This window comes from Streptomyces sp. NPDC048612, assembly GCF_043199295.1.
Taxonomy (GTDB): domain Bacteria; phylum Actinomycetota; class Actinomycetes; order Streptomycetales; family Streptomycetaceae; genus Streptomyces.
Map to the genome: position 1 here is coordinate 115343 of NZ_JBICVV010000003.1, position 344689 is coordinate 460031.

290 protein-coding genes, 4 pseudogenes and 2 riboswitches (1 of these 296 only partly in view) are annotated in these 344689 nt (G+C 72.5%); of the genes and pseudogenes, 168 read left to right on the forward strand and 126 right to left on the reverse strand.

The window, feature by feature from the left end; translation table 11 throughout:
* Nucleotides 1-10335: the 5' portion of a type I polyketide synthase gene (locus ACGFN2_RS06655; protein ID WP_393358057.1), read on the reverse strand. The gene continues 2460 nt to the left of window position 1, outside the view; 10335 of the gene's 12795 nt are visible here — the first part of the coding sequence; it begins with the start codon at nt 10333-10335; its stop codon lies beyond the left edge, outside the window.
* A 360-nt stretch (nt 10336-10695) separates the two neighbouring features.
* Here ACGFN2_RS06655 and ACGFN2_RS06660 point away from each other — a divergent pair, with 360 nt between their 5' ends.
* The 4 genes from ACGFN2_RS06660 (at nt 10696) to ACGFN2_RS06675 (ending at nt 20961) form a co-directional block, all read left to right on the forward strand.
* Complete coding sequence (locus ACGFN2_RS06660; RefSeq protein WP_393358059.1) at nt 10696-12108, forward strand: NDP-hexose 2,3-dehydratase family protein; 1413 nt, start codon at nt 10696-10698, stop codon at nt 12106-12108.
* Between the two features lie 1262 nt (nt 12109-13370).
* Nucleotides 13371-16190, forward strand: a complete 2820-nt coding sequence (locus ACGFN2_RS06665) for an AAA family ATPase (protein ID WP_393358061.1) — start codon at nt 13371-13373, stop codon at nt 16188-16190.
* Nucleotides 16191-16583: 393 nt separating this feature from the next.
* The gene (locus tag ACGFN2_RS06670) at nt 16584-17381 is read left to right on the forward strand and encodes a LuxR C-terminal-related transcriptional regulator (protein WP_393358063.1); all 798 of its coding nucleotides are present in this window, start codon (nt 16584-16586) and stop codon (nt 17379-17381) included.
* Nucleotides 17382-18081: 700 nt separating this feature from the next.
* Nucleotides 18082-20961 (forward strand): ATP-binding protein, encoded by a 2880-nt coding sequence (locus tag ACGFN2_RS06675; protein ID WP_393358065.1) that lies wholly within the window; start codon nt 18082-18084, stop codon nt 20959-20961.
* A 101-nt stretch (nt 20962-21062) separates the two neighbouring features.
* Here ACGFN2_RS06675 and ACGFN2_RS06680 read toward each other — a convergent pair whose 3' ends face one another.
* Complete coding sequence (locus ACGFN2_RS06680) at nt 21063-21773, reverse strand: 4'-phosphopantetheinyl transferase (RefSeq protein ID WP_393358067.1); 711 nt, start codon at nt 21771-21773, stop codon at nt 21063-21065.
* 308 nt (nt 21774-22081) lie between these two features.
* Between ACGFN2_RS06680 and ACGFN2_RS06685 the strand changes: the two genes are divergently transcribed.
* From ACGFN2_RS06685 to ACGFN2_RS06700, 4 genes are all read left to right on the forward strand, one after another.
* Nucleotides 22082-22300: a DUF5988 family protein gene (locus ACGFN2_RS06685; RefSeq protein WP_362611890.1), complete on the forward strand. Its 219-nt coding sequence runs from the start codon at nt 22082-22084 to the stop codon at nt 22298-22300.
* 336 nt (nt 22301-22636) lie between these two features.
* A complete protein-coding gene (locus ACGFN2_RS06690; protein WP_393358069.1) occupies nt 22637-23584 on the forward strand; it encodes an ABC transporter ATP-binding protein in 948 nt (315 codons plus the stop codon).
* Nucleotides 23581-24396: an ABC transporter permease gene (locus tag ACGFN2_RS06695; RefSeq protein WP_393358071.1), complete on the forward strand. Its 816-nt coding sequence runs from the start codon at nt 23581-23583 to the stop codon at nt 24394-24396. The genes ACGFN2_RS06690 and ACGFN2_RS06695 overlap by 4 nt, the downstream gene beginning before the upstream one ends.
* 230 nt (nt 24397-24626) lie before the next feature.
* On the forward strand, nt 24627-25892 hold the full coding sequence (locus tag ACGFN2_RS06700) for an alpha/beta hydrolase family protein (RefSeq protein WP_393358073.1): 1266 nt from the start codon (nt 24627-24629) through the stop codon (nt 25890-25892).
* A gap of 206 nt (nt 25893-26098) precedes the next feature.
* Here the strand turns inward: ACGFN2_RS06700 and ACGFN2_RS06705 are convergent, their stop codons facing one another.
* Entirely contained in the window at nt 26099-26362 is a 264-nt protein-coding gene (locus tag ACGFN2_RS06705; RefSeq protein ID WP_362611913.1) for a hypothetical protein, read from the reverse strand.
* 591 nt (nt 26363-26953) lie between these two features.
* On the opposite strand from ACGFN2_RS06705, the gene ACGFN2_RS06710 reads away from it, so the two are divergent.
* Complete coding sequence (locus ACGFN2_RS06710) at nt 26954-28069, forward strand: hypothetical protein (protein WP_362611899.1); 1116 nt, start codon at nt 26954-26956, stop codon at nt 28067-28069.
* A gap of 47 nt (nt 28070-28116) precedes the next feature.
* Here ACGFN2_RS06710 and ACGFN2_RS06715 read toward each other — a convergent pair whose 3' ends face one another.
* Complete coding sequence (locus ACGFN2_RS06715) at nt 28117-28425, reverse strand: hypothetical protein (protein WP_393358075.1); 309 nt, start codon at nt 28423-28425, stop codon at nt 28117-28119.
* A gap of 342 nt (nt 28426-28767) precedes the next feature.
* On the opposite strand from ACGFN2_RS06715, the gene ACGFN2_RS06720 reads away from it, so the two are divergent.
* Nucleotides 28768-29187 carry a hypothetical protein gene (locus tag ACGFN2_RS06720; RefSeq protein ID WP_362611903.1) on the forward strand — a complete coding sequence of 140 codons (420 nt, stop codon included), beginning with the start codon at nt 28768-28770 and terminating at the stop codon, nt 29185-29187.
* A gap of 150 nt (nt 29188-29337) precedes the next feature.
* Here the strand turns inward: ACGFN2_RS06720 and ACGFN2_RS06725 are convergent, their stop codons facing one another.
* From ACGFN2_RS06725 to ACGFN2_RS06735, 3 genes are all read right to left on the reverse strand, one after another.
* Nucleotides 29338-30438: a PP2C family protein-serine/threonine phosphatase gene (locus tag ACGFN2_RS06725; RefSeq protein WP_393358077.1), complete on the reverse strand. Its 1101-nt coding sequence runs from the start codon at nt 30436-30438 to the stop codon at nt 29338-29340.
* A 154-nt stretch (nt 30439-30592) separates the two neighbouring features.
* Entirely contained in the window at nt 30593-31843 is a 1251-nt protein-coding gene (locus ACGFN2_RS06730) for an MFS transporter (RefSeq protein WP_393358079.1), read from the reverse strand.
* Nucleotides 31834-32334 carry a MarR family winged helix-turn-helix transcriptional regulator gene (locus tag ACGFN2_RS06735; protein ID WP_393358081.1) on the reverse strand — a complete coding sequence of 167 codons (501 nt, stop codon included), beginning with the start codon at nt 32332-32334 and terminating at the stop codon, nt 31834-31836. Before ACGFN2_RS06735 ends, ACGFN2_RS06730 begins: the two co-directional genes overlap by 10 nt.
* Before the next feature lie 217 nt (nt 32335-32551).
* On the opposite strand from ACGFN2_RS06735, the gene ACGFN2_RS06740 reads away from it, so the two are divergent.
* The 4 genes from ACGFN2_RS06740 to ACGFN2_RS06755 all read left to right on the forward strand — a co-directional run bounded on the left by ACGFN2_RS06740 (nt 32552) and on the right by ACGFN2_RS06755 (nt 36244).
* Nucleotides 32552-34642 (forward strand): SpoIIE family protein phosphatase, encoded by a 2091-nt coding sequence (locus tag ACGFN2_RS06740; RefSeq protein WP_362611911.1) that lies wholly within the window; start codon nt 32552-32554, stop codon nt 34640-34642.
* 473 nt (nt 34643-35115) lie between these two features.
* The gene (locus tag ACGFN2_RS06745; protein ID WP_393358083.1) at nt 35116-35421 is read left to right on the forward strand and encodes a hypothetical protein; all 306 of its coding nucleotides are present in this window, start codon (nt 35116-35118) and stop codon (nt 35419-35421) included.
* Between the two features lie 131 nt (nt 35422-35552).
* On the forward strand, nt 35553-35837 hold the full coding sequence (locus tag ACGFN2_RS06750; protein ID WP_362612520.1) for a hypothetical protein: 285 nt from the start codon (nt 35553-35555) through the stop codon (nt 35835-35837).
* A gap of 113 nt (nt 35838-35950) precedes the next feature.
* Complete coding sequence (locus tag ACGFN2_RS06755; RefSeq protein ID WP_362612518.1) at nt 35951-36244, forward strand: hypothetical protein; 294 nt, start codon at nt 35951-35953, stop codon at nt 36242-36244.
* A 47-nt stretch (nt 36245-36291) separates the two neighbouring features.
* On the opposite strand, the gene ACGFN2_RS06760 is transcribed toward ACGFN2_RS06755, so the two are convergent.
* Nucleotides 36292-38376 carry a SpoIIE family protein phosphatase gene (locus ACGFN2_RS06760; protein WP_393358086.1) on the reverse strand — a complete coding sequence of 695 codons (2085 nt, stop codon included), beginning with the start codon at nt 38374-38376 and terminating at the stop codon, nt 36292-36294.
* Between the two features lie 515 nt (nt 38377-38891).
* Here ACGFN2_RS06760 and ACGFN2_RS06765 point away from each other — a divergent pair.
* Nucleotides 38892-39662 carry a GNAT family N-acetyltransferase gene (locus ACGFN2_RS06765; protein WP_362612517.1) on the forward strand — a complete coding sequence of 257 codons (771 nt, stop codon included), beginning with the start codon at nt 38892-38894 and terminating at the stop codon, nt 39660-39662.
* Between the two features lie 45 nt (nt 39663-39707).
* Here the strand turns inward: ACGFN2_RS06765 and ACGFN2_RS06770 are convergent, their stop codons facing one another.
* Nucleotides 39708-41774 carry a SpoIIE family protein phosphatase gene (locus tag ACGFN2_RS06770; RefSeq protein WP_393358088.1) on the reverse strand — a complete coding sequence of 689 codons (2067 nt, stop codon included), beginning with the start codon at nt 41772-41774 and terminating at the stop codon, nt 39708-39710.
* 277 nt (nt 41775-42051) lie between these two features.
* Between ACGFN2_RS06770 and ACGFN2_RS06775 the strand changes: the two genes are divergently transcribed.
* Nucleotides 42052-43608, forward strand: coding sequence for a GMC family oxidoreductase (locus ACGFN2_RS06775; protein WP_393358090.1), 1557 nt, complete (start codon nt 42052-42054; stop codon nt 43606-43608).
* A 117-nt stretch (nt 43609-43725) separates the two neighbouring features.
* Here ACGFN2_RS06775 and ACGFN2_RS06780 read toward each other — a convergent pair whose 3' ends face one another.
* The 3 genes from ACGFN2_RS06780 to ACGFN2_RS06790 form a co-directional block, all read right to left on the reverse strand.
* The gene (locus ACGFN2_RS06780; RefSeq protein ID WP_393358092.1) at nt 43726-45645 is read right to left on the reverse strand and encodes a hypothetical protein; all 1920 of its coding nucleotides are present in this window, start codon (nt 45643-45645) and stop codon (nt 43726-43728) included.
* Between the two features lie 283 nt (nt 45646-45928).
* Nucleotides 45929-46663: a class I SAM-dependent methyltransferase gene (locus ACGFN2_RS06785; RefSeq protein WP_393358094.1), complete on the reverse strand. Its 735-nt coding sequence runs from the start codon at nt 46661-46663 to the stop codon at nt 45929-45931.
* A gap of 128 nt (nt 46664-46791) precedes the next feature.
* Nucleotides 46792-47583, reverse strand: a complete 792-nt coding sequence (locus ACGFN2_RS06790; protein ID WP_393358096.1) for a PhzF family phenazine biosynthesis protein — start codon at nt 47581-47583, stop codon at nt 46792-46794.
* Between the two features lie 228 nt (nt 47584-47811).
* Between ACGFN2_RS06790 and ACGFN2_RS06795 the strand changes: the two genes are divergently transcribed.
* From ACGFN2_RS06795 to ACGFN2_RS06810, 4 genes are all read left to right on the forward strand, one after another.
* Nucleotides 47812-48564, forward strand: coding sequence for a PE-PGRS family protein (locus tag ACGFN2_RS06795; protein ID WP_393358098.1), 753 nt, complete (start codon nt 47812-47814; stop codon nt 48562-48564).
* Between the two features lie 247 nt (nt 48565-48811).
* Complete coding sequence (locus ACGFN2_RS06800) at nt 48812-49444, forward strand: sigma-70 family RNA polymerase sigma factor (protein ID WP_393358100.1); 633 nt, start codon at nt 48812-48814, stop codon at nt 49442-49444.
* 230 nt (nt 49445-49674) lie between these two features.
* The gene (locus ACGFN2_RS06805; RefSeq protein WP_362612499.1) at nt 49675-49995 is read left to right on the forward strand and encodes a GYD domain-containing protein; all 321 of its coding nucleotides are present in this window, start codon (nt 49675-49677) and stop codon (nt 49993-49995) included.
* An 11-nt stretch (nt 49996-50006) separates the two neighbouring features.
* On the forward strand, nt 50007-51251 hold the full coding sequence (locus ACGFN2_RS06810) for a PP2C family protein-serine/threonine phosphatase (protein WP_393358102.1): 1245 nt from the start codon (nt 50007-50009) through the stop codon (nt 51249-51251).
* 74 nt (nt 51252-51325) lie between these two features.
* On the opposite strand, the gene ACGFN2_RS06815 is transcribed toward ACGFN2_RS06810, so the two are convergent.
* The 4 genes from ACGFN2_RS06815 to ACGFN2_RS06830 form a co-directional block, all read right to left on the reverse strand.
* Nucleotides 51326-51949, reverse strand: coding sequence for a CBS domain-containing protein (locus tag ACGFN2_RS06815; protein WP_393358104.1), 624 nt, complete (start codon nt 51947-51949; stop codon nt 51326-51328).
* Nucleotides 51950-52022: 73 nt separating this feature from the next.
* The gene (locus ACGFN2_RS06820; RefSeq protein WP_362612492.1) at nt 52023-52919 is read right to left on the reverse strand and encodes a universal stress protein; all 897 of its coding nucleotides are present in this window, start codon (nt 52917-52919) and stop codon (nt 52023-52025) included.
* A gap of 92 nt (nt 52920-53011) precedes the next feature.
* A complete protein-coding gene (locus tag ACGFN2_RS06825) occupies nt 53012-53719 on the reverse strand; it encodes a response regulator (RefSeq protein ID WP_393358106.1) in 708 nt (235 codons plus the stop codon).
* Between the two features lie 161 nt (nt 53720-53880).
* On the reverse strand, nt 53881-54564 hold the full coding sequence (locus ACGFN2_RS06830; protein ID WP_362612487.1) for a CBS domain-containing protein: 684 nt from the start codon (nt 54562-54564) through the stop codon (nt 53881-53883).
* Between the two features lie 842 nt (nt 54565-55406).
* On the opposite strand from ACGFN2_RS06830, the gene ACGFN2_RS06835 reads away from it, so the two are divergent.
* Both ACGFN2_RS06835 and ACGFN2_RS06840 read left to right on the forward strand, forming a co-directional pair.
* On the forward strand, nt 55407-56906 hold the full coding sequence (locus tag ACGFN2_RS06835) for a DEAD/DEAH box helicase (RefSeq protein WP_393358108.1): 1500 nt from the start codon (nt 55407-55409) through the stop codon (nt 56904-56906).
* A gap of 119 nt (nt 56907-57025) precedes the next feature.
* Nucleotides 57026-57340 (forward strand): SCO5918 family protein, encoded by a 315-nt coding sequence (locus ACGFN2_RS06840; RefSeq protein WP_362612482.1) that lies wholly within the window; start codon nt 57026-57028, stop codon nt 57338-57340.
* Between the two features lie 77 nt (nt 57341-57417).
* Here the strand turns inward: ACGFN2_RS06840 and ACGFN2_RS06845 are convergent, their stop codons facing one another.
* The gene (locus tag ACGFN2_RS06845; protein ID WP_362612480.1) at nt 57418-58152 is read right to left on the reverse strand and encodes an SDR family oxidoreductase; all 735 of its coding nucleotides are present in this window, start codon (nt 58150-58152) and stop codon (nt 57418-57420) included.
* A 499-nt stretch (nt 58153-58651) separates the two neighbouring features.
* Here ACGFN2_RS06845 and ACGFN2_RS06850 point away from each other — a divergent pair, with 499 nt between their 5' ends.
* The 15 genes from ACGFN2_RS06850 to ACGFN2_RS06920 all read left to right on the forward strand — a co-directional run bounded on the left by ACGFN2_RS06850 (nt 58652) and on the right by ACGFN2_RS06920 (nt 72022).
* Complete coding sequence (locus tag ACGFN2_RS06850) at nt 58652-59860, forward strand: cytochrome P450 (RefSeq protein WP_393358111.1); 1209 nt, start codon at nt 58652-58654, stop codon at nt 59858-59860.
* A 275-nt stretch (nt 59861-60135) separates the two neighbouring features.
* A complete protein-coding gene (locus ACGFN2_RS06855) occupies nt 60136-61197 on the forward strand; it encodes a type III polyketide synthase (RefSeq protein WP_362612475.1) in 1062 nt (353 codons plus the stop codon).
* Nucleotides 61198-61583: 386 nt separating this feature from the next.
* Complete coding sequence (dnaK, locus tag ACGFN2_RS06860) at nt 61584-63476, forward strand: molecular chaperone DnaK (protein ID WP_393358114.1); 1893 nt, start codon at nt 61584-61586, stop codon at nt 63474-63476.
* Entirely contained in the window at nt 63473-64105 is a 633-nt protein-coding gene (gene grpE / locus ACGFN2_RS06865) for a nucleotide exchange factor GrpE (protein ID WP_362615046.1), read from the forward strand. The genes dnaK and grpE overlap by 4 nt, the downstream gene beginning before the upstream one ends.
* 283 nt (nt 64106-64388) lie before the next feature.
* Nucleotides 64389-64697: a gas vesicle protein gene (locus ACGFN2_RS06870; RefSeq protein WP_362615047.1), complete on the forward strand. Its 309-nt coding sequence runs from the start codon at nt 64389-64391 to the stop codon at nt 64695-64697.
* An 80-nt stretch (nt 64698-64777) separates the two neighbouring features.
* Complete coding sequence (locus ACGFN2_RS06875; protein WP_362615050.1) at nt 64778-65218, forward strand: gas vesicle structural protein GvpA; 441 nt, start codon at nt 64778-64780, stop codon at nt 65216-65218.
* Between the two features lie 3 nt (nt 65219-65221).
* Nucleotides 65222-65932: a GvpL/GvpF family gas vesicle protein gene (locus ACGFN2_RS06880; RefSeq protein ID WP_362615053.1), complete on the forward strand. Its 711-nt coding sequence runs from the start codon at nt 65222-65224 to the stop codon at nt 65930-65932.
* Between the two features lie 52 nt (nt 65933-65984).
* Complete coding sequence (locus tag ACGFN2_RS06885) at nt 65985-66242, forward strand: gas vesicle protein GvpG (RefSeq protein ID WP_393358117.1); 258 nt, start codon at nt 65985-65987, stop codon at nt 66240-66242.
* Between the two features lie 29 nt (nt 66243-66271).
* A complete protein-coding gene (locus ACGFN2_RS06890) occupies nt 66272-66904 on the forward strand; it encodes a hypothetical protein (protein WP_393358119.1) in 633 nt (210 codons plus the stop codon).
* Complete coding sequence (locus ACGFN2_RS06895) at nt 66897-68105, forward strand: SRPBCC family protein (protein WP_393358121.1); 1209 nt, start codon at nt 66897-66899, stop codon at nt 68103-68105. Before ACGFN2_RS06890 ends, ACGFN2_RS06895 begins: the two co-directional genes overlap by 8 nt.
* 30 nt (nt 68106-68135) lie before the next feature.
* On the forward strand, nt 68136-68561 hold the full coding sequence (locus ACGFN2_RS06900) for a gas vesicle protein (RefSeq protein WP_393358123.1): 426 nt from the start codon (nt 68136-68138) through the stop codon (nt 68559-68561).
* Complete coding sequence (locus ACGFN2_RS06905; protein ID WP_393358125.1) at nt 68558-69469, forward strand: GvpL/GvpF family gas vesicle protein; 912 nt, start codon at nt 68558-68560, stop codon at nt 69467-69469. The genes ACGFN2_RS06900 and ACGFN2_RS06905 overlap by 4 nt, the downstream gene beginning before the upstream one ends.
* Nucleotides 69459-69698, forward strand: a complete 240-nt coding sequence (locus ACGFN2_RS06910) for a gas vesicle protein (RefSeq protein ID WP_393358127.1) — start codon at nt 69459-69461, stop codon at nt 69696-69698. Before ACGFN2_RS06905 ends, ACGFN2_RS06910 begins: the two co-directional genes overlap by 11 nt.
* 10 nt (nt 69699-69708) lie before the next feature.
* Nucleotides 69709-70134 carry a gas vesicle protein K gene (locus tag ACGFN2_RS06915; RefSeq protein ID WP_393358129.1) on the forward strand — a complete coding sequence of 142 codons (426 nt, stop codon included), beginning with the start codon at nt 69709-69711 and terminating at the stop codon, nt 70132-70134.
* Between the two features lie 184 nt (nt 70135-70318).
* The gene (locus ACGFN2_RS06920) at nt 70319-72022 is read left to right on the forward strand and encodes a cholesterol oxidase substrate-binding domain-containing protein (RefSeq protein ID WP_362610148.1); all 1704 of its coding nucleotides are present in this window, start codon (nt 70319-70321) and stop codon (nt 72020-72022) included.
* 114 nt (nt 72023-72136) lie between these two features.
* On the opposite strand, the gene ACGFN2_RS06925 is transcribed toward ACGFN2_RS06920, so the two are convergent.
* Together ACGFN2_RS06925 and ACGFN2_RS06930 are read right to left on the reverse strand one after the other, a co-directional pair.
* On the reverse strand, nt 72137-73252 hold the full coding sequence (locus ACGFN2_RS06925; RefSeq protein WP_393358131.1) for a CapA family protein: 1116 nt from the start codon (nt 73250-73252) through the stop codon (nt 72137-72139).
* Nucleotides 73253-73400: 148 nt separating this feature from the next.
* Entirely contained in the window at nt 73401-74405 is a 1005-nt protein-coding gene (locus ACGFN2_RS06930; RefSeq protein ID WP_393358133.1) for a DMT family transporter, read from the reverse strand.
* Nucleotides 74406-74487: 82 nt separating this feature from the next.
* Between ACGFN2_RS06930 and ACGFN2_RS06935 the strand changes: the two genes are divergently transcribed.
* Both ACGFN2_RS06935 and ACGFN2_RS06940 read left to right on the forward strand, forming a co-directional pair.
* Nucleotides 74488-75339 (forward strand): LysR family transcriptional regulator, encoded by an 852-nt coding sequence (locus tag ACGFN2_RS06935; RefSeq protein ID WP_362610142.1) that lies wholly within the window; start codon nt 74488-74490, stop codon nt 75337-75339.
* Between the two features lie 49 nt (nt 75340-75388).
* The gene (locus ACGFN2_RS06940; RefSeq protein WP_393358135.1) at nt 75389-76159 is read left to right on the forward strand and encodes a (2Fe-2S)-binding protein; all 771 of its coding nucleotides are present in this window, start codon (nt 75389-75391) and stop codon (nt 76157-76159) included.
* A gap of 40 nt (nt 76160-76199) precedes the next feature.
* Here ACGFN2_RS06940 and ACGFN2_RS06945 read toward each other — a convergent pair whose 3' ends face one another.
* The gene (locus tag ACGFN2_RS06945) at nt 76200-78164 is read right to left on the reverse strand and encodes an amino acid transporter (RefSeq protein WP_362610137.1); all 1965 of its coding nucleotides are present in this window, start codon (nt 78162-78164) and stop codon (nt 76200-76202) included.
* 139 nt (nt 78165-78303) lie between these two features.
* Complete coding sequence (locus ACGFN2_RS06950; protein WP_362610134.1) at nt 78304-79080, reverse strand: GNAT family N-acetyltransferase; 777 nt, start codon at nt 79078-79080, stop codon at nt 78304-78306.
* Nucleotides 79081-79404: 324 nt separating this feature from the next.
* Here ACGFN2_RS06950 and ACGFN2_RS06955 point away from each other — a divergent pair, with 324 nt between their 5' ends.
* The 3 genes from ACGFN2_RS06955 to ACGFN2_RS06965 all read left to right on the forward strand — a co-directional run bounded on the left by ACGFN2_RS06955 (nt 79405) and on the right by ACGFN2_RS06965 (nt 83937).
* Nucleotides 79405-81588, forward strand: coding sequence for a SpoIIE family protein phosphatase (locus tag ACGFN2_RS06955; RefSeq protein WP_393358138.1), 2184 nt, complete (start codon nt 79405-79407; stop codon nt 81586-81588).
* Nucleotides 81589-81694: 106 nt separating this feature from the next.
* Nucleotides 81695-82873 (forward strand): MalY/PatB family protein, encoded by a 1179-nt coding sequence (locus tag ACGFN2_RS06960; RefSeq protein WP_393358140.1) that lies wholly within the window; start codon nt 81695-81697, stop codon nt 82871-82873.
* A gap of 245 nt (nt 82874-83118) precedes the next feature.
* Nucleotides 83119-83937, forward strand: coding sequence for an IclR family transcriptional regulator (locus ACGFN2_RS06965; RefSeq protein ID WP_393358142.1), 819 nt, complete (start codon nt 83119-83121; stop codon nt 83935-83937).
* Here the strand turns inward: ACGFN2_RS06965 and ACGFN2_RS06970 are convergent.
* Nucleotides 83916-84791 (reverse strand): fumarylacetoacetate hydrolase family protein, encoded by an 876-nt coding sequence (locus ACGFN2_RS06970; protein WP_362610124.1) that lies wholly within the window; start codon nt 84789-84791, stop codon nt 83916-83918. The genes ACGFN2_RS06965 and ACGFN2_RS06970 overlap by 22 nt on opposite strands.
* Nucleotides 84792-85271: 480 nt before the next feature.
* Between ACGFN2_RS06970 and ACGFN2_RS06975 the strand changes: the two genes are divergently transcribed.
* Complete coding sequence (locus tag ACGFN2_RS06975) at nt 85272-86546, forward strand: VWA domain-containing protein (protein WP_362610122.1); 1275 nt, start codon at nt 85272-85274, stop codon at nt 86544-86546.
* Nucleotides 86546-87373 carry a hypothetical protein gene (locus ACGFN2_RS06980; RefSeq protein ID WP_393358144.1) on the forward strand — a complete coding sequence of 276 codons (828 nt, stop codon included), beginning with the start codon at nt 86546-86548 and terminating at the stop codon, nt 87371-87373. Before ACGFN2_RS06975 ends, ACGFN2_RS06980 begins: the two co-directional genes overlap by 1 nt.
* 104 nt (nt 87374-87477) lie before the next feature.
* Here ACGFN2_RS06980 and ACGFN2_RS06985 read toward each other — a convergent pair whose 3' ends face one another.
* From ACGFN2_RS06985 to ACGFN2_RS06995, 3 genes are all read right to left on the reverse strand, one after another.
* On the reverse strand, nt 87478-88812 hold the full coding sequence (locus ACGFN2_RS06985) for a DUF5685 family protein (RefSeq protein ID WP_393358146.1): 1335 nt from the start codon (nt 88810-88812) through the stop codon (nt 87478-87480).
* Nucleotides 88813-89163: 351 nt separating this feature from the next.
* Complete coding sequence (locus ACGFN2_RS06990) at nt 89164-90507, reverse strand: PP2C family protein-serine/threonine phosphatase (RefSeq protein WP_393358148.1); 1344 nt, start codon at nt 90505-90507, stop codon at nt 89164-89166.
* A gap of 99 nt (nt 90508-90606) precedes the next feature.
* Nucleotides 90607-91440 (reverse strand): undecaprenyl-diphosphate phosphatase, encoded by an 834-nt coding sequence (locus ACGFN2_RS06995; protein ID WP_362610113.1) that lies wholly within the window; start codon nt 91438-91440, stop codon nt 90607-90609.
* Nucleotides 91441-91692: 252 nt separating this feature from the next.
* Here ACGFN2_RS06995 and ACGFN2_RS07000 point away from each other — a divergent pair, with 252 nt between their 5' ends.
* The 4 genes from ACGFN2_RS07000 to ACGFN2_RS07015 all read left to right on the forward strand — a co-directional run bounded on the left by ACGFN2_RS07000 (nt 91693) and on the right by ACGFN2_RS07015 (nt 97599).
* The gene (locus ACGFN2_RS07000; RefSeq protein WP_393358151.1) at nt 91693-91878 is read left to right on the forward strand and encodes a hypothetical protein; all 186 of its coding nucleotides are present in this window, start codon (nt 91693-91695) and stop codon (nt 91876-91878) included.
* Complete coding sequence (locus ACGFN2_RS07005; RefSeq protein WP_393358153.1) at nt 91875-93089, forward strand: acyltransferase family protein; 1215 nt, start codon at nt 91875-91877, stop codon at nt 93087-93089. The genes ACGFN2_RS07000 and ACGFN2_RS07005 overlap by 4 nt, the downstream gene beginning before the upstream one ends.
* A 220-nt stretch (nt 93090-93309) precedes the next feature.
* Nucleotides 93310-94941, forward strand: a complete 1632-nt coding sequence (locus ACGFN2_RS07010; RefSeq protein WP_393358155.1) for a helix-turn-helix domain-containing protein — start codon at nt 93310-93312, stop codon at nt 94939-94941.
* Between the two features lie 180 nt (nt 94942-95121).
* Entirely contained in the window at nt 95122-97599 is a 2478-nt protein-coding gene (locus tag ACGFN2_RS07015; protein WP_393358157.1) for a SpoIIE family protein phosphatase, read from the forward strand.
* Nucleotides 97600-97696: 97 nt separating this feature from the next.
* Here ACGFN2_RS07015 and ACGFN2_RS07020 read toward each other — a convergent pair whose 3' ends face one another.
* A complete protein-coding gene (locus ACGFN2_RS07020) occupies nt 97697-99196 on the reverse strand; it encodes an NAD-binding protein (protein WP_393358159.1) in 1500 nt (499 codons plus the stop codon).
* Between the two features lie 656 nt (nt 99197-99852).
* Here ACGFN2_RS07020 and ACGFN2_RS07025 point away from each other — a divergent pair.
* From ACGFN2_RS07025 to ppk2, 18 genes are all read left to right on the forward strand, one after another.
* On the forward strand, nt 99853-101328 hold the full coding sequence (locus ACGFN2_RS07025; protein ID WP_393358161.1) for an amino acid permease: 1476 nt from the start codon (nt 99853-99855) through the stop codon (nt 101326-101328).
* Between the two features lie 127 nt (nt 101329-101455).
* Nucleotides 101456-102430: a hypothetical protein gene (locus ACGFN2_RS07030; protein ID WP_362610102.1), complete on the forward strand. Its 975-nt coding sequence runs from the start codon at nt 101456-101458 to the stop codon at nt 102428-102430.
* 176 nt (nt 102431-102606) lie between these two features.
* Nucleotides 102607-103047, forward strand: a complete 441-nt coding sequence (locus ACGFN2_RS07035; RefSeq protein ID WP_393358163.1) for a hypothetical protein — start codon at nt 102607-102609, stop codon at nt 103045-103047.
* 104 nt (nt 103048-103151) lie between these two features.
* Nucleotides 103152-103385 carry a hypothetical protein gene (locus ACGFN2_RS07040; RefSeq protein ID WP_362610098.1) on the forward strand — a complete coding sequence of 78 codons (234 nt, stop codon included), beginning with the start codon at nt 103152-103154 and terminating at the stop codon, nt 103383-103385.
* Between the two features lie 113 nt (nt 103386-103498).
* Entirely contained in the window at nt 103499-104527 is a 1029-nt protein-coding gene (locus ACGFN2_RS07045) for a zinc-dependent alcohol dehydrogenase family protein (RefSeq protein WP_393358165.1), read from the forward strand.
* 189 nt (nt 104528-104716) lie between these two features.
* Nucleotides 104717-106381 (forward strand): FAD-dependent oxidoreductase, encoded by a 1665-nt coding sequence (locus tag ACGFN2_RS07050; RefSeq protein WP_393358167.1) that lies wholly within the window; start codon nt 104717-104719, stop codon nt 106379-106381.
* 74 nt (nt 106382-106455) lie between these two features.
* The gene (locus ACGFN2_RS07055) at nt 106456-106836 is read left to right on the forward strand and encodes a CU044_2847 family protein (RefSeq protein ID WP_393358169.1); all 381 of its coding nucleotides are present in this window, start codon (nt 106456-106458) and stop codon (nt 106834-106836) included.
* Nucleotides 106836-108974: a trypsin-like peptidase domain-containing protein gene (locus ACGFN2_RS07060; protein ID WP_393358171.1), complete on the forward strand. Its 2139-nt coding sequence runs from the start codon at nt 106836-106838 to the stop codon at nt 108972-108974. Before ACGFN2_RS07055 ends, ACGFN2_RS07060 begins: the two co-directional genes overlap by 1 nt.
* Nucleotides 108971-109924 carry a MoxR family ATPase gene (locus tag ACGFN2_RS07065; RefSeq protein ID WP_362610089.1) on the forward strand — a complete coding sequence of 318 codons (954 nt, stop codon included), beginning with the start codon at nt 108971-108973 and terminating at the stop codon, nt 109922-109924. The genes ACGFN2_RS07060 and ACGFN2_RS07065 overlap by 4 nt, the downstream gene beginning before the upstream one ends.
* A gap of 3 nt (nt 109925-109927) precedes the next feature.
* Nucleotides 109928-113344 (forward strand): SAV_2336 N-terminal domain-related protein, encoded by a 3417-nt coding sequence (locus ACGFN2_RS07070; protein ID WP_362610086.1) that lies wholly within the window; start codon nt 109928-109930, stop codon nt 113342-113344.
* Between the two features lie 129 nt (nt 113345-113473).
* Nucleotides 113474-116008 carry a SpoIIE family protein phosphatase gene (locus tag ACGFN2_RS07075; protein ID WP_393358174.1) on the forward strand — a complete coding sequence of 845 codons (2535 nt, stop codon included), beginning with the start codon at nt 113474-113476 and terminating at the stop codon, nt 116006-116008.
* Between the two features lies 1 nt (nt 116009).
* A complete protein-coding gene (locus ACGFN2_RS07080) occupies nt 116010-117107 on the forward strand; it encodes a substrate-binding domain-containing protein (RefSeq protein ID WP_362609255.1) in 1098 nt (365 codons plus the stop codon).
* A gap of 11 nt (nt 117108-117118) precedes the next feature.
* Nucleotides 117119-117928 (forward strand): ATP-binding cassette domain-containing protein, encoded by an 810-nt coding sequence (locus ACGFN2_RS07085; RefSeq protein ID WP_362609257.1) that lies wholly within the window; start codon nt 117119-117121, stop codon nt 117926-117928.
* Nucleotides 117925-119193 (forward strand): sugar ABC transporter permease, encoded by a 1269-nt coding sequence (locus tag ACGFN2_RS07090; protein ID WP_393358176.1) that lies wholly within the window; start codon nt 117925-117927, stop codon nt 119191-119193. Before ACGFN2_RS07085 ends, ACGFN2_RS07090 begins: the two co-directional genes overlap by 4 nt.
* Before the next feature lie 158 nt (nt 119194-119351).
* Complete coding sequence (locus ACGFN2_RS07095; protein WP_362609260.1) at nt 119352-120227, forward strand: universal stress protein; 876 nt, start codon at nt 119352-119354, stop codon at nt 120225-120227.
* A 188-nt stretch (nt 120228-120415) separates the two neighbouring features.
* A complete protein-coding gene (locus ACGFN2_RS07100) occupies nt 120416-120715 on the forward strand; it encodes a dsRBD fold-containing protein (protein WP_362609262.1) in 300 nt (99 codons plus the stop codon).
* 62 nt (nt 120716-120777) lie between these two features.
* The gene (locus ACGFN2_RS07105) at nt 120778-122124 is read left to right on the forward strand and encodes a nicotinate phosphoribosyltransferase (RefSeq protein WP_362609264.1); all 1347 of its coding nucleotides are present in this window, start codon (nt 120778-120780) and stop codon (nt 122122-122124) included.
* Nucleotides 122125-122166: 42 nt separating this feature from the next.
* Nucleotides 122167-122988, forward strand: a complete 822-nt coding sequence (gene ppk2 / locus ACGFN2_RS07110; protein WP_362609267.1) for a polyphosphate kinase 2 — start codon at nt 122167-122169, stop codon at nt 122986-122988.
* Nucleotides 122989-123006: 18 nt separating this feature from the next.
* On the opposite strand, the gene ACGFN2_RS07115 is transcribed toward ppk2, so the two are convergent.
* On the reverse strand, nt 123007-123882 hold the full coding sequence (locus ACGFN2_RS07115) for a universal stress protein (RefSeq protein ID WP_393358179.1): 876 nt from the start codon (nt 123880-123882) through the stop codon (nt 123007-123009).
* Nucleotides 123883-124102: 220 nt separating this feature from the next.
* On the opposite strand from ACGFN2_RS07115, the gene ACGFN2_RS07120 reads away from it, so the two are divergent.
* Nucleotides 124103-125827 (forward strand): GAF domain-containing protein, encoded by a 1725-nt coding sequence (locus tag ACGFN2_RS07120; protein ID WP_362609273.1) that lies wholly within the window; start codon nt 124103-124105, stop codon nt 125825-125827.
* Between the two features lie 8 nt (nt 125828-125835).
* On the opposite strand, the gene ACGFN2_RS07125 is transcribed toward ACGFN2_RS07120, so the two are convergent.
* Nucleotides 125836-126540, reverse strand: a complete 705-nt coding sequence (locus ACGFN2_RS07125; RefSeq protein WP_362609275.1) for a response regulator transcription factor — start codon at nt 126538-126540, stop codon at nt 125836-125838.
* Between the two features lie 199 nt (nt 126541-126739).
* On the opposite strand from ACGFN2_RS07125, the gene ACGFN2_RS07130 reads away from it, so the two are divergent.
* The 4 genes from ACGFN2_RS07130 (at nt 126740) to ACGFN2_RS07145 (ending at nt 131102) form a co-directional block, all read left to right on the forward strand.
* A complete protein-coding gene (locus ACGFN2_RS07130) occupies nt 126740-127315 on the forward strand; it encodes a hypothetical protein (protein WP_362609277.1) in 576 nt (191 codons plus the stop codon).
* Nucleotides 127316-127409: 94 nt separating this feature from the next.
* A complete protein-coding gene (locus ACGFN2_RS07135) occupies nt 127410-128174 on the forward strand; it encodes an HAD family hydrolase (RefSeq protein WP_393358182.1) in 765 nt (254 codons plus the stop codon).
* Nucleotides 128171-130573 carry a glycoside hydrolase family 65 protein gene (locus ACGFN2_RS07140; RefSeq protein ID WP_393358184.1) on the forward strand — a complete coding sequence of 801 codons (2403 nt, stop codon included), beginning with the start codon at nt 128171-128173 and terminating at the stop codon, nt 130571-130573. The genes ACGFN2_RS07135 and ACGFN2_RS07140 overlap by 4 nt, the downstream gene beginning before the upstream one ends.
* Before the next feature lie 115 nt (nt 130574-130688).
* Nucleotides 130689-131102, forward strand: a complete 414-nt coding sequence (locus ACGFN2_RS07145; RefSeq protein WP_362609282.1) for an STAS domain-containing protein — start codon at nt 130689-130691, stop codon at nt 131100-131102.
* Here the strand turns inward: ACGFN2_RS07145 and ACGFN2_RS07150 are convergent.
* Nucleotides 131074-133389: a collagenase gene (locus tag ACGFN2_RS07150; protein WP_393358571.1), complete on the reverse strand. Its 2316-nt coding sequence runs from the start codon at nt 133387-133389 to the stop codon at nt 131074-131076. The genes ACGFN2_RS07145 and ACGFN2_RS07150 overlap by 29 nt on opposite strands.
* A 172-nt stretch (nt 133390-133561) precedes the next feature.
* On the opposite strand from ACGFN2_RS07150, the gene ACGFN2_RS07155 reads away from it, so the two are divergent.
* The 4 genes from ACGFN2_RS07155 (at nt 133562) to ACGFN2_RS07170 (ending at nt 137929) form a co-directional block, all read left to right on the forward strand.
* Nucleotides 133562-134965: an aminopeptidase P family protein gene (locus tag ACGFN2_RS07155; RefSeq protein ID WP_393358186.1), complete on the forward strand. Its 1404-nt coding sequence runs from the start codon at nt 133562-133564 to the stop codon at nt 134963-134965.
* 16 nt (nt 134966-134981) lie between these two features.
* Nucleotides 134982-135536, forward strand: a complete 555-nt coding sequence (locus ACGFN2_RS07160) for a hypothetical protein (protein ID WP_393358188.1) — start codon at nt 134982-134984, stop codon at nt 135534-135536.
* Nucleotides 135537-135589: 53 nt separating this feature from the next.
* Complete coding sequence (locus ACGFN2_RS07165; protein WP_393358190.1) at nt 135590-136381, forward strand: uracil-DNA glycosylase; 792 nt, start codon at nt 135590-135592, stop codon at nt 136379-136381.
* A gap of 117 nt (nt 136382-136498) precedes the next feature.
* On the forward strand, nt 136499-137929 hold the full coding sequence (locus ACGFN2_RS07170) for an MFS transporter (RefSeq protein ID WP_393358192.1): 1431 nt from the start codon (nt 136499-136501) through the stop codon (nt 137927-137929).
* Between the two features lie 73 nt (nt 137930-138002).
* Here the strand turns inward: ACGFN2_RS07170 and ACGFN2_RS07175 are convergent, their stop codons facing one another.
* Together ACGFN2_RS07175 and ACGFN2_RS07180 are read right to left on the reverse strand one after the other, a co-directional pair.
* Complete coding sequence (locus ACGFN2_RS07175; RefSeq protein ID WP_362609292.1) at nt 138003-138920, reverse strand: SDR family oxidoreductase; 918 nt, start codon at nt 138918-138920, stop codon at nt 138003-138005.
* A 1-nt stretch (nt 138921) separates the two neighbouring features.
* Nucleotides 138922-139749 carry an SDR family oxidoreductase gene (locus ACGFN2_RS07180; RefSeq protein WP_393358195.1) on the reverse strand — a complete coding sequence of 276 codons (828 nt, stop codon included), beginning with the start codon at nt 139747-139749 and terminating at the stop codon, nt 138922-138924.
* An 82-nt stretch (nt 139750-139831) separates the two neighbouring features.
* Here ACGFN2_RS07180 and ACGFN2_RS07185 point away from each other — a divergent pair, with 82 nt between their 5' ends.
* The 4 genes from ACGFN2_RS07185 to ACGFN2_RS07200 are packed head-to-tail and all read left to right on the forward strand — an operon-like array spanning nt 139832 to nt 143258.
* On the forward strand, nt 139832-140605 hold the full coding sequence (locus ACGFN2_RS07185; RefSeq protein ID WP_393358197.1) for an enoyl-CoA hydratase family protein: 774 nt from the start codon (nt 139832-139834) through the stop codon (nt 140603-140605).
* A 3-nt stretch (nt 140606-140608) separates the two neighbouring features.
* Nucleotides 140609-141448: a CoA transferase subunit A gene (locus ACGFN2_RS07190; RefSeq protein WP_393358199.1), complete on the forward strand. Its 840-nt coding sequence runs from the start codon at nt 140609-140611 to the stop codon at nt 141446-141448.
* The gene (locus ACGFN2_RS07195; protein ID WP_393358201.1) at nt 141445-142188 is read left to right on the forward strand and encodes a CoA-transferase subunit beta; all 744 of its coding nucleotides are present in this window, start codon (nt 141445-141447) and stop codon (nt 142186-142188) included. Before ACGFN2_RS07190 ends, ACGFN2_RS07195 begins: the two co-directional genes overlap by 4 nt.
* Before the next feature lie 14 nt (nt 142189-142202).
* Nucleotides 142203-143258, forward strand: coding sequence for a nitronate monooxygenase (locus ACGFN2_RS07200; protein ID WP_362609358.1), 1056 nt, complete (start codon nt 142203-142205; stop codon nt 143256-143258).
* Nucleotides 143259-143324: 66 nt separating this feature from the next.
* Here ACGFN2_RS07200 and ACGFN2_RS07205 read toward each other — a convergent pair whose 3' ends face one another.
* A complete protein-coding gene (locus ACGFN2_RS07205; protein ID WP_362609300.1) occupies nt 143325-144482 on the reverse strand; it encodes an acetyl-CoA C-acetyltransferase in 1158 nt (385 codons plus the stop codon).
* A gap of 139 nt (nt 144483-144621) precedes the next feature.
* A complete protein-coding gene (locus tag ACGFN2_RS07210) occupies nt 144622-145404 on the reverse strand; it encodes an SDR family oxidoreductase (RefSeq protein ID WP_393358203.1) in 783 nt (260 codons plus the stop codon).
* A gap of 156 nt (nt 145405-145560) precedes the next feature.
* Between ACGFN2_RS07210 and ACGFN2_RS07215 the strand changes: the two genes are divergently transcribed.
* Together ACGFN2_RS07215 and ACGFN2_RS07220 are read left to right on the forward strand one after the other, a co-directional pair.
* Nucleotides 145561-146733, forward strand: coding sequence for an acyl-CoA dehydrogenase family protein (locus tag ACGFN2_RS07215; RefSeq protein ID WP_362609305.1), 1173 nt, complete (start codon nt 145561-145563; stop codon nt 146731-146733).
* The gene (locus ACGFN2_RS07220) at nt 146733-147716 is read left to right on the forward strand and encodes an acyl-CoA dehydrogenase family protein (protein ID WP_393358574.1); all 984 of its coding nucleotides are present in this window, start codon (nt 146733-146735) and stop codon (nt 147714-147716) included. The genes ACGFN2_RS07215 and ACGFN2_RS07220 overlap by 1 nt, the downstream gene beginning before the upstream one ends.
* Before the next feature lie 16 nt (nt 147717-147732).
* Here ACGFN2_RS07220 and ACGFN2_RS07225 read toward each other — a convergent pair whose 3' ends face one another.
* Nucleotides 147733-148353 (reverse strand): PadR family transcriptional regulator, encoded by a 621-nt coding sequence (locus ACGFN2_RS07225; RefSeq protein WP_393358205.1) that lies wholly within the window; start codon nt 148351-148353, stop codon nt 147733-147735.
* 227 nt (nt 148354-148580) lie between these two features.
* Between ACGFN2_RS07225 and ACGFN2_RS07230 the strand changes: the two genes are divergently transcribed.
* The 3 genes from ACGFN2_RS07230 to ACGFN2_RS07240 all read left to right on the forward strand — a co-directional run bounded on the left by ACGFN2_RS07230 (nt 148581) and on the right by ACGFN2_RS07240 (nt 154031).
* On the forward strand, nt 148581-150791 hold the full coding sequence (locus ACGFN2_RS07230) for an FUSC family protein (RefSeq protein ID WP_393358207.1): 2211 nt from the start codon (nt 148581-148583) through the stop codon (nt 150789-150791).
* A 187-nt stretch (nt 150792-150978) separates the two neighbouring features.
* Nucleotides 150979-153525 (forward strand): ATP-dependent Clp protease ATP-binding subunit, encoded by a 2547-nt coding sequence (locus ACGFN2_RS07235; protein ID WP_393358209.1) that lies wholly within the window; start codon nt 150979-150981, stop codon nt 153523-153525.
* A gap of 8 nt (nt 153526-153533) precedes the next feature.
* The gene (locus ACGFN2_RS07240) at nt 153534-154031 is read left to right on the forward strand and encodes a DUF6328 family protein (protein ID WP_362609314.1); all 498 of its coding nucleotides are present in this window, start codon (nt 153534-153536) and stop codon (nt 154029-154031) included.
* 117 nt (nt 154032-154148) lie between these two features.
* Here the strand turns inward: ACGFN2_RS07240 and ACGFN2_RS07245 are convergent, their stop codons facing one another.
* Complete coding sequence (locus tag ACGFN2_RS07245) at nt 154149-155168, reverse strand: hypothetical protein (protein ID WP_393358211.1); 1020 nt, start codon at nt 155166-155168, stop codon at nt 154149-154151.
* Nucleotides 155169-155532: 364 nt separating this feature from the next.
* On the opposite strand from ACGFN2_RS07245, the gene ACGFN2_RS07250 reads away from it, so the two are divergent.
* A complete protein-coding gene (locus ACGFN2_RS07250) occupies nt 155533-155724 on the forward strand; it encodes a DUF6381 family protein (protein ID WP_362609320.1) in 192 nt (63 codons plus the stop codon).
* A gap of 134 nt (nt 155725-155858) precedes the next feature.
* Here the strand turns inward: ACGFN2_RS07250 and ACGFN2_RS07255 are convergent, their stop codons facing one another.
* Nucleotides 155859-156710, reverse strand: coding sequence for a caspase family protein (locus ACGFN2_RS07255; protein WP_393358214.1), 852 nt, complete (start codon nt 156708-156710; stop codon nt 155859-155861).
* Nucleotides 156711-156903: 193 nt separating this feature from the next.
* Here ACGFN2_RS07255 and ACGFN2_RS07260 point away from each other — a divergent pair, with 193 nt between their 5' ends.
* The 6 genes from ACGFN2_RS07260 to ACGFN2_RS07285 are packed head-to-tail and all read left to right on the forward strand — an operon-like array spanning nt 156904 to nt 165097.
* Nucleotides 156904-157800 carry a DNA/RNA non-specific endonuclease gene (locus ACGFN2_RS07260; protein ID WP_393358216.1) on the forward strand — a complete coding sequence of 299 codons (897 nt, stop codon included), beginning with the start codon at nt 156904-156906 and terminating at the stop codon, nt 157798-157800.
* A 17-nt stretch (nt 157801-157817) separates the two neighbouring features.
* Entirely contained in the window at nt 157818-158753 is a 936-nt protein-coding gene (locus ACGFN2_RS07265) for an alpha/beta fold hydrolase (RefSeq protein WP_393358218.1), read from the forward strand.
* An 8-nt stretch (nt 158754-158761) separates the two neighbouring features.
* Nucleotides 158762-159889 carry a hypothetical protein gene (locus ACGFN2_RS07270; RefSeq protein WP_393358220.1) on the forward strand — a complete coding sequence of 376 codons (1128 nt, stop codon included), beginning with the start codon at nt 158762-158764 and terminating at the stop codon, nt 159887-159889.
* Between the two features lie 10 nt (nt 159890-159899).
* The gene (locus ACGFN2_RS07275) at nt 159900-162884 is read left to right on the forward strand and encodes an ATP-binding protein (RefSeq protein ID WP_393358222.1); all 2985 of its coding nucleotides are present in this window, start codon (nt 159900-159902) and stop codon (nt 162882-162884) included.
* Nucleotides 162881-164023 (forward strand): trypsin-like peptidase domain-containing protein, encoded by a 1143-nt coding sequence (locus ACGFN2_RS07280; protein WP_393358224.1) that lies wholly within the window; start codon nt 162881-162883, stop codon nt 164021-164023. The genes ACGFN2_RS07275 and ACGFN2_RS07280 overlap by 4 nt, the downstream gene beginning before the upstream one ends.
* A 9-nt stretch (nt 164024-164032) precedes the next feature.
* On the forward strand, nt 164033-165097 hold the full coding sequence (locus ACGFN2_RS07285; RefSeq protein ID WP_393358226.1) for a trypsin-like serine peptidase: 1065 nt from the start codon (nt 164033-164035) through the stop codon (nt 165095-165097).
* 39 nt (nt 165098-165136) lie between these two features.
* On the opposite strand, the gene ACGFN2_RS07290 is transcribed toward ACGFN2_RS07285, so the two are convergent.
* From ACGFN2_RS07290 to ACGFN2_RS07300, 3 genes are read right to left on the reverse strand one after another with little or no spacing between them, the layout of a single operon-like run.
* Nucleotides 165137-166177, reverse strand: a complete 1041-nt coding sequence (locus ACGFN2_RS07290; protein ID WP_393358228.1) for an ABC transporter substrate-binding protein — start codon at nt 166175-166177, stop codon at nt 165137-165139.
* 43 nt (nt 166178-166220) lie between these two features.
* Nucleotides 166221-167093 carry an ABC transporter permease gene (locus tag ACGFN2_RS07295; RefSeq protein WP_393358230.1) on the reverse strand — a complete coding sequence of 291 codons (873 nt, stop codon included), beginning with the start codon at nt 167091-167093 and terminating at the stop codon, nt 166221-166223.
* On the reverse strand, nt 167083-167898 hold the full coding sequence (locus ACGFN2_RS07300; protein WP_362609343.1) for an ABC transporter ATP-binding protein: 816 nt from the start codon (nt 167896-167898) through the stop codon (nt 167083-167085). The genes ACGFN2_RS07295 and ACGFN2_RS07300 overlap by 11 nt, the downstream gene beginning before the upstream one ends.
* A gap of 224 nt (nt 167899-168122) precedes the next feature.
* Here ACGFN2_RS07300 and ACGFN2_RS07305 point away from each other — a divergent pair, with 224 nt between their 5' ends.
* From ACGFN2_RS07305 to ACGFN2_RS07340, 8 genes are all read left to right on the forward strand, one after another.
* Nucleotides 168123-169799 (forward strand): ATP-binding protein, encoded by a 1677-nt coding sequence (locus ACGFN2_RS07305; protein ID WP_393358232.1) that lies wholly within the window; start codon nt 168123-168125, stop codon nt 169797-169799.
* Between the two features lie 70 nt (nt 169800-169869).
* Nucleotides 169870-170562 carry a response regulator gene (locus ACGFN2_RS07310; protein WP_362609346.1) on the forward strand — a complete coding sequence of 231 codons (693 nt, stop codon included), beginning with the start codon at nt 169870-169872 and terminating at the stop codon, nt 170560-170562.
* Between the two features lie 109 nt (nt 170563-170671).
* Entirely contained in the window at nt 170672-171277 is a 606-nt protein-coding gene (locus ACGFN2_RS07315; RefSeq protein WP_393358234.1) for a GNAT family N-acetyltransferase, read from the forward strand.
* Nucleotides 171278-171446: 169 nt separating this feature from the next.
* Nucleotides 171447-172184, forward strand: coding sequence for a FadR/GntR family transcriptional regulator (locus ACGFN2_RS07320; protein WP_362612322.1), 738 nt, complete (start codon nt 171447-171449; stop codon nt 172182-172184).
* Nucleotides 172181-173764 carry an amino acid permease gene (locus tag ACGFN2_RS07325; RefSeq protein WP_393358236.1) on the forward strand — a complete coding sequence of 528 codons (1584 nt, stop codon included), beginning with the start codon at nt 172181-172183 and terminating at the stop codon, nt 173762-173764. The genes ACGFN2_RS07320 and ACGFN2_RS07325 overlap by 4 nt, the downstream gene beginning before the upstream one ends.
* Nucleotides 173761-174780 (forward strand): asparaginase, encoded by a 1020-nt coding sequence (locus ACGFN2_RS07330; RefSeq protein WP_362612324.1) that lies wholly within the window; start codon nt 173761-173763, stop codon nt 174778-174780. Before ACGFN2_RS07325 ends, ACGFN2_RS07330 begins: the two co-directional genes overlap by 4 nt.
* A 92-nt stretch (nt 174781-174872) precedes the next feature.
* A complete protein-coding gene (gene aspA, locus ACGFN2_RS07335; protein WP_362612326.1) occupies nt 174873-176297 on the forward strand; it encodes an aspartate ammonia-lyase in 1425 nt (474 codons plus the stop codon).
* Nucleotides 176298-176661: 364 nt separating this feature from the next.
* Nucleotides 176662-177456 carry a carbon-nitrogen hydrolase family protein gene (locus ACGFN2_RS07340; RefSeq protein ID WP_362612328.1) on the forward strand — a complete coding sequence of 265 codons (795 nt, stop codon included), beginning with the start codon at nt 176662-176664 and terminating at the stop codon, nt 177454-177456.
* Between the two features lie 150 nt (nt 177457-177606).
* On the opposite strand, the gene ACGFN2_RS07345 is transcribed toward ACGFN2_RS07340, so the two are convergent.
* Entirely contained in the window at nt 177607-177987 is a 381-nt protein-coding gene (locus ACGFN2_RS07345) for a metalloregulator ArsR/SmtB family transcription factor (RefSeq protein WP_362612331.1), read from the reverse strand.
* Between the two features lie 95 nt (nt 177988-178082).
* Between ACGFN2_RS07345 and ACGFN2_RS07350 the strand changes: the two genes are divergently transcribed.
* Entirely contained in the window at nt 178083-180059 is a 1977-nt protein-coding gene (locus ACGFN2_RS07350; RefSeq protein WP_393358239.1) for a heavy metal translocating P-type ATPase, read from the forward strand.
* A 42-nt stretch (nt 180060-180101) separates the two neighbouring features.
* On the opposite strand, the gene ACGFN2_RS07355 is transcribed toward ACGFN2_RS07350, so the two are convergent.
* The 3 genes from ACGFN2_RS07355 to ACGFN2_RS07365 are packed head-to-tail and all read right to left on the reverse strand — an operon-like array spanning nt 180102 to nt 183072.
* Entirely contained in the window at nt 180102-180740 is a 639-nt protein-coding gene (locus ACGFN2_RS07355; RefSeq protein ID WP_393358241.1) for a lactate utilization protein C, read from the reverse strand.
* Nucleotides 180737-182308, reverse strand: a complete 1572-nt coding sequence (locus ACGFN2_RS07360; protein ID WP_362612339.1) for a LutB/LldF family L-lactate oxidation iron-sulfur protein — start codon at nt 182306-182308, stop codon at nt 180737-180739. Before ACGFN2_RS07360 ends, ACGFN2_RS07355 begins: the two co-directional genes overlap by 4 nt.
* Nucleotides 182305-183072, reverse strand: coding sequence for a (Fe-S)-binding protein (locus ACGFN2_RS07365; RefSeq protein ID WP_362612342.1), 768 nt, complete (start codon nt 183070-183072; stop codon nt 182305-182307). Before ACGFN2_RS07365 ends, ACGFN2_RS07360 begins: the two co-directional genes overlap by 4 nt.
* 205 nt (nt 183073-183277) lie before the next feature.
* Between ACGFN2_RS07365 and ACGFN2_RS07370 the strand changes: the two genes are divergently transcribed.
* Nucleotides 183278-184951 carry an L-lactate permease gene (locus ACGFN2_RS07370; RefSeq protein WP_393358243.1) on the forward strand — a complete coding sequence of 558 codons (1674 nt, stop codon included), beginning with the start codon at nt 183278-183280 and terminating at the stop codon, nt 184949-184951.
* 48 nt (nt 184952-184999) lie between these two features.
* Here the strand turns inward: ACGFN2_RS07370 and ACGFN2_RS07375 are convergent, their stop codons facing one another.
* From ACGFN2_RS07375 to sigK, 3 genes are all read right to left on the reverse strand, one after another.
* On the reverse strand, nt 185000-185746 hold the full coding sequence (locus ACGFN2_RS07375) for an FCD domain-containing protein (protein ID WP_362612347.1): 747 nt from the start codon (nt 185744-185746) through the stop codon (nt 185000-185002).
* Between the two features lie 138 nt (nt 185747-185884).
* Nucleotides 185885-186175, reverse strand: a complete 291-nt coding sequence (locus ACGFN2_RS07380) for a zf-HC2 domain-containing protein (protein WP_393358245.1) — start codon at nt 186173-186175, stop codon at nt 185885-185887.
* On the reverse strand, nt 186175-186768 hold the full coding sequence (gene sigK / locus ACGFN2_RS07385) for an ECF RNA polymerase sigma factor SigK (protein WP_362612379.1): 594 nt from the start codon (nt 186766-186768) through the stop codon (nt 186175-186177). Before sigK ends, ACGFN2_RS07380 begins: the two co-directional genes overlap by 1 nt.
* Before the next feature lie 456 nt (nt 186769-187224).
* On the opposite strand from sigK, the gene ACGFN2_RS07390 reads away from it, so the two are divergent.
* From ACGFN2_RS07390 to sbnA (ACGFN2_RS07405), 4 genes are read left to right on the forward strand one after another with little or no spacing between them, the layout of a single operon-like run.
* Nucleotides 187225-189789: a Pls/PosA family non-ribosomal peptide synthetase gene (locus tag ACGFN2_RS07390; RefSeq protein ID WP_393358247.1), complete on the forward strand. Its 2565-nt coding sequence runs from the start codon at nt 187225-187227 to the stop codon at nt 189787-189789.
* 6 nt (nt 189790-189795) lie between these two features.
* Nucleotides 189796-193320, forward strand: coding sequence for an amino acid adenylation domain-containing protein (locus ACGFN2_RS07395; protein WP_393358249.1), 3525 nt, complete (start codon nt 189796-189798; stop codon nt 193318-193320).
* Nucleotides 193317-194387 carry a 2,3-diaminopropionate biosynthesis protein SbnB gene (gene sbnB / locus ACGFN2_RS07400; RefSeq protein ID WP_362612357.1) on the forward strand — a complete coding sequence of 357 codons (1071 nt, stop codon included), beginning with the start codon at nt 193317-193319 and terminating at the stop codon, nt 194385-194387. The genes ACGFN2_RS07395 and sbnB (ACGFN2_RS07400) overlap by 4 nt, the downstream gene beginning before the upstream one ends.
* A 54-nt stretch (nt 194388-194441) precedes the next feature.
* Nucleotides 194442-195500, forward strand: a complete 1059-nt coding sequence (gene sbnA, locus ACGFN2_RS07405) for a 2,3-diaminopropionate biosynthesis protein SbnA (protein WP_362612360.1) — start codon at nt 194442-194444, stop codon at nt 195498-195500.
* Nucleotides 195501-195546: 46 nt separating this feature from the next.
* Here the strand turns inward: sbnA (ACGFN2_RS07405) and ACGFN2_RS07410 are convergent, their stop codons facing one another.
* The 5 genes from ACGFN2_RS07410 to ACGFN2_RS07430 all read right to left on the reverse strand — a co-directional run bounded on the left by ACGFN2_RS07410 (nt 195547) and on the right by ACGFN2_RS07430 (nt 202245).
* Nucleotides 195547-196092, reverse strand: coding sequence for a hypothetical protein (locus ACGFN2_RS07410; RefSeq protein ID WP_393358251.1), 546 nt, complete (start codon nt 196090-196092; stop codon nt 195547-195549).
* Between the two features lie 67 nt (nt 196093-196159).
* A complete protein-coding gene (locus ACGFN2_RS07415; protein WP_393358253.1) occupies nt 196160-197335 on the reverse strand; it encodes an aromatic ring-hydroxylating dioxygenase subunit alpha in 1176 nt (391 codons plus the stop codon).
* A gap of 11 nt (nt 197336-197346) precedes the next feature.
* Nucleotides 197347-198507: an N-methyl-L-tryptophan oxidase gene (solA, locus tag ACGFN2_RS07420; RefSeq protein WP_362612367.1), complete on the reverse strand. Its 1161-nt coding sequence runs from the start codon at nt 198505-198507 to the stop codon at nt 197347-197349.
* Nucleotides 198508-198575: 68 nt separating this feature from the next.
* On the reverse strand, nt 198576-201110 hold the full coding sequence (locus ACGFN2_RS07425; protein WP_393358256.1) for an FAD-dependent oxidoreductase: 2535 nt from the start codon (nt 201108-201110) through the stop codon (nt 198576-198578).
* A gap of 49 nt (nt 201111-201159) precedes the next feature.
* Nucleotides 201160-202245, reverse strand: coding sequence for an S-(hydroxymethyl)mycothiol dehydrogenase (locus ACGFN2_RS07430; RefSeq protein WP_393358258.1), 1086 nt, complete (start codon nt 202243-202245; stop codon nt 201160-201162).
* Nucleotides 202246-202566: 321 nt separating this feature from the next.
* On the opposite strand from ACGFN2_RS07430, the gene ACGFN2_RS07435 reads away from it, so the two are divergent.
* The 3 genes from ACGFN2_RS07435 (at nt 202567) to ACGFN2_RS07445 (ending at nt 205320) form a co-directional block, all read left to right on the forward strand.
* The gene (locus ACGFN2_RS07435; protein WP_362612742.1) at nt 202567-202890 is read left to right on the forward strand and encodes a bifunctional 3-phenylpropionate/cinnamic acid dioxygenase ferredoxin subunit; all 324 of its coding nucleotides are present in this window, start codon (nt 202567-202569) and stop codon (nt 202888-202890) included.
* The gene (locus ACGFN2_RS07440; protein ID WP_393358260.1) at nt 202887-204059 is read left to right on the forward strand and encodes an NAD(P)/FAD-dependent oxidoreductase; all 1173 of its coding nucleotides are present in this window, start codon (nt 202887-202889) and stop codon (nt 204057-204059) included. Before ACGFN2_RS07435 ends, ACGFN2_RS07440 begins: the two co-directional genes overlap by 4 nt.
* A 139-nt stretch (nt 204060-204198) precedes the next feature.
* Nucleotides 204199-205320 (forward strand): NADH:flavin oxidoreductase, encoded by a 1122-nt coding sequence (locus ACGFN2_RS07445; RefSeq protein WP_393358262.1) that lies wholly within the window; start codon nt 204199-204201, stop codon nt 205318-205320.
* A 14-nt stretch (nt 205321-205334) separates the two neighbouring features.
* Here the strand turns inward: ACGFN2_RS07445 and ACGFN2_RS07450 are convergent, their stop codons facing one another.
* Entirely contained in the window at nt 205335-206189 is an 855-nt protein-coding gene (locus tag ACGFN2_RS07450) for a tetrahydrofolate dehydrogenase/cyclohydrolase catalytic domain-containing protein (protein WP_362612737.1), read from the reverse strand.
* Nucleotides 206190-206210: 21 nt separating this feature from the next.
* Nucleotides 206211-206299, reverse strand: a riboswitch (ZMP/ZTP riboswitch).
* A 112-nt stretch (nt 206300-206411) separates the two neighbouring features.
* Nucleotides 206412-207374: a hypothetical protein gene (locus ACGFN2_RS07455; RefSeq protein WP_393358264.1), complete on the reverse strand. Its 963-nt coding sequence runs from the start codon at nt 207372-207374 to the stop codon at nt 206412-206414.
* Nucleotides 207375-207536: 162 nt separating this feature from the next.
* Between ACGFN2_RS07455 and ACGFN2_RS07460 the strand changes: the two genes are divergently transcribed.
* Complete coding sequence (locus tag ACGFN2_RS07460) at nt 207537-207857, forward strand: hypothetical protein (RefSeq protein WP_393358266.1); 321 nt, start codon at nt 207537-207539, stop codon at nt 207855-207857.
* Nucleotides 207858-208041: 184 nt separating this feature from the next.
* Here the strand turns inward: ACGFN2_RS07460 and ACGFN2_RS07465 are convergent, their stop codons facing one another.
* The 7 genes from ACGFN2_RS07465 to ACGFN2_RS07495 all read right to left on the reverse strand — a co-directional run bounded on the left by ACGFN2_RS07465 (nt 208042) and on the right by ACGFN2_RS07495 (nt 215917).
* On the reverse strand, nt 208042-209337 hold the full coding sequence (locus tag ACGFN2_RS07465) for a benzoate/H(+) symporter BenE family transporter (protein ID WP_362612730.1): 1296 nt from the start codon (nt 209335-209337) through the stop codon (nt 208042-208044).
* Nucleotides 209334-210536: a trans-sulfuration enzyme family protein gene (locus ACGFN2_RS07470; RefSeq protein WP_393358268.1), complete on the reverse strand. Its 1203-nt coding sequence runs from the start codon at nt 210534-210536 to the stop codon at nt 209334-209336. Before ACGFN2_RS07470 ends, ACGFN2_RS07465 begins: the two co-directional genes overlap by 4 nt.
* On the reverse strand, nt 210533-212383 hold the full coding sequence (locus tag ACGFN2_RS07475) for an FAD/NAD(P)-binding protein (RefSeq protein WP_393358270.1): 1851 nt from the start codon (nt 212381-212383) through the stop codon (nt 210533-210535). The genes ACGFN2_RS07470 and ACGFN2_RS07475 overlap by 4 nt, the downstream gene beginning before the upstream one ends.
* Nucleotides 212380-213381: a 2,3-diaminopropionate biosynthesis protein SbnB gene (gene sbnB, locus ACGFN2_RS07480; RefSeq protein WP_393358272.1), complete on the reverse strand. Its 1002-nt coding sequence runs from the start codon at nt 213379-213381 to the stop codon at nt 212380-212382. The genes ACGFN2_RS07475 and sbnB (ACGFN2_RS07480) overlap by 4 nt, the downstream gene beginning before the upstream one ends.
* Nucleotides 213382-213397: 16 nt before the next feature.
* Nucleotides 213398-214345, reverse strand: a complete 948-nt coding sequence (gene sbnA, locus ACGFN2_RS07485) for a 2,3-diaminopropionate biosynthesis protein SbnA (protein ID WP_362612745.1) — start codon at nt 214343-214345, stop codon at nt 213398-213400.
* Nucleotides 214346-214749: 404 nt separating this feature from the next.
* Nucleotides 214750-215145 (reverse strand): hypothetical protein, encoded by a 396-nt coding sequence (locus ACGFN2_RS07490; RefSeq protein WP_393358274.1) that lies wholly within the window; start codon nt 215143-215145, stop codon nt 214750-214752.
* 145 nt (nt 215146-215290) lie between these two features.
* A complete protein-coding gene (locus tag ACGFN2_RS07495; protein WP_362612717.1) occupies nt 215291-215917 on the reverse strand; it encodes a TetR family transcriptional regulator in 627 nt (208 codons plus the stop codon).
* Nucleotides 215918-216030: 113 nt separating this feature from the next.
* Here ACGFN2_RS07495 and ACGFN2_RS07500 point away from each other — a divergent pair, with 113 nt between their 5' ends.
* From ACGFN2_RS07500 to ACGFN2_RS07515, 4 genes are all read left to right on the forward strand, one after another.
* A complete protein-coding gene (locus ACGFN2_RS07500; protein ID WP_362612714.1) occupies nt 216031-217221 on the forward strand; it encodes a cytochrome P450 in 1191 nt (396 codons plus the stop codon).
* A 4-nt stretch (nt 217222-217225) separates the two neighbouring features.
* Nucleotides 217226-217441 (forward strand): ferredoxin, encoded by a 216-nt coding sequence (locus ACGFN2_RS07505; protein ID WP_362612711.1) that lies wholly within the window; start codon nt 217226-217228, stop codon nt 217439-217441.
* A gap of 217 nt (nt 217442-217658) precedes the next feature.
* A complete protein-coding gene (locus tag ACGFN2_RS07510) occupies nt 217659-217955 on the forward strand; it encodes a hypothetical protein (protein WP_393358277.1) in 297 nt (98 codons plus the stop codon).
* A gap of 200 nt (nt 217956-218155) precedes the next feature.
* Entirely contained in the window at nt 218156-218908 is a 753-nt protein-coding gene (locus ACGFN2_RS07515; protein WP_362612705.1) for a PE-PGRS family protein, read from the forward strand.
* A gap of 207 nt (nt 218909-219115) precedes the next feature.
* Here ACGFN2_RS07515 and ACGFN2_RS07520 read toward each other — a convergent pair whose 3' ends face one another.
* Nucleotides 219116-219406 carry a zf-HC2 domain-containing protein gene (locus ACGFN2_RS07520; RefSeq protein WP_393358279.1) on the reverse strand — a complete coding sequence of 97 codons (291 nt, stop codon included), beginning with the start codon at nt 219404-219406 and terminating at the stop codon, nt 219116-219118.
* A 49-nt stretch (nt 219407-219455) separates the two neighbouring features.
* Here ACGFN2_RS07520 and ACGFN2_RS07525 point away from each other — a divergent pair, with 49 nt between their 5' ends.
* Complete coding sequence (locus tag ACGFN2_RS07525) at nt 219456-220049, forward strand: sigma-70 family RNA polymerase sigma factor (RefSeq protein WP_393358281.1); 594 nt, start codon at nt 219456-219458, stop codon at nt 220047-220049.
* A gap of 80 nt (nt 220050-220129) precedes the next feature.
* Here ACGFN2_RS07525 and ACGFN2_RS07530 read toward each other — a convergent pair whose 3' ends face one another.
* From ACGFN2_RS07530 to ACGFN2_RS07540, 3 genes are read right to left on the reverse strand one after another with little or no spacing between them, the layout of a single operon-like run.
* Nucleotides 220130-220603 carry a copper chaperone PCu(A)C gene (locus ACGFN2_RS07530; protein ID WP_393358283.1) on the reverse strand — a complete coding sequence of 158 codons (474 nt, stop codon included), beginning with the start codon at nt 220601-220603 and terminating at the stop codon, nt 220130-220132.
* Entirely contained in the window at nt 220600-222975 is a 2376-nt protein-coding gene (locus ACGFN2_RS07535; protein ID WP_393358285.1) for a heavy metal translocating P-type ATPase, read from the reverse strand. Before ACGFN2_RS07535 ends, ACGFN2_RS07530 begins: the two co-directional genes overlap by 4 nt.
* Complete coding sequence (locus tag ACGFN2_RS07540) at nt 222972-223253, reverse strand: hypothetical protein (protein WP_362612694.1); 282 nt, start codon at nt 223251-223253, stop codon at nt 222972-222974. The genes ACGFN2_RS07535 and ACGFN2_RS07540 overlap by 4 nt, the downstream gene beginning before the upstream one ends.
* Nucleotides 223254-223519: 266 nt before the next feature.
* Between ACGFN2_RS07540 and ACGFN2_RS07545 the strand changes: the two genes are divergently transcribed.
* The 4 genes from ACGFN2_RS07545 (at nt 223520) to ACGFN2_RS07560 (ending at nt 228466) form a co-directional block, all read left to right on the forward strand.
* On the forward strand, nt 223520-224788 hold the full coding sequence (locus ACGFN2_RS07545; protein ID WP_393358287.1) for a cytochrome P450: 1269 nt from the start codon (nt 223520-223522) through the stop codon (nt 224786-224788).
* Nucleotides 224785-225741 carry an L-tyrosine/L-tryptophan isonitrile synthase family protein gene (locus ACGFN2_RS07550; protein WP_393358576.1) on the forward strand — a complete coding sequence of 319 codons (957 nt, stop codon included), beginning with the start codon at nt 224785-224787 and terminating at the stop codon, nt 225739-225741. The genes ACGFN2_RS07545 and ACGFN2_RS07550 overlap by 4 nt, the downstream gene beginning before the upstream one ends.
* A 226-nt stretch (nt 225742-225967) precedes the next feature.
* Complete coding sequence (locus ACGFN2_RS07555; RefSeq protein ID WP_393358289.1) at nt 225968-227212, forward strand: MFS transporter; 1245 nt, start codon at nt 225968-225970, stop codon at nt 227210-227212.
* A gap of 525 nt (nt 227213-227737) precedes the next feature.
* Complete coding sequence (locus tag ACGFN2_RS07560; RefSeq protein ID WP_362611410.1) at nt 227738-228466, forward strand: helix-turn-helix transcriptional regulator; 729 nt, start codon at nt 227738-227740, stop codon at nt 228464-228466.
* A gap of 42 nt (nt 228467-228508) precedes the next feature.
* Here ACGFN2_RS07560 and ACGFN2_RS07565 read toward each other — a convergent pair whose 3' ends face one another.
* The 4 genes from ACGFN2_RS07565 to ACGFN2_RS07580 form a co-directional block, all read right to left on the reverse strand.
* Nucleotides 228509-229474, reverse strand: a complete 966-nt coding sequence (locus tag ACGFN2_RS07565; RefSeq protein WP_393358291.1) for a phytoene/squalene synthase family protein — start codon at nt 229472-229474, stop codon at nt 228509-228511.
* A 169-nt stretch (nt 229475-229643) separates the two neighbouring features.
* Nucleotides 229644-230972 carry an NAD(P)/FAD-dependent oxidoreductase gene (locus ACGFN2_RS07570; RefSeq protein ID WP_393358295.1) on the reverse strand — a complete coding sequence of 443 codons (1329 nt, stop codon included), beginning with the start codon at nt 230970-230972 and terminating at the stop codon, nt 229644-229646.
* A gap of 103 nt (nt 230973-231075) precedes the next feature.
* Nucleotides 231076-232365: an MAB_1171c family putative transporter gene (locus ACGFN2_RS07575; protein ID WP_393358297.1), complete on the reverse strand. Its 1290-nt coding sequence runs from the start codon at nt 232363-232365 to the stop codon at nt 231076-231078.
* Nucleotides 232358-232975, reverse strand: a complete 618-nt coding sequence (locus ACGFN2_RS07580) for a hypothetical protein (RefSeq protein WP_393358299.1) — start codon at nt 232973-232975, stop codon at nt 232358-232360. The genes ACGFN2_RS07575 and ACGFN2_RS07580 overlap by 8 nt, the downstream gene beginning before the upstream one ends.
* A gap of 1129 nt (nt 232976-234104) precedes the next feature.
* Here ACGFN2_RS07580 and ACGFN2_RS07585 point away from each other — a divergent pair.
* Both ACGFN2_RS07585 and ACGFN2_RS07590 read left to right on the forward strand, forming a co-directional pair.
* The gene (locus ACGFN2_RS07585; RefSeq protein ID WP_393358301.1) at nt 234105-234848 is read left to right on the forward strand and encodes an XRE family transcriptional regulator; all 744 of its coding nucleotides are present in this window, start codon (nt 234105-234107) and stop codon (nt 234846-234848) included.
* A gap of 39 nt (nt 234849-234887) precedes the next feature.
* Nucleotides 234888-235696 (forward strand): IS5 family transposase gene (locus ACGFN2_RS07590; protein ID WP_393358578.1). Its coding sequence is split into 2 segments (ribosomal slippage): nt 234888-235235 and nt 235238-235696, totalling 807 coding nucleotides; the frame shifts between segments, so codons are not numbered across the junction.
* A 9-nt stretch (nt 235697-235705) separates the two neighbouring features.
* On the opposite strand, the pseudogene ACGFN2_RS07595 reads toward ACGFN2_RS07590, so the two are convergent.
* From ACGFN2_RS07595 to ACGFN2_RS07620, 6 genes and pseudogenes are all read right to left on the reverse strand, one after another.
* Nucleotides 235706-235848 (reverse strand): annotated as a pseudogene (locus tag ACGFN2_RS07595) (IS5/IS1182 family transposase); the annotation flags it as partial.
* 525 nt (nt 235849-236373) lie between these two features.
* Nucleotides 236374-236832 carry a cyclic nucleotide-binding domain-containing protein gene (locus ACGFN2_RS07600; protein ID WP_362611420.1) on the reverse strand — a complete coding sequence of 153 codons (459 nt, stop codon included), beginning with the start codon at nt 236830-236832 and terminating at the stop codon, nt 236374-236376.
* 99 nt (nt 236833-236931) lie between these two features.
* Complete coding sequence (locus ACGFN2_RS07605; protein WP_362611421.1) at nt 236932-239820, reverse strand: NHLP bacteriocin export ABC transporter permease/ATPase subunit; 2889 nt, start codon at nt 239818-239820, stop codon at nt 236932-236934.
* 1 nt (nt 239821) lies between these two features.
* The gene (locus ACGFN2_RS07610; protein WP_362611424.1) at nt 239822-242107 is read right to left on the reverse strand and encodes an NHLP family bacteriocin export ABC transporter peptidase/permease/ATPase subunit; all 2286 of its coding nucleotides are present in this window, start codon (nt 242105-242107) and stop codon (nt 239822-239824) included.
* Complete coding sequence (locus ACGFN2_RS07615) at nt 242104-242913, reverse strand: HlyD family efflux transporter periplasmic adaptor subunit (RefSeq protein WP_362611426.1); 810 nt, start codon at nt 242911-242913, stop codon at nt 242104-242106. Before ACGFN2_RS07615 ends, ACGFN2_RS07610 begins: the two co-directional genes overlap by 4 nt.
* Before the next feature lie 177 nt (nt 242914-243090).
* Nucleotides 243091-243318 carry a type A2 lantipeptide gene (locus tag ACGFN2_RS07620; RefSeq protein ID WP_362611429.1) on the reverse strand — a complete coding sequence of 76 codons (228 nt, stop codon included), beginning with the start codon at nt 243316-243318 and terminating at the stop codon, nt 243091-243093.
* Nucleotides 243319-244085: 767 nt separating this feature from the next.
* On the opposite strand from ACGFN2_RS07620, the gene ACGFN2_RS07625 reads away from it, so the two are divergent.
* Nucleotides 244086-245135, forward strand: coding sequence for a PHP domain-containing protein (locus tag ACGFN2_RS07625; RefSeq protein ID WP_393358305.1), 1050 nt, complete (start codon nt 244086-244088; stop codon nt 245133-245135).
* A gap of 43 nt (nt 245136-245178) precedes the next feature.
* Entirely contained in the window at nt 245179-245847 is a 669-nt protein-coding gene (locus ACGFN2_RS07630; RefSeq protein WP_393358307.1) for a formylglycine-generating enzyme family protein, read from the forward strand.
* 30 nt (nt 245848-245877) lie between these two features.
* Here the strand turns inward: ACGFN2_RS07630 and ACGFN2_RS07635 are convergent, their stop codons facing one another.
* The 4 genes from ACGFN2_RS07635 to tdh all read right to left on the reverse strand — a co-directional run bounded on the left by ACGFN2_RS07635 (nt 245878) and on the right by tdh (nt 250652).
* Nucleotides 245878-247242 carry a chloride channel protein gene (locus ACGFN2_RS07635; RefSeq protein WP_393358309.1) on the reverse strand — a complete coding sequence of 455 codons (1365 nt, stop codon included), beginning with the start codon at nt 247240-247242 and terminating at the stop codon, nt 245878-245880.
* Between the two features lie 138 nt (nt 247243-247380).
* Nucleotides 247381-248289 (reverse strand): LysR family transcriptional regulator, encoded by a 909-nt coding sequence (locus ACGFN2_RS07640; protein ID WP_362611436.1) that lies wholly within the window; start codon nt 248287-248289, stop codon nt 247381-247383.
* 35 nt (nt 248290-248324) lie between these two features.
* Nucleotides 248325-249524, reverse strand: a complete 1200-nt coding sequence (locus ACGFN2_RS07645) for a glycine C-acetyltransferase (protein ID WP_393358311.1) — start codon at nt 249522-249524, stop codon at nt 248325-248327.
* Nucleotides 249525-249623: 99 nt separating this feature from the next.
* Nucleotides 249624-250652 (reverse strand): L-threonine 3-dehydrogenase, encoded by a 1029-nt coding sequence (gene tdh / locus ACGFN2_RS07650; protein WP_393358313.1) that lies wholly within the window; start codon nt 250650-250652, stop codon nt 249624-249626.
* A 466-nt stretch (nt 250653-251118) separates the two neighbouring features.
* Here tdh and ACGFN2_RS07655 point away from each other — a divergent pair, with 466 nt between their 5' ends.
* The gene (locus tag ACGFN2_RS07655; protein ID WP_393358315.1) at nt 251119-252690 is read left to right on the forward strand and encodes a S1 family peptidase; all 1572 of its coding nucleotides are present in this window, start codon (nt 251119-251121) and stop codon (nt 252688-252690) included.
* 159 nt (nt 252691-252849) lie between these two features.
* Nucleotides 252850-255639 (forward strand): hypothetical protein, encoded by a 2790-nt coding sequence (locus ACGFN2_RS07660; RefSeq protein ID WP_393358317.1) that lies wholly within the window; start codon nt 252850-252852, stop codon nt 255637-255639.
* A gap of 36 nt (nt 255640-255675) precedes the next feature.
* Here the strand turns inward: ACGFN2_RS07660 and ACGFN2_RS07665 are convergent, their stop codons facing one another.
* Nucleotides 255676-256455, reverse strand: coding sequence for a VOC family protein (locus ACGFN2_RS07665; protein WP_362611446.1), 780 nt, complete (start codon nt 256453-256455; stop codon nt 255676-255678).
* A gap of 152 nt (nt 256456-256607) precedes the next feature.
* Here ACGFN2_RS07665 and ACGFN2_RS07670 point away from each other — a divergent pair, with 152 nt between their 5' ends.
* From ACGFN2_RS07670 to ACGFN2_RS07680, 3 genes are all read left to right on the forward strand, one after another.
* The gene (locus ACGFN2_RS07670) at nt 256608-259019 is read left to right on the forward strand and encodes a SpoIIE family protein phosphatase (protein ID WP_393358319.1); all 2412 of its coding nucleotides are present in this window, start codon (nt 256608-256610) and stop codon (nt 259017-259019) included.
* A gap of 147 nt (nt 259020-259166) precedes the next feature.
* On the forward strand, nt 259167-259358 hold the full coding sequence (locus ACGFN2_RS07675) for a hypothetical protein (protein WP_018091729.1): 192 nt from the start codon (nt 259167-259169) through the stop codon (nt 259356-259358).
* 487 nt (nt 259359-259845) lie between these two features.
* Nucleotides 259846-260352 (forward strand): DinB family protein, encoded by a 507-nt coding sequence (locus ACGFN2_RS07680; protein ID WP_362611451.1) that lies wholly within the window; start codon nt 259846-259848, stop codon nt 260350-260352.
* Between the two features lie 79 nt (nt 260353-260431).
* Here the strand turns inward: ACGFN2_RS07680 and ACGFN2_RS07685 are convergent, their stop codons facing one another.
* The 3 genes from ACGFN2_RS07685 to ACGFN2_RS07695 all read right to left on the reverse strand — a co-directional run bounded on the left by ACGFN2_RS07685 (nt 260432) and on the right by ACGFN2_RS07695 (nt 264074).
* Entirely contained in the window at nt 260432-261316 is an 885-nt protein-coding gene (locus ACGFN2_RS07685) for a GNAT family N-acetyltransferase (RefSeq protein WP_362611453.1), read from the reverse strand.
* 140 nt (nt 261317-261456) lie between these two features.
* A complete protein-coding gene (locus ACGFN2_RS07690) occupies nt 261457-262908 on the reverse strand; it encodes an amino acid permease (protein WP_362611463.1) in 1452 nt (483 codons plus the stop codon).
* A gap of 209 nt (nt 262909-263117) precedes the next feature.
* Nucleotides 263118-264074, reverse strand: a complete 957-nt coding sequence (locus tag ACGFN2_RS07695; protein ID WP_393358322.1) for a hypothetical protein — start codon at nt 264072-264074, stop codon at nt 263118-263120.
* A 971-nt stretch (nt 264075-265045) separates the two neighbouring features.
* On the opposite strand from ACGFN2_RS07695, the gene ACGFN2_RS07700 reads away from it, so the two are divergent.
* Complete coding sequence (locus tag ACGFN2_RS07700; RefSeq protein ID WP_393358324.1) at nt 265046-265573, forward strand: winged helix-turn-helix domain-containing protein; 528 nt, start codon at nt 265046-265048, stop codon at nt 265571-265573.
* Between the two features lie 108 nt (nt 265574-265681).
* Here the strand turns inward: ACGFN2_RS07700 and ACGFN2_RS07705 are convergent, their stop codons facing one another.
* Nucleotides 265682-267388, reverse strand: coding sequence for a hydrogenase maturation protein (locus ACGFN2_RS07705; RefSeq protein ID WP_393358326.1), 1707 nt, complete (start codon nt 267386-267388; stop codon nt 265682-265684).
* 381 nt (nt 267389-267769) lie between these two features.
* On the opposite strand from ACGFN2_RS07705, the gene ACGFN2_RS07710 reads away from it, so the two are divergent.
* The 8 genes from ACGFN2_RS07710 (at nt 267770) to ACGFN2_RS07745 (ending at nt 274645) form a co-directional block, all read left to right on the forward strand.
* The gene (locus ACGFN2_RS07710; protein ID WP_362612527.1) at nt 267770-267925 is read left to right on the forward strand and encodes a hypothetical protein; all 156 of its coding nucleotides are present in this window, start codon (nt 267770-267772) and stop codon (nt 267923-267925) included.
* A gap of 118 nt (nt 267926-268043) precedes the next feature.
* Nucleotides 268044-269282 carry a hypothetical protein gene (locus tag ACGFN2_RS07715; protein WP_393358328.1) on the forward strand — a complete coding sequence of 413 codons (1239 nt, stop codon included), beginning with the start codon at nt 268044-268046 and terminating at the stop codon, nt 269280-269282.
* Between the two features lie 52 nt (nt 269283-269334).
* A complete protein-coding gene (locus tag ACGFN2_RS07720; RefSeq protein ID WP_362612531.1) occupies nt 269335-269850 on the forward strand; it encodes a hypothetical protein in 516 nt (171 codons plus the stop codon).
* 30 nt (nt 269851-269880) lie between these two features.
* The gene (locus tag ACGFN2_RS07725) at nt 269881-271185 is read left to right on the forward strand and encodes an MFS transporter (protein ID WP_393358330.1); all 1305 of its coding nucleotides are present in this window, start codon (nt 269881-269883) and stop codon (nt 271183-271185) included.
* A 121-nt stretch (nt 271186-271306) separates the two neighbouring features.
* Nucleotides 271307-271753 (forward strand): hypothetical protein, encoded by a 447-nt coding sequence (locus tag ACGFN2_RS07730; protein ID WP_362612534.1) that lies wholly within the window; start codon nt 271307-271309, stop codon nt 271751-271753.
* 93 nt (nt 271754-271846) lie between these two features.
* Nucleotides 271847-272449 (forward strand): carbonic anhydrase, encoded by a 603-nt coding sequence (locus tag ACGFN2_RS07735; protein ID WP_362612537.1) that lies wholly within the window; start codon nt 271847-271849, stop codon nt 272447-272449.
* A 17-nt stretch (nt 272450-272466) separates the two neighbouring features.
* Nucleotides 272467-273921: a SulP family inorganic anion transporter gene (locus tag ACGFN2_RS07740; RefSeq protein WP_362612539.1), complete on the forward strand. Its 1455-nt coding sequence runs from the start codon at nt 272467-272469 to the stop codon at nt 273919-273921.
* 277 nt (nt 273922-274198) lie between these two features.
* Nucleotides 274199-274645: a nitroreductase family deazaflavin-dependent oxidoreductase gene (locus ACGFN2_RS07745; RefSeq protein ID WP_393358333.1), complete on the forward strand. Its 447-nt coding sequence runs from the start codon at nt 274199-274201 to the stop codon at nt 274643-274645.
* 16 nt (nt 274646-274661) lie between these two features.
* On the opposite strand, the gene ACGFN2_RS07750 is transcribed toward ACGFN2_RS07745, so the two are convergent.
* The 3 genes from ACGFN2_RS07750 to ACGFN2_RS07760 form a co-directional block, all read right to left on the reverse strand.
* A complete protein-coding gene (locus ACGFN2_RS07750) occupies nt 274662-276635 on the reverse strand; it encodes an ABC transporter permease (RefSeq protein ID WP_393358335.1) in 1974 nt (657 codons plus the stop codon).
* A 90-nt stretch (nt 276636-276725) separates the two neighbouring features.
* Nucleotides 276726-277523 carry a molybdate ABC transporter substrate-binding protein gene (gene modA / locus ACGFN2_RS07755; RefSeq protein WP_393358337.1) on the reverse strand — a complete coding sequence of 266 codons (798 nt, stop codon included), beginning with the start codon at nt 277521-277523 and terminating at the stop codon, nt 276726-276728.
* Between the two features lie 149 nt (nt 277524-277672).
* Nucleotides 277673-278068 carry a molybdopterin-binding protein gene (locus ACGFN2_RS07760; protein WP_042152434.1) on the reverse strand — a complete coding sequence of 132 codons (396 nt, stop codon included), beginning with the start codon at nt 278066-278068 and terminating at the stop codon, nt 277673-277675.
* Nucleotides 278069-278391: 323 nt separating this feature from the next.
* On the opposite strand from ACGFN2_RS07760, the gene ACGFN2_RS07765 reads away from it, so the two are divergent.
* Complete coding sequence (locus ACGFN2_RS07765; RefSeq protein WP_362612549.1) at nt 278392-278811, forward strand: TOBE domain-containing protein; 420 nt, start codon at nt 278392-278394, stop codon at nt 278809-278811.
* A 29-nt stretch (nt 278812-278840) separates the two neighbouring features.
* Here the strand turns inward: ACGFN2_RS07765 and ACGFN2_RS07770 are convergent.
* Nucleotides 278841-279011 (reverse strand): annotated as a pseudogene (locus tag ACGFN2_RS07770) (molybdopterin-dependent oxidoreductase); the annotation flags it as partial.
* Between the two features lie 140 nt (nt 279012-279151).
* Here ACGFN2_RS07770 and ACGFN2_RS07775 point away from each other — a divergent pair.
* A complete protein-coding gene (locus ACGFN2_RS07775) occupies nt 279152-280006 on the forward strand; it encodes a helix-turn-helix domain-containing protein (protein WP_362612552.1) in 855 nt (284 codons plus the stop codon).
* Between the two features lie 45 nt (nt 280007-280051).
* Here ACGFN2_RS07775 and ACGFN2_RS07780 read toward each other — a convergent pair whose 3' ends face one another.
* Nucleotides 280052-280459, reverse strand: a complete 408-nt coding sequence (locus ACGFN2_RS07780) for a TOBE domain-containing protein (RefSeq protein ID WP_362612555.1) — start codon at nt 280457-280459, stop codon at nt 280052-280054.
* 388 nt (nt 280460-280847) lie between these two features.
* On the opposite strand from ACGFN2_RS07780, the gene ACGFN2_RS07785 reads away from it, so the two are divergent.
* The 5 genes from ACGFN2_RS07785 to ACGFN2_RS07805 are packed head-to-tail and all read left to right on the forward strand — an operon-like array spanning nt 280848 to nt 284689.
* Nucleotides 280848-281033, forward strand: coding sequence for a hypothetical protein (locus ACGFN2_RS07785; protein ID WP_018091704.1), 186 nt, complete (start codon nt 280848-280850; stop codon nt 281031-281033).
* A 17-nt stretch (nt 281034-281050) separates the two neighbouring features.
* Entirely contained in the window at nt 281051-281752 is a 702-nt protein-coding gene (locus tag ACGFN2_RS07790; protein ID WP_393358340.1) for a hypothetical protein, read from the forward strand.
* A complete protein-coding gene (locus ACGFN2_RS07795; RefSeq protein ID WP_393358342.1) occupies nt 281749-282732 on the forward strand; it encodes a DUF6895 family protein in 984 nt (327 codons plus the stop codon). Before ACGFN2_RS07790 ends, ACGFN2_RS07795 begins: the two co-directional genes overlap by 4 nt.
* Nucleotides 282729-283652, forward strand: coding sequence for a DUF6895 family protein (locus ACGFN2_RS07800; RefSeq protein ID WP_362612563.1), 924 nt, complete (start codon nt 282729-282731; stop codon nt 283650-283652). Before ACGFN2_RS07795 ends, ACGFN2_RS07800 begins: the two co-directional genes overlap by 4 nt.
* Complete coding sequence (locus ACGFN2_RS07805; protein WP_393358344.1) at nt 283649-284689, forward strand: serine hydrolase domain-containing protein; 1041 nt, start codon at nt 283649-283651, stop codon at nt 284687-284689. Before ACGFN2_RS07800 ends, ACGFN2_RS07805 begins: the two co-directional genes overlap by 4 nt.
* Before the next feature lie 20 nt (nt 284690-284709).
* Here ACGFN2_RS07805 and ACGFN2_RS07810 read toward each other — a convergent pair whose 3' ends face one another.
* Both ACGFN2_RS07810 and ACGFN2_RS07815 read right to left on the reverse strand, forming a co-directional pair.
* Nucleotides 284710-286743, reverse strand: a complete 2034-nt coding sequence (locus ACGFN2_RS07810) for an NB-ARC domain-containing protein (protein ID WP_362612568.1) — start codon at nt 286741-286743, stop codon at nt 284710-284712.
* A 99-nt stretch (nt 286744-286842) separates the two neighbouring features.
* Nucleotides 286843-288669 carry an alkyl sulfatase dimerization domain-containing protein gene (locus ACGFN2_RS07815; RefSeq protein ID WP_362612571.1) on the reverse strand — a complete coding sequence of 609 codons (1827 nt, stop codon included), beginning with the start codon at nt 288667-288669 and terminating at the stop codon, nt 286843-286845.
* Nucleotides 288670-289189: 520 nt separating this feature from the next.
* Between ACGFN2_RS07815 and ACGFN2_RS07820 the strand changes: the two genes are divergently transcribed.
* A complete protein-coding gene (locus ACGFN2_RS07820) occupies nt 289190-289369 on the forward strand; it encodes a hypothetical protein (RefSeq protein ID WP_362612573.1) in 180 nt (59 codons plus the stop codon).
* A gap of 114 nt (nt 289370-289483) precedes the next feature.
* Here ACGFN2_RS07820 and ACGFN2_RS07825 read toward each other — a convergent pair whose 3' ends face one another.
* Nucleotides 289484-289924, reverse strand: a complete 441-nt coding sequence (locus tag ACGFN2_RS07825; RefSeq protein ID WP_362612576.1) for an SPW repeat protein — start codon at nt 289922-289924, stop codon at nt 289484-289486.
* A 134-nt stretch (nt 289925-290058) separates the two neighbouring features.
* Nucleotides 290059-290631: a histidine phosphatase family protein gene (locus ACGFN2_RS07830; RefSeq protein ID WP_393358347.1), complete on the reverse strand. Its 573-nt coding sequence runs from the start codon at nt 290629-290631 to the stop codon at nt 290059-290061.
* 158 nt (nt 290632-290789) lie between these two features.
* A riboswitch (cobalamin riboswitch) is annotated at nt 290790-290874 on the forward strand.
* Nucleotides 290875-290938: 64 nt separating this feature from the next.
* Here ACGFN2_RS07830 and ACGFN2_RS07835 point away from each other — a divergent pair.
* Together ACGFN2_RS07835 and ACGFN2_RS07840 are read left to right on the forward strand one after the other, a co-directional pair.
* Nucleotides 290939-291157: a CbtB-domain containing protein gene (locus ACGFN2_RS07835; protein WP_085923396.1), complete on the forward strand. Its 219-nt coding sequence runs from the start codon at nt 290939-290941 to the stop codon at nt 291155-291157.
* Between the two features lie 15 nt (nt 291158-291172).
* A complete protein-coding gene (locus tag ACGFN2_RS07840) occupies nt 291173-291925 on the forward strand; it encodes a CbtA family protein (protein ID WP_393358350.1) in 753 nt (250 codons plus the stop codon).
* A gap of 88 nt (nt 291926-292013) precedes the next feature.
* Here ACGFN2_RS07840 and ribA read toward each other — a convergent pair whose 3' ends face one another.
* Nucleotides 292014-292697 carry a GTP cyclohydrolase II gene (gene ribA / locus ACGFN2_RS07845; RefSeq protein WP_362614055.1) on the reverse strand — a complete coding sequence of 228 codons (684 nt, stop codon included), beginning with the start codon at nt 292695-292697 and terminating at the stop codon, nt 292014-292016.
* A gap of 139 nt (nt 292698-292836) precedes the next feature.
* Here ribA and ACGFN2_RS07850 point away from each other — a divergent pair, with 139 nt between their 5' ends.
* The gene (locus tag ACGFN2_RS07850) at nt 292837-293592 is read left to right on the forward strand and encodes a creatininase family protein (RefSeq protein WP_393358352.1); all 756 of its coding nucleotides are present in this window, start codon (nt 292837-292839) and stop codon (nt 293590-293592) included.
* On the forward strand, nt 293585-294427 hold the full coding sequence (locus ACGFN2_RS07855; protein ID WP_362614050.1) for a RibD family protein: 843 nt from the start codon (nt 293585-293587) through the stop codon (nt 294425-294427). The genes ACGFN2_RS07850 and ACGFN2_RS07855 overlap by 8 nt, the downstream gene beginning before the upstream one ends.
* Here the strand turns inward: ACGFN2_RS07855 and ACGFN2_RS07860 are convergent.
* The 5 genes from ACGFN2_RS07860 to ACGFN2_RS07880 all read right to left on the reverse strand — a co-directional run bounded on the left by ACGFN2_RS07860 (nt 294424) and on the right by ACGFN2_RS07880 (nt 298971).
* Nucleotides 294424-295524: a lysylphosphatidylglycerol synthase transmembrane domain-containing protein gene (locus ACGFN2_RS07860; protein WP_393358354.1), complete on the reverse strand. Its 1101-nt coding sequence runs from the start codon at nt 295522-295524 to the stop codon at nt 294424-294426. The two genes, ACGFN2_RS07855 and ACGFN2_RS07860, sit on opposite strands and share 4 nt — an antisense overlap.
* Nucleotides 295524-296399 (reverse strand): class I SAM-dependent methyltransferase, encoded by an 876-nt coding sequence (locus ACGFN2_RS07865; RefSeq protein ID WP_362614043.1) that lies wholly within the window; start codon nt 296397-296399, stop codon nt 295524-295526. Before ACGFN2_RS07865 ends, ACGFN2_RS07860 begins: the two co-directional genes overlap by 1 nt.
* Complete coding sequence (locus ACGFN2_RS07870) at nt 296396-297514, reverse strand: glycosyltransferase family 4 protein (protein ID WP_393358356.1); 1119 nt, start codon at nt 297512-297514, stop codon at nt 296396-296398. Before ACGFN2_RS07870 ends, ACGFN2_RS07865 begins: the two co-directional genes overlap by 4 nt.
* Complete coding sequence (locus ACGFN2_RS07875) at nt 297511-297909, reverse strand: 6-carboxytetrahydropterin synthase (protein ID WP_362614039.1); 399 nt, start codon at nt 297907-297909, stop codon at nt 297511-297513. The genes ACGFN2_RS07870 and ACGFN2_RS07875 overlap by 4 nt, the downstream gene beginning before the upstream one ends.
* 75 nt (nt 297910-297984) lie before the next feature.
* On the reverse strand, nt 297985-298971 hold the full coding sequence (locus tag ACGFN2_RS07880; RefSeq protein ID WP_362614036.1) for a zinc-binding alcohol dehydrogenase: 987 nt from the start codon (nt 298969-298971) through the stop codon (nt 297985-297987).
* Nucleotides 298972-299080: 109 nt separating this feature from the next.
* Here ACGFN2_RS07880 and ACGFN2_RS07885 point away from each other — a divergent pair, with 109 nt between their 5' ends.
* Nucleotides 299081-299881: a CDP-alcohol phosphatidyltransferase family protein gene (locus ACGFN2_RS07885; protein ID WP_393358581.1), complete on the forward strand. Its 801-nt coding sequence runs from the start codon at nt 299081-299083 to the stop codon at nt 299879-299881.
* Here the strand turns inward: ACGFN2_RS07885 and ACGFN2_RS07890 are convergent.
* Complete coding sequence (locus ACGFN2_RS07890) at nt 299850-300245, reverse strand: DUF6126 family protein (RefSeq protein WP_393358359.1); 396 nt, start codon at nt 300243-300245, stop codon at nt 299850-299852. The genes ACGFN2_RS07885 and ACGFN2_RS07890 overlap by 32 nt on opposite strands.
* Before the next feature lie 77 nt (nt 300246-300322).
* Nucleotides 300323-300721: a metalloregulator ArsR/SmtB family transcription factor gene (locus ACGFN2_RS07895; RefSeq protein ID WP_362614028.1), complete on the reverse strand. Its 399-nt coding sequence runs from the start codon at nt 300719-300721 to the stop codon at nt 300323-300325.
* A gap of 435 nt (nt 300722-301156) precedes the next feature.
* Between ACGFN2_RS07895 and ACGFN2_RS07900 the strand changes: the two genes are divergently transcribed.
* Nucleotides 301157-301531 (forward strand): VOC family protein, encoded by a 375-nt coding sequence (locus ACGFN2_RS07900; RefSeq protein ID WP_393358361.1) that lies wholly within the window; start codon nt 301157-301159, stop codon nt 301529-301531.
* 24 nt (nt 301532-301555) lie between these two features.
* On the opposite strand, the gene ACGFN2_RS07905 is transcribed toward ACGFN2_RS07900, so the two are convergent.
* Both ACGFN2_RS07905 and ACGFN2_RS07910 read right to left on the reverse strand, forming a co-directional pair.
* Nucleotides 301556-302416: a siderophore-interacting protein gene (locus ACGFN2_RS07905; protein ID WP_393358363.1), complete on the reverse strand. Its 861-nt coding sequence runs from the start codon at nt 302414-302416 to the stop codon at nt 301556-301558.
* Between the two features lie 32 nt (nt 302417-302448).
* Nucleotides 302449-302907: pseudogene (locus tag ACGFN2_RS07910) on the reverse strand (excinuclease ABC subunit UvrA); the annotation flags it as partial.
* Between the two features lie 81 nt (nt 302908-302988).
* On the opposite strand from ACGFN2_RS07910, the gene ACGFN2_RS07915 reads away from it, so the two are divergent.
* From ACGFN2_RS07915 to ACGFN2_RS07925, 3 genes are all read left to right on the forward strand, one after another.
* Nucleotides 302989-303789 (forward strand): TetR/AcrR family transcriptional regulator, encoded by an 801-nt coding sequence (locus tag ACGFN2_RS07915; protein ID WP_393358365.1) that lies wholly within the window; start codon nt 302989-302991, stop codon nt 303787-303789.
* Between the two features lie 493 nt (nt 303790-304282).
* Nucleotides 304283-305386, forward strand: coding sequence for a right-handed parallel beta-helix repeat-containing protein (locus tag ACGFN2_RS07920; protein ID WP_362614018.1), 1104 nt, complete (start codon nt 304283-304285; stop codon nt 305384-305386).
* Nucleotides 305387-305393: 7 nt separating this feature from the next.
* Nucleotides 305394-306422, forward strand: a complete 1029-nt coding sequence (locus ACGFN2_RS07925; RefSeq protein ID WP_393358367.1) for a methyltransferase — start codon at nt 305394-305396, stop codon at nt 306420-306422.
* Between the two features lie 113 nt (nt 306423-306535).
* Here ACGFN2_RS07925 and ACGFN2_RS07930 read toward each other — a convergent pair whose 3' ends face one another.
* The 7 genes from ACGFN2_RS07930 to ACGFN2_RS07960 all read right to left on the reverse strand — a co-directional run bounded on the left by ACGFN2_RS07930 (nt 306536) and on the right by ACGFN2_RS07960 (nt 311815).
* Nucleotides 306536-306868, reverse strand: a complete 333-nt coding sequence (locus ACGFN2_RS07930; protein WP_362612746.1) for a TcmI family type II polyketide cyclase — start codon at nt 306866-306868, stop codon at nt 306536-306538.
* A 53-nt stretch (nt 306869-306921) separates the two neighbouring features.
* A complete protein-coding gene (locus ACGFN2_RS07935; RefSeq protein ID WP_362612747.1) occupies nt 306922-307395 on the reverse strand; it encodes an SRPBCC family protein in 474 nt (157 codons plus the stop codon).
* Nucleotide 307396: 1 nt separating this feature from the next.
* On the reverse strand, nt 307397-307666 hold the full coding sequence (locus ACGFN2_RS07940; protein WP_362612749.1) for an acyl carrier protein: 270 nt from the start codon (nt 307664-307666) through the stop codon (nt 307397-307399).
* Nucleotides 307667-307681: 15 nt separating this feature from the next.
* On the reverse strand, nt 307682-308932 hold the full coding sequence (locus ACGFN2_RS07945) for a ketosynthase chain-length factor (RefSeq protein ID WP_393358370.1): 1251 nt from the start codon (nt 308930-308932) through the stop codon (nt 307682-307684).
* A complete protein-coding gene (locus ACGFN2_RS07950; protein WP_362612754.1) occupies nt 308929-310197 on the reverse strand; it encodes a beta-ketoacyl-[acyl-carrier-protein] synthase family protein in 1269 nt (422 codons plus the stop codon). The genes ACGFN2_RS07945 and ACGFN2_RS07950 overlap by 4 nt, the downstream gene beginning before the upstream one ends.
* On the reverse strand, nt 310194-310628 hold the full coding sequence (locus tag ACGFN2_RS07955; protein ID WP_362612756.1) for a cupin domain-containing protein: 435 nt from the start codon (nt 310626-310628) through the stop codon (nt 310194-310196). Before ACGFN2_RS07955 ends, ACGFN2_RS07950 begins: the two co-directional genes overlap by 4 nt.
* 68 nt (nt 310629-310696) lie before the next feature.
* Entirely contained in the window at nt 310697-311815 is a 1119-nt protein-coding gene (locus tag ACGFN2_RS07960) for a SchA/CurD-like domain-containing protein (protein ID WP_393358373.1), read from the reverse strand.
* Between the two features lie 250 nt (nt 311816-312065).
* Here ACGFN2_RS07960 and ACGFN2_RS07965 point away from each other — a divergent pair, with 250 nt between their 5' ends.
* A complete protein-coding gene (locus tag ACGFN2_RS07965; RefSeq protein ID WP_393358583.1) occupies nt 312066-313700 on the forward strand; it encodes an FAD-dependent oxidoreductase in 1635 nt (544 codons plus the stop codon).
* 471 nt (nt 313701-314171) lie between these two features.
* Nucleotides 314172-314660, forward strand: a complete 489-nt coding sequence (locus ACGFN2_RS07970) for a glutathione peroxidase (RefSeq protein ID WP_393358585.1) — start codon at nt 314172-314174, stop codon at nt 314658-314660.
* A 49-nt stretch (nt 314661-314709) separates the two neighbouring features.
* Here ACGFN2_RS07970 and ACGFN2_RS07975 read toward each other — a convergent pair whose 3' ends face one another.
* On the reverse strand, nt 314710-315126 hold the full coding sequence (locus ACGFN2_RS07975; RefSeq protein WP_393358375.1) for an STAS domain-containing protein: 417 nt from the start codon (nt 315124-315126) through the stop codon (nt 314710-314712).
* Between the two features lie 581 nt (nt 315127-315707).
* Between ACGFN2_RS07975 and ACGFN2_RS07980 the strand changes: the two genes are divergently transcribed.
* The 4 genes from ACGFN2_RS07980 to lnt all read left to right on the forward strand — a co-directional run bounded on the left by ACGFN2_RS07980 (nt 315708) and on the right by lnt (nt 321451).
* Complete coding sequence (locus ACGFN2_RS07980; protein WP_393358377.1) at nt 315708-317114, forward strand: GAF domain-containing protein; 1407 nt, start codon at nt 315708-315710, stop codon at nt 317112-317114.
* Between the two features lie 162 nt (nt 317115-317276).
* Nucleotides 317277-319217, forward strand: a complete 1941-nt coding sequence (locus ACGFN2_RS07985) for an ABC transporter ATP-binding protein (protein WP_393358587.1) — start codon at nt 317277-317279, stop codon at nt 319215-319217.
* Between the two features lie 60 nt (nt 319218-319277).
* Nucleotides 319278-319796, forward strand: a complete 519-nt coding sequence (locus tag ACGFN2_RS07990) for a nuclear transport factor 2 family protein (RefSeq protein ID WP_362612764.1) — start codon at nt 319278-319280, stop codon at nt 319794-319796.
* Nucleotides 319797-319918: 122 nt separating this feature from the next.
* Complete coding sequence (lnt, locus tag ACGFN2_RS07995; protein WP_393358380.1) at nt 319919-321451, forward strand: apolipoprotein N-acyltransferase; 1533 nt, start codon at nt 319919-319921, stop codon at nt 321449-321451.
* On the opposite strand, the gene ACGFN2_RS08000 is transcribed toward lnt, so the two are convergent.
* On the reverse strand, nt 321420-322328 hold the full coding sequence (locus tag ACGFN2_RS08000; RefSeq protein WP_362612766.1) for a Gfo/Idh/MocA family oxidoreductase: 909 nt from the start codon (nt 322326-322328) through the stop codon (nt 321420-321422). The two genes, lnt and ACGFN2_RS08000, sit on opposite strands and share 32 nt — an antisense overlap.
* On the reverse strand, nt 322325-323599 hold the full coding sequence (locus tag ACGFN2_RS08005; protein ID WP_393358382.1) for an FAD-dependent monooxygenase: 1275 nt from the start codon (nt 323597-323599) through the stop codon (nt 322325-322327). The genes ACGFN2_RS08000 and ACGFN2_RS08005 overlap by 4 nt, the downstream gene beginning before the upstream one ends.
* A gap of 86 nt (nt 323600-323685) precedes the next feature.
* On the opposite strand from ACGFN2_RS08005, the gene ACGFN2_RS08010 reads away from it, so the two are divergent.
* Nucleotides 323686-324309, forward strand: coding sequence for a TetR/AcrR family transcriptional regulator (locus ACGFN2_RS08010; protein ID WP_393358384.1), 624 nt, complete (start codon nt 323686-323688; stop codon nt 324307-324309).
* On the opposite strand, the gene ACGFN2_RS08015 is transcribed toward ACGFN2_RS08010, so the two are convergent.
* The 9 genes from ACGFN2_RS08015 to ACGFN2_RS08055 all read right to left on the reverse strand — a co-directional run bounded on the left by ACGFN2_RS08015 (nt 324306) and on the right by ACGFN2_RS08055 (nt 330883).
* The gene (locus ACGFN2_RS08015; RefSeq protein ID WP_393358386.1) at nt 324306-324842 is read right to left on the reverse strand and encodes a hypothetical protein; all 537 of its coding nucleotides are present in this window, start codon (nt 324840-324842) and stop codon (nt 324306-324308) included. The genes ACGFN2_RS08010 and ACGFN2_RS08015 overlap by 4 nt on opposite strands.
* A gap of 124 nt (nt 324843-324966) precedes the next feature.
* Nucleotides 324967-325635 (reverse strand): uracil-DNA glycosylase, encoded by a 669-nt coding sequence (locus ACGFN2_RS08020; protein WP_393358589.1) that lies wholly within the window; start codon nt 325633-325635, stop codon nt 324967-324969.
* Between the two features lie 399 nt (nt 325636-326034).
* A complete protein-coding gene (locus ACGFN2_RS08025) occupies nt 326035-326805 on the reverse strand; it encodes an SDR family oxidoreductase (protein ID WP_362612774.1) in 771 nt (256 codons plus the stop codon).
* 29 nt (nt 326806-326834) lie between these two features.
* Complete coding sequence (gene fabG / locus ACGFN2_RS08030) at nt 326835-327596, reverse strand: 3-oxoacyl-ACP reductase FabG (protein WP_362612777.1); 762 nt, start codon at nt 327594-327596, stop codon at nt 326835-326837.
* A gap of 249 nt (nt 327597-327845) precedes the next feature.
* Nucleotides 327846-328241: a DUF3037 domain-containing protein gene (locus ACGFN2_RS08035; RefSeq protein ID WP_393358389.1), complete on the reverse strand. Its 396-nt coding sequence runs from the start codon at nt 328239-328241 to the stop codon at nt 327846-327848.
* The gene (locus ACGFN2_RS08040) at nt 328238-329062 is read right to left on the reverse strand and encodes a HipA family kinase (RefSeq protein ID WP_393358391.1); all 825 of its coding nucleotides are present in this window, start codon (nt 329060-329062) and stop codon (nt 328238-328240) included. Before ACGFN2_RS08040 ends, ACGFN2_RS08035 begins: the two co-directional genes overlap by 4 nt.
* Before the next feature lie 92 nt (nt 329063-329154).
* Nucleotides 329155-329670, reverse strand: coding sequence for a DedA family protein (locus tag ACGFN2_RS08045; protein WP_393358393.1), 516 nt, complete (start codon nt 329668-329670; stop codon nt 329155-329157).
* Nucleotides 329671-329674: 4 nt separating this feature from the next.
* Complete coding sequence (locus tag ACGFN2_RS08050) at nt 329675-330403, reverse strand: class I SAM-dependent methyltransferase (protein ID WP_393358395.1); 729 nt, start codon at nt 330401-330403, stop codon at nt 329675-329677.
* A 222-nt stretch (nt 330404-330625) separates the two neighbouring features.
* Nucleotides 330626-330883 (reverse strand): hypothetical protein, encoded by a 258-nt coding sequence (locus ACGFN2_RS08055; protein WP_362613947.1) that lies wholly within the window; start codon nt 330881-330883, stop codon nt 330626-330628.
* A 156-nt stretch (nt 330884-331039) separates the two neighbouring features.
* On the opposite strand from ACGFN2_RS08055, the gene ACGFN2_RS08060 reads away from it, so the two are divergent.
* Complete coding sequence (locus ACGFN2_RS08060) at nt 331040-331783, forward strand: SOS response-associated peptidase (protein WP_393358397.1); 744 nt, start codon at nt 331040-331042, stop codon at nt 331781-331783.
* Nucleotides 331784-331861: 78 nt separating this feature from the next.
* Here ACGFN2_RS08060 and ACGFN2_RS08065 read toward each other — a convergent pair whose 3' ends face one another.
* Complete coding sequence (locus ACGFN2_RS08065) at nt 331862-332644, reverse strand: aminotransferase class IV family protein (protein WP_393358399.1); 783 nt, start codon at nt 332642-332644, stop codon at nt 331862-331864.
* A gap of 614 nt (nt 332645-333258) precedes the next feature.
* Between ACGFN2_RS08065 and ACGFN2_RS08070 the strand changes: the two genes are divergently transcribed.
* The 6 genes and pseudogenes from ACGFN2_RS08070 to metC all read left to right on the forward strand — a co-directional run bounded on the left by ACGFN2_RS08070 (nt 333259) and on the right by metC (nt 339821).
* Entirely contained in the window at nt 333259-334548 is a 1290-nt protein-coding gene (locus ACGFN2_RS08070) for an ATP-grasp domain-containing protein (RefSeq protein WP_393358401.1), read from the forward strand.
* 120 nt (nt 334549-334668) lie between these two features.
* A complete protein-coding gene (locus tag ACGFN2_RS08075) occupies nt 334669-335937 on the forward strand; it encodes a radical SAM protein (protein ID WP_393358403.1) in 1269 nt (422 codons plus the stop codon).
* 14 nt (nt 335938-335951) lie between these two features.
* Nucleotides 335952-337163, forward strand: a complete 1212-nt coding sequence (locus ACGFN2_RS08080) for an acetyl-CoA carboxylase biotin carboxylase subunit family protein (RefSeq protein ID WP_393358405.1) — start codon at nt 335952-335954, stop codon at nt 337161-337163.
* Between the two features lie 29 nt (nt 337164-337192).
* A pseudogene (locus tag ACGFN2_RS08085) lies at nt 337193-337381 on the forward strand (sulfurtransferase); the annotation flags it as partial.
* Nucleotides 337378-338634, forward strand: coding sequence for an MFS transporter (locus tag ACGFN2_RS08090; protein WP_393358407.1), 1257 nt, complete (start codon nt 337378-337380; stop codon nt 338632-338634). The pseudogene ACGFN2_RS08085 and the gene ACGFN2_RS08090, both read left to right, overlap by 4 nt.
* Nucleotides 338631-339821 (forward strand): cystathionine beta-lyase, encoded by a 1191-nt coding sequence (gene metC, locus ACGFN2_RS08095; protein WP_393358409.1) that lies wholly within the window; start codon nt 338631-338633, stop codon nt 339819-339821. The genes ACGFN2_RS08090 and metC overlap by 4 nt, the downstream gene beginning before the upstream one ends.
* Nucleotides 339822-339919: 98 nt before the next feature.
* Here metC and ACGFN2_RS08100 read toward each other — a convergent pair whose 3' ends face one another.
* The 4 genes from ACGFN2_RS08100 to ACGFN2_RS08115 all read right to left on the reverse strand — a co-directional run bounded on the left by ACGFN2_RS08100 (nt 339920) and on the right by ACGFN2_RS08115 (nt 343689).
* The gene (locus ACGFN2_RS08100; RefSeq protein WP_393358411.1) at nt 339920-340591 is read right to left on the reverse strand and encodes an RDD family protein; all 672 of its coding nucleotides are present in this window, start codon (nt 340589-340591) and stop codon (nt 339920-339922) included.
* A 164-nt stretch (nt 340592-340755) separates the two neighbouring features.
* A complete protein-coding gene (locus ACGFN2_RS08105) occupies nt 340756-341478 on the reverse strand; it encodes a DUF6333 family protein (protein WP_362613971.1) in 723 nt (240 codons plus the stop codon).
* An 81-nt stretch (nt 341479-341559) separates the two neighbouring features.
* On the reverse strand, nt 341560-342081 hold the full coding sequence (locus tag ACGFN2_RS08110; protein ID WP_393358413.1) for a GNAT family N-acetyltransferase: 522 nt from the start codon (nt 342079-342081) through the stop codon (nt 341560-341562).
* A gap of 186 nt (nt 342082-342267) precedes the next feature.
* Nucleotides 342268-343689: a helix-turn-helix domain-containing protein gene (locus tag ACGFN2_RS08115; protein ID WP_393358415.1), complete on the reverse strand. Its 1422-nt coding sequence runs from the start codon at nt 343687-343689 to the stop codon at nt 342268-342270.
* A 196-nt stretch (nt 343690-343885) separates the two neighbouring features.
* On the opposite strand from ACGFN2_RS08115, the gene ACGFN2_RS08120 reads away from it, so the two are divergent.
* Nucleotides 343886-344557: a DUF4232 domain-containing protein gene (locus ACGFN2_RS08120; protein WP_393358417.1), complete on the forward strand. Its 672-nt coding sequence runs from the start codon at nt 343886-343888 to the stop codon at nt 344555-344557.
* Nucleotides 344558-344689 lie beyond the last annotated feature (132 nt).

Consider the following 344689-nt stretch of genomic DNA (forward strand, 5'->3'; position numbering starts at 1 on the left):
GAGTACGGGGTGCGGGCTGACCTCCACGAACGTGCGGTGACCGGCCTCGATGAGGGCTTCGACGGCGGGCGCGAACTCCACGGTCCGCCGCAGGTTGGTGAACCAGTACCCGGCATCCATCTCCGCTGTCTCCAGCCACTCCCCCGTCACCGTGGAGAACAGCGGCACGGCCGGCTTCCGGGGTGCGACCGGCGCCAGAACCTTGAGCAACTCCTCGCGGATCGACTCCACATGAGCCGAGTGCGAGGCGTAATCCACCTCGATCCGACGCGCCCGGATCTCGCGCTCCCGGCAGCCCTCCATCAGCTCGTCCAACGCATCCGCATCACCGGAGACCACGACCGACGACGGACCGTTGACCGCCGCGACAGAAACACGGCCGCCCCACGGCTCGATCAACTCCGCGACCTCGGACGAGGACAGGGCCACCGACACCATCCCGCCACGACCCGACAGCGCACGGATCGCCCTACTCCGCAGCGCCACCACCCGCGCGCCGTCCTCCAGGGTCAACGCCCCGGCGACGCAAGCCGCCGCGATCTCCCCCTGGCTGTGACCGACCACAGCCGCAGGCTCCACACCATGAGCCCGCCAGACCTCGGCCAACGACACCATCACCGCCCACAACACCGGCTGGACCACATCGACCCGGTCCAGGCCCGGCGCGCCCTCCGCCCCACGCAACACACCACTCAACGACCAGTCCGTGAACGGCTCCAACGCCGCACCGCACTCCGCCAGACGCTCAGCGAACACCGGCGAGGAATCCAACAACTCCACCGCCATCCCCACCCACTGCGACCCCTGCCCCGGGAACACGAACACCGTCCTGCCCGGATCGCCCGTCCCCTCACTCGGGCTCAACTGCCGCATCTTGGCAGCCAGTTCATCGACATCCGACCCCACCACCACCGCCCGGTGCTCGAACGACGACCGCGACGCCACCAACGACCAGCCCACATCAACCGGCGACCAGCCGGCACCCGCCACCCGCGACACCAACCGCTCCGCCTGCCCCACCAACGCATCAGCAGAACGCCCTGACACCACCCACGGCACGACCACGCCATCGGAGGCCGAAGACGAAGGCAAGGCCGAAGCCGACTCCCCTTCCCGTTCCTGCTCGGGCTGCTCCGCCTGCTCGACGATCACATGTGCATTGGTCCCGCTGATCCCGAAGGCGGAGATGCCGGCGCGGCGCGGACGGTCGTCCTCCACCGTCCACGGCCGGGCCTCGGTCAGCAGCTCCACCGCGCCCGACGACCACTCCACGTGCGGCGACGGCTCGTCCACATGCAAGGTCGCCGGCAATTCGGCATGCCGCACGGCGAACACCGTCTTCATGACACCGGCCATCCCGGAAGCGGTCTGGGTGTGCCCGATGTTCGACTTGACCGAGCCGAGCCACAGCGGCCGGTCCGCCTCCCGGTCCTGCCCGTAAGTGGCCAGCAACGCCTGCGCCTCGATCGGATCACCCAGCGACGTACCGGTGCCGTGCGCCTCCACCACGTCCACCTCACCGGCCGACAGACCGGCATCGGCCAGCGCGGCCCGGATCACCCGCTGCTGCGAAGGCCCGTTCGGCGCGGTCAGGCCGTTCGACGCACCGTCCTGGTTGATCGCGGTTCCGCGGACGACCGCCAGCACCGGGTGCCCGTTACGGCGGGCATCCGACAGGCGTTCCACCAGCAGCACGCCGACGCCCTCGGAGAGCGCGAAGCCGTCGGCCGCCGCCGAGAACGGCTTGCACCGGCCGTCCCGCGCCAGCCCCCGCTGACGGCTGAAACCGATGAACGGCCCGGGGTCAGCCATGACCATGGCGGCTCCCGCGACGGCGAGCGAGCACTCCCCCGAGCGGAGTGCTCGCACGGCCATGTGCAGGGCGACCAGTGACGACGAGCATGCCGTGTCGACCGTTACGGCCGGGCCTTCCAGTCCCAGGGTGTAGGCGACCCGGCCGGATGCCACGCTGGTGGCCGCCCCGGTCGCGAGATATCCCTCGATCTGCCCGGGGTCCGCCGCGCGGAGGCGGTTCCCGTACTCCTGGTCGGTGACGCCCATATAGACACCGGTCCCGCTGCCCCGCAGGGACTTGGGGTCGATGCCCGCACGCTCGAAGACCTCCCAGGAGGTCTCCAGGAGGAGCCGCTGCTGCGGGTCCATCGCCAGGGCCTCGCGCGGCGAGATTCCGAAGAACTCGGCGTCGAAGTCACCGGCGTCGCGCAGGAATCCGGATTCCCGGACGTAGCTGCTGCCCGGCTGGTCGGCATCGGGGTCGTAGAGGCCCGCCAGGTCCCATCCGCGGTCGGTGGGGAAGGCGGACATCGCATCGGTGCCCTCCCGCACCAGCCGCCACAGGTCCTCGGGAGACTGGACGCCCCCCGGGTAGCGGCAGGCCATGGACACGATGGCGATCGGGTCGGCCTCTGCGGGGACGGGCGCGGGCACGGCCAGGGGCGCGGGCGCCGCAGACGGCTTCGCGGCGGATTCCTCCTCGCCGAGGATCTCCGTGCCGACGTAGCCTGCGAGCGCGGCCGGGCTGGGGTGGTCGAACACGACCGTCCGTGGCAGTCGCAGCCCGGTGGCACGACTCAGGCGGTTACGCAGTTCGACGGCGGTCAGGGAGTCAAAACCCAGCTCCTTGAAGGGGCGTTCGGAGTCCACGGGGGCCGACTTGTCGTGACCGAGCACGGAGGCCGTCTGTTCGCGGACGAGATCCAGGAGTGCGGCGGTGCCGTGTCGGGCATCGAGTCCGGCGAGCCGCTCGGCGAGCAGCGACCGTGCGGACCCGCGCACCGTGCCGTCACTGCCGTCGTCTCCGCTCCCGTCCCCGTGCCCGTCTTCGCCTCGGCCCTCGTTCTCGCTCTCGTCCGTCGCGAGTTGGGGGATCTCCGTGAACAGTCGGCTCGGCCGTACCGAGGTGAAGACGCTGCTGAAGCGCCGCCAGTCCACCTCGGCGACCGCGATCGAGGTGTCGCCGTGGTCGAGCGCCTGCCGGAGCGCGGTGAGCGCGGTGTCCGGGTCGATGACGGGCACTCCGCGGCGCCGCAGTACCTCGTGGTTCGAGTCGGCGATCATGCCGCCGCCGGCCCAGGGGCCCCAGGCGACCGACAGCACCGGCAGCCCGTCGGCCCTGCCCTGTTCGGCATGGGCGTCGAGGAGAGCGTTGGCCGCCGCGTATGCGCCGTGGTCGGCCACTCCCCAGGTGCCGGAGATGGACGAGAAGTAGACGACGGCGTCGAGTTGTGCGGGGTCGAGTACGGAGGACAGATGGCCGGCGCCCGCGACCTTGCCGACGAGCGCCGCCGCGAGGTCCTCCGGCCCGGCTCCGGCCAGCGGGCCGAGGGCGCTGACACCGGCGGCGTGCACCACGGCCCGCACGGGTTCCCCGTCCTGCTCGATCTGCCGCACCAGGTCCGCCACCATCTGCCGATCGCCGATGTCGCAGCCCGCCACAGTGACCCGAACACCCTGGTCACGGAGCTCGGAGCACAGCGCGGCCACACCGGGGGAAGCGGCGCCACGACGGCCGGTGAGGACGAGATGTTCCGCGCCCTGGGCGGCGAGCCAACGGGCGATATGGGCGCCCAGCGCTCCGGTGCCGCCGGTGACGAGGACGGTGCCGCGCGGCCGCCAGGAGCGCCGCGGTGTCACACCGGCGACCGGTGCGGGAATCAGCCGCCTCCCGAACAGGGCGGCCCCGCGGACAGCGAGCTGGTCCTCGTCGTCACCGGCCGCCAGTACCCGCGCCATCAACGCCGCCGACCGGCCGTCCGCCGCCGGCTGGCCACCGGCCTGGGCGGCGGGCATGTCGATCAGCCCACCCCAGCGCTCCGGGTGCTCCAGCGCGGCGACCCGGCCGAGCCCCCAGACCCCGGCCTGGTCGGGATTCACCGGCGCACCGTCCTCACCGGTGGAGCCCGCGGTGGAGCCACCGGTAGCGACCGCACCTCGGGTGACGCACCACAGCGGGGCGCCGATCCCGGCGTCTCCGAGCGCCTGGAGCAGTGCGAGGGTGAGCGACAGACCGGTGGGAACAGAGGGGTGGGTCGGGTCCGGCCGCTCCTCCAGGGCCAGCAGTGACAGCACTCCGGCATACGGAACGGACTCGGCGCGCAGCAGCTCCACCAGCTCGGCGCAGCCGTCCACCGTCAGTGAGTGGATGCGTGCGCCCGCTTCCTCCAACGCCTCCCGGGCACCCTGCACCAGCGCGTCGTCCTCGTACCCGGCCGGAACCACCACGAGCCAGCTGCCGTCGAGCTGCCCGGCGGCCGGCTCGGTGAGCGGCCGCCACACCACGCGATAGCGCCACCCGTCCGCCGTCTCACGCTGCCGTCGGCTCCGGTGCCACGACGACAGCGCCGGAAGCACCTCGTTCAGGGACTCGACGCCGGGCAGCCCGAGCGTGCCCACCAGCGCTTCCGCGTCCTGGTCCCCGACTGCCGCCCAGAACGCCTCTTCCTCAGGGGATGCAGCCACAGTCGGCGCATCCGGCTCCAGCCAGAAGCGCTGCCGCTGGAACGCATACGTCGGCAGCTCCACCCGATGCGGGCGCCGGTCGGCGAACACGGGGGACCAGTCGACGTCGACACCGTTCGCATACAGCTCACCGAGGGAGGTGTAGAGCCGGGCGAGGCCTCCGTCGTCCCGGCGTAGCGTGCCCGTCACCACCGCATCCGCGCCCGCGTCCTCGACGGTTTCCTGAAGCGGCACGGTGAGCACGGGATGCGGGCTGACCTCCACGAACGTACGGTGACCGGCCGCGACAAGAGCCTCAACGGCAGGCGCGAACTCCACGGTCCGCCGCAGGTTCGCATACCAGTAACCGGCGTCCATCTCCGCTGTCTCCAGCCACTCCCCCGTCACCGTGGAGAACAGCGGCACGGCCGGCTTCCGGGGTGCGACCGGCGCCAGAACGTCCAGCAACTCCTCACGTATCGACTCCACATGAGCCGAATGCGAGGCGTAATCCACCTCGATCCGACGCGCCCGGACCTCGCGCTCCCGGCAGCCCTCCATCAGCTCGTCCAACGCATCCGCATCACCGGAGACCACCACCGACGACGGACCATTGACCGCCGCAACCGAAACACGGCCGCCCCACGGCTCGATCAGCTCCGCGACCTCGGACGAGGACAGGGCCACCGACACCATCCCGCCACGACCCGACAGCGCACGGATCGCCCTACTCCGCAGCGCCACCACCCGCGCACCGTCCTCCAAGGTCAACGCCCCGGCGACGCAAGCCGCCGCGATCTCCCCCTGGCTGTGACCGACCACCGCCGCAGGCTCCACACCATGAGCCCGCCACACCTCCGCCAACGACACCATCACCGCCCACAACACCGGCTGGACCACATCCACCCGATCCAGACCCGGCGCGCCCTCCACCCCACGCAACACACCACTCAACGACCAATCAACAAACGGCTCCAACGCCGCCCCACACTCCGCCAACCGACCCGCAAACACCGGCGAGGAATCCAACAACTCCACCGCCATCCCCACCCACTGCGACCCCTGCCCCGGGAACACGAACACCGCTCCTGGACCGGGGGCAGCGGGTACGGAGCCGGTGGCGGTGTGGGGGCCGGTGTCCCCCTCGGCCACGGCGTGCAGGGCCGCGAGCAGCGCAGCAGGGGCATCGCCGATGAGCACAGCACGCTGTTCCATTGCCGCGCGGGTCGTGAGCAGGGAGTGCGCCACGTCGTACGGTGCGGCGTCGGGGAGGGCGTCGAGATGGGTGGCGAGCGCGGCCGCCTGTGCGCGCAGTGCATTCGGGGTGCGGCCGTGTACGACCCATGGCACAACCGGACGACCGGCGGCGCCGTCGCCCGCTTCGTCACCGCCCTGCTCCGCGCTGCCACTTTGCTCCGCAGCGCTGCCCTGCTCAGCGTTGGCGCCCTGCACCGCGTCGTCGTCCGGCCCGTGCGGGGCTTCCGGCGGACGCTGTTCCACGATCACGTGCGCATTGGTGCCGCTGATGCCGAACGACGAGACTCCGGCCCGGCGCACCTGCCCGTTCTCCTCCCACGGCTGCGCCGCGGTGAGCAGCCGTACCGTGCCTGCCGACCAGTCCACATGCGGGGACGGTGCATCGAGGTGCAGGGTTTCCGGCAGGAGGCGGTGGTGCAGCGCGAGCACCATCTTGATGACTCCCGCGACCCCGGCAGCGGCCTGGGTGTGCCCCATGTTGGACTTGAGCGAGCCGAGCCACAGCGGCCGGTCCTCATCGCGGCCCTCGCCGTACGTGGCGAGGAGGGCCTGGGCCTCGATGGGGTCGCCGAGCGTCGTCCCGGTACCGTGCGCCTCGACCGCGTCGACCTCGGACGGCTGCAGCCCGGCAGCGGCGAGCGCGGCCCGGATGACGCGCTCCTGCGAGGGCCCGTTGGGGGCGCTGAGGCCGTTCGAGGCGCCGTCCTGATTGGTGGCGCTGCCGCGTATCACGGCCAGCACCGGGTGACCGTTGCGCCGGGCGTCCGACAGGCGTTCCAGCAGCAGGATTCCGGCGCCCTCGCCCCAGGCCGTGCCGTCGGCGGCAGCGGCGAAGGGCTTGCACCGTCCGTCCGGCGCGAGTCCCCGCTGCCGGCTGAACTCCACGAACATTCCCGGCCGGGACATCACCGTCGCCCCGCCGGCGAGCGCGAGGGTGCACTCTCCGCCGCGCAGCGCCTGCGCCGCCAGATGCAGCGCCACCAGCGATGACGAGCACGCCGTGTCCACGCTGATGGCCGGTCCCTCAAGACCGAGCGTGTAGGCGATGCGTCCGGAGGCGACGCTCGTGGTCGTTCCGGTCAGGACATGCCCCTCGACCTGGTGGTTCGCCTGATGGAGACGGGGGCCGTACTCCTGCGCCATGGCGCCGACGAACACGCCCGTGCGACTGCCGCGGATTCCCGCCGGGTCGATACCTGCCCGTTCCAGCGCCTCCCAGGAGGTCTCCAGGAGAAGCCGCTGCTGCGGGTCCATCGCCAGGGCCTCGCGCGGCGAGATCCCGAAGAACCCGGCGTCGAAGGACGCGGCATCCAGGAACCCGCCCTCGCGTACGTAACTGGTGCCCGAACGTTCGGGGTCCGGGTCGTACAGGCCGTCGGTGTTCCAGCCCCGGTCGGTGGGAAACGGCGACACCACGTCCACGCGGTCCCGCAGCACCTGCCAGAGATCTTCGGGCGACCGCACGCCACCGGGGTAGCGGCAGGCCATCGCGACGACGGCGATCGGCTCGTCGGGGTCGATGGCCGGGCGGTGCGCTGGTTCCAGGGCGCTGCCGCCGTCCAGGAACTCCGCGTCGATATGGCGGGCCAGCCGGGCGGGAGAGGGATGGTTGTACAGCGCCGTGGGCGGCAGCCGTACCGTGAGCGCCCGGTTCAGCCGATTGCGCAGCTCCACCGAGGTGACGGAGTCGAAGCCCAGATCCTTGAAGGTCCGGCCCGCGTTGATCGCGGAGGGCTCCCGATGGCCGAGCACCGCGGCAGCGTTCTCCCGTACGACATCGAGCGTCGGCCGGCCCGCAGCGGGACCGGCGGGCGTGGCATCGGCGACAGTGGCGTCGGCGGGCCGGGCCGGCTCAGGGGAAGCGGTGCGACCGGGACGCTCGGCGGCGGTGTGCTCCACCCAGTGCCGCTCGCGCTGGAACGCGTAGGTGGGCAGATCCACGAGCTGGGGACCATGGGCGGCGAAGGCCGGGGACCAGTCGACGTCCACCCCGTTCACATACAGCTCGCCCAATGAGAGGTAGAACCGGGCGAGCCCGCCCTCGCCACGGCGCAGCGTGCCCACCACCACCGCCTCGGGAGCCGCGTCCTCCACCCTCTCCTGCACCGGCATCGTCAGCACCGGATGCGGGCTGACCTCCACGAACGTGCGGTGACCGGCTGCGGCGAGGGCTTCGACGGCAGGCGCGAACTCCACGGTCCGCCGCACATTCGCATACCAATACCCGGCATCCATCGCCGCCGTGTCCAGCCACTCCCCCGTCACCGTGGAGAACAACGGCACGGAAGACTCCCGCGGCGTGAGGGGCGCCAGGGCCTCCCTCAGCGTCTCCTCGATGGACTCCACATGCGCCGAGTGCGAGGCGTAGTCCACCTCGACCCGTCGCGCGCGCACCCCACGCTCCCGGCACTCCGCCACCAACCGGTCCAGAACATCACCATCACCGGACACCACCACCGACGACGGACCGTTGACGGCCGCAACCGAGACCCGACCGTTCCATGTCTTGATCAACTCCTCCGTCTCGGGCCGGGGCAACGCCACCGACACCATCCCGCCACGCCCCGACAGCGCACGGATCGCCTTGCTCCGCAGCGCCACCACCCGAGCGCCGTCGTCCAGACTCAACGCTCCGGCGACACAAGCCGCCGCGATCTCCCCCTGGCTGTGACCGACCACCGCCGCAGGCTCCACACCATGAGCCCGCCACACCTCCGCCAACGACACCATCACCGCCCACAACACCGGCTGCACCACATCCACCCGATCCAGACCCGGCGCGCCCTCCACCCCACGCAACACACCACTCAACGACCAGTCCGTGAACGGCTCCAACGCCGCCCCACACTCCGCCAACCGCTCAGCGAACACCGGCGACGAGTCCAACAACTCCACCGCCATCCCCACCCACTGCGACCCCTGCCCCGGGAACACGAACACCGTCCCGCCAGCGCGGTCGGACACCTCGCCGAATGTCACCGCGGCATCGGGATGTCCCTCCGCCACCGCGCGCACCCCGGAGGTCAATTCGCCGGTCTCGGCCCCGACGATGACCGCCCGGTGCTCGAACGAGGACCGCGACGCCACCAGCGACCAACCCACATCAACCGGCGACCATCCGGCACCCACCACCCGCGACACCAACCGCTCCGCCTGCCCCGCCAACGCACCCGCGGAACGCCCCGACACCACCCACGGCACCACCACACCCGCACCCGCACCGGGGCGCACGGCCGCCGGCGCAGCAGCACCCTCCTCCTCGGCCGACTCCGTCCCATCAGGCCGGTCGGGCTGCTCGGACTGCTCGGCCCGCCCCACGATCAGGTGCGCGTTCGTCCCGCCCATGCCGAACGAGGAGACGCCCGCGACGAGTTGGCGTCCCCGCTGCGCCGTCCATGGACAAGACTCCGTCTGCACCCGCAGGTTCAGGGCGTCGAGCGGAATGTCGGGGTGGGGTGTGCTGAAGTTCAGGCTCGGCACGAGGTGCCCGTGCTCCACGCAGAGCACCGCCTTCAGCAGCCCTGCGATTCCCGCGGCCCCTTCCAGGTGGCCGATGTTCGACTTGACCGAACCCACCGGCAGCGGGGTGCTCCGCCGCGGGTCGGTGCCGAGGGCGGCGCCGAGAGCCGCCGCCTCGATGGGGTCGCCGACCCTGGTGCCGGTGCCGTGCAGCTCCACATAGCCGATATCGCCGGGGTGGACACCGGCACGTTCGCAGGCCAGGCGCAGCACCTCTTCCTGCGCGGCGGCATCCGGGGTGGTGAGTCCGGGCCCGCCGCCGTCGTTGTTGACCGCTCCGCCACGGATCACACAGTGGACATGGTCGCCGTCCGCCAGTGCCCTGGCCAGCGGCTTGAGGACGACCAGGCCGCCTCCCTCGCCGCGTACGAACCCATCGGCGCGGGCGTCGAAGGTGTGGCAGAGGCCGCTCGGGCTGAGTGCGCCGAGGCGGGACATCGCGATGGTGCTCTCGGGGGCGAGGTTGAGGTGCACCCCGCCGGCCAGGGCGGTGTGGCAGTCTCCGCGACGCAGACTGTCGCATGCGGCCTGGACCGCGACGAGCGACGAGGACTGAGCGGTGTCCAGCGTCATGCTGGGGCCGCGCAGGCCGAGGTGGTAGGAGAGGCGGTTGGCGATGAGTCCGCGGTTGAGGCCGGTCGGGGTGTGGTGGTCGAGTGCCGCGGTGCCCTGCTGGTGGACGAGTACGGCGTAGTCCTCGACGGTGGCTCCGATGTACACCCCGGTCCGGTGGCCGTGGAGCCGTTCGGGGCGGATGCGGGCGTTCTCCAGGGCCTCCCAGCCGAGTTCGAGGGCGAGTCGCTGTTGCGGGTCCATCGACCGCGCCTCGCGCGGTGAGACGCCGAAGAAGGTGGCGTCGAAGGCGGCGACTTCGTCGAGGAAGCCGCCCCGGGCCGGCTCGGACACCCCTGACCGCTCCAGGAGTTCGGCGGTCCAGCGGTCGGCCGGCGCCTCGGTGACGGCGCTTCTGCCGTCGCGGAGGAGTTCCCAGAGAGTGTCGGGGTCGGCTGCCCCGGGCAGGCGGCAGGAAAGGCCGATGACCGCGATCGGCTCGCCGGGTGGCGAGGGAATCGTGGAGCCCGCGGATTCCGACCCGTTCATCAATCGCACTCCCTACGCGAAGCGGCACCGGCTTGCGCTCACCGTTCCACAGCGGCGGGCTCCGAAAGGTGGGCCGAAGGTCACCTCTAGGGGAACTCCTAGGCGCGGCGGAGGCTCCTTCCGTACGGCCCTGAGCAGGGCTTCCGCAGCGGTGCGCACCCGCTTGCCGCAAGCCTTCGGCGGCGGGCCCCGGTACCCGTTTCGCGGGCGCCTGGGTGCCTTGGCCACCTTCCCGCCCCTCCCGGCCATCGGGGACAGGACGCAGAGGACTAGGCAAATGCCAGAACTCTCCCGTGCAGGCTGTGAGGGGAGAGGGCGGCCGTCCGGCGCCGCACACACATCGGCAGGGAGGGTGCAGCAATGCATGTGGACAGCGCAGTGGGGCCGTTGTGGTCATCCGGCCCCGCACTGTCTGCCCGGCGGGCGGCGGGACTGTCCGGCCGGCTGGCCGCCTCCGCGCTCGCCATCGAGGGCGGGGTGATGAGCAACGAGGCGTTTCACGCGTGGTTCGAGGAGCGGCAGCGTACCCATGCGCTGGAGGTCAGCCGGATACCCTTCGAGGAACTGCGGGGCTGGAACTTCGCTCCCAGAAGCGGGAACCTGCGGCATGACAGCGGGCGCTTCTTCTCCGTCGAGGGCATCCGGGTCCGCTCCGACTACGGGCCGGTCCGGGAGTGGTGCCAGCCGATCATCCACCAGCCGGAGATCGGTGTGCTGGGCATCGCGGTCCGCGAGATCAACGGGGTGCTGCACTGTCTGATGCAGGCCAAGCCGGAGCCGGGGAACATCAACGGGGTGCAGCTCTCCCCCACGGTGCAGGCCACCAAGAGCAACTACACGCGGGTGCACGGTGGTTCCGCCGTGCCGTACATCGACTGCTTCATCGACCCCGATCCGAGCCGGGTGCTGGCCGATGTGCTCCAGTCCGAGCAGGGGTCGTGGTTCTTCCGCAAGCGCAACCGCAACATGGTGGTCGAGGTCGGGCCCGAGGTCGAGGCGGGCGAGGATTTCTGCTGGGTCACGCTGGGCCAGCTCGGCGTGCTGCTGCGCCATCCCGATCTGCTGAACATGGATGCCCGTACGGTGCTGTCCTGCATCCCCGACTGGCGTGCGGGTACGGCGCAGGCTCACTCCGGCCTGCACTCCGATACGGAGATCCGCAGCTGGGTCACGACGCGACGGGCCCGGCACGAGATCGCCACCGAGCCGCTGCCGCTGCGCGAGGCAGCGGGCTGGCGCCGCTCGGACGAGGCGATCTCGCATGAGAGCGGGCTCTTCTTCAGCATCGTCGCCGTCGATGTCAGCTCGCACCGGCGCGAGGTCCCGGCCTGGTCACAGCCGCTGCTCGAACCGCACGGGCTGGGGATCGCCGCGCTGCTGGTGAAGCGGATCGGCGGGGTGCCGCACGCGCTGCTGAGCGCACGGGTCGAGCCGGGGTTCCTCGACGTGGTGGAGCTGGGGCCGACGGTGCAGTGCACTCCGGAGAGCTATGCCCATCTTCCGGCCGCGGACCGTCCCCGGTATCTCGATGCCGTGCTGGAGCGCGGTCCGGAGCGGACACTGTTCGATGCCGTGCTGTCGGAGGAGGGCGGCCGCTTCCGCCATGCCCGCAGCCGCTACCTGATCATCGAGGTGGACGAGGGCTTTCCGACGGAGGCACCCGAGGACTTCCGATGGGTGACGCTCTGTCAGATGGATGAGCTGCTGAAGTACAGCCACCACCTGAATGTGCAGGCCAGGACCCTGGTCGCGGGGATGAGGACGCTCCCGTAGCCGGGCTGGACATGTGCGTCACCGGCGTTCCGGACCGCCCCGGAGCGCCGGTGCCGTAGGCGTTTCCGCGTCCCGGGGGCGGGTGCTTTGTGCCGCGCTGCCCACCCGACCCGGTCCGGCCGGCCGGACGACGGCGCCCCGCAGGGCGCTCAGTACGGCGGGCTCCCCGGCATGGGCGCCCCGGGAGAATGCCCCTGCTGTTCCCCTGCCCAGGGTTCCGTTCCGCTGTCCAGGTCGGCCATGCCTCGCATCCTGTGGTCGTCGCACGTGAGGCGTCAACGGCCAGAGGTCACTTCTGTGTATTTCCCTAGAAGAGTGGCCGAACTCGCCCGCCGCCAGGGCATGGAACCGGCCACGACCTGCGCCGATGCGATCCGTGACGTTCGGCGCCGCAGATCGGGCCGTTGGTCCGGTTGACACCCCTCACCTGGGGTTCCACGATTCCTCGTGAACTTGTCAGACAGCCGAACAGGCATGACTGAGGGGTTCAGATCCGGCTGCCCGTGCACCCCATGAGGCGGCCGGACCGCCGCGCCTCACCCCGGCCACAAGCCACGGGCCCCGGCGGAGGAGAAGCCTCATATTCTCCTCAAGAACCTCGCAGTACGCCTGAGATGCGTGCGTAACATTGGCCATACCGTCACCACTGGGCAGCGCCCGCGAATTCCCGCTTTGCCGTCACCGTGCGATCCACGGTGTCTGCGCCGCTCGGAGCCGCACCGAACCCGAACTCCTGCGAAATATTTCATGACGGATACCTGTCACAGTCGAATCTCTTTCCCCGGGGCCGTTACCGCCGAGTATTTCCTTGCGGCCCTTCAGAGATCGGTGAGGACGCCCTTCGATTGCGGCCCCAGCACCTCACGCAACGCCCCCGAGCGGGTTTCACAGAACGATGTGGCAACCTTGAACACGGAGAACGACGAAATTCCCGTGCATCACACTGCCGTTGGAAGGTGAACGCCGACAGGAAGCACCAGAGACCAGCTCGCTGCAATACACGCCGGGCGCTCGGCGTAAGCGGCAGAAACCCGGCAGGCTGCCTCGACCGCACTGCCCCGCCGGTTTTTTGCGCTTCCTGCCCCTCCGCCGGTGCCACCCACGGCGGCATGTCCGTAGCAGTACGCACCCTGTGCGCCGAACACCGACGGCGGTGCGGTCGGGAAATACCCGGTACCCCGCCCGCTTGTCCGCGCAGAGTGCGACACCCTCGGCACACGCCGCTGCAAAAACAGCTCGCGGTCTGAAGGGACCTGAACCTGATGTTGCTGGACCGCGAGGTGGAACTCGACCTGGCAGCCACCGTCCTCGGAAGCGGGCGAGGCGCCCTGGTACTGGTCACCGGTCCGTTGGGGGTCGGCAAATCAGCACTCCTCGACGGCATCGGCGCCCTCCGCGCGGCGCGGGGAGCCCTGCACCTGCGGGTGAACGCGGCGCCGATGGAGCGGGACTTCCCCCTGGGTGCGGCCCGCCAGCTCCTGGAACCGGCGCTACGGCACGCTTCGCCCGAGGAGATGGCGCGGTGGACCGCGGGGAGCGCGAGTGATCTGCGCAGCGAACTCGAGGCCTGCCGACCCGCCGGTGCTGTACCGGCGCAGCCCGTTCTGGACAGCCTCACCGCGCTCGTCGAGAACATGGCCCGCGACCAGCCCGTTCTGCTGCTCGTCGACGACCTGCAGTGGGCGGACCCGGCCACCCTCCAGTGGCTGCGACACCTGGGCGGGCGGCTCGCCGGCCTGCCGGTGCTGCTGGTGTGCGCCGTCCGCGAGGGCGACGACCTTGCCGGGCATCCGGCGGTCCAGGGGGTCATCGGACAAGCCACGCACATCCTGCGCCCGGGCAACCTCGCCTGGAAGGACACTCACGCGCTGATCCGCCGGTACTACGGCGAAGCGCCGGACGGGGTGTTCGCCGCGGCCTGCCAGCGGGCCACCGGCGGCAATCCCCTGATCCTCCACTGTCTGCTGGCGGATTCCGCGCACCGGGACCTCCAGCCCGTCGCGGACAACGCGGAGGCCGCCGCCGCACTCCGGCCCGCCGCGCTGCAACAGCGGCTGCTGCTGCGCCTGGACGCGCAGGCGGAGCAGGTCAGGAGGGTTGCCCGGGCCATGGCCGTGCTCGGGGACGACACGACACCGGAGCTGCTGAGCAAGCTGGCCGAGGTGGACGCCACCGGGCGGGACCACGCCCTGCGGAAGCTGACAGCTCTCGGTCTGACGAACGGCGAGCAGCCTCCCCGGTATGTGCACGCCCTCGTGCAGGAGGCGGTGGCGGAGGGCATCCCCCCGGAGGAACGGACCGCCATGCACGCGCTGGCGGCCGAGCTGCTGCACCGGTCCGGCCGGCCTGCCGAGCAGGTGGCGAGGCATCTGATGGCCCTCACCGCACCGACCTACGCATGGGCCACCGACGTGCTGCGCGCGGCGGCCGGCGCCGCGCAGGGCAGGGGCGCACCCGAGGTCGCCGCACGCTATCTGCGGCGGGCCCTGATGGGCGGTTCACCGGACGAGGAAAGAGCGGAACTGCTGATCGACCTGGCCACGTCGGAACGCAGCTTCGCCCCGTACACGGCCGTGCGGCACATCGCCCAGGCCGTCCTGCTGTGCGACGGCCCCGTACGGCGCGCGCGGGCCGTGGTGCGGCTGGCGCCCAGCGCGTTCTCCTCGACGCTGCTGCCCGTCCAGGAGCTGCTGCAGGAGGCGGCGGACGCGCTGGGGCCCGTGGACCGGCTGCACGGACCGGAACGGGAGCTGGCGCTGCGTGTGGAGGCCCGCATCCGGCAGTCGACGCTGTCCGATCCGGTGAAGCTGGCCGACTCCGTGGCCCGTCTCGTCGGTCTGGGCCCCGAGCCGAAGACCGGCACCGTGGCCGAGCGGGAGCTGCTCGCCCCGCTGATCGGTGCCGCGACGTTCGCCAACGCGCTGCCCGCCCATGAGGTGGCACAGCTCGCGAAGCGTGTCCTGGAGAGCGAGCCGGCCCTGCCCGCGCATGTGCACACCACCATGCCGCTGGTGGTGGCCGGCCTCGTGGCCGCGGACGCCGTCGAGGAGCTGAGTTCCTGGCTCGACGCGGTCCGGCAGAACGCGGTGGGGCGGCAGACGCGCGTGGAGCAGGCGCTGATCGGCACCGAGCAGGCACTCGTCTCGCTGGCCCGTGGCCGTCTGACGGTGGCCAAGAAGCAGGCGCTCGCCGCCTTCGAACTGGCCGGGTCGAAGCACGAGGAGGTCTTCACCCTGTCCTCGATGACCCTCGCCACGTGCGCGATCCTCACCGGGGACGACCAGCTCGCCGACCGGCTGCTCGCCGTCAAGTACCGGGCGGAGGACGATCCGTATGTGTGGTCGGGACTGGCCATGCTGAAGGGGCAGAGCGCGGCGCGGAGGGGCGATCCGGAAGCGGCGCTGGGCTACTTCCTCGACGCCGGACGGCGTCTTGAGCAGTGCGGGTGGCACAACCCGGCGCTGCTCCCCTGGGCCTCGGCCGCCGCGTTTCTGCACCTCTACCTCGGCGAGCGCGAGCAGGCCAGGGAGCTGAGCGCGCTGGAGGTGAAATGGGCCCGTGCCTGGGGGGCGCCGGGGCCGCTCGGCCGGGCACTGCGCGTGTACAGCCACATGGTCGAGGGTCCGGGCAGCACCGACGTGCTCAGAGAGGCCGTGGAGGTACTGCAGCTGTCCGCCAACCGCTTCGAGCTGTGCCAGGCCCTGCTGGACCTCGGTGAGCGCCTCGGCCCGGCCGACACCCATGGCCGCGCGGCGCTGCGCCGGGCCCACGCGGAGGCAGTCGCGTGCGACACCCCCTGGCTGGCCCGGCGAGCGGAGGAACTGCTGGCCGAGGCGCCGCCGGACCCGGAGGCCACCCGCGGTCAACTGACCCCCGCGGAGCGGAAGGTCGCCGAGCTGGCCGCCTCGGGGATGACGAACCAGAAGATCGCCAACGAGCTGAACATCACGTGCCGTGCCGTGGAAAAGCATCTGACGAATTGCTACCGCAAGATGTCAATTCCCGGGCGAGTGCATCTCTCCGAGGCATTGCGAGAACTCGACCGGCAGCCCAACTCGCCTGCTGCGGTGGCGCCCTACTGACCTCCGCGCCCTCGTCTTTGCCGTAGGGGCCGGCGTCGCCTGGCGGCGCCGGCCTCTCTCAACAATCGCACCATGACAAAGAGTTATTGCTACCGCACCGTATTGATACCGAACCACCGCACCGGGACACCACAGTGTTTTGCTATTTGCCACATGTCGCGTTGACTCCCGGGATGCGGTCTTCCTAGGGTTCTGATCAGCGGAATACCAATGCAAGAAAGGCACTTCGCTCCGTGGACCGATGGAGCGAGGACGACCAATGCCTCATTCGACGGTCGGATTTCCCGGTGCGTCGACCGCAGAAAGACGGTAGCTCCCTTGACATCCCAGCAATACGCCGACCCGATGCCGACGGCGGCGCCCCTCCCCCCGCAGACCCCCCACACCCCGCGTGTGTCCGACCAGCCCGCCCTCGGGGCGGGACGGCGCCCGCTCGACCACCAACAGGCCTGCATGGCGAGCCTCGACGAATCGCTCGCGATCATGGCCGCCGACGCGGAGTTCTTCCGGCTGTTCGGCCAGGACTCAGCCGACGCCTGCGGACGCAGCCTCTACTCCCTTCTGCACCCCAGCGCCCCCGGGCTGCTGAACCGGCACTTCGCCCGCCTGGCCGAGGGGCAGCGCGCCCGGTTCGTGGAACGGATGGTGGGAATACGGGGCGAGGAAGTGCCGTTCTCGGGCGAACTGACCGGCATAGCGGTACGGAGCGAGTCGGAACAGGCTCCGTCGTTCGTCGTGGTGGTCCGGCCCGACGACGCCTCCGCCTCGCTCACCGGCCAGGAGGACGCGCCGGCCGGCCGCCGGCAGCTGCTCACCGAACTCGACGCGCAGATCCTCGAAGGCGTCGCCAGCGGCGCCTCCACGGTGCAGCTGGCCGCCCGTCTCTACCTCAGCAGGCAGGGTGTGGAGTACCACGTCGGTCTGATGCTGCGCCGACTCAAGGCGCCCAATCGAGCCGCGCTGGTCGCCCGTGCCCACTCCATGGGGATGCTCACCATCGGCAGTTGGCCGCCCCGGGTCCTCCCCGAGTTCGTGAAGGACGCCGACAGCCGGCGCAGCCGCAGCCGCCGTACGGACGCTCCCCGACGGCGCTCCGCGGCCGCCCGCCCCGAGGCCACGGCGGCTCGCACAGCGTCGCCCACCCCGGGCCCCCGGACCGTGCCGGGCATGCCGAACTCCCGGGCGTCGTAGGGCTGCAGAACGGCCGTCAGGACAACGGGCGTCCCCGATGGACAGCCCTTCTCGGCTCGTCCGGCACCGGCTCCGCGAGGAAGTTCCCCTTCTCCTCGCGGAGCCGGTGTTGCGTGCGTGGTGCTTGCTGCGTGGTGCGGCGACGGAGGTTTCCGGACACCCGGCTCATCCCCCATAGCTGCATGGCCACTTGATGAGGCGTCCGTCTACCGAGCCCCTCGCCGCTGCCGCACCGCCCGGCCCTGCCACATGGTGCACGGGTCTCACGTCCGGCCGGGGGACGGGATAGAGTCAACTCGGCTGGAAAGCGCCGTCGGCCGGCATGTGTCACCAGCGGCGCATGCTCCTGACACGAGACGTCCCGGAACAGGGACGGGCGCCTGGCGTGCTCCGGCACGGCGCCCGTACGGCCCCCGGGAAGATCTCTTCGCCAAAGCTTCGCCTCCCGGGTACCCCCGGAGGCCTCCGGTTCACTACATATAGGAGAAACTGGAGAAAGCGCCCCTACGGGGAGAGGGCAAGGAGACAGCAATGGACAGGCAGCATCCCCCTGCGCACGGGCGTCGCCGCGTGCCACGCGGGGCCTGCGCGGGAGCGGACCGGCCGTCGGCCGACGGCCGCCCGCATACTGTGTCCCTGCCCGCGGCGGACTGCCCGGAACGACCGTGCCGGGTGCAGGTGCGTGCAGAGGAGACTCCCGATGACCGACGGGATACACACCGACGCGTTCGAATGCCAGCGGGACCGGTTGACGCTCGTCAACCGCGAGGAGGAGATGGCCTCCCTCACCGCTCTCGTGCAGGACGCCCGCGCCGGATCAGGCGGTATCGCGCTCCTGGAGGGCGTCGTCGGGATCGGGAAGAGTCTGCTGCTGGAAAGGCTGGTGTCCGCGCTCCGCACCGACGGTCTGTCCGTGCTGACGGCCCGCTGCGACGCTCTGGAGCATGACTTCCCCTTCGGGGTCGTGCGCCAGCTCTTCGAACCGCTGCTGGCCACCCTCGACGAACCGCAGCTCACCCGGCTGCTGAGCGGCGGTGCCCGTACCGCGGCACAGGCGCTCAGCGGTGCGAAGCTGCCGGGCGACGCCCTGCTCCCCACCGAGGACATGTCGTACGCCGTGCTGCACGGGCTGTACTGGTTCACCTGCAACCTGGCGGCGGAGGCGCCGCTCGTGATCGTGGTCGACGACGCGCACTGCGCCGACATGGCGTCCCTGCGCTTCCTGACCCACCTCGCGCGCCGGATCGAGGGCCTTCCCCTCCTGCTGGTGCTGTCCCGGCGCACCGGCGACGAGGCCACGGACGCCGCACTCCTCGGTGACATCGCGGGCCAGCCGCTCTGCAAGGTGCTGCGACCCGGTCCGCTGACCCGCCGGGGGATCGGCCATCTGGTGCGGACCGTCTTCGGCCACGAGGCGGACGGCGCCTTCCACGAAGCCTGCCTGGCGCTCACCGGCGGCAACCCCCTGCTCGTGCACTCCCTGCTGAGCGTCCTGCGGCTCGGCGGCCGCCCGCCGACCGTCGACAACCTGCCGTACGTCACCGCGCACGACGGTGCCTTCTTCCACGACGCGGTCCGCTCCGTCCTGCAGCAACAGCCCGAGTCCGCCACGGCGGCGGCCCGCGCCCTGGCCGTGATGGGCGACGATGCGCTGCCGGAGGTGTGCGCACGGCTCGCCGGGCTGGATGACGCGACGCACCTGGCCGCCATGCGGGCACTGCGGTCCAACGGGCTGGTCTCGGAGGTCGACGACGGCCGGAGATGGTCCTTCAACCACGGGCTGATCAGGGAAGTCATCCTGGCGGACCTGCCACCCGAGCAGCTCACGGAGGCGCACCGGCACGCGGCCCGCCTGCTGCTGGACGCGGGGGCGCGCGCCGAACAGGTGGCCGGCCATCTGCTGAAGACCACCCGGCCGGCCACCGGGGACTGGGCGGTGACCGTGCTGCGGGAGGCCGCCCGGGAGGCTTCGTTCCGCGGCGCCCCGGCACTGGCGGTGGAGCTGCTGCGGCACTGTCTGCCCGGGGAGGTGCGGACGGCCGAGGACACCCCGGTCCTCGTGGAGCTGGGTCTGGCCGAGGCGGTCGTGGACCCGCAGGCGAGCGTCCGGCACCTGCAGGCGGCGCTGGTGCATGTGCACGAGCCGCCGCTCCGCTTCCGTCTGCTCAGTTCGCTGGCCAGCGGCCTGATCCGCAGCGGGCAGTCCCTCCAGGCGGTGCGGCTGCTCGCCGAGGAGGCGCCGACGGTCCACGACCCGGATCTGCGACGTCTTCTGGAGGGACAGCGGCTGATGGCGTCGGCCGAGGACCTGACGAGCTTCGCGGTGACCTTGCAGGAGTATCCGTTCGACATCAGCCGCCCCGGTAACACCCCCGGCGAGCGGGCCCTGATCGCCGCGGGGGCCGGCCTGTGCTCGGTGCGCGCGGACCGGGCGCAGGAGTCGGCCACCGCTGCCCGCCAGGTGTTGGAGAGCAGCGTGCCCGGTGTCGACTCGCCGTTCTTCCTGACGACGGCGGCGACGGCGCTGCTGTACGCGGGGCTGCCGGACGAGGCGGATGCCGCCTATCAGCGGGTCATCGGCGTCACCCGGCAGAGCCACCGGCTGCTGCTGTACGGCCTGTGCCTGGCGCTGCGAGCCGAGGCGCACTACCGGCTGGGGGCGCTGTCCGAGGCGCTGGCTGCCACCCGCTCGGCGCTGAACGTGGTGCCACCCCGCCACTGGGGCCGCACGCTGGCGCTGCCCGTCGCGACCCAGATCCATGCACTGATCGACTCCGGTGATCTCGCCGGCGCCGATGCGGCGGCCGCCCAGGCCTTCCCCTCGACGAGCCTGGACACCTGGCAGTGGAACGAGTTCCTGTGCGCGAGGGGGCGGCTGCGGCTCGCCCACCAGGACGCGAAGGGGGCGCTGGAGGACCTCCTGGAGTCCGGCAGACGGCAGCTCCAGTGGACACGGACGAGTCCTGCCGTGTCGTCCTGGTGGTTCTGGGCCGGCCGTGCCCACCTCGCCCTGGGCGCGCCGGCGGCTGCCCGGGAACTCGCGGAGGACGCCGTGGAACGAGCCCGGGCGGGGAAGCTGACCGATGCGCTGGGCGCCGGTCTGCGGCTCCTCGCGACGACGGAGAGCGGCGCCCGGAAGCTGGGCCTGCTGGAGGAGGCGCTGTCCGCCCTCGACGGCTCTCCAGCACGGCTCGAACGGGCCCGTACGCTGGTCGACTACGGCTCCACCCTCCATGCGTGCGGACGCACGGAAGCGGCGCGGGAGACACTGCGTCAAGGGCTCGATCTCGCGTATGCGCTCGGCGCGGCCCAGGTGCACGCCCAGGCCAATGACGCGTTGCTGGCCACCGGCGCCCGTCCCCGCAGGGTCACGTCGAGCGGTGTGGAGTCGCTGACCCCGAGCGAGGCCCAGGTGGCGCGGATGGCCGCGGCCGGTGGCACCAACCGGGAGATCGCCGAGGAGCTGTTCGTGACCCAGCGCACCGTCGAACAGCATCTGACCTCCGTGTACCGCAAGGTCGGGGTGTCCGGCCGGCGGGGCCTCGGCCGGTTCTTCGAGTCCGGAAGTCCCGCGAAGTGACGTCCCGGCCGTAGGGATTCTGTGCGGTGTGCCGCGGGGAGCGGTCTGCGGCGTCGTGCCCGGGCCGCTCGGTTCCACGCCGGCCCTGCCGTGGCTGCCGGTCACGGCGCTGCCGTTGCCGCGACACCGGCGCCGGACCCGTCCGCCCGCCCTGCGGCGGCGTGGACGACGACCGCGGTCATCACCAGGCCCGCCCGTACGGCCCAGCGTCCTGCGAAGCCGGTCAGTACCGCATCGCCGAGCCGCCATCCGGGCACCAGCAGCCGCGCGGTGAAGGTCCCGTCGTCCGGGTCGAAGGAGAGGAGTGCGTCCTCGAACTCCAGCGGACGCCCGGTCATCGGGAACCACGCCTTGTACACCGACTCCTTGGCGCTGAACAGCATCCGGTCCCAGGGCAACGGCGGTGCGCCGTGAGAGTTGCGCGGGAGCCCGGCGCGCTCCGCGGGCAGCGCCACGGCTTCCAGCACCCCGTCCGGCAGCGGCTCCGCCGGTTCGGCGTCGACGCCGAGGGCGAGCACCTCCGTGGACCGTGCGACGGCCGCGGCGGCGTACCCCTCACAGTGGGTGAGGGCGCCGACGAGCCCGGACGGCCAGCGCGGTTCCCCGCGGGGTCCCGGCAGGATCGGTACGGGCGGGAAGCCGAGCCGGGCCATCGCCCGGCGGGCACACCAGCGGCCCGCCGCAAACTCGCGTTGACGCTTGGCGACCGCGCGGGCGACAAGGGGCTCTTCGTCGGGCAGGAGCGCCGCAGCCGGCGGCTCGCCGAAGATCTCCGCCGCGGAGACCGTGTCCGGCAGTAACGCGTCGATCATCGCGGGGTCTCCTTTCCGTGCTGCGGTGAGGGCACGCCTGTCGGGGCGTCGGCGCGGAGCGGTGGCTCACGGCGCAGGGACCGACACTAGAACGCGCGCCCGGGCAGAACCACCGCAGCGGGTGACCGCATCTCAAGTACCGGGGAAACGACCAGACTTTCCCGCCCCGGAGGGCTGCTCCGCCCCGCCGATCGGGCTTCTTTAGGGATTTCCCGAGCGTTGTCCCTGCTCCAATGGCCCGCAGCGAATCGTCACCCCGAAAATCGGTCGCCACACAGTCGAGCGGGCGCGGAGAAGGGCAGTTGACCATGCTGATGAACGAAATGAACGCACTGCTTCGTGGAGGCTCCAGCACCTACGTCGCAGAAGAGGAACGGGTCCGCTATGTGCCCGACATGGCCTCCCCCCTCAAGCTGCTCTGCGGCAACCGCTATGAGCACTTCGAGCCGACGGCGGAACGCGTCCGGCAGGACGGTCACACACTCCGGGTGTTCGTCTGGACGGGCTGCACCTACGTGGCCGAATAGCTCCGCCGGCCGGTGCCCGTCTCACCGCCGGAACGTGCTGATCTGCGCCCGGCCCTCCGCGACCTGCGGAGGGCCGGGCCTTTGTCTTTCGATGGACTCCGGCCCGGGTACTCCTTGCGGGATGCCCCTCGCGACGGGCCGGCTCCGGGGTTGTGCGGCCTCTGGACGCGTAGCCGATTCGCGGTCCGTGTGCACCCCTCATTCTCAGGGACTACCCGGTTTCCACGCCTGCTACCAGCGAGCGAGGAAAGCGGACGCTTTCGGCTGACGCGGCGGCAACTCGACGCGGCCTAACGTGTTGTCCGTCCCGACAGGGATGCCACGAAAGGGATCAGCATGATTGCAGTAAAGGGATTGTCCAAGCGCTACGGCGATAAATTCGCCGTCGATAACCTGGATTTCACCGTAAAGCCGGGCCGCGTCACCGGATTTCTGGGGCCGAACGGGGCGGGGAAGTCCACCACGCTGCGGATGATCGTCGGTCTGGACCGGCCGACCTCGGGCTCCGCCACGGTCTGTGGACGCCCGTACCGCGACCTTCCCAGTCCCTTGCGCACCGTCGGTGCCTTGTTGGAGGCGCGGGCGGTGCACAGTGGCCGGACCGCGCGGGAGCACCTGCGCGGGCTCGCCGCGTCCAACCGCCTGCCGCGGCAGCGAGTTGACGAGGTCCTGGCGAGGGTCGGTCTGACCGATACCGCTCGTCGGCGGGTGGGCGCCTTCTCGCTCGGCATGGGCCAGCGCCTGGGTATCGCAGCGGCGCTGCTGGGAGACCCGGAGATCGTCATTCTCGACGAGCCGGTCAACGGCCTCGATCCCGAAGGCATCCAGTGGGTGCGGGAGCTCATGCGCGGTATGGCCGAAGAGGGCCGTACGGTGCTGGTCTCCTCCCACCTGATGAGCGAGATGCAGGACACCGCGGACCATCTGATCGTGATCGGTCGTGGCCGGCTGGCGGCCGACTGCTCGATGACGGAGTTCCTTGCCCGCAGCGCCCACAACGGCGTGGTGGTCCGTACGCCCCACGCCGTGGAGCTGGTGCCGTTGCTGCGGCGTGCGGGCGGCACCATCGACGACGGCTCGACGGGCCGGGGCGAGCCTCCGGGCGAGAACGCTCCCCTGGTGGTGAAGGGCCTCGATGCCCGGCGGATCGGGGAGCTGGCGGGCCGGCACGGCCTGTGGCTGCATGAACTGGCGCCCCAGCGGGTGTCTTTGCAGGAAGCCTTCATGGAACTCACCGCGGACGCAGTCGAATACCGGGCGACGGAAGAGGGACGAGCCGCGTGAAGACCGCAACGGGCACGATCGAGGCCACCCCAGCAGCAGCGCGGAGCGAGGGCCGGGCTGCGCGCATCCGCCTCATCGACGCGGCCGCCTTCGAATGGATCAAGGTCCGGTCCCTTCGGTCGACGTGGTGGACGTGGTTCGCCGCCGGCTTCGTCACGATCGGTATCGCTGTGGTCGGCGCCGGGAACGCGCAACCGGGCGAGCCCTCGGGGGCCGTGCTGGGAAAGCTGCTCGGCGGCATCCAGCTCGGGCAGATCGCTGTCTGCCTCTTCGGCGTACTCGCGGCCACCTCGGAGTACGGCACCGGCTCGATCCGCAGCACCTTCACGGCCGTCCCGCTGCGACCGCGGCTGTTGACGGCCAAGGCGCTGGTCGTGGGTGCGGTCTCCGTGATCGTGGGGACGGTCATCACCTTCGGCTGTGTCCTCGTGGGCTCGCTCGGCCTGGGCAGCGACGTCCCCTCGCCGTCCCTGGCCGACGGGTCGGTGCTGCGTGTGTGCCTGGGTGGCGGTGTCTATCTGGGATTCCTCGGCGTGTTCGCCCTCGCACTGGGCCTGGTCATGAGGGCCACCGCCGGTGGTATCACCGCTGCCACCAGCATCACCTTCGTACTGCCCAACATGATGATGTTCCTCGGTGAGACCGGCGAGACGGTCTCCAAGTGGTGGCCCACGGACGCGGGGGCCCAGATACTCCAGAAGGAGTCCGTCACGGGCAGCCTGGCGCCCTTCCCCGGGCTCGCCTACTTCGCGCTCATCACCGTCCTTGCCGTCGTCGGCACGATCGTCCTGACCAACCGGCGCGACGCCTGACAGCACGACGCCTCACCGGCACCTCACCGCGGGAACGGCCCTGCCCGGGCGTCGACGGGCAGGGCCAGCAGCGGCAGGCGAGGGCCGCCAGGATGCCCGCCCCGGCGCACCTCCGTCGGGCTCGCCCCGTGTGGTGAGGGCCCGTTGGCCTGACGGTAGGGACAGCCCCAGGGCGGATACGCCAGCTGACCGGGCTGGAAGCGAGAGTGGTCGTGCGTAGCGTCGGTGGCATGAATTCCGCATCCCCAGGCCGCAGTTCATGTTCCGTATTCCGTTGGCTGAGCACCGCGATGGCCCTGGCCGTCCTGGTCGGCCTGGCCGCTACGACGGTGACGGCCTGTTCCGCCCCGGCGGCGGCACCCCGCAGCGAACGCGGACAGCTGGTGTCCGCTCAGCAGGTCAACTCGCTGCCCGCGAAGAAGGATGTTGCTACGGCGTTGGGCACCACCGGATTCGACGCGCGTACGGTGCGGTTCGGGGTGGACGCCTACCGGTTGGTGTACCGCACCGTGGACCCCGAAGGCCGGCCGACCACCGCCAGCGGACTGCTGGTGCTGCCCCGCAGCCGCGAACACCGTTTACGGACGGTGTCGTTCGCCCATGGCACCGCCAGTTACCGGCACGACGTCCCGTCCTCCAGAGGCAGGGGCGGATTCGTGTCCTCGCCCGCCCTCATATACGCGTCCGCCGGATTCGCCGCTGTCGCCCCGGACTACCTCGGCCTCGGCACCGGTCCGGGACTCCACCCCTGGATGGATGTGCCGTCCGAGACGACCGCCTCGCTGGACATGCTGCGGGCGGCCCGTGCCTTCGTTCCGCGCAAGGGCCGGGCGCTGGGGCACGAAGTGCTGGTCACGGGGTTCTCCCAGGGCGCCTCGGCGGCGATGGGGCTCGCACGGTCGCTTCAGGCCGGCGACGACCGGTGGTTCCGCCTCAAGGCCGTCGCGCCGGTCAGCGGGGCCTACGACTTCCGGAACGCCGAGCTGCCGGCACTGCTCAACGGCTCTCTCGCCCCGAAGGAGAGCGTGCTGTACGCGGCGTATTTCCTCGTCGCATGGAACCGGCTGCACCCTGTGTACGACTCGCCGTCCGAGGTCTTCCGGGCACCGTACGACGACACGGTGGAGGCACTGTTCGACGGTTCGCACACCGGCCGGCAGCTCTTCGCCGGGACGCCGGACACCGTCAGCGCACTGCTCACCCCGCGCGGCTTCGACCTGCTGCGCCACCCGCCCGGCCGGCTGGCCGCGGCACTGCGGGTGGCCGACCGCACCTGCGCCTGGACACCACGCGTCCCGGTCCGGCTGTACATAGCCCGGGCGGACGAGCAGGCGGCCAGGGCCAACACCGACCACTGCAAGGCCGCGTTGCGGTCGCACGGCGTGAAAGCGGCGGTCGTCGATCTCGGTACCCCGGACTTCGAGGGCTCCAGGCACCTTGGCTCCAGCGTCGCGGGCACGGCGGCAATCGTCCGCTGGTTCAGACAGCTGCGCTGAGGGACGTCGGACGGCACGACCGGTGCTGCCACTGTGGCCCGCCCGGCCCGCCATATGAGCCGCGGACGGATGTGGCGGAGCCGAAGCACGGTGAGTGTCACCGGCTCCGGCGCTCCGCCCATCGTCCGGGCCGCCCAGCAGCCCCGATGGAGAGAAGCTGTGTCAGAACCCGTGCCCCGGGCCGTGGCGGAAGCCGCTTCGGCCGGTCACAGGCCGGTGACCTCCCCGGCCCTCTTCAGTGCGGAACCGAGCGTGCCCATCATGGAGTCGCGCCGCCTCTCGCGCGCCGCCCGGTCCGCGGGCGCCAGCCGCGCGGCGGCCTGCACGGCATAGGCGTCCGGGTCGCCGAAGGCATCCCGCGGGTGCTCTCCCGTCTCCGCGCAGTGCGCCGTGACCTCCTTGACCGCCTGGAGCATGACCGCCCGGTCCACCCCCGGCTGCATGACCATTCGTACCTGGAGCCGCGCCATCCACTTCTCGCGGTCCTTCTCCCGCGCCGCGTCCGTCGCCTGGTCCTTCTTCTTGTCCTTCTTCGCCACGTGCTCTCCCTGGTGATCAGCAGCCGTCCGTTCACGGAGGGGGACGCGGGGACATCGAAGGGGGTTGCGGCAGCGAGCAGTTGATGAGTTTCAGGTGACTGCCGGACGCCACAGGACGGACGTACGTACTCCGTGACGGCGGCGTCACCAGGGCTGCGCCGTTCCGGCGGTGAGGGGGGAGCCGATCCGTGCTCCGACTCCGATGAATTACGTTGATCATGCAGGGACCGGCGCCGGGGCCTTGCGCGCAGGATGGATCTGCCTGTCGGCAAGGGCAGTTCAGCGACCCCCGACCGGCCGGCGCGCCACAGACGGCGCCGGTGGGGAAACGGCCGGCAACGACGTCACCAGAATCGGAGAACAGCAATGCGGTACCAGCCGTCCGCGCAGCGTGACACGCGCGGTACGCCTTCCCTCGCGAGGCCGACCTCGCGTCGCCGGCTACTGGGGGTGTCCGGCGCGGCCCTCCTCACAGCGGCCTGCGACCCCCAGGGAGGCAGGCAGTCGGGTGGCGAGGGGAGTGTGCGGCCGGACGCGAAGGGCGGCGGCGCACCCACCGGCGAGGCGCCGAACGGCGCGCTCGGGGTGAACTTCAACGAGGACCCCTCCGACATGAACTTCCCCCAGGTGAGGGCCCTTTCGGCGAAGTGGGTGCGCGGCTTCGTCCCGATGACGGACGACCTCGACACACACGCTCCGGCCCAGCAGCGGTCCATCGCCAGACTGCTCGACGCGAGCGGGAACGGCTTCAGGACGGTCCTCTCACTGAAGTTCCCCTTCCTGACTCTCGGGCAGTCGCTTCCCAAGGCGGGCAGCAGGGAGATGGAAGCGCAACTGAAGCGTGTGGACCGGGTGCTGCACGCCGTCATGGGGAAGACGGACATCCTCACCCTCGGCAACGAGCCCTTCCTCGAAACCAAGAAGGACGAGCGCGATGCGCGCCTCAACGTGTTCTACGAGCACCTCGCCGAACACGTCATCGGCTACCGCAGGAAGCACTTCCCGCACGGCTGCCGGACCCGCCTGTACATGGGGGCGCTCAATCGCCTCGACGAGAAGGACGGGCGCACCCCGGCCACCGAGCGGTGGGTCGCCTTCGTCAACAGGAAGCCGGAGCTCGAGGGCCTCGACATCCATCCGCACGTCGACTCCCTGCAGGCGGCCGGCAAGTACGTCCAGTACGTCGTGTCCCGCCTGGCCAACGGCAAGAAGTTCCTCGCCACGGAGTTCTCCCTGGTGCAGCACTGGGAAGAGCACCTGGCCGACAAGATCCCGGCGGCCTACGCCGAGAAGTACGAGGTGCCCCCGGACACCCGCGTGTGGCAGGTGATCGGCAACGCGATCGAGAAGCCCTTCTCCCAGCAGAGGTGGGACGACTTCCTCGCGATGAGTCCGTGGTTCGCCTCCCACAAGGACTATCTGACGCGGCAGACGCAGATGTTCCGGGAGACCGGGAAGCTCGCGGTGGCCACCTACGGGGTGTCCCAGATCGCATCCATGCAGACGGGCTGGGGCGCTGACAAAAAGCCCTGGATACTCAACCCGCTGTATGCGAACCGCACGGTCCGGGAGGAAAACGGAAGGGTCGGGCGGACCAGCGTCTGGTTCGACTCGTTCCGTGCCCTGCAGGAGTCCTGAGCCACTCACCGGGGTGCGGAACGAGGCAGTCGCACGGCACGGGCTCCCTACTCCACCGCGTACAGCAGATTGTACTCGGCGCCATCCGCCCTGAAGCGCAGACTGCGCTCACCGGGCGTATCCGTGATCCACTGCTCCCCGAGCTTGCCGTCCCCGGCCGTTCCGCCGCCCTCCCCGAGGGAGACCGCGATCGTTCCCGTGAAGTCGCAGTCGTACTTGACGGTGTACATCCGGTCTCCCAGCACCGTCCCGTTCCATACGGTGCCACGATTCTGGACCATCAGCTTCGGCTCGTCGGAGCCGCTCCAGCCCTCAGTCGTGACGCACTTGAGCTTCTCCAGATAGAGCTTGGCCATACCGTCCCCTGTGCAGGATTCTTCTCGACACTGCACATCCTGCCGAGCCCCAATAAACGATCACTAAACGCACGGGCGGTGCGCCCGTGAGCGCGCCCGAGGGTCTTAGAACGGGCGATACGAACACCGTTCGCGCCCAGCCGGGAGTGGTGACGCCTTCTTGACCGTCATTTGCACCGTACGTGAGGATCTCCGCAGGTACTGACAGATGGTGAGAGGACGGACATGTCCTGAGAAGCCGGGGAGGCGGAGGAACTCAGGACAACCAGCCGGGCCCTCACACCGACACCACATGACCGGGCCGCGCACCGATGACGGCGGCCGAATCCGGGAGGGACGATCGTGGCAGGGCACTTCATCCTCAGCAGCATCACCAACTCCGACATCGCGCTGGCGGTACAGAAGGGCGCGAACTGGTCCGCTGTCCAGCACGCCGACATCGGCTGGAACACCGCATCACGCGACGTGCTGTCCAAAGCGCTGAACGGTCAGCCGATCGGCAACCGCGACGGGCTCCCGCCGCACCGCTATCTGGAGTCCAAGTTCAGCACCGGCCCCACGCTGGAGAAGTACCTGCGGGGCGCGGGCTGGGCAGACACGCTCATCCGGCCGGACAGCGCCGGTCTCGGCCTGCGCGAGCTGAGCCCCAAGGCCAGGGCCGCGTGGGACCGCGGTGACCGCACCGCGGCGCTGGTCGAGCAGTTCCTGCACGGCACCGCGACAGTCGAGGTGTACTACATCAGCGGGACCGAGATGAGCTGAGCGAGGTAGCCACCTCGGTCAGCTGACGGTCCAGGAATGCGGCGAGGTCGCAGTTGCCGGACTATGGATCTGTCCCAAATAAGCGGTGGGCGGACGGAGTTGGCGCTGTGGTGACGGGCCGTCCGCCTTGCGCGGGCGCGCCCGTCCCGCTCAGGCGGTGTGTGAGGCGTGGCGCCGGGTGACGGCGAGGATGGCCATGTCGTCCACGTGGGCGCCCTCGGTCCAGTGGCCGACGTCCTTGGTCAGGGTGTCCACCAGGGTCTCGGGGTCCGTGAACGACCGGCCCAGGCGGGCCGAGGATGCCGGGTCGTAGAACGTGCCCCGCTTGTCCCGTGCCTCGGTGACCCCGTCCGTGACCAGCAGCAGTGAGGCGCCCCGGGGCAGCCGCACCACATCGACCGGTGCGGCCGCCTCCGGGGTGATATCGCCCAGCCCCACACCGAGGGGCAGCTGCGGGGCGGTCGGGTCGAGTCGTAGGGGCTGCGCGTCGTGCACCAGGTACGGGGGCGGGTGCCCGCGGTTGACGAGGCTCAGCCGTTCGCCGTCGGCGGAGACCTCGGCCAGCACGGCGGTGGTGAAGCCCTCGCTGGAGATCACCGGCCCGCTCCGGGCGGCCGCCCTGGCCAGCGCCTCGTCCAGCCGCTGCCCCAGCGCGGTCAGGGTGGGGGCGTATTCGGCCTCCTGACGGAAGGCGCCGAGTGCGACGGACACGGCGGCGACGGCCTTGAGGCCCTTGCCCCGCACATCACCGATGATCATCCGCACCCCGAAGGGTGTCTCCTGCACCGCGTAGAAGTCGCCGCCGATCCGCGCCTCGGCCTGCGCCGCGGTGTACCCGGCGGCCACGGCCAGTGGTCCGGCCTCCCGCGGCGGGTCCGGGAGCACCGCCCGCTGGACCGCCTCCGCGACGTCCCTGGCCAGCGCCAGATCGCGGCCCTGCCGCACGATGAGCCGGTTCACCCCGAGCGCGAGCACACCGATCAGGCCGACTACGGCCAGATCGACGAGCAGCGGCGTCGCCGGGCGTCCGCGTTCGAGGTCCAGGGCCACCGAGGCCACACAGGTGACACACACGACGGCGAGTGCGGAGCGAAAGGTGAGGGTGGCTCCGGCGACGAGCGGTGCGGCGGCCAGCAGCGGCAGACCTAGGTACGGCTCGGGTGCGAAGAGGTTCAGCAGGACGCCGGCCAGCAGGGCCAGCGCCGCGAGTATCCAGGGCACCTTCGCCGGCGTGGGTTGCAGGCCATTCACAGTGCATCTCCTGCTGCCGGGCCGCGCTCGCGACGCGGAGGGACCGGAGGCCACCGCACGGTACCGGGTGTGCCGGTCCATTGGCTTCACATATACGCCTCACGGGCTGGATGCGCGCGTTACGGCGGCGCCGCACCCGTCCTCGCGGCGGCGCTTAGCCGGACTCGGCCCCTCGCGCGGCCAGCGCGGAGAACCAGCGCAGCCCCGGTGTGGTCGCGCCGACCAGCGCCACGGCGCCGATGCACAGCAGGCCGCCGCTGACCAGGGCCGCCGTGCCAGAGGTGGCGTCCGCGACGAGGCCGCCGCGCATGTTGCCGAGGTCCGGTCCGGCCTGGCCGACGATCTGTTCGGCGGCGCTGACCCGGCCGAGCAGGGCGTCGGGGGTGTGCAGCTGCACGAGGGTGCTCCGGGAGACGACGGAGACGGTGTCGGCGGCGCCCGCCACGGCCAGGAAGGCCAGCCCGGTCCAGGGGTCGGCCGCCAGGCCGAACAGGGCGAGGGCCGTGCCCCAGGTGGCCGCGCCGCCGAGCATCACGAGACCGGGGCGGGCGAGGCGGGTGAAGCTCCCGGCGAAGAGGGAGGCGAGGACCCCGCCGACCGCGACGGCGGTCAGGAAGAGTCCGAGGGTACGGGGGTCGTTGCCGAAGCGTTCCGCGTTGACCTGCGGAAACAGGCTGATCGGCATGGAGAGCACGGTGGTGGCCAGGTCCGTGAGGAGCGCTCCGCGGATGACGGGGGTGCGGACCAGGAAGGCCAGGCCGTCCGCCACGCCGCGCAGACCGGGGCGGGCGGGCTCGTCGCCGGGGGCCATCCGCGGCAGACCGCATGCCCCGTACAGCGCGGCGGCGAAAGTGAGCGCGTCGATCAGGTAGCAGCCGCCGACACCCAGTCCGCCCACGATCAGCCCGCCCAGTGCCGGGCCCGTCAGCATGGCGCCCTGGAAGGAGATCCGGTTCAACGCCAGCCCGGCGGCGAGCTGTTGCTCCGGCAGCAGACGAGGAAGGAAGGTGCGGGCGGCCGGCCCGCCGCCGGCCGCGAAGCAGGACTGCGCCGCGACCAGCGACAGCACCCCCGCGGTCGGAAGGTGCCCGAAGAGGCCCTGGAGGGCGAGCAGCGCCACACAGACGGCCTGGCCGATGGTGGTGATCAGGTAGACGGTCCGCCGGTCCACCCGGTCGACGAGCGAACCGGCGAAGAGTCCGAGCGCGAGGAGGGGGACGGCCTGGGCCAGGCCGACGGCACCGGTCCAGACGGTGCTGTGGGTCGTCTGCCAGACCTGGAACATCACGGCGACCAGGGTCATCTGACCGCCGAGCCGGGAGAGCGTCTGACCGAGCCACAGCCGCCGGAACGGCGCCGATCGCCGCAACGGGGTCAGATCGAGCAGCGCGTGCCTCACTCCCATGCCGGGTCCTCGGCCAGCCGCTCGGCGATCCGGTCGTGGAAGCTCTTGCGCGCGAGGGCCTGTTCGACGTCGGCGACGGCCCGGCTCAGCGGATAGGGCACCTCGGCCTCGATCTCGGCGAGCGCCGCCTCGGTGGCGCGCCACTCCGCGGCCAGCCGTCCGACGAGGCCACGGGCCCGGTCCGTGAGCGTCACCTTCTTGCTGCGCGCGTCGTCGCCCGCCACGGTCTCCACCCAGCCGGCCGCCCGCATCGCGGCGACCTTCTGGCTGAGCGCGGAGTGGGTCCGGCCGACCGACTCGGCCAGCTCGGTGATGGTCATCGGCCCGCGGGCGTGCAGCCGGAGCAGTTCCCTGACGTAGCTCGGCTTGAGCCCGGCGATCCGGTGCTCGGCGTAGACCCGGGCGATGTCCGCGTCCATCGACGCCTGCAGCAGCCACAGCGGCCGCCAGAGGCTCTGGTCGGTGGGGTCGGGGGTGGGTTCGTCGGCCATGCGCGGATCGTAACAGTGCTTATGTAAGTGCTGTCAGATTATTTTCGGCCCAGCGGAGACCGGGCCCCGGCGGGACGGAGTGTGCGGGCGGCCGGTCCGGGTGGACCATGGAAGCCGAAGCACTCACCAGCGAAGGGGAGGCCACAGCCAGCGAGGTGGACGGGCCACGGACCGGAGCGAGGGGCCACCGGGGCCGTCGGGTGGAAGGAGTGCCCGGGTGAGCGCAGCCGACGGGCGTCCGGCCGGTGCCGGTCAGCCGAAGGGCAGGCGGCCACAGCCGAGCGGGCTGATGGACCTCCTCGGGGTGGCCGCGGTCCTGCTGGACGCCGAGGGCCGGATCGTGCTGTGGAGCCCGCAGGCCGAGGACCTGTACGGCTACACCTCCGAGGAGGCGCTCGGTCGGCATGCGGCGCCCCTGCTCGTGCACCAGGAGCACTGGGACCTGGTCATCGGGAAGTTCACCGGGGTCATGGAGACCGGCCGGAGCTGGAGCGGCACCTTCCCCGTCCGGCACAAGGACGGCACCGTGCGGCTGGTGGAGCTGCGCAACATGCGGCTGATGGACGACCACGGCGACTTCTACGCCCTCGGGCTCGCGACCGACTCCTCGACGCTCCGCGAGGTGGAGCGGGACGTCGCCCTGTCCACCCGGCTGATCTCCCAGTCCCCCATCGGGCTGGCGATGCTCGACACGGAACTGCGCTATGTGGCCGTCAATCCCGCGCTGGAGCGGATGCACGGCATCCCCGCGAAGGAGCATCTCGGGCGGCACTACCGCGAGATCATGACCGCCACCAAGTTCGAGGTGCCCGAGGCCGCGATGCGGCAGGTCCTCAAGACCGGGGTCCCCATGGTCGACCAGGCCACGGTCGTCGGCCGTACCCCCGCCGACCCGGGCCAGGAGCACGCCTGGTCGATCTCGCTGTACCGGCTGGAGGACCCGCACGGGCGGGTGCTGGGGGTGGCCGACCTGGTGGTGGACGTCACCGACCGGTACCAGGCAGCCAGGGAGGCCGCCGAGGCCCGGCAGCGGCTGGCCCTGATCGCCGACGGCTCCGCCCGGATCGGCACGACCCTGGAGGTGGAACAGACCGCGCGGGAGCTGGCCGAGGTCACCGTTCCCGAACTCGCCGACGTGGTGACGGTCGATGTGCTCGACTCCGTCCTGGACGAGCACCGCCCCGCCCGCGACGACGGCCGGGCGCTCTTCCGCGCGCTCGCGGTGAAGGCCGCCTACCCCACCGAAGCCGTCCAGGCCGCCGATCCGCCGGGCCATATCGCCGCGTACGAGACCGACCGCGTGGCCACCCAGTGCGTGCGCACCGGCCGTCCGATCCTCGTCCCGCACGCCGATGACCACGATCTGGCGCGCATCGCCCGTGACGACCACGCCGCCCGCCTGCTGGCCCGCGCCGGGGTGCACTCGTATCTGGTGGCCCCGCTCACCGCCCGCGGCCAGATCCTCGGCGTCCTGGGGCTCATCCGCACCGGCGACTCACCGCCCTTCGACGAGGACGACCTCGCGCTCGCGGTCGAGCTGGCCTCCCGCGCCGCCGTCTGCATCGACAACGCCCGCACGCACCAGAAGGTGCGCAACGCCGCCGAGACCCTGCAGCGCAGCCTGCTGCCCGACCATCCGCCGCACCGCCCCGGGCTCCGGCTCGCCTCCCGGTACCGGCCCGCGCAGGCCACCTACGAGATCGGCGGCGACTGGTACGACGTCCTCCCGCTCGACGGCGACAAGACCGCGCTGGTCGTGGGTGATGTGATGGGCAGCGGGATCGACGCCGCCGCGACCATGGGCCGGCTGCGCACCGCGACCTGCGCCTTCGCCGACCTCGATCTCGACCCCGCTCAGGTCCTCCAGCACCTCGACAAGATCACCTCGGATCTGGAGCACTACATCGCCACCTGTGTCTACGCGAGCTACGACCCGCACCGCGCGGTGTTCCACATCGCCACCGCAGGCCATCTGCCCCCCGCCCTCGTCCGCCGCGGCAAGCACCCCGAGTTCCTCGACCTGCCCACCGGCACACCGCTCGGCGTGGGCGGCGTCCCCTTCGAGACCACCACCTTCCGCCTCGACCCCGGCGACCAGCTGGTCCTGTACACCGACGGGCTGGTGGAGACCCGCCACCACTCCCTCGACGAACGTCTGGACACCCTGCTCCGCCTGCTGAACCCGCCCGACGGCTCCCTGGAGGAGACCTGCGACCGGCTCCTGCGCGAACTGCGCCGCCCCGACGACCCGGACGATGTCGCCCTGCTGATCGCCGGCACCGAGCCGTTCACCCCCGACAAGGACTGAGGAACGATGCGCCGGCGCGGGACGGCCTCCGCGAGATGACCGAAATGGCGGTACCAAAACGACGGTACTGAAATGGCGGGGCCGGAACGGCGGGTCATAATCGACCATCCGCGAGCAAATTCCGACGTGAATTGATTACGCCAGGAATTGCCGCTTCGTTGCCTGGGATTTCCCCTTCCCCGCGACGGGGGCTTGTGTCCCTTTCTGGTGAATTCCGTGCGGATCGGCGCCCGGGGCCCTTCCCCTCCGGCGACACCGGACGGGCAGGCGATCATGCTCATGCCCGTCTCTCGCGGGGCAGCCGGCACCCGGCAGTGTGCTCGCGCCACCCATAAAGCTTAATCAGCCACCCGAATTCGGGGATTTCAAGTGGTGCGCCGTGACAATGCAACTGGCTGCGTGTCATATCACTACTGCGCCGCAGAAGGGCGACAGGGTGTCGCCCTTCCCAGCAGGCCGAAAGGAACATGTCCATGCGCACTGCCCGTACTCTGTTCGCCTCAGCCGTTCTCACCGCCATGTTCGCGGTCGCCGGTCCCACCGCGACCGCCGCGTCCGCGGTCGAGAACCACACCACGGACCACACCGCGTCGAGCAGTTCCGCCCACGACCACGACAGGTGCAAGCACGGACACAAGCGGGACCATCACAAGAAGGACCACCGCAGGAAGCACCACAAGAAGAACCACCACAAGCGCGATCACCACAGGTGGGACCACCACCGCCCGAGCGGTGGCGTGCACACCGGCGGCGGGGGCCTGATGGACTTCCTGCGCTAGGACGGGAACCGGCCGGTACCCGGCCCGGGTGCCGGCCGGTTCCTGTTGCCCTGTGGGGCGGGTTTGCTCTTCGGGAACCCGCCCCACAGCGGCGATTCGCCGTGGCGGGCAACGGCTGATAGGGAGGTGGCATGAGCGAAATACCTCCGGTTCTGACCGTGACCGCCATCAGCACCATTGGTGCCGCCGATGTTCACGACGACAACGCGGACTCCTGGGTGGTGATCGAAACCGCCGAGCAGGGGCAGCTGTTGCTCAACCTGCCCGGCCCCCTGTACCGGGCCGCAGTCCAGGCCACCGAGCTTCCGGCCGACCAGGCCGGCCCCGGCCGCCTGGCACTCACCGAGGACGAAGTCACCGCCTACCGCGCCCATATCGCGTCCCTGGCCCGCGCCGACCAGGAACCGCGCGCCTAAGGGGCCGGACCGCTGAGCGGAACGGAGCCGGCCTGAAGCCCGGAGCCGGCGGCTCGCGGCAGGCCTCTCGTCCGGCCGGGTTTCAAGCGGCCGAAGGCGGCAACACGTTGCGCATGTCCTCACGCGCTCGTTACCGCAACAACGAAGCAGCGAAGGTCATCGTCGTTCTCGCGGATCTGACGGCGCTGATCCTCGGTCTGTGGATTCTGTTCGCCCTCCTCGACGCGAACCGCGCCAACGACCTGGTCACCTTTGTCCATGACGTGGCCGGCTGGCTGGCCGGGTGGTCGCACGACCTGTTCACCATGGACACCGACTGGCTGCGGACCGTGCTGAACTACGGGCTTCCCGCCGTCGTCTACGTGTGCGTCGGGCACGCGCTGGCCGCCCGTATCCGCCGCTTCTGAGACGGCCGCGCCCCGGCCCTGCCCCGCCCCGATCCGAGCGGCAGTCTCTAGGCGACCTGATCCTGGTCCCGGGCACGGGCGATGAGCACGGCCACGTCGTCAGGGTTGTCCGGATCACGCAGTGCGTCGAGAAGGCGGTCGCAGGTGTCCTCCAGTGAGCGGTCCGGGCGGTCGAGCAGGCGCAGCAGGAACGACAGCCGCTCGTCGATGGCGTCATGGCGGGTCTCCACCAGGCCGTCGGTGTAGAGGACCAGCTGGTCGCCGGGGCTCAGGCGGAAGGTGGCCTCCTCGAAGGGCACCCCGCCGACCCCGAGGGGGACACCGATGGGCAGGTCGAGCAGTGTCGGGGGCCGGCCGGTGCGCATCAGCACCGGTGGCAGGTGTCCGGCGACGGCGATGTGGCAGACCGCGTGCCGTGGGTCGTACACGGCGTAGGCGCAGGTGGCGTACTGCTCCAGACCGGCGGTGATCTTGTCGATGTGCTGGAGCACCTCGGTCGGCGGGATGTCGAGGTCGGCGAGGGTCGAGGTGGCGGTGCGCAGGCGTCCCATGGTGGTGGCGGCGCCGATTCCGCTGCCCATCACATCGCCCACGACGAGCGCGGTCTTGTCCGCGCGGAGGGGTACCACGTCGAACCAGTCGCCGCCGACCTCGCTGACCGTGCCGGCCGGCTGGTAGCGGGTGGCGATCTCCAGGCCCTTCCCGTGCGGCGGCCGGTCGGGGAGCAGGCTGCGCTGGAGGGTGACGGCGGTGTTGCGCTGGCTCTGGTAGAGGCGGGCGTTGTCGATGCACACCGCGGCGCGGTCGGCCAGTTCGGCGGCCAGCGCGAGGTCGTCCTCGTCGAACGGCAGTGGGTTGCGGGCACGGGTGAGACCCAGGGCGCCGAGTACCTCGCCGCGGGCGATCAGCGGCATCGTGAGGTAGGTGTGGATACCGGCGCGGGCCAGCAGGGCGGCGGCTTCGGGGTCGCGGGCGATACGTGCCAGGTCCCGCTCCCCGACGTGGGGGATCAGGAGCGGGCGGCCGGTGCGGACACACCGGGTGGCGAGCCGGTCGGGCCCGTAACTGGTGAGGTGGCCGGGCGGGTCGGCGGCACGGACCGCCTCCGTGGGGTAGGCCGCCTTGACCGCGAGGGCTCGGAAGAGCGCGTGGCGGGTGCCGGGTGTCTGGGGCTGGCGGCCTTCCAGGACGGAATCCAGGATGTCCACCGCCGCCACGTCGGCGAGGTCCGGGACGGCGACGTCGGCCAGCTCGCGGGCGGTCTGCTCCACCTCCAGCGTGGTGCCGATCCGGGCCGAACCGTCGGCGATCATGGCCAGGCGCCGCCGGGCGCGGGCCGCCTCGGTGGCCGCGCGGTGCCGGTCGGTGACGTCCACCGACAGGCCGGCCACCCCGAGCACCCGCCCGCCCGGGTCCTCCAGCCGGTAGTAGGAGACCGACCAGGCGTGATCGTTGTCGGGGTCGGCGGGGGTGCGGCCCACGGTGTGCTCGTCGACCAGTGGCGTTCCGGACGCCAGGACCTGCCGCAGGGCGGCCTCGATGGCGTCGGTGTCCAGGAACGGCAGCACCTCGCGTACCGACCGGCCCAGATGCTCCCGGACGGGGACACCGTTCATCCGCTCCAGCGCCGGGTTGACTGCCAGATAGCGCAGGTCGGTGTCCAGGACGGCCAGTCCGATCGGGGACTGCGAGACCAGCCGGGTGGACAGGGCCACGTCGCGCTCCACCTGGCGCAGGATCTCCTCGTCGGTGGCGATGCCCAGGGCGTAGAAGTCGCCCCGGTCGTCGAGCAGCCGCATGTTGCGGAACTCGACCAGCCGGGTGCCGCCGTCCTTGTGCCGGACGGGGAAGGCACCGGCCCAGCTCTCGCCCGTCGCCATGACCTCGGCGAACAGTCCGATCACCAGGTCCAGGTGCTGTTCGTGGACCAGCAGCCGCCCCGCGTACTGGCCCAGTGCCTCCCGCGCGGTGTAGCCGAAGAGCTTCTCGGCCTGCGGGCTCCACAGCACGATCCGTCCCTCGGCGTCGAGCAGCACCGCGGCGACGCTCAGCAGATCCAGCAGTCCGCTCCGCTGCGGCGTCCCGGAAGGCGGCTGATCGCCCGCCGGGCCGAAGGGGCCTGCTGTGGCCATTCCGGCACCTCCTCCGCCTGTGCGCGCGGCATACGGCCCCGCCGGCGGGCCGCGGGCCGTGTTCACCGCAGCTCACCGTGCTTCCATGTTCCCCGGATCGGGGAGGCCGCGCAGTCGCGCCGGGCGCCGGCCGGTGCACCGCTGCTGTGGGCACGGCACCCACCGGCCCGATCGTGATCAACACCACGCCTTCCCGGCGGGTCCCCCGACCCGCCGGGAAGGCGAGAACCTGCCTCCGGCGGCCGGTCCCCCGGGGCCGGGCGGTGGTGAACGGCGCTGGTCGGCGGGGCCATTCCCCGGTGGCCTCCGCCGCAATTTCCGGTACTCCCGCGGCGCTCGGGTTCCTGATTTGCCTCGGGCCAGGGGCGGTGTGCAACAGTGGGCCTCCCGGTCAGCCGGGCGCGCCGCTGCGCAGCCCCTGCCGGGACTCCCCCACACCCCAAACGGTCGGTTCCGGCTGCGCCCTGCGCGTGTCCGGACCGTCGCCCTCCCGTCACGTACTTCCCGAGAGAGCGATGCAGGCAACGACTCTTCCTCCCCGGACCGCAGACCTGTTCCGGCAGGGTCTGGAGCGCCAGGCCGGCTCCGCCCTGCTGCGTTTCGGCGCCGCGCGGCAGCGCCCGGCCGACCGGATCAGCTGGTCCGGCGACGGCGCCGCCGCCTGGCTCGACGACGCCCGCGGACATCTGTGGAGCGTCGGCGAACCGGTTGCCGCCGCCGGGCTCGTCCTCCGTGCGGCGCATGAATTCCCCGACCACGTGACGGAGTTCACCGGTCCCCTGGGTACGGACACGCTGGTCGGCCGTCACCTCGCGGTGAGCGAGGTCGTCGAGTGGGTCTTCCGGTGGACGCTGGAGGCACCGCCCGTCCAGCGGGCGGAGGAGCGGGTGATCATGCTGGACGAGTCGCACCACGGGGAGCTGCTCGCCTTCCTCAACGAGCACAGCCCCGCGCACTCGACCGGCCCCGGCTCGTCCGGCGTCAGCCTGTGGACCGGTATCCGCGGCGCCGACGGACAGCTGGTGGCCTGCGGTGCGCTGAGCAGTCTGCGCGACAGCGGGGCTCCGCTGATGGCCTCGGTCGCGACGGACGCGCGGCAGCGCGGCCAGGGGCTCGGTGCGGCGCTGACCTCGTGGCTGACCCGGTACGCCGTACGCCGGTACGGGTTCTGCACGCTGTGGCAGCTCGCCGACAACACCCCCGCCGAGCGGCTCTACAGCCGTCTCGGATACCGCAACGAGGACCCGTGCGTGTCCGCCCGGATCACCCCGCCGGGACGGGTTTGAGGCGGGGTCGTCCGACCGCCTGCGGCGCGTGACCGGGTCGCGCCGTCACAGCCGCAGGCGGTGTACCCGGGCGAGGAGCAGGACGGTGTCATCGGCCGGGGAGCGCGGTACCAGGCGGGCGAGGAGGTGGTCAGCGGCGGCTTCCAGGGAGTCGGGGAGACCGCTCAGTTCGGTGCGGAGCGCCGTCAGCCCCTCGTCGATGTCATGGCCGCGTGCCTCGATGAGCCCGTCGGTGTAGAGGACGAGGGTGGAATCGTCGGGCAGGCCGAGCTCCGTCGACCGGTAGGGGCAGCCGCCGACGCCGAGGGGGACCCCCAGTACCTCGTCGACGATCTCCGTCCGGCCGTCGGGGTAGCGGACCAGGGGCGGCGGGTGGCCGGCGCTGGCGATCCGGGTGTGGCCGGTGACCGGGTCGTAGCGGATGTAGAGGCAGGTGGCGAGTTCGATGCCCGCTTCCTGGGCGCAGAGGTCGAGTTCGGTGAGCAGCTCTTCCGGTTCCTGGTCGTGCCGGGCCAGTGCCTTGGCGGTGATGCGCAGCCGGCCCATCGCCGCGGCGGCCGAGACGCCGTGGCCCATGACGTCGCCGACGACCAGGGCGACCCGCTGGTCGGGCAGGGCGATCATGTCGTACCAGTCGCCGCCGACCTCGGTGACGTGACTGCCGGGCAGATAGCGGTGGGCGACGTGCAGCGAGGGGCAGGTGCCGAGGGAGCTGGGCAGCAGCGCCCGTTGGAAGGTGAGGGCGATGTTCCGCTCGCGGCTGTACAGCCGGGCGTTGTCCAGGCAGAGCGCGGCCCGGGAGGCCAGCTCGGCGGCCAGGCTGAGGTCCTGCTCGGTGAAGGCCTGTCTGGCGGCGGAGCGGCCGAAGATGGCGATGCCCTGCACCGTTCCGCGCGCGATGAGCGGGGCGAGGAGGAGGCAGGTCAGTCCGCTGCCGGCCAGTACCCTGGCGCGCGTCTCGTCCAGTACGGTCCGCAGCATGAACTCCTGGTTCACCGGCACCGCGATCGGACGGCCGGTCCGCAGCATCCGGTGGATGGCGGAGCCCGTCGGGTAGTGCACCCCCTCCACCCCGCTCACCAGCTCCGTCGCGGGCGGGGGCAGCACGGTGCCGTGTGCGAGGCGGCGGGTGATCACCGGTAGCTCCGGGTCGAACGTCTCCCGCTCGTCCAGCCACTCCACCAGCTCGACAACGGCCGCGTCGGCGAAGACCGGCAGGACGGCGTCGACCAGTTCCTGGGCGGTGACCTTCACGTCCAGGGTGGTGCCGATCCGGGCGGACGCCTGGTCGAGCAGGGCCAGCCGCTGACGGGTGGCGGTCGCCTCGACGATGGCCTGTTCCCGGTCGGTCACGTCCACCAGCAGTCCGCCGACTCCCGGGCGGGTGCCCCCGGCCCGGGAGAGCGGGAAGAAGCTCACCGACAGCACCTTGTCCCGGTCCGGATGGCCCCGGGTGCGCATGCCGACCCGCACCCCCGCGACGGGCCGGCCCTCCTCGGCGACGCCGCGCAGCATCCGCTCGTACTCGCCGCCATCCGCGGTGATCATGGTTTCGGTGATGCGCCGCCCCAGGTGTTCCTCGATGGGCAGCCCGTTGATGTCGGCGAGCCCCTGGTTGAGGTGGGCGTAGCGCAGTTCCTCGTCGAGCATGACCAGGCCGATGGGGCAGGTCTCGAAGAGCGCGTCGAGGAAGGCGAGATTGGTCTTCACCCGGTCCAGTTCGTCGCCACGGCTCGCCAGGGCCATGATCACCGTTCGTCCGGCGACGCCGGCCACCGGGAAGACCCGGAAGCCGCAGTCGAAGACCGCACCGTCGAGGTGCCGGGCGGGCAGCCGGCCGCGCCAGTAGCCCTCGGTCCGGCCGCGCTCGGCGAGGCGGGCGCAGTGGCCGGGGCCGTCGGCGGGGGCGGCGGGGAAGAGCAGGGCGCCGGGCTCTGCCAGGGTCTCCGCGGCCCGGTAGCCGAAGAGGTCCTGTGCACCGGGGCCCCAGTAGCAGATCCGGTCGTCGTCATCGAGGCCGAACACCGCGACGGCGACATGCTCCAGCAGCGACCCGGGCTCGGACCAGAGCGGACCGCGAGTCTGCCCGTCGCTCGGCCGATCTGCTGGCACCGGCTCGTCCTTCCACCGCACGGTGGCCCCGCCGCCCGGCGAAGGCCGGAACGGCTCTCTTCATTCTGCGCCCGTCCCTGAGGTGCGGACACTCGGCGTGGCGCCGGGGCGGGACGGGCGGCTCCGTGCGCCGCGGTTCGGGCCGGTGCGCGCGCCGCCGGGGCGGAGCGCGGCCGGTGCGCCCGGGCGGGGACATTGGCCGGATTCCCGGTGTGAGCGGCACCGCCGGTGCGGCTTGGGTGGAGGGGTCCGTACGAGCACGGCGTGAGGGGTAGGGGTGTACGACTACATCATCGTGGGGGCCGGGTCAGCCGGATGTGTGCTGGCGGCGCGGCTCACCGAGGACGAGCACACCCGGGTGCTGCTGGTCGAGGCCGGGCCGGTGGACGAGGCGCCGGAGATCCATGTTCCGGCCGCCTTCAGCAAGCTGTTCCAGACGAAGTACGACTGGAGCTACCTCAGCGACTGCGAACCGGGGCTGGACGGCCGGCGCCGGTTCCTGCCCCGGGGCCGGATGCTCGGCGGTTCGTCGTCGATGAACGCGATGATCTACATCCGCGGCAACCGCCGTGACTACGACGCCTGGGCCGCCGCCGGCGCGGAGCAGTGGGGCTGGGACGACGTGCTCCCCTATTTCCTGCGCGCCGAGGACTTCCGTGGGGAGAGTGCGCCGTGGCACGCGACCGGCGGGCCGCTGACCGTCAGCGAAGGGCGCTCCCGGCATCCGCTGATGGCGGCCTACGTGGCGGCCGCCCAGGAAGCGGGCCACCCCTATACCGCCGACTTCAACGGGCCGGAACAGGACGGCGTCGGCTACTACCACCTGACGCAGCGCGACGGTATGCGGTGCAGCACGGCCGTCGCCTATCTGCGGCCTGCCCTGGACCGGCCGAACCTTGAGGTGCTCACGGGCGCCCACTGCACCCGGGTGCTGTTCGACGGTGACCGCGCGACCGGGGTCGAGCTGGAACGGGGCGGTGAACTGCTGCAACGGCGCGCCGGGCGGGAGGTGGTGCTGTCGGCCGGAGCGTACAACTCCCCGCAGCTGCTGATGCTTTCCGGAATCGGCCCGGCCGGCGAACTGACCTCCCATGGCATCACCCCCCGGGTGGACCTCCCGGTCGGCGAGAACCTCCAGGACCATCCGCACCTCGGCCTCCTCTACCTGACCGACACCGAGACCCTGCTGACCGCCGCGACACCGGACAACGCGCGCCTGCTGGAGACCGAGGGCCGTGGCCCGCTCAGCTCCAACGTCGGTGAGGCCGGGGGGTTCCACCGCACGCGCGAGGGCCTGGACGCTCCCGACATCCAGGTGCACGCCACTCCGGTGATGTTCCACGAGGAGGGCATCAGCCCGGTCACCGACCATGCCTTCATGGTCGGTGCGGCCCTGCTGGCGCCCACCGGGCGGGGCAAGGTCTCGCTGCGGTCGGCGATGCCCAGCGCCAAGCCGCACATCCTGCACAACTACCTGGCCACGGAGGAGGATCAGGGCACGGCGGTACGGGCGCTTCGGCTGCTGCTGGACATCGCCGACCGGCCCAGCCTGCGCAAGCACCGGCGGGCCGACTTCCGGGTCCCCCGCTCCACGGACGACGCCGGGCTGCTGGAGTTCGCCCGGCGCGAGCTGCAGACGCTCTACCACCCCGCGAGCACCTGCGCGATCGGCCCGGTGGTGGACTCCCGGCTCAGGGTGCACGGTGTCAGCGGGCTGCGCGTGGTGGACGCCTCGGTGATGCCGACCGTGGTCCGGGGCAACACCAACGCGCCCACCATCATGATCGCGGAGAAGGCGGCGGACCTGCTCCGCGACCTCCCGGCACCGGCCTGACCGGCCGCGTCGGCCGTACGGGCGTCCCGAGGCGACGGCGACGCCACGCCTGGGGACGCCCGCCTTCCGGTTCCGTGCGCGGTGCCGGAAGGCAATGCCGGGGCTCCGGTGTCCGGTTCAGCTGATGCGGGCGGGGACGAGCAGACGTTCGCGGCCCAGGGCCGTGGCCGTGGTGTCGCCGTACAGGACGAGTTTGCCGCCGGGCCAGAGCGCGACGAGGTCGTCCTGGCGGGTGCCGCCGCCGAAGGCACCGGCGGTGACCGGACCGCTGTACCGCCAGGCCGACTTCGCGGGGCGGAGCCGGTGTTCGCCCTTGAAGCCCTTGGCGGCGAGGTTCTCGTAGACCGTCACCTCACCGTCGGACCAGCGGACGAACAGGTCCTGGTCGCCGGTGGCCCGGGCGAAGTTCCCCGCCACGCTGTCGCGGGCGTGTGACCAGGTCGTGTTCTTGCGCTTGGCGAGCCGCTTCTCGGCGTGCAGTCCCCGGCCGTCGACATTGGTGTAGAGGGTCATCTCGGCGTCGGACCAGCGGACCACGAGGTCGTCGCGGCGGGCGTTGCCGCCGCCGAACCGGCCGGCGCTGAGGCTCTCGGCGTGCTTCCAGGTGCCGTTGGGGCCCTTGAGCTGGATCGCGTTGCTGAGCTTGGTGGTTTCGCTGACGTCCTTGTAGAGGATCAGTCTGCCGTCGGCCCACCGGACGAGGAGATCATCGGTGCCGTTGCCGGTGAACTCCCCCGCGGTCATGGCCTTCGCCTGCTTCCAGGCCTTGTCCTTCACGAGCCGGATGTCCTTGCCCAGGCCGTAGGCGCGGTTGCCCGGGTAGAGGGAGACCTCGCCGTCGGACCAGCGCACGACCAGGTCGCCGGTGCCGGTGCGCACCGAGCCGGAGTGGAAGCGGCCGGTGACGGCGGTGGCGGCGTGCTGCCAGGTCGTGCCGTCGCCGAGGGGGTTGACGGTGTCGGGCGCGGCGTCCGTGACCGCCTGCCGGTAGAGACGGAGGACGTCGTCGTCGAACTGCGAGCTGTAGGAGATGTCCGCCCGGAGCCCGCCGGTCCGGTAACCGCCGATGGCGCCCACGAGCTTGCCGCGGCTGCCGTCGAAGCCCTCCAGGAACGGACCGCCGCTGACCCCCGTACGGAAGTCGTCGCAGGCGATCTCCATGAACCGGCCCTGGAACGCCCTGGTCGGCTGGGTGCACTGCAACGGGGTCTGCCGGCCACCGGGGTAGCCGGTGAGCGTCACCTCACGGCGGGCCAGCTTCGCGGCGGGCACCGCCGTGAGCGTGTTGCCGGGGCCGACGGCGTCCTCCAGGAGCTGCCCCTGGGAGTTCGGTCCGACGCGCAGGACGGCGAAGTCCACATCGTCGCTGGGCGAGGAGGACAGGTACCGCTCGTCGAGCCACATCTTGCCCGGCTGCATCGGGAAGAGGCCGTAGGGCCGCTCCCCCGGCTCCCCCGCCTGTGCGGTGCCGCCGCGGTAGCCGGGCACGAAGGCGACGTTGCGGTAGGGCTTGTCGCCCTTCAGGCAGTGGGCCGCGGTGAGCACCAGGCTCTTGGTCGGCGAGGTGACGGCGCTGGCGGTGCAGAACTGGTGGGGCGTCGGCGAACCGTCCTCGCTGCGGACCAGGAAGACCCCGACCGTGGCGACGCCCGCGGGAACCCGATGGCTCGGTGCGAACAGCGCGCTCCGGCCCGCCGCACCCGGGACCTCCGGAAGGTCCCGCCCCTGCTTCCCGGCCTGCGCCGCGTCCACGGGGACGGCGGTACGGATGCGCTCCGGCGTCCAGTAGCGCTCCAACTCCCGTGCCCTGCGGATCTCTTCAGGTGTCACGCCCTTGGAGGGCCGCACCGGGCCGTCGGACGGCGTTGCCGGGCCGGAGGTCGGTGTGACCGGGCCACGGGCAGGCGTTGTCGGGACGGCCGGCGGCGAGGCCGTCGTCGCGACGGGAGCATCCGGTGCGGCCATGGCCGGAACGGCGAGCGCGAACGAGGCGCAGACGCCGACGACGGCGGCGCGCACCAAGGGTATTCGTTTCATGAGCCTGTCCGTTGAAGGGTCGAAGCGACCGGGTGCAGCTGAGGGAACCGTGGGCGAGGGTGTCTTCCTGGCCCGGGTGGTTCGGTGGTGCCGGCGCGCTGGATGGCGGGATTCCTGGGTCAGCGGGGCACATCCTGGTCGCCGCTGGTCGGCGCCGTCTGAACCTGCTGTGCTGCCCTGAAGGAAGGCCGGATCGCGCGGCTTTCGCCGGAGCGCTTGCGACGGGGTAACAGAGGAGAAGCTGGAGGAAGGTATCACGAAACCGCGGGCAATATCGGACAGGCTATCGACGGCGGGCGAGGGTGACGATCTCGCGGCTCGTCGCGGTGACGGGCCCGCCGTCCCAGTCCCCGTACCGTGCCTCGACGGCGAAGCCCGCGTCGGCGAGGAACGCGTCGAGCCTCGCCTCGTCGAGGAAGCGCAGGCGCGTCCGGTCGACACGGAGCACGGTGCCGTCGGCCGTGGCTGTCGTGCCGGTGAAGGTGACCACGTCACCGATGACGGACTCGGTCTCGTGCCAGCAGCGCAGCGCCCGCCCGGCCGGGTCGACGACCTCGGTTGCCCGGGACGGGTTCCAGTCCTCCCAGGCACGCGCCTGCGGATGCCGGGTCTCGAACGCGAACCGGCCACCACCGCGCAGCGCGGTGTGCACGGCCGCCAGGGAGGCGCTCAACTCCGCGTCGGTGACCAGGCATTGGAAGGCATGGCTGGTCATCGTCGCCAGGTCGAACTCCGCGTGCCACCGCGCGGCCGCCGCGGTGCCCTCGACCCACTCGACATCGGCGCGGCGCCGGGCCCGGCCGAGTGCCGCACGGTCCGGGTCGAGGCCGACGAGGCGGCCGGGGTGGCCCTGTTCGCGCGCGCGGTGCAGCATCGCGCCCGTGCCGCACCCGACGTCCAGAACCGCACCCGCGGCCCTGACCAGCCCGTCGTAGAAGCCGTCGGCGGGCCACTGCTCGGGGTCCCACGGATTCAGCACGTCGTACAGCGCGGCGGCATCGGCGTCCGAGAACTCCATGGCGTCGTCACCCCCGTCCCCTCTGCCCGGTCCACCGGCCTCAGCACCCTGGGCTCCCGTCCCACCGCGCCGGCCCTGCGGGCCGGGTGCCGCGTCTCCTGGGATGCCCGCTTCCGCGGGGGTACGTCTCACGCGGTCAGTTCGCCGTCGAAGACGGTGACGGCTTGGCCGAGCAGGGTGACACGGTCGTTGCGTAGCTCGACGCCCACCCGGCCGCCTCGTGCGGACAGTTGGGCGCCGTTCAGTGCGGTGCGGCGCAGCCGGGAGGCCCAGTGGGGTGCGAGGACGCAGTGGGCGGCGCCGGTGACGGGGTCCTCGGGGATGCCGGCGGCGGGGGCGAAGACGCGGGAGACGAAGTCGTGGTCGGCGCCGGCCGGGGCGCTCGCGGTCACGATGACCGCTCGGCCGCTGAAGCCGGCCAGCGCGGCGATGTCCGGGTCCAGGTCACGCACCGTCGCCGCGTCCGCCAGCTCCACGAGGAGATCGTGCCGGGCACGGCCCGTCCACCGCGGCTCGGCGCCGAGAGCCGTGGCCAGATGAGGCGGTGTGGCGGTCGCGGTCGGCGCGTCCGCCGGGAAGTCCAGGGATATCGCGCCGTGGCGGTGGTGGCGGGCGGTCAGTACCCCGCTCAGGGTGTCGAAGTGCAGGGCCGCGCCGGGAGCGGCGCCCTGGGTGTGCAGCACATGGGCGGTGGCCAGCGTGGCATGACCGCACAGATCGACCTCCACGGTCGGCGTGAACCACCGCAGTCCATAGGTGGTTTCCGCCGTCCGGTGCACGAAAGCGGTCTCCGACAGGTTGAGTTCGGCGGCCACCCGCTGCATCCAGGCGGCGTCGGCCGGGCGGTCCAGGAGACACACCCCGGCGGGGTTCCCGGCGAACGGCCGGTCGGTGAAGGCATCGACGATGAAGGCACGCATGCGCCCGACGCTACTGGGTGCGGGCGTGGTTCGTCCCGGGGACGGGGACGCCGAGCGGTTGCCGGATTCGTGGTGGTGGCGGGTGTCCCGTACGTCTTTGGGCGGCGCGCCGGCCCTCGATGTGCCGTAGTCCGCCACCCCTTCCAGCAGTCGTTTTCGCTCCGGAAGTGAGCATCTTTTGAGCCTCATCTGTCTGACGGAGCAGGGGACGGGCAAGCTGTTCTCGCCATGGAAGCCGGATACGTACTCAGAGGATCGCGGGCCATCGCGTTCGCGGTGGTCTGTGTGCTGCTCACGGCTCTCGGGCATGTGCTGACCTCCGGGGCGGTGCTGCCCTGGAAGGTGCTGCTGGTCGCCGCGGCGGGGGCCGCGGGAGGTGCGTGGTGCTTCGCCGGCCGTGAGCGCGGTCCGCTGACGGTGGCGGCCCTGACCGTGGGCACCCAGGCGACGCTGCACTCCGGCTTCGCCCTCGGGCAGGCGCTCGACCACGCCGGGCACAGCAAGCTCTCCTGGACCACGCTGTGGTGGGAGTCGCTGCGGTGTGGCGGCGGAATGCCGCTGCACGGGGCGCGGGGCCCAAGTGGTCTGACGGGGGCGCTGGTTGACGGGTCGCCGGTGCGGGCGATGGCCGAGGGCGGGCACTTCGGCGGTCTGCCGGTGCCCGGCCAGATGGCCGGTATGGGACATGTTCCGCATCTGGGGGCGCCGGGTGGCGCCGGCGCGATGCTCGCGGCGCATCTGCTGATCGCGACCTTGAGCGTGTGGTGGATGTGGGGCGGCGAACGCGCGGTCTTCCGGCTGCTGCGGGCGGTGTCCCTGGCCCTCGTGCCGCGTCTCCGCCTCGTGCTGCGTCTGGCCCTGCCGACCCTCCCGCCGGACGCCGGGGAACCGGAGCGGACACCCCAACGCGCCGTACGGAGACTGTTCCTGGTCCATGTCGTCTCACGACGGGGTCCACCGCTGGAGCCGGCTGTCCTCTGACAGCAGAGCGCCCTCCGGGCAGCGGACGGACCGCGCGGGTACCTCGCGCCGTCCGCGCCCGGGCCGACCTCTCCGGCCCCTCCCGACGCCGTCGCGGTGGCCGGATTCAGCGAAGGACTCCCGATGACGATGACGCCTGCCCGGATACGGGTCCCACGGCTCTCACAGACATTCATGCCCGTACCGATGCCCCGGCCACTGCTTGTGCCGCTGCCCGTGGAAGGGTGCGACGGAGCGGAGGCCTCGTATGCGTGCTGCTGAGGACGCCCTGGTGACCCGGTGGGCGCTGGAGGGCCGGAGCGGCGACGAGGATGCCGTCGAGCGGTTCGTCCGGGCCACCCGGCGCGATGTGCTGCGCTATGTCACGCACCTGAGCGGTGACTTCCAGGCGGCGGACGACCTGGTCCAGGACACCTATCTGCGGGCCCTCCGCGGCCTCCCCTCCTTCGAGGGCCGGTCCTCGGCCCGTACCTGGCTGCTGACGATCGCCCGCCGCACGGTCGCCGACCGCATCCGCGCCAACCGGGCCAGGCCCCGGATCGCCGCGCTCGACGACTGGCAGACCATGGCGGAACAGGCACAGCCGGAGGTGCTGCCGGGCTTCGACGAGGGCGTCGTGCTCGCCGACCTGCTCGGTACGCTCGCGCCCGCCCGGCGCGAGGCGTTCGTGCTCACCCAGCTGCTGGGGCTGCCGTATGCGCAGGCCGCCTCGGTGGCCCGGTGCCCGGTGGGCACCGTCCGGTCCCGGGTGGCACGGGCCAGGGAGACGCTGATCGCGCTGCTGAACTCGGCCGAGGACGGCCCCGAACGGCGGGCGGACGGCGCGGAGCGCGAGGCGGCGCCGGCCCGGTTCGGCGCGACGTGGCAGGTGTCCGCTTAGACGGCCTCGCCCTGACGCCGGGGGCCGGGGTGCGGGGACGCTCCGCGCGAGCGGTCCCGCGCCCCGGCCGAGTTGACACCGGCCGCCGCCCCCGGCACGCGTCCCGGCCGCGCCACGGTCATCCGTTCGGCGGCTCCTCGGTGGCCGCCGCGTTCCGTGCGGGTGAGGGTGGCTCTGTGACCGCCGTGCCGCGGTCCGCTGTCGCGTGGGCTGACGTATGGGAGAGCCGGATGCCGAAGTACCTGGTTCAGGCCAGCTATACCGCCGAGGGCATGAAGGGGCTGCTCGCGGAGGGCGGCTCCGGGCGTAAGGCGGCCGTCGAGCAGGTGGTCGGCTCCTGTGGCGGCCGGCTCGAAACGCTGTACTTCGCCTATGGGGAAGACGACTTCTACTGCGTCGTCGAGTTCCCCGACCACCTGTCGATGGCGGCCATCGCCATGGCCGTCCGCGCCAGCGGCGCCCTGCACTCCAAGACGGTTCCGCTGCTGACGGTCGAGGAGATCGACGAGGCCGCCAGGAAGTCGGTCGCCTTCCGCCCGCCGGGCGCCTGACCCGCCTGCGCGTGAGCAGAGCGGAGCTCGATCATGCGGCGCTGTTCGCCGCGACGCCGAGCGCGTGCCTGGTCCTCGATCCGGAGCTGGTCATCGTGGACGTCAACGAGGCGTACCTCCAGGCGACCGGGCGGACCCACGACGAGCTGCTCGGGCAGTACGTCTTCGACGCCTTCCCGGACAACCCAGCGGACCCCGACGCCGAAGGGGTGCAGAACCTGCACCCCTCGCTCCGCCGTGTCCTGTCCACCGGGGAGCCGGACACGATGGCGGTGCAGCGGTACGACATCCCCGTGGCGGGCCGGCCGGGAGAGTTCGAGGAACGCTGGTGGTCCACCATCAACACCCCCGTCCCCGGGCCGGACGACGGGGTGGCGTGGATCATCCACCGGGTCGAGGACGTGACGGCGTTCGTCCACTCCCGCCGGGCCCGGCCGATGCCCGGCGGACGGCTGAGCGAACGGGAGGAGGCGATGGAGGCCGAGCTGTACGTCCGGGCCCGCGCGCTGCAGCACCTCAACGAGGAGCTGCGCCGGGCCCATGCCCGCGAACGCCAGGTCGCGGTCACCCTCCAGGAGGCCATGCTGCACTCCCCCGACCTCGCCGGGCACCGGGACATCGCGGTGCGCTACCTCCCCGCCATCGGCTCCCTGAACGTCTGCGGCGACTGGTACGACATCGTCGACCTCCCGGAGGACGGATTCGCGGTCGCGGTCGGCGATGTCGTCGGCCACGGGCTGGAGGCCGCCGCCGTCATGGGCATGCTCCGCAGCGCGCTCAGTGCCGCCGCCCGCTCCGTCGACGGTCCCGCGCAGGCGCTGAAGGTGCTCGGCCTGTACGCCCGCTCCGTCGACAAGGCGCTGGCCACCACCGCCGTACAGGTCCTGATCGACACCGCCGGCCGGCAGGTCACCTACAGCAGCGCCGGCCATGTGCCACCCGTCCTGCTACACGCCGACGGCACCCACGAACTCCTGGACCGGGCCACCGATCCGCCCCTGGGAGCCCATCCCGAGCAGGAGCCCCGTCCCCAGGCCCGGCGTCCGTATGAGCCGGGTGACACCCTCGTGCTCTACACCGACGGACTCGTCGAACGCCGCGACGAGGACATCGACCGCGGCCTCGCCCGGCTCACCGACGCCCTCACCCGCTACAGCCGGTTCAGCCCCGAACGCCTCGCCGACGCGCTGCTCAACCGCCTCGGCGTCAGCGCGGGCGCCCGCGACGACATCGCCCTCGTCGTCGTCCGCCTGTAGTTGCGGGCGGGCCGCGGCGGCGCTACGGGCCCGCCGGGCCGGGTCGGCGAGCCCGGCGGCCGGGCCCGTTCGTGTCACTCCGGTCCCTCCCGCCCAGGCTCGGCGGTGTCGTCCCGCAGACAGCTGAGCCGGTCGATCACCTCGACCACCCCGTCCACGCTCTCGCACAGCCGCACGGCGATGGGGAGCAGGCTCTTGCGCTCCAGGGAGCCGGTGAGGGTCACATGGCCGTCGGAGACGTCGACCGTGACCGCGGACGGGGACACCCCGAGAGTGCGCGTCAGTACCTCCTCCAGCACCTCCTCCTGGATGGCCCGGTCCCGGCGCAGGAACAACTGCACGAGGTCGCTGCGGCTGATCACACCGATCAGCCGCCCGGAGTCGTCGACGACGGGCAGCCGCTTGACCTTCTTCCGCTCCATCGTCCTGGCGGCCTCGACGACGCTCCACTCGGGGCGTGCCACCACGACGGGGCTGGTCATGAGCGCTTCGGCGGTGCTGGCCCCGAGCTTCGCGATCTGCCGGCGCAGCAGATCGGCCTCGGACACCACGCCCACCGGCTGGTCGTTCTCGTCGAGCACGGGGACGGCGGTGATGTCGTACTCGTCGAGCAGCCGGGCGATCTCCTTGAAGGAGGTGCCCCGTTGGACGACGACGACCTCGGGCGTCATCAGGTCTGCCACGCTGCGGTGCCTCATCTGACCAGTCCCTCCGGGTGTGCCGGGCCGCTCTCGTCGGCCCGATGTGCGGGGAGCGCGCCGCGGTCCGCGCTCAGTCGTGCGGAACCACGGCGACCGGACAGGTCACATGGTGCATGGCGGCGTGCGCGACCGGGCCGACGCGGGGCGCGAGCAGGGGACGGTGCAGCCGGCGGCCGACCACCAGGAGTTCGGCCCCGAAGACCGTCTGCACCAGGGCCCGGGTGGGGCTCTCCGGCAGCACGGTCTCCTGGACGAGCACCCCGGGGAACCGCTCGCGCCAGGGGCGCAGGGCGTCCCGCAGTTCGAGGTCCGCCTCCTTGGTGAGTTCCTTCGCGGCATCGGGGTCGATGCCCCACGGGGTGTACGCCTGGACGGGAAGCGGGCGCCCGTGGACGGCCTGCAGCGACAGGCCGCGGTGCGCCGCCGCGTCGAAGGCGAAGGCGAGCATCCGGTCGCAGGGGCCGTGGAGGCTGACGCCGACGACGACCCGCGGTTCGGGGGCGGGGGGTGTGCCGTCCGCGGCGGGGTGGCGTGGTGTCGTCGCCCGGTCCGGTGCCCGTACCAGGACGACCGGTCCCTCGGCCCGGCCCACGACGTCCAGGCTGATATCGCCGAGCACGTAGCTCTCCCAGGTCCCGAGGGCCCGCGAGCCGAGCACGACCATCAGCGAGGCGCCGGCCGCGCGCAGCAGCGCGGGTTCCGGCTCCTCCCCGACCAGGTCCTCGATGATCTGGAGGTGCGGGCGGCGTTCCCGTACCTCGTCCAGGGCCCGGCGCACGAGCCGGCGCGCGAGGGCGTTCTGGTCGCGTTCGGGCGGCGTGTCCGGCACCTCGGCGGCCAGCAGTATCCACGCGTGGAGCAGCCGCAGCACCGCATGGCGCCGGTCCGCCTCGTCAGCGGCCCACTGCGCGGCGGCCAGGCTCTCCGGCGAGCCGTCGAGCCCCACGGTGATGAGGTCCGGCTCCATGGCCGTCCTCCTTTCGGGGTCGGAGAGACGGTCCGGAGCGGCCCGTCACCCGGGCTCCGGGCCGTTCGGGGCCGCGCACCGCCGCTCCCGCCTCAGCTTCCGTGCGGGCCCGCACCCGCGCCGGGCGCCGAGGCGGCCTGGGTGGCGAGAACGGCCGCCTGGATGCGCCGCTCCACACCGAGTTTGGCCAGCAGGCGGGAGATGTGGTTCTTGACGGTCTTCTCGGAGAGATAGAGCCGCTTGCCTATCTGACGGTTCGTCAATCCGGCGCCGACCAGGCCGAGGATCTCCCGTTCCCGCGGGGACAGGCCGGAGAGCGCCGCCGCCTCGGGCGGCGCGTCGGAGTCGTCGCCCCGCAGGCTGCTCATCAGCCGTGACGTCGTGGCGGGATCGAGCATCGACCTGCCGGAGGCGACGGTGCGCACCGCGGCGACGAGATCGGCCCCCTTGATCTCCTTGAGCACATAACCGGCCGCACCGGCCATGATCGCGTCGAGCAGCGCCTCGTCGTCGTCGAACGAGGTGAGCATCAGACAGGCCAGTCCCGGCAGGTGTGAGCGCAGCTCCCGGCACACGGTGATGCCGTCACCGTCCGGCAGCCGCACGTCCAGCACCGCGACGTCCGGCCGCAGCGCCGGGCCGCGGGCGAGCGCCTGGGCCGCCGTGCCGGCGTCGCCGACCACCTCGATGCCGGACTCGGCGTCGAGCAGGTCCGCCACCCCGCGCCGGACGACCTCGTGATCGTCGAGCAGGAACACCCGGACCGGCCGGTCCGGGGAGAATGCCTCCGCGTCGCTCATGACGCCCCTCCGGCGGGTATGAGGTCCGTCTCACCCCATCCTGACGCCTCTCGCAGGGGCCTGCCAGGCCGAACGGGCGCCGCGGCGGCGGCACGGTGCCCGGCAGCCGTCGACCGCGTGCCCCCGGCGCTCCCGTCTCGCGCCCGTCCGGCGGGTGCCGGTCAGCCGTACGGGCCCGTCATCGGCGTCCGGGCCCGTGCGGCAGCCGGGGCGTTGACGTCGAATTCCACGTCCACGACCCCCTCGACCGCCCGCACCAGGCGGGCCGCCACCGGGATGAGCGAGGTGTCCCTGACCTGGCCGCTGAGCGTGACGACCCCGTCGGCGACCGTGACCCGCAGGTCCCGGACCGGCGCCGTGAACAGTTCACCCATGACGTACCTGACCTCCTCCGCGAGATCGTCGTCCGAGCGCAGGAAGACCTTCAGCAGGTCGGCGCGGCTGACGATGCCCTGGAGCATCCCTTGTCCGTCCACCACCGGCAGCCGTTTGACGGACCTGCGAGCCATGGTCCGGGCCGCCTGGGACAGCGTGGCATGGGGGCGCACGGTGAGCGCGGGACCGGTCATCAGCTCCCCCGCCGTCAGTGCGCCCGCGCGGCGCACGTCGTCGAGCCGTCGCCGCTGTTCCAGGCGGTCGGGTTCCGACTCCCTGAACTCCTCCTTGGGCAGCAGATCGGCCTCGGAGACCACGCCGATCACCCGGCCCTCCCCCGCCAGCACCGGCAGCGCGCTGACCTGCCACCGCTCCATGGTCTCGACGATCTCCTTGAACCGGGCCTCGCGGTCGACGGCGGCCACGGTCTGCGTCATCACATCGCTGACGAGGTGCGGAGTGTTCTGCATGATGCCTCCTCGGTACCCGGACCGGCGTCACCCGGCCCGTGTCACCTCCAGCCTGGAATGCTCCGGGCCGCGCCGCACAGGGCCGTCCGGCCCCTTCCCGCCGTCGGACAGGAGCCCCGCCTCCTGCGGCGGCCGCAGGGTGCGGGACGAGGCGCGGAGGCCCTCCTCGGCGGCGGGGCGCGGGTGCGGGCGGTGGCCGGGTCCCGGGAGCGCGCCGGGCAGCCGCCTGCGGTGGGCCCGGAGGCGGATATTCCGCGCCGCGACCACCGGAATTCCCGCCCCGGTAGCGGGGGTTTCCGCAGCCCCCAAGGGCGGAGCATCGGCCGCGTGGGGTTGCTCGTGCGTGCTAGTGTCGATCGGAGTTGCAGTTGTGGTTCCCAAAGACTTCTCGCACCCCGCCGCCTTTCAGGTCGGCGGGCGCTTTCTTGCAATTCCGGCTATCCGGACGGGGCAATCATCGCGGCGACACGGGGTCCGCGCAGCGCGGCCCCGGCTCTGCCCCCGAAGGAGATATGCCATGGCTACCGGCAGCATGAAGTGGTTCACCTCGGACGAGGGGCGCTGCTTCATCGAGCGGGACGGCGGCGCCGACGCCTCCGCCCAGCACCCGGACAGTGCCACTCAGGGCGTCTGACGCTGACGAGGACACCGCGGCCGGGGCGCGCACTGTGGGTGCGGGTCCTGGCTCGTTGCCCTGTGCGACGCCCGCTTTTCCCCGCGGCGGCGGTCGACTCCGCCCCGCTACGTTCCATCTGTTTTCTCCGGTCCGTTCTGCGATTCTCTTGTGCGCGGCTCACAGCTGCCGGGAATTCTTCGACGTACCGCATCGAGGAAGGTTCTCCATGAACCGCACATCCCGCCCGAACGACCGCTCCTCCCGTACCCGCTCCGCCGGTTCGGGCCGTGGCGGCCACCGCGCGCAGGGGTCCCAGCGCTCCGGCGGCAAGCGTCGTCGTCCCGCACCGCAGGGCGAGTTCGCCCTGCCGGTCACGGAGACGCCCGCGCTGCCGCCGGCCGAGAAGTTCGCCGAACTGGACATGCCGGCCGCGCTGTTGACGGCGCTGACCGCGGAAGGCGTGACCACCCCGTTCCCGATCCAGGCCGCCACGCTGCCGAACTCGCTGGCCGGCCGCGACGTTCTGGGCCGTGGCCGCACCGGCTCGGGCAAGACGCTCGCCTTCGGTCTGGCCCTGCTGGCCCGTACCGCCGGCCAGCGCGCCGAGCCGGGCAAGCCCCTGGCCCTGGTCCTGGTGCCCACCCGGGAGCTGGCGCAGCAGGTCACCGACGCGCTCACCCCGTACGCCCGTGCGCTGTCGCTGCGGCTGGCCACCGTCGTCGGCGGGATGTCGATCGGCCGCCAGGCCGGCGCGCTCCGCGGCGGGGCCGAGGTCGTCGTCGCGACCCCCGGACGGCTCAAGGACCTGATCGGCCGTGGTGACTGCCGTCTGAACCAGGTCGGCATCACGGTGCTGGACGAGGCCGACCAGATGGCCGACATGGGGTTCATGCCCCAGGTGACCGCGCTGCTCGACCAGGTGCGTCCCGAGGGGCAGCGGATGCTCTTCTCGGCCACCCTGGACCGCAACGTCGACCTGCTGGTCCGGCGCTATCTGACGGACCCGGTGGTCCACTCCGTCGACCCGTCGGCGGGTGCCGTCACCACGATGGAACACCACCTGCTGCACGTCCGTGACGCCGACAAGCACGCCACCACCACCGAGATCGCCGCCCGCGAGGGCCGGTCGATCATGTTCCTGGACACCAAGCGGGCGGTGGACAAGCTCACCAAGCACCTGCTGAACAGCGGGGTACGCGCCGCGGCCCTGCACGGCGGCAAGTCTCAGCCCCAGCGGACCCGGACCCTGGCCCAGTTCAAGACCGGGCAGGTCACCGTGCTGGTGGCCACCAATGTCGCCGCCCGTGGCATCCACGTCGACAATCTCGACCTCGTCGTCAATGTCGACCCGCCCACCGACCACAAGGACTACCTGCACCGCGGCGGCCGCACCGCCCGCGCCGGTGAGTCCGGCAGTGTCGTCACCCTCGTCCTGCCCAACCAGCGCCGCGAGATGGACCGGCTGATGGCCGATGCGGGGATCACCCCGCAGTCCACCCAGGTCCGCTCCGGGGAGGCCGAGCTGACCCGGATCACCGGCGCCCGGACCCCCTCCGGCGTTCCCGTCACCATCGCCGCGCCGCCCGCCGACACCCCCCAGCGCGGCGGCTCCGCCACCCGCAGCCGGCGCGGACGCTCCGGCCGGGCCCGCCGGTCCTCCGGAGCGCCCGGGGCCACGTCCGGGACGTCGCAGCGGCGGCGCCCCTCGGCCGGCAAGACCTCATAGAGGCCCCCAGAGGCCCCCAGAGACCTCACAGAAACGGAACTCGTCCGCCTCGCACCCCGCTCTTTCTTCGCTCTCCCGTCAGGCCGTTTACGGTTTCTCTTCGACCCTGTAGAGGCACTATGCGCTGCGTCATCGCCCGCTTCCCCTTCGACCTGATCAAGACCGAGGTGCAGGCCGCCATGAAGGGCGTCAAGCCCGAACCCATCACCGGTGACTCCGTGCTCATCGGCGGCCGTCACTACCCCGTCAAGCAGGTCGGCGAGGTCATCACCCGGCAGGACCGCCGCGACTTCACCGCCGGCGAGGTGACCCGGGCGCTGACCCGTCTGGGCTTCACCTGTAGTTCCCCGGCCCCGGTCGCCCGCACTCCGCTGGAGGAGGCGGCGGCCCTGCTGGACGCCCCGCCGGCGCCGGACGGTGACCCGGCGAGCTGAGACCGGGCACACCGGACAGCGCGGGCCGGGCCCCGACCACACCGGTCGGGGCCCGGCCCGCTGCCGTACGGCGCCCGTCAGCAGGTACGGGCCGCCGGTCGCACGACCACCTCGTTCACATCGACCTCCGGTGGCTGGTTGACCGCGAAGGCGATGGCATCGGCGATGGCGGCGGCCGGCAGGGCCACGGCGCGGTAGGCCGTCATGGCGTCGCGGGCCGCCGGGTCGGTGATGGTGTCCGCGAGTTCGGACTCGGTGACGCCCGGCGAGACCACGCTGACCCGGATGCCGTTCGCGGACTCCTGGCGCAGCCCGTCGGAGATCGCGCGGACCGCGAACTTGGTGGCGCAGTAGACCGCTGCGGTGGGCACCACCTCGTACGCGCCGATCGACGCGATGTTGACGACGTGTCCGGCGCCCTGGGCCCGCATCACGGGCAGTGCGGCGGCGATGCCGTGCAGCACCCCGCGCACGTTCACATCGAGCATCCGGTCCCACTCCTCCACCAGCAGCGACTCCAGCGGCGACAGCGGCATCACCCCCGCGTTGTTGACCAGCACGTCGATCCGTCCGTGTTCCGCTTCCGCGGCGTCGACGAAGGACCTCATGTCGTCGAGCGAGGTGACGTCCAGGCGCCGGAAGGACGCGGTGCCGCCGTGGTCGCGGAGCTCGCGGGACAGCTTCTCCAGCCGGTCGGTGCGGCGGGCGCCGAGGACGACGCGGTGTCCGTCGGCGGCCAGGCGGCGGGCGGCCGCCTCGCCGATGCCGCTGCTCGCGCCGGTGATCAGGATGACCTTCTGCTGCTCCGTCATGGCTGCTCCCTTGTTCGTTGCCATCACCGGTGAGCCTCCAGGGCGGCCCGCACCGCAACCAGGACGAGCCGTGCCGGGGTGCCGCACACCCAGGCACCTTCGTCCCGGCTCTTTTGCTGTCCCGGCAAGGAGGTTTGCCACCGTGCCCCGGCCCTTCCGGCCGAGGTGACACCGCACGGGCCGTAGCCGCCCTCCCGCGCCGGCGTCCCGGCACCGCGGGAGCCGTTCGCCGACCGTACGGAAGCCGGGCTCACCCTTATGGCGCAATACCCCGGGCACCCGCCCACGGCCGTAATTCACCGGAGAACAACGGAGCGCGGCACCCACCATTCCGCTGCGTGATCGAACGGTAAAGCCGCCCCCGCGCACCCGTGTTTACGATATCCGGGATGAATGGGCGCACTGCCGGCTGACGGCCGGTACGCACTGGTATCTGCGCCTCAATTCTGCCTTCACAGACGGTGAATCCACTCGTCATCTATGACTTCGGGAGTTCATTATGGAACCCGGCGCCACCGTGTGGAACTGCCCCTTCGACTACGCCGAGGCACTGGAATTCGATCCGACGCTCAAGCGTCTGCTGACCGAGGAACCGGTTGCCCGTATCAAGCTGCCCTATGGGGAGGGCGAGGCCTGGCTCGTGACCCGGTACGAGGATGTGCGCACGGTGACGACCGACCGGCGCTTCAGCCGCAGTGCCATCATCGGCCGGGACTTCCCGCGGATGACTCCCGAGCCGATCGTGCAGGACGAGGCCATCAATGTGATGGACCCGCCCGCCAGCAGCCGCCTGCGGAGCCTGGTCTCCAAGGCGTTCGCCCCGCGCCAGGTCGAGCGGATGCGGGCCCGTACCCAGCACGTCGTCGACGACCTGCTGGACCGGATGACCGCACAGGGCTCCCCCGCCGACCTGATGGAGAGCCTGGCGTCCCCGCTGCCGCTGACGACGATCTGCGAGGTCCTCGATATCCCCGAGGCCGACCGGGCGCAACTGCGCGGGCACGCACGGACGATGATGAACGTCACCGTGGAGAACCGGGACAGCGCCGTCCGCGCCAAGGCCGACATGCGCGCGTACTTCAAGACGCTGACCGCCAAGCGGCGCCAGCACCCGGGAGACGACCTGATCAGCGCGCTGGCGACGGCGCGCGACGGCGATGAACTCCTCAACGACCAGGAACTCACCGTCCTGGCCATGGTCCTGCTCATCACCGGCCAGGACACCACCACCTACGAGATCGGCAACCTCGCCTACACCCTGCTGACCCGGCCCGAGGACCTCGCGAGGGTACGGGCCCACCCGGAGATGCTGCCGCAGGCGATGGAGGAGCTGCTGCGGTTCATCCCCTTCCGCAAGGGCGTCGGTATCCCCCGCGTCGCCACCGAGGACGTGGAGCTGAGCGGGGTGACGATCCGGGCCGGGGACATCGTGCACGTCTCCTACCTGACCGCAAACCGGGACGGCCGGAAGTTCGACCGGCCCGACGAGCTGGACCTGGAGCGCGAGGACCGGCCCTCGCACATGACCTTCGGCTGGGGCGGCCACCACTGCCTGGGCGCCCCGCTCGCCTTCACGGAGCTGGAAGTCGCGCTCGGCTCCCTCCTGGAGCGCTTCCCCGGGCTCCGGCTGGCCCAGCCGGCCGAGGACGTGCGCTGGAACACGACCTCGATCTGGCGCTATCCGCTGGAGCTGCCGGTCGCCTGGTAATGCGGGCCGGGCGCCGCGCATGCAGAACTCACCTCACTGGCGTACGGTTACAAGTCGGAAAGAAGATCCACCTGTACGGGGAGAGTTCATTCTTCGACGGCTGGCCCGCGCACAGTTCTCTCCAGGGTCGCGCATTTCAGTCCGCCGATTCCACCGCGGTCAACGTTCCGGTTCTCCGGACGGGTTGACCGCGGCGGGAGGCACCGGACGACAGCGATCCGAAATGGAATCCGGGAATTCCCTGCCGGGCCACATGTCTGCAAGGAGCCCATCCCATGGCGGTTCTGTGCAAACCTGCAATCGCGGTCCCTGAATACGTCATCACCCAGGACGACACCCTCGAACTCGCGCGACGGCTGCACAAGGATCATTCGCAGCTGAGACTGGTGCTCCGCCTGATCGAGCACACCGGTGTCCGCAAGCGGCATCTGATCCAGCCGATCGACAAGGTGCTCAAGCACCCCGGGCTCGACTCCCGCAGCGCGGTCTACGAGGAGGAGTCCAAGGCCCGCGTCCCGGCCGTGGTGCGCAAGGCACTCGACCAGGCCGAACTGGAGCCGGACCAGATCGACTTGATCGTCTATGTCTCCTGCACCGGCTTCATGATGCCGTCCCTGACGGCATGGCTCATCAACACCCTCGGCTTCCGTTCGGAGACCCGGCAGATGCCGATCGCCCAGCTCGGCTGTGCCGCGGGCGGCGCCGCGATCAACCGGGCCCATGACTTCTGCACGGCGTACCCCGACTCCAACGTCCTCATCGTCGCGTGCGAGTTCTGCTCACTGTGCTACCAGCCGACGGATCTGGGTGTCGGATCGCTGCTGTCCAACGGGCTGTTCGGCGACGCGGTGGCCGCCGCCGTGGTCCGGGGAAGCGGCGGTACCGGCGTCCGCCTGGAGCGCAACAGCTCGTATCTGATCCCGCACACCGAGGACTGGATCTCCTACGCGATACGGGCCACCGGATTCCACTTCCAGTTGGACAAGCGCGTGCCCGGCACCATGGAGCCGCTCGCCCCGGCCTTGCGGGCCGTCGCGGAGCAGCACCAATGGGACGCGGGTGAACTGGACTTCTACATCGTCCACGCGGGCGGTCCGCGCATCCTGGACGACCTGTGCCGCTTCCTCGAAGTGCCCCCCGAGGCGTTCCGCTTCAGCCGGGCGACGCTGACCGAGTACGGCAACATCGCCAGCGGTGTGGTGCTGGACGCCCTGGCGAGGATGTTCGACGAGGAGTCGGCCGTCGAGGGCCAGCGCGGACTGCTGGCGGGCTTCGGTCCCGGCATCACCGCCGAGATGTCCCTCGGCACCTGGGCCGCGGCCCCCGTCGCGGCGTGAGCACGACCGCGCGGTGCGCCCGGCCGGTGATCCGCCGGGCGCACCGCGCCGGTGCCCGCGCAGCGCGTACCCCGGCGGATCACTCCGCTGGGGTAGCGGGCGGACCGGCGTGGGGGCGGCCGCACGGCAGAGGGCGGGGCCCGGCCGGCCCGGGAGGCGCCGAGGCACGGCCGGACGCCGGGAGCGGGATCACCGGCGGGCGGCGGGCGGGAGTGGCCCGGCAGCGGTTGGCGCATACCGGACTTTTGCCTTGAATAGGAATATCTTGACATGTGGGTCAGCGCGATTTATGCAGATGAATAGAGGCGGCTTGCTCCCCGTATCAGCAGGTGAGGAGGCCTACGCGGGGCCGTTCCGCGAGCGGGCCGCAAGGTGAGGAGAAGACCATGGCGCGTGCAGTGGGTATTGACCTTGGTACGACGAACTCGGTGGTCAGTGTGCTGGAGGGCGGCGAGCCCACGGTCATCACCAACGCCGAGGGCGCCCGGACGACCCCCTCGGTGGTCGGCTTCGCCAAGGGCGGCGATGTGCTGGTGGGCGAGATCGCCAAGCGGCAGGCCGTGACCAACGTCGACCGCACCGCGCGGTCGGTCAAGCGCCACATGGGCGAGTCGGACTGGCGCTTCCCGGAGCACGGCGACATCGACGGCAAGCAGTACACCGCCCAGGAGATCGCCGCGCGGGTGCTGCAGAAACTCAAGCGCGACGCCGAGGAGTATCTCGGCGAGGACGTCACGGATGCCGTGGTCACCGTTCCGGCGTACTTCAACGACGCCCAGCGCACCGCGACCAAGGAGGCCGGCGAGATCGCGGGCCTGAAGGTGCTGCGTATCGTCAACGAGCCGACCGCGGCGGCCCTGGCCTACGGCCTCGACAAGGAGCACGACCAGACCATCCTGGTCTTCGACCTCGGCGGCGGCACCTTCGACGTCTCGCTGCTGGAGATCGGTGACGGCGTCGTCGAGGTGAAGGCCACCAACGGCGACACCCACCTGGGCGGGGACGACTGGGACCAGCGGATCGTCGACCATCTGACCAAGCAGTTCAAGAACGCGTACGGCATCGACCTGTCCCAGGACAAGATGGCCACCCAGCGGCTCCGGGAGGCCGCCGAGAAGGCGAAGATCGAACTGTCGGCGGCGACCGAGACCACGATCAATCTGCCGTACCTGAGCGCGTCGGCCGACGGGCCGCTGCACCTGGACGAGAAGCTCACCCGCTCCCAGTTCGAGCAGCTCACCTCGGACCTGCTGGAACGCTGCAAGACGCCGTTCCACAACGCGATCAAGGACGCCGGGATCAAGGTCTCCGACATCGATCATGTGATCCTGGTCGGCGGCTCGACCCGGATGCCCGCGGTGACCGAGCTGGTCAAGGAGCTGACCGGCAAGGACCCGCACAAGGGCGTCAACCCGGACGAGGTCGTCGCCGTCGGCGCCGCCCTCCAGGCCGGTGTCCTCAAGGGTGAGGTCAAGGACGTCCTTCTGCTGGACGTCACCCCGCTGTCCCTCGGTATCGAGACCAAGGGCGGCATCATGACCAAGCTCCTGGAACGCAACACCACGATCCCGACCAAGCGGTCCGAGATCTTCACGACGGCCGAGGACAACCAGCCGTCCGTGCAGATCCAGGTCTACCAGGGCGAGCGCGAGATCGCGGCGTACAACAAGAAGCTCGGGATGTTCCAGCTGACCGGCCTGCCGCCGGCCCCGCGCGGCGTCCCGCAGATCGAGGTCTCCTTCGACATCGACGCCAACGGCATCATGCACGTCACGGCCAAGGACCTGGGCACCGGCAAGGAGCAGAAGATGACCGTCACCGGCGGCTCCTCGCTGCCGAAGGACGACATCGACCGGATGGTCCGCGACGCCGAGCACCACGCCGAGGAGGACCGCCGCAGGCGGGAGGCCGCCGAGACCCGTAACCAGGGCGAGCAACTCGTCTACCAGACCGAGAAGTTCCTCCAGGACAACGGGGACAAGCTCCCCGCCGAGGTCAAGACCGAGGTCGGGGAAGCGGCCACCGAGCTGAAGGAGAAGCTCAAGAACCAGTCCTCCGACGGCGACAACACCGCGGAGATCCGCACCGCCACCGAGAAGCTCGCGGCCGTCTCCCAGAAGATGGGCCAGGCCATGTACGCCGACACCCAGGGCGCCCAGACCACCCCGGGAGCCGAGGGCACGGCTGCCGGTGAGGGGACCGCTGCCGACGGCGGCGAGGACGAGGTCGTCGACGCGGAGATCGTCGACGACGACAAGCAGGAGGGCAGCGCACGATGAACCGCCCGACCAACGTCCACGGCCCCCACCCGCCGCTGGCCCTCGTCGGACACGGGCCGGCGGAGAACGCCCCGCCCGGCCCGCCGGAGGCCGCCGGCCACCCGGAGGAACGGACCGGCCAGGGCACCGGCAGGCCGTCCGGCCCCGACGAGTCCACCGGCCGGCCGACGTCGCCGGAGGCCGTGCTGCACGCCGAACTCCGGGAGCGCACAGCCGATCTGCAACGGCTGAAGGCCGAGTACGACAACTACCGCAAGCGGGTCCACCGCGACCGGCTGGCGGTCGGCGAGATCGCGGTGGCCAATGTGCTCAACCGGCTGCTGCCCGTGCTCGACTCGCTCGCCGAGGCCACCGTGCAGGGCGAGGTGACCGGTGGTTTCCAGCGTGTCGCCGAGTCACTGCACACCGAGCTCGCCACGCTGGGCCTGGAGACCTTCGGCGCGGTGGGCGACCCCTTCGACCCGCTGATCCACGAGGCCGTCACCTTCACGCCGACCGACCGGCTCGGGGAGCCCGTGTGCACCGAGGTGCTCCGCCAGGGCTACCGGGTCGGCGACAGTCTGCTGCGCCCCGCACAGGTGGCGGTCACGGGCGAACCACCCGCGGCCGGCATCACCACCGGTACCTGAATTACCTTTCCGCACCCCGGAATTGAGCTGCCCGTCCGGTTTTTCGCCTGCCTTCTTGCGCCCGCGTGCACCCAAGGGCTGCCCGTAGGTACGTTGACCTGTCCGATTGCTGACCGGTGAGCCCTGCGCCGCGGGGCGAGGCCGGACTTCCGCGTAAAGGAAATCGCCGAACCGTGTGCGCTTCTACGCATACGTTCGAGTCGCAGGGGCACCCGACTTCTACCGCCGCCAGCGGCCTCCGTACTGCGAACAGAAGTCCTACGACGCACTGACAGGCGGGATCATGGCGACCGAGGAAAACACGGAACGCGAGAAAGCGCACGGCGACGGACCGAAGCGGATCGCCGCCGCCACGGCAATACGCCACGCCTCCGGGCAACTTGCACAACTGCTGCAATGCGAGCCCGGCTCGGTGTCGGCGCTCAAGCCCACCGACGGCGGCTGGCAGGCGAACGTGGAAGTGGTGGAGATCGAAAGGGTGCCGGACACCGCGAGCGTGATGGCGTCCTACCGCGTCCACCTCGACGAACAGGGCCAACTCGTGGGATACGAACGGACCCGCCGCTACGGGCGGGGCCAGATCGACCGATAGGCCGTCCGGCACCCGGCCGCCCCCACGACCGCACACGGCGCCATGACCCGCTCCAGTGAACTGGGAAGGGACGATCGACCGTGACTGCCGTTCAGCAATCCAGCACAGCGACCAGCGGAAGTGGTTCGGGAAATCTCTATGACGTTCTCGAACTGATCCTCGACCGAGGGCTGGTGATCGACGCCTTTGTGCGGGTCTCCCTCGTCGGCATCGAAATCCTCAAGATCGATGTGCGTGTCGTCGTCGCGAGCGTGGACACCTATCTGCGTTTCGCCGAGGCGTGCAACCGACTCGATCTGGAATCCGGCCGCAAGGCACCCAGCCAGCTCACCGATCTGGTCGGGGAGGCGACCGAGAGCGGCGCCAAAGGAAAGTCAAAAGGGGCGCTGACCGGTGCCGTTGAGGCATTCAGCGAATCCCTGCAAAAGGGCCAGGAGGACTCCGCCGAAGAGGAAGAACGCCCGGCCCGCAAATCCTCCTCGACCGGAAACCGCCGTACCGCGCGCCGCCGGGAGGACTGAATCATGGGCACCTATCTCTACGCCATCACCGCGGCCGGCCACCCCTTACGGCTGTCCGGCCTCGGCGGGGTCGGCGACCCCGCGGCGCAGCTGCGCACCGTCAGCACCAAGGACCTGTGCGCGGTGGTCAGCGACGCACCGCCGGGGCTCCGGGCCAAGCGCCGTGATGTGGCGGCCCACCAGGGCGTCCAGGAAAGGCTGTTGGCCGACGGCGCCGTCCTGCCGATGCGCTTCGGTCTGGTCGGTGCCGATGACGCGGAGGTGACCGCCGCGCTGGAGCAGGACCGCGACAGCTATCTCCGGCGGCTCGCCGAGACCGACGGCTGCCGTGAGTACCACCTCAAGGTGGCGCGCGACGAGGACGATCTGCTGCGGGAGATCATGCGGGAGTCCGCCGAGGTCCGGCGGATGAACGACCACACCCGGCAGAACCCCGGCGCGCACGACAAGATGGCGCTCGGCGAGCTGATCGCGCAGGAGGTGCAGACCCGGCAGGAACAGGGCCGGTCGGACATCGTGGCCCGGCTCGGCCGGGCCGTGGTGCGCACCGCGGAATCCACGCCGACGAAGCAGCACTTCCTCACCGTCTCCTTCCTCGTCGAGAGGACGAACGCCGCGGCCTTCGCGGAGGCGGTCCATGCGGAAGCCGAACGGCTCGGCGACTCCTACACCTTCAGCCTGCACGGCCCGCTGCCGCCGTACAGCTTCGTCTGAGCGCGATGCGGCCGGCCGCCGATGCGCGGGACCGCAGAGGGGAGAACGGGCCATGGGCCTCCTCACACAGCTCCTGACCCTGCCGGTGGCCCCGGTGCGGGGCACGGTCTGGGTGCTGGACCACGTGCTGCTCACCGCCGAGCGCGAGTACTACGACCCGGCGCCGGTCCGGGAGGAACTGGCCGCGCTGGAACAGCAGTTGCTGGACGGCATCATCGGCCCCGACGAGTTCGACCGTCGCGAGGACGAGCTGCTGGACCTGCTGGAGTGGCGGGAAGCCCAGCAACGACGACTCCGTACCGACTCCTGATCAGGGGAGATTGAGGTGTACGACAGATGATGAGCAACGCCAAGATCGGGGTGGCCCTGGTCGGGGGCTACCTCCTGGGGCGCACGAAGAAGGCGAAGCTGGCCATCGGCCTGGGCATGTTCCTGGCCGGCCGGAAGCTGAACCTGGATGCGAGGCAGCTGGGCGCGCTGGTGGCCAACTCGCCGCTTCTGGGCCCCCTCAACGACCAGGTGCGCAAGGAGCTGGTGGACGCCACGAAGGCGGCGGCCGGCACCGCGCTCACCCAGCGGATGTCCGGCCTCGCCGACACCCTGCACGAGCGGACCGCGGCCCTCGACGAGGGCCGGGGCGCGACCGGTGACGACACCCGGGACACGACCGGCGGGGGCGGGCGGACCGGGGACGACGAGCACGACGAGGAGGAGACGGCGCCCGCGAAGCCCGCCAAGAAGTCGGGCGAGGGCGGGCGGTCCACCACCGCGCGGCGCTCCGCCACAAGCAGGTCCAGCACGTCGAGCACGTCAGGTGCAGCGAAAACATCGAAGGCATCGGGCAAGGGCGCTGCCGCCTCGTCCCGGGCGCGACCGGCCACCACCTCCGGGCGGAAGGCCGCCGCCGGAGCCCGTAAGAAGGCGTCGGGTGCCGCGCGCACGGCCGCCGACCGTGGAGGCAGCCATGGCTGAGTCCACTCTCCGCAAGGTGACACACGAGGTCACCAAGAGCCCGGCGGCCGAACACCTCAAGGAGGAGGTGCAGCAGTACCTCCAGGCGCGGGCACAGCACGCCGTCACCACGCTCGGCCACAAGCTGGGCGAGGGCGTCGGCCGGCTCGCCGAGCCTGGCCGGGGCACCGGGAACCTGGTGGGCAGCCTGAAGAAGGGCGGTGCGGCTCTCGCCTCGGGCGAGTCGCCGCAGCGGGCGGCGCTGAGCGCCGGCGCCGCCCATCTCAAGGACACCGTCAAGGACAAGGTCAAGGGACTGTTCGGCAAGGGCCGCAAGGGCGGCGGCGGGAAGTCCAAGAGCGTGACCATCGTCGAGGACATCGATGTGGGCGTGCCCGTACGCGAGGCGTACGACCAGTGGACGCAGTTCCAGGAGTTCAGCACCTTCGCCAAGGGCGTCGTCAGTGTCGACAGGTCCGATGACACCACCAGCAACTGGAAGGTGAAAGTCGCCAAGTCCACCCGCAGTTGGCGGGCCAATGTCACGGAGCAGGTGCCCGACGAGCGCATCACCTGGACCACCGAGGGCGCGAAGGGCACCGTCAAAGGTGTGGTGACCTTTCACCGCCTGACCGACAACCTGACGCGGGTGCTGCTGGTTCTGGAGTACTTCCCCAAGGGGCTGTTCGAGAAGACCGGCAACATCTGGCGCGCCCAGGGCCGCCGGGCCCGTCTGGACCTCAAGCTCTACCGCAAGTTCATCATGCTGCGCGGCGAGGCCACCGACGGCTGGCGGGGCGAGATCCGGGACGGCGAGGTCGTGGTCGAGCACGCCGAGGCCGTCGAGGCGGAGCAGGACGAGACGGACCAGGACGAGGCAGAGCGGGACGAGGCAGCGCATGCCGAGGCCGGTGCGGACGAGGAAGCCGACGACGAGGGTGCCGAGCCCGAAGACCTCGCCGACGAGGACGAGTTCGCGGCCGGGGACGGCGATGACGATCTCGACGAGGCCGTCGACGAGGAGGAAGACCTCGACGAGCCGCTCGACGACGAAGAGGACCTCGTGGACGACGAGGTGGCGTTCGTGGAGCCCGTCGACGAGGACGACGACCTCCCTCCGGACGAGGGCGACACCTACGACGAGGACGACGACGAGGACGAGGACGAGGACGAGCCGGCGCCGCCCTCCCGGCGCCGCCGCCGTACCGCCGCCGTCCGCTGACCCGCCCCGACCGCACAGACGAGGCTGATCATGTCCGATTCACTGGCCGCCCGTATGGGGCCGTCCTCCGGTCCGTCCCCCTACGGCGGGCAAGGCTCTTCCGCCAACCTGGCCGACATCCTGGAACGCGTCCTCGACAAGGGCGTGGTGATCGCGGGCGACATCCAGATCAATCTGCTCGACATCGAGCTGCTGACCATCAAACTCCGGCTGCTCGTCGCCTCCGTGGACAAGGCCAAGGAGATGGGCATCGACTGGTGGGAGCACGACCCCTCGCTCTCGTCCCGTGCCCGCCCGCCGCAGCAGGTGTCCGCCGGGCACCCGCCACAGGCCGGCCACGACGCCGTGGCCGAGGAGAACCAGCGGCTGCGTGCCGAACTCGCCGAGCTGCGGGCGGCGATCGGCGCGTCCCAGAAAACCGGCGGGCAGCGGACGGAGCAGGAGGAGGAGCAGTGAGGGGAGCAGTGCACGGCCACCAGGAGGGAGCAGCGGAGACCGCCGCATCGCCGCGGCAGCCGCTCCCCCGCCCCACCGGGCCGGTGGGTTCCGGCCGGCCCCGGAGTTCGTACGTCTACGCCATCGGCCGGGCGGACAGCGCTCTCGACGCGACGGCGCCCCGGCTCACCGGGCTGCGGTCCGGGCGCCTGCGGACGGTCACCGCCGGCCGCCTCACCGCGCTCGTCTCCTCCGTCCCGGCCAACGACTTCAGCACGGAGGGCATGAAGGCGCAGCTGGAGAACCTGACGGAGCTGGAGGAGATCGCACGCACCCACCACGCGGTCGTCGAGGGCGCCCACCGGGCCGGGACGGTGCTGCCGATGCGGCTGGCCACCGTGTATCTGGACGATGACCGGGTGCGGGCGGTGCTGCGGGCGCGCGGGGCGGAGTTCGCCGCGCTGCTCTCCCGGCTCGAAGGCCATGCCGAGCTGGGCGTGAAGGTGTACGCGGACCCGCATGCCCCGGCAGCGGACCCGCCTCCCGCCGCCGGGGGCCCGGACCCCGCCGCGTCCGCGGTCAGCCCCGGCCGGGCCTACTTGCAGCGGCGCCGGGCCCAGCGCCGGACGCAGCGCGATGCCTACCGTGCGGCGGGCGCCGTGGCCGAGGAGGTGCGCTCCCGGGCCACCGCGCTGGCCCGGGACCTGGTGGTCCATCGCCCGCAGCAGGGTGAGCTGGCGTCCGGCGCCGGGGAGAACATCGCCAATGAGGCCTATCTGGTGCCCGCGGACCGCATCCGGGAGTTCCACCGGGCGCTGGCGCGGCTGACCGACGGGGCCCCCGGCGTACGCGTCGAGGTCACCGGGCCGTGGGCCCCGTACTCCTTCGCGACGCCGCCCACGGGAGCCGGAGCGCGCGATGACGGGTGACCTGTACGAGGCCGCGGGTGCCGGGGGCGCCTACCCGGACGACTCCTCCGCCGAGGAGTCGCTCGCCGGGCGTCAGATCGCGCTCATCGACCTCTTGGACCGGCTGCTGAACGGGGGCGCGGTGCTCACCGGAGACGTGGTGCTGTCGATCGCCGATGTGGACCTGGTGCATATCAATCTGCGGGCCGTCATCCGCTCGATCACCGCCGACGGTCCGGCACCGTGGTGAAGGGATACCCATGACGCATGAACCGGCCGCCCCCGTGGAGCCGGCCTTCGCGGAGGTGGCGCGGGCCGCGGCCCGCGCCTTCGACCTGACGCCGACCCCGGCCGATGAGCCGGCGCAAGGACAGGGGCAGGAGCAGGGGCAGGGCAGCGCTCTCGCCCAACGGCTGCGGACCGATCCGGAGACGGTGGAACGCGATCTCATCAAGCTGGTGCTGACGATCGTGGAGCTGCTGCGGCAGCTCATGGAGCGGACCGCGGTGCACCGCGTCGACCAGGGAGACCTGAGCGAGGAACAGGAGGAACGGGTCGGGCTGACGCTGATGATTCTCCAGGACCGGATGACCGAACTCTGCGCGCGCTACGGGCTCACGATGCGGGACCTGAATCTCGATCTCGGTCCACTGGGCTCGCTGCTGCCCCGCCACGACGCCGGCTGATCCGCGAGGCCCGGCGGCAGTAGCGGGCTTTCACCGCCCGGCCGCCGCACGGGCATTGCAACTGACGAACCGTCACCCTACTCTTCCGGCACACCCCCACCGCACCGGGGCGCTCGTACGGTCTCACCCCTTCGACCCGTGCGCGGTGCAACGGGGCGGCGCGCCGCGTGCCGGAAGGACAGCCATGTCCGACGACAGCGCTCGCAGAACCTCCCTCACCCGCCGCGCGTTACTGACCGGGGCCGCCGCAGCGGGACTCGCGGCGGCGGCCGGGCTGCAACCCGCATACCGCATCCCCGCGGACAGCGCCGCGGCCACTCTCACCCCGCCACCCGACTTTCCCGCCGGCATTCCGCTCTCCCAGCAGGCCTTCCGGAACTGGTCCCTGGAGATCGTCGTCGAGGACGTCTGGACGGCGTCGGCCCGTACACCCGACGACGTGGTCGCCCTCGCCAACTGGGCCCATCAGCACGGCTACCGGCTGCGGGCCCGGGGCAAGGGCCACACCTGGTCGCCGCTGGTGGTGCCCGCCGGGGCCGACACCACCCGCACGGTCATCGTCGACACCACCTCCCATCTCACGGCGGTCAGTGTGCGCGGCGGCAATCCGGGGAGCGTCACCGCGCAGGCGGGGGCGACCCTCGACCGCATCCTCGCCCGCCTGGAGGAGGCGGGGCTGGGCCTCGCCACCACGACAGCGCCCGGTGACCTCACCATCGGCGGGGTGCTCGCCATCGGCGGCCATGGCACCGGGGTGCCCACCGCCACCGAGAACCCTCCCCCCGGCTCCGGATTCGGCACCCTGAGTTCGCTGGTCACCTCGCTCACCGCGGTGGTCTGGAGCGCGGCGGAAGGGCGCTATGTGCTCCGGACGTTCTCCCGCTCCGACCCGGACATCCGGGCCTTCCTCGTCCACCTGGGCCGCGCGTTCGTCACCGAGGTGACCATGACCGCGGCGGCCAACACCCGGATACGCTGCCAGAACTGGTACGACGTGAACGTGGGCACGGTCTTCGGCCCGCCCGGTACGGGCGGCCGCACGATCAGCTCCTACCTGGACCGCACCGGGCGCATCGAGGCGATCTGGTTCCCGTTCACCGATGTGCCGTGGCTCAAGGTGTGGAGCCTGGCACCCGCCAAGCCGCTGTTCGCCCGGCAGATCGACGGCCCGTACGCCTACACCTTCGCCAACCGGGTCACCGAGGAGATGTCCCGGCTGCTCGGGGAGATCGCCGCGGGCGGGGGCGACAAGACGCCCGCCTTCGCCAAGCTCGCCATGTCCATCGTCGGCTCCGGTCTGATCGTCACCGGTACCTGGGATGTCTGGGGCTGGTCGAAGAACACCCTGCTGTACGTCGAGCCCACGACGCTGCGGATCGTGGAGGCGGGGTGGGCGGTGCTGACCTCGCGGGCGAACGTACAGCGCGTGGTGAGTGACTTCTACTCGCGCTACCAGCAGGTGCTCTCGGCCCATCAGGCCCGCGGCTCCTATCCGGTGAACGGGCCGATCGAACTGCGTATCACCGGCACGGACCCGCTCGACGGCCCCCTGCTGTCCCCGGCGCGGGCACGTCCGGACCGGCCGGAGTGGGACACCGTGGTGTGGCTGGACTTCGCCACGTATCCCGGGACGCCGGGCGCCGCCCCGTTCTTCCGTGAACTGGAGCAGTGGATCTGGCAGACCTACACCGGCTCGTATGCGACCGTGCGTCCCGAGTGGTCCAAGGGCTGGGCCTATACGGACAGTGGCCCGTGGCAGGACTCCGCCACCCTGGGCGGCAGCGTCCCGGCCGCCTTCGAGGGCTGGCGCACCGCCCGGGACATCCTGAACTCCTATGACCCGGCGAGGGTGTTCTCCAATACGTTCCTCGACACCCTGCTGCCCTGACCTCCCCCGGGGACGCACGGAATACCGCGCGTCCCCTTCGGGCGTCACCCGGCACGTGTGTCACCACCGGTCGCCGGCACCGGTCGTCAGCACGGCGGACCGCGGGAGCCGGTGTCAGGGAGACGGCCGGAGGACGAGCGTCCCCTCCGGCTCGGTGGCGAGGCAGGGCCGGAAGCCGGCGGCGATCCGGTCGAGGAGGCCTTGGAGCCAGTGGGAGTCCTGGCGTGAGGCATGCCGCAGCCGCATGCGCCAGGCCTGCAGCGCAACGATCCGCACCTCGTGGAGCCGGCCGGTGTCCGGGGCCACCATGACGAGGAAGAGCAGCCGCAGGTCGTCCCGGTACGCCTCGTAGCCGGTGATGCCCTCGTAGTCATCGATGAAGTCGCCGCACCCGTGGATCACGAGCTTTCCCCGGTACGCCTCCAGGGCGCGGGGGTGGTGCGAGGAGTGGCCGTGGAAGACGTCCACTCCGCCCTCCAGGAGGGCATGGGCGAAGGCGGCCTCGTCACGGGACACGTGGTAGCCCCAGTTGGCGCCCCAGTGGACGGAGGCGACGGCGAGGTCCCCCGGCCGTTTCAGCTGTCGTACCCGCCTGGTGATCTCGCCCGCGGCGGCCGGTGAGGGCCCGGCCACGAAGTCGACCCCGGAGCGGCCCTCGCCCGCCGCCCAGGCCCGCGGGATGCCGCTGGAGGGCATCCCGAACGAGAAGACCAAGATCCGGCCGCCGTCCGCGACGGGGACGACCGCCGGACGTTGCGCCGCCTCCTGGTCCGCCCCCGCCCCCGCCGTGGGCAGCCCCGCGCCCGCCAGCACGTCCAGGGTGTCCGCAAGGCCCTGGCGGCCGAAGTCCAGGACGTGGTTGTTGGCCAGTACGCAGACGTCGGGGCGGGCGGCGGCCAGACAGGGCAGGTTCGCCGGGTTCATCCGGTAGTGGATCTCCTTCTCGGGGGCGAATCCGGGGTACCGCGTGATGCTGGTCTCCAGGTTCAGCACCCGGGCGGCGGGCGCCGCGTCGTCGAGCACCTCCAGCGCCTCGCCCCACGGCCAGGGGAAACCGGCCGGGCACGGGACGGGCCCGTTCCGCGCGGCCGCCAGCTCGACGTAGGCGCGGGCGTCCCGGAGGTATCCCTCCCGCAGCTCCGGATCTCCTGGGTGCGGCAGGATCTGGTCGACTCCGCGGCCGAGCATGACGTCGCCGCAGAGGAACAGTGTGAGCAAGTCGCTGCCCATTCCCCCAGGTTAGAGCCGGTGCCCCGAGGTTTCGCGGCGGACGGGCCACTGCCGCTCCCACGGCGCTGCGAAGCCCCGGCCCGGCGGCGCCGTTCCCGCCCCCCGCACGCTCTGAGCCGCGTCGGCACCGGCGTACGGGTGGGGTGGCTCAGCAGGCCTCGGCCCGCACCGGCTGGCCGGGCGGCGGCGCGGAGTCCGCCGCGGCCCCGGGGAGCGTCACCGGGGCGGGGGCGCCACCACGCAGCGGGGGCGGGGGCGCCGGGCGGGGACCGGCCAGGATGCTGACGGCGTTGGCGAGCACGATCGCGGCGACGGCCAGCCACTCGATCCCCCGCAGCGTCTGGTCCAGGACGACCAGGCCGACCAGCGCAGCGAGGACGGGGTTGACGCTCATGAAGATCCCGAAGAACCGTGCGGGGACCCGGCGCAGGGCGAGCAGGTCGGCGAGGAACGGCACGGCCGAGGAGAGGACGCCCGCGGCGGCCGCGTACCCCAGGGTGCGCACGGTCGGCGGGTGGTGGGCGAGCACGGTGATCCCGACGGGCAGGTAGAGCAGGGCGGAGACACCGGCGGCCGCTGCCGACCCCTCGACGCCGGGCAGCCGGGCGCCGACCAGGCGGTTGAGCAGGATGTAGGACGCCCAGCACACGGCGGCGACCAGGCCGAGGGCGAGGCCCGCGTAGTCGGTGGTCGGCTGGGGGCGGGTCAGGACCACGACCGCCGCCCCGGCGACCAGGGCGCACAGCAGGTCCACCAGGCGGCGGGAGGCGGCCAGGGCCACGGCCAGCGGACCGAGGAACTCCAGGGTCACCGCCAGCCCCAGGCCGATGCGGTCGATGGCCGTGTAGAGGGAGAGGTTCATGGTGGCGAACACCATCGCCAGGCACAGCACCGGCCACCACTGCCGCCAGGTGAAGGCGCGCAGCCGGGGCCGGCCCACCGCCAGCAGGACGAGCCCGGCCACCCACTGCCGTACGGCCACCACCCCGGCCGGTCCGATCTCCGGAAAGGCCAGCGCGCCCGTCGCGGCGCCCGTCTGGTTGGCGAGTCCGCTGCCGCACATCATCGCCACGCCCGCCGACCGGCCCGAGCCGGCCCTCGCTCCCCCACCGGCGGCCCCGGGCCGCGGCAGCCCCTGCGTGCTTCGTGTCATGCCCCGCAGCATCCGCCCCCGGGCGGCCCTCCCTAAAATGCATGCCCGTACTCATCAATGCGCTGTGGTTATGGATGTGGGGATGGAACTGCGACATCTGCGCTGCCTGGTGGCGATCGTCGATGCCGGTGGCTTCACCGACGCCGCGATCGATCTCGGGATCTCGCAGGCGGCGGTGTCCCGGACGCTCGGTTCGCTGGAGGACTCCCTCGGCGTACGGCTGTTGCACCGCACGAGCAGAAGCGTGCTGCCCACCACAGCGGGTGTTCAGGTGCTGGCGCGGGCCCGGAAGGTGCTGGCCGAGGCCGACACCCTCATCCGCGAGGCCACCACCGGCCACACCCGGCTGCGCATCGGCCACGCCTGGTCGGCCATGGGCCGGCACACCGCCGAGTACCAGCGCCGCTGGGCGGCCCGCCACCCCGGCATCGAGCTGCATCTGGTCCGCACCAACTCCGCCACGGGTGGTCTGGCGGAGGGGCTGTGCGACCTCGCCGTGGTTCGTACGGCCTTCGACGACGCGCGCTTCGCCGGCGCCGTCGTCGGCCGGGAACGCCGCTACTGCGCCATGGCCGCCGACGACCCGTGGGCCACCCGCCGCGCCATCCCCCTGGCCGACATCCGTACCCGCACCCTGCTCATCGACCGGCGCACCGGCACCACCACCGCCGATCTGTGGCCCCCCGAGGCGCGTCCGGTGGTCGAGTACACCCAGGACATCGACGACTGGCTCGCGGAGATCGCCACCGGCCGCAGCGTCGGCATCACCCCGGAGAGCACCGCCAACCAGTACCGGCGCGACGGCATCGTCTTCCGGCGGCTGCGGGACGCCGCGCCGGTCGCGGTGCGTCTCCTCTGGCGGCGCCATGATCCGCACCCGGCGACCGATGCCGCCGTCGCCCTGCTGACCGACCTCTACCAACAGCGCAAGTGACCGACCGCCCTCCCTGCCACCGCCCCTTCGAGGAATCGGACCGCATCACATGACGGAAGAACCCCCTGCCGCGTCGTCGCTCCGGCTGGCGGCTCTCGGGCCCTTCTGTGCCTTCGAGACACATGCCGAGGGGTCCGGACTCGGCGCGCCCTGGCACCCGTTGAGCGAGGTGGCGGAGGAAGGAAGCGGCGTGCTCCGCGAGCGGGTCGCCGCGGTGCGGGCCTCCCTCGCGGCCACCGGCGGCGGACCGCCCGAGGCCGTTGAACTCCGGGTGGCGGCCTCGGTGGCGCATCTCGGCCTGGTGGCCCGAGTGCTCTCCCCCTTCCTCGGCCTGGCCGCGCTGCACGGCCTGCCGTCCCGGCCGCTCGCGCTCGGCGACCTGCGGTGGGGTTCCGCCCTCGGCGGGGCGTTCCGGCTGTCACTGCCCCGGGAGGCGGTGACCCCGGCCGCCGCCGGTGACACCCGGCCGGTCAGCACCCTCGCCGACGACCTGCTGGACGGACCGCTCCGCGACCTGGTGGACGCCTTCGCCCCCTTCTCGGTGTCCCGGCACATCCTGTGGGGCAACGTGGCCTCGGCCGTGAACGGCGCGGTCACCGGCATCACCGCGGCGTCCCCGCCCCTGGCCCGGCCCGTACGCGCCGCGGCCCTGGCCTTCCTCCAACGGCCCCCACTGCGCGGCACGTACACCCTGCACCCCCGCAACGGCCACTTCACCCGCCGGAGTTGCTGCCTGATCTACCGGGCCGCACCGGGTGGCGCGGGCGCGCTGTGCGGCGACTGCGTCCTGCGCCACGGCCGGACGACGGCGCGCCCATAGGGTCTACGGCAGGCTCCGCGAGGGTACGCTCCGTCAGCCTTCAGCCCACGTGGACGCCGGGGCGGCGGGCGCGGTCCGGTTCGGCCTCGCGGAGGACTTCGCGGGTGACGGGGGCGACCTCGCCCTGGCCGAAGAGGAAGAAGCGGAGGAACTGGGCGAAGGGGCTGCCCTCGGTCCACTCGAAGTAGATGTGCGGCCGGGCTCCGGTCAGGTCCCGTGCGTGCAGCAGCAGCGCGGCGAGTGCGTTGGAGATGGTGGAGCTGTCCAGGCAGAGCACCCGGTAGCGGCCGTGCAGGACCTCGCCGCGGACCCGCAGTTCGCTCTCGAACTCCGACGGGTCGCCGACGGTGACCTCGACGAAGATGAAGTCGTCGTCGACCGGGAGGTCGTTGTCGGTGCGGATCTGTTCCAGTTTGTCGCGGTACTCGGCCAGGTCGCGCCGGTCGGGCTCGTTGGCGATGAAGCGGATCTTGCGGTGGGCGATGTCGCGGATGAACCGCTCGGCCATCTCGTCGAGCACGACGCTGGTGACGCGCAGTTCGAAGGCGCGGGCGAGGCGGGAGAGGAAGGACACCAGGATGATCCCGGCGATGAAGCAGGCACCGATCTTCACACCGTCGGGACGCTCGATGACGTTCGCGACGGTGGTGTAGAGGAACACCACGGAGATCACGGCGAATCCGATGGTCCAGCCGCGCTCACGGGCCCGCCGGGCGGCGATGGTCACGGCGATCGCGGCGGAGCTGATCAGGACCAGGACGCCGGTGGCGTAGGCGCCGCCCTGGGCGTCCACGTCGGCGTTGAAGATCCAGGTGACCAGGAAGGCGACCAGGGTGAAGACCAGCACCATCGGGCGCACCGCCCGCGCCCAGTGCGGCGCCATGCCGTAGCGCGGCAGGTACTGGGGCATCAGGTTGAGCAGGCCGGCCATGGCCGAGGCGCCGGCGAACCAGAGGATGGCGATGGTGGAGGCGTCGTAGACCGTGCCGAAGGCCGAGCCCAGGTACTCATGGGCCAGATAGGCCAGGGCGCGGCCGTTGGCCGGTCCGCCGGGCTGGAACGCCGGCTCCGGGATGAGCACGGTGGTGAGGAAGCTGGTGACGATGAGGAAGACGCTCATGATCACGGCGGAGGTGGTGAGCAGCTTCTTGGCGCCCCGGATGCGCCCGGTGGGGCGTTCCTCGGTGTCGCCGGGGTCGCCCTCGATGTGCGGCATCACCGCCACCCCGGTCTCGAACCCGGACAGGCCCAGCGCGAGCTTCGGGAAGACCAGCAGGGCCAGCCCGATCATGGCCAGGGGGCTGCCGTGCTCGGCGGTCAGGGCGTGCGACCAGTCGGGGACGACATGCGCCGCGGTCACCACGTGCCACACTCCGGCGACGACCACGGCCACGTTCAGGGCGAGGTAGAGCCCCACGAGGACGACCGCCACCCCGATCGCCTCCAGGAAGCCCTTGAGGAACACCGCACCGAGCAGCGCGATCAGCAGGAGGGTGATGACCATCTGGCCGTTGTGCAGGGCGCTGGTGAGGTGCGGGTTCTCGACCAGGTGGGTCGCGGCGTCGGCCGCCGACAGGGTGATGGTGATGAGGAAGTCGGTGGCGGCGAAGCCCAGCAGGGTCAGGACGAACAGCTTGCCCTGCCAGAACGACAGCAGCCGCTCCAGCATGGCGATCGAGCCCTGGCCGTGCGGGCTCTCCTTCGCCACCCGCCGGTAGACGGGCAGCGCTCCGGCGAGCGTCACGATGACCAGGACGATGGTGGCGATCGGTGACAGCAGCCCGGCCGCCAGGGCGGCGATGCCCGGCTGGTAGCCGAGGGTGGAGAAGTAGTCCACACCGGTCAGGCACATCACCCGCCACCACCGCTGTCCCCGGTGCGCGCTCACCGGCCCGGCGTGCGGCCCGTTCTGATGCCTGGCCATGTCGGCCAGGCCCTCCAGCATCCAGGCGCGCAGGCGCTGCCGTGCGGTGGCCCCGGAGGGAGGACCGGCAGTGGCGGCCATCGTGTGCTCCTGTCGTACCGCGGACAGCATCCCGTCGTCGACGGGACGGCCCGGTCAGCGTACGGAGTCCGGGCGCCGCCACCGCGTTGTCCGGTGGTGCGGCGCCGCGTGTCCCGGCGCCGCGGCGGCAGCCGGGTGATCAGAGGGTGAAGCCGGCGCGGCGCCGCGCCGGTTGTCCGGTGAGGTAGTGCACGTACTCGCGCTCCAGGCGGAAGCCGGCGGTCCAGGCGAGGAGCCGGCTGGGGCGGTGGTCGCGGGAGCAGCTCCAGCTGGGGGTGCGGCCGCGCGCGGCGACGTCCTGGCACAGGGCGGTCACACAGGCCAGCGCGAGGCGCCGGCGGCGGTGGGCGTGTCCGGTGTAGCAGGCGATGTCCTCGTAGGCGGTGCCGTGGAAGTACGTACAGGCGGCGGCGAGGATCTCGTCCTGCCGGACGGCCGCCCAGCCGCGTCCGGAGGCGGCGAGACCGGCCGGGCCGCCCCAGCTGGCGTGCAGCCATCCGGCGTCCGGACCGAGGGCGGCCAGCGCCGGGGCGTCCTCGGGCACTAGGCGGCGCAGGGTCACGCCGTCGGGCGGGCACGGCGCCGCCACCGGCACCCGGTGGACATAGAGCATCCGCTCCCACGGCACGAGCCGGTCGAAGGTGCGGCCCAGGACCGGCAGGAAGCGGGCGGGGGCCTGCACGTAGTGCGCGTCGAAGACGGTGAGGGCGTCCGGTGCCAGGGCGCCCGGGTCGCCGCGGAGCAGCACATGGCCGGCGCAGGCGACGGCGAGGGCGCGTGGCGTGTGCGCGCGGTCGGCCCACCAGCGGCCGGTTCCGGAGACCGGCACATGTTCGGCCAGTGCCGCCGTCCCCGGTCCTCCGGCGGCGAACCAGCGGGCGAGCGGCGGGAGTTGGTCCGGGGCGAGTTCGATCACTGCGGTTCCTTGGGGTGATCGCGGGCGGCCGCCCGCACGGAGCCGGGGCCGCCCGCTCGGCTCCTGAGGCGTCTCGATCGCCAGGACGATACGGGAGGAAAGATCACATACGGGCGTGATCGCCTCGTCCGGTGCGCCGTGTCGTCTCCCCTCCGCGCCGCGCGCCCCTCCGCCCGCCCCGCCGTCCCGGCTCCCCTCGACTCGCCCTGTCGCCGGGCAGATCCGCTCGGTGACCGTTGCTCCGGTGGCCTCGGAGTCCGCGGGGCGGTGTGCCAGAGTGGGAGATGCACGGACCGTGCATCGGTGCGTGCGGGAAGAGCGGCCATGTCCCTTTCACCGGATCGCCTCCGCGCGGTCAGCGCGCATCCCAGGTCCCCGCCCCGCCGGAGCGAGGAGTACGAGGACCTCTTCGAGCAGGCACCGGTGATCTTCGCTGCGCTGAGCGGCCCGGAGCATCTGCTGGAGGCCGCGAATCCGGCGTTCTTCGCGGCCTTCGGCGGCGACTGCGGACGTTTCGGCCGGCCGCTCGGGGAGTTGATCCCCGAGCTGGTCCCGCAGGGCGTCCTCGGCCGGCTCGACACGGTGTACCGCACCGGGACCGCGTACCGGGCCCGCGGGGCCCGGCTGGTGCTCGGTCCGCCAGGGGCGCAGCGGGAGGGGTTCTTCGACTTCACCTACGAGCCCCGCCGGGACGCCCTGGGCGAGGTCGACGGGGTGGTCGTGATCGCGGTGGAGACCACCGCGTTCCAGCACGCCCAGCTCCTCGCGGCCGAGCAGCGCCTCCTGCTGGAGCAGATCGCGAGCGACGCCCCGCTGGGCGACAGCCTGACCGGCATGGCGCGGGCGATCGAGGAACTGTCACCGGACCTGATCGTCTCGGTGCTGCTCGCCGATCCCGGGGGCACCCGTCTGCTGCACGGGACCGGCCCGAGCCTGCCGGACTTCTACAACGACGCCATCGACGGGATCGCCATCGGCCCGGACGTCGGCTCCTGCGGTACCGCCGCCCATCTCCGCGAGCCGGTGATCGTCACCGATATCACCACCGACGACCGCTGGCGGGACTACCGCGACGTGGCCGCACGGGCCGGACTCGCGGCATGCTGGTCCACCCCGATCATGGGGACGGACGACCGGCTGCTGGGCACCTTCGCGATCTACCACCGCGCCCCGAAGGCCCCCACCGACAAGGACATGGCCCTCAGCGGCGCGTTCGCGCGTATCGCCGCGCTGGCCATCGAGCGCCATCAGGCCCTGGAGGCGGGGCACGCCGCCCAGGAGCGGGAGGAGGCGGTCCGGGACGACCTGGCCTTCGTGCTGGAGGCGAGCACGGCCATCACCCGCGAGCTGCACTTCGCCGACTGCCTCCAGTGCCTGGCCCGGCTGACCGTGCCGACCCTGGCGCCGCTGTGCACGGTGCATGTGCGGGAGGACGGCGGGACCCGGCGGATCGCCGTGGCCGCCGCCACCCCGGCCGACGAGGAACTGCTCGCCGCTCCGGGCATGCCCGGCGAGATCGGCCGGGCGGTGGCCCGGGTCCTGGCGTCCGGCAGGACGGAGACGGACCACGCCGATGTCGCCCGCGGGGGCCGCCCCGCGCTGCCCGGCGTCACCGGCTATGTCTCCGTACCGCTGGGCGCTCGCGGCCGCACCTTCGGGGTGCTGACCCTGCTGGCCACCGGCCCGCCCCTGGACGGCCACACCGTCGCCCTGGCCGAGGAGCTGGCCAGCCGGGCCGCGGCCGGCGCCGACAACGCCCACCAGTTCTCCGACCGCGTCCAGCTGGCCCGCGATCTGCAGGCCGGTCTGCTGCCTCCCGAACTGCCCAGGATTCCCGGCGCCGACCTGGCGGCGTCCTACCACCCGGCCGGCGAAGGGCTCTACGTCGGCGGCGACTTCTACGACGTCTTCCCGCTCCCCGGCGACCGCTGGGCGTTCATGATCGGCGATGTCTGCGGACGCGGCGCACGGGCCGCCACCACCACCGGCATGGTCCGCCACACCGCCCGGGCCGCCGCGCGGCTGCTGGACGACCCGGTGTCCGTGGTCGCCGCCATCAACGACGCGCTGACCGGTGACTGCGTCGAGGAGGACGTCTTCGTCTCGCTCGTCTACGGCGAACTGCGGCACACCTCGACCGGTCTCACCGTGGACCTGATCCGCGCCGGCCATGTGCCCCCGCTCGTCCGCCGCGCCGACGGCACGATCGAGCAACTCGCCCAGTCCGGACTGCTGCTGGGCGTCGCCCCGGCGTTCGACGGCACCCCGTGCCGGCTCGTGCTGCCTCCGGGCGACAGTCTGGTCCTGGTGACCGACGGCATCACCGAGGCCCGTTCCGCCGACGGCGAGTTCTTCGACGAGCACCGGCTGGCCGACGCCCTCCGCCCGACGCGCGGGGCACCGCCCGACGCCGCCGGGCTCATCGCCTCCATCCATGCCGCGGTGACCGCCTTCGCCGGCCGGTCCACCCCCGACGACCAGGCCGCCCTGGTCCTCACCGCCACCTGACCGCCACGGCGCACCGCGCCATCCCGGCCCGGTCCGCCCGCGCCCGGGTTCGCCCGATGGGCCCGCCCCCCTGCCCTTCGCCGGGGAACCTGCCTATTTTGGCCTCATGGACAGCGCGCCGCGTGACACCCCCGACGACCCCAACCCGCTGCACCGGCTCTCCCTCGACGCACTGCGCCGGCGTACCAGCATGAAATGGCGCACCTACCCGGCGGATGTGCTGCCGCTGTGGGTGGCAGAGATGGACGTACCGCTGGCCGCCCCGGTCGCCGGCGCGATCACCGACGCGGTCGCGCTCGGCGACACCGGCTACCCGGCGGGGACCGCGTACGCCACGGCGCTGGCCGACTTCGCCCGCGCGCGATGGGGCTGGGACGGACTGGCCGTGGAGCGCACGGCGATCGTGCCGGACGTGATGCTGGGCATCGTCGAGATGCTCAAGCTGATCACCGGTCCGGGCGACCCGGTGGTCGTCAACTGCCCGGTCTATCCGCCGTTCTACCAGTTCGTCACGCATATGGACCGCCGCGTGGTGGAGGCTCCGCTGGGCGAGGACCTGCGGATCGATTTCGTCGCGCTGGAGGAGGCGTTCCGGCGCGCCGCGACGGGCGGCGACCGGGCCGCGTATCTGTTGTGCAGCCCGCACAATCCCACCGGCGTGGTGCACGGCGCCGAGGAGCTGACGGCCGTCGCGGCACTGGCCGACCAGTATGGCGTACGGGTCGTCTCCGACGAGATCCATGCGCCCGTGGTGGCCCGGGGCACCGCCTTCGTGCCGTATCTGAGCGTGCCGGGGGCGGAGAACGGGCTGGCGCTGATGTCGGCGTCGAAGGCGTGGAACCTGGCCGGGCTCAAGGCGGCGCTCGCCCTTGCCGGGCCCGCCGCGGCCCGCGATCTGGCCCGCCTCCCGGAGGAGGTCAGCCACGGCCCCAGCCACCTCGGCATCATCGCCCACACCGCCGCCCTGCGGGACGGCCGCGACTGGTTGGACGCGGTGTGCGCCGGCATCGACGACAACCGCCGCCTGCTCGCGGGCCTGCTGGACGAGCGGCTCCCCCGGATCGGCTACCGCCCCGCCGCCGGGACCTATCTCGCCTGGCTCGACTGCCGTCCGCTGGGCCTCGGTGACGACCCCGCCGCGGTCTTCCTCGCCCGCGGCAGAGTGGCCCTCAGCCCGGGCCCCGGCTTCGGCACCGGCGGGGCCGGGCACGTACGGCTCAATCTGGCGACCTCGCCCGGCATACTCACCGAGGCGGTCCGGCGGATGGCCGCGGCGCTGGACTGACCACGACGCCGGGCCGCTCGCCCGGTGGCCGGCGGGCCCCGGCCCTCGGGCACCGAACGCCCGCCCCGTCAGCGTGCCTTGCGGGAGTCCCATTCGTTAGGACATGATCTCGTTCGGCGCGGGACACGGGGCGCGGTGACGGCCGCATGGCACGCATCAGTCTCCGTGACAGCCACCGGAACCGGGTCGTAGTGTCACGCGACCGACCCGATCCGCAGCGCGTACCGGAAGGACCGAGGGCGACGATGAGCGAGTCAGTGGCGCCGGGGGCCGGCCGGACGTCCGGCGGCGGGAGCCCGGGTGAGCGGGCGGCGGGCGCGCTGGACCGGGGGCTGGCCATCCTGACCCATGTGGCGGGGCACCGCGGGGTCTCGACTCCGGAACTCGCCCAGGCGCTGGGGCTGACCCGGAGCACCGCCTACCGCCTCGTCGACCGCCTGGAGGAGCAGGGCTGGCTGACCCACGCCCCGGCCGCGGGGCAATGGCAGTTGGGGCCCACGGCGGTACGGCTGGCGTCCGCCGCAGTGGCCTCGACCACGCTGCGCGACACCGCGGCACCCGCGCTGCGCAAGCTCGCCGACCTCACCCAGGAGACCGTCAGCCTCGGGGTGCCCAACGGTCTGACGATGGTGTTCGTCCACCGCGAGCGCGGCACCCGGCCCTCGGTGGTGACCGCCGAGCCGGGCGGCTCCCGTCCGCTGCACTCCAGCTCGCTGGGCCGCGCCTATCTGGCGGCGTTGCCACGGCAGAAGCTGGAGGACACCCTGATCGAGCTGGTCCGCGATCCGGCGTCCCCGGTGTCCGCGGCCACGGTCTCGGAGGTGCATGCCGAGATCGAGCGCACCCGGGAGCGCGGCTGGTCCCAGGACCTGCGGGACTTCGACGAGTCGAGCTGCTGCTGCGGCGCCGCGGTCTACGACCACACCGGGATGCCGGTCGCCTGCATCAGCGTGGCCGGGGTGGCCGACCGCATGGAGCCGCTGGTGCCGGCCTACGGCCCGGTGGTGGCCGAGGTGTGCCGGGAACTCTCCTCTTCTCTGGGCTACCTGCCGCCCGGGCCCTGAGGTACGGCGACGCGCTCACCGGCGCCGTCGGGCACGCTGCTGCGCACCGGGTTGGCCAGCCGCCCGATCCCCTCGATCTCCGACTCCAGCAGGTCGCCCGGCCGCAGGGCCCGCCGCGGCCGCATGAAGTCGCCGCAGCCCGCCGGGGTTCCGGTCAGCACCACGTCTCCGGGCCGCAGGGTGAAGAAGCGGCTGAGATAGGCGATCAGCTCGGAGACCCGGAAGACCATGTCGGCCGTCGAACCGTCCTGCACCGTCTCGCCGTTGACCTTGGTACGGATGCGCAGCCGCTGCGGGTCCGGTACCTCGTCGGCCGTGACCAGCACCGGCCCGAGGGGGCAGAAGGTGTCCAGGCCCTTGCCGCGCAGCCACTGCCCGTCGCGCTCCTGCAGGTCCCGGGCGCTGACGTCGTTGGCGACGGTGTAGCCGAAGACGTACCGCAGCGCGTCCGCCTCGGAGACCCGCCGGGCCTCGGTGCCGATGACGACGGCCAGCTCCGTCTCCCAGTCGACGCGCTGGGTGAGTTCCGGGTCGATGACGACCGCCTCGCCGCTGCCGATGACGCTGGAGGCGAGCTTGGGGAAGAGGCAGGGCTCGGCGGGGCGCTCCCCGCCGCGCTCCGTGATGGAGTCCCGGTAGTTCATCCCGACGCCGTACAGCGCGCCCGGCCGGTACGGCAGGGCCGGCAGCAGGTCGGCCCCGGTGGGCAGTTGACCCCACGACCACGGCAGGGTGCCGCCGGTGATCACGTCCGCCAGGGAGACGGAGGCCGGTGCCAGCCGCCAGGGGTCCTGCGGGGCGAGCCGGCCGGCGAGCCGGTCGCGCCCCTGATGGGTGAGGGTGGCCAGATACATGGGCTCTCCAGGGCGGTACGGCGCCCCGTCGCGGTGCGGCGGGGCGCTCGGCAGCTGCGGTCCGGACGGCTCCGGGCCGGTGTCGCATGAGGTCCTGTGCGGGCCGCCGCCTCCGGTCGGCGGAGACCGGCACCGCCCGGTCACTTGCTCCCGGCGGCTTTCCCGACTCGGCCCCGTTCCCGGGTCGTCCATGACATGATTTACTCCTCAACAACATGGTGTGTCCCAATAATTGGGACTCTGCACCAGCCAGTGAGACGCGGTGTGCCGACCGTACGGGAGACGACCCGTCGGCCGCAATGACCGGATCTGATCGGAGGGTTGGGGGAAACCGAGCACGCGGCAGGAGACGCCGCGACGGACTGCGGACGGGAAGCCCGGGCCCTTCGGCAGTGGCGTCGTCCGTCACCCACCGGCCGTTCCCCGCACCGCTCCTGACACCGTTTTGGCCTGCGGGGCGTTTCTCCATACGATCCGGCAATGATCACAAGAAAACGGCTGGCGGCCGGGGTGTGCGGCCTGCTCGCCGCGATGACCGTCGCGCTGCTCCCCACACCTGCCGTCGCCGGCGAACCGGCCGCGAAGTCCGCCCCCAAGGTCGAGTTGACGCTCGATGTCAGCGGCTCGATGCGGGCCCGGGACATCGACGGGCAGAGCCGGATGGCCGCCGCGAAGCAGGCGTTCAACGAGGTGCTGGACGCCGTGCCGGAGGACGTCCAGCTCGGCATACGCACCCTGGGCGCCAACTACCGCGGCGAGGACCGGAAGGTCGGCTGCAAGGACACCCGGCAGCTCTACCCGGTCGGGCCGCTCGACCGGACCGAGGCGAAGACCGCGGTGGCCACCCTCGCCCCCACCGGCTGGACCCCCATCGGTCCCGCCCTGCTGGGCGCGGCCGACGACCTCAAGGGCGGTGACGGGTCCCGCCGGATCGTCCTCATCACGGACGGCGAGGACACCTGCGCCCCGCTCGACCCCTGCCAGGTGGCGCGGGACATCGCCGCCAAGGGCATCCACCTCACCGTCGACACCCTCGGACTGCTGCCGGACGCCAAGACCCGCAACCAGCTCAGCTGCATCGCGGAGGCCACCGGCGGCACCTACACCTCGGTCGAGCACACCAAGCAACTCCGGGACCGCGTACACCAGTTGGTGGACCGCGCGGCCCGGCCCGTGGTCACCCCGAAACCGGCCGAGGGGGCCGGGCAGTGCGACGGCGCGCCGGTTCTCAAGCCCGGTGTCTACACCGACCGTGAGAAGTTCGCCGAGCACCGCTGGTACCGGGTGGCGGTCCGGCCCGGCCAGGAGCTGCGGGCTTCGGTGAGCATCGCCGCCGACCGCGCGGTCAACAACGACTACGGGGTGCTGCTGCGCGCCTCGACGGTGCACGGGCGGGAGATCGTCCGCGGTGCGGAGGCCGGCGACGGCCGTACGGATGTGATCTCGTCCGGGCTGCGCTACCCCAAGGCGCCGCTCGCGTCCTCGGACGACGCGGACCAGCCGTCGGCGGAGACCGTCTGCCTGCAGGTCAGCAACTCCTTCTCGGCGCCCGCCTCGGTCAAGACCGACCCGGGCCTGCCGGTCGAGCTGTCCGTCGACCTGGTGGACGGTCCCGACGACGCCGGCGACGCGGCGTTCCTGGGCCTCGGCCACGGCTGGTGGTTCCTGATCGCGATGCTGCTCACGGGACTGGTCGCCGGTCTGCTGTGGGGCTGGATCTCCCGCTGGCGTATCACCGTCTGGAGGACCAACTGATGCGCGTCATACCCACCTTGCTGACCGCCGCCCTCGCGGGCGCGGGACTTCTCGGCCTCGCGGGCACCGCGGCCGCCGACAGCCCCTCCCCCAGCGCGAGCAGCAGTGCCGATGCGGAGGCGGCCGCGCCGACCGAGGCCGGCACCTCGTTCCGTACCGCGACCGCCATCAGGCCGGAGCAGCGGGCCACTGCCAGCGCCTCCACCGGCGACTACCTCTACTGGGTGCTGCCCGTGGACGCGGGACAGCGCGCCACCGTGAAGGCCAAGGTGACGCTCCCGCAGGCCGCCCGGCACGGCGCGGCCACCTGGCGGCTCGATGTCTACGACGGGCTGCGCCGCCGCCAGGCGTGCACCTACGGCGCGCAGTCCAGGACGGCGGAGCGGGACGCCGGGTCCGTCGAGCTGTCCTGCACCCTGCGCACGGTCCGCGCCTGGGCGGAACCCTGGGCGAACGACCCGCTGCCGGGCAGCTACTACCTCCGGCTGACCGTCAGCGACGTGCGCAAGGACGACCTCGGCCTGCCGGTACGCGCCGAGGTCGACGCCACCACCGCCGACACCGGCGGTGCGCACGCGGTGGACGGCACCCTCGCCGCGCCCCTGGTGCCCGGCGCCGGCGCCGCGACACCGGAGGCCGCGGAGAGCGCCGCTCCCGGGACGAGTGCGGCGCTCGGCGAGCCGGACGGCGGCTGGTCCTCCGGCTGGTGGTCCGACCGCTGGATCTGGACCGCGGTGGGCGGGCTGCTCGCGGCCCTCGGCGGTATCGCCGGCTACCGCTTCACCCGGGGCGCGGGCCGCCCGGCGCATCTGCCGCCGGGCGCCTGACCGGACGGGGCGGCCGGGGCACCGGGCCCCGGCCGCCCCGCGTACCAGGCATCACCCCGCCCGGCCGTGGGAGCCGGCCACGGCCGGCAAGAGACCCTCGGCGCTCAGCAGTTGCAGCAGGTCAGGCATTCACAGCAGCCGAGGCACTCGCAGCCGCAGCCGTTGCAGTCGCAGTCGCACTTGTGGCAGCACCCCTCGCGCTTCTTGCGCGACCACGGACCCTCGAACTCCTCGGCGCAGCAGAACTGGCAGGTGCAGCACAGCCCGATGGCGGCCGCGCACCCGGCGAGGAGACCACGGGGCTTCTTGGGCGGCTGCGGGAACTGCGGCGCCCCGCCGCCTCCGCCACCCGGGCCGCCGCCGTCGCCGCCGCCCGGACCGCCGGGAGGTGTCTGGCCGCCGTGGTAGGGGTTCTGCGGCCCGTTCAGATACGGCCCGCCCTGGGCGTACGGGCCGCTGGCCGGCACCTGCCCGTACTGCGGGGGCGGGCCGTACGCGCCGGCCTGACCTGCCCCGTTCGCGTACGGGTTGCCGCCCTGGCCGCCGTACGGGCCCGGGGCTCCGTGTCCCTGGTGGGAGCAGGTGACGGTGCCGAAGGCGCGGTCCACCGAGCGGCGCAGCTCGTGCACGAGGAGCACATGCACCAGCGCGGAATCGGTGAACTCCACGTCGCGCAGGGCGAGACGGATGCCGTGCAGGGCGTCGTCGCACAGCCGGCGGGCCTCGGCGGGGGTGGCGCCCGTGGCGGTGAGCGGGTTCCAGGCGCCCTCGGCGGCGTCCGCGGTGCGGTCCTCCACGGCGTCGAGGAGGTGGGCCAGCCGGCCGAAGAGCCGCCCGGCCTCGGCCAGCGGCGCGGCGTTGCCCGGCCGGCCCGCCAGCACCGCGGTGTGCGCGAAGGCCGCGGCGGTCGCCGTCTCGGCCGGTTCGGTGATCACCGTCAACGGTGTGCCGGGGCCGGCCAGTTGCTCGATGCCCACCTGCCGGTCGACCGCGTCGACCAGCACCGTGGTGTCAAAGCCGAGGGTGGCGCCGGTGCGCGCCCCGGCCCGGTCCCATCCGGCGGCGACCTTGCGCGCGGCGGCGGCCACCGGCCGGCGGCGCAGCATCCCGTTCCGGTCGGCGACATGGTCACGTATCTTCGCCGAGGCGAGCACCAGGGACACCGAGGCCGCCAGCCGTGCGCCCTCCCCCTTCGCCACCGGGGCGGTCCGCATGCCGCGCAGCGGACAGGGTCCGGCGGTCCGGCGGCGGGCCTCCACACGGCCCGACTGAGCGTCCGTCAGGGCCGAGACGATCAGCCCGTCGTAGTTCGTGACGACCCGGGCGAACTGCCCGTGGTCGCCGCGCAGCGCGAGACAGAGGCCACACAGATGGGCCATCCACTCCGCCTTGAGCCCTTCGGTCAGGCGATGGGTGCAGGGCCTGACGATTCCGAACATAAGGAAACCCCGTAAGAAGTCGGCATGGGCCGGCCTGGACAGGGCGCGGCCGGCAGCGCGGAAAGAGCGTATCGACTGTGCCGCTGACCTGGACACATACCCCTCGGCCGGGGTTCCCGGCGGACCGTCATCGGGGCGGGGGCGGGGCGGAGTTGGGCGGCCGCCCCGGCCCCCTGCCAGGGGGTAGCAGGGGCGGGGCGACCGCACGGCCCGGTCCACAGGCAAGACCGGGGCCGAACCGGGAATCGGGGAAAATCCCTCGGCTCACCCTGAGATACGCACCGCCCGCCAGGATCATTCAGCCGGTTCCTGAATTCTTCTCCGCACCGGCCGTGACGCCCCGGCTCGGCGTCAGCCCTCTTCCGGTTCGGCGGGCTCCGCGGGCTCCGCGCCCGGGTGGTGGCGCATGCGGGCGGCGAGGACGGCGACATCGTCCTCGGCGTGCAGCCCGTCGAGGTGGAGCAGCACCTCGTCGAGGGTCCGCTCCACACCCGCCCCCGCGGGCAGCCGCAGCTTCGCCAGCCGGGACAGCGAGGCGTCGATGTCCTCGCCGCGCCGCTCGATGAGCCCGTCGGTGAACATCAGCAGGGTTTCCGCGGGGGTGACGGTGCGGGTGACGAGTTCGTAGCCGCCCACGCCGGTCCCCAGGGGCGGGCCGACGGGGACATCGACCAGGCAGGTGGTGCCGTCGGGGCCGATGACCGCCGGAGGGAGATGACCGGCGCTGGCGAACGCGGCGAGTCCGCGCGCCGGATCGACCCTGGCCAGCAGACAGGTCGCCGGACGGCGGGAATCCTCCCCGGCCACGGCGGTGTCGAGTTGCCGCAGGACGCGATGGGGCGGCAGGTCGGTCGAGGCGACATAGCGGAGGTGGGAGCGGTAGGCGTTCATGTCGACCGCCGCGTCGAGCCCGTGCCCCATGACGTCGCCCATGACGAGCAGGGTGCGCCCGTAGTGGAGCCGTACCGTCTCGAACCAGTCGCCGCCGACCAGGGCACTGGTGCCGGACGGCAGGTAACGGGTGGCCAGCTCCAGGTTGGGGTGCGGCCGGCCGGGCTCCGCGAGGAGCGCCCGCTGCAGGTCCGTCGCCGTGCGCTGCACCGCCGCGTACCGGCGGGCGTGGGTGAGCCGGGTGGCGGTGAGGTGGGCCAGGTGGTGCAGGGTGGCGGTCTCGTGCGCGGTGAAGGCGCCGCCCGCGCGCAGGGCGAGCAGCACACCGTGCCGGCGGCCGTACGCCAGCAGCGGCGCGGCCACGGCCTCGGCGGAACGGCCGCCCGGCAGCACCGCCGCCGCGGTGACCGGGCGCTCCTCGTGCAGCGCCCGCAGCGCGGGGGAGGCGTCGCCGGGCCGTTCCGGTCCCTCGTCCGGGAAGCGGGCCTCCAGGACCCTGACCAGGCCTGCGGTCGCGACGCGGGTGAGCGCCGGCGGGGAGGGGAGCCGCGCCCCGGAGCGCTGCTCGGTGACCAGGTCCACCGCCGCGGCGTCACACAGGTGGCGGCACAGGAAGCGGGCCAGCTCGGCGCAGATGGTCTGCTCGTCCAGGACCGTGCCGATCTGCTCGGCGGCCTCTTCCACCGTGTGCAGCCGGGCCAGTACGCCGGCCTCGTCGGCGTCCCGGTCCGCCGCCGCGCCGTCGCGGTTCGACAAGGCCACCTCCAGGGCACTGCGGCCCGCCGGGCGCGGGGCGCTCCTCATGCCCCCATCCCATCAGCAAGCCGGCGGCGCGGCCCGCCGCGGCGCCGGGCCGGTCCTCCGTGCGGCGCAGAGCGGCGCCTCCCGGGGCCCGGGTGGCCGTCAGCCGAGGACGCCCGCGCCCAGCAGCCCGAAGAGCAGTGCGCCGACGAGGACGCGGTAGACGACGAAGGAGTTGAAGGTGTGCTTGGCCACGAACTTCAGCAGCCAGGCGATCGAGGCGTAGGCGACGCCGAAGGAGACGACGGTGCCGATGACGAGCGGTGCGACGGCCGCGCCGGTGCCGATGGCGTCCTTCAGCTCGTAGATCCCGGCGCCGGTGAGGGCGGGGATGCCGAGGAAGAAGGACAGCCGGGTGGCCGCGACCCGCTCCAGACCGAGCATGAGGGCGGTGGACATGGTCGCGCCGGAGCGGGAGAAGCCGGGGAAGAGGAGGGCGAGGATCTGTGAGCAGCCGACCCACATGGCGTCCTTGAGCGAGGTGTCGTCCTCACCGCGCTTGTGACGGCCCATCCGGTCCGCGGCCCACATCACGCCACTGCCGATGATCAGTGAGCCGGCCACCACCCAGAGCGAGGCGAGCGGGCCCTCGATCAGCGGTTTGGCGGCGAGGCCGACGGCGACGATCGGGAGCGTCGCGTAGATCACCCACCAGGCGAACTTGTAGTCGTGGTGGTACCGCTCCTCAGGGTCGCGCAGACCGCGGAACCAGGCGCCCATGATGCGCACGATGTCCTTGAGGAAGTAGACGAGTGCCGCGGCGATCGCTCCGACCTGGATGACCGCGGAGAAGGCGACGACCGTCCTGTCGTTGACGGGGATGCCCATCAGGCCTTCGGTGATCTTGAGATGGCCGGTGGAGGAGACCGGCAGGAATTCCGTCACCCCCTCGACGGCTCCGAGGACGATGGCCTGGCCGATGCTGATCGCGCTCATGGGGTCCATTCCGGGTGGTCGGGGTGGCGACTGTACCGGTGCGGTCAGGGTCCGGCCGAAGGGCGCGGCCGGGGAGAGATGGATCACGACTGCGGTATCAGCTGGCGGCGCGCCGCCGGGATCGGATACGCATGAACGCAGCCGTGGCCAACGGTGAACTGGGCGCGGGCGGGCGGGCTTTGAGAGGGAGCGCCTGTTGTCACCCGCGCGTCCTGGGGTGCGCCCCGCGCGTCCCGGCGTCTACAGTTCGCGATGGTCTACAGCACTGTAGACAACCAGGGGGAGGAAGGGGCACACCCGCAGGACGCCTCACCCGCCCCGCAGCAGCCCACCCGAGGAGCCGGTATGCCGCTCACCGTGAGTGCCCTGGTCATCGCCCCCGCCGGCACGGCGAGAGAGCCACGGCGGCCGACGGACCACTGGGAGGCCGTCTCGTGATCCCCGCTCCCCGGTCCGCCACACAGCGGGACGACGACCGGCCCGCCGCCGGACCGTCCGCGGGCACGAAGGGCAACCCGGCCGGCGCCACCGGCGAACCGGCGCCGCCCGCCCCGCCCAAACAGCGCGACGCGTTCTTCGACAACGCCAAATACCTGGCCATCGTGCTGGTGGCGGTCGGGCACGCCTGGGAGCCGTACTACCACGGCAGCCGGAGCGCGGCGTCCCTCTACCTCTTCGTCTACGCCTTCCACATGCCGGCGTTCACCGTCATCTCCGGCTACTTCTCGCGCAGTTTCGACATGCGCCGCGACCGGCTGCAGCGGCTGGTCACCGGCGTCGCCGTCCCGTTCGTGGTCTTCCAGGTCGCCTTCGCGCTGTTCCGGTACTGGGCCGGCGACATTCCGAGTTTCACGGTCAACCTGCTGGACCCGTGGTTCCTCACCTGGTTCCTGGCGGCGCTGTTCATCTGGCGGCTCACCGCGCCGGTGTGGCGGATCGTGCGCCGGCCGATTCCGGTGGCCCTGGCGATCGCCGTCGCGGCGTCCGTCTCCCCCGACGTCGGCACCGAGCTGGACCTCCAGCGGGTCCTGCAGTTCCTGCCGTTCTTCGTCGTCGGGATGTGCCTGAAGCCGGAGCACTTCAGCCTGGTGCGCCGTTGGCCGGTGCGGATCGCCGCGGTGCCGGTCCTCGCGGCGGCGCTGGTCTTCTCGTACTGGGCGGTGCCCCGTATGAACGACGCGTGGTTCTACCACACCGACAGCGCCGAGAAGCTGGGCGCTCCCTGGTGGATCGGTGCGCTGATGCAGCCGGCCATGTTCGGCTGCTCGATGGTGCTGACGGTGTGCTTCCTGGCCTGGGTGCCGGGCCGCCGGATGTGGTGCACCGCGCTGGGCGCCGGCACGCTCTACGGCTATCTGCTGCACGGCTTCCTCGCCAAGGGCTCCCGCTGGTGGGACTGGTACGACACCGGCTGGGTCCGCACCTCGTGGGGCGCCGTCGCCGTCACCTTCCTCGCCGCGGCGGTCGTGACCCTGCTGTGCACCTCGCCGGTGCAGCGGGTCTTCCGCTTCGCGATGGAGCCGAAGATGACCTGGGCGTTCAGAAAGGAGCCCCGGACCGGCACGAAGGAGTCCGGGACCGACCCGGCGAAGACGCCCGCAGGGAAGGCGAAGGCCCCCGCGGGGAAGCAGCCGTCGGCGTCGCCCTGAAGGCGCTGTCCCCGGACGAGGGCGGGGGTGCGGCCGCGGGTTCCGCACGGTCCCGATTGCCGCCGCGGAGCGCAGCAGTACTGTTGGCGTGGCTCATACCTGCGGTGACGGCTCCGTCCCGGGCCGGTCGAGTGCGTGACACCACATGATCGGAAAGACCTGCGAGCGGGTCGGCAGCGCGATGGGCCCCGGCCATCCGACCCCTCCAGAGGCGCCGACCATGGACCCAGCCGCCGCGGCACCACCACCCCGTACGGGCATCAGCCTGCGCCAGCTGCTGATGTCACTGGGCGAGCCCCTGGTGGAGCTGCAGGCCGCGCCCGACGGGCTGGACGTCGAGATCCGCAGCGTCTCACTGCTCGACCCCGAGGACCCGCCGATGGCCCACCCCGGCGAGCTGATCCTCGCCATAGGCGCCCGGGGACGCGCGGCGTTTCCCGCACTGCGGGCCGGCGGACGCGACGGAGCCGCCGCGGTGGCGGTCAAGCTGGACGCCCCCGGGCAGGCCGCCGCGCTCAGTGCGACCGCCGTCGAAGCCGGGATCGCGCTGCTGTCCGTACGGAGCGAAGCGCGCTGGGAGCAGGTGGACGCGCTGGCGCGGGCGGCGCTGGAGAGCGCGCCGCAGGGGCGGCCCGGCGAGGGGGCCGAGGAGGGCGATCTGTTCTCGCTCGCCCAGACCACCGCCATCCTCACCGGCGGCATCGTCAGCATCGAGGACACCGCCAACCGTGTCCTGGCCTACTCCCGGTCCGCCGACGACGACGAGGTCGACGACCTGCGGCGGCGGTCGATCCTGGGCTGGCACGGCCCGGAGGCGTATCTGTCGCGGCTGCGCGAGTGGGGCGTGTTCCAGCGGCTGCGCACCTCCGACGACGTGATCAACATCGACGCGCACCCCGAGCTGGGCATCCGCCGGCGGCTCGCGGTGGCCATCCGGTCCGGGGAACGGCAGCTGGGCGTCATCTGGGTGCAGGAGGGCTCCGCGCCGCTGACCGAACGCGCGGACCAGGCGCTGCGGGGCGCTGCCCGGGTCGCGGCCCTGCACCTCGTACGCCGCCGCCGGGAGCTGTCCGCCGATCTGACGCTGACCCGTACGCTCGCGGCCGGGCTGCTGGAGGGCAGCACCGGGCCCCAGCCGCTGGCCAGCCATCTCTCCCTGGACGCCGCCCGTCCGGCCGCCGTCCTGGGCTTCTCGTACGGGACGGCCGAGGCCACCCCGCCGGAGCTGGCCCGCGGCGAGGTCAGCAACCTGATCTCGGTGCACACCGCGGCCCGGCACAGCAGCGCCGTGGTCACCCAGGTCGATGCACGGATCTATGTGCTGCTGCCGCAGCTGCCGCGCAGCATCGACACCGGGACACTGCGCGGCTGGGGACAGGAGATCACCGACGCGGCCGGCCGTCACCTGGGCCTGTCGCTGCGCGGTTCGGTCGGCTGCATCGTGCCGGCGCTCGGGGAGATCCCCGAATCGCGTCGGGAGGCGGACCGGATTCTCGACGCCATGCTGAGCGTCGGCGTCGCCACCACGGTCGCCGCGCTGCCGGACATCCAGGCGGAGGTGCTCGTCAGCGAGGTACTGGCGCTGCTGTCCGCGCACCCCGAGATGCGCGACCCCCGGCTGACCGCCCTGGTCGCCCACGACAGCCGCAACCAGGGGCAGTTGGCGGAGACCGTACTGGCCTATCTGAACTCCTTCGGCGACGTACGGGCCGCCGCCGCCGAGCTGCATGTGCACCCCAACACCCTGCGCTACCGCATCCGCCGGGCCGAGGACCTGACCGGTCTCGACCTCGGCCGCCCGGACCAGCGGCTGCTGGCCATGCTCCAGCTGCGCCTGCCGCCCACCGACTGAACCGGGTCGCGGCGGCGCCACGGCGGTCCGCCGGGGGGCATCGCGCCGGGCATCCGCTGCTCCGTGGACCCCTCCGTCGCTCCCTGGAACCCCGGGCGCCGCACCCATACCCCATACCGCCGATAGTCCACAATTCTCCTAAGATGGGCGATATTGCTCCATTGAGCTGACGGGCTGGCGATGATGAGTGCGGAGAATGCCCTGCCGGGCGGCTCGGACCGCGCCTGCGATATCGCGCGGGCGGCCACGGCCGAACTGGACGGAGAGGGGCGGATCATCGCCTGGACCCGGGCGGCGGAGCGGCTGCTCGGCTATCCGGCCGGGGAGATCCTGCACCGCCCCGCGACGGAGCTGCTGGCGATACCCGGTGACGAGGTACGGGTGGCCGCCGTCGCGCGCTGGTGCCGTGCGGGGAGCGGCTGGGGCGGCTCGGTCGCGGCGCGCCACCGGGACGGCCGGGAGGTGCAGCTGGCGCTGCAGGTCACGCCCGTTCTCGACGGTGCGGGCCGGGAGCGGTGGTCCGTCCTCGCCATGGAGGAGTGGCGGGTGCCGGGCGGCGGGGTGAACCAGCTGATGCTCGAACCGTTCCTGGCGCATGCGCCGGTCGGCATGGCCGTGCTCGACACCGATCTGCGCTACGTCTGGGTGAACGACGTACTGGAGCGCCTGATCCCCCTGGAGCGGCGGCTCGGGAGGCAGGTGAACGAGATACTGCCGAGGCTGGAGGCCGAGGCGTTCGAGGAGCGGATGCTGCGGGTCCTGCGGACCGGGTCGCCGGTGATGGACTACGAGTTCCGCAGCCCCACCTATGCGGACCCCAACCAGGAGCGCGCCTACTCGGCGTCCTTCTTCGGGCTGTCGGACCCCCAGGGCCGGCGGATCGGCCTCTGGTACATGGTCATCGACGTCACCGAACGCTGGCGGGCGCAGGAGCGCCTGGCCCTGCTGAACGACGCGAGCGTCCGTATCGGCAGCACCCTCGACGTCACCCGGACCGCCCAGGAACTGGCGGATGTCGCCGTACCGGCGCTCGCCGACTTCGTCGCCGTCGATCTGCTGGACTCGGTGCTCAGGGGCGCGGAGCCGGTCCCCGGGCCGGTCGACAGCACTCCCGTCATGCGCCGCTGCGGTCAGCAGTCGGTCCACGAGGGCTGCCCGGAGGCCGGCCTGGCCGTGGGAGAGACCGTCCAGCGGTCCCCCACCTCACCGATCGCCCGCTGTCTGCTCAAGGGCGAGTCCCTGGTGGAGCCGGCCCTGGACCTCACCACCAGCGCCTGGGTCACCGAGGACCCGGTACGGGCCGCCGTCATCCGGGAGTTCGGGTTCCGTTCGGTGATGGTGGCTCCGGTGCAGGCCCGCGGCATCACCCTGGGCGCGGCGACCTTCTTCCGGTCCCGGCGTCTGGGGCCCTTCGTGGCGGACGACGTACGGCTGGCCGAGGAGCTGGTCGCGCGGGCCGCCGTGTGTGTCGACAACGCGCGCCGCTTCGCCCGCGAGCGCACCGCGGCCCGGGTGATGCAGCAGAACCTGCTGCCGCACGAGCTGACCGGCGGGTCCGCGCTGGAGGTGGCGTCGTGGTACTTCCCGGCGGACGCGCCGAGCGGGGTGGGCGGCGACTGGTTCGACGTGATTCCGCTGTCCGGGGCGCGGGTCGCCCTGGTCGTCGGGGACGTGGTCGGACACGGCATCAACGCCGCGGCCACCATGGGGCGGCTGCGCACCGCCGTCCGCACGCTGGCGAACCTGGACCTGCCGCCCGATGAGCTGCTGGCCCGCCTGGATGACCTGGTCATCGGCCTGGTCAAGACGCACCGCGCCGATCCGGCGGCGGACGCCGGGGACCCGAGCGTGGCCTCGACCTTCATGGGCGCCACCTGTCTGTACGCCGTCTACGACCCGGTCAGCAGGCGGTGCAGCGTCGCACGGGCCGGCCATCTGCCGCCGCTGATCGTCGGCCCCGACGGCACCGTGGACTGCCCGGACCTGCCCGCGGGGCCACCGCTCGGCCTGGGGTCGCTGCCCTTCGAGGCCGTGGAGCTGGAGCCGGCCGAGGGCAGCCTGATCGCGCTCTACACCAACGGGCTGATCGAGACCCGCGACCGGGACATCGAGGTCGGGCTGTCCCGGCTGAGCGAAGCCCTCGCGGTGCCCGGGGAGACGCTGAAGGACATCGGCGCCCATGTGGTCAAGGCCCTGCTGACCGGCCCGCCGTCCGACGACGCCGCGCTGCTCCTCGCCCGGACCCATGCCCTGGACGACCGGCAGGTCGCCTCCTGGGAGCTGACCTGCGACCCGGCCGTCGTCGGCACCGCCCGTGGCCTCGCCGGCCGGCAGCTGGCGGAGTGGGGGATGGACGATCTGCTGTTCACCACGGAACTGATCGTCAGCGAACTGGTCACCAACGCCATCCGCCACGCCACCGCGCCGATCACCCTGCGCCTGATCCGGCAGGACGCCCTGATCTGCGAGGTCTCCGACGCCAGCAGCACCTCGCCGCGCCTGCGCCATGCCCGGACCACCGACGAGGGCGGACGCGGACTGTTCATCGTCGCGCAGCTGACCTCACGCTGGGGCACCCGGTACACCCCGACGGGCAAGATCATCTGGACCGAGCAGAGCATGCCGTCCGAAGCGGGCGCCGACGACGAGGCGGACTGAGCCGGGCTCACCGGAAGGGCGCGGCGGGCGCTCGCGGCGCGCCCCGGACCGGGGGCGGGCCCCGGTGACGCCACCGAGGCCCCGGACAACGCCGTGCTCACCCCGCCCCTAGCACGCTCCGGACGTCGTCGTGTTCACCCCCGCCGGACACATGGCCGCAGTCGTCCCCGGCCGGGACGGGCCAGCCGACGAGACCGCGCCCGGGCAGCTCGACATGGTCGTGGTCGGCACCGGCCACCACGCGGCGCGGCGCCGCGCCGGCCCCCTCGGCTGTCAGATGGGCGGTCACGAAGGCCGCGCTCGTCCGGACGATGTCACGGGTCAGCCCGAGGGGAAGCAGCGAACGGGTCTCGGCGATCGCCTCGTCCTCGCCGGCCCGCAGCACCACCCGGACGTCCGGTGCCACTCCGTGGGCCGCGACCGCGACGGCGATGTTGTCCAGCTCATGGGAGCCGACGGCGGCGAGCGCACGGGCCCGCCCGAGGCCGAGCCGGGCCAGCACTGCTCGGTCCTCGCCGTGCGCCAGCACCACGGGTATCCCCATCGAGCGCGCGAGGCGCAGGTTCGGGGCGGCGGGCTCGCGTTCGACCCCGACGACCGGGACCCCCAGCTGCCGCAGGGTCTGGCACAGCCGCAGACCGACCTGCCCCAGCCCCACCACGATGACGTGACCGGCCCGGGGAAGCACCCGCGGCCCCAGGACGCCGACCAGCCGCGGGCCGGACATCCGGTCCACGATGCCCGCGGTCAGCAGCGCGGTGAACCCCACCGTCACCAGCATCGCCACGCCGGACACCACCTCGTACCCGGGATGCCCGGCGTGCGGCGCGGCCGGCCCCACGCCCGCCACGACCCGGGCGGCTTCCAGGAACGCGGTGCTGACCGGCCGGTGGAACACCCCGACCAGCCAGGCCCAGTCCAGTACCAGGACGGCGACGATGCCCAACAGCCCGATGAGCAGCAGCCGGGCGTCCGCGTCATGGGGCTGGAACTGCCCCCGCAGCCGTCCCAGCAGCGCCCGCCGCCGGGCTCCCGCGCTCGCCCGCCAGGCCGTCTCCACCAGGCGGCCCTCCCGCGGGCGGACCGCCACCGCACCGTGCCCGTCCTCCCATACGGCCAGCGCGTCGGGGTCGACGCAGAGACCGGCCAGCGTCGGCGCCAGGAGGTCGGCGGGCGAGACCGGCACACAGTCGTGCAGCAGCAGCCGGAGCTGCTGGGCCACGGTGCGGTCGAAGACGGTGACGACGATCCGGACGGGGTCGTGGACATGGCGTACGGCGAGGGCGTAGCGCAGCGCGGACAGATCGTCACCCACCAGGACGGCGACAGCCGCCGGGCGGGCGGCGAGCGCCCGGCGGAGTTCCTGGTCGTCCGGGGCCGCGAGATGGTCGACGGAGTGTCCGCCCTCCTCCAGGGAGGCGCAGACCCGGCGCGCCAGTGTCGTCGCGCCGATCACCACGATCCCGGCGTCCCGGTCCGCCGGGCCCGCCGGATGCGTCCCGGTCTCCTCGGTTTCCCCGGCCGGCGCCGCCGGGTGCGCCGCCTGCTGCGCCGCCGGGTGCCGTGCGGGAGACGCACCGCCCCGTTCATCCGGCATTCCGTCCCCCGTCCCGCTGCGGCCGCTCTCCCCTGGTGGGGTGGGTGGCGGAGCGGTCGCTGGAACGGTGCGGTTCTGTCGGGCGGTGGGAAGGGTGGCCATGGAGTCCCCTTGCTCGTCGGCCGGCGGCAGGGCCGGTCGGCAGGCCCCAGGGCCGAACTCACGCTAGGGCGCGGGCGGTCCGGGACATCTGTTCCGTCGGCCAAGGCTTCGCCGACGGCCTTGTCCGCCCGCACCACCCCCGTCCCGGAGCGCCGCGGGGCGGGACGGGAAGCCGCCGGCGCTCTCGGCCCGCCCGCACGCGCCCGCGGCGCGAGCCCTCCGTTCCGGCTCTCCGCATTAGCCGGCCGGACAGCTATCCGGAACGAATTTGTCCACTCTCACAAATACGCCGCCGCGCACCGCCACATACGCTTACGCAAATCCCAATCCGGACGTGATGCGGCTCACCTCTCACGAGGAGGACGGGCAGTAGCGCGGAGGCGCAACGAAGCGCTCCCCCACCCGCGCAGACATCCGAAGGCCACGACGACGCGTCACGCCTTCGAACCCACGTCAGGGCCGTGATCGCCACCACCTTCACCGGGTCCTGTCGTGCGTCCACACCGAGGCGACCCAGCCGTCACCCCGTGCATGACCCCTCCAACCCTCAATGGATGTCGAAGATGACTACACCTCCCCCCAGCCCCGTGGCCGCTCCGCCCGCCCCTCCGGGGAACCACGGGCAGGCTCCCGGCCAGTCCGGTCTGCAGTCGGGCCTCAAGAACCGCCATCTGTCCATGATCGCCGTGGGTGGGGTCATCGGCGCCGGCCTCTTCGTGGGTTCCGCCTCCGGCATCACCGCGGCCGGCCCCGGCATCCTGCTGTCGTACGCCCTGGTCGGCGCGCTGGTCGTGTTCGTGATGCGGATGCTCGGCGAGATGGCGGCCGCCAACCCGACCTCCGGCTCGTTCTCCGCCTACGCGGACCGGGCGCTCGGCCGCTGGGCCGGCTTCTCGATCGGCTGGCTGTACTGGTTCTTCTGGGTCGTCGTGCTCGCCGTGGAAGCGACCGCCGGCGCCGCCATCCTCACGAGCTGGGTCCCGGCCGTCCCGCAGTGGGCCTGGGCACTGATCGTGATGGTCGTCCTCACCGCCACCAACCTCGCCTCGGTGGCCTCGTTCGGTGAGTTCGAGTTCTGGTTCGCGGGCATCAAGGTCGTCGCCATCGCGGCCTTCATCGCCATCGGCGGCCTGGCGATCTTCGGTGTGCTGCCCGGCTCCGAGAACGCGGCCACCGGCTTCGCCAACCTCACCTCCCACGGCGGCTTCCTGCCGAACGGCCCCACCGCGATCCTCACCGGTGTGCTGATGGTCGTCTTCTCCTTCATGGGCAGCGAGATCGTCACCCTCGCCGCCGGTGAGTCCGAGGACCCGCAGCGCGCGGTCACCAAGGCCACCAAGAGCGTCATCTGGCGGGTCGGCATCTTCTACCTCGGCTCGATCCTCGTGGTCGTCTCCCTGCTGCCGTGGAACGACCCGTCGATCGCCAAGAAGGGCTCCTACGTCGCGGCCCTCGACTCCATAGGCATCCCGCACGCCGGCCAGATCATGAACGTGATCGTGCTGACCGCGGTGCTCTCCTGCCTCAACTCCGGCCTGTACACCGCCTCCCGGATGGCCTTCTCCCTCGGCCAGCGCGGCGACGCCCCGAAGGCCTTTGCCCGGACGAACTCACGAGGCGTCCCGCAGGCCGCGATCCTGGCCTCCGTCCTCTTCGGCTTCATCGCGGTCGGCTTCAACTACCTGTGGCCGGACACGGTCTTCCAGTTCCTGCTGAACTCCTCGGGCGCGGTCGCGCTCTTCGTCTGGCTGGTCATCTGCTTCTCCCAGCTGCGGATGCGCGGGATCATCCTCCGCGAGAACCCGGACAAGCTGATCGTCCGGATGTGGCTCTTCCCGTACCTGACCTGGGCGACGATCGCGATGATCTCGTTCGTGCTGGTCTACATGCTCACCGACGACAGCGAGGGCGGCGGCCGCATCCAGGTCCTGCTGTCGGTGCTGCTCGCCGCCGCCGTGGTCGCCGTCTCCCTGGTCCGCGACCGGCTCGGCCGCGGCACCGCCGAGAAGGACGCCGTCACCACCGGCTGAACCGGGCGAAGTGCCGTAAGGGCAGGGGTGTGCCACAGCACACCCCTGCCCTTACGCTCACCAGAACCGTTCGCCACTACGCTCGAATCCGCATCCGACACCACCACCGGAAGGCCCTCCCGAAGACATGCCCGCCTTCAGACGCCGCAAAGGCAGCCTTCCCCGCCTGGTCCCCGAGCTCGACGACCGCACCCTGGGGCAGGTCCGGCGCCGCGTCGAGACGTGCTGGTCCCGTGGGTCGCTCGACACCGCCGTGATGGCCTCGATGGCGGACCTGCTCCACGAGACCAGCCAGGACTGGGACCGCAAGGCCCACCGGCTCGCGGTGCTCGCCCGGTCCGCGGGGCGGTCACTGCCCGGCATCTGGCGCCAGCACAGCCCGCAGGACCCGCACGCCCTGATGCTGCACGCCTGGTCCGACCTCATCCAGGCCCGGCAGCCGGGTTCCGGCATCGATCTGAACGGCACCCGTGAGACCTGCCGGCTCGCGACCGAGCTGCTGCCCGCCGACCCCACCCCGTGGACCCTGCACCTGGCCACCCTCCGCCTGGAACAGCGCCCCTCCACGGAACTGTCGGCGATCTGGCGCGAGATCAAGGCCCGCGACCCGTGGAACCGCGAGGCGCATCTGCAGGCTCTGGGCTATCTGTCACCGGACGAGTGCGGCTCCAGCGCCCTGGTCCTGGATCTGCTCGACGGGGTCCGCGCCGCCATGCCGGCCCAGGCACCCGCCGCCGGTCTGGAGCTCACCGCGCTCATCGCCAACCACCAGCGCGCGGTGTCCGGCGGCGGCCTGATGGCTGTCGGCGCCGCCGAGATCTGGCGGCGCCCCGACGCCGCCAAGGCCCTCGACCACGCCGCGCACTACTGGCCGAGCCCGGAATTCCTCACCCACGCTGCGGCCCTGGCCGATCTCAACCTGCTGGCCTACGCCCTGATCAAAGCCGGCCGGACGACCGAGGCCGGAGCCGCGCTGCGCGCCACCGCCGGCGTGGTGACGCCCTGGCCGTGGAGCCTGGACGGCGAGGCGCTGGAGCGCTTCTCGCACTTCCACAGCCGCTATGCGACCGCCGACGACGGCGCCCGGGGCCGACGGCGCTGAACGGCGGCAGCCGCGCCGTCACCTCACCACGCCCGTAGTGGGCAGGCGTACGAAGGACGGCGCGGACGTGCGAGCACATAGCCGGAACGGGTGGTTTTGTCGCCCCTTAAGGCGTATTTGGCGTGCCCTGCCCCTTTCCAGGGGATTCCCTCCTGGAAGAGGGTTGGGAGATTCGCATGCGCGACACCGTCAGCACCGGCCGCTCCGCGGCATCAGGCGGCTGGCGCGTGCTGATGTTGCTCGTGTTACTGGCCCTGCTGCACGCCGCGCTCAGCACCGGCTGCTGTGAAGCGCCACTGCCCGGCGCCGGCGACTGCGCTCCCCGCACCGGCACTCTCGCCGCGTCCACCCCGGCCGAACGGCTCTGCATTCCGCCGGCGCCGGTGCTGGCGTCCACCGAGGGCGACGGAAAGCACCCCGGCAGCGGCGTCCGCCGCAAGTGCGACGCAACGGCCTGCCATCTCCGCCATCACGTCCCCACGGGCGCCGGCGGCAAGGCGCTCGGGGACTCGCTCCTGGAGGAGACCCTCACCGCGTCGGGGAGCACCTCCGTCGCGGCCGTCGTCACGGCCGCCCTCCCTGCGTCGCCGAAGCGGGTGACCGTCCTGCGCTGCTGAGCGCGCCCGGCCGCGCTCGCCCACCCCTCCCCCGTACCGGGGCCCGGGGCGACCGCGGCCTGCCGTCATCAGCTCTCCGGAACCACCACCGCAGGAGATTCGGCATGCCCCTCGACGTCTTTGCCGCTCTTGGCGCGCTCGTCCGCGCCGAGGCCGCACGCACCCGCACGAAGTCCGTGAAGCCCCCCATGAACCAGCCGCCGGCGCAGCGCCAGAGCAGCCCGGAACCCTCACCTGCCGAACCCCCGGACGCCGCCCCCGCCCCCGCTCCCCCGCCGCCTGTCAGGAAACACTGGCTCGCCAGGCTGCTGCGGAAGCTGACCGCGTTCCTCCGCTGAGGCGGGCCCGGAACCCGCGTCCACCCGGGGCCGCCGTGCGGCGCGGCGGCGGAGCGGGGCGGGCCCGGCGCGCACCGTTTGTCCGGCTCCCCGGCGGGCGTCATCCTGGAACCATGGCCCCCGATGCCGGCCCGGACACACTGTCCGGCTGGGCCGTCCGGCACCCCGGCCCGGTTGCCTCCGGGCCGCTGGCGGCGGTCCGTCGCCCCGCTCCCGAGCCGGGCCCCGATGACCTGGTGCTCCGGGTGGAGGCCTGCGGTGTCTGCCGTACGGATCTGCACCTGGCGGAGGGTGATCTGCCCCCGCACCGCCCGTCGACCGTGCCGGGCCACGAGATCGTCGGCCGCGTGACGGCCACCGGCGAGGCGGTCACGCGTTTCCGGCCCGGGGACCGGGCCGGCGGGGCGTGGCTGCGCGGCACCTGCGGCACCTGCCGCTACTGCCGCGCGGGCCACGAGAACCTCTGCCCGGCCTCCGTGTACACCGGCTGGGACGCCGACGGCGGCTTCGCCGAAGCCGCCGTCGTGCCCGCGGACTTCGCCTATCCGCTCCCGGACACCGAGGACGCCACGCTGCTGGCACCGCTGTTGTGCGCCGGGATCATCGGCTACCGCGCGCTGCGCCGCAGTGCGCTGCCCGCCGGCGGCCGGCTCGGGATCTACGGCTTCGGCGCCTCGGCGCATCTGGCCGCGCAGGTCGCGCTGGCCGAAGGGGCCACCGTCCATGTGCTGACCCGGTCCGCGCAGGCCCGTGAACTCGCCCTGGAACTGGGCGCGTCCTCGGCCGGCGAGGCCTACGGCCGGCCGCCCGAGCCACTGGACTCGGCGATCCTCTTCGCGCCGGTGGGTGATCTGGTGCCGGTGGCACTGGAGGCGCTGGACCGCTCCGGCACCCTCGCCCTGGCCGGCATCCACCTCACCGACATCCCGCCGCTCACCTATCAGCGCCATCTCTTCTACGAGCGGAATCTGCGCAGCGTGACCTCCAACACCCGCCAGGACGGGCGGGAGTTCCTGGCGACCGCGGCGCGGATCGGCATCCAGGTCACCGTCAGCCCCTACCCGTTGAGCCGTGTCCCGGAGGCGCTCGCCGACCTGGCCGCCGACCGGGTGCACGGGGCCGCCGTGCTGACACCCGGCTGACCGGAGGGCGACGGCCACCGGGACAGGAGCCGGTGGCGCGGACGTCAACTCCGGTCCGCGGGCTGACGCCTTTCGGGTACTCGCACACCCCTCCACCGTCACGGATAGTAGCCAATGGCAGTCACTGGTAACGCAGTGCATTCAGATCGCAGGTATCGCACGTACCGCATGTGAGGACGAGGGAGTCATATGACCGTCGATCAGATCCAGGCCGGCACCGAGTGCGGGGTGGAAGTGGGGCCGGGCGACGCCCGCTACCCGGCCCTGCGGAGAGGGTTCAACCAGCGCTTCATCGCGACACCCGACTATGTCTCGGTGGTCAGCTCGACGAGCGAGGTGGTCGCCGCGGTCAACAAGTACCTGGCGAGCCACCGTCCCGACGAGGATCTCCACCGGCGGCTCACGGTCCGGTCGGGCGGCCACTGCTACGAGAACTTCGTCTGCGGCGACGACGTGGGCGTGATCATCGACATGGGACAGCTGGACGGGGCCTATCTGGACCAGGAGCACGGCGCGTACTGCGTGGAGTCGGGGGCGAACAACTGGCATGTCGCCACCCATCTCTACGCGCCGTTCGGGGTGGCCCTGCCCGGCGGCTCCTGCTACTCCGTGGGCGCCGGCGGCCATGTGGCCGGCGGCGGGTACGGGCTGCTGTCCCGGCAGCACGGGCTGACCGTCGACTACCTCTACGCGGTGGAGGTAGTCGTGGTCCGCGACGGGCAGCACGCGGAGGTCGTGATCGCCCGCCGTGACTCGCCCGAACCGGAGCTGCGGGATCTGTGGTGGGCCCACACCGGCGGGGGCGGCGGGAACTTCGGCGTGGTCACCCGGTACTGGTTCAAGGGACTGCCCCAGCCCCCCTCCCAGGTCCTGCTGCACGCGGTGGCCTGGCCGTGGGAGGAGCTGGCGGGTCACCCGGACCGTCTGAAGTCGCTGGTGCGCAACTACGGGCTGTTCTTCGAGTACGAGAACACCAAGGAACTCCCGGCGTCCCTCCGCGGCGACTACAGCGACATGTTCACCCTGCTGAAGCTGAACCAGCGCGCCAACGGCAAGATCGGTCTGATCACCCAGCTCGACGCCACCCGGCCGGACAGCGCCGAGCGGCTCAACGCCTTCCTCGACTGGATCACCCAGGACCTGGACGTCGAGACCACACCGCTGGACCGGCGGATGGGCGAACACGCGCCGATGGGCGGCCTGGAGGTGCCGACGCGGCTGCCGTGGCTCACCGCCACCCAGACGCTCAACGGCTCCGGCGACAACCAGTGCGGCAAGTACAAGTCGGCCTACATGCGGCGGGGTTTCACCGAACACCAACTGGACGTCATCCACCGCTACCTGACGTGTGAGAACTACCAGAACCCCCAGGCGCTGCTCCAGGTCGACTCGTACGGCGGCGCGATCAACCTGCCCGACAGCGGCGACACCGCGGTCTGCCAACGGAGTTCGGTACTCAAGCTCCAGTACCAGACGTACTGGAGCTGGCAGCGCGACGCCAACGGCGACGGTGTCGCCGACCAGCACGACGCCGAGGCCGATCCCTCGATCGCGGCGCCTCATCTGCGCTGGATTCGCGAGTTCTACCGCGAGGTCTACCAGGACACCGGCGGGGTGCCGATCCTGGCACCGACCGGCGGCGCGGCGGACGGGGAGCCCGACCCGGTGACCGACGGGTGCTACATCAACTACCCCGACACCGACCTCGACGACCCGGAGTGGAACCGTTCGGGCCAGTCCGCGCACCGCCTCTACTACGGCGAGAACTACCCGCGCCTCCAGGCGGTCAAGGCGTACTGGGACCCGCGCGACGTGTTCCGTCACGCCCAGTCCGTCCAGCCGCGCACCTGCTGACCGGGCGGCGGCATCCGTGCAGATGATCCGGCCGTTCCCCTGCCGTGAGCATCACAGATCGGCACAATGGAGGCGTGCCCCAGCTCTCAGAACTCAGTCTTGCCGACGGAACCTCGATCCGCCTGGAACTGGCCCCGGCGACCACGGCCGCGCCCCCGGCGCAGCCCCAGGAGGCCGACCTGCCGGACGGCATGGGACCGACCGTGCCGGTGGCTCGTGGCGGCGCGGCGGCCGGTGCCGGTGCCGTCGCGGCGATGCGCACGACGCTGCGTCCGCTCGGTCCCCTGCTCCAGGAGATCCATGACGCGGTCACCGCGTCCGAACGCCCGCCGAACGAGCTGTCGGTGCAGTTCGGGGTGCAGGTCGGCCAGGACCTCAAGCTCGGCATCGTCGGGGCCAACGGCCATGCGAGCCTGACGATCACGGCGACCTGGCAGCCCCAGCGGGCGGACTAGTGGGCTGGTTCCGCGCCGCGTCCGGCACCGACGACGCGGCGGAGCCCCGGTTCCGGGTGGCGTCGGTGCTGGACGCCGGGGACGGCAAATCGGCGGGCGCGGCCGTGGTGCTGACGCCACATCACCTGCTCACCTGCGCCCATGTCGTCAATGACGCGCTCGGGAAGGAACTCTTCGACGGCGGCCGGCCGGAGGGGGCGACGCTGCGGATGCAGACCCACGGCCCGTCCGGTGCCCAGCTGCACGAGGCGCGGGTGGTCCACTGGATTCCCCCGCGCCGGCTCGACGGCACGGACGGTCCGCCGGGCCGCGGCGATCTGGAGTGGGCGGGGGATCTGGCGGTCCTCGGGGTCGGCTCCGCCCTGTGCTGCCCGGCTCCGCCGGGGTTCCGGCCGATGCGGGTGGGCCAGTCCGTACGCGCCTGGCACGGCAGTGCGCTGAGCGGCTCGTACGCCGATGTCCGGGTGAAGTCCTGTGACAGCCGCATCGGTTACCTGGACGGCGCACTGTCCGGTATGGCGATCGGGCCCGCCTACAGCGGCGGCCCCCTGTGGTCGGACGCCGAGGACGCGGTCGTGGGACTCGTCGCCGCCTGCATGCTGCCGCCCGTCGACCAGCTCTACGACTCCCGGCACGTCACCCGCCGCAGTTGGGGCATCCCGTGGCAGCGGATCGAGACGGAGCTGCGGGCGGCCGGCGCCGGTGCCCTGCTCGACCGGCCGGTCCCCGACGACGATCCCGCCCGGGCCGTCCTCGCCGACCTGCTGGCGAACGTGCTGCCCACGCCGATGTTCCGGGCCGACTACGCCAGGGGCGTCGCCGAGCACTGTGGCCTCGGGCACCCCATGGACGGGTCCGCCCCGGCCCCGGAGGAGTTCGCGCGCATCCTGGTGACCGAGGAGCGGGCGCTGGCCGCGCTGACGGAGGCGCTGCGCTCCAGGGACCCGGGCGCCGTCTCCGCCATGCTCGCCGCGGGGAGGCTGTCCGCGGTGCCCCGGCTGCTGTCGCCGCGGGAGCACGAACGGCTGCTGGCCCTGGTGACCGGGCTGCCGCCGGAGCTCACGGAGCTGCTGCCCGAGGCCGTACGGGCCGCGCTGCCGCTGGTCGCCGAACTCCCCTGTGACGCCGGGTTCCCCGAGCTGCTCGGCAGGCTGGAGCAGCTCTCCGGCGACAGCCGTTCCGGACCGGGCGAACTGCGGGTGCCCGGGCTGCTGCGCGCGGTCGAGTTCGTGGCGGTGCTGTGCCCGCCCCCGGAGCGCGCCCGGCTGCGGCTGTGGGCCGACGGCGTCGCCGCCCGGCTCGGGCTCCCCGCGTCCGCGCTGCGGGAACGCCGCGCCGACGCGGACGAATGGGCCCTCGGGCGGCGCCGGCGCACCCGGCCGCCGCGGCTGCTGGTGCACCTGGTCAAGGCCGGTGCGGACGCCTTCCATCTGCGCCTGTGGAGCGACGACGGCATGGGCCCGCACCGGGCGCCGACCGAGACCGGCCGCCGCTACAGCGCGGCACAGACCGCCGAGGCGGTGCTGCGGGTCCTGGAACGGCTCTGCCGGTCCGCCCCCGAGGGCGTCCGCCCGGTCGTCGAGGTGCTCCTCGACCGTGACTGCCTCGAACTCCCCGTGGACGAGTGGGAGTTCACCGAGCCGGGCGGTCTGATCCCGGGGGTGCTGGGCGCCGAGTACGCCCTGGTGGTGCACTGCCCGGAACTCCTGCGCCGCAATGAGCGTTTCCTCACCGACTGGCGCCACCGCTGGGATCATCTGGAGTCCTCCGGTCCGCTGCGTATCACCGGTCCGTCCGCCGGAGTGCGCGAGGTGTACGGCAAGTTGCTCGACCGGCGGGATGCCGCCCGGGTGTCGGTGGAGGTGTCCGCACGGGCCCGGATGGAGATCATCCAGGTGTGTCTGGCGATGGGGGTGCCGGTCGTGCTGTGGGACCGCGGTCCGGCACCCGAGGCGTCGCATGCCGTCCAGCAGGTGTCGGACGCCCCGGCCCGGGCGCTGCCCGAGCAGGTCCGTTCCTACCGCGCCAAGACCCTGCACCGTCCCGCCGACCATCCGGGCAGGCCCGTCCTCGCCTGGGCCGACCCCGACCGCGCGCTGCCCGAACTCCAGCTTTCCGAACCCACGGAGCTCATATGAACCCCGAACCCGCCGCCGACTGGCGGCTGTTCCAGGGAGACGGCACCCAGCGCCGGGTCACCCTGCCGCAGGCCCCGCCCTGGCGCAGGTTCGGCGGCTCGCGGCGCGGCGCCCCCGGCCCCCTGCCGTATCTGATCGCGCCGGAACACGCCGACGTGGTCAACGCCGCGCTCCATCTGCGCAGGCCGCTGCTGGTCACCGGGCCGGCCGGCACCGGCAAGTCCTCGCTCGCCCGGGCGGTCGCCCATGAACTCGACCTCGGTGAGGTGCTGCGCTGGCCGGTCAACAGCCGGGCGAACGTCCAGGACGCCCTGTACCGCTACGACGCCATCGGGCGGCTCCGGGAGACCACCCTCAGCCGTGACCGCGGCGAGGCCGAGCCGTCCATCGGGAGCTTCGTGCGCCTCGGTCCGCTGGGCACCGCGCTGGTGCCGGGTCCGCGGCCGCGGGTACTGCTGGTCGACGAGCTGGACAAGGGGGACGTCGATCTGCCCAACGACCTGCTGACCGTGTTCGAGGAGGGCGTCTTCGAGATCCCGGAGCTGGCCAGGCTGCCCGAGTCGCAGTCGGTGGTCCAGGTCCTGGTGGCCGACTCCCAGGACCCGGTCACGGTGGAGCGGGGCAAGGTGCTGTGCACCGAGTTCCCGGTCGTGGTGATCACCAGCAACGGGGAGCGGGACTTCCCGCCCGCTTTCCTGCGCCGCTGTATCCGGCTGGATCTGCCCACGCCCGACGAGGAGCGGCTGCGCGCCATCGTCGAGGCCCACCTCGGTGAGGGCGCGCTGGTCGGCGTCGACGACCTGCTCCGGTCGTTCCTGCAGCGCCGCGGTCCGGGCGAACTCGCCACCGACCAGCTGCTCAACGCCGTCTTCCTGCGCGCCGGCGGCGTCGATCTGGACGCCGACGGGCTGCTGGACGCCGTGCTGCATCAACTCGGCGGGACCGTCTGACCGATGGCAGGGGGACCGGACCGGCTCGGGGAGGTGCTCGCGGTGTTCGCGGGGGCCGGTGTCGAGCTGGACCGGCACTCCCTGCTCGATGCGCTCTGGCTGGCCGGACGGCTGCCGACCGGGCCGGGCACGGCGCCGCTCGCCCGCGCGCTGGGCCCGGATCACGCCCCGGCCGGTGACGGCGGCTGCCCGGAGGCCCCACCGCCGCCCCCGCCGGACGACGAGGCCGTCAAGGAGGCGGAGCCGCCGGACGTCCTGCCGCTGGACGACCTCGGGGGCGATCTGCACGCCGCGCCGGAGACCGGGACGGTGCCGCGTCCGCCCCGGTGGGAGGTACCGCTGCCGCCGAGGACGAGTGCGGCGGTCCCGCTGCGGGTTCCGGAGAACAAGGCGCTCCTCGGCGAGCTGGGCATCGGCCGTGCCCTGCGCCCGCTGCGGCAGCGCCGGGCCACCACCCGTATCCAGGAGTTCGACGAGGCGGCGACGGCCGCGGCGCTGGCCGAGAGCGGGCTGCCCGACGTCGTGCTGCGTCCCGGGCACGAACGCTGGCTCGACCTCGCGCTCGTGGTGGACGACGGTATGTCGATGCTGCTGTGGCGGCGGCTCGCCGTCGAGTGGCGGACGATGATGCAACGGGTCGGCGCGTTCCGGATGGTGCACGTCCACGGGCTGGACACCCGTGGGCCGGATGCCCCGCTGCTGCGCGGCCGCCCGTTCGACCCGGACACCACCTCGCTGCCGCCCGCGGTGCTCGCCGACCCGTCGGGCCAGACCCTGATCCTGCTGCTGAGCGATGGGATGGGCGCCGCCTGGCGGGACGGCCGGATGCACCGGGTGCTGGGGCGCTGGGCGGCGAACGGCCCGGTGGCGGTGGTGCACGCGCTGCCGCCGCGGCTGTGGGGCGGCTCCGGCATCCAGGCCGGCCGCTGGCGGGTGACCACGCGCCGGCGCGGTGCCGCCGGCGTCTCGTGGAGTGTCAGCGATCCGGTGTTGCCGCCCGAGCTGGCGCCGTTCGACGGGCTGCCGGTGCCGGTGCTGGAGACCTCGGCGGGCCCTGTCGCGGCCTGGTCCCGGCTGCTCGCCTCGACCGGCGGCACGGTGCACCTCCCGCTGCTGCACGCCCCGGCCCGGCGCCCGGTGGCCCCGTCCGGCGACGGCACGGACACCGTGCGGCACTTCCGCGACGCGGCCTCGCCCGAGGCGTACCGGCTCGCCGCGCACATCGCGGCGGTCGCGCCGGTATCCGTGCCGGTGATGCGGCTGGTGCAGTCCGCGGTGCCCTGGTCCGCGGACACCGCTCATCTGGCGGAGGTGTTCCTCGGCGGGCTGATGCAGCCCGTCGAGGCGCCGGTGGCCGGTCCGCTGCGGGACCAGCACCGGATCTTCGACTTCTCCGAGGCGGCCAAGTCGGCGCTCCTGGACGCGGTGTCCACGCCCGAACTCCTGCGCACCGGGCGCCACATCGGCCGCCGGCTGGAGCAACTGGCCGGGCGCTCCCCCGACTTCCCCGCCTGGCTCGCGCATCCGGACGGGATGGACCACCTGCCGGCCGGCTCGCGTGCCTTCTCCCCCGTGGAGCGGCGTCTGATGGCCCGGCTCGGCGCCTCCGTGCAGGTGGCGCCCCCGGAGGACGACACGGAACCGGCCGGCTCCGACGGCTGGCGCCCGCTCACCTCGCGCGATCCCCGCCGTCTGGGCCCGTACACCCTGCACGGCCGGCAGCCCGGTGCGCGTTCGCTCGTCTATCTGGGCCGCGACCGTTCCGGCAAGGAGGCCGCGGTCCGGGTGATCAGGCCGGGTGCGCCGGACGAGGCGGCGGCGATGCTCGCCACCGAGGCGGAGGCGCTGGCCCGGATGGCCGGTCAGTATGCGCCGCTGTTGTTGGCGACGGGCCCGCGCGACGATCCGCCGTGGCTGGCCATGCAGCTCTACCGCCCGTCCGGGCAGGACCAGGGCGGGCCGCCGCCGCAGCTCAGCAGCCTGCTGCGGGCCGCCACCGGCTCCCAGCGGCGCCGCGACACCCTGCTGTCCATCGCCTACGGATGGCATCTGGCGAGCGCCGTCAACCTGTGCCATCTCAAGGGGCTGGTGCTCCCCGAACTCACGCCGCAGACCGTGCATGTCGTCGGGCGTTCGCTGATGCTGACCGGGCTGGGCCGGTGCGGCATCGACGGGGAGTTCCGGGCCCGCGGGGCGGAAGCCGTGCCCACGATGGCCGACAACGTCGAGTCCCTGGGCCAGATCCTGCGCCGGCTCGGGGACAAGAACCGGGTGCCGCAGTCCGCGGAGAGCGGGGACATGGCGCTGTGGCAGGGCGACACCTGGCGGCCGCTGCGCGAGATCGTCACGGGCTGCCTGTCCGAGGACCCGGGCCACCGCCCGACCGCCGGTGAGGTCGCCGAGGCCTTCGCCCGTTACGTGCCGCTGGCGACGGAGCTGCGGACGGGCGGCGCCGACGCGGGGACGGGCGGCGCGGCCGGCAGCGGGAGCGCGGCCGCCTTCTCGTTCCGTCCGGGCCCGCAGATCCCGCTCGACAACGACTCCGTGGTGCCCGAGGAGACCACGGCCGGGACGCGCCGCGGCGGTTCGCAGGCCGGGCTGGGGCGGCGGCGGTGGGGGCCGGAGCAGCAGCGGAAGCTGGAACTGCTCCGTACCCGGCTGCGGTTCAGCTACCGGACGACCGTCGTCGGCGCGGAGGACGACGTCGGCCGGAGCACCGTCACCATCGCCCTGGGGGCGCTGCTGTCCGCCGCGCGCGGTGGGCGGGTGATCGCGCTGGACGCCGGCCACACGGTCGGCGAGCTGGCCGGCCGGCTGAACCGCGGCGGCTCGGCCCGCCTGCGCCACGACCTGCTCCGTACGCTGCCGGTGGCCGACAGCTACGCGGAGGTGCTGCGCCACACCCTGGACGGCCCGTCGGGGCTGCGTGCGCTCACCCACGGGCTGGGCCGCACCACGCCGGCTCCGGTGTACCAGGAGGAGTACCGCCGGCTGATGGAGCTGCTGAGCCGGCACTTCTCCGTCGTCCTCGCGGACTGGGCCCCGCTGCGGGCGGAGAGCGTCCCCGACACCGCGCTGTCGATGACGCACCGTCTGGTCGTCGTGGCCCGGATGACCGCGCAGGGCATCGGGCAGACGCAGGACCTGCTGACCGAACTCGCGCGGCGCGGTTACCCGGAGCTGGCGGAGCGGGCCGTGCTCGCGGTCACCAGCCTTCCCGGGCCGGACCGGCCGGTCCGGCGGGATGCCTTCGCCGGGCAGTTCCGCGGCCATCCGGGCGGGATGGCCTTCATCCCCTTCGACTACCGCCTCGACAGCCGGCGCGACATCGATCTAGCCCGGATGCGGTCCCGTACGCAGGACGCGTTCCTCGACCTGGCCGCGCTGCTGGCGGAGGACTTCCCCGGTCACACACCGTGATCCCCGCGCCGACTAGCTCCCTGCTCCCTGCGTGCCGCACCATGGAGACAAGACGGTAATTCACGACATATCCGATGAGGCGGTGGCGCGGGGTGGACGCCCTGGCCCCCGAGGGCGGATACGGCGACCGTGGCTTATGACGACGGCTTCCGGCGTACGGAGGCGGTGCAGGCAGTGACCGCACGAGTCCTTGGGTCTACCGGGGCTGAGCTGACCGCCGTCTATGTGCCGGCCGAAGGGGACGGCGTTCTTCAGCTGGCCGAGATGGTCGGAGGCTCCGGCGTCCCCTACGGTCTGCCGACGCGCTACCCGCTGTCCGGCAACTCTCCGGTCGCCGCGGCCTTCCGCAGCGGCGACCCGCTGTGGCTGGGCCCGGCGGAGCTGGCGGAGTACGACCTCACCGGCGCCCCGGACAGCCCCGGCGCCGACCCCTGGGACGGTGCCGGGAAGCCCCCCGCGGATGTGTCGTTGGGGGTGCTGCCCCTGGGCGGGAGCGTGCGGCGGCTGGGGTGCCTGGTGGTCATGGACAAGGCCACCGACGCCTTCGACGCGGACCGCCGCCACCTCCTGGAGCTGCACGCCGATCAGGTCACCGCGGGGCTGGAGGCGGTGGCGGCCCGGTTCATGGCACAGGCGGAGCGGCGCTCGCTGCTGGGGCCGGGGCTGGACACCCTCCGGGGCGGCGCCTTCACGCTGACCCTGCGTACCGGGCGGATGGACGCGGACGCCCAGGTGCTGGAGCTGTTCGGGATCGTTCCGGAGGAGTTCGACCGGCGGGTGGAGACGCTGCTGGCGCGCACCGTGCCGGACGACGTTCCGGCGCTGATGTCGATCGTGGAGCCGGGCGGGCTGCCCGAGGCGGGCCAGCAGCTGTCGATCCGTATCCGCCGGCCCAACGGCGAGCTGCACTGGCTGAGCCTGCGCTGCCGGGTGCTGGCCGACGCCGACGGCACGCCGGAGCGGATGCTGGGGGTCGTCGCCGACGCCGCCTATCTGCGTCCCACCGCCGACGAGGTCTCCATCGTGCAGCGGCTGTCGGCCTCGCTGGCCGGTGCCACCACGATCCGGGACGTCAGCCGGGTGGTGGTCGCCGGGCTGCGGGCGCCCCTGGGGGCCGACCGGGTGGCGGTGGCCGAGCTGGAGGCCGACCGGTTCGTGGTGTCCGTCCTCGACCCCCCGGAGCCCGGTGCCTGGCCCGCCGCGTGGCGGTCCGAGTGGCGTTCCGAGTGGCCCGACGCGGCCTGCCACTCGATGCCCACGCTGGAGAGCGTGCTGCGCGCCGGACAGGTCGCCCTGTGGCCGCCGGGCGCGTCCCTGGAACCCGACCTCCTGGGCATCGGGCCCGGCGGGCTCGCCGTGCTGCCGCTGCCGGCCGACGGGCGGATCGTCGGGGTGTGCCTGGTCGGGTGGGACGCGGAGCACCACTTCGGGCCGGAGGAGCGGTCGCTGCTGACCGCGACAGCGGGGCTGGTGGGGCAGGCCCTGGTGCGTGCCCATGCGATGGACGCCGGGCACGAGCTCGCCACGATGCTGCAGCGCAGTCTGCTGCCCCGCAAGCTGCCGTCGCTGCCCGGCGGGGTGGCCGTCGCCCGCTATCTGCCCGCCACGATGGGGCTTGAGGTGGGCGGCGACTGGTACGACGTCATTCCGCTCTCCGACGGCCATGTCGCGCTCGTCATCGGCGATGTGGAGGGGCACAGCGCCGGCGCCGCCACGATCATGGGCCAGATGCGTACGGCGATCCGGGCCTACGCGGTGGAGGGCCACCCGCCCGATGTGGTGATCTCCCATGCCAACCGGCTGCTGCTGGGCATGGAGACCGATCTGTTCGCCACCTGCTGCTATGTGGACCTGGATATGGAGGAGGGCATCGCCTGGTTCGTGCGGGCCGGGCATCTGCCGCCGCTGCTGCGGCTCCCGGACGGCAGCACCGAGGAACTGCCGGTCGAGGGCGGGCCTCCGCTGGGGGTGGCCGAGGAGGGCGAGTTCCCGCTGACCGAGGTGGGTATGGCCCCCGGCACCGTGCTCGCGCTGCTCACCGACGGTCTGGCCGAGTCGGCGACGCTTCCCCTGGACGACGGCCTCCGCCGGGTGCGGGCGGCGCTCTCGGCGGCCGATCCCGCCGATGCCGGTCAGCTCGCCGACGCACTGCTCGGGGGCGCGAAGCGGCGCGACGACGACGTGGCCCTGCTGGTGCTGCGCTACGACGGGATGCGGGTCCGCCCGACCCGGGTGCGGTGGACGGTGTGGCGGCTCCCGGACGCCGTGATGCACGCCCGTCGCTTCACCGGGCGCACCCTGCGCTCCTGGGGTGTGACGGCGGAGCAGGACGTGGCCCTGCTGGTGGTGTCCGAGCTGGTCACCAACGCCATCGCGCACACCCAGGGGGAGGTACGGCTGGATCTGACGCTGGCCGCCGACCGGCTGCGGATCGGGGTGAACGACGCCTCGCCCCGCGCTCCCGTCAAGCCGACGAGCGTGGACTGGGAGTCGACCGGCGGGCGTGGGCTGCTGCTGGTCGAGGCGATGTCGGCGTCCTGGGGGTCGGTGCCGCTGAGCGGCGGCAAGCAGGTGTGGAGCGAGATCGGTCTGGAGCCGGGCGAGCGGCTCGGCGCGGCGGCGGCCGGCCCGGAGGGCCGGCACCACGGTGAGGGGGTGGGCTGAGGTGCGGGCCCGGCTGCGCGGTGCCGCCATGGTCCTGGCGGGGGTGTGTCTGATGGGCGGTGCGGCCGCCTGCGGCGAGGCCGGCGGAGCCCGCGAGCCGACCGGGCCCGCCTCCGGCGGCGCCCCGAAGATCGGCGTGCTGCTCCCGGACAACACCTCGCGCCTCTACCACTTCGACAAGCCCCTGATCGAGAAGAAGATCCGGGAGCTGTGCCCCAAGTGCACCGTGGAGACCGTCAGCGCGCAGCACGATGTGGCCACCCAGCAGCAGCAGATGGACGCGATGATCACCAAGCGGGTGCAGGTGCTGATCCTGGACTCCGTCGATTCCAAGTCGCTCCGCTCGTCGGTCGAGAGCGCCCGGCGGGCCGGTATCCCGGTGGTCGCCTATGACCGCCTCGTGGAGGGGCCGGTGTCCGCCTATGTCTCCTTCAACGGGGAGACGGTCGGCAGGATGCAGGGCGAGGCGCTGCTGAAGGCGCTCGGTCCCAGGGCGCGCGCGTCGCAGATCGTGATGATGAACGGTGCGTCGACGGACCCCAACTCCGCCTGGTTCCGGCAGGGTGCGCTGGCCGCGCTCAAGGGCAAGGTGAAGATCGGGAAGGCCTACGAGACCGGTGACTGGCGCCCGGAGAACGCCAACCGCAACATGTCCGCCGCCATCTCGGCCCTGGGCGCGGACAACATCGACGGTGTCTACTCCGCCAATGACGGTCTCGCCGCCGGCATCCTCGCCGCGCTCCAGGCCGCCAAGGTCACCCCGCTGCCGCCGATCACCGGCCAGGACGCCGAACTCGACGCCATTCAGCGGCTTGTGACGGGCACTCAGACCATGACGGTCTACAAGCCGTTCGCGCCCGAGGCCGGTACCGCCGCCGCCATGGCGGTCGCGCTGGGACGCGGCGAGAAGCTCACCGGCATCACGACGCACACCGTCAACAGCCCCACCCACCGCGGCATCCCGGCCGTGCTGCTCACCCCGGTCGCCGTGAATGTGCACAACATCAAGAACACCGTGATCAAGGACGGCATGTACACGGTCGATCAGATCTGCACCCCCAAGTTCGAGTCCGCCTGCAAGAAGGCGGGGCTCAGGTAAGGCAGGTATCCATGGAGTCCGGTGCGGCCCTCCGGCGAACCGGCCCGGCCCCGCCCCTGCTGTCGCTGCGCGGCATCTTCAAGCGGTACGGCGCCGTCCAGGCCCTGGCCGATGTCGACCTGGAGGTCCGTGCCGGTCAGGTCGTCGCGCTCGTGGGTGACAACGGCGCCGGCAAGTCCACGCTGATCAGGGTGATCGCCGGGGTCGACCCCGCCGATGAGGGGGTGGTCGAGTGGGACGGCCGGGCGGTGCACCTCTCCCGCCCGCACGACGCCCAGGACCTCGGCATCGCCACCGTCTACCAGGACCTCGCGCTGTGCGACAACCTCGACGTGGTCGGCAATCTCTTCCTCGGCCGCGAGATCCACCGGGCCGGTGTCCTCGACGAGGTGGAGATGGAGCGCCTCACCCTGGACCTGCTGGACATGCTGGCCATCCGGATGCCCGACGTCCGGCTCCCGGTCGCCTCGCTCTCCGGCGGCCAGCGCCAGACCGTGGCGATCTCCCGGTCGCTCCTCGGCGAACCCCGGCTGGTGCTCCTCGACGAGCCCACCGCGTCCCTGGGCATCGAGCAGACCGCCCAGGTCCTCGACCTCGTCGACCAGCTGCGGGAACGCGGCCTCGGTGTGCTTCTCATCAGCCACAACATGGGGGACATCAAGGCCGTCGCGGACTGGATCGCCGTCCTGCGGCTCGGCCGGAACAACGGGTTCTTCGATGTGACGACCACGTCCCACGAGCAGATCATCTCCTCGATCACCGGCGCCACCGACAACGCCGTGACCCGCCGCAAGGCACCGGAGTGGGAAGGGGAGCCGTGAGCCGGGCCTGGCCGCTCAGGAAGCAGAAGCCGGCCGGCAGCGCGGTGACCGCCGCCGACCGGCGCCGGCTCGCGCCCGAACTCGGCACCCAGAACCCCCTGGAGATACTCAAGCGCCGGTTCCACAGCGGTGAGCTGGGCTCGGTCCCGGTCGCCCTCGGTCTGATCGTGGTCTGGATCATCTTCGAGAGCCTCAACGAGAACTTCCTCTCGCCGCGCAACCTGTCCAATCTGAGCGTGGACATCGTCGGCACCGGCATGATCTCGGTGGGCGTCGTCTTCGTGCTGCTGCTGGGCGAGATCGACCTCTCGGTCGGCTCGGTGAGCGGACTGGCCGCGGCCGCCTTCGCGGTGCTGAACGTGAGCCATGGCGTGCCGGAGGGCCTCGCGCTGCTGATCGCGGTGCTCGGCGGCACCGCGATCGGCGCCGTACAGGGCTTCTTCCTCGCCAAGGTCGGGGTACCGGCCTTCGTCGTCACCCTGGCCGGACTGCTGGGCTGGAACGGCCTGATGCTCTACATCCTGGGCGCCAACGGCACGATCAACATCGACGACAAGGGCCTGCTCGCGATGCTGACCGGCTACTACTTCCACAACGTGGCCGCCGCCTACGGACTGGCGGCGCTGGGCACCGCCGGCTACTTCCTCGCCTCGTACCACGACGCGCGCCGCCGCCGGACCGCCGGTGTGCCCGCCCGGACGCTGAGCGAGATCCTGCTGCGCACCGGCGTGCTGGCGGCGATCACGATGGCCTCGGCGTTCGTCCTCAACCAGTTCCTGGGGCTGCCCCTGGCCCTGCTGATCTTCCTGGTGCTGCTGGTCGGCCTCGACTACGTGCTGCGCCGTACGCGCTACGGCCGCATGATCTTCGCGCTCGGCGGCAGCGTCGAGGCCTCCCGCCGTACCGGCCTCAACGTCGACCTGGTCCGCATCTCGGTCTTCATGATGTCCGGGACCATGGCGGCGGTCGGCGGCCTGTTCCTGGCCTCGCGCGTCACCTCGGCCAGTCAGACCTCGGGGGCGGGCCTGCTGCTGATGGACGTCATCGCCGCGGCGGTCATCGGCGGCACCAGTCTGTTCGGCGGCCGGGGCCGGACCTGGTCGGCCCTGCTCGGCGTCCTGGTGATCCAGTCGATCGCCTCCGGGGTGGCGCTCATGGGCATCCAGACAGCGGTGCAGTTCATGATCACGGGCGGGGTGCTGCTCATCGCCGTGGTCATCGACTCGCTCTCGCGGCGGGCGCAGCGGGCGCACGGACGGGTCTGACGCCTGCCCCGCGGGACGGGCGGCGGCCCGGGGGCGCGGGCCGCACCGACCTCTGCCGGCGGGATGGGGGCCGAAAGGCTCATGCCCGGGCGGACCGGGCCGCGCACCCTTGAGATGTGGGCGCGAACGCGCCGAGCGCGCCAGGAACGGAGCGAGCCATGAAGGATGTCATCACCGCCGGCGTGGACGGTACGCCCGAGTCCTTGTCCGCGATCCTCTGGGCTGCCGAGGAAGCCCGGCTGCGCCGTGCCCGTCTGCGGCTGCTGCACGCCTGGGTACTGCTCGCGCCGGAGCCGGCGTCGCATCCCGAGGCGGGACAGGAGCAGAACTACTGGGCGCACCGGATGATGAACGACGCCGCCACGGCGGTCCGCACCCGTGTCCCGGACCTTCCGGTGGACGAGTCCCTGGTGGCCCGCGATCCGCTGGAGGCCCTCCAGGAGGCCGCGGAGGAGTCGGATCTGCTGGTCCTCGGCTGCCGGGACCTGGGCCCGGTGGCCCGCTACGCCCTCGGGGAGACCGGTCTGCAACTGGTGGCGCACACCACCTCCCCCACCGTCCTGGTACGCGCCCGGCAGGCCCCCGGAGCGAGCGGCGGGCACGGCGAGGTGATGGTGGCGCTGAGCCTCCACGAGCCGTGCGAGGCGCTGCTCGCCTTCGCCTTCGAGAGCGCCGCCCGCCGGGAGGTCGCGCTGCGTGCCGTCCACGGCAGGCATCTGCCCTCGTACGCGTACAACCGCGGCGGCGGGGTGGAGCCGGTCGTCGCCGAGGAGGCGGCACAGGACGCCCGGCAGGAGCTGGCCGCCGCCCTGGAACCCTGGCAGGAGAAGTTCCCTGACGTCCCGGTCGATGACCGGGTGGTGCTGGAGAGTCCCGCGCCGGCCCTGCTGCACAGCGCCGGGGACGCCGGGCTGCTCGTCGTCGGCCGCCGGCACCGGCAGCGGCACCGGTTGCCGGTGCCGCGGATCGGCCATGTCGTGCAGGCGGTCGTCCATCACGCGCCCTGTCCGGTGGCCGTCGTCCCCCATGAGTGACGGCGCGGCAACGGGCGCCACGGTCCGTGACGGCCCAGGGGCCGTACCAGGACGGGCCACGGCGGAAGGCGGATGATGACGGGGAGGGGGCATTCAGCGGGACCGGCCGGCGGTGGCGCGGCGGCCCCGGTCGCGGCCCGGGTCGTGGCCTCCGGCGGCAGTCCCCGGTAAGGAAGCGGAGGCAAGCCATGGCAAAGACAGTCGAGTGGCCCGTCCGGCTGTACCTCGTCGAGGAGGACGGGACGACCAGGGCGCGTGTGGAGCTCCGTACCGGAACCACCACCCTGACCGGGCACGGCACGGCCCGGTGCAGCCCGGAGGACCGGGACGTACCGGAGATCGGCGACGAGATCGCGGCCGGGCGTGCGGTGCGGGACCTCGCCGGGCAGCTGCTGCGGGTGGCCGACCGGGACCTGGAGGGTGTCGGTGCCGGACCGCCCCGGCGGGAGCGCCGCATGGCCTACGGCTGGACGGACGCCATGGCGTGAGCCCCGTGCCGGCGGCGGCCACCGCCGGCCGGTGGCCCGGCCGTCCGTGGAAGGAGTCGGCCATGTCGGATGCCACGACCACCGACCTGTACGAAGTCACCATGGCCCTCTCGTATCTCCACGAGGGCATGACGCAACCGGCGACCTTCAGCTGTTTTGTGCGGGCGCTGCCGCCGGAGCGGGGTTTCCTGATCGCGGCGGGCGCCGAGACCGTCCTCGACTTCCTGGCCGGCTTCACGGTCGGACACGACGATGTCGAGGTGTTCGCCGAGGCCTTGCAACGGCCCGCGCGGGATCTGGCGCCGCTGCGGGGCATGCGCTTCACCGGTGAGGTGCGGGCGGTGCCGGAGGGGCGGGTGGTGCTGGCCGGCGAGCCGCTGCTGGAGATCACCGCGCCGCTGCCGCAGGCGCAGCTGGTGGAGTCCTTCGTGCTGAACCACCTCACCCACCAGACGGCCATCGCCTCCAAGTGCGTGCGCTGTGTGCTCGCCGCGCGGGGGCGTCCCGTCGTGGACTTCTCGCTGCGGCGCACCCATGGCACCGCCGCCGCCCGCCAGGTGGCCCGGCTCGGTGCCATGACCGGTTTCGCGGGCACCAGCAACGTGGCAGCGGCGCACGCCGAGGACCTGACGGCCGTCGGCACCATGGCGCACTCCTACGTCGAGGCGTTCGAGGACGAGGAGGCGGCCTTCACCGCGTTCGCGCTCTGCCACCCCGGACCGGTGACGCTGCTGGTCGACACCTACGACACCGAGTCGGGTGTCGCGGCGGCGGCGCGGGTGCTCAACGGGCTGGGCCGCGGTGACGGGTCCGCCATCCGTCTGGACAGCGGTGATCTGGCGGAGCTGGCCACGCGGGCCCGTTCGATCCTGGACAACGCGGGGCTGCCGCAGGTGCGGATCGTCGCCAGCGGCGGGCTGGACGAGTTCGCCGTGCACGACCTGGCACGCGCGGGGGCGCCGATCGACGTCTACGCCGTGGGCACGCGGGTCGGGGTGAGCGCCGACGCCCCCTCCCTGGACTCCGCGTACAAGCTCGTCGCCTACGACGGCCGGCCGGTGATGAAGCTGTCGGCGGCGAAGTCGACCGCGCCGGGGCGCAAGCAGGTGTTCCGCCGGCCGGGGTGCCTCGATGTGCTCGGCCTGGCCGACGAGCCGCCGCCGGCGGGGAGCACACCGCTGCTGGAGACGCTGATGCGCGGGGGCGTGCGCAGTGCCCCGCGCGGCCGGCTGCCGGACGCCCGGCTGCGGGTGGCGGCGGATGTCGCGCAGCTGCCCGCGACGGCCCGGTACATCCGGTCGCCGCATGCGGTGCGGCCGCAGCTGTCGAAGCGGCTCGCCGTCCTGACCGGCCGGGTCCGGCAGCGGATCGAGCGTGAGGTGCTGGCCCCGTTCGGCTCGCACGCCTGAGGCCGGGAGGCCCGGCGGGGCTTTTCTCCGTACCGTCGTCGTATGGCGGAGAAACAGGGCGGCAGCGGCTCGGGGAAGCTGCCGCGGTCGGTGTACGAGCCCGAGCTGTACCGGCTCCAGACGGAGCTGGTGAAGCTGCAGGAGTGGGTGCGGACCGAGGGCGCCCGGCTGGTGGTGGTCTTCGAGGGGCGGGACGCGGCCGGCAAGGGGAGCACGATCAAACGCGTCACCCAGTACCTCAACCCCCGGGTGGCGCGGATCGTGGCGCTGCCCCGGCCCACCGAGCGGGAGCGCACCCAGTGGTACTTCCAGCGCTACGCGGAGCACCTGCCGGCGGCGGGCGAGATCGTGCTGTTCGACCGCAGTTGGTACAACCGGGCCGGGGTCGAGCGGGTCATGGGCTTCTGCACACCGGCCGAGCACCAGCGGTTCCTTCGGCAGTGCCCGGTCTTCGAGCGGATGCTGGTGGAGGACGGGATTCTGCTGCGCAAGTACTGGTTCTCGGTGAGCGACGAGATGCAGGAGCAGCGCTTCCGGCGGCGGCTGGAGGACCCGACGCGGCGCTGGAAGCTCTCCCCGATGGACCTGGAGTCGCTGACCCGCTGGGAGGAGTACTCGCGGGCCAAGGACGAGATGTTCGTGCACACGGACATCGCGGACTCGCCGTGGTACGTCGTCGAGAGCGACGACAAGCGCCGGGCCCGGCTGAACATGATCGCCCATCTGCTGTCGACGGTGCCCTATCGGGACATCACCCCGCCGGCGCTCGACATCCCGGCGCGGCCACCGGCCACCGGCTACCAGCGGCCGCCCCGGGATCTGCAGACCTATGTCCCCGATCATGCCGCGGGGCTGCGGCGGTGACGGCGGGGCGGCGCCGCGTCAGGCGTGCTGCGGCACCACCGCCACCGGGCAGGTGGCATGACAGAGCGCGGTGTGCGCCACCCGCCCGAGCTGGAGGCCGAAGTGGCCCTGACGGTGCTGGGCTCCGGTCACCAGCAGATCCGCTGCGGCGGTGCGGTGCACCAGGACCTTGTGGGCCGGTCCCTCGACCGTGACCCGCCGCACCCGCACCGCCGGATGTGCCCCGGACACCTCGTCGAGCGCCTCGTCCAGCAGCGCCGAGGCCTGCTTCTCGTGATGGCGCCGGGCGTCCGCGGCGAGCAGCGGGGCCTCGCTCGCGTCGCGTACGGGCAGCGGCCAGGCGCACACCGCCTCCAGGGTGCAGCGGCGTCGCTCCGCCTCGCGGAAGGCGAAGCGGATGGCCGCCGACTCCTCGGCCGGGCCGGCGACCCCGAGGAGGACGCGCCCATGGCTGCCCGCCAGTCCGGCCGGGTCCCCCCGCACCACGATCACCGGGCACCGGGCGCGGGCCGACACCGCCAGGCTGACCGACCCCAGCAGCAGGCCGGCGATCTCGCCGCGGCCCCGCGTCCCCACGATCAGCGCCGTCGCATGGAGCCCCTCGTTCAGCAGGGCGGTGACCGCGTCGGCGGGGAGCACCTCGCCCGAGACCGCGAGGTCCGTCTGCCGGCGCCGGGCGAGTTCCACGGCGGAGGCGACGACGGACTCCGCGAGTACCTGCTCGCTGGGGCGTTCCCCGCCGTCCGCCGGGACCGCGCCCTCGTAGCGCTCCCAGCGGGAGGCGTGGACGACCCGCAGCGGAAGGCCGTGGCGTGCCGCCTCGTCCGCCGCCCAGTCGAGCGCCCGGAAGGCGGAATCCGAGCCATCGGTCCCCACGACCAGCGGATGCTCCATCGCCCCCACGTCCTTCCTCGCGTCGGCGCGGACATGTCCCTACTGCCACCGTGACACCGGGTCCGGGGGGCGTGCAGGTCCGGACGGACACCGGGCGGTGGGCCGCCCGGACCTCCTTGGCGGGCCGGCGGTCCCGCGCCGCCGCGCCAAGCCCCGGAGGGACACCGCGGCTACCGTGGAGGTACGGCCCCGCCCGCGTGTGGGGCCACCAGCGGAGGCCATGGTGGGCGACCACGGAAGCGGCCGGCGCGACACCGCCCGGCGCCGGCTCGACGCGCTGCCGGACGAGCTGCATCAGCGCCTCGACGCGCTGCGGCTGGGCCCCGGCGATCCGGCGAACCTGCTGCTGGAGGCCGTGCTGTCGGTGGGCAGGGAGCTGGATCTGCCGCAGGTGCTGCGCCGCATCGTGGAGGCGGCGGTGGTGCTCGTGGACGCCGAGTACGGGGCGCTGGGCGTGGTGTCCGAGGGCACCCGGCTCTCCCAGTTCCTGCCGGTCGGGGTCCCCGGCACACAGCAGGAGGCGATCGGCCGGCTGCCCGAGGGGCACGGCCTGCTGGGTGAGCTGATCCGTCATCCCCAGCCGCTGCGGCTCTCGGAGCTGTCCCGGCATCCGTCGTCGTACGGCTTTCCGCCGCACCACCCGCCCATGCACTCCTTCCTCGGGGTGCCCATCCGGGTCCGCGACGAGGTGTTCGGGAACCTCTACCTCACCGAGAAGCGGGGCGGCGGTGAGTTCGACGCCGAGGACGAGACGGTGCTCTCGACGCTCGCGGTGGCGGCGGGGGTCGCCATCGAGAACGCGCGGCTGTACGAGGAGGCCCGCTACCGGCAGCGGTGGCAGGAGGCCAACGGTGAGATCGTGGCCAGCCTGCTGCTGCCGGGGTCGGACGAGATGGCGGCGCTGGGGCTGATCGTGGACCAGGCGCGGGAGATCCTCACCGCGGACCTCGGGGTGATCGCGATTCCCGAGCCGGACGGCAAGGCGCTGCATGTCGCCCTGGCGTCGGGGGTCGACGCCGAGGCGCACCGCGGTCTCGTGCTGCCCCTCCGGGGGTCGTTCATGGGCGCGGCGCTCGACCGGCGGGCGCCGCTGATCAGCACCGATGTCGAGCGTGATCCGCGGATCACGACGGGGCCGCCGCGCTGGATGGGGCTGGGGCCGGCGGTCGCCGTCCCGATGATCACGGGCGGCCGGCCCCGTGGGGTGCTGCTGGTGGCGCGGGTGCGGGAGCGGGCCGGGTTCACCGAGCAGGAGACCGGTCCGCTGCTGACGTTCGCGGGGCAGGCAGCGCTCGCCATGGAGCTGGCGGACCGGCGCCGGTCCGCCGAGCAGCTCACCCTGCTGCAGGACCGTGACCGGATCGCCCGTGATCTGCACGACCTGGCGATCCAGCGGCTCTTCGCGACGGGGATGACGCTGCAGAGCGCGGTCCGTTTCGTGGACCATCCGGAGGCCAGTGAACGGCTGTTGCGCGCGGTGGACGACCTGGACGAGACGATCAAGATCATCAGGTCTACCATCTTCGGGCTCCGCGCCCACACGTCGGGCCGGTCGAGCCACGGGCTGCGGGCCCGCACCGTCACCGCGGCGGAACAGGCCGCCCGCGCCCTGGGGTTCACCCCGTCGCTGCGGATGCAGGGACTCATCGACACCGATGTGCCGGCCGAGATCGCGGAGCATGTGGTGGCGGTGCTGGGCGAGGCGCTGAGCAATGCCGCGCGGCATGCGCACGCCACGGCGGTCGAGGTATCGCTGTCCGTGGGCCGCGGCGTGCTGCGCCTGAGCGTCACGGACAACGGGGTGGGCGTGCCGCGCCACGGCCGGCGGAGCGGGCTGAGCAACCTCGCCAAGCGGGCGGAGAGCGTGGGCGGGACGATGACGCTGGAGGCTCCGGCGCAGGGTGGCACCCGCCTGGTGTGGCAGGCGCCGCTGCCGTCCCCCTGAGCCGCGGCTCAGGGCGGGTACGGTCCGGTGCCGCCGCCCGGCGGCGGTCCGTGGGCGGCGAGGACGGCCGCCTGGATACGGCGTTCCACACCGAGTTTGGCCAGCAGCCGCGAGATGTGGTTCTTGACCGTCTTCTCGGACAGGTAGAGCCGCCGCGCGATCTGACGGTTCGTCAAACCTTCGCCGACCAGACCGAGGATCTCCCGCTCCCGCGGTGACAGCCCGGACAGCGCGTCCGCCGCGGGCGCCGCGTCGCCGTCCACACCCCGGAGGCTGTGCATCAGCCGCGCGGTGGTCGCCGGGTCCAGCATCGAGCGTCCCGCGGCGACCGTGCGGACGGCGGCGACCAGGTCCGATCCCTTGATCTCCTTGAGGACGTAGCCCGCCGCCCCCGCCATGATCGCGTCGAGCAGCGCCTCGTCGTCGTCGAACGAGGTGAGCATCAGACAGGCGAGTCCGGGCAGCCGCGACCGCAACTCCCGGCAGACGCTGATCCCGTCGCCGTCGGGCAGCCGCACATCGAGTACCGCGACGTCCGGGCCGAGCGCCGGACCGCGGGCCAGCGCCCGCCCCGCGGTGCCGGCGTCGCCGACCACCTCGATATCGGCCTCCGCGTCGAGCAGGTCCCGCACCCCGCGGCGCACCACCTCATGGTCGTCGAGCAGGAACACCCGGATCGGCCGCTGCGGTGAGACCTCGCGTACCTCGCCCATGGCGTCCTCCACGCTCTCGCTCGTCCGGTGCGGGCGGTGTCTCTCATCGTCACCCCGCCACCCTGCGCACACCAGGGCCGAACGGGGCTCCCGCCCACAACGGGCCGACCCCGACCGGCCCCCCGTGAGGGCCGTTCGGCCCCTCCTGCCGGCCGGCACCGCGTGCGACGGTCGGGGCCTCAGGTGCAGGGGGTGCGAGATGGCCCGTAGCGAGTTCCTCCGGCCGTGGCGGCCCAGCCCGCTCCGACGGCGTTCGGACGTGGTGGAGGCCTGGCTGGTGCTGGTGACCGCGGTACTGATCCTTCTGGGCGCACCGGCCGCCGGGCTGGCCGCCGCGCAGGCGGTGGCGAGCGGCACCGGCCAGGAACGGCAGGGCCAACGCACCGTGGCGGCCGTCGTGACCGAGAACCCGCCGCAGCGGATCGGGGTGGACGTGTCCGGAGGCGTCGGCTCCCGGGTCCACGCGACGGTGCGCTGGACGGCCGCGGACGGCACGGCCCGCACGGGCGTCACGACGGTGGCGCCGGACCTGCGGGCCGGTGACCGCACCACCGCCTGGCTCGACCGCGACGGGACGCTGGTGCGCGACCCCGTGACCCCGCGGCAGGCGAGCGGCGAGAGCATCGCGATCGGCACCGTGGCCGGAACCTCGGCCGGGCTGTTCCTGCTCGGCGCCCAGCGCACCGGCCGCGCCCTGCTGAACCGCCACCGCTACACCCAGTGGGAACGGGAGTGGGCGGCGGCGGACCCCCGGTGGGGGCAGCGGGCGGCGTGAAGCGGCGGGCCGCCGCCGGGTGCCGTCCGTGCGACGCGCCCCCGGCCCGCAGTCGTGGTGCCATGGAAGGGACACCGACGAACGGAACGTCACCATGACCGGCGCGCCGTCCCTGGCCGCGTGCCTGCACTCCCTGCGGGCCGTGCTCTTCGACACCGACGGGGTCATCACCGACTCCGCCCCGGTGCACGCCGCGGCCTGGAAGGGCGCCTTCGACGCCTGTCTCGCGACGGTGGAAGGACAGCGCCCGTTCGACCCGGTGGACGACTATCTGCGTCATGTCGACGGCCGGGCGCGGCAGGACGGCGCCGCCGCCTTCCTGCGCTCCCGGGGCCTCGACCTGCCGCTCGGCGCCCCGGACGACCCGCCGGGCACGGACACCGTCCACGCCGTCGCGGCCCGTAAGGAAGAGCTGTTCAGCGCGAGCCTGCGGGACCGTCCCGTCCCCACCTGGCCCGGCACCGTGCGCCTGCTGCGGGCCCTGCGGGACCACGGGGTGCCGTGCGCCGCCGTCTCGGCCTCGCGCCATGCGGCCGGGCTGCTGTCCGCGGCCGGGGTGGACACGCTCTTCCGGGCCGTGGTGGACGGCAACGAGGCGCACCGGCTGGACCTGCCGGGGAAGCCCGACCCGGCGCTCTTCCTGGAAGCGGCCCGGCGGCTCGGGGTCCCGCCCGGCGACTCCGCCGTGGTGGAGGACGCCCTGGCCGGCGTGGAGGCCGGCCGCCGCGGCGGCTTCGCCCTGGTGGTGGGCGTGGACCGGACGGCCGGCCCGTACAGCGCGGGCGCCCTGCGCCGTCGTGGCGCCGACGTGGTCGTGACCGACCCCGGCGAGCTGCTGCTGCCCGGGGACGCCGGATGACCCGCGCCTGGACCTGGTCGTACGAGGGGTACGACCCGGACGCGGAACGGCTGCGGGAAACCCTGTGCACCCTCGGCAACGGCTACTTCGCCACCCGCGGCGCGGCCTCCGAGGTGCTCTCCGGGGGCACGCACTATCCGGGCACCTACGCCGCCGGCTGCTACAACCGTCTGACCTCCACCGTGGCGGGCCACCCCGTCGAGAACGAGGACATGGTCAACCTGCCCAACTGGCTCCCGCTGCGCTACCGGATCTGCCCGGCCGACGCCGCCCCCGGCCCCTGGCTCGCCCCCGGCCACCCGTATCTGACGGAGCACCGGCAGACGCTGGACCTGCGGCACGGCACCCTGACCCGCTGGTCGGTGTACGAGGACGGGGCCGGGCGGCGGCTGACCGTGGAGCAGTGCCGCTTGGTGCACATGGGCGAGCCCCATCTGGCCGCGCTGCGCACCTGCTTCACCCCGGACGGGTGGACGGGTGCGGTGGAGGTGGAGGCGGGGATCGACGGGGCGGTCCGCAATGCCGGCGTCGCGCGCTACCGCGGTCTGGCCGACCAGCATCTGACGGGCTGGGAGACCGGCACCGAGCAGCCGGACACCCTGTGGCTGAGCTGCCGCACCCTCGACTCGGACATCCGCGTCGCGCTGGCCGCCCGGAGCCGCACCCCCTCGGGCCACGACGGGCTGCCCCGGCCGCGGCTGACCGCGCTGCGGGCGTTCCACACGCTGATCCTGCCGCTCGCTCACGACTCCCCCGCGGTCGTCGAGAAGACCGTGGCGCTGTACACCTCCCGCGACCCGGCGATCGAGAGCCCGCGGCACGCGGCGGTGGACGCGGTGAGCCTCGCCCCGCACTTCCGGCAGCTGCGCGCCGAGCACCGCCGCGCCTGGGAGGACCTGTGGCGGCAGGCCAAGCTGGAGGTCCCGGGCGCGGCGGGCCGGATTCTGCGGCTGCACCTCTTCCATGTGCTGCAGACCCTCTCGCCGCACACCGCCGAGCTGGACGTCGGGGTGCCGGCGCGGGGCCTGCACGGCGAGGCGTACCGCGGGCACGTCTTCTGGGACGAGCTGTTCGTCCTGCCGTTCCTGAACCTGCATCTGCCGCAGGTCTCCCGGGCCCTGCTCGACTACCGCTACCGGCGGCTGCCGGCCGCCTGCCACGCGGCGCGGGAGGCGGGCCGCACCGGGGCGATGTACCCGTGGCAGAGCGCGGGCGACGGCCGCGAGGAGACCCAGCAGCTCCATCTCAACCCGCACTCGGGGCGCTGGCTGCCCGATCACTCCCGGCTCCAGCACCACGTCGGGTCGGCGATCGCGTACAACGTGTGGCAGTACGGACAGGCCGCCGGGGACACGGAGTTCCTGCACACCAGGGGCGCCGAGATGCTGCTGGAGATCGCCCGCTTCTGGGCCTCGGCCGTGGACTGGGACGCCTCCCTCGGCCGCTACCGCATCCGCGGGGTGGTCGGTCCCGACGAGTACCACGACGGCTATCCGGGAGCCGCCGTACCGGGGGTGGACGACAACGCCTACACCAACGTCACGGCGGCCTGGGTGCTGCTGCGCGCGCTCGACCTGTGCCGCACGCTGCCCGAGCCCCACCGGCGCCGGCTCTTCGAACGGCTGCGGCTCTCCCCGGAGGAGCCCGAGCGCTGGGACGACATCGCCCACCGGCTCCATGTGCCCTACCACCGCGGGGTGATCAGCCAGTTCGCCGGGTACGGGGACCTCGCCGAACTCGACTGGCACGGCTACCGGGAGCGGTACGGCGACATCCGCCGGCTGGACCGGATACTGGAGGCGGAGGGCGACACGGTCAACCGCTACCAGGCCTCCAAGCAGGCCGACGTCCTGATGCTGGGCTATCTCTTCGCACCGTCGGAACTCGCCGCGGTGTTCCGCGGCCTCGGCCACCCCCTCGACGAGGACATCTGGCACGCCACCGTCGACTACTACCTGCACCGCACCAGCCACGGTTCGACGCTCAGCGCCCTGGTCCACGCCTGGGTCCTGGCCCGCGCGCACCACGCCGACGCCTGGAGGTACTGCGAGGAGGCGCTGACCGGGGACGTCGCGGACCTCCAGGGCGGGACCACCGCGGAGGGCATCCATCTGGGCGCGATGGCCGGCACCCTGGATTTCGTCCAGCGCGGGATGACCGGTCTGGAGACCCGTGACCAGGCGCTCTGGCTCGATCCGGCGCCGCTGCGGGAGCTGTCCAGGTTCGGGGTGCGCCTCCGCTACCGGCACCACTGGGACATCGATCTGCGCATCCGTGCCGAGCAGGTGCGGATCACGGTGCCGCCCTCGCAGAACGCCGCGGTACGGGTGGTGCTGCGCGACCGCGCCTTCGCGATCGCGCCCGGTACGTCCCGGCGGCTGGACCTTCCCGACGGCTGAGGGGGCCGAAGGGCCCTAGGGGAGATGGCCCGCCCGGCCCTCCTGCCCGGCGCTCCCGCCGCCTTTGATGGTGACAGCGGCCCGGAGGCCGGAATCGTGCGGACAGGTGAGATCCATGCTGCGGCAGTCGACGACCCCTCGGCGCGGGCGCCCCATGGGCGCGCCGATCGTCGTGAAACTCTTCGGAGAGCTGGACTACCCCAGCGCGGCGCGCACCAACGGACGCCTCGACCCGGTGACGGCCGGAGACCGGCCGCACATGGTCCTCGACCTGACCCATGTGGACTTCCTCGACTGCGGCGGTATCGGGGTGCTGTGCCGCGCCCGCCGCCGCATCCGTGCGCACGGCGGGCGGCTGTCCCTGGTGATCACCGATGCCCGCTTCCTGCGCCTGCTGGACGCCGTCGGTCTCGGCGGCTGCTTCGACATCCTCGGCGCCCCGCCGGACACGGCCCGCCCGGCGGGCGACGGGCCGTGGATCACCGGATGTGACGGGTCGGTCACCGCCGCAGCGGCCCCTCGCAGCTGAAGTCCGCGCTGCCGGCCTTGCCCGAGGACCAGATCTCGGTGGGGCCGAAGGAGCAGTTCATGTCGGCGAAGTTGTTCGCCGCGGGCTCGGCCCGGTCCAGGAGGAAGTAGTCGACCGTTTCGGCCATGTCCTCGAAGACCTGGTCGGGGCTGCCGGAGTTGCTGAGGTTGGCGGTGATCCGGCCGTTGCAGAGGAACCGGCCGTAGCCCGGGTCGCCGCCGTCCTTGCAGGTGGGCCTGGCGGCGGTGGCGGCCGTGAAGGCGCTCTGGACCGCGGCGGGGGTGGACAGCTTCAGGGAACCGTTGGGGACGAACGTGGTGCGCGGCACGAAGAGGTCGTCGACGACGGCGATCTGGGCGTCGAGGAACGCGTCGTACTGCTGCTGGAGCCCCGCGTCGGACCCCGTCCGGTTGCGCCAGGCGTCGAAGGCGGACGGGGCGTCGGCACGCAGGTACCGGTACATCTCCTGGAGCTTCGCCGGGTGGTCGCGCCACAGGAACTCGAAGAACGTCCCGGCGTAGTTGTAGAAGCGGAAGCCGTCGCCGTCATAGGTCGCGTGCAGCAGCTGCTGGACGCTCATCCGCGGCCCGCCGCCCGCGGTGTCCGCGATGATGCCCTTGACCAGCGAGCGGCGTACCGCGATCCCGTCGTCGCGGGTCGAGCCGTCGAAGAACTCCGCGCTGCCCTCGTCCATGGCGGTGGTGCGGTCGCCCTGGTACCACGGGCCCTCGCCGAAGAAGCCGGGGACGGCGAAGCGGCCGTTGAGGTAGTGGACGTACTCGTGCCGGAAGAGTTCCTCAAGGGTGAGGGTGGAGTCCTGGGGGACGCGGCGCTGGTAGGTGTAGAAGGTGGCGCCGCGTTCGATGTAGACGCCGCCGTTGTTGGTGCCCATGCCGGTGAGCAGCGGGTGGTAGACCTCGTAGTCGGCGCGGGAGGCGTACAGCACGATGGTCAGGGTGGTGTTGGGGTCGCCGGCCAGCGGTTCGGCGGTGCCGAGCACCCGGTGGAACTGCGCCTTGACCTGCTTGGACGCGTAGTAGAGCTGGTCGACGGTGGTGCGGTCGAGGGCGGTGCGGACCTTGATGGCGCCGTTGTCGTAGGAGTAGGTGCGCGGGAAGATCCGCTTCTCGATGTCGGCCTTGCACACCGCGTACGGCGCGCAGGCCCCGAAGTAGTCGAGCCAGCCGGCGATCTTGGCCCAGGGCTCGCTGCCCTCGCCGTAGTTCTGCACGGTGGTGCGGAGCAGCGCGCCGAGGTCGGTGACGATGCCCGGCTTGAGCGCGGCGATCTCGCCGAAGCGGCCGTACTCGCTCAGGGCGTCACGGACGACCCAGGCGTTGGGTGTGCCCTTGAGGTGGGTGTATCCCACGAAGGCCTTGAAGACGGCGCGGTAGCCGGGGTCGGCGGTGACCGCGTTCTGGAAGGCGGTGTCCTTGTTGCCGGGGTAGACGCCCAGGTAGTTGACGGAGAGCGCGGCGAGGGCGGCGTTCCCCCAGGACGGGTCCTTGTGGGTGGCGGTGTGGGAGGGGTCCATGGTCGCCAGGACCTTGCGGACCAGGCCGAGTTGGTGCTGCCGCAGCCCGGGGGCGCTGGCCGCGTACAGGGCCTCGCGCAGGGTGTCGGCGTTGGTCCGGGTGACGTCGAAGGTGCGGGCCGCGGTGCCGAAGGCGTCGACGGCGCGGCGGACGGCGTCGACGGTGGGGGCGTCGGTGAGGTCGATCTCGTCGTGCGAGAAGTCCTGGTAGGCGACCGCGTGCAGGTAGGTGAACATCTCGTACAGATGGCTGGTGTTCTTGCCGTCGTGGGCGGCGGCCAGCGCGGTGGCGCGCCGGGCGACGGCCTGGACATGGGCGTCGGACATGACGGGGACGAGCCGGGCGTCCCAGGTCCAGACGAGCCGGCGCAGACAGTCGTCGGCGGTGACGGCCGGGTCGGCGAGGAAGTCCGCGAACTGTTCGGGGCTCAGCCCCGTGATGCCGTCGAGGGTGCAGGGGGCGACGGCGGGTCTGGGGGCGTGCGGTGCGGTGGCGGGTCTGGTCTGCGGTCCCGGTATCCGGCCCCGCTCGGTGCGGGAACGGGGCGCGGGCGCCGGTGCGGGGGTGAACTTCGGGGATCTGGCGAGGCGTTGGGCTTGGTCGAAGGGGTTGGGGGCGGGGGCCGCCGCGCGGTGTGCGGGCTGTTGGGCGCGGGCCCCCTGGGCGGGGGCGGCCGCGGTGCGGGGCGCGGCGAGGGCCGACGGGACGGCCGGCAGGGCGAGGGCCGCGACGGCGGTCGCGGCCAGCAGCATCCTGCGCGGGGTAGGCGAAGGGGACACCTGAACCTCCGGGAGGGGGTGGGGGGTTGATGAGGGGGGTGGGGGTGAGGGGAGGGCCTTCACTCCACGAGGTGTGACCTATAACATAGTAATGTGAAATTGCACTGACAAGGCTTCAGCACCCTGCTTTCCCGGAGGCGTCGACATGACCGCACGCACTTCCCCACTCCACACCGGGAGCCACGACTTGCCGGTGTCGGACGCCCTCGCCGGCTTCATGACCGGTCAGTGGGCCACCGCCCCACTCCCCGCCGACTCCCGCGTCCCCGGCTTCGCGCTCTTCGCGGACCGCCGGGACCGGCTCGCCGCCCGCTTCCCCGGCGAGCGACTGCTCGTCCCCGCAGGCGAGTTGAGGGTCCGCTCGCACGACTGCGACCACCGCTTCCGTCCGCACAGCGCCTATGCCTGGCTGACCGGGCTGACGGGCGAGGACCAGCCGGGGCATGTGCTGGTCCTGGAGCCGGACGGCGAGCCGGTGCTGTACGTACGGCCGCGCACACCGCGGGACGGCGGCGGGGAGTTCTACCGGGACCGCAAATACGGCGAGTTCTGGGTCGGCCGCCGCCCGGACCTGGCCGAGACCGGGCGGCTCACCGGCCTCCGCTGCGCCCACCGCGACGACCTGGTGCCGCACCCCACCGATCGGAACGCCGCCCATGACCCCGAACTCGCCTGCGTGCTGAGCGAGTTGCGGCTGGTGAAGGACGCCTGGGAGATCGGGCAACTGCAACAGGCGGTCGATCACACCGTCTCCGGCTTCGAGGACGTCGTACGGTCCCTGCCCGCCGCACTGCGTCATCCGCGCGGGGAACGCTGGATCGAGGGGGTCTTCCAGCTGCGCGCCCGCGCCGAGGGCAACGGCACGGGGTACGAGACCATCGCCGCCGCCGGCGCCCACGCCTGCGTGCTCCACTGGACCCGCAACGACGGTCCGCTCGCCCCGGACCAGTTGCTGCTGCTCGACGCGGGCGTGGAGACCGACTCCCTGTACACCGCCGACCTCACCCGCACGCTGCCGCTGTCCGGCCGCTTCTCCCCCGTCCAGCGCCGGGTGTACGAGCTGGTGCTCGCCGCGCAGGACGCGGGAGTCGCCGCCCTCAAGCCGGGAGCGAGCTTCCGTGACTTCCACCGGGCCTGCACGGCCGTCCTGGCCGAGGGCCTGGCCGACTGGGGTGTGCTGCCCGTCCCGGCTCGGGAGGCGCTCACCCCCGAGAGCGGTCTGTACCGGCGTTACACGCTGTGCAGTTCGGGCCATATGCTCGGCCTCGATGTGCACGACTGCGGCCGGGCCCGCGCGGAGCAGTATCTCGACGGCGTCCTGACGGAAGGGCAGGTGCTCACGGTCGAACCGGGGCTCTACCTCCAGCCCGACGACGAGACCCTGCCGCCGGAACTCCGCGGTATCGGCGTCCGCGTCGAGGACGACCTCGAGATCACCTCCGACGGGGCGCGGCTGATGTCCTCGGCGCTGCCGCGTACCGTCGACGGCGTGGAGGAGTGGATGGCCGGCCTCCTCGACGACGGCTTCCCGCCACCGTCCCGACGATGACCCCCTGGAGCGGCAGTTGACCCCGTACTCCCTCGCGTTCTATCTGAACGTCGTCACCCACGGCACCGTGCTCGGTGCGCCGCCGACCGCGACCCCCGAGCAGGTCACCGAGGCCCTGGGGACGGACTACGCCGAGAACTCCCTGCACCCGACGCAGATGTGGCGTGACTACGGGCTGGCGGAGTTCTCCTGGCAGCGCGCGTCCCCCGGCCGGCCGTGGACCGGTCACCACTTCACCCTGCAGGTGCACCGGCTCGCGGGAGGCGGCGGAAAGGTCGCCGGGGAGCGGCTCCGGTCGCGGTACGGAAGGTTCGACCGGAGGCTGCGCTTCGAGAAGCTCCGGAGGCTGCTGGAGCGGCGCGGCACCCCGCTCGTGGAGGTCCCGGAGTATCCGTCACAGTCGGCGCACTACCGCGTCTACTGGCAGCCCGACTCGCAGGTGTCCGTCAGAGTCATCCGCGCCCACGGACGGTACGCCACACCGGACGATCTGCGAGTCGGCGACGTCTACCACATCCTCGCCCCGATGACGCACGGAGAAGTGGAATGGCGCACCTCGCACCCGTGGTGACGCCGTTCCACCGGCGGCGGGCGGGAGTTCGGGGCGGGGCATAGCGTGGGGGGATGGAGCGAAGCGGGGCGGCCGGGCCGCCACCGGGCCCGGACGAGAGCGGCTTTCCCGCCCACCACGCGGGGCGCTGCGGCGGGCTCGCGGAGCTGGACGCGGAGCTGGTCCGCTGCCGGGCCTGTCCCCGGCTGGTGGAGTGGCGCGAGGAGACCGCCGCGCATCCGCGCGCGGCGTTCCGGGGCCAGGAGTACTGGGCCCGCCCCGTCCCGGGGTTCGGGCCGCCGGATGCCGCGCTGGCCGTCGTCGGGCTGGCGCCGGCCGCGCACGGCGGCAACCGCACCGGCCGGATGTTCACCGGGGACGCCTCCGGTGATTTCCTGTTCGCCGCGCTGCACCGGGCCGGCCTCGCCTCCCGGCCCACCGCGACGCACCGGGGCGACGGGCTGGAGCTGTACGGAGTACGCGTCACCGCGCCGGTGCACTGCGCTCCGCCGCAGAACCGGCCCACCCCCGCCGAGCGCCGTACCTGCCGGCCGTGGCTGTCGGCGGAGATGGCCCTCCTCGCGCCGGGCCTGCGCGCGGTGGTGGCCCTGGGCGCCGTCGGCTGGCAGGCGGTGCTGCCCGTACTGGGCGAGGCGGGATGGCCGATCCCCCGGCCCCGCCCGGCGTTCGGTCACGGGGCATGGCTGACGCTGCCCGCCACCGGGCAGCGGCGGGAACTCCAGGTGCTCGGCAGCTACCACCCCAGTCAGCGCAACACGTTCACCGGCCGGCTCACGTTCGACATGCTGGTCGAGCTGCTCACCCGCGCCGCCGGTCTCGCGGGGCTGGGTCCGTCACCGGACTGACTCCCCCGGGCCGGGCGGGCGTCCGGTGCCCGTCGCGCCGCCGCCGTGCGGCCCCGGACGCCGACTTCTATCCTTGGAGAGCAGCTTTCGGCAGGTCCCGAACGCTTAGGAGTGCGCATGCGCCCTCGCATGGCACCTCAGGCCTGGGAGGCCGTTCCGGACGGCTCGTTCTCGCACCGGGACCGGGCGGTGATCGCCGCTGCGGCGCTGTCCATGCTCATCGTGCAGATGGACTGGTTCGCGCTCGATCTGATGCTGCCGGTCATCGCCCGGGACTTCGGGACCTCGTCCACCGACCTCCAGTGGCTGGTCAGCGGATACATGCTGGCCATCGGCGCGTTGATGATCGTCGGTGGCCGGACGGCCGATGTGCACGGGCGGCGACGGGTCATCGTGATCGGGCTGCTCGTGTTCGCCACCCTGTCCCTGGTCTGCGCCGCCGCCCAGAGCGCCCCCTGGCTCGTCGCCGCGCGCGTGCTGCAGGGCACCGGTGCGGCGCTGATCTTCCCGGTGTCCATCGCGGTGGTGACCAGTTACTTCCGGGACGACCGGCAGGGGCCGGCGGTCGGTACGGTGCTCGCGTTCAGCTCCGTCGGCACCGCGCTCGGGCCGTTCGTGGGCGGCGTCTTCGCCGAACACGTCAGCTGGCGTGCGGTGTTCCTGCTGAACGTGCCGGTGTGTCTGGCCGCCGTGCTGCTGGTACTGCGGTTCGTCCCGGAGAGCCGCGACGAGCGCGCGACCCGCCGTCTCGACCTGCCCGGCGCCGCGACCGTCGCCCTCGGTCTGGCCTGTCTGATGCTCGCCGTCGACCAGGGGCCGGGCTGGGGCTGGTCCTCCGCACCCACCCTGGCCCTCTTCGCGCTGGGGGTCGCCTTCCTCGTGCTGTTCGTGATGGTGGAGCGGCGGGCGCCGGAGCCACTGATCGACCTGTCCCTCTTCCGCAGCGTGAAGTTCGACGTGATCACCCTCGCGGGTTCCCTGTCGAACGTGGTCTATTGCCTGCTCGCGGTGCTCGCCGCGCTCTATCTCCAGCAGGCGCGGGGGCTGTCGCCGTTCCACGCCGGGGTGATCTTCCTGGCGCTGTCCTGCGGTGTCGGAGCGGCCAGTTACCGCGCCGGGCACCTGGCCCTGCGCTGGCGTGCCGAAGTGCTGATGGCCTGCGGCATGCTCGTCAGCGGTGCCGGTGTGCTGGTGCTGACCTGGGTGCGGCCGCTGGGCTGGTACGCGGTGGTCCTGGTCGTCTGCGGGGTCGGCATCGGGCTGGGGTGGGCGCTGACGAACGTGGCCACGCAGGCCCATGTCCCCGCGGAGCGGACGGGCGCGGCGTCGGGGCTGGTGCTGACGTCGCTGGTGCTGTTCGGTGCGGTGAGCGTGACGGTCGCGGCGACGGTGCTGGAGGCCGTCAGCGGTTCCCCGACGACCGCGGCCGCCGACGGCCCCGCCATCGAGGCCGTGCTGCGCGGCGCCTCCGTCCTGGCCTTCCTCGGCGCCTTCGGGCTGTTCGCGATCTGCCGGCCACGGCTGCGGACCCGGGCCGCAGCGGGCTGACGGTAAGCCAGGTACGGACTCACGCAGGGAGAACGGACCGTACCGCGGCGGGAGTTCACGATGCCTCGGTGGGTCACCGCGCCCCGTACACCGGCTCCGGCGTCCCCGCGGCGGCCAGCAGCTCCCGGGCGGTCCGGCCCGCCTCGGCGGGTGTCCAGCGGCCTTCGTTGTCCGCGGTGGGGCCGGGGCGCCAGCCCTCCATCACGGTGATCCGGCCCGCCTCGGCCTCGAAGACCCGGCCGCTGACCCCGGCACTGTCGGCGGAGCACAGCCACACCACCAGCGGGGAGACGTTCTCCGGGGCCATCGCGTCGAACCCCCCGTCAGCGGGCGCCGCCATCGTCGCGGCGAAGGTCTCCTCGGTCATCCGGGTACGGGCGGCCGGGGCGAGCGCGTTGACCGTCACGCCGTAGCGGGCCGTCTCGGCGGCGGCGACGAGGGTGAGGCCGACGATCCCGGCCTTGGCGGCGGAGTAGTTGCCCTGGCCGACGCTGCCGAGCAGCCCGGCGCCGGAGGAGGTGTTGACGATCCGCGCGTCGGGCGTACGGCCGGCCTTGCACTCGGCGCGCCAGTGCGCGGCGGCGTGCCGCAACGGCAGGAAGTGGCCCTTGAGATGGACACGGACGACGGCGTCCCAGTCGTCCTCGTCGAGGTTGACGAGCATCCGGTCGCGCAGGAACCCGGCGTTGTTGACGAGGGCGTCGAGGCGACCGAAGGCGTCCAGGGCGGTGCCGACCAGCGAGGCGGCGCCGTCGCTGGTGGTGATGTCGCCGGTGTGGGCGACGGCCCGGCCGCCGTGGCCGCGGATCTCGTCGGCGACCCGCTGGGCGGGCCGGGCCGAGGCCCCGGCGCCGTCGGGGGCCACCCCGAGGTCGTTCACCACGACCGCCGCCCCTTCCGCGGCGAGGGCCAGGGCATGGGCGCGGCCCAGACCGCGGCCCGCCCCGGTGACGACGGCGACGCGTCCCGCGCAGATTCCGGTACCGGTCATCTCAGTCTCCTGTTCCGTCATGGCGGATCTCCTCGGGGGCGGGCGGGGTGCCGGGGTGGTTGGCGGTGGCGGCGTCGAGGAAGGCGGGGCGCTCGCCGCCGCCGTGTACGAGCAGGCTCGCGCCGGTCAGATAGGCGGCGCGGTCGGAGGCGAGGAAGACGCAGGCGTCGCCGATCTCGGCGGGTTCGGCGAGCCGGCCGAGCGGGACGGTGGCGCCGACGGCGGCGACGCCCGCCTCGTCCCCGTAGTGCAGCGCGGTGAGTTCGGTGCGCACCATGCCCAGGACGAGGGTGTTGACCCTGACCCGTGGGGCCCATTCGACGGCCATGGAGCGCGCCAGCTGGTCCAGGCCCGCCTTGGCCGCGCCGTAGGCGGCGGTGCCGGGCGAGGGGCGGGTCCCGCTGACGCTGCCGATCATGATGACCGAACCGCCGCCCGGCCGGTCGCGCAGCACCTCGTACGCGGCGAGGGAAGCGGTCAGCGGCGCGAGGAGGTTGAGTTCGACGACCCGGGCGTGCCGTTCGGCGGTGTGCTGCCCGAGCAGCCGGTACGGCGTGCCCCCGGCGTTGTTGACCAGGCAGTCCAGCCGGCCGTACGCCGCCGCGACCCGCGGGAAGAAGGCCCGGACGGCGGCCGGGTCGCGCAGGTCGAGCGGGCGGAAGTGCGCGGTGCGGCCGGCCGCGGTGACCGGGGTGTCCGGCGGCCGCCGGGCGCAGACCACGACCTCCGCACCGGCCTGGAGGAACGCACGGGCGATGCCGGCGCCGACGCCCCGGGTGCCGCCGGTGACGACGGCCACCCGTCCGGTCAGATCGAGGGTCAGGCTCATTCGGCACCCCTCCCGCAGCGCGCGATCCGCTGCTAGCTTCGCTACCTAACAAACGCTTGGTGGAAAGGTAGCTGATCGCCTCATGGGTGTCTCCACCTCCACACCGGACCAGGGCGTCGCCGTCGTCACCGTCGACTTCCCTCCGGTCAACGCCCTTCCCGTACAGGGCTGGTACGACCTCGCCGACGCGGTGCGCGCGGCCGGCCACGACCCCGGCGTCCGCTGTGTCGTCCTCACCGCGGCGGGCCGCGGCTTCAACGCGGGCGTCGACATCAAGGAGATGCAGCGGGACACCGCGGCGGGCGGCCACGGTGTCCTGATCGGCGCCAACCACGGCTGCGCCGAGGCCTTCGCGGCGGTCTACGCCTGCGAGGTGCCGGTGGTCGCGGCCGTGCACGGCTTCTGTCTGGGCGGCGGCATCGGCCTCGTCGGCAACGCGGACGCGATCGTGGCGAGCGAGGACGCCACCTTCGGGCTGCCGGAGCTGGACCGCGGCGCGCTCGGCGCGGCCACCCATCTGGCCCGGCTGGTCCCCCAGCATCTGATGCGCGCGCTCTACTACACCTCACGCACCGCCACCGCCGCCGAACTGCACGCCCACGGCTCGGTATGGAAGGTCGTACCTCGCGCCGAACTCACCTGTGCCGCACGGGACTTGGCGCGAGAGATCGCGCGAAAGGACGGCAGTCTCCTCCGTCTCGCCAAGGCCGCCCTCAACGGCATCGACCCCGTCGACGTCCGGCGCAGCTACCGCTTCGAGCAGGGCTTCACCTTCGAGGCGAACCTCAGCGGGGTCGCCGACCGGGTCCGCGACACCTTCGGCACGCCCGACGGCACACCGGCCAAGGAGGGCTGAGCCATGACCGACAAGACCATGACACCCGAGGACGTGGTCTCCCGGCTGCGCAGCGGGATGACCCTCGGCATCGGCGGCTGGGGGTCACGCCGCAAACCGATGGCGCTGGTGCGCGCGCTGCTCCGCTCCGGCCTCACCGATCTCACCGTGATCTCGTACGGCGGGCCCGACGTCGGCCTGCTCGCCGCCGCGGGCCGCATCCGCGAACTGGTCGCGCCGTTCGCCACGCTGGACTCGATCCCGCTCGAACCGCACTTCCGCGCGGCCCGCCAGCGGGGCGCGTTCGCCCTGACGGAACTCGACGAGGCGATGTTCATGTGGGGCCTGCACGCGGCCGCCAACCGACTGCCGTTCCTCCCCGTGCGGGCCGGTCTCGGCTCGGACGTCATGCGCGTCAACCCCGGGCTGCGCACCGTCACCTCACCGTACGAGGACGGCGAGACGCTGGTCGCCGTGCCAGCCCTGCGGATGGACGCCGCGCTGGTCCATCTCAACCGTGCCGACCGCCTCGGCAACGGCCAGTACCTGGGCCCCGACCCGTACTTCGACGATCTGTTCTGCGAGGCCGCCGACCACGCCTATCTCTCCTGTGAGCGGCTCGTGGACGACTTCGCCGGTGCCGTGCCGCAGACGCTGCTGGTGAACCGGCACACGGTCACCGGGGTCGTCGAGGCTCCCCATGGCGCGCACTTCACCTCCTGCGTCCCGGACTACGGCCGCGACGAGGCCTTCCAGAAGCTGTACGCGAGCACGCCCTGGCCGGAGTTCGCGGAGCGGTTCCTGTCCGGGGACGAGAAGTCCTACCAGTCCGCGGTCCAGACCTGGCACGAGGAGCAGACGTGAGCCGGACGACCATCACCCGCGCCGAGTACTGCGTGATCGCCTGCGCCGAGGCCTGGCGCGACAACGGCGAGGTGCTCGCCAGCCCGATGGGCCTGATCCCGTCGATCGGCGCCCGGCTCGCCAAACGCACCTTCTCACCCGATCTGCTGCTCACCGACGGCGAGGCGATGCTCGTGGGCCTCGACGGGGCGGCCGAGGGCTGGCTCCCCTACCGCCGGCATCTCACCATGGTCACCGGCGGCCGGCGCCATGTGATGATGGGCGCCAGTCAGCTCGACCGCTTCGGCAACCAGAACATCTCCTGCATCGGCGACTGGCACCGGCCCGCCCGCCAGCTCCTCGGCGTGCGCGGCGCGCCCGTCAACACCCTCAACAATCCGGTGAGTTACTGGGTGCCGAAGCACTCCCGGCGGGTCTTCGTGGAGAAGGTCGACATGATCAGCGGGGTGGGGTACGACAGCGCGGCCGCCGCCGGCCCGTCCGCGACCCGCTACCACCGCATTCCGCGGGTGGTCTCCCACCTCGGCGTCCTCGACTTCGCGACCCCGGACCGGACCATGCGGCTCGCCTCCGTCCATCCCGGTGTGACGGCCGCGGAGGTCCAGGCGGCCACCGGCTTCCCGCTCGTCCTGCCCGACGAGGTGCCGTGCACCCGGGAGCCCACCGCCACCGAACTGCGGCTGATCCGCACGGTCATCGACCCGGACGGACGGCGCGACCGCGAGGTGCCGCCGGTATGACGGCCACCTCCGGGATCGAGACGGCGCTGACCCGGCTCGTCGGGGTGCGCCATCCCCTCGTACAGACCGGCATGGGGTGGGTGGCCGGGCCCCGGCTGGTCTCGGCGGCGGCCGAGGCGGGCGCCCTGGGCATTCTCGCCTCGGCCACCATGACCGTGGAGCAGCTGCGGGCGGCGGTGCGGGAGGTCACATCCCGTACGGACGCGCCGTTCGGGGTCAACCTGCGGGCCGACGCGGGTGATGCGGCGGAGCGGGTGCGCCTCCTGGTGGCGGAGGGCGTACGGGTCGCCTCGTTCGCGCTGGCCCCCTCCCCCGAGCTGATCGCCCGGCTCAAGGACGCGGGGATCGTCGTCATCCCGTCCGTCGGGGCCCGCCGTCATGCCGAGAAGGTCGCGGCCTGGGGCGCGGACGCGGTCGTCGTCCAGGGCGGGGAGGGCGGCGGACACACCGGGAGCGTCGCCACCTCCGTGCTGCTCCCGCAGATCGTGGACGCGGTCGATATCCCGGTGATCGCCGCGGGCGGCTTCTTCGACGGGCGCGGCCTGGTCGCGGCGCTGGCGTACGGCGCGGCCGGTGTCGCGATGGGCACCCGCTTCCTGCTGACGTCCGACAGCACCGTGCCGCCGGCCGTCCAGGCCCGCTATCTGGCGGCGGCCGTCCAGGACGTCACCGTCACCACGAAGGTGGACGGCCTGCCGCACCGGATGCTGCGCAGCGAGCTGGTCGAGGCGCTGGAGCGGTCCGGGCGCGGCGCCGCGCTGGTCCGGGCGGTGCGCCATGCCGCGTCGTTCCGGAAGCTGTCCGGTCTGAGCTGGGGGCAGATGATCCGGGACGGCCTGGCGATGCGGCACGGCCGGGACCTCTCCTGGAGCCAGGTGCTGCTCGCGGCCAATACGCCGATGCTGCTCAAGGCGTCGATGGTCGAGGGGCGCACCGATCTGGGGGTGATGGCCTCCGGGCAGGTCGCCGGGGTGATCGAGGATCTGCCGTCGTGCGCGGAGCTCGTCGGCCGGATCATGGCCGAGGCGCAGGAGACGCTGGCCGCGCTGCCGCCGGCCGCGCCGCGCTGAGCGGCCGCCGCGGTCCGGCCGGAGCGGGTTCCGGCCGGACCGCGGCGGCGTCCTCCCGTGGGGGCGTCAGAGACGCTCGATGATCGTGACGTTGGCCTGGCCGCCGCCCTCGCACATGGTCTGCAGCCCGAACCGGCCGCCGGTGCGCTCCAGTTCGTGCAGCAGGGTGGTCATCAGCCGGACGCCGGTGGCGCCGAGCGGATGGCCGAGGGCGATGGCGCCGCCGTTGACGTTGACCCGCTCCGGATCGGCCCCGGTCTCCTTCAGCCAGGCCAGCACCACGGGCGCGAACGCCTCGTTGATCTCGACCAGATCGATGTCGCCGATCGTCATGCCTGCCTTCTTCAGCGCGTACGCCGTCGCCGGGATCGGTGCGGACAGCATCCGGATCGGGTCCTCGCCGCGCACCGTCAGCTGGTGGACCCGGGCGCGCGGGCGGAGTCCGTGCTCGGCCACCGCCCGCTCGGAGGCCAGGAGCATGGCGGCCGCGCCGTCGGAGACCTGGGAGGAGACCGCCGCGGTCAGCCGGCCGCCCTCGACGACCGGCGGCAGTCCGGCCATCTTCTCCAGGGAGGTGCTGCGCCGGGGCCCCTCGTCGGTGGTGACGTCCCCGTAGGGGAGCAGCTCGCGGTCGAAGCGGCCCTCGTCGATGGCGCGGACGGCGCGGTGGTGCGATCGGAGCGCGAACTCCTCCATGTCCGCGCGGGAGATCTGCCATTGGGCGGCGATGAGTTCGGCGCCGTGGAACTGGTTGACGGGCGCCGTGCCGTAGCGGGCCCGCCAGCCCTCGGACCCGGCGAACGGGCCGTCGGTGAGTCCCAGCGGGGTGGCGGCCTGGCGGCTGGCGAACGCGATCGGTACCTGCGACATGTTCTGCACGCCGCCCGCGACCACCAGGTCCTGGGTGCCGGAGAGCACGCCCTGGGCGGCGAAGTGGACGGCCTGCTGGGAGGAGCCGCACTGCCGGTCGACCGTGACGCCCGGCACCTCCTCGGGCAGTCCGGCGGCCAGCCAGCACGTCCGGGCGATGTCCCCGGCCTGCGGTCCGACCGTGTCCAGACAGCCGAAGACGACGTCCTCGACGGCCGCCGGGTCGGCACCGGTGCGTGCCATCAGCGCCGTCAGGACATGGGCGCCCAGGTCGGCGGGGTGGACGGCGGACAGACCGCCGCCCTTCTTGCCGACCGGGGTGCGGACCGCGTCAACGATGTAGGCCTCGGGCATGGGGGTCTCCCTGGTCAGATTCTGCGGAGGTGCCGGCCGGTTCCGCAAGGCCTCCGCCGACGGGTACGGGCGGCGCGCTCCTCGGGGCGGTACGGCACCGGGCGGGGGCGGTGTCGCGTACGGGTCGTCGGGCCGGGGGTCAGGCGTGCTGGGAGCTGACGGACACCGTCTCGCCGGTCATGTACGAGGCGTAGTCGCCGGCCAGGAAGACGATGACGTTGGCGACCTCCCAGGGTTCGGCGTACCGCCCGAACGCCTCGCGCTCGGTGAGCTCCGCGAGCAGCTCGGGCGTGGTCACCTTCACCAGATGCGGGTGCAGGGCGAGGCTGGGCGAGACGGCGTTGACGCGGACGCCGTAGGCGGCGGCCTCCATGGCGGCGCAGCGGGTCAGGGCCATCACCCCGGCCTTGGCCGCGGCGTAGTGGGCCTGGCCGCGCTGGGCGCGCCAGCCGACGACGGAGGCGTTGTTGACGATCACTCCGCCGTCGCCGGTGGCCTTCATCCGGCGCAGGGCGGCCCGGGTGCAGCGGAACGTGCCGTTCAGCGTCACGTCGAGAACCCTGTCCCACTGTTCATCGGTCATCTCGACGAGGTCGGCGGTGCCGCCGAGCCCGGCGTTGTTGACCACGATGTCGAGCCGCCCGTGACGCTCCACCGCCAGCTCCAGCAGGGAGTTGACCTGGTCCTCGTCGGTGACGTCGCAGGGCAGGGCGGCCACCGTGCCGTCGCCGAACTCCGCGGCGAGCGCCGCGGCGGACTCCCGCAGGCGGCGCACATGGGAGTCGCCGATGACGACCCGGGCGCCCTCCTCCAGGAACCTGCGGGCGGTGGCGCCGCCGATGCCTGCTCCGGCGGCCGCGGTGATGACGGCGGTCCGGCCGTCGAGCAGATGGTGGCCGGGCACGTACGGGGGCGGTGTCATACGCGAGCCTCCAGCGGGGCCTCGACGCTGCTCATGGCGCTACGTTAACCTACCAAACACTTGTTAGAGAAGGAGGCCGATGGCGATGCCCGCTGCCCACCCCACGAGGCCCCGGCACGACGGCCGGCTCCCCCGCCCGGCACGGGCGGTCGCCTGATGGACCTCGCCTTCACCGCCGCGGAGGAGGAGTTCCGCGCCGAGGCCCGCGCCTGGCTCGCCGCGCACGTACCCGCCACTCCCCTGCCGTCACTGGAGACCGCCGAAGGGTTCGCCGCGCACCGGGAGTGGGAGCGCGAACTCGCCGCGGACCGCTGGTCGGTCGTCACCTGGCCCGAGCGGTACGGCGGCCGGGACGCCTCGCTCTGGCAGTGGCTGGCCTTCGAGGAGGAGTACTACGCCGCGGGCGCCCCGGGCCGGGTCGGCCAGAACGGGATCAGCCTGCTCGCCCCGACCCTGTTCGAGCACGGCACCGAGGAGCAGCGCGCCCGGGTGCTCGGCCCCATGGCGCGCGGGGAGGCCGTCTGGGCACAGGCCTGGTCGGAGCCGGAGGCGGGCTCGGATCTGGCGTCGCTGCGCTCGGCCGCCGTACGGACCGCCGGCGGCTGGCTGCTGAGCGGGCAGAAGACCTGGTCGTCGCGGGCCGCGTTCGCCGACCGCGCCTTCGGGCTGTTCCGCAGCGACCCGGACACCGCCCGGCCGCACCAGGGGCTCAGCTATCTGATGTTCCCGCTGGACGCGCCGGGCGTGACGGTGCGCCCCCTCGGCCGCCTCGACGGCAAGCCCGCCTTCGCCGAACTCTTCCTCGACGAGGTCTTCGTGCCCGACGCGGACGTCATCGGGGAGCCGGGGCAGGGCTGGCGGATCGCGATGAGCACCACCGGCCGGGAACGCGGTCTGACGCTGCGCAGTCCGGGCCGCTTCTCCGCGGCCGCCGAGCGGCTGGCCGCGCTGTGGCGGGAGGACCCCGAGGGGGCCGGGCCGGCTCTCGGCGAGCGGGTGGCCGACGCCTGGATCGGCGCCCGCGCCTACCAGCTCTTCACCTACGCCCACGCCTCCCGGCTCGCCGCCGGTGAGGAGGAGCCGGGCGCCGGGTCGAGTATGAACAAGGTCTTCTGGTCCGAGCTGGATCTCGCCCTGCACGAGACCGCCCTGGACCTGCTCGGCCCGTACGGGACGCTCGCCGACGACGCCGACGAGGCGCCCGCGCACGGGAGATGGGCCGAGGGCTACACCTTCTCGCTCGCCGGGCCGATCTATGCCGGCACCAACGAGATCCAGCGCGACATCATCGCCGAGCGGCTGCTCGGCCTGCCGAAGGGACGCCGGTGATGCGGTTCCTCCTGACCTCCGAACAGCGGGAGTTCGCGCGGACGCTGGACGGCCTCCTCGGGGCCTCCGGCACACCGGCCGTGGTGCGGGCCTGGGCGGCCGGGGAGCACCGTCCCGGCCGGGCGCTGTGGGCGCGGATCGCGGAGGCCGGGGTGTTCGGGCTGGCCGTCGCGGAGCGGCACGGCGGGTCGGGCGTACTACCGGTCGAACTCGTGCTCTCCTTCGAGGAGTTGGGCCGCCATGCCGTTCCCGGTCCGCTGGCGGAGACGGTGGCGGCGGCCGTGCTCCTGGAGCGGCTCGGCGCGGACGCGGCGGCCGGGGAGTGGCTGCCGCGGATCGCCGCGGGCGAGGCCGTCGTCAGTCTGTGCGCCGGGGCGGACCCGTACGCGCTGGACGCGGACGCCGCCGACGCCGTGTTCGTCGTACGGGGCGACACGGTGTCCCGTACGGAGACTCATGGCCCGGTGCAGCGCGCCCTCGACCCGGCCCGGCGGGCGGCCCGGCCGCTCGGCGGCACGGTGGTGGCCCGGGGCCCGGCGGTGACCGCGGCCGCCGGGTACGCCGTCGAGGTCGCACGCCTGGCCACCGCCGCGCAGTCCCTCGGACTCGGCCGCGCCCTGCTGGCGGCGACCGTCTCCTACGTCCGGCAGCGCACCCAGTTCGGGGTGGCCGTCGGCTCGTTCCAGGCGGTCAAGCACCGGCTGGCGGACACCCTCATCGGCCTGGAGTTCGCCGAGCCCCTGGTGCGGGCGGCGGCCCTGGCGGTGGCGGCGGAGGCCCCGTCGGCGGCCCGGGAGGTCGCGGCGGCGAAGGTCGCCGCGGGCGAGGCCGGGTACGCCGCAGCACGAACCGCGCTCCAGTTGCACGGCGCCCTCGGCTACACGGAGGAGCTGGACCTCTCCCTGTGGCTCCGCAAGGCACGGCCGCTACGGGACGCCTGGGGCACCCCGGCCGACTGCCGGGGCCGTGTGCTGGCCGGCTGATCCGCGCCGACGCGCCCTACGGGAGCCGCCGGTCCCGCTCGGCCAGATCGGCCAGCATGGCGTCGGCCAGGTCCCGTTCGGCGGCGTAGTAGCGCTCCGACCACTTCATGACGAGTGCGGGATAGGCCCAGGCCTCCTCGCCGAAGGTCTCCTCGGCGTCGCCCTCGGCGCGCTGCCGCATGGTCTCCGCGTACTCCCGGTGCCGGCCCAGTACGTCCCGCATGCGGTCGGCCTCCAGCAGGTGCCCCAGCCACATCCGCAGCATCACCCCGTGCTTGAGGACGGGAGGCTCCACCGGCGCCTCGCGTGCCCAGTGGCGCACCGCGGCCAGGCCCGCGTCGGTGATCACATAGACCCGCTTGTCGCGGTTGCCGGTCTCCTGGGCGACCATCCGCGAGCTGAGGTAGCCGACCTTCTCCAGACGCTTCAGCTCGCCGTAGATCTGGCTGAAGGACGGGCTCCAGTAGAAGAGCCGCAGCGACCAGTCGGACCACTTCTTCAGGTCGTAGCCGGACAGCTCCTCGCCGAAGGAGAGCAGTCCCAGCACCGCCCAACTGGTCGCCGGCAGCGCCGGTGGCCCGTCTTCGCCGGTCGCGGTGTCCACGGCGTCCGCCCTCTTGTCCGTCACGTGCCGCATCCTACGGTCCGTGCCGGTCCCCCCGCGCCGCCGCCGGTCGCCAACTCCCGCTGCGCTTCGTGGCATTCCTGACAGAGCTATGTCTGTTGGAAACACCTCGGGGAGGCGGTCGCGGCGCGTGCCGGGGCGCCGCCGGGCGAGCGGGGCCCGGGTGGCGGGTGTCACGCGTGGCGGCGCGGCCGGGGCCGCGCGGTGCGGACCCGGACCCGCTGGCCAATAGTGGAGAGGTGAGCCCGCAGCAGGGAGCTTCTCCGGGGTCCGGGCCGCGGCGCGCGGCCGGCGGCGCCGGGCTGCGCGGACTGCTGGAGCGCGGCAGAGACGGAGTGCGGGCGCACCACGCGGTGGTCGGCAACGCGGTGCGGGTGACGGCCGCCTCCTGCGCCGCGTTCTACTTCTGCCGCTACGGGCTCGGTCTGCTCGTCATGTCCGTCTACGCCACCTTCACCGTGGTGTCGCTCGGTGCGCTGGCCCAGATTCCCGGCTCCGGGCGGCAGCGCGCGACGACCGTGCTCACCGCGCTCCCCGCCGGGCTCGTGCTGATCACCCTGGGCACCCTGCTCGCCGTCCGGACCTGGACGGCCGTCGTCGGCATGCTCGTCATCGGCTTCATGGTGGCGTACGCGGGCACCACCGGGCCGCGGATCGCCGGGGCGGCACCCGGGATGCAGCTGCTCTACATCCTGCCGTGCTTCCCCCCGTACGCCCCGGAGACGCTGGGCCAGCGGCTGTCCGGCTTCCTGCTGGGAGCGGTCCTGCTCGCCCTGGCCCAGCGGTTCCTGATGCCCGAGCCGGATACCCCGTCCTACCGCCGGCTGCTGGCCGACGCCGCCGACGCGGCCGCCCGGCTGGCCGACCATCACGGCGGGCCACCACCCGAAACAGCGCTGGCCACCGCGCACCGGGCCGGGGCGGCGCTCCGTCCCTCCTGTGTGCCGCCCGCCGACCGGCCCGCCTCCCCCACCCTCCCGCACAAGGCGATGGCGCACGCCTCCGAGGCCGTCCGCACCCTGCTGGCCCGGCTGGACGCGCTGCACACCGGGGCCGGGCCGCACCAGCGGTACCAGCCGGAGACGGTGGTGCTGCTGGAGGGCATCAGCGCCGCCGCCCGCGGCGCCGCTGACGCGCTGCGGCGGGGGAAGCGGCTGCGGCCCGGCGAGGGGCCGTCCGCCACGGCCCTCCAGGAAGAGCTGGCCCCGGTCCGCGCCCACCGGGCCGTGGACACCCTGCAGCGGCTCAGCACCGACGACCGGCTGGTCTATCTGCGCCGCCGGTCCCAGGTGGTACAGGCCGCCGACTGCGCGGTCGTCCTCGTGCTGGCCACCCGGCTGATGTTCGGCGACCGCTCCGTGGAACAGAACCCGGCCGGGCACACCTTCGCCTACGCACGGGCCCGCCCCCTCCAGCTGTGGTGGCAGCGGCTCACCATGCACCTCACCCCCCGCTCGGTGATCTTCCAGAACGCCTGCCGGTTCGCCCTCGGGCTGGCCGCGGCCCGGGCCATCGCCGGGCTGCTCGACCTCCAGCACGGCTTCTGGGTCCTGCTCGCCACGCTCACCCTGACCCGTACCACCAGCCTGGAGACCCGGTCCGCGGTCCGGCAGGCGCTGACCGGCACGCTGATCGGCGCGGTGCTGGCCGGCGGGATGCTGGCGCTGGTCCACGACCGGGACACGGTGTACGCCGTGGTGCTGCCGGTGGTCATGCTGGTGGCGTTCACCGCGGGGCCGTTGCGCGGGCTGGCCTGGGCACAGGGCGGCTTCACCCTCGTCGTGGCGACGCTCTTCGCGCAGGTCTCGCCGGTCACCTGGCAGCTGGCCCCGGTCCGGATGGTGGATGTGCTCATCGGCAGCGTCATCGGGCTGACCTGCGGGCTGCTGGCCTGGCCACGGGGCGCGGGCAGTGAGGTGCGCAGAAGCATGGCGGGCCTGTGCTCGGCCATCGCCGACGCCATCGGGTACACCACCGCGCGGGTCGTCGAACGCTCCGGCAGCACCGATGTCCTCGCCCTCAACCGTGCCCTCGGCCTCGCGCAGGAGAGCCTGGCCCAGTACCAGTGCGAACCCCGGGACGACGGGCCGCAGCCGGACTGGCCCGCGCTGCTGGTCGCCGGGACGGACGCACGGCGCGGGGAGCGGCTGCTGCCGGGCCGCCCCGGCCGGATCGCTTCGCAGGAGGTCGGCGCCTGGCTCCGGCACTCCGCCGGCCGGACGGCCGACGACTACCGGTCCCTCGGCCGGCACCTCGGCACGGACCGCGGCACGCCCGGGGACCATCCGCAACCGCTCGACATCCGCGCCCTGTTGGCGGTCACACCGGCCGTCCCGCGCCACAGCCCCGACACGGAGACCCGCGCCCTCTCCGCCGCGCTGCTCCTCGACTCGGTGATCTGGCTCGACGCCCTCACCACCGATCTGACCCGCCTCCACGAGGAGCTGTGACGGCGACGGTGCCGGGCCCGGGTGCGGAAGGAGTTCCGGGCCCTGATCCTGAAGCAGTGGAGCCGTGTACGACAGGTCGCCCCGCGCCTCCCGGACACCCGGCGGGGCGGGCACACGGGACACCGGCAACCAGGCACCCGACCAGGCAGCATGTCGCGGCAGCGCCGTGACAGCGGAACGGACGCACATGAGCAACGGATTCATGGGTCCGGAGGGTTACGGCCCGGACCCGTTCGGTGACTTCCTCGCGCGCTTCTTCGGTTCCGCGCAGTCCACCGACGGCGAGCAGGGGCAGCACATGCCCCGGCAGGCGGACATCGCGCGCATGATGAGCGCCCCCGCCCGGGACCTGGTGACCTCAGCGGCCGCCTATGCCGCCGAGCACGGCAGCCCCGAACTCGGCACCGAACATCTGCTGCGGGCCGCCCTGGCGTCCGAACCGACGCGCAGCATGCTCCAGCACGCGGGCGCTGACCCCGACGCGCTGGCCGCCGAGATCGACCGCGCCGCCGGTTCGGGCCCGAAACAGTCCAGCGTCGCCGTGACGCCCGCGGTCAAGCGGGCGCTGCTGAGCGCGCACGAACTGGCGCGGGACAACGGTGCCTCGTACATCGGCCCGGAACATGTGCTGGACGCCCTGGCGGCCAATCCGGACTCGGCGGCGGGGCGGATTCTGAACCTCGCCCACTTCGAGCCGCAGGCCACGCCGCAGGGCGGCCACGGCGCGCCCCACGTGGGCCCCGACCACGGTGCCGCCCCGAAGCACGACACCCCGACGCTGGACAAGTACAGCCGCGATCTGACCGACCTGGCGCGGGCGGGCCGGATCGACCCGGTCATCGGCCGCGGCGAGGAGATCGAGCAGACCATCGAGGTGCTCTCCCGCCGGGGGAAGAACAACCCGGTACTGGTCGGCGACGCGGGAGTCGGAAAGACGGCGATCGTGGAGGGCCTGGCCCAGCGGCTCGCCGACGGGGACGTCCCGGAGACCCTGTCGGGGCGCCGGGTCGTCGCCCTGGACCTGACGGCCGTGCTCGCCGGCACCCGCTACCGCGGCGACTTCGAGGAGCGGATGAACGCCATCATCGAGGAGGTCCGCGCACACACCGACGCGCTGCTCGTCTTCATCGACGAGCTGCACACGGTGGTCGGGGCGGGCGGCGGCAGCGGGGACGGCGGTTCGCTGGAGGCGAGCAACATGCTCAAGCCCGCCCTCGCCCGCGGGGAGCTGCACGTCATCGGCGCCACCACCCTGGAGGAGTACCGGCGGCACATCGAGAAGGACGCCGCGCTCGCCCGCCGCTTCCAGCCCATCCTGGTGCCCGAGCCGAGCATCTCCGACACGGTGGAGATCCTGCGCGGCCTGCAGGACCGCTACGAGGCACATCACCAGGTGCGCTACACGAGGGAGGCGCTGCTGGCGGCCGTCGAGCTGTCGGACCGGTACATCGCCCACCGCTTCCTCCCCGACAAGGCGATCGACCTGATCGACCAGGCGGGCGCCCGGGTCCGGCTGCGGTCCGGCGCCAAGGCCACCGACGTACGGGACCTGGAACGCGAGGTGGAGCAGCTGGTCAGGGACAAGGACCAGGCGGTCGCGGCGGAGCAGTACGAACGGGCCACCGAGCTGCGGGACCGGATCGCCGACCTGACCGCGCGGATCGGGGCGGGCCAGGCGGAGCCGCCGAGCGACTGCCACATCGTCAAGGTCACCGCGGAGGACGTCGCGGAGATCGTGTCGCGGCAGACCGGTGTGCCGGTGAGCAGCCTGACCCAGGAGGAGAAGGAGCGGCTGCTCAAGCTGGAGGAGCAGCTGCACACCCGGGTGATCGGCCAGGACGACGCGGTCACCGCCGTCTCCGACGCGATCCTGCGCTCGCGGGCCGGACTCTCCGATCCCGACCGCCCGATCGGCAGCTTCCTCTTCCTCGGCCCGACGGGCGTGGGCAAGACCGAGCTGGCCCGCGCGCTCGCCGAGGCGCTGTTCGGCAGCGAGGAGCGCATGGTGCGGCTGGACATGAGCGAGTATCAGGAGCGGCACACCGTCAGCCGGCTGGTGGGCGCGCCGCCGGGGTACGTCGGCCACGAGGACGCGGGCCAGCTGACCGAGGCGGTGCGCCACCACCCGTATTCGCTGCTGCTGCTCGACGAGGTGGAGAAGGCGCATCCCGATGTCTTCAACATGCTGCTGCAGGTCCTCGACGACGGGCATCTGACCGATTCCCAGGGCCGCACCGTCGACTTCAAGAACACCGTCATCGTGATGACCAGCAACCTCGGCTCGGACGCGCTCAGCGGCGGCCGCGGGGTGCTCGGCTTCGGCCCGGACATCTCGGGGGCGGAGGCCGGCGACGGCGCGCGGGAGCGGGCGCTCAGCTCCTTGCGCGAACACTTCCGCCCGGAGTTCCTGAACCGGCTCGACGAGATCATCGTCTTCCGCCGGCTGACCGACGATCAGCTGCGGCAGATCACCGAGCTGCTTCTCGACGGGACACGGCGCAGGCTGCACGCCCAGGAGATCGCCGTGCAGTTCACCCCCGGCTCGGTGGACTGGCTCACCCACCGGGGCCACCAGCCCGAGTACGGGGCCCGGCCGCTGCGGCGCACCATCCAGCGCGAGATCGACAACATGCTGTCGCGGCTGCTGCTCGACGGTGCGCTGTCGTCCGGGGACGAGGTGCGCGTCGAGGTGGAGGACAACGAGCTGGCCTTCCGTACCGACAAGCCGCGGTAGGCCGCCTCATGGGTGCGCTGGGCCCGCGTGACACGGCCGAAGGGCGGCACGAGTCGCCGGAGGAGCGTGCCGACCGGCGGTGGAGCGAGTTGCTGCAGGAGGTGCGGGTCATCCAGACCGGTGTGCAGATCCTCTTCGGCTTCCTGCTCACCGTCGTCTTCACCCCGCGCTTCACCACCCTCGGCCCGACCGACCGGACCATCTACGTGGTGACGGTCCTGCTGGGCGCGGCCACGACCGGCGCGCTGGTCGGGACGGTGACCTTCCACCGGCTGGTCGCCGGTCACCGGCTGAAGCCGGAGACGGTGCTCTGGGCGGGGCGGCTGGCCATGGTCGGGATCGTGCTGCTGCTGGCGACGGTGGCCTCCGCACTGCTGCTGATCCTGCGCATCGCCTTGGACGACGAGGACGTGCCCTGGATCGTCGTCGGGCTCGTCGTGTGGTTCATGCTCTGCTGGTTCGCGCTGCCCGTCTGGGTGCTGCACCGGTACTCGGCCAAGGACTGAGCGCACACCCCGGGGCCGGTGCGCCCGCGCCGCCGACACACCCCGGCAAGGGCGCGGGCCGGGACACCCAGGTCAGGGTCCCGGCCCGCGCCCTTGACGGCCGCTGTGCGTCGGGGGTCACGCGCGCGCGGCGGCCGCGCCCACCCGGCGCGGGCGGTAGAGCAGCGCCGCGCCCGCGAGCCCGGCACTGATGATCGCCAGCCCGACCGCGAGCAGTTCGGGCCACATGCCGGTCTCCCCCAGTCCGCTGCCGAGCGGAGCGAAGACCCCGGCCCTGGACAGCGCGTGCAGGGCGATGATGATCATCGCCGCGGCGGCGCTCACCGTCCAGACCAGGGCGGTGTCGTGCATCGCCAGCCAGCCGGCCAGCAGCAGGTAGACGACGGCGATGGCCATCGAGAGCCCGGCGGTCGCCTGGGCGCCCTGGAGGTGCGAGGAGTTCGCCGGCAGATGGCTCAGGCCGCACAGCGCCAGCGCCAGGGCAGCGGGCCAGCGCAGCACGGACCGGAGCACGCCGGGCACCGCGTAGCCGGGCTGGCGGGGCTCCTCGTCCGCGGGCGCCCAGCGCGGACCGCCCTGCGGCATGGCGCCGGCGGGCCGCTGCTGGGCCCAGGGGGGACGGCTGGGCTGCTGGTTCATCCCGGCGTCGTTCTGCGCGTGGTAGAGCGACTGCCCGTCGCGGCCCAGGGGGCGGACGTCGGGGTCGAGCACGTGCATGGACGCGGTGCGCTCCGGTTCGAGCGGGTCACCGGGGCCGGCGGGGCCGCCCAGTGCGCCGTGCCCTCCGGGGCCGGGCGGGAACGGGTCGACGAGGCCGTGGACCTCGGCTCCGCCGTTCGTCCGGTCGAACAGCTCGATGAGCTGCGCGACCTCCTCCACGGACCGGTCGACGGCCACGGCGCGCAGCGCGTCCTGGCTCGATTCGGCGGTGTGCGGGGTGGCGCGGAGCATGTCGAAGAGCGCGGCGACCTCGCTCACCGGACGGGACACGACCGCCATACGGAGGGCCTCGTCGCCGGGGTTGGGAACGTCGCCGCTGCGCTTGAGCCGCTCCACAAGGGCGGCGACTTCCTCCAGTGGCCGGTGGGTCACCGCCTCCCACAGAAGTGTGCGGGCCGAGTTTTTCTCAGGGGTCATGGGCGGAAAGTGCTCGCCGGGTTCTGTCGAGGACAGTTCGGCGTCGCCCCCACAAAGAGCTGGTTCGGATGTCATGGAGAAACTCCACTGAACGAGGGGAGCGTCAAACACCAGAAAGCGCTGACACTCGGCGGACTGTGAGCGTGCTGTGGTTCAGCCAACGTCCCTACGGGCCGCTCTCGCCATTCAGGAAGGCCATCCGGAGGAGACACGCCGGTACGCCCGGGCGTGCCGCGCCCGGCGGCCCCTTTCCCCTGACGCCCCGATATCAGCCCGCACGGAGCGTGACCGCCGAGGTGCCGAGGCCCGTCGACCCTGATTAGCTGGGAAATGCAGCTCTCCACACCTCGTCCAAGGACAGATCATGAGCGCATCAGGAGAATCACGCGCACGAATCCAGCAGATGCGTGACAAGGCCCAGGAACTGCAGGCGGCCGCCGAGCGGGCCGGTGACCCGGAGGAGCGGAAGCGGCTCCAGGAGAAGGCACTCAGGCTCCGTTCCCAGAGCGAACAGGAAAGCGGAATGGCCAGCGGAGACATCTACCCCGCCGACTGAGCGGGACCGGGAGAGCGGACGCCGCACAACGGAGAAAAGGACGGGACGCGCGCCTCGGCCGCGTCCCGTCCGCCGTGTTCCGGCAGGACCGCCGTCCGGCACCCCGCCGTGTTCCGCCCCTCCCCCGCATTCCGTCACACCGTGAAAGGCCGCTGGGCCAGAAACGCCTCTCCGGGACGGCCGGACACATGGAGGTTGGGGCTCTGGGTGGGCGGCATGTTGCGCACGATGTCGCGATGGAAGGCACGGTGGTCGCCGCGGAATGTGCCGCCGTTCCAGACGTCCAGCAGGGTTCCGGTGAATTTGCCGTTGATCTCGCCGTCGGAGGCCAGCTGATTGTCCTGGCAGGCGGAGATGAGCAGGGCGTCCGCCTCCCTCGTACGGCGCTTGTCCGCGGCGAGGTCGCGCTGGATCTCCTGGTAGAACTCCTTGTCCCGCTGGTAGATCTCGTGCTGCCGCACGACCGGCATCAGCCGGGCGGTGTGCTCGATCCGGCCGGGGTCGCGGGTCTGGAACTGTTCCTCCATGGCCTCGGGGCTGAGGACCTCGCGCACCTCGATACCGGTACCGCTGTGACAGCAGTCCAGCAGGGCCAGAATCCGTACCCCTTCGGCGAAGCGGGCGAATTCCCGGTGCAGCTCGTCGTCGAGGAACTCCCGGTCGTAGAGCACCAGGGTCTCGTCGAAGGCGTCCGGCTCCTCGTCCGAAGCCGCCGTGTCGGGGATCTGGCCGCCGTGGCCCGAGTACGTGAACAGCAGGATGTCGCCGCTCTTCAGGGCCTTGGCCGCCTTGCGCAGCTCGGCGGTCATCCGCCGTACGGTGCCCTCGGCGGTGAGCAGGAGGGTCGCGTCGAACCCGGCGTCGCCGGCCAGCCGGGCCATGGCGTGGGCGTCGTTCTCGCAGGCGACGAGTTCGCCGTCCCAGCCGCCGTATTTCGCGGCGTCGACCCGGTTGAGTCCGAGGTGGAGGGAGCGGCCGGTGGCCATGGGAACTCCTTAGCGCGCGGTGGGGGCAACGCCAGGATGCGTTCCGTGGCCCGTCGGCGTCCGAACGCGGCGCCGCGCCGAACCGCCTGAACGGTCCTGCCGGAGGCGGGGCGCCGCGGCGCCGCCCGGCTGTTCGAGTGGCTTCGCGGTGGGCACCGATCGGCGGTCCGCACCACCGGGAAGCGGTGATCACATGATCCCATCCGACTCCCCGCGGGCCACCGGCGCGACGGCCGGGACCACGTCCCGGCCGCCCCTGGCGGACCGGGCGGGCTATGACGAGCAGTTCCTCGGCGTGCCGGTACCGCTGCCGATGCCCAGCCGCCCCGAGGTCGAGACGGTGGTGCTGCCCTACACCCACTTCACCGTGGTGCTGCGCCCGGACCGCCGGATGGCGGCGGCCACCGCGGTGTGCGTCGACGGCCGGCGTCTGCTGGTGCACGTACCGCGGGAGAGCAGCTGGCAGTTCGACCCGCGCCTGGACCGGGCCCACCAGGCGGGCAATGACATCTACCGCGACAACTCCCTGGACAAGGGCCATCTGGTGCGCCGGCTCGACCCCGTGTGGGGCACGGCGGCGGAGGCGGAGCAGGCCAACGAGGACACCTTCCACTACACGAACGCCGCCCCGCAGGCGGATGTCTTCAACCAGGGCAAGAAGCTGTGGCAGGGGCTGGAGAACTACCTGCTCGACCACGCCGCCGACTTCGACCGCAAGCTCGTCGTCCTCACCGGCCCGGTGCTGCACGACTCCGACCCGCCCTATCGGGGCGTCCAAGTGCCGCTGCGTTTCTGGAAGGTGGCGGCGTTCCTCCAGGACGGTGAGCTGGCGGCCACCGCGTACGTCCTCGACCAGAGCCCCGATCTGACCCGGGACGCGGAACGGGCGCTGGCCGGGGCGCAGGCGGGCGCCCCGCCGCCGCTGGGCGCGTTCCGGACGTTCCAGGTGCCGGTGCGCGACGTCGCCGAACTGACCTCGCTGGACCTCGGGCCGCTGCCCGCCGTCGATCTGATGCCCGTCGTCCGTGCCCCGGCCGAGCGCTGGAAGCGGCTCGCCTCGCACGACGACATCGTGCTGCGGCGCGACTGAGCCGGGAGGCGCGAGCGATGCACCCCACGGTCGTCTACGTCCACGGAAACGGGAACAAGGTCCGCCCGGAGCTGCTCAAGTCCCAGTGGGACACGGCACTGTTCGGCAGGGACATGGCGGGGGCGTCGCGGATGGCGTACTGGGCGCCGCTGCGGTACCCGGAGCCGCTCCCCGACTTCCGGCCGGACCCCCTGGAGGGCCGGACGGAGCCCTTCGAGGAGCTGCCGGCCGCCGCGGACCGGGCCGGCGCGGAGCCGCCGGAGGATTTCGTGGCGCGGACGCTGGGGGAAGCGCGGCTGGAGGCCGGGGAGATCGCGCTGGAGGGACGGGCCGGGGCCGACGAGAGCGCGCTGGTCGACTGGCTGCGGAACATGACGTATCTCGCGGACACCATGGCCGGGGCCGAGGAACCCGAGGAGCCCGGTGCGGAGCTTCCGCTGGAGACGCTGCCGCTGCCCCGGTCCGGCCGGACGGCGGTGTTCCGGCTGCTGGTCAGGCACGCCTTCAAGGACGTGCACGCCTACTTCTTCGGCGGCGCCGGCCCGGCGATGCGCGAGGTGGTCAAGGAGACGCTGGCGGACGTGGACGGCGGCCCGCTGGTGGTGGTCGGGCACAGCCTGGGCACGATCATCGCCTACGAGGTGCTGAGGGAACAGCAGCGGGAGGTGGAGCTGCTGGTCACCGTCGGATCGCCGCTGGCGATCACCGAGGTGCAGGACCATCTGGCGCGGCCGCCGGCCGTCCCGGCCGGGGTAGCGGCCTGGCACAACGCCTCGGACCTGCGGGATCTGGTGGCCCTCGACCACACGCTGCGGCCCGAGTACACCCCGCAGGAGCGGATCACCGATCTGCTGGTCACGAACGACAGCAGCAACCACCACGGCATCAGCGCCTATCTGTCGCAGCACGAGGTCAGGGCACCGGTCCAGCGGATCTTCGACGGTACCGGGTAGGTGCCGGTATGCCGTTGACCGAGACGGAGTGGGACCTGGTCACCACCTGGGTGCGGAACTATCTCCTCGACACCACCGATCCGCACTCCCAGCTCGCCCAGTACGGATTCCCGCCGGAGTTCATCGGCGCGCTGCGGCTGACGCACGTCAGCGCGGACAACGCCCGCACGCTGGTCCACCGGTCCCGCACGGACATCCAGGGGCAGCTGCGTCTCGTCGAGGTCCTCACCACGGTCGACCGGCTGGCCGTGCTTCCGGACATCGCGAAGGCCGGGGAATTCCTGGCCCGGCTGCGGGAGGACGTCCGCGCGCACGCCGCCCGGGACAACTTCCGCACCTGTGTCCTGAAGAACGGCACCGAGGCCTTCATCGACCGGCAGGACCTGCGGGAGACCCTGCGCCGGTTCGTCGCCGACCCCCACACGTTCATTCTGCTGGTCGACGGCGAACCGGGCAGCGGCAGGTCGTACACCTACAACCTGCTCCGCCATATCGGCCAGCACCACGGGTTCCGTCCGGTGCGGGTGACGCTGTCGCGCACCGCCACCGCCGCCAAGGTCGTCCGGCGGCTGGCCGACTTCGTCGCCGATCCCCAGCAGGGCACCGCACCGATCGACCCCACGGAACTCAACGACCCGCTGCCGTCGGTCGACGAGGCTGCGCACTGGGTGGCCGGCCGGGCCACCGCCGTCGAGGAGCGCTTCTGGCTGGTCCTCGACGAGTGCGACACGCTCGATCCCAGCTCCGATGTGTGGGACTTCATCGGACAGCTCGGTATGGCCATCTACGAGCACGCCGCCGCCCGCGGAGACCAGGCGCCCCGGCTGGTGCTCCTCGGATACGGGCGGTCGATGCGCCAACTCCCGTACGACCTGCGGGGAAACCTGGCCTGGGACACCGCGCGGATCGCCGAACCCGAGGATCTGCGGGCCTTCTTCGACCAGGCCTTCCACGAGTCGCCGCCGGAGAGCCTCGGTACCGGGCAGCCCCGGGAGTCCGCCATCGCCACGCTCGTGGACGCGGCCGTGCACGAGGTGCTCCAGGCCACCGGAGCGAACGGCGCGGACCGCGAAAGCTATATGCGGAGGCTCTGTACGGCTGCGGAGGGGGCGATCCGTGTCTACCGGTCCCTCTGAGCGTTCCCCGATGGACGCCGCGGCGGCACGGGAGGTGTTCGTCACCCGCCTGCGCGCCGAACTGCACACCGGCGAGGAGCGGCCCCCGGAGGTCTCCGGCGCGCGCCGCGCCTACCGGGAGGCGGCCTGTCTGCTGAGCCGTTTCGATCCCCAGCGGCTCCGGCTGCCCGGTGCGGCGGCCACCACCGGCGACGCGGTCCTGGAACTGGTCGACGACTGCACAACCCTGGGGACGCAGGACCGGGCCGGATGGTCCCTCAAGTCCGAGGTCCGGGAGGCGGCGCTGCGCGGGCTGGCCGGGCCCGGTGCCGCCCGGCGCGCCCTGGAGTGCCAGCTCGGCCAGCTGCCGCCCGAACCCGGCCCGGAACGCTTCTGTCTGGACTATCTCGCCGGCCGCCCGCCCACTACCGACCGGCTGACCACCGACGAACTCGCCGACGCCCTCCAGGCGGTGCTGTGGCTCTCGCGGGTACCGGGCGTGACCGGGCTGCCGGACACCGCGGAGCTCCAGCTCACCCTGGAGCGGGCGCGGCTGCTGGAACCCCTGGAGCGCCTCGTACGGTCGCCGTTCCAGGGGCGGGCCCGCGAACTCGCGGAGCTGCGGGAGTATGTGGACCCGTCCGGCGGTGCCGCGGCGGCCGGGGCCGAGCCGGACGGCCGCCGGCGCCCGGGGCCGGTCCCCCCGCTCGTCGTGCACGGTCCCGGCGGGATGGGCAAGACCACCCTGCTCGCCAAGTTCGTGCTCGACAGCGTCCACGACCCGGCCGGCTGCTTCCCGTTCGCCTATATCGACTTCGAGCGGCCCACCCTCTCCATCCAGGAGCCGCTGACGCTGATCGCCGAGGCGGCCCGGCAGCTCGGCATCCAGTTCCCGGCACACCGCACCGAGCTGGACGCGCTGGCGCACGAGTGCCAGGAGGCGGCCCGCAGCCAGCGCGAGGGGCAGGAACGGGTCAGTCAGCTGCACGAACTCGCCACCACCCGGGCCGTGTTGGGGCGCCGGTCCTCACAGGAGTTCCAGTCGCTGGCCGCCGGGCGGGAGACCGAGCTGATCCGCCGGCTGGCCGGGGTCCTGCGGCGGGCGGTGGCGGACCGCAAGGGCCGGGAGCAGTCGGAGGACCCGCCGTTCGCGCTGGTCGTCGACTCGTTCGAGGAGGCGCAGTACCGCGGATCGCCGGTGGTGGGCCGGATGGTGGCGATCTACCTCTCGTTCCAGAGCGTCTATCCGCGGATGCGGCTGATCGTGTCTGGGCGGGCGCCGGTCGAGCATCCGGCGAAGACCGTCGAGCCGCTCGACATCGAACTCGGTGAACTCGATCCGGAGGCGGCCGTCGGCCTGCTGGCGTCCTGCGGGGTCGAGGACCCCGAGGTGGCTCGGGCGCTGGCGGACCGGGTCGGCGGTCATCCGCTCAGTCTGAAGCTGGCCGCCCGTGCCGCCACCCTCGCCGGGACCGGGGCCGAGCGGACCTGCGAGCTGATCAGCAGCCTGCCCGAACGGCGCCACCAGGTCTTCCGCCGGGTCGACCAGCTGCTGGTGCAGGGGATTCTCTACGACCGCATCCTCAGCCACATCGGCGACGCGGAGGTCCGCCGGCTCGCCCACCCCGGGCTGGTGCTCCGGGTCATCACCCCGGAGATCCTCCAGGAGGTGCTGGCCGAGCCCTGCGGGCTGCGGGTCGCGACCCCGGAGGCGGCCCGCGCGCTCTTCGCGGAGTTCAGCCGGCTCGACCTGGTCGAGCCGGCCCGCCCGGACGCGGTGCGCTACCGCGGCGATGTCCGCGCCATCATGCTGCGGCTGCCGGGCGGTGACCGCACCGAGGTGATGCGCGCCGTCGAGCGGCGCGCCGTCGAGCACTACGCCGCGCGCGACGGCCTGGAGGCACGGGCCGAGGAGATCTACCACCGGCTGCGGCTCGACGAGAACCCGCGCTCGGTGGAGGAGCGGTGGCTGCCGGGCGTCGAGCGGTTCCTGGCCGGGGCGCAGCAGGAGATGACGCCGCGGGCCGCGGGGCTGCTGACGGCCCGGCTCGGCGGCGGCACGCCCGACCAGGTCGCGGCCGGCGCCGACCAGGAGGACTGGGAACGGATCGCGGCCCGCGAGGTGGAGGACCTGCTCGCGCAGGGCTACGCCCAGGCGGCGTTCGAACGGCTCGGCAGACGACGGCCCTGGACGCCCTGCAGCCCCCTGCACGCGCTGTTCGCCGAGGCCCTCAGCCGGCTCGGGCGGCTCGCGGAGGCCCGCGAGGCGGCGGCGGACGCCATCGACGTGACGGAGCACGCGGGCTGCGGGGAACGCCGGCTGGAGCTGCTGCTGCTCTCCGCGCGGCTCGCGGAGGAGGCCGGTGACCTGGCGGGCGCCGGCCGGGCGCTGCGGGTGGCGGAGGATGTCGCGGTCGGTCTGGGGCAGGACCTCGAAGCGATGGGCGCGCTGCTGGCCCGCGCCCGGCTGACGGCGGGCGCCGACGGCGGCGACCTGGAGGCGGACGCCCAACTCGCCGAGCGGCTGCGGCGGTTGCCCGACGCGGTGCTGGCCGACCGGCCGGTGCTGGTCCGCGCGGTCGCCTCGCAGATCTACGACCGGGCGCCCGGCGCGCTCGACCACGCGCTGGAGGTGGTGGGGCTGCCGGCCGACGACGAGACGCTGGACACCCTGGGAGCGGCGATGCGCCGCGCGACCGGACGGCAACCGGCACTGCTGGGCCGGGTGATGGAGATCCTGGACGAGGCCGCGGGGCCGTCCCGGCAGCCGGCCGGCGGCGCGCCGACCGGTATCACCGGCATTCTGCGGCTGGCCCGCGACCGCGGCACCCTCGACGCCCTCGCCCGGCGGCTGCTGGCCGTGCCCGACCGGAGCGGGGAGATCGTCGCCGGGGTGGCCGCGGCCATGGGTGCGGGCACCGGGGCCCGTGCGGCGGACCACGCCGCCTCCGGGCCGGGGCCCCACCGCCGTACACACGAGGAAGGGAGCGGCCCCGCGGGGCCTGAAGACCGATGACCGCCTATCTCACGCCCGACGAGATCCGCCAGGTACTGGACGCCGCGGTGGAGACCGGGCTGGCCGATCCCTCGGTGCGGCCGCTGCTGCTCGACGGCGTCATGCCCCGGTACCGCGGCACGCTGCCGCTCCATCCGGCGCCCGGCCGCCAGGCGCACTCCGACCTGAACGAGATGAACCGGGTGGAGCGGCTGGTGGACGGCTCGGTGCCGCTGGAGATCTGGCTGCGCAACGCCGTCGCCGAGACCACCGAGGCCGCCCCCCTCACCGTGTTCCAGAAGGCTCTGGACGAGGTGGCGCGCAAGGCGGGCGGTGAGCCGGATGTGCTGGCCGGGCTGCCCTCCACTGCCACGGAGTTCAAGGAGCAGATCGTCCACCGCGACGACACGGTGCCGTTCGGTTTCCTCCGCGGCGGGGCGCTGGCGGGCGGCGCGGTGGCCCGCCTCAAGGTGCCGCCGTACCAAGGGGGCGCGCCCCTGCAGCCGAACGGCTTCCCGCACTCCGGCACCGGCTGGCTGATCGCCCCCGACCTGCTCGTCACCAACCATCATGTGGTCAACGCCAGGACCGGGAGCGGGGCGGAGCGGCCGGTGGCCGACGCCGAGGACCTGGGCCTGCAGGCCCGGCACACCCGCGCCCGATTCGACTTCGACACCGAGGAGGTGGAGACGGAGGAGGCCACCGTCAGCGCACTCGTCGCCGCGGACGCGGAACTCGACTACGCCGTACTGCGGCTGGCCCCCGGTCCGGCGCGGCCGGTGCTGTCCCTGGCGGCGGAACCGCTGACGGTCACCGGCGGCGACTACGTGGCCGTCAACATCATCCAGCACCCGGGCGGCCAGCCGAAGCGGGTCGCCCTGCGCAACAACCTCGTCTACGAGGCGGACGAGAACGATGTCCGCTACTTCACCGACACCCGCGGCGGGTCGTCGGGGTCGCCGGTCTTCACCGACGACTGGCGGGTGGTGGCGCTCCACCGGGGGACCCGGCGGGTGGAGGACGTGCTGTTCCAGGGCCGGACCACGGCGTTCGTCAATGTCGGCACCCAGATGCGCAGCATCATGCGCCATCTGCAGGCCGGCAGTCCTGATGTCCATGCCGAGATCGAGACGGCACAACAGGCCGCCCGGCGCGGCTGAGGAGGAGCGATGCACAGTCGGCGCAGATCACCGGTGGCGGCCGGTCCCGAGCAGGTCTTCTCGGATCTGCGGGAGGTCGCGGCACGGGTGAAGGACGGCCTGTCCTGGGAGATTCCGGAATCCCTGGAGGAGTTGCCGGCCGAGGAGCTGCCCGCCGGGCAGATCGCGCAGTTCGCCCAGCAGGAGCGGACGCGGGTGCTGTCGGCGGGCGTGAGCGGTCTGGAGAAGCTGGCCGAGGGGCGGGCCGACGAGATCGACGACGACGAGTCCTTCGGGATGGAGGCCATCGTGCTGCTCGAAGGCCGCCCCGCCATCCTGGTGCAGAACCAGGACTTCGCCCCGCAGCAGGGCGACTGGGCGGTGCTGGACGGCCACCGGGCGGCGATCCGCCATTCGCTCGCCCGGGTGGGGCGGGTCGAGCTGTCCGGGCATCTGAGCCTGGACTGGCTGGGCACGGCGTTCCTGGTCGGCCCGGACGTGGTGATGACGAACCGTCATGTGGCGGCGGAGTTCGCCCGTGGCGGCCGCACCGGCTGGACCTTCCAGCAGGGCATCGGCGCCCGGCTCGACATGGGTGAGGAGTACGGCGGGAATGCGGGGGACGGCGGCCCCGCCTATGAGGTGGTCGAGGTGCTGGGCATCCACGAGGACGTGGACCTGGCCCTGCTGCGGGTGGCGCCGCCGTCCGGGGGCGGCGCGCTGCCCACACCGCTGGCCCTCGCCGCGGACGCGCCCGCCGACCTGCCCGGACGCCCGGTGTACTGCGTCGGCTATCCGGCGTACGACGGGCGGCGCAACGAGCCGGAGTCGATGCGCCGGATCTTCATGGACATCTACAACGTCAAGCGGCTCCAGCCCGGCACCACCACGGAGCTGGTGCCGGGTCGGAACGTCATCGGGCACGACTGCTCCACGCTCGGCGGCAACAGCGGCTCCCCCGTCATCGACCTCACCGACCACCGGGTCCTGGGCCTGCACTTCGGCGGCCGCTACGGCTCGGGCAACTTCGCCGTGCCGCTGTGGCAGCTGGTGGACGATCCGCTGCTGGAGCGGGCGGACCTCAACTTCGTCTGAACCGCGGCGCGCCGGCCCGGGCCGTCCGCGGGCCCGGCTTCAACCCGACTTCCTGACGAACTCCGTGGTGTAGGTCTTCTTCAGGTCCACCGTGGCGTTCTTGAGGTTGGGGTTGAAGGCCTTCAGCACGCGCTCGACGGTCGCGGGCCCCTCGGCCGGCATCACCCCGTCCTCGGTGAACATCGGCAGGGTGTCCCTGATCGCCTGGGCGTACAGCTCCTTGCCACCCTGGGCGTAGTCGGACGGCATCTTCGCGGCGATCTGTTCGGGGGTGTGGGTGGACATCCATTTGAGGGTCCGCACCAAGGCGTTGGCCAGCTTCTGCACGGTCTTGCGGTGGCTGTTCACCCAGTCGGTGTTCATGTAGAGGCTGGACGAGGGGTAGGGGCCGCCGAGCGCCTTCTGCGAGCCCTCGGGGGTGCGCATGTCGACCAGGACCTTGCCGAGGTTCTTGTCGACGACCTGCGCGACCGTCGGGTCGGTCGTCATCCCGCCCTGGATCGAGCCCTGTTGGAGGGCGGAGAGGAAGGTCTGTCCGGCGCCGACCGCGACCGGGGTGAACTCGTTCGTCCGCACCCCGTGCTTCACCGCGAGGTACTTGGTGAGGAAGTCGGTGGAGGAACCGAGGCCGGTGACGCCCAGCTTCTTGCCCTTGAAGTCCTTGGGTGAGGTGAGTTCACCGGCCGCCTTGTGGGAGACGACCTCGACCTCGCCGGGGGCGTGGGCGAGCTGCACCACCGATTCCACCTGCTTGCCCTTGACCTGCAGATCGAGGGTGTGGTCGTAGAAGCCGACGACGCCCTGGACGTCGCCGGAGACCAGTGAGGTGGTGGCCTGCACCCCCGCCGGTTCGGTGAGCAGGGTGACATGGACGCCCTCGTCCTCGAAATAGCCGAGCTGCTGGGTGAGTCTCGCGGGCAGATAGATGACCTTGTCGAGACCGCCCACCATGATCTTGATCTTGCCGTTCCCGTCGTCCGGACCGGCGGCGCCGGACATGCCGCCGCCACAGGCGGTGAGGGACGTCAGGGCGAGGCCGGCGGCGGCGAGGGCGGCCGGGAACTTCCGTACGGTGCGCATGATCACGTCCTTGTGAGGTGGGAAGGGTTCGCAGGGGCGGTGCTCAGCGGGCGGCCGCCGGGTCGGCGGGCTTCCAGCGGAAGAGCCGCCGTTCGAGGAAGGCCAGCAGCCCCTCGGCGAGCAGCGCGACCACCGCGAGGATCACCATCGCGGCATACACCCCGGCCGCGTTGAAGGTGCCCTGGGACGCCGAGACCAGCAGTCCGAGGCCCTTGGTCGCGCCGATGTACTCGCCGACGATCGCGCCGATCAGCGCGAAGCCGAAGCTGACATGCAGGCTGGTGAAGATCCAGGAGGTGGCGGAGGGGATCACCACCTGGAGGGTGACCTGACGGTTGCTCGCCCCGAGAATCCGGGAGTGGGCGACGAGGTTGCGGTCGACCTCCCGGGCGCCCTGGAAGGCGTTGAAGAAAACCGGGAAGAAGACGAGCACGACGGCGGAGGCGACCTTGGAGGCCGGCCCGAGGCCGAACCAGATGAGGAAGATGGGGGCGAGCACGATCCGCGGCAGGGCGTTGAGCACCTTGATGTACGGGCCGAGCACCTCGGCGAGGAAGCGGACGCGGCCGAGCGCGATCCCCAGCACCACACCGCCGATGACGCCGATCACCCAGCCGAGCAGCGCCTCGTGGAGCGTGTACCAGATCTGCTCCCACAGCGGGCCCTGCGGGGTGCCGTGCAGCGCCCACTGGGTCATCTGGTCCCAGATCTTCGAGGGCATCGAGAAGTTGAACGGATCGATGACGGCGGTCCGGGCCAGCCACTCCCACACTCCGAGCAGCCCGGCGAGCAGCAGCACCCGGGTGCCGTGGACCAGCAGCCGGTGGCGGCGCGCGGCCCGCGCACGGGCCCGGAAACGGTCCGAACGGCCCGTACCGGAAAGGGACTTGGCCGGGATGGCGGTCTCAGACGGCATGGGCGGCACCCCTCTCGCGGGTGATCCGGACCTCTTCGCCGAGCGAGGACCAGATCTCCCGGTAGATCTCGATGAACCCCGGCTCCAGCCGCACCGATTCGACCTTCCGCGGCCGGGGCAGGCCGATCTCGAAGACCTCCTTGACGGTCGCCGGACCGGCGGTCATGACCACGACCTTGTCGGCGAGGGCGATGGACTCCTCCAGGTCGTGGGTGACGAAGACGACGGAGGCGCCGGTCCCCGACCACAGCTCCAGGAGTTCGTCCGACATCAGCGCCCGGGTCTGGACGTCGAGGGCGGAGAACGGTTCGTCCATGAGCAGGAGTTCGGGGTCGTTGACGAAGGTCGCGGCCAGGGCGACCCGTTTGCGCTGGCCACCGGAGAGCTGGTGCGGATAGCGGTCCTCGAAGGCGGACAGCCCGACCCTGGCCAGCCAGTCCCGCGCCCGCCGCCGGGCCTCCGCCTTCGGCACGCCGCGGAAGCGGGGCCCCGCCATCACGTTCGACAGCACGGTGCGCCAGGGGAACACCGCGTCCTGCTGGAAGACGAACCCGATCTTCTCGCCGATGCCCCTGACCGGCTCACCGGCGACCAGCACCTCGCCCTCCGTCGGCTCCTCCAGGCCGCTGACCAGGGTCAGCGTGGTGGACTTCCCGCACCCGGTGGGGCCGACGACCGCGACGAACTCACCGCGTTCGACGACCAGGTCCAGATCCCGGACGGCGGTGTGCAGCGCCCCCGAGGGGGTCCGGAAGGCCTTGCTCGTCCCCCGCAGTTCGATCGCGGGGCTGGTGTGGCTGCTCATGGCCCGGGAGGTTAGGAGCGCGACGGGCCACAGCGGGCCTTGTGGGCGCAAGCCGCCTTTCTGCGCGCAAACCCTGTTGTGCTCATTTTGCTCACGCTAGAACCACTGAGGGGCTACCAGGCGGTACACAGGTGCTCACGCACGGCTCACGGTGCCGGCGCCCCGGAAGAAGAGGGAGTTTCGGTTCCGCAAGGCCGCGGAGGTCCGGAGACGAGGGAGAGCTGATGCGCATCCGGTGGCCCCGACGGGTCTTCGCGCAGGTACTGACCGCGCAAGTGGCCCTGACCACCGGGGTCATGGTGCTCGCCACCGGCCTGTTCCTCGCCCCGCTCAGCGCCGAACTGGACGATCAGGCGATGCGCCGGGCCCTGTCCATCGCCCAGACCACCGCCGCCGACCCGGACCTCGCCCGGCAGCTGGTCGCCACCGAACCGGACCCCCACGGGCCGGTACAGGCCGCCGCGGAGCGGATTCGCACCGCGACCGGGGCGCTGTACGTCGTCGTGCTGGACACCCGCGGAGTGCGCTGGTCGCACACCCACCCCGGCGAGATCGGCCGGCATGTCTCCACCGACCCCAGCCGGACCCTCGCCGGGCGGCAGGTGCGGCAGATCGACACCGGCACACTGGGGCGTTCGGCCCGCGCCAAGGTGCCGCTGCGCGACGGCCGCGGCCGGATCGTCGGCGCGGTGTCGGTCGGCATCGCCTACGAGACCGTCCAGGGGCGGCTGTTCGGCACCATCCCGGAACTACTGCGGTACGCGGGCGCCGCGCTGGCCGTCGGGGTACTGGCCGCGGTCGTGCTCTCCCGCCGGCTGCGCCGCCGTACGCACGGGGTGGCGTTCGCCGACATCTCCGCGCTGCTCGACGAGCGGGAGGCGATGCTGCACGGCATCCGTGAGGGCGTGGTCGCCGTCGACCGGCGCGGCCGCGTCCGGCTGGTCAACGACGAGGCCGGACGGCTGCTGGGCCTGGACGCGGGGGCCGCCGGGCGAGCGCTGGAGGAGGCGCTGCCGCCCGGCCGGACCACGGAGGTGCTGGCCGGGCGGGTGGTCGGTGCGGATCTGCTGGCGGTCAGCGGGGGTCGGGTGCTGGTCGCCAACCGGATGCCGACCCAGGACGGCGGGGCGGTGGTGACGCTGCGCGACCGTACCGAGCTGGAGCTGCTGGGCCGTGAACTGGACAGCACTCAGGGCCTGTTGGACGCGCTGCGGGCACAGGACCACGAGCACGCCAACCAGCTCCACACCCTGCGCGGACTGCTGGAGCTGGGCCGGTACGAGAAGGCGGTGGAGTTCGTCACCGAAGTGGCCAGTGCGCAGCGGGCGTCCGCGGAGCAGATCGCGGAGCGGGTGGCCGATCCGCTGCTGTCCGCACTGCTCGTCGGCAAGGCGGCGGTCGCGGCCGAACGCGGGGTGTCCCTGCGGGTGTCGCCCGCGACGCTGCTGCCGGACGCGGTGGTCGACCCGCGCGACCTGGTGACGGTGCTGGGCAATCTCCTCGACAACGCGCTGGACGCCGCCGCTGAGCGCCGCCGCGCGGAGCCGTTCGTCGAGGTGGAGCTGCGGGCCGAGCGGACCACCGCCGTCCTGCGGGTCTCGGACACCGGGCCGGGGGTGCCGCCGGAGCTGCGGGAGCGGATCTTCGCCGAGGGCTGGTCCACCAAGGCCGCCAGGACGGTCCCCGGCGAGGGCGCGCCCGCGGGCGCGGTGACCTTCCACCGCGGCCGGGGGATCGGCCTGGCGCTGGTGCGCCGGCTCGCCGAGCGGTACGGCGGGATGGCCCGGGTGACCGCCCGCGCGGGCGGCGGCGCGGTCTTCACCGTCGTGCTGCCCGAGGCCCTCGCCCCGGAGGACGGGGCTCCCGGGCGGCGGCTCACGGCCGCGGGGGAGGCACGGTGAACGGCGTGCCACGGCGTCCGGGACGGACGGAGTCAGGGAAGCGAAGACCCTTGGGGAGCGGAGCGTCACAGTGATCGATGTCCTGGTCGTGGACGACGACTTCCACGTCGCCGAGATCAATGCCGCGTATGTGTCCCAGGTGTCCGGCTTCCGGGTCACCGGCCGCGCCCACACCGCCGCCCAGGCCCTGGCCGCACTGGAGCGCACCCCCGCCGACCTGGTGCTGCTCGACCACTACCTGCCCGACGAGACGGGGCTGACCCTGGTGCGGCGGCTGCGGCAGCTGGGCCACCGCACCGACGTGATCATGGTGACCGCGGCCCGTGACGTCGCCACCATCCAGGACGCGATGCGCTCCGGGGCGCTCCAGTACCTCGTCAAGCCGTTCGGCTTTTCCGGTCTGCGCGCCAAGCTCGACGGCTATGCGGCGCTCCGCCGGACCGTCGAGGGGCTGGGCGGCCGCATCGAGGCCGGCCAGGAACAGGTGGACCGGATCTTCGGCGCCTTCCGGACCACCGACGCCCCGCACACGGAGTTGCCCAAGGGCCACTCCGCGGCGACCGTCGACCTGATCCGCCGGGTGCTGGACGCGGCCGGGCACCCGCTGTCCGCCCACGAGGTCGCCGCACGCGCCGGCGTCAGCCGTTCCACGGCCCAGCGCTATCTGAAGCACCTCGAACGCGGCGGCCACATCGCCCTGACCCTGAAGTACGGCGACACCGGGCGCCCGGAACACCGCTACCGGTGGGCGGCCGCCCACTAACCGCTCCGGGCCAGGCACCTTCGCGGGGCTGCCAAACCCCGTGACCGCGGGCGCCGTTGAGCCCGCCATGCTCTATGGCAGCGTGCGCCCACCCCCTAGGCTGCCGATCATGAATGCCACGACATCCAGCGGAACGGACACGGCGCCCGAGATCCTGGACGCCTTTCAGCTGGCCGCCGATCCGGAGCGGGCGACGGACTTCGCCGAGGCGGCCCACCGCATCCTGGCGGACCTGGTCAGCGGCGGTGCGCCGCTCGGCTGGACCGACCCGCCCGGACGGGGCGAGGTGGCGGAGCTGACCGACCGGGTGCTGCGGGCCGCCCACACCGGCGACGGGGCGCTGCGGGCGGCGTACACCGGCCGCCGGCTGGTCGGGCTGGGGTACTGGCTGCGCTATGCCCGTCCGACCAACCGGCAGCACGCGGATCTGGAGAAGATCGCGGTGGCCGCCGGGTCCCATGGCCGGGGCCTCGGCCGCTCGCTGACCGGCGCCCTGGTCGAGGACGCCCGCGGGGCGGGCATCGAGGTCCTCACCCTGGACGCCCGTGCCGACAACACCAGGGCACTGACCCTCTACCGGTCGCTCGGCTTCCGTGAGTACGGCCGGCTGCCCGACTTCGTGGCGATGGGCGGACGCCGCTACGACAAGGTCTTCTACATGCTGGACTTCCGCGGCAGCGGACGGCGCGCGGCGGAACCGCCGCACCCGCGGTAGCGGCTCCGGCACGGAACGGGACGGCACCGGGGTGGGGGGGGGGGGGGGGGGGGTGGGGCGCGGGGGGGGGGGGGGGTGGGCGGGGGGGGGGGGGGGGGGCGCGCCCGGGCCCCCCCCCCCCCCCCCCCACCCCTTGACAGCTCCCCCGGCGGGAATCGACGATCCCTGGGTGAACCTGTCAGACAGCCAGACAGCTGGCGAGATGCCTCGCCGGATCAGCGCGATGGAAGCGGTCCTGAACCATCTGCGCGGCGCCATCGAGCGGGGCGAGTACGCGGTCGGGGACAAGCTCCCCTCCGAGGCGGAGCTCTGCCGGCGGCTGGAAGTGAGCAGACCCGTGCTCCGGGAGGCGCTGCGGGCGCTCCAGACGATGGGGCTGACGGTCTCCCGCACCGGCAAGGGCACCTTCGTGATCTCCGACGGCGCGGTGGCCGACCCGACCTTCGGCGACTACGCGGCGAGCGACCTGCTGGAGGTGCGCCGCCATGTCGAGATCCCGGTGGCCGGCTACGCGGCGGTGCGCTGCACGGCGGAGGACCTGGACCATCTGCACCATCTGCTGGAGCGGATGGAGCAGGAGACCGACACCACCGCGTGGGTGGCGATGGACAGTCTCTTCCACCTCGCCATCGCCCAGGCGGCCCGCAACCCGGTCTTCCGCCGGGTCATCGAGGAGATCCGCGACGCACTGGCCCGTCAGTCGGCCTTCCTCAACGAGCTGGGCGGACGGCGCGAGCAGTCCAACCGGGAACACCGGGCGATCGTCGAGGCACTCGTCGACCGCTCCGAACACGACGCGGTGGAAGCCATGGCGCACCACCTCGCCCGCGTCGAGACGACGCTGACCACCATCGTGCGGCCGCAACACCGCACGCCCCCCTCCACGGAAGACGAGGATCACGCGTGAGCGAGCAGTCCCTCCGGCAGGCGGAACGGCAGCAACAAGAGGCGGCGGAGCGGGACGCCGCGCGGCATCAGGCGGGCGGGCACGTGGACGCCGGTGACGCCGGCTACCAGAAGTCCCTCAAGGCCCGGCACATCAACATGATCGCGATCGGCGGGGCCATCGGCACCGGGCTGTTCCTCGGCGCCGGCGGCCGGCTCGCCTCGGCCGGGCCGTCGCTGGCCGTGGCGTACGCACTGTGCGGCCTGTTCGCCTTCCTCGTGGTGCGCGCCCTGGGTGAGCTGGTGCTGCACCGGCCGTCCTCGGGGGCGTTCGTGTCCTACGCCCGGGAGTTCCTCGGCGAGAAGGGCGCCTTCGTCGCGGGCTGGATGTACTTCCTGAACTGGGCGACCACCGGCATCGCGGACATCACGGCGGTGGCGACCTACACGCACTACTGGGGAATGTTCTCCGACGTCCCGCAGTGGGTGATCGCGCTGATCGCGCTCGCGGTCGTGCTGACCGTCAACCTCATCTCCGTGAAGATCTTCGGTGAGCTGGAGTTCTGGTTCGCGATCGTCAAGGTCGGCGCGCTGGTCGTCTTCATGCTGATCGGCATCTTCCTGCTGGTCACCCAGCACCCGGTCGCCGGCCACTCCCCCGGCCCCTCGCTGCTCGCCGACAACGGCGGTGTCTTCCCGGCCGGGACGCTGGCGATGCTGCTGGTCATCCAGGGCGTGGTGTTCGCCTATGCGTCGGTCGAGCTGGTCGGCGTCACGGCGGGCGAGACCGCGGAGCCGGCGAAGGTCATGCCGAAGGCGATCAACTCCATCATGTGGCGGGTGGCCGTCTTCTACGTCGGCTCGGTGGTACTGCTGGCGATGCTGCTGCCCTGGAACGCGTACTCGGCCGGGGAGAGCCCCTTCGTCACCGTGCTGTCCAAGGTCGGCGTGCCGGCCGCGGGCGGTGTGATGAACCTCGTCGTGCTCACCGCCGCGATGTCCAGCCTCAACTCCGGCCTCTACTCCACCGGCCGCATCCTGCGCTCGATGGCGATGTCCGGCTCCGCGCCGCGGTTCACCGGCGTGATGAGCCGCAGCCAGGTCCCGTACGGCGGCATTCTGCTCACCTCGGGGGTCTGCGTCCTGGGCGTCGGGCTCAACTACGTGGTGCCGAGCGAGGCATTCGAGATCGTGCTGAACTTCGCCGCGCTCGGCATCCTCAGCACCTGGGCGATCATCATGATCTGCCATCTGCGCTTCTGGCGGAAGGCACGCGCCGGGGAGCTGGTCCGCCCCGGCTACCGGCTGCCCGGCTCGCCGTGGACCGAGAGCGTGACGCTGGCCTTCCTCGCCCTGGTCCTGGTCCTGATGTGGGCCGACGGCGGAGCCGGCCGGACCACCGTGCTGTCGCTGCCGCTGATCGTGGCCGCGCTGGTCGGCGGCTGGTTCCTGGTACGGGGCCGGGTCGGCACCCTCCAGGAGGCCGCCGCGCGGTCCGGCGGCGCACCCGGCACACCGCCCGGCGCAGAAGCCGCCCACCCGGAACGGCCCCGCCCCACAGAACCTCCCTCCGGCACCGAGAGCACCGAGAACGGATCATGAGCCAGAGCACCACCCTGCCGCCGCACCGCACCACGGGCGCACCGCCCGCCGTCCGGGAACCGGCCCATGTCCCCGTCGCCCATGTGGTGCGCGGAGGCCTCGTCGAGGGCGTCCACCACGGCTCGGTCGTGGTGCTGGCGGCCGACGGGAGCGTGGCCTTCCAGGCGGGCGACATCGAGGCCGCGTTCTACCCGCGCTCGGCGCTCAAGCCGGTCCAGGCGGTCGGTCTGCTGCGCGCGGGGCTGCCGCCGCTGGACGAGCCGTCGCTGGCCCTGGTCGCGGCCAGCCACTCCGGTGAGGAGCAGCATCTGGCCGCGGCCCGGGGCATCCTGGCCGCCGGCGGCCTCACCGAGGACCAGCTGCGCAATGTGCCCGATCTGCCGTACGACCCCGCCGTACGGGACGAGTGGCTGCGGCGCGGTCTGGGGCCCACCCGGCTCGCGCAGAACTGCTCGGGCAAGCACGCCGCCATGCTGCTGACGGCCCGCGCCCGGGGCTGGGACCTGGACGGCTACCTCGACCCCGGCCATCCGCTGCAGGAGGAGATCGCGGCGGCGGTGGCGGACCTCACCGGGCAGGGCATCGCCCGGGTCACCGTCGACGGCTGCGGCGCCCCGCTGTTCGCCGTCTCCCTCCACGGCCTGACCCGGGCCGCCGCCCGGCTGGCGACGGCCGCCCCCGGCACCGGTGAGGGCCTGGTCGCCCAGGCCATGCGCGCGCACCCGGAGATGGTGTCGGGCAGCGCGCGGGATGTCGCCCGGCTGGTGGGGGCGGTGCCCGGTCTGCTCGCCAAGGACGGCTTCGAGGGCGTGCAGATCGCGGCGCTGCCGGACGGGCGGGCGGTCGGCGTGAAGATCGCCGACGGCGCCGACCGCGCCCGGATGCCGGTGACGGCGGCGGCCCTGGCCCGCTGCGGCGTCGACCCCGAGGTCCTCGCCCCGTTCGCCACCGCCCCCGTCATCGGCGGCGGCGCACCGGTCGGCGCCCTGCGGGCAGTGGACTCCCTTGCCCCGTAACACATCTGACGCCTCATCACCTCCCTCCTAGGCACCCCGCCCCGGCTCTCCCCTCCCTCCTCTGCTCCCCCTCACAAAGGACCCTCTGCACCATGACTGCCGCCGGCCACCGCCGCGAACACGATCTGCTCGGCGACCGGGAGATACCCGCCGACGCTTACTGGGGCGTGCACACCCTGCGCGCCGTGGAGAACTTCCCCATCACCGGCACGCCGATCGCCGCCTACCCGCACCTGATCAACGCGCTCGCCGCCGTCAAGGAGGCCGCGGCGCGGGCCAACGAAGACCTCGGGCTGCTCGACACCGAGCGGGCCGACGCGATCGCCGCCGCCTGCCGGGAGATCCGGACCGACGGGCGGCTGCACGACCAGTTCGTCGTGGACGTCATCCAGGGCGGCGCCGGGACCTCGACGAACATGAACGCCAACGAGGTGATCGCCAACCGGGCGCTGGAGATCCTGGGCCACGCCAAGGGCGACCACGGCCGGCTGCACCCCAACGAACACGTCAACCTGAGCCAGTCGACGAACGACGTGTACCCGACGGCCGTCAACGTCGCCACGATCATCGCCGTACGGGAACTGCTCGACGCGATGACGGTGCTGCGCGAGGCCTTCGCGGCCAAGGCCGAGGAGTTCCGCGACATCCTCAAGATGGGCCGCACCCAGCTCCAGGACGCGGTGCCGATGACCCTGGGCCAGGAGTTCTCGGCGTACGCGGTGATGCTGGAGGAGGACCAGAGCCGGCTGGCGGAGGCGGTCCTGCTGATCCACGAGATCAACCTCGGCGCCACCGCCATCGGCACCGGCCTCAACGCCCCCAAGGGCTACGCCGAGGCGGCCCGCACCCACCTCGCCGCCCTCACCGGTCTGCCCCTGGTCACCGCCGCCAACCTCGTCGAGGCCACCCAGGACTGCGGCGCCTTCGTCCATCTGTCGGGCGTCCTCAAGCGCATCGCCGTGAAGCTCTCCAAGAGCTGCAACGACCTGCGGCTGCTGTCCTCCGGCCCGCGCGCCGGGCTCGCGGAGATCAACCTGCCGCCGGTGCAGGCCGGTTCGAGCATCATGCCCGGCAAGGTCAACCCGGTCATCCCCGAGGTCGTCAACCAGGTCGCCTTCGAGGTCATCGGCAACGACGTCACCATCACCATGGCCGCCGAGGCGGGCCAGCTCCAGCTCAACGCCTTCGAACCGGTCATCCTGCACTCCCTCTCGGAGAGCATCACCCACCTCGGGGCCGCGTGCCGCACCCTCGCCGAACGCTGCGTGGCAGGCATCACCGCCAACACCGAGACCCTCCGGGCGAGCGTCGAGAACTCCATCGGCCTGGTCACCGCCCTCAACCCGCACATCGGCTACACCGCGGCCACCGCGATCGCCAAGGAGGCCCTCGCCACCGGCCGCGGCGTCGCCGAACTCGTCCTGGAACAGGGCCTCCTCCCCGCCGACCGCCTCGCCGCCCTGCTCCGCCCCGAGGAAATCGCGGGCACGGGCGGCGACTTGACCGCGACGGGCTGACCCTCCGCTCCGGCCACGGCACACCGGGGCCGGAAGGACGGCACGGGCCGGGCGGGCGTCCCTTTTTCCGGGGCGTCCGCCCGGCCCGTTGGCGTGCGACGCCACCGCGCGCGGTCGGACCGCCCGCACCGGTGCACAGCCCGCTGCACCGGACCACCGGGGTCTGCCTCCCGGACATGCTTCCAGGAGGGGATACAGCGCACGATGAGGACAGACCACCCGCCCGACCCCCGTCGCAGGCCGGACGGCAGGCAGGATGGTCTTGAGCGCGTCCGGCGCGCCAGGACGGGTCGGGGCGGCGCCCCGTACCAGGCCATGAAGAGACCGATCGGCACGAGAGAGACACGAGAGAGAAGAGATCCGCATGCGTATCGCGCTGTGCCAGATGACGGCATCGTCCGATCCGAAGGAGAACCTCGCCGGCGTCCAGGAGCAGGTCCGCCGGGCGGCACGGGAGGAGGCCCGGCTGGTGGTTCTTCCGGAGGCGGCCATGGTGCGGTTCGGGGCCCCGCTCGGGCAGGTCGCCGAGCCGCTGGACGGGCCGTGGGCGGAAGGAGTACGGGCGGTGGCCCGGGAGACGGGGGTGACGGTGGTGGCGGGCATGTTCACGCCGACGCCGGACGGGCGGGTGGCCAACACCCTGCTGGCCACGGGGCCCGGGGTCGAGGAGTCCTACGACAAGATCCATCTCTATGACGCCTTCGGGTTCCGGGAGTCCGACACGGTCGCCCCCGGCAACCGCGTGGTGACCATCGATGTCGACGGGGTCCGGGTGGGCCTGGCGACGTGCTACGACCTGCGGTTCCCCGAGCTGTTCCGGGCCCATGCCGATGCCGGGGCGACGGTGTCGGTGCTGCCCGCCTCCTGGGCCGCGGGACCGGGCAAGCGCGCGCAGTGGGACCTGCTGGTACGGGCCCGGGCCCTGGACGCGACGGTCTGGATGGCAGCCGTCAACCAGGCCGCCCCGGACCCGCAGGCCGACCCGGAGGCACCCACCAAGATGCCCACCGGCGTCGGGCACAGCGCGCTGATCGGCCCCGACGGCACCGTCCGCGGACAGCTGGGCGACACGGCGGACCTGCTCATCGGTGAGGTGGACACCGAGGAGACCGCCCGCGTACGGCGGGCCGTGGCCGTGCTGGACAACCGGAGCATGTAGGCGGCGACACCCGGCGCGTCCGCCCGGCCGCCGGACCGTCCCGGCCGGGCGGGCCGGGCGTCTTGGTCCGGCTCGCGGGCCGGGTGTCGCCCTCCGGTTCGCAGGCCAGGCGTCCCCGTCCGGCTCGCGGGCCGGGGCGGCGGCGGGCCGTCAGCCGGGTACTGCGTCCGCCGCTCCTGACGGGGTGTCATGGAGGCCCAGCCGCAGGTGCTCGACGTGGAAGAGGGCCTGGTCGAGGAGTTCGGCCACGTGGTGGTCGTAGAGGGCGTAGACGATCGAGCGGCCGTGGCGCTCGCCGGTGACCAGGCCGAGGTTGCGCAGCAGCCGGAGCTGGTGGGAGCAGGCGGACTGTTCCATGCCGACGGCGGCGGCGAGATCGCCGACCGCGCAGGGGCTCTCCTGGAGGCGGGCCAGGATGCGCAGCCGCGAGGGCGTCGAGAGGGCCTGGAGCGTGGCGGCGACATCGGCGGCACCCACGGCGTCCAGGCGCTCGCGGGTGGTGGTGCGGTGGTCATCCATTCCATGGCCCATGAGGGTCATCCTAACGACGAAGAATGAAGACCTCTTCATTTGTTCCGGTACGGTGGTGGCCCTGCCGGTCCCCGCCCGCGAAGGGTTGTCCCGTCATGCCTTCTGCCGTACTGAAGCGTCCACCCCGAGCCTCCGGGGCCGGCCCGGAGGCCCCGCGCCGTCCCCGGCTCCGGGTGCCGGCCGAGGCCCGCTGGGCGGCCGGCGCCACCCTCGCGTTTCTCCTCGCCCTGCTGCTGGACCTCACCGGCGTACCGGCCTGGGGGTGGGTTCCGCTGTACACCGTCGCCTATGTGACGGGTGGTTGGGAGCCGGCCTGGTCCGGGCTGCGGGCGCTGCGGGAGAAGACCCTGGACGTCGATCTGCTGATGATCGTCGCCGCGCTCGGGGCGGCGGCGATCGGCCAAGTGCGGGACGGTGCGCTGCTGATCGTCATCTTCGCGGTCTCCGGTGCCGTGGAGGCGCTGGCCACCGCCCGCACCCGGGACTCCGTGCGCGGTCTGCTCGCTCTCGCGCCGGACACCGCGACCCGGGTGGCCGACGACGGCAGCGAGACGACCGTGGCCGCCGCGGACCTGGTCGTGGGCGACACCGTCCTGGTGCGCCCCGGCGAACGGGTCGGTGCGGACGGCCGGGTGCTGGCCGGGATCAGCGAGATCGACCAGGCCACCATCACCGGTGAACCGCTGCCGGTGACCAGGGAACCCGGTGACGAGGTGTTCGCCGGCACCCTCAACGGCACCGGGGCGCTGCGGATCAAGGTCGAGCGCGATGCCGGCGCCTCCGTGCTCGCCCGGATCGTGGCCATGGTCGCCGAGGCTTCGGAGACCAAGGCGCCGACCCAGCTGTTCATCGAGAAGGTCGAACAGCGCTACTCGGTCGGCATGGTGGCCGTCACCGTGGCCGTCTTCGTGCTCCCGCTCCTCTTCGGCGGTGATCCGGCCCGTGCGCTGCTGCGGGCGATGACCTTCATGATCGTCGCCTCCCCGTGCGCGGTGGTGCTGGCGACCATGCCGCCGCTGCTGTCGGCCCTCGCCAACGCCGGACGGCACGGCGTGCTCGTCAAGTCCGCCGTCGTCATGGAACGCCTCGGCCAGGTGGACGCCGTCGCCCTCGACAAGACCGGCACCCTCACCGCGGGCACCCCGCAGGTCACCGCGATCCGCCCGCTGCCCGGCTCCGGGGTGACCGAGGAGACCCTGCTGACCTGGGCGGCCGCGGCGGAGCACGCCGGCGAACACCCCCTGGCCCGCGCCGTCGTGGCCGCCGCCCGCGCCCGCGGCCTGGTCCTGCCCGCCGTGGAGGAGTTCACCGCCTCCCCCGGCACCGGCGTCCGGGCCACCGTCGGCGGGACGCGGATCGCGGTCGGCGCCCCGGCCCGGCTGCTGACCGCCGGCGATCCGGCCGGCGCGGAGGCCGGTGCCCTGGTCGCCGCACTGGAGGAGGCCGGGCACACCGCCGTGCTGGTCCTCCGCGACGGGGCGCCCGCCGGGGTGCTGGGCCTCGCCGACCGGCTGCGGCCCGACGCGGCGGCCACCGTCAGCGGCCTCCGGGCGCTCACCGGGCGGACGCCGGTGCTGCTGACCGGCGACAACCCCCGCGCCGCCGCCCCACTCGCCGCCGCAGTCGGCATCACCGACGTCCGGGCCGGGCTGCTGCCCGAGGACAAGGTCGGCATCGTCCGTGCACAGGAGGCGGCCGGGCGCCGGGTGCTGATGGTCGGTGACGGGGTGAACGACGCACCGGCGCTGGCCGCCGCGCACACCGGGATCGCCATGGGACGGGCGGGCTCCGACCTCGCCCTGGAGACCGCCGACGCGGTCGTCGTCCGGGACGAACTCACCGCCCTGCCCGCCGTGATCGCGCTGTCCCGTACGGCCCGCCGGCTGGTCGTCCAGAACCTGGTGCTGGCCTCGGTGTGCCTCTCCGGCCTGGTCCTGTGGGACCTGCTCGGTGACCTGCCGCTGCCCCTGGGCGTCCTCGGCCATGAGGGCTCCACCGTCCTCGTCGGCCTCAACGGGCTGCGGCTGCTGCGCGAGGCGGCATGGCGCCGGGCGGCGCGGCCGGCCCCGTGAGGTACGCCGGGTCCACCGCCGCGCCGGGCCCGGGGCGGCCGCTCAGCCGTCGGTGCGGATCACCACCGCCAATGTGCGCGGGCCGTGTACCCCCTCCACCCGTTCCAGTTCGATGTCGGAGGTGGCCGAGGGGCCGCTGATCATCGTGATCGGGTGCTCCGGCGTCAGCTGCGCGAGCGCCTCCGGCACACCGGTCCGCACCGACGACAGACCGACGACGCAGACATGCAGGTCGGGGACGAGGCTCAGCGCGCGCCGCCCCTGGTCCGCGGCGGCGCCGTCCAGGAAGATCGTGCCGGTCTCGGCGCAGCTGACGGCGGATGAGGTCACCACCCCGTCCAGCGCCTCCAGCCGGGGCGCGGGCACCTCCGCCGCGTCCGTCACCGTCTCCCCGTCGTACCCGGCCAGCCAGGCCGGATCGAGGCCCGGTGGTACCCCGATCCGCCGGGCGCCGTGCTCGCGCAGCACCTCGGCGAGCACCTCCGCTGTCGTGGCGGTGGTGCAGGTGCGCACCACCGCCCGGTAGTCGACGAGCCGGTCGGTGAAGAGGGCGAGCCGCTCGTCGTCGGGGAGGGAGTGGCCGGTGCGGTAGGCACGCGGGACCGTCACCTCGGCCCCGTCGGAAAGGGTCAGGGCGTCCCGGACACGGCGGAGCACCGTCTCCCGTGCGCTCGCGGTCATGGGGCCTCCTGCGGATCGTCGTCGGTGGACCGGCCGCCTTCTTCGGCCGCGGCCCGCATCGCGGCCGCGCCCTCGGCGGAGGCGAACCAGGAGCGGAAGGACTGCCTGGGCGGGGCGGGGGTGTCCCGGCTGTCGCTCCAGCCGTTGAACGGCGGTGGCAGGCGGGAGAGCGTGCCGTCCCGCCCCGCCAGCACGCGTCCGAGCCCGGCGGCCTTCTGCGCGGCGGTGAACAGCCTGGGCTGCTTCATCACCGCGGCCGCGGCCTTCATCGCCAGCTTCTCCGGGGTGGTGCCGGACTGCTCGGTGTGCTGGTGGCGCAGCTCGACCAGGAGCGACGGAATGTCGATCTTGACCGGGCAGGCATCGAAGCAGGCCCCGCACAGGCTGGAGGCGTACGGCAGCGAGCTGTTGGGGTCGTCCTTGGCGCCGTGCATCCCGGCCAGCTGCGGGGTGAGCACCGCACCGATCGGGCCGGGGTAGGTCGATCCGTAGGCATGGCCGCCGGTCCGCTCGTACACCGGACAGACGTTGAGGCAGGCGGAGCAGCGGATGCAGTGCAGCGCCGCGCGCCCGATGCGGTCCGCGAGCGCGGCCGTCCGCCCGTTGTCGAGCAGGACGAGATGGAACTCCTGCGGCCCGTCGCCCGGGGTCACCCCGGTCCACAGCGAGGTGTACGGGTTCATCCGCTCACCGGTCGAGGAGCGTGGCAGCAGCTGGAGGAAGACCTCCAGGTCCTGGAAGCGCGGCAGGACCTTCTCGATGCCCATGACGGTGATCAGGGTCCGGGGCAGCGTCAGACACATCCGGCCATTGCCCTCGGACTCCACCACCGCCAGGGTGCCGGTCTCGGCGATCCCGAAGTTGGCGCCGGAGACGGCCACTTGGGCCGTCATGAACTTCTCGCGCAGGAACGCGCGGGCCGCGGCCGCGAGCCGGGCGGGGTCGGCGTCCAGTGCGGGGTCGACGCCCGGGATGCGGCGGAGGAAGATCTCCCGGATCTCCTCGCGGTTGCGGTGGATCGCGGGCACCAGGATGTGCGACGGCCGGTCGTCGGCGAGCTGCACGATCAGTTCGGCCAGGTCGGTTTCGAGGGCCGCGATGCCCTGGTCCGCCAGGTGCTCGTTGAGGCCGATCTCCTGCGTGGCCATCGACTTGACCTTGAGGACCTCGTCGCTGCCGGTCTCCCGGACCAGCCGGGTGACGATCTCGTTGGCCTCGACGGCGTCCCGGGCCCAGTGGACGGTGCCGCCGCGCTCGGTGACCTTCCGCTCCAGCTGCTCCAGCAGTTCGGGCAGCCGGTTCATGGTGTCCGTCTTGATCGCCGCACCGGCGTCGCGCAGCTGCTCCCAGTCGGGCAGTTCACCGGTGACGGCGAGGCGCTTGGCGCGGATGGAGTGGGTGGCCTTGCCCAGGTTGCGGCGCAGCTGCTCATTGCCCAGCTCGTCGTGGGCGGCGCGGGGGAAGGCCTGCTCGCCGCGGAGATGGCCCGCGCCGTACGGGGAGCGCGGGGGCACGGCGGGCATCCCGAGGAAGGTGCCGGGCGCCGTGGGGCCGGTCGGACTGCTCATCGGGCGGCCTCCGTCAGGACGTGCGGCGCGGTGCGGGTGGACGCGAGGATCTGCGCCAGGTGCAGGGTCCGGGTGCCGGCCCCGAGGCGCGAGAGTCCGCCGCCGATGTGCATCAGGCAGGACGAGTCGCCGGCCGTGCACACCGCAGCCCCGGTGCCGGTGACATGACGCATCTTGTCGCGCAGCATCGCGGTGGAGGTCTCGGCGTTCTTGACCGCGAAGGTGCCGCCGAAGCCGCAGCAGGCGTCGGCCTCGGGCAGCTCCACCAGGTCGATGTCCTCGACGGCGCGCAGCAGCCGCAGCGGCTTCTCGCCGACCCGCAGCATCCGCAGCGAATGACAGGTGGGGTGGTAGGTCACCCGGTGCGGGAAGTAGGCCCCGACGGCCGTCACGCCGAGGACGTCGACGAGGAACTCGGACAGCTCGTACGTCTTGTCCTTGACCGTGGCCACCCCGGCGCGGAGGGCCGCGTCCCCGTAGCGTTCGGCGACGCCCTCGTGCTGGTGGCGGACCGAGCCGGCGCAGGAGCCGGACGGCACCACCACCGCCTCGATCGACGGGTCGCCGAACTGCTCGGCGAAGTTCCGGACCAGCGGCACCGGTTCACGCTGGTAGCCGGTGTTGACATGCATCTGGCCGCAGCAGGTCTGCTGCGGCGGAAAGACCACCTCATGGCCCAGACGGGCCAGCAGGACCGCGGTGGATTTCACCGCCTCCGGGAAGAGCGTGTCTCCCAGACAGGTGGCGAAGAGTGCGATGCGCATGGAGCCTCCCTGGCGCTTATGGTCCGACCATACTCGCTTCGAACCGCAGAAGAAAAGTAAGGACGCAGTTTGGTCCGACCTTATTGACATGCGACATCTCCGATGGGCTACTGAGGGCCGTTGCGTCAGCCACATGGCGCCGCGCCGGCCGGGGACTGGACGTTCCCGCCCGGCCTGGCGGCGCAGAACTCGATGAGGAGACTCCGTGGCCACCACTCCGTCCGCTGCCCTGGCGGCCTACACCCCCGACGTGGCCGCCGTCGGGGACAGCCTCACCCTGACCGCGCTCCTGGGCCTGATACCCCTGGCGGCCTTCTTCGTGCTGCTGATGGCGGCCCGGCGCTCCGCGCTGCACTCCGCCCTCGGCGCCCTGCTGGCCGCCCTCCTGGTCGCGGTCCTCGGCTACGGCATGCCCCTCGGGCTCGGCGCACTGTCCGCCGCCCAGGGTGCGGTCTTCGGCCTCTTCCCGGTGATGCTGATCGTCGTGTCGGCCCTCTGGTTCTACGAACTCACCGTGGTCAGCCACCGCTTCGACGATCTGCGCCGCTGCTTCAACTCCGTGGGCCGCGGCGATCTGCGGGTCCAGGCCATGCTCATCGCGTTCTGCTTCGGCGGGCTCCTCGAAGCGCTCGCGGGCTTCGGCGCGCCCGTCGCGATCACCGCCGCCATGCTGATGGCGCTCGGGCTGCCCCGGCTCACCGCCGCCGTGACGGTCCTGGTCGCCAACACCGCGCCGGTCGCCTTCGGCGCCATGGCCATTCCCCTCACCACCGCGGGCGGCCTCACCGGCATCCCCGCCGAGTCACTGGCCGCGGTCGTCGGACGGCAGAGCCCGCTGCTCGCCCTCTTCGTTCCGCAGCTGCTGCTCTTCCTCGTCGACGGGCGGCGCGGGGTGCGGCAGCTGTGGCCGGTCGCCCTGGTCACCGGGGCGGTCTTCGCCGCGTCCCAGTTCTGGTGCTCGGCCCACTTCGCCTACGAGCTGACCGATGTGGTCGCCGCACTCGCCGGCTTCGGCGCCGCGGTGGTCATGCTGCGCTTCTGGCGCCCCACGACACCGGACGACCAGCGCTCCCACGTGGCGGCCGAACCGCTGACCCGCCGCCGCACCGTCCTCGCCGTGCTGCCGTACCTGCTGGTGATCGCGGTCTTCGCGCTCGCCAAGCTCGACCTCGGCGGCCTCGACATGCCCGCGCTGCTCGGCTCCGTCACCCTCCAGGTGGACTGGCCGGGCCTGTACGGCAGCCTTCTCGCCCCCGACGGCTCCCCGGCGGGCAGCGCGGTCTACAAGCTGGACGTCCTGGGCAACCCCGGCACCCTGCTGATCCTCTCCGGCCTTCTGGTGATGCTGGTCTACAGCCGCGCGAAGGACGCCGACCGCTTCCCGATGAGTGCGCGCACGGCCCTGTCCTGCGCCGGGCGCACCGTGCGGGCCATGCGCACCGCCATCGCCACGGTCGCCACCGTGATGGCGCTGAGCTACGTCATGAACCAGTCGGGGCAGACCCTCGCCATCGGCACCTGGCTCGCCGCCACAGGGGGGCTCTTCGCCCTGCTCTCCCCCGTCCTCGGCTGGCTCGGCACCGCCGTCACCGGCTCGGACACCTCGTCGAACGCGCTGTTCGCCACGCTCCAGCAGACCGCCGGCAAGACGGCGGGCATCGACCCGACCCTGCTGGTGGCCGCCAACACCACGGGCGGCGTGGTCGGCAAGCTCATCAGCCCGCAGAACCTGACCATCGCGGCGACCGCGGTGGAACAGCCCGGCAGCGAGCGGATTCTGCTGCGCAAGGTCGCGGGATACAGCGTCGCGATGCTGGCGGTGCTGTGCGTGCTGGTCCTGCTGCAGTCACTGCCGGTGCTGTCCTGGATGCTGCCGTAGGGCGTGCGGGAGGGGGCGGCCCGACGCCGTCCTCTCCCCCGGTCCTGCTTACTCCTGTTCCTGCTCCACCGGGGCGTCCTCGTCGACCAGCCTGCCGTGGAAGCCACGGATATGGGCCTCGGCCAGATCGGCGGCCCGCGCGCCCTCGCCCGCCCGCACCAGGCGCAGCAGCTCGGTGTGCTCGGCGTTCAGCGCCTCCGCCGTGGCGGGCCAGTCCTCCGCCGTCTCCAGGGCGCGCAGGATCAGCGGACGGACCGACTCCCGCACGGCCGAGGTGAGCGTGGAGGTCAGCTGGTTGCCGGAGCTGCGGGCGATGGCGACATGGAAGCGGGTGTCCAGGTCGTTGAAGTCGGCGGCCCCCACACCGGGCTCCCGCATCCGTCCGAGGAGCGCCTCCGCCTCGTCCAGGTCCTCCGCCGAGGCGTGCTCCGCGGCCGCCTCGAAGCTGGAGCGCTCCAGGACCACCCGGGCCTCCAGCACATCGTGCAGCCGGTAGCTGCCCAGGGCGAAGTGCAGCCGCAGCAGCCTGCCCAGCGCATCGTCCGGGTTCCGTACGATCCGCGCTCCGGCGTCCGGCCCGCGTCCGGCCTGGGCGACCAGCACCCCGATCGTCTCCAGCACCCGCAGCGCCTCGCGCAGCGCGGACCGGCTGACGCCGAGCACCGGCGCCAGCTCGCGCTCGGGCGGCAGGCGGTCCCCCGCCTTGAGTTCTCCGGCGAGCACCCGCTCCTCGATGCGCTCCAGGACGAGCTCATGCGTGCGCGACTGCCGCACAGGTCGCCATTCGGCGGTCATCCCCAACTCCCCGGCTCGGCCCTGACTGTCCCGTGCAAAAACTATGTCACACAAGACGTGTGGTCGGACCACACCGGCCGCCGAGGGCGGGCGGGCCCGGCCTCGGGGCAGGGGCGCGGCGGCCCGCCCGCCGCCCGGTCAGACTTCCAGGTCCAGTCGCGGTTCCTCGTGCCGGGACGGTGCACGGCGGAGCAGTTGCTCCTGGGCGGTGGTCGCGATCTGCTGGAGGACCCGCCGGCGCAGCGCCTCGGGCGGGGCCACCGCCTCCGCGTCGGCCAGACACGCGACGGCGGCATCCAGGTCGGCGGCCTCCCGGGTGCAGGCGTCACAGCCCGCCAGATGCTGCGAGAAGGCGGCCGCCTCCTCGGGCGGCAGGGCGTGCAGGACATACGCCCCGACCGCCTCGTGCGGATCTTCGACGGCGGACATCAGTCACCTCCCAGACAGACGCGCAGTCTCCGCAGTCCGGTGCGCATCCTCGTTTTCACCGTGCCCGCGGGAGTGGACAGGGCCTCGGCGACCTCCGCGTAGGTCAGCCCCTGGTAGTAGGCGAGGACCAGCGGCAGGCGCTGGGTGTTCCCGAGGCCGGCCAGGCAGCGGTACACCTGGGCCCGTTCCTCCCGCTCCTCGACGGCCTCCACCACCTCGTCGAACGGGGTCTGGTGGGCCAGCTGCGCGGCCTTCCGCTCGCGCTCCGCACCGGCCCGTACCGCCCGCACCCGTTCCACCGCCCGCCGGTGGGCCAGCGTCAGGACCCAGGACTTCGCGGCGCCGCGCTCGGGGCGGTACCGGCCGGCCTTCCGCCACACTTCGAGCATCACGTCCTGCGTCACCTCTTCAGCCTGCGCCTCGTCGCGCAGAATCCGGTAGGCCAGGCTCATGACGGGCACCACGAGGGCGTCGTACACCCCGGCGAACGCGGTCTGGTCGCCCTGGGCGACCAGCACCAGCAGACCGTCCACGCCACGGTCCGCGGCCGACCGCTCCGGCGGCCGGGGCCCCTCGGATGCGGTGTGCGGAATGCGCCTCACGACCTGTCGAACCGTCCCCTCGTCAGTCTGCGCACCGTGCCCCGGGAAGGGCTGCCGGGCCGCGTGGTCACGCGTCGGCCGCGCCCTCCCAGGCTGACGCCGCCTCACGGTGGGCGCAGCCGGTCGGGGCCCGTTCGGCTGAGTCCGCCCGCGCCCGGCCCGCGCACTGCACCGCACTGTCAGCCGGGGCCCGCCCGTCGCGTACGGACCTCGACGGCACCCGGGCAAGTGACCGGTAAGGGGCGCGAAACGGCTGGTCACCCCGGCTTCTGGGCGCTGACGCGAGGGCACGAGAGATCGCCGGTAAGGAGAAAAATCCCCTTTTGGCAATCCATATCGCCATGGGCCTCGAATACACATTAGGAACTGCCCGTGCGACGCGAACCGGAGCGCCTGCGGGACCGGGAGGACGGACGACGGTCGTCGGCGCTTCTCAGGGAGGTCGCAATGGTCGGAAAGCCGGTCGAAGAGTTGACCTCGTATCCGGCGGAGTCGTCAGCCGGCCGGTGCGCGGCACCTGATCCGACCGCCGCCGGCGAACCGGCCACCGGGATCGAGGGCGCGCTCGCCGCCACCCTCGCCGAGGTCACCGGTGCCGGGCAGGTGCCGGTGGACCAGCACTTCTTCGACGATCTGGGCGCCGACTCCCTGGTGATGGCACATTTCTGCGCGCGGGTCAGGAAGCGTGCCGACCTGCCGGCCGTGTCGATGAAGGACGTCTACCGGTATCCGACGATCCGGCAGCTGGCGACGGCCCTGGCGGACTCCGCGCCGTCCTTCCAGGACGGCGGCCCGGCCGAGGCCACCGCCCCGGCTCCCCCGCCGCCCGCTCCGGCTCCCGTGATCGCGGGCACCGCCCGCTACGTCCTGTGCGGCGCGCTCCAGCTGCTGACCTTCCTCGGGTACAGCTGTCTCGTCGCGGTCCTGACGGCCTGGAGCTATGAGTGGATCAGCGCCGGGTCCGGGCTGTTCGACAGATATCTGCGGTCGGTGCTGTGCGGCGCGGCCGCACTGCTGGTGCTGTGTGCCGTTCCGGTGGCGGTGAAGTGGGCCCTCGTCGGCCGCTGGAAGCCCCGGCAGTTCCCGGTCTGGAGCCTGCGGTACGTCCGCTTCTGGGCCGTCAAGACGCTGATCCGGGCGAACCCCCTGGTCCTGTTCGTCGGTTCGCCGCTCTACACCCTCTACCTCAGGGCCCTGGGCGCGCACCTCGGGCGGGGCGTCGCGGTCTTCTCGCGCAATGTGCCGGTGTGCACCGACCTGCTCTCCGTCGGCGCCGGCACCGTCATCCGCAAGGACGCGTTCCTCAACTGCTACCGGGCCCGCGCCGGGCTGATCCAGACCGGCGCGGTAGTTCTCGGGGAGCACGTGGTCATCAGCGAGGCCACCGTGCTCGACATCGACACCGCGCTGGGCGACGGCGCCCAGCTGGGCCACGCCTCGTCGCTGCACAGCGGGCAGATGGTGCCGGACGGCGAGAGCTGGCACGGGTCCCCGGCGCAGCGGTGCGGGGTGGACTTCCGCTTCGTCGAGCCGGCCGCCTGCGGCGCCGTGCGCAGGACGCTGCACAGCTGCCTCCAGATGGCGACCGTGCTGCTGCTGTACGTGCCGCTGGCGATCGGCGGTGTGGGCATCCTGCTGGCCGAGGCACCGCAGCTCACCGCGGTCCTGGAACCCGGGCCCACGGCCCTGGGAAGCTGGTCGTTCTACACGGACGCGCTGGCGGTGTCGCTGCTCTTCTTCGCCGCCGTGCCCCTGGGCCTGCTCTTCCAGGTCACGGTCCCGCGACTGCTCAGCCGCACCATCCGGCCGGGCCGGGTCTATCCGCTGTACGGCTTCCACTACGGGGTGCACCGGCTGATCGCCCTCAGCACCAACCGGAAGTTCCTGATGCGGCTGTTCGGCGACAGCTCCGCCATCGTGCACTACCTGCGGTGCCTCGGCTACGACCTCTCCCGGGTGGAACAGACCGGGTCGAACTTCGGCACCGAGGTCAAGCATGAGAGCCCGTACCTGACTTCCGTCGGGAGCGGGACGATGGTCGCCGACGGTCTGTCCGTCATGAACGCCGACTTCTCCGCCACCTCCTTCCGCGTCTCCCGGACCTCGATCGGGCCGCGCAACTTCCTCGGGAACCGGATCGCCTACCCCTCGCGGGGAAAGACGGGCGACAACTGCCTGCTCGCGACGAAAGTCATGGTCCCGGTCGACGGCGAGGTCCGGGAGGGGGTCGGGCTGCTCGGCTCACCCGCCTTCGAGATACCCCGCTCGGTACAGCGCGACAGCACCTTCGACGAGCTGAAGAACGGCGAGCGGCTGGGCCGCCGCCTCGCCGCCAAGAACCGGCACAACGCCGCCACCATGGGCCTCTATCTCCTGGTGCGGTGGCTCTACTTCTTCTGGATCACGCTGCTCGCGGCGCTCGCCGCCGAGCTCTACGACTCCCTCGGCGCCCTGGCGCTCGCACTGGCCAACGTGCTGGTCCTCGTCTCCGGCGTCGTCTACTTCGTCCTGGTCGAACGGGCGGTGACGGTGTTCCACCCGCTGACCCCGCTGTTCTGCTCGATCTACGACCGGCGCTTCTGGCGGCGGGAGCGCTTCTGGAAGGTGCCCTCGGAGACGTATCTGCTGTTCTTCAACGGCACCCCGTTCAAGAACCTCATCTGGCGGCTGCTGGGGGTGCGGATCGGCCGCAAGGTCTTCGACGACGGCTGCTATCTGACGGAGCGGACGCTGGCCGCCATCGGGGACGGCTGCACCCTCAACCAGGGCAGTGTCGTCCAGTGCCACTCGCAGGAGGACGGCACCTTCAAGTCCGACCGCAGCACGCTCGCGGCGGGCTGCACGCTCGGCGTCGGCGCCTTCGTCCACTACGGCGTGACGGTGGGCGACGCCGCGATGCTGGCGCCCGACTCCTTCCTCATGAAGGGCGAGGCCGTCCCGCCGCACGCGCAGTGGGGCGGGAACCCGGCCCGGCAGACCTGCGGCGGCGACACCGGCGAGGACGGGAGGTAGCACCCGATGACCCCATCCATGACAGCCGACGGCACCGCACGCCGACGCGGTGCGGTGACCGACGGCGCGTTCACCCGGGTACCGCGGTGGACCCGGGTCCCGGCACCGGGCACCGCCGTGCACGAGACGGTCCTGCCCGAGCGCCTGCTGACGGCCCTGCACCGGCTGGCCGGCACGCTGCGGATGCCGCTGAGCTCGGTGCTGCTGGCGGCGCACGCCAAGGTGCTCGCCGTGCTGTCCGGCGACCGCGAGGTCACGACCGGCTACCTCGCCGGGCCGGGCGGCCCACCGCTGCCGTGCCGGCTCTCGACCGCGGCCCGCTCCTGGCGGGACCTGCTGCGGGACACCCGCCGGGCGGAGGTGGCGCTGCTGGAGCACCGGCGGTTCCCGGCCGACGGGGACGGCCCGGAGCCGGGGCGCGCCGGGCCGTCCCCCGAGACCGTCTTCGGCCCGCCCGGTACGGACGGCGGCCCGGACGGCGGGACCGTGCTGCGGGTGACCCTCGTCCGCCGGGACGGCCGGGACCTGCTGCGGCTGCGGTACCGGACCGAGGTGCTCGACGAGGAGTGTGCCGCCCGGATCGGCGGCTACTACCGGACGGCGCTCACCCTGCTGGCCGCCGACCCGGCGGCCGAGCACCGGCGGCAGTCCCTGCTCTCCACCGAGGAGCTGCGGTGGCAGCTCGAAGGGCTGGCCGGTCCGCACCGGCCGCTGCCGGACCGGCGGTTCCACGAGCTGTTCGCCGAGCGGGTGCGGGCGCACCCGGACGCCGTCGCCGCCGTGCACGGGAGCCGGCAGTGGACGTACCGGGAACTCGACGTCCGCGCCAACCGGCTGGCGCACGCCCTGCTGGCCCGCGGGCTGGGCCGCGAGGACGTGGTCGCGGTGGTCACCGAACGCAATCTGGAGTGGCTGGCCGCGGTCCTCGCGGTCTTCAAGGCCGGCGGCGCGTACCTGCCCGTGGAGCCGCACTTCCCGCCCGGCCGGATCGCGCTGATGCTCTCGCGCGCCGGGTGCCGGCTGGTGCTGACCGAGCCCGGCAGCACCGGCGGCCTCGACCGGGCGCTCACCTCGGTGCCCGGCGTCCAGGCCCTCCACATCGACGCCGTCTGCGCCGCGAGCCACGACGACCACGCCCCGGAGGTTCGCGTCGGTCCGGACCAACTGGCCTACATCTACTTCACCTCGGGCTCCACCGGCGAGCCCAAGGGCGCGATGTGCGAGCACCTCGGCATGCTCAACCACCTCTACGCGAAGATCGACGACCTGGGGATCGGCGAGGGCCAGGTGGTCGCCCAGACCGCGCCGCAGTGCTTCGACATCTCCCTGTGGCAACTGCTCGCGGCGCTGCTGGTCGGCGGCCGGACGCTGCTGGTCGAGCAGTCGGCCGTGCTGGACGTGGGGCGCTTCGTCGACACGGTGGCCGACGGCCGGGCCACGGTGCTCCAGGTGGTCCCCTCGTACCTCGACGTCGTCCTGTCCTCGCTCGCCCAGCGGCCCCGGGAACTGCCGGACCTGCGCTGTGTGTCGGTCACCGGTGAGGCGCTGAAGAAGGAGCTGGTGCAGCGCTGGTTCACCGCCCACCCCGGCATCCGGCTGGTCAACGCCTACGGGCTGACCGAGACGTCGGACGACACCAACCACGAGGTCATGGACGCGGTGCCGGCCGGCGAGCGCATCCCGCTCGGCCGCCCGGTCGGCAATGTGCGGGTGTACGTCGTGGACGAGCAGCTGGCGCCGGTGCCGCTCGGCGCTCCCGGCGAGATCGTCTTCTCCGGGGTCTGCGTCGGCCGCGGATACATCAACGATCCCGAGCGCACCCGGCTGGCCTTCCTGCCGGACCCGCACCGTCCCGGGCTCCGGCTCTTCCGGGCGGGCGACCACGGCCGCTGGCTCCCGGAGGGGAAGCTGGAGTTCCTCGGCCGCCGGGACAGCCAGGTCAAGATCCGTGGTTTCCGTATCGAGATGGGGGAGATCGAGAACGCGCTGCTCCGCGTGCCCGGGGTCGGCGACGGCACGGTGGTGGTCACCCAGCGGGCGGGGCACGGCAAACGCCTGGTGGCCTTCTACTCCGGGCGGCACGCGCTGGACGCCGATGTACTGCGGGGCCGGCTGGGCGAGTTGCTGCCGGAGTACATGGTCCCGTCGGTCTTCCTCTGGCGGGAGAGCCTTCCGCTGACCGCCAACGGCAAGATCGACAAGAGGGCGCTGGAGGCACTGGCCGCCGGACTCGACGCGGTCGAGGAGGACTACCACGCACCGCGGACGCCGACCGAGCGGCGGCTGGCCGCGGCCTGGGCCGAGGTGCTCGGCATGCCGCAGGAACGGATCGGCCGGCAGGACAACTTCTTCGACTGCGGCGGCACTTCGCTGTCGGCCGTGGCCCTCGCGATCTCCCTGGACCGGGCGGTCTCGGTCAGGGACCTCACCCGTTATCCGGTGCTCGCCGATCTCGCCCGGCAGGTCGACGGCGGGTCCGGGCAACGGCCGGCCGCGGCCCGCGCCGCTACTGAGAGGAGAACCCCCATGGTGTCGTCACTCTCGATCTCCCCGCCCGAGCTGGAACGGGAACCCGGCGCGCCGCCGATGCTGCGGACCGGGGCCACCGACGGCGCGGCGCGGTGGGCGGCCGAACGGCGGGACGCGCTGCGCGCCGTCGTCGCCGAGCACGGTGCGGTGCTGGTCCGGGGCCTGGGGATCGGCGACCCGGCGGAGGTCGGCGCCGTGCTCCGTGCCCTGGACGCCGCTCCGCTGTCCGAACGGGAGGCCTTCGCCGCGCGGCAGACGTACTCCGAGGGCGTCTACTCCTCGTCCAAGTGGCCGCCGACCCAGCCGATGTGCATGCATCACGAGCTGAGTTACACCCTGGAGTTCCCCGGACTGATGCTGTTCGCGTGCCTGAGCACCCCCACCACCGGCGGGGCCACCGCGGTGGCCGACTCGACGGCCGTACTGGACGCGCTGCCACCGGCCCTGACCGAGCGGTTCGAGCGGGAGGGCTGGCTGCTGACCCGCAGCTACCATCCCGAGATCGGCGCCACGCTGGACCAGGCGTTCGGCACCGATGACCGGGACGCCGTCGAGCACTACTGCCGCACCCACGCCATCGAGTGCGCCTGGCAGCCGGACGGCGGTCTGCGCACCCGGCAGCGGCGCAGTGCCGTGGTGCGCCACCCCGTCAGCGGCCGCCGCTGCTGGTTCAACCAGATCGCGTTCCTCAACGCCTGGACGATGGCGCCCGAGGTGCGGGACTACCTGATCGACGAATACGGCCCCGACGGGCTGCCGTTCAACACGCACTACGGAAACGGCGAACCGCTCTCCGAGGACGTCGTGGACCTGCTCAACGAGGTCTACGAGGCGCACACCGCGCGCCGGCCGTGGGAGGCCGGTGACCTGCTGCTCGTCGACAACGTCCGGACCGCGCACAGCAGGGAGCCCTTCGAGGGGCCGCGGGATGTCGTCGTCGCCCTGGCCGACCCGGTGCGCCTGGCCGACTGCTCACCGACCGTCGAGGTGACTCTCCCATGACCACCGTCCGCCCCACCCCGTCCCGGCCCGCCTCCCCCGGGCCGTCCCCGGCGCCGTCCTTCGCGGTGATCTCCGGTGCCCAGGTGCACCGGGCGCTGCAAGGGCGCGAGAAGGAGATCGTGGACGTCGTGGAGGCCACCTACCGGCTGCACGGCGCGGGCGAGTCGGTGAACCCGCCCTCGTCCTTCCTGCGCTTCCCCGACCGCCCGTCCTCCCGGATCATCGCGCTGCCCGCCTCCATCGGCGGAACGGCCCGGGTGGACGGACTGAAGTGGATCTCCAGTTTCCCGCCGAACGTGGCCGCCGGGATTCCCCGGGCGTCGGCCGTGCTGATCCTCAACGACTACGACACCGGCTACCCGTTCGCCTGCCTGGAGAGCTCGATCATCAGCGCCACCAGGACCGCGGCGTCGGCGGCCTCGGCAGCCGACCGGCTCAGCCGCGGGCGCCCCCGCCCGGCCCGGGTCGGGTTCTTCGGCGCGGGCCTGATCGCCCGCTACATCCACACGTTCCTGGAGGGGACCGGCTGGTCGTTCGACGAGATCGGCGTGCACGACCTGTCCGCCGAGAGCGCGGCCGGCTTCCGTCTCTACCTGGAACAGGGGCGTACCACCGGGCGGGTCACGGTGCACCGCAGCGCGGAGGAGCTGATCCGCTCCAGCGATCTGGTGGTCTTCGCGACCGTCGCCCCCGAGCCGCATGTCCACGAGGTCTCCTGGTTCGTACACCACCCGGTGGTGCTGCATGTGTCGCTGCGCGACCTCGCCCCGCAGATCCTGCTGACCTCGACCAATATCGTCGACGACATCGACCACTGCCTGCGGGCCGCCACCTCCCCGCATCTGGCCGAACAGCTCACCGGCGGCCGGGAGTTCCTGCACGGCACGCTGGACGACGTGCTGGCCGGCCGGGTCGCGGTGCCGGCCGGCCGGACTGCCGTCTTCTCCCCGTTCGGCCTCGGGGTGCTCGACCTCGCGGTCGGCAAGTACGTCTACGACGAGGTGGTCCGGTCCGGGGAACTCCAGGTCGTCGACGGCTTCTTCCACGAACTGCGGCGATACGGATGAGCAGCCGGGCCCCCGGCCGTCCGGGGCCTCGCTGCCGCAGGTGAGGAGACCATCGTGCCAGTCATCACGGCGCCCTACGCGTTCAACGAGGAAGAGCTCTATGTCGACCTCCGGCCGATCATCGGGCACCCGCTCTTCCTCAAGTGCGAGGGCTTCAACTTCGCCGGCTCGATCAAGCTGAAGGCCGCGACCGAGATGGTGGAGTCCGCCGAACGGGAAGGAGACCTGCGCCCGGACACGGTCCTGGTCGAGTCCTCGTCCGGAAACCTCGGCGTGGCGCTCAGCATGATCGCGGCGAGCAAGGGCTACCGCTTTCTGTGTGTGACGGACTCCCGCTGCAATCTGGCGACCAGACTGATGATGGAGGCCCTGGGCAGCCAGGTGCAGGTGGTCGCCGACCAGGAGTCCAACGGCGGCTTCCTCGGCGCCCGGCTCGCCTACATCCGCAGTCTGTGCGCCTCCGACGACCGGTATCTGTGGCTCAGCCAGTACACCAATCCGAGCAACTGGAAGGCGCACTACCGCCGGACGGCACCGGCCATCGCCCGCGCCTTCCCGCGGCTGGACCTGCTGTTCGTCGGCGCCGGCACCACCGGCACCCTGATGGGCTGCGCCCGCTACTTCCGGGAGTGGCACCGGCCGGTACAGATCATCGCCGTGGACAGTGTCGGCTCGGTGACCTTCGGCGGCACCCCGGGCCACCGGATGATCCCCGGGCTGGGCATGAGCGTCCAGCCGCCGCTGCTCGACGAGTCCTACGTGGACGACGTGGTGCGGGTCGCGGAGGCGGACACCATCCGCACCTGCCACCGGCTGGCCAAGAAGGGCTTCGTATTCGGCGGCTCGACCGGCACCGTGGTCAGCGGCGCGACGGACTGGCTGACCCGGCACGAGGCGCACGGCCGGACGGCGGTGGCCATCGCCCCGGACCTCGGCGAGCGCTACCTCGACACCGTCTACCACGACAACTGGGTGCAGGACCTGTACGGCGACGACGTCCTCGCCCCCGGCCCCGCGTTCGAGGCCTCCGACATCCCCCCGTCGAGCCTCGCCCCACCGCCGGGCCCGCTGGAGCCGTCCTCGCGGCCCCGCCGTCGGCGCGACGACGGCTGAGGCCGGGCCCCTCGCCGCACCACCGCACCGGGGCCGAACTGCCGGGTCAGTCCTCTCCGGTGGCCACCACGACCACGGCATGGCCACCGCCGATGCCGACGACGGCGGCGTCGAAGGTGGCCTCGGTGACCGGCCTCCAGGAGACGTTCCTTTCGGCGCCCTCCTGGTACGCGGCGTAGCCGTTGGCACGCCACTGGGCATCCGGGCCGAGCAACTCCACCAGCCCGTCGCCGAGCGCGTCGGCCACGGGTTGCATCGGGCCGTCCCCACCACCCGGGAAGACGAGGCTGCGGATGAGGGTGGCCGCAATCCAGGGCGACGCCTGGGACGGCGGGATGTGCCGGTGCAGGGCGGACGCCATCTGCTGCGGTCCCTGCGGGCCACCATGTGGGTGCCGGCACTCCCGGCAGTGCGGTGCGAGCAGGCCGGTGGGCGCCAGCACGTCCCAGCAGAGCTGCCCGTGGTCCCGGCCGTCGTCCGGACCGAGATGGACGATCCGGTCGGCGAACTCCGCCCACTCCGCCAGCCACAGGCCGAGATCCGCGTCCGCACCCAGGTCGTAGGCGGGTGGCCGCTCGAACGACAGGTTCATGGTTCGTTCCCCCTTGTACCGCGCCCGCAAGTGCGCGGGCGTCAACCGGGGCTGACCCTAACTCAGGTCACGGATCAGCCACCCCCGCCCCCAGGCAGTCGGTGACCCACCGGTGGAAGGCGCCGATGTGGTGTTCGCTGGGCACCAAAACCCCGCCCTCGCGGTAGGCGCGGGAGCTCATGGCCGGCTGGGTGCGCTCGCAGGCGTCGAAGTCCTGGGCGTTGACGCGGTGGAAGAGTTCGACGGACTTGGAGACATCCGCGCCGGAGCCGACGACCTCGGGCAGGTACAGCCAGTCGCACTCGACGACGGTGCGGTCGGCGGCCATCGGGAACATCCGGTGGACGATGACATGGTCCGGGACGAGGTTGACGAAGACCTGCGGGCGGACGGTGATCGCGTAGTAGCGGCGGTCCTGGGTGTCCTCGATGCCGGGGAGCCGGCCGAAGCCCTCGGTGCCGTCCACGGTGAACCCGGTGGCCTCGTCGGCGAAGGCGGCGCCGTGCCCGACGTAGTACTGGGCGGCGAAGCCGTCGGCGAACTCCGGGAGAACGTCGGTGAGTTCGGGGTGGATGGTGGCGCAGTGGTAGCACTCCATGAAGTTCTCGATGATGAGCTTCCAGTTGGCGCGCACGTCATAGGTGAGGCGCCTGCCCAGGGCGAGGCCCTCGGTGCGGTAGCGGTCGAGGGAGGCGGTGTCCCCGAGCCGTTCGACGGCCGTGCCGATCACGGTGTCCTCGAAGGACGGCGGCTCGTCGGCCAGGCACACCCAGGCGTACCCGAGCCACTCGCGGAGCGGCACGGTGACCAGGCCGCGCTCGGTGCGGTCGACGTCCGGCATCCGCTGCAGATTGGGGGCGGCCACCAGGCGGCCGTCGAGGTCGTAGGTCCAGGCGTGGTACGGGCACTGGAGGTTGCGGCGGACCTCGCCGGACTCCTCGGTGCACAGCTGCGCGCCGCGGTGCCGGCAGACGTTGAGGAAGGCGCGCAGCGCACCGGCGCGGTTGCGGGTGATCAGCACGCTCTCCCGGCCGACCCGGACGGTGCGGAAGGCGCCGGGCTTGGCCAGGTCGGCGGCGCGGACCGCGCAGAACCACAGCCGCTCGAAGATCTTCTCCTGCTCCTGGTGGAAGATCCCGGGGTCGGTGTAGTGGTGACCGGCGAGGGTGGCGATCAGGCTCGGGGCGGCCGCGGGCGGGGCGGTGGGGGCCGTCGGCGAGGACTCGGTGGGTGTGGTCGTCATGGAGGCTCTCCTCAAGCGGCCGCGGCGGCGGGCCGGCGGGGGTCGAACAGCTCGATGGGGTGCGCGGTGGCACCGGTCAGCGCGAGATCGGCGACGATCTCGCCGACCACCGGGACGAACTTGAAGCCGTGCCCGGAGAACCCGCAGGCGACGGTCACCGTCTCCGGGTGCGCGGGGTGCCGGGTGATCACGAAGTGTTCGTCGGGGGTGTTGGAGTACATACAGGTGGCGGCCTTGAGGAAGCGGCCGGGGAGGGCGGGGATACGGGGGCGCATCTGGTCGGCCATGGCGCGCACCTCGTGGTCGTGCACGGTGCGTTCGATGGTCTCGGGGGTGCAGACGGTGCCCTTGCGGAAAAAGGCGACCTTGGCGCCGCCGTCGGGGCCGTCGATCGACGGGAAGCCGTAGACCTGGACGCCCCGGGCGTCCTCCCAGATGTAGATCGGGTGCCGGTCGGGGACGAAGGGCGCGGTGCCGCCGTCCGGGGCGAACCAATACATGACCTGCCGCTCGATGGTGAACGGCACACCCAGATCGGTGAGCAGCTGAGGCGCCCAGGCCCCGGGACAGATCACCAACTGCCCTGCGGTGTAGGTGTCCTCCGGGGTGTGGACGCGGACCCCGGCGCCGCCGGGCAGCTCCTCCCAGCGGGTGACCGGCTCCTCGAAGTGCAGCTCGGCGCCGTCCCGGCCGGCGAGCTGGACATGCGCGGCGACGGTGTACTCCGGCCGGACCAGACCGGCCCGTGCCTCGTACAGCGCGACCTCGTCCTCGGCGGGGGTGAGGGTCGGGAAGCGGCGGCGGATCTCCTTGGGTTCGAGCATCTCGTGCGGCAGGTCCCACCGGCGGGCGGATTCCAGACTGCCGCGGACGGTACGGCTGTCGGGGCGGCCGAGCATCACACCGCCGCAGAGGGTGGCGATCTGCCGCCCGGTGTCCCGCTCCAGCTTCTCGTACAGCTCGTACGAGCGCAGCAGCAGCGGTACGTACGCGGGGTCCTCGAAGTAGGACTGCCGGGTGATGCGGGAACCGCCGTGGCTGGAGCCGCGGTGGTGCACCGGGCCGAACTTCTCCAGGCCCAGGACCCGGGCGCCCCGGGCGGCGAGGTGGTGGGCGGCGGCGCTGCCCATACCGCCGAGGCCGAGAACGATGACGTCGTAGGTGGGAGCCATGCGGTTGCTCCTTCTGCGTACGGAGGCGGGCGGATCACCGGTGGACCACGGACGGGATACCCGCGGTGCTACCTGCGGATGCGCTCCATCCGCGGGTCGAAGAGGGGCTCTTGGGCGACGGTGGCGGGGATCTTCTCGCCGAAGTACTCGATGTGCACGGCGGTGCCGGGGACCGCCGCGGTGGCCGGCAGCCAGGCGTAGGCGATCCCGCGGCCGAGGGTGTAGCCGTAGGCGGCGGAGGTGACATAGCCGGCCGGGGTGCCGTCCACGAAGACGGGTTCCTTGCCGAGGACGACGGCCGCGGGGTCGTCGAGGGTGAGGCAGGTGAGCCTGCGGGACGCGGTCTCCTCGCTCCGGCCCGCCAGCGCCGCCCGGCCGAGGAAGTCGCCCTTGGCGGGGCGGACCGCGAAGCCGACGCCGGCCTCGTAGGGGTCGTGCTCGGTGGTCATGTCATGGCCCCAGGCGCGGTAACCCTTTTCCAGGCGGAGGCTGTTGAAGGCGCTGCGCCCGGCGGCGATCACCCCGTGCTCGCGGCCCGCCTCCCAGAGCGTGTCCCACAGTCGGAGCCCCAGGTCGGCGGTGGTGTACAGCTCCCAGCCGAGTTCGCCGACGTAGCTGAGGCGCAGGGCGGTGACCGGGACATGGCCGAGGTGGGTCTGCTTGGCCCGGAAGTAGCCGAAGGCCTGGTGCGAAAAGTCGTCGCGGGTCAGCGGCTGGACCAGGTCGCGGGCGCGCGGGCCCCAGACGCCGATGCAGCAGGTGCCGGAGGTGAGGTCGCGGACCTGGACTCCCCCACTCTCGGCTTCACTCGCGTGGGAGGGGCCCCCATCGTCGGCGGCGTGCCGCAGCAGCCAGTCGAGGTCGGAGCCGCTGTTGGCGCCCACCTGGAAGCGGTCCGGGGCGAGCCGGGCGACGGTGAGGTCGGAGCGGATGCCGCCGGCCTCGTCCAGCAGCAGGGTGTAGGTGACCGCGCCCGGCTTCTTGGCGAGGTTGTTGCTGGTCATGCGCTGGAGGAAGGCGAGGGCGCCGGGTCCGGTGACCTCCAGCCTGCGCAGCGGGGTCATGTCGTAGAGGGCCACGTTCTCGCGCGTGGCCCGGGCCTCGGCGGCGGCGATCGGCGACCAGTAGCGGGCCGACCAGGCGTCGCGCTCGGGGAGCTGGAGCCCTTCGGCGAGCGGGGCGTTGGCCTCGTACCAGTGCGGCCGCTCCCAGCCCCCGCCCTCCAGGAAGTACGCGCCCAGCTCCTGCTGCCGCGGGTAGAAGGGGCTGGTGCGCAGCGGCCGCGGCTGTTCCATGGGCTGCAGCGGGTGGATGACGTCATAGACCTCGATGAAGCTCTGGGCGCCGCGGTCGGCTATGTAGGCGGGCGAGCGCTGGGCGTCCTCGAAGCGGTTCAGGTCGCACTCGTGGATGTCGACGGAGGGCCGGCCGTCCGTCATCCATTCGGCGACGGCCTTTGCGACGCCCGCGGAGTGGGTGACCCAGACCGCTTCGGCGAGCCAGAAGCCGCGCAGCGCACGGGATTCGCCGAGCACCGGCATGCCGTCGGGGGTGAAGGAGAACACCCCGTTGAAGCCGTCGGCCACCCGGGACGCGCCCAGTGCGGGCAGCAGTCCGACGCTGTCCTGCCAGCTCGGCGCGAAGTCGTCCGCGGTGAAGGGCAGTGAGGACGGCATGAGGTGGGGGTCCCCCCTGCTCGAACGCAGCTGAGAGCTCGGGGGAGCGTCGTCGAAGGCGGCGACGGTGAAGGGGTCGACGGGCATCGGGCGGTGGGCGTAGGAGCCGATGCCGATCCGGTCGGTGTGTTCGCGGAAGTAGAGGTCGCGGTCCTGGAAGCGCAGGATCGGCTTGCTCGCCTCGGTCCGGGGGTCGTTGACGCCGGCCAGCTCGGGCAGCGGTGCCGTGGTGGCGTACTGGTGGGCCAGCGGCAGGAGCGGTACGTCCACCCCGGCCATCGCGCCGATCACCGGGCCCCAGAAGCCGGCCGCCGAGACGACATGGTCGGCGGGGAAGGTGCCGCGGTCGGTGGTGACGCCGGTGACGTGGCCGTCCTCCCGCTCGATCCCGGTGACGGTGTGCCGCTCCAGGAAGCGGGCGCCGCGGCTCTCGGCCCGGGCGATCTGGGCGCGGCAGGCGAGCACGGCGCGGGCCAGGCCGTCGTCGGGGGTGTGGAAACCGCCGTACAGCGCGGTCTCGTCGAGCATCGGCCACAGCTCCTTACACCGCCGCGGGCCGATCAGTTCGCCGCGGACGCCCCAGGAGGCCGCGAGTCCGGCCTTGCGGTGCAGGTCGGCCCAGCGGGCCTCGGTGGTGGCGATCTCCAGACCGCCGACCGGGTGGAAGCAGGGCAGTCCGTCCACGTCGAGGGAGCCGAACTTCCGGACGGTGTAGGCGGCGAACCCGGTCATGGTCCTGGACGGGCCGGTCTGGAAGACCAGGCCGGGGGCGTGCGAGGTGGAGCCGCCGGGGGCCGGCAGCGGGCCCTGGTCGAGGACGGTGACGTCGGTCCAGCCGCGGGCGGTCAGCTCCTCGGCGAGGGAGCAGCCGACGATGCCGGCTCCGATGACAACCACACGGGAACGGTGGGCGGGCGTACGGGACATGTCCCTCCTCCTGCTGGTCGGGGTGGTCCGCCGGGGTGGTGTGACGCCGTTACAGGACCACGACGGAGCGCAGTACCCGGCCGTCACGCATCGCGTCGAAAGCGGACTCCACCTCGTCCAGGGCGATCGTCTCGGTGACGAATCCGTCCAGGTCGAGCCGTCCGCTGAGGTAGCGGTCGATCAGTACGGGGAAGTCGCGGCTGGGCAGGCAGTCGCCGTACCAGGACGATTTCAGGGCGCCGCCGCGCGCGAAGAGGTCGAGGAGCGGCAGCTCGATGCGCATGTCCGGTTCGGGGACGCCCACCTGGACCAGGGTGCCCGCCAGGTCGCGCATGGAGAAGGCCTGGTGGTAGGTCTCGGGGCGGCCCACCGCGTCGATCACCACGTCGGCGCCGTGCCCGCCGGTGAGTGCCCGGACCGCCTCGACGGGGTCCGTACCACGGGAGTTGACGGTGTCGGTGGCACCGAACCGGGTGGCGGCGTCCAGCTTCCGGTCGTCGAGGTCGACCGCGATGACCCGGCGCGCACCGGCGGCCGAGGCTCCGGCAATGGCGGCGTTGCCGACCCCGCCGCAGCCGATGACGGCGACGGTGTCCCCGCTGCCGACCCCGCCGGTGTGCACGGCGGCGCCGTACCCGGCCATCACCCCGCAGCCGATCAACCCGGCCGCCTCGGGGCGGGCGTTGGGGTCCACCTTGACCGCCTGCCCGGCGGCTACCAGGGTCTTCTCGGCGAAGGCCCCGATGCCCAGGGCCGCCGTCAGCGCCGTGCCGTCCTGGAGGGTCATCGGCTGGCCGGCGTTGCGGGAGTCGAAGCAGTACCAGGGACGGCCGCGGCGGCAGGACCGGCACAGTCCGCACGGCGCCCGCCAGGCGAGGACGACGTAGTCGCCCGGGGCGAGACCGGTGACACCGGGCCCGACGGCCTCGATCACCCCGGCCGCCTCATGGCCGAGGAGGAACGGGAACTCGTCACTGATCGCGCCGTCCCGGTAGTGCAGGTCGGTATGGCAGACCCCGCAGGCCTGCACGGCGACGAGCACCTCTCCCGGGCCGGGGTCCGGCACCAGGATCGTCCGCAGCTCCACGGGTGCGCCTTGTTTCGCCGCGACGACGGCATGGACTTCGTGTGGCATGCCCCTACCCCTCAGTGTTGCGCACTGCACGACTGGTTGCGCGATGAGAGACATCGTGGAGATGGCGGATCGGCACCGTCAAGAGGTACGGGCCGGCTCTTCGCCACCGACCTCCGGCGCGTCCGGACGCGGGGGCGGGCGCCCACCGGACACGGGGGCGGACGCCCGGCCGGACGCGGGAGGCGAGGCCGGAGAACGACGGGACGGCATTTCCTGGGACCGCTTGACGCGTCCGCTCCGCAGCTGGATTCTGTTGCGCATAGCGCTCCATCGTGCGCACCGTGAAACTCGATGATGCCGATCAGCAATCAGGGGGGTCCCGTGATTCCTGTCTGCCCGCTCGCCGATCTGCCCACCGGTGAGTCCGTCCGCATCGACACCGCACCTCCGATCGCCGTCTTCCACACCGACGGGCAGCTGTACGCCATCGACGACACCTGCACCCACCAGGACGCCTCGCTCGCGGACGGCTGGGTGGAGGGGTGTCTGGTCGAATGCCCGCTGCACGCCGCCTCCTTCGACCTCCGCACCGGAGCGCCGACCTGCCTGCCCGCCCGCCGGGCCGTGCGCACCCACCCCGTGACCGTCGAGGACGGCATGATCTACGTCCACCGCCCGGCCGCCGAGGAGGGCACCGCCGCATGAAGTCCGTCGCCGTCATCGGGGCCTCGCTGGCGGGCCTGTACGCCGCACGGGCCCTGCGCGCCCAGGGCTTCGACGGGCGGCTGGTGATCGTCGGGGAGGAACCGCACCGCCCCTACGACCGCCCGCCGCTGTCCAAGGACTTCCTCACCGGCGCCACCGCCGACCAGGGCCAACTGTCCCTGGCCGACGCCGAGGAGACCGCCGAACTGGACGCCGAGTGGCTGCTCGGCACCCGGGCCACCGGGCTCGACACCCGCGCACGGGCGGTGCTGCTCGACGGCGGCCGGTCCCTGACCACCGACGGTGTGGTCATCGCCACCGGCGCCACCCCGCGCCGCCTCCCCGGCCCGGCCCCCGCCGGCACCCACACGCTGCGCACCCTGGAGGACGCCCGGGCACTGCGCGCGGAGCTGACCCGGGGACCGGTCAGGGTCGTGGTGATCGGCGGTGGCTTCATCGGCGCCGAGGTCGCCTCGTCCTGCGCCCGTCTCGGCCATGACGTCACCGTGGTCGAGGCCGCCCCGCTGCCCCTCGTCCCCCAACTCGGCGAGACGATGGCCGGGATCTGCGCCGCCCTGCACGCCGACCACGGCGTCACCCTGCACACCGGCACCGGTGTCGCCCGTCTGCACGACGGCGGCGCGGGGCACCGCGTCACCGGTGTCGAACTGACCGACGGCCGGCTGCTCCCCGCCGACGTGGTCGTCGTCGGCATCGGAGTGCGCCCCCACACCGCCTGGCTCGAAGGCTCCGGACTCCCCCTGAACGACGGGGTGTGCTGCGACGCGGGCGGGGTCACGCCCCAGCCGCACATCGTGGTGGCCGGCGACGTCGCCAGGCCGGCCGGCGTCCGCTCCGAACACTGGACCGGCGCCACCGAGCAGGCAGCGGTCGCCGTCCGGAACCTGCTCGCCGGCCGCACCGTCGAGGCCCACCGCGGCCTGCCGTACTTCTGGTCCGACCAGTACGGCGTACGCATCCAGTTCGCCGGCCGGCGGCTGCCCACCGACACCCCACACCTCGTCGAGGGCTCACCCGACGACCGCAGCTTCCTCGCCCGCTACGAGCGCGACGGGCGCACCACCGCCGTCCTGGCCCTCAACCGGCCCCGCCCCTTCCAGCGCCTGCGCCGCGAACTCGCCCGCGCCGGCCTGCCGGCCGCCACCTGACCTCCGGCCGGAGGGCGCCGTATGTGAGGCAGCAGACAGCGGGCAACGGATGACGGCGCCGCCGTGCGGTGTTCGGAACAGCGGAACGCCTGCCGCCGGCGGCGTTCCGCGACCGCGTTCCCTGCCCAGGAGACCCCACGTGACTGCCCACGCCTCCGCCACCCGAGCGGCTCGTACGCTCTCCCGTCCCTTCGCCCTCGGCAGCCTCACGGTGCCGAACCGGATCGCCATGGCCCCGATGACCCGCGAGTTCTCGCCGGGCGGTGTCCCCGGCCCCGAGGTCGCGGACTACTACGCGCGCCGCGCCGCCGGCGGCGTCGGCCTGATCATCACGGAGGGCACCTACGTCCGGCACCCCGCCGCCGGCACCAGCGGCGCCGTCCCCCGCTTCCACGGCACCGACGCGCTCGACGGCTGGGGCCGCGTCGTGGCCGCGGTGCATGCGGCGGGCGGGACGATCATGCCGCAGCTGTGGCACGTCGGCATGGCCAGGAAGGCGGGCGCCCCGCCGTTCCCCGACGCCCCGCCGTCCGGCCCGTCCGGGATCGCCCTCGACGACAGCCCGTCCGGGCACGCCATGACCCAGCGGGATCTCGACGACGTCATCGCGGCGTTCGCCGAGGCCGCGGCCGCCGCCGAGCGGCTCGGCTTCGACGGGATCGAACTGCACGGCGCCCACGGCTACTTGATCGACCAGTTCCTGTGGTCGGGCACCAACCGGCGCACCGACGCCTACGGCGGCAGCCCCGCCGCCCGCGCACGCTTCGCCGCCGAGATCGTCGCGGCCTGCCGGGCGGCGGTCGCTCCCGACTTCCCGATCCTCTTCCGGATGTCCCAGTGGAAGATGCACCACTACCAGGCCCGTCTGGCCGAGTCGCCGGAGGAACTCCAGGCGATCGTGGCCCCGTTGGCGGAGGCCGGTGTCACCGCGTTCCACTGCTCGACGCGCCGCTACTGGCTGCCCGAATTCGAGGGCTCGGACCTCAACCTCGCGGGCTGGGTCAAGAAGCTCACCGGCCGGCCGACCCTCACCGTCGGCTCGGTCGGTCTCGACGCCGAGTTCCTCGGGACGTTCCAGGGCGAACAGGCCGGTGTCGCCGGTATCGACGGTCTGCTGGACCGGCTGGAGCGGGACGAGTTCGACCTCGTCGCCATCGGGCGGGCGCTTCTCGGCGACCCGGAGTGGGCCGCCAAGATCTTCGAGGGCCGCACCGACGCCCTCGTGCCGTTCGACGCCTCGATGCTGCGGACGCTGAACTGACGCCGGCGCCGCGGTCAGCCCCCGGTCAGCTGGGCGGCCGCGGCGTCGACGGTCTGGGTGAGCAGGGTGGCGATGGTCATCGGGCCGACGCCGCCGGGGACCGGGGTGATCAGGGCGGCGCGGGTGCGTGCCGCCTCGAAGTCCACGTCCCCGACGTTGCCCGGGTTGGAACCGGCGTCCACGACCACGGCCCCGGCCTTGAGGTGTTCGGCGCCCAGGAACCGGGGCCGTCCGACGGCGGCGATCAGGACATCGGCCTCCCTGGTGACCGAGGCCAGATCGGTGGTGCGGGAGTGGCAGTAGGTGACGGTGGCGTCGCGGCCGAGCAGCAGCATCCCCACGGGCCTGCCGAGGATCGCGCTGCGGCCGACCACGACGGCACGCCTGCCCGCCAGGCCGACCTCGTAGTGATCCAGCAGCCGGAGGATGCCGCCGGGCGTGCAGGAGGCGAAGCCGTCCCGGCCGAAACTCATCGCGGCGAACGAGTGGCCGGTGACCCCGTCGACGTCCTTCTCGGGCGCGATCGCCTCGAACGCGGCGCGCTCGTCGATGTGCGGCCCGGCCGGGTGCTGGAGCAGGATGCCGTGCACGGCGGGGTCCTGCGACAGCGCGGTGAGGGTGTCGACCAGCTCCGCGGTCGTGGTGGCGGCGGGCAGCGCGACATGCCGGGAGAGGATTCCGGCCTGCGCACAGCGGTTGCGCTTCATCCGGACATAGGTCACCGAGGCGGGGTCGTCGCCCACGAGTACGGTCGCCAGACACGGGGCCGAGCCGGTCCGTCCGGTGAGTTCCGCCGCGCGCCGGGCGGCCTGGCCGACGAGGTCGCGGGCGAGGCCGCGGCCGTCCATGAGGCGGGCTTCGGGGGACATGGGCTGCTCCTGAGCGTCGCGGGAGATCGCCCAGGCGCGCGGCACGGACCATGGAGGGCCGAGCCGCTCCCCGGTGGTACTCCACCCAAGCGCCAGTCACGGCTCGGCGCCCACCCTATTCGACGCCGCACGGGCCGCCCAGGGGCACATCGGCCACGGCTGCCACCCGGCGGGCCGGGCCGCCGCGACGGCCCGGACGCCCCGGCGCCCGGCGGCACCCCGTCAGCCGCCCGCCCCTCCCTGGCCGGGTGCGGAAAGCGGCGGCTGGGGCGCGGCGGAGGCCTCCCACTGGCTGAGGATGCCGTCCCAGTCGTGCTGGGCGGCGGTGATGGCATTGGCGTCCCACATGGGCTGGGCCGGCGGCTGGTACTGCTGCTGTTCCTCGTAGCCCCGGTAGTCCTGGTACTCCTGGTACTCCTGCTGCGCGGCGTAGTTCTGGTACGGCTGCTGCTTCCAGGGCTCCTGCTCGTAGTGCTCCCGTGGGTACTGCGGCGGTCGCTCGCGCCAGACCGGCGGGGAGGCCTCCGGCTGGGGCGTGGGCGGGAGGTTGACCATCCGGCGGTGCCGTCCGGTGCGGTCCGACGAGCGGGCGTGCACCGTGCGGCTCTCGGCAGACAGCTGTTGTGCGCGGGCCACCAGGAGCCGTACGTCGAGGCCGAGTTCATGGGCCAGGGCGGTGAGGTCCACGCCGCTGTGCCAGCTGCTCATCAGGACGGCGTCGAGGGCCGGTGCCCAGGCCGGTTCGGTGGGCTGGGGGGCGGCCGCCGGGCCCGCCTGCGAGGGCGGCGCGGGAGCCGGGGCGGCCGGCTGCGGGGTGGCCTCCTGCGCGGGCTGCGGCGCGGAGGGTGGGGGCACGGGCTGTTGTGGCACGGGCTGCTCCGCGGGGGCCGGCTGCGGGGCGGCGGGCTGCTCGGAAGCGGGCTGGGAGAGCAGGCTCTTGGCGACCGCGCGGGCATCGTCCTTGCCCACCGTGCGCCGGGCCAGCCGCACTTCGCGTTCGTCCAGGCCGAGCAGGTCCGCCACCACCGCGTCGCTGCCCACGGTCACGGCGAAGGCGGCGAGGGTCCGCGAACGGCGCGCCTCGGCCTCGTCGAGGAGCCCCTGCGTACGGCGGACCTCGTCATCGCTGCTGCAAAACGCCTGTGCGAGTACCGCGTGGCGCTCCCACAACTCCCTCGGTTCCATGACTGCGACAACGGCCCGTCGTCCGGATTGGACTGGTTCCCGGCTATAGATCACTGCATAGGGTGATATTCGATGGAGAGGCGTCCCTGCCTGCCGGGCGGAAGTACGGCCGGCTGCGAAAGTACGCAGTGACCCCAGCGTCGAAGAATCGTTTCTACGGCCATGAGCGTCCCCTCTTCCGGCACCGTCGCAGGTCACGGACAGACGTCCCTCCCCCGCCCCGGGCAGATGCCACGGTGGATCACCGCGGAGGTCATCAGGCAGACACCGGTGTTCGCCGGGCTGGTGAAGCAGTGGACCGAGCGCGCCGCCACGGTGCCCGGGGTCGCCGACCCCGAGTGGCAGCGCCTGGTCTCCTACCGTGCGCTGATGGAGGAGACGGAGATCGCCCTCACGGCCCTGCGGCCGCACCGTGCGCCCGACGTCCTGCCCCCGAGGAAGCCGGTCGTCCCGGCGGCCCGCCCCGCCCGCCTCGACGCCTGAACCGGTCCGGAGAGGCCTGAACCGGCCGGCGCCCGGGGCCCTTCCGGCGCCCCGGGGCCGCGGCGCGCGCACACCGCCGCGGGAACCGCCCGGCCGGGCCGCCGGACACGCCGAGGTGCCCGGCGGCCCGGCCGGGCGCCGGTCAGTCAGCTCCTGGCCGCCGCCGGCCCGCGGCCGGCCGGGGTCACTTGGCGGCTTCCGCGGCCGTACGGCGCCGGGTCAGGACGAAGTGCGCGATGACACCGAACAGCAGTCCCCAGAAGGCCGATCCGATGCCGAAGAGGGTGACGCCGGAGGCGGTGGCGAGGAAGGTGATCAGGGCCGCCTCGCGGTCCTTCTCCTCCTTGACCGCGCCGGTCAGGCCGCCGGCCAGCGCGCCGAGCAGGGCCACTCCGGCGACCGCCGCCACCAGTTCCTTGGGCAGTCCGGCGAAGAGGACCACCAGCGTGGAGCCGAAGGCCCCGATGAGGAGGTAGAACGCGCCGCAGGAGACACCGGCCACATAGCGCCGCCGCGGGTCGCGGTGCGACTCGGGGCCGGTGCAGATGGCGGCAGTGATCGCCGCGAGGTTGATGGCGTGGGAGCCGAACGGGGCCAGCAGCGTGGACACCAGACCCGTGGAGCCGATCAGGAGGCGGTCCTTGGGCTCGTAACCGGACGCGCTGAGCACGGCCATGCCCGGCGCGTTCTGCGAGGCGAGCGTCGCCAGGATCATCGGCACCGCGATGCCGATGAGGGAGGCGACCGAGAACTCCGGGGTCGTCAGCACCGGCTTGGCCAGCTCGATCCGGTCCAGCTGGATGTGCAGCCGGGAGCCGGCCGCGCTGGCCACGACGCCCGCCGCCAGGGCGACCAGGACGGCGTACCGGGGCAGCCAGCGCTTGGCCAGGAGGTAGGCGAGCAGCACCGAACCGGCGATCAGCGGGGCGGTCTTGAGAGAGGTGAACACGCCGGTGCCGAAGGAGAAGAGGATGCCGGCGAGCATCGCGGAGACCACGGCGGTGGGCACCTGCCGCATCAGCCACCCGAACACCCCGGTCAGGCCGACCAGGGTGATCACGAGGCCGGTGACGATGAACGCGCCGATGGCCTCCGCGTAGGAGTACGCCCCGAGGCTGGTGACCAACAGGGCCGCGCCCGGGGTCGACCAAGCGGTGATCACCGGCATCTTGGTGCGCAGGCTCAGCCCGATGCAGGTGAGCCCGCTGCCGATGGAGATGGCCCACACCCAGGAGCTGGTCTGTGCGGTGTTCAGATGCCCGGCGGACGCGGCCGCGAGCACGATGACGAGCGGGCCCGAGTAGGAGACGACGACGGCGACGAAGCCCGCCAGTACCGCGGACAGCGAGGCGTCACGGAACAGCCCGGGCCGGGAGCCCGGCCCGGGTGCCGGGGACCCGGCCGCCGCGTCCGCCGGCTCCGGTGGCGCGGAGCCCGGCGGTGCGGCGTCGGGGTGGGGCGTGGGTGTCTTGGAACTCAACGGTCTTCCTTCACGGCCTTTTCCAGGGCCTGTTCGAGGTCGGCGACAAGGTCTGCGGGGCTCTCCAGACCTATGGACAGCCGCAGCATGTCCTTCGGCGAGGTACTACCCGGTCCTTCGAAGGTGTAGCGGTGTTCGACCAGACTCTCCACACCGCCCAACGAGGTGGCACGGATGAAGAGTTCGCAGTGGTTCGCGGTCCGCAGGGACTGCTGCCACTCACCGTCGACGTGCAGCGAGAGCATGCCGGAGAAGCCGCCCGTCATCTGCCGCGCGGCGACCTCGTGCCCCGGGTCGGTGGCGAGCCCCGGGTAGGCCACCCGCCGGATGCGGGGGTGCTCGGCGAAGTGCTCGGCCACCGCCATCGCGGTCTCCGAGATCTGGCGCATCCGCGGGAAGAGCGTCCGTATGCCGCGCATCAGGAGGTAGGTCTCCATGGGGCCGAGTATCGGGCCGGTCAGCCGGCGGTGCAGCCGCAGCCGCTCCCAGACCGCGTCCCGGGCCTCGCTGCTCCCGGATGCCTTGACGAGCAGTCCGGCCACGACATCGGTGTGGCCGTTGAGGTACTTGGTGCCGGAATGCATGATCAGGTCCGCGCCCAGCGCGAACGGCCGGGAGTGCACTGGGGTGGGGACGGTGTTGTCGACGCCGAACAGGGCACCGGCGCGGTGCGCGATCTCGGCGCACCCGGCGATGTCGGTCACCGTCCAGGTGGGGTTCGCCGGGGACTCCGCCCACACCAGCGCGGTCGGGGCGGCGTCCACCGCGGCCGCCACCGCGTCCAGGTCGTTCATGGGGGCCTGGACGACCTCCAGGCCGCGCTGCGGACCGAACTCCAGCAGCCACTTGGTGAGCCCGAAGTACATGGTCTGCGGGACCACGACCCGCGCACCGGCCGGCAGCACCTGGAAGACGGCGGTGGCGGCGGCCATACCGGACGAGAAGACCAGCGCGTCCGAGCCGCCCTCCAGGCCCGCCACCACCTGCTCGACCTGCTCGTACCCCGGAGTGCCCTGATCGCGCAGGTAGGCCAGGCCGGCCGGCGCCCGGTACTCGCCGTCACGCGCGAAGGTCGCGCCCAGGCTGATCGGCGGCGGCACGGCGCCGGTGGTCGGGCAGCGCCAGCCGTCGCCCTGCGCGGCGCGCGTCTCGGGCCGGTACTCCTGGGTCCAGGGGGTGAAGGTCTCGCTGTTGTTCATCGCTTCCTCGTCATCAGTTCCGGCAGGGCGGTGCTCAGGGCACGTTCGGCGTCCAGCAGCGCACGGGAGGGCGCGCCGGGTGAGGGCACATAGTGGTTGTAGTAGCTGGACCCCTCGGTGTGCGGCCCGAGGAAGAACAGCCGGGGCTGCGGGGTGCCCGTGCGGTCGATCCCCTGTCCCTCCCGGGTGACGTCGAGTCCGGGCACCGTCGCCCCGCGGTGCGCGAGGGTGCGGACCCGGCCGGCGCCGGCGAGGGTGCCGAGCAGCGTCCCGGGCGCCCGGTCCGCGGCGGGCTCGGCCACATGCGCTTGCACCACGTGGTCGACCTCGATCCGCAACGGCTCGGCCAGACAGGTGGATTCGAGCCGCCAGGGCCCCTGTCCGGCCGGTGCGACGACCTTCGGCTGGGGGCCGGGGCCGAGCCGGACGATCCCCGCGTCGATCAGCGAGAGCAGCTCCGCCGACCGGTCCAGCTGCGGGCCGATCACCAGCCGGTTCACCACCGAGGTGAACTCGCCGAAGAAGGCGGCCAGTGACGCGTCGTCGACGCCCGGCGGGTCGATGACCGCGCGCAGCACGTCACGGTGGTCGCGCGGCACCTCCAGGGCTTCCTTGAGCGGGCTCACCCCGAGGCCCTCGCGGGCCTCGGCCAGGTCGGCGGCGACCTCCGCGGTGAACCAGTCGCGGTAGTCGGCGTACTCCGTCCACCGCCGGTCCGTGAGGTTCGCGGACAGCATTCCGGGCACTGGGCTGCCGCCGAACCGGGCGCGCAGCTCGTCGAGCAGGACCGCATGGCCGACGCGGGCGCAGCGCCGGGCCATCTGCAGCCCCGCGTCGGTGGCGTCGCCCGTCTCCCGGCCCCACAGGACGCGGTAGTAGGCGAGTTCCATCTCCGCCTCGACCAGCGGCAGCACGTCGGCGGCGAAGTCGAGCCGCCGGCCGGGCCGTTGGGCGCGGAGTGCGTCGAGGTGCTCGGTGGTCAGTGCCAGCGGGGCGCAGCGCGTCCGGCCCGGGTGGAGGCGCGGGCGGCTGCGGGAGGGCATCCCGGAGCGGTTGCTGAGCACGATCAACGGCTCCCGCCCGCTGGGCAGATAGCGCAGCCCGTGCGCGTCGGCCGTGTGTCTGCCGCCGCGTCCGAGGGTGAGGGTGGCGATGACGTCCATCGCCGTGAGCCCCATGCCGAGGACGGCCACCCGCTCCCCCGGTCCGATGCTGTCGAGCGCCTGGGGTAACGGATAGGGGCGGGTGACGAGCCGGGGGTCGGGAGCGGGTTCCCCGGGCAGGTAGAGCGAGTGGTGGCCGACGGTGACGAACACCGCGTCGGCCTCGATCCGGGTGCCGTCGGCGAGGACGACCGTCTCGGTGCCCTCCGCCCCGGGGCAGATGTCGACGGCCGTCGTGCGGTGGTGCCGCAGGGTGAGGTTCCCGGGTGCCGCACCGGCGATCTCTCCGGCCGCCCAGGTGAGGTAGTCGCTCAGCAGCCTGCGCGGCAGGAAGTCGTTCGGCTGGATCTCCCGCCCCTCGCCCGCCCGCACGGTGTAGCCGTCGTCCGCCAGCCGCAGGTCCCGGCGCCGGCACCACTCATGGAGCGAGGGGCCGGATATCGGTACCGGTCCGTCCACCATCTGCACGTCGGCGAAGGCCGAGAGCTGGGCGCAGACGGTGTTGAGCAGCAGATGGTCGGGCTGGTCGGAGAGGTGGAAACCGGCGCCGAAGGGCTGCGGGTCGACGAGGTGGACGGTGAGCGGGGCGGGCTGCGCCAGGCAGTGCGCGACCAGGCGCTCGAAGACGCCCAGCCCCCGCGATCCGGCGCCGACGATCGCGACGGAGACAGGTCTGTGATTCACCACCGGCGCGTCTCCCCGAAGAAGTTGGGCACCTCGATGGTGGTGCCGTCCTTGCGCGCCTCACCCAGGACGAACGCCCCCACGGCGAGGTCGAGCACGCCCAGCCCGAACGGCGAGAAGATCACCGGCCGGTCCGGGGAGGGGGTGACATCCCCGTTCAGCACGCCCGCGAGGGTTCCGGTCACGAAGTCGCGGGAGCCGGACAGCTGCTCGGCGAGGTGGGGCGAGGTCTGGGCCTTCAGACAGTGCTCGACGTCGTCGAAGATGTTGTCCGCGCCCAGGACGACCTCGGGGGTGAGGTCGCGCAGCGAGATGTTGAGGACGAGCTGGCCGGGCTTGAACGGGGTGCTGACGTACGGCGCGAGAGCGGTCGTGGCGAACACGACGGTGTCGGCCTGCAGCGCGGCGTCGAGGTCGGCGGTGAAGTCCGCCGGGCGGTTCTGGGTGGTGCGCACATGCTCAGCCAGGGCCTGTCCGGACGTCTCGTCGAGGTCATGGACGAGATAGGAGTCCGGGGCGCAGCCCGCGACGTTCAGGTAGTCGCAGATGTTGCGGGCGATGACGCCGCCGCCCACGACGGCGATGCGGGTCCCCGTGTAGCCGTCCGGGCGGAGCGCGGTGGCGGCGACGGCCGCGGAGGCGGCGGTGCGCGCGGCGCTGATGTTGGCGGCTTCGAGGCAAGCGATCGGGTAGCCGGTCTCGTAGTCGTTCAGGAGCAGGACGGCCGAGGCGCGCGGGGCTCCGCGGCGGGTGTTGCCCGGGAAGCTGGCGATCCACTTGATGCCGGCGAGCTGGACGTCGGCGCCCAGGAAGGCCGGCAGCGCGATGATCCGGGAGTCCGGCTTCTCCGGGAAGCGGAGGAAGTAGCTGTCCGGGTTGACGGAGTCCCCGGACTCGTGCGCCCGATAGGCGCTGCTGACAATACCGAGCACGTCTTCCCGTTTGCCGTGCAGAACGTCACGGACCGTTTCCCCGGCCACGATCTCAAAATTGAACATCAATCATTCCCCCCACTCAGGCCGGTGCCTGAGATATCTTGTTGCCGACGGCCCGGGGCCAGCGCTCCGCCACCCAGGCGTCGTTGTAGACGGTGTCCAGATACCGGTCCCCGAAGTCGGGTGAAAGGGCCACCACGACACTTCCGTCCGGGATATCTTTTGCAGCGTCCTGCACGGCGCACAGCACCGTGCCGGACGAACCCCCCAGCAGCAGGCCGCGTTCCTCGGCCAGCGTGCGGCACATTTCCACGGCCGCCGACTCGGAAATGAGCACGACGTCATCGATATGCGCGGTGTCCAGTATTTCCGGCCGTCGGCTCGTCCCCAGGCCGGGAATGTGGCGGCGGGCCGCGGGCCCGCCGAAGGTCACGGAGCCCTCGGCGTCCACCGCGATGATCCGGGTGGCGGGACTGTGGCGGCGCAGGTACTCCGCGCAGCCCATCAGGGTGCCCGTCGTGCCGGCCCCGATGAAGGCGTAGTCGATGTGGCCGATCTCCTCCAGGAGCGCACGGCCCGTGCGGTCCCGGTGGGCCTGCGGCCCGGCCGGGTTGGCGTACTGGTTCAGCCAGAACAGGTCGGGGTCACGGCGCAGCCGCTCGCCGATGTAGTCGATACGCGACTGCAGATAGCCGCCGTGGACGTCCCTGACGTCGATGACCACCACTTCGGCGCCGAGCACCTCCATCAGTCGCCGCGACTGGACGGTGGAGTTGGGGTCCGTGACGCAGGTCAGCCGGTAGCCCTTTGCCGCGCACACCATCGCCAGGGCGACACCGAGGTTTCCCGACGTCGATTCGATCAGCCGGGTCCGCGGGAAGCAGCGCCCGGATTCCTCGGCCGCCTCGACGAGCGCGACAGCCGTTTTGAGTTTTACCGAACCGGCAGGGTTAAGGCCTTCCAATTTGAGGAAGACTGAACTGCCGGGAACTAATTGATCAAGCCGTATGAAGAGGTCGTCCAGCACGAGATCATAAACTTCTTCCGCTATCACCAGAATCCAAACCGTTGAAAATGGGCAGCGCAAGGCAAATGCGCTCGCCAAAGCGAAGAGCCCACGGGCTTGTTGGTCGGCGCACGGGTCAGGTGCGCTACGCAGAAGGGACACTTCCCCCGTCCCCCGGTGTCACAAATCCCCCATTCACGATGTGACAGCACAATCCTGCCATCAGGCATGGCCGATGACAACGATTATATGACTACCAAAAACGTTGAATCATGAAACTGCCGCTCGTTTCCGGCCCGCCACAGCACTCCTGACATCACGTTATTCCTGGTGAAACGGGCGGACGCGAGGATTCCGCGGTACGCCAGGACATGCGATGGGCCCGGGAGTGTCGCCCGGGCCCACCACGCGCTGTCCGACGGGTACTAGAGGAGGCCGAGCAGGCCGAGGTTGAGCAGGCCGTTCCTGCCCAGGCCGTAGCGGTCACGGTCGTATCCGTCGCGGTCGCCGTCACGCCCGTAGCCGTCACGCCCGTAGCCGTCACGGTCGTAGCCGCTGTCGCGGCCGAAGCCGTCGCGGCGGTCGCGGCGGTCGCGGCCGAAGCCGTCATAGCCGTCGTGGCCGCGGTGGCCGATGCGGCCGTGGTCACGGTGGTGCTGAAGGTTGCCGTGGTGGCCCTTCTCGCAGCGGTGCGAGGCGCACTTGGCGTCCTGGGAACCGGTGGGGGGCGCGGTCGCGGCGGTGGCGGCTGCCGTCGGCACCACCAGGGCAGCCGCGGTCAGGCCGGCCACTGCGAGGCCGCGAGGGATCGAACGGAGCATGTTTCCACCTTCACTCGACTCTGCAGAAAAGGAATATTTCCTGCAAAGACGACGATAGGCGGGCATATGTCCACCGACTTGCGACCCGCCGCAGAGTCACTGGAACGCAGCACGCAGGGCAATGGCCCCTCCCGCGGCCCGGCCGTTACTCCGGAATCCCCTCGCTTTCCCCGTCGGCCGCCCCCTCCTTCGGCAGGCTCTCCAGCAGATGGCCCAGGGCGCCCGCGACGAGCGCGCAGACCGTGTCGGGGTCGGCGCTCGCCAGCGGCTCCTTGGCGACGACCACTCGCATCAAGCCAATTCCCAGCAGCCAGGACAGCGCCAGATCGGCACGCAGACCTCCGGTTTCGGACTCGGACAGGGTGGCCAGAACGTCCGCGTACTCCTCCCCCAGCCCCCGCAGCGCCTCCGCTATCTCATCGCTGCCGCCGATAGAACGCAGGCACACCTCCAGCGAGCGGTCGGCGCTCTCCCCACCCTCGTTCAGCATGCCGCGCAGCGCGACCTCGAACAGCCGCTCGGCGGGGGTGGTGCGCAGCTGCTCGTGGCCGCCCCGCGCCATGACCTCGCCGAACAGGGCCTTCTTCGAACCGAAGTAGCGGAACAGCAGGGCCTGGTTGGCCCCGGCCCGGGACGCGATGTCGCGCACCGTGGCCCGTTCGTAGCCGCGCTCGGCGAACAGCTCCGATGCGGCGTCGAGCAACCGCAGCCGGGTGCCCTGGGCGTCCCTTCGGGACGCGTTCGCCGTGCCGCCTCGCGGGGTCTCCGCCATCGCCACGCTCCTCTCCGTTGGCCCGTCACCATGACGGCCACAATGCGTCGTTGACCGCCTCCAGAGGGCGGCTTACCGTGATGTAAGCAGGTGCTTACACAAGGGAGGTCGCCTTGACCACAGCCGACACAGCACCCCTCTCCTACCCCTTCAATGTTCCCGAGAGCCTTGAGCTCGCCGAAGAGTACGCACACGCCCGCAACCGCCCGGGGCTACTGAAGGTCCGGATGGCCTACGGAGAGCCGGCCTGGCTCGTGACCCGGTACGCCGAGGCCCGGCTCGTCCTCGGTGATCCGCGCTTCAGCCGCGCCGAGGGGGCGCGGCACGACGAGCCCCGGGCGTCCGAAGGGCGCCGGGACAGCGGCATCCTGGGCATGGACCCGCCCGATCACACCCGGTTGCGGACGCTGGTGGCCAAGGCCTTCACCGTCCGCCAGGTCGAGAAGCTCCGGCCGCAGGTCAAGCAGCTGGCGAACGAGCTGCTGGACGAACTCGCGGCGGCCGGGCCGCCCGCCGACCTGGTGGACCGCTACGCCCTGCCCATCCCCGTCGCCGTGATCTGCCGGATGCTCGGGGTGCCGGCCGAGGACCGGCCGCGGTTCCGGGTGTGGAGCGACGCCGCATTGTCGACGAGTTCCCTGACCGCGGCGGAGTTCGACGCCAACATGGAGGAACTACGCGCCTATATGCGGCAGTTGATCGATGAGCACCGGAGCGCCCCGCGGGACGATCTGATGACGGCGCTGATCGATGCCCGGGATGTCGGCGACCGGCTGTCCGAACTCGAACTGGTGGACCTGTGCGTGGGGATTCTGGTCGCCGGGCACGAGACCACCGCCACCCAGATCCCCAACTTCGTGCTGGCGCTGCTGGACCACCCGGGCCAGCTGGCCCTGCTGCGCGAGCGGCCGGAGCTGATCGGCGGCGCGGTCGAGGAGTTGCTGCGATTCGTCCCGCTGGGCAGTGGCGCGAGCCAGCCCCGCTATGCGACGGAGGACGTCGAGGTCGGCGGGACGCTGGTGCGGGCCGGGACCCCGGTCCTGGTGGCGGTGGGTGCCGCCAACCGCGACGCGCTGCGCTTCGACGCGCCGGGAACGCTGGACATCTCCCGGACCGCGAACCAGCACCTCGGGTTCGGTCACGGCGTGCACCACTGTCTCGGCGCGCCGCTGGCCCGCCTGGAGCTGCAGGAGGCGATCGGCGCCCTGCTCACCCGCTTCCCCGACCTGCGGCTGGCCGGTGACGTGGACTGGAAGAGCGAGATGCTGGTGCGCGGGCCGCGGGTCATGCCGGTGGGGTGGTGAGCCGATGACCTGGCAGGTGGAGATCGATCCGCAGCAGTGCATCGCCTCGGGGTCCTGCGCTGCCATCGCCGCGGACCTGTTCGTCGTGGACGGGGCGCACGCCCGCCCGCTGAAGGACCGCATCGAGGAGGACGAACGCGCCCTGGACGCCGCCGATGTCTGCCCCGCCATGGCCATCACCGTCCGCGACGGTGCGGAGGTCGTCGGACCCCGGCCGTAGGTTCCGGCGGACCCGACGGGGCGTGGCGCCTGCCACGCCCCGTTCGCGTATCCGCCCTGGTCGTTCCCGAACTTCGGTATGCGTCACGGGAGTTCGGCGGTCTGCGCGCGTCTGTCCAGCGCGGCCCCCTGGGTGCTCACCCTCGGTACACGAAGTGCAAGATCACTTCGTGTACGCTACCGCCCGGTAACGACCCAATTATTCCCAGGGGGATCTCATGCGTCGACGTCTTTCCGCACTCGTCGTGACGGCGGCCGTGGCCGGAGGCGTGCTGTGCGCGGCGCTGCCGGCGCAGGCCGCCACCACGACCGCTGCCCGGACCGGCGTGGCGGCCGGGGGCGCCATCCACGTCAACATCGAGGAGATGCGTAAGCAGTCCACCAACCTGAAGGCCAAGGCCGACCGGCTGGACCGGGCGGGCAAGCACGCCGAGGCCAAGCGCGTCCGTGCGCAGGCCTACGCGCTGGACAGGAAGATCAAGGCGTACCTCGACGCCGATGAGAACATGTCCTGACGCCAGGTCAGCTGCACACCGTCGCCCGCCCCGGAGCCATCGGGGGCGGGCGACGCCGCTGTGTACGGACGGCCGGCCCGGCGGGCGGGGACGGCCGGGTCCGCCCGGACCGTCGTCCAGGGCTCGCCTACGGCACGGGAAACGGCAGGTCGGGCCCCTCTCGTCGCACCGTGCGGCCGGGGTGCGACGATGACCCTGTCATGGATGCGGGGCAGGTTCTCAGGGGACTGCGTGCCGCGGTGTTCGCGGTGGTCTGCGTGCTGCTCGCTGCGCTGGGCCACGTGGCCATGTCGGATGCCGTGATACCGGGCTGGATGCTGCTCGGCGCCGGGGCGGTCACCGCGGCCGGCGCCTGGTGCTGTGCGGGCCGTGAACGAGGCCCGCTGCTGGTGGGGTTGCTGACCGTCGGCACCCAGGCCGCCCTGCACACCGCCTTCTCCTTCGGCCAGGCGTTCACCGGTTCCGGTGGCGGCGGGCGCTCGCTCGTGCGCCGGTGGGCGGACAGCTGGCTGTGCGGCTCCCCGGGGGCGGAGTCCACCGGCCGGGACCACGCCGAACTGCTGCGGCTGATGCATCAGCAGATGGCGGCCATGCCCTCGACGGGGCACGGGGACCACATGCCGGGCATGGACCACATGGGCGGGACGGCCTCCTCCGCCGCTCAGATGCCGGGGATGCACGGCAGCGCCACCGGCATGCTCGCGGCCCACCTGCTGGTCGCCCTGCTCGGCGCCGGGTGGCTGTGGGGCGGCGAGCGGGCCGCCTTCCGGCTCGTACGGAGCGTGTCGGCCTGGCTGTTCGCGCCCCTCGTGCTGGTGCTGCGGATCGTGCTGCCCGAGGCGCGGCCCGCCGTGCGCACCGCCCGGCAGGAGCCGCGGCAGGCGGTACGGCACCTGTTGCTGGCGCATACGAGGTCGTTGCGGGGTCCTCCGCGGGAACCGGCTGTCGTCTGACAGCGCGGTCGAATTCCCGAGCCGGTGGACGGACGGGCGCCGAGCGCCCGGAGTCCCGGCTCCGACTTCACCGGTCCCCGCCGGAGCGCAGGGACCGGATCATGCGAAGGACTCCAGATGATGAATCCTGTCCGGATACCGGTGGCAGTGCTGCCCGTATCCGATTCCGCACCGGCCGACGGGGGCGGTCGCCCACAGGCCGCCGGGTCAGCCGGCCCGCTTGCCGCCGGTGTCGGCCGTGCCGGGAGCGACCGGGCCCGGCAGCGCGGCGGCCGACCGCAGCCGGGCGAGCAGCGCGTCGGCGGCCGCCCGGTCGTCCTCGGGCGGCGCGGTGGCCTGGTCAAGGCCGGCGGTCAGGGCGTGTGCCTGCGCGTGCCACCGCCGGCAGTCCTGGCAGCCGGCGAGATGGCCGTCGAGCCGGCGGGCGGTGAGTCCGGGGGGCAGTTCCTCGCCGTCGAGGCGGGCGGAGAGTGCCGTGCGGATGCGCGAGCAGAGCATGTGTCCATCCTCCCCGAAGCCGCACGGTGCGGCGAGGGGCGGTCGCGGGATGCGGGATGACGAGGCGGTGACGGGCTGGGCGCTGGCCGCCCGGACCGGTGACGAGCGGGCCGTGGAACAGTTCGTCCGGGCCACCCAGCTCGATGTGCGGCGCTATGTGACGCATCTGAGCGGTGATCCGCAGGCGGCCGACGACCTGGTGCAGGACACCTACGTCAGGGCGCTGCGCAGCCTGCCGCGGTTCGAGGGCCGGTCCTCGGCGCGGACCTGGCTGCTGACCATCGCCCGGCGGGTGGTGGCGGACCGTGTCCGGTCCCTCGCGGCCCGGCCCCGGCTGGCGGCGACGGACGACTGGCAGACGGCAGCGGAACGGGTGCAGCCGCGTGGCGTGCCCGGGTTCGACGAGGGCGTCGCGCTGGCCGAACTGCTGGCGGCACTGGCCCCGGAGCGGCGGGAGGCGTTCGTCCTCACCCAGCTGCTGGGGCTGCCGTACGCGGCGGCGGCCGGGGTGGTGGGCTGTCCCATCGGGACCGTGCGCTCCCGTGTCGCGCGCGCCCGGGAGACGCTGGTCGCGCTGCTGACGGACGCCGAGCACACCGGACCGGCCGACGGGTCGCGGATCTACGCGGAGGCCGTGGCCTGACGGTCCGCGCGCCGGCCGGAGCGGCGGGCCCATGGGCGGGCGGGTGCCCGGTCCATGGGCCCGCCGTGGCGCCGGCCGCGTCACTCGGCACCGGGGCGTACCGCCCGGGCCCGTACGGTCTGCGGCGGGCTGTGGCGGAAGTGCAGGGTGAAGGTGAGCCGGTCGCCGGGCGCGAGCCGGGGCGGCGGGCTCACCATCACGTCCAGGGTGGCCGGCGTCATGGTGAGGGCGGCACCGGCCGGGACGGTGGCGGTGCGGACCATCGCCATGCTGCGGGCGTTGTCGCCGATGTCGACGGTGCGGCTGAGCATCGCGCGATGACCGGCCGGACCGGTGACGCCGGTCAGGACGTCGTCCGCGCCACCGGAGTTGCGGATGGTGAAGAACGCGGCGGTGGCCTCGGAGCCGCCGGCGATCAGCACCCGGCCCTCGGGGACGCTCAGCGCCGCGGGGGTTCCCGCGTTACCGGTGGCGGTCCAGAGAGTGAGGGCGCCGAGGGTCACCAGGCAGGTGAGCAGCGGTACGGCGACGGCAGGGACGGACGGTCGGGTCATCGGGTCTCCCCCTGTGCGGCCGGCCTGGCGTGGGCGGAGCCGCGGGCGGCGGGACGGGTGCCGCCCGGCTGCCAGACGCGCAGCCGGAGGCTGTTGCCCACGACGAACAGTGAGCTGGCGGACATGGCGGCCGCCGCCACCATCGGGCTGAGCAGACCGACGGCGGCGAGCGGCACGGTGACGAGGTTGTAGCCGAAGGCCCAGACGAGGTTGCCGCGGATGGTGCCCAGGGTGCGCCGGGCCAGGCGTACGGCGTCGGCGATGCCCTGGAGGTCCTCGCGTACCAGGGTCACGTCGGCCGCGCCGATGGCGGCGTCGGTGCCGCTGCCCATGGCGATCCCGAGGTCGGCGAGCGCGAGGGCCGCGGCGTCGTTGACCCCGTCGCCGACGACGGCGACCCGGCAGCCCTGTTCCTTGAGCGTGGTGACGAGGGCGGCCTTGTCCTCGGGGCGGGCCTCGGCATGGATCTCGGTGATGGCGAGATGGCCGGCCACCGCGCGGGCGGTGGCGGCGCGGTCGCCGGTGGCCAGCACCGGTCGCAGTCCCAGGCGGCGCAGGTGGTCGACGGCGCGGTAGCTGTCGGGGCGGAGCGCGTCGCCGACCGCGAGGACGGCCTCCGGGGTGCCGTCGACGGTGACCAGGACGGCGGTGTGACCGGCCGTCTCCGCGGTGTGCACCGCGTCCGGCAGCGGGGCGGGCAGTCCGGTGAGGTCGCCGGGCCGGGTGACCTCCACGCGGCGGCCGTCCGCGGTGCCGCGTACGCCGTACCCCGGGGTGGCGCTGAAGTCCGCGACGGGCGGCAGCGGTTGATCCGGCTGCCGTTCCCCGGCGTGGGCGGTGACCGCGCGCGCCAGCGGATGCTCGGAGCCCTGCTCGACGGTGGCGGCCAGCCGCAGTACCGCAGCGGCGTCGAGGCCGCCGGTGCGGGGGGTGAGGGCGGTGACGCTCATCCGGCCGGTGGTGAGGGTGCCGGTCTTGTCGAGGACCACGGTGTCGATGCGGCGCAGTCGCTCCAGCGCCTCCGGCCCGCGGACCAGGATGCCCAGCTGGGCGCCGCGGCCGGTGGCGGCCAGCAGCGCGGTCGGGGTGGCCAGCCCGAGGGCGCAGGGGCAGGCGACGACGAGGACGGCCACCGCGGCGGTGACGGCGGCCTGCGGCTCGGCTCCGGCACCGAGCCAGAAGCCCAGCACGCTGACGGCGACGGTCAGTACGGCGGGCACGAAGACGGCCGCCACCGCGTCGGCGAGCCGCTGGACCTTGGTCTTGCCGGTCTGGGCGTCCTCGACGAGCCGGGTGATCCGGGCGAGTTGGGTGTCGGCACCGACCGCGTCGGCCCGTACCTCCAGCAGACCACCGGAGTTGACCGCGCCGCCGACCACCGCCGTGCCCGGACCGGCCTCGACGGGGCGGCTCTCGCCGCTGATCAGGGACAGGTCCAGGGCGGAACTGCCGTCGACCACGGTGCCGTCGGTGGCGACCCGTTCGCCGGGCCGGACCAGGAAGTGGTCACCGACCCGCAGCCGGTCCACCGCGATGCGCCGCTCACCGCCGGCCGTGCGTACGACGACGTCCTTGGCGGCGAGTTCGGCCAGGGCGCGGAGGGCGGCGCCGGTGCCGCGCCGGGCCCTGGCCTCCATCCGCCGTCCGGCCAGCACGAACAGCGGTACACCGACGGCGGCTTCGAGGTAGAGGTGGGCGGTCCCGTCCCCGGCGGCCGGCAGCAGGCTGAACGCCATCGTCATCCCGGGCGCCCCGGCCCCGCCGAGGAACAGCGCATAAGCGGACCAGAGGAAGGAGGCGGCGACGCCGAGGGAGACCAGGGTGTCCATGGTCGCCGCGCCGTGCCGCAGCCCGCGCAGGGCACGGGCGTGGAAGGGGGCGGCGCCCCAGACCGCGACGGGTGCGGCGAGCACGAAGCACAGCCACTGCCAGTCGCGGAACTGCCAGCCGGGCACCATCGACAGGACCAGGACGGGCAGCGAGAGCAGAGTGGTCACCAGCAGCCGGTGCCGCTCGGCGCGGGTGCCGTCGTCGGGGGAGCCCTGGGCGTCCGGGGCGTCCTGACGGCCGGTGGGTGACGCCTGGTCCGCCGAGTCCGGCTGCGGAGCGGGGGCGGGGAGCCGTGCGGTGAACCCGGCCGCCTCGACGGTGGCGATGAGGTCGGTGACGGGAACCGCCGCGGGGTGGCTGACCGCGGCCCGGCCGGTGGCGAGGTTCACCGTGGCCGTGACGCCTTCCAGCCGGCCGAGTTTCCGCTCGACCCGGCCCACACAGGCGGCGCAGGTCATCCCGCCGATCGTCAGGGTGGTGCTGCGGTCCGGTTCGGCGGCGAGGGCCGGTGACGGGGTGCCGGTCCGGGGCTCGGGCGTCATCGCGGTGCTCCCGCCGGCAGCGGGCGGGGAGCCGCGGCGCCCATGTCATGCATGCCGCCCATGTCCCCGTGATCGGCGGGCGGGGACTCTCCCGTACGGGTGCCGTCGGCCGGGCGCAGCCCGGGGGCCACCGGCCCGGCGGCGGTCCCGGCCGCGTACGACAGCATGCCGAGCACCACCAGCAGCGCGAGGAAACCGAGGACCGACCGGGCGGGCAGCAGCCGTGAGAAAGCCTGGCGAAGAGGGGGCCGACTGCGGTCGGCCGAAGAGCTGGACATCGCGTCATGGTGGCAGCCGGCGAGGGTGCCGGGCGGCCGATTCGGCGCGTGTGCGCACGTGAGGTTTGTCCCGTTCCGCCGCCGGAACTCACCGGCCGCCGGGCCCGACTAACTGGGTTTGCGCGGGTCCGCCGCACCCGCGCACTCCCCCGCCGCCGAAATCACCTCCCCCGCCGGGAACTCGGCGCGCCCGCGGCCCGACCACTCCAACGCCGCGCCACCCGGGCGCGGTTCGTCACCCCACCCCCCACCGTTGAGGAGACACCGTGTCCCCGTCGTCCGAACCCGTCGAGCTGTACGGGCCGGAGTACGAACGCGATCCCTATCCGCTGTACGCCGCACTGCGCGAACGCGGCCCGGTCCACCGGGTCCGCTTCCCCAGCGGGGAGTGCGCCTGGCTCGTCACCGGCTACGAGGCCGCGCACCGGACGCTCACCGATCCGCGGCTGGGCAAGCACCACTCGCGGGGCGACGCGGCCTGGCGGGCCCGCGCCTCGCTCATGCCCGAGCCACAGCACTCGCCGCTCCAGGTGCACCTGCTCCACCAGGACCCGCCGCGGCACACCGCGCTGCGCCGGCTGCTCACCGACGCCTTCGCACCGCAGCGCGTCGAGGCGCTGCGCCCCCGCTTCCAGCAGATGGCCGAGGCCCTGCTCGACGGGCTCCCCGAGAGCGGCGAGGCCGACCTGGTGGAGGCCTTCGCCGCCCGCTTCCCCTTTCAGGTGCTCGCCGAAGTCATCGGGCTGCCCGCGGAGTTCGCGGACCGCTTCGACCGGGACTGGGGCAAGGTCGTCCAGCCCGTGGGGCCCGGGGACCCGGGCCGGCCGGCGTACGAGGCACGGCTGCGCGGGCTGGAGCAGTACATCGCCGGCCTGGTCCGCCACAAGCGCGCCGAGGGCGGCGGGGACCTGCTCGCCCGGCTGGTGGCGGCCCGCGACGCGGACCGGCTCGGCCAGGAGGAACTCGACTCCATGGTCTTCCAACTGCTGGTCGCGGGGCAGGAACCGGTCACCCACCAGATCACCACGGCGCTGCTCACCCTGCTGCGGCACCCCGCGCACCTCGCGGAGCTGGCCGCCCGGCCGGAGCTGCTGCCCGGTGCGGTCGAGGAGCTCCTCCGGTATGACAGCGCGTTCGAGCTGACGACCTGGCGGTTCCTCGCCGAGGACGCCGAACTGCACGGCACCCGGGTCCCGGCGGGCGACGCCGTTCTCGTGTCGCTGAGCGCGGCCCACCGCGACGGCCGGCAGTTCCCCGACGCGGACGGCCTGCACTTCGACCGCACCCCCAACCCGCATCTCGCCTTCGGCCACGGCATCCACTCCTGTCCGGGCGCCACACTCACCCGTATCGAACTCCAGGTCGCCGTGGGCACCCTGCTGAGACGGCTGGCCGGTCTGCGGCTGACCGTTCCGGACCCGGAGCTGGAGTGGACCCCGGCGGTGCGGGCCCGCGGCGTCGGCCGACTGCCGGTGGCCTACGGCGGCTGCCCGTACACGGGTGCCGGTGCGAACGGGCCGGATGCCGCGTGCTGACCAGCCCGGCGCCGCCGCATCCGGCGGCGTCCTCCGACGACCCGGCCCACTGCGCCGAGGTGCTCGCCACGCTCCTGCCCTACCGGCGCACCCTGGACACCGACACCGTCCACGGTGACACCCCCGAGGCCTTCCCCGCCCACCTGCGCCGGCTCGCCGCGCCGGTGGCGGCGGACGAGCCGATCGTGTTCACCCTGCCGGGCTTCCCCTGCAAGTCGCCCAACCCGGCCAAGGTGCTCGGCCACCTCCCCGACGAGGGCGAACGGCTGGCACTGCGCTTCCTGGACGCGCTCTGCGCCCGGATCGCGGTCCACCACCCGCCCGGGGCACGGGTGGTGATCTGCTCGGACGGACATGTCTTCAGCGACCTCATCCAGGTACCCGACCGCGACATCGACGCCTACGCCGACGCGCTGCGCGCACTGATCCACGACGAGGGCCTGACCCGGCTCGACGTCTTCGACCTGCGGGACGTCTACGGGCGGCACCTGTCGCACGACGCCAAGCGGACCCTGGTCCACGAGCGCTACGCCCCGGACCTGGACACCCTGCGGTCGCTGACCCGCAGCGACGAGCCCACCCGGCGGCTGTACCAGGGCATCACCCGTTTCCTCTTCGAGGACTCCGTCGCCTTCACGGGAACCCGTTCCGCGTTACAGCGCAGCTGCCGCCGGCGCGCCTACGGGGTGATGCAGCGCAGCCGCGCCTGGGGCGAGCTGATCGCCGCGCACCATCCGGGAGCGTTCCGGCTGTCCATCCATCCGCAGCCGCGGGGCTCGGAGAAATTCGGCATCCGGCTGCTGGAGACGCCCGATGTGTGGCTGACGCCCTGGCACTCCTGCGTGCTCGAACACGCCGACGGGCGGCGGGAGTTGCTGCACCGGGCGGAGGCCGAGCGGCACGGCCGGCTGGTGTACCGCCGGGGACGGCCGAGCCACTTCGTGGCCGGGTGAGGGGGCGGGGCGGGCGTCACCCGCCGGCGGCAGCGACCGCATCGCCGCCCTGCTCGACCCGGTCGCCGGCCGCCCCGAACTGTTGTTCAGGGCAGGGCGGGCCCGTGCCACAACGGATGGTTGTGGCCGCGGGCGTCCCGGTTGTTTGCCCGGCGGGCGTGCTGCTGGCTTGGATGGCTCCGGCCGGGGCGGTGGCGCGCGGGCGGGAGCGAGGGACGGGGTGGGCATGGGGGCGAGGCGGTCGCTGGGGCGGCGGTTCGGGTGGCTGTGGGCGGCGTACGGGGTCAGTGCCCTCGGTACCCGGCTCGCCTTCGACGCGTTCCCCCTGATCGCGGTCCTGGTGCTGCACGCCGGACCGACGGAGGTATCGCTGCTGGCCGCCGCGGGACTGGCGGCCGGGGCGGTGGTGGCGGTGCCGCTCGGGCCATGGGTGGAGTTCCGCCCCAAGCGGCCGGTGATGATCGCGATGGACCTGGTGCGCTGCACGGCGCTGCTGACCGTGCCCGCGGCGTACGCCCTCGGTCTGCTCGGCTTCGTCCAGCTGCTGGTCGTGTCGGTCGTGGTCGCCGCGGCGGACATCACCTTCAACGCGGCGGCCGGCGCCTGCCTGAAGGCGCTCGTCCGGCCGGCCGACCTGCTCGCCGCGAACGCCCGGTTCGAGTCCACGACATGGACCACCACCGTGCTGGGACCGCCGCTCGGCGGGGCCGCGACCGGGCTGTTCGGTCCGGTGCCGACCGTGCTGGCCGACGCGGTCAGCTATCTGCTCTCGGCGGCCGGGCTCCGCGCGATCGGCGGCGGCGAACCGCGGCCGGTGCGCACCGACGCGCACCGGCTCGGGGCCGCGGACGTGCTCGAAGGGTGGCGCCACCTCCTGGCCCATCCGTCGCTGCGCCCGCTGTTCTTCAACACGGTGCTGGTCAACGGACTGATCATGGCGACCCAGCCGCTGCTCACCGTCCTCCTGCTCGGCCGGCTCGGGTTCGCCCCCTGGCAGTACGGTCTCGCCTTCGCGGTGCCCTGCCTCGGCGGCCTGATCGGCTCCCGGCTGTCCGGCCCGCTCGTCGCGCGGTTCGGTCAGCGCACGGTCCTGTTCACCACCGGAGTGCTGCGGGTGTGCTGGCTGCCCGGTCTGGCCTTCGTCCCGCCCGGTACCGGCGGGCTGGTGCTCGTCATGGCCGTCGAGCTGGGGCTGATCACCTGCATGGGAGTGTTCACCCCGGTGTTCGCCGCCTACCGGCTCGCCCACACGCCGCCGGACCGGGTCGTCCGCACGCTGTCCGCGTGGTCGGTCACCGGCAAGGCCACGGTCGCGGCGCTGACCGCCCTGTGGGGCCTGCTGGCCGGGCTCTTCGGACTCCGCGCCGCGATCGCACTCGCCGGTCTCCTCAGCCTGGCGACCCCGCTCCTGCTCCCCCGGCACGGCCACGCGCCGCGGCACGAACCGGAAGTGGCCGGGAGCGGCGGCTGACGGGACCGCGGCGCTCACGCGCCACCGCGTCGCGCCGCGCGCCCCGAACAGACGGTGGTGGGGGGGGGGGGGGGCCCGGGGGGGGCGCGCCCCCCCCCCCCCCCGCGGGGGCGGGGGGGGGGGGGGGGGGGGGGGGGGGCCCGCCCGCCCCCCCCCCCCCCCCCGCGCCCGCCCCCCCCCGCCCGGGGGGGGGGGGGGGGGCGCGCCCCGCCGGCGCCCCCCCCCCCCCCACCACCGGGAAGGGCGGCAGTTGCGAGGTGCGAAAGGTGAGCGGCCCCCTGCGCAACATGCTCGCCGGTCGTTTCCGCGGCATCGCCCTGGTGAGCATCCTTCAACCAATCCCGCGTTGTCAACAATCGTTTAATTCCGGAGCCTTGGCGCCGACGCCCCAACCCCTCCTCCCCGTCTCTTGACACAATTGTTGTGCCATACATGGCGTACGGTGCTGACAACCCGTTAACCTCGAAGCGGCTGCGCGTATGCCGCCGTCCCGTCTGTCCACCGACCAGGAGACCTCCCATCGCCATGGATGCCTCGGACATGCACCCGGCGGATGGTCTTCGAGCCGTCGTCAGGGCGATCGACGATCTCCTCCGGGACCTGGACCTCGGACGCGACGTCATCGACATCGACCACCTCTCGCACCGGACGGGCCTCACGGTGCCCCGCGTACAGGCGCTGCTCGATCACGCCGGGGAGGAGTCCGAGAACGTGCAGGACTCCTTCCAGGACCGCCTCGTCTTCCTGCGCGAGACCCGCCGCAAGCCCGACGGGAAGATGTACACCCTCGACGAGATCGGCGCGGGGGCCGGGATCTCCCACGGCCAGGTCGGCTATCTGCTGAACGGCAAGCGGAAGAGCCCCGGGCTGGACGTCACCCGGAAGCTGGAGAAGTTCTTCGAGGTCGAGCCGGGGTTCTTCACCGCCACCGAGCGCCAGGCGCTGTACCGCGCCCTCCAGTCGACGCACGAGCAGCTGACCCATCTCGCGCTGCTGCGGGGCAAGGGCATCAACCGGCTGGCGATGCGCAGCGACACCTGCGGCGACAGCCGGATCGACCGGGAGCTGCGGGACGCGCTGTCCGAGGCCCTGAGCCGCCCGGAGGGCGAGGACCCCGAGGTGCGGGAGCTCACCGACCGGATGCGCTCCCTGCCCTCCAAGAGCAGACGGCGGGTCTTCCCCCTGATCCAGGGGCTGTTGGGACTGGCCCGGCCCGAGAGCGAGGAGCGCCCGTCCCCCGGCCGCCGCGGCTGAACGGGACCAGAGGACGCCGGCCCGCCGGGTCCACCCGCCGCATCAGGCCTTCTCGGCTGCCTCCGGGGCGGCGCCGTCGACGGCCGCCCCTCTGTCACGCCCCCGACGCGCCGCCGCGTATTCGCGGGCGAGCACCCGCAGCGCCGCCGCCACCTGTGGCCGGGCGGAGTCGTCGAGCAGCCCGGTCCCCTTCCGGGCCGCCGCGCGCAGCGTGAGGCCCTGGATGGTGACGAGTGCGCGGACGAACGGCCGGTTGCGGGCGGGCACCAGCTCCACGAGCCCGTACGACGCCGACAGGCCCGAACGGATCTGCCGGGCCTGGTCAACGAGCAGCGCACGGAAGCCCTCGACGGCGGCGCGGTCCTTGCCGGCCAGGCCGGTGCGGGTCAGGCCGTGGCGGGCGAGGAGTTCCTCGGTGAGGCCGAGGCGTCCGGCGGCCAGGTCCTCGGCCAGGTCGTTGAGGAAGTCCAGTCGCTGACTCGCCTCGATGAAGGTGCGGCAGCCGGCGACGTACGGCGCGGTGGGTGCGCCGTCCACCAGCAGGCAGGCGATGAGCAGGAAGGCGGGCAGCGAGTAGCCGTCGATGTAGTGCTGGAAGTCGTGCTCGGTGGCGAAGCCCGTCGTCCGCACCTCCAGCGGCGCCCCGGCGAGGAAGTCCTCGACGTACTGCCGCAGTTGGGGCCGCCGGGAGAGCGTGTCGAGGAGCGTGCGCAGTACGGGCTCCTCGGCTTCGCCGCTCTTGAGGGCGGCGTGCACCCGGCTCTCCCAGTCGGCGAGCGCGGCGACGCGTTCCCCGGCCGGTCCCTGGTCGATGAGGTTGTCGCTGTGGTGCATGAACGCGGTCGCCGCGAGGACGTCGGGCACCAGCGGCGCGGGCAGGAGCAGACGCACGGCCGTGTACTCGGCGCGGGCGTAGCGCGCCACCAGCTGACGCTGTGCGGTGTAGTCACGGCGCAGCGCGGGGTCGGTGATGCCCGCCCGGTCCAGCGTCTTCGGCCACGAGGCCATCGTCAGCTCCCTTTCCTAGAGTGCCGTTTCACCTTAGGTGATCGCACCGAGGAGCCGGTCCGTCCCGGCACCGCCGCTCCTCGTTCCCGGGGACACCGGTCGGGGCCGCCCGACAAGGCGCCCGGCCCCACGGCGAGTTGCCGCTCCGGGCCGGGCGCCCGGCGGGACATCAGCGGGTGGCCAGCACCCGCGCCGCTCGGGCCAGCACCTGGGGGCGGGTCAGCGCCTTCGGGTGCCGCCGCATGTGCACCACGTCCATGAACGCCTGGTTGACCCCGGAGTCGAGGACAGAGGCCTCGGTGAGCTTGTCGACGGCCCAGCGGGCGAACCGGTAGCCACGGGGATAGGGGCCGTTCACATGGGGCTGGGCCAGGTCCGCGGTCGCCGACAGCTGCCAGGCGGCGTCGACCACCACGGCGGCCCGCCGGAAGTAGTCCCACGCCGGAGCGTGCGGCGCGGCCCCCGCGCGCAGGTACGCGGAGAGACAGGAGGCCTGCAGCGCGGCGAGGGTCAGGCCCTGCCCGTAGATCGGGTTGACCGAGGCGAGGGAGTCCCCCACCGCGACCAGTCCCCCGGGGAACCGGCGCAGCCGGGTGACGTCACGGCGCCGGCTCTCCGGGAAGTGGAAGGTCTGGATGTCGCCCAGCAGGGCGCAGCGGTCGGCCACCTCGTGCAGCGGGGGGACGCAACGCCGCATCCGGGCCAGGAAGTCGGCCGGGTCGCGTCCCGGGCGGTGGTCGGTGTAGCCGGCCAGCACCACCATCCAGCGGTCGTCCTCCACCGCCACCATGGCCCCCGGTTCGCTGAGCGTGGGCTGGTATCCGCTGGCGGGGCCCGGTGAGGCGTGCGCGACGACCGTATCGGGGAGTTCGTCGCCGCGCCGGAAGACGGCCGTGGCGTAGCCCAGGTCGATCCGCATCCGGCGCTGCGGAGGCTGCTCCCAGCCGGCGCGGAGCAGCCAGGTGCCGAGGCGGCTGGCGCGTCCCATGGCGTCGACCACCAGGTCGGCGTCGAGTTCCGACGTGGGGCCTTCCGTGTCCGGGGTGCCGTCCGCCGCGGAGTACCGCACGCCGCGGACCCGGCCGTCGCCGAACAGCAGGTCGTGGGCGCGCCCGTGGAGGAACCGGACCTGGGGCAGGGCCATGACCCGTCGGCGGACCCGGCTTTCGATGAACGGCCGGGACGCGCCCAGCATCCGCAGCTCGGGGACGGGGGCCTTGAGCGCGCCGTCCACGTAGAACTGCACCTCGGGGCCGGTTCCCAGGCGTGCCCCGCCGGCGACGAGTTCCCCGGTGATGCCCGGGAACCAGCGTTCGAGGTGGGTGTGGCCCATGGACAGCAGGGCGTGCAGTTGCTGTCGTTGCGGAGCGCCGCGGCCGGTTCCGTCTTCCCCCAGGTCGTCGGCTTCGAGGACGACGACCTCGTCGGCGTGGTCGCTCAGGACCCGCGCGGCATACAGGCCCGCGATGCTCCCGCCGAGGACAACAGCGCGTTTCACAGAGATCCCCCAGTTGGTTCGATGACGCCCCCACGCCACCGGGAACCGGGCATGGTCAGTCGCCCGGACCGGCGCGGGAGCGGGCCAATTCTGCCGTAGCCGGCTACGGCTGCTCGGCCACCCCGGCGGCGGACCGCTGCCCACGGACGGCCTGGAGCGCGGTGGCGACCAGCGGGTCGGTGAGCGCCTGGGCGACGCGCAGCAGCCGTTGGCGTTCGCCGGAGGCCGGAGTGTCCTCGCCGGGCAGCGCCACCTGCGGTCCCCCGGGCGGCTGGGGCCGGCCGGCCTGCCCCAGCTCCGCCGCGTCCCGCCGGGCCGCCTGCAGGCGCTGTACGGCGTCTCGCAGGGCAGCGGCGGTGGCCGCCGCCGCCAGGTCCCGTTCCGAGAGGCGCCGGGCGTCAGCGGCGCCCCGGGACGCCTGTTCTTCGTGCGCGGCGTGGACGGCGGCCACGGGCAGCGGCGACACCCAGGGGCGCAGCGCGCGCATCCCGTCGAGGATCTCGATGACCCGCCGGTGCAGGTTGAATCCGACGTTCCAGGCCAGGCGATGGCTCCGTGCGCTGTCCACGCTGAACGCGAGGTCCTCGTCGACGCCTTCGACGACGAGGTCCCACAACGGCTGCAGGGCCCTGATGTCGCGGCGTTCGCGCAGCCATGCGCCCACCGCGGCGCCGGAGAGTCCGTAGCTGGTGATCAGGGCGCCGATCGAGCCGAAGGTGGAGCCGAGCACGCCCACGGCGTCCAGGGAGTGGTTGCCGAAGGCGGCCAGCACGATGGCCGGCACGGAGCAGACCACGTAGCCGAAGACGAACAGCATGGCGGTGCCGAAGGAGCGCAGCGCGCGCTGGAACCGGGCGTCCGCCGGCTTCAGCTTGCGGCACTGCCGGTAGGTGTTGAGGGTTCCGCAGGCCAGGGTGGCCAGGAAGACCCCCAGGAACACCTGGACCAGCGGATCGACCGCGAAGTTGGTGTTGAACTTGAGGGGGTCCGTCGGCCCGGACAGGTCGGCGGAGCAGAACGTGACGACCATGACCGCCGGCGCCGCGACGTACGCCGCCGACCACCCCATGACCCGGCGGCGCAGCACCTCGGGGCGCTGCCGCAGCCGCGGGTCCCACAGCACGGTGAGCAGGTGGAGGAGGGAGAAGCAGGTCAGGATGCCGACGTAGACGGGGAGGGTGGCGAAGGTGGGGATGCCGGTGAGGTCTCCCAGCAGCCGGTACCCGGCGGGTGCGGCCATCGCGAACACCAGGCCGGACGCCACGAAGTTGACCGTGATCAGAGTGAGCGTCGGGGTGCGGTCGCGCAGCAGGGCCAGGCACTTCCACCCGGCGACCACGAAGTCGATGACGGCGATGGCCAGGTAGACGACGTTCGAGGCGCTCTCAGACACCGGACCTCCGGTGGGAGAGTGCCGAGGAGAGGAACCCGTTGGTGCGCTGATCGCGCCGCAGTTCCAGGTGGCGTTGCAGCATCACGGTGGCGAAGGCCTCCGCCCGCCGCTCGTGGGCGCTGTCGTAGTGCGAGCGGTTGAGGACCTGGAGCACCGGGCCGGTCTTCAGTCCGGGCAGCAGCTGCCGCACGGTCTCCTCCGTCATGAGCTGGCCGGAGGAGCCGTCCTCGGCCGGGTGCTCCTCCCACAGGTGGAACAGTTCGTGCAGGCTGACGTGCAGGCGGGTGAGTTCGTTCGCGGTGGAGTCCACCACGATGAAGTCGCGGTCCCTGCCCCGGGCGCAGAAGCCGGACACCTGCTGCGGGAGCGGTACTTCGGTGATCGTGATCGGCTTGTTGCGCCGCACGGCCACCGCGTCGACCAGGCCCTGCATGTCCCGTACGCCGGACAGTCCGAGGTCGCGGTGGACGAGACGGGTGACGGACCAGGTCGCGAAGAAGACCGCCAACTGCTCCCGGAGCGAGGCCCACGCGGAGCTGGGCGGCCGCCGGCGGGTGGGCTGCGGCGCTTTCGCCGGCTGCGCTGGACCATGACGACGGGGCCACCACATGAACGGTTACTCCTACGGCTGTTGCTGCGCTCGGGGTGCGGACGGAACGGTACGGGGCGCGGGCAGACCTCGCGCCCGGCAGGCAGGGGGCGGCCGGTGCGCGAGGGCGCGGCCGGTCTCACCGTCCGGCCGGGCCGCTAGTGTGCCGTCCGTGCGGCGCCGGTGACCGGCGAGGGGGGCCGAGCGCGTCACGGGGCCTCCTCTGCTGGGGCGTTGGGCGGTGTGCGTACCGTTCTGAGCCAGAGTGACTGTAAGGCTACGGAGAGGTGCCGTACGGAACGCCCCTCCCGGGACGAACGGGAGAAAGCCCGCCACGAGCCGGGCGCCGCGCCGGTCCGGACACCGTCCGCCCTCCTCAACTACAGCTCCGGAACGGCCCCTTACCTACGCAAAAGACCGGACCGCCCCACAGTGCGCCGCACAAGGGACCCCATGCCGACGCGCGCGATTTTAGTGCAGCCGTCAGGTCTTTCGTAATGGAAAAGTTACCCTGCCCTCCCGAGCGATGTCCCGCGGGAGGACGGGGCCGCCCTGAGCCGCCGTTTCTGATCGTCCCCGAGAGGACTCAGGACCATTCCGCAGCCCGTCGCTCTGCGCGACGGCGGTGCCCTGGTGGATTTTCAGCCGAGACGGTCCGATCCGTCGCGGCAGCCGGCAGTTGTTCCCGCGTGGCCGTACGGGACGCGGCAGTTCGCAGCCCAAGTGGTACGCGTGCGCTTCATCGTGTCCCTCTTTCACTTCCGGGCCCCTTGGCCTGCGGGCCGGACCTTTGCGACTTGGAGTCGCGACCACCTGTGGGTTCGGCACGCGGGCATCTCACTTCCCGAGAACATTCCCATGCAGACAGGAATGCCCGGAGACACCCTGTTTGCCCACCCTCGTGCTCACTCGCGACTGGTCCAGGCTAGGAGGGATGTCCTACGCTTTCCAGGTCACTTTTTTCCAGGCAAAACCAGCCCCTGTAAAAGGGTCCGGGAGTGCGCGCAGTTGGAGGAGGCAGCACACTGTGGATTCTGAAGCCATGCGTCAGATGCTCAGCGAACGGAGGGGCTTAATTACCTCCGAAAGCATGGGAATCATTCGGGGTGACCCTCGGGGGAGGAAGTCACCAGGCCTCTCCCAGGCGCATATGGACCAGCTGACCAACCGTTCTCCGGGCACCTACGGAAGGCTGGAGCGAGGAGCTCTGGACAATCCATCCGCAGAGTACCTTCATGCCATTGCGACCATCCTGGAGCTCACCGAACAAGAATGGTACGCACTTTACGGATACGCTCGCGGGGAACAGCCGCCTTTCCTTGTTTCGGAGGGCGCCCAGGCGTCAGTGTCTCCCTTTTGGGTGGCGGCCTTGGAGGGCTTCACATCCATGGCATACATCTGCGATTACGCCGGGAATATCCTCGCCTACAACGACGTTTCAGCAATGCTGTTCCCGGACCGGCGAGTGCCAGTGAATTCCTTGTGGTGGATGCTGTTCAGCGAAGACGCCCGTAACAAGGTGTTGATGGACTGGGAGAATTCCTGGGCACCAGTGGTGGCAAGTCAAGTGCGCGCGGCCGTAGCCCAGCACAGGGATAATCCAACGCTCCTCCACCTGAAGGAGCGTTGCCTCGCCGACCCGCGTACGCGGGATCTGTACAAGAGTGTCCCCTCCGGCTACACCCACCCCGACGGCGACGAACAGCCCCTTTTTCATGCCGAGTTGGGGCCCGGCTGGGTCAGCATGTGTGTAAGTGCGCCACTGAGCTCTCCGGAAACCCGCCTGTTCCTGCTGATGTTCCGAAGAAACGGCGATCCCAGACCCCGAAGGCCACTGCTTCGGCCGGGGATTCACTCGAACCCTTCCGCATTCCACGATGGGCCTCAGCCTTAGACAGGGTTTCTTATGGTGTTGATGGTCGTTGAGCAGTGCATGGCGGATCTGGTTGAGCGGTTGGTGCCGGATGAGTTGTGGGTCTTGTTCCGGCGGGTGGTGCCGCCGACGGAAGTGAAGCGTCCGCAGGGCGGAGGCCGGCGCCGAGCGGGTGACCGTGAGGCGCTGGCGGCGGTCGTGTTCGTCGCTACGTCGGGCTGTACCTGGAGGCAGTTGCCTCCTGTGTTCGGTCCGTGCTGGCAGACGGTCTACCGGCGTTTTGCCCAGTGGAGCCGAGACCGGGTCTGGGCCCGGCTCCACCGTGTCGTCCTCGATGAGCTCGGGGCCAGAGGCGAGCTGGACTGGTCGCGATGCGCGATCGACTCCGTCAGCGTCAGGGCGGCAAAAGGGGGCCTTTGACGGGACCGAATCCGACCGACCGCGGCAAGCTGGGATCGAAAATCCACCTGGTCACGGACCGGAACGGACTGCCGCTGTCCTTGGGAATCTCCGGCGCGAACATGCACGATAGCCAGGGTCTTGAGCCGCTCGTCCGCGGCATTCCGCCCATCCGTTCCCGCCGTGGCCCGCGCCGTCGGCGACCGGCGAAGCTGCATGCCGACAAGGGCTACGACTACGACCACCTGCGCCGATGGCTCTGCAAGCGTGGCATCCGGCACCGCATCGCCCGCAAGGGCATCGAGTCCTCGCAGCGGCTCGGCCGCCACCGTTGGGTCGTCGAGCGGACCGTTTCCTGGCTCGCCGGCTGCCGCCGACTCCACCGCCGCTACGAGCGCAAAGCCGACCGCTTCCTCGCCTTCGTCGGCATAGCCGCAGCCCTCATCTGCCACCGCCGCCTCACCAAATAAAACGACGTCTTAGACGTTGTTCCACCTGGTGAGTCTTCGGTAGTCGATGAGGGTGGCGGCTGTGCCGACGAAGCGAGGAAGCGTGCGGGCCGGCGTTCAGGACGGCGGTGCAGGCGGGGGCATCCGGCGAGCCAGGAGAGTGTCCTCTCGACCGGGACCAACCGTTCCACCAGATCCGTCACACACGGCTCAGCGACCCATCTCTCCATCAGAAACGGCGGCTCAGGGCCTCAGCGCCTCAGGGCGTGGCGATCGGGAAGGCCGGGTCGGGCTGCTCCAGAAGGGTGCAGCGAGCCCCTGTCCCCTGCCTGGTACAACGCCCCTTACGTCATCGGCCTGACGGTCCTCGCGCTGCTCAGCTTCGGACTGGTCCGCCGCTGGGGCAAGGTCGTACCGCACTGGGTGCCGGGGCTGGGAGGGCGGCGCATCCCGCCGCCCGCCGCGATCGTCCCCGCGACCTTGGGCGGCCTCTTCTTCACCGCACTCGGCATCCGCTGGCTGCACCAGGCCGTTACCGTCGGCAGGGCGGCCTGGCCATTTGACGAGGGCTGGGATGCCCTGGCGATGAGCGGGCTGATGACCCCTGTGGGGGCCACTGCTTCTGGCTCTCACCTATGCGTACTACCGACGCCGCCGGACCTGATCCAGTCTTCGGGGAGAACGGAGGAGAGCAGCACTCACAAATCGAGCCCGCTCCCCTGGGGCCCGTAGAGATCCAGCAGGCGGACGCGGGTGCCGTGCAGCCGGTCGGCCACCGTTTCGGCGACATAGCGGTACATCGCCCGGCCGAGGATGGGATCGGACTCGCACAGGTCACGGACCACCTGGGCGTCGAACTCCACGGCCTCGACGGGGCCGACGGTCTCCGCGCCGAAGTGCCACAGATAGGGCGGGAACAGCCAGGACCAGCCGAGCAGTTCGTCCCGGCCGAGCGTCTCGACGATCGCGGCGCGGCGTCCGGGGACCCGCTGGTCGAGGACGACCTGTCCGCTGTGGATGATCCAGAAGTGGTCCGCCCTGCGGCCCTCCTCGAAGAGGCGGGTGGCGCGCGGCAGCGACACCTCGACGGCGATGTCGGTCAGGCGCCGGCGCCGGTCGGGCGGCATCGCATGGAACAGGTGTCTGCTGGTGGCCATCGCGTCCTCCGCTCGCTCCCTGCACGATATGCGGAGGTCTGCGGGGATTGCGGGAAGGCTCGGCGGGCGGGCGGCTGACAGGGTAGGGCCCCGGCCGGGTCAGGTCATCTGGCGCCGTACCAGGTCGTGCAGCGCACCGCCGGTGTCGGCGAGCAGCTCCGCCGGGGCGCCCTGCTCGACGATCCGGCCCTCCGCCATCACGATCACCCGGTCGGCGTCCATGACCGTGGACAGCCGGTGGGCGATCACCAGACGGCTGGCGCTGAGCTTGCGGGTGCTGTCGATGACGATGCGCTGGGTCTCGTTGTCCAGCGCACTGGTGGCTTCGTCGAAGAACAGGATGCGCGGGCGGCGGACCAGCGCCTGGGCGATCATCAGGCGCTGCCGCTGGCCGCCGGAGATCGCGCCACCGCCGGAGATCATGGTGTGCAGGCCCATCGGCATCCGCTTGATGTCCTCGGCCAGGCCCGCCATCTCGGCGGCCGCCCAGGCCTCTTCCTGGGTGAAGGCCTCGGCACCGCAGATGCAGTCCAGGATCGATCCGGTGAGCGGCTGCGCGTTCTGCAGCACGACCCCGCACTGACGGCGCACCGCCGCCTGGTCCAGGGCGGCCAGGTCCTGGCCGTCGTAGAGGACGCTGCCGGAGGTGGGCTTGTCGAAGCCGATGAGGAGCCGCAGCAGGGTCGATTTGCCGCAGCCGCTCGGTCCGACGACGGCCACGAACTCGCCCGGCTGGACCCGCAGCGAGACATCGTCGAGGACGAGCGGCCCGTCCTCGGTGTAGCGGAACGAGAGCTTCTTGGCCTCGATGCCGCCGGACAGGGCGCCGGGCTGGGCGCTGGACCCGCGTACCTCCGGCTTCTCGTCCAGTACCGGCTTGATCTGCTCGAACATCGGCATCGCGGCGGCCGCCGAGATGAAGGCGCCGGTGATCTGGGTGACCGAGGTCAGCAGCATGGTCACCGACGTGTTGAAGGTGAGGAACGAGGCGGCCGACATGCTGCCGCGGGCCGGCCCGGCCAGCAGCATGAACATGGTGAGCGAACAGAGCGGCAGGTAGACCGCGTTGAGGACGGTGGTCAGGTTCTTGATCCGGCCGGCCTTCTGCTGGAGTTCGCGGGAGCGGGCGAACTCGCGGGCCCAGGCCGCGTACGCGAAGCTCTCGGCGGCGGCGACCCGCAGTTTGGGCAGGCCCCGCAGCGTCTGGAACGCCTGGTTGTTGAGCTTGTTGCCGAGCTTGACCAGCCGTCGCTGCCAGCGCAGCTCCCACAGGCCCATGGCGAGGAACACCGCCCCGATCACGAGCAGCATGGCGACCGCCGCCAGCGCCAGCGGCACGCTGTAGACGAGCAGCAGCACCAGGTTCATCGCGCCGATCGTGCTGGACTGCACGGCCACCGGGCCGAGGCCGGACAGCACCCGCCGGATGCTGCTGATGCCCATCGCGGCGCTGGCCAGCTCGCCGGTGGAGCGCTCGGTGAAGAACTTCGTCGGCAGCCGCAGCAGCCGGTCCCACACGGCCGGCTGGAGGGTGCTCTCGATACGGCCCTCCATCCGCAGAACGGTGAGGTTCTGCAGCAGCATGAAGGCCGCGGAGACGATGCTGGTGATCATGACGGCCAGGGAGACCTGCACGATCAGGCTGCTGTTCGCGCTCGGGACGTACTCCCCGAGCACCTTGCCGGTCGCGATGGGCACGAGGGCGCCGAGCCCGACGGTCACCAGTCCGCTCAGCGCCAGGTTCCGGAGGTCGAGGCGGCTGCCGCGCAGGCTGAAGAGCATCAGCCGCCACAGGCTCATGGACCGCTCGGGCAGCGGTCGGTAGAACATGACGGCGCGCGGTTCGAGTTCGTCGGCGTTGTCCTTGCCGAGGCGCATCCGCAGCCCGGAGACCGGGTTGACCGCCTCGTACCGGCCCCGGCGCCACAGCAGCGCCACCGGCGCACCGGACTTGGCGCGGTGGCCCACCAGGGGACCGGTGTTGGTCCGCCACCAGCGTCCCTGGAGCCGGACCGCGCGGGTCCGGACGCGCGAGCTGACCGCGATCCGTTCGACGGGGGTGATCCGGTCGTTGACGGCGCCGCCCTTCGGCGGCTCGGTGAGCGTGATGCCGGCCGCCTCGGCGACCGAGCGGCAGACCGCGAAGGTGGTGTCGTCCCCGGTCCGGTCCGTCGTGGCGCCGCCCCGCCCGGCCCGGTCACGGCCGATGGACGCCAGCAGCGCCTGGTCTGCCCGTTCCCGGACGGTCTCGCCCGCCTTGATGCCGGCCGCCGTCCGGTCCTCGTGGGCGCGCTCCAGCTGCTCGATCCAGCGGTCGACGGCGGACAGCAGCCGGTACTGCTGATTGACCATCTGCTGCCACAGCGCGGGGTCCACCAGCAGGTCGCCGGCCGCGTCCGCGCCGTAGGAGGCGCCGTACTGCACGCTGCCGGGCGGGACCGGCATCCACAGGATGTCGTCGTCGGCCACCGCGTCATCGCCGGGCCGGCCGTCGAGCGGTGCCTCGAACAGCACGCCCAGACTGCGGGCGGTGCCCAGCGCGAAGGCGTGCTCCAGTGCGGAGGGCGCCTCGGCATGGCCGCCGTACGCGGCGTCGTGGCCGTAGCCGTCCTGCGTGCCGTACTGCGGGTAGGATCCGGTGTCGCCGTACTCCCCGTACTCGTACCGGGGCAGCTCGCGCAGCGGGATGCGGCGCAGCAGGCAGTCCTGGGAAGGCCGGCCGAGCAGGGTGTGCTGCGGGCCGTCGACCGGGCCGAGCAGCAGGGTGCCCGCTTCGAGCCGGCCGAGGAAGTGCCAGTGCCCTTCCTGGGCGGCGTCGACCGCGAAGAGGTCCAGCGAGCCGCCCGTGACGAGCCACAGCACATGCGGGCCCTCCAGGGGGACGCTGCGCAGTCCGGTGCAGTCGACCGGGGTGCCGAGGCCGCCCAGGGCGTACGTCACGGCGTCGGTGTCGCCCGGTCCCACGACCGCGGGCGGGGGTACGGACACGTCAGTGCTCCTTGACCAGCTCGGCGTACGGGCCCCCGGCGGCGACCAGGTCCTCGTGCCGGCCGCGTTCGACGACCACCCCGTGGTCGAGGACGACGATCTCGTCGCTGTCGCGGACCGTGCTCAGCCGGTGGGCGATGACGACGCAGGCGCAGCCGCGCCGCCGCAGGTTGTCCATGATGATCTGCTCGGTGCGGGCGTCCAGCGCGCTGGTGACCTCGTCGAGGACCAGGATGCTGGGGCGCCGGACCAGGGCGCGGGCGATCTCCAGCCGCTGCCGCTGCCCGCCGGAGAAGTTGCGGCCGTCCTGCTCGACCCGGCTGTGGATGCCGTCGGGGCGGGGGGCGATCACCTCGTCGTAGAGCCCGGCGTCCTGGAGGGCGGTGATCACCGCGTCGTCCGGGATCGACGGGTCCCACAGCGCCACGTTGTCGCGGACGGTGCCCTCGAAGAGGAAGATGTCCTGGTCGACGAAGGAGACGGAGGCGGCGAGGGCGCTGCGGGAGAGGTCCTCCAGCCGCTGTCCGTCGATGCGGATGGTGCCTTCCCAGGGGCTGTAGAGCCCGGAGATCAGCCGGGAGACGGTGGACTTCCCGCTGCCGGAGCCGCCGACCAGGGCGACCTGCCGGCCGGGGCCGACGGTCAGCGAGAAGCCGGTGAGCAGCGGTTTGTCCAGCGGGCTGTAGCCGAAGGTGATCTCCTCCAGCGTCACATGCCCCTTGAGCCGGCGGGTGTCGGCGTCGGGCTCGGGGCGCGAGTAGAGGGTGTCGACGGGGAAGCTCTCGACGTCCTTGAGACGGGCCACGTCGGCGGCGAAGTCCTGGATGCGTCCGGCGACTCCGTTGAGCCGGGTGAGGGGCGCGGTGAAGCGGGTCACCAGCGCCTGGAAGGCGACGAGCAGACCGATGGAGATATGGCCCTCGACCGCCCGCATGCCGCCGATCCACAGGATCAGCGCGCTGTTGAGCGTGGCGAGGGTGGGGGCGACCACGGCCAGCCAGGCGCTCGGCACGCCCAGCCGCTGCTGGACCTCCAGGGTGGTGGCGTGCTGGCCGGCCCAGCGGCGGAAGTAGCCGTTCTCCCCGCCGGTGGCCTTCATCGTCTCGATGAGCTGGAGGCCGGTGTAGGAGGTGTTGGTCAGCCGTGCGGTGTCGGCGCGCAGCTTCTGGGTGTGGGTGGACCGCAGCCGGATCACGATCCGCATGGCGACGACGTTGAGCAGCGCGATGCCCACGCCGATGACGGTCAGTTGGGGGTCGTAGGTCCACAGCAGGAAGGCGTAGAGGACGACGACGATCCCGTCCACACCTGCGGCGGCGAGGTCCCTGGCCAGGGTCTCGGCCACCGCGTCGTTGGACTGCAGCCGCTGGACCAGGTCGGCCGGGCTGCGCTGGGAGAAGAAGGTGACCGGGAGTCTGAGCAGGTGGCGCAGGAAGCGGGCGCTGGTGAGGGTGGAGGAGATGATCCGGCCGCGCAGCAGGTTGGCCTGTTGCAGCCCGGTCAGTACGGCGGTCAGCGCGACCATCGCGGCCATCGACGCGAAGAGCGGCCCCAGCAGCGAGGTCTGGTTGCCGATCAGGAACATGTCGATGTACGTCCGGCTCAGCGCGGGCACCGCCGCGCCGACCGCGACCAGCAGCAGGCTGGCGAGCAGTGCGGCCAGCAGGGTGCCGGTGGTGCCGCGCATCCGGGCGGGCACGGCGCCGAGGACGCCGGGCTTGCGGCCGCCCTTGTGGAAGGACTCGCCGGGTTCGAGGACCAGGGCGACGCCGGTGAAGCTGGTGTCGAAGTCCTCCATCGCCACGAAGCGACGGCCCTTGTCGGGGTCGTTGATGTAGACGCCGCGGCGGCCCATGCGGCGGCCCATGCCGTCGTAGACGACGTAGTGGTTGAACTCCCAGAACAGGATCGCCGGCCCCTGCACCTCGGCGAGGGCGGCCGGTTCCATCTGCATGCCCTTGGCCTGGAGGCCGTAACTGCGGGCCGCCTTGAGCAGGTTGCTGGCGCGCGAGCCGTCGCGGGAGACGCCGCAGGCGATCCGCAGCTCTTCGAGCGGAACGTGCCGTCCGTGGTGGGCGAGCACCATGGCCAGCGAGGCCGCGCCGCACTCCACGGCCTCCATCTGGAGGACGGTGGGGGTGCGGACGGTCTTCGTCTTCTTCGGCTTCGGGGCGGGCGCGGCACGGCGGGTGCGGCGGGCGCCGGAGGCGGGTTCCGCGCGGCGGCGGCCGCGGACCGGCGGCGGCAACTGCTGCTGCGGTGCGGGGGATTCGTGCGGGGCGGTCACGGCAGCAGCCAATCGATCGGGTGCTGCGCGGCCAGGTGGACGGCGCCACTGGCCGGCGTCATGGAGTCGACGGCGTACGGCGGGCCGTCGGAGGTGGACCAGGCGTAGCCGGACTTGCTGTGCGGGGCGGCGTCGAGCTGTACCAGGACGGCGACGGGCTGGCCGTGGCGGGAGAACTCCTCGCCGAGCTGGCTGCTGCCCAGGAAGGTGCCGATCCGCTGGCGGGACTGCGCCGTGCGGCCGACCGCTTTGACCCGTCCGCGCAGGACGCCGTACTGCTGGGTCGGCACGGACTGGACGGTGAGGTCGACGGAGGCGCCGACGGGGACGGTGGCGCCGCTCCCGGCCGGGACGTACAGGGTCGCCGTCAGGGGGTCGTCGGCCCGTGCGACGCGTTCCACGGAGGCCACATCCGCTCCGGTCGTGACGACCGAGCCGATCGTGGCGACCATCGTGGTGAGCCGGCCGGCGGCGAGCGTACGGACGACGGTGGTGGTGCCCTGGGCGGTGCGGACCCGCAGGACCGGGGTGTGGGCGGCCACCCGCTTGCCCTCTTCGGCGAGGACGGCGGTGACCTGGCCGGCGACGGGGCTCTGCAGGACGTAGCTGCCCTGGCCGTGGGTGAGGATTCCGGGTGCGTTCAGCGTGGACGACACGGTGCCGGTCACCGCCCATATGGAGGCGGCGGCCACGAAGAGGACCGTGACGATCAGTACGAGCCAGCCCTGGGGACGGGCGAACCGCACCGGAAGGTCGATCTCCTCGGGCGATTGCAGCTTGGAAAGGGCCTGTTGGCGGAACTGCACGACACTCTTCCCTCAACTGCAACGTTCTGGTCGGACGGGTGGTGGCCGGTGCCCCGGGGCCCGGATGGAGTCCGGGCGGACCGGGGCAGCCGGCCCGGCATGTCGGCAAGGAGGGGGCGCCGACCTGCCGGTGTCACCGTTCAAAGCCGGCTGTGCCGCTCAGCGGCACAGAGGGGCTCAGAGACCGGCGACCAGGCCCGTGGCGGTGCCGACGACGCCCGCGGTGTCCGTGCCGGCGACGCTGTCGACCAGGCCGGTGGCGGTGCCGACGGTGCCCGAGACCGGGGCGATCGAGTCAACGGTGCTGGTGGCGGTGCCGACCACGCCGCCGACGAGGCCACCGGACACGTTGTCCAGGTCGCTGTCGGAGATTTCCTGCGTCTGAACCTGGGGGGTGGAGTTCATGATGATTCCCTTCGGATGAATATCTCGAAAAAACCGCGCCCGAACCGTCCGGTGGAGCGGCCCGGCCGCGGCAGCGGCAGTCGGGTTCCCGTAAACGAGAACCGGGGGGTGACTCCCGCAGTGCGAAGGATCAAAGCACGCAGGTGCGTTGCGCTGCTAATCGGGTAGCCGCAGATCCGGGCACGAACAGGCCGTCGAAATACCTGACGTGCACGCGCGTCCATGACTTGGTGGCAGCTTCTTCACATCTCCTTCGGTTTCTTTTCCGGAGCCCCGGTTGTCACGCGTTCAACGAACTGGACATTCCGCCATCAAACCGCTGAGCCGCAGGTCAGCGTAGGAATGGCACACCGGAGGCCGTGTGCCGACTGCACATTCGGTGTGCAGATCCTTTGAAGATCATCAATTTCTGCGGCACCTCGGCGCAGTCCGGACAGACAACTCCGACGCGCCCTTCCGGCAGTGCCGCGCCAAATGTTGCCAGGGCATTAAATGTGCCCGATTCGCCCGGAGTTCTCGGGCGAAATTGGCGGCGTTGAACGCAATGAATAGACCCATCGGCGCTATCCATATGCCATTTCCATGGAAACCGATCGAGTGGCCGGAGAACGGACATAACCGCATAACGGAGCACCTTCGGACCCGTCGGTAATGGGCGATTGGCACCGGCTCACCGGCGGCCCGGCACACCCCGGTGGCAGCCGCTCACCCGGTGGGGCACCGTGAGAGGACCGCTGCGGGGCCGGCGCCCCGGGAAGGAGCCGTACGTGGAGCCCGTCGAGGCGCTGGCGCGGATCGCCTTCCTGCTGGAGCGGCAAGGGGCGGTCACCTACCGCGTCCAGGCCTTCCGTACGGCCGCCGCGGTGATCGGCGCGCTGCCCGCCGACGAGGTGACCCGGCGGGCCCGGAACGGTTCGCTGGGACGCCTCAAAGGGCTGGGCCCCAAGACCACCCGGGTGATCGAGGAGGCGCTCGCGGGCACGCCGCCCGGGTATCTGACGCATCTGGAGGAGGAGGCGGGCGGCCCGCTGGTCGACGGTGACCAGGGGCAGCGGCTTCGCCGGGCGCTGCGCGGCGACTGCCATCTGCACTCGGACTGGTCGGACGGCGGCAGCCCGGTCGAGGACATGGCACGGGCCGCCCGCGACCTCGGACACGCCTGGTGCGCCCTGACCGACCACTCCCCCCGGCTCACCGTCGCCCGCGGGCTCACCGCCGAACGGCTGCGCCGGCAGCTGTCCCTGGTGGCGGAGGTCAACGAACGGCTGGCCCCGTTCCGGCTGCTGACCGGGATCGAGTGCGACATCCTCGACGACGGCGCACTCGACCAGGAGCCGGAACTGCTGGAGCGGCTCGACGTGGTGGTCGCCTCGGTGCACTCGAAACTGCGGATGGAGAAGGCGCCGATGACCCGGCGGCTCCTGGCCGCGGTCCGCAATCCGCTGGTGGACGTGCTCGGGCACTGCACCGGGCGGCAGATCACCGGCAAACCGCGCCCGGAATCGCAGTTCGACGCCGCCGAGGTGTTCGCGGCCTGCGCCGAGCACCACACCGCGGTCGAGATCAACTGCCGCCCCGACCGGTTCGATCCCCCGCGCCGGCTGCTCCGTCAGGCACTGGCCGCCGGAACCCTCTTCGCCATCGACAGCGACGCCCACGCCCCGGGCCAACTGGACTGGCAGATCTACGGCTGCGCCCGCGCCGAGGAGTGCGGCGTCCCGCCGGAGCGGATCATCAACACCTGGACGGAACGCCAGGTGGCCACCTGGACCCGGACGGGCCGGACCCCGCACGGCCGACCACGCACCGCACCGTAATTCCCGCCCGCCGCGGGACCGGCGTTGCTAGGCTCACCGCCCCATGGACATACGTACGGAATCCGGGATGGTCCCCGTCCCGCCGGGGCGGGTGACGCTGTCGGACCGGCGGACGCGGCGCAGTTGGCCGGTCGAGCTGGCCCCGTACCGGCTCGCGGCCGTCCCGGTGACCCAGGAGCGGTACGCGGAGGTCACCGGCGAGCGGACGGGTGACGCACACGGCGACCGGCTGCCCGTCGAGGGCATCTCCTGGTGGGACGCAGTCCGGTTCTGCAACGCCCTGTCCGTGCGGGAGGGCCTGGCGCCCGCCTACCGCCTGCAGCCCGACGCCGAGCGGGCCGAGTGGGACACCGCCGCCGACGGCTACCGGCTGCCGACCGAGGCCGAGTGGGAGCACGCCTGCCGCGCCGGTACGACGGAGGCGCGGTACGGGCCGCTGGACGAGATCGCCTGGCACCGCGGCAACGCACGGGAGCGGCTGCACGAGGTGGCCGGCCGACAGCCCAACGCCTGGGGCCTGTACGACATGCTCGGCAATGTGTGGGAGTGGTGCTGGGACCTCTACGACGCGGAGGTCTACGGCAGCTACCGGGTGCTGCGCGGTGGCGGCTGGTTCGACGAGCACTGGAGCTGCCGGGCCTCGGTGCGCCGGCGCAGCCATCCGACCCTCCGGATCGACGACGTGGGCTTCCGCCTCGCGCGTTCTCTCTGACGGCGCCGGGGCGGGGCTCGTGGCGCGTCGTCAGGCGGTGTGGGGCGCGGGGGCCGGGGTGCCGGGGGTGGCGGGGGTGGCGGGGGTGAGACGCAGCGCCACCACATACGCGACGACCACGGCCACGATCACCAGTGGCATCACGGTCAGCCCGCTCTTCCCGAGCAGCAGCGTGGCCAGCAGCACCGAGGTCATCGGGAGCCGGAGCATCGCCACACACATCGCGCCCACACCCATCGCGAAGCCCGCGGTGAGCGACAGACCGGGCACGTGGGACAGCACGACACCGCCCGCGGCACCGAGGAACAGCGCGGGGAAGATGGGACCGCCGCGAAAGGCGCTCAGGGAGGCGCAGTACGCCAGGCCCTTGCACAGGATGAGCAGCAGCAGCGCGCCCACCGTGTAGCCGGCGCTGTCCCGGAACAGCGACCCCAGCGCCGACTGTCCCGAATAGAGCATCTCGGAGGCGGGCTTGCCGGTGAGCCCGGCGAACGCCACCGCCAGCGCGCCCACCACCAGGCCCATCAGCATCGTGGCCGGGACCCGGTGCCGGACGACATGGCCCTTGAGGAACCGCGCGAGACGCAGCACCCCGGGCCCGGCGCACCCGGCGAGCAGCCCGATGACCAGGGCCCAGCCGAACTCCGGGACGGTCGGCTGGGCGGCCCGGGGAATGTCGTGCAGCGCGAGCGAGTACGTACCGAGCCCGGTCCAGTCCCCCAGCCCGGTGAAGATCAGCGCCCCCAGTCCGGACGCCAGCAGGCCGGGCACCAGCACCACGCCCAGCATCGGACCGCCCAGCCCCGACACCTCCATCAGCAGGAACGCGCCCAACAGCGGGGAGCCGAGCAGGGCGCTGATCGCGGCGAAGCTGCCCGCCGCCCCCAAGGCGGCGGCGGCCTGGTCCGGCAGGCCCCGGTTCAGCAGCCGTACGGCGCCCACGGCCAGCCCGCCGCCGAGGGCGATGAGCGGCGCCTCGGGGCCGAGCACCACGCCGAAGCTGAGGGAGGTCAGGGCCGCGAGGACGACGCCGGGGAGCGCGGAGAGCGGGGGCGCGCCGCTGAGCGCCAGCCCGTCGGCGGGCTCATGGCCCCCGGCGCCGGGCAGATGACGCACGGTCAGCCCGACCAGGAGGCCGGCCACCAGAAGCATCGGGACCGGCCACCAGAGCGGTGTCCCGGCGAAGCCCAGCGCGCGCGGCAGGTCGTGGTAGATCAGCGGTTCCAGTTCGTGGACCAGCGCGAGAAAGCCGAACGCGACGGCGCACACCGGGAAGCCGATCGCCGCCGCCAGCAGCAGGAGCTTGAGATAGCCCCGAGTGCGCACCAGCGCGTAGGGGTCCTGTGGCGCGGTGGCCGCCGTTCCGTCCACCGGGCCGGCTGGGCCGACCGACATGCGCCTCGCCTCCTCGGAACCGGGGCTGCCCCGGCGCCCGCCCGGGCCGCCGCCGTGACGAGCCTGCCACGGCCGGTCCGGGGCGGCACCCCGGGCGCGGCCGGGCGGGGAGCGGCGCGCGCGGGACGGCTGCCGCCCTCACCCCTGGGAGGCCGCCGCCTCCCGGAGGGCGGCGAGCACCGGGCGGAACAGCGGGTGTTCCTCGGCGCCCCGGCGCACCGCGGCGAAGACCCGGCGGGTGGGAGCCACATCGTCGACCGGGCGGACCACCACCCCCGTGAGGTCCATGTCGCGCAGCGCCGAACGGGGGACGAGCGCCACCCCGGCCGCGGCCGAGGCGAGCGCGACGACGGCGCGGAAGTCGTCGGAGGAGTGCTCCAGGCGCGGCTGGAAACCGGCGTACTCGCAGGCCAGGACGACGACGTCATGGCAGGGGTTGCCGGGGTAGGGGCCGATCCAGGGGTCGCCTGCGAGGTCGGCCACGGCCACCTGCTCCGCCCCGGCGAGGCGGTGGCCGGGCGGCAGGACCGCGTCGAACGGCTCGGCGTAGAGCGGGACCCGGGTCAGCCGCGGGTCGTCGGCGCCCGGCGCGCCCCGGTATTCGACGGCCACCGCCACATCGACCTGCCGGTCGAGGACCATCAGCAGGCTGGCGTCCCCCTCGGCGTCCTGGACGCGGACCCGGATGCCGGGCGCGGTGCGGGCGAGGGCGGTGAGCGCGGGCGCGACGACCAGGCCGATGCCGGTGGCGAAGGCCGCGACGGTCACCGTGCCCTCCTCGCCCGAACCGTAGGCGGCGAGCTCGGACTCGGCGCGCTCCAGCTGTGCCAGGACGGCGTTGGCATGGGTGAGCAGGATGTCGCCCGCGGCGGTCAGCCGGACGCCGCGGGCGCTGCGCTCCACCAGACGGTGGCCGGTCTCCTGCTCCAGGGCGGCCAGCTGCTGGGAGACCGCCGAGGGGGTGAGATAGAGCGCGGCGGCCGCGGCGGTGACCGTGCGGTGGTCGGCCACCGCACGGAGGATGTGCAGCCGTCGTGCTTCGATCATGCATCCAGTCTCGCAGGACCGGACGGCGGGCGGTGTCAGCCCGCGAGGGCGGCCCGCGCGCCGACGAAGGCGTCGACCGCGCGGTTGACGTCCTCGGTGGAGTGGGCGGCGGACAGCTGGACGCGGATGCGCGCCTGGCCCTGCGGGACCACGGGGTAGGAGAAGCCGATGACGTAGACGCCGCGCTCCAGCAGCAGCTCCGCCATCCGGGCCGCCTCGGCCGCGTCACCGATCATGACGGGGGCGATGGCGTGGTCGCCGGGCAGGATGTCGAAGCCCTCCTCGGCCATCCGCGAACGGAACAGCGCGGTGTTGGCGTTGAGCCGCTCACGCAGGTCACCGGCCGACTCCAGCAGGTCGAGGACCTTCAGCGAGGCCGCGGCGATCACCGGGGCGAGCGAGTTGGAGAAGAGGTACGGGCGCGAGCGCTGGCGCAGCAGCGCGACGATCTCGGCGCGGGCCGCGACATAGCCGCCGGAGGCGCCGCCGAGGGCCTTGCCGAGGGTGCCGGTGATGATGTCGACCCGGTCCATCACCCCGTGCAGCTCGGGGGTGCCGCGGCCACCGGCGCCGACGAAGCCGACCGCGTGCGAGTCGTCGACCATCACCATGGCGCCGTACTGGTCCGCCAGGTCGCAGATCTCGCGCAGCGGCGCCACATAGCCGTCCATCGAGAAGACGCCGTCGGTGACGACCAGCGTGCGGCCGGTGCCGCCCGCGGTCGCCTCCTTCAACTGGCGCTCCAGGTCGGCCAGATCGCGGTTGGCGTAGCGGTAGCGGCGGGCCTTGCACAGCCGGATGCCGTCGATGATGGAGGCGTGGTTGAGGGCGTCGGAGATCACCGCGTCGTCCGGGCCGAGCAGGGTCTCGAAGACACCGCCGTTGGCGTCGAAGCAGGACGAGTAGAGGATGGTGTCCTCCTGGCCCAGGAAGCCGGAGATCCGCTGCTCCAGCTCCTTGTGGACCTCCTGGGTGCCGCAGATGAAGCGGACCGAGGCGAGGCCGTAGCCCCAGCGGTCGAGCGCCTCGTGCGCGGCGGCGACGACCTCGGGGTGGTCGGCCAGGCCGAGGTAGTTGTTGGCGCAGAAGTTGAGGACCTCGCCGGGGTTCCCGCCGGCGGTGACGGCGACGGTGGCGGACTGCGGGGTGCCGATGACGCGCTCGGGCTTGTGCAGACCGGCGGCGCGGATCTCTTCGAGGGTGTCGCGCAGTTCGTTGCGTACGGAATCGAGCATGGGGGTCTCCTGAGGGTGCGTGAGCGGGGTGGGCCGAAGGGGCGGTCCGGTCTCCCGGCACCGGCCGGTGCGCCCCGGAGGCGAACCGAGCCGGAGGTTTCAGACGGTCCAGTCGAGGATGATCTTGCCGCTGCGGCCGCTGGCGGCGTCGTCGAAGGCGGCGTCGAAGTCCTGGTAGGCGTAGCGGCCGGTGATCACGGGCGAGAGGTCGAGGCCGCCTTCGAGCAGCACGGACATCGCGTACCAGGTCTCGAACATCTCCCGGCCGTAGATGCCCTTGATCGTGATCATGGAGGTGACGATCCGGGACCAGTCGACGGGGAACTGTTCGGCCGGCAGGCCGAGCATCGCGATCCGGCCACCGTGCGTCATGTTGGTGATCATGTCGCGCATCGCCTCGGGCCGTCCGGACATCTCCAGACCGATGTCGAAGCCCTCGCGCAGACCCAGTTCGCGCTGACCGTCGGCGATGGTCGCCTCGCCGACGTTGAGGGCCAGGCTGACGCCGGTCTTGCGGGCCAGGGCGAGGCGCTCCTCGCTGACGTCCGTGATCATGACATTACGGGCTCCGGCGTGCCGGGCGACGGCCGCGGCCATGATGCCGATCGGCCCCGCGCCCGTGATCAGCACATCCTCGCCGACCAGCGGGAACGACAGCGCGGTGTGCACGGCGTTGCCGAACGGGTCGAAGACGGCGGCGATGTCGAGGTCCACCGGGACGCGGTGCACCCACACGTTGGAGGCGGGCAGCGCGACGTACTCGGCGAAGGCACCGTCCCGGCCGACGCCGAGGCCGACGGTGGCGCGGCACAGATGGCGGCGGCCGGCCAGACAGTTGCGGCACTTGCCGCAGACCAGATGGCCCTCCCCGCTGACCAGGTCGCCGGCCTTGACGTCGGCCACGTCGCGGCCGGTTTCCACCACCTCGCCGACGAATTCGTGGCCGAGTGTCAGCGGGGTGTTCACGGCCTGCTGGGCCCAGCCGTCCCACGCCCGGATGTGCAGATCCGTCCCGCAGATGCCGGTGCGCAGCACCTTGATCAGCACATCGCCGGGGCCGATGGCCGGCTCCGGCACGTCCATGAGCCAGAGACCCGGCTCCGTCTTCTGCTTGACCAGTGCCTTCACCGCTGTGGCTCCCGTACGTGCGTGTGACCTGCCGGGCGGCCGCCCGATCTTCCTCAGGAAATCTTCCGTACCTCGGCCGCGCGGTCCATCGAGGATTTCTTAAGCGCGGCCACAGCTGCCCTTTACGCCCCGTGTTCACCGGGATTCCGGGCCCTCTCCCCCGGGACGTGAGGCTGGTCATGCCGCACCGGACAGCGGCACCCGGCCGGGCCGCCGGGCCGGGGCGCGGGACGGGCGCCGGGGGCTTCCGGGCCGCCGGGGCGCTCGGGCGGGCCCGGGAGTGTAAACGTTCGCCTCCGCAAGCGTCGGAATTCATCACAGCTTGAGTGGCCGTGAGACCGGGGTGCACGGGGCTACGTAGGACTGGGTGTGCACCAACACACGGGTGCTGACGCGACGCACCGCGGTCTCCCGTGTGCCTCGTTCCTGTGCGTCCCTGGAGGTCAGTGAATTGAGCCACCGACATGTGAACAAGCGCCTGCGGACCGGCGCCATCGCCACCGCCGGTGTGGCCGCCGTCGCGGCCGCAGCGATCCTGCTCCCCAATGCCAACGCGAGCACGGATCAGCCGGCGGCCCTCAAGACGTTCAGCGCCCACTCCGCCACACAGATGGCGACATCCCTGAAGGCTGACCTGGAGGACAACGGCGCGGGCTGGTACCTGGACAGTTCCAAGGGCCACCTGGTCATGAACGTCCTGTCCGAGGACGACGCCGAGAACGTCCGGGCCAAGGGCGCCGTCGCCAAGGTCGTCCACAACAGCATGACCGCGCTGAAGTCCGGTACCAGGAGCCTGCGCGAGTCCGCCGCGGTGCCCGGCACCGCCTGGTCGATCGACCCGAAGACCAACAAGATCGTGGTGACCGCCGACAGAACGGTCACCGGCGCAAAGATGGCCACCCTGACCAAGGCCACGGACGGTATGGGCACGGGCATGGTGACCGTCAAGCGGTCGCAGGGTGAGTTCAAGCGGTTCGACGGCGGGGACGCGGGAAGCGCGGCGGGCGGGGCGGCCGGCAGCGCCGCGGGCGGTGCGGGAGACGCGGCGGGTGGCGCGGGAGACGCGGCGGGCGGTGCCGGAGACGCCGCGGGTGGCGCCGGAGATGCCGCGGGCGGTGCGGGAGACGCCGCAGGTGGTGCGGGAGACGCCGCGGGCGGAGCCGGAGACGGTGGTGGCGGTGCCGGGGACGGCGGGCAGGCCGCCGGGCCGGTCGGCGGCAGTGCCATCTTCGGTGGCAACGCCCGCTGCTCGCTGGGCTTCAACGTCACGGTCAAGGGCGCACCGGCCTTCCTGACGGCCGGTCACTGCGGCAACGACTCCAAGACCTGGTCGGCGGACCAGGGCGGCCAGCCGATCGGCACGGTGGCCGACTCCCAGTTCCCGAAGACCGACTTCGCGCTGGTCAGCTACGACGACACCGCGGCGCAGCCGCAGAGCGCGGTCGACCTGGGCAACGGCAGCACCCAGGAGATCACCAAGGCCGCCGAGGCCGCCGTCGGCATGAAGGTGCAGCGCTCGGGCAGCACCACCGGCCTGCATGACGGCACGGTCACCGGTCTCGACGCCACGGTGAACTACGGCAACGGCGACATCGTCAACGGCCTCATACAGACGGATGTCTGCGCGGAGCCCGGCGACAGCGGCGGCGCGATGTTCTCCGACGACTCGGCGGTCGGGCTGACCTCCGGCGGCAGCGGCGACTGCACCGCCGGCGGCGAGACCTTCTTCCAGCCGGTCACCGACGCGCTGAAGGCAACGGGCGCGGAGATCGGCGCCGGGGGCGGTGACAACGGCGGCGGCAATGCGGCCGGCGGCAGCGACAACGCGGCCGGCGGCGGCAACGGTGCGGGCAACGGCGGCGCGGGAAACGCCGGTGCCGGCAACGCGGGAGCCGGGAACGCCGGCGCGGGAGCGGGCGACCCGGGTGCGGGCGCCGAGGACCCCGGTACCGGAGCGCAGGACCCCGGTGCCGGAGCGGAGGACCCGGGCGCGGGTGCCCAGGACCCCGGCGCGGCCGGCGGTGACGCGCTGAACTGACGGACGGCAGCCCACTGCGCGACCGGCCCCGCCCCTTCGGACGACGAGGGAGTGCGGGGCCGGTGAGCGTACGGCCCCTGAGTGTGGCGGAACCATAGCGACCGCCCGCGGAGCGGTGTCAGAATACCGGCCCTACTCCGACCCTCACTCAGGGGCGTCATGGCGTCGAACGAACTCGATTCCACTATCCCCGTCTTCCGCGGAGCCGGGCATCTGCTGCGCCTGATAGCCGATCTGGTGCGCAGGCCACGGCGCCGGGAGTGCCCGGAGCCGGTGCGGCACCGCGGAGTGGCCCAGGGACGCGAGGGCCTGCCGGTGATCTGTCTGGTCAGCGGGGACGACCACACCCAACTCGCCAGGGGCATCAGCTCGTTCCTCAGCCACGCCGACCCCCGGCGGGTCCCGCACGCTCTGCACGACCTCCGGGCCGGCTCACCGCCCCCGGCCCCGGATTCCGTCGAGGCGGCGCGCCTCGCCCTGGAGCAGCTCGCGCAGGGCTTCGCCCGCAGCGTCCACGGCAGCGACGGACGGGTCCGCTTCCGCCGGTTCGGCCTGGTCAACTGGCTGACGCAGGCCGGGGCGGCCGGCGGCTCCGGATACCCCGGCGGGGTGGAGGGCAACGACCACACCCTGCTGCACGGGCTGCGCGAGCGGGAGTTCCGGCGCCGGCGGCTGTTCGGGCTGCTGCGGTCCCCGGAGAACGAACTCGCGGTGGACGGCGCCGTGCCGTGGTGGGTGTGGCTGTTCGCCGTCCATGTCTTCCCGCTCGCCTGGTTCCGGGTCCGCCGCGGGCTCGGCCGCGAGTACCGCTGGCTGCTCAACCAGCCCTATCTCGCACCGCGCGACCCGGGCACCTTCATCGGCTTCGCCGAGCGGCTGACCGCGCCCCACCACCAGGTCGAAGATCCGGAACAGTTACGCAAGCTGATGGTGAACGCCTTCCTGGAGGACCTGCGGGTCGCGTTCCGCCGCCGCATCTGGCGCCCCCGTACGGCCCGGCGCACCGCGTACTGTGTGGCGCTGCTCGACGGGGCGGACGCCGGCAACCGCGGCTATCCGCTGCTGCAGACCATCATCGACGTACGCAACGAGACGGGCGCCTTCGACCCGCTGCTGGTCATCAGCTGCGGCGCCGAGCCGCCCGCCGACGGCACCGGCATCCGGGCCGACTGGGGCCACAGTTCCCTGTGGGAGCCGGCCGACCGGCTCTACGGCGGCTGGCGGGACACCTTTCTGCACCAGGGCCGGGCCCGTAACCGCGCGCCCTGGTATCTGCCGGTCAGCGTTCCGCGGCTGCTGCCGCCGTCCGACGAGAGCTATGAGCTGACCCGGCGGCTGGAGGTCGCCCAGGACGCCCGGCTGCGGATTCCCGAACCCCCGCTGTGGGCCCGCCGGGTGGTGTCGGTGGCGGCGGCCTGCGGGGTCGTCGTCGCGCTGCTGGGGGCGGGCGGGCTGGTGCTGGGCCGGGAGAGCGGCTACCGGCAGGCGCACTGCGGTCTGCACCGCTTCGAGGACGACGCGGACACCCTGCGCACCGCGGAGACCGGCGAGTGCATCGGGGTGGCACGGAACGGATTCACCTTCCACTCCCCCGACCCGCTGCTCAACAAGACCCTCCGGACCATCTACGCCCAGAACGCCCGCGCCGAGGAGCTCCATCGCGCGGCGCCGGAGCGCCCGTTCGTCACCCTCGTCCATCTGTCGGCGCTGCTCAGCGTCTCGGGGAAGTCCACCGGGCAGCTCGCCTACGGGCGCGAGGCGCTCCAGGGCGCGGCGAGCGCACAGTCCCGGCAGCTGCGCAGCTCCGGCGCCGCGGAGCCGATCCTGCGCCTGTTCCCCGCCAACGCCGGCTCGGGAATGCGCTTCGGCACCCGGGTGGTGGACATCCTGGAGGGGCTCAAGCGGCAGGACGCGTCCCTGGTCGGGGTCACCGGACTCGACCAGAGCCGGGAGGCCACCAACCGGACGATCCGCAGACTGACCGCCGCGGGACTGCCGATGGTGGCCACCACGCTGTCGGCTGACTCGCTGGTACGGCAGTCCCCGATGTACTTCCAGGTGTCGCCGCAGAACTCCCGGGAGGCGGCGGTCGCCGCGGCGTACGCCGATCACGTCGTCGGTCACGACCGGCGGAAGCCGGTCCGGCAGGTCCGGATCGTCGGCTCCGCCGATCCCAGCGACACCTACAGCAAGACCCTCGGCGAGGATGTCGCCCGGCGCTTCCGTGCCCGCGGGTTCACGGTCGAGAGGACCTTCTTCACGCCGCCCCCGCCGCCGGGCACGGAGCCCTCGTCGGACGCCCCCGGTCCGGGGACGGTCGGCCGGCGGAGCTGTTCCTACCCGGGCGTGGTGTTCTTCGCGGGGCGCTCGGAGGACTTCGAGTCGCTGCTCGGCGGCATCAACGAGTCCTGCAACTCGGACCCGCCCGCGCTCCTCGGCGGCGATGACGTGGCCCGGCTGGCCGCCGACGCGGAACGACGGCAGCACTACCCCGGTATCCCGTACGACTTCCTGGACTTCACGCTGGGCTCGGCGCGCTGCGACGACACCAGCGAGCTGTACACGGAGCTGAGCCGGCTGTTCCCCGAGGAGTGCGCCCAGGTCGCGAACTCCTCGCTGGACGGTCACGCGGCACTCGGTTTCGACGCCGTCAAGCTGTACGTCAACGCCGTCAAGCAACTGCGCGAGGATGCCGCGCAGATGCCGTTGACCCCGCCCGCCGTCTGGCATGCGATCAGCGGTGTCCACGGGAACGAGGCGCTCGACGGGGAGAGCGGCATCATCAGCTTCGGCGGCGACGTGGACCGCCAGGTCCCGTTGGACAAGCTGCTGTCCGTCCAGCACATCGACGGCGCGGGCCGGCCCACCCAGGCGGGGTTCTGCGGCCGGGTCGGCGGACGGGAACAGTCGTCGTGGTGTCCGCCGCTGGAGGCGGAGCAGGGGCGGTGACGGAGGCGCCGCGGCGGGGCCGGGCGGCCGCCGGTGTCAGGCCGAGGTGACGGTGAACAGGCCGCCGTCAGGGTCGCGGATGACGGCCTGGCTGCCCTCGCCGTCCGCGGTCGGGGTGACCGGGGTGACGGTGCCGCCGGCGGCCACCGCGGTGGCCGTCACCTTCTCGATCTCACGGACCGGGAAGTGGACGTGCCAGCGGGGTCGCACCCGCGGGTCCGGGGCGGCCTCGACAGCGCCGCCGCGCAGGGTGGCGACGGTGTGCGTGCCGTCGCTGACGCTCACCTGGTCGTGTTCGTAGGTCACATCGCAGCCGCCCGGCTCCCCGGAGGCCCAGCCGAAGACCTCGGCGTAGAAGATGGCGGCGGCGAAGGCGTCCCGGGTGCGCAGTTCGAGGCAGGAGGGCGCGTTGCCCTGGCCTACCGACCAGGCCAGCGTCTGCCCCTCCCAGAAGCCGAAGATGGCGCCGTCGGGGTCGGCGGCGAGGGCGGCGCGTCCGGGGCCGAGCTTCAGCGGGCCGACGGCGACGGTGGCCCCGCGCTCACGGATGCTCGCGGCGGTCTCGTCGGCGTTCTCCACCGCGAAATAAGAGGTCCAGGCCACCGCGACCTGGAAGCTCTGGGCGAGGGCGCCGATACTGGCGACCGGCTGGCCGTCGGCCAGCGCGAGGCAGAACTCCTCGCCGAGGCCGGCCGCGCGGAACCGCCAGCCCAGTACCGCGGAGTAGAACTCCTGCGCGGCGTCCAGATCGTGGGCCATCAGGCTGACCCAGCAGGGCGCGCCGCGTACCGCGGGGACCGGGCCGTGGGCCGACATGGCATCTGCCTCCTGTTGCTCAGCGCCCCTTCCCACCATGCCAGCGACGGGGCGGGGCCGCACCAAGGGCGCGTCGCCCGTGCGGCAGCGCAGTTGTGCCGGTCCTGATCCGGCTCGATGCTGTAGATACTGAACCGGGCTGGGTTGATGCCATGAACGCATGGAACGCGGCGGGGAACGCCGACTTCCGTGGTCCCCTCGACGTCACCAGGGCGGCCACAGTGGTGCTGGACGCCCAGGACCTGGTCATCGGCTGGAGCCCGGCGGCCCAGCGGCTCCTCGGCTATCTGCCGGAGGAGATCGTCGGCAAGCCCCTGGAGACGCTGGTCCCGCCCGCCGTCCGGGGGACCGGGCCGGCACCGGACGACGCGCCGAGCGGCGGCCGGGAGCTGACCATGCGGCACCGCAACGGCCGGCTGGTGCGGATGGCCGCCGTCCTCTGCCCGCTCGCCAAGGTGTCCGGGGACGCCGGCGACCGGCCGGCCCGGGTCCTGGTGGCGGCCGAACGAGAGGCCCACCGGATGTGGGAGTCCCGCCAGGCGATGCTGCACGGGCTGGCCACCCAGTCCCCGGTGGGCCTGGGCATCTATGACACCGAGCTACGGCTGACCTGGGCGAACAGCGCCTACTGCCGCGAGATCGGGCTGCCGATGCGGGAGTTCCTCGGGGCCCGCGCCGATGAGCTGTACCCGGACGGCGAATTCCTCACCGAGGGGTATCCGCGCAGCCTCGACGCGGTGATGCACCATGTCATCGACACCGGCGAGCCGATCCTCGATCTGCACTTCGTCGGCCAGCAGCCCTCCGACCCCGGTCCCGACCACGTCTGGTCCTGCTCCTACTACCGGCTCCAGGACGCCCACGGGCAGGTGCTCGGGGTGTGTGAGGACGCCTTCGACATCACCGGCCGCTACCAGGCGCAGCGCCGGCTGAACCTCCTGGTGGAGGCGGGCGCCCGGATCGGCACCACCCTCGACATGGCCGCCACCGCCCGGGAGATCACCGAGGTGGCGGTGCCGGAGTTCGCGACCGCGGTCACCGTCGACCTGATGCAGTCCGTACGGAACGGCGACGAGCCGGAACCGGCCGGCGGGACGCTGCCCGCCCTCGTCCGGGTCGCCGCCCGCTCCGCCCACGACGGGCCGGACGGCCCGCCGCACGGCCCGCACCGCGTCGCGTACCCGCCCGGCTCGCTCCAGTACCGCAGCATGTCCTCGGGCGGGATGGTGCGCGACGAGAACACCGTCGTCGTGCCCCTGCGGGCCGGCGGCACCCCCATGGGGCTGGTCACCTTCCGCCGCGGCGCCCCGATGACACCGTTCGACAGGGAGGAGATCGAACTCGCCGACGAGCTGGTCACCCGGACCGCGGTGTGCCTGGACAACGCCCGCCGCTTCACCCGGGAGCACACCGCCGCGCTGACCCTGCAGCGCAGTCTGCTGCCCCGGCATCTGTCGTCGCCGTCCGCCGTCGATCTGGCCTACCGCTACCTGCCCAGCGACGACCGGGCCGGGGTCGGCGGCGACTGGTTCGATGTCATCGGTCTCTCGGGCACCCGGGTCGGTCTGGTCGTCGGGGACGTGGTGGGCCACGGCCTCCAGGCGGCGGCGACCATGGGGCGGCTGCGGACGACGGTACGGGCGCTGGCCCGGCTGGACCTGGCGCCCGACGAGCTGCTGGGCCGGCTGGACGATCTGGTGGAGCAGACCGCCGAGGAGCAGACCGCCACGGTCGGCACGGACCCCGGCACGGACGACGAGGCCACCGGTGTGACCTGCCTGTACGCGGTCTACGACCCGGTGTCGCGGCGCTGCACCATGGCGCGGGCCGGGCATCTGCCGCCGGCCGTCGTCGACCCGGAGGGCGGTGTGTCCTTCCCGGATCTTCCGGCGGGCCCGCCCCTGGGCCTGGGGGGTCTGCCGTTCGAGTCCCTGGAGATGGAGCTGCCGGTCGGCAGTCTGCTGGCCCTGTTCACGAACGGGCTGGTGGCGGGCCGGGACCGGGACGTGGACGCGGGGATGGAGATCCTCGGCCGGGTGCTGGGCGAGCACCGCCGTCCGCTGGCCGAGCTGTGTGACCGGGCGCTGGCCGAGCTGCTGCCGGACGGTCCGGCCGCCGATGACTCGGCGCTGCTGCTGGTGCGCACCCGTGAGCTGGACGCCCGGCAGGTGGCGGCCTGGGAGCTGCCCGCCGAGCCGGCCGCGGTGGGCAAGGCCCGTGAGCTGGCCACCGGGCAATTGCGGGAGTGGGGTCTGGAGGAGCTGACCTACACCACCGAACTCGTGGTCAGCGAGCTGGTCACCAACGGCATCCGGCATGCCGCCGGGCCGCTGCATCTGCGGCTGCTGCGCGACCGCACCCTGCTGACCGAGGTGTCGGACGCCGCCCACACCTCGCCCCACCTGCGGCACAGCGCCAGTGACGACGAGGGCGGCCGGGGTCTGTTCATCGTCGCGCAGCTGGTGCAGCGCTGGGGTACGCGCTACACGCCGTACGGCAAGACGATCTGGACCGAGCTGGCGTTCCCGCCGCACTATTCCGGGGCTCCGCGGCCGGCCCGCTGACCGGCCGGCGGGTGCGGTGACCAGGGCGCCAGCGCCGCGGCGGCCGGGCCGGGACCGGCGTACACCGTGCGGGTGTTCGGAGCCGGTCCCATGATGGAACCAAGCGAGGTCCCGGCGACTCGGCGGGCGCGGACAGAGGAGGACCCTGTGACGAGCAATGGCAGGGAGCAGGCGGCCGAGCGGCGGCCGACTCAGCTGTACACCGGTAGCGAGCGGCCCTACGACCCGGAGGACCTGGTGAAGGCGTCCGGGCGCGAACCCACCCCCGCGAGCCTGGAATGGGCCAGGCGTCTGATCGCTGAGGAGGGACCCGGCGCCATCGAACGGTATCTGCCCTGAGCACCACCACCGGCTGAGCGGCGGGCGGAGCGCGCGGCGGGAGCCCCGTGCCGCGCGGCGGTGTCCCTCGGCGCCGGGCGACGGGTGGCGGGTGATTCTGCCCGCCACTCCGAGGGCTGCCGTCGCGCGCCATAACGGAGTTTCCGGCACCCGGAGTTGGGCGTCGCTGCGGTGCGGTCGTGCGCGAGGAGCCGGTGCCGCGGGCGGGAATGCGTGGTGCCGGGCGGGCGCCGCGCTCCGGGCCGGTCCGGCCGCCCACCGCGCCCCGGACAAACCCCTTGCGGCCGCCCGCGGCGCTCGGGAAGATCACCTCGACCGCCGCCTTACCGGACCGCTCCGGAGTGCCCGGGGAGATCTCCTCCCCCACAGGCCTTCCGCGGACCTTGCGCCCGAGGGCGGCTCCCACCGCCCCGCACGGCGCCGCTCGGCGCCCCTACCCCGCACCGGGCGGACCCTGCCCCGGGACCCGCCGCGGAAAGGAATACCCGTGACCACCGAACGCGTCTCCCCGCCCCTCACGGCCGGCGAGCGGGAGACCCTGCGCTCCTATCTGGACTTCCACCGGGCCACGCTCGCCATGAAGACCGAGGGCCTCTCCGACGAGGACCTCAGGCGCCGGCCGAGCCCGCCCTCCACGCTCTCGCTGCTCGGCCTGGTGCGGCACATGGCCGAGGTGGAACGCACCTGGTTCCGCCGGGTGATCAACGCCGAGGACATCCCGCTCGTCTGGTCGGCCGAGGGCGACTTCCAGGTGGCGTACGACGCGAGCACGGCCACCCGCGCCGAGGCGTTCGACGCCTGGCAGACGGAGGTGGCGCACGCCCGCCGTATCGAGCGGGAGGCCGCCTCGCTCGACGTCACCGGCTACCAGCCGCGCTGGGGCGAGCATGTCTCGCTGCGGCTGGTGATGCTGCACCTGATCCATGAGTACGCCCGCCACAACGGCCACGCGGACTTCCTCCGCGAGGCCATCGACGGCACGGTCGGCGCCTGAGCGCACGGACGGCTCCCACCCGGCCGGTGCGGGGTGGGAGCCGTCGACGGCGGCGCCGGGTGCGGCAGGCCGCCGTCCGTCAGCCGAGTTCCAGGCTGGTGACGCCGAAGGTGCGCTCCTGCTCCGCCGCCGGCACCGGGCCGGTGTACATCCGCACGGTGTGCGACCGCGGGCTCAGCCCGCGGGAGGTGACCAGGGTGTGGGCGGCCTGCCGGGGGCCGGGGACGTCCATGAAGAGTTCCTCGTCCGGCCCGGCGGCCGCCGCGAGGCCGTCGAACAGCGCCTCGGCGGCCTCGGTGGTGTCGGCGAAGAGCGGGCCGATACGGTGACCGGTGCGGGCCGGGCGGAGCACGCCATAGCCGGCGACCGCGCCGTCGCGCAGATACGCCAGCGCGGTGTGGCCGGGAGCCGCCAGCCAGCGGCCGACGAACGCCCGGCGATCGGCGGGGAAGCAGCGCCGGTCGTAGTCGGCGACGGCATCGAGATGCGCAGGGGTGACGGGGACGACCTCCGGCGCGGGGGTGCCGGAGCCGACCGGGCGTCCGCCGTAGCGGACGGTCTCGTGGGCGGGGGCGAACCCGGCGCGCCGGTAGGTCTCCTGCTGGGCGGGGACCGCGTCGAGCCCCACGGTGCGGACACCGGCGTGCGGGAAGGCGGCGCGCCAGGTGGCCAGGCCCAGGCCCTGCCCGCGGTGGTCGGGGTGGACGAGGTAGTAGCCCAGGAACGCGTAGGCGTCCGAGTAGTTGACGACCGAGACCGCGGAGACGGTCCGCCCGCCGCGGCGTCCGATGAAGAAGCCGGCGGGGTCGGTGGGGTGGAAGCAGGCGGTGTCGCCGCGCCCGGGGTTCCACTCCTCGTCGGCGGCCCACTGGGCGACCTCGTGCCAGTCGTCCAACGAGGCGGTGCTGACGACGAGTTCGCCGGTGACGGGCTGCTGATCCGGAGCGTTGCCGAGGGAGGGCATAGCGGGTATTCGTCCCTTCTGGTGGGGTCAGGAGGTGCGTGAACGGGAAGCGGGCGGGCCGGTGGTGACGGGGCGTGGGCGGGGGCCCGCCGGAGCGAGTGCTCCGGCGGGACCGTCCGTCGCCGTCCGTCCGGCAGGTTCTAGATCAGGTCCATGGCGGCGACCTCGTCGGGGCGGCCGTAGCTGACCGGTCCCTGGAAGCGCTGCCGGGCGGTGGCGAACCACCACACGGTGGCGATGACCAGCACCACGGCCAGCGCGATCGGCGCGTAGTTGAACGAGGCGGGCGTGATCGGGGACGCCTGCGGCAGCATGAACAGCACATTGCTGATCAGAATCCAGGTCACCGCGATCGCCGCGACGGGCTTGCCGTAGCGCCCGAGGTTCCACGGACCCGCCTGGAAGTCGGTGAGCCGCAGCCGCAGGAAGATGGGCACGGCGTAGGCGAGGAACAGCCCGACGACATTGACGCTCACGACCGCGGTGAAGGCGGTGTGCGACCACCAGCCGGGCAGGACCAGCACCAGAGGGCAGGCCGCGGCGAGCCAGACGGCCTTGACGGGGGTACGGGTGCGCGCGGACACCGAATGCCACCACCGGGAGCCGGGCATCGCGCCGTCGCGGGAGAAGGCGAAGATCTGCCGGGTATTGCTGGTCATGTTGGCGAGCCCGCAGAACAGCATGGCGCCGATAACGATCAACAGCAGGAAGCTGGCGGTGTTTTGACCGAGCGCGTCGACGAGAATCTGCACCGGCGGCGCCTCGGCACTCGCCGCATGCCCGTAGTCACGGATCGCATACACCAGCGCGAGCATGAGGATCAGTCCGGTGATCGCGGAGCAGCTGATCGCCCGCATGATGCCCCGGGGCGCGTTGACCGTCGCCTTCACCGTTTCTTCGGACATGTGGAAACTGCCGTCGAAGCCGGTGAAGGTCCAGCTGGTGACGAGCAGACCCAGCATTCCGCCGTAAATCGCTTGTGTGAAGCCGGTGTTGTTGGCGAAGTGCAGGGCGAAGGAGGGCGGCTGATGGTGGTCGGGTATCACGGTCAGCGCACCGACGATCACCACCATGCCGATCAGCAGCCACCACACGGAAATCCGGTTCACCACCGCGACCAGGCGCACGGTATACGTGTTGGCCAGCGCCTGGAGGAGAAGGATGGCCGCGGTGATGCCGACCGTCTGCTGCGGCGTCGCCTCGTAGGACGGCCACTGCATGGCGAGGAACGCCTGGATGAAGGTGGCGGCGGCGAAGTTGGTGGCGGCGGTGCCGCCGACCTGGCCGACGAAGTTCAGCCAGCCCGTGTACCAGGACCAGGCGCCCTGGTGGCGCTTGGCCAGCTTGCCGGCCGAGAAGTAGAGCGCGCCGCTGGTCGGGTAGGCGGAGGCGATCTCGCCCATGGCGGCGCCGACGAACAGCACCATCACCGACACCCCGATCCAGCCGAAGATCAGGATGCGTGGCCCGCCGGCGTTCATCCCGAAGCCGAAGGAGGAGAAGATGCCGGAAATGATGTTGATGATGGTGAAGGAGATCGCGAAGTTGTCGAACGCGCGGAATCTGCGGGTGAGTTTCCGCGGATAGCCCATGGCGTGGAGAGTGGCATCGTCGTCAAGGGTGACGGGATCTGCCACGTGGGGGTTTTGCGAGCGAGTTGGTGACGTACGCTCGGACACAACCGAAACCTTTCTGGGGGGAACCGGGGTGAATGGATCGGGCCGTTTTGTTCGCATGGATGGTGCAGAATGGATTGCCTTTTACGGCAAGAAATTCACGCCGTCACCGGACGGCCGGCACTTCAGCCGCTGTGCGGAACGGGGAGCCCGCAAGAACGCCTGGCTTTCGTCAACTGCTCCTCGGGATCGCCGAACGCACTCCAGGGCATACGCGAGGCATAGGGCCCCATCGCGGTGAAGACCTCGCGCGCCTCGAATTCACGTTTCGCCATGAACAGCGCGTGCGCCAGATACGCCAGGTCCAGCACCGGCGTGAAGCGGTAACCGGCCACCTGCGGGAACCAGTTGTGGTGGATGCCCAGCGCGGTGCTGATCCACTGGGGCTGCTCCCAGGTGTGGTCCGCGAGCAGCGCGGACGGGTTGTAGTCCTCGACCAGGGCCACCAGCGGCAGCAGCCGCAGCGGTGAGCCGGCGGGGGCCCGCTGGCTCAGGAACGCGGCCACGTCCCAGCTCGCGCTCGACGAACCGCCGTAGCGGGTGAAGAAGAACGACAGGAAGCGGTGGTGTGCCTCGCGGTGCCAGGGGTCGAGCCGGAGGATGTGCGCGAGGAGGTACCACGGGCCGGCCGGTGCGGTCAGCAGCCCCTGCGGCGCGGGGTCCTGGGGGCGGTCGAGGCGCGTCAGCGCCAACTGGGCCACCCACGGGGTGGGATCGTCGGGAAGCAGCTTCGCGGCCCGCTCGCAGGCCGACTGCGCTATCCGCGCCAGGGCGCCCTGGCGCCGGTCACCGGCGTCGGCCATGCGCAGGGCCCGGAGCATCGCCACCCGGGCCCAGAGCAGCGCCGCCTCCGGGCCCGGCTCCTCGGCCAGCCAGCGCTCGGCGAGGTCCGAATCGGCCGCCACGGAGGCCAGCACCAGCGACCGGTGGGCCCGTACCTCGAAATCCCCCCGGGCCTCGCGCAGCACCTCGTGCGCGCTCAAGTACCGCCCGGCCCTGACGTCCATACACGCGCGCGCCAGCGCCCGGTCATCGGCCGCTGGACTCCATACGTACTGCCCCTCGAAAGAGCCGGCCGCCATGGTCCCCTCCCGGTCACGAAGGCGTCTTCCCCCACACGGCATTCCAGCTGCGCCGAATTCAGCTGGACCCCTGCCACCGGTCAAGTGACAGCGGCCACACCCTACTCATCATCAACTCATTGCGAAAACAAGCCGCCTGGAATATCTGGTTCCGCACCTTTTAGTCTCGATGAGATTGAAAAGGAAACAACTTCTCGGGCGGCCCTCCAGAAGCCCTCCACTTTGCCGCCTCGTTCGTCACGGGCCGGTTATTTGGCATATTCACATGCTTGCAAGGCCTCCACAAGTGGACATCATTGCCGATTACTCCTCCGTATCCCCGGTTTCCCTGACTGGACCTCGACGCGGGACCGGACGGAGCCCGTGACGCCACGAAACCCCTGACGGCGAGCCCCACCCAGGCCGGAGCCACCCACAACACCGCAGCACCCTCCATCGGTTCACCGGCACCTTCCGGCCACACCGGCCGAGACCGGTACCCCACCGGGCGGCGGGCGGACCGGACCGGGCAGGCGCGCCCGGCCACCCGGCGGCGCGGACGCCGAAGCATCAACGTTCAAGGAATTCCGGGTGCACTTGTTGAACGCGACAGCGGCCTCCGGGGCCCAACCCGCCGCACCGGCAGCCGGGTTGGTGCCGCGCACCACAAATTCGGCTCAAGAGCAACCGAATTAGCGGATGCTACTTTCCGGAAGCGCGCGATCACATGTAGCGTTCATCCGGACCGGAGGCCGTGACTTCACACCACGTCATGGCTGGGTACGGGCATGGGCGCGAGCGTTCCTGCGGCTCGAAGGGAGCGATCACCCCCGCTGGGCGGACCTGCACCACAAGTGCCTGGCCGCCACCGGCCGCACCACCGGGCTGCGCCACGACCGCCGCAGAGCACTTCCGCACCTGTGCACGTCGAGCACCGCCATGTCTGTCCGTACACGCCTGCTTTGCAAGAGGAATGGGCCCAGATCATGTTTATGAACTCCTCGACGACCCCGCTTGCGCCGCGACCGGACGCCGACTCGGGCCGGCCGCACACGGCAGGGACCGGCGAAGGGCCACCCCTGGCGGTCGACCGGCTCCCCGACGGCACCTGGCAACTGACCCTGCACGACCTGGAGCCCGTGTCGGTGCACCGGCTGCCGTCGGACGAGGTCCACATCATCCTGGCGCCGCCGCGCGAGGAACCGGCCGGTGCGCCGACGGCGGGCCCGGCCCGGCCGGAGCAGATCCGGATCGACACCGCGGCCCGTACCGTCTTCGTCAGGGGCCGCCAACTCGACCTGCCCCGGCTGGAGTTCGATCTGCTGGCGCACCTCGTGCTGCACCCCCGCCGCGCCTTCACCCGGGAGCAGCTGATGGCCGCCGTCTGGCCCAGCTGCCAGTCCAGCAACCGCACGGTCGATGTCCATGTCGCCCGGCTGCGCCGCCGCCTGGGGCCCGGTCTGCGCGACTCCATCAGCACGGTCTTCGGCATCGGATACAAGTACCTGCCCGCCTCGTAGACCGGTCCCGCCCCGGTTGACGCTCAGCAGCGGGCCGGTGACCGCCGTGCGCGGACCACCGGCCCGCTGCTGAGCGGTCCGGGCGCGGACCACGGGCGGAGCCCCCTCTCAGCTCCTGCCGCCCGGGAAGCCGAGGTGCGCGGGGGTCGCCGCGGCTTCCTTGCGGACGAAGGCCCGGCGCAGCGCGTGATAGGGCTGGTCCGGGTCGAAGAGGATGCGGTGCATCTGCGCCAGTTCGAGCTCGCGGTAGACGGCGAGCGGGCGGTGCGCCTCGTCGCGTTCCCGGTCGGCCTTCTTCGTGGCGATCCGGGCCTGTGTCGCGGGCGCCGCGGCCAGCCGGACGGCGAGCCGGGCGGTCCGCTCGGCGAAGTCCTGCGCGGGGCAGTCGATGACCCGGTCCACCAGGCCGAGCCGCGCGCCGGCCGCGGCGCTGACCGGCACGGCGCGCGCGGTGAGTTCCGCGGCCACTTCGGGGCCGGTCCGGCGCGGCAGGGTGTAGGTCCAGTACTCGGAACCGTAGAGCCCCATCAGCCGGTAGTGGGGGTTGAGCACCACGGCCTCGCGGCACCACACCTCGTCGGCGGCCAGGGCCAGCATCGCCCCGCCGGCCGCGGCGTTGCCGCCGAGCGCGGCGACCACGAGCCGGTCGGTGGTGGTCAGGACGGCGTGCACCAGATCGTCCATGGCCTGCAGATTGGCCCAGGACTCCGCGGCGGGGTCGGCGGCGGCCTCGATGACGTGCAGATGGATGCCGTTGGAGAAGAAGTCCCGGCGGCCGCCGAGGACCAGCACGGAGGTCGGCCGGGTGCAGGCGTGCCGGTAGGCGGTGAGCAGCCGGCGGCAGTGGTCGGTGCTCATCGCGCCGCCGGGGAAGGAGAACTCCAGGAAGCCGGCCGGCCCGTCCTCGCGGTAGCGGATGTCGGTCCAGGTCCGGGGTCCGTCGCCGGGGTCGGGCGGGGCCGGGATGTCGGAGAGCGGCGGGAGGCGGTCGCCCAGCGCCAGGGTGGCGGGCAGTTTGAGGGTGCCGGGCCCGCCCGGTGTGCGGGGCGGCCGCAGTTCCGGAATCCACACCGCGCCGTCGGCGGTCGCCCGGCAGATCGCGCCGGCCCGGGTGGCGAGCAGTTCGCCGGGCCGGCCGGTCAGGGTGTCCTCCGGGTGGCCGCCGTGCAAATGCCAGCTCTCGCCGAGCAGTTCGTCGCGCACACCGGGCTGGGAGTCGGCGGCGCGCAGCTTGCGTACGACGGTGTCGGTGGAGTCGGCGTGCCAGTCGATGCGGCGCAGGTCCTGGCGGAACGGCGGGCGGGGGCGGCCGGGTTGCGCGACATCGGGCAGGTCGGCCTGCCGCTGCGGGCGGTACGTGCCGGACGCGACACGGGCGACGGCCGTCCGGACCGCCTCCAGCGCGGCATCGGCGATCTCGTTGCGGTACAGGTCGCTTTTGCCCACCTCCGGGACGGGGCAGTCCGCCGACGCCCAGATGTCGCCGCCGTCCATCTCGTCGTTGGCCTGCAGGACCGTGACACCCCACCGGCCGGCACCCAGGTGCACCGCCCAGTCCACCGAGGACGGGCCCCGGTCGCCGACGGGCCCGGGGTGCACGATGAGACAGACACGGGTGGACCACACCTCCCGGGGGACGGCCGTCCTGAGCATCGGCGCCACGATCAGGTCCGGGTCGTGGCGGTCGACGACCTCGGGGAGCGGGGTGTCCCGTGTCACCAGCTCCACGCCCACCTGGTGTCCGTGGTCGCCGAGGTCGGCGTACACGCGCTGCGTCAGGCTGTTGAACGCGCCGGCGATGAGCAGAATGCGCACAGCGGACTCCCCTGGAGCTGGACCGTCGGGTGGCTGGCTGGATCGTCCCGCACCGGCGGCCACCGGGCTCCGGACCCGCGCGACGGGTCACCCGATCGACGGCCGCCGTGCGGCGCAACGCGGAGCCGGGGGCAGGGGCGGGGGCGGGGCGGGACCGGGGTGAAGGTACCCAATGCCTGACTGCGCGTCATGTAGTTCCCGGCAGTGATCATCGCGACGGAATCCCGCCAAAGTTGGCGCACCGGCCACCCAACCGCAGCCTGGGACATTGCCTTTAATTGACATCTACTTGGTCATACTTTTACCTTCAGTGTCATGGCATCGGCGCAGGTCAGCGCCGTGTGCCCAGTCCTTCTTCCGTTCTCTCTCTCGGAGGTTTCCATGGAGCAGCTCATCAAGAAGATGGCCCAGGACAGCGTGTGGCAGAACTGGCTCGCCGCCAACTCCGCACAGCAGGCGGCGAAGAACGGCTGCATCAGCGCCGCCCCGAAGGCCGGCTGCATCAGCGCCGCGCCCAAGGCCGGCTGCATCTCCTGACCCTCGTGGCCAGCGGCCCGGGAGCGGGGCCGGCGGGGTGCGTCACCCCGCCGCCCGCTCCCGGGCACCACGCCCCGTATCCCCCGTGTGGCACCGCATTCCAGACGACGAGGATTCCATGGATGGTCAGCCGACCGCCGAGGTCATCGAGCAGATACGCGACATACCCCTCTATCGTGAGTCGCTGGCGAAGGGGTACTTCCCCGTACTCGACAAGCCGGAGATCGCGCGCGGCTTTCCCGACAACTGGATGACGCCCCGGCTGGCGGCGGCGCTGGAGTCCGGAGAGGCCGAGTTCGTCCTCTCCACCGGCACCAACCACGCCCGGATGCAGATCATCCGGCCTCCGTACTTCCTGCTGCGCTCCTATTACCAGCTCTGGAGCGAACACCCCGACATCGCCGGCACCTGGGAAGCCGGCTGCCGGCGGGTGTCGCTGACCACGGTGCTGGCGACGGAACACGTGGCGCGGGTCAACGCCGCCCGGCGCGGGACCGCACCGGCCCCGGTGCCCACCCTCGACGACCGGTGGCTCGACGAACGGACCTGCTACCTCAACCTGCGGCTGGACCCGGCACTGTGGGAGCGCGCCGACCTGGAACGGATGCTGGCGGAGATCCGGACCGCCCGGCAGTCCCACCCGCGCGGCTGGTACCACCTCGACTGCTCCGGCTACCACCTGGCGCATCTGGTGCAGAAGGCCCGTGAGTGGGGGCTGTGGGACGACTTCCCGGCGCCCGCCAGCATCATCCACGCCTACGAGTACACCCCGGAGAACGTCCGGCGCTTTCTGCGCCGGCACTTCGACTGCCCCGTCATCGACCTGTTCGGCAGCACCGAGCTGGGCTACCTCTACTACAGCGACCGCCACGGCACCTACCGTCCGTACCTCGACAAGATGAGCGTCGAGCTCCAGCCGGTCGCCGAGGGCAGCACGATCCACCAGCTCATCGTGTCGAGCGTGCGCAATCCCTACATGCCGTTGATCCGCTACCGCTCGGGCGACTGCGTACGGACCCGGGACGGTTCGCCCGACCCGGAGCAGGTCGTCCAATTCTGCGGCCGGGAAAAGGAGTTGCTCAGCACTCCGCACGGGCCGGTCTCCCAGGGCGACCTCGACCGGTGCGTCAGCGAGACCTCCCCGGACGTCTTCCTGTACCAGCTGCGGCTGACCGGCGAGGGCACGGCACAGCTCGGGTACACGACGTTCCAGGGCGCGCCTCTCGAACCCGCGCGGACCGCGGCGCTGGAAGCGGGCGTCAGTGACCTGACCGGGCGGCGCTGCCGGCTCGAACACCGTACGCACATCCCCATCGGGAAGTCGGGAAAGTACGCCTGGCTCTCGACCGGCAGCTGACCCGCCGGACGTCCGCGTCCCCGGACGTCCGCGCCACTCGGACAGGAGAAGCATGACCAGCCAGCCGCGGATATCCGCCGACGACCTCAAGGAACTGCTCGGTGCGGCGCTGCACGCCGAAGTCGTGAAGCACTTCGACGACAAGGGCACCGCACCGCGGGAGTTCGTGGAGCGCCAGGTCACCGAGTGTCTGCGCTACCTCTATCTCGTCTCCCGGCACCACGACCGGCTCAGCGGTCTCTTCCTGCCGGTCGAGCAGGACATCGACGAGATCTGGCACTACCTCATCCTGCAGACCCGCGAATACCGTGCACTGTGCGAGGAACGGCTCCCGGGCCGCTTCTTCATCGAGCACCGCAGCATCGCCTATGAGGACTACCAGCAGGAGCCGGGGCGCGAGCAGGCGCTCGAAGAGGCGCTGCGCTGGATTCCGCTGTACTGCCAGGAGTTCGGCCCGTACGACGAGGAGGCGCTGCCGCACTGGACGATCGTGCGCTTCCTGCATGAGCAGATGGGGCTCTCGCTCGCGGACATCGCGGCGCTGGAGCCGATGCCGGCGACGACCTAGCGATCCGCCTCCGCAGAACCGAAAGGAATCATGAAGGACGCCAACGACGTAACGGCCGGCGACGAGGTGCCCGAGCAGCGGCGGATTCTGGCCGTCCTGGTGTTCTCCCAGATCCTCAGTGGCGCGGGCCTCGCCGCCGGCATCACCGTGGGCGCGCTGCTCGCCGAGGACATGCTCGGCTCGACCGGTCTCGCCGGTGTGCCCAGTGCGCTGTTCACCGCCGGGGCCGCGCTGGGCGCGCTCGGCATCGGGCAGATCTGCCGGCGCCACGGCCGCCGCCCCGGGCTGGCGCTCGGGTACGCCGTCGGGGCGCTCGGCAGCCTCGGGGTGGTCCTGGCGGCCGCCGTCGGCAGCACGGTGCTGCTGTTCCTGGGCCTGCTGGTCTACGGGGCGGGCACCTCGACGAACCTGATGGCGCGTTATGCGGGGGCGGATCTGGCCTCGCCCGAGCGGAGCGGCCGGGCCGTGAGCACGGTGCTGTTCGCCACCACGCTCGGCGCGGTGGTCGGCCCCAACCTGGTCACCGTGACGGGAGAGGTGGCGCACTCCTGGGGCATCCCCCGGCTCGCCGGGCCGTTCCTGCTGGCCGTCGCCGCGTTCGGGGCGGCGGCGGTGGCCCTGGCCGCGCTGCTGCGGCCCGACCCGCTGCGACTGGCGGAGAAGCTGGCGGCGGAACGGCCCGCCGACCCGCACTCCGCCGAGGACGCCGGCGAGCAGCCGGACGCCCGGTCGCAGCGGCGCGGGGTGGTCATCGGCACCACCGTCATGATCCTCACTCAGCTCGTGATGATCGCCATCATGACCATGACGCCGGTCCACATGCAGGCGCACGGCCATGGCACCCAGGCGGCCGGACTGGTCATCGCCCTGCACGTCGGAGCGATGTTCCTGCCCTCCCCGCTCACCGGACTGCTGGTCGACCGCCTCGGCCGGCGGTGGGTCGCCGCCGCCTCCGGGCTGACGCTGTCGGCCGCCGGAGTGCTGGCCGCGCTGGCCCCGCCGCACTCCGTTCCCGCGCTCGCCACGGCGCTCGTCCTGCTCGGCCTCGGCTGGAACTTCGGGCTGATCGCCGGCACCGCCCTCGTCACCGACGCGCTGCCGCCCGCCCGGCGTGCCTCCGCGCAGGGAATGGTGGACGTCGGAATCGCCCTCGCGGGCGCGGCCGGGGGTATGTCCTCGGGCGTGGTCGTCGTCATGGGCGGCTATTCGGCGCTGACACTGGCCGGCGCGGTGCTCTCGCTCGCGGTCGTGCCCGTGGTCGCGTGGGCGGCCCGCCGTCCCGAGCACACCGACCTTGCCCCTGCGACTCCCCACGCGGAGCCGGAACCAAAATGAACACCCGTTCGTCACACGGATGTGCCCGAATCGCAATGGGGGACATCTTGAAACTTGGCGTCATTTCTCGTTCTCACGCCGGAAACCTGGATGCTGCACTGTGAGGGCAGGGTGGAACCGTGTGAACGAGCCACGGGGGGCAACGATGCGGAAGGACGCCTGCATACCGGGCACGCCGGTGCGGCGCGGGCTGCGCCTGCCCCTGCTCGCCCTCACGGTGATTCTGACGTTCCTCCTGGGCAGCGCGGCGGCCGCTGACACCGGACGCGCGGCGTTCGCCGGTCCGTCCGCCGCGAAGTCCGCGAGCGCCCAGCCGGCCGCCAAGCCCAGCTACGACAGCGGCGAGGAGAAGGCCAAGCGCGCGGCCGAGCGCGGCCAGCCCCGGCGTACGGTGCGGACCTCCGTCGGCATCCCGCACCACACCGGGCGTCCGCTCCCGCCGTTCAACGGTGGCGGCTCCCCGTTCCACGCCTTCCCGGCGACGGCCGGCCCCGCGGCCGGCAGCTCCACCAAGGCCGCGTCGAGACCCCTCGAACTCCCCCTCCTCCACTGCGTCTTCCGCTGCTGAGGGCGGCCGTGGTGGCCTGCCCCACCAGCCGCACCTCATTCATTCGCGCCACCACCCCCACAGTGGCACCCCTCATCAGCAGGAGACCTCCTCGTGGAGACCTTCATCCAGCACGCCCGGGGCCTGATGGCCCGTATCGCCGAGGGCCGTGACGAGCAAGAGACCTACGGCCGCCTCGCGGCCGGCCAGTCGCCCCTCGCCCTGTTCATCACCTGCTCCGACTCCCGGGTCATTCCGTCCCTGATCACCGGAGCGCAGCCCGGTGAACTCTTCGAGCTGCGGACCGCCGGCAACGCCGTGCCCGTCTACCAGGACGACATGGCGGCCTGCGCGGAGGCCGCGACCATCGAGTACGCGATGCGCGTGCTGCAGGTGGCCGACATCGTGGTCTGCGGCCACTCGCACTGCGGCGCGGTCGGCGCCAAGGCCCGCGGCGAGGACCTGAACGGCGCTCCGGCCGTACGGGACTGGCTGGCGCAGGCGCTCTCCGACGAGCTGCCCAAGGACGAGGAGCCGACGGTCGCCGCGGCGGTGCAGCAGCATGTCCGCCAGCAGGTCGACCGGCTGCGCGACTACCCCTGTGTCCAGGAGCGGCTGGACGCGGGAGAAGTGAATCTGCACGGCTGGTTCTACGAGGTGCACACCGGCATGGTGGCCGCACATCATCCGGCCACCGACCTGTTCCTCCCCCTCTGAAGGCGGGGCGAGTTCTCATGAAGCGCTTCCCTTCCTTCCGGGCGGACTTCACCGCCTCGCTCGTCGTCTTTCTCGTGGCCGTCCCGCTGTGTGTCGGGGTGGCGGTCGCCTCCGGTGTCCCGGCCGAACTCGGCCTGGTCACCGGTGTGGTCGGCGGACTGCTCACCGGTCTGCTCCCCGGCAGCAGCCTCCAGGTCAGCGGCCCCGCCGCCGGCCTGACGGTGCTGGTCTTCGAGGCCGTCAAGGAGTACGGCCTGGGCACCCTCGGCGCGCTGGTACTGGCCGCCGGACTGCTCCAACTTGTCATGGGCGCCCTCAAGTTGGGCCGCTGGTTCCGGGCGATCTCGGTGGCCGTCGTCCAGGGCATGCTGGCCGGTATCGGCCTGGTCCTGATCGCCGGGCAGCTCTACGCCCTCACGGACGCCAAGGCGCCGGGGAGCGGACTCGCCAACATCGGCGGGTTCCCCGACCTGGTGGTCTCCACCGTGGGGTCGCCGAAGGCGCTGGCCGCGCTCGCCATCGGCGTCGGCACCATCGCCGTCCTGGTGCTGTGGCCGCGCTGGCGGCGCGCCGCCCGGGTCCTGCCCGCGCCGCTGGCCGCGGTGGCGCTCGCCACCCTCTCGGTGTGGGCGCTGGACATGCCCGTCGCACGGGTCGAGGTCAGCGGGCTGCTGGACGCGATTCAGCCCCCCGGCCTCGATGACCTCGGCCGGCTCGGCAGCTTCGGTGTGCTCGGTACGGTCCTCGCCTTCGCGCTGATCGCCTCCGCCGAGTCCCTGTTCAGCGCCGCCGCGGTCGACCGGCTGCACGACGGGCCGAAGACCGACTACGACAAGGAGCTGATGGCCCAGGGTGCGGGCAACGCCGTCTGCGGTGTCCTGGGTGCGCTGCCGATGACCGCCGTCATCGTCCGCAGCTCCGCCAATGTGTTCGCCGGGGCGCAGACGAAGGCCTCGCGGGTGCTGCACGGCGTCTGGCTGCTGGTGTTCGCCGCGGCGTTCCCGGCCGCGCTGGGTGTGGTGCCGGTGGCCGCACTGGCCGGTGTCCTGGTGCACGCGGGCTGCAAGCTCATCCCGGTGCGGGCACTGGGGCCGCTGTGGCGCGAACACCGCGGCGAGGCCGTCGTCCTCATGGTCACCGCGGTGGCAATCGTGACGGTCAACATGTTCGAGGGTGTGCTGATCGGTCTGCTGCTGGCCGTCGCGAAGACGGCCTGGGAGACCTCGCATGTGCACCTCGACGTGCAGGTCCCGGAGGACGTGTCGGAGCCGGTGCAGGTGCGGGCGGTCGGCAACGCCACGTTCCTGCGGCTGCCGAAGATCCTCGACAAGCTCGACGCACTGCCCGCCGACCGGGACGTGGAACTCGACCTGAGCGGGCTGCGCCACCTCGACCACGCCTGTGGCTCGGCGCTGAACAACTGGGCCGAGCAGCACCGCCGGAGCGCCCGCGAGGTGGAGCTGGTGTCCTGACGACGGGCCTGTTCACCCGCCCGTTCGGTGGGTGAACAGGAGCCGCCGCTCTCTGGCGCCGGCCACCGGTCCGGCTGTTCCCGTACCCGCCCATGAGGCGGGCCGGGGCAGCCGCCGGTGGCCGGCGCCGTGTGCTTCCCGGGCCGGCCGGACACGACGGCGGAACCCGGAAGATTGCGTGCGCCGCGGTTGTTGAGCGAAGGTCAGGGCATTGCCGGGCAGCCCCTCCGCGGGCCGCGGGCGAGGTCACGTTGTCTACGGAGATGGGACGGACCGCATGCCTCTTCAGGGTGAGTACGAGCCGAACCCGGCACAGTGGGTGCGCGATCAGGTCGAGCTGTACGAGTCCTCCGGCGGGACAGACGGCACCACGATGCGCGGGATGCCGGTCGTCATCCTCACTACCCGGGGCGCCAGGAGCGGCAAGATCCGCAAGAGCCCGCTGATGCGGGTGGAGCACGACGGGGTGTATGCGGTGGTGGCGTCCATGGGCGGCGCTCCCCGGCACCCGGTCTGGTACCACAACGTCGTGGCCGACCCACGGGTGGAGCTCCAGGACGGGCCGCGGCAGCGGGACATGACCGCCCGTGAGGTCACCGGGGCGGAGAAGGCCCTGTGGTGGGGGCGTGCCGTCGAGGCGTTCCCCGATTACGACGAGTACCAGAAGAAGACGGAGCGTCAGATCCCGGTGTTCGTCCTGGAGCCGGCGGCCACGGAGCACTGATCCGGCCGGCCGGTGCTCAGAGCGCCACGAGGGAGACCTCGGTGGCCTTGACGCTGGTCCATACGGACACCCCGTCGGCCAGGCCGAGTTCCAGTGCCGCCGAGGGGGTGATTTCGGCCACCAGATCGGGCGCCTCGGGCGAGGTGATGAGGACCCGCAGCCGGCTGCCCGCCGAGGTGATCTCGCGGACGGTGCCCGGCCAGACGTTACGGGGGCTGCCCGTGGGCCGGTCGAGGTGGACGGACACGGCCTCGGGGGCGATGATCGCCAGCGCCGGGGCGCCCTCGGGGAGCGGGTCGGCGGTCACCAGCCGGCCGCCGCCGGTGAGCGCGAGGGCCTCGCCGGTGGCGGTGCCCGGCCAGGCGTTCCGGCCGAGCATCCGGGCGACCCAGGGCGAGCGCGGGTGCCGGGTGACCTCGGCGGGCGGGGCGTCCTGGAGGGCGAGCCCGCCGTCGAGGACGAGGACCCGGTCGGCGAGCGAGACCGCCTCGACGGGGTCGTGGGTGACGAGCAGACAGACCCCGCCGTAGTCCGCGAGATGGCCGCGCAGGGTGTGCCGTACCTGCGCGCGCGTGGTCTGGTCGAGTGCGGCGAGCGGCTCGTCGAGCAGCAGCAGACGGGGCCGGGCGGCCAACGCCCGTGCCAGGGCGACGCGTTGGGCCTGTCCGCCGGAGAGCTGGGCGGGCTTGCGGTGCGCGAGGTGGCCCACGCCAAGCCGGTCGAGCCACTGCTGTGCCGTACGGCGGGCCTCGGCGCGCGGGGCGCCGTGCGCGCGCAGCCCGTATGCGGTGTTGTTCAGGGCGGTGAGGTGCGGGAAGAGCGCGCCGTCCTGGGGGACCCAGGCGACGCCGCGGCGGTGCGGGGGCAGCGCGGTGACGTCGGTGTCGCCGAGGCGGAGCACGGCGCGGGCGCGCGGGGTGAGGCCGAGCAGGGCGCGCAGCAGGGTGGTCTTGCCGGCGCCGTTGGGTCCGACGACGGCGATGGTGGTGCCCGGATCGGCGTCGAGCGTCAGCTGGTTGAATCCGGTGACCTCGGCGTGCAGCGGCCAGTGCTCCCGGTGCGCCGCGGACGGCGGGGCAGGCTCCTCGGTGCCCGCGGCGGGCGGGTCCGGGGTGGCGGTGTCGTCGGTGGCGCGTGCGGTGCGGGCCGCCCGGTCGGCGGTGGCGCCGGTCCAGCGGCCGCGCAGACAGATCAGCACGGCCATGGCGATGACGAGGAGCAGCAGCGAGACCGAGGTGGCGGCCTCCGGGGAGTCCTGGAGCAGCAGATAGACCTGGAGCGGCAGGGTCTGGGTGGTGCCGGGCAGATTCCCGGCGAAGGTGATCGTGGCGCCGAATTCGCCGAGCGCACGGGCCCAGGTCAGCGCGGCGCCGGCGGCGAGGCCGGGGGCGGCCATGGGGAGGGTGACGGTGCGGAAGACCCGTACGGGGGAGGCGCCGAGGGAGGCCGCGGTCTCCTCGTAGCGGGGGCGGAGTCCGGCGAGCGTGCCCTCCAGGCTGATCACGAGGAACGGCATCGCGACGAAGGTTGCCGCGACCACCGCACCGGAGGTGTGGAACGGCAGCACGACGCCGAAGGTCTCCTCCAGCCAGGGGCCGAGCAGTCCCCGCCGGCCGAAGCCGAGCAGCAGCGCGACACCGCCGACGGTCGGCGGCAGCACCATCGGCAGCAGCACCAGCGAGCGGACCAGCGCCTTGCCGCGGAAGTCGACCCGCGCCAGCAGCCAGGCCAGGGGTACGCCCAGCAGCAGCGCGAGCCCCAGCGCCGAGAAGGACACCAGCAGCGAGAGCCGGAGCGCTTCGAGGACACCCGGGCTGGTCAAGTGGGTACCGAGATCACCCCAGTTGGTGCGGGCGAGGATGCCGAGGAGCGGCAGCAGCAGAAAGGCGACGGCGACCAGCGCGGGCAGAGCCAGCACCACGGGAGTGCGGGCGCCGGGCGTACGGAACCTGCCTGCCGGGAGCGGCGCGAGGGTGCGGAGGTCTTTCATCGGGTTCCTCGGCTCGGGGCGGGGCCGGGCGGTGCGCGCGGGGCCGTCCGCTCCGCCGAGCCGGACGGTCCCCGTGCGCGCCGTACCGGATTACGGCTTCTGGAAGCCTGCCCGCTGCAGGAGCTGCTGCGCCGCGGGCTCGCTCAGCCACTTCACGAACGCGGCGGCGGCAGCGGAGTGCTGGGACATCTTCAGAGTCGCGGCCGGGTAGGAGGCGACGGCGTTCTGCGCGTCGGGGATGTCGACGGCGTCGACCTTCTTCGGTGCGGTGGCGGCGTCCGTCTTGTAGACGAGACCGGCGTCGGCCTCGCCGAGTTCGACCTTGCTGAGCACCGCACGCACATTGGGCTCCTGGGAGACCGGCTGCACGGTCAGCTTCTGCGCGTCGAGGACCTGCTTGCTGTAGCGCCCGACCGGCACCTGGGAGGCGGCGAGGACGACCTTCAGCTTGCTGTCGGTGAGGTCCCTGAGGTTGTCGATCTTCTTGGGGTTGCCCTCACCGGTGACGATGACCAGGCGGTTCTTGGCGATGACGGTGGACTTGCCGACATCCGGCCCGATGCCGTCCATGGTCTTGGTGTCGGCGGTGACCACGGCGTCGGCCGGGGCACCCTCCCGTACCTGGGCGGCCAGCTCCTGGGACCCGGCGAAGGAGAAGTGCACCTTGGTGCCGGGGTGTTCCCGCTCGTACACCGCACCGGCCTTCTTGAAGACGTCGGTCAGCGAGGACGCGGCGAGCACGGTGAGGTCCGCCTTGGGGACGGCGCCGCCGGACTTCTCGGCGCCGTTGTCCTTCTCGTCGTTGCCGCCGCAGGCGGCGAGCGGGACGAGCAGGGCGACGGTGACGAGCGCGGCGGCGGTACGGCGCGCGGTGACGAGCTGGGACATGAGGCGGGACTCCTTGGAACCCGGGACGACGGGTGTCGTCCGAGTGGATGGGAAAAGCCGCGCCGTGGACGGGCGACGCCGCTGAGGGAAGGCAGCCGGCCGGTGGGGGACGGTCGTTGCGGATCGGCTGGTGGTGCTGCCGCGAAGGGTCAGGTGCGGTCGATGTGCACGCTGGTGGACTTCACGCGGGCGGTGGCCTGCATGCCGACCTCCAGGCCCAGTTCCTCCACCGCCTCCCGGGTGAGCAGGGAGACCAGGCGGTGCGGACCGGCCTGGATCTCGACCTGGGCGGCGACATCGCCGAGCGTGACGGCGGTGACGATGCCCGGGAAGGCATTGCGCGCGGAGGTGTACGAGGCGTCGTCCTCACCCGTGCCGTTCTGCGCCACCTCGATGGAGAAGGCGGCCAGATCACGGCCGTCGATGAGGCGGCGGCCGCCGTCGTCGCGATGGGTCGCGACCTTGCCGGCGTCCGCCCAGCGGCGCGCGGTGTCGGGGCTGACCCCCAGCAGCCGCGCCGCCTGGCCGATCGTATAGGACTGCATGTGCCACAAGATAGGCAACATTGGCTCGCATCTGCAATTGACAGAACGAGGTTCTATAGCAAATGCCAGGCGGCCTGGAGGAAGGCACGAAGTCCGGGCGCCCGCCCCCGAGCCGCTGGTGACGGAGTCACCCGCCCTGCGCCACCCTGCCCCGCGTTTCCCGCTCCACTCCGCCCCGCGCGCACGGAACTCCCGCGGCCACCCGCAAGGCTTCCCGGACGACCACGCGAACCCTGGCTAGAGTGCGGACCACAGCGGGATATATACGATATGCCCGCCCCGCCGTCCCCTTCGCGTTCCCCCTCCCCCGGTGAGGCACGTCCATGAACCTGAGCATCCGTAACCGGATTCCCGGCACCGTCACCTCCGTCACCCCCGGCGAGGTCATGGCGACCGTCAAGGTCCGGCTGGCCGGCGGCCAGGAGGTCACCGCCGCGATCACCCGGGAGGCAGTACGGGAACTGGGTATCGAGGCGGGCTCCGCGGTGCACACGCTGGTCAAGTCCACCGAGGTGGCGCTCGCCACCGGCGTGGTCGAGGGACTCAGCATCCGTAACCGGCTCCCCGGCACGGTCACCGAGGTGGCCACCGGCGGCGCGATGGCGGGCGTCAAGGTGGCTGTCACGGGCGGTGAGCTGACCGCGGCGATCACCCGGGAGGCGGTCGAGGACCTGGGCCTGGCGGCCGGCTCCGAGGTCACCGCACTGATCAAGTCCACCGAGATCGCCCTCGCCGCCTCCTGAGGCCACGCCCTCCCGCCCCTGGAGCGACCCAGGACCGGCGCATCGCCGAAGTCCGCGTCCAGCTCCGCCCAGGACAGCACCGCGTGATGCCCGTCCGCGCCCGAGACGGTCGGCAGGGAGCGGGCGCGGTCCTTGCGCCGCCGGACGTCGAAGGCGGGGCCCGCCGCATCGATGACCTCGCGCAGCAGCGGCCCCTCGAAGGCCGCGGCGCGGGATCTGGTCGATCAGCCAAGAGGACTATGGTCCGGATCATCTGGCATTTACCATGTGGGCACTCGCACTAGCCTGGTGAATGTGAGATGCCGGGGCCGTGTCCGGCAGCCGCCCAAGGAGCCAGCACATGCACGTCCACGAACTCCTCCCGCCCGACGGGCTCCGGACCGGTCACGACGGACCGCCGGAGCGCGTCGGCGCGCCACGGCCGGACACCGACGGACGGCCGGAGGGCGAGCGGGCGGCCGACGCGTTGGTGGCGCTCGTCGCGTCCGGAGCGGCCGAGGGCGCGGCGCTCCAAGAAGCGCTGCGCGCCTGCGGGCTGCCCGCCTCCGGTCCGTACCGGGTGGTGGTCGCCACGGCGGTCGGCGAGGAACCGGGCCCGGCGGAGAGCGCGCCGGTGACGGCGCTGCGCCCCGCCACCGGCGAGCCGTCCGTGGCCGGGCGCCTCCCGGGTGGTGAGGCGGTCGCCCTGGTCCGTACGGGCCAGGACGCCGGGCGGCACCGGTCATCCGCCGAGCTGTGGCCCACGCTCTCCGCCCCCGGTCCGCAGCCACCGCTGCACGCCGGGATCAGCGCCCCTGTGCGCGGCCCGGAAGACCTCAACTCCGCGCTGGGACAGGCGCGTTACGCGCTGACGGCGGCCCGCGCCACGTCCCCCGACGGGGCCCGGGTGACCGCCGTCGAGGACCTCAGCACCCTGGGTGCGCTGCTCGCCGGGGTTCCCGCGGAGGTCCGTACGGCCTTCAGCGGCCGGGTGCTGGGGCCGCTGGCGCACGGCGGCGGCTCGCACCGGATGCTCGTGGAGACGCTGGAGGCCTTCCTCGCGCATCACGGGTCCTGGGCGCGGACGGCCGCGGCACTGAAGCTGCATGTGAACTCGGTGCACTACCGCATCCAGCGCATCGAGTCGCTCACCGGCCGCGATCTGTCCCGGCTCGAACACAAGCTGGACCTGCAGGCGGCGCTGCTCTGCCGCTGAGCGCCGCACCGCGGTACCGGGCCTGCCCGGCCGCCGGGCGGCGGCTCAGCGCCCGTCGTCCGGCAGGTCGATGTGCACATGGGTGGACTTCACCCGGGCGGTCGCGGTCATCCCGACCTCGATGCCCAGCTCCTCGACCGCCTCCCGGCTGACGACGGAGACCACCCGGTGCGGTCCGGACTGGATCTCGACCTGGGCGATCACCTCGTCGAGGGTCACCCGGGTGACGATCCCCGCGAACGCGTTCCGTACGGAGGTCAACACCTCCCCCGGCACCGGATGCAGGCCCGCGGCCCGCTCCTTGGCGAACGCCGCCAGGCTCACCCCGTCGAGCACACGGTTTCCCGCGCCGTCCCGCTCCATCCGCAGCTGACCGCCATCGGCCCAGCGGCGGACCGTCTCCGAACTCACACCCAGCAGCCCCGCTGCCTGACCAATGCTGTACGTCGGCACCCCCGCACTCTAGGGCAGCGTCCGACACGCTCCGGTACCGCCCGCCGCGCCGCACGGGTCCTCGCGAGGCGGCCGGGTCACCCGTCCGGAGGAAGCGACGCCGCACCACACCGGGAGGCCATCCGTGCCGCGCGGATGCATCCGAACAGCGCAGCCCGATCCGCCATCAGCGGGTCTTCCTCACCCTGGGCACCCTCACCCGGTACACCCGGCTGCCGCGTCCGAGGCATCGCCATCTCGTCGGTCATGCACGGGAGTTGAGAAGCGGCAAGCCCGCTGAACACCCATCACACCAACCCGAAAGATTACGATTTGCGCCTTTTCTCCTCTTGCGCCCGAATTATGCCGATGTGAATCTGGTATCCCATTCGTAGAAGGAGTTGATCGCATGGTTACGGATCGCACAGCGCCGGTCGAGACGGCTGCCCTGGCCGCCGAGGTCGAGGGACTGCTTGAGCCCGCCGAGGCCGACGGTGTTTTCCGCGATACGCGTGAGTGCGGAGGTGCGCTGCTGCTGGCCGCGCTGCTTCTGATCTCGCCCCCCACCCCCCGGCCCAAGACTGACGTCCGCTGAGGCTGAAGGGGAAAGCGTTGGCTGAACAGACGCAGGGAGCAGTCCCGCTGAGCGCTGTGATCGCCGATGCCGCAACCGGGGTCGCCCTCGCCCTGCGGGGTGAGGGCGACCCTTATGCGTTGTCCGGCGTTCTGCGGCAGAGTGACGCACTGACCCCGGCCGCCGTCCGGGTACTCGGTGCCGACGCACTCGCGCCGTACGCGATGGAGCGCCTCGGCGCTCCCGTCGGGGCGGACGACGAAGCGGTGGTCCGGCAGGCGCTCGCGGCCTATCCGCCGGGAGCGGACGCCTCGGAGGTCTCGGTGTGGAGCTACCGGGGCCTGGTCGAGGCCTCGCACGCGTTTCTGCCCGGAGGCACACAGCACTGGCCGCCGCCTCCTGAGGCCGCCGCCGGCTGGGTCGACCACGACCCCTGGCCCAGGCTTTCTCACCGGGTGTCCCAGCTCGCCGCACTCGCGCTGCCCGGGCTGGCGCCCGGTCTCACCGAGCAGCTGGCCACCCGCACCGACGATCTGTCGCGCGGCTTCGTCCGGGCGGTGCGCCGCAGGGACTGGATGCAGGCGGCCGGTCTGGGCCGCTGGCTGGCCCGGCTGCCCGAGGTCCCGCAGACCCTGGGGCTCGACAGCGGGCTGGCGTTCGTCCGCCAGATGGGTGGCGGTGATCCGCGGGTGACGCTGCATGTCGCGGCCGCCCAGCGCTTCTACGGACGGGGTTGGTGACCGTCGGCCGGGGCGACCCCGGGCTGTTGGACCGGATGGTCCGCGACAGCCTGGGGTGGCTGGACCAGGCGCGTCCCTTCTTCCGGCTGCCCCCGAACGTGACCACGGACGCCGATCCCAACCTGACCCTGAAGCCCCTCGGTGAGCTGGCCGAGCTGACCCAGCTGATCGGGACGCTGCACCCGCGGGACGACATCCGGCAGACGGCCCGCGGACTTTTCGCGTTCGCCTGGAACGAGACCCGTGACGGGGAGCTGTTCGCCGAGCTGATCCGCGGTGAGCCGTTCGCCACCTATCCGGTGGAGCTCTACGGCGTCTTCGCCCAGGCCGGGCTGCGCCATCCCGAGGCCGATGCGCTGGTCGGGCTGATGACACGGCTGCGCGGCTGGCGGGTGGCCCGCGAGGACCACACCCGGACGCTCGGGGTGCTCAACGCGGAGCGGCGGACCGGGCTGCGCCGGCATGCCGACTTCGGTGCCGTGCTCGCGCTGACCGGGCTCGGCCGGCTGCCGGAACCCTGGGCGCTGGACCGCAAGGCGGCGTACGGCATCACCCATGACGTCTTCCACCTCACCGACTGGGGGCGCGACCGGCAGCGGCTCGCCCCCGAGCTCGCCGACTACCTGCGGCTGTGGGTCCCCTCCTGGCTGGAGAACTGGCTGGAGGAACAACTGTGGGACCTGGTGGGCGAGTTGCTGGCCGTGACGGCCTGTCTGCCCGCGGCCCCCTACGACGCGGCGGCCTGGCAGCGGCTGGCCGGCGCCCAGGCCGCCGACGGCAGCGTGCCCGAGATCGGCGCGGCACCGACCACCGGCGACCGGGCCGAGGCGTTCACGGCCTGCTACCACTCCACCCTGGTGACCGCGTTCGCCGCCACCCTCGCCCGTACCGCCTCCGACGAGGCCGAGGCCGGTGCCCCGGCCGGGAACGCGGCGGGGGCGGCCGGGCGGACGCCCTGCGAAAGCGAGACTGCCCCGTGACCGTGACGGCCGCATCCCCCGCCCTGCTCCACGGCGTCGGCGACCGGGCCCTGACCTGGCTCGACGACCACCGTGAGCACTTCCGGCTGACCCCCGAGGACTTCGCCAGCAACGGCAAGGTCGTCGAACGGCTCAAGCCCATCGGGGAGCTGGCACTCAACATGCAGGTGCTGTTCCGGGAGGGCGTGGCCGGCTCCCGGCAGAAGGAGCGGGCCGGGAAGCTGCTGGACTTCGCCTGGCGGGAGCTGCTGGACGGCGGGAACGTGCTGGCCCGGCTGCAGCACGACGAGCCGCTCTCCCCGGTGCCGCTGGAGGTCTATGCGACCTTCCACGAACTGGGCCACCGGCACCCGGGCCTGGAGTCCGCGCTGGAGGTGTGCCGGCGCACCACCACCTGGACGGCACTGGAGATGATGCCCAACCGGCGGCTCGGGGTGCTCAACGCGGAACGCAAGCTCGGCCTGCCGCCCAGCAGCGACTTCGACCAGGCGGTGGCGCGCACCTGGCTGGGGCAGCTGCCCGAGCCGTGGACCGTGCAGCTGCACATCGCCTACGACCTCACCCACACCGTCTTCCACCTCACCAACTGGGGCGAGCACCCCGAGCACATCCCGACGGCCATCGCCGAGTACCTGACGCGGTATCTGCCCGCCTGGACGGAGGACTGGGCGGATCTCGAACACTGGGACCTGCTCGGCGAACTCCTCGTCGTCGACGCCTGTCTGCCGCGCCCGGCCCTGGACGCGGAGATGTGGGAGCGGTACGCGGCCGCGCAGTCGTCCACCGGGGCGATGCCCATCCAGCGCCGGATGCCGGAGGGCGACCCGGCGCGGGTCTTCGACCTGGTCCACCACCCCACCCTGGTCGCCGCGTTCGCCTCCGCGATGGCCACCTCCCGGGCCCTGTCCGCCGTCGGATGAGCCCCGACCGCCCCGGCCCCGCGCTCGCCGACCGTCTCGCGGACGCGGTCACCCTGATCGACGCCCCGGACATCGTGCTGGCCGTCACCCGGAACGGCCGGCGGACCGTGATGACCGGCGGTTCGGCCATGGCGCCGCCCACCCCCCGTCATGCGCTGCGCTACGAGCTGGGGTCGCTGTCCAAGACCTTCACCGTGCTGCTGCTCGCCGAGCTGGCCCGGTCCGGGGGGCTGTCCCTGGACGATCCGCTCACCGCCCGTCTGCCGGAGCTGCCGCTGCCGCATCCGGCCTCCCGCCGGATCACCCTGCGGCAACTGGCCACCCACACCTCCGGGCTGCCGCGCATCCCCACCGATCTCATCGTGGGTGCGCTGGTCCACCCGTACGCCAACGGCTATGCCGGCTACGACACGGAGCGTCTGCTGCGCACCTTCGCGCGGACCCGGCCGCGGCACGAGCCGGGCACCCACTGGCGCTACTCCAACTTCGGGCTGGCCCTGCTCGGCCCGGCGATGTCCGGCGCCGCGGGCGCCGGCTATCCCGCCCTGCTCACCGAGCGGGTGCTCAAGCCCCTCGCGCTCACCGACACGACCCTGGGGCCCGGCACCACCGGCACCGACGCCATCGGGCACCGGACGAACGGGGTGACGCCGGTGCGCAGCGCCGACATGGGAGCGTTCATCGCCGCCGGATCGGTCCGCGCCACCCCGGGCGATCTGCTCACCTACCTGGAGGCGCACCTCTCCCCCGACGACACACCGCTGGCCGGGCCGCTGCGCGACGTCCAGGTGCCGCTGCTGCGCCGCGGCTGGCGGAAGCGCGACACCCATACCCTGACGTGGTATCAGCACCCCGCCGCGCGCGGGCCGCTGCTCTTCCATGTCGGGGCGACCTTCGGCCAGCAGGCGTTCCTCGGCTACCACCCGGCGTCGCGCACCGGGCTGGTGGCGCTGGCCACCCGGCGCGGCCGCAGCTGCAACATGATCACCACGGCCTACGAGCTGCTGTACACGCTGGCGGGCGACCCCTCACCCTGAGCCGGGGAGGGCGCCGCCGCTCACAGGTCGCCCGCCAGAATCCGGGCGAGCGAGGTACCGGGGCGTTCCTCGCTGGCCCGGCGGAAGTGTTCCGCGTAGGCCGCGTCGCCGATCGCCGCGCGGGCCCGCTGCTCGCACTCCTCGCGGACCGCGCGCAGTTCCGGGGTACCGCGCTGCGGATGGCCGACAGTGCGCCAGAGGGCCTGGCCGCTGCCGTAGACGCGGGCCGCCGCGGCACCGTCGCCCTGGGCGGCGACCGCGGCCGCGAGCAGGTCCAGGCCGAGCGCGATCCCGAACTTGTCGCCGATGCCCTGCTTGGCCGCGAGCATCGCGCGGGCGTGGTCGGCGGACTCCTCGGGGCGGCCCTGGAAGAGCGAGATCAGCGAGAGCTGGTAGTCGGTGTAGGAGCGGGTCCAGTACTCGCCGCGCTCCACACAGCCGCGGCGCAGCGCGGTCGCCGCCTCCCGGGCCCGGCCCAGCTCCCCCAGGCCGGTGAGCGCGAAGATCTGGACGAGCTGGCAGCGCAGCCGTCCGGGAGAGTCGAAGGGGTCGTACGGCGGCGGTCCCAGCACCTGTTCCGCGACGGTGTGCGCGGACATCGGGCGGCCGGCGATCAGATGGGTGAGGCCGATGAGGTAGCCGGCCGCCAGCACCGCCTCCGCGTCCTCGGACCCCCGTGCCGCGCGGGCGCACTCCCCGCCGAGGGCGTCGGCCAGCGCCAGATCGCCCTGGAGCAGCACGGCGACGCCGAGCGCCCACAGCGCCCGGGTGCGGGCCGGGCTCGGGCTGGTGTGGGCGGCGAGGGCGCGGGCCACGTAGTTGCGGGCCTCGTGGAGATGGCCGCAGCAGCTCCAGAAGAGGCCGATCGAGGCGCTGAGTTCCTGGGCCCGTTCCGGGGCGGTGACCAGGAGGTGGTCGAGCGCGGTGCACAGGTCGACATGGGCGTCGGCGACCCGGCGGTACCAGCTGACCTGTTCGGGGCCCAGCCAGCCCAGCTCGGCGCGGCGGCCGAAGTCGGCGAAGTGCGCGGCGTGCCGGTCGGCGAGGGCGGTCACCTCGTTGAGTTCGGCCAGCCACATCCGGCCGTACTCGCGCAGGGTGTCGAGCATGCGGAAGCGGGTGCCCTCGCGGGTGAGCACCGACTTGGCGGCCAGCGCGGCCAGCGTGCTGCGCACCCGTGGCGGGGTGAGCGGTCCCCCGGCACACACGGCACCGGCGGACTCCTCGTCGAAGGTGCCGCGGAAGACGGACAGCCGGGCCCACAGCAGCCGTTCCAGCGGTGCGCACAGCTCATGGCTCCAGCCGATGGCGCAGCGCAGCGTCCGGTGCCGGGGCAGCCGTACCGGTCCGTCGGCGGGTTCGAGGGTATCGAGCCGGGAGGTGAGCCGTTCGGCGATCCGCTCGACGGAGCTGTGTGCCAGCTGGGCGCCGGCCAGTTCCAGGGCCAGCGGGATGCCTTCGAGGCGGCGGCAGATGACGGCGGCGGCGTGTGCGTTGAGCGGGGTGGTGAGCCGCAGGCCGGGGGCCGCGGTGCCGGCCCGCTGGGTGAACAGGGCCAGTGCGTCGTTGGCGCCGGTGTACGGCAGCGGGCCGATCTCGGTGGTCCACTCGCCGACGATGTCCAGCGGCTGCCGGCTGGTGACCAGCACGGTGACGGCGGGGGCCGCGGTCAGCAGATCTCCGAGGAGGTCGCGGCAGGCGTCCACGAGGTGTTCGCAGGAGTCGAGCACCAGCAGGAGCCGTTTGTCCGCGAGCCACTCGCACAGCGCGGCCACCGGGGTGCGCGCCGTGTGGTCGGCCAGGCCGACGGCGTCGCAGACGCTCGCCACCAGCAGTCCGTCCCCCTGGAGGGGCCACAGATCGGTCCAGCAGACGCCGTCGGGAAACCGGGCCGCCGCCGCCCGCGCGGCCCGCATCGCGATCCGGGTCTTGCCCACGCCACCGGGGCCGGTCAGCGTGATCAGCCGGTGTTCCGTCAACTCGTCGTCGATCCGCCGCAGTTCGGCCTGTCGGCCGACGAAGCTGGTCGACTCCTCGGGAATGTTGCTCGCCACCGGGCCAGTTTGCCCCAGCCGGGGCGTTCCGGCGGTCCGGTGAGGGCAGCGGGCCGGGGCGCGAGGTTGACGTCCGCCGGCCGGGCGGCGGGTGCGCGGTCAGGGCGTGACGACGGGGAAGGTGGGGTGCGGCGTGCCGAGCAGGCCCAGGAGCTGGTGGAGTGCGCCCGACTCACCGTTCTGTACGGCGTCCCCCGGCCCCTGGCCGGTGAGCAGGCCGAGGAGCTGGGGCTTGGTCAGGGTGAGGGTGAGATCCGGGGTGCGTGCGCCTGACGGGGCGGGGACGCCGGGCGCGCTGACGTGGGTGAGGGCCCCGTGGGAGAGCGTCAGCTGCCAGGTGCGGTCCTCGTCGGGGAGGTAGAGGTCGAGGGTGAGCGCGGTGGACCAGGCCCGGGGGCCGTCGACGCGGAGGGCGAGCGCGTCGAGGAGCTGGTCGACGGTCAGCGCCCCCGCGAGGTCCGGGTGCAGGGTGTCCGGCGGCGCCTCGGCGAGGCTGCCGCGCAGCTCCATGGCGCCGGTGAGGTAGACGTTGCGCCAGGTGGCGTTCTCGGCGCCGTGGCCCAGCTGTTCGTAGACGAGGGCCAGTTCGCGGCGGGCGCGGAGGTTGTTCGGGGCGGCGAAGACGGCGTGGTTGAGGAGGGTGGCGGCGAACCGCGGATCGCCGTCGGCGGCGTACCGCTTGCCCTCGTCCACGGTCGCCTCGACGCCGCCCAGGGTGTCGACGTAGCGACGGGCCTGCTCGGCCGGCGGATGCTCCCACAGATGGGCGGGGTTGCCGTCGAACCAGCCCAGGTAGCGCTGGTAGACCGCCTTGACGTTGTCGCTGAGCGAGCCGTAGTAGCCGTGGTGGGCCCAGAGGCGTTCCAGGTCCGGCGGCAGCCGCAGCTCCTCGGCGATCTCGGCGCCGGTGAGCCCCTCGTTGAGCAGCCGGACGGTCTGGTCGTGCAGGTAGGCGTACAGGTCGCGCTGGTTGGCCAGCAGGGTACGGACGCGGTCCCTGCCCCAGGTCGGCCAGTGGTGGGAGGCGAAGGCCACCTCGGTCTCGTCGCCGAAGAGGGCGAGCGCCTCGCCCAGGTGGCGGGACCAGGCACGGGCGTCGCGGACGGCGCCGCCGCGCAGGGTCAGGATGCCGTGCAGCGTGTGGGTGGCGTTCTCGGCGAGGCAGAGGGCCTGGTGCGCCGGGAAGCAGAAGTTCATCTCCGCTGGTGCCTCGGTGCCGGGGGTGAGCTGGAAGACGAGGCGGACGCCGTCGACGATCTCCTCCTGACCGGTGCGGGTGATGTCGACGGTCGGCGGGATGAGGCTCGTGGTGCCGGTGGAGCGGGCGGCGCCCAGACCGCAGCCGATCTGGCCGTCGGGCCCCTTGGGCAGCTCCGACCCGTACATGTAGACGGCCCGCCGGGTCAGCGCCGTACGGGCGTGCACACCGTCGCCGACCGCGTGCGCCAGGAACCCGGCCGGGGCGAGCACCGGTACGGGGTGGTGGCCGGACGGCAGCACCCCGCGTCCGCCGCCGAAGTGCGCGCGGTGCGAGTGGGTGTAGATCAGGCCGGTGACGGGCCGGTCGCCGCGGTACTTGCGGTAGAGCTCCAGGGCCGCGGCGGCGGTCTCGGTGGAGAGCAGCGGGTCGATGACGACGACGCCGTGGTCGCCCTCGACCAGCGTCATATGGGAGAGGTCCAGACCACGGGCCTGGTAGATGCCGTCGGTGACCTCGTACAGGCCGTGCCTGCTCACCAGTCTGCCCTGCCGCCAGAGGCTCTCGTGCGCGGTGTCGGGGCAGTTCCCGGCCAGGAAGCCATAGGCCTCCGCGTCCCAGATCACCCGGCCGTCGTCCGCCGTGACCTGGGGCGGGTCGAGCGCGGCGATGAAGCCACGGTCGGCGTCGGCGAAGTCTTCGTGATCATCCACGGGTACAGCGGTCACGGGGCGCTACCTCTCCGGGGCGGCGGGCCCCAGTCGGAAAGACCCATGTCATCGATTATCCCAATTCACCGGGTTGCCGCATGCGTGCGGGTTCCTGCTGACGGGCGCGCCGCCGCGCCGCACCGGGGGCGCCTCCGGGACGCCGGAGCGGAGCGGGCGCCGAGGGAGCGCGGCTCCATGTCCGGCACGGCGTCTCGTCCCGTCCGGCACAGGGCCGCCCGTGTCCGGCACGAAGTGGCACCCCTCTGCTGCACTCTCCGCTCCCCGCGTTACGGGCACGGCGCGGCAGGGCACAACTACCCGGGCGACACTGCCCCTTTGACGCCCCGGCCGGAGCATCCCGACCTCGCGCGATCACCGGAGCAACGCCCCCGCACCGCCGCCCTGCCTCCACGGCGCGGCCGCCCGTACGACCGGGAGAGGAGGGACGCCTCTGTCCCCGCATGACGACCGCGCCTTCGGCGAACTCACCGAGCCGTTCCGGCACGGCGCCGCCCGCCGCCCCCGCCCCCGTCCGCCCTTGGCCCGCCCGGCCCGGCCCTTCCCGCCCCACCGCTTCGCCTGGCTGGCACCGGCCGTCGCGGCGGGCAGCCTGGCCGCCGGTGTCGCGCTGGCGCACGGCCTGCTCCTCGGGACCGGGCTGGTGCTGGCCGGGCTGCTGGGACAGCTCTCCGTGAACGGCCGCGACCGGCGCCGGTAGGCCCGCAGGGCCGAGCCGTACGCCGCACCACGCCGCCCACGCACCGCCGCCGGTCACCTGCCCCGTCAGAGGCAAGCGGCCGGCGGCTTTTTCACGCCCCCGTGGAGAGCGCGGTCAGGTGCCGCGGCGGCTCTTGGAGGCCGCGGCGACACACATGGCGCCGAGCAGGAAGGTCAGCGCACCGATGACGATGTTGTTCCAGATCACGCCGGCGTCCGGGGAACTGCCGACGATCCACGGCGAGATGATCATCCACACGCCGATCGCGCACATCGCACCGCTCAGGCCGTACATCCGGTCGGGAGCCACGGTGAATCCGACCGCCATCAGGGCGATGGCGAGACCGAGGATGAGGTTGTGCACCATGAGCGCCGGCTGCGCGGCGAAGAAGTGGAGAATCCATGGGGAGACGGCGCAATACAGGCCGACCAGGAGCACCGGCCCGTCGACGAGGACCACATCACGCCCGCCGAGTACCCGCTCATACCGGACCTGCATCTCAGAAGCATCGGGGTGACCTGCGAGATCTCCCCTGTGGTGTGAGACGTCGGCCATGCGACTCGCCTCCTTCGTTCGCAAACCGGCCGTTCCGCGTGGCATCGGGCCGCGCATCTTTATTCTGCGCTTATGTCGCCTTTATGTGTAGATGAGAGGCCGCTGAATTTTAAAGTTTTACCGTCACACCGCCCTCACCTGCGGCCCAGCTCCCGCCCCAGTCCCAGATTCCAGCGCCCGCCCCGGCCGCTCAGTTCGGTCACGGTCAGCGGCGGGACGTCCAGCCGCCAGAACGCGTCCAGGGGGACCCGCAGGGCGCACACCGCCGCGGCGCGCACCACATCCGGTTCGACGACGGCCAGCACCCGGCCCGCCTCCGTCGCCGTCCGCGCCAGCCAGTCCGCGATCCGGTCGCACAGCTGCCGCAGCGACTCCCCGCCGTGCCCGGCGAAGTCCGGGTCCGCGAGCCAGGCGGACACCGCGGCCGGCTCGGCACCGGCGATCTCGTCCAGCGTCCGCCCGCGCCAGTCACCCATCGCGCCGCCCGCCAGCTCCTCCATGGGCAGCGCCGACAGCCCCAGCTCCTCCGCCGTGCGGCGGCACCGGACGGAGGGCGAGGCGAAGGCCCGGCCGGCGGCCGGCAGCTCCCCGGCGGCGGACCGGACGCGGCGCAGCCCGGCCTCGCTCAGCGGACCGTCGTCGTCGAAGCGCACCGCACGCTGGGCCTCCCCTGCTGCCGGTGAGACCAACATCACCCGAGTTGTCATGTCCTCTTCTCTCGGTCCGCGGCGGACGGCAACCCGTCATCCGTACAAGGGAGTTGCCCTGAGGGCGCGCCCTGTCCTGCACCTTTCCGCCCCCTTCGTGGTCTTGGCCGGGAGGGCGGTTCGCGGTACCTTCCCGATGATATTGACGACGACATGACGGAAGCCGGTGAGATCCCGGCGCGGTCGCGCCACTGTATGTCCGGTTTTGACCAGCCCAGAGGGCCGGGACCGGGCGAGCCAGACCCGGCATGTTGTCACGCACTCCAACGAACAGGGACGCGAGTTCCCCCGCACAGGAGGTCCTGCCATGGCTCAGACCATCGCACCCCCGGCCGCCGGCGCCGTCACCCCGGCTCCGATCCCCCTCAAGGCCATCGCACCGTGGGCGCTGTTCGTCGGCGTCCTGATGCTGGTTCTGCTGTACTTCATCGGCGCCGAGCAGGGTGCCACCTCGCTGCTCTCGGGCACGGAGGTCCATGAGTGGGTCCACGACGGGCGCCACCTTCTCGGCTTCCCCTGCCACTGATCGGACTTCGCACCCATGAACTCCGTCACCATCAGAAACCTCCTGGTGCGCGGGATGCTCGCCGGTCTGGCCGCCGGTCTCCTGGCCCTCGTCGTCGCCTACCTGTTGGGTGAACCGAAGGTGGACGCCGCCATCGCCTTCGAGGACGCGCACAGCCACGAACACGGGATGGAGGTCGTCAGCCGCGGTGTGCAGTCCACGGCGGGGCTGGCGACCGGCGTACTGGTCTACGGCGTGGCGCTCGGCGGGATCGCCGCACTGGTCTTCTGCTTCGCCCTGGGGCGGATCGGCCGGTTCGGTGCCCGCACCACGGCGGCGCTGCTCTCCGGCGCCGCGCTGCTGGTCGTCTACCTCGTGCCGTTCCTGAAGTACCCGGCCAACCCCCCGGCCGTCGGGGACCCCGACACCATCGGCACCCGCACCGCTCTGTTCTTCCTGATGATGCTGCTCGGCATCCTGCTGGCCGTCGCCGCCACGCTCCTCGGCCGCAGGCTGGCACCGAAGCTGGGCAACTGGAACGCCACGGTCGTGGCCGGCGCCGCGTTCGTGGTCGCCATCGGCCTCGCCTACGCGTTCCTGCCGGGCTACGACAATGTGCCGGAGGGCTTCCCCGGCACGCTGCTCTGGCAGTTCCGGATGTCGGCGCTCGCCGTCCAACTGGTGCTGTGGGCCGCCTTCGGGCTGGTCTTCGGTCACCTCGCGGAGCGTGTCGTACCGGCGCGGCAGGAAGAGGCCACCCCGGCCGAGGCGGCACCCGCCGTCTCCTGATCCGCAGGCCGGACATGCACCGAGGGAGGGCCCGCGACCCCGTGTCGCGGGCCCTCCCTCCTCGTGTGCGGTGCGGGTGCCCCCGGCGTCAGGTCAGACCGTGGATGCCGTCCAGGTGCGGCAGGTCGTGGTCGAGGCGCTCCCGTTTGGCGCGGAGGTAGCGGATGTTCTCCGCACGGGGCGGCATCAGCAGCGGGACCTGTTCGGCGACGGCGATACCGTGCCGCCGCAGCGCCTCGCGCTTGCGCGGGTTGTTCGACATCAGGCGCACCGACCGGACACCGAGATCCTGGAGGATCTCCGCCGCGACGCCGTAGTCACGGGCGTCGACCGGCAGCCCGAGCGCGATGTTCGCCTCGACCGTGTCCAGCCCGCCCTCCTGCAGCTTCATCGCGCGGAGCTTGGCCAGCAGTCCGATACCACGGCCCTCGTGGCCCTGGAGATAGACCAGAATGCCGCGCCCGGCCGCGACGATCGCGCGCAGCGCCTCGGACAATTGGTCGCCGCATTCACAGTGGGTGGACGCGAAGGCATCACCGGTCAGGCATTCTGAATGCACCCGGGTCAGCACCGGCTCCGGCACCACCACATCACCGTGGACCAGAGCCACTTGCTCGATACCGCTACGGCGGTCCAGATAGCCGACGGCGAGAAATTCGCCGTAGGTCGTGGGCAGCCTGGCCGTCACCACCTGTTCCACGCCCGGCTTTTGGCCGAGGGCATCATCGATTGCGACACGGAGGTCGGCACCGGCAGAGTCGTCGGGGTCCATCATGGCGCGATCGTACCCGCGCGGCTAAATGATCGGCAGAACTCACTCATAATGACAACAAGTATGCTGCGACGCCGTGACAACTGATGCTGTGACAACCACGACTCCGCGAGTCGGCGACGAAAGGCCGCAGCCTCCCATGACCTCATCGGGACACCCGACCCCGGCGCCGGGACCGCTGCCGGCGGACACCACGGAGGACATCCGGGCACGGCGGCCGACGCTGGCCGTGCTGCCCGTCGGCAGCTTCGAACAGCACGGCGCCTTCCTGCCGTTGACCACCGACACCGTCATCGCCTGCACCATCGCCCGGGAGGTGGCGGCCGGCCGGCCGGTCCAGGTGCTGCCGCCGCTGACGGTGTCCTGTTCGCAGGAGCACGCCGCCTGGCCGGGAACCGTCAGCATTTCGGCGCGCACCCTGCACGCGGTCGTCACGGACATCGCCGATTCGCTCCGCAGGTCCGGTATCGACACCCTGATTCTCATCAACGGACACGGCGGAAATTACGTCCTGCGCAATGTCGTTCAGGAATCCGCCGGGCACGGTGTGCGGATGGCACTGTTCCCCGGATCGGCCGACTGGGACGCGGCGCGCACCCGGGCCGGGGTGGAGACGCCGTCGCACACCGATATGCATGCCGGAGAGGTCGAGACGTCCATTCTGCTGCATGCCCATCCCGAATTGGTCAAGGAAGGCTATGAATCGGCGGATTGCATCGCCGATGACCGGAAGCACCTGCTGACGCTCGGCATGTCGGCCTATACCGAATCCGGCGTCATCGGGCGGCCGTCACGGGCGTCCGCCCGGAAGGGGCGGGAATTGCTGGCCGGGCTGGCCGACGCATTCGGGGAATATGCCGCACTGTTCGACGACCGGACGGAAGCCGATGACTGAGGCACTCGACGCGGCAGCCGCCTGGGACCGACTGCGGCGGGTCCGTACGGTGGACGAGGCCCGCGCCGCCGGCATGGTGGCGGACGGGGACGGCGGACTGCGCTGGGGACGGCCCGCCACAGCGGAGGCGGTGGAACTCGCCGACCGCTATCTGCCGCTCTGCCTGGCGGGTCCCCGGGTCGCGTTCGCGCAACTCGGGCAGAGCCTGGACGGCTTCATCGCGACCCGCACCGGCGACGCCGACTATGTCACCGGCCCGGAGGACCGCTGCCATCTGCACCGGCTGCGCGCCCTGTCCGATGCGGTGCTGGTCGGGGCCGGCACGGCGGTGGCCGACGATCCGCGGCTGACCGTCCGCGCCTGTACGGGCGACAATCCGGTGCGGGTGGTGCTCGATCCGCGCGGCCGGGTGCCGCGGGCGCACGGGGTGTTCACGGACGGCGCCGCGCCGACCCTGTGGGTGGTGGGACCGGAGGTCACCCCCACGGCACCGGGCGCCGGGGTCGAGGTCCTGGCGCTGCCGGACGAGGCGGCGTTCGCCCCGGAACGTCTGCTGGCGGCGCTGGCGCGGCGCGGGCTGGGCCGGGTGCTGATCGAGGGGGGCGGGGTCACCGTGTCGCGCTTTCTGCGGGAACGGGCGCTGCACCGGCTGTACGTCACCGTCGCACCGGTGCTGCTCGGCGACGGCATCCCCGGTCTGCGGTTTCCCGGCACCTCGGTGATGCGGGAGGCCCTGCGCCCGCCGCTGCGACGCGCCCTGCTCGGCGAGGACACCCTCTTCGAACTCGAACTGCGGGCGGACGACGGGCCGTTGGGCGGGCCGGGCAGGCCCTAGGAGGGCTCTCCCCGTTCCGCGTGGACCCGCGGCGCCGGGTACGGTCCCCCGACCGGCGCCGACGGGACCCGCGCGGCGCGTTGCCGGATGATCCCCGTACTCGCCGTACGGTGAGGCCCATCCGCCGTTCCGGGCAAGGGACTTGCCGTCGCAGGGCGCTCCACGGGCAGCGGGGAGACCCGTGCCAGCAGCACCGCCGCCCCCGGGAGGCTCGCGGCGAAGGCGAGGACGCCGTAGATCACCGCGGTGGTGAGTCCCTGCGCCGCGCCCAGTCCGGCGGCGCCGAAGGCCCAGGCGGCGACGCCTTCCCGGGGGCCCCAGCCGCCCACGTTCAGCGGCAGCGCCATCGCGAGGAGCGCCAGCACCACCAGCGGCACCAGTTCGGCGGCCGGTGCGGTGACCCCGGCGACCCGGGCGGCCAGCACGAACATCCCGAGGTAGCCCGCCAGCACCGCCACGGACGACAGCGCGACGCCGGGCCAGACACCGCGGGCCAGCAGGCCCTGGCGTGCCTCGGCCAGGACGGTGCGCAGGGCGCGTTCGGCGCGGGAGGCGCCCCGGCGGCGGCGCAGCCGGACGGCGACCACCGCCACCAGCAGACCCGCGGCGGCCACGGACAGCGCCACGGCGGGCGAGGCGAGGAAGCGGGTGACCGGTGCCAGGACCGGCGACGGGCGGACGAGCAGCACCACCACCCCGGTCACGAGCAGGACGACCTGGCCGGCGGTCCGCTCCAGGGCCACCGCGCGCACGCCCCGGCCGAGGGCGCCGGAGCTGCGGCCGTGGTGGACGGCGCGGTGCACATCGCCCAGCACGCCACCGGGCAGCGCCGCGTTGAGGAACAACGCCCGGTAGTAGTCGGCGACGGCCCGGCCGAGCGGCAGCCGCAGCCCGAGGCCGCGGGCCACCAGACACCAGCGCCAGGCGCTGCACACCGTGGTCAGCACGCCGATGGCGAGCGCGGCCGCCAGGGTGGCGGCGTCGATCCGGCGCAGCCCGTCCAGGAAGACCTGCGAGCCCAGATGCCAGACGAGGGCCACCAGGATGCCGAGTCCCGCGAGCATCCTGAGCCAGGCCACCCAGCGGGCCCGCTTCATCACACGTTCCCGGACGGGTACGGGGGCAGCGCCAGCAGATCGATGTGATGCACCGCCACGGTCAGCTCACCCGCCGCGCACTCCTCCAGCCGCCGGCGCAGATACGCGACGGCCTCGGGCGCCAGCTCCGGCTGCTGGGCGTGCGCGGCGCCGACCCAGCCGCGCAGCCATTCGGCGATCAGCCCGGATTCGGCGGAGCCGAGCCGCCACGGGCTGGACTGCACCAGCACCGTCGCACCGCGCCGTTCGAACGCCTCCACCGCCGCCGCGACCGCGTCCGGGCCGAGCAGCGCCCGGCCCTGGTCGGTGCGGCGCTGATGGTCGTTGAAGGCGCCGGTGAGCCGGGCGTCGAAGGGGTCGGCCGGGCTCAGCTCGACCCGCCCGGCGACGGAGAGCGCCAGCAGCACCGGGCTGCCCGCGCCGACGCAGGCCTCGGCGAGGTCCTCCACCTCTTCACGGGTGAGCAGATCGAGCAGTGCGGAGGCGGTGACCAGGGACGTGCCGGCGAGGTCGTCGGCGGTGAGGGCGGCGAGGTCGCCGCGTGCGGTCGTGGCGGTGACGGGTGTGCCATCGGCGGCCGTCACCGGCATCCGCGCACCGGCGAGGGCGAGCAGGTCCGGGTCCAGGTCGTGCAGCACCCACTCCTGCGGTCCGGGCAGCCGGACGGCGAGCCAGCGCCCCATCGAGCCGATGCCGCAGCCGAGGTCGCGGACCACCAGACCACCGGCGCTGCCGGGCGGGCCCGCCGGGGCGGGCCGCGCCTCCAGCCACGCCCGCAGCGGGCGCAGCAGCTCGGGGGCCCGCGCCGCGGCGTCGGCGCGTTCCCGCAACTCCAGCCAGCGCGGGGCGAATCGAGGCCGTTCCTGCGCGCTCATCGCGTGCTCCGGGGCTCGTCCCGGAGCCGTTCCAGCACTCCGGCCAGGCTGTGCGACGTCATCTCCCACCCCTCCAGCATGGCACGCCGTGCGCGCGCCGAATTCCTGACCCGGTCCCGCAGTTGTGGATCGCCCAGCCAGCCGCGCAGCGCGTCGGCGAGCGCCGCCGGCCGGCCGGGCGGCACGAGCAGGCCGGGCACCCCGCCGTCGGGGTCCTGCCCGACCGCCTCCGGTACGCCGTCCACCGCCGTCGCGAGCACCGGAATCCCGCGCGCCAGCGCCTCGGTGACGACCATGCCGTAGGTCTCGGCGGACGAGGTGAGCACCAGCAGGTCGGCGGCGGCGTAGCGCGCCTCCAGGTCCGCGCCGGTGCGCGGCCCGGTGAAGGTGATCCGGTCGTCGAGGCCGAATCCGGTCACCGTGCGGCGGAGTCGGTCGGCGTATCCGGGATCGCGGCCGAGCGCCCCCACGCAGGCGCAGCTCCACGGCAGTTCGGTGACGGTGGCCAGCGCGTCGATCAGCCGGTGCTGTCCCTTGCGCGGGGTGACCGCCGCGACGCACAGCAGGCCGGTGGCACCGTCGGTGCCGGGCGCGAGCGGCGCCGGGTCGACGCCCGGCCGGACCGCGTGCACCCGCGCGGCCGGCAGTCCGTGGTGGGTGACGAGCCGGCGGGCGGCCCAGTCACTGGTGGCCACGACGGCCTCCACGGCGTGCAGGGTGCGGTGTTCGCGGGCGTCCAGCTCCACGGCCAGGGCGGGATCGAGGCCGGTCTCGTCGCCCAGCGGGAGGTGGACCAGGACGGCGAGCCGCAGCCGTTCCGTCTCGGGGGCGAGGATCTCGGGGACGCCGCAGGCGACCAGTCCGTCGAGGAGGACCACGGCGCCGTCCGGCAGCGCCGCCAGCCGCCCGGCCAGCTCCGCACGGGCCGTGGCGTCCGGCTGCGGCCAGCCACCGGGAAGTGCGTACGGGCGGACCTGCCAGCCGGCGGCCGGGAGGTCGCGGCACACCCGGCGGTCGTAGGTGTTGCCGCCGCTGGGGGCCGCCGGATCGTCGACGTCACCGGGGAGGACGAAGTGCACCACGCGCTCCGCGGCGGTGGTGCCGGTGCGGGTCACAGAGTGCGCTCGTACGTCGCCCAGGCGATGTGGGACTCGTGCAAGGTCACCGATATCCCGGCCAGTTCGCGGGCGCCCTCGCCGAGGTTGCCCGCCTCGATGCGGTCGGCGAGCCGGTCGGCGACGACCTTGGCCAGAGCCTCCGTCGAGGTGTTGATACCGGCGAAGGCGGGCTCGTCGTCGAGGTTGCGGTAGTTCAGCTCCCCGACCACGGCGCCGAGTTCACGGGTGGCCAGACCGATGTCGACGACGATGTTGTCGGCGTCGAGTTCGGGGCGGCGGAAGGTCGCGTCCACGATGAAGGTCGCGCCGTGCAGGCGCTGCGCGGGGCCGAAGACCGCGCCACGGAAACTGTGGGCGACCATCAGGTGATCGCGGACGGTGATGCTGAACAAGGCCGTTCCTCCGGTGTGATGTGGGTCTCAGTGGCGGTGTCGCCGGGGCGGGTTCAAGGCGTTCTCAAGGGGGTTTCAGTCGTCCGCCGGTCCGTACCGGATGCGGTGGCACAGTGCCGGGAGAGCGCCGGAGGCGAGCCGGGGCAGCACCTCCGGCAGCTCCTCGAAGGCGGACTCGCCGGTGACCAGCGCGTCGAAGGCGGGGTCGGCGAGCAGGTCCAGGGCGAGGGCGAGCCGGTCGGCGAAGGTACGGCGGGCGCGGCGGGCCGGGGAGACCGCGCCCACCTGGCTGCTGCGGACGACCAGCCGGCGGGAGTGGAAGGCCTCCCCCAGCGGCAGGCTGACCTGCCGGTCTCCGTACCAGCTCAGCTCGATGACGGTGCCTTCGGGGGCGAGCAGTTCGAGCGCGCGGGCGAGTCCCTGCTCGGTGGCGCTGGCGTGGACGACGAGGTCGCAGTCGCCCAGCGCGTCCTGCGGCAGCGCGAAGTCCACGCCCAGTGCCCTGGCGGTCGCCTCCCGCGCGGGGTCGGCGTCCACCAACTGCACCCGGACCGCGGGGTAGCGGGCGAGGACCGCGGCGACGCTGCAGCCCACCATGCCCGCACCGATCACCGCGATCCGGTCGCCGACCAGCGGCGCGGCGTCCCACAGGGCGTTCACCGCGGTCTCGACGGTGCCCGCCAGGACGGCTCGCGACGCGGGGACGGAATCGGGTACCGGAGTGACGGCGCTCACCGGGACGACGTAGTGCGTCTGGTGCGGATAGAGGCAGAAGACCGTACGGCCCAGCAGCGCCGACGGCCCTTCCTCGACGACGCCGACATTGAGGTAGCCGTATTTGAGAGGGGCGGGAAAGTCGCCTTCCTGAAAGGGCGCCCGCATCACGGAATGCTGGCTCTCGGGCACACCGCCCCGGAAGACCAGAGTCTCCGTTCCGCGGCTGACTCCGGAACAGAGTGTGCGCACCAGAACCTCGTCCGGGCCGGGTTCCGGCAAGGGTACGGCACGGATTTCTCCGTGACCTGGAGCGTTTATCCAAAACGCACAAGCGACGCGCGGCATCGGAATCCTCCTGGACGCTCCGGCGATGATTCGTCGATGCTGGGGATCATGAGAACGCCGTCACCATACGCGGCACCTCTCCACTCCGCCACACATCCCGGGAGGCATGGTGGCTGTACAAGAGCGTTACGACACAAGGCCGTTCGGACCGGACATTACGGCAGGCACCGGAGTGCAGCTGCTCGTCCTGGAAGCACTGCGCCGGGTGGCCGGTCTGGGCACCGTCGGGTGGCTGACGGGCGGTGTGTTCGCCGTGGCCACCTGGGGCGTGCTCACCGTCGCGCTGCGCCGGTCGTGGAGCCCGTCGTTCGGCATGGCCAACCGCGTCACGCTGGCCCGCACGATCCTCGTCGGCGGGGTGACTGCGCTGGTCGCGGACTCCTTCGCCCGGCCGGCGCCGGTCGCGGTACTGGTCGTGCTCGCCGCCGTGGCGCTGGTCCTGGACGCGGTGGACGGTCAGGTGGCCCGGCGCACCGGCACGGTGACCCCGCTGGGCGCACGCTTCGACATGGAGGTCGACGCCTTCCTCATCCTGGTGCTGTGTGTGTTTCTCGTGGTGCCGTTGGGTGCCTGGGTGCTGTGCATCGGCCTCATGCGGTACGTCTTCGTCGCGGCGTCCTGGTTCTTGCCGTGGCTGGGCGGCGCGCTGCCGCACAGCATGGCCCGGAAGACCGTGGCGGCACTCCAGGGTGTCGTGCTGGTCCTGGCCGGTTCCGGAGTGCTGCCGCCCACCGCGGCGGCCACCGCGGTGGGCGGGGCGCTGGCGCTGCTCGTGTGGTCCTTCGGGCGGGACGTCGGCTGGCTGTGGCGGGTCCGGGGGCTCACGGCCGCGGCGGCCGCGGGGCCCGGCCGGGACAGCGCCGGGGCCGGTGCGCCCGCTATGTCCCGGCGTGCCGGCCCAGATAGATGACGAGCGCCAGGAAGACCAGCAGCAGATGGCTGACGACGAAGTAGAGGAACACCCGTCGCCACAGGCTGCGCCGGGGAGCGTGGTGGGTGAGCAGGACCGCACCGGGCAGCCGTGCCAGCTGGGTGCCGGGGCGGACCGCGGTCGCCCGGGGCCGCCGGACACCGCAGCGCGCCGAGGTGTGCCGGTGGGCGGCGCCCTCCGGGCAGACGCGGCCGTGTCCGCGTGCCGTACGGAGCGTCCCGCGCCCAGGGGGGCGTCCCCGGCAGGGCCGTACGGTGCCCGGGCCGGAGCGCGTGGGTATGCAGGTGCGGGAGCGGACCGCCCGCCAGGGCGGCGGCCCCTTACGCCGTGGTGTGCCGGACATCAGCGATCACCCTGTCCCGGTGGGGCACATGCGGACGTTTCCCGTCCGGTCACCGTCGGTGGAGCGGAGCGCGTGGTTCACGAGACCGCCCCCACTCCGCCGGCCGCCGGCACCCCGCCGGCCGTGGGCCGGGTCCGGGGCTCGGCCTGCCGGAGTTCGGCCAGCAGGGCGTGCTGCCCGGTGAGCACCTCGGCGAGCACCCGGCGGGCGGCCCGCAGCAGCTCGGTGACCTCGTCGCCGGCCAGCTCGTAGACGACGGTGGAACCGCTGCGGGTGGCCGTCACCAGCCCCGAGCGGCGCAGCACCGCCAGCTGCTGGGAGAGCGCGGACGGCTCCACCCCGATCGCGGTGAGCAGCCCGCGCACCGGCATCGGCCCGCTCTGGAGCAGCTCCAGCACCCGGATACGGACCGGATGGCCCAGCATCCGGAAGAATTCGGCCTTGGCCTGACAGACCGGGGACCACGCACCATTCATGTCCGCGCCCCGCTCCCGGTTCCGGTCGCGGACCGCGCCGCACATACCCGTTCCCCTGCCGATTCGGCGAAACCGCCCACGCATGTCCTCCGCGTTCAGGCCGCACGGCCGTCGCGTCATCTGTTGAATTGCGGAATTCTGCAACTGTAGACGACGAGGGCGGGCGACTTGAATGGGTGTGGGGGACAAACCCGGGAGCGGGCGCGGTACGGGGCGCGGCCGGACGGGCGCTCCGCCGCCCGCTCGCCGCCCGGACCGCCCCGGCCGGACGAACTCTGCGGCAGCCGCACGCAGTTGTCGCACGGGCCGCACCGCCACCGTCGGGGACGCGCTAAGCCCCGGGCCCGCACCAGGTCACGGCTCCCGGAGCCGCCGGTGCGCCGTCCGCCGTAATCCCGGTGGACAGCCCGCAGCCCCAACCACATAGTGACGCCCATGACTTCACTGGTACGCCACCTCACCATCGACTGCACCGACGCCTACCGCCTGGCGAGCTTCTGGGCACAGGTGCTGGACGGCTCACTGGCCGAGGACGATCTGCCGGGCGATCCGGAGGCCACGGTCACGTCCGCGGGCAGTGCGCTGCTGTTCATCACGGTTCCCGAGGCCAAGACGGTGAAGAACCGGGTGCACCTGGATCTGCAGCCGCAGGGTTGGGGCCGGGACGAGGAGGTCGAGCGGCTGCTGGCGCTCGGCGCGACGATGGTGGCCGACCACCGGCGGACGGACGGGACCGGGTGGGCGACGCTGGCCGACATCGAGGGCAACGAGTTCTGCGTCGAGCGCAGCGCGGCGGAGCGGGCGGGCTGAGCGGCCCGCCGCACACGGCAGCCCTCAGCCCTGCGGCGGCCGGGCGGCCGCGAGGCGTTCCCGCGCCTCGGCGAGGTCCTCCTCGGTGGGCGCGTCGTCCTGGGTCAGGCTCCGGCGCCAGTACCCGCTGAAGTCGATCTGCCGCTTTTCGATCCCGCGCTCCCCGACCAGATGGCGCCGGAGGGCGCGGACCGTCCCCGCCTCACCCGCCAGCCAGGCGAAGACCGTCCCGGGCGGGAAGGTGAGGGCGCGGACGGCCGCCGGCAGGGCGTCGCCGCGCCCGTCCGTGTGCACCCACCGCATGGTGAGGTCAGCCCGGGTGGTGAAGCGCTGCTCATCGGCCGGGCCGGGCACCTCGACGCAGGCCAGTGCGCGGGTGCCGGCCGGCAGCGCCTCGACGAGGGAGCCGAGGGCCGGCAGCGCGGTCGCGTCGCCGGCCAGCAGCACCCAGTCGGCCCGGTCCAGCGGCAGCGCCCTGGCGTACTCGGCGGCCGGGCCGTACCGGGCGAGGGTGTCGCCCACGGCGGCGGAGGCCGCCCACCGGGTCGCCGGGCCGGCCGTCTCCGGCGTGCCGTGCAGCACGAAGTCGACGGTGATCCGGTGCCGGACGGGGTCGTGGGAGCGCACCGTGTAGCTGCGCATCCAGGGCCGTTCATCCTCGGGCAGGGCGAGGTAGGCCTGATACCAGCGCATCGCGTCGCCGTCGGCGGCGTCGGGCAGCCGGGGCGCGCGCTGCCCCGGTTTGGGGAAGAGCAGCTTGAGCTGCTGGTCGGGCCAGGTGAGGAAGTCGTCGAGGCCGTCACCGGCGAAGGTGAAGCGGACCATGTGCGGGGTGAGCCGCCGGACGTCGGTGACCTGGATGAGCGCGACGGGCACGGCCGTCATCGGGTCCTCCATGGAGCAGCAGGGGCTGGGGTGAGCCCGGAGTGGGCGAGGGTCTGCCAATACCACGAGCCGACGGTGAAGCCGGGAGCGGTGATCTCCCCCTCGTTGAGGGAGAGTTCGGTGTCCACCAGCCGGCGGGTGTCGATCGGCGGGACCCGGCCGAGGCCCTGGCACTCCTGGCACATGCCCGCGCTCAGATGGTGCAACGCGTCGACGTCGGGGCGGCCCTGACGCGGCATGAAGGACTGGATGAAGGCCGTGCAGGTCTCGTTGATGAGCCGCTGCGACTCGGCGGCGATGGTGCCGAAGACCAGCGAGGACTTTCCCGAGCCGGAGACGCCGGTGAAGACGGTGAGGCGGCGCTTGGGAATGTCGAGCGAGATATCGGCGAGAGTGTTCTCCCTGGCGCCGCGTACCTGGATCATGTCGTGGTGGTCCGCGGCCGGTTTCTCCCCTTCGTCCGGCCGCCGCCGGGTCTGCCGGTCCCCCATGTGCGTTGCCAGCCCCCTGATATCTTTACACCGTAAAGAGTTCACTCGGGGACGCTACTTTACGCCGTAAGGAGTTAGCAAGTGGTGGTTTTTGCGGGCCAGGGCGACGCCCGTCGTTCGATGACGCTGCTGTGGCGCGGGGAGGGCACCGACGGGGCGCGGACCCGCCGGTGGCCGGGGCCCAAACCGGCGCTGAGCGTGGCGGCGATCGTGGAGGCCGGGGTGGCGGTCGCCGACGCCGACGGCATGGCGGCGCTGTCCATGCGCGCGGTCGGTGAGCGGCTGGGCCGGACCGCGATGGCGCTCTACACCTACGTCCCCGGCAAGAACGAGCTGGTGGACCTGATGTACGACCACGTGCTCGCCGAGATGCCCACCGAGTACGACCTGACGCCGGGCTGGCGCGCCGCGGTGACCTCCTGGGCCGAGGACACCTGGGAGTTCTCCCTCCGCCACCCCTGGGTGCTGCAGGTCTCCCAGGCCCGCCCGGTGCTCGGCCCCAACGAATACCGCGCGCTGGAGACGCTGCTGCACCTGCTGTACACGACCGGGCTGAGCTCCGGGGTGCTGCGGCGGGTGGTCGGGGCGCTGTTCCACTTCATCCGCGGCGCCGCGCAGACCGTCACGGAGTCACGGCAGGCCGCGGCCTCGACCGGGGTGTCCGACGAGGAGTGGTGGCAGGCCCGTTCCGGCCTGCTGACCGAGATGGTCCCCGACTTCGCCGAGCGGTATCCACTGCTGGTGCGGCTGGAGACGGAGGGTGCCGCCCCGGACCCGGGCGACGCGGTCCCCTATATGGAGCGCGAGGCGCGCAGCACCTTCGACATCGGACTGGGCGTCATCCTGGACGGTATCGAGACGGCGGTCCGCGAGGGCCGCTGAGCGGTCTCCGGCGGGCGGCGGGCCGCCCGCACCGCGGCCGTTGGGGTGATCAAGCGGGTTCACTGCCCCCGCGCCGGTGTCGTCGGCCGGGCCTGGCGCGTTGGTCTTCCGTGACCGTTTTCCGCGCCCGACCGTGGTTTCTGCCGACCAGCCTGGCGGCCTTCCTGACCGAGGCGGGTCCGGACGAGCCGGCTGACGACCCGTCGGACGCCCGGTCCGGCACCGGGCCCGACGCACCGTCGGATACGCCGTCCGACGACCCGTCCGATACCCGGTCAGCTGATTCCGGACCAGCCGATTCCGGACCGCGTTCCGACACGCCCGGCACCCCCGGCAAGGCCGCCGAAAGGCCCGTTGACCGGCCCTGATGTCGGGCCCGACGGCAGGCCGGGCAACGGAACTGACGGCGTGTCGAAAGCTGCCCGATGCACACACCGTGACGATCGGCTCACCACGTGTGGCGAGCGGAAGTGATCGCCCATAGCTTCGCCTCATGGTGCTACGACAGATGAAATACATGGGCTGCGTCGCCGCGATGATGATCGGCGGCCTGGGCGCGGCGTCCCCCTGCGACGCCTCGGGACGCCATGTCGTCCACGCAGGCGAATCGATCCAGCGCGCGGTGAACAGAGCGAGACCGGGTGACACCATCGTCGTCCGGCCCGGTATCTACCGGGAGAGCGTGTTCATCAACAAGTCGCGGCTGCGCCTGATCGGCGCGGGCCACAAGACGGTGATCACCCCGTCGGGCAGGCGGGCCACGAACGCCTGCGGGCGGGACGGCAACGGCATCTGCGTCATCGGGAAGGGCAGGCCGCTGCGGGACGTCAGCATCCGCTCGCTGACCGTCCGGGGCTTCAAGAAGAACGGGATCTTCGCCTCCGGGACCGACCGGCTCTCGGTACACCACGTGACCGTCCGGAAGAACGGTGTGTGGGGCATCGCGCAGGAGAAGTCGATCCGGGGCATGTTCCGGGACAACAACGCCATCGACAACGGCGACGCGGGCATCTTCCTCGCGAACAAGACCAAGGAAGAAGGCGGCGGCGCCGACACGCGGGGCGCCGTGATCAGCGACAACTACCTCGCGGGCAACCGCATCGGCGTCACCATCCGCCGGGTCAGGAACCTCACGGTCGGCTACAACACCATCACCAGGAACTGCGGTGGGGTGTTCGTCGTCGGCGACGAGTCCCGCCCCCAGGCCGGCGCGCTGACGGTACGGAACAACTCCATCTACAAGAACAACAAGTTCTGCCGCGGCAACAGCCGGCTGCCGGACATCCAGGGGTCCGGCATCGTGCTCACCGGCGCCGAGCACGTCCTGGTGCGGCGCAACGTGATCCGGGACCACCACGGCAAGTCCCGGCTCTCCGGCGGTGTCGTGCTGTTCCACAGCTTCGTGAAGGTGCTCAACCACCACAACGTCATCAGCCACAACATCGTGCTGCGGAACAAGCCGGTGGACCTGGCCAACCGGGACCTGCCCGGCAGGGGCAACCGCTTCATCGGCAACGTCTGCCGGACCTCGGAGCCGGCCGGGCTGTGCCGGCGGCTGCACCGGGACGGGCTGAACCCCTCCGCGACGGGAGAGTAGAGGCGCCATGACCACCGTAAGTTCCACTCCCCAGCCCGCCATGCAGCTCCGGGAGCTCATCTTCGGAGCCGCGTGTGCGGCGGCCGTACGGGCGGCGGCACGCCTCGGCGTCGCCGACGCGCTCGGCGACCGGCCCGCCACCGCGGAGGAGCTGGCCGCCACGGTGAAGACCGAGCCGCGGCCGCTGGACCGGCTGCTGCGCGCGCTGTCCTGCTACGGGATCTTCGCCGAGACCGAGGACGGGAAGTACGTCCACACGGAGATGTCCCGGCTGCTGCGGGAGGACACCCCGAACAGCCTGCGCTACATCTCCCTGTGGTGCACGGAGCCGTGGACCTGGGATGCCTGGCCGCGGCTGGACGACGCGGTGCGCTCCGGCCGCAGCGTCTTCCCCGACCTGTACGGCAAGGGGTTCTTCGACTACCTGCACCAGGACGCACGGGAGTCGGCCGAGGTCTTCGACCGGGCGATGACCACGTCCAGCAAGCAGTCGGCGCAGGACATCGCGGGGCTGCTCGATCTGACCGGGGCGTCCTCGGTGGCCGACATCGGCGGTGGCCAGGGACATGTTCTCGCCAGCCTGCTGGAGAAGCACCCCACGCTGCAGGGCACCCTGCTCGACCTGCCCACGGTCGTGGCCAACCCGGACCCGCGGCTGCGGGACGGCGGCGCGCTGGCCTCACGGGTACGGATCGTGCCCGGCGACTGCCGCGACGACATCCCGGTCCAGGCCGATGTCTACATCATCAAGAACATCCTGGAGTGGGACGACGAGAGCACCCGCAGGACGCTGGCGAACGTCGTCCGGGCCGCCCGGCCCGGCGCCCGCGTCGTGATCATCGAGAACCTCGTCGATGACAGCCCGTCCATGAAGTTCACCACCGCCATGGACCTGCTGCTGCTGCTCAATGTCGGCGGCGCCAAGCACACCAAGGCGAGCCTGGTCAGCCGGATGGCGGAGGCCGGGCTGAAGGTCGGCGAGATCCTCGTCGTCAACCCGTATCTGCACGCCTTCGAGTGCACCGTTCCTGAGTGAGCGGTTCCGGAAACGGCGGGTCGCCCGGCGCGGAGGCTGCTCCGCGCCGGGCGGTCCCGTTTCTCCCGGGAACGCGCGAGAGCCGGGGGATCGCCCCGGCTCTCGCGCGTTCCTCAGCTGCTGCCGTCGCGCTGCCAGCTGTAGAACTGCTGGGCCATCGCGTCCTTGGGGCTTCGCCAGGTCTCCGGGTCGTAGGCGCTGACGAAGGCGGACAGCTGGTCGCTGACGGCGCGGAACTCGGGGTGCTCCGTCACCTTCGCGATCTCCGGGCCGGGCGGCCGGTCGGATTCGATGAGGTGCAGGTACACGTCACCGAACTGGAAGAGGGTCCGCCGCGAGACACCGACCAGGTGCGGCAGTTCCGTACGGTCCGAGGCCCGGAAGACCTCGGCGATGTCCGGAGCCGAACCGGGTTTCATGCGGGCGACGATCAGAGCGTGATGCATCAGGGGTCCCTTCGTTGCCGCCGGGTGGCGGTCCGCACGCGGCCTGGCGGCCGTCAGCTGACGGTGGCGGACCGGCGCTCGCGGTCCCGCTGCTCGATCCGGTCCCGGATGAGCTCCATCTGAATCCGGGAGTTGCGGTTGATCATCTCGGTCATGCCCTTGTCGTCGACCGGGGCGTCGGGCTTCATCGCGAAGTCCTGGGTCCAGTGCATGGAGGTGCCGCCCGGGATCTCGGCGTACTTCCAGTGGATGTCCATGTGCGCGAACGGGCCGGTCTCGACGCGGCGGGCGCGGACCGAGCGGTTCTCACGGTCGACGACGCGCTCGGAGACCCAGCTCCAGACCGTGCCGTTGTCGTCCGGGTGCATCGTCAGCCGGAAGGTGGTCTTGTCGCCCTCCCTGGACAGCACCTCGACCGAGGCGTACTCACTGAACAGCTGCGGCCAGTTCTCGATGTCGTTGGTGATGTCCCAGACGAGGTCGAGGGGCGCCGCGATGGTGATGTCGTTCTCGGTGTGGCCGGGCATGTCATGCTCCTGTCGTAGGTACGGTGTCGTTGGCGGTGTTGACGAGGGCGAGGAAGTCGCGCGGCGTCTTGCAGCGCTCCGCGTCGGTCGGCATCGGCCGGCCCTGCCGGTTCTCCAGCTCGCCCACGATGCCGAGGAGGCCGAGCGAGTCCAGGCCGAAGTCCGCGAAGGTCGCGTCCTGCCGGTTCGCCAGCTCCTTGGGGTCGACGGTGAGGCCGGCGGCCGACTTCATCAGCGCGGCCAGCTCATCGAGCGTCAGTTGAGCGGTCATCTGAGGTTCTCCTTCTCATGAGGGGGAGCCGGAGCCCTTCCGCAGCACCATCGCCGCGTTCGAGCCCATCAGTCCCCGGCTCAGCACCAGCGCCGTCCGCAACTCGGCGGGGCGGGCCCGGCCGGTCACCACGTCAAGCTCGTGGCAGACGTCGACGACGTTGGGGGTGGGCGGCACGACGCCGTGCTCCATCGCGAGCACCGCGGCCGCGGTGTCCAGGACGGGGGCGCCGCAGTACGCCCGTCCGGTGCCCGTCTTGGGTGCGGTCACCGGGACCTGCGAGGCGTGCCGGCCCAGGACGTCCGCGAGCGCCAGCGCCTCGGCCCGGTCGGCCGCGGGGACGCCGAGCGCGTCCGCGAACACCACGTCGATCTCCTCCGGGGCGCACCGCGCGTCCTCCAGCGCGCCACGGATCGCATGGGCGAGCCCAGCCCGGGACTCCTCCCACAGGGAGGCCCCGGTGAAGGTCGCGGCATGCCCGGCCAGCACGGCCCGGACACTCGCCCCGCGGCTCACGGCCGCCGTCTCCTCCTCGACGATCAGCATCGCGCCGCCCTCTGCGGGCACGAATCCGCACGCGCCGCTGGTGAACGGGCGGTAGGCGCGGGCCGGATCGTCGAGCTTGCTCAGATCGTCATAGCCGAGCTGGCAGACGACCGAGTAGGGAGCCAGGGGTGCCTCGGCGGCACCCACGACGACGGCATCGGTGCCGCGCCGGATGGTGCGGGCGGCATGCGCCAGGGCGTCCAGGCCGCCCGCCTCGTCGCTGGCCACGACTCCGCACGGCCCCTTGAAGCCGCCGCGGATGGAGATCTGTCCGGTGCTCGCGGCGTAGAACCAGGCGATCGACTGGTACGGGCCGACATGGCGGGAGCCCTGGCCCCAGAGCCGTTGCAGCTCCCGCTGGCCGAACTCGCCGCCGCCCGACCCGGCGGCCGTGACGACCCCCACCGCGAACGGTGAGTCGTTGTAGTCGGCACGGCCGAGCCGGGCGTCGTCCAGCGCGAGGTTGGCCGCCGCCATCGCGAAGTGGGTGAACCGGTCGGTCTGGACGAGGTAGCGCTCCTCGATCAGATCCGCCGGGTCGAAGCCCCGCACCTCACCGGCGACCTTGAGGGGCAGATGCTCGCACCCCTCACGGGTGACGCGGTCGAGGACGCTGATGCCCTCCACCGTCGCCTTCCAGAAGGTCTCGGTGCTCACCCCGTTGGGGGCGATGACACCGATACCGGTGACGACGGAACGACGTTCTTCAGGGGAGCTCATGATGCCCTCCCACCCTGTCGGGTCAGTACCACAGCTGACTGGAATCCACCGAAGCCGCTGCCGACCGAGAGCACCGAACGCAGCGGCAGCTCCCGGGCCGTCTTGGGCACGTAGTCGAGGTCGCACTCCGGGTCCGGAGTCTCGTAGTTGGCCGTGGGCGGCACCACCTGGTGGGTGAGTGCCAGCACACAGGCCACGATCTCGATCGCGCCGATCGCCCCGAGCGAGTGGCCCACCATGGACTTGATGGAACTCATCGGCACCTTGTGGGCGTGGGCACCCAACGACCGCTTGACCGCGGCCGTTTCGTGCCGGTCGTTCTGCTGGGTGCCCGAGCCGTGCGCGTTGACGTAGTCCACCTGGGTGGCGTCGACCCTGGCGTGACCGAGTGCGCGGTTGATCGCCTCAGCCATCTCCAGGCCTTCCTGGGTGAGACCGGTCATGTGGTACGCGTTGCCGAAGGTGGCGTAGCCGCGTATCTCACAGTGGATGGTCGCGCCGCGGGCGCGGGCGTGTTCCAGCTCCTCCAGGACGAGGACGGCGCCGCCCTCCCCCATCACGAATCCGTCGCGGTGGGCGTCGAACGGACGGGAGGCGTGTGCCGGGTCGTCGTTGTTCGCCGAGGTCGCCTTGATCGCGTCGAAGCAGGCCACGGTGATCGGGGAGATCGGTGAGTCCGAGGCGCCGGCGACGCACACCTCGACCCGGCCCTCCTCGATGGACTGGAAGGCGTAGCCGATGGCGTCGAGGCCGGAGGTGCAGCCCGTGGAGACGGTCTGCACCGGGCCGTGGGCACCGATCTGCTCCGCCACCGCGGAGGCGAGCGAACTCGGGGAGAACGCCCGCTCCAGATGGCGGCCGGCCGGCCGGTGGTCGACGTCCCAGCGCGCACCGTGGCTGCTGACGGCGACATAGTCGTGCTCCAGGCGCGTGGTGCCGCCGACCGCGGTGCCCAGGGACACCCCGATGCGCCAGGGGTCCTCGGCCCCGGTGTCCAGGCCGGCGCTGCGCAGCGCCTCCTCCGCGGCGACCATCGCGAACTGGATGTACCGGTCCGAGCGGGCCACCTGCTCCTCGCTCAGACCGTGGGCCGCGGGATCGAAGTCGCACTCGGCGGCGATACGTGAACGGAAACCCTCGGGGTTGAAGAGGGTGATGCCACGGGTCGCCGTACGGCCGGAGGACAGCAGGTCCCAGAAGGCGGGCACGCCCACGCCGCCCGGAGCGACGATGCCGACGCCGGTGACCGCCACGCGGCGGGTCATGACACCGGCTCCGTGCGTTCCGGTGGCGCGACGGGTGTGCCCTCTTCCGTGCCCTCGGTGTCGACGTGGCCGAGCTCGGGGCGCGGCGCCAGCGGGCCGAGGTGGAAGACCATGCGGGCCTCGACGTCCCCGACGTTGCGGAAGCGGTGCCGCATGTAGGGCGGGATCAGCAGGCCCTGGTCCGGGCGCAGCGGGTGCGGCTCCCCGTCCAGGTCGACTTCGAGCGCGCCTTGCACGACGTACACGAACTCCTCGGAGTACGGGTGGTAGTGCTCGCCGATGCGCTCGCCGGGCTGCACGAGTGCCATGCCCATGAAGCCGCTCGTGGCGCCCACCGCGCTGGGTGTCAGCATGGCGCGCAGATCACCTCCGCGCCGGCGGTTGGGCTGGGTCTCGCTGAGGTCCACGATGCGTGGGCGGTGCGTGGTCATGGCTGTTCCTCCAGGGGCGTGGTGCCGGCGGGTGAAGGGGGTGAGTGGCCTGCGACGGCCGGCGGGCGTCAGGCGCCCGGTGCCCGGCGGTCGGTGATGAGGGCCATGTCGGAGCGCTCCAGGAAGTGCGCGATCTCGCGGTCGTTGGACAGACCGCCGGCCACATCGGTGTCGATGAGGCGCCGCAGCACGGCCGTCTTGCGCGGACCGCGGACACCGAGCGACAGCATGGGGTCGCTGTCGACGGGGATGCGCAGGTCGACCATCCGGACCACGACGTCGTCGCGCTGGAAGATGGTGCTGCCGGCGACGGGGCAGGACGGGTCGTCGGCGGCCAGTTCGTCCTGGCGGGCCAGCATCCGGGCCAGCGCCATGCCGCAGCCTTCCTTGGCCGGGTAATACAGCGCGTGCCGGCGGATGCCCTCGGGCTGCTCCCCGGCCGCCGCGACGTGGTGCACCGCGGGCAGCGCGGCGCGGGTGAAGAACACCCGGGCGGAGTTCGGATCGCTGAGGTCGCGGTCCTGCTCCAGATACGGGTTGATGGCCTCCTCGACGGCCCGGACCTCGGGCTGCTGGGAGATGTGCCGCAGCGCCGCGACGAGGTCGCCCTGCACCTCGACCGCGCGCACGACGCGGTTGCCGTGCATGAAGAGGGAGGTGCGGCGGAGCCTGGTGGTGTCGTCGACCCGGGCCTCCGGGGAGGTGTAGCCGGCGAGGATCTCCGCGACCATCGACTCACTGCCCGGCTTCACGGTGAAGGTCAGCGCGTGCCGTACCACGCCGTCACCGACACGGGGGTTGGCCTGGAGCCGTCCCTTGGGGGGCTCGGGCGTGAGGCTGGCGATGTTCGAGGTCTCGCGCAGCACACTGAAGCGCAGCGACCGGGTGTCGCGGACACAGCCGTGCAGCGGCTGCACCATCTTGACGTGTTCCTCGCTGTTGACCCAGGCCAGGAACGGCGGTGCGCTCTCCCATTCGCTGGTGATGAGCCACTGCGAGGGGTTCTCGATGGACTGGCACAGCTGGTCGGTGATGTGCCCGGGGACGGACGCGACCTGGTTGCGCAGGTGCTCGTAGGCTTCCAGGAAGTCCTGCTGGGCTCCCTCGTGGAGATCCAGGAGCAGCACGACCCGCAGCCGTGAGCCGTCGAAGGCTGACTGGGATATTCGTTCCGACAGCGTTGTCATCGTCTACGCATCTCCTTCGGGGCCCGACGGCCCCAGTGGTGCGTCGTCAGTTCCGGTGCGATCCGGTGACTGAGCCGGATGGTGGGGGCGGCCTGCCCGGTGTCCCGGGGGCGTCCCGGATTCGATCGTGGCCGGGACCCACGGGTGGCGCGAGATCTGTGAGCCATGCAGGTGAACCGTGATCGAACACGGCCGCAGCCGGGCATTCGTGCTCCATCTGCCGTACACGTCCCTGGAGCTGGAGCACGCAATGAATCCCACCGCCGAAGACCGGGTTCCGGTACTCGTCGTGGGCGGGTCCCTGGTCGGCCTGTCCGCCTCGCTGTTCCTGGGACGTCTGGGCGTCAGACACCTGCTGGTCGAGAAGCATTCGGACACCTCGCACCACCCGCGCGGGCGGGGCAACAACGTCCGCACGATGGAGCTGTACCGGGTGGCCGGGGCCGAGCAGCGCATCCGCGACGCCGCGTCGACGCTGTCCGACAACCACGGCATCCTGCAGGCCCGTTCGCTCACGGGTGACGAGCAGGAGTGGCTGTTCAAGGAGATCGACCCGGGGGGCGGGCTGGCCAAGTTCAGCCCGTCCGCCTGGTGTCTGTGCAGCCAGAACGACCTGGAGCCGGTGCTGGTGCGCTGCGCCCGGGAGCTCGGCGGTGACCTGCGGTTCTCCACCGAGCTGAGCTCCTTCGAACAGGACGCGCAGGGTGTGACCGCGGTCCTGAAGAACCGGGAGACCGGTGAGCTGACCACCGTCCACGCGGACTACCTGATCGCGGCCGACGGCCCGCGCAGCCCGGTCCGGAGCCGGCTGGGCATCGGCCAGACCGGTCCCGGCGACCTGTTCCACAACGTGAGCATCACCTTCCGCGCGCCGGCGCTCGCGGACGCCGTGGGCGACCGCCGCTTCATCGCCTGCTACCTGACCAACCCCGAGGCCGACGGTGCCCTGCTGCCGGTGGACAACCGGGCCGAGTGGGTCTTCCACGCCCCGTGGCACCCGGACCGGGGCGAGACCCTGGAGGACTTCACCGACGAGCGGTGCATCGAGCACATCCGCCGGGCAACGGGCGTACCGGACATGGCAGTTGAGATCACCGGCAAGGCGCCGTGGCACGCCGCCGAGCGGGTCGCCGAGCGGTACGCGGCCGGCCGGGTCTTCCTCGCCGGCGACTCGGCCCACGAGATGTCCCCCACCGGGGCGTTCGGCTCCAACACCGGCATCCAGGACGCCCACAACCTCGCCTGGAAGCTCGCCGCCGTGCTGAACGGCTGGGCGGACCCCGGACTGCTGGCGTCGTACGAGGCGGAGCGGCAGCCGGTGGCGCGGGAGACCAGCGCCCGTGCCTCGGCCCGCTCGGCCGAGCACAGCCACCCGGGGTACGTCCCGGCGCCCGGCGCGGGCGGCGGCCGCCAGCGCGGGGTGCTCACCGTGGCCCTGGGCTACTGCTACCCCCAGGGCGCGGTCGTCGGCGCCGATCCCGGTCTGCCGGTGGTGCCCGAGCAGCTGCGGCTGACCGGCGAACCGGGCTCCCGCGCCCCGCACATGTGGCTGCACGCCGCCGGCGAGCGCCGCTCGACCCTCGATCTGTACGAGAAGTCCTTCGTCCTGCTGACCGGCACCGACGGCGAGATGTGGCGCACCGCGGCCAAGGGCGCCAACGAGGAGTTCGGCCTGGGCCTGGAGTGCTACATGATCGGCACCGGGCCGAACGACGACCTGGCTCCCGAAGAGGGCGCCGACTGGGCCGAGAAGCACGGGACGACGCCGGAGGGCGCGGTGCTGGTGCGCCCCGACGGCTTCGTCGCCTGGCGGGCCGAGGGACGGGTGGCCGACCCGGAGGCGGCGCTCCGGGAGGTGCTCGCCTCACTGCTGTGCCGGAGCTGACCGGCCCGGCACGCCCCGGCCCTGTGCGAAGCACGGCGGCCGGGCCCCCTGGGACATGAGGACGGAGGGGCCGGCGGGACATCCGCCGGCCCCTCCGGCGCGCGAACGTATCTTCTGCCCGTCACCACCGCAGGGGCATCTGGGGGCCGTCCCGGCCGCGTCCCGCAACTCGGGGAGCCGATTTCCGGTTGAGTCTGGGCATGGACGCCAAGAACCCCGCCACGCACCCCTTTCGGCGTATCCCGCTCCCCCACCAGCCGCCGCCGCTGCCGCCCCCGGCTCCGCAGGCCCGCCGCCGGCCCCAGGAGGACACCCCGATCTTCGACCAGCTGCTCAAGGAGTGGCGCTCGGGAGAGCTCCGTCCGGTGGTTTCCTGGCCGGTGGACGATCCGGGGAAGATCCGCGCGGGCACCGCTGTTGGGACGGAGGAAGGACGTCCCTATCCGCGAAACCGCGACGAGGAGCATGACCGTGAGCCTGTACGACATCCCCCTGCGCACCCTGACCGGTGAGCCCGCCTCCCTCGCCGACTACCGGGGCCGGGCCCTGCTGGTGGTGAACGTGGCGTCCAAGTGCGGGCTGACCCCGCAGTATTCGGGTCTGGAGCGGCTGCAGCAGCGCTTCGGGGACCGTGGTTTCAGTGTGCTGGGCTTCCCCAGCAACCAGTTCGCGGGCCAGGAGCCGGGCACCTCCGAGGAGATCGCCACCTTCTGCTCGGCGACGTACGGCGTGAGTTTCCCGCTGTTCGAGAAGACCGATGTCAACGGCGCGGACCAGCACCCGCTGTACGCGGAGCTGACGGGCAGCAAGGACGCCGAGGGGGCGGCCGGCGACGTCCAGTGGAACTTCGAGAAGTTCCTGATCGATGCCGAGGGCAGGGTCGCGGGCCGCTTCCGGCCGCGGACCGAGCCGGAGGCCGAGGAGCTGGTGAACGCCATCGAGGCGGCCCTCCCGGCCTGAGCCGAGCGGCCGCGTCGCCGGTCGCGGGCGGTGTGCGGCGGGGCGCCGGTCAGGCGACGGCGGTGCCCGCGCCGTCCGTGACCTCGGCCGGTCCGGTGGTGCCGGCGGCCGGTTCCCCGGCGTCCTCGTCGGACACGGTGTCGAAGGTCCCGGCCAGCCCGGTCATGTGCAGCAGCCGCCCGACGCTTCCGCCGCGGGTGACCCCGGTCAGCCGGAGCCGGCCGCCCCGCTGCCGGGTCCGGTAGCGGGCGCGGCTGAGCAGCGACAGGCCGGCGCAGTCGATGAACGTCACCGCGCGAACGTCCAGCAGGAGGTCGGCGCCCTGGACCCCGGTGAGGTCGTCCAGCTGGTCGGACAGCACCGACACGGCGAGGATGTCCAGCTCGCCGCGGAGTTCCAGCACGGTCGTGCCGCCTGCCGCGCGGCAGGGTCCCACAAGTCTCGGGTAGTACTGTCCTTCATCCATCGGCCCGGCCCACTTTCGTGCCGAGGCGCGGGATATGGCCACGCGTCTGCGGCGGAGACGTTCGGTAGGTGTGGGGGGCGCCCGGCGCAATCCGGGCGGTTCGGCCCGTTTCCGGGCCTGGGGTGGTGCGGCGGTGTGTCGTCAGTGTTCCTGCGTTTCTGCAGCTGTCCGTAGTTGTCTACGGCTTACCCGCAGCCCGCGGCCTCCAAGTACCGGCCCCCAGGGCAACTACAGGTTGTCTCAAAGTCGCCCCTCACGGGCGTGGCCGAGATAGGTGACCAGGGCCCCTCTCCCCCGTCGGCGGCCGTCACTCCCCGCCCGATGTCCGGAACCGGCGCCCCGGCCAGGCGGAAGCCGGACGACCGTTCCCCGGCCGCCTCCGGGAGCCCTCCTCGGACGGTTGATCGGGGCTGCTCGAATAGCACACTTTCGGGCGAATTAGACTGTCCGAATCGCCGGAAAGTGTGAGGTGTGCCCTGAAGCCGTCGGATGCCGCTGGAGAACCGCCCGAACGGACCGCGCAGAGCCTGCGTGCGCTGGCCGGGGGGACGGTCTCCCGGCTTCCGGAGCTTCTGGAGGCGATGGCGACGGTCGGCTCCGATCACGATCTGGGCCGTGCGCTGGACCGGATCGCGGAGACCGCCGCCTCCCTCACGGGCGCGCGCCATGCCGCCGTCGGCCGCCACGACGGGGACGGCGGCGGGGCGGGCGGCCACGGCGCCTCCTTTGCCGAGGCGCCCGCCGGAGCCTCGCTGGAGGTGCCCATCCAGGTACAGGGGGAGTTGTTCGGCACGCTCTACCTGGCGGGGAAGGACGACGGTGAGGAGTTCGACGACAGGGACCGGCATCTGGTGCGGGTGCTGGCCACCGAGGCGGGGATCGCGCTGAGCAACACCCGGATGCACGCGGCCGCCCGGCAGCGGAGGCGCTGGATCGACGGGGCCGCGTCCGTCACCACGGCGCTGCTGGCGGGGCCGGAGGGCCGTGCCACGGCCACCCACGCCCTCACCGTCGTCGCGGAGCAGGGCCGCGAGCTGGCCGAGGCGGCGACCGGAGCGGTCCTGCTGCCGCACGCCGAGGGGGGCATGGAGGTGGTGGCGATCTCCACGGAGCTGCCGGAGACCGTACGGACCGAGGCGTTCCGTGGCCGCATCCCGCCGGAGAGCCCGGTGCTGCACCAGCTGCGGGCCGGGCTGGCGGTCTTCTCCGACGACTTCGCCGCCGACCCCCGCTCGGTCTCCCCACTGTCGCGCCACTACGGCCCGACGATGCTGCTGCCGCTGCGCAGCAACGGGCGGGTGCTGGGTGCCCTGGCGCTGTGCCGGATGCCCGGCGACGACCGCTTCAGCCATACCGAACGGACCCTGGGGACCCAGTTCGCCGCCCAGGCCGCGGTGGCGCTGATGCTCGCCGACCGGCACCGGGACCGCGAGCGGCTCGCGGTCTTCGAGGACCGCGACCGTATCGCCCGCGACCTGCACGATCTGGTCATCCAGCGGCTGTTCGCCACCGGCATGCTGCTGGAGACCGCCCGGCGCAAGGCACGGCTGCCGGAGGTGCGGGAGGGACTCGGCGAGGCCATCGACGAGCTGGACGCGACGATCCAGGAGATCCGCACGACGATCATCGCGCTCCAGCAGGGACCGCCGGAGGCGCCGCCCGGCCTGCGCGCCCGGGTCCTGCGGGCGGCCGCGGCGGCCACCGGGACGCTCGGCGGCCGCCCGTCGGTGCAGTTCACCGGCCCGGTCGACGCGCGGGTCGACGAGCGGAGCGGCCGGGCGCTGGTGGCCGCTCTGGGCGAGGCGCTGACGGCGGTGGGGGCGTCGGCCCCGGGTCCGTCGCGGCCGGCCCGGTTGAAGGTCGTCGTGGACGCCACCGTCACGCTGCCCGACGGACGGGCGGGCGTACGGCTGACGGTGAGCTGCCCGGACGGCTCGCATCCTCCGCTGACCTGGGAGCGTCCCCTCCGCGGCCGGTCCGGCGGCTGATCCGCCGGGCCCCTTCCGCACGCCGTGGCACCTCGTGGTGGCCCGGGCGGGTGAGTGCGCCGGAAGTTCTTGACCTCAAGATTGGTTGAGGTTCTAGGTTCCTGTATGTCGCCGGTCGTTCACGGCGATCCCGTGACGCGACCCCGGCACCTGGAGGCCACGATGGACATGGAAGTCACCGCCTGGCACGCCCTGCACAGTTCGATGACCGCGCAACAGGGCCGGCGCCGGTTCTCCCGCGCCACCCTGCGCCGCATCGTGGCGTTCGCCCGCCCGCACCGCCGCCGCCTGGTGTGGTTCCTCGTCCTGAGCACGGTGACCGCGATGCTCGCGGTGGCCACGCCGCTGCTCGCCGGCCGGGTGGTGGACGCCATCGTGGGCGGTGACGCACCCTCCCTGGTCGTCGGCCTGTCCTCGCTGATCGCGGTCATCGCGGTCGCGGAGGCCGGTCTGGGGCTGCTGACCCGCCGGCTGTCGGCGGGGATCGGCGAGGGCCTGATCCTCGATCTGCGGACGACGGTGTACGACCACGTCCAGCGGATGCCGGTCGCCTTCTTCACCCGCACCCGCACCGGAGCGCTGGTCAGCCGGCTCAACAACGATGTGATCGGTGCGCAGCGGGCGTTCAGTGACACCCTGTCCGGGGTCGTCAGCAACGTCGTCACGCTGCTGCTCACCCTCGGGGTGATGATCGGCCTGTCCTGGCAGATCACTCTGATCGCGCTGGCGCTGCTGCCGGTGTTCGTGCTGCCCGCGCGCCGGGTCGGCCGGCGGCTGGCGGATCTGCGCCGGGAGGGCGCCGACCACAACGCGGCGATGGGCACCCAGATGACCGAGCGGTTCTCCGCGCCGGGCGCCACCCTCGTCAAGCTGATGGGCCGCCCGGACCACGAGTCCGCCGAGTTCGCCGTCCGGGCCCGCCGGGTGCGCGACATCGGGGTCCGCTCGGCCATGGTCCAGACGTACTTCGTCACCGCCCTCACCCTGGTCTCCGCCCTGGCGCTGGCCGTCGTCTACGGGCTGGGCGGCTTCCTCGCCCTGCGCGGCCAGCTGGAGGCCGGCGCGATCGTCTCGCTCGCCCTGCTGCTCACCCGGCTCTACGCCCCGCTGACCGCGCTGTCCGGCGCCCATATCGAGGTGATGAGCGCGCTGGTCAGCTTCGAGCGGGTCTTCGAGGTGCTCGACCTCGAACCGCTGATCGCCGAGAAGCCGGACGCCCGCACGGTCCCCGAGGGCCCGGTGTCCGTGGAGTTCGACGCCGTACGCTTCGGCTACCCGTCCGCCGACAAGGTCTCGCTGGCCTCCCTGGAAGAGGTCGCCACCCTCGACACCCGGGGCGGCGAGGAGGTCCTGCACGGCATCTCCTTCCGCGCCGAACCCGGCCAGATGGTCGCCCTGGTCGGCTCCTCGGGCGCCGGGAAGTCGACCGTAGCCCAGCTGCTGCCGCGGCTGTACGACACCGACGGGGGCGCGGTCCGGCTGTCCGGGGTGGACGTCCGCGACCTGACCGCCGCCTCCCTGCGCGACGTCCTGGGAATGGTCACCCAGGACGGGCACCTCTTCCACGACTCGATCCGCGAGAACCTCCTCCTGGCCAAGCCGGAGGCGAGCGAGGCGGAGCTGTGGGACGCGCTGCGCCGCTCCCGTCTGGAGGAGCTGATCGCCGGGCTTCCCGACGGGCTGGACACCGTCGTCGGCGAACGCGGCTACCGCCTCTCGGGCGGCGAACGCCAGCGGCTGACGATCGCCCGGCTACTGCTCGCCCACCCCCGGGTGGTGATCCTGGACGAGGCCACCGCCCATCTGGACAACACCTCCGAGGCGGCGGTGCAGGAGGCGCTCACCGAGGCGCTGGAGGGCCGTACCGCGCTGGTCATCGCCCACCGGCTGTCGACCGTACGGGCCGCCGACCTGATCCTGGTGGTCGAGGACGGGCGGATCGTCGAGCGCGGGACGCACCGGACGCTGCTGGCGGCCGAGGGGCGGTACGCGGAGCTGTACCGAACGCAGTTCACCGCCGCGCAGGACCGGCAGGCCGCCGCGGCGGCGGCCGGGCCGGATTCCGGGCCTGACCTGCTGCCGGAGTCGGCGCTGGTGAACTGACGCCGCGCCGCCGGGCCCCCGCCTCTTGGCGGGGGCCCGGGTATGCCGAAAACTGAGGCGATGACGCAGCGCGCGGAACACTCCACGCTCATGGACCGCCTCGCCCTCGACGATCTGGTCACCGGGTACGCCATCGCCGTGGACGACGGCGACTGGCCCGGCTATCTGGCCCTGTTCACCCCGGACGGGCGGGTCGACTACCGTTCGGCGGGCGGTATCGAGGGCGGCGCCGAGGAGATGGCCGCCTGGCTCGCCGAGATGCTGGGGCACTTCGCCATGCGGCAGCATCTGGTCGTCAACCGCCGGATCACCCTGGCCCGGCGGGACGGCGCCCCCGGCGACACCGCCACGGTGCAGGCCGACTACCTCAACCCGATGCGGCTCGCCGGCCCCGCGCCGGACGCCGGTGACGGGCCGGGCATCGGTGACGGGCCGGACGCCGGTGAGGAGCCGACCGCGCCCAACTACACCTGCGCCGGCCGCTACGCGTTCACCGCCCGTCGCACCACCGACGGCTGGCGGCTGACCGGGGTCGTCGTCCACGAGAAGTGGCGACAGGTACGGCCGGCGGCCGGCTGAGCGGACCCGCCGCGCGTCCCGGTCCCGGTATCGGCCGTTGCGGCGACACCCCCTTTCCTTGATCGGCTCTGCCGCGCACACTGGCCGTCCGACCGGCGGAAACCGGCACCAGGGAGCCCGGCATGGACAGACCGCTCGGCCAGCGGGCGCGGTGGCTCGGCTCCCCCTGGGCGCGGGGCGCGGCCGCCGTGCTCGCCGGTGCGGTGCCGGCCCTCACCTTTCCCGCCCCGTCCTGGTGGTGGCTGGCGTATGGCGCCCTGGTGCCCTGGCTGCTGCTGGTACGGACGGCACCGACATACGGGCGGGCGGCGCTGGACGGCTGGCTGGGCGGCACCGGCTTCATACTCGCCGTCCACCAGTGGCTGCTGCCGAGCCTGCATGTCTTCATCCTCGTGCTCGCCCTGCTGCTCGGTGCCCTGTGGGCACCCTGGGGCCTGCTGGTGCGGGCGCTGCTGGGCAGCGCACCCGGCGCGGCCCGGTGCGCCGCCGCGCTGGTGCTGGTGCCCTCGGGCTGGCTGATGGTCGAACTGGTCCGGTCCTGGGAGTACTTGGGTGGCCCGTGGGGGCTGCTGGGCGCCAGCCAGTGGCAGGTGCCGCCCGCGCTGCGGCTGGCGTCGGTCGGCGGGGTGTGGCTGGTCAGCCTGCTGATCGTGGCGGTGAACACCGCACTGGCCGAGTTGCTCGCCCGCCCGGCGGCCCGGCGGCCCGCCGTCGCCGGGCTGCTGGTGTGCGCGCTGGCGGTCACCGCGGTCTGGTTCGGGGCGCCGGTCCCCCGCACCACCGGCACGGTACGGGTCGCCGTCGTCCAGCCCAACCTGACCGGCACCCCGGCGCAGCGGCTGGCCAGGAGCGAGACGCTCACCCGGTCGCTGGCGGGCCGTGGGGTGCGGCTGGTCGTCTGGGGCGAGAGCAGCCTCACCCAGGACCCGGCGGACCGCCCGGCGCTCGCCGGACGGCTCGCCGCCCTCTCCCGGCAGACCGGCGCCGAGCTGCTGGTCAACGCCGACTCCGCGCACGCCGACCGGCCGGGCATCTCCAAGAGCGCGGTCCTGATCGGCCCGGACGGACCGACCGGGGACCGCTACGCCAAGATGCGGCTGGTGCCCTTCGGCGAGTACATCCCGTTCCGGTCCCTGCTCGGCTGGGCGACCCGGGTGGGCAAGGCCGCCCCCACGGACCGGCTGCGCGGCACCACCCCGGTGGTGATCCCGGTCGCCACCGCGGGCGGGCTGCGGGTCGGGCCGCTGGTGTGCTTCGAGAGCGCCTTCCCCGACATGAGCCGCCATCTGGTGCGCGAGGGGGCGCGGGTGCTGGTCGCCCAGTCCTCGACCTCGACCTTCCAGGAGAGCTGGGCGCCCGCACAGCACGCCTCGCTGGCCGCGCTGCGCGCCGCGGAGAACGGACGGCCGATGGTGCACGCCACCCTCACCGGCATCAGCGCCGTGTACGGCCCGCGCGGCGAGCCGGTCGGCGAGCGGCTCGGCACCGACCGCAGCACGGCGGCCGTCTACGACCTGCCGTTGGCCCAGGGCACCACCCCGTACACCCGGTTCGGCGACTGGGCGGTCTACGGGGCGGCGGGCGCGCTGCTGCTCGCCGGAGGGTACGCGGGGCTGCGGAGGCTCAGCAGGCGGCCTGCGCGAGGGCGTCGGTGACCACCCGTTCGCACAGTTCGTGGGTGCGCAGCGCGTCCTGGGCGGACGGCTGCCGACCGGCCCGTACGTCGTCCAGGAACGCCAGCACGATCTGCTCGATACCGCGCTGGCGGGCGACCGGCACCCAGTCGCCGCGGCGCCGGACGCTCGGCTGCCCCTTGTGGTCGATGACCTCGGCGAGATTGACGACCTGACGCTTGGTGTCCTGCCCGGAGACGTCGAGGATCTCCTCCGCGGAGCCGCTGAGCCGGTTCATCGTCCCGACGGCCGTGAACCCGTCGCCGGACAGCTGCAGCACCACATGCTGCATCAGCCCCTCCCGGACCCTGGCCCGCACATCGATGTGGTCGACCTCGCCGGGGACGAGGAACCGCAGGGTGTCGACGACATGGATGAAGTCGTCGAGCACCAGGGTGCGCGGGTCCTCGGGCAGGCCGACGCGGTTCTTCTGCATCAGGATCAGGTCGCGGGCGTGCTCACGGCACTGGGCGTAGGCGGGCGCGAAGCGGCGGTTGAAGCCGACGGTGAGGCCCACGCCCCGCTCCTCGGCGAGCGCGACGACGCGCTGGGACGCGGCCAGTTCGTAGGCGATCGGCTTGTCGACGTAGGTCGGCACGCCGGCCTCGATCAGCCGGGTCACGATCTCGGGGTGGGCGCCGGTGGCGGCGTGCACGAAGGCGGCGTCCAGGCCGACGGCGAGCAGGGAGTCCAGGTCCGGGTGGAGCTGTGCGTCCGGCAGCCGGTGGGCGGCGCCGACGCGCTGCAGGGTGGCCGGGGTGCGGGTGTGCAGATGGAGTTCGAGCCCCGGTTGTGTGCCGAGGACGGGGAGGTACGCCTTCTGGGCGATGTCGCCGAGTCCGATGCAGCCGACCTTCACTCGTGCTCCTTGGGTTGTGCCGCGCTGGTGGTGCCCCGCGTGCCGGAAGCATACGTGCCGGCCGGCGGCCGCCAGTCGGCGATCCCGTCCATGCTCCGCAGCGCCCGGTCCGGTGCCAGACGGGCGCCGGCGGCCATCAGGCCGGCGCGCAGGGCGCAGGCAGGACGGGAGCGCCAGGTGGTCAGCCGGCCGATCCGCCGGGCCCGGCGGACCACCTCCATGGTGTGCGGCAGACGCTGTCGGGTGTACGCGGTGAGCGCGACGGCGAGGTCGGCGTCCGGTGCGGCCAGGTGGGCCAGCACGACGGCGTCCTCGATGGCCTGGCAGCCGCCCTGGCCGAGGTTGGGGGTCATCGGGTGGACGGCGTCACCGAGCAGGGCGACCCGGCCCCGGTGGAAGGCGGGCGGCGCGGCCGCGGCGGTGTGGACGTCGTTGCGGAGCACGACGGCCGGGTCGACGGCGGCGAGCAGGGCGGGCACGGGGTGGTGCCAGGAGCCGAAGCGGCGCAGCAGTTCGGCGCGTTCGCCGTCGGCGGCCCGTCCGCCGGGCGGTACCGCGGCGGTGGCGTAGGCGTAGACCCGTCCGTCGTGCAGCGGCTGGGTGCCCCACAGGCTGCCGGGGCCCCAGGTCTCGTGCGCGGCGAACGGGCGGTCCGGCGCGGGGGCGACGAAGCGCCAGGCGGTGAAGCCGGCGTAGCGGGGCTCGGGGTGGCCGGGGAAGAGGGCGCGGCGGGTGGCGGAGCGGATGCCGTCGGCGGCGACGACCAGGTCGGCGGTCAGCTCCTGGGCGCCGTCCGCCGCTTCCTCGATCCTGACGCGGGCCGGGCGGCCGTGGGGCCGGGCCTCCCCCGGGTCCGCCAGTACGGCGGCGGCCCCGGTGCGCAGCGCGCCCTCGGGCAGGCGGGCGGCCAGCAGGGCGAGCAGCTCGGCGCGGTGCGCGACCAGGAGCGGGCCCCCGAACCTCCGGGCGGCGGCCGCCTGCTCCATACGGGCCAGCAGGCGGCCACCGGGGAGGCGGAACTCACCGACGTCGTACCGGGCGCCCAGGGCGCGTACGGCGTCGCCGGCGCCGAGGGTGTCCAGGGCGCGCTGGGCGTTGGGGGCGAGGCCGATGCCCGCGCCGTTCCGTGCCGGGGCACCGGGCGCGGAGCCCGGTGGCGAGGCGGCGGCACGTTCCAGGACGGTGACCGACCAGCCGCGGCGGTCCAGTGCCACCGCGGCGGTGAGCCCGCCGATGCCGCCGCCGATCACGACCGCCGTGCGCTGCCGCATAGCGCCCTCCCGCATCTCCCGAGTGACTACAGGTGTAGTTGCCGCCATCGAGACTACACCTGTAGTTGCCGCGCTAGGCTCCTGCCATGAACGTCCGCAGCGGCCACACCCCGGCCTCCGCCCCGCGCCAGGAGCTGATCGCCGACGCGGCACTGGACCTGCTCGCCGAACGCGGTATGCGCGGGCTGACCCACCGGGCCGTGGACCAGGCGGCCGGGCTGCCCCAGGGCTCCACCTCGAATCTCGCGCGCACCCGGGCGGCCCTGCTGGAGACGGCGGTCCGGCGGCTGGCGCAGCGGGAGGCGGCGGTGCTGACCGCACACGAGATGGCCGGACTCCCGGCGGAGGGGGCGGGGCCCGAGGCCGTGCGGGCGGCGGTCGCCGAGGCGCTGTCGCTGGCACTGCACCGCTATCTGTCCGGGCACCGGGAGCTGCTCCTCGCCCGTTACGAGCTGGCCCTGGAGGCCACCCGCCGGCCCGAGCTGCGGGCGGTCTACGACCGGGCCGGCCGGGCCTTCCGCGAGCCGGTGGCGGCCATGCTGGCGGCGGCCGGCTCCACCGCGCCCGAACGGCATGCGCTGAGCATGATCGCGTGGTGCGACGGTGTGCTGTTCTCCTGCACCGCGGGACAGTTCCACACGGCCGTCCCCACCCGTACGGCGCTGCGCGCCTCCTGCGCCGAGCTGCTCGACGGCATGCTGCGGGACTAGGGCCTGCCCGCGGCGCCGTCGAGGCGCAGTTGCAGCCGGTCGATCGCGTCCCGGAGGCCCTGGCGGTACTCGCCGTCGGCGAGGGCGTTGGCCGAGACCCGGGCGCGGCGCAGCTGGGCGCGGGCGTCGGCCGGCCGGTCGAGCGCGGCGTAGTCCGCCGCGATGTTGAGATGCAGCGAGGGGAAGAACGCCCGGAGCGCGACGAGGGGGTGGCGGGGGCCGGGGCCGTCGGCGACCCTGGACTCCCCCGGCGTGCCGGTGCCGCCCGCGGGCCGTTCGGTGACGAAGCCCTCGGCCGCCTCCAGGGCCCGCAGATCCCAGTCGAGTTCGTCCCGGGGGTCGTCCTGGGTGTCGGCCATGTAGTGGGCGAGGGTGCAGCGGTGGAAGGCGTCGCCGTGCGGCCCGATCTCGTGCCAGAGCGCCGAGAGACGGTTGCGTGCCTCTTCCCGGTCACCGGCGCGATGCAGCATGATCGCCTGGCCGATCCGGGTCAGCACCCCGTCCTCGGGCGTCGCCTCCCGCCGCGTTTCCACCACTGCACTCCCGTATCCGCTCACACCGCCGGGGCCGTTTCCTCGACGCTAACCGCCGGAAGGGAGCTGCGCGCGGTGTGCGCGACGCACCGGGTGGTGGGGCCTGCCGGCCCGGCCCGCCGACTCAGCCCAGGTCAGGGATGCGCCAGTCGATCGGCGCATGCCCCTGTGCGGCGACCGCCGCGTTGATCTGGGTGAAGGGGCGGGAGCCGAAGAACTTCTTCGCCGACAGCGGGGAGGGGTGCGCGCCCTGGACCACGACATGCCGCTCCTCGTCGATCAGCGGCAGCTTCTTCTTGGCGTAGTTCCCCCACAGCACGAAGACCGCCGGGTCGGGCCGGGAGGCGACCGCGCGGATCACCGCGTCGGTGACCTTCTCCCACCCCTTGCCCTTGTGGGAATTGGCCTCGGCCTCGCGGACCGTGAGGACGGCGTTCAGCAACAGCACACCCTGCTGGGCCCAGGGCATCAGATAACCGTTGTCCGGGACCGGGTGGCCCAGCTCTTCCTTCATCTCCTTGTAGATGTTCCGCAGCGACGGCGGGGCCTTCACGCCGGGCTGCACGGAGAAGCACAGGCCGTGGCCCTGCCCCGCACCGTGGTACGGGTCCTGGCCCAGGATGAGCACCTTCACCTGGTCGTAGGGCGTCGCCTCCAGCGCCGCGAAGACCTGCTCGCGGGGCGGATAGACCGGACCACTGGCCCGCTCCTGCTCGACGAAGTCGGTGAGCTCCTTGAAGTAGGGCTTCTCCAACTCCTCGCCGAGGACCCCGCGCCAGGATTCGGGCAGCATGTCGGTCACCACGTCAACAACCTCCGGTGTGCGTTGCGTTCTCAGTCCCCGAACCTACCGGCGACCACTGACAACGCCGCCCGCGGGCCGCTCGGACCGGCCCGGACCGGCGGTCCGTCCCGGGCAGGGGCCGGGGCGCGCCGGACGGGGCGGAAGCTGGGCAGGCCGCCCGCAGGTACCGGGCCTCCGCGAGCCGCCGGGGCCGGTGGTGGCACCGGTCCCCGAGGGTACCCGCGGTGCCGGGCGGCCTCCCCGAGAGGCCGCGGACATGCGTGGTGCCGGCCCTGACCGGACCGGCACCACGGACTCCGCCTCCCGGAACGCACCGGAGCGAGCCACCCCGGGCCCGGGGCCCGCACGGCCCCGTCACACCCCGGCGCCGTCAGAACCCGGCCGCCGTCACACCCCCGCGTTGAGGAACAGACCGCCGTCGACGACCAGCGTCTGGCCGGTGATCCAGCCCGAGGCGTCGGACAGCAGGAACGCCGCGGCCCCGCCGATGTCCTCCGGGACGCCGAGCCGCGCCATCGGGTAGCCGGCCGCCGCCTCCTCCTCGCGGTTCTCGTAGAGCGCGGCCGCGAACTTGGTCTTGACGACCGCGGGCGCGATGGAGTTGACCCGCACGCCCGGCGCGAACTCGTGGGCGAGCTGCAGCGTCAGGTTCACCATCGCGGCCTTGCTCATCCCGTACGCCCCGATGAAGGGCGACGGCGCCAGGCCGGCGATCGAGGCGATGTTGACGATGGCGCCGCCGTTGTCCTTCTGCCAGGCGTGCCAGGTGCGCTGCGCGAAGCCGAGCGCGGAGACCACATTGGTCTCGAAGACCTTGCGGGCCACGCCCAGGTCGAGGTCGGCGATGGGGCCGAACACCGGGTTCGTTCCGGCGTTGTTGACGAGGTAGTCGACGCGGCCGAAGGCCTCCATCGCCCGCTCGACAGCGATGGCCTGGTGGGCCTCGTCATGCGCCTTGCCGGCGACGCCGAGCACCCGGTCGGCGCCCAGCTTCTCGGCGGCCTCCTTGAGTGCGTCCTCGTTCCGGCCGGTGATGACGACCCGGTCGCCGCGGGCCACCAGGGCCTCGGCGATGCCGTAGCCGATGCCACGGCTGGCGCCGGTGACCAGCGCCACCTTGCCGGTGGGCTCGGGGAGCCCGCTGTCCTGCTCGGTCATGTCCAGAACTCCTGAGGTCGGTGGGGCGGTCAGTTGAGCGGGCCGCCGGCGACGTACATGACCTGGCCGGAGACAAAGCCGGCCGCGTCGCCGGTGAAGAAGGCGATCGCGTTGGCGATGTCCTCGGGACGGCCCACCCGCTGCACCGGGATCTGGGTGGCGGCCGCGGCCTGGAACTCCTCGAAGCCCATACCGACGCGCTCGGCGGTGGCGGCGGTCATGTCGGTGACGATGAAGCCGGGGGCGACGGCGTTGGCGGTGACGCCGAACTTGCCCAGCTCGATGGCGAGGGTCTTGGTGAAGCCCTGGAGGCCGGCCTTGGCCGCCGAGTAGTTGACCTGCCCGCGGTTGCCCAGCGCCGAACTGGAGGAGAGGTTGACGATCCGCCCGAACTTGGCGTCCACCATGTGCTTCTGGCAGGCGCGGGACACCAGGAACGCACCGCGCAGATGCACGTTCATGACCGTGTCCCAGTCGGTCTCGCTCATCTTGAACAGCAGGTTGTCGCGGAGCACACCGGCGTTGTTGACGAGGACGGTCGGCGCACCGAGTTCCGAGGCGACCCGCGCGACCGCCGCCTCCACCTGCTCCGCGTCCGAGACGTCACAGCCGACCGCGATGGCCTTGCCCCCGGCCTTGGTGATCTTCTCGACGGTGTCCTTGCAGGCCGCCTCGTCGAGGTCGAGTACGGCGACGGCACGGCCCTCGGCGGCCAGGCGTACGGCGGTGGCCGCGCCGATACCGCGGGCCGCGCCCGTAACGATGGCGACGCGCTGCTCGGTGGTGGACATGCGGGTTCTCCTCACCCTCGAAACCTCGACAAGCGGTCCGCCGCACCGATCCCTGGGTGAGCAACCGCTTAGTAGCCTGAGCAGGGCTGACGCTAGAAGCCCGGCAACCCGCTGTCAACGCCCCACCACCGCGCCGTTGCCCACCTCACCGGTGAGACCGGCCGGGACCCGGCGTACGGCCGCACCACGACGCGGCGCCCGGCCCGCCCGAAGGCAGCGCCGGGCGCCCGGAACATCGGTCGGTGCTCCTCAGCGCACCAGCAACTCCACCAGCCGCCCGACCTCGGCGGCCGGATCGGTGGTCAGCCCGGTGTGCACCGGTCCCGGCTGGACGATGGTGCTGCGCGGTGCGATCAGCCAGCGGAAACGGCGTCCCGCGTCATCCCCTGCCGCCTGCCCGGCCCGCTCGCCGCCCTCGCACATCCCCTCGACGGCGCCGAGCGCGGCCCGTACACCGGCCACATCGACCGTGGGGTCCAGGGCCAGCAGCCGGGCCTCGTCCAGATGGGTCCGGGCCTCGACGAAGCTCCGGGCCCGGCAGTACACGACCACCCCGGCATTGATCATCTCGCCGCGCTCGACCCGGGGCACGACCCTCAGCAGGGCGTACTCGAACACATCACGCCCGTTGTGCAGACCGCTCACTTCACTGCCCTCCGTACCAGCCTGGCGGCCAGCCATTCCGGCGCCTTCGAGGGCGTGTCCTCGGTGGGCTCCCCCAGAGTGATCCGGTCGCCGATCGTCCGGGCACGGGCCAGCAGGGTGCGCACATACGCCCGGCGCAGCGCGTCCGGGGAGTCGAAGCCGGGCTCGTCGGCCAGCCACTCGTCCGGGACGTCCGCCGCGATCCCGGTCAGCAGCTCCTCGGTGATCTGCGGCGCGAACTCCTCGGCCGCGGACGCGACATCCGGGCCGAAGGTGGCCAGGACATGGTCGGAGGCGTTGTACGGACGGGCCGAGGCCTTGTCCGCGGTGGGCCAGTTGTGGTGCCAGATCATCGCCGCGCCGTGGTCGATCAGCCACAGTTCGCCGTGCCACACCAGCAGGTTGGGGTTGCGCCAGGACCGGTCGACGTTGTTGATCAGCGCGTCGAACCACACCACCCGGCCCGCCTCGCGGGCACTCACCTCGAAGGCGAGCGGATCGAAGCCCAGCGATCCGGGGAGGTAGTCCATGCCCAGGTTGAGCCCGCCGCTGGCCTTCAGCAGCTCCTGGACCTCCTGGTCCGGCTCGCTCAGACCGATGACGGGGTCGAGCTGCATCCGCACCAGCTCCGGCACCCGCAGCCCGAGCCGGCGCCCCAGCTCCCCGCAGATGACCTCGGCAACGAGCGTCTTACGCCCCTGTCCGGCACCGATGAACTTCGCGATATAGGTACCGAGGTCGTCGGCCTCGACGATCCCCGGGAGCGAGCCGCCCTCACGCAAGGGCGTGACATAGCGGGTCGCTGTGACTTCGTTCAGCATTGCTCAAGTCTCCACGACTCTTCCGCCTCGTCCTCCACGGGCAGCGCCCTGCGCGCAGCGGCCGCGCCGCCGCCACCGCGGCGGGCCCGCCCTCACGAGAGGTGCTGGAGGGAGAAGGCCGCCGTGTAGCCCGTGCCGCTTTCCACGCTCGCCCACGCGACCGAGCCCAGGGCGCTGTACGGGGCGATATGACGGTACGGCAGGCCGGTGATGCCGGCCATGTGCGGGGCGATGGTCCGCATGACCGGCACGAAGCGGAAGATCAGGAGGGTCTGGCCGGCGCGCTTGTTCATCAGGGTTTCGGCCCGCTGCCACGCCGAGGCGGGGATACGGCGGCCGAGCTTCGCGGTACGCAGGCGCCTGCCCAGCAGCTGACCGGTTCGGTGGCCGAGAGCGTCGCCGATCATGACGGCGCCGGCGGCGACTGCGATGACCCCCGCCAGGTGCAGGCTGCCGGAGCGGGCCAGGGCTCCCGCGGTGAGCATGAGCACGAGGGTGGGGATGAGGACCCCCACCAGCAGTATGGATTCTCCGATGATTGCCGTGGCCAGCACCGCATAGGCGGCGACAGGGGGAATGTCGCTGAGCAGATCGGCGAGGCCGCCCATCGTGCTAGCTCGCCATCGGCGGCTGGGCGGTCACCACGTCGGAGTGGTGGACGGCGTCGAGGGGCCGGCGCAGTTGCCATACCGTCGCGGGCGGCAGGTTTCCCCAGACGGTCCAGCAGCCGATCGCGTAACGATGGTGGTATTGGTTCAACAGGTTTTTGACATCGCGTTGCCGGCGGGCCTCCGGGCGGGATGCCAGCAGGGCGCGGACCCAGCGGCTGCCGCAATAGGAGAAGTAGGTGAGCGTGCCCCCAGGGCGCAGCAGATCGAAGTAGCGGCCCATGATGTCGTCAACCTGCCGGGGGGCGAAGTTGGAGAACGGCAGGCCGGAGACGATCACGTCATAGCGGCGGTCCGTGGCGAGCTGTTCGACACCCATGTTGTGGACGCGCACCCGTTCCTGCTGTTCCCGCAGGTGTGGGTATCCACGAACCAGTTCACGCAGGTGCGCGGCGAACTGGGCGTTGTTCTCCACGATGTCCAGCCGGCTTCCCCGGGGTATTCGGGGCAGCAGAACCCGTGTGACCGAGCCGGTGCCCGCGCCCACTTCCAGGACATTCGCACCGCGCGGCGCGCGTTCCAGTAACGGGTTGGCCAGCAGGGTGGCCAGCGACTTGCCGCTGGGGGCGACGGAACCGACCGTGCGATGGTTCCGCACCGATTCCACCAAGAAGGTCCATCCTTCGGTCCCACGCCGGGTCCGGACGCGGGCGTGCGCAGTGTTCTCGTTCATGAGGGAAAGGGAATTCCTGTGAGGAGGGGCGGAGATGGCGACGTCCCCATCCTCGATTGCGCATGTCAGCGCCGTCCTCCCCCACAGGACCCCAAAGCCGGACGGTCCTGGAGTGCCACCACGGGCCCCCGGCGTCATTCTCTGGAGGGACGGCGACCCATCCTGGGAACTAGGGGTGTCCCTGGGACTAGGGGTGTCCCTGGGATCGGCCGGCTGTCGCGATCAGGAGGTGACCAGGGCGGTCAGCCCGTAGTCCAGTTCCGAGCCGTCGACGAGCAGCGCTTCGACGGTGCGGGTGCCGGGGTCGATGTCGGCCACGATCCCGTGTCCGACGTAGCGGGGGTAGCCCGAGGCGCCGGTCTCGCCCGTCGCCTCGACGACCGCCGACCGTACGGCTGAGTCCTCCACGGAGGCACCGCCTCTGTCCTCGACGTGCTCGGGGACCAACAGGATCGTGAAGCGCTGCGGCTCTCTAGTCACGCTCCGTATTTAAGTGCCTGCGGCACCCGCCGTGGGACAGGCGCGCGGCGCCGGGTCGCGCAGGTGGGCGTTCTCCGGACCGTGGCCGGCCCCGACCGGTCGGACGGAGGCGTAGGTGACCGGGCAACCGGCCCCTGGCGTGGCAGGGTGGAGGGTATGTGCGGTCGCTATGTGTCCACCCGCCGTCCGGAGGATCTGGTCGACCTGTTCGACGTGACGCGCTGGGACACCGCTCAGATGCTCGGGCCGAGCTGGAACGTGGCCCCGACCGATGACGTGTGGTCGGTGCTGGAGCGCGTCGAGCGCGACACCGGCGAGGTCACCCGGCAGCTGCGGCCGCTGCGGTGGGGGCTGGTGCCGTCGTGGGCGAAGAGCCTGAGCACCGGCGCGAAGATGATCAACGCCCGGGTGGAGACGGTCGCGGAGAAGCCGGCCTACCGCCGGGCCTTCGCCAAGCGCAGGTGCCTGCTGCCGGCGGACGGGTTCTACGAATGGCAGGCCGTCGCGGCGACCGGGACGGCCAAGGCCCGCAAGCAGCCGTACTTCATCAGCCCCGAGGACGGCCAGGCCATGGCGCTGGCCGGCCTCTACGAGTTCTGGCGCGCCCCCGGCACCGACGAGGCGCCGGGGGCATGGTGGACCACCTGCACGATCATCACCACCGAGGCCACCGACGCCGCGGGACGCGTCCACCCCCGGATGCCGCTCGCCATCGCCCCCGCCGACTGGAGCGCCTGGCTCGACCCCGCCCACGAGGACCCCGGTGAACTCCGTGCCCTGCTCACCGCGCCGGCCGCCGGCCACCTGGACGCCCGCGCCGTCTCCACCGCGGTCAACAGCGTCCAGAACAACGGGCCTCATCTGCTGGACGAGGTCGCCGAGGCCCCGTCCGACGGCTGACCGCCGACCGTCTGGCGCCTGGCGCGGCGGCCCGGCCTCGTTGCCGGAAAGCCGGGTCTCGCCGGTCACGGCCGTGCCTTACAGGGTCTCGCCGGGGATCGACAGGTAGGTCTCCTGCAGGCGGCGCAACACGGGGTGCTCGGTGACGAATTGAGTGCCGTCGATCGCCGACAGGGGCCGGACCCCGATGCCGGTGTTCGTCGCGAAGGCGGCCGCCATGCCCTTGGCCTCGTCCAGGGTGACGGGGGCGACGCGGTGTGCGGCGTGCTGCTGGAGCAGCGCCATGGTGACACCGGGCAGCACGGGTGCCTGTGGCCACACGAGGGTGCCGTCCTGGTCGACGAATCCGGCGTTCCATGTCACGCCCTCGGACACGAGGCCGTCGCGGCCGACGAGCAAGGCATCACCGAATCCCGCGAGCTGAGCCGTGCGGCGGGTGTGCAGGGCGCCGAAGAGGCCGCAGTGCTTCACCTCGGGCAGGTCTCGCTCGAAGGGCACGCTCTTGGCGCGCAGCGGCTCCGGAGGCAGCGCGCCGGCGGCGCGGACGGACACCATGAGGTGCGGCTCGTCGGCGTCCGCCGGACGGCCCAGGTCCATCGTCGGGTCGTAGACCGTCACGCGGACGACGCAGGGGCCGGTCCTCCCCTCCAGGCTCTGCCGGATGTACGCGCGGACGCGTCCGGTGTCCACGCTCGTGCCCCACACGAGCGTGCTGTCCCGCACGAGGCGTTCCATGTGCAGGGTCAGGCCGCGGATGCTGTGGTCGGCTTCGACGCGCAGGGACGTGAAGTGGCCGAAGCCGGTCAGGGCGAGGGGGAGCACGTCGTCCGTCGACACGGGCTGTCCGTCAAGAGTCACCATGCGGCCCAGCATGGCAAGGGCAACGGGGCGCCGCCCCCGCGTTCACCGTACGGGGACTGCGTCTCCTCGTGAACCGGCGGCGTGTACTTGTGCGTAGCTTCTCCGGATTCCGGGGCCGCGTCCGTCGAAGAGGGCGACCGACGGCTGCCGTCAAGGGTGGATGCCGTGCCCTGTCCGAAAGGAGCCCCCGGAGGGTGCGTCGGGGGTTCCTTGGGACCGGGGTGCTGACCTGGCGCTGACGGCCAGGGATCGGGTGCTGCCGTTCGATTCCGGACGGGTCGGGGTGGGGGTGAAATCGGCCGGAAGGCGTCAGGGGCGAATATGGGACAGGCGTCGCACAGTTTCGGTCAATTCTGTAAACCATGGGATTTGCCGCAGGTCAGAGTGGATTTTCTGGCAAGTCAAGCTTTGCGCATATCTGTTGACAGCGGCCGAGTGCCGCTGCGACCTTGTCTTCGCCTCGCCACTCGAACGGTCGGCCGTCGCGTTACGGCCCCTGTTTGGCGCTGGCTCGGTTCATGTGGTCCCGGAGCCGTCGGCGGACGTGTTCCCGGACCGGAAGACAACGGGGGGCCAGACATGTATCGCAGCATGCACATCAGAAAGACCTTGTCGTGACCCTGGTGGTCATCGGTGCCAATCCGACGGTCGCGCGAGCGGCCGAGGCTCTCCCCGGTGATCTCCTTCATGTACAGCTGCCCGGGGCCCCGGCCCTGGACCGGAACGGCGGGCGGACGACGGGCACCCGGCAGGTGCACACCGTCGACTTCCACGACCGCGCCGCCTTCCTCACGTTCGTCGACGAGGTACTCAAACCGCTGTCGCCCACCGCCGTCGTCTCGCTGACCGAACTCGGTCTGGAGCCCGCGGCCGTGGCGACGGAGCGGCTCGGCCTACGGGGGGTCGCCCCCACGGTCGTCCGGCGCACCCGCGACAAGCTGGAGATGCGGCGGGTCCTCGAACGGCGGGCGCCGCAGCTGAACCCGGCCTTCGCCTGCGGCGACGACCCGGACGCGGTGGCCCGGCTGTTCGCCGGGCACAGCCCCGTGGTGGCCAAGCCCGTCAGCGGCGTCGGCAGCAACGCCGTGGCCCTGCTGGACCGTGCGGCGGACCTGCCGGCGGACCGCCGGACCACCGGCACCCTGCTCGAAGCCTTCGCCGGCGGGCTGGAGTTCAGCGTGGAGACGCTGTCGGCCGGCGGCCGGCACACCGTCGTCGGCATCGCCCAGAAGGGGACGACGGGCGGCTTCGTCGAGGTCAGCCACATGATGCCGGCTCCGGCGCTGGACGCCGCCGGGCGGGCACGGGTCGAGGAGGCCGTCGGGCGGTTGCTCGACGCCCTCGGGCTGACGGACGGGCCGAGCCACACCGAGGTCAAAGTGGACGGCGACCGCGTCGTCGTCATCGAGACGCACAACCGCCTCGGCGGCGACGGCATCGCCGACCTGGTGCGGCTGACCACGGGTATCGACTGGCGGGTCGCCGCCCTGGGATGGGCGGTCGGCGCGGGAGTGCCGCGCGCGCCGGTCGCGGCTCCCGCCGCCGCGACCGTGTTCTTCACCGCGGCGCCCGGCACGGTCACCGCCGTCGCCCCACCACCGCCCCTGACCCACGGAACGATCGTGGAGTGGGAGGTCACCGTGGAGCCGGGCGACCCGGTACGCCCGCTCCGGTCCTCCACCGACCGCCTGGGCATGGCCGTCGTCACCGCCGCGGACACGGCGGCCTGCCTGGCTGCGGTCGCCGAGCTGACGGCGCTGCCCATCGTCACCACCCGCCCCGACGTCACCGTGCCCCCGGCGCGCCGCGTCGCGGACGGCCGCTCCACCGCACGGCCCGAGGCCGCCCGGCCCGGCAGCACGGCCCCGCCGAGCACCGCCGCACAGCCCACGCCCGTCGCGTAACACGCAGTACCACCCACGCACTCCGGTCCGGGCCACCCGGCCCCAGGGCGCCCCGGCGCCACTCACAGCCGCACCTCTCGCCTCGCCCTTCCCGCGACTCGACCACGCCCTGGGGGAACCATGTCCATCGACAACGCGCCGATTTCCTACGATTTCCACGGAGATGAGCCGTTCAGCACGCCGTTCCAGGAGATCAGGCCCGAGGAGATCCACATCTACCTCGACCTGGACACCAAGGTCGGAAAGAACACCTGCGGACAGAAATGTACGCACTGTTGGTTCGTCAACTACGAGAAGGTCTACGACAAGTCCTTCGCCATGGAAGAAGGCCCGCGGATTCTCGCCGGACTCCAGTCGCACGGCTACCACGTCTACCCGCGGTACGTGGACAGCTTCGCCTACGACGGGGCGTTCATGCGCCTCTACGGCCCCGCCAACAACCGTGAGTTCAGACAGGAATCCGACCACAAACCCACCGAGACGATGGAGAAGGGCGACGCCTGGACCAGCGGCCGCCCGCTGCTCGCCGACAACTACCTGGAACTCCTCGACCTCGCCCGGGTCAACGGCTACGGCACCATCTCCATCACGTACCACGGTGTCATCGACGAGAACCTGGCCGTCATCGACGACGGCAGCTACCCGATCAAGGGCGTCTTCAGCGGGGCCGACACCGAGGAAGTACTGCGCCGGATCGACCACTACAACGAGCACCACCGCAGCACGCTTCCCGCGGACGCCGACCGGTCGGATGCCTTCCGGGTCAACATCGGCGTCACCATCGGCCGGCACAACCACGGCCGCCGGTCCCTGGAGCGCTACGCCCACTACTTCAACAAGCTGGGCGTCGACACGGTCCGCTTCAACAACTTCTCCGACCACGGCGGCCGGCACCCCGAACTCCAGCTCAGCTATGAGGAGATCGAGCAGGCCTACCGCGACTTCAAGTGGCTGCACGAGAACGTCGAGCTGACCTTCCAGCTCGGGGTGAGCGAGGACTTCGGGACCTTCGGCATCAAGGCCATGGGGTTCCCCGGCCATGTCGGCTGGTGCCGGGCCGGCCGGCAGCTGTTCGCCGCCATCCCCACCGAGGTCAGCGTGCTGTCGGAGTCGGCGGACGGCCGCCGCGAGAAGATCGGTGACATCGTCGGCTGCGTCAACACCTTCGAGCCGCACCTGGGCACCCTCGTCCGCACGGTCGCCGACGGAGGCGAGAACGTCCGCTACGACCTGGAGTTCGACCACGCGGCGATCGAGGCGTTCACCACCAAGCGCCTCACCGGTGTCTACAAGGACGGCTGCTTCGCCCGCGAACTCGCCCAGGCGCAGCAGCTCGTCTCCCGGGTCCCCGCACGCCGCCGCCTCCCGCTCGTCGAGACGACGGGCTGAAGGAGAACACGCACATGCCGCACGTCCTCGTCTTCGCCAAGACGCCCCACGCCAAGACCCCGTACGACCGCTGGCTGGCCGGCTCCGGCGTCGTGCCGGTCATCCTGACCACCACCGAATTCGCCGCCGGATACGGCCACTTGCCGCACGTGCACGCCTTCGACGACTACGACACCAACCAGCTCGTCGAGAAGACGGCACTGCGCCTGGCCCGCGAGCACGCCGTCACGGCCGTCTTCGCCCGCGCCGAGGCGGACGTGGTACGCGCCGCACAGCTGCGTGACCTGCTGGACCTGCCGGGACAGCGGACCGCGAGCGCCCTGGCGTTCCGCGACAAGGTGATCATGAAGAACCACCTCGCCGGCGGCCCGGTGGAGATTCCCGCCTACCGGCCGCTGGACTCGGCCTACACGGCCCTGGAGTTCGTCGCCGAGCACGGCTATCCCGTGGTCATCAAGCCGCTCTCGGAGTCCGGCTCGCTGGGCGCGGCCATCATCCATGACGAGGCGGAGCTGGACGCCTACCTGGCCCGCCCGTGGCGCGGCGCGAGCGAGATCGAGGTGTTCGTACCCGGGCAGATGTACCACGTGGACGGGCTGGTCGTGAACGGTGAGGTGGTGTTCGCGCACCCTTTCCGCTACCTCAACGACTGCCTGTCCTTCCGGGCGAACGACTGGGTCGCCAACCTCCCGCTGACACCCCAGGACCCGGTGCACGACCGGCTGCTCAAGGCGGCACGGGCGGTGCTGGCGGAGCTGCCCACCCCACCGCACACCGCCTTCCACGCGGAGCTGTGGATCACCCCCGACGACCGGACGGTGTTCTGCGAGATCGCCAGCCGGACCGGCGGCGGGATGATCAGCTCCATGGTCCGGCACGCCTTCGGCATCGATCTCGACAAGGAATGGCTGTACGCCGAATGCGGCCTCCCCGGCACCCTGGGCACCCCGGCCTACCGGCCCACCGGCGCGCTGTGCATCCCGCCGTCGAACGGCGTACTGACCCGGCTGCCCTCCGGTGACGAGCCGCGGTGCGTCCAGGAGGCCGCACTCACCGGCAGGGTCGGCCAGGAGTTCCACGGCGGGGTCAAGTCCGGCCTCTTCCTGGCCGGTTACGTCGTCGGCGGCGACACCGAGGAGGACGTGGCGGCCAACCTGGAACAGGTGGCGGCCTGGTTCGCCGACCGCGCCGAGTGGTCCCCCGCTCCCACGGGAGGCACCCGATGAACGGGCCGGTGCCCGGCGACTTCCCGCTCGCCGGGGAGCGCCGGCGCCTGCTCTTCAGCTGTGGCTCCGGCGTCACCGCCTGCATCCTGGCGCTGGGTGCGGAACTGGCCGGATACGACGACCTGGCGGTGTACGACGGGTCCTGGAGCGAAGGGGGTCTGCCGCGCGCGGACCGGCCGGTCGTCACCGGTCCGCGGAGCGGAGGGCCGTCGGCATGAGGTCCTCGCTCTCGGCCAAGTGGCAGACGTTCAGGGGGCTGTCGTCGAGCCTCAAGTCGCTGATCGTGCTGTCCTTCGTGGTCGCCCTCGGCAGCTACATGGTCACCCCGTTCATCGGTGTCCTGATGGTCCAGGCGGTGGGCCTGGACGTCCGCCTGGCCGGTGTGCTGGTGGCCGTCGCCACGTTCATCCAGTTCGGCGGCAGCATCCTGGGGGGCCTGGTCGTGGACCGGCTCGGCCTGAAGCGGACGATGGTCGGCTCGCTCGCCCTGCGGACCACGGGCCTGCTCCTGCTGGGGCTGGCCGTGCAGGTCCCCTGGGTCGCCTACCCGGCGGTGGTCCTCGTCGCCGCCGGTCCGGCGCTGTATCTCCCGGCGAACAAGGCGTACATCGTCACCTGTGTCTCCGACGAGCTGCGGCCGCTGTTCCTCGGTGTCAGCAGCGCGGCCCTGAACGCCGGGATGGGGCTCGGGCCGCTGCTGGCCGCCGTCCTGATCGACGCCGATCCGGTGGCGCTGCTCCTCGGCGCCGCGGCGCTGTTCGGCCTGATCACCCTGGCCCACCAGCTCACCATGCGGCCCCTCGCCCGCCGCCGGGACGTCCCGCCGGGCGGTGCCACCGCCCACGGGCCCGCCCCCGCCGGGAATCTCCGGTCCCTGCACGGCGCCCTGCGGCCGGTGCTGTTCACGGCCCTCGCCTTCTACCTCTACTTCTTCTTCCAGAGCTTCCTGGGCCTGTACGCCGCGGGCGTGCACAACATCCAGGTGCTCGGCTGGGCCATGCTCGTCAACTGCGCCATGATGGTGGCGCTCCAGCCGCCGCTGTCGGGATGGATCGCGCGGGCCGACTACCGCCGCCTGGTGGCCGGTTCGTTCGCCCTGATGGCTGCCGGGACGGCCGTGATGTCGCTGGGGCACACCGCTGCCCTGCTCGGCGGCACCGTGCTCTTCAGCCTCGGCGAGGTCTTCCTCTTCCTGCGCTGTGACCTGGAGATGGTCGACCGCCTGCCCAGCAATCCGGCCTTCGCCTTCGGCGTCCAGCGGCTGACGGCGGGGATCGGCGGCCTCCTCGCCGGTGTCGTGGGCGGCTTCCTCTTCGCCCACTACGAGAGCGCACACGACCTGGGCATGTTCTGGATCGCCGTCGCCGTGCAGTGCGCCGTCGCGGCAGCCATCGCCCTGGTACTCGGCGGCCGCCGGACCGCGGCGGCCGCACCACAAGGCGAGACAGCGGATCTGGAAGTGGTGTCATGACCGGCGAACCCTCGATGGAGACCCGGTTCGTGCACGCCGGTTCCGACCCCCGGCAACAGCACGGCTACGTCAACCCGCCCGTCCACCGCGCCTCGACGGTGCTCTACGAGGACGTGGCCGCGATGGACGCCTCGCAGGCCGACCCGTTGAAGCGCCGGATGCCGGTCTACGGCCGCTTCGGCACCCCCACCGGCCGCGCCTTCGAGACGGCGCTGTCCGAGCTGGAAGGCGGGCACGCCGCCGTCGCGACCTGCTCGGGTCTCGCGGCGCTCACCACGGCGATCCTGTCCTTCGTCCGGGCCGGCGACCACCTCCTCGTCAGCGACTCCGTCTACCTGCCCACCCGCAAGTTCTGCGACTCGCTGGCCGGTCTCGGCGTGGAGACGGAGTACTACGATCCCGGAGTGGACAAGTCCATCGAGGACCTGATCCGCCCCACCACCCGCCTCGTCTGTCTGGAGTCACCCGGCTCCACCACCTTCGAGGTACAGGACGTCCCCGCCGTCACGAGCGTGTGCCGCAGCCACGACGTGGTCACCGTCATCGACAACACCTGGGCCACTCCCGCCTTCCACCGCCCCCTGGAGCTGGGCGCCGACGTGGTCGTGCACTCGGCGACGAAGTACCTCACCGGTCACGCCGACAGCATCCTCGGGGCCATCGTGTGCACGGAGGACACCTATCCCGCGGTGCGCGCCACGGCGATCCGCCTCGGCCAGTGCGCCGGTGCGGACGATGTCTATCTGGGCCTGCGCGGGCTCCGTACGCTCGGCGTCCGGATGCGGGAGCACCACCGCCAGGCCGTCGGCCTCGCCTCCTGGCTGCGCGAACAGGACGGGGTGCGCGCCGTGCTGTACCCGGCGCTGCCGGGCGACCCGGGGCACGAGCTGTGGTGCCGCGACTTCACCGGCGCCGCGGGCCTGTTCGGCCTCGAACTCGCACCCGGGCCCGGCAAGCCCGCCGTGGACGCGCTGCTCGGGGAGCTGAAGCTGTTCGGCCTCGGGCACAGCTACGGCGGCTACGAGAGCCTGATCGTGCCGGCCGATCCGGTCACCCACCGCCTCCCCGGCACCTGGACCGGCCGCGGCCCCCTGCTGCGCCTGCACGCCGGCTTCGAGGCCCTCGACGACCTCAAGGAGGACCTGGCCCGGGGGCTGGCGACCCTGTCGGACTATGCCCGGTCGTGACTCCTGACGTATCGGACCGGACCCCCTCGGCCACCCGGCACGCGGTGAGCCCGAGGCAGGCCGGGCCCCGCCCACGGGGCCCGGTCGGTGCACCGACCTCAGCGTCGGGGGACGACCACCGTGCGCATGACCTTGTCCGCGAAGGTCTGGCCCTTCGCGTCCCAGGCCGGCCACAGGTAGCCGATGCTGCACGCCGCGCTGTCCAGCCCGTGGCAGATCCGGCGCAGCAGGGCCAGACCGAAGCCGAGCGGCCGGCCGGTCTCCTCGCGGATGAGCTGGATCTTCATGGCCTTCTTGCCCGGCGACGCACCCTTGCCCTCCTTGACGAGGATGACGATGTTGGCGATGACGATCCACAGGACGGCGAGCACCAACAGGCCGATGATGATGGGGACTCGTTGCGCCTCCCTGGCCGCTCGGCACGCGGAGTCGCCCAGGCAGTTCAGTGACTTCTCAAGGGCGATCGCGGCGAATACCGCGATGAACGGCACCAGGCTGGCGATCAGGAAGTCGATCAGAAACGCCCCGAAACGGCTGCCCCAGCTCGCGTACATCCCCGGCCCGACGGGCATCCCGGACTGCTGCGGGTAACCGGGCCCCTGCCCGAACTGCTGAGGAGGTACGTACGGGCCGGGCTGCTGCGGGGCGCCGTACGCCTGTGGGGGAGGCGGCGGCTGCGGGTAGCCGTACTGGGCCGGCTGCTGCGGAGCTCCGTACGGGGCCTGCGGCGGCTGCTGGCCGTAGGGATTGTTCGGGTCGCCGAAGCTCATCTGTGCCTTTTCTCCGATGTGTTCAGTGGGAACGATGCGGCGCGCCCCGGAGGAGAACACACGATGCGCTGGCCCACCCCCGCGGACACCTGCGGAACTACCTGAGGATCTTTCTGGTTGTGCCGTGGTTCTGTCCAACCGGGTCCCGGGAGGAGGGTGCATCGTTACCGGCCCCAGAACCAGCTCTCCTCCATCCGGAACGTGGAGCTGCTGGTGTGGCGGACCCGGAAGACGGACATCCGGAGGTCCGCGCGGCCCCACGGGTCACACGGTCCGAGCGCCAGCCGGCCCAGGGCCCGCCAGTCGATCTCGTCGGACTCCTCGGCCAGGTCGATCGCTTCCTCGACGAGGGTCTCAGCGCCGATGCCGAGGGCGCGCACCACGGCGTGAGGGTCGCCGGTGAGGTCCAACGGCTCGACGCCGGGCCACCCTTCGGCGTGCAGCATCACACCGCCGGGCAGCTGGATGAGGTCTTCGGTGTGGTCTTCTCCGCAGTCGACGTTAGCCGATCCGACGATCCTGGCGTCGGGGTGGCGCTCGCGGAGCGCGGCGGATGCCCCGAGCAGCGGCAGATCGCCGATGCTGTCGACCAGGGCCGGGTCGGTGACGGAGATGACGTTGCCCCAGCAGCCCACCCTGATGAGGTCCAGGTCCGCCCGCGTCCCCGGAGCCAGATGCTCGGCCGCGGAGACAGGGGGCAGCTCTTCGAGGACCTCGTCGACGGTGTCGAAGTTCTCGGCGAAGTGGCGGGCCCCTTCAGGGTCGTGGGGAGCAAAGCTCACGGTGCCGGAGGGGAAGGGCGGAAGGACGAGGGTGAGGGTGTGGTCGTCGCCGTGTCCCCCGACTTCTCGGTCGGGCGGGCAGGTCCAGAAGGTGGTTTCGGTCATGAGGGCACCGTAGCTACGGGTACTGACAAGGGGAGTTGGCGGCGGGATGGCGGGCGAGAACCACAGGTCGCGACGAACCGCTTAGGAGCGCGCCTCAGAAGTCGCTGCCCGGCCCGGCCAGGTGATCTCGTAGTACCTCAGTCGTTCGTCCTCCGCGACCAGTTGCATGCCGACGGCGGTCATGACGTGCTGGGAGGCGATGTTGTCGTGGTCCGTGTCGCCCTTGACGCAGGTGATGCCGTGGGCGCGGGCGAACGTCAGGAGTGCGCGGAGTGCTTCGGAGGCGTAGCCCTTGCCGTGTGCCGAGGGGCTCAGGCCGTAGCCGATCGTCACGCTGCCGTGGTGATCGGCGGGGCCGTGAAAGCCCAGACCGCCGATCGCCTGTGCGTGGTCGCGGAGCCGGATCTCGTAGGCGCCGAACGGCTGGGGGTTTCCCGTGTCCGCGCAGACGCTCAGGAAGCGCCGGGCTCCGGCGGTGTCCCCCGCGGTGGGGTAGTCGGGCGCCCACCGCGCATCGCTGTCCGGCTCGCCCGCCAGCAGTCGTTGCGCCTCGTCGGGGCTCAGCGGATGAAGGATGAGCCGCGGCGTCACAAGGTCGTCCATGGCGTTGGAGTATCACGGTGGACGGGCGGATCGCCTGCGCATTACCTGGCTTGGGCCGTCCCCGGCCCACACCGTCGTCCAAGGGGTGGGCCCAGGTCTGCCGGCACACGGGGCACCGCGTCCGCGAGCACGGCGTGTGAGCCGCTCGGCATGGCGCGCGGTGCCCTTCGGCGGCGCGGGTCGTGGCTACTTCGCCCGCTCGATCCACTCGCTGCCGCCCAGCGGGTAGTCGTAGCCGGGGCGTCCGGCGTTGGCGCTGGTGCGGAACGGGGCGCCGTTGTTGTTGATGTGCACGGTGCCGTGGCGGTCACCGCTCGACCAGTCCAGGGCGAGGTCCCAGCGGACATCGTGCGCCTTGGTGTGGGCGTTGAGGTAGAAGACCTCCGGGTCGGACTCGCTGATCTTGTAGGGGAAGTCGCGCTGACCGTTCTTGACGGTGACCGTGGGCCTGCCCTTGTCTAGGTCGACATCGAACGACTTGGTCTCGACGTTGCCGCCGCATCCGACGCCCATCGAGTAGTCGTTCCAGCCGAGCGGGGCGCCCTTGGAGACGACGCGTACGTGCAGCGCCTCCAGGACGACGGTGTCCTTCCGGGTGCCCTGCGCGGTCAGGGCGACGCGCTGCTCCCCCGAGGAGACCGCGCCGTACGCGGCGGCCCACCGCGGCGCGTCCTGCTCGCCGGCGGGCGGGCCGACCTGCTCAGGCTCACTGTCGACGAGGAAGTGCTGGCTGCACGGGCTGTCGTAGACGTAGGGGCGGGTGCCGACGTTGACCGGTACGCCGCCGTCGTGCCCGGCCGCGCCCCCGCCCTTGCGCTCGACCGACGCCGACTCCGAGGCCGACGCGGAGGGTTCGCCGGTCTTCGTACCCCGGGACGGGGAAGGAGCGGCCGACGCGGACGGCGGCTTGTCCTTCGCCCGGCCGGTAGCCGTATCCGTACCGGCGGGGATGCCCGCGGTCCCGGCTGCACGGTCGGCCTTCCCGTCATCGCCCCCGCCGCCGGCGGACGGCAGGTTCACCGCGAGCACCACGGCTCCCAGAACGGCGGCCGCGGCGACCGAGGCCAGGAGCGCGGTGCGGCGCCGGCGGGGCCGTACGGAAGCGGCCGGGACGGTGCCGACCGCAACCGGTTCCTCGCTGCCGCCGGACTCACCGCGCTCAGCGCCCTCGGACGCCGGCTCCGCCCCACCGCCCGTCACTTCAGGCGCCTCACCGCCCGCATCGGCGGCGTCCCCCGCCCGGTCTCCGGCACCGGTCACCGCTGCCCCGGGCCCCGGCGCCTCCGCTGAGGCCCCGGCCCCCGCACCGCGCGGCGCCGCGTCCGGTCCCTTCCGCCCCCGCGCCGCGTCCGCCAGAATCCACCGCCGGTGCAGCTCGACCAGTTCCTCGGGGCTCGCCCGGCACACCCGGGCGAGCCGCTCGACCGGGGCGTAATCGACCGGCACCGCACTGCCGTTGCAGTAGCGGTGCAGCGTCGACGTACTCATGTGCAGCCGTTTGGCGAGCGTGCCGTAGCTCAGCCCCGAGCGTTCCTTGAACCCCCGCAGCAGCTCCGCGAACGCGTCCGCATCCCCACCAGCCCCCGTCGCCCCTGTCGCACCGGACACCGTTGTTCCCCTCCCCGCGTGGCCCGACGCGTCCCGTTCCCGCGTTCCAGGCGTCTTCATTTCCCCCGGTCACAGCCCGCTTACGCGTTCCAGCATCCCCAACTGCCCGGTATGCGTGGCCGCTGGGACGGATCACCCCACATGCTCCGGACATCCAAGCACCACACCCACCGCACCTCCGAAGGGGCTCACCGACATGTCCAGCATCCGTACCTCCCGCGCCCGGGTCCTGACCGCAGCCGCGGCCGGCGCGCTCGCCGTCCTGTCCCTGACGGCGTGCGGCGACGGCTCCGGCGCCCGTAACGAAGGAGCGTCCGCGAAGGCCTCCGGTTCCTCCCAGGAGGACGCGAAGTCCGCGTCGGCCGGTTCACAGCCGGTCGCGAACGCGCCCCTGACGAAGACCTCCGCGGCCGGGATCGGCACCTCCCGCACCGGCGCCAAGGCCGCCACCTGCCAGGGCTCCAACACCAAGACGGTCGCTGCTCCCCTCACCCGTCCCGTCAACCACATGCTGCTCACGGTCACCAACACCAGCCGCAGCACCTGCTACCTCTACGGCTACCCGGCCGTCCGCTTCGGCGAGGCCCAGTCCGTGCCGCCGGTCATCGAGGCCTCCCACCCGCAGGCCGTCGTCACCCTGAAGCCGGGCGAGTCCGGCTACGCCTCGGTGAACCTGTCCGCGACCGACGGCAGCGGCTCCCACGGCCGTACGGAGAAGTCCCTGACCGTCTACTTCCAGGGCCCCTCCGGCAATGGCAGCGTCGGCACCGGCGCCCGCCCCTCGCTCCCCGCCAAGGGCGTCTACATCGACGACTCCCTCAAGGTCACCTACTGGCAGCAGTCGATGGACGACGCCGTCATCTGGTAACCACCGCACGTCTCCGAGCCGTTGTTGCGGCGGGCGGGGGGGGCCCCCCCCCCCGGGGGCCCCCCCCCCCCCGGGGCGCCGGGGGGGGGGCGGCGCGGCCGGGGTGAACCCACCCCCCGCAGGGCGTGAGGG

Coding starts and splice junctions, on each gene's coding strand:
- ACGFN2_RS06660 (WP_393358059.1), top strand. CDS start 10,696: ATGCATGTGGACAGCGCAGTGGGGCCGTTGTGGTCATCCGGCCCCGCA.
- ACGFN2_RS06665 (WP_393358061.1), top strand. CDS start 13,371: ATGTTGCTGGACCGCGAGGTGGAACTCGACCTGGCAGCCACCGTCCTC.
- ACGFN2_RS06675 (WP_393358065.1), top strand. CDS start 18,082: ATGACCGACGGGATACACACCGACGCGTTCGAATGCCAGCGGGACCGG.
- ACGFN2_RS06680 (WP_393358067.1), bottom strand. CDS start 21,773: ATGATCGACGCGTTACTGCCGGACACGGTCTCCGCGGCGGAGATCTTC.
- ACGFN2_RS06685 (WP_362611890.1), top strand. CDS start 22,082: ATGCTGATGAACGAAATGAACGCACTGCTTCGTGGAGGCTCCAGCACC.
- ACGFN2_RS06690 (WP_393358069.1), top strand. CDS start 22,637: ATGATTGCAGTAAAGGGATTGTCCAAGCGCTACGGCGATAAATTCGCC.
- ACGFN2_RS06700 (WP_393358073.1), top strand. CDS start 24,627: ATGAATTCCGCATCCCCAGGCCGCAGTTCATGTTCCGTATTCCGTTGG.
- ACGFN2_RS06705 (WP_362611913.1), bottom strand. CDS start 26,362: ATGGCGCGGCTCCAGGTACGAATGGTCATGCAGCCGGGGGTGGACCGG.
- ACGFN2_RS06715 (WP_393358075.1), bottom strand. CDS start 28,425: ATGGCCAAGCTCTATCTGGAGAAGCTCAAGTGCGTCACGACTGAGGGC.
- ACGFN2_RS06730 (WP_393358079.1), bottom strand. CDS start 31,843: ATGGGAGTGAGGCACGCGCTGCTCGATCTGACCCCGTTGCGGCGATCG.
- ACGFN2_RS06735 (WP_393358081.1), bottom strand. CDS start 32,334: ATGGCCGACGAACCCACCCCCGACCCCACCGACCAGAGCCTCTGGCGG.
- ACGFN2_RS06745 (WP_393358083.1), top strand. CDS start 35,116: ATGCGCACTGCCCGTACTCTGTTCGCCTCAGCCGTTCTCACCGCCATG.
- ACGFN2_RS06750 (WP_362612520.1), top strand. CDS start 35,553: ATGAGCGAAATACCTCCGGTTCTGACCGTGACCGCCATCAGCACCATT.
- ACGFN2_RS06755 (WP_362612518.1), top strand. CDS start 35,951: ATGTCCTCACGCGCTCGTTACCGCAACAACGAAGCAGCGAAGGTCATC.
- ACGFN2_RS06760 (WP_393358086.1), bottom strand. CDS start 38,376: ATGGCCACAGCAGGCCCCTTCGGCCCGGCGGGCGATCAGCCGCCTTCC.
- ACGFN2_RS06765 (WP_362612517.1), top strand. CDS start 38,892: ATGCAGGCAACGACTCTTCCTCCCCGGACCGCAGACCTGTTCCGGCAG.
- ACGFN2_RS06780 (WP_393358092.1), bottom strand. CDS start 45,645: ATGAAACGAATACCCTTGGTGCGCGCCGCCGTCGTCGGCGTCTGCGCC.
- ACGFN2_RS06785 (WP_393358094.1), bottom strand. CDS start 46,663: ATGGAGTTCTCGGACGCCGATGCCGCCGCGCTGTACGACGTGCTGAAT.
- ACGFN2_RS06790 (WP_393358096.1), bottom strand. CDS start 47,583: ATGCGTGCCTTCATCGTCGATGCCTTCACCGACCGGCCGTTCGCCGGG.
- ACGFN2_RS06795 (WP_393358098.1), top strand. CDS start 47,812: ATGGAAGCCGGATACGTACTCAGAGGATCGCGGGCCATCGCGTTCGCG.
- ACGFN2_RS06800 (WP_393358100.1), top strand. CDS start 48,812: ATGCGTGCTGCTGAGGACGCCCTGGTGACCCGGTGGGCGCTGGAGGGC.
- ACGFN2_RS06805 (WP_362612499.1), top strand. CDS start 49,675: ATGCCGAAGTACCTGGTTCAGGCCAGCTATACCGCCGAGGGCATGAAG.
- ACGFN2_RS06815 (WP_393358104.1), bottom strand. CDS start 51,949: ATGAGGCACCGCAGCGTGGCAGACCTGATGACGCCCGAGGTCGTCGTC.
- ACGFN2_RS06820 (WP_362612492.1), bottom strand. CDS start 52,919: ATGGAGCCGGACCTCATCACCGTGGGGCTCGACGGCTCGCCGGAGAGC.
- ACGFN2_RS06825 (WP_393358106.1), bottom strand. CDS start 53,719: ATGAGCGACGCGGAGGCATTCTCCCCGGACCGGCCGGTCCGGGTGTTC.
- ACGFN2_RS06830 (WP_362612487.1), bottom strand. CDS start 54,564: ATGCAGAACACTCCGCACCTCGTCAGCGATGTGATGACGCAGACCGTG.
- ACGFN2_RS06835 (WP_393358108.1), top strand. CDS start 55,407: ATGAACCGCACATCCCGCCCGAACGACCGCTCCTCCCGTACCCGCTCC.
- ACGFN2_RS06840 (WP_362612482.1), top strand. CDS start 57,026: ATGCGCTGCGTCATCGCCCGCTTCCCCTTCGACCTGATCAAGACCGAG.
- ACGFN2_RS06845 (WP_362612480.1), bottom strand. CDS start 58,152: ATGACGGAGCAGCAGAAGGTCATCCTGATCACCGGCGCGAGCAGCGGC.
- ACGFN2_RS06850 (WP_393358111.1), top strand. CDS start 58,652: ATGGAACCCGGCGCCACCGTGTGGAACTGCCCCTTCGACTACGCCGAG.
- ACGFN2_RS06855 (WP_362612475.1), top strand. CDS start 60,136: ATGGCGGTTCTGTGCAAACCTGCAATCGCGGTCCCTGAATACGTCATC.
- dnaK (WP_393358114.1), top strand. CDS start 61,584: ATGGCGCGTGCAGTGGGTATTGACCTTGGTACGACGAACTCGGTGGTC.
- grpE (WP_362615046.1), top strand. CDS start 63,473: ATGAACCGCCCGACCAACGTCCACGGCCCCCACCCGCCGCTGGCCCTC.
- ACGFN2_RS06870 (WP_362615047.1), top strand. CDS start 64,389: ATGGCGACCGAGGAAAACACGGAACGCGAGAAAGCGCACGGCGACGGA.
- ACGFN2_RS06880 (WP_362615053.1), top strand. CDS start 65,222: ATGGGCACCTATCTCTACGCCATCACCGCGGCCGGCCACCCCTTACGG.
- ACGFN2_RS06885 (WP_393358117.1), top strand. CDS start 65,985: ATGGGCCTCCTCACACAGCTCCTGACCCTGCCGGTGGCCCCGGTGCGG.
- ACGFN2_RS06890 (WP_393358119.1), top strand. CDS start 66,272: ATGAGCAACGCCAAGATCGGGGTGGCCCTGGTCGGGGGCTACCTCCTG.
- ACGFN2_RS06895 (WP_393358121.1), top strand. CDS start 66,897: ATGGCTGAGTCCACTCTCCGCAAGGTGACACACGAGGTCACCAAGAGC.
- ACGFN2_RS06900 (WP_393358123.1), top strand. CDS start 68,136: ATGTCCGATTCACTGGCCGCCCGTATGGGGCCGTCCTCCGGTCCGTCC.
- ACGFN2_RS06910 (WP_393358127.1), top strand. CDS start 69,459: ATGACGGGTGACCTGTACGAGGCCGCGGGTGCCGGGGGCGCCTACCCG.
- ACGFN2_RS06915 (WP_393358129.1), top strand. CDS start 69,709: ATGACGCATGAACCGGCCGCCCCCGTGGAGCCGGCCTTCGCGGAGGTG.
- ACGFN2_RS06920 (WP_362610148.1), top strand. CDS start 70,319: ATGTCCGACGACAGCGCTCGCAGAACCTCCCTCACCCGCCGCGCGTTA.
- ACGFN2_RS06925 (WP_393358131.1), bottom strand. CDS start 73,252: ATGGGCAGCGACTTGCTCACACTGTTCCTCTGCGGCGACGTCATGCTC.
- ACGFN2_RS06930 (WP_393358133.1), bottom strand. CDS start 74,405: ATGACACGAAGCACGCAGGGGCTGCCGCGGCCCGGGGCCGCCGGTGGG.
- ACGFN2_RS06935 (WP_362610142.1), top strand. CDS start 74,488: ATGGAACTGCGACATCTGCGCTGCCTGGTGGCGATCGTCGATGCCGGT.
- ACGFN2_RS06940 (WP_393358135.1), top strand. CDS start 75,389: ATGACGGAAGAACCCCCTGCCGCGTCGTCGCTCCGGCTGGCGGCTCTC.
- ACGFN2_RS06945 (WP_362610137.1), bottom strand. CDS start 78,164: ATGGCCGCCACTGCCGGTCCTCCCTCCGGGGCCACCGCACGGCAGCGC.
- ACGFN2_RS06955 (WP_393358138.1), top strand. CDS start 79,405: ATGTCCCTTTCACCGGATCGCCTCCGCGCGGTCAGCGCGCATCCCAGG.
- ACGFN2_RS06960 (WP_393358140.1), top strand. CDS start 81,695: ATGGACAGCGCGCCGCGTGACACCCCCGACGACCCCAACCCGCTGCAC.
- ACGFN2_RS06965 (WP_393358142.1), top strand. CDS start 83,119: ATGAGCGAGTCAGTGGCGCCGGGGGCCGGCCGGACGTCCGGCGGCGGG.
- ACGFN2_RS06970 (WP_362610124.1), bottom strand. CDS start 84,791: ATGTATCTGGCCACCCTCACCCATCAGGGGCGCGACCGGCTCGCCGGC.
- ACGFN2_RS06975 (WP_362610122.1), top strand. CDS start 85,272: ATGATCACAAGAAAACGGCTGGCGGCCGGGGTGTGCGGCCTGCTCGCC.
- ACGFN2_RS06980 (WP_393358144.1), top strand. CDS start 86,546: ATGCGCGTCATACCCACCTTGCTGACCGCCGCCCTCGCGGGCGCGGGA.
- ACGFN2_RS06985 (WP_393358146.1), bottom strand. CDS start 88,812: ATGTTCGGAATCGTCAGGCCCTGCACCCATCGCCTGACCGAAGGGCTC.
- ACGFN2_RS06990 (WP_393358148.1), bottom strand. CDS start 90,507: ATGAGGAGCGCCCCGCGCCCGGCGGGCCGCAGTGCCCTGGAGGTGGCC.
- ACGFN2_RS06995 (WP_362610113.1), bottom strand. CDS start 91,440: ATGAGCGCGATCAGCATCGGCCAGGCCATCGTCCTCGGAGCCGTCGAG.
- ACGFN2_RS07000 (WP_393358151.1), top strand. CDS start 91,693: ATGGTCTACAGCACTGTAGACAACCAGGGGGAGGAAGGGGCACACCCG.
- ACGFN2_RS07010 (WP_393358155.1), top strand. CDS start 93,310: ATGGACCCAGCCGCCGCGGCACCACCACCCCGTACGGGCATCAGCCTG.
- ACGFN2_RS07015 (WP_393358157.1), top strand. CDS start 95,122: ATGATGAGTGCGGAGAATGCCCTGCCGGGCGGCTCGGACCGCGCCTGC.
- ACGFN2_RS07020 (WP_393358159.1), bottom strand. CDS start 99,196: ATGCCGGATGAACGGGGCGGTGCGTCTCCCGCACGGCACCCGGCGGCG.
- ACGFN2_RS07025 (WP_393358161.1), top strand. CDS start 99,853: ATGTCGAAGATGACTACACCTCCCCCCAGCCCCGTGGCCGCTCCGCCC.
- ACGFN2_RS07030 (WP_362610102.1), top strand. CDS start 101,456: ATGCCCGCCTTCAGACGCCGCAAAGGCAGCCTTCCCCGCCTGGTCCCC.
- ACGFN2_RS07035 (WP_393358163.1), top strand. CDS start 102,607: ATGCGCGACACCGTCAGCACCGGCCGCTCCGCGGCATCAGGCGGCTGG.
- ACGFN2_RS07040 (WP_362610098.1), top strand. CDS start 103,152: ATGCCCCTCGACGTCTTTGCCGCTCTTGGCGCGCTCGTCCGCGCCGAG.
- ACGFN2_RS07045 (WP_393358165.1), top strand. CDS start 103,499: ATGGCCCCCGATGCCGGCCCGGACACACTGTCCGGCTGGGCCGTCCGG.
- ACGFN2_RS07050 (WP_393358167.1), top strand. CDS start 104,717: ATGACCGTCGATCAGATCCAGGCCGGCACCGAGTGCGGGGTGGAAGTG.
- ACGFN2_RS07065 (WP_362610089.1), top strand. CDS start 108,971: ATGAACCCCGAACCCGCCGCCGACTGGCGGCTGTTCCAGGGAGACGGC.
- ACGFN2_RS07070 (WP_362610086.1), top strand. CDS start 109,928: ATGGCAGGGGGACCGGACCGGCTCGGGGAGGTGCTCGCGGTGTTCGCG.
- ACGFN2_RS07085 (WP_362609257.1), top strand. CDS start 117,119: ATGGAGTCCGGTGCGGCCCTCCGGCGAACCGGCCCGGCCCCGCCCCTG.
- ACGFN2_RS07095 (WP_362609260.1), top strand. CDS start 119,352: ATGAAGGATGTCATCACCGCCGGCGTGGACGGTACGCCCGAGTCCTTG.
- ACGFN2_RS07100 (WP_362609262.1), top strand. CDS start 120,416: ATGGCAAAGACAGTCGAGTGGCCCGTCCGGCTGTACCTCGTCGAGGAG.
- ACGFN2_RS07105 (WP_362609264.1), top strand. CDS start 120,778: ATGTCGGATGCCACGACCACCGACCTGTACGAAGTCACCATGGCCCTC.
- ppk2 (WP_362609267.1), top strand. CDS start 122,167: ATGGCGGAGAAACAGGGCGGCAGCGGCTCGGGGAAGCTGCCGCGGTCG.
- ACGFN2_RS07115 (WP_393358179.1), bottom strand. CDS start 123,882: ATGGAGCATCCGCTGGTCGTGGGGACCGATGGCTCGGATTCCGCCTTC.
- ACGFN2_RS07120 (WP_362609273.1), top strand. CDS start 124,103: ATGGTGGGCGACCACGGAAGCGGCCGGCGCGACACCGCCCGGCGCCGG.
- ACGFN2_RS07125 (WP_362609275.1), bottom strand. CDS start 126,540: ATGGGCGAGGTACGCGAGGTCTCACCGCAGCGGCCGATCCGGGTGTTC.
- ACGFN2_RS07130 (WP_362609277.1), top strand. CDS start 126,740: ATGGCCCGTAGCGAGTTCCTCCGGCCGTGGCGGCCCAGCCCGCTCCGA.
- ACGFN2_RS07135 (WP_393358182.1), top strand. CDS start 127,410: ATGACCGGCGCGCCGTCCCTGGCCGCGTGCCTGCACTCCCTGCGGGCC.
- ACGFN2_RS07140 (WP_393358184.1), top strand. CDS start 128,171: ATGACCCGCGCCTGGACCTGGTCGTACGAGGGGTACGACCCGGACGCG.
- ACGFN2_RS07145 (WP_362609282.1), top strand. CDS start 130,689: ATGCTGCGGCAGTCGACGACCCCTCGGCGCGGGCGCCCCATGGGCGCG.
- ACGFN2_RS07150 (WP_393358571.1), bottom strand. CDS start 133,389: ATGCTGCTGGCCGCGACCGCCGTCGCGGCCCTCGCCCTGCCGGCCGTC.
- ACGFN2_RS07155 (WP_393358186.1), top strand. CDS start 133,562: ATGACCGCACGCACTTCCCCACTCCACACCGGGAGCCACGACTTGCCG.
- ACGFN2_RS07165 (WP_393358190.1), top strand. CDS start 135,590: ATGGAGCGAAGCGGGGCGGCCGGGCCGCCACCGGGCCCGGACGAGAGC.
- ACGFN2_RS07170 (WP_393358192.1), top strand. CDS start 136,499: ATGCGCCCTCGCATGGCACCTCAGGCCTGGGAGGCCGTTCCGGACGGC.
- ACGFN2_RS07175 (WP_362609292.1), bottom strand. CDS start 138,920: ATGACCGGTACCGGAATCTGCGCGGGACGCGTCGCCGTCGTCACCGGG.
- ACGFN2_RS07180 (WP_393358195.1), bottom strand. CDS start 139,749: ATGAGCCTGACCCTCGATCTGACCGGACGGGTGGCCGTCGTCACCGGC.
- ACGFN2_RS07185 (WP_393358197.1), top strand. CDS start 139,832: ATGGGTGTCTCCACCTCCACACCGGACCAGGGCGTCGCCGTCGTCACC.
- ACGFN2_RS07190 (WP_393358199.1), top strand. CDS start 140,609: ATGACCGACAAGACCATGACACCCGAGGACGTGGTCTCCCGGCTGCGC.
- ACGFN2_RS07205 (WP_362609300.1), bottom strand. CDS start 144,482: ATGCCCGAGGCCTACATCGTTGACGCGGTCCGCACCCCGGTCGGCAAG.
- ACGFN2_RS07210 (WP_393358203.1), bottom strand. CDS start 145,404: ATGACACCGCCCCCGTACGTGCCCGGCCACCATCTGCTCGACGGCCGG.
- ACGFN2_RS07215 (WP_362609305.1), top strand. CDS start 145,561: ATGGACCTCGCCTTCACCGCCGCGGAGGAGGAGTTCCGCGCCGAGGCC.
- ACGFN2_RS07220 (WP_393358574.1), top strand. CDS start 146,733: ATGCGGTTCCTCCTGACCTCCGAACAGCGGGAGTTCGCGCGGACGCTG.
- ACGFN2_RS07225 (WP_393358205.1), bottom strand. CDS start 148,353: ATGCGGCACGTGACGGACAAGAGGGCGGACGCCGTGGACACCGCGACC.
- ACGFN2_RS07235 (WP_393358209.1), top strand. CDS start 150,979: ATGAGCAACGGATTCATGGGTCCGGAGGGTTACGGCCCGGACCCGTTC.
- ACGFN2_RS07240 (WP_362609314.1), top strand. CDS start 153,534: ATGGGTGCGCTGGGCCCGCGTGACACGGCCGAAGGGCGGCACGAGTCG.
- ACGFN2_RS07245 (WP_393358211.1), bottom strand. CDS start 155,168: ATGACCCCTGAGAAAAACTCGGCCCGCACACTTCTGTGGGAGGCGGTG.
- ACGFN2_RS07250 (WP_362609320.1), top strand. CDS start 155,533: ATGAGCGCATCAGGAGAATCACGCGCACGAATCCAGCAGATGCGTGAC.
- ACGFN2_RS07255 (WP_393358214.1), bottom strand. CDS start 156,710: ATGGCCACCGGCCGCTCCCTCCACCTCGGACTCAACCGGGTCGACGCC.
- ACGFN2_RS07260 (WP_393358216.1), top strand. CDS start 156,904: ATGATCCCATCCGACTCCCCGCGGGCCACCGGCGCGACGGCCGGGACC.
- ACGFN2_RS07265 (WP_393358218.1), top strand. CDS start 157,818: ATGCACCCCACGGTCGTCTACGTCCACGGAAACGGGAACAAGGTCCGC.
- ACGFN2_RS07270 (WP_393358220.1), top strand. CDS start 158,762: ATGCCGTTGACCGAGACGGAGTGGGACCTGGTCACCACCTGGGTGCGG.
- ACGFN2_RS07275 (WP_393358222.1), top strand. CDS start 159,900: ATGGACGCCGCGGCGGCACGGGAGGTGTTCGTCACCCGCCTGCGCGCC.
- ACGFN2_RS07280 (WP_393358224.1), top strand. CDS start 162,881: ATGACCGCCTATCTCACGCCCGACGAGATCCGCCAGGTACTGGACGCC.
- ACGFN2_RS07285 (WP_393358226.1), top strand. CDS start 164,033: ATGCACAGTCGGCGCAGATCACCGGTGGCGGCCGGTCCCGAGCAGGTC.
- ACGFN2_RS07290 (WP_393358228.1), bottom strand. CDS start 166,177: ATGCGCACCGTACGGAAGTTCCCGGCCGCCCTCGCCGCCGCCGGCCTC.
- ACGFN2_RS07295 (WP_393358230.1), bottom strand. CDS start 167,093: ATGCCGTCTGAGACCGCCATCCCGGCCAAGTCCCTTTCCGGTACGGGC.
- ACGFN2_RS07300 (WP_362609343.1), bottom strand. CDS start 167,898: ATGAGCAGCCACACCAGCCCCGCGATCGAACTGCGGGGGACGAGCAAG.
- ACGFN2_RS07305 (WP_393358232.1), top strand. CDS start 168,123: ATGCGCATCCGGTGGCCCCGACGGGTCTTCGCGCAGGTACTGACCGCG.
- ACGFN2_RS07315 (WP_393358234.1), top strand. CDS start 170,672: ATGAATGCCACGACATCCAGCGGAACGGACACGGCGCCCGAGATCCTG.
- ACGFN2_RS07330 (WP_362612324.1), top strand. CDS start 173,761: ATGAGCCAGAGCACCACCCTGCCGCCGCACCGCACCACGGGCGCACCG.
- aspA (WP_362612326.1), top strand. CDS start 174,873: ATGACTGCCGCCGGCCACCGCCGCGAACACGATCTGCTCGGCGACCGG.
- ACGFN2_RS07340 (WP_362612328.1), top strand. CDS start 176,662: ATGCGTATCGCGCTGTGCCAGATGACGGCATCGTCCGATCCGAAGGAG.
- ACGFN2_RS07345 (WP_362612331.1), bottom strand. CDS start 177,987: ATGGGCCATGGAATGGATGACCACCGCACCACCACCCGCGAGCGCCTG.
- ACGFN2_RS07350 (WP_393358239.1), top strand. CDS start 178,083: ATGCCTTCTGCCGTACTGAAGCGTCCACCCCGAGCCTCCGGGGCCGGC.
- ACGFN2_RS07355 (WP_393358241.1), bottom strand. CDS start 180,740: ATGACCGCGAGCGCACGGGAGACGGTGCTCCGCCGTGTCCGGGACGCC.
- ACGFN2_RS07360 (WP_362612339.1), bottom strand. CDS start 182,308: ATGAGCAGTCCGACCGGCCCCACGGCGCCCGGCACCTTCCTCGGGATG.
- ACGFN2_RS07365 (WP_362612342.1), bottom strand. CDS start 183,072: ATGCGCATCGCACTCTTCGCCACCTGTCTGGGAGACACGCTCTTCCCG.
- ACGFN2_RS07375 (WP_362612347.1), bottom strand. CDS start 185,746: ATGACCGCCGAATGGCGACCTGTGCGGCAGTCGCGCACGCATGAGCTC.
- ACGFN2_RS07380 (WP_393358245.1), bottom strand. CDS start 186,175: ATGTCCGCCGTCGAAGATCCGCACGAGGCGGTCGGGGCGTATGTCCTG.
- ACGFN2_RS07390 (WP_393358247.1), top strand. CDS start 187,225: ATGGTCGGAAAGCCGGTCGAAGAGTTGACCTCGTATCCGGCGGAGTCG.
- ACGFN2_RS07395 (WP_393358249.1), top strand. CDS start 189,796: ATGACCCCATCCATGACAGCCGACGGCACCGCACGCCGACGCGGTGCG.
- sbnB (WP_362612357.1), top strand. CDS start 193,317: ATGACCACCGTCCGCCCCACCCCGTCCCGGCCCGCCTCCCCCGGGCCG.
- ACGFN2_RS07410 (WP_393358251.1), bottom strand. CDS start 196,092: ATGAACCTGTCGTTCGAGCGGCCACCCGCCTACGACCTGGGTGCGGAC.
- ACGFN2_RS07415 (WP_393358253.1), bottom strand. CDS start 197,335: ATGACGACCACACCCACCGAGTCCTCGCCGACGGCCCCCACCGCCCCG.
- solA (WP_362612367.1), bottom strand. CDS start 198,507: ATGGCTCCCACCTACGACGTCATCGTTCTCGGCCTCGGCGGTATGGGC.
- ACGFN2_RS07425 (WP_393358256.1), bottom strand. CDS start 201,110: ATGTCCCGTACGCCCGCCCACCGTTCCCGTGTGGTTGTCATCGGAGCC.
- ACGFN2_RS07430 (WP_393358258.1), bottom strand. CDS start 202,245: ATGCCACACGAAGTCCATGCCGTCGTCGCGGCGAAACAAGGCGCACCC.
- ACGFN2_RS07440 (WP_393358260.1), top strand. CDS start 202,887: ATGAAGTCCGTCGCCGTCATCGGGGCCTCGCTGGCGGGCCTGTACGCC.
- ACGFN2_RS07450 (WP_362612737.1), bottom strand. CDS start 206,189: ATGTCCCCCGAAGCCCGCCTCATGGACGGCCGCGGCCTCGCCCGCGAC.
- ACGFN2_RS07455 (WP_393358264.1), bottom strand. CDS start 207,374: ATGGAACCGAGGGAGTTGTGGGAGCGCCACGCGGTACTCGCACAGGCG.
- ACGFN2_RS07460 (WP_393358266.1), top strand. CDS start 207,537: ATGAGCGTCCCCTCTTCCGGCACCGTCGCAGGTCACGGACAGACGTCC.
- ACGFN2_RS07470 (WP_393358268.1), bottom strand. CDS start 210,536: ATGAACAACAGCGAGACCTTCACCCCCTGGACCCAGGAGTACCGGCCC.
- sbnB (WP_393358272.1), bottom strand. CDS start 213,381: ATGTTCAATTTTGAGATCGTGGCCGGGGAAACGGTCCGTGACGTTCTG.
- ACGFN2_RS07490 (WP_393358274.1), bottom strand. CDS start 215,145: ATGCTCCGTTCGATCCCTCGCGGCCTCGCAGTGGCCGGCCTGACCGCG.
- ACGFN2_RS07495 (WP_362612717.1), bottom strand. CDS start 215,917: ATGGCGGAGACCCCGCGAGGCGGCACGGCGAACGCGTCCCGAAGGGAC.
- ACGFN2_RS07505 (WP_362612711.1), top strand. CDS start 217,226: ATGACCTGGCAGGTGGAGATCGATCCGCAGCAGTGCATCGCCTCGGGG.
- ACGFN2_RS07510 (WP_393358277.1), top strand. CDS start 217,659: ATGCGTCGACGTCTTTCCGCACTCGTCGTGACGGCGGCCGTGGCCGGA.
- ACGFN2_RS07515 (WP_362612705.1), top strand. CDS start 218,156: ATGGATGCGGGGCAGGTTCTCAGGGGACTGCGTGCCGCGGTGTTCGCG.
- ACGFN2_RS07520 (WP_393358279.1), bottom strand. CDS start 219,406: ATGCTCTGCTCGCGCATCCGCACGGCACTCTCCGCCCGCCTCGACGGC.
- ACGFN2_RS07525 (WP_393358281.1), top strand. CDS start 219,456: ATGCGGGATGACGAGGCGGTGACGGGCTGGGCGCTGGCCGCCCGGACC.
- ACGFN2_RS07530 (WP_393358283.1), bottom strand. CDS start 220,603: ATGACCCGACCGTCCGTCCCTGCCGTCGCCGTACCGCTGCTCACCTGC.
- ACGFN2_RS07535 (WP_393358285.1), bottom strand. CDS start 222,975: ATGACGCCCGAGCCCCGGACCGGCACCCCGTCACCGGCCCTCGCCGCC.
- ACGFN2_RS07540 (WP_362612694.1), bottom strand. CDS start 223,253: ATGTCCAGCTCTTCGGCCGACCGCAGTCGGCCCCCTCTTCGCCAGGCT.
- ACGFN2_RS07555 (WP_393358289.1), top strand. CDS start 225,968: ATGGGGGCGAGGCGGTCGCTGGGGCGGCGGTTCGGGTGGCTGTGGGCG.
- ACGFN2_RS07560 (WP_362611410.1), top strand. CDS start 227,738: ATGGATGCCTCGGACATGCACCCGGCGGATGGTCTTCGAGCCGTCGTC.
- ACGFN2_RS07565 (WP_393358291.1), bottom strand. CDS start 229,474: ATGGCCTCGTGGCCGAAGACGCTGGACCGGGCGGGCATCACCGACCCC.
- ACGFN2_RS07580 (WP_393358299.1), bottom strand. CDS start 232,975: ATGTGGTGGCCCCGTCGTCATGGTCCAGCGCAGCCGGCGAAAGCGCCG.
- ACGFN2_RS07585 (WP_393358301.1), top strand. CDS start 234,105: ATGGACCAGCTGACCAACCGTTCTCCGGGCACCTACGGAAGGCTGGAG.
- ACGFN2_RS07600 (WP_362611420.1), bottom strand. CDS start 236,832: ATGGCCACCAGCAGACACCTGTTCCATGCGATGCCGCCCGACCGGCGC.
- ACGFN2_RS07620 (WP_362611429.1), bottom strand. CDS start 243,318: ATGAACTCCACCCCCCAGGTTCAGACGCAGGAAATCTCCGACAGCGAC.
- ACGFN2_RS07630 (WP_393358307.1), top strand. CDS start 245,179: ATGGACATACGTACGGAATCCGGGATGGTCCCCGTCCCGCCGGGGCGG.
- ACGFN2_RS07635 (WP_393358309.1), bottom strand. CDS start 247,242: ATGTCGGTCGGCCCAGCCGGCCCGGTGGACGGAACGGCGGCCACCGCG.
- ACGFN2_RS07640 (WP_362611436.1), bottom strand. CDS start 248,289: ATGATCGAAGCACGACGGCTGCACATCCTCCGTGCGGTGGCCGACCAC.
- ACGFN2_RS07645 (WP_393358311.1), bottom strand. CDS start 249,524: ATGCTCGATTCCGTACGCAACGAACTGCGCGACACCCTCGAAGAGATC.
- ACGFN2_RS07660 (WP_393358317.1), top strand. CDS start 252,850: ATGGCGTCGAACGAACTCGATTCCACTATCCCCGTCTTCCGCGGAGCC.
- ACGFN2_RS07665 (WP_362611446.1), bottom strand. CDS start 256,455: ATGTCGGCCCACGGCCCGGTCCCCGCGGTACGCGGCGCGCCCTGCTGG.
- ACGFN2_RS07670 (WP_393358319.1), top strand. CDS start 256,608: ATGAACGCATGGAACGCGGCGGGGAACGCCGACTTCCGTGGTCCCCTC.
- ACGFN2_RS07685 (WP_362611453.1), bottom strand. CDS start 261,316: ATGCCCTCCCTCGGCAACGCTCCGGATCAGCAGCCCGTCACCGGCGAA.
- ACGFN2_RS07690 (WP_362611463.1), bottom strand. CDS start 262,908: ATGGGCTATCCGCGGAAACTCACCCGCAGATTCCGCGCGTTCGACAAC.
- ACGFN2_RS07695 (WP_393358322.1), bottom strand. CDS start 264,074: ATGGCGGCCGGCTCTTTCGAGGGGCAGTACGTATGGAGTCCAGCGGCC.
- ACGFN2_RS07700 (WP_393358324.1), top strand. CDS start 265,046: ATGAACTCCTCGACGACCCCGCTTGCGCCGCGACCGGACGCCGACTCG.
- ACGFN2_RS07710 (WP_362612527.1), top strand. CDS start 267,770: ATGGAGCAGCTCATCAAGAAGATGGCCCAGGACAGCGTGTGGCAGAAC.
- ACGFN2_RS07715 (WP_393358328.1), top strand. CDS start 268,044: ATGGATGGTCAGCCGACCGCCGAGGTCATCGAGCAGATACGCGACATA.
- ACGFN2_RS07720 (WP_362612531.1), top strand. CDS start 269,335: ATGACCAGCCAGCCGCGGATATCCGCCGACGACCTCAAGGAACTGCTC.
- ACGFN2_RS07725 (WP_393358330.1), top strand. CDS start 269,881: ATGAAGGACGCCAACGACGTAACGGCCGGCGACGAGGTGCCCGAGCAG.
- ACGFN2_RS07740 (WP_362612539.1), top strand. CDS start 272,467: ATGAAGCGCTTCCCTTCCTTCCGGGCGGACTTCACCGCCTCGCTCGTC.
- ACGFN2_RS07745 (WP_393358333.1), top strand. CDS start 274,199: ATGCCTCTTCAGGGTGAGTACGAGCCGAACCCGGCACAGTGGGTGCGC.
- ACGFN2_RS07750 (WP_393358335.1), bottom strand. CDS start 276,635: ATGAAAGACCTCCGCACCCTCGCGCCGCTCCCGGCAGGCAGGTTCCGT.
- modA (WP_393358337.1), bottom strand. CDS start 277,523: ATGTCCCAGCTCGTCACCGCGCGCCGTACCGCCGCCGCGCTCGTCACC.
- ACGFN2_RS07760 (WP_042152434.1), bottom strand. CDS start 278,068: ATGCAGTCCTATACGATCGGCCAGGCGGCGCGGCTGCTGGGGGTCAGC.
- ACGFN2_RS07765 (WP_362612549.1), top strand. CDS start 278,392: ATGAACCTGAGCATCCGTAACCGGATTCCCGGCACCGTCACCTCCGTC.
- ACGFN2_RS07775 (WP_362612552.1), top strand. CDS start 279,152: ATGCACGTCCACGAACTCCTCCCGCCCGACGGGCTCCGGACCGGTCAC.
- ACGFN2_RS07785 (WP_018091704.1), top strand. CDS start 280,848: ATGGTTACGGATCGCACAGCGCCGGTCGAGACGGCTGCCCTGGCCGCC.
- ACGFN2_RS07805 (WP_393358344.1), top strand. CDS start 283,649: ATGAGCCCCGACCGCCCCGGCCCCGCGCTCGCCGACCGTCTCGCGGAC.
- ACGFN2_RS07825 (WP_362612576.1), bottom strand. CDS start 289,924: ATGGCCGACGTCTCACACCACAGGGGAGATCTCGCAGGTCACCCCGAT.
- ACGFN2_RS07830 (WP_393358347.1), bottom strand. CDS start 290,631: ATGACAACTCGGGTGATGTTGGTCTCACCGGCAGCAGGGGAGGCCCAG.
- ACGFN2_RS07835 (WP_085923396.1), top strand. CDS start 290,939: ATGGCTCAGACCATCGCACCCCCGGCCGCCGGCGCCGTCACCCCGGCT.
- ACGFN2_RS07840 (WP_393358350.1), top strand. CDS start 291,173: ATGAACTCCGTCACCATCAGAAACCTCCTGGTGCGCGGGATGCTCGCC.
- ribA (WP_362614055.1), bottom strand. CDS start 292,697: ATGGACCCCGACGACTCTGCCGGTGCCGACCTCCGTGTCGCAATCGAT.
- ACGFN2_RS07850 (WP_393358352.1), top strand. CDS start 292,837: ATGACCTCATCGGGACACCCGACCCCGGCGCCGGGACCGCTGCCGGCG.
- ACGFN2_RS07855 (WP_362614050.1), top strand. CDS start 293,585: ATGACTGAGGCACTCGACGCGGCAGCCGCCTGGGACCGACTGCGGCGG.
- ACGFN2_RS07860 (WP_393358354.1), bottom strand. CDS start 295,524: ATGAAGCGGGCCCGCTGGGTGGCCTGGCTCAGGATGCTCGCGGGACTC.
- ACGFN2_RS07865 (WP_362614043.1), bottom strand. CDS start 296,399: ATGAGCGCGCAGGAACGGCCTCGATTCGCCCCGCGCTGGCTGGAGTTG.
- ACGFN2_RS07880 (WP_362614036.1), bottom strand. CDS start 298,971: ATGCCGCGCGTCGCTTGTGCGTTTTGGATAAACGCTCCAGGTCACGGA.
- ACGFN2_RS07890 (WP_393358359.1), bottom strand. CDS start 300,245: ATGTCCGGCACACCACGGCGTAAGGGGCCGCCGCCCTGGCGGGCGGTC.
- ACGFN2_RS07895 (WP_362614028.1), bottom strand. CDS start 300,721: ATGAATGGTGCGTGGTCCCCGGTCTGTCAGGCCAAGGCCGAATTCTTC.
- ACGFN2_RS07900 (WP_393358361.1), top strand. CDS start 301,157: ATGACTTCACTGGTACGCCACCTCACCATCGACTGCACCGACGCCTAC.
- ACGFN2_RS07905 (WP_393358363.1), bottom strand. CDS start 302,416: ATGACGGCCGTGCCCGTCGCGCTCATCCAGGTCACCGACGTCCGGCGG.
- ACGFN2_RS07920 (WP_362614018.1), top strand. CDS start 304,283: ATGGTGCTACGACAGATGAAATACATGGGCTGCGTCGCCGCGATGATG.
- ACGFN2_RS07925 (WP_393358367.1), top strand. CDS start 305,394: ATGACCACCGTAAGTTCCACTCCCCAGCCCGCCATGCAGCTCCGGGAG.
- ACGFN2_RS07930 (WP_362612746.1), bottom strand. CDS start 306,868: ATGCATCACGCTCTGATCGTCGCCCGCATGAAACCCGGTTCGGCTCCG.
- ACGFN2_RS07935 (WP_362612747.1), bottom strand. CDS start 307,395: ATGCCCGGCCACACCGAGAACGACATCACCATCGCGGCGCCCCTCGAC.
- ACGFN2_RS07940 (WP_362612749.1), bottom strand. CDS start 307,666: ATGACCGCTCAACTGACGCTCGATGAGCTGGCCGCGCTGATGAAGTCG.
- ACGFN2_RS07945 (WP_393358370.1), bottom strand. CDS start 308,932: ATGAGCTCCCCTGAAGAACGTCGTTCCGTCGTCACCGGTATCGGTGTC.
- ACGFN2_RS07950 (WP_362612754.1), bottom strand. CDS start 310,197: ATGACCCGCCGCGTGGCGGTCACCGGCGTCGGCATCGTCGCTCCGGGC.
- ACGFN2_RS07955 (WP_362612756.1), bottom strand. CDS start 310,628: ATGACCACGCACCGCCCACGCATCGTGGACCTCAGCGAGACCCAGCCC.
- ACGFN2_RS07960 (WP_393358373.1), bottom strand. CDS start 311,815: ATGACAACGCTGTCGGAACGAATATCCCAGTCAGCCTTCGACGGCTCA.
- ACGFN2_RS07965 (WP_393358583.1), top strand. CDS start 312,066: ATGAATCCCACCGCCGAAGACCGGGTTCCGGTACTCGTCGTGGGCGGG.
- ACGFN2_RS07975 (WP_393358375.1), bottom strand. CDS start 315,126: ATGGATGAAGGACAGTACTACCCGAGACTTGTGGGACCCTGCCGCGCG.
- ACGFN2_RS07980 (WP_393358377.1), top strand. CDS start 315,708: ATGGCGACGGTCGGCTCCGATCACGATCTGGGCCGTGCGCTGGACCGG.
- ACGFN2_RS07985 (WP_393358587.1), top strand. CDS start 317,277: ATGGACATGGAAGTCACCGCCTGGCACGCCCTGCACAGTTCGATGACC.
- ACGFN2_RS07990 (WP_362612764.1), top strand. CDS start 319,278: ATGACGCAGCGCGCGGAACACTCCACGCTCATGGACCGCCTCGCCCTC.
- lnt (WP_393358380.1), top strand. CDS start 319,919: ATGGACAGACCGCTCGGCCAGCGGGCGCGGTGGCTCGGCTCCCCCTGG.
- ACGFN2_RS08005 (WP_393358382.1), bottom strand. CDS start 323,599: ATGCGGCAGCGCACGGCGGTCGTGATCGGCGGCGGCATCGGCGGGCTC.
- ACGFN2_RS08010 (WP_393358384.1), top strand. CDS start 323,686: ATGAACGTCCGCAGCGGCCACACCCCGGCCTCCGCCCCGCGCCAGGAG.
- ACGFN2_RS08020 (WP_393358589.1), bottom strand. CDS start 325,635: ATGCTGCCCGAATCCTGGCGCGGGGTCCTCGGCGAGGAGTTGGAGAAG.
- ACGFN2_RS08025 (WP_362612774.1), bottom strand. CDS start 326,805: ATGACCGAGCAGGACAGCGGGCTCCCCGAGCCCACCGGCAAGGTGGCG.
- fabG (WP_362612777.1), bottom strand. CDS start 327,596: ATGTCCACCACCGAGCAGCGCGTCGCCATCGTTACGGGCGCGGCCCGC.
- ACGFN2_RS08040 (WP_393358391.1), bottom strand. CDS start 329,062: ATGCTGAACGAAGTCACAGCGACCCGCTATGTCACGCCCTTGCGTGAG.
- ACGFN2_RS08045 (WP_393358393.1), bottom strand. CDS start 329,670: ATGGGCGGCCTCGCCGATCTGCTCAGCGACATTCCCCCTGTCGCCGCC.
- ACGFN2_RS08050 (WP_393358395.1), bottom strand. CDS start 330,403: ATGAACGAGAACACTGCGCACGCCCGCGTCCGGACCCGGCGTGGGACC.
- ACGFN2_RS08060 (WP_393358397.1), top strand. CDS start 331,040: ATGTGCGGTCGCTATGTGTCCACCCGCCGTCCGGAGGATCTGGTCGAC.
- ACGFN2_RS08065 (WP_393358399.1), bottom strand. CDS start 332,644: ATGGTGACTCTTGACGGACAGCCCGTGTCGACGGACGACGTGCTCCCC.
- ACGFN2_RS08075 (WP_393358403.1), top strand. CDS start 334,669: ATGTCCATCGACAACGCGCCGATTTCCTACGATTTCCACGGAGATGAG.
- ACGFN2_RS08080 (WP_393358405.1), top strand. CDS start 335,952: ATGCCGCACGTCCTCGTCTTCGCCAAGACGCCCCACGCCAAGACCCCG.
- ACGFN2_RS08090 (WP_393358407.1), top strand. CDS start 337,378: ATGAGGTCCTCGCTCTCGGCCAAGTGGCAGACGTTCAGGGGGCTGTCG.
- metC (WP_393358409.1), top strand. CDS start 338,631: ATGACCGGCGAACCCTCGATGGAGACCCGGTTCGTGCACGCCGGTTCC.
- ACGFN2_RS08100 (WP_393358411.1), bottom strand. CDS start 340,591: ATGAGCTTCGGCGACCCGAACAATCCCTACGGCCAGCAGCCGCCGCAG.
- ACGFN2_RS08105 (WP_362613971.1), bottom strand. CDS start 341,478: ATGACCGAAACCACCTTCTGGACCTGCCCGCCCGACCGAGAAGTCGGG.
- ACGFN2_RS08110 (WP_393358413.1), bottom strand. CDS start 342,081: ATGGACGACCTTGTGACGCCGCGGCTCATCCTTCATCCGCTGAGCCCC.
- ACGFN2_RS08120 (WP_393358417.1), top strand. CDS start 343,886: ATGTCCAGCATCCGTACCTCCCGCGCCCGGGTCCTGACCGCAGCCGCG.